At 58.1% G+C, this 325556-nt stretch carries 319 protein-coding genes, 17 pseudogenes and 2 other annotated features (1 of these 338 only partly in view); of the genes and pseudogenes, 186 read left to right on the forward strand and 150 right to left on the reverse strand.

The genetic code is table 11. The features are described from left to right. Positions 1-256 carry the end of an alpha/beta fold hydrolase gene (locus EYD00_RS24145; protein WP_034499436.1) on the forward strand. 518 nt of this gene lie to the left of the window's left edge, so 256 of the gene's 774 nt are visible here — the last part of the coding sequence; its start codon lies off the left edge, out of view; its stop codon occupies positions 254-256. 64 nt (positions 257-320) lie between these two features. Here EYD00_RS24145 and EYD00_RS24150 read toward each other — a convergent pair whose 3' ends face one another. The 4 genes from EYD00_RS24150 to EYD00_RS24165 all read right to left on the reverse strand — a co-directional run bounded on the left by EYD00_RS24150 (position 321) and on the right by EYD00_RS24165 (position 4116). Continuing rightward, positions 321-1217, reverse strand: a complete 897-nt coding sequence (locus EYD00_RS24150; RefSeq protein ID WP_034499869.1) for a LysR family transcriptional regulator — start codon at positions 1215-1217, stop codon at positions 321-323. Positions 1218-1324: 107 nt separating this feature from the next. Next, a complete protein-coding gene (locus EYD00_RS24155) occupies positions 1325-1630 on the reverse strand; it encodes a hypothetical protein (RefSeq protein WP_076845957.1) in 306 nt (101 codons plus the stop codon). A 680-nt stretch (positions 1631-2310) separates the two neighbouring features. Next, the gene (locus EYD00_RS24160) at positions 2311-3333 is read right to left on the reverse strand and encodes a CE1758 family FMN-dependent luciferase-like monooxygenase (RefSeq protein WP_051674302.1); all 1023 of its coding nucleotides are present in this window, start codon (positions 3331-3333) and stop codon (positions 2311-2313) included. A gap of 162 nt (positions 3334-3495) precedes the next feature. Beyond that, on the reverse strand, positions 3496-4116 hold the full coding sequence (locus tag EYD00_RS24165) for an isochorismatase family protein (protein ID WP_081859589.1): 621 nt from the start codon (positions 4114-4116) through the stop codon (positions 3496-3498). 287 nt (positions 4117-4403) lie between these two features. On the opposite strand from EYD00_RS24165, the pseudogene EYD00_RS24170 reads away from it, so the two are divergent. Then, positions 4404-6702, forward strand: a pseudogene (locus EYD00_RS24170) (FdhF/YdeP family oxidoreductase). 19 nt (positions 6703-6721) lie between these two features. On the opposite strand, the pseudogene EYD00_RS24175 reads toward EYD00_RS24170, so the two are convergent. The 10 genes and pseudogenes from EYD00_RS24175 to EYD00_RS24220 all read right to left on the reverse strand — a co-directional run. Next, positions 6722-6898 (reverse strand): annotated as a pseudogene (locus tag EYD00_RS24175) (transposase); the annotation flags it as partial. Between the two features lie 839 nt (positions 6899-7737). Then, a complete protein-coding gene (locus EYD00_RS24180; RefSeq protein ID WP_034499440.1) occupies positions 7738-8193 on the reverse strand; it encodes an SRPBCC family protein in 456 nt (151 codons plus the stop codon). A 51-nt stretch (positions 8194-8244) separates the two neighbouring features. Continuing rightward, on the reverse strand, positions 8245-8439 hold the full coding sequence (locus EYD00_RS24185; RefSeq protein ID WP_034499442.1) for a hypothetical protein: 195 nt from the start codon (positions 8437-8439) through the stop codon (positions 8245-8247). Between the two features lie 324 nt (positions 8440-8763). Next, positions 8764-9147: a DUF983 domain-containing protein gene (locus EYD00_RS24190; protein ID WP_034499444.1), complete on the reverse strand. Its 384-nt coding sequence runs from the start codon at positions 9145-9147 to the stop codon at positions 8764-8766. Positions 9148-9282: 135 nt separating this feature from the next. Beyond that, positions 9283-9846 carry an NADPH-dependent FMN reductase gene (locus tag EYD00_RS24195; protein WP_034499446.1) on the reverse strand — a complete coding sequence of 188 codons (564 nt, stop codon included), beginning with the start codon at positions 9844-9846 and terminating at the stop codon, positions 9283-9285. Between the two features lie 254 nt (positions 9847-10100). After that, a complete protein-coding gene (locus EYD00_RS24200; protein WP_034499448.1) occupies positions 10101-10733 on the reverse strand; it encodes a pyridoxamine 5'-phosphate oxidase family protein in 633 nt (210 codons plus the stop codon). Between the two features lie 342 nt (positions 10734-11075). Beyond that, positions 11076-12062, reverse strand: a complete 987-nt coding sequence (locus EYD00_RS24205) for an alpha/beta fold hydrolase (RefSeq protein ID WP_081859590.1) — start codon at positions 12060-12062, stop codon at positions 11076-11078. 665 nt (positions 12063-12727) lie between these two features. After that, entirely contained in the window at positions 12728-13792 is a 1065-nt protein-coding gene (locus EYD00_RS24210; RefSeq protein ID WP_034499450.1) for an ABC transporter ATP-binding protein, read from the reverse strand. A 10-nt stretch (positions 13793-13802) separates the two neighbouring features. Then, positions 13803-15839: an ADP-ribosylglycohydrolase family protein gene (locus tag EYD00_RS24215; protein WP_051674304.1), complete on the reverse strand. Its 2037-nt coding sequence runs from the start codon at positions 15837-15839 to the stop codon at positions 13803-13805. A 98-nt stretch (positions 15840-15937) separates the two neighbouring features. Further along, positions 15938-16651, reverse strand: a complete 714-nt coding sequence (locus tag EYD00_RS24220) for an IS6 family transposase (RefSeq protein WP_022557673.1) — start codon at positions 16649-16651, stop codon at positions 15938-15940. An 84-nt stretch (positions 16652-16735) separates the two neighbouring features. On the opposite strand from EYD00_RS24220, the gene EYD00_RS24225 reads away from it, so the two are divergent. Next, positions 16736-17767 carry a polyamine ABC transporter substrate-binding protein gene (locus EYD00_RS24225; protein WP_081859572.1) on the forward strand — a complete coding sequence of 344 codons (1032 nt, stop codon included), beginning with the start codon at positions 16736-16738 and terminating at the stop codon, positions 17765-17767. 372 nt (positions 17768-18139) lie between these two features. Here the strand turns inward: EYD00_RS24225 and EYD00_RS24230 are convergent. After that, a pseudogene (locus tag EYD00_RS24230) lies at positions 18140-18526 on the reverse strand (IS6 family transposase); the annotation flags it as partial. 234 nt (positions 18527-18760) lie between these two features. On the opposite strand from EYD00_RS24230, the gene EYD00_RS24235 reads away from it, so the two are divergent. From EYD00_RS24235 to EYD00_RS24255, 5 genes are all read left to right on the forward strand, one after another. Then, on the forward strand, positions 18761-19351 hold the full coding sequence (locus tag EYD00_RS24235) for a helix-turn-helix domain-containing protein (RefSeq protein ID WP_022557670.1): 591 nt from the start codon (positions 18761-18763) through the stop codon (positions 19349-19351). After that, positions 19344-20573 (forward strand): type II toxin-antitoxin system HipA family toxin, encoded by a 1230-nt coding sequence (locus tag EYD00_RS24240; protein WP_034499453.1) that lies wholly within the window; start codon positions 19344-19346, stop codon positions 20571-20573. Before EYD00_RS24235 ends, EYD00_RS24240 begins: the two co-directional genes overlap by 8 nt. Positions 20574-20768: 195 nt before the next feature. Further along, positions 20769-21077, forward strand: coding sequence for a type II toxin-antitoxin system RelB/DinJ family antitoxin (locus EYD00_RS24245; protein WP_022557668.1), 309 nt, complete (start codon positions 20769-20771; stop codon positions 21075-21077). Continuing rightward, on the forward strand, positions 21074-21367 hold the full coding sequence (locus tag EYD00_RS24250; protein WP_022557667.1) for a type II toxin-antitoxin system RelE/ParE family toxin: 294 nt from the start codon (positions 21074-21076) through the stop codon (positions 21365-21367). Before EYD00_RS24245 ends, EYD00_RS24250 begins: the two co-directional genes overlap by 4 nt. Positions 21368-21886: 519 nt before the next feature. Beyond that, on the forward strand, positions 21887-23821 hold the full coding sequence (locus EYD00_RS24255; protein WP_034499455.1) for a methyl-accepting chemotaxis protein: 1935 nt from the start codon (positions 21887-21889) through the stop codon (positions 23819-23821). A gap of 253 nt (positions 23822-24074) precedes the next feature. Here the strand turns inward: EYD00_RS24255 and EYD00_RS24260 are convergent, their stop codons facing one another. Next, positions 24075-24374, reverse strand: a complete 300-nt coding sequence (locus tag EYD00_RS24260) for a hypothetical protein (RefSeq protein ID WP_034499457.1) — start codon at positions 24372-24374, stop codon at positions 24075-24077. A 448-nt stretch (positions 24375-24822) separates the two neighbouring features. Between EYD00_RS24260 and EYD00_RS24265 the strand changes: the two genes are divergently transcribed. Both EYD00_RS24265 and EYD00_RS24270 read left to right on the forward strand, forming a co-directional pair. Next, positions 24823-25074 (forward strand): type II TA system antitoxin, ParD family, encoded by a 252-nt coding sequence (locus EYD00_RS24265; RefSeq protein ID WP_034499459.1) that lies wholly within the window; start codon positions 24823-24825, stop codon positions 25072-25074. Beyond that, positions 25071-25382: a type II toxin-antitoxin system RelE/ParE family toxin gene (locus tag EYD00_RS24270; protein ID WP_022557664.1), complete on the forward strand. Its 312-nt coding sequence runs from the start codon at positions 25071-25073 to the stop codon at positions 25380-25382. Before EYD00_RS24265 ends, EYD00_RS24270 begins: the two co-directional genes overlap by 4 nt. 129 nt (positions 25383-25511) lie before the next feature. Here EYD00_RS24270 and EYD00_RS26265 read toward each other — a convergent pair whose 3' ends face one another. The 5 genes and pseudogenes from EYD00_RS26265 to EYD00_RS24295 all read right to left on the reverse strand — a co-directional run bounded on the left by EYD00_RS26265 (position 25512) and on the right by EYD00_RS24295 (position 28111). Next, positions 25512-25895 carry a type II toxin-antitoxin system VapC family toxin gene (locus tag EYD00_RS26265; RefSeq protein WP_034499461.1) on the reverse strand — a complete coding sequence of 128 codons (384 nt, stop codon included), beginning with the start codon at positions 25893-25895 and terminating at the stop codon, positions 25512-25514. Next, a complete protein-coding gene (locus tag EYD00_RS24280; protein ID WP_006699143.1) occupies positions 25892-26092 on the reverse strand; it encodes a type II toxin-antitoxin system VapB family antitoxin in 201 nt (66 codons plus the stop codon). The genes EYD00_RS26265 and EYD00_RS24280 overlap by 4 nt, the downstream gene beginning before the upstream one ends. A 131-nt stretch (positions 26093-26223) precedes the next feature. Beyond that, a pseudogene (locus EYD00_RS26270) lies at positions 26224-26654 on the reverse strand (type II toxin-antitoxin system VapC family toxin). Continuing rightward, a complete protein-coding gene (locus EYD00_RS26275; protein WP_022557659.1) occupies positions 26654-26953 on the reverse strand; it encodes a hypothetical protein in 300 nt (99 codons plus the stop codon). The pseudogene EYD00_RS26270 and the gene EYD00_RS26275 overlap by 1 nt, the downstream one beginning before the upstream one ends. A 144-nt stretch (positions 26954-27097) precedes the next feature. Continuing rightward, positions 27098-28111 (reverse strand): LacI family DNA-binding transcriptional regulator, encoded by a 1014-nt coding sequence (locus tag EYD00_RS24295; protein WP_034499463.1) that lies wholly within the window; start codon positions 28109-28111, stop codon positions 27098-27100. A 195-nt stretch (positions 28112-28306) separates the two neighbouring features. Between EYD00_RS24295 and EYD00_RS24300 the strand changes: the two genes are divergently transcribed. The 10 genes from EYD00_RS24300 (at position 28307) to EYD00_RS24345 (ending at position 39610) form a co-directional block, all read left to right on the forward strand. Continuing rightward, positions 28307-30235 (forward strand): ABC transporter substrate-binding protein, encoded by a 1929-nt coding sequence (locus EYD00_RS24300; RefSeq protein ID WP_034499465.1) that lies wholly within the window; start codon positions 28307-28309, stop codon positions 30233-30235. Positions 30236-30338: 103 nt separating this feature from the next. Continuing rightward, complete coding sequence (locus EYD00_RS24305) at positions 30339-32453, forward strand: family 10 glycosylhydrolase (protein ID WP_051674306.1); 2115 nt, start codon at positions 30339-30341, stop codon at positions 32451-32453. A gap of 28 nt (positions 32454-32481) precedes the next feature. Further along, the gene (locus tag EYD00_RS24310; RefSeq protein WP_034499467.1) at positions 32482-33468 is read left to right on the forward strand and encodes an ABC transporter permease; all 987 of its coding nucleotides are present in this window, start codon (positions 32482-32484) and stop codon (positions 33466-33468) included. An 11-nt stretch (positions 33469-33479) separates the two neighbouring features. After that, positions 33480-34655 carry an ABC transporter permease gene (locus EYD00_RS24315; RefSeq protein ID WP_034499469.1) on the forward strand — a complete coding sequence of 392 codons (1176 nt, stop codon included), beginning with the start codon at positions 33480-33482 and terminating at the stop codon, positions 34653-34655. An 11-nt stretch (positions 34656-34666) separates the two neighbouring features. Beyond that, positions 34667-36379: an ABC transporter ATP-binding protein gene (locus EYD00_RS24320; protein WP_034499471.1), complete on the forward strand. Its 1713-nt coding sequence runs from the start codon at positions 34667-34669 to the stop codon at positions 36377-36379. Between the two features lie 11 nt (positions 36380-36390). Next, the gene (otnI, locus tag EYD00_RS24325) at positions 36391-37176 is read left to right on the forward strand and encodes a 2-oxo-tetronate isomerase (RefSeq protein WP_034499473.1); all 786 of its coding nucleotides are present in this window, start codon (positions 36391-36393) and stop codon (positions 37174-37176) included. 3 nt (positions 37177-37179) lie between these two features. Next, positions 37180-38031, forward strand: coding sequence for a 2-hydroxy-3-oxopropionate reductase (locus tag EYD00_RS24330; protein WP_022557652.1), 852 nt, complete (start codon positions 37180-37182; stop codon positions 38029-38031). A gap of 138 nt (positions 38032-38169) precedes the next feature. Then, on the forward strand, positions 38170-38436 hold the full coding sequence (locus EYD00_RS24335) for a type II toxin-antitoxin system prevent-host-death family antitoxin (RefSeq protein WP_022557651.1): 267 nt from the start codon (positions 38170-38172) through the stop codon (positions 38434-38436). A 494-nt stretch (positions 38437-38930) separates the two neighbouring features. Further along, complete coding sequence (locus EYD00_RS24340; RefSeq protein WP_022557648.1) at positions 38931-39182, forward strand: type II toxin-antitoxin system VapB family antitoxin; 252 nt, start codon at positions 38931-38933, stop codon at positions 39180-39182. Further along, on the forward strand, positions 39179-39610 hold the full coding sequence (locus EYD00_RS24345) for a type II toxin-antitoxin system VapC family toxin (protein ID WP_034499475.1): 432 nt from the start codon (positions 39179-39181) through the stop codon (positions 39608-39610). The genes EYD00_RS24340 and EYD00_RS24345 overlap by 4 nt, the downstream gene beginning before the upstream one ends. Positions 39611-39911: 301 nt before the next feature. Here the strand turns inward: EYD00_RS24345 and EYD00_RS24350 are convergent, their stop codons facing one another. Continuing rightward, entirely contained in the window at positions 39912-40403 is a 492-nt protein-coding gene (locus EYD00_RS24350) for a DUF4142 domain-containing protein (protein WP_077986077.1), read from the reverse strand. Between the two features lie 766 nt (positions 40404-41169). Here EYD00_RS24350 and EYD00_RS24355 point away from each other — a divergent pair. Beyond that, a complete protein-coding gene (locus EYD00_RS24355) occupies positions 41170-41523 on the forward strand; it encodes a DUF982 domain-containing protein (protein ID WP_077986075.1) in 354 nt (117 codons plus the stop codon). Positions 41524-42071: 548 nt separating this feature from the next. Here EYD00_RS24355 and treY read toward each other — a convergent pair. The 3 genes from treY to EYD00_RS24370 all read right to left on the reverse strand — a co-directional run bounded on the left by treY (position 42072) and on the right by EYD00_RS24370 (position 47588). Continuing rightward, on the reverse strand, positions 42072-44594 hold the full coding sequence (gene treY, locus EYD00_RS24360) for a malto-oligosyltrehalose synthase (RefSeq protein WP_034499477.1): 2523 nt from the start codon (positions 44592-44594) through the stop codon (positions 42072-42074). Then, positions 44594-46399, reverse strand: coding sequence for a malto-oligosyltrehalose trehalohydrolase (gene treZ, locus EYD00_RS24365; protein WP_051674307.1), 1806 nt, complete (start codon positions 46397-46399; stop codon positions 44594-44596). The genes treY and treZ overlap by 1 nt, the downstream gene beginning before the upstream one ends. Before the next feature lie 583 nt (positions 46400-46982). Further along, positions 46983-47588 (reverse strand): TetR/AcrR family transcriptional regulator, encoded by a 606-nt coding sequence (locus EYD00_RS24370; protein ID WP_034499482.1) that lies wholly within the window; start codon positions 47586-47588, stop codon positions 46983-46985. A gap of 98 nt (positions 47589-47686) precedes the next feature. On the opposite strand from EYD00_RS24370, the gene EYD00_RS24375 reads away from it, so the two are divergent. The 4 genes from EYD00_RS24375 to EYD00_RS24385 all read left to right on the forward strand — a co-directional run bounded on the left by EYD00_RS24375 (position 47687) and on the right by EYD00_RS24385 (position 50595). Beyond that, on the forward strand, positions 47687-48595 hold the full coding sequence (locus tag EYD00_RS24375) for an alpha/beta fold hydrolase (RefSeq protein WP_051674310.1): 909 nt from the start codon (positions 47687-47689) through the stop codon (positions 48593-48595). Positions 48596-48857: 262 nt separating this feature from the next. Beyond that, a complete protein-coding gene (locus EYD00_RS24380) occupies positions 48858-49706 on the forward strand; it encodes an alpha/beta fold hydrolase (RefSeq protein ID WP_034499484.1) in 849 nt (282 codons plus the stop codon). 40 nt (positions 49707-49746) lie between these two features. Then, complete coding sequence (locus EYD00_RS26030; protein ID WP_193604441.1) at positions 49747-49884, forward strand: hypothetical protein; 138 nt, start codon at positions 49747-49749, stop codon at positions 49882-49884. Positions 49885-50001: 117 nt separating this feature from the next. Continuing rightward, positions 50002-50595 carry a CGNR zinc finger domain-containing protein gene (locus tag EYD00_RS24385; protein WP_034499486.1) on the forward strand — a complete coding sequence of 198 codons (594 nt, stop codon included), beginning with the start codon at positions 50002-50004 and terminating at the stop codon, positions 50593-50595. Between the two features lie 752 nt (positions 50596-51347). Here EYD00_RS24385 and EYD00_RS24390 read toward each other — a convergent pair. Together EYD00_RS24390 and EYD00_RS24395 are read right to left on the reverse strand one after the other, a co-directional pair. Then, the gene (locus tag EYD00_RS24390; protein ID WP_034499488.1) at positions 51348-51761 is read right to left on the reverse strand and encodes a DUF1810 domain-containing protein; all 414 of its coding nucleotides are present in this window, start codon (positions 51759-51761) and stop codon (positions 51348-51350) included. Between the two features lie 366 nt (positions 51762-52127). After that, positions 52128-52535, reverse strand: coding sequence for a hypothetical protein (locus EYD00_RS24395; protein WP_034499490.1), 408 nt, complete (start codon positions 52533-52535; stop codon positions 52128-52130). 73 nt (positions 52536-52608) lie between these two features. Here EYD00_RS24395 and EYD00_RS24400 point away from each other — a divergent pair, with 73 nt between their 5' ends. Then, entirely contained in the window at positions 52609-53181 is a 573-nt protein-coding gene (locus tag EYD00_RS24400) for a TetR/AcrR family transcriptional regulator (RefSeq protein ID WP_034499492.1), read from the forward strand. 155 nt (positions 53182-53336) lie between these two features. On the opposite strand, the gene EYD00_RS26035 is transcribed toward EYD00_RS24400, so the two are convergent. Beyond that, positions 53337-53498 carry a hypothetical protein gene (locus EYD00_RS26035; protein WP_193604437.1) on the reverse strand — a complete coding sequence of 54 codons (162 nt, stop codon included), beginning with the start codon at positions 53496-53498 and terminating at the stop codon, positions 53337-53339. Positions 53499-53600: 102 nt separating this feature from the next. Here EYD00_RS26035 and EYD00_RS24405 point away from each other — a divergent pair, with 102 nt between their 5' ends. Continuing rightward, positions 53601-53795, forward strand: coding sequence for a hypothetical protein (locus EYD00_RS24405; protein ID WP_081859574.1), 195 nt, complete (start codon positions 53601-53603; stop codon positions 53793-53795). A gap of 268 nt (positions 53796-54063) precedes the next feature. On the opposite strand, the gene EYD00_RS24410 is transcribed toward EYD00_RS24405, so the two are convergent. Then, a complete protein-coding gene (locus EYD00_RS24410; protein WP_051674312.1) occupies positions 54064-55998 on the reverse strand; it encodes a mechanosensitive ion channel family protein in 1935 nt (644 codons plus the stop codon). Between the two features lie 340 nt (positions 55999-56338). On the opposite strand from EYD00_RS24410, the gene EYD00_RS24415 reads away from it, so the two are divergent. From EYD00_RS24415 to EYD00_RS24470, 12 genes are all read left to right on the forward strand, one after another. After that, on the forward strand, positions 56339-57082 hold the full coding sequence (locus EYD00_RS24415) for a sensor histidine kinase (RefSeq protein ID WP_034499496.1): 744 nt from the start codon (positions 56339-56341) through the stop codon (positions 57080-57082). Between the two features lie 65 nt (positions 57083-57147). After that, positions 57148-57675 (forward strand): RrF2 family transcriptional regulator, encoded by a 528-nt coding sequence (locus EYD00_RS24420; protein ID WP_034499499.1) that lies wholly within the window; start codon positions 57148-57150, stop codon positions 57673-57675. A gap of 153 nt (positions 57676-57828) precedes the next feature. Then, positions 57829-58491 (forward strand): response regulator transcription factor, encoded by a 663-nt coding sequence (locus tag EYD00_RS24425; protein ID WP_034499501.1) that lies wholly within the window; start codon positions 57829-57831, stop codon positions 58489-58491. A gap of 371 nt (positions 58492-58862) precedes the next feature. Beyond that, positions 58863-59606 (forward strand): alpha/beta fold hydrolase, encoded by a 744-nt coding sequence (locus EYD00_RS24430; protein WP_051674340.1) that lies wholly within the window; start codon positions 58863-58865, stop codon positions 59604-59606. A 36-nt stretch (positions 59607-59642) separates the two neighbouring features. Then, entirely contained in the window at positions 59643-60401 is a 759-nt protein-coding gene (locus tag EYD00_RS24435; protein ID WP_034499503.1) for an SDR family oxidoreductase, read from the forward strand. A 73-nt stretch (positions 60402-60474) separates the two neighbouring features. Next, the gene (locus tag EYD00_RS24440; RefSeq protein WP_034499505.1) at positions 60475-60885 is read left to right on the forward strand and encodes a cupin domain-containing protein; all 411 of its coding nucleotides are present in this window, start codon (positions 60475-60477) and stop codon (positions 60883-60885) included. A gap of 188 nt (positions 60886-61073) precedes the next feature. Further along, complete coding sequence (locus tag EYD00_RS24445) at positions 61074-61505, forward strand: CBS domain-containing protein (RefSeq protein WP_034499506.1); 432 nt, start codon at positions 61074-61076, stop codon at positions 61503-61505. Positions 61506-61568: 63 nt separating this feature from the next. Beyond that, positions 61569-63059, forward strand: a complete 1491-nt coding sequence (locus EYD00_RS24450) for a mechanosensitive ion channel family protein (RefSeq protein ID WP_034499508.1) — start codon at positions 61569-61571, stop codon at positions 63057-63059. Positions 63060-63184: 125 nt separating this feature from the next. After that, on the forward strand, positions 63185-66064 hold the full coding sequence (locus EYD00_RS24455) for a sensor histidine kinase (RefSeq protein ID WP_502685804.1): 2880 nt from the start codon (positions 63185-63187) through the stop codon (positions 66062-66064). Positions 66065-66168: 104 nt separating this feature from the next. Next, a complete protein-coding gene (locus EYD00_RS24460; protein WP_034499510.1) occupies positions 66169-66555 on the forward strand; it encodes a response regulator in 387 nt (128 codons plus the stop codon). Between the two features lie 226 nt (positions 66556-66781). Then, positions 66782-67696, forward strand: a complete 915-nt coding sequence (locus tag EYD00_RS24465; protein WP_034499512.1) for an MBL fold metallo-hydrolase — start codon at positions 66782-66784, stop codon at positions 67694-67696. A gap of 210 nt (positions 67697-67906) precedes the next feature. Beyond that, the gene (locus tag EYD00_RS24470; RefSeq protein WP_034499514.1) at positions 67907-68656 is read left to right on the forward strand and encodes an SDR family NAD(P)-dependent oxidoreductase; all 750 of its coding nucleotides are present in this window, start codon (positions 67907-67909) and stop codon (positions 68654-68656) included. 11 nt (positions 68657-68667) lie between these two features. Here EYD00_RS24470 and EYD00_RS24475 read toward each other — a convergent pair whose 3' ends face one another. The 5 genes from EYD00_RS24475 to EYD00_RS24495 form a co-directional block, all read right to left on the reverse strand. Then, the gene (locus tag EYD00_RS24475; RefSeq protein WP_051674315.1) at positions 68668-69516 is read right to left on the reverse strand and encodes a helix-turn-helix transcriptional regulator; all 849 of its coding nucleotides are present in this window, start codon (positions 69514-69516) and stop codon (positions 68668-68670) included. Between the two features lie 368 nt (positions 69517-69884). Continuing rightward, positions 69885-70721, reverse strand: coding sequence for an alpha/beta fold hydrolase (locus EYD00_RS24480; protein WP_034499912.1), 837 nt, complete (start codon positions 70719-70721; stop codon positions 69885-69887). Positions 70722-71479: 758 nt separating this feature from the next. Continuing rightward, complete coding sequence (locus EYD00_RS24485) at positions 71480-72391, reverse strand: MBL fold metallo-hydrolase (RefSeq protein WP_034499518.1); 912 nt, start codon at positions 72389-72391, stop codon at positions 71480-71482. 645 nt (positions 72392-73036) lie between these two features. Further along, positions 73037-73621: a glutathione S-transferase C-terminal domain-containing protein gene (locus EYD00_RS24490; RefSeq protein ID WP_034499519.1), complete on the reverse strand. Its 585-nt coding sequence runs from the start codon at positions 73619-73621 to the stop codon at positions 73037-73039. Between the two features lie 522 nt (positions 73622-74143). Beyond that, entirely contained in the window at positions 74144-75220 is a 1077-nt protein-coding gene (locus EYD00_RS24495) for a nucleotidyltransferase family protein (RefSeq protein ID WP_034499521.1), read from the reverse strand. Positions 75221-75778: 558 nt separating this feature from the next. Between EYD00_RS24495 and EYD00_RS24500 the strand changes: the two genes are divergently transcribed. The 5 genes from EYD00_RS24500 to EYD00_RS24520 all read left to right on the forward strand — a co-directional run bounded on the left by EYD00_RS24500 (position 75779) and on the right by EYD00_RS24520 (position 80659). Beyond that, positions 75779-76081, forward strand: a complete 303-nt coding sequence (locus EYD00_RS24500) for a UBP-type zinc finger domain-containing protein (protein WP_006699077.1) — start codon at positions 75779-75781, stop codon at positions 76079-76081. Positions 76082-76093: 12 nt separating this feature from the next. Then, positions 76094-77761, forward strand: a complete 1668-nt coding sequence (locus EYD00_RS24505) for an FAD-dependent oxidoreductase (RefSeq protein ID WP_034499523.1) — start codon at positions 76094-76096, stop codon at positions 77759-77761. Between the two features lie 704 nt (positions 77762-78465). After that, positions 78466-79302 carry an alpha/beta fold hydrolase gene (locus EYD00_RS24510; RefSeq protein WP_081859592.1) on the forward strand — a complete coding sequence of 279 codons (837 nt, stop codon included), beginning with the start codon at positions 78466-78468 and terminating at the stop codon, positions 79300-79302. A 98-nt stretch (positions 79303-79400) separates the two neighbouring features. Further along, a complete protein-coding gene (locus EYD00_RS24515; protein ID WP_034499527.1) occupies positions 79401-79862 on the forward strand; it encodes a RidA family protein in 462 nt (153 codons plus the stop codon). Positions 79863-79927: 65 nt separating this feature from the next. Continuing rightward, positions 79928-80659: a gamma-glutamylcyclotransferase gene (locus tag EYD00_RS24520; RefSeq protein ID WP_022557529.1), complete on the forward strand. Its 732-nt coding sequence runs from the start codon at positions 79928-79930 to the stop codon at positions 80657-80659. 533 nt (positions 80660-81192) lie between these two features. On the opposite strand, the gene EYD00_RS24525 is transcribed toward EYD00_RS24520, so the two are convergent. From EYD00_RS24525 to EYD00_RS26460, 5 genes and pseudogenes are all read right to left on the reverse strand, one after another. Then, the gene (locus EYD00_RS24525; protein ID WP_034499530.1) at positions 81193-81702 is read right to left on the reverse strand and encodes a PAS domain-containing protein; all 510 of its coding nucleotides are present in this window, start codon (positions 81700-81702) and stop codon (positions 81193-81195) included. A gap of 350 nt (positions 81703-82052) precedes the next feature. Then, a complete protein-coding gene (locus tag EYD00_RS24530; RefSeq protein WP_022557531.1) occupies positions 82053-82568 on the reverse strand; it encodes a YidB family protein in 516 nt (171 codons plus the stop codon). A 1113-nt stretch (positions 82569-83681) separates the two neighbouring features. Next, positions 83682-84281: a general stress protein gene (locus EYD00_RS24535; protein ID WP_034499533.1), complete on the reverse strand. Its 600-nt coding sequence runs from the start codon at positions 84279-84281 to the stop codon at positions 83682-83684. A gap of 16 nt (positions 84282-84297) precedes the next feature. After that, positions 84298-84615 carry a hypothetical protein gene (locus EYD00_RS24540; protein WP_034499535.1) on the reverse strand — a complete coding sequence of 106 codons (318 nt, stop codon included), beginning with the start codon at positions 84613-84615 and terminating at the stop codon, positions 84298-84300. 211 nt (positions 84616-84826) lie between these two features. Beyond that, a pseudogene (locus EYD00_RS26460) lies at positions 84827-85038 on the reverse strand (SOS response-associated peptidase); the annotation flags it as partial. 5 nt (positions 85039-85043) lie between these two features. On the opposite strand from EYD00_RS26460, the gene EYD00_RS24550 reads away from it, so the two are divergent. Continuing rightward, positions 85044-85418, forward strand: a complete 375-nt coding sequence (locus tag EYD00_RS24550; protein ID WP_051674317.1) for a DUF1236 domain-containing protein — start codon at positions 85044-85046, stop codon at positions 85416-85418. A gap of 318 nt (positions 85419-85736) precedes the next feature. On the opposite strand, the gene EYD00_RS24555 is transcribed toward EYD00_RS24550, so the two are convergent. The 7 genes from EYD00_RS24555 to nirK form a co-directional block, all read right to left on the reverse strand. Next, positions 85737-86378 (reverse strand): helix-turn-helix domain-containing protein, encoded by a 642-nt coding sequence (locus EYD00_RS24555; protein WP_034499537.1) that lies wholly within the window; start codon positions 86376-86378, stop codon positions 85737-85739. A gap of 494 nt (positions 86379-86872) precedes the next feature. Further along, on the reverse strand, positions 86873-87511 hold the full coding sequence (fixJ, locus tag EYD00_RS24560; protein ID WP_077986064.1) for a response regulator FixJ: 639 nt from the start codon (positions 87509-87511) through the stop codon (positions 86873-86875). Continuing rightward, entirely contained in the window at positions 87498-88877 is a 1380-nt protein-coding gene (locus EYD00_RS24565; RefSeq protein ID WP_081859577.1) for a PAS domain-containing sensor histidine kinase, read from the reverse strand. The genes fixJ and EYD00_RS24565 overlap by 14 nt, the downstream gene beginning before the upstream one ends. A gap of 672 nt (positions 88878-89549) precedes the next feature. After that, positions 89550-89810, reverse strand: coding sequence for an antitoxin (locus EYD00_RS24570; protein WP_034499543.1), 261 nt, complete (start codon positions 89808-89810; stop codon positions 89550-89552). A 139-nt stretch (positions 89811-89949) separates the two neighbouring features. Further along, a complete protein-coding gene (locus tag EYD00_RS24575; RefSeq protein ID WP_034499545.1) occupies positions 89950-90651 on the reverse strand; it encodes a Crp/Fnr family transcriptional regulator in 702 nt (233 codons plus the stop codon). A 146-nt stretch (positions 90652-90797) separates the two neighbouring features. Next, positions 90798-91715 carry an SUMF1/EgtB/PvdO family nonheme iron enzyme gene (locus tag EYD00_RS24580; protein WP_034499547.1) on the reverse strand — a complete coding sequence of 306 codons (918 nt, stop codon included), beginning with the start codon at positions 91713-91715 and terminating at the stop codon, positions 90798-90800. Positions 91716-91823: 108 nt separating this feature from the next. Then, positions 91824-92966: a copper-containing nitrite reductase gene (nirK, locus tag EYD00_RS24585; protein WP_034499549.1), complete on the reverse strand. Its 1143-nt coding sequence runs from the start codon at positions 92964-92966 to the stop codon at positions 91824-91826. Positions 92967-93202: 236 nt separating this feature from the next. Here nirK and EYD00_RS24590 point away from each other — a divergent pair, with 236 nt between their 5' ends. After that, positions 93203-94435, forward strand: a complete 1233-nt coding sequence (locus EYD00_RS24590; protein WP_034499551.1) for an NnrS family protein — start codon at positions 93203-93205, stop codon at positions 94433-94435. 85 nt (positions 94436-94520) lie between these two features. Here EYD00_RS24590 and EYD00_RS24595 read toward each other — a convergent pair whose 3' ends face one another. The 8 genes from EYD00_RS24595 to EYD00_RS24630 all read right to left on the reverse strand — a co-directional run bounded on the left by EYD00_RS24595 (position 94521) and on the right by EYD00_RS24630 (position 101247). Continuing rightward, positions 94521-95054 carry a DUF2249 domain-containing protein gene (locus EYD00_RS24595; protein ID WP_034499553.1) on the reverse strand — a complete coding sequence of 178 codons (534 nt, stop codon included), beginning with the start codon at positions 95052-95054 and terminating at the stop codon, positions 94521-94523. Between the two features lie 78 nt (positions 95055-95132). Continuing rightward, on the reverse strand, positions 95133-95438 hold the full coding sequence (locus EYD00_RS24600) for a DUF2249 domain-containing protein (protein WP_034499555.1): 306 nt from the start codon (positions 95436-95438) through the stop codon (positions 95133-95135). 143 nt (positions 95439-95581) lie between these two features. Then, positions 95582-97480, reverse strand: a complete 1899-nt coding sequence (locus EYD00_RS24605; RefSeq protein ID WP_034499557.1) for a nitric oxide reductase activation protein NorD — start codon at positions 97478-97480, stop codon at positions 95582-95584. A gap of 72 nt (positions 97481-97552) precedes the next feature. After that, entirely contained in the window at positions 97553-98365 is an 813-nt protein-coding gene (locus tag EYD00_RS24610; RefSeq protein ID WP_022557546.1) for a CbbQ/NirQ/NorQ/GpvN family protein, read from the reverse strand. Between the two features lie 64 nt (positions 98366-98429). Then, the gene (locus EYD00_RS24615) at positions 98430-99776 is read right to left on the reverse strand and encodes a nitric-oxide reductase large subunit (RefSeq protein ID WP_003585385.1); all 1347 of its coding nucleotides are present in this window, start codon (positions 99774-99776) and stop codon (positions 98430-98432) included. A 24-nt stretch (positions 99777-99800) separates the two neighbouring features. Continuing rightward, positions 99801-100253, reverse strand: a complete 453-nt coding sequence (locus tag EYD00_RS24620) for a c-type cytochrome (protein WP_022557547.1) — start codon at positions 100251-100253, stop codon at positions 99801-99803. 165 nt (positions 100254-100418) lie between these two features. Continuing rightward, entirely contained in the window at positions 100419-100709 is a 291-nt protein-coding gene (locus EYD00_RS24625) for a hypothetical protein (protein ID WP_034499560.1), read from the reverse strand. A 4-nt stretch (positions 100710-100713) separates the two neighbouring features. Continuing rightward, a complete protein-coding gene (locus EYD00_RS24630) occupies positions 100714-101247 on the reverse strand; it encodes a cytochrome c oxidase subunit 3 (RefSeq protein WP_034499562.1) in 534 nt (177 codons plus the stop codon). A 137-nt stretch (positions 101248-101384) separates the two neighbouring features. Here EYD00_RS24630 and EYD00_RS24635 point away from each other — a divergent pair, with 137 nt between their 5' ends. Both EYD00_RS24635 and EYD00_RS24640 read left to right on the forward strand, forming a co-directional pair. Continuing rightward, complete coding sequence (locus tag EYD00_RS24635; RefSeq protein WP_022557550.1) at positions 101385-101540, forward strand: hypothetical protein; 156 nt, start codon at positions 101385-101387, stop codon at positions 101538-101540. A gap of 12 nt (positions 101541-101552) precedes the next feature. After that, a complete protein-coding gene (locus EYD00_RS24640) occupies positions 101553-102230 on the forward strand; it encodes an NnrU family protein (protein ID WP_022557551.1) in 678 nt (225 codons plus the stop codon). Between the two features lie 4 nt (positions 102231-102234). On the opposite strand, the gene EYD00_RS24645 is transcribed toward EYD00_RS24640, so the two are convergent. The 3 genes from EYD00_RS24645 to EYD00_RS24655 are packed head-to-tail and all read right to left on the reverse strand — an operon-like array spanning position 102235 to position 104743. Continuing rightward, positions 102235-102825 carry a UbiX family flavin prenyltransferase gene (locus tag EYD00_RS24645; RefSeq protein WP_034499564.1) on the reverse strand — a complete coding sequence of 197 codons (591 nt, stop codon included), beginning with the start codon at positions 102823-102825 and terminating at the stop codon, positions 102235-102237. Next, positions 102822-104336 carry a UbiD family decarboxylase gene (locus EYD00_RS24650; RefSeq protein ID WP_034499565.1) on the reverse strand — a complete coding sequence of 505 codons (1515 nt, stop codon included), beginning with the start codon at positions 104334-104336 and terminating at the stop codon, positions 102822-102824. Before EYD00_RS24650 ends, EYD00_RS24645 begins: the two co-directional genes overlap by 4 nt. Positions 104337-104392: 56 nt before the next feature. Beyond that, entirely contained in the window at positions 104393-104743 is a 351-nt protein-coding gene (locus EYD00_RS24655; RefSeq protein WP_022557554.1) for a DUF488 domain-containing protein, read from the reverse strand. Positions 104744-104893: 150 nt separating this feature from the next. Here EYD00_RS24655 and ubiT point away from each other — a divergent pair, with 150 nt between their 5' ends. The 15 genes from ubiT to EYD00_RS24730 all read left to right on the forward strand — a co-directional run bounded on the left by ubiT (position 104894) and on the right by EYD00_RS24730 (position 117268). Further along, the gene (gene ubiT / locus EYD00_RS24660; protein WP_034499567.1) at positions 104894-105409 is read left to right on the forward strand and encodes a ubiquinone anaerobic biosynthesis accessory factor UbiT; all 516 of its coding nucleotides are present in this window, start codon (positions 104894-104896) and stop codon (positions 105407-105409) included. Further along, entirely contained in the window at positions 105400-106377 is a 978-nt protein-coding gene (gene ubiU / locus EYD00_RS24665) for a ubiquinone anaerobic biosynthesis protein UbiU (protein ID WP_022557556.1), read from the forward strand. The genes ubiT and ubiU overlap by 10 nt, the downstream gene beginning before the upstream one ends. 5 nt (positions 106378-106382) lie before the next feature. After that, a complete protein-coding gene (gene ubiV, locus EYD00_RS24670) occupies positions 106383-107321 on the forward strand; it encodes a ubiquinone anaerobic biosynthesis protein UbiV (RefSeq protein ID WP_034499926.1) in 939 nt (312 codons plus the stop codon). Next, entirely contained in the window at positions 107318-107701 is a 384-nt protein-coding gene (locus tag EYD00_RS24675; RefSeq protein ID WP_034499569.1) for a hypothetical protein, read from the forward strand. The genes ubiV and EYD00_RS24675 overlap by 4 nt, the downstream gene beginning before the upstream one ends. Positions 107702-107848: 147 nt before the next feature. After that, a complete protein-coding gene (locus EYD00_RS24680) occupies positions 107849-108835 on the forward strand; it encodes an ABC transporter substrate-binding protein (protein ID WP_034499571.1) in 987 nt (328 codons plus the stop codon). A gap of 5 nt (positions 108836-108840) precedes the next feature. After that, positions 108841-109650, forward strand: a complete 810-nt coding sequence (locus EYD00_RS24685) for an ABC transporter permease (RefSeq protein ID WP_034499573.1) — start codon at positions 108841-108843, stop codon at positions 109648-109650. After that, the gene (locus EYD00_RS24690; protein WP_034499575.1) at positions 109647-110399 is read left to right on the forward strand and encodes an ATP-binding cassette domain-containing protein; all 753 of its coding nucleotides are present in this window, start codon (positions 109647-109649) and stop codon (positions 110397-110399) included. The genes EYD00_RS24685 and EYD00_RS24690 overlap by 4 nt, the downstream gene beginning before the upstream one ends. Further along, a complete protein-coding gene (locus tag EYD00_RS24695) occupies positions 110396-111583 on the forward strand; it encodes an NnrS family protein (RefSeq protein WP_034499577.1) in 1188 nt (395 codons plus the stop codon). The genes EYD00_RS24690 and EYD00_RS24695 overlap by 4 nt, the downstream gene beginning before the upstream one ends. Positions 111584-111764: 181 nt before the next feature. Next, positions 111765-111950, forward strand: coding sequence for a periplasmic nitrate reductase, NapE protein (gene napE / locus EYD00_RS24700; protein WP_022557563.1), 186 nt, complete (start codon positions 111765-111767; stop codon positions 111948-111950). Positions 111951-111957: 7 nt separating this feature from the next. Continuing rightward, positions 111958-112458, forward strand: a complete 501-nt coding sequence (locus tag EYD00_RS24705) for a ferredoxin-type protein NapF (RefSeq protein ID WP_034499579.1) — start codon at positions 111958-111960, stop codon at positions 112456-112458. Then, a complete protein-coding gene (locus EYD00_RS24710; RefSeq protein WP_003520944.1) occupies positions 112451-112738 on the forward strand; it encodes a chaperone NapD in 288 nt (95 codons plus the stop codon). The genes EYD00_RS24705 and EYD00_RS24710 overlap by 8 nt, the downstream gene beginning before the upstream one ends. Then, a complete protein-coding gene (gene napA / locus EYD00_RS24715; protein WP_034499581.1) occupies positions 112713-115217 on the forward strand; it encodes a periplasmic nitrate reductase subunit alpha in 2505 nt (834 codons plus the stop codon). The genes EYD00_RS24710 and napA overlap by 26 nt, the downstream gene beginning before the upstream one ends. Beyond that, positions 115187-115678: a nitrate reductase cytochrome c-type subunit gene (locus EYD00_RS24720; protein ID WP_034499927.1), complete on the forward strand. Its 492-nt coding sequence runs from the start codon at positions 115187-115189 to the stop codon at positions 115676-115678. The genes napA and EYD00_RS24720 overlap by 31 nt, the downstream gene beginning before the upstream one ends. Next, positions 115675-116376: a cytochrome c3 family protein gene (locus tag EYD00_RS24725; protein WP_081859578.1), complete on the forward strand. Its 702-nt coding sequence runs from the start codon at positions 115675-115677 to the stop codon at positions 116374-116376. The genes EYD00_RS24720 and EYD00_RS24725 overlap by 4 nt, the downstream gene beginning before the upstream one ends. 649 nt (positions 116377-117025) lie before the next feature. Next, positions 117026-117268, forward strand: a complete 243-nt coding sequence (locus EYD00_RS24730) for a hypothetical protein (RefSeq protein ID WP_034499583.1) — start codon at positions 117026-117028, stop codon at positions 117266-117268. 665 nt (positions 117269-117933) lie between these two features. Here EYD00_RS24730 and EYD00_RS24735 read toward each other — a convergent pair. The 5 genes from EYD00_RS24735 to EYD00_RS24755 form a co-directional block, all read right to left on the reverse strand. Further along, on the reverse strand, positions 117934-118212 hold the full coding sequence (locus EYD00_RS24735; protein ID WP_034499585.1) for a hypothetical protein: 279 nt from the start codon (positions 118210-118212) through the stop codon (positions 117934-117936). A 432-nt stretch (positions 118213-118644) separates the two neighbouring features. Beyond that, the gene (locus EYD00_RS24740) at positions 118645-119058 is read right to left on the reverse strand and encodes a hypothetical protein (RefSeq protein WP_034499587.1); all 414 of its coding nucleotides are present in this window, start codon (positions 119056-119058) and stop codon (positions 118645-118647) included. 91 nt (positions 119059-119149) lie between these two features. Then, positions 119150-119926 (reverse strand): SOS response-associated peptidase family protein, encoded by a 777-nt coding sequence (locus tag EYD00_RS24745; protein WP_034499589.1) that lies wholly within the window; start codon positions 119924-119926, stop codon positions 119150-119152. 289 nt (positions 119927-120215) lie between these two features. Next, entirely contained in the window at positions 120216-121172 is a 957-nt protein-coding gene (locus EYD00_RS24750) for a DUF808 domain-containing protein (RefSeq protein ID WP_022557578.1), read from the reverse strand. A 74-nt stretch (positions 121173-121246) separates the two neighbouring features. After that, positions 121247-122212: a magnesium and cobalt transport protein CorA gene (locus EYD00_RS24755; RefSeq protein ID WP_006699058.1), complete on the reverse strand. Its 966-nt coding sequence runs from the start codon at positions 122210-122212 to the stop codon at positions 121247-121249. A gap of 674 nt (positions 122213-122886) precedes the next feature. Between EYD00_RS24755 and EYD00_RS24760 the strand changes: the two genes are divergently transcribed. From EYD00_RS24760 to EYD00_RS24770, 3 genes are read left to right on the forward strand one after another with little or no spacing between them, the layout of a single operon-like run. Next, complete coding sequence (locus EYD00_RS24760; protein ID WP_006699057.1) at positions 122887-123651, forward strand: ImuA family protein; 765 nt, start codon at positions 122887-122889, stop codon at positions 123649-123651. Continuing rightward, complete coding sequence (locus EYD00_RS24765; RefSeq protein ID WP_022557579.1) at positions 123572-125083, forward strand: Y-family DNA polymerase; 1512 nt, start codon at positions 123572-123574, stop codon at positions 125081-125083. Before EYD00_RS24760 ends, EYD00_RS24765 begins: the two co-directional genes overlap by 80 nt. Next, on the forward strand, positions 125080-128337 hold the full coding sequence (locus EYD00_RS24770; protein WP_034499591.1) for an error-prone DNA polymerase: 3258 nt from the start codon (positions 125080-125082) through the stop codon (positions 128335-128337). Before EYD00_RS24765 ends, EYD00_RS24770 begins: the two co-directional genes overlap by 4 nt. 368 nt (positions 128338-128705) lie before the next feature. Here EYD00_RS24770 and EYD00_RS24775 read toward each other — a convergent pair whose 3' ends face one another. Together EYD00_RS24775 and EYD00_RS24780 are read right to left on the reverse strand one after the other, a co-directional pair. Then, positions 128706-129116, reverse strand: a complete 411-nt coding sequence (locus tag EYD00_RS24775; protein ID WP_051674319.1) for a hypothetical protein — start codon at positions 129114-129116, stop codon at positions 128706-128708. A 488-nt stretch (positions 129117-129604) separates the two neighbouring features. Further along, positions 129605-130489 (reverse strand): DMT family transporter, encoded by an 885-nt coding sequence (locus tag EYD00_RS24780; RefSeq protein ID WP_022557108.1) that lies wholly within the window; start codon positions 130487-130489, stop codon positions 129605-129607. 157 nt (positions 130490-130646) lie between these two features. Here EYD00_RS24780 and EYD00_RS24785 point away from each other — a divergent pair, with 157 nt between their 5' ends. Continuing rightward, positions 130647-131534, forward strand: coding sequence for a LysR family transcriptional regulator (locus EYD00_RS24785; RefSeq protein WP_034499594.1), 888 nt, complete (start codon positions 130647-130649; stop codon positions 131532-131534). Between the two features lie 181 nt (positions 131535-131715). Here the strand turns inward: EYD00_RS24785 and EYD00_RS26280 are convergent, their stop codons facing one another. From EYD00_RS26280 to EYD00_RS24800, 4 genes are all read right to left on the reverse strand, one after another. Next, on the reverse strand, positions 131716-132204 hold the full coding sequence (locus EYD00_RS26280) for an MBL fold metallo-hydrolase (RefSeq protein WP_353505119.1): 489 nt from the start codon (positions 132202-132204) through the stop codon (positions 131716-131718). After that, positions 132180-132692, reverse strand: a complete 513-nt coding sequence (locus tag EYD00_RS26285; protein ID WP_353505120.1) for an MBL fold metallo-hydrolase — start codon at positions 132690-132692, stop codon at positions 132180-132182. The genes EYD00_RS26280 and EYD00_RS26285 overlap by 25 nt, the downstream gene beginning before the upstream one ends. A gap of 225 nt (positions 132693-132917) precedes the next feature. Beyond that, complete coding sequence (locus tag EYD00_RS24795; protein WP_022557111.1) at positions 132918-133835, reverse strand: LysR family transcriptional regulator; 918 nt, start codon at positions 133833-133835, stop codon at positions 132918-132920. Positions 133836-133913: 78 nt separating this feature from the next. Next, positions 133914-134570 carry a TetR/AcrR family transcriptional regulator gene (locus tag EYD00_RS24800; RefSeq protein WP_022557112.1) on the reverse strand — a complete coding sequence of 219 codons (657 nt, stop codon included), beginning with the start codon at positions 134568-134570 and terminating at the stop codon, positions 133914-133916. A gap of 74 nt (positions 134571-134644) precedes the next feature. On the opposite strand from EYD00_RS24800, the gene EYD00_RS24805 reads away from it, so the two are divergent. Next, a complete protein-coding gene (locus tag EYD00_RS24805) occupies positions 134645-135373 on the forward strand; it encodes an SDR family oxidoreductase (RefSeq protein ID WP_081859595.1) in 729 nt (242 codons plus the stop codon). A 140-nt stretch (positions 135374-135513) separates the two neighbouring features. Further along, on the forward strand, positions 135514-136494 hold the full coding sequence (locus tag EYD00_RS24810) for a helix-turn-helix domain-containing protein (protein ID WP_081859579.1): 981 nt from the start codon (positions 135514-135516) through the stop codon (positions 136492-136494). Positions 136495-136513: 19 nt separating this feature from the next. Here EYD00_RS24810 and EYD00_RS24815 read toward each other — a convergent pair whose 3' ends face one another. Beyond that, a complete protein-coding gene (locus tag EYD00_RS24815; RefSeq protein WP_034499599.1) occupies positions 136514-137449 on the reverse strand; it encodes a hypothetical protein in 936 nt (311 codons plus the stop codon). A 236-nt stretch (positions 137450-137685) separates the two neighbouring features. On the opposite strand from EYD00_RS24815, the gene EYD00_RS24820 reads away from it, so the two are divergent. The 3 genes from EYD00_RS24820 (at position 137686) to EYD00_RS24830 (ending at position 139842) form a co-directional block, all read left to right on the forward strand. After that, the gene (locus EYD00_RS24820) at positions 137686-138435 is read left to right on the forward strand and encodes an SDR family oxidoreductase (RefSeq protein WP_022557116.1); all 750 of its coding nucleotides are present in this window, start codon (positions 137686-137688) and stop codon (positions 138433-138435) included. A gap of 72 nt (positions 138436-138507) precedes the next feature. Continuing rightward, a complete protein-coding gene (locus tag EYD00_RS24825) occupies positions 138508-139056 on the forward strand; it encodes a flavin reductase family protein (RefSeq protein ID WP_022557117.1) in 549 nt (182 codons plus the stop codon). A 54-nt stretch (positions 139057-139110) separates the two neighbouring features. Further along, positions 139111-139842, forward strand: a complete 732-nt coding sequence (locus EYD00_RS24830) for an SDR family oxidoreductase (protein ID WP_034499601.1) — start codon at positions 139111-139113, stop codon at positions 139840-139842. A 72-nt stretch (positions 139843-139914) separates the two neighbouring features. Here EYD00_RS24830 and EYD00_RS24835 read toward each other — a convergent pair whose 3' ends face one another. Further along, on the reverse strand, positions 139915-140382 hold the full coding sequence (locus EYD00_RS24835; RefSeq protein WP_034499934.1) for an Rrf2 family transcriptional regulator: 468 nt from the start codon (positions 140380-140382) through the stop codon (positions 139915-139917). A gap of 110 nt (positions 140383-140492) precedes the next feature. Between EYD00_RS24835 and EYD00_RS24840 the strand changes: the two genes are divergently transcribed. Next, positions 140493-141170, forward strand: a complete 678-nt coding sequence (locus tag EYD00_RS24840) for a class I SAM-dependent methyltransferase (protein WP_034499602.1) — start codon at positions 140493-140495, stop codon at positions 141168-141170. A gap of 38 nt (positions 141171-141208) precedes the next feature. Further along, positions 141209-141895: a glutathione S-transferase family protein gene (locus EYD00_RS24845; protein ID WP_034499604.1), complete on the forward strand. Its 687-nt coding sequence runs from the start codon at positions 141209-141211 to the stop codon at positions 141893-141895. 326 nt (positions 141896-142221) lie between these two features. On the opposite strand, the gene EYD00_RS24850 is transcribed toward EYD00_RS24845, so the two are convergent. Then, positions 142222-143007, reverse strand: coding sequence for an alpha/beta fold hydrolase (locus EYD00_RS24850; protein WP_034499606.1), 786 nt, complete (start codon positions 143005-143007; stop codon positions 142222-142224). Between the two features lie 192 nt (positions 143008-143199). On the opposite strand from EYD00_RS24850, the gene EYD00_RS24855 reads away from it, so the two are divergent. The 3 genes from EYD00_RS24855 to EYD00_RS24865 all read left to right on the forward strand — a co-directional run bounded on the left by EYD00_RS24855 (position 143200) and on the right by EYD00_RS24865 (position 145561). Further along, a complete protein-coding gene (locus EYD00_RS24855) occupies positions 143200-143742 on the forward strand; it encodes a sigma-70 family RNA polymerase sigma factor (protein WP_048903003.1) in 543 nt (180 codons plus the stop codon). After that, positions 143735-144382, forward strand: a complete 648-nt coding sequence (locus tag EYD00_RS24860; RefSeq protein WP_022557124.1) for an NrsF family protein — start codon at positions 143735-143737, stop codon at positions 144380-144382. Before EYD00_RS24855 ends, EYD00_RS24860 begins: the two co-directional genes overlap by 8 nt. Before the next feature lie 192 nt (positions 144383-144574). Then, positions 144575-145561, forward strand: coding sequence for an alpha/beta hydrolase (locus tag EYD00_RS24865; protein WP_034499610.1), 987 nt, complete (start codon positions 144575-144577; stop codon positions 145559-145561). A 45-nt stretch (positions 145562-145606) separates the two neighbouring features. Here the strand turns inward: EYD00_RS24865 and EYD00_RS24870 are convergent, their stop codons facing one another. Then, a complete protein-coding gene (locus EYD00_RS24870; RefSeq protein ID WP_020808317.1) occupies positions 145607-146416 on the reverse strand; it encodes an SDR family NAD(P)-dependent oxidoreductase in 810 nt (269 codons plus the stop codon). A 46-nt stretch (positions 146417-146462) separates the two neighbouring features. Here EYD00_RS24870 and EYD00_RS24875 point away from each other — a divergent pair, with 46 nt between their 5' ends. The 5 genes from EYD00_RS24875 (at position 146463) to EYD00_RS24895 (ending at position 150832) form a co-directional block, all read left to right on the forward strand. Further along, a complete protein-coding gene (locus EYD00_RS24875) occupies positions 146463-146843 on the forward strand; it encodes a winged helix-turn-helix transcriptional regulator (protein ID WP_034499614.1) in 381 nt (126 codons plus the stop codon). A gap of 78 nt (positions 146844-146921) precedes the next feature. Beyond that, complete coding sequence (locus EYD00_RS24880; protein WP_031233272.1) at positions 146922-147533, forward strand: TetR/AcrR family transcriptional regulator; 612 nt, start codon at positions 146922-146924, stop codon at positions 147531-147533. Between the two features lie 80 nt (positions 147534-147613). After that, positions 147614-149032: an MFS transporter gene (locus EYD00_RS24885; RefSeq protein WP_034499619.1), complete on the forward strand. Its 1419-nt coding sequence runs from the start codon at positions 147614-147616 to the stop codon at positions 149030-149032. A gap of 88 nt (positions 149033-149120) precedes the next feature. Further along, positions 149121-149876, forward strand: a complete 756-nt coding sequence (locus EYD00_RS24890) for an SDR family oxidoreductase (protein WP_034499621.1) — start codon at positions 149121-149123, stop codon at positions 149874-149876. A 266-nt stretch (positions 149877-150142) separates the two neighbouring features. Next, positions 150143-150832: an aspartate/glutamate racemase family protein gene (locus tag EYD00_RS24895; RefSeq protein ID WP_022557128.1), complete on the forward strand. Its 690-nt coding sequence runs from the start codon at positions 150143-150145 to the stop codon at positions 150830-150832. A 51-nt stretch (positions 150833-150883) separates the two neighbouring features. Here the strand turns inward: EYD00_RS24895 and EYD00_RS24900 are convergent, their stop codons facing one another. Continuing rightward, on the reverse strand, positions 150884-151795 hold the full coding sequence (locus EYD00_RS24900; protein WP_051674321.1) for an AraC family transcriptional regulator: 912 nt from the start codon (positions 151793-151795) through the stop codon (positions 150884-150886). Positions 151796-151888: 93 nt separating this feature from the next. On the opposite strand from EYD00_RS24900, the gene EYD00_RS24905 reads away from it, so the two are divergent. The 7 genes from EYD00_RS24905 (at position 151889) to EYD00_RS24935 (ending at position 156991) form a co-directional block, all read left to right on the forward strand. Then, complete coding sequence (locus tag EYD00_RS24905) at positions 151889-152716, forward strand: oxidoreductase (protein ID WP_034499623.1); 828 nt, start codon at positions 151889-151891, stop codon at positions 152714-152716. 55 nt (positions 152717-152771) lie between these two features. Further along, positions 152772-153362 (forward strand): TetR/AcrR family transcriptional regulator, encoded by a 591-nt coding sequence (locus EYD00_RS24910; protein ID WP_020808320.1) that lies wholly within the window; start codon positions 152772-152774, stop codon positions 153360-153362. A 66-nt stretch (positions 153363-153428) separates the two neighbouring features. Beyond that, positions 153429-154055, forward strand: coding sequence for a hypothetical protein (locus tag EYD00_RS24915; RefSeq protein WP_034499625.1), 627 nt, complete (start codon positions 153429-153431; stop codon positions 154053-154055). Positions 154056-154165: 110 nt separating this feature from the next. Then, positions 154166-155020: a cytochrome b/b6 domain-containing protein gene (locus tag EYD00_RS24920; protein WP_031233276.1), complete on the forward strand. Its 855-nt coding sequence runs from the start codon at positions 154166-154168 to the stop codon at positions 155018-155020. Continuing rightward, positions 155017-155793: a molybdopterin-binding protein gene (locus tag EYD00_RS24925; protein ID WP_020808323.1), complete on the forward strand. Its 777-nt coding sequence runs from the start codon at positions 155017-155019 to the stop codon at positions 155791-155793. Before EYD00_RS24920 ends, EYD00_RS24925 begins: the two co-directional genes overlap by 4 nt. 275 nt (positions 155794-156068) lie before the next feature. Continuing rightward, positions 156069-156653 carry a DUF308 domain-containing protein gene (locus EYD00_RS24930; protein ID WP_020808324.1) on the forward strand — a complete coding sequence of 195 codons (585 nt, stop codon included), beginning with the start codon at positions 156069-156071 and terminating at the stop codon, positions 156651-156653. 41 nt (positions 156654-156694) lie between these two features. Next, a complete protein-coding gene (locus tag EYD00_RS24935) occupies positions 156695-156991 on the forward strand; it encodes a chorismate mutase (protein WP_022557133.1) in 297 nt (98 codons plus the stop codon). Positions 156992-157058: 67 nt separating this feature from the next. Here the strand turns inward: EYD00_RS24935 and EYD00_RS24940 are convergent, their stop codons facing one another. Beyond that, positions 157059-157922 (reverse strand): LysR family transcriptional regulator, encoded by an 864-nt coding sequence (locus tag EYD00_RS24940; protein ID WP_020808326.1) that lies wholly within the window; start codon positions 157920-157922, stop codon positions 157059-157061. Positions 157923-158030: 108 nt separating this feature from the next. Between EYD00_RS24940 and EYD00_RS24945 the strand changes: the two genes are divergently transcribed. From EYD00_RS24945 to EYD00_RS24975, 7 genes are all read left to right on the forward strand, one after another. After that, positions 158031-158855: an oxidoreductase gene (locus EYD00_RS24945; RefSeq protein ID WP_020808327.1), complete on the forward strand. Its 825-nt coding sequence runs from the start codon at positions 158031-158033 to the stop codon at positions 158853-158855. A 47-nt stretch (positions 158856-158902) separates the two neighbouring features. Further along, positions 158903-159751: an alpha/beta fold hydrolase gene (locus EYD00_RS24950; protein ID WP_034499635.1), complete on the forward strand. Its 849-nt coding sequence runs from the start codon at positions 158903-158905 to the stop codon at positions 159749-159751. A 65-nt stretch (positions 159752-159816) separates the two neighbouring features. Continuing rightward, the gene (locus EYD00_RS24955; RefSeq protein ID WP_020808329.1) at positions 159817-160347 is read left to right on the forward strand and encodes a VOC family protein; all 531 of its coding nucleotides are present in this window, start codon (positions 159817-159819) and stop codon (positions 160345-160347) included. Continuing rightward, complete coding sequence (locus EYD00_RS24960) at positions 160344-161078, forward strand: L,D-transpeptidase (protein WP_022557137.1); 735 nt, start codon at positions 160344-160346, stop codon at positions 161076-161078. Before EYD00_RS24955 ends, EYD00_RS24960 begins: the two co-directional genes overlap by 4 nt. A 109-nt stretch (positions 161079-161187) precedes the next feature. Then, positions 161188-161946 (forward strand): alpha/beta fold hydrolase, encoded by a 759-nt coding sequence (locus EYD00_RS24965; protein WP_034499636.1) that lies wholly within the window; start codon positions 161188-161190, stop codon positions 161944-161946. Positions 161947-162330: 384 nt separating this feature from the next. Beyond that, on the forward strand, positions 162331-162978 hold the full coding sequence (locus EYD00_RS24970; protein ID WP_034499637.1) for a LysE family translocator: 648 nt from the start codon (positions 162331-162333) through the stop codon (positions 162976-162978). Positions 162979-163067: 89 nt separating this feature from the next. After that, entirely contained in the window at positions 163068-163496 is a 429-nt protein-coding gene (locus tag EYD00_RS24975) for a RidA family protein (RefSeq protein ID WP_034499639.1), read from the forward strand. Between the two features lie 637 nt (positions 163497-164133). On the opposite strand, the gene EYD00_RS26040 is transcribed toward EYD00_RS24975, so the two are convergent. Then, the gene (locus tag EYD00_RS26040) at positions 164134-164391 is read right to left on the reverse strand and encodes a hypothetical protein (RefSeq protein WP_034499641.1); all 258 of its coding nucleotides are present in this window, start codon (positions 164389-164391) and stop codon (positions 164134-164136) included. A 478-nt stretch (positions 164392-164869) separates the two neighbouring features. Here EYD00_RS26040 and EYD00_RS24985 point away from each other — a divergent pair, with 478 nt between their 5' ends. The 9 genes and pseudogenes from EYD00_RS24985 to EYD00_RS26295 form a co-directional block, all read left to right on the forward strand. Then, positions 164870-165079: a cold-shock protein gene (locus tag EYD00_RS24985; RefSeq protein ID WP_003519970.1), complete on the forward strand. Its 210-nt coding sequence runs from the start codon at positions 164870-164872 to the stop codon at positions 165077-165079. Between the two features lie 127 nt (positions 165080-165206). Further along, positions 165207-165434 carry a hypothetical protein gene (locus EYD00_RS24990; RefSeq protein ID WP_034499643.1) on the forward strand — a complete coding sequence of 76 codons (228 nt, stop codon included), beginning with the start codon at positions 165207-165209 and terminating at the stop codon, positions 165432-165434. Positions 165435-165626: 192 nt separating this feature from the next. Next, complete coding sequence (locus EYD00_RS24995) at positions 165627-165902, forward strand: hypothetical protein (protein ID WP_022557147.1); 276 nt, start codon at positions 165627-165629, stop codon at positions 165900-165902. 128 nt (positions 165903-166030) lie between these two features. Continuing rightward, positions 166031-166622, forward strand: a pseudogene (locus tag EYD00_RS25000) (oxidoreductase); the annotation flags it as partial. A 1070-nt stretch (positions 166623-167692) separates the two neighbouring features. Continuing rightward, positions 167693-168034, forward strand: a complete 342-nt coding sequence (locus EYD00_RS25015; RefSeq protein WP_034499651.1) for a hypothetical protein — start codon at positions 167693-167695, stop codon at positions 168032-168034. A 147-nt stretch (positions 168035-168181) separates the two neighbouring features. Then, the gene (locus EYD00_RS25020) at positions 168182-168463 is read left to right on the forward strand and encodes a hypothetical protein (protein ID WP_022557154.1); all 282 of its coding nucleotides are present in this window, start codon (positions 168182-168184) and stop codon (positions 168461-168463) included. Positions 168464-168609: 146 nt separating this feature from the next. Beyond that, positions 168610-168975: a response regulator gene (locus EYD00_RS25025; RefSeq protein ID WP_034499653.1), complete on the forward strand. Its 366-nt coding sequence runs from the start codon at positions 168610-168612 to the stop codon at positions 168973-168975. A gap of 102 nt (positions 168976-169077) precedes the next feature. Further along, a pseudogene (locus EYD00_RS26465) lies at positions 169078-169355 on the forward strand (IS110 family RNA-guided transposase); the annotation flags it as partial. Beyond that, positions 169355-169438 (forward strand): annotated as a pseudogene (locus tag EYD00_RS26295) (hypothetical protein); the annotation flags it as partial. The pseudogenes EYD00_RS26465 and EYD00_RS26295, both read left to right, overlap by 1 nt. A 303-nt stretch (positions 169439-169741) precedes the next feature. Here the strand turns inward: EYD00_RS26295 and EYD00_RS25035 are convergent. Continuing rightward, a pseudogene (locus tag EYD00_RS25035) lies at positions 169742-170631 on the reverse strand (LysR family transcriptional regulator). Positions 170632-170909: 278 nt separating this feature from the next. On the opposite strand from EYD00_RS25035, the gene EYD00_RS25040 reads away from it, so the two are divergent. The 10 genes from EYD00_RS25040 (at position 170910) to EYD00_RS25085 (ending at position 181630) form a co-directional block, all read left to right on the forward strand. Further along, positions 170910-171992 (forward strand): alpha/beta hydrolase, encoded by a 1083-nt coding sequence (locus tag EYD00_RS25040; protein ID WP_034499656.1) that lies wholly within the window; start codon positions 170910-170912, stop codon positions 171990-171992. Positions 171993-172113: 121 nt separating this feature from the next. Next, on the forward strand, positions 172114-173187 hold the full coding sequence (locus tag EYD00_RS25045) for a PQQ-dependent sugar dehydrogenase (protein ID WP_034499948.1): 1074 nt from the start codon (positions 172114-172116) through the stop codon (positions 173185-173187). A 40-nt stretch (positions 173188-173227) separates the two neighbouring features. Next, positions 173228-173989: a glucose 1-dehydrogenase gene (locus EYD00_RS25050; protein ID WP_034499657.1), complete on the forward strand. Its 762-nt coding sequence runs from the start codon at positions 173228-173230 to the stop codon at positions 173987-173989. A 526-nt stretch (positions 173990-174515) separates the two neighbouring features. After that, positions 174516-175766, forward strand: a complete 1251-nt coding sequence (locus EYD00_RS25055; protein ID WP_034499662.1) for an ATP-binding protein — start codon at positions 174516-174518, stop codon at positions 175764-175766. Between the two features lie 174 nt (positions 175767-175940). Then, positions 175941-177200 carry an ABC transporter substrate-binding protein gene (locus tag EYD00_RS25060; RefSeq protein ID WP_022557163.1) on the forward strand — a complete coding sequence of 420 codons (1260 nt, stop codon included), beginning with the start codon at positions 175941-175943 and terminating at the stop codon, positions 177198-177200. Positions 177201-177259: 59 nt separating this feature from the next. Next, positions 177260-178129: a carbohydrate ABC transporter permease gene (locus tag EYD00_RS25065; protein WP_034499665.1), complete on the forward strand. Its 870-nt coding sequence runs from the start codon at positions 177260-177262 to the stop codon at positions 178127-178129. Beyond that, positions 178119-178928, forward strand: coding sequence for a carbohydrate ABC transporter permease (locus EYD00_RS25070; protein ID WP_034499667.1), 810 nt, complete (start codon positions 178119-178121; stop codon positions 178926-178928). The genes EYD00_RS25065 and EYD00_RS25070 overlap by 11 nt, the downstream gene beginning before the upstream one ends. A 13-nt stretch (positions 178929-178941) precedes the next feature. Further along, positions 178942-179691, forward strand: coding sequence for a glycerophosphodiester phosphodiesterase family protein (locus EYD00_RS25075; protein ID WP_034499670.1), 750 nt, complete (start codon positions 178942-178944; stop codon positions 179689-179691). Continuing rightward, positions 179688-180752 carry an ABC transporter ATP-binding protein gene (locus EYD00_RS25080; RefSeq protein WP_034499672.1) on the forward strand — a complete coding sequence of 355 codons (1065 nt, stop codon included), beginning with the start codon at positions 179688-179690 and terminating at the stop codon, positions 180750-180752. The genes EYD00_RS25075 and EYD00_RS25080 overlap by 4 nt, the downstream gene beginning before the upstream one ends. Next, the gene (locus tag EYD00_RS25085; protein ID WP_034499674.1) at positions 180752-181630 is read left to right on the forward strand and encodes a MurR/RpiR family transcriptional regulator; all 879 of its coding nucleotides are present in this window, start codon (positions 180752-180754) and stop codon (positions 181628-181630) included. The genes EYD00_RS25080 and EYD00_RS25085 overlap by 1 nt, the downstream gene beginning before the upstream one ends. Positions 181631-181670: 40 nt before the next feature. On the opposite strand, the gene EYD00_RS25090 is transcribed toward EYD00_RS25085, so the two are convergent. Together EYD00_RS25090 and EYD00_RS25095 are read right to left on the reverse strand one after the other, a co-directional pair. Then, positions 181671-183914, reverse strand: coding sequence for a methyl-accepting chemotaxis protein (locus tag EYD00_RS25090; protein WP_034499677.1), 2244 nt, complete (start codon positions 183912-183914; stop codon positions 181671-181673). 286 nt (positions 183915-184200) lie between these two features. After that, a complete protein-coding gene (locus EYD00_RS25095; RefSeq protein WP_034499950.1) occupies positions 184201-184596 on the reverse strand; it encodes a DUF1236 domain-containing protein in 396 nt (131 codons plus the stop codon). Positions 184597-184830: 234 nt separating this feature from the next. Here EYD00_RS25095 and EYD00_RS25100 point away from each other — a divergent pair, with 234 nt between their 5' ends. Together EYD00_RS25100 and EYD00_RS25105 are read left to right on the forward strand one after the other, a co-directional pair. Continuing rightward, positions 184831-185136, forward strand: a complete 306-nt coding sequence (locus EYD00_RS25100) for a DUF1236 domain-containing protein (RefSeq protein ID WP_034499680.1) — start codon at positions 184831-184833, stop codon at positions 185134-185136. 32 nt (positions 185137-185168) lie between these two features. After that, entirely contained in the window at positions 185169-186014 is an 846-nt protein-coding gene (locus tag EYD00_RS25105; protein ID WP_051674324.1) for a DUF1236 domain-containing protein, read from the forward strand. A 483-nt stretch (positions 186015-186497) separates the two neighbouring features. Here the strand turns inward: EYD00_RS25105 and EYD00_RS25110 are convergent, their stop codons facing one another. The 3 genes from EYD00_RS25110 to EYD00_RS25120 form a co-directional block, all read right to left on the reverse strand. After that, positions 186498-187727: an MFS transporter gene (locus tag EYD00_RS25110; RefSeq protein WP_034499684.1), complete on the reverse strand. Its 1230-nt coding sequence runs from the start codon at positions 187725-187727 to the stop codon at positions 186498-186500. Next, positions 187724-188410, reverse strand: coding sequence for a YbhB/YbcL family Raf kinase inhibitor-like protein (locus tag EYD00_RS25115; RefSeq protein ID WP_034499689.1), 687 nt, complete (start codon positions 188408-188410; stop codon positions 187724-187726). The genes EYD00_RS25110 and EYD00_RS25115 overlap by 4 nt, the downstream gene beginning before the upstream one ends. 106 nt (positions 188411-188516) lie before the next feature. Continuing rightward, positions 188517-189332, reverse strand: coding sequence for a helix-turn-helix domain-containing protein (locus EYD00_RS25120; RefSeq protein ID WP_034499691.1), 816 nt, complete (start codon positions 189330-189332; stop codon positions 188517-188519). A gap of 314 nt (positions 189333-189646) precedes the next feature. Between EYD00_RS25120 and EYD00_RS25125 the strand changes: the two genes are divergently transcribed. The 7 genes from EYD00_RS25125 (at position 189647) to EYD00_RS25155 (ending at position 197054) form a co-directional block, all read left to right on the forward strand. Next, the gene (locus EYD00_RS25125; protein ID WP_034499694.1) at positions 189647-191767 is read left to right on the forward strand and encodes a ParB/RepB/Spo0J family partition protein; all 2121 of its coding nucleotides are present in this window, start codon (positions 189647-189649) and stop codon (positions 191765-191767) included. Positions 191768-191870: 103 nt separating this feature from the next. Then, complete coding sequence (locus EYD00_RS25130) at positions 191871-192527, forward strand: hypothetical protein (RefSeq protein WP_034499696.1); 657 nt, start codon at positions 191871-191873, stop codon at positions 192525-192527. Between the two features lie 74 nt (positions 192528-192601). Further along, positions 192602-193792: a hypothetical protein gene (locus EYD00_RS25135; protein ID WP_034499698.1), complete on the forward strand. Its 1191-nt coding sequence runs from the start codon at positions 192602-192604 to the stop codon at positions 193790-193792. Positions 193793-193898: 106 nt separating this feature from the next. Beyond that, the gene (locus tag EYD00_RS25140; RefSeq protein ID WP_034499700.1) at positions 193899-194153 is read left to right on the forward strand and encodes a DUF6117 family protein; all 255 of its coding nucleotides are present in this window, start codon (positions 193899-193901) and stop codon (positions 194151-194153) included. Between the two features lie 127 nt (positions 194154-194280). Beyond that, positions 194281-194733 (forward strand): hypothetical protein, encoded by a 453-nt coding sequence (locus EYD00_RS25145; protein ID WP_131258966.1) that lies wholly within the window; start codon positions 194281-194283, stop codon positions 194731-194733. Positions 194734-194745: 12 nt separating this feature from the next. Then, complete coding sequence (locus EYD00_RS25150; RefSeq protein ID WP_034499702.1) at positions 194746-195783, forward strand: DUF7146 domain-containing protein; 1038 nt, start codon at positions 194746-194748, stop codon at positions 195781-195783. A gap of 329 nt (positions 195784-196112) precedes the next feature. Next, positions 196113-197054: a DUF2493 domain-containing protein gene (locus tag EYD00_RS25155; protein WP_034499705.1), complete on the forward strand. Its 942-nt coding sequence runs from the start codon at positions 196113-196115 to the stop codon at positions 197052-197054. A 439-nt stretch (positions 197055-197493) separates the two neighbouring features. On the opposite strand, the gene EYD00_RS25160 is transcribed toward EYD00_RS25155, so the two are convergent. Together EYD00_RS25160 and EYD00_RS25165 are read right to left on the reverse strand one after the other, a co-directional pair. Beyond that, positions 197494-197913, reverse strand: coding sequence for a type II toxin-antitoxin system VapC family toxin (locus tag EYD00_RS25160; protein ID WP_006699040.1), 420 nt, complete (start codon positions 197911-197913; stop codon positions 197494-197496). Beyond that, positions 197910-198164 carry a FitA-like ribbon-helix-helix domain-containing protein gene (locus tag EYD00_RS25165; protein WP_006699039.1) on the reverse strand — a complete coding sequence of 85 codons (255 nt, stop codon included), beginning with the start codon at positions 198162-198164 and terminating at the stop codon, positions 197910-197912. The genes EYD00_RS25160 and EYD00_RS25165 overlap by 4 nt, the downstream gene beginning before the upstream one ends. Positions 198165-198332: 168 nt before the next feature. On the opposite strand from EYD00_RS25165, the gene EYD00_RS25170 reads away from it, so the two are divergent. Next, positions 198333-198563, forward strand: a complete 231-nt coding sequence (locus EYD00_RS25170) for a hypothetical protein (protein ID WP_128636328.1) — start codon at positions 198333-198335, stop codon at positions 198561-198563. Positions 198564-198614: 51 nt separating this feature from the next. Here EYD00_RS25170 and EYD00_RS25175 read toward each other — a convergent pair whose 3' ends face one another. Together EYD00_RS25175 and parS are read right to left on the reverse strand one after the other, a co-directional pair. After that, a complete protein-coding gene (locus tag EYD00_RS25175) occupies positions 198615-199121 on the reverse strand; it encodes an RES family NAD+ phosphorylase (RefSeq protein WP_034499708.1) in 507 nt (168 codons plus the stop codon). Next, a complete protein-coding gene (gene parS, locus EYD00_RS25180) occupies positions 199118-199603 on the reverse strand; it encodes an Xre family toxin-antitoxin system antitoxin (protein ID WP_034499710.1) in 486 nt (161 codons plus the stop codon). The genes EYD00_RS25175 and parS overlap by 4 nt, the downstream gene beginning before the upstream one ends. A 405-nt stretch (positions 199604-200008) precedes the next feature. Here parS and EYD00_RS25185 point away from each other — a divergent pair, with 405 nt between their 5' ends. Next, positions 200009-200332, forward strand: coding sequence for a DUF736 domain-containing protein (locus tag EYD00_RS25185; protein WP_034499714.1), 324 nt, complete (start codon positions 200009-200011; stop codon positions 200330-200332). Positions 200333-200388: 56 nt separating this feature from the next. Next, positions 200389-200721: a hypothetical protein gene (locus tag EYD00_RS25190; RefSeq protein ID WP_034499718.1), complete on the forward strand. Its 333-nt coding sequence runs from the start codon at positions 200389-200391 to the stop codon at positions 200719-200721. Between the two features lie 65 nt (positions 200722-200786). On the opposite strand, the gene EYD00_RS25195 is transcribed toward EYD00_RS25190, so the two are convergent. Continuing rightward, on the reverse strand, positions 200787-201065 hold the full coding sequence (locus tag EYD00_RS25195; protein WP_006699033.1) for an HU family DNA-binding protein: 279 nt from the start codon (positions 201063-201065) through the stop codon (positions 200787-200789). Between the two features lie 398 nt (positions 201066-201463). On the opposite strand from EYD00_RS25195, the gene EYD00_RS26045 reads away from it, so the two are divergent. Beyond that, complete coding sequence (locus EYD00_RS26045; RefSeq protein ID WP_022557193.1) at positions 201464-201628, forward strand: hypothetical protein; 165 nt, start codon at positions 201464-201466, stop codon at positions 201626-201628. Between the two features lie 138 nt (positions 201629-201766). Here EYD00_RS26045 and EYD00_RS25200 read toward each other — a convergent pair whose 3' ends face one another. From EYD00_RS25200 to EYD00_RS25210, 3 genes and pseudogenes are all read right to left on the reverse strand, one after another. After that, a complete protein-coding gene (locus EYD00_RS25200; RefSeq protein WP_051674328.1) occupies positions 201767-202093 on the reverse strand; it encodes a WGR domain-containing protein in 327 nt (108 codons plus the stop codon). Between the two features lie 104 nt (positions 202094-202197). Further along, a pseudogene (locus EYD00_RS25205) lies at positions 202198-202794 on the reverse strand (extracellular solute-binding protein); the annotation flags it as partial. Positions 202795-202913: 119 nt separating this feature from the next. Continuing rightward, positions 202914-203303, reverse strand: coding sequence for a Y4oE-related protein (locus tag EYD00_RS25210; RefSeq protein WP_034499720.1), 390 nt, complete (start codon positions 203301-203303; stop codon positions 202914-202916). A 755-nt stretch (positions 203304-204058) separates the two neighbouring features. Between EYD00_RS25210 and EYD00_RS26050 the strand changes: the two genes are divergently transcribed. Beyond that, entirely contained in the window at positions 204059-204559 is a 501-nt protein-coding gene (locus EYD00_RS26050; RefSeq protein WP_034499723.1) for a hypothetical protein, read from the forward strand. Here the strand turns inward: EYD00_RS26050 and EYD00_RS25220 are convergent. Further along, a complete protein-coding gene (locus tag EYD00_RS25220; RefSeq protein ID WP_034499726.1) occupies positions 204556-205200 on the reverse strand; it encodes a response regulator in 645 nt (214 codons plus the stop codon). The genes EYD00_RS26050 and EYD00_RS25220 overlap by 4 nt on opposite strands. Then, the gene (locus EYD00_RS25225; RefSeq protein ID WP_051674330.1) at positions 205197-206630 is read right to left on the reverse strand and encodes a sensor histidine kinase; all 1434 of its coding nucleotides are present in this window, start codon (positions 206628-206630) and stop codon (positions 205197-205199) included. Before EYD00_RS25225 ends, EYD00_RS25220 begins: the two co-directional genes overlap by 4 nt. A gap of 275 nt (positions 206631-206905) precedes the next feature. Here EYD00_RS25225 and EYD00_RS26055 point away from each other — a divergent pair, with 275 nt between their 5' ends. The 3 genes from EYD00_RS26055 to EYD00_RS25245 all read left to right on the forward strand — a co-directional run bounded on the left by EYD00_RS26055 (position 206906) and on the right by EYD00_RS25245 (position 210883). Beyond that, the gene (locus EYD00_RS26055; RefSeq protein ID WP_034499729.1) at positions 206906-207547 is read left to right on the forward strand and encodes a hypothetical protein; all 642 of its coding nucleotides are present in this window, start codon (positions 206906-206908) and stop codon (positions 207545-207547) included. Positions 207548-208432: 885 nt separating this feature from the next. Further along, positions 208433-208488, forward strand: a sequence feature (sul1 is cis-regulatory element that is thought to sense ions involved in sulfur or methionine metabolism; They are found in Alphaproteobacteria). Between the two features lie 74 nt (positions 208489-208562). Beyond that, positions 208563-210050 (forward strand): SulP family inorganic anion transporter, encoded by a 1488-nt coding sequence (locus tag EYD00_RS25240; protein ID WP_034499732.1) that lies wholly within the window; start codon positions 208563-208565, stop codon positions 210048-210050. Positions 210051-210493: 443 nt separating this feature from the next. Then, positions 210494-210883: a GFA family protein gene (locus EYD00_RS25245; protein WP_081859582.1), complete on the forward strand. Its 390-nt coding sequence runs from the start codon at positions 210494-210496 to the stop codon at positions 210881-210883. An 88-nt stretch (positions 210884-210971) separates the two neighbouring features. Here the strand turns inward: EYD00_RS25245 and EYD00_RS25250 are convergent, their stop codons facing one another. Both EYD00_RS25250 and EYD00_RS25255 read right to left on the reverse strand, forming a co-directional pair. Then, entirely contained in the window at positions 210972-211622 is a 651-nt protein-coding gene (locus EYD00_RS25250) for a LysE family translocator (protein ID WP_034499734.1), read from the reverse strand. Positions 211623-212112: 490 nt separating this feature from the next. Then, positions 212113-212907 (reverse strand): DUF2243 domain-containing protein, encoded by a 795-nt coding sequence (locus tag EYD00_RS25255; RefSeq protein WP_034499736.1) that lies wholly within the window; start codon positions 212905-212907, stop codon positions 212113-212115. A gap of 429 nt (positions 212908-213336) precedes the next feature. Between EYD00_RS25255 and EYD00_RS25260 the strand changes: the two genes are divergently transcribed. Beyond that, positions 213337-213768 (forward strand): hypothetical protein, encoded by a 432-nt coding sequence (locus tag EYD00_RS25260; RefSeq protein WP_034499739.1) that lies wholly within the window; start codon positions 213337-213339, stop codon positions 213766-213768. Between the two features lie 143 nt (positions 213769-213911). Here the strand turns inward: EYD00_RS25260 and EYD00_RS25265 are convergent, their stop codons facing one another. Beyond that, complete coding sequence (locus EYD00_RS25265) at positions 213912-214184, reverse strand: usg protein (RefSeq protein WP_006699025.1); 273 nt, start codon at positions 214182-214184, stop codon at positions 213912-213914. A 275-nt stretch (positions 214185-214459) separates the two neighbouring features. Between EYD00_RS25265 and groES the strand changes: the two genes are divergently transcribed. After that, positions 214460-214774, forward strand: coding sequence for a co-chaperone GroES (groES, locus tag EYD00_RS25270; RefSeq protein WP_006699024.1), 315 nt, complete (start codon positions 214460-214462; stop codon positions 214772-214774). Positions 214775-214828: 54 nt separating this feature from the next. Further along, positions 214829-216454, forward strand: a complete 1626-nt coding sequence (gene groL, locus EYD00_RS25275) for a chaperonin GroEL (protein WP_034499741.1) — start codon at positions 214829-214831, stop codon at positions 216452-216454. Positions 216455-216944: 490 nt separating this feature from the next. Here the strand turns inward: groL and EYD00_RS25285 are convergent, their stop codons facing one another. Genes EYD00_RS25285 through EYD00_RS25295 form a run of 3 tightly spaced genes read right to left on the reverse strand, consistent with a single transcriptional unit; the run spans position 216945 to position 220648 of the window. Next, complete coding sequence (locus EYD00_RS25285; RefSeq protein ID WP_193604427.1) at positions 216945-218555, reverse strand: ABC transporter ATP-binding protein; 1611 nt, start codon at positions 218553-218555, stop codon at positions 216945-216947. Between the two features lies 1 nt (position 218556). Then, positions 218557-219687 (reverse strand): ABC transporter permease, encoded by a 1131-nt coding sequence (locus EYD00_RS25290; protein ID WP_131258970.1) that lies wholly within the window; start codon positions 219685-219687, stop codon positions 218557-218559. Further along, positions 219680-220648: an ABC transporter permease subunit gene (locus EYD00_RS25295; protein ID WP_131258972.1), complete on the reverse strand. Its 969-nt coding sequence runs from the start codon at positions 220646-220648 to the stop codon at positions 219680-219682. The genes EYD00_RS25290 and EYD00_RS25295 overlap by 8 nt, the downstream gene beginning before the upstream one ends. Here EYD00_RS25295 and EYD00_RS25300 point away from each other — a divergent pair. After that, positions 220591-220809: pseudogene (locus tag EYD00_RS25300) on the forward strand (TrbI/VirB10 family protein); the annotation flags it as partial. The gene EYD00_RS25295 and the pseudogene EYD00_RS25300 sit on opposite strands and share 58 nt — an antisense overlap. Positions 220810-220917: 108 nt before the next feature. Here the strand turns inward: EYD00_RS25300 and EYD00_RS25305 are convergent. From EYD00_RS25305 to EYD00_RS25315, 4 genes are all read right to left on the reverse strand, one after another. Continuing rightward, positions 220918-222152, reverse strand: a protein-coding gene (locus EYD00_RS25305; RefSeq protein WP_131258974.1) for an IS3 family transposase whose coding sequence is annotated in 2 segments (ribosomal slippage) — positions 220918-221858 and positions 221858-222152 — 1236 coding nt in all. Because the reading frame shifts where the segments join, the coding sequence is not laid out codon by codon here. Next, positions 221755-221871, reverse strand: a sequence feature (AL1L pseudoknot). Its footprint overlaps the gene before it by 117 nt. 101 nt (positions 222153-222253) lie before the next feature. Next, entirely contained in the window at positions 222254-222475 is a 222-nt protein-coding gene (locus EYD00_RS25310; protein WP_034495387.1) for a hypothetical protein, read from the reverse strand. A gap of 51 nt (positions 222476-222526) precedes the next feature. Further along, entirely contained in the window at positions 222527-222661 is a 135-nt protein-coding gene (locus tag EYD00_RS26305) for a hypothetical protein (protein WP_256366760.1), read from the reverse strand. Between the two features lie 222 nt (positions 222662-222883). Continuing rightward, complete coding sequence (locus EYD00_RS25315) at positions 222884-224458, reverse strand: Na+/H+ antiporter (protein ID WP_034495390.1); 1575 nt, start codon at positions 224456-224458, stop codon at positions 222884-222886. Positions 224459-224710: 252 nt separating this feature from the next. Between EYD00_RS25315 and EYD00_RS25320 the strand changes: the two are divergent. Next, positions 224711-225142, forward strand: a pseudogene (locus tag EYD00_RS25320) (DUF983 domain-containing protein). 45 nt (positions 225143-225187) lie between these two features. On the opposite strand, the gene EYD00_RS25325 reads toward EYD00_RS25320, so the two are convergent. Then, the gene (locus EYD00_RS25325; RefSeq protein ID WP_034495491.1) at positions 225188-227488 is read right to left on the reverse strand and encodes an FdhF/YdeP family oxidoreductase; all 2301 of its coding nucleotides are present in this window, start codon (positions 227486-227488) and stop codon (positions 225188-225190) included. Between the two features lie 132 nt (positions 227489-227620). Continuing rightward, positions 227621-228372 (reverse strand): IS5 family transposase gene (locus EYD00_RS25330; protein WP_131258976.1). Its coding sequence is split into 2 segments (ribosomal slippage): positions 227621-228042 and positions 228042-228372, totalling 753 coding nucleotides; the frame shifts between segments, so codons are not numbered across the junction. A gap of 96 nt (positions 228373-228468) precedes the next feature. Between EYD00_RS25330 and EYD00_RS25335 the strand changes: the two genes are divergently transcribed. Beyond that, positions 228469-229308, forward strand: coding sequence for a formate/nitrite transporter family protein (locus EYD00_RS25335; protein WP_051674083.1), 840 nt, complete (start codon positions 228469-228471; stop codon positions 229306-229308). Between the two features lie 109 nt (positions 229309-229417). Continuing rightward, positions 229418-229822, forward strand: a complete 405-nt coding sequence (locus tag EYD00_RS26310) for an EF-hand domain-containing protein (protein WP_034495397.1) — start codon at positions 229418-229420, stop codon at positions 229820-229822. 305 nt (positions 229823-230127) lie between these two features. Here the strand turns inward: EYD00_RS26310 and EYD00_RS26390 are convergent. The 3 genes and pseudogenes from EYD00_RS26390 to EYD00_RS25350 form a co-directional block, all read right to left on the reverse strand. Continuing rightward, positions 230128-230193: pseudogene (locus tag EYD00_RS26390) on the reverse strand (hypothetical protein); the annotation flags it as partial. 10 nt (positions 230194-230203) lie between these two features. After that, a complete protein-coding gene (locus EYD00_RS25345; RefSeq protein WP_034495399.1) occupies positions 230204-233128 on the reverse strand; it encodes an ATP-binding protein in 2925 nt (974 codons plus the stop codon). 171 nt (positions 233129-233299) lie between these two features. Further along, on the reverse strand, positions 233300-233983 hold the full coding sequence (locus EYD00_RS25350) for a response regulator transcription factor (protein WP_051674086.1): 684 nt from the start codon (positions 233981-233983) through the stop codon (positions 233300-233302). A gap of 271 nt (positions 233984-234254) precedes the next feature. Here EYD00_RS25350 and EYD00_RS25355 point away from each other — a divergent pair, with 271 nt between their 5' ends. Together EYD00_RS25355 and EYD00_RS25360 are read left to right on the forward strand one after the other, a co-directional pair. After that, positions 234255-234644, forward strand: a complete 390-nt coding sequence (locus EYD00_RS25355) for a Cif family virulence factor (protein WP_034495401.1) — start codon at positions 234255-234257, stop codon at positions 234642-234644. A 69-nt stretch (positions 234645-234713) separates the two neighbouring features. Beyond that, positions 234714-235541: an SDR family oxidoreductase gene (locus EYD00_RS25360; protein ID WP_081859317.1), complete on the forward strand. Its 828-nt coding sequence runs from the start codon at positions 234714-234716 to the stop codon at positions 235539-235541. 29 nt (positions 235542-235570) lie between these two features. Here the strand turns inward: EYD00_RS25360 and EYD00_RS25365 are convergent, their stop codons facing one another. Next, positions 235571-236539, reverse strand: a complete 969-nt coding sequence (locus EYD00_RS25365) for an AraC family transcriptional regulator (RefSeq protein ID WP_081859318.1) — start codon at positions 236537-236539, stop codon at positions 235571-235573. A gap of 92 nt (positions 236540-236631) precedes the next feature. Here EYD00_RS25365 and EYD00_RS25370 point away from each other — a divergent pair, with 92 nt between their 5' ends. Continuing rightward, a complete protein-coding gene (locus EYD00_RS25370; RefSeq protein ID WP_034495403.1) occupies positions 236632-237597 on the forward strand; it encodes an oxidoreductase in 966 nt (321 codons plus the stop codon). Here the strand turns inward: EYD00_RS25370 and EYD00_RS25375 are convergent. From EYD00_RS25375 to EYD00_RS25390, 4 genes are all read right to left on the reverse strand, one after another. Next, on the reverse strand, positions 237574-237906 hold the full coding sequence (locus tag EYD00_RS25375) for a hypothetical protein (RefSeq protein WP_034495405.1): 333 nt from the start codon (positions 237904-237906) through the stop codon (positions 237574-237576). The two genes, EYD00_RS25370 and EYD00_RS25375, sit on opposite strands and share 24 nt — an antisense overlap. A gap of 99 nt (positions 237907-238005) precedes the next feature. Next, positions 238006-238476 (reverse strand): carboxymuconolactone decarboxylase family protein, encoded by a 471-nt coding sequence (locus tag EYD00_RS26060; protein WP_034495407.1) that lies wholly within the window; start codon positions 238474-238476, stop codon positions 238006-238008. 466 nt (positions 238477-238942) lie between these two features. Next, positions 238943-239764: a hypothetical protein gene (locus EYD00_RS25385; protein ID WP_034495409.1), complete on the reverse strand. Its 822-nt coding sequence runs from the start codon at positions 239762-239764 to the stop codon at positions 238943-238945. 121 nt (positions 239765-239885) lie between these two features. Continuing rightward, entirely contained in the window at positions 239886-240830 is a 945-nt protein-coding gene (locus EYD00_RS25390; protein WP_081859326.1) for a sigma-70 family RNA polymerase sigma factor, read from the reverse strand. Positions 240831-240988: 158 nt separating this feature from the next. Between EYD00_RS25390 and EYD00_RS25395 the strand changes: the two genes are divergently transcribed. After that, positions 240989-241444 carry a carboxymuconolactone decarboxylase family protein gene (locus EYD00_RS25395; RefSeq protein ID WP_034495411.1) on the forward strand — a complete coding sequence of 152 codons (456 nt, stop codon included), beginning with the start codon at positions 240989-240991 and terminating at the stop codon, positions 241442-241444. Positions 241445-241463: 19 nt separating this feature from the next. Here the strand turns inward: EYD00_RS25395 and EYD00_RS25400 are convergent, their stop codons facing one another. After that, positions 241464-242381: a LysR family transcriptional regulator gene (locus EYD00_RS25400; protein WP_051674090.1), complete on the reverse strand. Its 918-nt coding sequence runs from the start codon at positions 242379-242381 to the stop codon at positions 241464-241466. 95 nt (positions 242382-242476) lie between these two features. Here EYD00_RS25400 and EYD00_RS25405 point away from each other — a divergent pair, with 95 nt between their 5' ends. From EYD00_RS25405 to EYD00_RS25425, 5 genes are all read left to right on the forward strand, one after another. Further along, complete coding sequence (locus tag EYD00_RS25405; protein ID WP_034495413.1) at positions 242477-243226, forward strand: SDR family NAD(P)-dependent oxidoreductase; 750 nt, start codon at positions 242477-242479, stop codon at positions 243224-243226. A gap of 151 nt (positions 243227-243377) precedes the next feature. Next, positions 243378-244082 carry a hypothetical protein gene (locus tag EYD00_RS25410; RefSeq protein WP_034495415.1) on the forward strand — a complete coding sequence of 235 codons (705 nt, stop codon included), beginning with the start codon at positions 243378-243380 and terminating at the stop codon, positions 244080-244082. A gap of 587 nt (positions 244083-244669) precedes the next feature. Further along, positions 244670-245737 (forward strand): efflux RND transporter periplasmic adaptor subunit, encoded by a 1068-nt coding sequence (locus tag EYD00_RS25415; protein ID WP_034495417.1) that lies wholly within the window; start codon positions 244670-244672, stop codon positions 245735-245737. Between the two features lie 5 nt (positions 245738-245742). Then, positions 245743-246819 (forward strand): efflux RND transporter periplasmic adaptor subunit, encoded by a 1077-nt coding sequence (locus EYD00_RS25420; protein WP_034495419.1) that lies wholly within the window; start codon positions 245743-245745, stop codon positions 246817-246819. Beyond that, entirely contained in the window at positions 246816-249917 is a 3102-nt protein-coding gene (locus EYD00_RS25425) for an efflux RND transporter permease subunit (RefSeq protein ID WP_034495421.1), read from the forward strand. Before EYD00_RS25420 ends, EYD00_RS25425 begins: the two co-directional genes overlap by 4 nt. 103 nt (positions 249918-250020) lie before the next feature. Here EYD00_RS25425 and EYD00_RS25430 read toward each other — a convergent pair whose 3' ends face one another. Both EYD00_RS25430 and EYD00_RS25435 read right to left on the reverse strand, forming a co-directional pair. Then, positions 250021-250857, reverse strand: coding sequence for an NAD(P)-dependent oxidoreductase (locus EYD00_RS25430; protein WP_051674092.1), 837 nt, complete (start codon positions 250855-250857; stop codon positions 250021-250023). Continuing rightward, on the reverse strand, positions 250854-251777 hold the full coding sequence (locus EYD00_RS25435) for an SDR family NAD(P)-dependent oxidoreductase (RefSeq protein ID WP_081859320.1): 924 nt from the start codon (positions 251775-251777) through the stop codon (positions 250854-250856). Before EYD00_RS25435 ends, EYD00_RS25430 begins: the two co-directional genes overlap by 4 nt. A 62-nt stretch (positions 251778-251839) precedes the next feature. Here EYD00_RS25435 and EYD00_RS25440 point away from each other — a divergent pair, with 62 nt between their 5' ends. The 4 genes from EYD00_RS25440 (at position 251840) to EYD00_RS25455 (ending at position 256607) form a co-directional block, all read left to right on the forward strand. Then, positions 251840-252769, forward strand: a complete 930-nt coding sequence (locus tag EYD00_RS25440) for a LysR family transcriptional regulator (RefSeq protein ID WP_051674093.1) — start codon at positions 251840-251842, stop codon at positions 252767-252769. A 315-nt stretch (positions 252770-253084) separates the two neighbouring features. After that, entirely contained in the window at positions 253085-253501 is a 417-nt protein-coding gene (locus EYD00_RS25445) for a cupin domain-containing protein (protein ID WP_034495423.1), read from the forward strand. 132 nt (positions 253502-253633) lie between these two features. Continuing rightward, complete coding sequence (locus EYD00_RS25450) at positions 253634-254380, forward strand: SDR family oxidoreductase (RefSeq protein ID WP_034495426.1); 747 nt, start codon at positions 253634-253636, stop codon at positions 254378-254380. A 319-nt stretch (positions 254381-254699) separates the two neighbouring features. Next, positions 254700-256607 (forward strand): PAS domain-containing sensor histidine kinase, encoded by a 1908-nt coding sequence (locus EYD00_RS25455; protein WP_131258978.1) that lies wholly within the window; start codon positions 254700-254702, stop codon positions 256605-256607. Here the strand turns inward: EYD00_RS25455 and EYD00_RS25460 are convergent. Beyond that, complete coding sequence (locus EYD00_RS25460) at positions 256564-256983, reverse strand: RrF2 family transcriptional regulator (protein ID WP_034495520.1); 420 nt, start codon at positions 256981-256983, stop codon at positions 256564-256566. The genes EYD00_RS25455 and EYD00_RS25460 overlap by 44 nt on opposite strands. A gap of 102 nt (positions 256984-257085) precedes the next feature. Between EYD00_RS25460 and EYD00_RS25465 the strand changes: the two genes are divergently transcribed. The 5 genes and pseudogenes from EYD00_RS25465 to EYD00_RS25485 all read left to right on the forward strand — a co-directional run bounded on the left by EYD00_RS25465 (position 257086) and on the right by EYD00_RS25485 (position 262675). Beyond that, entirely contained in the window at positions 257086-257763 is a 678-nt protein-coding gene (locus EYD00_RS25465; RefSeq protein ID WP_034495429.1) for a TehB-like domain-containing protein, read from the forward strand. A gap of 20 nt (positions 257764-257783) precedes the next feature. Next, positions 257784-258998, forward strand: coding sequence for an NO-inducible flavohemoprotein (gene hmpA, locus EYD00_RS25470; protein WP_034495431.1), 1215 nt, complete (start codon positions 257784-257786; stop codon positions 258996-258998). A gap of 38 nt (positions 258999-259036) precedes the next feature. Further along, entirely contained in the window at positions 259037-260188 is a 1152-nt protein-coding gene (locus EYD00_RS25475) for a hypothetical protein (protein ID WP_286084901.1), read from the forward strand. Between the two features lie 158 nt (positions 260189-260346). Next, positions 260347-261099, forward strand: a pseudogene (locus EYD00_RS25480) (SDR family oxidoreductase). Between the two features lie 112 nt (positions 261100-261211). Continuing rightward, positions 261212-262675: a mechanosensitive ion channel family protein gene (locus EYD00_RS25485; protein ID WP_034495434.1), complete on the forward strand. Its 1464-nt coding sequence runs from the start codon at positions 261212-261214 to the stop codon at positions 262673-262675. Positions 262676-262751: 76 nt separating this feature from the next. Here EYD00_RS25485 and EYD00_RS25490 read toward each other — a convergent pair whose 3' ends face one another. Beyond that, positions 262752-263219 carry a carboxymuconolactone decarboxylase family protein gene (locus EYD00_RS25490; RefSeq protein WP_034495437.1) on the reverse strand — a complete coding sequence of 156 codons (468 nt, stop codon included), beginning with the start codon at positions 263217-263219 and terminating at the stop codon, positions 262752-262754. Positions 263220-263691: 472 nt separating this feature from the next. Between EYD00_RS25490 and EYD00_RS25495 the strand changes: the two genes are divergently transcribed. Next, the gene (locus EYD00_RS25495; protein ID WP_081859327.1) at positions 263692-264522 is read left to right on the forward strand and encodes an alpha/beta fold hydrolase; all 831 of its coding nucleotides are present in this window, start codon (positions 263692-263694) and stop codon (positions 264520-264522) included. A gap of 169 nt (positions 264523-264691) precedes the next feature. Beyond that, a protein-coding gene (locus tag EYD00_RS25500) for an IS5 family transposase (RefSeq protein ID WP_131258980.1) occupies positions 264692-265452 on the forward strand; the annotation gives its coding sequence in 2 pieces (ribosomal slippage) (positions 264692-265016 and positions 265016-265452; 762 coding nt in all). A 98-nt stretch (positions 265453-265550) separates the two neighbouring features. On the opposite strand, the gene EYD00_RS25505 is transcribed toward EYD00_RS25500, so the two are convergent. From EYD00_RS25505 to EYD00_RS26065, 4 genes are all read right to left on the reverse strand, one after another. Beyond that, a complete protein-coding gene (locus EYD00_RS25505) occupies positions 265551-265970 on the reverse strand; it encodes a methylated-DNA--[protein]-cysteine S-methyltransferase (protein WP_131258982.1) in 420 nt (139 codons plus the stop codon). 187 nt (positions 265971-266157) lie between these two features. Next, positions 266158-266589, reverse strand: a complete 432-nt coding sequence (locus EYD00_RS26395; RefSeq protein ID WP_131258984.1) for an Ada metal-binding domain-containing protein — start codon at positions 266587-266589, stop codon at positions 266158-266160. After that, positions 266589-266792, reverse strand: coding sequence for a Cif family virulence factor (locus EYD00_RS25515; protein WP_051674099.1), 204 nt, complete (start codon positions 266790-266792; stop codon positions 266589-266591). The genes EYD00_RS26395 and EYD00_RS25515 overlap by 1 nt, the downstream gene beginning before the upstream one ends. Before the next feature lie 54 nt (positions 266793-266846). Continuing rightward, positions 266847-266993 (reverse strand): hypothetical protein, encoded by a 147-nt coding sequence (locus EYD00_RS26065; RefSeq protein WP_193604430.1) that lies wholly within the window; start codon positions 266991-266993, stop codon positions 266847-266849. Between the two features lie 305 nt (positions 266994-267298). On the opposite strand from EYD00_RS26065, the gene EYD00_RS25520 reads away from it, so the two are divergent. Next, complete coding sequence (locus EYD00_RS25520) at positions 267299-268105, forward strand: sensor histidine kinase (RefSeq protein WP_034495445.1); 807 nt, start codon at positions 267299-267301, stop codon at positions 268103-268105. Positions 268106-268155: 50 nt separating this feature from the next. Further along, positions 268156-268815: a response regulator transcription factor gene (locus EYD00_RS25525; RefSeq protein WP_051674101.1), complete on the forward strand. Its 660-nt coding sequence runs from the start codon at positions 268156-268158 to the stop codon at positions 268813-268815. On the opposite strand, the gene EYD00_RS26400 is transcribed toward EYD00_RS25525, so the two are convergent. The 5 genes from EYD00_RS26400 to EYD00_RS25550 all read right to left on the reverse strand — a co-directional run bounded on the left by EYD00_RS26400 (position 268812) and on the right by EYD00_RS25550 (position 274403). After that, positions 268812-269129, reverse strand: coding sequence for a helix-turn-helix transcriptional regulator (locus EYD00_RS26400; protein WP_353505112.1), 318 nt, complete (start codon positions 269127-269129; stop codon positions 268812-268814). The genes EYD00_RS25525 and EYD00_RS26400 overlap by 4 nt on opposite strands. A gap of 266 nt (positions 269130-269395) precedes the next feature. Continuing rightward, positions 269396-270385 carry an ABC transporter permease gene (locus EYD00_RS25535; protein ID WP_034495451.1) on the reverse strand — a complete coding sequence of 330 codons (990 nt, stop codon included), beginning with the start codon at positions 270383-270385 and terminating at the stop codon, positions 269396-269398. Positions 270386-270388: 3 nt separating this feature from the next. Next, on the reverse strand, positions 270389-271165 hold the full coding sequence (locus EYD00_RS25540) for an ABC transporter permease (RefSeq protein WP_051674105.1): 777 nt from the start codon (positions 271163-271165) through the stop codon (positions 270389-270391). An 80-nt stretch (positions 271166-271245) separates the two neighbouring features. Then, the gene (locus tag EYD00_RS25545; protein WP_051674106.1) at positions 271246-272877 is read right to left on the reverse strand and encodes an ABC transporter ATP-binding protein; all 1632 of its coding nucleotides are present in this window, start codon (positions 272875-272877) and stop codon (positions 271246-271248) included. Further along, complete coding sequence (locus EYD00_RS25550) at positions 272874-274403, reverse strand: ABC transporter substrate-binding protein (protein ID WP_034495453.1); 1530 nt, start codon at positions 274401-274403, stop codon at positions 272874-272876. The genes EYD00_RS25545 and EYD00_RS25550 overlap by 4 nt, the downstream gene beginning before the upstream one ends. 306 nt (positions 274404-274709) lie before the next feature. Between EYD00_RS25550 and EYD00_RS25555 the strand changes: the two genes are divergently transcribed. From EYD00_RS25555 to EYD00_RS25575, 4 genes are all read left to right on the forward strand, one after another. Beyond that, a complete protein-coding gene (locus EYD00_RS25555; RefSeq protein ID WP_051674120.1) occupies positions 274710-275363 on the forward strand; it encodes a response regulator transcription factor in 654 nt (217 codons plus the stop codon). Between the two features lie 134 nt (positions 275364-275497). Next, on the forward strand, positions 275498-278164 hold the full coding sequence (locus tag EYD00_RS25560; RefSeq protein ID WP_051674107.1) for a PAS domain-containing sensor histidine kinase: 2667 nt from the start codon (positions 275498-275500) through the stop codon (positions 278162-278164). A gap of 927 nt (positions 278165-279091) precedes the next feature. After that, complete coding sequence (locus EYD00_RS25570; RefSeq protein WP_034495459.1) at positions 279092-279481, forward strand: response regulator transcription factor; 390 nt, start codon at positions 279092-279094, stop codon at positions 279479-279481. 114 nt (positions 279482-279595) lie between these two features. Beyond that, a complete protein-coding gene (locus EYD00_RS25575) occupies positions 279596-280762 on the forward strand; it encodes an HlyD family secretion protein (RefSeq protein WP_286084902.1) in 1167 nt (388 codons plus the stop codon). 321 nt (positions 280763-281083) lie between these two features. Here EYD00_RS25575 and EYD00_RS26405 read toward each other — a convergent pair. Both EYD00_RS26405 and EYD00_RS25585 read right to left on the reverse strand, forming a co-directional pair. Beyond that, positions 281084-281728 (reverse strand): annotated as a pseudogene (locus tag EYD00_RS26405) (protein kinase domain-containing protein); the annotation flags it as partial. Positions 281729-281865: 137 nt separating this feature from the next. After that, positions 281866-282156 (reverse strand): hypothetical protein, encoded by a 291-nt coding sequence (locus tag EYD00_RS25585; protein ID WP_034495464.1) that lies wholly within the window; start codon positions 282154-282156, stop codon positions 281866-281868. A gap of 281 nt (positions 282157-282437) precedes the next feature. On the opposite strand from EYD00_RS25585, the gene EYD00_RS25590 reads away from it, so the two are divergent. Continuing rightward, complete coding sequence (locus EYD00_RS25590; protein ID WP_131258986.1) at positions 282438-283244, forward strand: hypothetical protein; 807 nt, start codon at positions 282438-282440, stop codon at positions 283242-283244. 2 nt (positions 283245-283246) lie between these two features. Here EYD00_RS25590 and EYD00_RS25595 read toward each other — a convergent pair whose 3' ends face one another. After that, on the reverse strand, positions 283247-286048 hold the full coding sequence (locus EYD00_RS25595) for an ATP-binding protein (protein ID WP_034495469.1): 2802 nt from the start codon (positions 286046-286048) through the stop codon (positions 283247-283249). A gap of 346 nt (positions 286049-286394) precedes the next feature. On the opposite strand from EYD00_RS25595, the gene EYD00_RS25600 reads away from it, so the two are divergent. From EYD00_RS25600 to EYD00_RS25610, 3 genes are all read left to right on the forward strand, one after another. After that, a complete protein-coding gene (locus EYD00_RS25600; RefSeq protein WP_131258988.1) occupies positions 286395-286763 on the forward strand; it encodes a nuclear transport factor 2 family protein in 369 nt (122 codons plus the stop codon). Positions 286764-287018: 255 nt separating this feature from the next. After that, a complete protein-coding gene (locus tag EYD00_RS25605; RefSeq protein WP_131258990.1) occupies positions 287019-288341 on the forward strand; it encodes a sensor histidine kinase in 1323 nt (440 codons plus the stop codon). A gap of 24 nt (positions 288342-288365) precedes the next feature. Beyond that, the gene (locus EYD00_RS25610) at positions 288366-289025 is read left to right on the forward strand and encodes a response regulator transcription factor (protein ID WP_034495475.1); all 660 of its coding nucleotides are present in this window, start codon (positions 288366-288368) and stop codon (positions 289023-289025) included. A 21-nt stretch (positions 289026-289046) separates the two neighbouring features. Here the strand turns inward: EYD00_RS25610 and EYD00_RS25615 are convergent, their stop codons facing one another. Together EYD00_RS25615 and EYD00_RS25620 are read right to left on the reverse strand one after the other, a co-directional pair. Further along, complete coding sequence (locus EYD00_RS25615) at positions 289047-289490, reverse strand: CBS domain-containing protein (protein WP_034495477.1); 444 nt, start codon at positions 289488-289490, stop codon at positions 289047-289049. A 353-nt stretch (positions 289491-289843) separates the two neighbouring features. Further along, positions 289844-291046, reverse strand: coding sequence for an HlyD family secretion protein (locus EYD00_RS25620; RefSeq protein ID WP_051674114.1), 1203 nt, complete (start codon positions 291044-291046; stop codon positions 289844-289846). Positions 291047-291181: 135 nt separating this feature from the next. Between EYD00_RS25620 and EYD00_RS25625 the strand changes: the two genes are divergently transcribed. Both EYD00_RS25625 and EYD00_RS26320 read left to right on the forward strand, forming a co-directional pair. After that, a complete protein-coding gene (locus tag EYD00_RS25625) occupies positions 291182-292081 on the forward strand; it encodes a LysR family transcriptional regulator (protein ID WP_034495556.1) in 900 nt (299 codons plus the stop codon). A gap of 286 nt (positions 292082-292367) precedes the next feature. Beyond that, positions 292368-292514, forward strand: a complete 147-nt coding sequence (locus EYD00_RS26320; RefSeq protein ID WP_286084903.1) for a hypothetical protein — start codon at positions 292368-292370, stop codon at positions 292512-292514. 551 nt (positions 292515-293065) lie between these two features. Here EYD00_RS26320 and EYD00_RS25635 read toward each other — a convergent pair. Then, a complete protein-coding gene (locus EYD00_RS25635) occupies positions 293066-293965 on the reverse strand; it encodes a LysR family transcriptional regulator (RefSeq protein ID WP_034495480.1) in 900 nt (299 codons plus the stop codon). Between EYD00_RS25635 and EYD00_RS25640 the strand changes: the two genes are divergently transcribed. After that, a complete protein-coding gene (locus tag EYD00_RS25640; protein WP_246665921.1) occupies positions 293955-294893 on the forward strand; it encodes an SDR family oxidoreductase in 939 nt (312 codons plus the stop codon). The two genes, EYD00_RS25635 and EYD00_RS25640, sit on opposite strands and share 11 nt — an antisense overlap. 117 nt (positions 294894-295010) lie before the next feature. Further along, positions 295011-295805: a hypothetical protein gene (locus tag EYD00_RS25645; RefSeq protein ID WP_131258992.1), complete on the forward strand. Its 795-nt coding sequence runs from the start codon at positions 295011-295013 to the stop codon at positions 295803-295805. Positions 295806-296054: 249 nt separating this feature from the next. Here EYD00_RS25645 and EYD00_RS25650 read toward each other — a convergent pair whose 3' ends face one another. Next, on the reverse strand, positions 296055-296618 hold the full coding sequence (locus tag EYD00_RS25650; RefSeq protein WP_034495485.1) for a response regulator transcription factor: 564 nt from the start codon (positions 296616-296618) through the stop codon (positions 296055-296057). 94 nt (positions 296619-296712) lie between these two features. Next, positions 296713-298230, reverse strand: coding sequence for an MFS transporter (locus EYD00_RS25655; protein ID WP_286084904.1), 1518 nt, complete (start codon positions 298228-298230; stop codon positions 296713-296715). A 719-nt stretch (positions 298231-298949) separates the two neighbouring features. On the opposite strand from EYD00_RS25655, the gene EYD00_RS25660 reads away from it, so the two are divergent. Then, on the forward strand, positions 298950-300323 hold the full coding sequence (locus EYD00_RS25660) for an ISNCY family transposase (RefSeq protein WP_131259006.1): 1374 nt from the start codon (positions 298950-298952) through the stop codon (positions 300321-300323). 26 nt (positions 300324-300349) lie between these two features. Here EYD00_RS25660 and EYD00_RS25665 read toward each other — a convergent pair whose 3' ends face one another. Further along, positions 300350-300742 carry a hypothetical protein gene (locus EYD00_RS25665; RefSeq protein WP_034499187.1) on the reverse strand — a complete coding sequence of 131 codons (393 nt, stop codon included), beginning with the start codon at positions 300740-300742 and terminating at the stop codon, positions 300350-300352. 244 nt (positions 300743-300986) lie between these two features. Here EYD00_RS25665 and EYD00_RS25670 point away from each other — a divergent pair. After that, a pseudogene (locus EYD00_RS25670) lies at positions 300987-301998 on the forward strand (IS30 family transposase). A 388-nt stretch (positions 301999-302386) separates the two neighbouring features. Here the strand turns inward: EYD00_RS25670 and EYD00_RS26470 are convergent. The 3 genes and pseudogenes from EYD00_RS26470 to EYD00_RS26325 form a co-directional block, all read right to left on the reverse strand. Beyond that, positions 302387-302464, reverse strand: a pseudogene (locus EYD00_RS26470) (4Fe-4S dicluster domain-containing protein); the annotation flags it as partial. A 637-nt stretch (positions 302465-303101) separates the two neighbouring features. Then, on the reverse strand, positions 303102-304646 hold the full coding sequence (locus EYD00_RS25685; RefSeq protein WP_034499193.1) for a Fic family protein: 1545 nt from the start codon (positions 304644-304646) through the stop codon (positions 303102-303104). A gap of 134 nt (positions 304647-304780) precedes the next feature. Next, positions 304781-304903: a hypothetical protein gene (locus EYD00_RS26325; RefSeq protein WP_267889675.1), complete on the reverse strand. Its 123-nt coding sequence runs from the start codon at positions 304901-304903 to the stop codon at positions 304781-304783. On the opposite strand from EYD00_RS26325, the gene EYD00_RS26475 reads away from it, so the two are divergent. Together EYD00_RS26475 and EYD00_RS26480 are read left to right on the forward strand one after the other, a co-directional pair. After that, positions 304902-305141, forward strand: a complete 240-nt coding sequence (locus EYD00_RS26475; protein WP_376779261.1) for a recombinase zinc beta ribbon domain-containing protein — start codon at positions 304902-304904, stop codon at positions 305139-305141. The genes EYD00_RS26325 and EYD00_RS26475 overlap by 2 nt on opposite strands. Positions 305142-305222: 81 nt before the next feature. Next, positions 305223-305375: a hypothetical protein gene (locus tag EYD00_RS26480; protein ID WP_193604431.1), complete on the forward strand. Its 153-nt coding sequence runs from the start codon at positions 305223-305225 to the stop codon at positions 305373-305375. Positions 305376-305599: 224 nt separating this feature from the next. On the opposite strand, the gene EYD00_RS25695 is transcribed toward EYD00_RS26480, so the two are convergent. Next, positions 305600-305809 carry a hypothetical protein gene (locus EYD00_RS25695; RefSeq protein WP_131258994.1) on the reverse strand — a complete coding sequence of 70 codons (210 nt, stop codon included), beginning with the start codon at positions 305807-305809 and terminating at the stop codon, positions 305600-305602. A gap of 59 nt (positions 305810-305868) precedes the next feature. Between EYD00_RS25695 and EYD00_RS25700 the strand changes: the two genes are divergently transcribed. Further along, positions 305869-306111 (forward strand): hypothetical protein, encoded by a 243-nt coding sequence (locus EYD00_RS25700; protein ID WP_034499197.1) that lies wholly within the window; start codon positions 305869-305871, stop codon positions 306109-306111. Positions 306112-306537: 426 nt separating this feature from the next. Here the strand turns inward: EYD00_RS25700 and EYD00_RS25705 are convergent, their stop codons facing one another. Further along, positions 306538-307440: a DMT family transporter gene (locus tag EYD00_RS25705; RefSeq protein ID WP_081859549.1), complete on the reverse strand. Its 903-nt coding sequence runs from the start codon at positions 307438-307440 to the stop codon at positions 306538-306540. A gap of 1079 nt (positions 307441-308519) precedes the next feature. Here EYD00_RS25705 and rnk point away from each other — a divergent pair. Next, positions 308520-308933: a nucleoside diphosphate kinase regulator gene (gene rnk / locus EYD00_RS25710; protein WP_006699356.1), complete on the forward strand. Its 414-nt coding sequence runs from the start codon at positions 308520-308522 to the stop codon at positions 308931-308933. Between the two features lie 247 nt (positions 308934-309180). On the opposite strand, the gene EYD00_RS25715 is transcribed toward rnk, so the two are convergent. Then, positions 309181-309417: a DUF6894 family protein gene (locus EYD00_RS25715; RefSeq protein WP_034499203.1), complete on the reverse strand. Its 237-nt coding sequence runs from the start codon at positions 309415-309417 to the stop codon at positions 309181-309183. A 344-nt stretch (positions 309418-309761) separates the two neighbouring features. Here EYD00_RS25715 and ligD (EYD00_RS25720) point away from each other — a divergent pair, with 344 nt between their 5' ends. Beyond that, positions 309762-312413 carry a DNA ligase D gene (gene ligD / locus EYD00_RS25720; RefSeq protein WP_034499753.1) on the forward strand — a complete coding sequence of 884 codons (2652 nt, stop codon included), beginning with the start codon at positions 309762-309764 and terminating at the stop codon, positions 312411-312413. Positions 312414-312425: 12 nt separating this feature from the next. Here the strand turns inward: ligD (EYD00_RS25720) and EYD00_RS25725 are convergent, their stop codons facing one another. The 6 genes from EYD00_RS25725 to ku (EYD00_RS25750) form a co-directional block, all read right to left on the reverse strand. Next, a complete protein-coding gene (locus tag EYD00_RS25725) occupies positions 312426-312701 on the reverse strand; it encodes a hypothetical protein (RefSeq protein WP_034499207.1) in 276 nt (91 codons plus the stop codon). 10 nt (positions 312702-312711) lie between these two features. Further along, positions 312712-313011 carry a DUF982 domain-containing protein gene (locus tag EYD00_RS25730; protein WP_034499212.1) on the reverse strand — a complete coding sequence of 100 codons (300 nt, stop codon included), beginning with the start codon at positions 313009-313011 and terminating at the stop codon, positions 312712-312714. Positions 313012-313078: 67 nt separating this feature from the next. Then, on the reverse strand, positions 313079-313555 hold the full coding sequence (locus tag EYD00_RS25735; protein WP_034499216.1) for an Hsp20 family protein: 477 nt from the start codon (positions 313553-313555) through the stop codon (positions 313079-313081). A gap of 130 nt (positions 313556-313685) precedes the next feature. Next, complete coding sequence (gene ligD, locus EYD00_RS25740) at positions 313686-314756, reverse strand: non-homologous end-joining DNA ligase (RefSeq protein ID WP_051674225.1); 1071 nt, start codon at positions 314754-314756, stop codon at positions 313686-313688. Continuing rightward, a complete protein-coding gene (ku, locus tag EYD00_RS25745) occupies positions 314753-315565 on the reverse strand; it encodes a non-homologous end joining protein Ku (protein ID WP_034499219.1) in 813 nt (270 codons plus the stop codon). Before ku (EYD00_RS25745) ends, ligD (EYD00_RS25740) begins: the two co-directional genes overlap by 4 nt. Before the next feature lie 11 nt (positions 315566-315576). Beyond that, positions 315577-316476: a non-homologous end joining protein Ku gene (ku, locus tag EYD00_RS25750; RefSeq protein ID WP_034499758.1), complete on the reverse strand. Its 900-nt coding sequence runs from the start codon at positions 316474-316476 to the stop codon at positions 315577-315579. Between the two features lie 200 nt (positions 316477-316676). Between ku (EYD00_RS25750) and EYD00_RS25755 the strand changes: the two genes are divergently transcribed. From EYD00_RS25755 to EYD00_RS25780, 6 genes are all read left to right on the forward strand, one after another. Beyond that, positions 316677-316865, forward strand: a complete 189-nt coding sequence (locus EYD00_RS25755; protein WP_193604440.1) for a hypothetical protein — start codon at positions 316677-316679, stop codon at positions 316863-316865. Continuing rightward, positions 316862-317638, forward strand: coding sequence for an exodeoxyribonuclease III (gene xth, locus EYD00_RS25760; protein ID WP_034499222.1), 777 nt, complete (start codon positions 316862-316864; stop codon positions 317636-317638). Before EYD00_RS25755 ends, xth begins: the two co-directional genes overlap by 4 nt. 6 nt (positions 317639-317644) lie before the next feature. Beyond that, positions 317645-317935, forward strand: a complete 291-nt coding sequence (locus EYD00_RS25765; RefSeq protein ID WP_131258996.1) for a hypothetical protein — start codon at positions 317645-317647, stop codon at positions 317933-317935. Positions 317936-318044: 109 nt separating this feature from the next. Next, on the forward strand, positions 318045-318593 hold the full coding sequence (locus tag EYD00_RS25770) for a TRAP transporter small permease subunit (RefSeq protein ID WP_034499225.1): 549 nt from the start codon (positions 318045-318047) through the stop codon (positions 318591-318593). A gap of 14 nt (positions 318594-318607) precedes the next feature. Further along, a complete protein-coding gene (locus EYD00_RS25775) occupies positions 318608-320116 on the forward strand; it encodes a TRAP transporter large permease (RefSeq protein WP_051674226.1) in 1509 nt (502 codons plus the stop codon). A gap of 82 nt (positions 320117-320198) precedes the next feature. Further along, positions 320199-321311 carry a TRAP transporter substrate-binding protein gene (locus tag EYD00_RS25780; RefSeq protein WP_034499231.1) on the forward strand — a complete coding sequence of 371 codons (1113 nt, stop codon included), beginning with the start codon at positions 320199-320201 and terminating at the stop codon, positions 321309-321311. 65 nt (positions 321312-321376) lie between these two features. On the opposite strand, the gene mctR is transcribed toward EYD00_RS25780, so the two are convergent. From mctR to EYD00_RS25800, 4 genes are all read right to left on the reverse strand, one after another. Next, positions 321377-322009 carry a two-component system response regulator MctR gene (gene mctR / locus EYD00_RS25785; protein ID WP_006699344.1) on the reverse strand — a complete coding sequence of 211 codons (633 nt, stop codon included), beginning with the start codon at positions 322007-322009 and terminating at the stop codon, positions 321377-321379. Continuing rightward, the gene (mctS, locus tag EYD00_RS25790) at positions 322006-323403 is read right to left on the reverse strand and encodes a two-component system sensor histidine kinase MctS (RefSeq protein WP_006699343.1); all 1398 of its coding nucleotides are present in this window, start codon (positions 323401-323403) and stop codon (positions 322006-322008) included. Before mctS ends, mctR begins: the two co-directional genes overlap by 4 nt. Positions 323404-323520: 117 nt before the next feature. Continuing rightward, positions 323521-323925 (reverse strand): GFA family protein, encoded by a 405-nt coding sequence (locus tag EYD00_RS25795; protein ID WP_006699342.1) that lies wholly within the window; start codon positions 323923-323925, stop codon positions 323521-323523. Between the two features lie 54 nt (positions 323926-323979). After that, the gene (locus tag EYD00_RS25800) at positions 323980-324879 is read right to left on the reverse strand and encodes a hypothetical protein (protein ID WP_034499235.1); all 900 of its coding nucleotides are present in this window, start codon (positions 324877-324879) and stop codon (positions 323980-323982) included. Positions 324880-325556: the final 677 nt, after the last annotated feature.

Consider the following 325556-nt stretch of genomic DNA (forward strand, 5'->3'; position numbering starts at 1 on the left):
CGCTCTCATGGCTGATACACAGCGCCCTGTAACGCTGTCGGCCCTTACTGAGGCGGCGCCAGGTGCGGCATGGAAGGAAATTCCCTCCTACTTTATTTATGGTGAGAAGGATAAGAACATCCCAGCGAAAGCATTGGGATGGATGGCCGAGCGGGCATCCTCTAAAGAAACGGTTGCTGTAAGCGGCGCATCCCATGTCGTGATGGTTTCCCACCCGGCCGAAGTCGTGAAGATCATCGAAAAAGCGGCCAAGTAGATCTGGGCGATACCCAGACTGTTTGGGAACGGCGACCGCGCGGCAACGCGCGGTCGAAAAGAAATCAGCTGAAATGCCGGTTCGCCCTAAGCTTTGCCACGGCGAAATCTACAAAACTTCGCACCTTTGCCGAGGCGTGACGGCCGTCAGGGTGAACGACGTGAATAGGCAGCGGCTCTTCCTCATAATCAGCCAGAACTGTCTGAAGTTGGCCGCGTTCGAGTTCCGGGGCAATCTGGTATGAAAGCACGCGGGTGAGGCCCCATCCCTTGACCGCTGTGGCGATCGCTGCCTCGTTCGAGCTTGTAAAAAGACGCGGGCTCACATGCACGACCGTCTTTTGCTCCGAACCGAAACGCCACTCCAATGATGACCATGCACTCGTTGAAGCGACAATCCGGTGACGAGATAGATCCGAGGGCGTGAGAGGAACGCCATTCTGATCGAAATAGTCAGGGGATCCGCAGATCACCCTCTTCACGGAGCCAACTCGAATGGCGGAAAAGCCCGAGTCCGGCAGGTGGCCGATACGTATCGAAACATCGATACCCTCATCGACGATGTTTACCACGCGATCCAAGAACAAGCACCGTCCAATCACATCCGGATACTCATCCAGGTATTCGGTGACCACAGGTAGGACGAACATCGTGCCGAACATGGAAGAGGCAGTAATAGAGAGTGTCCCGGTGGGTTTTGCAAATGCGCCCGCTGCTGCCGCCTCGGCGTCTGCAAGATCCGCTAACAGCCTCTGGCAGTCGGTGAAATACCTGTTACCCGACTCGGTCAACTTCACGGATCGGGTGGTGCGCGTCAGAAGACGCGTTCCGATGATATCCTCTAGCGAGGAAACAACGCGCGTCACGGCAGGAGGGCTCATGTGGAGTTGACGTCCAGCGTCCGCGAAGCTCTCCGCTTCTGCGACCTTTACGAATACTTTCATGGCTTGCCAGCGATCCATACGTTCCCCTCCTTGAATAATTTCGCCACTTCGCTGCATCCTCGGTTTGCAAATAGCATCACGGGATCGGAACGACCAATGGTGTTACATAGCCGTCATTTCGGCTGTTAAATCGGTGCTGACAGCATTTCCTTGATCTGCCGGCTGAAATCCGTTGTGGTAAAAGCAATCAGCTTCTTCTTTGCAGCGTCGGCTGCGACGTCATTCCCCTCGCGGACAGCAAGGGCATATTTGACGGCGACATCAGTCACAGCATTGAAACTTGCCCCACGCATCGCCGCGTCAATCTCGGCGCCAGTTAGCCCGAGCTCGCGCGCCTCCGCGATCAGGCTCTCGTCGATTGATGCTTCCCTGGCTTCTGTCGCCAGTCGGATGTGTATACGCATGATCGGTGTCAATGGGTTCTTCGTCACGGGAGGTCTCCGAGTTTAATTCTTCATGGCTATGTTCTCCGCTCGTCGTTAAGACCCAGTGTCAAAGGTGACTTCTTACGGGTGACAGCGAGTTCTTCGCCGAGCGTCATCCATAAGAATAGTGTATCTGGAGTGTTAATTAAGCTCCCAAATCACAAATGCTTTCTTCCGCCCGCTGCAACAGTTCAACAGGTGCGCTTTGGCACTAAGATGTGTACTTGCAGGATCCGGCGACACGAAGGCTTCAGCCATCGAATGAGCGTTCTTGGCGACCTCATGCCAAGAACCGCCTGTTCTTGCAGTTCTAGATGTTTCCCACGACGCTTGCGGCGCCGCAGTTTTTATCGTTTGAGGGCTGTGTGACAACAACACATGCCGAAAGAAAGCCGCGAGTGCTTCCGCTCTCTGGTGCTGCAAAGCCACGGCCTGCCGAGACCTACAAGCGCCGTGCCCTCGCCAGCAAATGATTAAACGTGGAAATGTTTAGGGTATTGTAAGCTACCACCGCATTTTGGACGCCAGCTTGAAGCACCGCAGGGGATGGTCTCGTAAAGCCGAAACGGCGCAATAGCGTCTAGCCCGGCGGTGCAGGAACCAGCGCGTCCTCAGGGTCTGTATGAAGAGGCGTTAAAGCCTGCAATGTCGAGAACTTATCTATTTCCACTGAGCGAGATGCAGCCTCAAACGGGCTGGGTCGCGGACATCTCTCTGCGAAGGACTGGCGCAACTCGCTCGGCCAGCAAATCAATTTGTTCAAAAACGGTTTTGAGCGGAACGCCTCCCATTTCGAGCGTGAAGAGCTGGCGGCGGTAACGACCGAAATGTTCTCTGAACGTCAGGACCTTGTCGATCACCTGCTGGGGACTTCCGACGGCAAGTGAGGTGTTGTTCATGACCTGCTCGAGCCCGGCACCCCGATAAATCCTGGAGTTGGCAAAGAAAGGCCGGTATTGCGCCACAGCCTCCTGAGAGTTGGGGTGCATAAAGATCTGCCCTCCAGCGCCGACGATTGCTTCTTCGGCCTTCCCGTGCCCGTAGTGGGCGAAGCGCTCGCGATACAGTTTCACAAGTCGACCGAAATGTTCGACCGGGCCGAAGAGATTGTTGGTAAAAAATCCATCGCCGTAATACGCCGCGATTTCGACGACATCGGGGTTCGATACGGAACCATGCCACACAAGCGGCGGCTTCGCTTCAAACGGCCGAGGCGTGGACATGAACCCGCGCAAAGGGGTGCGGAACTTACCCTCCCAATCCACACGATCCTCACGCCAGAGCCTGTGCAGGAGCCCGTAATTTTCAACGGTCAGGGCTACACCGTCCTCAACGTTTTTCCCAAACCAGGAATATACGGCGGGCGTGTTGCCGCGTCCCAGCATCAAGTCGACACGGCCCGCCGAAAGCTGCTGCAGCGTTGAAAAATCCTCGGCGATTTTTACAGGGTCGTTGGTCGTAATTAGCGTTGTCGACGTTGACAGTGTGATCTGCTTTGTCTGACCCGCAATGTAGCCCAGGATGGTGGTAGGGGAACTGGGTACAAAGGGTGGGTTGTGATGTTCGCCGATCGCGAATACGTCTAGTCCAGCCTCGTCGGCATGGACGGCGATCTTCACCATAGCCTGGAGTTTTTCGTGCTCTGTCTGCGCGTTGCCCGTCGAGGGATCGGCTGTAACTTCGCCAACGCTGAAAATTCCGACTTCCATTTTGAATACCTTCGTAATCCCCGAATATGGCTCTAAAGCTACCGGCTGAGCTGGTGAGCTAAAAATCCTGTTCTCATATCCGGATGTGTATATGTTGATGTGGCAGAGGGCGCAGCTGCGGGCAATTAAACAACCTCCAGACAGCGCCCCCGGCCGTCGCCCTCACTGTCCCTTGGCCGCTAGGTAGCCAGAGATGTTGTTGGCAGAGAAGGGGAGGTGATCGCCCATCAGTTGCGCATGCTCCTGACCATGCTCCGAACGCCAGTCGCCGAGAAGTTCAGCGCCTACTGCTACCCAAGTGATGGGCTTGATGCCGACTTGCACCATACGAGCAATGGCGGCGTCCTCAACGATCTTGTTCCACGTTCCAGAAGCATCGATAACCGCATAGACGTCATAGCCATCTTCCTTGGCTGATAGCGCTGCAAAAGCGAGGCAAACCTCGGTCGAGATGCCAGCGATCAGCAGCTTCTTTCTCCCGGTGTTCTTAACCGCAGCAACGAAGTCCTTGTTATCCCAAGCATTGATCTCGCCAGGGCGGTGGACGATGGTTGCGTCTGGAACAAGGTTTGTCACGATTGGCATGATAGGGCCGTTTGGACCATCGGAAGCACTGGTCGTAATGATCGCGGGCAGTTTGTAAACCTTAGCAAGGGTCGCGAAGGCCTTGACGTTATTATTGAACTCCGGCGGGCTTTGGGTCTGCACGCCGTTGGCCAGGCCTGTCTGGTGATCGACGAAAAGAACTGCGGAGTTCTGGGCTGTAATCCGGTCGTATGACATTGTCATATCCTTTTGATTGTTGGTGTCGGTGGTTGATCACTCGACTGCTCTAAAGGTGTCATTCGAACGGCATATCCACTAGCGGCAATGGCCGGAACTCATAGTTGCTGAAATCGGAACAGCGTTTGGATGAGACTGGTATCGTTGGTGTTCAAAGCAGCTAGTTGTTTGAGAGCCTCGTCCTAGCCAAGCTACTTTTGCTCCCGTACAAATCGCGACCGTGACGATCAAGACATCGAAGGAAAATGCGGCTCCCATTTCCGTCGTGTAACCGATCGGAGGCTAGCATGACGGAAGACAAGTTGGAGGGTATTGCTGACTACCGTGCGCCAGCGGGAGGATGGGGTGCCCTAAAAGCAGTTGCCAGGGCCCTTAAGGAACAACAACTCTCTTTAACGGGCGTTAACGCGTTACTCAAAGCAAACCAGCCGGAAGGCTTCGATTGTCCGGGCTGCGCGTGGCCGGATCCCGACCATACCTCTGCATTTGAGTTTTGCGAAAACGGCGCGAAGGCGATTACATGGGAGGCCACCCGGAAACGGGCGGATCCTGAGTTCTTCTCGCTTCACACCGTATCCGAAATGTGGGCTTGGGACGACCACCGCATAGAAGATTCCGGTCGCCTGACCTCACCGATGATATATGATGTAGCAAGCGATCGCTTCAAGGCGATCTCTTGGCAACAGGCATTTGATATGATCGGGCAGCGTTTGCGCGAGTTATCAAATCCGAATCAGGCCGAGTTTTACACGTCGGGCCGCGCCTCAAACGAAGCTGCATTCCTCTACCAGTTGTTCGTTCGCGCCTTTGGCACGAACAATTTTCCCGACTGCTCGAACATGTGCCACGAGGCGACGTCGGTCGGGCTTCCTTACTCGATCGGAGTTGGCAAGGGTACTGTGGAGTTGGTTGATTTCGAGAAATGTGACCTGATCATCAGCATCGGTCACAACCCCGGAACCAATCACCCGAGAATGATGACCACGTTGCACGACGCCTCTAAAAGAGGTGTCCCGATCATGGTATTCAATCCGCTGCGCGAACGCGCACTGGAACGATTTGCGGCTCCGCAAAATCCTATCGAGATGATTACTCTATCCTCGACGCCTATTGCATCCTCCTACTACCAAATCAAAACGGGAGGGGACATGGCTCTATTGAAAGGACTGATGAAACTGCTTTTTGAACGAGATCGTCTGGATATTGAAAATGGCGGCGCCGGCCTTCTCGACCGGGATTTTATCGAAGATCATACTTCCGGACTTGGAGGTTAAAGCTGACGTAGAGAGAACAACCTGGGACCAAATCTACAGGAGGTCTGGCTTAGGACCTAGCGACTTCGAGAACGCATTGAATACCTATGTAAGCGCCGACCGGGTCATCATCTGTTATGGGATGGGTGTGACGCAGCACTTCGCCGGAACCGAGATTGTTCAGCAATTGGCGAACCTTCTCATGCTACGGGGTAACATTGGAAAGCCGGGGGCCGGACTGTGCCCGTTGCGCGGACACTCAAACGTACAGGGCGATCGAACCGTCGGCATCACTGAAATGCCGAGCGCTGCACTTCTGGACGGTATCGAGAGAGCTTTTGGTTTTCGACCACCTGCGGAGAAAGGTCATAACGCAGTCGAAAGTTTGGAAGCGATTATATCAGGCGAATCCAAAGCACTCATTTGCCTCGGAGGAAATCTTGCTGTCGCTATGCCAGACCCCGATGTTGTGTTCGAAGGCATGCGGCAACTAGAACTGGCCGTGCACATCGCTACAAAACCCAATCGATCCCATTTGCTCACTGCGAAAACATCGATCTTGCTGCCTGTCCTAGGCAGAACCGACCAAGACCTGCAAGGTACCGGGCCCCAATCCGTCACAGTCGAGGACTCGATGTCGATGGTTCACGCCTCAAAGGGCTTTCTTAAACCGCCAAGCGATCAACTTATGTCAGAGCCAGCGATCATTGCCGGGCTAGCAAAGGCCACAATCGGTTCCCGTTACGAGATACCATGGGATGAACTGGTGGAAGACTATGACCGTATCCGTGACAAAATCGAGATCGTCTTTCCTGAATTCTTCGACTTCAATGTCAGAGTACGAAAGCCAGGCGGTTTCCGTCTGGATATCCCTGTATCGAGGCGTGAGTGGCATACAACAAATCGGAAAGCCAATTTTCTCGTTGCTGCAGGGCTTGAAGACGATGCGCGATTGATCGACGGCGAGTGCCTTGTTCTCACGACCATTCGTGCCCATGGTCAGTACAACACGACTATTTATAACATGGATGACCGTTATCGGGGCATTTTTGGCAGACGGGACGTGATCCTTATGAACAAAGCCGATATGGACGTACGCGGTATCGCCGAAGGGGAGCAAGTTCAGGTCGCTGGAATGGCCATCGGCAAACCTTTAAAAACACATGTCCTGACTGGTTTCATAGCGGTTGAATTCAACATTCCACAAGGCTCGGTCGCAGGCTACTATCCAGAACTTAATAAGGTGATGGCGCTCTCCGATTTCGACCCCAAATCAGGCACTCCGGCTTATAAAGGAGCGCCCGTGACGATCTCCAAGTGGCGCCCGCCATGACGATGGCGGGCCGCTCCGCAACCCGGCGCCACCGATAAAGCAAATTGGGCGCGACGCCATGACGGCGAGCGGTCGAAGATACCGTCTCGCCGGGTTCGAAACTCTGCTCAATGATTGTCAGCTTTTGCTCGGTTGTCCACCGCCTGCGGCGAACATCACCCGTCAGCAATTCAACGTGTCGATAGTCGTTAGACATAAGCCTATACCCAAGCCTGTGCTTGAGCCTTTCTGCTTATTCCGACTGTCCGGTCGAAATGGGGGCAGTTCACACGTCCTGCGATCACGTGAAGAGCCTATTTCTGGCCCGCTCCTTCTTTCGCGGCCATCTACCATTGGCTCATGCGATTTTAAGTGCCAGACCACTCCGTTGCGGCTCACGCGGCGCGGGCGAAGGCTTGGTCCTTTGTAGAGGGCCGAAGAAAATTTTATATCGTTTTCAGCGCCATCCGTGACTGACGGCTCGCTCGCACACATAAGGCGGGCATACTGTTGCCATCAAAGTCCTTCGGTCGCACTCTCCGGCCGTTCTCACGAGACGACGAAGCGGACCCGTCGTGCCGAATTCCGAATTGAACGTCATTCCGAATGGTCCCGCGGCTGCAGGCAGCTTTCGTGAAATGTGTTGACTTCAAACGCCGTCCAGGACCTTATCTGCAGGGTCTTTCGGCCCTGTCGGCTGAGCAATGCAGAGCTTGTGTCGCCTGAGATAGGCCGATGACGGCGTCGCGCAATTCAGAGCTTCCCTGAGAACCGCCGCCGCGAATATCAAAGCTCCTTTGATATTCGCGAAAAAAGCTGCCTTCGGTGGCGGTACCGAAGGCAGCAAAGCCTGCGACGGGGGCAGGCGACTGCGGCGAGGACCGCAGTGGAGCGGCGGGGAAGGAGCCGTTCACGGATCTATAAAACATGTTCAAGTAACAGCAGTCTTGAACAAGGCATGTGGGAATGGGATGGCACGTTGATCTCCATCCTTCTGTCGTGTTCATTGTGCTGCCTAAAGCATAAAGAACAACGACTTTAGGTTGGGCATGGAATCTAAAGCTTGCCGGCACTCACAAGCTCACGGACTTTCTTCAACGTTGATACCACTGCGGTAATGTAGCTGCGACGCATCTCCTTGATCAGAGCGAGCTCTTCGTCAGAACCTTCCGATGCTCCCTCGAAAGGGACGCTGAAGGTGAAGGTGAGCCACAACCCCTTTTCGCTTTCGCTGATCGTGTTTTGAATGAAGCCATCGCTACCGACCCTTTCGAATTGAACTTGGACGGGTGGAAAAAAGGTTATTCTCTCTTCATAATCACCAGTGGGCAGAGTGATCTGACGCAACAGGCCATTATCGGATCGACTGATGACGTCACAACGAGACATCCCAGGCACAAATGGAAGTGCGTTGTTCGCCTTCATCTCGAGACCCTTCCAAACCTGGTCGGCCGTCAGCACCGGCTCTACGCCTTCAGGATTTATTTCAAGTGTATAAGAAACTGTTTTCATCTGAGACTTCCTTTCAAATCAAGTTTTCATGACTGATCGCGCGAGCATTCGTCAAAATGAGCGTGCTATCATTTGCTCGTAATAATCGCGCAAGTAACCATATCGCTCGGCTCCAAGCTGGGAGATAGCAGGCGCTTCATGCTGCTCCAGCTCATAAGGTATCGCTCCGCCGAAGCCGCTCGGCGAGCGCCTGTTGGATGTCATGGCTTCTTCAAGCCAACGCGCAATAGTGATGTCTTCGAACATTTTTGCAGCCTCTCGCTTTGGTCGCCAACATAATGCGGCTCGCGAACAAGGCTTTGAAGCCTCGAGCTGGCGAAGACATTGTTTCGCTTGATGAATGTAATGAGCGCGAGTGTCAGGCTGCGTAAGCCGAGGGAGCCTGATCGTCTCGCACGTCTAGCCCGACCTTCTCCACTGTGTGGCGGTCAGGAACGGAGCGCGACGATCTGAGTTATGTATCATCGGATCCAACGATCTCACATGCTCGGCGGTCTGTCCCCTCAAGCCGCGCTGCATCTAGATAAATAACTATTAGCGGTCGACCGTCGCCTCGTCTTTCGAGTCGGATTATCCTTGAGTGCCTCGGTCAATTTTTCCTTCCTCAGCTTTGAAGAAATATTGGCTATTCACCAGCCAACCTTTCAAGGGCCTGAGTGGCAAGATTGACGCCAGGACAACAAGTGGAAGAGACGTAAAGAGATGGACCCATAAAGGCGGCTGGTAGGCGACTTCTAACCAACATGCGATGCCGACAGCTGGCACGCTTGTAAAGCAGATCACAAAAAATGCCGGGCCATCCGCCGGATCGGCAAACGCGTAGTCCAGCCCGCAGACCTCACAGTTGGATTTCAAGGTGAGAAACCCCTTAAACAAGTGACCCCGGCCACAACGGGGGCATAGCCCCTTTATCCCAGTTCGATAAGGCGATAGTGGCGGCAAATCAGCGGTCATTACGGTTTCCTCCAAATTTCCATCATAGTGAGATGCGGCTAGACGCTGGAAGCGCAGCGCTTCGCTCCCAGCCCTGATTAAGCAAGTCGAGACTTGCTTTTTTGACGCCTAGGTCTGAATCTAGGCGGGGTGCGTCTACACAGACAACCTTGCAGCCTTAAGGGCGCGTCCCCACCAGGTAAGCTGATCGAGGAGGTTTTTCGCCGCCTCGTCCAAATGAGGATAATCGCCTAGAGTTTTGCCGTCTTTGACCACCGATAGGTATTCGGGGAAGGAGATGTGAACACCTGTTTTGACGGAGACCGCACTCATCTCAACGAAGATCAACCGGAGTTGCTCGACGGCGCGAGCTCCGCCGACACCGCCATAACCGACGAAAGCAACCGGCTTGTGAATGAACTCGCCAAGGTCAATAGCATTCTTAAGCACAGCCGTTGGCGCATGGTTATATTCTGCTACGGTGAAAATAAAGCCGTCAAACTCGCGCAAAGCCTTCTTCCACCGCTCCGCAGTGTCGCTTTCCGCGGTGGTCGCGCGCTCTTCACCGAAAAAGTGCATGGGAAAGTCCAACAGATCGAGAATCTCGACGTTCAGATCGGCGCGTTGATCCGCAATTTGTTGAATCCATTTCGCGGGGTGGTCCGCAAACCGACCCATCCGGGTACTTCCAACAATGACGGCGATTTTCAACTCACTCATGGCTCGTTCCTTATATTGTTGAGGGTCAGGCGCCCTACGCGGAGCAAATCAAGTCGATATGTTTACGCTGGTACTTCTTAGTGGCGCATGAGGCCCGGATCACCTGGTTCTGTATAGGACGCGCGGTGGCAACCTAGAACGAGAGCCGTTTTCAACTCTCGACAAGCAAACTTCACCGTCAGACCCTTTGATGCCAACCTAATTGATAACGCGTCGATGCATCAGGCCAGCAGCCGTCGGCAGACCTTCCATAGTTACTGTGATGGACCAGTATGTGCCTCGAGCAGCGCGATTTTCTCCTCGAGTTCTGATATCTTTTGTTCCTTTTCCGCTAACAGCTGTTTGACGACGCTCTCATCTACCATTCGGGGGATATGTTGTGGGCAATTCGCATCCCATGCCGTCACTGTGAAAACTATCGCCTGCTCTACGCGGGCATTGTAATCCGCAGGCTTGAGACGAGCCTCGAGATCCGCGTCGTTTTCAATTACTTTCGCTTCACCCCAAATTTTGACACGTTGACGGTAGGTGTAGTCCATCAAAAAAAGAAAAGCCTTCGGATTATCGACAAGATTTCCTTGGGTGATGTACTGACGATTACCTGAGAAGTCGCCGAAACCAATCGTGGTATTGTTCAAAACCTTGAGAAAGCCAGGCGGGCCACCCCGATGCTGCACGTACGGCTGACCGTCTTGATTAACGGTCGCTAGATAGACGGTCGTTCTGCTTTCTATGAAAGCTGCAAGATCGTGCGTTATTTCGGTCTGCCAAGAGCCGCCGGTTTCCATTCGCTCGTAACCGCGTCGTGACCCTTTCCTGACTTGAATGTCTTTAACGGAGGGCGTAAAGGCGACATCGCTTGCGTATTGAACATCTTTTTTCGTCATAACCTGCGCCTTTGTTCGCGCGAAAAGCGCGTAATCGGGATCGAGCTTAAAACCAAGCAGCCGCGCCGACCACTGCTGTTTTGTGCAATACTCTGTTCCGGCAATTCGAGGTCATGTGAGAAGCAGTGGTCCGGAGACGCGCCAGCTTTTGTTGTAGTTGCAGCAATTATCCAGATCAGAGTAGCCGCGAGACCTCAGAGATAGCGGTTTTCCAGGAGCAAAGGACGCGGCCGACGTATCATCGCTGGAAGTTAGCGATCTCATCAAGCGTTGTTTCACTACAGATCCTTGGGGGCCGAAATCTCAAATGCGCGCCGCTTTTTGATCCGATCTCGGCTAGCGTCATCGCGGAAGTCTAGCCATATATGCTCGCGTGAAACTCGCCACTTCATCCAACTTCGTATCCATCGCAAAATGACCCGCATCCAAAATATGAATGTCTGCCTCCGGTAAATCCTTTTTGAAGGCATCGGCGCCAGCGACCGTAAATGCTGGATCATACTTTCCCCACATGACAAGAGTTAATGGTTTGTGCTCGCGCAACCAGCTTTGCCAAATCGGGTAAGCCGCGATGTTGTTCTGGTAGTCGAAAATCAGGTCCGACTGGATCTGGTCCTGCCCGGGTCGGTTGAGATACGCGTACTCGTCCATCCACAGATCCGGATTATAGGCCTCGATATCAGGATCTGTTCCAAGGTGACGGGCTCGGGTCACAGCGAGAGACTGGTGCTGTTTAACGACTTCAGCCTGGAGTTCGCCGCGGTTGTTCCAAAATGCCTTTCTCTCTTCCCACATGGGGCCGAGCCCCTCTTCGTAGACGTTGCCATTCTGAAAAATTGTACCGATCACAGATTGGGGTCTCGTCGTAGCGACGCGCATCCCGACCGGAGCACCATAATCCTGCATGAAGAGCACATATCGATCGAGCTTGAGCGCATCAGTCAGCTTGATGATGGTCTCAGCCAAGTGATCGAACGTATACGTATAATCCTGCGGGGAAGGCGCCTCGCTGTTGCCAAACCCTGGATAGTCAGGGGCCACGAGATGATACTCGTTTCCGAGCCTTCTCATCAGATCGTCGTACATCCGCGATGAGCTTGGAACGCCGTGTAGCAGAAGGATTGCTGGTTTATCGTGCGCGCCGATTTCCCGATAGGCGATCTTCGACCCGTCAATCTCGATTGTACGATAGGTCATTTGGGGCGTGGGGGCGCTGACATCGGCAGCGTTAGCGACCGGGGCCGTGAGAATTACTGCCAACGCAATTGCGCTCGTCAATGATGCGAGTTTTTGCGGCGTTTCAGTTACATTAATTGGCTTGTTGTTCATGGTTCGAATCCTCACCGGGTTTGTTGTCGCGGTGATAATCATCCATCTTCCTGGGAGCGAGAACCGCCTCATTTCACAAGGGATTGTTTCTTCCAATGAAATAGTGGCTTCGCGCGAAAGGCCTTCTTGCCTCGGGCGAAAAGCATTCTGAGACATTTTACTCGCGGTAACGAGCAATTTCTAAAAATGAATATTCGGCCCGTGGATCGTTCGCTGCATCCTGTAGGCCCCGATCGGGAATGGAATGGTCGTTATGACGAAGCAGACTCTCATTGTCTCCCGCACCGAGGAGTGCGAGAGCATTTGGCAAAGCGGTGCCAGCGCCGCGCATCGTGGAGACCCCCGTTCGAGGCCTGCCTGAACCGAAGGAAGCTGCTCTAGTACATTTACTTGAAGCAGACGTTATAAATGTGGGCGACGTGGTTCCGCGCACGATGCTCTTTGCCGTGAAAGAAAGGCAAGGTTCCAAAAGAGCTTGCACCGTAGAGAGGCCGACCCCGGTCGAACGACTCATGACCGCTCCTTAGCCGAGGAGCACTCATCTCTTTTCGCTGCAGATGACTAACCGCGTTTGTCTGAGCACACAGTCTTGTTTGTTGTCGACTCGACAGTTGGCCACTCCAGAAACCCGAACGATGCGTTTGACTTACGTTCAATTGCAAAGCTTAGGGAAAAAGACGTTGCCGCCGGTCTCGCGCATCGAATAAATGTACCGCGCCCTGACCAAGAGAAATCCTTTGGACAGAGCCGACCTCGAACCATGGCCGCTCGCGCAGAACCGCCGAGACCAGTTGGCTGCCGAGCTTCAGTTCGAGAAAGGTTTCCGAACCGGTCGGCTCGATATTCTCGACGATAGCTTCGAGTGACCCTTCCGGGCCGAGGGCGATTTCTTCAGGGCGCTTGCCGATTAGCAGCTTCTGGCCTTCTCTCGCCCCTCCCGGTGCGGTGAGACCGGAGGCCTGTCCGTCCTCCAGCACCAGCTGTCCGGCGGATACGGTTGCCGGGAACAGGTTCATCGCAGGCGAGCCGATGAACTGGGCGACGAAGGCATTGGCCGGCCGGTCGTAAAGCTCGAGCGGCGTGCCGATCTGCTCGATGCGGCCGGCCTGCATGACGACGATACGGTCGGCCATGGTCATCGCCTCGACCTGGTCATGCGTCAAATAGACCATCGTCGTTCCCAAACGCCGGTACAGGCTCTTGATCTCGCCGCGCATCTGGACGCGCAGCTTGGCATCGAGATTGGAGAGCGGTTCGTCGAAGAGGAAGACCTGCGGATTGCGGACGATCGAGCGGCCCATGGCGACACGCTGGCGCTGGCCGCCGGAAAGCGCCTTCGGCTTGCGTTGCAGCAGGCTTTCTAGGCCGAGGATCTCGGCGGCCTCGCGGACCTTCTTCTGCTTCTCGGCCTTGCTGGCGCCGGCGAGCGTCAGCGAGAAGGCCATGTTTTCCTCGACGGTCATATGCGGGTAGAGCGCATAGTTCTGGAAGACCATCGAGATGTCGCGGCTCTTTGGCGGCAGGGTGTTGACCACCTTTCCGCCGATCGAGATCGTGCCACCGGAAATGTCCTCCAGCCCTGCGATCATCCGCAGCAGGGTGGACTTGCCGCAGCCCGACGGCCCGACGAGGACGACGAATTCGCCGTCGCCGATCGCCGCGTCGATGCCGTGGATGACCTCGGCGCTGCCGAAACGCTTGGCGACCTTGTCGATCGTGACGCTTGCCATGAAGTCCTCCTTATGCCGCGCCGATATGGATGCGCGTGGCCGACAGGGCGCCCTCGTGGATGATCAGGCCGGCGGAACCGCCGGCAAAGGTCTGGTCATTGGCCTCGACCACGGTATCGCCGACCTTCACCGAAAGCTTGCCGCCCTTGGCGGAGAACTTCATCGTGAAGCGTGTCTCGAACTCGACGCGAAGCGGCGCGGAGGCGAGCACGGTCTGCTTTTCGTCCTTGCGGCAGACGATCTGCAACTGCCCCTGACGCGTCACCTGGGCCGCATAATAGCGGCGCTGCCCTCCGGCGCGGATCACCAGGCCACCGTGATCGCCGAGATGCAGCATCATGTCGGCTTCGATCGCGTAATCCGTCCAGTCGCGCGTGCCCTGCAGGATCATGCCTTCGCCGCGGTTCTGGCTGATGCGGAAATCCTGCGGGAAGTTCTTCGAGAAGAAGTGGACGTTGCTGACCCAGGCGCGGCGCCAGAAATCTCCGCCGTCTTCGGGACGGCGGAAGGTGGCATCGGGGCAACCGTCCCAGGTGACGGTATCGACGAGCACGCGGCCGTTGGCACGGCCCTGCGGGGCACTCAGCACGACGCCGATTTCGGCGATCGGCTGGTGGCCGGTCGAGGGAATCGTCCATTCGAGCGCTGCGGAACCGCCGGGGCCGAGAAGCTTGCCGGAGGGCATATCGATATCGACGAGATTGTCGCTGCCGTCATAGTGGCGGATGCGGAGCTTGGCTTCGACCGTGCCGCTGTTTCCGGCTTCTGCCGAAAGCGTGGCGCGCAGCGTCTGACCGGCGTGGATGCGCGGGCTGGCGACCAGATCGTAGGTACGCATCTTGGTGACTTCGTGCGGCGTGAAGACCGGCGTGGTTGCCGCAGCCTCGCGGCCTGGCGCCAGCGCCAGATAGTCGATCGCCAGAGCCGAACCAGTGCCGGTGACCTTGAGGCCGTCGACCGCCGTCTGGCCGGCCTGCGGGCGGAAGCCCTGGACGGAGCCCGGCAGCGCGAAATGGAATTTCGCACCGTTCTTCGGCGCCGGCTTTGCCGGCTCGCCCGCAAGCTTACGGCCGAGATTGGCAAGCCACAGAGAGATATCGGCGGCATCGGAGATCGAGCGGCCGCCGTCGGCGGTCGACATGTAGAGACGGTCGGCAACGGGGCCGCGCCAGTCCGGCCCGGCATCAAGGCCGTCGAGACCGAGCATGATCCCGTGCAGGCAGCCGAGGTTGCCGGCGTTGCAATCGGTATCCCAGCCGGAGGTGTTGACGATCATCTGGCCGCGCTGGAAATCGTGCGGGGCATGCAGCAGCGCCATGATCATCAGTGCGTGGTTCGGTACGACATGGCAGTTGCCCGGATATTTGTCGTAGCCGTAATTGTCCTCGATCTTTTGACGCGTCGCTTCCCAGTCCTCGTTGCCGGAGGTCCAGTTGCGGATATCGCCGACCAGCTTGGCGATCAGGCTGTCCTTCGGGATATGGGCAAGGCCGGTGTCGAGCAGGTGGTTCACATCCTTGCTGACAAAGGCTTCCGCCTCCATCGCCGCCCAGAGCACGGCGGCGTTGACAGCTTCGCCGTCATGGCTGACGGAACCGGCAGCGCGCGCCAGCTTGGTGGCCTGTGCCGGGTTGCCGGGCGAAACGAGAGCCCAGCCGTCGATGAAGATCTGCGCGCCGATCTGCTCGGCGACGGTCGCGCCATTGACCTCGATCGACCCGGATGCCGGAGCCGGGATGCCGCGTTGCAGGTTGAGCCAGGCGGTGTGTTCGGTCGAATTGCCGGCGCCACTCCACCAGAGGATCGAGCGCTCTTCGATGATGTAGTTCAGCCAGGCCTTGCCGATGTCTTCGGCCGAGAGATCGGGCGAAATGCCGTAATCGTCGAGGGCACGCGGGAAGGTGAAGGTGCCGGCAACGTCGTCGTCGGTGACGACGAGCGGATCGCCCAGGCGGTCGTGGACGTAATAGGTGATCGGGCCGAGCTTCTCCAGGATATCCTTGTAGCGCCAGTTCTCGAACGGGCGGCCGAGATAGACGCCGATCAGCTTGCCGAGAACGCCGGCATAGACGCGGTTGGTATAATCTGCGGGAGTGGCGTCGCCTTAACCTGACGTAGGACGCAATCATTTCTTCGTCTTGAATTTCAGGCTTGGATCGGCAACGCGATCTCGCGCCAGATGGCTCTGGCGAGGGCGCGGAGTTGGCGATGATCAGCGGCGTTCAGGTGTTTTCGATGAAGTTGGAAAAGATTGGCAATTTGACCGTGGGTTGAGACGAAACGTTGGCATTGTCGTGCCGACTTGAACCGCATCATGCGTCGCTCTCGTCGTCGAACGGGAAGGTGAGAATTCTCTGCGCGGTTGTTGAGCCCTTTGTGCGAACGGTGCTTGATCCCCGGCATGATCTCTCGCTTTGCGGCGGCATAAGAACGCAGCTTGTCTGTCACCATCACGCGTGGCGCAACACCTTGGCTCTTCAACAACTTGCGCATCAGCCGAAGAGCAGCTCCCTTGTTTCTGCAGCTTTGCAGCAGAGCATCGAGAACGTAGCCGTTGCCATCGACGGCGCGCCACAGCCAGTATTTCTTGCCCTTGATCGATACGACCATCTCATCGAGATGCCATTTGTCTGCGAAGTTGCCGATCGACCGCCGCTTGAGTTGATGGGCGAATTTCAGGCCAAACTTGGTCGCCCATTCTGCGACGGTCTGAAACGAGACGCCAATGCCGCGCTCGGCAAGCAGGTCTTCGACATCGCGCAGGCTCAGCGGGAACCGATAATAGAGCCATACCGCATGCGCGATGATCTCGGCTGGAAAGCGGTGGCGTTTGTATTGGGCGGACGCATCTTCAGTCATGGCGATAGACTATTGCCTCGATCCGCACCAGTCGGTTAAGGCGACGCCTCCGTGGCTGCTGTTCTTCTGAGTTCAACGTCCGCCATGGCGGCTGATCGCGTCGTTCATGTCTACAACTGGTCGGATTATATCGATCAGTCTATCCTTGAGGACTTCACGAAAGAGACCGGCATCAAGGTCGTCTATGATGTCTTTGATAACAACGAACTATTGGAAACAAAACTCCTCGCGGGCGCTTCCGGCTATGATGTCGTCGTGCCAACAGGCCCTTTTCTTGCCCGGCAAATCAAGGCGGGTGTGTTCCAGAAGCTCGATAAGACAAAGCTGCCGAATATCGGAAATCTCTGGCCTGATATCATGGACAGGCTGGCCGTCTATGATCCAAACAATCAGTATGCAATAAACTATATGTGGGGTACGACGAGCATCGGTTACAATGTCGATAAGGTAAAAGCCGCTCTTGGCAATGTCCCGATCGACAGCTGGAACATCATCTTTGATCCCGCAAATGCAAAAAAGTTGAGCTCATGCGGCATTAATATTCTCGATGCGCCTGACGAAACCATGGCCATCGCTCTGAACTATCTCGGGAAAAACCCCAACAGCAAAGAAACGTCTGACCTCAAAGCTGGCGCTGAAGTCTTCAAGAAGATCCGGGCCTCGGTGCGATCGTTTAATTCGTCTGCTTATATCAACGAACTTGCGACGGGCGATATCTGCGTGACCATTGGCTTTTCCGGCGACGTGCTGCAGGCCAAGGCTCGCGCACAAGAGGCCAAGAACGGCGTCAACGTGGAGTACGCGATTCCGAAAGAGGGAGCTTACATGTGGTTCGACAACCTCGCGATCCCCGCGGATGCGAAGAATGTAGAGGAAGCTCACGCATTCATAAATTATCTCATGAAACCGGAAGTCATTGCCAAAGCCTCCAACTACGTCAGATACGCCAATGGAAATCTTGCATCGCAAACGCTTGTGGACAAGGATGTTCGTGAGAACGCATCTGTTTACCCGCCGGATGCCGTGCTCGGTAAGCTCTTCACGATCTCACCTTATGGTCAGAAGCAACAGCGCATTCTAAACAGGCTTTGGACGGGAATTAAGGCGAAAAACTAGCGCGCACGGCGCCAGAAGAATAGCTGCGCATCTTTCAACGGTACAAGATGCGCCGCTATCAACAGTTGGGGCGTTCACCATTGCGTGAACCCTTGCCAGCGCTAGGAACTCCTTCACGCCCGCTTACAGGTTGCCGCGTCCGGGATAGTAAAGACAAAGTCTTGGAAAAGGTCGCGTCCAGTCGTTTAGGACCAGTGTGAGCCGACCTTCTTCAATATCGGCCAGAACGCTTTGCTCGACGAAGAGGCCGATGTCGGTGTCTGCAGGACTACTACTCTGGCGAGGGTGGCTTCGTTCAGAATAGTCTGACCACGAACATCGATTTGTGCCGTCTCTCCATCCTTCTCAGAACGCCATCTGAAGATTGTTCCATCCCTGCTTCTTCAGAAGACGGGTCAACAATCGTCTGACAGCCTTGGTGTTGCGGCGGTTCTGAACGATTTCGTCGAGCACATACCCGTCCTGATCGACGGTCCGCCATACCCAGTGTTTCCTGCCGGAAATGATGATGACGACCTCGTCCAAGTGCCACACATCGTTGCCGCTGGGCTTCTTGCGGCGAAGGCGGCGCGCATAATCCGGGCCGAACTTTTTTCCCCAGAGGCGGATCGTTTCATGGGAGACGGCAATGCCGCGCTCGAGCAGCAATTCTTCGACAAGGCGCAGGCTCAGCGGAAACCGAAAGTAGAGCCAGACCGCGTGGGCGATGATTTGGGCTGGGAAATGATGGCGCTTGTAGCTGACTGGCGAAGTACTCATGAACGTGCGTCTATCGCGGTCGCTCCTCATAAGACGTTACCGTGACATCGCTGCGCGCACTGATGGGTTGCCAATAGGAGCCATGGGTAACTGTAAGCGCTAAGACTGCAAGACGATACATTATGCTATATAAGTCAGCAATTTGATACAGTTTTGTATATCGACGTTGCATCGCTCTTGAATCCTCTATATATTATCCTGTATGTTTCGCATCGAGCGATACAGGATAATGATATGGCATATAAAACGGAGCATATAACGCAGCAGCTGCGCGCTGCGCGCGAAGCGCAGAAAATGAGCCAGCGCGAGCTGAGCGCACGATCGGGCCTGACGCAAAGCCATATTTCTCAGATAGAACGGGGCACCATGGAGCCCGGACTTGGCAGCTTGGTGGATGTGGCACGCGCGCTCGACCTCGAGATCGTCCTTGCCCCGAAAAAACTGATGCCGGCAATCCGCAATATCCTCGATAGCGCATCGGCATCGAGTGATGTCCTGACATCCGACCAGCGCAAGCTGGTGGGGCGCCTTGAGCGGTGGTTTGCCCAGCACAGGGACGGGTTCGGTAGTGCTTCCGAGGCAGATACATTCAAAGATAGCCTCGCGCTCTTACGGCATCTTCCTCTGTCGGCCGAGGAGATGGACACATTCAATGAGGCGACTGCACGCCTCGACCGGTGGCAGGCTGATCCGCCGTCCCGTCAGGAACTGAGCAGGATCGCACATGCCGTAAGACACCTACGCAATGCCGCGGTGCACCGCGACCGTGACGACGCGGTCCCACGCTCGGCCTATGCGCTGGATGAGGAAGATGATAATGCCTAAGGTCACGGTACTCGATGTCAGGCTGTATGGGGAACCGGTTGCGACCCTGACGAATCTGCAGGACGGGCGCACCATCTTCGCGTTCAACGATGCATATATCGAAGACGAAAAGCGGCCGACGCTTAGCCTGTCCCTGAAAGACCCGTTCGGGGCGCTCATCACGAAGTTCAGGCCGTACAACACGGTGGTCCCGCCCTTCTTCTCGAACCTACTGCCGGAAGGACCGCTGCGCAAATACCTCGCTGATCGTGCGGGTGTGAAGCCGTCGCGGGAATTCTTCCTGCTCTGGATGCTCGGCCGCGACCTGCCTGGGGCTGTGACGGTGCATCCCTCCAAAGGGGATGACGCGCCTCCGGATGACGAGCAGGCTATCGTCGAAGCGCGGCCGAACGCGCTGCGCTTTTCGCTGGCGGGTGTGCAGCTGAAGTTCTCGGCCTTTAAAAACGACAAAAAGGGCGGCGGCTTGACCATTCCGGCCGAGGGCACGGGCGGCTCGTGGATCGTGAAGCTGCCGTCTCAACAATATAGTGGCGTGCCCGAGAATGAGTTCGCGATGATGACCATCGCCCGCATGATGGGTATGGACGTGCCTGAGCTCCAGCTGGTTGATCTCGACGCCGTGAGCGGCCTGCCTCAGGGGGTGGGTGAACTGCATGGGCAGGCGCTGGCGATCAAGCGTTTTGACCGCACGCCGGAGGGAGCGGTGCATATCGAGGACTTTGCGCAAGTCTTCGGCGTCTTTCCCGACCACAAATACGATAGGGGCAATTACCGGATGATCGGCCGCGTGCTGGGGATCGAAACCAGCACGGCCGACGTGGCGGAATTCATCCGGCGTCTAGTCTTCAGCACGCTAATCGGCAATGGCGACTTGCACCTGAAGAACTGCTCGCTCATCTATCCTGATCGCCGCACCCCTGCGCTCTCGCCAGCGTATGACTTGTTGTCGACTATCCCTTACATCGAGGGGGAAGATACGGCGGCGCTCAATTTCTCCCGCACAAAAAAGATGGCGGCGCTGTCGAAGGATGAGCTGACGCATCTGGCTGCGAAAGCGGAGCTTTCCGAGAAGCTGGTGATCGACACCGCGCGCGAGACGGTTGAACGCTTTAGGACGGTATGGGAGGCGGAAAAGAAAAACCTGCCGATGGCCGCCAAGGTCACCGACACGATCGATACGCACGCACCGAAGGTCGAGCTGTATCGTGAGTTCGCGAAGTAGTGTCTTGCGGCTCGGCATTCAATTTATCAAGCCTTGCTGCATATTCAAGGCGTTAGCCCATCCAAAACAGGATGGCCGTTGGTTCGAATCCCATCAAGAGCAAACGAGAATCGTGAACGGGGAATGACAGCGTGAAATTCTAGCTGGAAAGCGTCATTCATTTGCATTACATTCTCCTTGAATATGGAGACAGCCATGGCCGCAAACGCTCTCGTACAAACACGTATTGATTCCGAAGTCAGGGATCGTGCTTCTGCCGTCCTTGAAAGCATGGGCCTCACGGTATCTGATGCGGTTCGTATCATGCTCACCCGGACCGCTAACGAGGGCGCTCTGCCTCTTGAACTTTTATCCGGCAGTGAGGCGCATGACGCTTGGTTTCGGACCAAGGTGCATGAAGCGTTAAACGATACTCGACCGGATTTATCGGACGACGAGGCCGAGGCGCACTTTGTCAAACGTCGAGCGGCAGCCCGCCTTAAAGCGGGTGTGCCAGAATCGTGAAGCTTACTTGGTCTGCTTTTGCGTTGTCGGATCGTGACGCCATCTTCACATACGTCGAGGCAGATAATCCCGCCGCTGCCGTGTTGATCGATGAACGGATAGCCGCTGCCGCCCGTCGCTTGCTCGATTTTCCTGCCAGTGGGCGCGTGGGTCGAATTGCCGGGACACGCGAACTCGTCATCAATGGCACGCCTTATATCGCCGCCTACGCCGTTGCCGAGACGGCAGTTCGAATTCTTCGCGTACTCCATGGCGCGCAAGAATGGCCAGAAAATCTGCCCCTAAGCTGATCGACCACGTTTGTGTAGGGGGTTGACGGTTCGATCCCCATCAAGAGCAAGACCCCGACAGGTTGTCCCGTTCGGGCGGTCGCCAGCCCCGTCGGGAGACACCTCAAGTGCGAATATTTCGTTCGAGCATTGTATGTTCCATCTGCAGAACAGACCAACGGTGACAATCAGATTGTGGCGACGTGAGCAACGTTATCGAATGAGATCCGCAGCTCAACTCGACCGCAAAAATCACGATCGCAGATTGAGCGAGAAGCCGAGCAGCTTTCCTGCCGACCGCTTCAGAAGCGCGCGACATAGCAACCGTCGCCGCGGTGAAGGCGTCACTGGGCCTAGAGAGCAACCGGTGGTGGTAGGTAGATGTGATTCTTAACGAATATAAAACATTATTATCGTATATTTCGTGTCGCTGAGAATGAAGCGGTAATCTTGATCATGCGTCTGCCATCATAGGTACACCCGGCGAATGAATTGCTCGTGGTTCCTCCTGATAAACGTTAATTATTGCGAGAGCGGCACATGAAACACATTTCTATCGTCGGAAAATTTCTTATTATTATGGCATGCTTCGGCTTGTTCTCGCTTGGGGTCGCCCTTTACTCCGGGATCCAGATTGCCAGAGTTGACGAAGACTATGCTGGCCTGATGGACGGCGAATCAACCGCCGCCTTGTATTTGGCTCGCTCCAATCGCAACCTCCAGGCAGCACGAGCGTCCATCGGGGAACTGTTGATGTCGCGCTCGGCAGACCTGAACGAGCGGGCGGAAAAGGGTATCAAGGATGCTGAAGCCGGTTTTGTGAAATACATGGACACCGTTGCTGGCGCTGTCCCGCAGCACGCCGAGATTGCTCTTCTCAAGGCCGAAGGCCTCAAGGTCATGAAAGAGGTGTGTGGCCCGACCATTGTGGCGGCGCGAAACGCGACGACGGAGCAAGACATTGCGGCGTCACAACAATTGTTTCTGAGCCAGTGTCAGCCGGCTTTCAGCGCGCTCACTCCGAAGTTTACAGGTGCGACGAATGAAATCGTTGATAGTGCTGCGAAGACGGGTGAGGAGCTGTCCGCGCACGCCAGCAGCACCGCTACCAAGACCCTCGCCGCTGTCATCGTCGGCTTGATCATCGTTCTCGCGGTCGGCTTCCTCGCTATCCGTTCCTGGTTGGTACGTCCGATCCAGCGGATGTCGGTCACCATGAACGTGCTCGCCAATGGGGATTTGAACGCCGGCGTCGATGGAACGGATCGCCGCGATGAAGTTGGCGGCATGGCGAGAGCCGTCCAGGTATTCAAGGAAAACGGCCTGCGGGCAAGGGAGCTTGAACAGGAAGCGGCCGCGACGCGCTCCGCTAGCGAGGCGGAGCAATTGCGGGTCGCGGAACTTGAGCGTGAGCGCGCCCAGCAGATGGCACAGGCGACGTCAGGCCTTGCGGAGGGTCTGAAGCACCTGTCGAGCGGGAACCTGACTTTCCGACTGAACGAACCCTTTGCCACAGATTTCGAGGCATTGAGGTCTGACTTCAACGCAGCTGTTAGTCAACTGGCAGAGAGCTTGCGATCTGTCGCGAACGCCACAGGATCAATCGATAGTGGAGCACGTGAAATCAGCCAGAGTGCCGAAGACCTCTCAAAACGGACCGAGCAGCAGGCCGCGTCGCTTGAGGAAACGGCAGCCGCTCTCGACCAGATTACCACCAACGTTGCAAACTCCTCCAAACGCACCGAAGAAGCACGTCATGTGGCAATCGAGGCCAACAAGTCAGCGCGCCGCTCGGGCGAAGTAGTTTCGAATGCTGTAATCGCCATGCAGCGCATCGAACAGTCGTCGAACCAGATCTCCAGCATTATCGGTGTCATCGATGAGATTGCCTTCCAGACCAACCTGTTGGCGCTGAATGCCGGTGTCGAGGCTGCGCGGGCCGGGGAAGCGGGCAAGGGCTTTGCGGTGGTCGCTCAGGAGGTGCGCGAGCTTGCTCAGCGGTCGGCTCAAGCAGCGAAGGAGATCAAGTATCTCATCCGAAACTCCGTGGATGAAGTCAGCACGGGTGTAAAGCTGGTTCAGGAAACGGGCCAAGCGCTCAAGGTGATCGAGGAGCAGGTTGTTTCGATCAACACGCAGCTCGACGCCATATCAACGTCGGCCAAGGAGCAGTCGATTGGTCTTGCCGAGGTCAACACGGCCGTGAACCAGATGGATCAGGTGACGCAGCAAAACGCGGCCATGGTGGAAGAATCGACGGCTGCCAGCGCGTCTCTTGCCAGCGAGGTGCAGCGCCTGCGTGAGATCATATCTGAATTTCGCGTCGGCGCGGAAGGAAGAGCTGAAACCGGCAAGCCGACGGCGGTGAGAGTCGAACACAAACCTGTCATTTCTCCTGCCCGCCGCATGCTTGCGAAAGTAGCAGGAGCTATCGGAGGCCGCGCAGCCGCGGCTGAAAGCTGGGAGGAATTCTGAGGCCCGGGGACTCGACTGTTATGTCATGTGATCGTGACCGGGCGACTACTAACCCGGTCACGAGCAGCATGGGAGCCACAACTTCCGCCAGATCGATGCGTGTTAGCCTCGACAAAAATCATTGACAGCCGACGCCTCATGTCGAGCTGATGCATGCTATCCCGCAGCTCGGCCTCGACCTAGGTTGCTGTGACCGCGAGGCCACTCCCGGATCCCGACAACACAAGGCATGAAGAGGGGCGTCCAGCACTTGTCAGATGGCTATTGAAAAACGCTTTGGTCTCGTCAACATCCTTCCAAAGCCTCCTGGGTCTTCACCCCTTTCACCACGAAAAACATCGTCCAGCGCGCGGCACGCTTTGCTGGCACTGGCCTGACCAATCTGAAGGCCGGCGCCTTCGATTCGCGAACAGAAAAGTCCGCCGGAAAAATTTCGCAACAGCTCAAAAAAAATCGTTGAAACCCAAAATCGCCGCAGGGTCGCTGGTTCATATCCGCTCAAGGCATTGGGTTCTTCCATTGTAAAGCTCAGCATCGTGTTCAGCGTAAACACAAATTGTCCTCCTCATCATTCTCGACCATCCTCTCGGCGCGTTTCAGCTAAATCAGTTCGGATAATTGATTAGCGACAGGCGGTGCCTGCGTACCTCTCGCCTACCTCGTGCCACCGAGTTCGGACCTCAATTTTCAATCAGCCGCCAAATGAATTTCAAATGGTCAAACTTTGACTTTCAATTAGTCAACAATGTATTTTCAAACGGTCATTGAGAGGAATAAGGCCGTGATGCTCATCCAAGACTCGTCGAGCAACGTGTTGCCGATGCCATGTTAGACACAAGGGTGATTATGATCGTCGGTCCCCGACACTCGAGCAGAGCATGTAGGGGATTCGAGTCTTCGGAATAGCAAAGCGCTCAAAGCGACGTCGGTTAAGCATCGGCGGTGGCCACAAAGCTACATATGTGTGAATGTGGGCTTTTCTGAGTTCAGGAGTGCGTCAGATGAGCCGATTGACGATCGACATAACGGACCAACAACATCAAAGCCTCAAGGCGGTGGCAGCATTGCAGGACAAGCCAATAAAGCAGTATGTGCTTGAGCGCCTCTTCCCCGGTGACACAGACGCAGAGCGAGCCTGGGAGGAACTGAAGGCGTTGATGAACACCCGCGTCAATGAGGGGCTTGCCGGAAGACTGTCGACTAAAACCGTGAGTGAGATCCTTGACGAGGAGATTTCCGAGGGTCGTGCTTGACTGCCTATATTCTTACCGCGGAAGCGGAATCAGATCTACGTTCGGTAATCCGTTACACGCGTACGCAATGGGGTGGTGCGCAGGTACGTCGCTACGTCTCAGGTTTGGAGCGAGGTATCGCAAACCTTGCCGAGGACAGAGGTTTGTTCAAGGATATGAGTGCGCTTTATCCGGCGCTAAGGATGACGCGATGTCAGGACCATTACGTCTTTTGTCTGCCTCAACAGGATGCGCCCGCCCGCATCGTAGCGATTTTTCGCGAGCGAATGGATCTGATGAAGCGTTTGGTCGATCGTCTGAAGGAATAACGTTTGGACGGAGGCGAGATGTGAGCGCGAGACAGACGAAATCGTCGTTATTGAGCGGGTGAAAGAAGGGGCCGTCAGTTCAGATCCTATCAAGAGCGAAATTGCACTCAAGGGTTTGTAACTTCGTTTCTAATGAGGAGTATGCGCAGAGGGATAAAGCGCCGCCCCAACCTTCCGCGCGGCGGCCGCTAGGCGCTTATCCCTCGTCCACAAGCTGGATCGACGGTCCAGGAGAGTTGAAGTCAACAAATGTGCATCAGTATAGCCGATCCCCATGCTGAATATCGAATGGCGATCAATGACTGTCATCACCTCTGCATGGGTTGCAACTACTGCTTCACGCTGAGCTGTGAGAAACGCTAATACCGCATCCCGTTCTCGCAGACTACCCAAGGCCAGTTCACCTACAACGAAAGGGTGGCAAAGCAGCTGATCATCTCCGATGATTTTGACGAGCTCCGGGTCCCCGTGTCGGAAATGATCAATCCAGATTGAACTGTCGACAAGGATCACTTCCCCACTTCGCTCCGGCGGCGAGGCGCTGCCTCAGCCTCAGGCATAGTGCCTCCAAGAGCGATTAGCCGCTTGCCAGACTCGACTCGCACCAAAGTCTCTAGTGCTTGACGCACAAGAGCCGCCGTTTCCTTCGTGCCCGTTAGGGACTTTGCTCTTTCCATAAGGCTGTCGTCGAGATTGATGGTTGATCGCATAACTAGCTCCGAAACGTTGATATGCAAATAGCACCAATTGGTGCAGAAATCTACGCCCATCAAGCCCGCATTTTTTTGCCTATTGCAGTCGCCGGTTCGATCTCTTCAAGAGCTTAACCCTAGCAATCGTTTCAGATAGCGCTTGTACGGAGGGGGTTGATGATCTCAATCCCCTGGAAATCTCGCTCATTGTCGGTGACAACAACACAGTTGTTCGATTGAGCGATTGCAGCCACGGTCGTGTCCAACGCACTACGCGGGCGGCCGGTTGCCCTTCCTTGTGCCATCATCTCTCCCCACACGAGAGCTGCCTTCTGGTCAAATGAAAGAATTCGACCAGCGAAGAGTGACTGCGGGCCCTCTTTGCTTCCAAACCAGGTTTCGAGCGCACTCGCTTCTTCCCCGCCGGCTTCTCAAGTATCCCACGGTGTATCTCGGCGATAGTGAGTGATGCGATGAACAAATCATCGTCAACCTGTTCAGCCATCCACGTCAACAAAGACGCTGAAGGCTCTGGTTTCGTAATATTGCTTAGAATGTTGGTGTCGAGCAAATCCCGCATTAAAAATCTATCTCGCGACCTTCTTCGCGGGATCGGGCTGTGTCTAGCTCTGCGCCAACCAGTGGCGATCGACGGAGTGCCGCGAGAATCCCACCCTTTTTCGGCGGCTCTCCGGCGACAGTTTCGCTTAGGAAGGCGCGCAGATTGGCCGCCTCCGGGCCATCTTCGGCCAGTCGGCGGGCAAGCGATCTAATTAAGCTGCGATCACTCTCACGCCCGAGAACCTCAAAACGAGCGAGACCACGGTCGCCCAGGCGGCTTCGATAACTCTGAATTGCGCGTGTCTGCGAGCTAGCCATGGTACCCTCCGGATATTTCCAGTAATATCGCCAGATGCTGAGGTGTCTGCAAGCCGCCCAAGGAATGGTCGTGGGGTAATTGACGATCTTATTTGGTCAGAATAGCTGTGTCTTCGGTCCGTAACCCTTCAAGAGCGGGTTGTTTCATCGCTCGAAGGGAGTCAACCATTTCGAATGTCTAGGGGCAGGCCCCGATGAGCGTCGCTCGATAAAGGTCGAGGCGATAAGAATGCGTTTTGCGACGACCGGCTGCCCTCTTGTTTCAATGCGTTCCAACAATAGCCGCATCGCTGTAGCGCCCATCTCCCCCCCTTGTACTCTGATGGTCGTCAGTGGCGGAGATATTTGGGTCGCGGCGGAAAAATCACCGAAGCCGATAACGGACATATCGTCTGGTATGCGGTAGCCGCGTGCTAGAAGTTCGGAAACAGCGGTGAGCGCTAGCCCATCGTGAGCGCAGAACAGGGCTGTTGGTGCGATTCCGGCAGTTTGAAGAGTTTGCAGCGCAGGGATAAAGCCTCCATCTTCGTCAAAGCGCAGGACATGCAGGCGCGCATCGGCATGTTGCTCTAAACTTTCGCGCAGACCGTGATATCGTTCCATACGACCGCGATAGCCTTCCTTTCCTTGCACAAAGGCGATGTCGCGATGGCCGAGCCCAAACAAATAATCGCCGACCGCTATCCCTGCTTCGTGGTCCGTGCCGCCGACATGATCGGCCTGTTCAAGTGGAAGCACCCACCCCAGTCGAACCGAAGGCAAGCCCGACGCTTTGACAATGTCCAGCGTCTTTTTTTCGTGCGGCCCAACAAGAATGATACCTGCGCTATCTTTCACCATCGCCTCGACCCTGTCGGCGTCATGCGTCCACTGCAACCGTACAGCTTGACCTAGTCGATGCGCCTCCTTCTGCATGCCGTCCTGCAGCATCGTCCGCAACTCGTAGCTCACGCTATCGACCTGATCGTGAAAAATCAGAGTGATTTCGCGTTGCTCGTCGGCGGGCTTCGGGCGCTGGTAGCCTAGCATCATGGCAGCGTCCTCGACGCGTTTGCGCGTCGCCTCACTGACTCCTGCTTTTCCTGAAAGTGAACATGAGACCGCAAATTTTGACAGGCCGGTGTGATTGGCGATGTCCTGCAATGTCACTTTGCGCATAACGCATCCTCCCGCCGTGGAGTTCGTGCCGAAATAAATTAAACATAACGCTTTACCTAACAAATTCCATAATACAAGCTAAACAAATTCGGGGATGCAAGCTATTTTTTTGCACCGCAGCCGTCCGAAAAATCGCGGGATCTATCCTGAGGAGGAGAGATAATTCCGCGATGCGTGACTGGAGGAGGAAAACAAATGCAAGGATTAAATCGCCGCGCGTTTCTCGCTGCGAGCACCGCTGCCGTTATACTACCCGCTTTGCCAGCGTTCGCGCAGACCACGACCGTTAAAGACCCCGCCATGCTGGACGCCTTGGTCGGGGAGGGTAAGCTGCCCGCCGTTGTGGACCGCCTGCCGCTCAATCCGCTTGTCATCACGCCGCTTGACCGCGTCGGAACACATGGTGGTGACTGGAACAGCGCGATCGTCGGTGGTGGGTCCCTGTCGATGTTGTTTCGATATCAGGCTTACGAGCCGCTGTTGCGATATAAGCCCGACTGGTCGGGTGTGGTGCCGAATGTCGCAGAGCACTACGAAAGCAATGCCGATGCCACGGAGTTCACCTTCAGATTGCGCAAGGGCATGAAGTGGTCTGACGGTCAGCCGTTCACTACCGAGGACATCATGTTCTGGTACGAGGACATCTTCAATTACGAGGGCCTTAACGACATCGGCCAGAACCATCTGCGTGCGGGCGGAAAAAAGGCCCGCTTCGAGGCGTTGGACGATGTAACGTTCAAGGTGATTTTCGCCGCGCCCAACGGTCTTTTCCCTCTGCGGCTGGCATGGGCTAACGACGATCAGACCACCCGTGTGCCGAAGCACTACCTCAAGCAATTCCACATCAAGTACAACCCAAATGCTGAACAGGAAGCCAAGGCCAAGGGCGCGTCTGGCTGGATTCAATTGTTTCAGCGCGAAGCGGGCCTCGTCGTGGACAACGAGTTCTTTCAGAACTCCCAGCGTCCCGTAATCCACGCCTGGAAGATGGCGGTTGCGCCAGGACAGAGCACCGACCGTGCGATCGCCGAGCGCAACCCGTTTTACTGGAAGGTCGATACCGAGGGAAATCAACTGCCCTACATTGATCGCATCGTCTACCAGATGGTCGCAGACGCACAGGTGTTGTTATTGAAGGCGATGCAGGGCGAAATCGATCTGATGGACCAGTATATCGCCACGCCGGCAAACCGGGCAGTGCTTTACGACTCCCAGGACCAGGGCCAGTTTGGCTTATATACGCTGACCTCGACCGAAACCAATGAGATGGTTTTCCAGCTTAATCTCAATCATCCTGACGAAGCCAAACGCAAGCTTTACGGCAACAGGGATTTCAGGGCTGCGCTGTCAATGGCGCTGGACCGGCAGGCGATTATCGATACAGTTTTCATCGGACAGGGAACGATCTCCCAACCGGCCGTGCGGGCGGAGGATCCTCTTTATAACGAACGTCTGGCTACGCAATTCACCCAATACGACCCCGACGCCGCCAACGCCCTGCTCGACAAGATCCTTCCCACCAAGGATGGTGAGGGTTTCCGGCAGGATGAAAACGGCAAGCGTGTGACGGTCATATTCGAGATCGACCAGGCTCGAACCACATTCCTTGACATTTTCCAGCTGGCGCTGCCGATGTTTCACGCGGTGGGTGTGGACGTGCAGATGCGAAGCATGGACCGTTCGCTTTGGGAGGTGCGCGTGCGTCAGGGCATCGACTATGACGCCACTGCACACCGCTTCGGCGGCAATGCCGGCATCGCTGCTATTCTCGATCCGCGCTATTTTATTCCCAACACGACCGAGGCGCTCTACGCCAAGGGCTGGCAATTGTGGTACCGCGATCCTGCTTCCAAGGGTGCGGTCGAGCCGCCTCAGCCGGTCAAGGACGCATTGTCACGCTATGACCGCGTGCTGGGCTCGCCGGACCCGGATGTGCAGCGCAAGCTGATGGCCGAAATACTGGAGATCGCGGCCGACCAGTTTTACGTCTTCGGCGTTTGCCTGCCCAGCGACAGTTACGGCGTGGTGAAGAACAACATGCAGAACGTTCCCAAATCCATGCCGAATTCGTGGGGATATCCCACACCCGGGCCCGCCAACCCCGAAACCTTTTTCAAGGCCTGATCCCACCGTTCCATTCCGGCATCAACTGAACCCGGATGGAAACATCAAACCTTTTAGCCGCCCCCAAAGGGCGTGACGGCATAATATTGTCATTGGAGAACACATGTTGCATCGACCAAACGCCATTTCCGGAGCTGCCGTTCGTTCTCCGGACTGGTTTAAATCCGCCACTCGCTGGACGCAATTGACCTTTGCGGAGGACGACCCGGCGAAATATGACCCCGAGTTCTGGATCGACGTCTTCAAGCGCACCAAGTCGAATGCAGTCTGCCTTTCCGCTGGCGGCTATATCGCCTATTACCCAAGCGAAATCCCCCTGCATTACGTGTCCAGCTTCATTGGCGATACCGATCCGTTTGGCACGATCGTGGAAGGCGCGCGCAAATTGGGAATGCACGTCATGGCGCGCGTCGACCCACATGCGATCCACGAGGATGCAGCACTGGCCCATCCCGAATGGGTGGCCATCAATCAGGACGGAAGTCCGCGTGAGCACTGGGCATTTCCCGGTATCTACGTCACCGATGCGCTGGGAAGTTATAACCGCGACTTCACAACCGACGTCATTCGCGAAGTCGTAACCAAATATGACGTCGACGCCGTGTTCGCCAACCGCTGGCAGGGCCATGGCGTGTCCTACAGCGACGACAATCGCATACTATTCAGGCAGGAAACTGGTTTTGATTTGCCGATGAGACCGGATGCGACGGATCCGGCATGGCAGGCGTGGGCGGCGTGGCGCAGACGCATACTTACCGAGCTCGTGGTCTATTGGGACGAGACGGTCAAATCCATCCGTCCCCATGCCAGCTTCATTCCAAATATGAGCGGTTCGTCACTGATGGAATTCGACCTTTCGCTCATACAGAAACATTGCCCAATCCTGTTCGTGGACCACCAGGCGCGACAAGGTGTGGAGGTTGGCTGGTCTGCTGGACGGAACGGCAAACGCATTCGTGGAACGTTCCGTGACAGACCCGTTGGCCTCATCACCTCCATCGGACCAGAGGAAGAGTACCGATGGAAGGATTCCGTCCAGAGTGGTGAGGAAATCAAGCTCTGGATTCACGACGGCATTGCGCAGGGCCTTTTCCCATGGTTCACCAAATTCAATGCCTGCGTTCCTGACAATCGCTGGGTGCAGCCCGTTGCAGAAGCCTTTAATCTTCATGCGGACATTGAGCCGTATCTGGAAGGCATGCAGCCAACTGCCGAAATCGCGATCATTGATCCATCCACGACGTTGCGGCACTGGGCACCGGAGCAACGTCATATCGCCGAACATAATGATCTCGGCTTTTATCATGCGCTGGTGGAAGCGCGCATTCCGTTTGAATTTCTATCCGATCAGGTCATGACCCCGGATGCGCTTGATCGCTTCAAGCTCATTATTCTGGCCAATGCCACCTATCTGTCGGACGGACAATGCGCGGCCATCGAACAGTATGTACGGCGCGGCGGGTCGATCGTTGCCGCGCATGAAACCTCGCTCTGCAATGAAGTCGGCGAGCGGCGCGGTAATTTCGGACTATCAAATGTCTTCGGTGCCTCGCTGGCGTCGACGCCACGTGGCCCGGTCAAGAACACCTATGTTGCACTGTCCGATCCGCACCCTGTGAACGAGGGCTACGAGGGCGCCGCTCGCATTATCGGCGGCACACACCTGATTGCCGTCGATGCCAATCCGGACGTTGAAACGCCTTTCCTCTACGTCCCTGATTTTCCGGATCTGCCCATGGAGGAAGTCTACCCACGCGAAGCCCCGAACGGCGCTGCGGTGATTGCGCGTGAGACCGGCCATGGAGGTCGTGTGGTCTACATCCCATGGAACATTGGCGAGGTCTTCTGGAAAGTACTTGCACCCGATCATGGCAAGCTGATCGCCAACGCCGTGAACTGGGCTCTTGGCCAAGACCATCGTGTGACGGTCGAAGGGAAGGGTATCATAGACATCGCCGTTTATGAAAACGAGGACTCGATGGCAATCTTCCTCGTCAACCTTACCAACCCGATGATGATGAAAGGTCCTTTGCGGGAGGTCTACCCTATCGGTGAGCAGACACTATCGATCGAGCTGCCAAAAGGTCGCTCGTCTGCCACGGTGAAACTGCTTGTGAAAAGCGAGGAAGCGTCCTGCAAGATCGTTGGCAACCGTGCAGAAATCACCGTGCCCTCCATCCGGGACCTCGAGACGGTTCATCTGACCTGGCATTCATAAGCCGGATAGCGTGTAGCGGGAGGAACCCATGCTGACATATGTGGCAAAGCGCGTTCTTTACATGATACCGACCCTGTTCGGCATGTCCTTGATCGCATTCATGATCATTCAATTGCCACCAGGCGATTATCTGACCTCGCTTCTCTCCACCATGGCTGATGGCGGGCAAAATCTGGACGAGGCGACGATTGCGCGCCTGCGCGCGCAATACGGTCTCGATCAACCTGTCTATGTCCAGTATTTCGTGTGGATCAGCGGAATATTGACCCGGGGCGATTTCGGATACTCCTTCGAGTGGAACCAGCCGGTCTCGACCCTGATCTGGGACCGGATGGGATCGACGCTGTTGATCTCGCTGGCGAGTCTTTTACTGGTTTGGGCGATATCCCTCCCGATAGGGATCTATTCCGCGGTCAGACGTCATTCCTTCGGCGACCACGCCTTTACGCTTCTCGGCTTTATCGGGCTGGCCGTTCCGAATTTCATCATGGCGCTGACCTTGATGTATGCGAGCTACCGGTTTCTGGGACAAAGCGTTGGCGGCATATTTTCTCCCGCTTTCGTCGATGCGCCGTGGAGCATCGCAAAATTCAACGACATGCTCAGCCATATGTGGATACCTGTGATCGTCATCGCCATGTCAGGCACTGCCGCCATGATCAGAATTCTGCGGGCAAATCTGTCGGATGAATTGAGCAAGCCTTATGTCATCACGGCGCGTGCCAAGGGTTTGCCGGAGCGCAAGGTCATTGTTAAGTATCCCGTCCGCATTGCGCTCAACCCGTTCGTCAGCTCGATCGGCTGGGTGCTGCCGGATCTTGTTTCTGGCGTCACCATCACCGCCATCGTGCTGAACCTTCCAACGGCGGGACCGCTTCTGCTGCGAGCGCTGGTCGGTCAGGACATGTATCTGGCCGGAAGTTTCATTCTCTTAATGGGCGTGCTGACACTGGTGGGCATGCTGATTTCAGACATATTGCTGGCGGTGCTCGACCCCCGCATCCGGTTCAATTGAGAGGGGTGGCCATGTCGATCAACCAGAACCCCACCATCGCGCTGGAAACCGGCCCCGCCATCAGCCCTCTGAAGTCCGGGCGCAAGGCAGTTAGCCTCGAGGCGGCAGGGCAATGGACGCTCATTCGCCAGCGCTTCTTCCGCCACAAGGTCGCAGCATTTGCTGCGAGCATCATTCTTTTGCTCTATTTCATCGGTGCCTTTGCCGAGTTCCTGGCACCGGGCCTGCCGAACACGTCGCGCCCGCAATACACCTTTGCGCCGCCGCAAAGCATCGCTTTAGTTGCGCCGGCTGCCGATGGCGGTTCCCGCTTTCTGCCACACGTGAAGGGCTACAAGATCGAGATCGAGCCGAAAGCTCTCCGCCGCAGCTTCGTAGTTGACGACACGAAAATCATTCCTATCGGATTCTTCGTCAAAGGGGCGCCTTACAAGCTGTGGGGCATCATCCCGATGGAAACACATCTGGTTGGGCCGCTTGACGCCCGCGATCCGATGTATCTGTTGGGTTCGGACCGGCTCGGACGAGACCTCATGAGCCGCCTCATCTATGGAACCCGCGTCTCCATGTCCATCGGCCTTGTCGGCGTTGCCATTTCGCTGACGCTCGGCGTCGTGATGGGTGCGGTCTCAGGTTATTACGGCGGCTGGGTCGATACCCTCATCCAGCGTATCATCGAGATTGTGAGCGCCATGCCGACCATTCCGCTCTGGTTGGGGCTGGCCGCTGCCATTCCCCTAAGCTGGTCACCGCTTTCGGTTTATTTTGTCGTAACCCTGATTGTTTCCCTTCTGAGCTGGACGGGTTTGGCACGCGAGGTGCGGGGACGATTCTTCGCGCTGCGCGGCGATGACTTCGTGACGGCTGCCCGGCTGGACGGTGCAGGGGAAAGGCGGATCATATTCCGCCACATCCTTCCATCACTTACCAGCCACATTCTGGCGGTGGTGACACTTGCCATTCCGACCATGATCGTCGCTGAAACCTCGCTGTCGTTTCTCGGGGTCGGTCTGAAACCACCGGTCGTCAGCTGGGGCGTGCTGTTGCAGGATGCCCAGAACGTGCGGACAGTTGCCACGGCGCCATGGTTGCTGATCTGGCCGAGCCTTGCGGTGATCCTGGCGGTTCTGTCTTTCAATTTCTTCGGCGACGGCCTGCGCGATGCAGCCGACCCTTACGACAGCTGAAAGGAAGTGAGATGACGAAGCACGAAACCTTGCTGGCGGTCAAAGACCTGTCAATCGATTTCCATCTCAGAACCCATGTGCTCCATGCCGTTCGCAATGTCAGTTTTGACCTTGAACGCGGAAAGACGCTTGCGCTGGTGGGAGAAAGCGGTTCAGGCAAATCAGTGACCGCCCGTGCCCTGATGCGGATCATCGACAAGCCCGGACAGATGACAGGCGGCCAGATCGTTCTTGATGGGCCCAACGGACCAGTCGATATCGCGAAATTTGCCGCGAGCAGTCGCGAGGTCCTGGCCATTCGCGGTGGACGGATCGGCCTGATTTTTCAGGAACCGATGAGTTCGCTGTCGCCGGTCCATACCATCGGCTCACAGATCATCGAAGCCGTGCGTCTACATCGCCGCGTGTCGAAGAGACAGGCTCGGGAGCGATGTATCGAACTGCTGCGCCAGGTGGAGATACCGCAGCCGGAAGTGATGGCCGACAGATACACCTTCGAGTTTTCCGGCGGAATGCGCCAGCGAGCGATGATTGCCATGGCACTGGCCTGCGACCCGGAAGTTCTGATCGCCGATGAGCCGACGACGGCGCTGGATGTGACGACGCAGGCCGAAATCCTCGATCTCATCAAGCGGCTGCAGGTGGAGCGCGGCATGGCGATGCTGCTCATCACCCACGACATGGGCATCGTTGCCGAAGTAGCGGACGAGGTCGCCGTCATGCGTTTTGGCAAGATCGTCGAAAAAGGGCCGGTGGACGAGATTTTCCACGCCAGTCAGCATCCCTACACACGGCAACTTCTGGAAGCGACGGTCAAGCTCGAGAGCGGCGCAGCCACGCGCACGCTGCCGGCGTCGCTGACGGCCAACGTGGCTCCGATCCTGTCAGTGCGCAATCTTTCCAAAGTCTACGGCGCGCCGTCCGGACTGTTTTCGTATGGCGGTGGGCGCGGGCTGGTGGCGGTGGACGATGCTAGTCTTGACCTATTTGCCGGAGAAAATCTCGGCATTGTCGGCGAAAGCGGATCAGGCAAAACCACACTAGGACGAATGATACTGCGGATCGTTGAGCCGAGTTCCGGCAGAATTGCGTATCGCGGATGCCCGGATACGGCTCCGATGGACGTCACCACGCTAAACAAAGTGAATTTGCGCCGCTATCACCAGGATGTGCGTCTTATCTTTCAGGACCCATTTGCGTCGCTCAACCCCCGTATGACGGTGAAGCAGATCATCGGAGATCCTCTGGTCATCGCCGGTGGCATGTCCGGCAAAGCGGTGGAGACCCGCGTTGGCGAACTTTTGCAGAAGGTCGGGCTCGATCCCTTGGCGATGGAAAGATACCCACATGCCTTTTCCGGTGGCCAACGCCAGCGGATCGGGATTGCAAGGGCGCTCGCCGTCAACCCGAAGGTCATCGTCGCCGACGAGGCGACCTCGGCGCTCGACGTGTCGATCCGAAGCCAGATCCTCGACCTGTTGCTCGATATTCAAAAGCAGCTCAATCTCAGCTTCATCTTCATTTCGCACGATATCTCGGTCGTGCGCTATTTCTGCGATCGCGTTGCAGTCATGCACAAAGGCAAGATTGTCGAGATCGGAGATGCGGAAACAATCTGCACAACGCCCTCGCACCCCTATACCAAGCGACTGATCTCTTCTGTTCCCAACCCCGACCCCCGCAACAAGCGCATGCTGCACCGCCTGCGCGCAGACCAAGTTTGAGGTCATTGCCGATGCCGAAATTCGCTGCCAATCTGTCCATGCTTTATACCGAACATCCGTTCATGGAACGGTTCGCCGCTGCCGCTGCCGATGGTTTTGCGGCAGTCGAATATGTCAGCCCCTACGAGGAGGCGGCAAAGACGATTGCAGCGGAGCTCAGGAGGTGCAATCTCACACAGGCTCTGTTCAACCTGCCGCCCGGCAACTGGGCCGCAGGCGAGCGCGGCATCGCCAGCCTGCCGGACAGGGTCTCCGAATTTGAGACGTCCGTTGAAACGGCGATCCGTTATGCAAAAATTCTGGGATGCCGAAAGATCAATTGTCTGGCCGGTATTCAACCGCCCGGTGTCGATCCGCAAGTTCTGGAAGACACGCTTGTCGGCAATCTCGGTCACGCTGCGCAACGTCTGGCGGATTCCGGAATTGCCCTTGTCTTCGAGCCCATCAACACTCGCGACATACCCGGATATTTCCTCACCAACACCGATCAGGCCGAGCGGATCATGGACCGGGTCGGGCATTCCAACCTGCTGATCCAATATGATTTCTACCACATGCAAATCATGCAGGGCGATCTCGTCGCGACCTTCGAGCGCCTGCAGGACAAAATCGGCCACGTTCAGATCGCTGATAATCCCGGACGTCATGAGCCGGGGACGGGCGAGATCAACCACGATTTCATCTTCAGGCGTCTGGATGAACTTGGTTACGACGGATGGGTCGGCTGCGAATATCGACCGGCGTCGACCACCAGCGCAGGTCTTGACTGGTTGAAAGCATATCAACGGGAGGATTGAGCCATGAAAATAGGATTTATCGGACTGGGGGTCATGGGCCGCCCGATGGCGCAGCATCTGATCGATGCCGGACATGAGCTTTATCTTCACAGGGTCAAACCCGTGTCGAACTCCCTCCTGAAAAGTGGTGCGAGGGCATGCGGTTCAGGTGCAGAAGTGGCGCGCAGCGCCGAGATCGTGATTTTGATGCTGCCGGACACGCCCGATGTAGAAGCGGTTTTGTTCGGTGACGATGGCGTCGCGCACGGCCTCGATGCGGGAAAGCTCGTCATCGACATGAGTTCGATTTCACCGATTGCGACGAAGGATTTTGCCGCCCGTATCGAGGCGCTGGGATGCGATTATCTCGACGCGCCGGTGTCGGGCGGTGAAGTTGGCGCCAAAGCGGCGTTGCTGACCATCATGGTCGGCGGAAAACCGGATATTTTCGAGCGCGCAAGACCCCTGTTTGAAAAGATGGGCAAGAACATCACCCTGATCGGTGACGTTGGAAACGGTCAGGTTGCAAAGGTCGCCAATCAGATTGTTGTCGCCCTGAATATTCAGGCCGTTTCGGAAGCCCTTCGCTTTTCGAAGAAAGCCGGAGCGGACCCCTCGATCGTGCGCAGGGCCTTGATGGGTGGCTTTGCCGCGTCCCGCGTGCTGGAGGTTCACGGCGAAAGGATGATCAACGAAACATTCGAGCCCGGCTTTCGTATACGTTTGCATCACAAGGACATATCGCTCGCGCTTGAGTCGGCGCGTCTTCTCGAGCTTATGCTGCCCAACACAGCGATGGTTCATCAGTTGATGAATGGCGCGCTGGAAAAAGGCCTGGGCGACAAAGACCACTCGGCCTTGATCAAAGCCTTGTAGTTCGGATGTGCCGGGCGGTCACGCTCCCAAGCAGGATCTTCTGGTCAGTCCCGAACTCGGCAAGCTGCTGGCCTCCTTCGGCGCCAGAAAGGGATTGCGCGATTAAAATGAAAGCGCAATATGTAGATACGTTCCTAGATGGAGGCGACTACGGCTACGACCAGCTTGACCAGCCGCGAACTTAATCACGATGTTGGCAGAGCGAAAAAAGCTGCTGAGGCAGGGCCTGTCGTCATCACCGATCGAGGCAGACCTTCGCATGTGTTGATGACATACCGTGAGTTTGAGCGTCTGACAGGCGAAAGTCACAATCTTGTCGATGCGCTCTCAATGCCAGGATTGTCGGATATCGATTTCGATCCACCTCGGTCGGTCATTGCAACTCGCGAAGCTGATCTCTCTTGAAATACTTGCCCGTCGATCCCGACAGCCATCATGACCCAGATATTGGCAAATCGTCTGAACGTCCGCGCAGCCAGCCTGCCGCAAACGGCATGATGCTTGCGATGATGTGACCGCCTCCCTGAACGAAAGCCATAAGGTGGCCGGCACTCTTCGGATCATCGGCGTGGGGGAAACAGTGCGCCGATCCCCAGTCCAAGTAGGATTATTGCGGGAAGAGCCAGTGGCCTGGTGATCAGGCAGGTCAGACCCCCGCGGATGACGAAAAGAGCGGCGGCCAGCGGTCCCCGCCGATCCGGAAAGCGGCTGATTAACGCCGATACAGCGAGTCCGGCTATGACCACCATCAGCGTAAGGCCCGCGAGCAAATAGCCTGCGATATCTTCGCTGCGCCCCGTTTGAGCGTAGAAGGGTGGCAGCCATCGACCCTTGACAAATTAGGATATTCAACCAAGATATCTGAGAAATCTATTTAAGATATCTGAGAGGAACGCGTCATGGCATTGTTTGTCCGTGATGAGGCCGTTGATGGTCTCGCCACCGAACTTCACCGAGCCCTCAAAACAAAAACCAAGGCAGATGCAGTGAAGATTGCTCTAGCTAACGAATTAGAACGAGTAAGGAGTGCAGTCCCCCTCAGAATCCGCCTTTCTACATTACAGGCAAAGGCCAGAACGGAGTTTCCCACGCCCATCGCCGGTGTCGATATGAAGAACGTTATGGATGCTCTTTGGGAGGATGGTGAATGACGTTTGTCGATGCTTCTGTGATAGTGGCCATATTGAAAGAGCACCCCGGCTACGAGGAGCTGGTTAAGCGCCTCGATCGATCCGGGGGAAAATACTACGTTTCGCCAATGGTCCGGTTTGAAGCCGTCGCAGCGATGGTAAAAACAGAGATTGATGGAAAAAAGGGCAAAACCGTCAATCGTCGAGAACTGTTTGCAACTGCCCGCTCACTGGTTGCCGAATTCATTGATCTGATCGGAGCCCGCGACGTGATGATCGATGCGAGGATAGGGGAAGGAGCGCTGGAAGCGATGGCAACGTTCGGGAAGCTAGCTGGCCATAAGGCACAGTTAAACCTCGGGGACTGCTTCTCGTATGCCGCTGCCAAGTCAATGCGCCTTGAGCTCTTGTACAAAGGCAATGACTTCGTTGAAACGGACATCGGGTAAGCCACCGGCCAACGAACGGCGGAAACGTAGGAGGCGCCTTGTGCTGGTAGAGGTCCCAGCGGCACACAGGTTTCTCGCCCCTAATTTAGCAACCAAAAACCGTCCCAGTTCTCACAGTCCGGGTGCTTGCACCAACGGTTTTCATGAGCGCCTTTGCGGCTGGTTTGGCCGCGCATTTATAATCATCTCCGATTATATCGACTGGTCCCCGCGATGTTCCATCAGCTGCCAGCGGACATTCTTCTTCCATTTTAAGTGCTTCTCATTTCATAGTATGCTCAACTGGGCCCTCCTGGGCGACTCACGGGTTTGTCAGGCCCTGAACACGGACACTATAGGTCCGCAGGGTGCCACGCTGATTTTCAGCGTATGCACGTAGCGAGCCTGCAATTCCGGTTTTGATGAAGGCTTCGAATATCGTCTTCGCATCTTCAAGGACCGAAACCTGCGTCGAGAGGTAAGCCTGGTCAAACTCACTTTGTGAAGCGGTTTCTAAAGCTCTCATCTTCTCGGCATATTCGGCGCTCAGGTCAGCCGGGACCGAGGTACCATCCTTTTTAGCAGCATCGGCGAGATCGACGAGCGCTTTTTCATGGTCGCGCATGATGTCATTAGCGAACATTTTCGTCGCGTCATCCTGCGCGCTTTTAAGCGCCAGCCTGCTCGCCTCCACCTCAAACTGATTGAAGGAAGCCGCCTCGGCAGTGAAGTCCGCGGGTGATTGCGCGTTCGAGAAAGCGGGCATTAACATCGAAAGACATAGAGCGGCGCAGCAGGCATGGAATGGCTTCATGTTAAACTCTCCCTCAATGACTATTGTGGTCAGGGCGTCGTTTTCTGGCTGCCCGGCAGCGCATTCCTGTCAGCAGGCCCCGCAGGTGCTTGGTCTTCCGTCTGCCCCCTGTCTGGTGAATTTGACGGTGCTGTATCCGGAGTTGTCCTGACGAAGTAGACGACCACGATCATCGGCAGAGCCACAGCCGCGGCCCCTACCAAGGGCCATATGGTTCTATAGTTCATATCAGTCTCCGCTTCCGGTTACTTTCCGTCGTAAAGCTTATGAACCTTGCGAGCTTGTTCTTGTTGCTCCTTGGCGGATAACCTGCGCTGACGCATCAGGACATAAACGACCACGGCACCCAGCAGCATGGGCCTCCACCGACAGCAACCAGCCAAAATACATCCGCCATAATGCGTCCTGTCAGTTCATGAGGTTGGTGCCACCACGAACCACTGACCAGAGCCAATGTTCCTGGAAATTTGGAAAGCAAGCAGATGGGACAAAAATCGCCTGTCGGATGAGGCGCTGAAACAACCCTCAGACGGTGAGGTCGCTGCGGCCGAGCAACGCCTACCGGTCCTCGTCGAGATCAAGAATGTCGTCAGGAGCTTTCGCCATCTGCTGCACCGCAAGTCTAAGGATGATCTGGATCGACCGGCAGCAAGACCTTTGGTTCCGTTATCCTCGAAAGGGCATCGGGTCAGAGTGCAATAATTCAGTCTCACTGAGGAACAGGGAGTGCAGCCGACAGTTAGACGTGAATTGGAGGAACACGTTGATGAATAATTCCCGATGGGTTAGCCCCGTAACGATTTTAAGCACAGAAGGTGGGCGACAAACCGTCTACGGCCCATTTGATGCTCTCATTTTCCTATTGGATGAATGGCCGGACAAAAGAGGCCCCGCTTACGTCCGTGCAAGGAGCGCTTGCCGTGCCGCACTCGCTGGACGTCAAGGCGCAGACTGGGCTCGCGACATGTTCTTGCAGGCGGCTCAGGAAGCGCAGATTGTGCAGCGTCAAAAGGACGAAACATTATCTTTCGGGCCGTCTTCAAGGGGAGGTAGAGCAAATTTCTCCCCGAAAGAAGGCTCGAGGATAACCGATAGAGCTAATTATAATCACCCAGGCTAGTCGCTTGCGCTTGACCGTGGGCGAGCTGTAGGGGCGATCGCGGTCTGCGACGCGTGGGGCCAACGGCGCCCCGGGGGGTGGTCGACCGAAACGCGTGTTGTGGTTCACGCTGGCTAGTGGCAAGGGCACATTCCGGCGTGGCCGTGATCGAGCAAGTGGCCATTCCTCTCGTGCGGGACTTTCATTTTAACAATAGCCCGGCGGTCATGCTTCGCTGACAGAGAGCCTCGTCCTCGGGTGCGAAATTCTTGATTCTGAGGCTCCATCTGCGCATGCGCCCGGATTATGCGATGTGCGGGCATCCGATCATCATCACGACAATGTTGAGAAGCGCGCAAGCCTGTCGCGGTGGTTAGCTGCCGGAATGATTGCCGCTTTGCCCCAGACCAATCGCAGGTGTGGGCGCGCTCCATGCCCGGAACATGCGGCAGTAGGCGTCAGACGTTAGGCTCATTCAACTGGACAAGCGCTTTATCGCCGACCCCGGCGCGTATTCTCACAACGGGTCGCGGTAGCCGAACAGGTTGGATTGAGCGAGGCCCTCGGCGCTACGCTGTGTTTTGTCGGTAAAACACAAAGAACGGATGTTCAACAAGGCGCAAGCCTTCAATCTCACCGGCGCGGTATGTGCTTCCGGACAAGACATCGGTGAAAACGCCACGCGAGCTGGCCAGCGAGCTATCGCGCATTGCTAGATCATTTGCCTTGATTTGCTCGTTTCCGAGGAGTTGTTGCAGACCGAGGCGTGGGATCATGACGATAACGGTCTGGTTTCTGTGGGTCCTCGCATACGACACTATTGATGGAGATCCTTCAAAAAGGGGCTCATAGCTACCCGTGCGGAACAGGTCAGGGTGACGGCGCCGCAACTCCAATATGCGACAAATGACGCGTTGTTTGGTCACCCCGTTGCGCATCTCATCTTCAAAGCTAAAATCGATAGCCGCGCTGTCCTCAAGACGTGAGTGAAATTGCTCGAAGGGCGGCGTTCGACGGTTATCTGGATCAACGAGGCTGAGATCGAGGCTCTCGCTGCCCTGATATATATCCGGGACGCCAGGCGCCGTCAGCTTGATGATCGTCTGGCTGAGGGAATTGCGCAGGCCCGCCAGAACGAATGGCTGGATGGAATGGACAAAGTCTTTCAGAAAGACGCTGTTCTCCGGCGCAAATAGATGTGACGCATAGGCGAGTACGGCTCTTTCATAGGCGTCGTTATTGTCGCCCCAGTTGGTTCGCAACTTGGCTTCACGCAGAGATTTTTCGACGTAAACAAGAAACCTCGCCTCTAGTGCGTCCAACTCCGGTCCTGTCGGTACCCCGGGCTCGGCAGGCCACACGCCGGCAAGAGCCTGGTAAAGCATCCACTGCACCGAGGGTTCCGGCGCAGGACCATCATCCAGTTCCGCGATCACAGTTCGGTTGGTGTCGCACCATCGCGCAACGTTGGCCGCCCAGATTTCAGGTGCTTCACTGAGCGTCGACAGCCGCGCGCGCGCGTCTTCTCCGCGTTTGGTGTCGTGGGTCGAAGTGCTCGACAATCCATCCGGTTGGCGCTTAAGGCGATCCGCCATCGCCTCGTGAAATCGCCAAAGAGCAAACGGGCGTGGCAGCGGATCCGCCCCCACCTCATTGAGCGCGAGTGCCATGTGCTGGCGGAAAAAAAGTGTGTCTTCGATCGACTTTGCCATCAACGGCCCGGTCAGTTGCTGGAAACGGACGCGGAATTCACCCGCGAGGAAAGCCGCCGCATCACAAACGGATCGTTTAAGAATGCTGATTATGAAAGCGAGCGCTGTCTCGCCAGGTGCAGTTAGATGAACACGGCCACTATCGGCAATCGCGCCGAGCAGCGCCTCGTCCTCGCCACAAAGTCGCTCGCGTGTTCCATAGGTTCGGTAGACCGGAAAGGCGACGAGAAGCTCTCGCAATGCTGTTTCGAGGTTGGAAAGGCTGAGATCCTTACCTTCCTTCTGCGCCACTGTCATCGCCAGCTGTAATAAGGTCGAAAATTCGCCCTCGAAATTGTGATTTATCATCAGGAGCTTTGCAGCACGAACCTCGCCGTCCAGGTCGGTTTTTTGACCGCAGAAAGCATCATAGGCTCCACGCAGCACCTCTAGTTTACCGCTGTCGACAAGGACGTTCGAAAGTGCGGCAATGAATTCATATCCGGTTGTGCCGGAGACAGGCCAATCGGCTGGCACATGCTCGCCATCCGCCAGGATTTTTTCTACGAGAAGGTAGCAGTCCTGCCCGACCTTCAGCCGAAGCCGGTCGAGATAGGCTTTCGGATCGGCCAACCCATCCACGTGGTCAATTCGCAAGCCGTCGACAGCGCCACTACGCACGAGTTCAAGTATAAGTTGATGCGTGGCGTCGAAGACGGCATCATCTTCTACGCGAACTCCTACCAGGCCGGTGATTTCAAAAAACCGGCGATAGGAGAGGTTGTGGCGCGCCGTGCGCCAAGACGTCAGCTTATAGGGCTGACGGTCATGAAGTGTTGCAATCTCGGTTTTGTTGAGAGAGTGGCTGGTGGCAGGCAGCCGATCTTCACGCGTCTCCGGCGCGATAGGGTAGCAGCTGTCATGATAGGCGAAAGCCGGCTTTCCGGTTATTGGATCGGCGGTAATCGAAATGTTGCCGGCCTGTAACTCGTGTTCAAAGGATTCTCCCAGGAATGGCAATGTCAGGCGACGTGACCAGTCGATGTCGAAAATGCGAGCGTAGGGACTATGAATCCCATTCTTGATGACATCATACCACCACGGATTATCGAGCGATGCGGCCATGTGGTTCGGCACGATGTCCAGAATGAGCCCAAGACCTTCATTTCTGAGTGCGGCGACCATCCGGTCAAAGCCATCACGGCCGCCGATCGCTGGATCGATTTCGTTCGGATTGGTCACGTCATAGCCATGGGTCGAGCCCGGTGCTGCGGTGAAAATCGGCGATGCATAAAGATGGCTGATGCCGAGCCGCCTCCAATAGGGTGCAAGCGCAGCTGCGCGATCAAAGGTCATACCGTTGCGGAATTGTAGCCGATAGGTTGCTGTGGGAATTGTCATTACACTGCTTCCGTGGCGAGGCGAACCAAGATTGAGTTTTTTGGCAGGGCGGCTTGCTCTTCTGGCCATGCGAAAATCGCGTCTCCGGGCTGATCCGGCAGCGGTCTTGTTTCATCGCCAAGATTGACGGCGATCGAAAGCGCGCCGGCAGAAAACGTCCAGGTGACCGCAATACATCCGTCGCCTGCCTCCACAACTCTGCCAGCGCGGCCATTATCTCCTCGAAGAAGAGGCACGATCTTTGTCCGTCTCAGTAAAAGCAGCTTGCCCGTGAGCGTTAACCAATCTTCCCCCGCCTCGGTTTGGGCCTTGCTCCAATCCAGTTTTGACGTCTCGACCGTGGTGCGATCATTGGGGTCGGGAACAGTCTCGCTTTTGTAACCGGAATGGCCGTCAAACTCGCTTCTTCGACCCTCGCGGACTGTGTTTGCGAGATCATCACGGAAGTCGGTAAAGAACAGGAACGGGTTGGACTCGCCGAATTCTTCTCCCATGAACAGAAGAGGAATGTGTGGCGAAAGTACAAGTAGAGCCATCAGAACCTTGGCGCGATCGCTGCCTACAAGTGTAATCAGCCGTTCCCCGTGGGCCCGGTTGCCCACCTGGTCGTGGTTCTGGATGAAATCCACAAATGCGGAGCTCGGTTGGCCGTCGCTTCTGACGCCACGTGGTCTTCCGGTTTGGGGTGAAGTTTCGCCTTGGTAGGCGAAGCCTTCTGCGAGCGCCCTGGCCACGAGCTTTTCAGGTGCCGCCGCGAAATCCTGATAGTAAGCGTCGCTTTCCCCTGTCACAAACGCATGAACCGCATTGTGGAAGTCATCATTCCATTCTGCGGTGAACAGAGGAATACTTCCGTCTGTGGCTCTCTCATGCAGGGAGATGATGTTGCGACTGTCCTCGGTCGTAAGGTGAATAGGACGATCGGTGATCTCGCGCCGAATGCGTTCAGCTATCTCCACCAAAATGTGTTTTGCGGAATTGTCCTCAATCTGGTCAATCGCGTCAAATCGAAGGCCATCAAGCTTGAATTCGTGCAGCCAATAAAGAGGGGCATCGGCAATGTATCGCCTCAAGGCGTCGACGTCATAGGCTATCCCATCGCCCCAAGGGGTTTTTCGATCCTTGTCGAAGAAACCCGGAGCCAGCAGGGGGAGGTAGTTCCCCTGCGGTCCGAAATGATTAAGAACGATGTCGAGCACGACGGATATGCCAAAACCATGCGCTTCATCGATAAAGGCTTTGAAATCATCCGGCCTGCCATATGCGGCGTGGGGAGCATAAAGCAGAGTGCCATCGTAGCCCCAGCCGTGGTTGCCGCCGAAGTGGGAAACCGGCATAACCTCAATCATGGTAATTCCGAGCTGCGCAAGATGAGGGAGTTTCCCAACCGCGGCCTCGAACGTCCCCTCCGGCGTGAAGGTTCCGACGTGCATCTCGTAAATTACTGTCTCCTCCCACGGACGTCCCTTCCAGCTGATATTTCGCCAAATGTAGCGATCCGGATCGGTGACGAGCGATGGTCCATCGACATCGTCCTTCTGCGCCCGCGAAGCGGGGTCGGGCACCCGTTGTCCGTCAGTCAGGACAAAGCAATATTCGGTTCCTGCCACAGCGTCTGGACATGTGATCTCGAACCACCCGTGCTCGTCGCGTGCCATGCATCGTAAAGCCGTGCCGTCGTCGAGGTATAATTCATTTTGCCCAGGCGCCCAGGTTCGAAAAGTGACACCCCCCGATGGAGAGCGTCGTACGCCCCAAGCCGGTGATTTTGTGACATTGGAGCGATTGTGTTGCTTTGACCGCATGGTTCCCCCGTCATGATTGAGCGGGGCAAAACCGGCGGCGTCGATAACGGTTCCCGTCCGGCAAATATTAAAGTGCAAGCCGTGACAGCGTGCATTGCGCGGGCTTGAAAAAATCGCCGAGCTCAGAGGATCGAAGAGATTTCATCTTCCGGATGTCCAGTTAAAAATCCAGTTGCCGCCCACCAAGCCTCCTGGAAAATGATCAGCGCTTCTTCGACATTGTTCGTTTGTCGCGTGATGGACCCAAGGGGGAGGCCGGCGGACTGAGCCCCGGTTTTGTACGAGAGCCACCTCTTGCTATGCGATCAACCTCGTGACGCACCGCTAACTGTCGCGGAGTTACAGATATGGCGCTGAGCGATAGACGGGCATGCAATAGCTCATTTTTCGCGAAATTATGAGTTATAGAAAGCGGTGACTCTCTGTCCACTCGAGCGTTGGTTTTGTTGTTAAAATGACTTGCGTGGTTAGGAGAGTGCTCCGGCAACGCACTTGTTCACAGGCTCATCATCGTCGGGTGCAATTGTCTTGACGCAGGGCCTGCTATTCTTGAAACAGGGTCGAACAATCAGAAATTTTATTGTTATTTGGTACCAGCCTTGCGCGCCCTGAGAGGCACGAGCAGTGCGTCCTGCACGACGTCTTCCAGTTCCTCGCGCGTCGCGCCGTCCCGGGCCTGGACGGACATGCCCTGAAGCACGACGACCAAAAAGCGGGCGAGGGAGCGCGCGCGATCTGAGTTGAGCCAACGACCAAGCGCCTGGGCAATTGTTTCTCTCATCATATCTCGGCCCTCGGACAACACTCGCGCAAGCGCGGCATGTTCTTCGGCGCATTGCAGCATGCCGCTGGACACCATGCATCCTCGTTCACCGGCAGGGTCCGTCACGGCGTCGGCCCCTTGGCGCAGGATCGCCGACACGGTGTCCTCCAATGTTGATGCGCCTTCAAGGTTGAACAAAGCTCCGGGAATTCCCGAGTAGTGATCAAGGGCCTCCCGATAAAGCCCTGCCTTGCTCCCAAACGCGGCATAGAGGCTCGGGGGTGCGATTCCAATCGCGGTCGTAAGATCGTTGAGCGACACACCTTCGTAGCCATGCCGCCAAAACAGATGCATGGCGATGTCGATCGCCTCGTCACGATTGAAGGTCCTCGGTCCGCCGCGCCGGCGTTTGATCTGCTTATTCATAGTGATCACTAAAGACCGCTTGACAGAGAATATCAAGTGGTTAGTTTGTATCGATCACTAAAAATAGCCAATTCCCGCCCAACACCACTGGAGATTTTATGTCAGGACGTTTCATCCGAGCCGCAACGGGAATATTTGCTGCGGTGATCTTGTTTACGGGGGCATCGGCCGCTGGGGCTGCCGAAAAGCAATATACCGTCACATCCTCCGATGGCGTTATAATCGCCGTCGAAGAAACGGGAAATCCCCAAGGTCAGCCAATTGTATTCGTTCACGGTCTGCTTGGCAGCCGCATCAATTGGGACAGCCAGACGGCCGATCCAGACCTGCAGAAGTTTAGGCTGATCACCTTTGATCTGAGAGGACATGGACTGTCGGCAAAACCGGATGACGCTGACGCCTACAAGGATGGCGACCGATGGGCAGACGATCTCGATGCAGTCCTTCGGGGAAGCGGAGCGACGAACCCGGTGCTCGTGGGCTGGTCTCTTGGGGGTGTGGTGCTGTCGAACTATCTTGCCAGCCATGGCGACGCCGGGATTGGTGGCCTCCTTTACGTCGACGGTGTCATCGAACTGAAACCCGATCTCATCACGCCGCATCCGGAGGTCTATGCAGGACTGGCCTCAGAGGACCTGCGGACGCATCTCGACACGGTGCGGACCTTCCTGGCCCTCTGCTTTGCAACGCCGCCAGAAAGCGCAACGTTTGAACGGCTGCTGTCCAATGCTGCGATGGCATCATGGCTGATGACGCGAACCGTCCCCTCGATGACAGTCCAGGCAAAAGAAGGACTGGAGAAGGCAAAAAAGCCGGTTCTGTTGATCTATGGGGGTAGGGATAATCTGGTCCGGCCGCAGCCGAGTATAGAACGCGCGAAGTCGTTCAACGGCGCGATCAAGTCGGAGATTTACGACAACTCGGGTCATGCGCCATTTCTTGAAGAAGCGTCGCGGTTCAATAAGGATTTGGCCAAGTTTGCGGCTTCTGTGGCGGATGGCAAGTAAGTCGGAAACTGGCTCCGCCGGCTCCCATTCTGCTGCGTCTTTCATGCTTCCATTCTAAAATCGAGACTGAATGGTCGTCTGATCTGGAGAAGCGTGCGTGTGGCGCCGTGGTCTTGATAGGTCCGCCCCGTCGCGTTGGGCCGAACACTGGTGCATCACGACGACGGAACTGGAACCGGCTAAACGAGTTATGATGGTTCAGGGAGATGGGGAAGCTGTCAGGAGCGAACGCGTGAACAGATGCAATATAACCCACCGGCGGATGACCATTGGAACGCACTCCCTGTTCCTCCGGGAAGCGGGGCCGATGGACGCGCCCGTTCTGCTCCTGCCCCACGGATACCCGTGTTCGTCCTATCAGTACCGCAGGCTGATGCCGGCGCTCGCCGATCAGTGGCGCACGGTAGCTGTCGATTGGCCGGGTTTTGGCTACAGCGACACGCCTGATCCCGCCGAGTTCGGATATGACTTCGACGCTTACGCCGAGGTGCTCAACAACGTCGCTGAGGCGCTCCGACTGGAGCGCTACGCGCTCTGGCTCCATGACTATGGATCGCAGATTGGTCTGCGGCATGCCATAGCCCACCCGGAGCGGATCGCCGCGCTGATCATCCAGAACGGTGACATCTACGAAGACGTGCTCGGCCCTAAATACGGGACGATCAAAGCGTGGTGGGCCGACAAGTCGCCCGAGAAGCACCGCCCTCTTGAGGAGGCCGTAAGTGAAGACGGATTTCGCGAGGAGTTCGTCGGTGAAGTCTCTGAGGAAGTGGCAAGCCTCGTCCCTCCCGACCTTTGGAAGCTGCATTGGCCGCTTATGGATACGCCGACACGCAAAATGGTGGCAGTCCGCCTGATGGAAAAGCTGGAGGAAAACCTCGACTGGTTCCCTCGCTATCAAGGCTATCTGCGTGAGCACCGCCCTCCGACCCTGGTGGTGTGGGGCCCGCAGGACGGCTATATGCCTGAGGCGTCGGCGCAAGCTTACCGGTGCGATCTCCCGGACGCGGAGTTGCACATTCTCAGCGAGGCCGGGCATTGGCTGCTGGAAACCCATCTCGAACAGGCGTTGCCGCTCGTCCGCGATTTCCTGGCCCGGACGTTCCGATGATCGCACCTTTGAACGTAGCCCGCAACGAGAGGAGACATGCATGGTTACGAAGCCCACAATTGCACGCATCTGGCGCGGCCGTACGCGCCGAGAGGTCGCGGACAGCTACGAGCCCTATTTGCGGGCCGAGCGCATCGAGCTGCATCGCATTCTGGTGAATGATCCGAGCCTTCGTTGAGCCGCGAGCAAGCCCTGCCTAGGGTGATGGAGCTCCGCAAGACAATCGGGATCTCCCGGCCGCAGCAAGGCCGGTCAGTCTCCAGATGGTCCCACCTCTTTGCATCGGGAACGGCGCGTGTTCCGGCGCAATCGCGCTGACCAGGAAAAGAAAGCGATGATGTCACTGCCCCACCGCGTCTCCGGCAATCTCGCTCTTGATCTCGCCAACACCATCAGTTGGCGCAACACGAGCCGGGAAGTCGACCATTTGGCAAGCTTCGATGACGTTGTGGCATGGTCGAAGCAAGTCGGCCTGGTCGGCGGCGACTTCGTCGTATCGCCGCAGGAGCAAGAGATACTGCTCCAGCAGGTGCTCGCGCTTCGCAAGGCAATCGGTGCCGCGGGATCGGCGATAGCTAACGATCTCGATCCGTCTCGGCTGGATCTGGACGTCATACGCGACATTGCTGCGCTGTCTCTGCGCCAGGCTTCGCTTTCCGGAACGCCGTGCACATGGCATTTTGAGGGCATCTATCGCGTGACCGGCACCATCGCGTGGTCCGCGCTCGACCTGCTTCGAGGCGACGAACTCTCCCGGCTGAAGCAATGCCCACCCGACGATTGTCAGTGGCTGTTTATCGACCGGACAAAGAACGCTTCAAGGCGCTGGTGCGACATGTCCACCTGCGGCAATCGCGCCAAAAAAATGGCTCACAGAGCCCGGCGTTGAATCAAATGGCGGCAACGAGCAGACAGCGGGATTCTGGACCCGTGATCAAAGCAGGATGAAATCCAATGATCACTTAGGTGTCGGGATACCGCATTGATTGCGCGCCCCAGGCGGACGTCGACGTGGATGGAGCATGTGGCTGAACTCATTCCTGAGGTCTGAGAAAACCATCAAGGCCACATCCCCTGCCGAGCGAGGAACAAGTGGCCCTCCATCTCTTCTGCGGCGTCCTACGCTCGGGAACTGACAGCGAAACCAGACGGAGCTTCAAATCGGAACGACTGCAAACTTTCATTTACCACAAGGCGTATTGTCGAATTCCACGCCGCGCATATGTCGTCTTTGTCGTAATGTATCCGGCCTTAACAACAACCGATGAGGTGACATGATGTCAATCAACTCGGGTCATGCTCGATATTTCCCGCGACCCATACGAACTACAGCTAACCCGTTGGAACGGGCTATCCTGCAGCTAGAGAAGATGATCGATGCGCAAAGAACCAGTGCGCTACCGGCACCGTTTGCTCTTTATAAAGCCAAACGCATTCTCGAACGATGCCACCAGGGGAGCCCGCTGCCGAAATTTGCGCGTGACTGCATGCCCAACGTGGAATAAGCGATCGGACATCGGTAGCACGGGCCCGAAACAATGAACCTTATCGGTGGTCAAAGTCTGCCCAACTGGTCATGACGACCTTCGCCGGCTCGTGCTACATCCAATATGCCGGCAGCGTCGGCGAGCGTTCCTTCTGCTACAGCAGCCGAAGCGTGCTCTGATCACAAGCTCCTGCGTAAAACATGTCCAGTGCGGCTTGGAAGGGTGAATCCCGTCCAGCAACAGCTCCAAACAACGTCATGCTGGATCGAAATTTGAGATCATCCGGGGATCCGAGAATGTCATGCGCGCTCAAATCGGTGTGCTGCAGCATGGCGGTCGTACACTCGACGAGGCGTGGTCCAAGCATAGGATGCGTCAAATACGCCTCCGCTTCCGCACGACCCGAGATCGCGTAAAAGCGCGCAGTTTCCGAACGGCCAAGGCCACGCAGTTGCGGAAAGATAAACCACATCCAGTGTGAGCGCTTCAGTCCCGCCTGCAATTCGCTGAGGGCCACCTCGTAAATGTTTTGCTGCGCCGTCACAAAGCGCTCGAGATTGAATTTCATCGTCAGCTTTCTCCGATGCCGGGTCCAGCAAAACCCGTCTTAAGCGCTCCACAGCGCGATCTCGCGGGTTAATCCTGACAACGTCGGCGCCGGCCTGCTGTTCCCGAAATCCCTTTAGACATGTCGCAGCTTGCGTCGCGTCCACGTCGAACCCGGCATGCGAACGAAGTAGTCCGTGCGCTGTCGTTTGCTGCATATACCTTGATCCAGGACATCATTCGAACGACGATGCGCTCGACGGGCGCCCGCCTGAGCGACCATCGCGGTGCACTACAATAATCAGGGCTGGGCGCTTTGACTGGCCGATCATGGCAAATTGGCTATGGGAACGTCGGCAGAATGCTCGCGGCCACCGAGTTGCGGTGTTCATTGGCTTGCAATGAACCGCCAGTTCGCGACTGCGGCCTGGCGGTGGGGCTCGGCACGCAAAAGGTAGTCCGGATGCCTGATGATTGAAAGCAGGTCCGAAAAGCTGTCGTAGCGTATCATCACGATGTCGTCCCACTGTTCGTCCTCGGTCGAGACTAACGTCATGGCTCTGGATCCGACGTAAAGTCGTTCGGAAATAATCCCAAGTTTTGATGCGATCTGCTGGAACACGCCAGCATAGCCTTGGTAATATGCTGCCCGTGACGTCTCTTTCATATCCACGAACCCGCCCTGATAGTGAGGACTTTCGCGGAAACGGAGAAGATTTATCATCACGACGGGGTTGCCGCCGAGCCGTCCAGCCGCGTCTGACAGGATTTGGGGCGAGAGGGTATAAAGATCCATGATTTGACTTTCTGACAAAATTCGTTCATATGTCAGAGATTGACAGTTTTTGTTATTATGTCAAGAATCGGGAATGGAAAGATTTTCAGACCGGGAAGAGAAGGTTGCTGTCGCGGCCGAGGACGTTTTTGTGCGCTACGGCTTCGCGCGCACAACGATGGGCGACATAGCAAGAGCTGCAGGTATCTCCCGCCCCGCCCTTTATCTCCTGTTCCCGGACAAAGAGGCGATTTTTAGCCGCGTCATTGAGATGATGGACGCGAGATCCCTCGCAAAGATCCAGCAGGCGGTCGACCGGATTGAGTCTGTTGATGGGAAATTGTTGCATGCCTGTACCGTTTGGGGCCTCCACGGCGTGGAGCTGGCTTCAGCCCATCCTGACGCCGCAGACCTTTTTGATTTCCGGTTTCCGGCGGTTCGGGAGGTCTACGAGCGGTTTCAACAGTTTCTGGTTCGGATTTTGGAAGAGTACGTCCCGAACTGGCAGCTCCCTGTTTCACGGGCTGACTTTGCGGCGGCGCTCACCTATGGCCTTCGCGGCCTTCGCTATGCGGCGACGGACATCGATCACATGAAACGTCTCGTTGACGTTCATGTCACCATCTACGGAATGTCACTTAGACGGAACGACAGCGCCAGCGGATGACGGACGCTTCGCAATCCCTATCTTGCAGAAGCCTGGTATTGATTGAGAGATGCCAGCCGTGCAACGGGCGCTTTCGGATGACCGCACTAGCAAGAGACTACGGGGCGTGTGCCGCGCAGGAGCAACGCTTCCTTGGGAAGATCCTTTTCATATTCCTAGTGCTCATCACCGCGAACGGGACACCGTTTCATAAGCTTTTTGATCGTCCGCCGGTCTCCGCCGAAACGATCCAGCACCTCCACCGCCTGAGGCAGGCTGACCGAGTATTCCTGTTGAAGTTCCTCGACGGTGTACGGCTTTACTTCATAGTCTGGCATAGCGCCCTCCTTCTGATGCCCAAATGCAACCGCCTCGATTCGAGTTCCGAGCAGCGGAACATCCGCGCGCCTCGAGGGTTCGCCTTGGGAAAGGAGACCATCATGAGAGATTTGAACCCGAACACCGTAGGCCGGCCCCACGACCCGAAAGCCACACGCGGCTCAACATGGCGGCCGAGAGCCAAGGACGAGGATATCATCACCAACAATGACGAAGGTGCGCCCCCCGTGCCGATCGGCCAGCCTGGCGACCGTGAGCAAGGCAGCGACAGCGACGGCCCGATGGATGGACAGTAGGTTGCGCCAGGCCGGCTGAAGCGAGCGCTCATTTCCGATCCATTGATATGGAATGGCGTCTCCAAATACTCTTTGCCGCCGAGAGCGACGGAACCCGGCAACAGGGACGGGCTGTCGAATATCTCAAGGGCGACTGTTTCTCTCCGCCGGAAATGCCGTTTGAACGGTGAGTGATCGGTAGAAGCAAGTTGAAAGGCTTCAGAGCTCTGTTGACGGGAACCGGCGCCGAAAGATCAAATCCCTTCGGTGGCAACCGCTTGAGATGCCGTCACTTGTTGACCCGGTTTGGGGCTGATCGCTGACGCTGCAAGTTTGCGGCGGCCAGATCAGCTGGGTCTTTACCGGCAATGTTGACGGTAGGCTGAGCGAAGGTGACGCCGTTCTCCTGAAATGATTTTCGAAGAGATGCATATGCGGTACGTCGAATAAAGCTCTGCTGGCTGGTGGGCACGGTGATCATCGCGAAACTGACCACAATTCCGTACTCTGCAAAATCTTCGACACCCTTCAGCTTTAGCGGCTCAATGAAGAAGCGACCCAGTTCAGGGTCCGTAAGCAAAGTCTGGCCTATCGCCTTGCCAATCTTGCGAACTTTCTCGAGATCCGTGTCATACGGGACAGTCACGAGTATCTTTGTTTTGGACCAGTCACGGCTCATGTTTTCCACTGCACCCAGTTCGCCGAAAGGGACAGTGAAAATTGGACCCCTGTGATGTCTTAACTTTACCGAGCGAAGGCTGAAACCTTCGACGGTTCCGCGGTAGTCCTTTGCCTGAATATACTCTCCGACCCGGAAAGCATCGTCAAACAGATAGAAAAAGCCGCCTATGATATCCCGCACCAACGCTTGTGAGCCAAAGCCGATTGCCACTCCAACGATGCCCGCTCCTGTTATCAGCGGACCTATGTCGACCCCGATCTGACCAAGGATTGTCAGGCTTGCAACGACAAGAATGGTGACCGCAAGCACATTACGTAGGATGGGAAGCAACGTCTGCAGCCGCGTGAAATGCTCTCCTTCCCAATCAGTCTCGAGCGCAGCCGAAGAAGGGTTTTGGCGGGTAAGCAGTCGCTCTATGGCGGCTTTCGACAGATGCCAGATGATGTCCGCGACCAGAAGTACAAGTGCGCTCCGTAAGACGCCAGCGAGAGCGTCATGGACCAACGGGATCCCGTGACCGGGGAAGGTGACGTCAGTTTCCCAGACAAATGCTGTCCAGGCGAGAGCCAATAAAAATACCGACGCCCTCGCACCGCGCACCAAAAGGATGGTTCGATTACTAGTTTGAGGTATTTGAAGCGTTTTGGAAGCAAGCTCCCGGACGATTTGAGAAACTGCGCGAAGAACCGGCGGCAGGATGGCAGGATAGATGCCCAACCAGAACAGCGCCCGGGCATTCAGGCACCAGAGAATCCAGACGAAGGCAGCATAGAGCGATATCGCCGTCTTCATCCTGGCATCTCGACCGACCGAAACCCATGTCGTACCGATGATGACCGTCAATATCATGCAGGACGCCAGGACCTCGATTGCCAGAGCGGTGTCGGGATCGAAATCGAGAACATCGCCCAACATCGTCACGCTGGCGGTAAACAGCGACAGACCCATCACCAACCTTAAATTTCGGCGAAAAGATAAAGGTGCGATCTTCTTCGCCAAAGCCGAGACAAATCGCCAGGCCACAAACAAGAGCAAGTAACAGCCTGCAACAAGGCGTACCGACAGTGGCAAATCGACGAGGAAATAAAGTGGTGCGACGACCGCCGCAAAGACCAGCGATGGAAGATATTGTTCCGGGCCGTCCCAATGATGCAGGCGATTTCGCCGGATAAATCGCTCCGCGGTGGTGCCAGCGACAACCATAAGGACGAAAGCGGAAGAAACCGGCAGAAAACCATTGTCGTTCAGGTCATCCAAAAGGTCCTGCATTGCCCGTTGTGTCTCATTCGGAATTCGCGCAGCGGCGGATAGAACTTCATGAATTCTGGCGCGCGTATGTTGTTCCCAATCCAGGATCCCGGCGGCTGTCGCCCCTTCAGTTGCCGGATCGGACCCGCGCCCAACAGTTGCCGGCAATTTCTCCAATGTCGGCAGTCGCTGCTGCGAATTTCGCCACTCGTCGCCGCTGTTGCTGGCCCCCAAAACGGGCAACACCGCGAAGATCGAGGCAAGCACACAGAGGAATAATGACAGCCATCTCATAACAAACCCATGCGCCTGCAAAGGTTACAGGCGCCAATTGTTCGGTTGGGAAATGATGCATGGCTTCACGTCAGCGCACATCTGGACGAGCGTTGATATCTGTTACCGAAAAATTGAGGCGACCTCACCAACGCGCTAGCCTTTGCAGCCTGTAGGGCTAGTTTCATACCCCGGGGCGAGCGCCAGTTTTTGGCGCCCCACAGCCACCAAAGCGATAGCAAGTCTCAACTTCCGGATAGGTTATTTGGGTCCAGTGTGAGGTCGATCTTAAGCGTGCACTTCTCTAGGTTCGCAATCGCTTCCTATGAACTGCGCCATATCAGCTGATCTGGAGGATAATATGCTACATGCTGAACACAGTCTGTCTGGAAAGTCGCATGCACCGTTTTGCGTCAGTTTAAAGCCCGACATGCCCCCTATTCAAGAACCCTTGGCAACAGTCGTTCACGACCTCGGTAATCTTATCCAGGTTGCGACGTCTGCCATAAATGTCCTGTCACGCAATCCCTTGGTCTCTGCCGACGTCCGGGCTTTAGATGTCATTCGCAGCGCCCGAATGTCGCTGGACTGTGCTGGCGGACTCGTTCGCCAATCCCTCCGGGCCAAGAGTAATGGCTATACGCCCGTTGAAACCGTCAATGTTGAATCTTGTCTCCTCGATGTGAAAGACTCTCTGGCCATCTGGGAGCCGGAAACACACGTCGAAGTTCAGGCAGAGCCGAACTTGCCTCGCCTGGTTTGTAACGCCATCGGATTCAAAGCAGTCCTTCTGAATCTGATGGTCAACGCCCGCGAAGCGATGCCGGACGGTGGCACGATTTTGCTGGCTGCGCGGGTACTGGTACCTGACGGCGCACCGGCTGTTGAAATCGTGGTCGCCGATGACGGTCACGGCATGACGCGCGAAACTCTCGAAAACGCGTTCATACCCTTGTTCACGACAAGATCGTCAGGCGTTGGTGGTTACGGACTTTCCGCCGCAAAAAACTTCGTTCAGGCGGCCGGCGGCCACATAAAGGTGGAAAGTGAGCCCACCGTCGGCACGCGGGTGATCATTGTCCTCCCGGCCTACGGCATCTCCTGAACCGAGACCATTCCATCCATAACTGGCACTTGCCAAAGATAACGCGGACTATTATAGTCCGCGTTATGGCACATATAACGGTCGGCGTGGAATACGGATTGCATTGTCTGTTGTGGTTGATGGGGTCTCCGGACAAGCCTCTCAGCAGCCGGGATCTTGCCGATCTGCAGGGCATTTCTCCAAGTTTTCTGGCGAAGATATTTCCGAAACTTGAGCGAGCTGGCCTGGTCGTCGCATGGGAAGGAGCGAAAGGCGGATATCGCCTGGCCAAGCAGCCGGAAAATATCAGCGTACTCGAAGTGGTGGACGCCATCGAGGGCAGGAAACCTCTCTTCGACTGCCAGGAAATTCGTGGTCGCTGCGCAGCTTTTGGCGGAAAGCCCCCGCGTTGGGCAACAAAAGGCGTCTGTGCGGTCCACGCGGTGATGTTGCATGCCGAGAAGGCAATGCGGGAATCTCTGGCGAGCCAGTCACTGGCTGATATAGCCGGGGAATTTGGCCGCAAGGCCCCTGCGGAATTCTACGGAGATGTCGAAAAATGGATCGAAACCAGAACCATCTCCAAATCTCGTGGACGTTCAGCGGATGAATAGCCTGGCACCTGATCGAAGCAGGGCGCCATTGCATATGGCGCACTACATCTACGACAGGGGTTTCGGATTAAGTTTGTGGAGAAGGGTCATGAGCACTTTTTCAGTTCCTGATAAAAATAACACAGCCCTGGTCGCTTGCAGGAGGGCAAGGCGATGAAGGCGGCTGCTCTCATTGCCGACAGTCCGCTCGTGATTGTTGTTGACGACGATGCCGATGTTCGGCACTCGCTGCAGGAGCTTATCGAATCTGTCGGCCTCGACGTGGTATGCTTCGCATCGCCGCGCGATCTCCTGGAGGCAAGGCTTCCCGACAGGCCGGGCTGCCTTGTCCTGGATGTACGCATGCCGGGATCCAGCGGTCTTGATCTCCAGCACCAGCTTTGCGAGCAACGACGAACCAAACCGATTGTCTTTCTCACCGGATACGGTGACATTCCGATGTCAGTGCAGGCGATGAAAGCGGGGGCAGTCGACTTCCTCACTAAACCTGTGCGGGATCAGACCCTCCTTGACGCCGTCATTGAAGGAATAAAGCGGGACGTCGAGCAGCGGAAGCGTGCCGAGTACACCCATGAACATGCGTCCCGTTTCGCAACGCTCACGCCACGCGAGAGGCAGATTCTCCACGAAGTCGCACTTGGTCGCCTCAACAAGCAAATTGCCTTCGACCTTGGTATCAGCGAGGCGACGGTCAAGCTGCACCGCAGCAACGTCATGCGGAAGATGCAGACGATCTCCGTCGGGGAACTGATCCGCGTCTGGGATGCGTTACCAGCGTCGCTGCGAGATGCCACACCGATGTCGCTATCGTCCTGATTGGGGTTTGCAGGCCGTGTCCGATTGAAGAGCGCGGCAGACGACAGATTCTCCAATCATGCGGTTCGCTCCTCCTGCTTCGAGGTCGGGGATCGACACAGCCAATACCCGTGAACATTCTGCCATGCGGACACGCCTGCATGATAGGCGGTGGTTGCCTTGTTTGGTTGTTGCACCTCCAGTCTTTCGGCGGACCGAACCTCGCCTTTGGTCTATGTGACCTCGTCCTAGGCTCGATATTCCCGAGGGCGGCAATCGCGCAATCTCATGTCAACGGAAACGCCTGACGGAGAACACTTGTGCGAGGCGCACTCAAAATTCTGGTTATTGCGGCCGCGGTCGGCGTCTTACCTGACGCTGCCGTCTTCGCTATGTCACCTTCCCCCAAGCCGACGATCGTCCTCGTTCACGGCGCCTTTGCAGAATCGGCGAGCTGGAACCGGGTAATCGACAAGCTGAGAAGAGACGGATACAAGGCTGTCGCCGTTGCCAATCCCCTGCGAGGCGTGGCCAATGACGGTGCGGCAGTCGCCAGTTATCTCCACTCGGTGCCGGGACCCGTAGTGCTTGTCGGCCACTCCTATGGAGGTCCGGTTATCACCGAGGCTGCAAATGATAGTCCCAACGTCAAGGCTCTCGTTTATGTTGCGGCTTTCGCACCAGATACTGGCGAGTCGAGCACCAGCCTGTCTTCGAAATTCCCTGGCAGTACGCTATCGAAAACGCTGAACGCGGTAGAACTGCAGGACGGAGGCCAGGACCTCTATATTCGGCCAGATATGTTCCGCGAGCAATTCGCGGCGGACGTTCCGGAAAAAACCGCCATCCAGATGGCGTTCACGCAGCGGCCCATTTCGAAAGCCGCCTTTGCAGAACTGACGAAAAGACCATCCTGGAAGGTGTTGCCTTCCTACTCAATTTTCGGTTCGCACGATCTCTGCATTCCACCGGCCGTCATGAGTTTCATGGCGAAACGCGCTCAGGCGCGCAAAACGGTCATCCTCAAAGGAGCATCTCACGCCCTGATCGTCTCTAGGCCGAAAGAGGTCGCCACCATCATCGAGGAAGCTGCGCGTGAGAGCGCAGCTGACCTGGCCGCCCGTGCCGCCGAATGAACACCGTATCAATCAACTGAAACAAGGAGAACTGACATGAAAATCGTCGTCATCGGGGGTACCGGGTTGATCGGCTCAAAAACGGTCGCAAGGCTGAAAATGCAGGGGCACGACGTTCTTGCTGCCTCGCCAAATTCCGGTGTGAACACCGTTACAGGCGAGGGGCTGGATGATGCTCTCGCGGGGGCAGAGGTTGTCATCGATCTGGCGAACTCTCCTTCATTCGAGGAAAAGGCGGCCATGGACTTTTTCGAAGCGGCAGGGCGCAATCTCTTCGCGGCCGAAAAGAACGCCGGAGTGCGCCATCATGTTGCGCTGTCGGTCGTTGGCACGGACAGGATGCAGGCCATGGGCTACTTTCGCGCAAAGTTGACCCAGGAAGAACACATCCGCAAGTCCGGCATCCCTTACACGATTGTCCATGCCACCCAGTTCTTCGAGTTTGTCGGTGCGATCGCGCAATCGGCAACTGAAGGCTCGATCGTCCGCTCACCGACGGGAGCATTCCAGCCCATCGCGGCCGATAATGTTGCCGACGCCGTGGCGAAAGTTGCGGTCGGCAAACCTTTGAATGGAACGATCGAAATCGCCGGTCCGGACCGAGCTCCCATGAACGAGTTCATCAGTCGGTTCCTGAAGGCAACCAACGATCCGCGCACCGTCATGCCCGATCCGAAAGCACGCTACTTCGAAGTCAGCATTGATGACCGGACGCTGGTTCCCGACGCAGGCGCACATCTGGGCGCTATCGGCTTTGACGAATGGCTGAAGGCCTATTCGGCGCAGCAGAAATAAGCGGCTCTCACTCAACCCGGTGCTGTCTGGCGTGGAATTGGCCAGGCAGCCCTCTTCGACAAGGAGAATTATGATGATGAAATTACTCTTCTGCGGCGCTGCCTGCGCCATGTCGCTCGTCACATCCGTCGCGGCACATGAGGCCGAAGGCGAGAACGTGAAGATCGTGTACGATCAACCACTTCCGAACGTTCCCGGAAAAAGCCTGCGGGGCGTGCTCGTCGAATATGCACCGGGCGGCCACTCTCCTGCGCACACGCATCCGGCCTCGGCATTCATTTACGCGACCGTCCTGGAAGGCGCCATCACCAGCCAGGTCAACGGCGGTCCGGTCACTGTCTACCGTGCTGGCGAAAACTTTTCCGAATACCCCGGAGATCATCACGCGGTGAGCGAAAACGCAAGTAAAACCGAGCGCGCGCGTCTGCTTGCCGTGTTCGTGGTCGACACGTCAGAAACCAATCTTACAAATTACGAGAAGTAAGGCCGCTGGCATTTCGTCAACGGCTGTTCGGCGGGGCCTGCCTGAACAGCTGTAGAGGCTCACCATTGGCCATGATCCATCAGGTCACGGCCAGTACACCGGAGTGGCGCCGCCGCAGCGCCACTCCGGTTCGTATGCCGCAATAAAGGGCAGGTCCGACAATTGACCCTTGATGGCAGGAGAACGCGATGCGCATCGAAAAGCTTTACCCCATGGTCTCCGCTCGTTTGATGATTGTCAATCTGACGGATACGGTGGCGCGCGCGGCGGCGACACTCTCAAAACCTGGCGTTGGGCTCGCGGTCGTCTGCTCTGATGACGGCGTGGCAAGAGGCGTCCTCAGCAAGTCCGATCTTATTCGACATATCGCCCATCGCTCCGGACCGGGTTCGATTGAGGGGTTGATGAGCCCGAAGATCGTTGGTTGTCGCCCGACGGATGATTTGCAAACAGCGTGGCAGGTGATGGTCGATAATCGCCTCCAGAACATGCCCGTTCTTGGAGATCAGGCAAAACCACTGGGCGTTCTCGACATACGGGATGCCCTGAAGGTGCTCTACGAACAGGAGCAACTGCAGGAACACATGATGGAGAACTACATCGCCGGGTTTGGCTACTGACAGCCTCTCAATGGGCATACAAGCAGTCAAAGCACCAGTCAGTTCCTGTCTGAGGACATCTACATGATGCAAGATTTCTCTGCCGATCTGGCGACCGATCCAATTGCCTGGCTGGTCTTTCTCGGAATAACGGGAATGATCGTTTGGAAGCTCATCGGTCCGGTAAGATCCAATCTCCGGCTTGTCGTCCAGATTGCTTTCTTCCTCGCCATGACGGCCGTCATCGTCTTTGGACAAGTGCCGCTTGGCCAGTCGAGCGGCGCGCCTACAGATGACGACCGAACGCTCGTCGTGATCCTTGGGCAGATGTTATGGTGGTTGCACCTCGCCTGGGCTGTGATCGGCTTTGTACGTATTTATCTTGTCCTCGAAGGCAGACCGCGCGAAGCGCGCCTCCTTCAAGACATTGTGGTCGGTGGCGTGTACTTGTGCGTCGCGCTCTCGGCTCTTGCATTCGTTTTCCGGCTGCCGGTCGGGACTTTGATTGCGACCTCGGGCGTGATCGCAATAGCGCTGGGCCTGGCCCTCCAAAACACGCTGGGTGATGTCTTCTCCGGTATCGCCCTGACGCTTGGCCGGACCTTCACGCTTGGAGACTGGATACGCCTCAATGATGGCGTGGAGGGGCGTGTGGTCGCCAGCACGTGGCGCTCGACGCAGATACTGACGATAGCCAACAACGTCGTGGTCCTACCCAATAGCGCATTGGCCAAGCTGGGGCTCACCAATGTCAGCCGACCGGAAGAAACGCACTTGCTGCAGCTGACCATCAGATTGAAGCCAACGACGACACCGTCGGCAATTGAAGAGGTTATCACCACCGCCCTTGAAGGCTGCAACCTGATCATCAGGAATCCCGGCCCTGTGGTTGCTCTCAAAGGGATCGACGCCAATGCGATCGATGCCGATCTTTATGCACGGGTGAAGGACCCCATACATATGATAGGAGCGAGAAATGAGATTATTGACTTGCTTCACCGCCACTGCAAAGCCGCCAACCTGCAATTCGCTCCGTCGGCATCGTCACTTCTTCTTGCGGAGCAGTCCACGACGCCTGATTCCTCGCATTCTCGCGAAAGAAGGCTGGTCGAAATCCTGCGCCAGAACAGCATTTTTGGAAACCTGGATGAGGCTTCGAAGGAGCAATTTGCCGATGCAGCCACATTGCGGGCCTACCCGGAGGGCGCCACAATAGCACCAGACGACTCTCAAGTCTCGTCTGTCATCGTCATCGACTCCGGCGTTGTCACAGTGATGCAGGATGGATTGGAGCAAAGGCGCCTCTCACCCGGCGATCTCTATGGCGGGGCGGATTTTTCGTCTCAATTTTGGAAGAACAGCTCCCTGAAGGCGGTGTCCGCCGTGAAAATCTGGGAGATCGGCCACGAACCTCTCTCAAACCTGCTCAGAAACCAGCCCGAACTTGCCAGGGAGCTTTCGATAAAGCTGTCGCTGCATGAAGAGAACGCCCGTCATGCTATTAATCCCAGTGTTAGAAACGACCATACCTCGCACGCACTTTTAAGGTCGATCCGGACAATCTTCACTAACTAATAAAACCTAGCCTTCAGACGAGGTTCGCCGCCTGATTTTTCCAGTTATTATCGGGCGTCAGGTGTTGAACGCACGTCCGGTCCTGGGTTCGGACGGAGATGTTCGGGCGAAACGGAGCGTTGGTCTTGAATATCGGTAGGCACTTATTTGATGCAGCGGGCCTTCGCGGGCTGAGCGACCGGTTGCAGTCTGTTCCGGTTCGACCGCCCGACGCGCGTTATCTTGGATTTTTCTTTCTTTCCTATCTTGCTGGTTGTGGCTTAGCCCACCTGCTTGCAACCGTACAGGGCACGGGAATTTCAGTCTGGCCGCCGGGAGGCCTTTTTATTGTAACCCTTCTCTTCACGCGCAAGTTCACCTGGTTATGGTGGATCGCAACCGGATTGGGCGCTGAAATGACAGCGAACATTCTTTGGTTTCGCAGCCCGTCCTCCGCAGCCCTGTTGATATATTTCGGCAATGCGCTGACGGCGGTGGCCGGAGCACTGGTTGTCAAGCGCGTTCTCGGACCTGCCCCCCGGTTTGATACGTTGAAAGGCGTCCTGGCCCTGCTCTTCCTCGGCGGGGGATTGGCGCCGGTTATCAGTGCAACGGTCGGGAGTTTCGCCCTTGCCCGGCTTGGCATCCCGCCGCAATCCTTCGCTACCGCGTGGGCGTTCCGGTGGCTCGGCAATGCGACAGGCGTGCTTACGGCCGCGCCGCTCGTGATAGCGGTATTCCAGAGCTGGCAGGGGGACGGCGTCATCTCGACCCGACGTTTTTGTGAGGCGGGCGCGCTTGGACTGGTCCTGTTCGGCCTGACAGCATTTCTCGTGAAGGGTTATCTGCCATTCGCCTTCGTCATTGCGCCGTTGTTACTGTGGGCAGCGCTGCGATTTGCGTTGCAGGGTGCGGCGATGGCCGTTGCTGCACTTGTTGCGCTCGCTGCCCTGTCTGCGGCGCCGGCAGCCGATCCGGCCTCTGCCAGTGGTTTTGCAGAAGAGCATCGACAGTTCGTCTTGCAGCTGTTTCTGGCAGTTTCTTCTTTTTCGACTGTCGTGGTTGCAGTCGTTTCAATGCAGCAAAAACGCGCTTCGCGTACACTCGAGGAAAGTCTTAATGCACTAAGGAGCAGGGAGCGGGATTTTTCACAGCTGGTTGATCTGGTGCCGAGTTACCTGTGGCGGCTCAGTGCGCGAGGTGACCCCGTATTCTTCAGCAAAAGAGTTGTCGATTTCCTTGGCGTGCAGGTTGGTGATTACGACACCGCAGATAAAAAGGGTCTGGCGGCCTTTATCGACGCTCTGGTTCATCAAGACGACAAGGACTCGTTTGCAGGTGCGTTGCAACACTCGATTGAAACGGGCGAGCCGTTCTCACTGAAGTACCGTCTGCGCGGGGCCGACGGCAATTACCGTTGGGTCCTGGGGCGAGCCGAACCCCTACGCGACGACGACGGCGAGATTATCCAGTGGTATGGGCTTTCGCAGGATATCGAAGATCAGGTCCGGTCGGAGGCGGCTCTCCATCAAAGCAAACAGCAGCTGGAGCAAATGCTCGAAGCGGTGCCATTCAACGTATTGAGCTTCTCCCCGACCGGACAAATGACCTATGCCAGTCAGAGATACCTGAACCAGGCGGGGACGCCATCTTCTCACGTTAAGGACTTTGACGCCCTTGCTCTGGAGGTCGTCCATCCCGAGGACTTCCTCGTGATGTTTGACAGGGCCAAGCATGGGTTTGCAACGGGCGAGCCCTTCACAAATCGATTTCGCCGGATTCTCAGGGATGGATCCTACCGCTGGATCGAAGCTCGCGCACAGCCGTTGAAGGACAAAGAGGGGACTGTCCTTCAATGGTATATCGCGTCGATCGACATTGAAGAGGAGATGAAGGCCCAGGAGGCGCTGCGCGAGCGTGAACGCTTCTTGTGGCAATTGGTGGAAACATTACCGGCGATGATTGACTGCGCGGCGCCGGACGGAGAGCCGCTCTACCGCAGCCAGCAACTCAGGGAGTTCCTTGGATATAATCTGGATGCGCTGGATGGCAGCGGAAAATCCCGTCTGGACGGTACGCTTGACGCAGGTGTCCATCCCGACGATGTGGCAGGGGTTAAAGAGCAATACCACCATTGCCTGTTGACAGGCGAGCCCTATGCCCGTCGGCATCGATTGCGCCGCCACGATGGTGAGTATCGCTGGGTAGAAACCCGCGCCGCTCCGATGCGGACCGAAACGGGAGAAATCGTTCAGTGGAATGTCATCTGTCTCGATATCGACGGAGAGGTTCGCGCCCAGGAAAACCTTCGCATGGCGCAGGACAGTCTGGCACGCGCCAGCCAGGCGGCCAGTCTCGCTGAACTCTCTGCATCCATAGCACATGAGGTTAACCAGCCACTTGCGGCCGTAATGAATTACTCAAATGCGTGCCAGCGCTGGATGACGATGAACCCTCCGAACATCGACCGCGCAAAAAAAGCGGTTGATCGCATTATTCACAGCGCTAACGCGGCCGCCGACGTCGTCAGCCGTATTCGTGCCCTGTTTAAGCAGGACAGAAACACGCGCGACTGCACTTCTCTCGACGAAATTGTGTTCGAGATGCGCGATCTTGTTTCGTTCGAAGCCGCACGACGGGGTATTCGCATCGAGCTTGATATCGAGATCGGTTTGATGCTCAAGCCCTTCGACCGCGTCCAGATACAGCAGGTCGTCATGAACCTCGTCCGCAACGCGATGGACGCAATGGCGCCCGTCTCGACGAGGAAAACTGTGACGGTCAAGGTCTACGGAACGGGTGACGAGGTGCGGGTTTCCGTCATCGATCGGGGCCGGGGCGTTCAGTTTCCGGCCAAAATCTTCGAACCCTTTTTCACAACAAAAGATCAGGGAATGGGTATGGGCCTTTCAATCTCCCGCTCGATTGTGGAAGCGCATGGCGGCCAGCTATGGGCTGAAAGAAATGAACCGCACGGCGCGAACTTCATTTTCAGCTTGCCTGCTGCACAGATCGACCTCGGTTAGTCGTGGCGGTAAGGCGTGCAAGCGAACGTTACCCGGGCAAGGGACGTTGGCTAAAAGATCGAAAGATAGCGAATACGGGAGTGCCGCGGTCTATGGAGGAGAGAATGAACCCAGGCGCGGCAGTGATTGCAGTCGTCGACGATGATCCCCAGGTCCTGGAATCCCTTCAGGAACTGCTCGAATCCGCTGAGTTCATCCCAAGAACCTTTTCGTCGGGCGCAGCGCTTTTGGCCGAAGGAATGGCAGACATAGACGTCCTGATAACCGACATCGGGCTGCAAGATATGGACGGTTTTGAGTTGCAGGCCTGTGTGGAGGGCAACCACCCTCATATTCCGGTATTCCTGATCAGCGGGCGACACGAGAAACTCTATCGGAAATCATTCGGGCCCGAGAGGCCTGTTCTGCGAAAGCCGTTCGACGGAAATGCGTTGCTGGAGGCAATCCGGCAAGCTCTTGCGAAACGGGACCGCAGTTCGATCCGTTCATAGATGGCATGGCCTGCAATTAAGTGCGGTGTCCTACGCGGATCGCGCGGTGCAATACGCAAAAGGCTAGGCTGACCTCATAGACCGTCCAGTCGACCGCCCCCTGACAGCCTCATAAACTGGGCGCGCAGTCTCGTGTCCATACGTTTCCTGTTCCGAAACAGGGGTTCCGGCCACAACAGCTGACTGCCGCAAAATTCCGCTTATTCCAACCAAACAGGAGACAAGCATGAACGCAAGTACCGCTTTACGCGCGAAAGTTGGGACAGAAGAACTGGTTCCGTCGCGCTATGCCGTTCAAATCGGTGAAATTGAAGTCCTGGTCATCAGCGATGGCGTTCTTCCGCTTCCGACGAAGATGCTCGGTCACAATGCCGACGCTTCCGAGCGCGCCGCCTGGCTGGACGAGATGTTTCTGCCACCAGACGCTTTCGACTGGTCGCTGAACGTCGTCCTTGTTCGTCACGGTGAGCAAACAATACTGATCGATGCAGGTCTTGGGCTCGACCCCGATCTTAACCTGCCAAGAGCAGGACAGGTGATCAGACGGCTCGAAGCGGCGGGAGTGGACCTTCGATCCGTCACCGACGTCGTTATCACGCATATGCATATGGATCATGTCGGCGGCCTTCTCGTCGAAGGTGTTAAAGAACGGCTCCGGCCGGACCTGCGCATCCATCTCGCTGCTGCTGAACTCAGCTTCTGGGAAAATCCCGATTTCACGCACGTGAACATGCCCCAGGGTTTCCCTGACGCGCTCCGTGCGACAGCGAAGAAGTTCGCCTCGGAGTATCGGGGTTTCATCCAGACTTTCGTCGACGAATATGAGGTCGCGCCAGGCGTCGTAATTCACCGCACAGGCGGACACACGCCGGGACACAGTGTGGTGCGTGTTTCGTCGGGAGGTGACCGGTTGACCTTTGCGGGTGACGCGATTTTCGCCGTCGGCTTTGATCATCCCGACTGGTACAACGGTTTCGAGCACGATCCGGAGGAGGCTGCGCGCGTTCGGCTCAAACTCCTGAGGGAGTTAGCCGACAGTGGCGAGCAGCTGGTCGCCACGCATCTTCCTTTTCCTTCGGTCGGACGAGTGGCGACAGACGGCGACGCGTTCCGCTGGGTCCCGGTTTTCTGGGATTACTGACCAAATAAACCGGAACGAGAGGGCCGCATGCGATCGACCTGGGCGCCGTCGCGTGCGGCCTTTTGCTGTTCAGTCAGTCGCTCAGCCACCGAGCGGTGTCACTGACCGACCGACGGGCCGCGGGAGCGGGAAGTTGCTTCCGCTGCCGCCATCCGGCGCGCGCCTTTCGCCGCCGGTGAACTCACTTCTATTTTAATGGGAAACAGAGACATGCAGCATCTGAGTGGCAAAGTCGTTGTAATAACCGGCGGTAATAGCGGGATCGGCAGGGCGACCGCTCAACTCTTCGCGGAGGAAGGCGCCGAGGTGATTATCACGGGACGGCGAGCGGACGTGGTAGAACAGGCAGTTGATGAAATCGGCCACGGTGCGGTGGGCTTCGTCGCTGACAGCGCTGATCTCGACCATCACAGGAGACTTGCCGACTTCGTCGCCGGAAAATTTGGCCGGTTGGATGTCTACATGGCCAACGCCGGTATCATCAATCTGACGACGTCAGCTGACGTGACGCCGGAGGACTATGACCGGCATTTTGCCATCAACACGCGAGGGGTGTTTTTCGGAGTACAGGCTATGTCGCCATTGATACGGGATGGTGGAAGCATCATCGTGACCAGCTCCCTTGCCGCGACCAAGGTGCTGCCCGATCACACGGTCTATGCCGGCTCCAAGGCGGCTGTCGCAGCATTTGCCAGGAACTGGGCAATCGAGCTGAAACCGAGGAGGATCCGGGTCAATATCCTGAGCCCTGGGCCCGTGGAGACAGCAATCCTGGAAAAGTTGGGCGTTCCCGAGACCCTGCTCCCAGCGTTCGAGGAGCAGATGGCGTCTCTTATTCCTGCCGGTCGCATGGGGCGACCGGAAGAACTTGCGCGTGCGGCCCTTTTTCTTGCCTCGGACGCGGGGAGCTTTGTCAACGGCATCGAACTTCACGTTGACGGAGGCATGACGCTCGTATGAGCCAGACTGGCTCAAAGAACTGCATTTCGCCATTCGCTCGGCGTTAGTCCGGTGTGACGTTTAAATGCAACGCTGAATGCGGTCAGCGTCGCATAGCCCAGTTGTCCCGCAACGTCTGTTATCAGCACGCGCGGGTCTCGAAGCATTCCCATCGCTTGCTCCAGCCGCCTCTCCCGCAGCCACTCATGCGGGCTCACCCCCGTACTTTTCTTGAATGCCCGGCAAAAATGGAACCGCGACAGGTTCGCTTCGGCGGCGAGCGCCCCAAGTGAGAAGTCGAGTTCGTCGTCCGATGACAGCCGTTCCAGGACTGTTCGCAACACGTGCGGAGCAAGACCCCCCGAGGCTCTCCCCGGATAGTCGGCTGCATGATCGGGACCCTTTAGAAGATGAACCGCGATCAGTGACGTGATCTGCTGGCGATAAAGCGCCTCCAGGAAGGAGGGATTGTCCGGCGATCCAAGCGATCTTTCCAGGAGCGCCGCCAGGAACGCGTCGGGTCCGGCCGTGATCTCGATCAGCTGGCGAGTAGATCCCGGACATTCCTGCGCGATGTGATCGAGCAGTTGGGGTGCCATATAGAGCTGGACGATATCCATCGGACCATGGATGTCCCAACGGGAACTGGAGCCAGCGGGTATGACGGTGATGGTGCCTCTACGCCCCATGGCGGAGCGGTGGTCTCTCCCGGAGACGCGTTCGAGGCGTTGCATCGCGCCGAGATAGGTCATTACGACATGGTCGGACATCGGCTTTACGACATCGTGAAACGGTTGATGTTTCCAGCGGGCTAAACGGGTCTCGAAAGGGTCATGAATATTAAGGGATTCAATCGGCGGGGTTCGCAGCACTCGCTCCATTTCCTTGTCCGCTGGAACTCCCGACACAGATTGGCCGGCGAAACTGCTCGCCGCCTCACCAGTCTCTGATTGACGGAAATTTGTCCTTAGGCGAACCACGTGCGCGTCCTTCTATCGGCTCCATGTCGAGAACGAGAAAGAACGATACGGGACAGCGCGCCGATGAGGTATCATCCAACAGCCTAGGTTCATCTCGGCGATCGTGGAGCGAGGCTATCCGGATACGAAGAGAGCTTCCCCCATTGCACGAGGTGTCCCATGTCCAATGGTGTCAGAATTGGCGTTTGCTATATGAACAGCGATATCCCTGTGAGATGACTGTCTGGCGCGGGGAGGCGGTGTCAGATCGCGCACCGCCTCCCGACAGTTCAGCTTTTGACAAAAGCGAGGAGGTCCGTGTTAATCAGTTGCGAGTGCGTTGTGCACATGCCGTGGGGGAGACCTTCGTAAACCCTCAGGGTAGAGCGCTTCAGCAATTTCGCGGACAGCGGAGCGGAGTTGGCAAGAGGAACGATCTGGTCGTCGCCTCCATGCATAACAATTGTCGGGACAGTGATTGTTTTCAGATCCTGCGTGAAGTCGGTTTCCGAAAATGCCTTGATGCCGAGGTAGTGCGCATTCGCGGCGCCCATCATCCCCTGCCGCCACCAGTTTTGGATGATAGCATCAACGGGTTTAACGCCGTCTCTGTTGAATCCATAAAACGGGCCACTCGACAGATCAAAGTAGAACTGGGACCGATTGGCGGCAAGCTGGACACGAAGGTCGTCAAAAGCCTCTATCGGAAGGCCTCCGGGGTTATTGTTCGTCTTGACCATTATCGGCGGTACAGCACCGATGAGAGCCAACTTCGCCACCCGACCCTGAGGCTGCCCATGTCTGGCGACGTAATGGGCGGCTTCGCCGCCGCCAGTGGAGTGACCGATGTGGATCGCGTTGCGAAGATCGAGATGCATTGCGAGCGCGGCGACGTCCGCAGCGTAATGGTCCATGTCGTGGCCGGCGCCGGTTTGGCTCGATCGTCCGTGGCCACGCCGGTCATGTGCAATCACACGATATCCCTTGCCGAGGAAGAACAGCATCTGCGCATCCCAATCGTCAGAGGAAAGCGGCCACCCGTGGTGGAAGACCAGCGGCTGACCGTCCCTGGGACCCCAGTCCTTATAAAAAATCTCGACGCCATCGGCTGTGGTCACATAATTCATTTGACGATTTCTGCCTTCGATTGCGGCGGCTGCAACGTCAACTGTCTTTGCAATTGCCCGGGCCGGCGCGGTTGCAACCAGCGGCGCGGACAGGCCCAGCAGCAGCAAGTTACGACGAAAAGGTACCGGAGGCGCAACAAGAGCGTCGTGGCAGGGTGTTCGAGTGGTGCGAAGGGTGTCATGCATGGCCATCTCCATTTTGTGAGGCTGTTTACGGAGACGTTTTTAGGCGAAATAAGAAGGACGCGACCTTGCCGGATTGCTGTGTGTGTTGCTTGATTGCGGAATTTGCAGCGAAAACACTCCAGCATCCGATCGCCTACGGCCCTCGCTGCCCAGGTTTCGTTCCACGGCTGTAAGGGAACTTGGCAAAATTGCCCAAGATTCGGGTAGGGACCGGTTGACGACTCGGCTTTTGACGAATTGGTGGACCTTCATCATCAGTCAAGGCGGGATGCCGCGTGGCGCGGTATGAATGACAATCTTTAGGCAAAGGAACAGGGCAGGTTTCCTGCCTGACGTTCGGCTAAAACGCGTATAGGCATTCATACGGGTCGCTCGCATGTGCACTACAGCAAGAGCTGGAACCAGAACTCACCGGCGACGCCTTAGCGGGCCGATGGCTCTTAACTTGCTTCTTGTAGATATCCCGCGGCGTGTGAAAGCAGGCGCGCGCTCACAAGCGGTCGGCCGTGCATTCAAAAAAAACGCCGCCCCGCGATGCGGCAGGACGGCAGGATCGTTATGACAGCTGTTGATCAGTAGTCCCAGGGTGCCGGCACCCAACGATACAGCTTTTCAGAAGGTGCGACCCGTCCCAGGGATGGAAATGGCAAGTGTGTCGACACAAGCCAGGAACCCGTTCCGGCCAGTTCCGCCATAAGCCGAAGGCGGACATTTGTAGCCTCCTCGGGGTCATGCTCAAATCCATTATGCCATTCAGGATGGTCAAAGGAGACAGGGAACAATGCGTCTCCTCCAAACATTAGTTTCTCGCCATTCGAGGAGATACGCACCACGCTGTGGCCCGGAGTGTGGCCGCCGGTTTTCGTGGCCACGACACCAGGCGCGATCATTGTCTCGTGTTCGAAGGTCATCAGGTTATCTGCGTAGACCGAAAGAAATTCTCTTGAGGCACTGCGCGCAAGCTCCGCAAGATCCGGCGGCATCGCAGTGCGCGAAAAGTCAGGGTTCGTCCAAAACGCGGCTTCCGCCGCGGACAGATGAACGCGAACGTCTCGTGCAAGGCGATCCCTCACACCTTGTACGAGAAGGCCGCCAACGTGATCGAAGTGCATGTGCGTCAGCACCACATCGGTCACCGATGCCAGATCGACGCCCGCCGCTTCAAGTCGCGCAACAAACTGGCCTGCCCGAGGAAAGCTGGGGTACTCTTCGCCTAAACCGCTATCGATGAGTATTGTCTGATCGCCGCTGCGGACGACAACGGCGTTCAAGGCCCAGTCGAAAGCGTCGTGATCGAGAAACCGCTCATCAAGCCAGGCATTACGGGTTTTTGGGTCCGCGTTCGTGGCCATGGACTCTGCAGGCGGCGTCAGAATGCCGTCGCTTATGATGATCACCTCGATGTCGCCAACGTTAACAACATACCGGGACGGGACTATCTCGTCTCGCGCGGTCCTAAGGTTCTTGTTGAGTTTGGAATTCATTCTTTGCTCCGGTAACGGGAAGATAAATGGAAGGCTTGCGTCGCGTTCTGGACTCTGCAAGCCGCCGTCATTTTAGTCTTCCCCAAAGGAGCGTGTGAGCTCGACATGGGTATCGTTGCCTACCACCAAAGCGCTACTCGGTTTCAAGCTTGGTGATGCTGTCCGGCATTTTTCAAGGAGAAAAACCGTGGTTACTGTGCTTCTGACGTCCCCTGTTTACAGCCAGCGGGAGGGGATCGGCCTTTGGTGCCCACGCAAATTGCAGTTCAGTAGAATGCGATGCCCGGCCCGTCGGCCTGCGTTGGAAGTTATCGCGTCCGCGCACTTAGGGCATTCGTCCGCCAACCCGCCGTATCACAACCTCTCGCGGCGGATGGTCTGGTTTGTCACGGGCCTCCCCGCCAGAGACATGTCGGGCCGCCGCCGACAGCTATTGAGGACATTGAAAACCGCATACATCGCGGCACTCTGTGCGCGACTGCCCGTTCCTGCTGCTGAACCACAGGTCGACATCAGACGGCTACCACGGGTCTGAAGGCGGAAGAACGCCGGTTGCGGGTCCGGCAGAAACGTCGCTGGTGCGCTGGCACTGCGGATTGTCCTTGGCACTAACTGGCGCTGATGGTTTTCGCGCCAGCAGTTTTGTCAGATGAGGCCCTCTGCAGCCATAGCTGCACCAACGTTGGGACGCCTCTTTAGCATGTCCCGATACTCGACGAGATGCGTCTCCACATCGAGCGAATAACGTTCTGCCCACAACAGCATCACAAACAGATAGAAGTCCGCGACAGTGGGATTGTCTCCAAAAAGAAACTCGCCTTTGAAGTTCCGCGACAGGAAACCGAACTTCGGTCGCAACGATGCCTCGGCACGCTCAACCTCCTCGGCACCTCGATGAGACCAGAGGGATTCGAAGCCCTGATGCAACTCCGATGAGATGAATGCGAGGGCCTCGAGCAGCCGTGTTCTTCCAAGCGGTCCGCCAACGCCCAGGCTTGGATACATTGCGGCGACCCAGTCGAGAATTGCGACATTCTCGCTGATAACGTCTCCGCTGTCCAAGACCAGCGCTGGTACGTACCCTTTCGCGTTGATCTGCCTGAAGTTTTCACCAGACGACGTCATTTTGGTTTGAAGATCAACGCGCTCGATCTGGAAATCGGCACCCGCTTCTCGGAGAGCTATATGGTCTGAAAGGCTGCATGCCCCGGGATAGTAGTATAGTTTCAAGCGAACACTCCTCTTCGATATTGAAAGGAGCGACTCTCAAACTGGTTTGGCCGCTCCTGCACCTCGGAGACTATTGTGCCCGCCACGGTCTGGTAATTAGCCCGAAGGTTAGAGTGATGTAGTCCTGGTGTATGGACGACAGGGCAGGGAGATGGTTACGCTGCGCAGTGCGTGCTTCCCGCGATCGTCTACGGCAAACCAAGCGGGCTAGATCCCGGTGGGGCAAGACGCTTAAAGGGACTCGCTTCATCCCGCCGATCGCGCCGGCATTCTGACGTGAACCTTTTCCTCGGACGATAAGGAAGGCTTGTTGTTTCGCGATGAATGATGCCGCTGACACGCGCACAGGGAAGATCAGAACGGCACTGCAGGGAATATTGCTGCGGCGACGACGAGAACCAATGGCTCCCGAAGCGATCATGCGGTGCTTCAGTCACGACACCCCGAAAGTCAACACCAACCGGGCGGTTCGGCCCGTCATAGAAAAATATCGACACGACCATCTCCCGGTTTGTCGATACACTACCTTTGCAGCGCAATTTTTAACGTCTCGGGTCCGAGGGCATTATCGAGGGCTTTCACCCCGTTCTTGGGTAACCTCAGAAGTCCGTTGACCATGCCCTCTTTCCAGGCATCTCCCCAATCCCACGCTTCCTCCCATGCATCGGCCAGTTCGTCATTATGGCGCGTCTCAACCAAGGCTTGGAAGAGCAAAGCGGCCTGTGAGAGGTCTTTGTCTGCCTTCAGGCGTCCAAGAGCGTCCGATCGCCTTCGAGACGATATGATCAGCTTGTGGACAGCGTACCTCTCCGGGGCTGGGACAAGTACGTTCACGCCTTCGCGGAAGAGAAGCACCGTGCGGACGGGCTCGTAGATCAGGTAATCAAGGAATCGCAGGTTTTCCGCCGAAGCGCCACCGAGTGCAGGCATAGGCGACGGCTTACCTGTGTATTCCTCCGATCCCCGATTTCCAGTCAGGAACTCAACGCGGTAGCCCCTGGCATTCTGGAAGCCTACGATTTTGGCCCGGTCCGCCTGGTGCGGCACTGCTCGAAAATCCGGATCGACTGACTGAAGAACCTCCAGGATTGGCGGCAGGCTGTCTTTTACTTCGGCCGAAATGGCGAAGTCCTGCGCGAAATCAGCGTCGCCTGTCTGCATAACCGCCGATGGCAGGCGAACGCCGAGCATCCCGGCATAGGTGCTGAATGCCACCGACCCGATAAGAACAGCGCGCAACCGGAACAATCCAGCATCGGCCAAGGCCCGCGTGACAGCGCCCGCAAACGGGTCTGGTCCGGGCAGGCCGGAACGACGCAGAGTGCTGACCATGCGTCTGCGCTCCCGAATGTTGTCCTTGATCTCCTTGTGGGCCTTCACCCGTGCTGTAATCGCCTCGTCGGAGTGCGGGCCGACATATCTTCGTTTGTCCTTGCCTTCAGGAGTCGGGAGATCGAAATACCAGTAGTCGCGATCTTTGACGGTTACAGTCACGAACCATCCCTCTAAGGGAAAGTCCGCCACAAATTGGGCGTCGAGCGTTCGTTGCGTCAACTCCGCAAACATTGTGCGGTAGCTGATATCAATCTCTCTCAGCATTATTTCCTCTCGTGCCCGGAAATGCAGTTATAAGGATTTGCCAAAAACTTATAACGACATGGACGCGTGTCAAGGTTATAAGTGTTTGCCAGAAACTTATAACGCCGGCGCTACCCTCAAGGCGAACAGTCGTACACTTCTCCAGCAACATTGCGCGGTTTGATCAGAGAGGAGACAATGCCAGTCCGGCTTAGAAGCGCGAACTCCTTGCCGCCGGGGTGCGGCTTTGGCGCGGTCGTATTCGCAAAGTCGCGAACATCGGCTGTCGATGAGGAAAGATGGCGACAACGGGAGTGGCCCCGTGGACGCCGATGGAGCCAGCCTTTCGCTCGGGTACGCTGATCAGACCATCAGCCACCTACACCATAGTCTGGTATCGCACTCCCGCTCAGCGGGGCATAACCTCTTCATCGATGAGCAACGGCTGGCCCAATGAGCGATCGATTGCATCGCGCAGCTTTGCATTGAACCCGGATCCCCGTCGCAGCGCGTTGAAGGACGAGAAAAGCGTTCTCAACAACTGGGATACTCTCATTGGTATGATGATGGAGAGCGAGCATGAGCGGATGCAACCACAATGTCACAGTCCGGTCCGTCACTCCGAGGACGCTCGGTTGCGAGGAGTGCCTCAAGGAGAACATGGAGTGGTTCCACTTGCGGATCTGCCGACAATGCGGCCACGTCGGCTGCTGTGATCAATCGGTCGGCAAGCACGCGACGTTGCACTTTCACGAGACCGGCCATCCCATCATAGAAGGTTACGATCCTCCTGAAGGTTGGGGCTGGTGCTATATCGATGAGGTATTCGTGGACCTGCCCGACCAGACGCCCCAACGCGGCCCGATTCCCCGCTACTACTGAGATTGAAAAGGTATGACCGCCGCAGGCTCACGTGAACACCAGATGTTTCCTGCACTCGATCCGCAACAGATTGCGACGGCAAGACGTTTCGCTGATGACGAACCGCGGTACTTTCTGCCCGGCGAGATGATTTTCAATGTCGGCGAGAGGCACGCACCCGCCTGGCTGGTGCTCGAAGGATCGATTGAGGTTTTGCGCCAGGACGGCCTGTCATCCAGCGTTCCCGTGACCCGACATACGACGGGTCAATTTTCCGCAGAGGTCAGCCAGCTGTCGGGCAGGCCATCCCTGGCGAGTGGGCGTGCCGGTGCGGAGGGATGCATGGCCGTTTCATTCGACGCCCCGCATCTTAGAGCTCTGATCATCGGCACCGCCGACATCGGAGAGATCGTGATGCGCGCGTTTATACTTCGGCGCGTCGCCCTGGTAGATCAGGGCGGTGCCGGTTCTGTACTGGTAGGTCAACCGGGCAGTGCTGACCTTATCCGCCTTCAAGGCTTTCTGGCGCGAAGCGGATATCCGTATGTCGCGCTTGACGCTGACGCCGACGGACAAGGCCGCGATCTTGTCCATCGACTGGGTATCTTGAGAGAAGAACTGCCACTGATGGTGTGCCCCGGCGGAGCCATTCTGAAGAATCCGACAGACGGCGAGGCCGCAGTTTGTCTGGGCGTCGCACAGGAGATCGTGTCCGGTGCCGTCTATGACGTTGCGATCATCGGCGCCGGCCCGGCCGGCCTGGCGGCCGCCGTCTACGCGGCCTCCGAAGGTTTGAGTGTCCTGGCGATTGACGAACGATCCGCAGGCGGCCAGGCGGGAGCGTCCGCACGGATCGAAAACTACCTTGGCTTCCCTGCGGGGATTTCCGGGCAAGATCTTGCGGCGCGTGCCTTCAACCAGGCGATAAAATTCGGGGTCGAGGTTGCTTTGCCCATCCCCGTTATTGACCTGCGGGTTGTTCAATCATCATGGGGAACCGGTTCGATATTGCGGCTGGGTCTCGATGGCGAACGGAGCGTCGATGCGCGAACCGTGGTGATCGCGTGCGGGGCGCGTTATCGCCGCCCGCAGTTGGCAAATCTCGCCGAATTCGAAGGGTCCGGTGTCTCCTATTGGGCGTCTCCTATCGAGGCAAAACTATGCGAAGGTGAAGAGGTCGTACTCGTCGGAGGGGGGAACTCGGCGGGGCAGGCGATTGTCTTCCTTGCTCCCAAGGTCCGGCAGCTCCATGTTGTTGTCCGAAGACCCCTCAAAGATACGATGTCCAGCTATCTTATTGACCGTATCGGGGCGCTGTCCAATGTCGAAATCCATGTCGACAGCGAGATTGTTGGCCTTGAGGGAGACCGCTCGACTGGTCTGAGCGGGGCCGTGATGCGTCACCGTCAATCCAGTGGTGAGCGAACCTTCAGGGTACGGCATCTTTTCCTGTTCATTGGCGCTGATCCGAATACGGCATGGTTACGCTCCGATGTGGACGTCGACGACAAAGGATTCATCCTGACGGGGAGGGCTTCTTCTGGACGCACATCCGTTCTTCCGCTCGAGACGAGTCTTCAAAACGTGTTTGCGATTGGTGACGTCAGGGCAGGGTCCACCAAGCGTGTCGCCGCCGCCGTGGGCGAAGGTGCCGCTGTAGTCTCTCAGATTCATGAGTGCCTTGGGCGGCAGCCCGGTTGAATTAACCCGGATCAATCCGTCCGGCACACTGAAGACTGATGACGGCAGACGGTTGCTTCGTTTCCTCCCTTGTCGTTGATCCGTCGGCCGCCGTGACAACACGCTGCATCGTGCGGTGTCCTCTCCGGTCATATTCAAGAGGTTCTCAATTCTGCGCGCGGACAAAACCTTCCTTTCGCTTCGCCCGATATGTCCGTGGACCAAGGCAAACTCCAGTCATTTCCGGTCGTGGTGGTGCAATCGGCCACTTTCTATGGAGTCTCCAAGCTTGATAAGGATATATCGTGCTCCCGTAAAACGGCGACGAAGAGACTTCGCATCTGCCTGTTCCCGGGGCCATCGGCAGAGGTAAGCGCATTACCCAAATTCCGCAGCCCCGATATCATATTCCTCAATGCGAATGAGACTGCGCATTCAGGTTTGCGAGCATTGTTGCAAATTGTGAAATAAACTCGACACTATTCAATCAATTGTAGATGTGCGGCTCTCACGGCAATATCGCTGCTGTCAGACGAACACAGCGTCGCCTGAAGTTTCAAAACGAAATCGCAGGACGCGAGATGACCACGAATATCACATCTATCACACGCCGGAACGTGTTGCTGACCGCAGGTACGGCCGTTGCCGTTACAGCGATGTCTCCCGTTTTCAGCTTCGCGGCCAATAGTGATTTCGCCACTACCGCCACCGAAGGAACCAAGAGCATGAGCACTGTAACAACCAGGGACGGCACTGAGATTTTCTACAAGGACTGGGGCCCGAAGGATGCCCAGCCGATCGTTTTCCACCATGGCTGGCCGCTCTCGTCCGATGACTGGGATGCGCAGATGCTGTTCTTCGTCTCCAAGGGGTTTCGTGTTGTCGCCCATGACCGCCGTGGTCACGGCCGTTCCGCCCAGGTTGCGGATGGTCACGACATGGACCACTACGCCGCCGACGCCTTTGCCGTCGTTGAAGCGCTCGATCTGAAGAATGCCGTCCATATCGGCCATTCCACCGGCGGCGGCGAAGTTGCCCGTTATGTCGCCAAGCATGGCGAACCCGCCGGCCGTGTCGCCAAGGCGGTTCTCGTTTCCGCCGTGCCGCCGCTGATGCTGAAGACCGAAGCCAATCCGGAAGGTCTCCCGATGGAGGTTTTTGACGGCTTCCGCTCCGCGCTTGCCGCAAACCGTGCGCAGTTCTTCCGTGATGTCCCGGCCGGCCCGTTCTACGGTTTCAACCGCGACGGTGCGACCGTGCATGAAGGCGTGATCCAGAACTGGTGGCGTCAGGGCATGATGGGTGATGCAAAGGCCCATTACGACGGCATCAAGGCCTTCTCGGAAACCGACCAGACCGAGGACCTGAAGAATATCAGCGTTCCGACGCTTGTTCTGCACGGTGAAGACGACCAGATCGTTCCGATCGCCGACTCCGCCCTGAAATCGGTGAAGCTGCTGAAAAACGGCACACTGAAGACCTATCCCGGCTTCTCGCATGGCATGCTCACCGTCAATGCCGATGTGCTGAACGCCGATCTCCTGGCCTTCATCCGGTCCTAAACGACATCGCGGGAACTTGCCGTTCCCCCATACCCGCGGTCTCCCAAATTCAGATATCCATACGCGCGGAAAGCGCCACTTCACGATTGGAACTAATCATGTCGACCACCAAATCTCTCAGGAAAATCGTAAACCACGGCGTGGCCTGGGAGCAGGCTTTCGGATACGCGCAGGCTGTCCAGATCAAGGACACGATCTATATCTCGGGACAGCTCAGCCACGACGGCGATGGAAAGCTCGTGGCGCCCGCCACCCTTGACGCCGGAGGCCGGCCAGCCGACTTCACGCAGATGGAAGACCAGATCCGTCAGACTTACGTCAATGCCAGGAAGCTGCTCGCCGAATTCGGCGCCTCTCTCAATGACGTTGTGGAAGAGACACTTTTTGTTCTCGACATCCCGAGCGCGTTCGCAGCCGGAGCCAAGGTCCGCAAGGAGATGTACGGTACAGATACGCCGCCGGTAGCAAGCAACCTGATCGGAGTGGGCGCGCTGGCATTCCCTGAACAGATCGTGGAGATCACGTTCCGCGCGGTGGTCGACGTGCCGCCCGCCTCATAAGGCAGCAGCCGCTCCAAACGCCACCGGTGAACTCGGCCGCGAACATCTTAGGACAGGTTTTCCGAATGCCTAGACCATCATCCGTCAAAACACGATCGCCAGCGACCTTGCATCTGACCTCGGAACTCGTTGCCAGGTCGTTCAGAGTCGTCGAAGAGGAAGGCCCGGAGCCAGACTGGACGCCAATCTCGCCCGAGCAACTCGACGAGCTTGTCCAACGGGTAGAGAAGCAAGCTGGCGAAGAGGAAATCTGGATATTCGCCTATGGCTCATTGATGTGGAACCCCGGATTTGAAGTGGCGGGCATGGAAAACGCCGTCGTTCACGGTTGGCATCGTGCGTTCTCGCTAAGGATCGAACGGCTTCGTGCCACCTCGGACGCGCCGGGTCTGATGCTCGCCCTTCAGCCAGGGGGAAGCTGTTCCGGCGTGGTTCTCAAGCTTCCATGTGCTACAAAGAAACGAGATCTCCGGAACCTTCTGGCGCGCGAAATCCGGTATGCTGAGGTGTCTGACATGGTACGTTGGGTCACGGTCAAGACGCCGGCGGGCGCCCGTCGGGTACTAACGTTCTGGGCAAGCCCGAAGCAGTCGCCGTTGACATACAAGGTGCCTCTCAATGAGGCCGCCGCGCTGATCGCCCAGGCGTGCGGGCCGGCCGGTTCCTGCGCGGAATATCTGCATCGCACGGTTCTTGATCTCTCGGAGCGCAACATTTTCGATCGAAATCTCTGGCAGTTGCAAAAACTTGTCGCGGAAAGGCTTCAAGCTCTTCCGCGACATGCTCATCCCGCATGACCATATATGCCGCCCGTTTCTTGAAGCGTTTTGAGCAGGCGATACTGTGGAGCTGGATAGTAGATAGTAGAAGGTCAAAAATAAAACCAACGGCCAGTCCGTGAAAGGCATCAACACGGGACCGCCCGCCTATGTCACCTTGATCACGTCAGCAATTAATGCCGGCGGATAAATTAAGCGCGCGTTTTTACGCCTGTTGCTTGATTAAATGAAATACGCCCTGATTAAATAAAGACTGTCGGCCGCAAGCCGTGTCAGCATGTTCTGCTGTCGACGACGTCTTTCGTTGCAGGCCAGAGTTCGGTTTTCGTCAAGGCGCCTACACGCGCCAATGGTTTCAAACGGCGTCGTTACAGTGAAGCCGAGAAAAGAAAGAAATCTGTGTTTCTGCCGCGAAAGCACCGCCACTCGCGCACTACCTACGAACGCGGTGGGCGAGTGCCAGAAGCGCATGAAAAGGTGAGAAGGCCGGTTGCCGTACGGCTCACGTTCTCCTCGCTGGTGTCAGAAGCTGCTCATTACGCGCCCTCCGTTCACGTTTGAAGCTCCGAAGACGACATCGATCTCAGCGCCGAAAAAAGATATCGTTCGGTGAGCTCAAGCCCCGCATTCCTGGCGATTTTTATAGCGGATGTTATTTGCGATTCCAGATGACCCGTCTCGAGTTTCGTCTCAGCGGTCTGCTCAATGAGTACGACCCCGGAATAGATTGAAGGAAGATTGTCCAGGTCTCGAGAGCAGGAGCCCATACTCAGAAGAGATTTTCGACGTCCGCTGGGACACTCGATTGAATACGGCGAGACGAGTGGTTCACCCCCCAGAATGACTTCATGAATTCTAGCGGCCAGCCGTGGCCGATCTTCCTCCACGATACGTTCAAGAATAAACTCAACTGGAACACCGCGCGCGAGTTCTCCTTCGTCGATTTCATATATCTGTGCAAAAGCCTTGTCAGCAGTCAGGCTGTTTTCTCGGAGACACCATGAATAAAAGCCCGCGCCCTTCATCAGAACCTGGGCAACTTGCATATGCGGTTGCTTCATGGATTTGTACCCCCATCCATCGGTGGCACCTTGCTACACATTTATTTGCCGGGCAATGGTGCCGGGCACCAATCTCCAAACCCGTCCATCGCCTTTGGGCTCCATGTCGCCCGCCCAGCCACCTGGTTGCAGGCAAGTACCGCGAAGGGTTTACGGTGGCGGTGAGAACCGCGGCGTTTTGACCGATGTTTCCTGATCAGCGGAAATCGGGCCTGCCGCCTCCATTTTCCTGTTGCTCCAGAGAATGAAAAGCGTCCGCAATATCTTGTATGCCGACCTCACGCGGCCAGCATTTACTCAACAGATCAAGCAGGCCACAGCGTGTCAGTGCTGTCCAGCAACGATTTGTATCAGGGCTTCGGAACCTGCTGGTCGGATGGAATGGTCCCATCTGGCGTCAGTTCATCGACAGCTTGCGGTAGATCCTTGCTTAGACGCGCCAATATCTCTTCACGCGACAGACGTGTCTTCGCGGCCAATTCATCGAGAACCTCCGGCCCGATCGCCTCGGAGAGTTCGTCGGCGTTGATGTCGTCGTTTGCCCCTGGCTTGATCCAGGATTCCGCCTTCTGCCCGAAGCCGTTTTGTTGGAACGTCTTGAGAAGGTCGCTCAGACCACCGCTTAAAATTCCTCCTGAGGTGAGCCCGTCGAAAATGGATCCGATGCCGCCGGAGTCCCTGCCGCCACCGAGCTTGCCGAGTAGGTCGCCGCCGCCCGACCGCGGTGAGGCCGATCCTTCATCCCGGTTGGCTTCGGCGGACTGCTGCGCGTTCAACCCCCTCAGAAATTCCGCGATTTTCTCCCTATTCTGATAGCCTGCTACCGCAAGTACACCCAGCAATGCTTTCAGTTGGCCGCTCACCATGATTTTTCTCCTTGTTTTCCTGGGCCCCGAGAAAACATGGCGACGTGGCCCTCTCGCAAAAACAAAACGACTCGTCGGCAATGAGGTTCCATGAGGTCAATGGATGGAGACTGGCAGCCGCTTCTTCTGATAAACGCGCTAATGAACGGGCTGGGAGGGAGAGAAACGGATGTCCGATAGCGGCGCCATGCGGGTGGCGCCCCTAAGAGCAAGCTACCTTCCGCTCATGTCGTTCACTTCGTTCGGCGAGGTCGAGACGCCATAAGATTTTCGCCCAACTTGGATCGTCCGGCAATGACGGCAGTCCTGCACCATGCCCGGGTCGAGCGGAGGCTTTCGGGATCTTAAATGCAGGTGCGGGGAAATTTTTCATCATCGACAGGAGAGCGGCCGCGCGAAATTAGTGTCGTTCCAGGCCGCGGCTGGCCTGGTGCGATTTTGAGGATGTGCCCGCATTTTGCGCGTCATGATGAACCCATTTGAAGAACGGGTAGATGGGCATGAAAATGACAAGCAGGGTGAGGATTGAAACGAGCATCTGAATTGGACGTTAGTGACGAAAAATCCGACCTGAATCTGTGTATACCTGCGCGACGCAATGTCACGATCGCAGTTAGAGTTTATTAATTGTCCCAGGGGCGAGCGTTACTTCGCTGTCCCAACTTGCGAACCAATTTGTCTGCGCTGCAATCACTGTGATCAGCATGGCCGCAAATATTGTAGACAAGGTGACGATCATGCAAAGTTTCGGAAAATGTCAGTGTCTACGACGCGGGCGGGCGGACGCTGTACAAGCCGCGCCAAATTATAATTGACGGTAATTATTAAAACTTGGTTTGCAATATTCCTTGCGTGAACGGACGGTACCGAAAGGGGATCCGGGCGAAATTGCAAGGTTTGCATGCCGAGAGACATCACGAAGGGGCAAGTGGCACTTACGGCCGACTGCTGTTCCGCTTACGAATTCTGCATACTAATTAGAACGGGTGGAATGAAATCTCTGCCGCAGACCGTTGAATTAATCGCGGCAATTTTCTGGTGTACGAGATCTTTATCAAAGGTGGTATCGGGCGTCACTAGAGGGGCGCCACCGTGGCGCCCCTCCTGAAACTCTCACATACCATTGCCGCGATAGCGAAGCCGTTCCTGTTCGATCTGTTCGGCCTCGTAGGGCGACAGCGTTTCGTCGAAACGCGTCCATCCTTGCTTCTCGTACGCGGCGCGACGTTCTGTCGGATCGACCCAATTCGAGCGTTTGAGAATGGCTTCAGCCTCCGGCGCCAAGGCGTCATCTACCTTTGCGGTGACGAGGGTGCCACCCCGGCGGACGCCTTCCGCGTAGAAGTGGGCATCTCGTTCCGGGACGCCGGAGCTCGTCAGTGCGCCAATAATCCCGCCAGCGGCCCCACCTGCAACCGCACCGGCTGCCGCGCCCGCTGCAGTCGCTGCAAGCCAGCCAGCTGCAACGACCGGACCGACGCCCGGAATGGCCATCAAGCCAAGGCCGGTGAGCAGGCCGCCCGCGCCGCCGACGACCGCACCGATCCCCGCGCCAGTTCCGGCCCCTTCTGCGGCATTCGACTCTTCGTGCCGCCGATCGCCGTTATTGGAAACGATACTGATATCGCTGGATGGTACGCCCTGAGCTTCGAGTTCACTGACGGCGGAACTTGCGTCTGCGTAATCGTCAAAAAGTCCGGTAACAGTTCTCATAACATCCTCCTAGAGGTTACTTGGCAACAACATTGCCCTGATAATCGAGAGCGATCGAAACAGTTTTGCCGTCCTTCATGCCGGTGGCATTCCAAACGCCCCTGTGGTCTTTCTTAAGATCCTTCAACCCCGTATAACCCGCTTTTTCGATCCGATCCTTTGCCTGGTCCTCAGTAAAACTGTTGGCGCCCTCCACCGGGGCCGTCGGGTTTTTCGTGTCGGGGGTCGCAATTGCCGGCGTGTTTCCGTCGCTGTTGGCCGCGGGCGCACCTTGAGCATGTGCTGTAAGGGCCGAGACACAAATGAAGGCGGCGGTGAGAACAGTGTTTTTCATGGTTTTCTCCCTAGCTCGGATCTGCGTAGATTGATCCACCTGATTAACCCTTTGATGTTGTGTTGGTTCCAGCATCGGAGGCCTAGTGCTCAACAAGCATGGCGGCGCGTCAGGCATACGAGCGACGATGCAAGGGTCTGGACAGTGGCGCAGGCGAACGGCCGAATAAGGGGGAGATAGCAACTGAAGCGGTAGAGCGGCCGGAAAGCTACACGAGGCGATTGGCATCGGTAGTCAGGAGACCATAGAGATCGTCGATCGTGATCCCGTTCCGAACCTTCCGGACCTTTTTCATTTTGGCACGTGGATAGCGCAGAATATCGGCGATTTCGTCTCATCGCGGGCAAACCAGGCGTTAGGCACAGAGCCGCGTTCCTGTTTGCTCGTCGGATCCCGTTCGGCAGAGCTGGTAACCGGACCAAGCCCGGATGCCTGGTTCTTCCAAAACCAAGACTGAAACGACAGGCACTGCTGGTGCGACGAACGGCGATGTCTCGGGGTCGCCATCTGCGGCGACAAAAGAGCAGAAGTCCGGTTCGCAAGTGAACGTCAATGTCACGACCGAGCAGCGCACCGAAATCCGAAATGTAATCATCGAAAACAAGGTCGAACCCGTCCGCCCGACATTCAGCATTTCCGTTGGAACCGCGGTTCCAAGAACCGTTAGGCTTCACAAGCTCCCAGCGCGCGTGATCCAGATCGTTCCGCAGTACCGTGATTACGAATATATCGTTCTTGCTGACGAACGGATCATCATCATCGATCCTGCGACCTACGAGATCGTCTACGTTCTCACGATCTGACCACCGTCGTTGCCATTCATCCTGTTGGTCGCCACCTTGCGACCAACAGTTTGACCGGTTGTTTGCGTGCTGAGCCGCGCAAATTTCCCCCGGCAAGCGGGACATGCAGTGCCGTTTCGCGCGCCGATGACAGCGACCTGCCTTACAGGGTTCAATGACCCCCGCCACGAATAACCGCGTCCGCGGTGTGCGGCCAGGGCTCCATACAGCTCCTGCACCACCTGACAAAACCAAGGAGAAGAATGCGGAGGGTGCCAGACCGAGGTCGAGTGGTGGCAGGTTCTGCACGCACTCCCCCTCACTCGGGCCGGGGTCGGGTTACTCGCTGATCGCCTGGAGTTTGTCGCGTCTGAGTATTTCGATACAGCGGGCGTTCTTCAGGCGAACAATACCCTTCTCGCGAAGCCTGGACATGCTCCGCGATACCGTTTCAACCGTCATCCCGAGATAATCGCCGATATCCGTTCGCGTCATCGGCAGATCGATAATTCCCACATCGCCTTGTCGACGATCAAGGTCAACAAGGAATACCGCAAGTTTCTCGAGGGCGCTTTGGCGGCCAACCACGAGCAGATGCTCCTGGGCCCGAATCATGCTTCGCAAGGCGAGCGCCATCAGGTCGCCGCGGTGAATTTCGCTTCCTTCTGCCTCGATCGACGTCAATCCAGTTGGCACGATCGCCTCGGCGTAGAAGCTCCGACACCCCCACGCCTCAAAACCGAACGTTTCCCCTTGCACATGAAACGCAACAACCTGCCTACGGCCGTCCGTAAGCAGACGGTAGATGCGCACAGCCCCGGACTCTATCCTGTACAGAGATCCAGACTTTTCGCCCTGCGCATAAATCTCACTACCGGAGGCATGAAAAGTGATAGCGCGCGGGCGGACTACCCCCATTGGCAGACCGGGTGACGGAGACGAGCCACGGGAGGAATAACTGGCGGAAGCCATAGCGAGCATGTGAGCTGACCCTCAATTTTGATTGTCCCGACTATGCCGCAGAGCGACGCCTGCCAAAATTCGTTTGTTCCACTAAGGGTTTTTACCTAGCCGCATCAGCGCACTCACGATATCCGTGCCCGTTAGCGGCTTGTGAAGGATTTCTATGCTTGGCCTCTCGTTGCTGAACGTCTCGTCTTCTGCAAGAAAAAGGACAGGCGTCTTTACGGGGAGGGTTGCGAGACATGCTTCCCGCTCGCATTCTGGAAGGGAGCCGTCGAGAATAACACAAATCGCTCCACCGACCGATTCTCCGGCATGCTTCCAGGACCGGAATGACGCGACGTCATATCCGTACGCGCGCAGGGCGAACGCCAAGCCGCGCGACAGTGCGGGGTCCTTCACAATCGAAGTTATATGTCGTGTAGTCGGCAAATTGACACCGGGAACATTGCAATAACGCGACAAGCAGGGCCAGTTGAACAGCCTCTTGACCTTGCGCGCCTTGTTCTGGATCAATTTCCGTCGGAGTTTCCAAAGTCCGCGATTTCAATCGAAAGTGACATGCGGACCAGCTCGGGAAGGCTTCGAGCTTTCATTTTTCCCATGACGTTAGCTCTGTGGACCTCCACGGTTCGCGGGCTTATGTCCAGATTGAAGGCTATGGACTTATTCGGGTGCCCCGCCACCACCGCCGCGAGAACCTGCCGCTCGCGTTCGCTCAGCGTCTCCAGTCTTTTGCGTACTTCTTCTGCCGATTCCGTTTCGGGAGCACGGGGATCCAGACGGGTAGCCGCACGGTGGATCGCGTCGATGATGACCGTATCTGCAAATGGCTTTTCAATGAAGTCAACGGCGCCGGCCTTCATTGCCTCCACCGCCATAGGCACGTCGCCATGGCCGGTGATTACTATCGACGGTATACGCACCCCCTCTGAGCGGATCCGTCGGATCAGCTCAACACCACTTATGTCCGGCATGCGCAAATCAGTCACCAGCACAGCGCGGTGAAGTCTGGGCGCAAGCGATGCAAAGGCGGTAGCCGTTTCATGCACTCTCACGCCAAGACCGCTCATGCTGAGCATAAAGGCGAGCGATTTCCTGACAGCTTCCTCGTCATCAACGACGTGCACAGTGAAATCATCGTTCGCCATTTTCTTCCCCATCATAGGCTGGCAGTGTGAATGTAAATCTTGCTCCTCCGAGCTCGCTACGTGACACGGTTATCTCTCCGCCGTGAGCCTCGATGATACGCTTCGATATGGACAGCCCGATTCCCATTCCGCCAGCCTTAGTCGTGACAAAAGGCCTGAACAACTGGTCGGAAATCTCATTGGGAATGCCGGCGCCGGAATCTTCGACTGTTACTGCGGCTTTGCCGCTTTCAGCAGCCTTGATGCTCACCCGAAGGTTTTTCTTTGGGGACTCGCCCATCGCCTCGACTGCATTTCGCATCAGGTTCGTGAGTACCTGCTGTATCTGAATTCGGTCGACCATGACCATATCGTCGCTAGCAGCAAAGTCAAAGACGGATCGCACACCTTTTTCTCTTGAACCCATCAGCGCCAGTGCGCCCGCCTCCTCAACCAGATGGCGGAGTTTGTGAGGCAGCTTCTCAGTCTCACCCTTAGTTACGAATTCTCGGAGATGGCGAATGATTTGACCTGCCCTGACACTTTGTTCACCTGCTTCCCTCAGGGCTTCGTGCAATTGCCTGTCCCTTTCACTTTCGGAGCCCTGTAGCAAGCGTGCGCAACCATGAACATAGTTGGCAATCGCCGAAAGCGGCTGGTTCAGCTCGTGGGCCAAGGTAGATGCCATCTCTCCCATTTCGTTCAGCCGTGCCAATCTTGCCAGTTCAGTCTGAATCTCCTGTAGGCGGGCTGCTGATTCCTCTCTTTCGGTAAGATCTCTCACGAAACCGGTGAAAAACCGTTTGCCCCCCCGATGCGTTTCTCCAACCGCGAGCTTCATGGGAAATGTCGACCCGTCCTTGCGCTGGCCGACCACGACCCTATCGGTTCCGATAATGCGTTTTTCGCCGGTCGCGAGATAGCGCTGGAGGTAGCCGTCGTGCTCGTGCCGATAAGGTTGTGGCATCAGCATTCGAAGATTTTGCCCAATTGCTTCGTCCTCGGAGTACCCGAACTGCCTGACGGCAGCTGCATTGAAAGAGACAATCGTGCCATCCTGCTGGCTGACGATCGTGGCATCGAGCACAGTATCGAGTATAGACCTTAGGTGTGCCTCGCGCGTGTTCAGCGCTTCTTCTGCCGCCTTATATTGATGCCTCAGGCGTTTGAGCGACCCCCCGAGGTACGCAATTGCAATGCCGACCGCTCCGAAAACCATCAACTCGGGGACCTGGGCGCCGCCGGGGGTAAGCGACCTCAGATAGCTTGCGGAGCAAAACGCCAGGAAAAATGCCAGCAGTCCAAGCCGCAAACCTCCGGTTATTGCGGCCAGGAGAATTGGAGGAACAAACAGTATGTAGATAGCAGGGGCGTCGAGTAGATCCATGAGAAACACTCAAAATAAACAGAACGAAAACGGATGAAGCTGCGATGGAATTCCCATGCGTTTGTCGCAAAGCGAGCGCAACCCGCCATTGGATCTTTTCCGGTCCCTGATCGGCATCATACTTTTCGCGTCCGCCATCGAGGTGCCCATCCTATCGCTAACCATATGTCACATTGGCATAGCGCGCTGGCTGGCGACCGGCAATTGATTCATGTGTCGGCGGGAGATCATGCCAAACTTGCGGACCACAGACGGTCGTAGAAAGTGATATACAATTCAGCGGCGACGGGACGAACTACCAGAGCTGGCCACGCCCGGAAAAGTCTACGCTGGCTTTGCGCACGAGGTTGCGATGAGGATCACGCATTCACGCGTGACGGACCGCCCGATCAACATGCCGGCGGCGCGAATCTTGAACATGCAGACTGACGTCTCGACTTCGACTGGGATGTTATTGCCACCCAGCCCAAGGCCTTCGATCAGACCAGGCCGGTCCACATGATTGCGCACATCAGGGTGACAAGGGTGTCGGCGAGCCACGCGCTGCTCAAGTCCCGGAAAGCTGAAGATTCAAAATGGTTTCAAGATTCTTCGGTCGACGTGAAGAGCCGGAATATGTCCGATCGGCGGCCAACAATGTTACAACCGCAGTCGTGTCGAGAAGATGCGCGATTACGGAAACATCGTATAGATCTCCAGCCGGTCCTGTCGATCTGACTGGTCGCGCACGTCTTTCATAAAATCGTCGCTCTCGCCGCGTGCCATCGCTGCTATCAGGGAGTTCCAGGCCTCGGCACGCTCAACATGGGGACACAAGATCAGTGCATCGCCCTCTTGCGTTATGTCCACACGATCAACGCCGAAACGCCATTCTTTCGGCAGGCGAATCCACTGGGAGTTACCGGACTGAAATACGCGGGCGACATGGGGCATGGTTCGCTCCCCTCAGTGTTTACCGCATTTATAAACATTATATGTCCCGCCACTTCAACTAGCAGCCTGCTTATAACCGACAGAGAGTAAGAAATGCGCAAGAGCAGGCTGTCGCAATGAGCGAGGCAAAGGCTCCGCCCTAGACTTGACTGATATCGCCGTCCGCCAGTTGAGCAAGGCCCGGTAGATCGCATACGAGAAGCTTCTGCCGGCCGCCCTGTACCAGGCCCTTGCTCTCCCAGCTGGACAGGATGCGAGAAACGGTGTGGAGCGTGGTGCCGGTCATTTCCGCTATGTCCTGCCGCGAGATCGGGAAGTCGATTCGAATACCGTCCACCTCCTTGCGCCCTGCCTGTTGCGAAAGGCGCAGTACGGCGTGCGCCACCCGACGCTCTACCTCCTGCGTCGACATTTCGCGTATGCGCGTATGGGCTTCCTCAAGACGTTGGCCAATGGTCTGCATGGCGGAGACGGCAAGGTGCGGGTTCTGCTCGACGAAGTGCGGCCAGAGGTCCGTCTGCCAGGAAAGGATCACGCTTTCGGCGGCCGTGGTCGCGGTACCGGGATAATCGGACCGCTGCAGCGCCCGGGCGAAACCGAAGAGATCACCGGGATGCACCACACGCACGATGATTTGCTGGCCATCGTGCGTGACCTGCGTCACCTTCAGGCGGCCGTGGATCAGCAGGAAGAAATGCTTGGCTGGCTGGCCCTGCTCAAAGATGGCTTCGCCCGGCGGCACCAGCCGAGATGTGGCGTGCGTCAGCAGTCCGTCCAGCTCATCGTCGGCCATCCTGGCAAACAAGGCCAGCGACCGGATGACGCTTCGGTCAATCTTCACTTGCACCCTCTCCGGTTAACTGGCACCGCGCGCTCCCTGCCAGGAGAAACATGATGCGAGCGTTCTGTATTCTCAACGACACAGCTCTACCCATCGGGCGAAGAAGAACAAATGATATAAATCAACTGGATGTTAAGTGACGACTATCACGTAGCCCGACCGGCTGCCCGGAGCTTTTCGACAAGCGGAGCATACCAGCGCGTATCCTTCACCAGCCGGAAGCCGAGATTGTCAGGCGGTACTCCGACAGCGCAGCCTCCGCTCTTCGGGTTTTTGACGAAGGCACTCATGGCCGCCCGGTGTTTTCCCGACGCGACCGGGATACCGCAGGAGGCAACGCTATCGATCGCCTCACCATCCTTGCCGAGCGTCACGCGGTGGCTGCAGCTCGATGTCCATTCCCAGACGTTGCCCCCGAAATCGGCAAGGCCATATTCGTTTTCGCCAAAGCTGCCATAGGATTGCGGAACCGGGTTGTCCGAGGCTTTACGGCTGGTCTGCCGCTCGTAATCGGCCAGCCAACGCAAGGCCGGGTTTTCGCTGTCCGCGCCGACACCCAGCGTCTCATCCGGAAAATGCGACCCGGCGGCAAAAGCCAGTTCAGCGTCGCTCGGCAGGCGCCAGACCTCGCCTGTCCGCTCACTCAGCCACGTCGCATAAGCGCGGGCGTCATCCTGGCTGATTCCGGTTGCCGGTATCTCGCCGCCGACGGGAGCGGCAAAGCCGGGTTCCGGCTGCTGACAGCCGCCTTCCGCTACGCAGCGCGCATAATCGCCGCTCGATACCTGATATTTCATGATCGTCAGATTTTGCCGCATCACTACGTCGACCACCGGGCCATCGACGGCATAGCCATTGCGGAAATATTCGCCCTCCGCCCGGTATGTGAAAAGCCCTGCAGGCACTGTAACGACCTGTGGAGCCATCACGGCGGCGCGGTCATCAATGCCGCTGCGGATGATCCCGGATTGGAAACCGATGGCGGTTGCCAGCAGCGTTGCAATCGAGAGCGGGAGAAGAAGCGGGACGGCTTTTGGGAAGTGGCTGTTGCCGGAAATGCCCATGGGAACCTGCCTGCGTCGAGAAGACGCCAAAGTCGGGCCTGCGTTCAGGCGCGGAGAGCAGAACCTTGAGCGCGCCCGCGGCTGTCGACGGGCGCGCTTCCGCTTGTGTCAGATGCTCGACGGGGCGAGCACCGCCTGCATCAAGCTGTTATTCCACTCGCCCGTCACCTTGAAATGGGCGGCCGCGCCCAGTTCGAAGGCTTCGATAAGGTTGTGATTGACATAGGCGTAGATGCCGGGCTGCTCGAAGGTATAGAAGGCCGCGCCTGCCGTGCCGCCGGGGATGAACCATGTTTCCTGGTCGATATCCGGCGGATTGCGGAATTTACCCGTTGCCCAGACATAATCGCCATGGCCGCCGATAAGGTGCGGGCGGGTATCACGGTTCGCCTGCGAATGCACGATCAGCACTTTTTCACCCACGGCGGCCTGAAGGGCGTGTTCTCCCGTTAGCGCGCCAACCGCACCGTTGAAGACGATGTGACTCGGTGTCAGCTTGCGCATCACCTCCAGCGTGTCGGCCATGGCGTCGCCGGCGCTTTCATATTTTTTGAAATTGCCGTTCTCGTCGCGCGGGATGTAGAAGTCCTGCTCGCCGACATAATAGATCTTGTCATAAACGAGCTCCTTGCCGTGGCCGTCCGTCAGGCCCTCACGCGGCAGTACCATGATCGCGCCATTCATGCCCGAGGTGACGTGCCACGGCACCATGCCGGGAGGTGCGCAGTGATAGACGAAGACGCCGGCCTTGGTGGCCTTGAAGCGCAGGATCGCCTTTTCACCGGGGTTGACGATGGTGAGCCCGCCGCCGCCGAGCGCGCCGGTGGCCGAGTGGAAATCGATATTGTGCTGTAGCTCATTGGTATCGGGGTTGATGAGGGTCAGTTCGACATAGTCGTCCTGGTGCACCACCATCAGAGGCCCGGGAACCGAACCGTTGAAGGTCATGGCGTGGACCTCGGTGCCCTTGTCGTCGAGGATCATCTTCTGCTCTTTGATCGTGAGCGTGAACTCGACGATCTTCGGTCCGCCTTCGGCTTTCTGCGTGTGAGCATGCACGAAGGGCGGCTTGACGAGATCAACTTTTACGCGAGGCAGTACTCCAATCTCCGCGTTCGTCAATGGCTTGGCCGCAGCCTTTTTTTCCTCTGCCGCGCTCGCTGTCGATGGCATGATGACCGGAGCTATAGCCCCTGCAAATGCCGCGCCTGCGAGAATATTACGCCGTGTGATGTGGAAGGTTTCCGTCATCATATTTCTCCTGTCCCTCTTGGGGCAGAGCATGCTTCGCTCTGTCCCAGCATTTGTAGTGGAGGTACGAAAATACAATTTGAGATGGAGCAAACTGCGCGTCGGGCCACCTGCGACATTTTGGCAGGCGGTTACGGCTTCATGCGGACGGGTAGCACCGCCTCTTTGCCCGTTCGCAAAGAAGCCTGACGGGCTTGGGTCTAGACATATGTCAAGACCAAGCAAGGAGCATTATAATGAGTGGCAGCCAACCCGTTCCCACCAAAGGACGTAGCCGGCCAAAGGGCGGCATTCCAAGGGGGCTGGCACGCAGCGGCCCGGTTATCTTCTCCTACGGCTTCCGGCCGTTTTTTCTCGGTGGCGCCCTCTGGGCCATCGTGGCGATGGTGTTGTGGATAGCAGCACTTTCCGGCTTCATCGACCTTGGCGGAGATTATGGCGCGCCGAACTGGCATGCCCATGAGATGCTGTTCGGTTTCGCTTCAGCGGTGCTGGCCGGCTTTCTCTTGACGGCTGTGCCCAACTGGACGGGGCGGCTGCCCGTATCGGGCAAACCGCTGGTCTGGCTGTTTGCGCTGTGGTGCGCGGGCCGGATCTTGCTGCTGGTGCCAGGCAAGGTAGGTGTGGTCACCGCCGCAACCGTTGACGGACTTTTCCTGCCGGCACTTCTCACGATCTGCGCGCGCGAGGTCATTGCAGGGCGCAAGTGGAAGGACCTCAAAGTGCTGGGTGGGCTATTGGCGCTTTCCATTGCCAATATCGTTTTCCATTTGGCGGCGATTGAAGGCGACCTGAGCCAGACGGCGACCCGTCTTGCCGTCTCAGCCTACACCGTGCTCGTCATTATCGTCGGCGGCCGGATCGTGCCGAGTTTCACTCGCAACTGGCTGAACCGTTTCGGCCGCACGGATTTTCCTGTGCCCTATAACGGCTTCGACACCGCCGCCATCCTCACCGGCATTGCGGCGCTGGCCACCTGGACAATGGAACCCGAGAGCATGCTGGCCGTGATAACGGCGCTTCTGGCGGCTTTCATGCATGCGATGCGGCTCATCCGCTGGCGCGGCTGGACGACATGGCCGGACCAGGTGCTGGTGGTGCTGCATGCGGCCTATGCCTTCATCCCCGCCGGTTTCATCGCCATCGCGCTGGCGGCTCTCGATGTCATGGATACACGCTCGGTCCTGCATGTCTTCACCGTCGGCGTCATCGGCTGCATGATGCTTGCGGTGATGACCAGAGCGAGTCTCGGCCATACCGGACGAAAGCTCGCGGCTAGCAAAGTTACTATTGCCGCTTATGTGGCGCTGATCGCCTGCGCACTGCTGAGGCCGGCAGCCGAGTTCTTCCCCGGCGCGATGATGCGTCTCTACGCCTGCTCGGCGCTTCTCTGGATCGTGGGTTTCGGTCTGTTCTGCTTCGAGTACGGGCCGATCCTGATGCGCGAGCGCAAACCGCTCAAAGCCTAGAAGGCCTGCTTGCCATACCGCCAAAACAAAACGCCCCGGAAGCAATTTCAGGGGCGTTTCGTTTTCCGGGAGTTTGACTTCTGGTTTAATGCGCGCCGGCACCGGCGCGGATGAAGATGCGAAACGCCGTGCGCGCCTCGTCGAAATTTCCGGCCCATTGATGACCCCGGGCCAGTAGCTCCGGGTAGAGGAAGGTCGGTTCCTGCGGCATCAGCAAGAAGATCACGGAACCTAGGGGAAGACTGTCAAGTGTGGCAAGCGTACGGGTCGTTTGACCCTCGGTCGCCTCATCGCTCAGATCGAGATAGACGACCGGGTCGGGCCATATCTGCGGCTCCTCCGCGTTGCCCGCAAGCGCGGGCGACACGGAAATCTGCTCGGCTTCACTGGATCGCGGCGTGAACAGCACCTCCCAGTCGCCGCCGCCGATTTCCCGAACCTGATGGTTGAAACCGCGTTCGGCCATCACCTTGAACAGTGGACTGGGCCGGAAGGTGGCGTATAATCGCAGCGCCTCACCGGGCGCAAGCCCTGCCACGGCTTCCATGATGGCCGGAAAAGGCTCGCCGCCGCTCAGCAAAAGCGGCCGGACATCGAGTTCCCTGATCATTTCCGTCATTGCATCACCTCATCTGTCGGCTGGCGGCGGCAGGGGCCGTCCGCCAGAGGAATTTTCACCATGCCGCAGGCGCTGGGCTCAATGTTCGGATCCGCAGCAGCATTCGCAGCCGGAGATATCGTCTTCCGAACCTTCGGCCTGTTCTTCCAGGCGGCCGATATCGAGGCGCCAGACGTCCGGACCCTGTTCGAGATATTCCCAGCCGAACTGGCCAGGGAAATTGGTGGCCAGCTGGTAAAGCAGCGGACGGGGATCGTGATCGCTGGTGATCTGTAGCGATTGCCCCTCGGTCAACGCGCCGAGCGCACCGAAAATGCGCGGATGACGTTCGCGATGCGGAATGATGCGCACATCGATATTGGTTGCGGTATGAGCTTCGGACATAGGCTGGCTCCACGGCCGCGGATGGAATGATGCCCGGCGGTGCGGCCGGCCGGCGGACTGGAAAAACCTATCCGCCGTGCGGTTGGGAGACATTGTCGCCGCGCAAACAAACCTGAGATTCGTCAGGTCCGTCTGCGCGACAATCAGCCGGCAAGGCTGCGATAGATTGCCGGCAGCGCCGATGGAAGCTTGGCGATCCTGTTGACGATGGCATAACCGTTCTGGCCGAACATGGCCGGAATATAGGATTGCGCCTTGCTGTCGACGGTCACGCCGAAGACACTGACGCCCGAGCGCCGCGCCTCGGAAACCGCACGACGGCTGTCCTCGATGGCGAAGCGGCCTTCATAGTGGTCGACATCGTTCGGTTTCCCGTCTGTCAGCAGCAGAAGCAGCTTGCGGCGCTCCGGCCTCTCATGCAGCTTGGCGCTGGCGTGGCGGATGGCGGGGCCGATGCGGGTATAGAAGCCGGGCTTCAGCGCCGCAATGCGCCGCTCGACAGCGTGGCCCATTGGCTCCTCGAAATCCTTCACCGTTTCCACCCGCACCCAGGAACGGCGGCGGGAGGTGAAGGTCAGGATGGAGTGACTGTCACCACAGGCGGAAAGCCCGTGCGCCAGCACCAGCAGGGCTTCCTTTTCCACATCGAGAACCCGGCGATTGTCGAACCAGGCATCGGTGGACAAGGACACATCGACGAGGATCGTTACGGCGAGATCATGCGCCTGCGGGCGACTGGCAATATGAATGCGGTCGCTGCCCTGTCCGCCGGCGGTGATATCGCTTCTGGCGCGCACCACCGCGTCAAGATCGAGATCATTTCCGTCAAGCTGGGCGCGCAGCATCTCGTGGCGTGGCCGCAGCACCTCGAATTGCCGCCTGACCCGGCGGATGAGGCTTTTGGTGTCCGGGTCGGGTTCCGGTGCCGTCTTGGCGTCCTTCGCCGGACCGGCGATCACCCGGCAATGATCGGAGAGATAGGTACCGCTGCGATAATCCCATTCGGGATAGGTGAGCTCTGCCGTCAGCGCGGTGTGGTTCAGCGCTTCGGGCGGCAGGTCCAGATCGAAGCGGAAGCGGGCGGAAGGCCGTCCCTTTCTCTCGCCCAGCGTCATATCATCCAGCTCGTCGGCTGCGCTGCCGTCGGCATCGTCGCTGTCGTCAACGGGGCGGTCGACATTGACCATCTCCGCCATGGCGAGGATTTTTTCGAAACGATTGAGGATGAAGGGGCTGCGTTCGGTCTGGCGGTTCTCAGTTTTTTCGCGCACGGCGATATGGCGGGCGGTCTCCGCCCCCTGCGGCGCGGCGCTCGTTGCCGGCTGGTCCTTGCCCTGCCGGGCTTCGGATGTCTCGCGCAGCAGCGTATCCGGCCACAGCGGCACCGGCAGCATCGGCAGGTAGCGTGGCGGCGCTTTGGCCAGAAAGCCGGCGGGTGGCTCATGTCCCTCGATCCCTGCCGCATCGGCCAGCATGGAAAGCACCCGTTGTTCCACCTGCTGTTCGGCCTGCGGCAGTGGCCGCTTTTGCCGCACCGCGAGCATGGCGGCGCATAGCCGGCGATAGCGGGTCTTCATGCCGGGAAAAGTACGGGTTACGGTCTTGGCCAGCTCCGCGGCGCGGTCGAGCCGGGCAAGATCGTTGCGCAGCGGATCGGCAGCCACGACCGGTTTAAGCGGCATCATCGCCATGGCGGCGGCGAGCCAGAGATAAAGATCGCGGTTGAGGCACCGGTCGGGAAACAGATCGAGCATCGGCGGCAGCATCAGCGTGGCATGATCGCGTCCGGGTTGGGCGAGCTTCTCTTCGCCAAGGCCCATGCGCTGGCGCAGCCTCAACCGGTGGCTGGAAGTGCGCGCGCGGGCGGGAGCGATCTGCACCGCGTGTTCACCGCCAAAACCGCGGAAACAAATGGCCAGCACGGCCTGCATATCTTCCAGCTTCACGGCGTGATCCGGAAAGCGCAACCATGTACCGGTATCGCCGATCAGCCTGTGCCAGGCGCGGCCGACGGTTTCTTCCAGTTCCAGAAAGTCCAGCATGGTTTATCCTCATGGCATCAGGCCGGAATGCGAGGGCCTCGCCGCGCATTCCGATACGGATAAAAATGCGCCCTATCGAATGATCGCATCCGCGACTTCATGCAGCGCGGCCTTCACGTCAGGCTCGTCGGTCAGCGGCTCGATCATCGCCGCGCGCACGGCCTGACGGGCGGGAAGGCCGGTATCGATGAGGCTGGCGCAATAAACGAGCAGGCGGGTGGAGACGCCTTCTTCCAGATCGTGACCTTTCAGGCCGCGCAACCGGTGGGCGAGATCGACGAGCGGCTCGACGTCGCGCGCATCGAGCCCGCTTTCATGCGAAACGACGGCAATCTCCTGCTCCTTCGGCAAAAAATCGAATTCAATGGCGACGAAGCGCTGGCGGGTGCTGGGTTTCAGGCTTTTCAGCAGGTTCTGGTAGCCGGGATTGTAGGATACGACGAGCATGAAACCCGAGGGCGCTTCCAGCACCTCGCCGGTGCGCTCCAGCGGCAGGATACGACGGTCGTCGGTGAGCGGATGCAGCACAACGGCCACATCCTTGCGCGCTTCCACAATCTCGTCGAGGTAACATATGCCGCCCTGACGCACGGATCGTGTCAGCGGGCCGTCCATCCACACGGTTTCACCGCCTTTCAGCAGGTAACGACCGGTCAGATCGGCGGCGGCAAGATCGTCGTGACATGAAACGGTCGAAAGCGGCAGGCCGAGTTTCGCCGCCATATGGCTGACGAAACGGGTCTTGCCGCAACCTGTCGGGCCTTTCAGCAGCAGCGGCAATTGCCGCACCCAGGCGCTTTCGAACAGCGTGCATTCATTGCCAAGCGGTGTATAGAACGGCGTGTCCGGCAAAGGCTGCGGCGGGGGGCGGAAAATCGTATTCATGGTCATCTCCATGGTTGGTGGTAAGGACCGGCTCTCCGGGGGAAAAGGAGAGCCGGTCCGTTTCTCATTCGGCGGGCTGCACGAGGCGGGCGACGTCGCCCTGTTTCTGCTTGCCCGGCACCAGGACTGCCCAGATGAACATGACCGCCGAAATGAGAACCGCGAAACCGGAGCCGAGACGGATCCAGTAGAAGATCGCCAGCTGGTCCTGCACATCCATGAAGCTTTCGCCCATGACGCGCTGAAGCTGGATCTGCACCACGCCGGCAAAGGTCAGCGCGAAGGTCATGACCGACATGGCCGTGCACATCACCCAGAAGCTCGTCATCGAAAGCCACTGGTTGTAGGGCGCGCGTTTCTTCATTTCGGGGATGGCGTAGGCCATCATCGCAAGGTTCAGCATCACATAGGCGCCGAAGAAGGCGAGGTGGCCATGCGCGGCGGTAAGCTGCGTGCCGTGGCTGTAATAGTTCACTGAAGACAACGTGTGCAGGAAACCCCAGACGCCGGCGCCGAAGAAGGCCATGACCGAGCAGCCGATCGACCACAGAAGCGCTGCGCGGTTCTCATGCTTGCGGCCGGCCTTCCAGGTCATAACGAAGGTGAAGATGACCATGGTGAAGAAGGGGGCCACTTCCAGCGTCGAGAACAGCGAACCGATCCACTGCCAGTAACCTGGCGCGCCGATCCAGTAATAATGGTGGCCGGTGCCGAGAATGCCCGAAAAGAGGGCAAGGCCGACGATGACATAGAGCCATTTTTCCACCACTTCGCGGTCGATGCCGTTGAGCTTGATCATCAGGAAGGCGAGGATTGACGCCATGATCAGTTCCCACACGCCTTCCACCCACAGATGGATGACGTACCACCAGTACATCTTGTCGAGCGCCAGGTTCATGGGGTTGTAGAAGGCGAAGAGGAAGAAGATCGCCAGACCCCAGAGTCCGAAGAGCAGGATGTTGATGACGGTGGTTTTGCGGCCCTTCAGCGCTGTCATGGTGATGTTGAACAGGAACATCAGGACGACAAGCACGATGCCGACCTTGATCGCAAAGGGCTGTTCGAGGAACTCGCGGCCTTCGTGGATACGGAACATATATCCGACCACGGCAACGGCTGCGGCCACCAGAAAGATCCAGAACTGCGCGATGGCGAGCTTGGGGCTGTAAAGCTCCGTTTCCGTCTCTTCCGGCAGCAGGTAGAAGGTCGAGCCCATGAAGCCCATCAACAGCCACACGACCAGCGCATTGGTGTGGATCATGCGCACGATGTTGAAGGGCAGAAGCTCTGAAAGCGTATTGGGAAGCACGTAGATCGTCGCGGCGACGACGCCGAACAGGATCTGCGCCACGAACAACCCGATTGCGCCGTAAAAATACAGCATGGCGACTTTTTGCGTCTGGTATTTCATCTCGTCATCTCCTTGCCGTCAGCCTCAGCCCGCATCGTTCGGCGGCCAGTTCTGCGTCTTGATCCGGCTCGTCCATTCGAGGAAGTCGACGAGATCATCCAGTTCCTGTTCGGTGAGATTGAATTGCGGCATCTGGCGCCGGCCCTCGATGCCGGTGGGCTGGGCTGCCATCCAGGCCTTGATGGAATCGCGCGCCGCATCCTTGTCGTCCACGCCGCCATAGCGCTTCCAGACATTGCCGAGTTCGGGCGCGAAATAGGCGCCTTCGCCGAGCAGCGTGTGACAGTTGATGCAGGAATTTTTCTCCCACACATGTTTGCCGCGTGCGACGCTTTCGGTCAGCGTGCTTTCATCCGTCGAGGTGGTGCGCATGTAATAATGGCTATGGGCGGTCAGCCCGACGAATATGGCGAAGAAGAAGATGGAGCCGCCGTAAAAGACGTTTCGCGCTCCTGTTTTGGTCAGGCGTTCTGCCATGCCAATGGTCCTTTCCATCCGGAAGACCGCTTATGCGGACTGGCTTGATCGAACCCTCTTGCCGGAATTTGCCGGCAGCTTCGGGTCTCGCCCCTTTCTAGCCGCTGGCCGCCGGCGTTCTTTGCCATTTGGCAAACAAGTGCAGAGGTGATGTGGTCCGCCTTTTCAGAGCGACAAAATGCCCTGCAGGAGCGCCCGCAGCAGGGCTGCGGCGGCAAAGATGGCCGGCCATGCCAGAAGTGCTGTGCGCAGCAGGCCACGCTCTTCGCGAAAGCCGAGAAAGTCGTCGATGACGCGTCTGGATTTTAGGAGCGCGAAAAGCAGCATCAGGCAAGCGGCGGCGACCGGTGGCAGAAGCGCCGCTTTCCACGATGTCACGACGGCCGTACCGGCGAGAACGAGAATGGCGAGTGCTGCAAAACTTCTTGCAAGCTGGTGGGAGGTGCGGTGGATCATGATGTCAAACCAGATAAATAACGGGAAAAATGACGATCCAGACGAGATCGATGACATGCCACAGCGTCGTCACCAGCGTGACGTTCTCGTTTTTCGGGAAGACTGCGACGAGAAACAGCAGCACGGCCACGAAGACGACATGCAGCAGATGGAAGCCGGTGAGCAGAAAATAGAGCTCGAAGAAAGCGCCATAGGCGGGATCGGAGGCGAATGCGATTTCGGTGGAGTATTCATAGAGTTTTACGCCGACGAAAACGAAGCCCAGCAGGCCGGCAAGCGCGAGCGCCCGCCTTCTGCCCGCCAGCGCGGTGGGGCGACTGGCCGCAACGGCCGCCTGCCAGCCGCTCGCCGCCAAAATCAGCGTATTGAGGCCGGCAAGTTGTGGCTGCAGATGCTGGCGCGCGGCGGCAAATGCATCGGGATTGAGGGTGAAGGCAATGATGAAGGCGCCGGTCAGCGCGCCGAAAGCGGCAAGTTCGCTCCAGACCAGAATCCACAAAAGCAGGTTTCCGCTTTCCTCTTCCGTATTGATCGCCATGGTCTTGTCCGTAATGGTAAAACAGCAAGCCACGCTTAGGCGTCCTCAAACCCCGCTTCTTTGCGGTCGGTCAAAGAAGGGAGCGTGCAAAGTCCTATTGTCATGACAAAGCGCAACTCTGGAAAATGGAGCTTCCCATGAACGACGCGCAGGTCGGGCTGATTGTCGCAACCCCTATTATCGTTGGCTTTGCGGTGCTGTTGTACCGTATGGGTGTGTTGCAGCGCATGGGTGCGGTTTCCGCCGTGCTTGCCTCCGTGGCCATTGCTTCGGTGCTGTTCCTGAACCAGTAAGAAAGCAGTCACATGCTTGAACTTGTCGCCGCTCTTTCGCTTTTCGTGGCGCTGCATTCCATTCCCGCCGTACCTGCCGTGCGCGGCCGGCTGATTGCGGCTATCGGCAGGCCCGCCTATTTCGGGAGTTATTCCGTCGTCTCGCTTCTGACGCTGGGCTGGGTATTTTATGCCGCGCTGTCGGTCGATTATATTCCGCTTTGGGATGTCGCGCCTTGGCAGGCGCATGTCACGTTTCTCGCTGCTCCAATTGGCCTGTTTTTCGTGCTGGCCGGCCTCCTCAGCGTCAATCCGCTTTCCATTTCCGTGCGGCAGGGAGATATACCTGGGGCAATCGTGCGCATCACGCGGCACCCGGTACTCGTCGGCTTTCTGTTCTGGTCGTTGGGGCATGTCGTTCCGAATGGCGATCTGCGCTCCGTCATCCTGTTCGGCGGCTTTGCACTGTTTTCGCTTGGCGGGATGGCCATGACGGAAAAACGCGCGCGGAAAAGACTGGGTAATGCATGGAGCGCGGCGGCTGCTAAAAATGCAACGATCCCTTTCGCAGCAATGCTTTCCGGCAAAACGCGCCTTGCCGTGGACGGGCCGATGCTGCTCGCCGCGGCGCTGACAGGATTGACGGTGTGGTGGCTGCTGGCCGGCGGCCATGTCATGCTTTTCGGCGCGGACCCCATGGCCTATCTCTGATCGTTCAGCGCGCCTTCACCTTATGCGGCCGCCATATCGGCGCCTGCGGCGCGGGCGCGATACCGAGCTGATCGATGGCGCGGGCGGCGAGCTGATCGACAATATCGAAGACGCGTTGCGGCCGGTTGTAAAAGGCCGGCACCGGCGGCATGACGATCGCACCTGCCTCCGTCACCGTACACATGTTGCGCAGATGGATGAGATGCAGCGGCGTCTCGCGCGTCATCAGCACAAGTTTCCGGCGTTCCTTCAGATGCACATCGGCGGCGCGGGTGAGAAGATTGTCCGAAAACCCGGTTGCAATGGCCGTAAGTGTGCGCATGGAGCAGGGCGCAACGATCATGCCTTTGGTCGGAAAGGAGCCGCTGGCAATTGCCGCGCCGATATCATCGACGGCGTGGTTGACGCTGGCGAGCGACAACATGCGCCCCATGGCTTGCGCACCTTCCTCATGCAGCACGGTACGCTTGGCGGATTGCGACAGGACGAGATGGATTTCGACGCTTTCCATCGCGGCGAGGCGCTCGACGATCCGCAACGAAATGCCGGCACCCGAGGCGCCGGTGACGCCAACCACGACGCGGCACGGGGTCATGGCCGTTCTCCTAGGCCAAGATCACGCCACATCAGATCCACTTTCGCGATCACGTCAGGCGTCATCGACAGCACACGGCCCCATTCGCGCTCCGTTTCCGGCGGCAGCTTGCGGGTGGCGTCCAGGCCCATCTTGCCGCCGAGCCCGGGTTTCGGCGAGGCGAAGTCGAGATAATCGATAGGCGTATCGTTTATGATCATCGTATCGCGCGAGGCGTCGAAACGGGTTGAGAGCGCCCAGACGACATCTGCCCAGTTGCGCACATCAATGTCGGGATCGACCAGAATGATGAGCTTCACATAGCTGAACTGCGGCAGCATCGACCAGAGGCCCATCATCACCCGCTTTGCCTGACCGGGATAACGCTTGTCGATGGAAGCGACCATGACGCGGTAGGAACAGGCGTCCGGCGGCATCCACAGATCGACAATTTCCGCAAACTGCTTTTTCACGAGCGGCAGGAAAATGTCGAGCATGGCTTCGCCGAGAACCGAAGGCTCATCCGGCGGCCGGCCGGTATAGGTGGAAAGATAGATCGGATCGCGGCGCATGGTGATTGCCGAGAGCGTCATGACCGGGAAGGATTCGACCGAATTATAATAGCCGGTATGGTCGCCATAGGGACCTTCGAGTGCCTTTTCCGTTACTGAGACGGTCCCTTCCAGTACGATTTCGGCATTGGCGGGCACCGGCATCGGCACGGTCAAGGCTCTGGCAATGCGGCTTTTCGAGCCGCGCAGCAGGCCGGAGAAGCCAAGCTCGCTGATATGGTCGGGAAGCGGCATGACGGCGGCGAGAATGGTGGCGGGATCGGCACCGATGGCGACGGTAACGGGCATATCCAGCCCGCGCGCTCGCCACAGCCGGTGGTGATGCGCGCCGCCGCGATGCGCCAGCCAGCGTATAATCACCCTGTCCGGGCCCAGCACCTGCATGCGATAGATGCCGACATTGATATCATCGGGATCGTCAGGCGAACGGGTGATGACCAGCGGCCAGGTGACGAGCGGGGCCGGTTCGCCCGGCCAGCACCATTGCACCGGCAGGCGGGCGAGGTCGACAGCATCGCCCGTCAGCACCCTTTCCTGCACCGGCGCGCGTGAGACGTTGCGTGTCCGCATCGAAAGTGCGGCTTTCAGCAAATGCAGCTTACCCCATGCCTCGGCCATGGATTTCGGTGGTCGCGGCTCGCGTAATTCGGCGAGCTTTTGTCCAAGTGCGGGCAGGCCGCCGGTCTCAAGCCCCAGCCCCCACTCGATACGTTGCCGCGTGCCGAAAAGATTGGCAAGCAGCGGCATGTCCCGCACCTTTGCCTCATGGTCGACGGGTTGCTCGAAAAGCAGCGCCGGCCCGCCATCGGCGAGCACGCGGCGGTGGATTTCGGTGATTTCGTGCAACAGCGAGACCGGCTGGCGAATTCGCCGCAGCTGCCCGCGTTCTTCCAGCAACCGGGCGAAACTGCGCAGATCGGCTGCGTGGGCGGGTTTAGTTTCTGTTTTCTCGTCTCTCATGCCGCCTGTTTGCCGATGGCAGTGCGGCATGTCCTTGCGCTGCCGCAAATGCGGCTTCAATGCGAACGAAGATAGTCGGCGAGAACCAGGGCGTGGTTATGTTCGATATCATGGGCGGCATAAAGCAGCGTGACCCGGCCTTTCGCCATCAGCTCCTTCATGTGCGCCACGGCATCGGGATTGGCCGAGAGTTCCTTATGATAATGCCGGGTAAATTCCTCAAAGCGAGACGGTATATGGGAGAAGTTTTTGCGCAATTCGTTGCTGGGAGCGATGTCCTTCATCCACAGGGAGAGCTTTGCGTTGTCCTTGCTCATGCCGCGCGGCCAGAGCCGGTCCACCAGAATGCGCGCGCCGTCATCGTCGCTGGCGGGTTCGTAAATCCGTTTGACCCTTAAATCGGACACGGGCGGCCTCCGTCGCTTGGCAAGTGAATGAATTATAGCGGCTTTTGTGAAGGCGCACCCGAAAATTTCCCTGTCTTTGCGTTCGCTCAAACCGCCACCCCGCGCGCTGCGGTTAGGTTGCCGCCCGCAACTGAGCCGACAGGACCTTTCATGAGATCTTTTCCCGCCGCCATCGCCCGCCCCCTGAATTTCCTACCCCTTGCCGTGTTGCAGCGAGCGACGGCGGCGATGCTGGCACAGATCATGAAGCGGCATCCGTATATGTTCGTCCGGCTCGGTGAACATCGTGGCAAGCGCTACGCCTTTCTGCCCGTCGATCTCCCCTTCGCCTTCATGGTCGAGCCGGCAGGTCCCGCCATCACCGTCAGCCGCAAGGCTCGCTTGGCCAAGGCGGATGCGGCGGTCGAGGGACCGCTTTTCATGCTGCTTGCGCTGATGGAGGGGCGGCAGGATGCCGATGCGCTGTTCTTTTCGCGTGATCTCAGCGTCACCGGCGACATGGAGGCGATGCTGGCGCTGCGCAATGCGCTCGATGACAGCGGCATCGATCTGCCGCGCGATCTCGGTGCATTTGCTGGACCTTTCGCGCCAATGGTAACGGGCCTTGCGAACCGCCTGCGCGGCCATGTTCTATCCGAAACGCGGGGAGGCGAGGCATGGAACTGATCTGTCCTGCAGGAACGCCTGCCGCCTTCCGCGAGGCCGTGGATGCCGGGGCGGATGCGGTCTATTGCGGTTTTAGCGATGAAACCAATGCCCGCAATTTCCCCGGCCTTAATTTTTCCCGCGAGGAACTTGCCGAGGCCATCGTTTACGCAAAAAAGCGCGGTGTACAGACCTTCGTGGCGCTCAACACCTTCATGCGTGCTGGCAATGAGGATATCTGGTATCGCGGCGCGGCCGATGCCGTGAAGGCGGGGGCGGACGCACTTATCCTTGCCGATTTCGGCCTGATGGCGCATGTGGCGGAACATCATCCGCAGCAGCGTATCCACGTCTCCGTGCAGGCCTCCGCCTCCAATGCGGATGCGGTGAATTTCCTCGTCGATGCCTTCGGCGCGAAACGCGTGGTGCTACCGCGCACCCTGACTATCCCCGACATCGCCCGGTTGGCGCGGCAAATCCGCTGCGAGATCGAAATTTTCGTGTTCGGCGGTCTCTGCGTCATGGCGGAGGGGCGCTGCTCGCTGTCGTCTTACGCCACAGGCAAGTCACCCAACATGAACGGCGTCTGTTCGCCGGCAAGCCACGTCCGCTACCGGCAGGACGGGCAGGCGCTGGTGTCGGAACTTGGCGATTACACCATCAACCGTTTTCCGGCCGGCGAGGCGGCGGGTTACCCCACGCTGTGCAAGGGCCGTTTCGAGATCGCCGATGACAGGTCCTATGCCTTTGAGGATCCGGTGTCGCTTGATGTGATGGACCAGATCGATGCCTTGCGCGAGGCGGGCGTCAGCGCACTGAAGATCGAGGGCCGCCAGCGCGGCAAGGCCTATGTGGCGGAAGTGGTTTCCACCCTGCACCGGGCGCTGGCCGCTAGCGCCGAAGAACGGGGACGGCTGCTCTCGCGCCTGCGGCTCCTAAGCGAAGGCCAGCGCACCACCGTCGGCGCTTATGAGAAACGCTGGAGATGACGGCGATGGCAAAACCCGCAAAAACCACATTGGCGCTCGGCCCGGTCCTCTATCTCTGGCAGGGGGAGAAATGGCGCGATTTCTATTTCCGCATCGCCGATGAAGCGCCCGTCAGCCATGTTTATCTCGGTGAAACCGTCTGCTCCAAACGGTTTCATTTCACCGAGCCGCATCTGGCAGAGGTGATCGAGCGGCTGGAGAGTGCCGGAAAACAGGTGATCCTCTCGACGCTTTCGCTGGTGACGCTGGAGCGGGAAAGCCGCCACCTGCGCAGTCTGATCGCCGACAGTCCCTATCCGGTCGAGGCGAACGATCTTTCCGCGCTCGGCATGCTGCACGGCACCCCGCATGTCGTCGGGCCGATGGTGAATGTCTATAATGCCGCGACCGCGCGGTTGCTGTCGTCTCGCGGCGCGAGCGCCATCTGCCTGCCGCCGGAACTGCCGATGACCTCGGTGGAGCGCATCGTGGCGCAGACGCCTGATGTGGACTTTGAGATCTTCGCCTTCGGCCGCCTGCCGCTCGCCATTTCGGCGCGCTGCGCCCATGCCCGCGCCAAGGGCAATATCAAGGATAATTGCCAGTTCGTCTGCGGCGACGATCCGGATGGATTGCCAGTACGCACGCTTGACCGGCAGTCGTTTCTGGCGCTGAACGGCGTACAGACGGTGTCGCATACCTGCCAGTCGCTGCTTGGCGAATTGCAGGACCTAGCCGCCGCCGGCATTTCCCGCTTCCGGCTGTCGCCGCAGGACTGCGACATGGTTGCGGTGGCGCAAATCCATCACGACGTTCTGGCCGGCAGGCGGGAGGCGGAAGACGGTCTTGCACGTCTCGGGCAAATCTACCCGGACGTGCCCTTTTCCAATGGTTTCCACCACGGGCAGGAAGGGGCGGCCTGGATCGCCCGTGCCCGCAATACGGCGCATGGGGTGAATGCATGACGACGAACGGGCAAAGCGAGCAAAAGCTGCCCGCAGCGGCACCGGGCGGAGCGGATATCGCGGCGGCAATCCATCTGGTGCGCGATATTGTCTTGCAGAGCGCGCTTGATTGCAGCTGCCGCGACAGGGTGCACGAGGCGCTGCGCGAACTCGAGGATTTCGAGCGCCAGCGCAATATCGTCAAGCTTCTTGCCGCCGCCCGTGAGGAGCGTCGCAAGATCGCGCTCCTTACCGAGATGCTCTGCGATTTCGCCGAAGACGACACGGTGGATGAAGGCGTGGTTGAAACCGCAAGCCTGATGTTTCTCGATATCGCCGCCGCCGCTCAGGAGGGCTCGCGGCTCCTGCGGGACGCGCTCTCACTCGAGAAGGGTGAATAATCCCTGTTTTCGGCTCTGTTTGATCCTGCGCAAAGAGCGGGCGCTTGCAAAATGTCATTTCCGGGGTGGCGACGCGCCGGGACCGGAAAACGGTCTGAGCGGGCGTCACGCGCATCAGGGCGCTTCCGGCGCGAAAGGATCAGGACCATGGCCCATCATTTCACCCGTCGTCAGGCTCTTTCGGCCTTTTCCGCGCTCGCGGTGGCGACACTAGCCGCACCGCATGTCGCGAAGGCGGAAGCGCCGCTCACCTTTTATGGCCCTCCGGCCGCGCCCTCCGCCGTGCTGGCCCATGCGGTAAAGGGCGGGTTCCTGAAGGATGTCGCACCCGGAGCATTCTTCAAAGCCTGGAAAACACCGGATGAAATGCGCGCCGCCGTTGCCTCCGGCTCCATGGGGGCGGTGGTGATGCCGAGCTACGGCGCCGCCAATCTCCATAATCGCGGTCTCGGCCTCGGGCTGTTGAACGTGCTGACCACGGGCCTGCTCTATATCGTTTCGAAAGACGAGACGCTGAACTCCCTTAAAAGCCTTTCCGGCAAGACGCTCGCTTTGCCGTTCAAGAATGATATGCCCGATTTCGTGCTGCATCGCCTCGTTGCCGAAAACGGCTTGAAGTCCGGCGACATCAAGCTGGAATATGCCGCCTCGCCGCCGGAAGCTGTGCAATTGCTGCTGACGGGCAGGGTGGATGCGGCGCTGCTCAGCGAACCGGCCGCAACCGCTGTGCTGATCAAGGCGAAGTCGTTTTTCATGACCGTCCATCGCACCATTGATATTCAGCGGGAATGGGCGAAGGTGGCCGGCAAGGCTGAAATTCCGCAGGCTGGCCTCGCCTTGACATCGCTGGTCCAGCAAAAGCTTGGCAAGTCCGGCATAGAGGCTCTACAGGCCGCCATGGAGACGGCGCTTGCCAGCGCTATGGCCGATCCGAAGGCGGCGGCCGCTGCGGCCGCTGATGCCTTGGGTTTCCCGCCTGACATCATCGCGGCCTCCTTCCCGACAAGTCATCTATGCGCCCTTAAGGCGAGCGCTGCGCGCGCCGATCTCGAGGCGTTTTACGATGAACTTGCCAAGGCAGACCCGGCAATCATCGGCGGCCGGCGGCCGGATGAAGGGTTTTATCTGGTGTAGCAGGCATGAACCGCGTTCTCGAAAGTCTTGGTTGGATGGGCCGCTATCTCTGGGCGGGCTGGGCCGGGCTCTCAGGCATTTTCTGTTTTCTCGCCGCCTGGCAGGCCGGGCACGAGATTTATGGCTCCTTCATCCTGCCTTCGCCGGGGGAGACCTTCGCGGCAATGGGGCTTTTGGCGGCGCGGCCCGATTTCCTCGCTATCCTGGCGCAGAGCGCCGTCAGGGCCCTGACCGGCTTCGGTATCGCCGCCGGCATCGGCACGGTAGCGGGCGTGCTGGCGGGTTATTCCTTCGCGGCCATGCGGTTGATGAAGCCTGTCGTCACCGTTCTACTCGGCGTGCCGCCCATCGGCTGGATCGTGCTGGCGCTCATTTGGTTCGGCTCGTCCGGCGGCACGGCTGTCATGACCGTCATTATCGCCTCGGCTCCCGTGTCCTTTGCCGGCGCGCTGGAAGGTGTCGCCAAGCGGGACCGTCAGCTGGAGGTGATGGCGCAGGCCTTCGGCGGTCCGTGGTTTTACCGGCTGCGCACCGTCACCATGCCGCATGTTCTCTCCTACCTCTTCCCGGCCTGGACGACGACGGCGGGAAGCGCGTGGAAAGTAACCGTCATGGCCGAGCTCCTTTCGAATTCCGGCGGCATTGGCGGCGAACTGGCCACCGCACGCGCGCTGTTCGACATTGCGCAGGTCAGCGCCTGGCTCACCATCACGGTCGGCCTTGCACTGTTGACCGATTACGGCCTGCTGCATCTGTTGCGCGAGGCGCTGGAACGCTGGCGCGCCGCCGGACTGCCATGGGGTGTCAAACGATGAGCGACCGTTCCATCCTGCGTTTCGAACATGTCGGCCACGCCTTTCTCGGCCGCAGCCTGTTCGAGAATTTCGATCTCGGCATAGCGCCGGGGGAAACCGTGGCGCTGCTCGGCCCCTCCGGCAGCGGCAAGACGACGATTTTACAGATCGCGGCTGGTATCATCGATCCTGTTCGCGGCCGCGTGCACCGCCATTATCGCCGGCAGGGTCTGGTGTTTCAGGAGCCGAGGCTGCTGCCGTGGATGACGCTTATCGACAATATTGCCTACGGCCTTGCGGCGGCCGGCTTGCCGAGACGGGAGCGGCGCGAAAGGGCGGGCCTTTTTGCGCTGGAGGTCGGTCTGGAGGTGGCTGATTTCGGCAAATATCCGGTGGAACTCTCCGGCGGCATGCGCCAGCGCGCCGGCGTGGCGCGGGCGCTCGCCGTGGAGCCGGACATGCTGTTTCTGGATGAGCCCTTCAGCGCCGTCGATGTCGGCCTGCGCCGTCATTTGCAGGAGCTTCTGGTGGGCGCCGCCCGTCGGCGCGGTTTTTCCACCCTTCTCGTCACCCATGATCTTCATGAGGCGTTGCTGGTTGCCGACAGGCTGATCGTGCTCTCCGGCGTCGATGGCCGAGTCATTGCCGCGCATAAGCCCGCGGGTTCGCCGGGCCGGCGCATGGCGCGTACGGTTTTCGACGAAGCGGAACGCCTGTCCGAGAGCCCGGCCTTCGCCGAATTGTTTTCAGCAAGGGAGCGGGTGCGATGAGGCAGCCCCCCATCCTTTCCGAAGCCCTGCGGCTGTTTTTCCCTCTGGCCGCACTGCATGGTGCGGGCTGGCCCCTCCTGTGGATCGTCATCGGTGGTTATGCCCTGCCTTTCGCCGATGCGGTGCCTGCATCGCAATGGCACGCCCATGAAATGATCTACGGCACCTATGGCATGGCGCTTGCCGGTTTCCTTGGCTCGGCGGTGCCGGAATGGACGGATACGAAGCCGGCGCAGGGACGAACGCTGCTTCATCTCGCCGGTCTCTGGTTGCCGGGCCGCCTTATCGGCTTTCTCGGGATGGAGGCAGGGAGCCTGTTTGCAGGTTTTTTCGATCTCGCCTTTCTGCTCGCGCTCTCTGTTCTCATCGCCAGGGCGATGCTGGCGCGGCGCACGATGAAACACCTGGCGTTCCTTATCTGGCTTCTTCTGTTTACGGCGGCTGAAGCCGGTGTGCGTTATGCCTGGTGGAGCGGCGATCTCGAACTTGCATCCCGCATGCTGGAGGCGGCGCTGTGCATTTTCACCGTGCTGTTTTCGCTTTCCGCCGCACGTATCAATGTGGTCGTCATCAATCTGGCGCTCGATCCCGGCGGCGAGACCACGCCTTACCGGCCGCATCCCGGCCGCCAGCATATGGCAGGCGCCATGGTGACGCTTTACATGGCGGCGAAACTTTTCTTTCCGCAGAGCGATGTCTGCGCCTGGCTTTCGCTTGCGGCCGGCGCCGCCTTTTTCGACCGGCTGGCCGAATGGTTCATCGGGCGTGCCGTCTTTAAGACCGAGGTGCTGTTGCTCGGCCTCGGCAACGCCTTTGCGGGCGTGGGTTTTCTGGCGCTCGGCGCGACACGGCTCGGTTTTTCCGTTACGCCCGCCGCAGGGCTGCATCTGCTCTCGGTCGGGGCGCTTGGATGCGCCATCATGGCCGTCTTCATCATTGCCGGGCTGCGGCATACGGGCCGCAATCTGACGCATCTTCCATGGCAGGCGCATGTGGCCGCCCTTTTGATGGCGATGGCCGGGCTGGTCCGCATCCTCCCGGAATTCGACTTTGCCGCAACATTGTCTCCCTATCACCATGGCCTCAGCGCCGTTTTGTGGGCGGTGAGCTTCGGGGTCTGGTTGCAGAGTTTCCTGCCCTTCATGCGCGCGCCTGGCATGGACGATGCAGGAGCCTGCGGATGAGAGCGAGACACTGTTTGCCCGTCTAATGTTTATTTTTTGAGCAGAAGCACAATGCGAAATCAGTGATTTAGGCGAGCCGTCTTGATGAATGTTAATTTTGATAAATAATCAATAAAATCAAGTGGTTGAATATTTCTGTCTTTTGGGGGATGATGACTCGAAACGAATAGGAAACGCGAATATGCCTAAAATAGTCGCGCCTCAACACGCAGATGAAAAGCCAGGTCGGACGAGGGAACTTGTGACCTTCGCCGTTCTGGCCTTCGGAATCTGGCCCATTCTGGCGGTCGGATTTGTTGGAGCCTATGGCTTTATCGTCTGGATGTTCCAGATCATTTACGGCCCGCCGGGGCCGCCCGGACATTGAGGGCGAGATGATGATGGAAGTCTCTCTCAGCCGGCGCGATTTCCTGCGCGGCGGGCAAAAAAATAGACCACGCATCTGCCCCCCCGGGGTCGCGTTGAGCGACCTCGCCGCGTGCAGCGGTTGCGCAAAATGCGTCGAGGCCTGTCCTACCGGCATCATCGCCATGGCGGACGGTTTGCCTTGCGTGGATTTCTCCGCCGGGGAATGCACCTTTTGCGGCAAATGTGCTGAGGCCTGTCCCGAGCCGGTCTTTGCTGCCCCCACGGCACAGCGCTTCGGTCACGTCACGGCGATCGGTGAGGGGTGTCTCGCCTTCGGCAATATCGATTGTCAGGCCTGCCGCGATGCCTGTCCGACCGAGGCCATCCGGTTTCGGCCCCGGCGCGGCGGCCCCTTCGTTCCGGAACTGCTGGAAGATGCCTGCACCGGCTGCGGGGCCTGCGTGTCCGTCTGCCCGGCTGGCGTGATCGAGATCAAAGATAGAGCCACGGAGATGCAATATGCCTGAAAATACAGGCCGGTATCATGTTTCAAGCGCCGTGGTGGCGGTGATGCCGCAGATGCGGGACGCCGTGCTGGCAACGCTTTCGACGCTCGACAATGTCGAGGTTCATGGCGAGGGCAACGGCAAGATCGTCATCGTCATAGACGGCACGAGCACCGGCATGCTGGGCGATACGCTCACTTATATTTCGACGCTCGACGGTGTGATTGCCGCCAACATGGTTTTCGAACACGTCGACACAGAGGAGACAAGCGGCGATGAGCAGCGAACTGACGCGGCGTGATCTATTGAAGGCCCATGCCGCCGGCATTGCGGCGGCAACGGCGGGCATTGCGCTGCCGGCCGCCGCCCAGCCGGTGCCAGGCGGGGTTTCCGCATTGCAGATCAAGTGGTCCAAGGCGCCCTGTCGTTTCTGCGGCACGGGCTGCGGCGTCATGGTCGGCGTCAAGGAAGGCAAGGTCGTCGCCACCCATGGCGACATGCAGGCGGAGGTCAATCGCGGCCTCAACTGCATCAAGGGCTATTTCCTGTCCAAGATCATGTATGGCAAGGACCGGCTGCAAACTCCGCTTCTGCGCAAGAGAAACGGCGTCTACGCCAAGGATGGCGAGTTCGAGCCTGTGAGCTGGGACGAGGCCTTCGACGTCATGGCCACGCAGTGCAAGCGGGTGTTGAAGGAGAAGGGACCGACGGCCGTCGGCATGTTCGGCTCCGGCCAATGGACGATCTTCGAAGGTTACGCCGCAACCAAGCTGATGCGTGCCGGCTTCCGCTCCAACAATCTCGATCCTAATGCCCGTCACTGCATGGCGTCTGCTGCCTATGCCTTCATGCGCACCTTCGGCATGGACGAGCCGATGGGCTGTTACGATGATTTCGAACATGCCGATGCCTTCGTGCTCTGGGGTTCGAACATGGCGGAGATGCATCCCATCCTGTGGACGCGCATTGCCGACCGGCGTCTGGGCTTCGACCATGTGAAGGTGGCAGTGCTTTCGACCTTCACTCATCGCAGCATGGACCTTGCCGATATTCCGATGGTCTTCAAGCCGGGCACGGATCTCGTCATCCTCAATTACATCGCCAACCACATCATCAAGACCGGACGCGTCAACGAAGACTTCGTGAGGAACCACACGAAATTCGTGCGCGGTGTCACCGATATCGGTTATGGCCTGCGGCCCGACAATCCGGTTGAGGTGAATGCCGCCAATTCCGCCGATCCAACCAAGACCGAAGCGATCGATTTCGAGACCTTCAAGGAATTCGTCTCCGAATACACGCTGGAAAAGACCGCAGCCATGACCGGCGTTGAAGCCGGTTTTCTGGAGGAGCTGGCCGAGCTTTATGCCGACCCGAAACGCAAGGTCATGTCGCTGTGGACCATGGGTTTCAACCAGCATGTTCGCGGCGTCTGGGCCAACCAGATGGTCTATAACATCCATCTTTTGACGGGTAAGATTTCCGAGCCGGGTAATAGCCCGTTCTCGCTCACCGGCCAGCCCTCGGCCTGCGGCACGGCGCGTGAGGTGGGAACCTTCGCCCACCGCCTGCCTGCCGACATGACGGTGACCAACCCCGAGCACCGCAAACATGCCGAAGAAATCTGGCGCATTCCCCACGGCATCATCCCGGAAAAGCCGGGTTATCACGCCGTCCAGCAGGACCGCATGCTGCATGACGGCAAGCTGAATTTCTACTGGGTGCAGGTCAATAACAACGTACAGGCAGGTCCCAACACCAAGAACGAGACCTATCAGGGATATCGCAACCCGGAAAACTTCATCGTTGTTTCCGATGCCTATCCGACCATCACGGCTATGAGCGCCGACCTCATCCTGCCCGCCGCCATGTGGGTGGAAAAGGAGGGGGCCTATGGCAATGCCGAGCGGCGCACCCATGTCTGGCACCAGCTTGTCGAGGCCTCGGGTGAGGCGCGTTCCGATCTCTGGCAGCTGGTGGAATTCTCCAAGCGCTTCACCACGGATGAGGTGTGGCCGGCGGAGATACTGGACGCCAATCCCGCCTATCGCGGAAAGACGCTGTACGAGGTGCTCTTCAAGGACAGCGATGTCGGCAAGTTCCCGCTGAGCGAGATCAATGCTGAATACGAAAACCAGGAAGCAAAACACTTCGGATTCTATCTCCAGAAGGGTCTTTTTGAGGAATATGCCGCCTTCGGGCGGGGCCACGGCCATGATCTGGCGCCCTATGATGCCTATCACGAGGTGCGCGGCATGCGCTGGCCGGTGGTGGAGGGCAAGGAAACGCTGTGGCGTTACCGGGAGGGTTACGACCCTTATGTAAAGCCGGGCGAGGGCGTGAAATTCTACGGCAACAAGGACGGCAAGGCGGTCATCATTGCCGTGCCTTACGAACCGCCGGCGGAATCCCCGGATGCGGAATTCGATACCTGGCTGGTGACGGGCCGCGTGCTGGAGCACTGGCATTCCGGTTCCATGACCATGCGTGTGCCGGAACTCTACAAGGCGTTCCCGGGCGCCCGCTGTTTCATGAATGCCGACGATGCGCGAAAGCGCGGCCTCAATCAGGGCGCGGAAATCCGCATCGTGTCGCGCCGCGGCGAAATACGTTCCCGGGTGGAGACGCGCGGCCGCAACCGCATGCCGCCAGGCGTCATCTTCGTTCCCTGGTTCGATGCCAGCCAGCTCATCAACAAGGTCACGCTCGACGCAACCGATCCCATCTCCAAGCAGACGGATTTCAAGAAATGCGCAGTCAAGATAGAGCCAGTCGCATGATCAGGAAACACGGATGGATCGCCGCCACGCTTCTGGTCGTGGCGTTGGCGACGGGGGCCGTTGCGCAGATGGTGCCGGAATTGTCCGGCCCGCGCGGTGATGCCATGCAGACCGAACCCGCCAAACCCCTGCCGAAATGGGTGGTCGACGATTTTAGACGCATGCGCGCTTACCCGGAGCAGCCGCCAGTCATCCCGCATTCGATCGACGGTTACCAGCTTTCGGTCAATGCCAACCGCTGTCTTTCCTGTCACAAACGCGAGTTCACGCAGGATTCCGGCGCGCCGATGATCAGCGTCACCCACTATATGACGCGCGAAGGCCAGATGCTGGCGGACGTTTCGCCGCGCCGTTATTTCTGCACCGCCTGCCATGTCCCGCAGGCTGATACCCGACCGCTTGTGCCCAGCACGTTTGAGGACATGAGCACGATGGGCGTCAAACCGGCGGGTAGCGAATGATGATTACCCGTGTGAAGAAACTTCTCGCCTGGCTATGGGCGGTTCTGACGACGCCGGCTGGCACGCTCAGCCTCGCCTTCCTGACGCTAGGCGGCTTCGTCGGTGGCGTGATGTTCTGGGGCGCCTTTAACACCGCGCTCGAGATGACCAACAAGGAAGCCTTCTGCATTTCCTGCCACGAGATGCGTGCCAATGTTTATGAGGAACTGACTCGAACGGTGCATTTCTCCAACCGTTCCGGCGTGCGCGCCTCCTGTCCCGATTGCCACGTGCCGCATGAATGGACCGACAAGATCGCCCGCAAAATGCAGGCCTCCAAGGAAGTCTGGGGCAAGATTTTTGGTACAATCGACACCCGCAAGAAGTTTCTAGACAAGCGGCTGGAACTTGCCCAGCACGAATGGTCGCGCCTCAAGGCCAATGACAGTCTGGAATGCCGCAACTGCCACTCCTCCGTCGCCATGGACTTTACCAAACAGACACAGCGCGCCGCCGATATCCATTCCAAATATCTGCTGACGGGCAAGGCCACCTGCATCGACTGCCACAAGGGCATCGCCCATGAACTGCCGAACATGGAAGGCATCGACCCGGGTTGGAAAATGCCGCCGGCCCTCAACGATGAACCAGGACAGACGGCATCTGCGATCGATGATCTGCGGCGGGCGATGAGCGATGTGCACCGCAACGTATTCTAGGACCCCCCTGGTTCCAAAGAGAGCCTTCGATCGCCGCGCCGTCTGTGCGGGCGTCGAAGCCTATGAGGCAGCCGGGCCGTGCGGTCATGCGCGATCCGTTCGAACAGGACACCGGCGACGATCGTTAAACCGGAAATCCTCCGCAGGAGGGAAGCTGCGCGAACTATGGCCCATGCTGATCTGCTCGAGGTCGGATGCAATCGTCTTGAAAAAATAATCGTCTTTCAGGAGGACGGTAGCGGCATTCGGCTCACCATCGAGGCGATTTATCCATAAAAGTGATATCCAGCTCATGCGCAGGCGAGACCAGTTCGTTTTATCGGATTTCTCACAAGCAAAATCGAGGACAGTAACAACCGTTTATCAGGATATCGCTGATGAACATGGTTCTTCGTATGAAATCCTGGTAACGCCGCTTTGCGTAGGTCGGCGTATTTGCTGGACAAGCACATGCGGTTCGCGAATTTTCGAGAGAGACGGCAATCCATGAATTTCCAACGGGTCTCCGCCAAGACTTGTCTGACGGAGCCCGGGTTAGCCGCACTTCGGAATTTTGCCGTGGTGTTAACCATACATAAAATCGCCGCTCCAAGGTCTCTTCGGTTATGTTAACAGTTGGTGAAAATCGCGATCGGGTTGGACCAACGACGTGAGCTTTGTGCTGGAGAAACACTGGGATCGGCTCCTTAAGGAGATTGCAGCGTGTGAAGTGGCGGTTAGAGAAATCGAAACCGACCTTCGACTTCGTGCTATGTCGAACGACGCCAGCGACAGGGAGTTGGCTCTCCTGCGGCGGCTGAAACATGAAAAGGCCGATTTGCTTTATCGTTGCCAAAACCTCCGAGAAGCCTTCATCGCGTTGCTGGATAAAAGCAGTATCGCGGCTGAATAGGTTCCAAGGTCGGAGTTGCGGGCTGACTTTGGACTTACTTTTATCGATTTTGTCAGGCGTTCGTGGTCCCGGCTTTGGAGACGTGGCCCGAAGCTCGCACTGGGTCATCCCTGCCAAGTTCTCCGGCTGGCCCTGGGTGACTTGCAGTTTCCGGCAGCCATGCCGGCGTGATGCGGCGATGGGCCGAGGCTGGCAGCATCTGCCCTGGAGGCTCGGCAGAACGCGCGCATAATTAATACTGCCTAATGCAAACAGTCGCGAGACGTTCCCCATACCCGAGCCACGCTCCGCCTCGAGCCACCTGAGGATATGCCCGTGTTGCAAGGGTTTCGTGGGAAGCTGTTCATCGTAGAGCAGCGCCTTATACACACATTTGCGTGCCGTCGGCGGTTGCAGGCAGCAGCAGCCATCGTCCTGAGCTCGGTTCGATCAATACGTGCTCAGTCCGTTACTGGAGTGGGACGTTGACACCGCAATCGTTGACGTGGATATCCACGATCAGACACTGCTGAATGTGTCGATTGTACTGGAGAACGTCAAAATGCCGTCCGTTTTCGCGAACCGGGCCAAATCGAACGACTGCGGTAAACTCTATGACCGGCGATAGCGCGGAACTTCGCAAATAGCCGACGCGCTTTTCGGTCCACCCGGAACGCCGTCCGCTATCACTGATAGTCGCTCGACAATCGATCGTTGTCGGAAAGACGCTCGATGCCTGGGCGAGGACGAGCAGTGAATTCCCGCAAAGCGACGCCTCGCAATGTCGCGAGTAACTCTACATCGATCCTGGAGTCGTGATCGGCGCCCGGAAAATCCCGGATGATCTCGCCTATCGTTTTTTCAACAAGCCGGCTCTGCATCCGCTCGTCAGCGGTAAACCGCGCGGCCCAGCGAGAAAGGAGGCGTCGAAGTGGACATTCCTGGAAATCGGATGGTTTGAGCACGCAGCCGTCCTCCACACGATATAGGCGGGAGCACGTAGTAACCCTCAGGTGCCACCGCCTATGTATTCGGTTGGTGACACTGCAAAAAAGTGTAACACGTCTCGTGGAGGAGTCGAGCGATTAGATTTCAAGGGTACGGAGTTGCAGCCCGGTAGCAGGCCGTCGCTGGCGGTCTGATGGCTTTTGAAGGCATAACTTGCTTGCGATGCGAGCAAAAAGAAACCCTCCAGAGCGGAGGGTTCGAAGGTGTGCAACCATGACAGGCTGCAAGCGCATGGACGGGGGAAAGACCATCCGCCTACCCAACCGTCGCTGTGATGATTTGTTCCGAAAAATTCGATCCTCAATTGAGGTTACTGGGGCGCTTGCAGCCGGCATGCTTGCACCACTGGTTCTCATGAATGCCCTTGCCGGCCTTACGGCTCTCAACGTTCATTGATGGGCATCTCCGATTATATCGACTGGCCCTCTCGATGTTTCCATCAGCGGCCAGCGGACCTTCCTCTTCCATTCAGTCAAGGCATCGACGGGTGAGGTGCAGAATACCCACTCAATGAAAGCATCGGATATTTTGGGATGATCATAGAGGAGGGCGGCGATGCCTTTCCGGTCGCTGAACAATATCTCTATCCTCGCTCCCGTCGGAATGTCGTCATCATCTGCCCAGAGTTCCATGGCGGCATATCCGGAATAGGCAGTCAGGTCGGATTCCCGGTCGACTTCGGCGACCAGCCGTTGGTCGAGATTATCGTGAGTGGTTTTCCGCACGCCGAAGAATTGACCGTCCTCCAGAAATCTCTTGGGATAGACACCATGATTTTCGAGAATGTAAGGGCGGATATGCATCTTCCTTCTCCTCTCTCCGAACAGTTCGGCGGGTTTAGTCTCCTCATCGACAGGGCTGTAGCCCAGACAGTGGTGAGGTAATGGCCGCCGATTATAAAAGGCGTCCTTGCTCCTCCACCGGTTCTCCACTTTGCGAAACGATCGTTGATCCGTATGGTTCGCGTGACGAAATGATCAGCGCGCCGTTCGGGAGCGGGCGGGCGAGCTCCTTTGCCTCATTCCACGGAGCCCGCATCCAGACTTCGGTTTCTTCCTTCGTCAGCAGCAGGACCGGCATGGCCTTTTCATGGATCGGCTTCACGAGGTCATTCGGATCGGTCGTCAGGAAACCGTATAGGTCGTCGGTTGTGAGCCCATCCCTGACCTTGCGGACGCTCTTCCATTGCGGCACGTGGACGCCGGCAAAAAACATCAGCGATTTCGCATCATCACGGGCAAACCAGGCATTAGGCACATTGCCACCCTCCTGTTTGCTCATCGGATCCGGTTCGGCAAAGCTTGTGACCGGGACAAGGCACCTGTGCTCGACGCCGAACCATCGCGTCCAGTGAGGGAGATTGAGTTTGCGCACATTCGTCACGCCGCGGTCCGGTTCTATGCGGATAAGTTCATCCATATCGACGGCCTGACCTTTGGCCTTCAGTTTTCCCGCTCTCGCTTCCGCAGCTTTCTTCTGCACGAAAATCGGCGAGGGCAGGCCCCATCGTGCATGAACCAGCTGCTTCTTGCCGTCCGCCGTGTTTCGGACGATCGGCCCCATCTGGTCGGGGTTCATCTGATAGGCCGGCATCAGGTTGATCAGGCTTTCGGCGTCCTGGGCCCACTTCGAGACCCAGTCCTTGTCCTCCATCCGATAAAGGTTGCACATGCTGGCAGTTCCCCTTGGTCCGGATGCAATGTGTTCACCGCATCAAGTGCGCTTCACTAGTGGAGCATATAAACGCGGGTATTGTCCTGCCGTTCCCCCATACCTGGTAGGAGCCAGTCGCACTTTGTCGTAAGCCGTCCACAAGCGCGGCCACTGTGGCGCCGGACATAACCCAATGCGGAAGGCCCTTGCGCCTCCGTCAAGTCTGGCAAGGTCCATCCAGAACGACCATAGCAGCTACACGTGCGTAATCCACCGCACCTGGTTCTATGAAACCAGCGACGGAACGCTAGCTGGTCCTAGTGTCGCCAGGAATGAGTTGCTTCCAGATGGACAGGAGCAGGATTGCAATTGCGCCTGTCGCAATGCCGATGATTGCCTGGGCCAAAGAGGTGGCCAGCCACTTGGTGATTTGCGGAAGAACCGCCACTGTGTGTTCGATATTAGATGCAAACGTTTCAATCAGATGCTCTGGTTGATGCAATCCAAGCCCTGCCAGACTGTGCACGATGATGCTTCCACCTACCCACAGCATTGCCGCCGTCCCGACGATAGCCAATGTCTTCAAAAGCACGGGCACGCCCTTCACGAGGCCCGCTCCGACTTTGCTTGCTAAAGGGCTTCCTGCCTTTGCCAGGTGCAGTCCCACATCGTCTGCTTTGACGATGATGGCCACGACACCATATACTGCAGCGGTGATCAGGATGCCGACGGTTGCCAGCACCGCAGCTTGCGAATAGATGCTCAATGTCGAAACCCCGGCAAGCGTAAGCGCCATAATCTCGGCTGAGAGGATAAAGTCGGTCCGGACCGCGCCGGAAACTTTGCGGTTTTCGAGATCCGTCGCGTCGAGCGCCGCGTTCTGAGCCTGATCGTGCTTGGTGACGTGAGGAAAGAAGGCCTCGTGAAGCTTCTCCGCGCCTTCAAAGGACAGATAAATTCCGCCGATCATGAGCAGGGGGGTAATGAGCCATGGAGCAAAATATCCAAGCACAAGACAGATCGGCAGGAGAAAGATCAGCTTGTTTTTCAGCGATCCGAGCGCAATCTTTCCGATGATCGGAAGCTCACGTGCAGGAGCCAGGCCAATAACATAGGTCGGAGTAACGGCAGTATCGTCGATCACGACGCCCGCCGCCTTCACGCTGGCTTTCGCTGTCTGCGTTGCGATGTCGTCCAACGAGGCAGCTGCGGCCTTCGCGATGGCTGCAACGTCGTCAAGCAATGCGATCAGTCCAGTGGCCAAATCCAACTCCTTTACGGCTTCAGTGCGATGCGATTTAGGCTGTGCGCTAGATAGTCTTGAGAGACGGGATTACACTACAGCCACCCTGTTTTTTTGAAACTGGAATACAGGATAGCGCAAAGTGTAAGAATGACACCGATTACGACATAATAGCCATATTCCGATTTCAGCTCCGGCATATGCTCAAAATTCATTCCATAAATGCCAGCTATCGCCGTAGGCACGGCGAGAATCGCGGCCCAGGCAGCAAGCTGCCGGGTGATTGTTCCCTGACGCTGCTGTTCCAGAAGGTTTGAGGCTTCGAACACGGAGGTGATGATTTCTCGCAGACCTGACATCATGAACTCGACGCGCCGAACGTGGTCGAGCACATCCCGGAAATAGGCCTTGGCATTGTCGTCGATACAGGGCAGTTCGAGGTTTGTCAGCTTGCCCACGACCTCGGCCATCGGGCCGAGGATGCGCTGAAACCGGATGACCTGTCGGCGCATGCGAAAAAGCCGTCTGATCTGCTCGCGTTCGAGAAAAGAGATCAGCATATGCTTTTCCATCTCGAGCACCTTGTCCTCCAGAGCCTCGACCATCGGAAGATAGCCGTCTACCACGAAGTCGATGATACCGTGCAGGACATAGTCGGGCCCGTGATCCAGGAGTTGTGGAGACTGTTCGAGCTGTTCCCGTAACTCCCTGTGTGAGCGTGCCGAACCATGCCGAACGGAGATCACATGGTGCCGGCCGACAAAAATACAGGTCTCGCCATAGGCAATCTTGTCTCCTTCGAGATGGGCGGTCTTGATGATGACGAACAGCTGGTCGCCATAGACTTCGACTTTGGGCACCTGTTTGCCATTGAGGGCATCTTCTACCGCCAATGGATGGAGATCGAACATCGACTTGAGGCATGCCATTTCATCGGGTGTCGGGTCGGCAATGCCGATCCAGGCAAATTCGCCGTCGGTCTCTTGGAACGGGTCGCCCGTCAAGGGGAGTTTTTCGGTGCGCTCGCCGAGCCGATAGATGTAAGAGGCTATAACTGTCATGAAGGTCGCTCTCTAATGGCAATGGCTTGCGATGTGGCACCCAGCTACAGCCGTGGCAAGAGGGCGACGCAAAGTCTAAATGCCAGGACTGTGTCGATAGGGCGTCATCAGCCACTTTGCTACTGCATCGAAGCAGGGAAACACTGCTGCAAATCTGAAGTTCGTTAAAGGGAAACGGGCTTCAAACTGATCTCGATGCGGAACAGGCACTTTAACGAGACGTTTCGACAGCGATGGAGTACGGCCAATGTCAGCTTCGTTCAGTCCCCTAACCGACGTGAGACGGGTCGCGCCCCGCAAGGTCTTCCGGTTCGAGATCCGCAGGATCGCGTTTCGTTGCCCGCAGAACCCGTTGAAAAAGAGAAATCCGGGGACATCGCGCTGTACCCAACGCCAATGCAATCGCCGCAACGTGCACTTTTCGCACTGGCGATACCCATGTCCGTCGCCGCCACAATACCGCATGGGGTCGACAATAGGCACATGCCAAAAAAATTCTTTGCTTCCTACGTGCTTGAATCTTTTTCGAATCTTCGACCTTGCTAATATTGGGATAATATTCCTCAACTTTGTAGTGCTTGACTCTTTTGCACTATAGGAACAAACAATGAACAGATAGCCCGTACGACATGACGTCGATCCTATGAACACGACCTTGAAGGGAGCCGTGAACGATGACTGCTGCCCGCCCCAAGGGGGTAACAGATCTGATCTGTGACTTGCGTGACCGCATCGCCTCGATGGAGGGCGCAGCCGCGAAGCGGCCCGGAACGCTCGCCTTCGGTGTCCCCAAGATCGATGCGGCCTTGCCTGGCGGCGGGCTTGCCTATGGAGCCCTGCATGAGTTTGCGGGCGGAGGATCCGGTACGGTCGATGGCGCAGCAGCAGCGCTTTTTGTGGCGGGCATTGCCGCGCGAACCAGAGGCCCGGTCATCTGGTGTCTGACGCGACCGGATCTGTTTTTTCCGGCGCTTGCTCAGGTAGGCCTCCATCCTGACCGCGTTATTTTTGTCGAGTCCGACAGGGAAGAGGATGTTCTGGCCAATATGGAGGAGGGACTGTCGTTCGGCGGTCTCGGGGCGGTCGTCGGCGAACTTGTCCGCCTGCCGATGGTCAGTTCCCGCCGATTGCAGCTAGCCGCCGAACGAACCGGGACGATGGCTCTTGCCGTCCGGCGATGGCGACGGCAGACCGAGGCGAATGATTTTGGCCAGCCGACGGCGTCAACAACCAGATGGCGGGTCAGTGTGATGCCATCGGAAGAGCTGCCGGTACCGGGGGTGGGCAGGCCTCAATGGTTTCTTGAATTGATGCGCGTGAAAGCGGGTGAGTGTGCTGAGTTTCTCGTGAGGGCGTGTGATGACAAGGGTCGTCTCGATCTATCTTCCGGATCTGCCGACGGATCGTATTCGGCGGGCGGATCCCTCCATTTCGCCTGAACAGCCAATTGCCGTGATCGCAAGAAGCGGGTCGAAGCGATGGGTTTCGGCTGCCGACCTGGCTGCCAGGGCGGCAGGCGTGCATGTCGGCATGCCGGCGGCAAAGGCGCAGTCGCTGTTTCATGGCCTGATGATGGTCGACGCCGATATCGAAGCCGATCGGGTAGCTCTCGAACGCATCACACTGTGGGCACTAACCATCTATTCGCCGATCGTCGCGATTGACGGGATCGACGGCATCGTGATGGACACCGAAGGCGCCGACCACCTGCAGGGCGGTGAGCTGCCAATGGTGACAAAGATCGCCAACCGGTTTCTTGGCAGGAAGCTGACTGCCCGCGTGGCGGTCGCCGACAGCTGGGGTGCAGCCCATGCCTGCGCCCGCGCCATCAACCGCGAGACGATCGTCATTCCGCCGGGTGAGACAGTGCGGGCCGTTGAAAAGCTGCCGATATCGCTCCTGCGTCTGCCGGCAAAGATTGTCAGCGATCTCCGCATTCTCGGATTTCAGACGATCGGGGAGCTTGCCAATACCCCGCGCGCGCCGCTGACGTTGCGCTTTGGACCGGAGGTTGGGCGCCGTCTCGATCAGATGCTCTGTCGCATCGCCGAGCCTATCGAGCCGATCCGCACGCCTGAGCTGGTCGAGGTTTCGAAAGCCTTCGCTGAACCGATTGGCGCAGCGGAGACCATCAACAAATATGTCGGCCGCCTTGTCGTGCAATTGGTCGATGAACTCCAAAAGCGGGGGCTCGGCGTGCGTCGGGCTGACCTGATTGTCGAGAAGGTCGATGGCACCAGACAGGCAATCCGCGCCGGAACAGCCAAGCCCGCCCGCGACGTAGCCTGGCTGACGAAACTGTTTCGGGACCGGACGGAAAAGATCGAGCCGGGTTTCGGGATCGAGAGGCTCACCCTTGTTGCGGTTCTGGCCGAGCCATTGGAAGAGGCGCAGAAAGTCTCTGCTCTGGTCGAGGATGACGTCACCGATGTGACGCCACTGATCGACATCTATGGAAACCGCGGCCAGCGGGTCTATCGCGTCGCACCGGTTGCATCCGATGTGCCGGAACGTTCCGTCCGGCGGATCAGTCCCGTTGCTGAACCGATCCCTGTTGCCTGGGTGAGCCATTGGCGCCGTCCAGTCCGGCTTTTGCCACGGCCCGAACTGATCGAGGCGATTGCGCTGATGCCGGACCGCCCGCCGGTCTCGATCGTCTGGCGCGGCAAGCGCCGTAAGGTCAAACGCGCCGACGGCCCGGAACGCATCTTCGGGGAGTGGTGGCAGCGCGACGCCGAAATGGACGCGGTGCGGGACTACTTTGTCATCGAGGACGAGGCAGGCGAGCGCCTGTGGGTGTTCCGCTCCGGCGACGGAGTGGATCCCGAGACCGGGTCCCATCGCTGGTTCTGCCACGGGATCTTCGCATGAGCTACGCCGAGCTCCAGGTCACGACCCACTTTTCCTTTCTGCGCGGCGCCTCCTCTGCACAGGAGTTGTTTGAGACCGCGAAACAGCTCGGTATCGACGCAATCGGCGTCGTCGATCGCAATTCGCTTGCCGGAATTGTTCGGGCGCTTGAGGCGTCGCGCGCCACCGGGTTGCGCCTGGTCGTTGGCTGTCGTCTCGATCTGGCGGATGGCATGTCTGTGCTGGTCTATCCGATGGATCGCGCTGCCTATTCGCGCCTGACGCGCCTCATCACGCTGGGAAAATCGCGTGGCGGCAAGAACAACTGTATCCTGCATTGGGACGATATCGTCGCTTACGCCGAGGGCATGATCGGCATTCTGGTACCTGATCTGCCGGATGCCACCTGCGCCTCGCAGCTTCGCAAGATGGCTGAGCTGTTTGGTGATCGCGCTTACGTCTCTCTCTGTTTGCGTCGGCGACCGAACGACCAGTTGCGGCTGCATGAGATTTCCAACATGGCGACGCGGTTCAAGGTCAGAACCGTCGTCACCAATGATGTGCTGTTTCATGAGCCGGGCCGGCGGCAATTGCAGGACATCGTCACCTGTATCAGGCACAACACCACGATCGACGATGTCGGCTTTGAGCGCGAACGCCACGCCGACCGCTACCTCAAGCCACCGGAGGAAATGGCACGCCTGTTTCCGCGCTACGCGCAAGCACTCGCGCGAACCCTGGAAATCGTGCGTCGCTGCAAATTCTCGCTCGAGGAACTGACCTACCAGTACCCGGAGGAAGCCATCGTGCCGGGCAAGGATGCTCAAGGATCGCTCGAGCATTATGTCTGGGAATGTGCGCCCGATCGTTATCCGGAAGGCCTGCCACCGGATGTTTTAAAGACCGTTCGGCACGAGCTCGATCTCATCCGCACCATGAAATACGCGCCTTACTTCCTGACGGTGTTTTCGATCGTCCGTTTTGCCCGAAGTCAGGGCATTCTCTGCCAGGGCAGGGGATCTGCGGCCAACAGCGCTGTCTGCTATATCCTTGGCATCACCTCGATCGATCCCTCGACCAATGATCTCCTCTTCGAGCGCTTCGTCAGTCAGGAACGCGACGAGCCGCCGGATATCGATGTCGACTTCGAGCATGAACGGCGCGAGGAGGTCATCCAGTGGATCTACAAGACCTATACCAAGGATAAGGCGGCACTCTGCGCAACCGTCACCCGCTACCGGGCCAAGGGCGCAATCCGCGATGTCGGTAAGGCGCTTGGCCTGCCTGAAGATGTCATCAAGGCGCTGTCATCGGGCATGTGGTCCTGGTCGGAAGAAGTTCCCGACCGAAACATCAGGGAACTCAATCTCAACCCCAATGACCGGCGTCTGGCGCTCACCCTGAAACTCGCGCAGCAGTTGATGGGCGCGCCTCGGCATCTGGGTCAGCACCCCGGCGGCTTTGTCCTCACCCATGACCGGCTAGACGATCTCGTGCCGATCGAACCGGCGACGATGAAAGACCGGCAGATCATCGAATGGGACAAGGACGACGTTGAGGCACTGAAGTTCATGAAGGTGGATGTCTTGGCGCTCGGGATGCTCACCTGCATGGCCAAGGCTTTTGATCTCATCCGCGAGCACAAAGGGCAGGATCTTGATCTCTCGAAAATCAGCCAAGAGGATGCGGCGACCTATGCAATGATCCGCAAGGCTGACACGCTCGGCACCTTCCAGATCGAAAGCCGTGCGCAGATGGCGATGCTGCCGCGGTTAAAACCGCGCACGTTCTACGATCTCGTCGTGCAGGTGGCCATCGTGCGGCCGGGCCCAATCCAGGGTGACATGGTGCATCCCTATCTCCGTCGTCGCGAAGGCAAGGAGCCCGTCGAGTATCCGACACCCGAGTTGGAGGCGGTGCTCGGCAAGACGCTGGGCGTGCCGCTGTTTCAAGAGTCAGCGATGCGCGTCGCCATGGTCTGTGCCGGCTTTACCGGTGGTGAGGCCGACCAGCTGCGCAAATCCATGGCGACCTTCAAGTTCACCGGCGGCGTCTCGCGCTTCAAGGACAAGCTGGTGTCAGGCATGGTCAAGAACGGATATTCGTCCGAGTTCGCCGAAAAGACCTTTTCGCAGTTGGAAGGCTTTGGCTCATACGGCTTTCCGGAAAGTCACGCGGCCTCCTTTGCGTTGATTGCCTACGCTTCGAACTACATCAAGTGCCATTACCCCGACGTCTTTTGTGCAGCCCTTCTCAACAGCCAGCCCATGGGATTTTATGCTCCGGCCCAGATCGTCGGAGACGCGATCAAGCATGGCGTCGAGGTGCGGCCGGTCTGCGTCAACCGCTCGCGATGGGACTGCACGCTGGAAAGGATTGGAGGCGGCGATCGTCATGCTGTGCGCCTCGGGTTTCGGCAGGTGAAAGGGCTGGCTGTCGCGGACGCCGCACGGATCGTTGCAGCGCGCATGAACAACCCGTTCGCCTCAGTCGATGACATGTGGCGCCGGTCCAGCGTGCCGACCGAAGCGCTTGTTCAACTGGCAGAGGCCGACGCCTTTCTGCCATCGCTGAAACTCGAACGACGCGATGCGCTCTGGGCGATCAAGGCGCTGCGCGACGAGCCCTTGCCGTTGTTTGCAGCCGCAGCCGAACGCGAGGCGACGGCGATTGCCGAGCAGCAGGAGCCAGAGGTGGCGCTTCGGCAAATGACGGACGGCCATAACGTCATCGAGGACTACAGCCACATCGGGCTCACTTTGCGCCAGCATCCTGTCGCCTTTCTGCGCAAGGACCTGTCGGCACGCAATATCATTTCCTGTGCCGAGGCGATGAATGCCCGTGATGGGCGGTGGGTTTATACCGCTGGACTCGTGCTGGTGCGGCAGAAGCCGGGATCGGCCAAGGGTGTGATGTTCATCACCATCGAGGACGAGACCGGACCGGCCAACGTCGTTGTCTGGCCCACCCTGTTCGAGAAACGCAGGCGCATCGTGCTGGGATCTTCGATGATGGCGATCAACGGACGGATTCAGCGGGAAGGGGAGGTCGTCCATCTCGTCGCCCAGCAACTCTTCGATCTCTCAGGCGATCTGGTTGGCCTTGCCGATCGAGATACGGAGTTCAGGCTGCCGGCTGGTCGCGGCGATGAGTTTGCCCACGGAGGCAGCGGGCCGGATTCACGCGATCGGCCGAAGCCGGTCGTCCCAAGGGATATGTTCGTGCCTGATCTCCATATCGAAACGCTCAAGGTGAAGAGCCGGAATTTTCAATGAATTATTGCCGCGCGAAAATTTCCTGCGAACAAACCCGGCTATCGGCTGCGGCGTTTGTGCCTGAAAACCTGCTTGTAAGCTCGACGCCTGCGATGCCAACGCCGCCCATGGACACCTGTAAACGATCCTGGCGCAAAGCGATGGCGGCCTCCGTACGGGCTCCAAGACTCTGCGGACGGAGCCTGTTGATCCTTGTCTTTCGTCTGTTATCGAAGGCGCAGCAACTCTCCTGTTGCGATGAAAGCACTTAAATTGCTACTGCGGCCAGCTGCGTGGCGATGAAAGGCGTCCTTCATCCACCTACGCCAGCCGTTAAACTTCAGGCCAAGGCCTAAAGACAATTCCGGTCGCTGCCTTCCTGGGAATCTCTAAGCCGCAGCGACATTGACCCGGACATATCCCCGATCCTTGGCACTCAGCCAAGAAAGGTCGGATTTACCGGCCTGACGGAGATGCTCGGCGGCCCTCAAGACAAGTGGGTGATCCAAATCACTTTTCTTCAGCCGGCAGCTACGCTCACCCCTTGCCCAACCGATCAACTCTGCCTTGGTCGGCTCATCGATGTAGGCACGCGCTGTCAACATCATCACCCCATCTGAAAATAGATATACGTCGTACTCGTAATGGTAGGCATAGAACCCACCTTCGTCCGGCTCAGAAGCGTCAATGTGACGGGAGACCTCCACCTTGAATGGCCATGGGGACGCATTGCGCCGGAAGAAAGACACCCGCCACAAGGCGACCCTGACCCGATAGAAGAGTTTTTCGAATATGAACAAATCAGCACACCAGCAAGCCTGCCCTCCAGACGGAGTTAATGGAAATGGTCCGGCCGGAAGGTGTGTCAATGATAAGTCAAAACGAAGCCAGAAAGTCCAGACCAATCTATTCCGCAGCGCGCCAGGTCGTCCCGCTTCGTTCAGGATCCTGTGTGCAATGATTTGCTATGACATGACGTGCCGGTCATCTACCGGGAAGAGCCCTTTGTCGATGACCTCAATAACGTCCAGACCTTCGTGTTCGAGTGTATACACGTCGTCGCGGCCGGCGTCCCTTTGCGGCTTGCGTGGATTGCACGACGCCCGGATCGATACGCGCCGCCCAGTTTCGCGGGACGCCGGTTCGCATCCGCTCAAGGCGTAACTTCCCCTTCTTGACTCAAAATTGTCATTCTACATGGACAACCTGTTGAGCCTCCCCGGGCTACCCTTCGAAGAGGTGGCATTGGTTGCTCCCTCAACCCCTTTTGTTCGAATTGGGCTGATACCTACGATCGCGATGTCATCCAAACGCCGACCAGCGTCACCGCAAGTCCCATGAACATCGCGATCGTTAGAGGTTCTGAAAATAGTGCCCAGGCCCATAGCATCGTCACCGGTGGGCTGAGATAGATAGCAGCGCTGACCTTGGCCACCGGGAACAGCCGCAGGCTGGTGTAATAGACGGCGTAAGCAAGGAAGGTCGCGATCAACACGAGCCAGATTATCCCGAGCGCAAACTCGACGGTCATCGGCGGCGTAAGGCCCCCCTGCGTCGCCGCACATGCCCCGAACAGGACCGATCCGGTCAAGGTTTGAATGCAAAGGATCTGATGGATAGCAATTGTCTGATGTCGACGTCTCCTATGCAGCACCGAGGCGACCGCAAAGATGAGCATCGACCCCACAGTCACGCCGTATGCCCAAAGCGGAGCCGAACCGATACTGAGGCTGTCGATGGACACGATGAGAACGCCGACGACGGCGATGGCTGTGCCTATCCACTGCCTTGGTGACAGACGCTCCCCGAGAACGGGTTGGGATAGGGCGGCGATCGCGAGCGGCAGGAGGTCGGAGATCAATGCAACGAGACCCGTGGGAACCCTCTGCTCGATCGCGAGCGCAAAGCCACCGAGGTAAAGGAAAACAGACATGATGCCGAAGAGGGCCTGATCCCGGATCACCCTCAAAGACAGACTTGGTCCGATCGAAAGTGCAAAGGGAAGCAGGATCAGACCCGACAGGAGCGTCCGCCAAAACAGGAGAAGCATGACGCTGGCTTGCTCATTCGCGTAACGGATGCCGACGAAACCCGAACTCCAGCCGAGGATCAGCAGTGTCGCCAAAAAGGGCCAGAGCAGAGGGTGCCGTTTCGGCGCTGCGGAAGTGGCCATGGCGCCCTCTGGGTATCTTTACGCGGGAATCGTAGGGCCATCTCTCGCAAAGCGCACATGACAAATATCGATGACGCGATGACATGTCTGAAATTTGTGTCATCTCAAAAGCCAATTGTGGTAGGGTAGTTTGCGAACAAATCGAGCCGAGAGGGCGTTGAAGGAAGTCAACGGACGCAGACTGGAGATCGACTCATTGCGGGCGCTTTCGGCGATCCGAAAACATGGCGGCATCACCAAGGCGGCTGTCGTGTTGGGGCTTTCACAGTCTGCGGTGAGCCACAAGATCAAGCGGCTGGAGATCAGCCTCGATTGCGAACTGCTCGGCCGCAAGCCCGGGGGGCCAATATTCACCGCCGCCGGAGAAGACCTTCTCGATTACGCCCGCCGTATTCTGGAGTTGCATGACGAAGCCTTGCTCAGCCTCTCGAAGACGCCACTGGCTGGACGGTTGGCGCTTGGCCTGACCGAGGATACGGCCTGCACCGATCTCGCCCGCATCCTGTGCCGGTTTCGGCGGCTACACCCCAACGTCACCGTTCGCACGAAAGTCCGCATGAGCTTGATCCTGCGCGCCATGCTCGAACGGGGTGAGCTCGACGCCGCGATCATCCAGGTCTTCAGCCATGAGGTCCGCCCAACGGACATCGTGCTGTTTAGGGAGCAACTGCACTGGGTCAAGCATCCAGAGCTGGTGCTGGCGGTCCACCGCCCGATCCCATTCTTGTCGTTCGATGACGAATGCTTTTACCGACAGTGGGCGCTCGACATCGGCCAGGACGACGCGGTGCTTGAGACAGTCTTCGAATGTTCGAGTGCCGCGGGGATCGTCTCCGGCGTCAACGCGGCCATGGGCGTCGCCCTGTTGAGCGATCGGCATATCCGCGGCGAGATGAAAATCATGACAGAACGGCTTCCGCAGCCGCCCGCATTAGCCTACATAGTGCGTCGATCGCGTAAATTGAGGAATGCCGCCTTGGACAGCCTCGTGGCCGAGATCAAGAGGGATACAACTCGACAGGGCGGATTGGCGCTTGCGAGTTGATCTCCGCGAGATGTTTTCATGGTTCGCAATTCCTATCTCAGGCGCGGCCCTCGGCGGGGTTAATTGGAGGATCGTTTCACATATGGCAAGGTGAACTTTCCCACTCTAGCGAAACGTAGCTAAGAGGGCCGGTAAGAACAGACCGGCACCCTCGTTACTACTTATTCATCAGAACCGCTTTTTAGTTGCCGGCGCGGTTTCGGTATTCGAGGGGATGCCAGGAGAACGTATCCGGCCCTTCTGAACGAATATAGCCAACGCCGGGGAAGGGGATATGCGGGGCCGCCACAAGTTTGCGATGTTGAGCGAAATCTTCGAAAGCTTCCTTTCGAGCTAAAGCGGCCTCTTGAGGTTTGACATCATAAAGAATTGTTACGTTCGGGTCTGGAAACTGCACGGCCGCAACATGGATCACGTCGCCAATGAAAGTGATGGATTTTTCTCTGCTTGAGACGATAAAAAAGGCGCTGCCCGGTGTATGCCCGGGGTGAAGAGACGCCCGCACGCCCGGCAGGATCGTTTCGCCGTCTCCAAAGGTTTTCACCTTGCCGAGCCGCTCATAGGCACCGATCGTTTTTGCTGCTTCGTCAAAATAACTCTCAGGATATACTGCCTTCTTTGCGTTCGACGAGTCGAGGAAGAAGCTCAGATCCGGCGCGCCGACGTGCACGGTGGCATTGCGAAACGCGGTTGACCATTTCGCACCAGACCGCCGGTGTGATCGGTGTGGATGTGTGTAATGAGTATGTCAGAGATGTCATCAGCTTTGACGCCTACACTTGCAAGGCTGTCCAGTAGTTTTCCGCCATTCCCCGGACCAAACAAATCACCGGAGCCGGTATCCACAAGAATGTTTTTGCCTGGGCTCTGGATCAGAAATGCGTTGATGGATGCTTCAACAGGGTTCGCCAGGAATGCCTTATCAAGCAGCTCCGTGGTATGGGACTGCGACGTGCCGGTCAGCAGCTTGTACAGGTCCTGGGGCACAGTTCCATCTGAAAGAGCAGTGATACGGATATCTCCCAGGGGAAAACTATAACTGTCTGTAACCTGCTGATAGTTTACAATAGCAGTTACGTTCTCTCCGGCAAACACAGGAGCAGATAATGCTGCGGCGAATGCTGCAGCGGCGAAAATCACGGGCATTTTTATGCGCATCGGTTTATTTCTCTCAACGTGGCTGTCGAATTGATGACGTCGAATTGGACGACCGACACCATGTGCATGTGTTGACTTATTGCGCCGAGACCGGGAGTCGTCCGCGGCGTCAACACCGGGTCATTTGGTGGGGCCGTTCGGAATATTTGACAGATCCGGGCAGGACGCCAATCAGAACCGGCGATGCGACCTATCGCTGTAAATGATCATAGAGGATCACCGGACTCAGGATGTACCTGCAGATGAGTCAGCCACGATGGTTCGCAGCCATTGGTGCGCCGGATCCGACGTCATGCGAGGATGCCAGAAATACTTAAGAGCAAACTCGCCGAGTTCGATTGGCGGCTTGAACAGATCAAGGCTATGCGAAAAGCGCTCCAGCAGGCGCTTTGGCAGCGTGCAAAGGCAGTCCGTTCCGGCGACAATCAGGGGCGCGAGCGCGTAGCTTTGCACCGAAACAGAAACTCTTCGACTTTTACCGTGCTCAGCCAGAACCTCATCGATCACGCCTGAAAACATTCCCCCGTTGGACGAGATTAATAGATGCTCATGGGCGCAAAACTCGTCGAGAGACAATGGTCCTCGGCCACGCGGATGACCTATTCGCTGGGCGGTCACGAGCTCGTCGGTGAATAGCCTACGGCCGATCAGGTCCAGAGGTGCATCGTTTGCAGCGCCGATATAAAGGTCAACATCGCCGCTCTCTAACTGCCGTCCTATGTGGCCCCGATCCGGAAAAACAAATCTGATGTTGATACCGGGAGCCTGCTTGTGAACGAGCGAAAGAAGCTCGGGAGCGACGATGGCCGCGGGATTGTCGGATGCCGCGATCGTGAACATCCGATCGCTTGAGGCTGGATCGAAAATATATGCCTTTCGCCCGAACTGCTTGAGACGTTCAATGAGTTGATCAAGCTCGGGTTTGAGCGCCAGCGCATGGGGCGTTGCGACAATGCCCCTCCCGGTCGAAGCTGGAGTAAACAGCGGGTCGTTCAATAGATGCCGGAGCTTGTTGAGACGACCCGACAGTGCAGACTGCGTGATGTTCAATTTTGCTGCAGCGCGTGTCACATTCTCTTCTTGCAACAACGCATCCAGTGCAAGGAGGAGGGCGATCTCCAATTGTCCGACGCGGTGTACCAAGAGCAGGCTCCTAAACTTCTATGTGATCACGTCCAAAAATAGCCAGGGTGTGAAGACGGTGGTAGCCAACCGCGGTCATCAAACCACTTGGATCGGCGCCTGCATCTCACCGCCTGCCACAGCGAGGTAAGCGAGACACATGCGTTTCATCTCATCACGAATGGCGTCCTGGTCCGAAGGTGGCAGGTTGCGTTCGAAGACATTCCTGACCGTTCCGAAGATGACGGATAGAAGTGTCAAGTTGACGAGACTGATATCGCTGTAGCGAGCATTTGGGGCGCTTAACAGCATCGCCTTGGTCGCGGCATCCATGCGTCTTGCGAACGCATCAATCAACGCCTCATTGTCCAACTCGACCGCAGAGCTGTAGAGCGCGCGCGTAACATCACTGCGCTCCATTTTTGCTTCCCAGTACGCGGTAATGAGCGCCTCGACCATTTCAGCGGTCAACCGGCCATGAAGCTTGCGGCAGGTCATTTCCACTCGCTCTGCCAAACTGTCCAGGTAGCGTTCGTTGAGCGCGTAGAGCAAGGACTGCTTGTGCGGGAAGTATTGGTACATGGTGCCGACCGAGACCCCGGCGCGCTCGGCGACCCGCGTGGTCGTCAGACGATGTGTTCCCTCCTTGATCAAAACCTGAATGGTGGCTTCGAAAATCGCATCGATTGTCGAGCTGGAACGGGCTTGACGCGGCGTTTTGCGGGCTTTGAGATGACGTGGTGGGGAGACGTCCATATGCGAATCCAAAAGGCGAATGATTCTTCATATATTTAGCCGTGCATGCTCCCAATATGCAAAGGTGATTTATGATGGATAGAACGAAAATCGCGCTCGTGACGGGCGCCAATAAAGGCATCGGCTTTGAGATCGCACGGCAACTTGCGCAAGCCGGTGTCATAGTGTTGATGAGCGCCCGCGACAGGGCGCGGGGATGGGCCGCGGCGGATGAACTGGAGCGAGGCGGCCTCGCGGTGGAGCCGATTGTCATTAATGTGAATGACGAAAAGACCATCTCCGCCGCTTCCGAGGAGATCGCAGCGCGGCATGGCCGGCTCGACATTCTCGTGAACAATGCCGGCATCGTCGACGGCGCGGACGGTCCGCCGACGCTTGGAACTGTCGCTGCGGCCCGAAGGTTGATGGAGACGAATTTCCTCGGCAGCCTAGCCGTCACGCAGGGCATGCTGCCGCTGCTGCGCAAATCCGCGGCCGGTCGCATCGTCAATGTGTCCACGACGCTCGGCTCACTTCAGGTCAACGGCGATCCGACATCGCCCTATTACGAGGCGCGGCTGATCGGCTATAATGCCTCCAAGGCGGCGCTGAACATGCTGACAGTGCAGCTTGCAGCGGAACTCAAGGGCACGTCTATTGCCGTGAATTCAATTGCGCCGGGCTATGTCCAGACCGATCTCACCGGCGGCAATGGCTACCTGACTCCGGAAGAAGGTGCGCGGCTGCCGGTGCAATATGCGCTGTTGGGCGATGGCGCCGTCTCCGGCCAGTTCGTCGCACCGGAGGGCCCCGTCGCCTGGTAATTGTGCCACGCCAGGGCCGGCTCTTGCCGACCCTACCAATCTCGGACGTCCGCCGACCTGGCCGCAACAAGTCTCGGACTTGCGCATTAACCGGCAGCACGCTGGTGGAAAACAGACCGATCGCACCAAGAGAAGAGGCCATGACCGAAATATCAGCTCCTGCCCTTTCGGAGGCGTTTGGCGCCGTCAGACCCGTCTGCGAACGTGCGCCTTTGCCGGAAAAGACTGTGCCGGAGCGGACGTCGCCACGCGGTCTGGAGCAGTTCATCACCGGCCGAACGCTCCTCACCGGAGACAGTCTGGCGTGGAACGATCTCTTCGTCCAGATCTACACGCGGCAGCAAAATCAGGACGCTTTTCTGGTGCCGGCAGTTGCCGAGCCGCTGATCGTCTGGATCATGTCGGGCGAGGCGGTGGTCGAGGAACGCGATCTGGATGGAGACTGGTCGAGCGCTCATGTGAAGGTTGGCGATTTCTTCCTGACCCGCACGGACCGGCCCTACGAGATGCGATGGCGCGCCATGGGATCTGATCCGTTTAAGGTCATGCATCTCTATATGTCAGTCCCCCTGTTCGAGCGCGTAGCCTGCGATGTTCTCGGCTGCGTAGCAGCGCCAGCCCTGCGCGATATCTCCGGTGGGCGAGACCAGCAGCTGACCCACTTTCTGCAGCTCATCCATCATGAGCTTGTGTCGGAAGGCAAGGGTAGCCAACTCTATGTCGAGGGGATGGCGCAAAGCCTTGCCGTGCATCTGATCCGCAACTACGCCGCCGGCGCGAGTGAGGAGGGGCGGCAGGCCGCGCTGCCCGGCTACAAGCTGCGGCGTGCCATGGCGCATCTCGAGGAACATCTGGCCGAACCGTTTAACCTGGCGCAACTTGCGGCCACGACCGGAATGAGCGAGTTCCATTTCAGCCGCCTGTTCAAGAACGCAACCGGCGTCTCACCCTCGCGCCATCTCATTCGCCAGCGGATCGCCAGGGCACAGCAGCTCCTGCAGGAAACGGATCTCAGCATTATCAGGGTCGGTATCGCGGTCGGTTATTCGAGCCCGAGCCATTTCGCCCAGGTATTCAAGCGCGAGACCGGCTTGCTTCCGAGCCAGTATCGCAAGCGCTGACCGCGTCGCTGCCCCGGTATCACATCTCGGGCCGGGCCGGTGGAATGAGCATGCGCGACCTGTTATCCCATCGCCAGCAGGTGTGACCCTTCAGTTGTGTTCCGCCCCACCATCGATTGATGCCGCGGACCTTCACGATATCCGTTTCGCCGGCGAGTACGCTGCGGCCCAGAGCCGTCAATGCCAGCTGGCTGTCGCGAAAGGCGTCCAAGGCATCGACATCATCGGCGAAGTCGTCTTCGCCAAGTCGCCCGTTGAGGCCCTCGATGAGCGGAGCCGCGCCGGAGGCCAGGGAACTGAGCAGCGCAACGGTCTGCGGGAGCGCGATCAGCGGTGACGGAGATTGGGCGAAGACGCCCGCGATATCACCGACTCGGCGTGGCCTGGCGACGATAGTCTCCAGAACCAGGTGCTCGCACGCGCCGAGGCCGGTATCGGCGCGCGGAAGATCGTCCAGCAGCGCGTCCCACGCCTGATGCATGGCGGGAAAATGGGCCAGATCCTCAGGCGAAAGACTCAACCACGCCTCGGGCGACGGAGCGGCATAGGCGGACCAGATTGCCCTTGCGGCGGTCATATGCGCGTCATCCACTTCGACCGGTAGTGCCACGGTATCGGGCGGCGTACCGCTATCCACATGGGCCCATCGCAACGGTCCATGCCGGAGATGGATCTTGCCGCCATCCAGCCCGGCGGCACAGGCCCTGGTCAGTAGTAGGGCCATGAGAAGCTGACTGTTAGGATCGGGGTCGACGTAGATCTCTACGCGATCGGCGGCATCCAGGCGGGACAGGACGCAGGTCTCATCCAGCTTCGCGCCCTCGGATGCCAGGGGCGTACGGATCAGCCGGAGCGGCAAAGAGACGATCTGCGGCTGGGATGTAGAGCGTGAATGATGTGCCTTGAGATATCCGGCAGCGCTGTCATCGGAGGTCAGGCAAAGTAGATTTTGCATGCCTTCAGTTCCTTATCCTCGCAGTTCATTCCGCCCGCTTGCAGGTGCAGAGCGGCCCGCCTCTTTGCCTCCCGGAGCTACGCATAACACCATCTCCTGGCGATCGCGAACTTTCGCGCAAGATCGCAATAGGCGGAGCAAGAGCACGAGAGAAGGGGCCTGCCGTCCGCCCCATCTTCTTCCTTGTCAACACGCAACCGCCGCCTGATCGGTGGCCAAGACAAGGAGTGAAGACGATGACTAACCTCAATGGAAAGATTGCACTCGTAACTGGCGCCTCGAGCGGCATCGGCGCTGCCACCGCCATCAAGCTCGCGAAGGCCGGAGTCAAGGTCGGCATTGCCGCCCGCCGCACCGAAAAGCTCGAGGATATCAAGCAGCAGATCGGAGCCAACGGTGGTCAAGCTCTGGTTCTGCAGATGGACGTGGTCGATCCGGCCTCGGTCGAAGCAGGCGTCAAGACGCTGATCGATACCCACGGTGCAATCGACATCCTCGTCAACAATGCAGGCCTGATGCCGCTCTCCGATATCGATCAGTTCAAGGTCAATGAGTGGCACCGGATGGTGGATGTGAATGTGAAGGGCCTGTTCAACACGACGGCCGCCGTCCTGCCTCAGATGATCAAGCAGCGGTCCGGGCACGTCTTCAACATGTCCTCGATTGCGGGTCGCAAGGTGTTCAAGGGATTGTCTGTCTACTGCGCCACCAAGCATGCAGTAGCCGCCTTTTCGGATGGTCTGCGCATGGAGGTGGGGCCGAAGCACAATATCCGGGTTACCTGCATTCAGCCGGGTGCTGTCGCAACCGAGCTCTACGATCACATCACCGATCCCGGCTACCGCCAGCAGATGGATGACCTCGCCGGCCAGATGACCTTCCTCAATGGTGAGGACATCGGCGACACCATCGTCTTTGCTGCGCAGGCCCCGGCGCATGTCGATGTTGCCGAGCTATTCGTCCTGCCCGTGGAACAGGGTTGGTGATGCACCGCCCTTTTGGCCCCTGCCATTGCGCAGGGGTCCCGAAGGAAATCCAGATGTCCGAAGGAGATCGAGATGAAGGAACTACCCGCATCGCAGGTTTATCGCCTGCTTGAACCTGGCCCGATCGTGATGGTATCGACGCTCGACAACGGCAGGCCCAATGTCATGACCATGGGTTTCCACATGATGATTCAGCACGATCCGCCGCTCATCGGATGTGTGATCGGCCCGTGGGATCACAGCTATCAGGCGCTTCGTAACACCGGTGAATGCGTGATCGCCGTGCCCGGACTGGATCTGGCCGAAACCGTCGTCGATATCGGAAACTGTTCCGGCGCGGATGTCGAGAAGTTCGAGAGATTTGGCCTCGAGACCAAGCCCGCGGAGCAGGTCTCAGCTCCGCTTCTCGAAGATTGCCTGGCCAACATCGAATGCGTGGTAATCGATGACAGGCTGCTCGATCCCTACAACCTCTTCATCCTTGAGGCGAAGAGAATCTGGCTCAACGAAAGCCGGACGGAACGGCGAACCCTGCACCATCGCGGGGATGGGACCTTCGCCGTCGATAACGGCACGCTCGACCTGAACCACCGTATGGTCAAGTGGCGTCACCTGCCGTGAGCACCGTGCGCCAGGCCGTTGCCTCATTTGAAACCACCATGGAAGGAATATCCGATGACGAACATCGCCAACAAGATCGTCCTTATCACCGGAGCGAGCAGCGGGATAGGCGAAGCGACCGCGCGCACTCTCGCCACTTCAGGCGCTGCCGTTGTGCTGGGGGCAAGACGAACGGATCGTCTCGAAAAGCTTGCCGAGGACATTACCGCTGCCGGGGGTAGGGCAATCTACAGAAGCCTTGATGTGACTTCTCGTGAGAGCGTCCGGTCGTTCGCGGATGCGGCAGTGCAGGAGTTCGGCCGGATCGACGTGATCATTAATAATGCCGGCATCATGCCGCTGTCACCCATGGCATCTCTGAAGGTGGACGAGTGGGACCGGATGATCGACGTCAACATTAAGGGCGTCCTGCATGGCATTGCAGCGGTTCTGCCATTGATGAACAGGCAGGGATCCGGTCAGATCATCAATATCTCGTCGATCGGCGGCTTTGCCGTCTCGCCGACGGCCGCCGTTTACTGCGCCACCAAATATGCAGTTCGCGCGATCTCGGACGGGCTGCGCCAGGAGAACGACAAGCTCCGCGTCACCTGCATCTATCCAGGTGTGGTGGAATCTGAACTGGCCAACACGATCACCGATCCGGTGGCGGCGCAGGCCATGGAGAGTTATCGCCAGATCGCTTTGAAGCCCGAGGCGATAGCAGCGGCCATCATGCATGTCATAGACCAGCCTGACGAGGTGGACACGAGCGACATCGTCGTTCGACCGACGGCCAGTGCCTGAAACCCGGCACCTCATCCGGCTCTGCTGTGGTCCTGCAGCATCGCTCGCGTTGTGACGCACGCCGATGCGGGTCTACTCAGTCCCCGTGCGGCCGGCGGACACGGTACTGCCGCAAGGTGAGGATATAGCCTTTGCCTGAGACGGCATCAGTTGATCGAGCGTCACCTGGCCAAATCGCTCCAGCAGCAGGCTTTCCGCCCGCCGCATCGTCTCCGCCAGCGCCGAATTGACGGCCTCTTCGATCTTGCATTCCGGATGCCTGCCACGCGAGCCGATGGCAAAGAGCGTTGGCCGCTCCAGGGCTTCATAGACGGCTAAGAGCGTGATCTCCTTAAGGGGCCGCGCAAGTTGCCAGCCGCCGCCGTGCCCCTTGCCCGACATGACGTGACCGGCGCGACGCAAACCCGCCATCGTCCTGCGGAATACCGCAGGGTTGGTACCCATACTTCGGGCCAGAACCTCCGATGTCAGCGGTTCCTTCACCTGCGCCATGTGCAATAGCACATGCAGCACGTCAGAAAGTCTCGTATCCCTGTTCATTGCCCGGCCTCGGTCCATGCGATCATCATCCTGCACATCATGTAGCACCACTTGATACAAGAAGCGAAAGCATGTTACGTATCCTCAACTGATACAGAAACCGGTTTGTCATGCGCAGCAATCCCAATCCATTCCCCAATCCGGCGGCCGTGAGCGACTACGTTCTTGAGACGCCGCGCAAGGTGCCAGGGCTTGCAGACCTTCACAAAATGGCAGCGCTGCTTCTTGCCGAACAGGCGCGGGGTCCTGCCGATATTCTCGTCGTGGGTGCCGGCGGCGGCCTGGAGATCCGGGCAATGGCGGAGATGCGACCGGACTGGCGATTTACCGGCGTCGATCCCTCGCCTGCCATGCTCGACATCGCTCGACAAACGACATCGATTTGCGCCGAGCGAACGCATCTTATTCACGGAACGGCGGTTGATGCACCCGCCGGTCCCTTCGATGGGGCAGTGTGTCTCCTGACACTCCATTTCCTCGATAGGCGTGAGCGGCTGGAGACTCTCCGGGAGATCCGCGGGCGTCTGAAGCCGGGCGGCGTTTTGGTTGCTGCCCATCACACTGAGATCGATGGACAAGCGTACCTCTGGCTGGAGAGATCTGCGGAATTTGCCGTGGGCCCGACTTCGGCGCCCGGACAGGCAGCAGCCTCGGCCAAGGCGATGGCCGAGCGGCTGCCGCTGCTTTCGCAGGACCGGGAAGAAGCGTGCTTTCGCGAAGCGGGCTTCAAGCATCCAAGCCTGTTCTACGCCGCTCTTTCGTTCCGCGGCTGGGTCATGATCGCCTGATGCTGCGAACAACGCCCTGTCGATAAGGAGGGATCAGCTTGATCGAAATCTTCAATTTCGCCTTTGGGCCTTATCCGCAAAGGTTGAATATCTACCTGGCAGAAAAGCAGCCTGGGGGCGTCGCCATGACAGTGTATGCGCAGCCGGATACGCTTGCAAACATGCCTCCGCCCGAGATCGGGGCTCTTACTCCCATGGGATCTCTTCCCATCCTGAGGCATGCCGATGGCACCGTCATCGGCCAATCGCTGGCGATCCTCGACTATATCGAGGACACAATTCCGGATCCCGATATGCGGGGGAAAACGCCGGCTGTGCGGGCGAAGGTGCGCCAATGCGTTTACATGTTCGATGAGGCCCTGACATTCTTCGGTCTTTGGGCGCGCCACGGCAGTGTGCTTGGGCAAGGCGCGGTGCGATCGAGTCGGGAGGTCGCCGAAATCGGCGCCGACCGGTATATCGGGCAGTTGCGGCTTGTCGAAAGCTTGATGCCCGAAGAGCGGTTCATTGCCGGTCAATACGTCACGCTGGCTGACTGCGTGGCCATGGCGACGCTGCAATACGCGAGCGATTTTTACGCCGTACCGATCCCGCCCGAGTGCGTTAAGCTCCAAACTTGGTTCGATCGTTTCAGTCAGCGCCCCAGCGCCAAGCGGCCATCCTATCCCGAGGAGCAGCGGGGGAAGGCATTCGGCTTGATGGACCAGACCGGTGTCCGGTTTTAACGTGCGTCCCGTCCTTAGGATATGCTTTAGGCGGCTGAAAACACAATGCAAGCAGTCGTTTATGGTGACCGGACATCGGTTCGATTCCCATCAAGAGCTAGATTGCTTGAGAGATAAATCTGAACAACCTGGCACACATATATTCATTGCCTAACAGCTCGGAGAAAGAACGACACCCCCAGTCTTGGCTGTCGTCCTCTCTCGACTGCGCTGCTTGCCTCGTTGCCTAGAAACCGTCCGCTTTGCAAAGAGGTCACTGGACGACTAGCGCAGGTTTAGGGGAGGTCGCGCAGCGGTGTCTGACTGTCTGAATTTCGCGGATCGGGTTAGGCTTTCTGGCCTGCAGCTTCCAGGATAAGCTCCGCGACCTCGTCCGGGTGCGAGATCAGCGAGAGATGGCTGGCTTTCAATTCGATTGCCTTTGCGTCCATGCGTTTGGCGAGAAAGCGCTGCAGGTCCGGGTTGATCGTGCGGTCCTCGCTCGACACCGCGTAATAGCTGAGCTTGTGGCGCCAAGCGGCTTCGGTAACTTTGCCTGAGAGTAGCGTCTTCTGGAAAGGATACTGCGTTGCATACAGCACCTTCGCGCGGGCCGTGGGAATGTCACCGGCGAAGTCCTCGAGGAACGCCTTCTCGCTAAGTCTTCCTTCCTCACCGTCGAAAACAATTCTGGCAGAAGCGGGGGGAGTAGGGAAGGTTTTCGCTAAAGCGCCGAAATCCTCGTTTGCGTCGGGTGCACGGGCGGCGACGTACACGAGAGCCGACACATTAGGATGCATGCCGGCCTGAGTTACAATCATTCCCCCAAATGAGTGCCCTACCAATACTGTTGGCCCATCCTGCCGCGCCAGTACTCGCTCCGCAGCAGCAACCGATTCCGAGAGAGTAGTCAGAGGGTTCTGCACGGATGTGATGTTCAAGCCCTCGGGCTGCAGCCTCGATATCACTTCGCTCCAGCAGGAACCATCTGCGAATAGCCCATGGACGAAGACAACGTTACGGGCCTTTTCTGGGTGGCCGGCCGCCGATGCGGCCATGCCTTTGGTTGAAAGCATTGATGCTGCCGCGCCGGCAAGCATAGCAGTGGAAAATGTGCGCCTGTTCATGATCATTCCGGACTTCCTTTCATCGTAAAGCACATGCTTCGGAGGAGTCTTTCGTTGGGAATTCCCCAATCTTACATCGTCACGACTATGTGATCGGCGCGTAAATTCGAATAAATTCGCGATACGACGTAACAACGGGTCTCGTCCAACCGAAAGCATGGGTGCATGGACACACGGGAAGACAGATGGGCGAAAGCGATGCGCGCAGAACGCACTGGAGATAGCGCTGCCTACGAGGCGTTTCTCAGGGCTTTCGCCGCTTCGGTGCGGCGGATCGCCGAGGCGCATTTGCGATATATGGGCTTCAGTCTCTACGAGGCAGAGGATGTCGTACAGGAAGTGCTCATAGCAGTACATACCCGTCGCCACCAATGGGATACGAAGCGGTCTCTGCTTCCCTGGTTGAACGCAATCACGCGCTACAAGATCATTGACGCCAGCCGGCGCTTGGGCCGAGACGCACGCATGCGCGTCGATTTGACCGAAGAGCAGTGGGCCGGATTGTTCTCATCTGAGGGGGTCGTCGATCCTGAACGCAATCCGGCAGATGTCGAAAAACTAATCTCCGCCTTGCCCCCTGGCGAACAGGCTGCTGTCCGAGCCATCGGGCTTGAGGGTGCCTCTACCAAAGAGGCCGCGGCGCGCATCGGTTCCACCGAGGGAGCGGTGCGCGTCGCCTTCCATCGCTCGTTGAAGAAACTAATGGCGGCAACACAGAGAAGGGGCCCCGGGCATGAATGACAATCGACAGCCAACGGACGATCTTATTCGAGGGCTTGCAGCGCAAGCTGGTAAAGGTTCGTCACTTTTGCTCCGTCTCTCGATCGTCCTTCCTGTCGCGCTGGTCTTTTCGATCCTGGCAGCGACTGGCGTCGTGGTGATGATCGCCGGACCTCGCTCCGACCTCATGCAGATACTCCCGACATGGACGTTCCTGTTCAAAGTCATCGGCATGGTTCTTGTAGCTGCCGGCGGGTTTCAGCTTGTTTTGACAGTGGTCCAGCCGGGCCAGGCGCCTCGCACGGTTCTTTTTCTTGCTCCAGCATTGATGTTCCTGCTTACCGGAGCTCTGTTTGATCGGAGCGGCTTTCCCCTGCTTGGGGTTCACACCTACTCCGTGCCAAAATGTGCGGGTACTATCATCATGGCTTCCACCCCGGCGCTCGCCGCTATTTTTTCTGCGATGCGAGCCGGAACGCCCACGCGCCTCAGCCAGGCTGGCGCTTTTGCCGGTTTCCTTGCAGGTTCCGTGGGTGGTCTCGCCTATACCATCGCCTGCCTCAACGATGGCGCTGCCTTTGTGGCGGTATGGTATTCGATCGCCATTGCATGTGTAACGGCACTGGGAGCGTTAATCGGGCCCAAACTGTTGAGGTGGTAGCAAGGTCAGTTTGGTAATAGATGCTATTCTCCCTTCAACGCAATGGGATACAGTCAGTCATCTGGCTGCGGACCCAAGCGCCAATCTGAAGCGATCTCATGTCTCGGGCCGATCATCTAAAGTCGACAGGCCAGACCGGCGCCCGGATTCGAGAAAAAATCGTCATCGCTTCGTTTCATTACAGAGCAAGAAATGAGCAATTCCTTACGCAGTGCAGCCGTCCCTTCACGGATAATTCAGGTCCCACAGTCCATCAGCGTCGAAGCACAAGCGGCACTGTCGCGCCTGGTCGACAAGGACGGCAGCCCTATCAATGCGCGGTTCGAAATGCCGTCCCCAGAGGATTTTTCAGGCTGGATGATGATGAAAGCCGCAGTAGATGCGCATTACGCCGCCGCGGCCAAAGATCTTGCCGGGAGTCTGCAGTCTACCGTCACCACAATCGTAGTCGAGCAAGCAACGATCCATGTCGCGACGCCGTACGGAGCATTTCATGAGCGTGGCGCACTCATCGACCTGCATGGCGGCGCATTGGTGTTCGGAGGCGGTGAGGCCTGTCTTGTCAGTGCGCGACGTCAAGCTCACCAGCATGCCGTGCGATGCTACGGCGTCGATTACCGGATGCCGCCTGAGCATCCCTATCCGGCCGCTCTTGATGACTGCTTAGCCACGTACCGTCATGTCTTGGCAGGTCACTCCCCCGACAAGATAATCATCCTGGGGAGATCGGCGGGCGGCAATCTCGCGACCGCCATGCTGCTGCGGGCGAGAGATGAAGGTATGCCAATGCCTGGCAGATTAGTCTTGCTCTCGCCACAGGTTGACCTCACCGAATCCGGTGACAGCTTCCAGACCAACCAGATGATCGATCTCGTTCTGCCCCGCCCGCTAAGACCAAACAACCTGCTCTACGCCGGTGGTGCCGATCTTTCCAATCCCTATCTATCGCCGCTCTTCGGCGATTTGGCGGGCTTTCCGCCGACATTCCTGCAGACCGGCACGCGTGACCTGTTCCTATCGAACACGGTGAGGATGCATCGAGCCTTGCGAAAAGCTGGCGTGGAAACCGAATTGCACGTCTTTGAAGCCATGCCCCATGGTGGCTTCATGGGTGGGACACCGGAAGAGCAGGAACTCGAAGCGGAGATCCACCGGTTCGTCATGGCAAACTGGAACTGAGGCCGGAAACCCACAAAGTTTTGGCGCTGCCCCTCTGTTGTCCTGCTACATCCCTGGCCACATTCCGCCATCAAGTCGGAGGTTTGCTCCTGTGATATAGCCAGCACGGGGGCTCGAGAGAAATGTAATCGCATCCGCAATCTCCTCGAGGGTTCCTACCCGTCCAAGGGGCACCTGAGCAAACAACGGCAGGATTTCTCTCTCTACGTCATTCCAAGGGGCGTCGATGGCCATGCCCCTCTCAATGGCTTTCTTACGGAACGCGGTATCCAAACTGATGCTATGCACTGTTCCAGGCGAAACGGTGTTTGCGGTAATGCCTTGTGCAGCAACGTCTTTTGCGAGCGACGCCGTCATCGCGATCATGGCTGCTTTGGCGGCAGAGTAGTCCGGTCGACTTGCAGGCGGCATCAGGGCCGCCAGGCTTGAGATGTTTATGATCCGACCCCACCGCGACGCTTTCATTGCGGGCAGAACGAGCGAGACGATCCTCACAGATGCGAGCACGTTTCTGTCATAGACAGCGGCCCACGTTTCAGAGTTTGTCGAGGTCCAATCCTCCGCCGGGGCAGATCCGCCAGCATTGTTGACCAGGATGTCGATCGACCCTGCTGCGGCCTTGGAATCCCTAACAAGACGATCGACCTGATCCGACACTGTCAGGTCACCGACTACCGCGAATGCCCGACCTCCAGAGGATATGATGTCATGCGCGACTTCCTCCGTTTTCATTCTGTCGCGACCGTGGACAAGAACGGTTGCCCCTTCCTTTGCGAGGCCTCTGGCCACACCCTCGCCAATTCCCTTGCTGCTTCCCGTGACCAGCGCAACCTTGTTCTGGAGTTGTAAGTCCATGATATTTGGTCCGTGTTATCGTCTCCGGCAGATATGAGGTTCGTCGATGAAACAGGCAATTACGCACTTTAAAGTGCCTGTCGAGGACAGGGCGACATGCCTCGGAGCCGACGGTTCTGTCTCTCATGTCAGCAGGGTGCTTCGGATGATCACAGGACGTTGGAAACTGCCGATCCTTTTCCGATTGTTCGCCGAACCATCATTGCGGGCATCGCAGTTCATGAGAGACATACCTGGCATATCCCAGAAGATGCTAACGCAACATCTCAGGGAACTGGAAAATGACGGCCTCATAAGCCGACACGACTTTCAAGAGCAGCCTCCTCGAGTCGAATACTCGCTGAGTTCAGCAGGCCACGGGCTTATGCCGATTTTGATGGCGGTCAGGGAATTCTCTCGGGATTATCCTGTTGATCGGCGTCGATAACTAACTTGGGTGCCGACGCTTGGCGCGATCCCGAAAATATCGCTTGCATTATGGACCAAATGGTTCCATATAGAACTTATGGTCAAGCGCACTCAAATATCCGCGTCCGTTGGTCGCCCTAGAGAATTTGAACTCGATGAAGCAGTTCGAAAAGCAATGCACGTATTTTGGGATCGTGGATATCACGAAGCATCCCTTCCCGACTTGCTTGAGGGTATGAAACTTTCCAGAGGCAGCTTTTATAAGGCTTTCGTCGATAAGAGAGGCGTCTATCTGCGCGCCCTCGACGCTTACATTGAGGACGCGGTTCGCTCGGTCGGTGAAGCGCTTCATTCCAATCCGTCGCCCAAAGCCGCGATTTTAGAAGCTTTTTCTCAACAGGTGGATCAAGCATCGGGACAGGACGGTTTGCGTGGATGCTTTGTCGTCTTTGCAGCTGTCGAGATGCTCCCAAAGGATAAAGAGGTCGCACCACGTATTTCCCGGCTGTTCAGGCGGCTGCAAGATCTTTATGCGGCGGCGATAATAAGAGCGCAGGCCTTGGGCGAAATCGATCCCGAGCTGGATGAACGAACGCTTGCGAGGTTCCTCGTGTGTCAGATTCAGGGCATGCGGGTCCTTGCCAAAGCAGGAGCGGATCGCGCTGAGACGAGGGCCATGGTCGAACTGGCGCTGAAGGCGCTTGGCTAACTTCAATTTGGAACCAATAGGTTCCCAATTTTTATCATTTCAAACCGTCGATCGATTTTTTGGTCGATGTGGAGACACTTATGAGAGACACGAGCAATCCCGATGACAAACTCGATCCACGTCGTTGGATTGCACTGATCATCCTTTTGACCGGCGCCTTTTTGCCACCGCTTGACTTCTTCATCGTCAATGTGGCGCTGCCCTCGATCCGGGCAGATCTCAGGGCTTCTGCGTCAACGATGCAGCTGATTATCTCCGGTTACGCCACCACCTATGCTGTGATGCTTATCACTGGCGGCAGGCTTGGAGATCTCTATGGTCGACGAAATGTCTTTCTGGCTGGAATGGTCGGGTTTGCAGCCGCATCTGCCTTATGCGGGTTTGCCTGGTCTCCAGCCGCGTTGGTCGCCGGCCGTATCCTTCAGGGGTTTGCAGCGGCAATTATGGCACCGCAGGCCTTGGCTTCGATCAATGCCATTTTCCCAGACCAAGAAAAATCAAGAGCCCTCAGCTTTTATGCCCTGACATTCGGGATGGCATCGATGGTTGGTCTGTTTCTTGGTGGTGCGTTGATTGCGCTTGATGTTCTTGGTCTTGGATGGAGAGCCATCTTCCTCATCAACCTGCCGGTTATTGCAGTCGCTGCGCCGTCGGCCTTCATCATGTTGCGAGAAACCCGATCTGCGCACCCAAGCAAACTGGATCTTGGCGGAGCACTGTTGATCGCGATTGCGCTATTTGCACTGATTGCGCCGCTGATCGAGGGCCGGGAGCACGGGTGGCCGATCTGGCTTATCGTGATGCTTGCCACGTGTCTTCCGTTTTTCGTCTTGTTTTGGCGGCATGAGAAACATCTGGAATCGACGGGGAAAGATCCGATTCTTGCACCGAGCCTGCTGCAAAACCGTGGGCTACTGCGCGGGCTCCTGGCTGCCTTGTTCTTCTACGCCCTTGCGGCCTTCTGGCTGATATTCTCGGTCTATGAGCAGGGTGGCCTTGGTCGGACGCCTTTCGAGGCCGGGCTGGCGATCCTTCCTGCGGCTGTCGGCTTCGTCCTTGGTCCTTTTGCAAGCGAGCGCATCCTCAGCGTCTTCGGGAGATTTTCCGCTGGCGCCGGCATGGTGCTGCAGGCTGCAGGATTGTTTGGAACGGCGGCCTTGATTTCTACTGGCCTTCCGCAATTCCTTTTTGCTGCGCTCTTTCTTATCGGTGCGGGGCAGGGGATCGCCCTTCCAAACCTGGTGAAGAGCATCGTGCAAAGGGTAGACCGGACGCAGTCAGGATTGGCTTCTGGTCTGGTCAATTCGATGTTTCAGATTGGCGGTGCGTTGGCAGCCGCAATCGTTGGCGGCTTGTTCTTCTCGATCTTGGGGCCGGCCACAGACGTTCAATCCATTGGCCAAGCATACAGCGTTGCAGCGGTTGCAATTGCCATTTGTCTTCTCATCGCGGGATGGCTTTCCGTCAGCCTGACATCGACCCAACCGTTGCGTCGATAAGCGGCGCCATCGCAGCGCATCATCAGCCGATCGCGCGGAAACGGGGTAAAACTCCCCAGCAAAACAGAAACATTCAGAGGTAATCTCCATGAACAACATCTCCACACTACCTCTTGCCGGCAAGTGCGCGCTGGTCACCGGTGCGGCACGCGGTATCGGTGCGGCAATTGCGCTGAAACTGGCCGAGGACGGTGCCGACGTTGCGATCACCTATGAGAAGTCGGTCGAGAAAGCGGAAGCCCTCGTTGCTGAGATCCGCGCCATGGGTCGCAAAGCGATCGCCATCCATGCCGATGCCGCGCGTACAGAAGCGGCAAGGTCCACTGTCGAGCAGACCGTCGCCCGCCTCGGCAGCCTTGATATTCTGGTCAATAATGCCGGCGTCCTTTTCGCAAGTGATTTTTCCACGCAGCCACTTGAGGAGATTGATCTGCAGCTGAACGTCAATGTTCGCGGTGTCTTTCTGATCACCCAGGCAGCGCTGAAATATATTCCCAACGGAGGTCGCATCATCAGTACCGGCAGCAACGCGGGTCTGGCTGTGCCGTTCGCGGGGATCGCGGTCTATGCCGCGACCAAGTCTGCGCTGGAAAGCTTCACGCGCGGTCTCGCACGTGAGCTGGGCTCTCGGGAAATTACTGTCAATCTGGTTCGACCAGGTCCGATTGATACTGACATGAACCCTGCCGATGGCGCGCTCGCAGCCGCTATCCTGCCAAACCTCTCGATTGCTCGATACGGTAAAGCCATTGAAGTCGCAGAGGCCGTCGCCTTTCTCGCAGGTCCCGGTGCAGCCTACATCACCGGCTCAGGCATTCTCGTCGATGGCGGCATCAGTGCCTGAGCATTGATACGAGGCGGTGCCTCGCCGCTCTGTCCTGTAGGTGATAATGCGGAATTTAAGCGCGAATGGGCTGCGGAGTTCCCTCCGCTGCACTGTGCGCGTAAATTTGGCGAAGCGGGCGGTGGCCATCATCCAGGAATTTCTCCACTCCGTTGGTGGTTTTCCTGCGTTGCGATCGTAGCAAAATAGCAAATATGGGTAGCCTGGTTTCTGCTCAAGCGCCCGTTGAGCGGTAACAGACCTAACGTATGAACATGGAGAAGAATTTGAAGACCATCGGCATACTTGGCGGAATGTCCGCGACGTCAACCCAGATTTATTACCGAGAACTCTGCAGGCTTACCCGCGAGAGCCTGGGAGGACTCCATTCTCCCGAGCTTCTCATACGGTCTGTCGACTTCGACGAAATCGAAAAGTTGCAGGCATCCTCCGATTGGGACGCGGCGGGCCGAATCCTCAATGAACATGCTATCGCGCTGCAGCGCGGAGGTGCCGACCTCCTCATTCTGGCGACGAATACCATGCACAAGGTGGCGGACAAGATCGTGGGCAGGGTGTCGATCCCGTTCGTGCACATCGCGGACGCGACTGCAACCGCTATCCTCGACCGCGGTTTCCGGAGACCGGGTTTGATGGCAACGGCCTTCACCATGGAGCAGACCTTCTACACCGACCGCCTCATCGCTCAGGGGCTGTCGCCAACGATCCCTGAAGCTGATGATCGAACAGAAACCCATCGTATTATCTATGAGGAGCTGTGCCGCGACATCGTTCGCGAGGAGAGCCGCTTGACCTATGAACGGATTGCGCAGCGTCTGGTCGACAAAGGCTGCGACTGTCTTATCCTCGGCTGTACCGAGGTGGGTATGCTGTTAAACCAGGATAACGTAGGCGTTCCCGTCTTCGACACGACCCTCATTCATTGCAAAGCCGCCCTTCAAACCGCTTTACAATGACATGTTGTGTTCTGACGGTCGATCGATCGTCATAACGGTGAGGGGCAATGGTCAAACCTGTTCGCCCAGGTGATGCCTGACCCACTTCGCTTCTTCCGATGCGGTACGCCCGAAATGCCGTCTGAAGTCGCGGCTGAATTGCGCCGGGCTGACATAGCCCACTGACGCCGCCACCTCTGCAATTGTCGCCGTCTGGCGGGCGATCATCAGTCTCGCTTCATGGAGCCGCATCGCCTTCACGTATTGCATCGGACTTGAGCCTGTCAGCTCCTTGAAATGGACATGGTATGAAGGAATGCTCATGCCCACCGCTCTGGCAAGGTCCGCGACGGTGATTTCAGAGCCGTAGTTTTTGCGCAGCCATGCCAGGCTCTCGATCAGTTTTCCCGACGTCCCTTTCCGCTGCAGGGCGGCGATCACTGCGCCGCCTTGCGGCCCTGACATGACCCGGTAATGCAACTCACGCAGGATGGAGCCGCCGAGGACGGCGACCTCAACCGGACTGCCGAGCACCGTCAGCAAGCGCAGCAGGACGTCTTCGATAGTGCTGTCCATCCTACTCGAGAAGAGCCCTTTTGGCTTGACGCTTGCAGGACCCGCGAGCTTTTCAAGCTGCGTGGCGATCTCGGCCGCCATCTGCATGTCGAACTCTAAATAGACCGCGAGCAGTGGCCGCCGTGGACTGGCTGTAGATGTCATCCTAAAGGGAACGGGCACCGAAACGGCAAGATAGTGGTGCTCGTCATAGAGGTAGATTTCCCCGTCCAGAATTCCGTGTTTGCTCCCCTGCAATACGAACACGGCGCCCGGCTTATAAAGAACCGGAATGTCGTACAGCACTGCTTCCGTGCGTAGGATATGGACACAACTGAGCCCGGTCTGGTTGTAGCCAAGACGAGGAGCGAGTTGTCCGGCCAAGGCGGCAGACTGGTCATGTGTAGAGGGCGGCATTTTATAGTTCATAGGAATTGGCAAAAATTTAAGAGGATTCGCAATCGAACCCGCGTTGTCTCCAGATTATCTGTCACATCAACGGGTAATCAAGGAGTTTCAGAAATGTCGAGCAAAACGTTTTTCATAACAGGGGCGAAATCGGGTTTTGGGCTGGCGATCGCCACTGCTGCAATCGAAGCCGGTCATACCGTCATCGGGACCATCCGCTCCGAAGCCTCGCGCGAAGCGCTGGCAAAGACCCTCCCGGAACTGCGCCCGGTCCTCTGCGACGTCACCGATTTTGATCGTATTCCGGTCGCGGTGCAGCGAGCGGAGGAAGAGCACGGCCCAGTCGATGTGCTGATCAACAATGCCGGATATGGGCACGAGGGTGTGCTTGAGGAATCGCCGATCGAGGAGATGCGCCGCCAGTTCGACGTGAATGTGTTTGGCGCCGTTGCAGTCGCCAAGGCGTTCCTCCCGAGGTTCCGTGAGCGCCGAAGCGGCTTTATCGTCAACGTCACGTCGATGGGAGGCATGATCACCATGCCCGGCATCGCCTATTACTGCGGCAGCAAGTTCGCGTTGCAGGGTATTTCAGAGGTCATGCGGTCGGAAATGGCGCCGTTTGGTGTGCACGTAACAACCCTTTGCCCCGGCTCGTTCCGGACGGACTGGGCAGGCCGTTCTATGGTCCGCACAGAGCGTTCCATTGCTGACTATGATACCCTGTTCGATCCGATCCGCGAGGCGCGTCAGGCAGTGAGCGGCAAGCAGCTCGGAAATCCGAAAAAGCTCGCCGACGCGGTGCTGACCCTCATCGAATCTGAAAATCCCCCGCCGCAACTTCTCCTTGGCAGCGATGCGCTTAGACATGTAACGGCGCGGATCGAACGCCTGACCCAGGAAATCGAAGCTTGGGAGAGCGTGACTGTTTCCACAGACGGCTAGCGCAAACCCAAAATTTGCTATTGACGATCTGCCTACTAGAAGGTAGACAAGCTGCATGAGCAATCTTTCGACCACCTCGGACGACATTCTGGCGTCCACCCGACACCTTCTGATAAGCGGCGGCTACAATGGCTTCAGCTACGCCGATATCTCGGAGATTGTCGGTATCCGCAAGGCCAGCATCCATCATCATTTTCCCAGCAAGGTCGATCTGGTGCGTGAGCTGGTCAAGCGTTATCGAGAGGATGGCCAGGCAAGCGTGGCAATCCTTGAGCAGAAGGTTCCGAATGCTCTGGACATCCTCAAGGCTTATGCTAACCACTGGGCTGCGTGCATTGAGGATGCCAGCAGACCCTACTGTGTCTGTGCTATGCTTGCGAGTGAACTGCCATCCCTCCCCACGGAGGTCGCAACCGAGGTAACGAACTTTTTTCGCTTCATCTCCTCGTGGCTGGCTTCGGTCATGGAGCGAGGTTCCAAGCAGGGCGAGCTGAGTCTTACCAGTGCGCCGCATGTCGAAGCCGAAACATTTCTGGCAACCGTCTACGGGGCAATGCTTTCGGCGAGAGCCAATGGGAAGCCGGAAGTGTTCTCAATGATACTCGAACCTGCCCTCAATCGTCTTACGCCGACGGTTTCTCACTAATCCTGCGTGGCAAGGCTACTCGGGTGAATCGCGTCCATCGAAACTACCAACTAGTAGGAAGATAAAATGAGAAATACTTCCCCAGCCTTAGCCCTCGGGCTGACAAGCATCCTTTCTGCGACTGTCCTTTCGGCACCCGCATCTGCCGAGGATAAGAAAGCCGCGCCGATCCATGTCCGCGGGAGCATCGTCGACTACCAGGGGTCAACGCTCAAAGTGAAGACCCGCGAAGGGGAGACAATGGACGTCGCGCTTGCAGACGACTGGAAGCTGGCAGGCGTCGCGAATGCCAAGGTCACCGACATCAGGCCGGGCGATTTTGTCGGCATTGCATCCCTACCAAAGGCCGATGGTGGCGATGGCGCACTTGAGGTCCTGATTTTCCCTCCGGCAATGAAAGGCACAGGCGAGGGGAGCTACGGTTGGGATCTGAAGCCGGACAGCAGCATGACCAATGCGACGGTCGCGGATGCCGTTAAAGGCGTCGATGGCCGGACTGTCACCGTGACCTATCATGGCAAGGAAAAGAAGATCGCTATTCCGGATGGGACACCGGTCGTGACCATCGCCGCGGCCACCAAGGATGATCTCGTTCCTGGTGCCGTGGTCTTCATCACAGCTGAAAAAGCTGCAACAGGCCCGATCGCCCACCAGGTGGTCGTCGGCAGGAATGGCGTGGTTCCCCCTATGTGAAGAGCACGCCGCCACTGGCCGGAGCAGCCGCCTTACTGCTTCGGCCAGTGACTAGAAATCGGCGACGCCTGATCTGCAGCCGTAAAATGTCAACGATGAAAGACGCTGAGATGAGCGCAAACGCTTCCAACGACAATGTTGAATATCCACGGACGATCTTTATCCGCCGGCACTCGGTTGTGACCCGTGTCACGCACTGGCTGAACGTGCTTTGCCTGAGTTTCCTTCTTTTGAGCGGGCTGCAGATCTTCAATGCCCACCCAGAGCTTTATTGGGGTCATTATGGCGCGAACGGCGATCCCGCCGTTCTGACAATAGGCTCCGATGACGGCGGCCGTCAGCCGCGCGGTTTCGTACGTGTTGCCGGGTTGAAGATCCCCACGACGGGCGTGCTTGGCGTTTCTCAGGCTGATGGCGAACAGGTCTCACGCGCTTTTCCCTCCTGGGCAACCATCCCTTCATTCCAGGATCTTGCCGCCGGACGTCGCTGGCATTTCTTCTTCGCCTGGCTGCTTGTGATCAACGGCATTGTCTATCTCGGCTTCAGCGTGCTCAGCGGACATTTCCGCAAAGACCTGGCGCCAAAGCCCCATGAGATCTCGCCGCGCCACCTCGGCCGCGAAATCCTCGACCACGCTCGGCTCCGCTTTCCAGAAGGGGAGGAGGCCAGGCACTACAACGCGCTTCAAAAGCTCACCTATCTCACCGTTATTGTCGTCCTCCTGCCTCTGATGGTTTTGACAGGCCTGACCATGTCACCGGGCGTCGATGCCGCTCTGCCCGCCTTGATCGAGATTTTTGGCGGACGTCAGTCCGCGCGCACCATCCACTTCATCACAGCGTCGGCGCTTGTCATCTTCGTTGTCGTGCATGTGGCAATGGTGGTCCTGTCCGGGACCTGGAACAACATCCGCTCGATGATCACCGGACGCTATGCGATCCAGGAGAAAGGCCCGAAATCATGAGCAAGCTTTTCACCCGACGCCGCTTTCTCATCGGCGGCACGCTCGGGGCCAGCGCCCTTACTCTCTCGGGTTGCGACCTCTTGGACCAGAACGCAGACGTCGCAAAAGTCCTTCGCTCAGCTGAGCATCTGACCATAAAAGCCCAAAGACTGCTTCAGGGGCGCGATTCACTGGCGCGCGAGTTTGACGAAAAGGACATTTCCCCCTCCTTCCGTGTCAATGGAACGAGTGCTCCCGACAGCGATGAATATGCGGAGCTGCTGGAAGGCAAGTTCGCAAACTGGCGACTGAAGATCGACGGTCTTGTTGATCGACCTCAGACGTTTTCACTCGCTGATCTGAAGGCGCTTCCTTCCCGCACCCAGATTACCCGCCATGACTGCGTCGAAGGCTGGAGTGCGATCGGTAAATGGAAAGGCGTCCCGCTCTCCCACTTGTTGCGCCTCACCGGGGTCAAGCCAACGGCGCGCTACGTCGTATTGCATTGTGCCGACGAACTCGAAAAGACGCTCGACGGAAGCGGTCGTTACTATGAGAGCATTGATCTCATCGATGCGGCCCATCCTCAAACCATCCTCGCCTACCAGATGAACGGCCAGGATCTCAGCGTCGGCCACGGCGCGCCCTTGCGCCTCAGGGTCGAGCGACAGCTTGGCTACAAACAGGCAAAATACATCATGCGTATCGAACTGGTCGACAGCTTCGCCGGGCTGTGGGGTGGGAACGGCGGCTATTGGGAAGACCGTGGCTACGAGTGGTACGCCGGCATCTGAGGTAATCGAAATGGTGAACCACAGGAAAACAATCCATGAGCCTTCGGAAAGGCATGGGCATCAAGGGTTGCCCACGGCGGCGGGACGACGGTTTCTTCTCGCGACGGCCAGGACCTCGATAGTCCCGAAATGTCAGCCGGGAAACTCTCCGGCAAAGCGATCGGATCCGCCGTACTGAATGGGAGGAGAACACCCTCTTGGGCAAGCGTTTCGCCTTCATCTGACGACGCTTGCGCGAACCATTAAACAACTAGTTCAGAAAGTGAAAGAAAACGATGTCGAACAACCAGACCTCCCGTGCCGCGCGCGGCAACGACCAGTGGCTCAAGCAGTATTACTTTACCAGAGCGGCCTTCTCATCGCTGTGGGTCGCGACTGCGTTGACGGCCGGACAACATTCCTTTGCGGTGGCTGCCGCTCTGCTGATCATTTACCCCGCTTGGGATGCAGTCGCCAACGTTATCGATGCCGCGAGGAGCGGCGGTCTTGCCGCCAACCGGAGCCAAGCGATCAACGTCGCCGCGAGCTCGGTTATGACGATAGCCGTGATCCTGGCGCTGACAATGAACATGAACTGGGTTCTCGGCGCTTTCGGTCTATGGGCGATCTTTTCAGGCCTGTTGCAGCTTGGAACTGCCGTGCGGCGCTGGAGAACGAGTGGAGGTCAGTGGGTGATGATTTTGAGCGGAGCCCAATCCTCTGTGGCCGGTGCTCTCTTCATCTTTCAGGCGCAAAGGCCTCAGGAGCCTTCTATCGCCACGGTTGCGGGCTACGCTGGCGTCGGCGCATTCTACTTCCTGGTTTCGGCAATTTGGCTGACGATCGCCCTGTCGCGTCGCAGTATGCATCCCATCTCATAAGCTCTACCTCGCGCCTACGAAACGACTTGGAAGATATTCAAATGATGACAGATGATGTGGCACAGCAACTCGCTTCCTACCGGAGGACCATCGACAATTTGGATTCCGCTCTCCTCTATATTCTGGCCGAACGCTTTCGCTGTACCGAGCATGTCGGCCACTTGAAAGCCGAACAGGCGTTGCCGGCGGTCGATAATGAGCGAGAGCGACGCCAATTGGATCGAGTGATGAGTATCGCCAATGACGTTGGCCTCAGTCGGCACTTCGTCGAAGGGCTGATGACAATGATCGTGGGCGCTGTGGTGGAGCGGCACAGGGAGATTGCGGCCAGCAAGTAAGTTGTCTGTGGCGGCTGTCCTACCGCAGCCGGGGATCGGCGGGGAGAATCGATCTTCTTCGCGCGGCTTACCATGCAGGGGCATTTGTGATGTGGTCCGAGACGGCCGAGATAAACGCCCGAAGACGCTGAAGACGTCGCAGGTCGCGGTGATATCCCATCCAGATGTCTCGCGCCGGCGGGTGCTTGGGTAGTTCTAGTCTGCGGATACCCGGGATTTGATTGCCTACTGCGCGGGGCAGGACGGCGATCCCAACGCCTTGCCTGCACATTCGCCCCTGGACGTTTCGGTTGTTTGATCGCAGCACAGGTCTCGCGTTCGGAAAACTCTCGGCGAGCCAGGCTATGTCGGGAAATTGCCCTGTCGAAGTGTCGTGGGTGATCAGACGGAAACCAGTCCCGTCGCCATATTTAGGGTCAGGCGACTCCTCGGCGATGTAGACGCCGTATTCGAGCCTGAAGAGCCGCCGCTGAATGACATCGGCAGTGTCGAACGGAACGATGCGAAAGGCAACGTCGGCCTCTCTTTGGGCGAGGTTGAACAGGCGAGTGCCCGTCAGGATCTCGACGTCTACATTGGGGTAGGCTTTCGAGAAATCCGCCACGATGGGAGGCAGGACATAGGCCCCGAACCAGTCTGCCGATGAGATGCGCAGATTGCCTTTGAGGTTTTGCTCCTGCCCGGCGAGCCGGCGCTCCATGGCCAGCGCGCCTTCTTCCATCTGCTCTGCCAGGGCGATGATCCCATGGCCCTCCTCGGTCAACACGAGACCGTCCGCGGTCCGCTGGAAGAGTGTGTGGCCGATGGCATCCTCAAGGGCACGCAGCCGTCTGCCGACGGTCGGATGGCTTGTATGAAGAGCACGCGCAGCACCGCCGAGCGTGCCGGATCGCGCAATCGCAAGGAAGATTTTTACGTCGCTCCATTCCACGGCCCAAGCCCTTACAAAAGTGAACGGTGAAAATACAAAACTGTCACTTCAAGTACAGATCTAAAAATCTAGATTCAAGTCATGTTCGAAACCAAGCGGAGAAACGTTATGAAAACATGGTTCATCACAGGCTGCTCAAGCGGCTTCGGCCAGCGGCTTGCGCTCGCCGCGGCACAGCGAGGCGATCAGGTTGTCGCAACTGCCCGCAACGTCAACTCGATCGAAGAAATGGCTGAGCCTTTCGGTGGCCGCATGATCACCTTGCCGCTCGACGTGACGGATGTGGCGGCAGTCAAAGCCGCAGTCGCTAAGGCGGTCGAGACATTCGGCGGCTTTGACGTCCTCGTCAACAATGCCGGCTACGGATTGTTTGGCGCGCTCGAGGAAGGCACGCCGGAAGAATATCGACCGATGTTCGAGGTGAACGTTTTCGGTCTTATCGAAACCACCAGAGCAGCGCTGCCGAGCTTGCGACGTTCGGGCGGAATGATCGTCAATATGTCGTCCGGCGCAGGGATCGCGGGCAGCGGCGGCGCAGCATACTACAATGCCGCCAAGTTTGCGGTTGAAGGGGTTTCCGAGGCGCTCGCCGGTGAGCTGAAGCCGTTCGGCGTCCGTGTGCTGATCGTCGAGCCTGGCCCGTTTCGCACCGATTTCCTCGGCCGTTCGATCACGATGGCGGCCAACGAGATGCCGGAATACGCCGCGAGTTCGCGCAGGCACTATCGGGAAACCAACAACGGCAATCAAGCAGGGGATCCCGACAAGGCGGTTGCAGTGATCCTGCAGGCGGTCGACGCCGATAATACCCCGCTTCATCTGCCGCTTGGGCCCGTCGCGCATTCAATCGCTGAGCGAAAGCTGGCTTCGTTTCGCCGCGATATCGACACCTGGCGCGACATCTCGATTGCCACCGATTTCGATCAGCCCTGATCTGGCAGCTAGCACTGCTTGAACGTCACATCGATTGGAAAGTCATCATGATCCCAACATTGAAAGGGTTTACCCAGCAATTGGTGCCGGTGAACGGCATCAAGATCAATGCCGTCACGGGCGGCTCCGGCCCCCCGATCCTTCTGCTTCACGGTTGGCCGGAAACATGGTGGGAATGGCACCATGTGATGCCGCTGCTGGCGGAGCAGTTCAGCGTGGCGGCGATTGATCTACGCGGCGCAGGCTTTTCCGAATGCCCGCTTGACGGCTACGATAAGGCGACGATGGCGCGCGACGCGCACGAGGTCATGATTACCCTTGGGCATCAACGCTATGCCGTATGCGGCCATGACATCGGCGGAATGGTAGCGCTTCCGCAGGCCGCTATCTATCGAGATGCGGTTACTCACCTTGCCGTCCTCGATGTTCCGCTTCCTGGCTGGAGCCAGTGGGAGGCGACGACGGCGAAGATCTGGCACTTCGCGTTCCATGCTAATCGGGATCTGCCGGAACGCCTGATTTATGGCCGCGAACATGACTATGTTTCGACCTTCATGGCGGAGCGGTTTTACGATCACAGCATCTTTAATCCTGAAGATATCGACATTTATGCGAAAGCAATGGCACTTCCTGGTCGCACGCGCGGTGGCATGGAATGGTACCGCACACTGACCGCCGACCATGCGGCCGCGCTTGAATACAAAAAACAACCGCTCCGGATTCCGGTTTTAGGTCTCGGCGGCGAGCAGCGTTTCGGTGCTCATATGGTCGCGATGCTCAGGGAGTTCGCCACAGATGTAACTGGCGGCTCGATTGCCCGCTGCAGTCACTATGTGGCGGACGAGCGCCCGGATGAAGTGGCCGCTGCTCTCATCGATTTCCTCAAGGCCAAGTGAACTCTGCGATGCGGGCAAATTGAGCTCGATCGCGTTCATTGATTTAACAAGAAAGGAAAATTGTCATGACCGCACCTGTCATTCGCGGCGTCAATCACATCGGCATCACGGTGCCTGACATCGAAGCGGCAAAATCGTTCCTGGTGGAAGCCTTTGGCGGCCAGGTGATCTACCAATCGTTCGGGCCGCAGGATCCGGCCAGGCAGGGACCCGAGTTCGAGCGGGCCACTGGTGCTTACCCGGGAACGGTTGTGCGTGCGCAGGCGATGGTCAAGATCGGAACCGGGCCTGACATCGAGCTCTTTGAAATGCACGGCCCCAAACAAGCGCAACCGGTTACACCGAGCGACTTCGGCATCACGCATTTTGGTGTCTATACCGACGACATCGACGCATCGGTACAGCGCTTTGAGAAGGCTGGCGGAACAGCCCTTACGGCACCACGAGCTATTCCCTACGCAACCGAAAAAGGTCCTGGAAACAGGGTCTGCTATTGCCGAGCGCCGTGGGGCACGATGATCGAGTTTATCACCACGCCTGATCGCATGGCCTATCACGACCAGACGGAGCTGCGCAGATGGCAGGATGAGGAATGAGCGTGAGCTTTGATACCTCGTCATCCCGCCGCAGCCTCCTGTCGCTTTCGGCGATGGCTGCGGTCTCGGCCCTGGCAGGGTGCGTCTCCACCCCCGGCACGGGCCGGATGGTGGGGCGACAGTCGACGCCTCTCCAGGAACCGATCGGCTCTGTCCACATCGCTCGTGCGCCGACAGATGCCGAACTGGCTGTCATGTACGGTCCTACCGAGGATGGCGGCTTTCTAATCCCGGCGGTCCCCTACAAGCAGATCGATCCGCGCTACTATCGCCAGCAGGTCCTCGACCCGACTGGCGAGGCGCCCGGCACGATCGTCGTCGACACCCCCTCCCGCTTCCTCTATCTCGTCCAGCCGGGCGGGACCGCGATGCGCTATGGTGTCGGGATCGGGCGCGATGGCTTTGCCTGGCAGGGCAACGGCATCATTCAGTGGCGTCAGAAATGGCCGCGTTGGAAGCCGCCGAACGAGATGGTCGCCCGCCAGCCGGAATTGGCCAAATATTCGATCGAAAATGGCGGCATGGAGCCGGGCCTGAAAAATCCGCTGGGTGCTCGAGCGCTGTACATCTTCTCCGGTGGCCACGACACACTCTATCGTCTGCACGGCAATCCGCAATGGCGCTCGATTGGCAAGGCAGTTTCTTCCGGATGTGTGCGCCTGCTCAACCAGGACATTATCGACCTCTATGAACGCGTGCCGATTAAGGCTCCAATTGTCGTCAAGCAGTAAGCGCAAGCGATCACGTTCGTCTCTCCTTCGGATAGGGGGAGAGACATGTCCTTCAGGCGATTTCAAAGCCTCAGTTATTTCACGCACAAAGCTCAAGGAACAACCGACCATGTCGAACTTCAGTAAAGCGGCCGCTGGCCTCATTGCCGCGCTTTTGTCTTCCGCTGCCCTAACAGCCCCAGCCTTAGCGGACGCGCGCAACATCGTGCTTGTGCATGGCGCGCTCGTGGATGGTTCGGGCTGGCGCGGCGTTTATGACATCCTGACCCGCGACGGCTATCATGTCAGCATCGTCCAGCAGCCACTGACAAGCCTGGATCAGGACGTTGCAGCCACGAAGAGCGTGCTTGATCAGCAGGACGGGGACGTCGTTCTCGTCGGCCACAGCTATGGGGGCACGATCATCACGGCAGCAGGTGATGATCCCAAGGTCAAGGCACTAGTCTATGTTGCGGCACTGCAGCCAGAAAAGGGCGAGAGCACCGCACAACTGCTCCAATCGATGCCGTCACCCACCAACGATATCAAGCCGACAAAGGATGGCTTCCTGCTTATCGACCCGGCAAAGTTCGCAGCTGATTTCGGGGCGGATCTGCCCAAGGAAAAGGGCGAGTTTATGGCCCGGTCTCAGATGCCTGTCGCCATCGCGGCCACCAGTGCACCCGTGTCTATTGCCGCTTGGCACGATAAGCCCAGCTATGGGATTGTCGGCAAGAACGATAAGACCATCAACCCCGAACTGGAGCGCCGGATGTACAAGCGCGCCGGATCAAGGGTGACAGAGGTAGAGGGCAGCCACGCCATTTATATAACGCAGGCAGCTGCAGTTGCAAAGGTGATCGAGGAGGCCGCGGAAGCTGTCGACTGACAGAAAAGGACCGCGGTAACTCTGCAAATTCACAAGCTGCGGCGTTTTGCGAGTTTGGACTCGTGCCTTGCTAGTGATGTGATCGCTGCATCGGATAAACGTTGTCATCAGAGGGTCCCGCGATCCAACATCGAGCTTCGAAGCCTGGTGTCGTCGCGGGCCTTCAATGCAGATCGCCATGGAAGGTACAGCAGGAGCGCACTCCTTACGAATGTAGGATGGCTCAACTTCTCAACCTCGTTGAAACGGTGCTCTGCATATCTGTTGCCCGGGAGCACTGTACCCGATAACTCCGTCTCGACTCGAACTCCTTCGTATGATTCAGGCCGGAAAACGGTCGGATGCAGTACGCTCTAATTGTGCCCAAACCGCAAGGTCGTTGCCATGTCCATCCCTCTGCATCAATACCTCATATTTATCTCTATCGTTACCATGATCGTGGTGACACCGGGACCCAACCTGGCTTTGCTCCTAGCCAATTCGCCGAGCAACACGAAGCTGACCGGCTTCGGGATGGTATTCGGGTTCGCCGCAGCCATCGTTTCTCATGCCACGTTGGCACTTGTTGGAGTGGGGGCAGTGATCGCAGCGTCGGCAATCTTGTTCACAGTCATGAAACTGTTGGGTGCAGCCTATCTCATCTGGCTGGGGATCAAATCTCTCTTGTCGCTGCGCGGTCTGGATGCATCTGTCATAAATCCAAGCCGGGTTCCAATGAGCCTGACAGCTCCGAAAGCCTTCGTTCGCGGATATCTCAGCAATTTCCTTAATCCCAAACCGGCGATCTTTTACGTTGCGGTCTTCCCCCAATTCTTGGAGGGCCACCAACAGGAGGTGCTTGCAAATGGCGCCGCGCTTGCACTCACACATGCTCTGATCGCTGTAGGTTTTTACGGCGTAGTTGTCCTCCTTATCGGCAGCGTCACCGGTTTCCTCAATCGCCCGCACATCGCCAGAAGGATCAAAACAGTTTCCGGGGCGGCTTTGATTTTGCTAGGCGGTCGCTTGTTATTGGCAAAGAGCCCTGCCTGATCGTCTCAACCTAATCCGGGGCTAACGCGCTTTCAATACAACGACCCCATCGCATCAGTGCATTCACTTAGCTAATTTTGGCTCGGCCTATGCGGACGAAGAAAGGATCATTTGTGAATCGCAAAATTATCGTGCCGCTGGCAATGAAGCCCATTGTGGAGCGGGCAGGCTATGCCCCTGCAGTACGCTTCGAAAACCTGGTTTTCTGCGCGGGGCAGGTTGGACGTGATACCAACATGAATGTTATCAACGACCCAGAGAAGCAATTCGAGGCGTGTTGGGACAACTTAGCTACCGTTTTGTCAGCGGCAGGTTGCAGCTTCGAAGATGTTGTCGAAATGACTACGTATCATGTCGGATTGCAGCAGCACATACATACCTTTCGCAAGGTAAAGGACCGTATTTTCCCCCGCGGAACATGCGCGTGGACTTGCATTGGCGTCTCTGAACTTGCCCATCCCGGTCTTCTTGTGGAAATCAAAGTTGTGGCAGCTATACCTTCGCACCCGTTGGAATAGAGCGGCAGTTGATCCCCGCCGAAGTCGAAAAGTGCTCAAATTCGACCGGACAGCTGGTGTAGAAGACATAACAAAACGACGCAGCTGGTGGACGACCAGCCGCGGTTTGTATCGCGAATGCCGCGGCTGCGACAGGTTTGTATTCTCTCCATAATATTCCTTGGTCGGCTGGAATTAGCGGTTCCATAAGCTCCGGTACGCCGCACCACCGATCCGCATACGCTTAGTAGTCGAAGTCTCAGTCACTTAGAGGTCTGATGAGCAGATCGCGAGTTGGTATCCGTTCAAGAGCGAAGACGCTCGCAAGGCATCTTGCTCGAGCTAACTGTGGTTCATTCGCAACGACGGCTTTGCGCCTTCGAAGCAGTCGTTGTTCGTTATCCACGGATAAAGCTGCTTTGCCCCTTCATTCCGGACGTAAGCATAGCAATTACACGGTCCCTAAAGCAGTCTTTTCGCTTATCAGGCCTTCAACGATGTTAAGGGATGGGAAATTGACGGGCAGGTTTCGGACGACGGCGGCGGGAAAGCTGCATCCCACCGAGCCAGCGAGCTTTGGGCGGCAGTGCACTTTACATCGCCACTCCTTCATTCCTGCCGCTCCTCAGGAGTGAGCATCGCGTGTATCGATGGAGGGTCAAATTAGCCCTCGTTCTTTGATATTAACGGTTTTACAGAACGGCAAATATCTGTGCGGGTTGGCTTCAAAGCTATCCCGCCCCCAAATGACCTTAATTGAAGGATTGCTAAACAGACGAGCGGGCCTCATCATCATGACCTCGGCAGCAATTACACCGGGCGCTGCCGCCGGGGGCTTTAATGCCGCGCCCGCAATCTGAAAGGAGGACACCATGTCTTCCAGCGTCCACGCCGTCGATTTCGATCCCGGCAGCAATCGAATTCTCAACCAGATGCTTCATAAGGCCGGATATGTAACGGCGAGGATGAAACCGCTGTCAGGAGCGCTTTCAAGTCAATCGCGCACTGTGTTGCTCCGGTTCATGTCCGGAGTTATACGCCAGCGAGACGGTGGTTTTCCGTCGGGACCGGAGTCCATTTCTGCTTTCGGACGACCGTGATTCCATAGGTGAACCTAGTGTCGGGTTACGCTCCCAGCTCCGTTTCCGCAGTCTAGGCTGTGAAACGGCCTCGGAAATTACAACTAAATGCTGAGAATATTGGCGAGAAAAAAACTAAAAGTTGACAATCGCATATGAGCGACCTATATGTTGATTGTCGATATTTGCTTGCTTAGCTTTGGTTATCGCGCGTCTGGCACCGTGCCCTGAACGAGCCTTTTCTCTCAAAAATCGCTATCGCATCTGCAGCGCCGCAGGCGTTGTGGTCCTCTTATTGCTATGAAAGGGTTCATCATGACCACTGGCACAGTTAAATGGTTCAATTCCACGAAGGGCTTTGGCTTCATCCAGCCTGACAATGGCGGCACCGACGCGTTCGTGCATATCTCGGCCGTCGAGCGCGCCGGAATGCGCGAACTCATTGAAGGTCAGAAGATCGGCTACGACCTTGAGCGCGATAACAAGTCGGGCAAGATGTCGGCTTGCAACCTCCAGGCCGCTTAATCATCCCGGTATTCGCTCTCCGTTGACCACGGATGTACTGGCACTGGCGAGAGCATGATACCAGCAAGGTCAGGCAGATTGCCTGACCTTTTTTTGTTGCCACGGCGGCGTTAAATCTGGAAAAGCCATGTCACAGACGCACAGCAAATCCCGGCAGAAGGCGGAGATTGCCTTCGCCAATACTCAATCGCAATTCTTCGCGCGTAACAGCGCCGTCGAGGAACTCGATTCCCTCGTTCTGGCCCGCGAGGAAAAGACGAGGCGGCTTCGTGAAGCGCGACTTGCGAAAGAATTGAAGGACCGTGAGGCGACGACCGCCTCTCTTCTCACGAAACGACGGGCCAAGACGGTCTGATCTGCCCAGGAAGAGTGGGGCGCGGACGGATAAAACACGACGAGGCCGCCCGCAAGGCCGAGCACGATCGGCGGTACGCCAATCGCAAGGCAAGGCGGTTATAGCAAATGGCTTGGTCGCGTGAGATCATCAATCAAACTCTGTCCGCAGTTTCTTTCAAACCGTTGCACTCCGCAACCGAAGGGGATACCTATGGCAGACAGTATCGGCGAACTTCAGGCACTCAACACGGCATGGCAGATCGCAATCCAGGAAATCCTGCGGATGGTGATCCGAGACATGTATCATGCGGCCGGAGAGGAAGTCTTTCTGGCGAACATCAAGCGGATCGAAGAGGCCGCCGTCGACAGCATTTATGCAGACCTGCGGCTACGCGGGACGAATGAATGGACGGAAGCGCTTGTCAAGGATAATGCGAGTAACTTTGTAACCACGCTGCTGACATCGTTCACATATGATCGAATCTAGTGGAAGATCGGGCCGTGAGCCGCATCGCTGCTGTTTCGTATGAGCATTTTGGATAAGTTCGGCTTTGCGCGCGGCAAGTCGCTGGCGAGCGTCTGCTTTCAGGAACTATATGGGAGGCTCACAGCCCTAATGTCCGAACGGACGCCTATGGCGGCAAGATGGAAAACCGCGCGCGTCTGATACTCGAGGTCACGGCCACGGTGGCGCAGGAAATCGGCGGCGAGCGCACGGGTGTGCCGGATTTCGCCAGTTTCGCCTACAAATAGCATTTCCTGTAGCGGTCCCCAGACGCAATACAAGTATATCATCGATCGACTTGATGTTCTCGGCATCACCTGCATTCACGTCGTTGAAGGCGAGACGGGTCGCCCGCGCGAGGTCGCACCCTTCGAATACGGATCGCTCCGCCGCCGCTTCAGCAGGACATATATCGCCAATAATGGCTGTGACCTCGACCTTGCAACGCCGCATCTGGTCGATGGCAAGGCAGATCTGATCGCCTTCGGACGCCCGTTCGTCGCCAATCCGAATCTCGTCGAACGACTGCAAAGCGACCCCGGCTGAGATCGGGTCACGCTGTATGGCGGCGGCGCTGCGGGTTATATCGATTATCCCGCTTCATCGGGACTTCCGGCCGTGAGTCATCAGGGGGCGTACTTCGGGGGGGGCTCCTGCGATATCGATCATCATCAATCTCCGATAATTCCCAAGGCTGCGTAGCCGGATGCCGCGCCATATCAAAAAGTCTCTGGCCACCGTCGCCTCAAAGGACACCTGTCCGCACCCAAGATCCGTAGCACAGAGTGAAAACAGAGAGCATTAAGTTTTATGATGGGGTTGATGAAATCAAGGGCGGAGTCCGCAGGCTATCTTTCGTCGGGGAAAAATCTTATGAGCTGTGTCTTCCTAAGCCTATCTCGACTCGCTGTATCAGAGGAGATGCAATATTCAATATGTGCGCGTAAATCCGCCGGCACTTCTGGTCCGCCGGCTTTCAAGAGCTTGTCGCCCATCGCGAGAAGAGTCGCCAGTTCTACACCGCATCGGGACGCAGACATAACTACTCCTCCGGCCGGACCGGATCGTATTTCTTCAAGGTCTTTGCTGGCGGTATAAAGCGTCAACACATACCAGATCAGAAAGAAAGCGGACCAAAGCATCATGCTTCCAAGAACATATGCGCGCACAGGTGTTTCCCCGCTATCTGCCGAACCCCGGAAGACCTTGGATTGCATACCTCGGGAGTGGTCTGCGGGAGGGCACACGTTCCCGTTTCTGTACCCCGAACAGGAACAGCATTTCTCCTTTGAGTTTGGAAGGGTCGGTCATTCCACCCTGAAAAAGATCGATTATCTTGCGGGTGGCCTTGTTGAATGACCGGTCGTCATCCGAGCGCGTGTCGATTTCAAAGCCGGCATCTGACAACAGGGACCGCAACATATTCAGATCGTGAGACGAAATCGGGCCGTATTCTTGTGTGGAAGACACCGTGTCCTCCTTTCGTTGGGGCCAAGGGATTTCACCTTGAAGCGGTAACGCCCTTTAAAAAGCTACCGAAGGAACGAGCTTGCGCGTTTTGAGGTTCATTAGCAAGGGAATTCCAATGTGCTAGAACGCAGCCGCCGCTCAATAATGACCAGCGAATGGCTGGTAAACTTCTCTGGAGCTTTCCAAAACCGTATTCGCTTGCGTCTTAAGCTATTCAGGCGCACTGTAAGGCGTCGGTAGCGATGTCACGGGCACTACTGGTTGAGGGTCGGTTACCCTAGCCCCAACGAGAGGAGGACATTATGTCTTCCCACCCCAGTTTTGCAGCCATCTCCCCCAAAGAGATGGAGATGATCCAGTCAGTTTTGAAGAGTGCGGGCTATAACGCCACATTGCTGGGCAATGACCAGCGACAATTCAACACGGCCGCGTTTCTTGTAATGAGACTGTTTCTTGCGGGAGAAACATCTGCCGATGTTCTCGCAGCACAATTGAAACGCCGTCTTGGGAATGCGGACTCACTCATTCAATCCTACCAATCACGGCCTGTCCTTGAGACCATCAGAAGTGTCCCGCGCAACACGATATACGTCCTCAGCTTTTTCAGGAAGGCAAGTGGTCGATCAATTGGGGCTAATGAATAGCCCTGGAAGAACGAAGCCGGCGCGCTATAGGCAATCTCTTTGTTAATCCTTCTCAGGGGTCGAAATCCACTTAGTGGAGAGCGATGACGGTCAAGGATAAACGTTGCGGCGCGGTGTGAATGACGTGTCAGGAAAGAGTGTAAGGGTATGAAAGAAAGAACGACATACAAAGAAATCACCTTCGCGAATCCGTTCGTATTGGATGGATTAGTAGCACCTTTGGAAGCTGGAACATATCGTCTGGTCGTTGATGAACAACTTATTGAAGGTCTCAGTTTTCCTTCGTATCAACCCGTCGCAACACACCTTGAGATACCCGCTATCTCCTCCCAATTAGTGAAGCGCCAGTTTTTGCAGGTGTCCGCGGAGGAAATAGAAGTGGCGCTGCAAAAAGATACCGAATCGCAATGCGGCGACTCCGACCAGTGATCAACGTTTCACAAGTTGGCCGGCGATTGCGCTGGTCAGTTATGGGCAAGCGGTAATACAACGCCACTTGCGCTGCTTAGTTTTCTCTAGCAGAAATCTATCTCTGGCGTAGCACGGGCGAGCGCAGAACGAGTAAGGATATTCCTGTGTTACGCGCCTTCAGAGGCAAGAAGCTGATAGTGGTAGAGCGGCGTCCGTCCTTGACGGCGGCGTGCCATGCGCAACTTACTGCCGCCGGAGCCACCGTTGCAGGCCCTGTTTCTTCTGTCGAGCAAGTCTTGAACCTGTTGGAAGCCGGCGATGTCGACGGGGCAATTATTGACGTCAAAGTTGACGTAGAAATGATGTTACGCTTAGCCATGCTACTGGAATCAATGGCGACGCCGTTCGTTTTCGCATCTTTCATCGATGTGAACTCGGAAGGCTACGCTTTTAGCGGTGATAGGAAGCATCTCCGCAAGATAGCTGACGTTCTTTTTGGCTCGCCTGGACCGGCGTCAACCCTCCATTAACGTGGTCCCGTTGAATAGATGGTGTGATTGATGGTACACGCACCCCGCACGTTCTTGTCAGAGGATGGCCGGATTAAACCCAACGGGTGAAAGGACGGCGGCATGACATCCAACACTATGAGTGGGAGCGATTTCGCGAAGAACGTTTTCCAAGATTCATGGAGCTTCGCTTTCCGGAGAGGTCAGGTTTCGGCGGAAGCTATCCCGGCAGCATTTCCTAGTTTGTATCCGGGCAGGGCGTTTCGATAGTCGTAATGGAGGCTTGCGGGATGGCTCATTACTGGTCACGCGAACTGACGAAACTCGGCCATGAAGTACGGCTGATAACACCACAGTATGTCTGTCCATTCGTAAAGCGCGAGAAGAACGATGCTGTGGATCGCACTATGACCTCTATGACAAACCGGAGCCGGTCGAAAAAGCGTTGGCGAAACTGATCCCTTTCTACACGGAAAACCTCTGAGCATGGCTAAATTGCCGCCATGTTACAATGGCGGCCCCCCCGCATGCGTAAACGAGCGGCATCAGACGTCTGTTTGGAGGTCTGGTAACTGAACGACAACTATCCGATAAATGCGTCCACCACCGGACAGTCCGCTCCCGGCCTCAAACCGGCCACTCCGGCAAGCAAACTGTTGCCCGGATCGGCAAGATGCTGCCAATAAAACCCACTAAACTGCGGGTCGGCGGTTCGACCCCTTCAAGAGTAAATTAGTGCCGGCGCCAAGTTTTGTTCGGTCCGCATGCTCGAGTAGATAATTATCCGTCATCTCTGCCTGAGCGCCTCAAGGACAACCCTGAATGCCGCGGACGACTGTCGGCGGCTCGGGTAGTATAGGTGGTAGCCAGGGTACGACGGGCACCAGTCGGAAAGAACTTGCACTAACCGACCAGATTCTATGTCTGGCATCGCCAGGCCGTCCGGGACGAACCCGAAACCATATCCGCTGACGGCTGCATTCATAATCTGCCTGATGCCGTTGCAGATCACTTGTCCATCCACCCGGACCCTCAGTTCCTCACCGTCCTTTTCAAACTCCCATGCATAAGTCCCGCCGTGCGTCGGGAGCCTCAGGTTTATGCATTGATGCGAAGTAAGCTCCTGGGGCGTCGCAGGGATGCCGTGCCTCCCTATGTACGATGGGCTGCCAATGACAATCATCCGTTGGTCTGGGCTTATGGAAACTGAGATCATGCCTTGGGATACAATCTCCCCCAGCCGGACACCGGCGTCGAAGCGTTCCGCAACAATGTCAGTTAGACCGTAGTCGACGATGAACTCGACCTTGATGTCTGGATATTGGTGAAGAACCCTCTCAAGTTTCGGCCAAAGGACTGTATCGATTGCATAGTCCTCGGCGGTGATGCGGATGGTGCCGGCGGGCTTGTCCCCAAGTTCCGTGATCGAAAACAGTTCGCCCTCAATTTCCTCGAACCGGGGAGCGATTGAGTTCAGCAATCGCTCGCCCTCAGCTGTTGGCGAAACGCTGCGGGTTGTCCGGGTTAGCAGGCGAACCCAAGCCGGGTCTCTAGGGCCCGGATTGAATGGCTGAGGCCTGACTGGGACATACCTAACTGAGCGGCAGCCTTGGTGAAACTTCGTTCACGCGCCACGACGATAAAGGCGAGCAGGTCGTTTACGTTCGTCCGCAACATTTCAGTCGTCCTCCCTGCTATTGTCACCTTGGATTATAGCTCCTGAAGAATAAGTTGTCGTCCCGAATGCGCTCCTTGCCTCGTTAGTGCCAGGCAAATAACGACGTCATGGATCATCGAAGCTCGATACAAGGCGTTCTGAGATAAGCGGTAACTGATTTGGCGGATGCGGATTGATGTGCGGCATGCATAAGCGCTTGCAGTTTGCAGCGGATAATCAATTGGGGTCATTCAATTTACATTCGTCCTGCAACCACAAACGGTACGGGAGAATGGCGATGGACACGAAACACGAACAAACCGATGAGCAGCAGGCAAGGGGTGGCTTCGGCCGGCGCGACATCCTCAAGCTAACAGGAGCGGGAGCTGCCGCGGTTATGTCGCTCGCTGCAAATCCTGCACTGGCTCAGTACTCCGGAAGTTGGGACAAGACATTCAAGCAAAGCAACCGCGTGGAGCATCGCAAAGTATCGTATGTCAACCGACTGGGTATCAATCTTGTTGCCGACATGTACGTTCCGAAGGACCTCGATGCTTCGGTCCGGCATCCCGCGTTGATCGTCGGTCATCCCTACGGTGGCGTCAAGGAGCAGACGTCCGGCCTCTATGCCCAGACCATGGCTGAACGTGGCTTTATCACGATCGCACACGACGCCTCTTACAATGGCGAAAGCGGCGGCCAGCCGCACTTCATCTCGTCCCCGGAAGCCACCATCGAAGATTTCAGTGCTGGTGTTGATTTCTTAGGGCTCGACCCGCGCGTCGACCGCAACCGGATCGGTGTCATCGGTGTTTGCGCCAGCGGCGGTTTTGCCCTTGCCGCAGCGCAGATCGACCCGCGCCTGAGGGCCGTGGCGACCGTCAGCATGTACGACATGGGCGGCGCCAAGTGGGCCTGGGGCGGCGAGGAGATGAAGGACGATGTTCGGATCGACATGCTCACCAAAATCGGCGAGCAACGTTGGGCAGAAGCCTCCGGTGGAAAGAAGCAGTATGGCGAGCTCCCGCATGCTCTGACATCAGAGACGGACGCGATCACGCGCGAGTTCTTCGACTACTATCGCACGCCACGTGGTGCTCATCCCCGCGCGACGACCGCCATGAATGTGTCCGGTGACCCGTCTTACCTGCATTTCCGTCCGTTCGACCACGTCGATATGATCTCGCCACGGCCCGTCCTGCTGATCGCTGGCGAGAATGCCCATTCGCGGTTCTTTAGCGAACAGGCAATTGCGAAGGCTGCCGATCCCAAGGAATTGTTCATCGTTCCCGGCGCTGGCCACGTGGATCTTTATGACAAGGTCGATCTGATCCCATGGGATAAGCTCGAGGCATTCTTCGACCACCATCTGTCGGCCTGACCAGGGGCCCGTGGGGCTGCTCGGATCTCCGGCGGAGGGCATGATCTGTAACGATCAGGCCTTCCGCTGACTGCCCTAACAGTTGGCTAAGCTCGTAATTAATCTCACAACGGTGATCATCATGAGGAAGCTCCGGATATCGGCGATCGCGCTAACGTGCATGTTCGACGCAGCGGCAATCTCTGCCGTTCGAGCAGAGAGCCTTGCGCACAGCTCCGTCGTCGGCATGTCGACCGGCGACTGGAACGTCGAGACCGTCGTCGAGAATCTAGACTATCCTTGGGACATCGAGGTCAGAGGCGACAGGGTCTTCGTAACGGAGGCCGCTGGAAATATTGTCTTCGTCCAGAATGGCCAAATGCGCAGATATGTCTTGCACACCACGGCCGATATCGCCCGCGAAGGCGGCGGCGGTCTGTTGGGAATGGCGCTTGCCAAGGATTTCGAAAACTCGGGGCGAGCCTATTTCTATCATACCTACCGCTTCGACGGCTCCCTACGAAACAAGGTCATTGAAGCTGTCTTCGACGGCACCTCATGGCGGGAGACCCGCACCCTGCTCGCAGATATCCCGGGACACAGGCTCTATAATGGCGGTCGCCTCGCAATCGGCCCCGACGGCAATCTCTACGTCACGACGGGTTGGACGGAGAACCGCGATGCTCCGCAAGACATCACCAACCTAGCCGGAAAAGTGTTGCGAATGACGCTGGATGGCAAGATGCCCTCCGACAATCCGATCGCCGGGTCGTACGTCTATTCGCTCGGCCATCGCAATCCACAAGGCTTGGCATGGGATCCAGCCGGGGAACTGTTCGTCGCCGAGTACGGCCAATCTGCCCACGACGAGATCAACCACATCAAGCCAGGTCTGAACTTTGGGTGGCCGCTCACAGACGGCGACAGGAAACGCCAGGGAATGCAGGCCGCCTACCTTCACTCCGGCAACGAAACCTGGGCACCTTCGGGGATCTCCTTCCGAGGAACGGAGCTTCTGGTAGCAACACTCGTCGGACGTGGAATTTACGTTCTCGGCCCGCAGGCGAACGAACTGGAGCCAATTTACAAGTCGGAAGATCGATACAGGGATGTGCTTTCCACCGGCAATGACATCTACGCCATCACGACAAACCGATCACCAAGAGGCGAGGGGCCGTCAGACGATCGCCTCATCAAGCTGTCGCCCAAACACTGACGGACGACGCATCACCCCTTCAGAACAACAGGTAAATGCTATGAATATCTCTTTCGAAAACAAGGTAGCCCTGGTCACTGGTGCAGCCTCCGGCATGGGCCTTGCCGCAGCAAAAGCCTTCGCCGAGGCCGGAGCGGCGGTTGCTCTCGCCGACGTCAATGAAGAGGCAGTGCGTGCTGCGGCTGAAGCTCTGACCTCTTACGGTTACCGGGCGATCGCCATCCAGTGCGACGTCGCCGTCATGGAGCAGGTCGCGGCCATGGTGGATCAGACGGTCGCAGAGTTCGGGCGTCTAGACGCGGCTTTCAACAATGCCGGTGTACAGAGTCCCGTCGCCGAGACTGCTGACGCGGACCCCAAGGACTACGATTTCGTCATGGGGGTCAACCTGAGGGGTGTCTGGAATTGCATGAAGTATGAACTTCTGCAGATGCGCAAGCAGGGTTCCGGCGCGATCGTCAATAACTCCTCCCTCGGTGGTTTGGTCGGGATCGCTGAACGCGGCATCTACCATGCCTCGAAGCACGGCGTTGTCGGACTGACCAAGAGTGCCGGCCTCGAATACGCGCCTAAGGGAATCCGGATCAATGCGATCTGCCCAGGCATTATCGAAACCCCGATGGTGACCGGAATGCTGGAGACACAACCGGACGCTATGTATGCTCTGATGCAGGTTGTCCCCATGAGCAGGCTCGGCAAAGCTGAAGAAATCGCCGACGCGGTCCTGTGGCTGTGCAGCGACGCGTCCAGCTATGTCGTCGGACACGCTCTTCCCGTCGATGGCGGTTATACCGTCCAGTAGCCACGAGCGGGTTGTGGACGAGCCATTCCCTGTCCAAGCGCGGAGGGAGCTTCAGGCTCTTTTTCGCTTTATACAAAAGGTGGAACTGATGAGTTTCTTCTCCAGCTTTCGAGTATGTGTGGGGTTGGCACTGGCAGGCGTCCTAGCGTTGGGCTCGATATTTTGCAATGAGGCGAGCGCTGCTCCTAGCGCCGCCATTGACGCCAACAGCCATAGGGTCGTCGATTAGTGAGACGGGTTGATCGAGACATGCGCTTAAACAATTACCTTGTTACGCTAAATCAGTGAGTTACCTCGGATTGAACGAGGGTTCGATTGCGATCAAGAGCAATACGATTTGAATCCTCACTCCAACACGCCTCCGCTCACTCTTCTCGATAGCTGGCTCGTCCCCATCAAGTTTCCGAAACGGACGGCAGTAAGTTCCGGATTGGACGAAGTTGCAATCCGAATTGGACGCATGTAAACTCCGACCTGAACGCATCGGCAATCCTAGAATTTGGTAGCGATCAGGAGGAAAAATAGATTGAAAGGGGAAAATCCTTCTGACCTCCTTTATCCGAGAGGCGCAGCCGAGCGAATTAGGGTCGCGCTCAAAGATACGCCAGTCGTACTTGTGAACGGACCGCGGCAGTGTGGCAAGACGACGTTGGCTCGAACCCTGCTCCAGACAGATCGTCCGTATTTCACGTTAGATGACGAAACGACCTTACTATCAGCAAAGACCGATCCAGTCGGCTTCGTTCGTCAGATTGATACCGCCATTATAGACGAGGTGCAGCGTGCACCGGAGTTGCTGCGTGCCATAAAACAGGCTGTAGACAACGATCGGCGGCCTGGGCGATTTTTGTTAACCGGCTCAGCAAACATTCTCGCACTTCCGACGATTTCCGATAGTTTGGCCGGGCGGATGGAAGTCGTTACCTTGTTGCCCCTAGCTCAGTCCGAAATTCGACGCAACCAGTCGAACTTCCTCGATTCCGCTTTTGCCGGAACGGTCATAGCGCCTCGCAATCCAACGGTCGGAAACGACCTGATGGAGCGAGTGCTCATCGGCGGATATCCTGAGATGGTCGGTCGTGGCGATCCCCGCCGTCGATCCGCATGGGCTAGAGAATACATACGAGCCATCGTTGAACGAGATGTGCGCGAAATTGCCGACGTCGAACGCCTGGACCAAATGCCGCAGCTTCTGCGGGCGCTCGCGCATCATTCGGGACAGTTGCTCAATTTCACCCAATTGGCCGGCCAGGTCGGCATCGATGACAAGACCGCCCGGCGATATATCGGACTCTTCGAACAGCTGTTCCTAGTTCGTCGCATCGAGCCCTGGTTTCGAAACCCTTTGAAGCGTCTTGTTAAGACACCAAAGCTCCTGTTTCTCGATAGCGGGCTCTTAGCTTCGTTTGTCGGAATGACGATCGATCGAATTTCAAGTGACCGAGGACTATTTGGTTCATTGCTGGAAACGTTTGTCGCTGGCGAAATCCTCCGGCTTTCGACCTGGAGCGAAGTCCAATCAACCTGTCATCACTATCGGGATAAGGATCAGGACGAAGTAGATATCCTTCTCGAAGACGAAGCTGGCAATATGGTTGGACTTGAAGTCAAGGCCGCGGCAACGGTGACCGCAGCAGATTTCAAAGGCTTACGCAAAGTAGCCGTGGCCACCGGACGCACCTTTAAGGCAGGCTGGGTGCTGTACGACGGCGACAAGATCCTGCCATTTGGTGATAATCTTGCGGCGATACCGCTATCTTGTCTCTGGGGCGATTAAGTAAGGGCAGGATTTAAGTTCGATTCCCTTCAAGGCGAACACACCGGGCATCGCAGTTGCAAGGCCACGAGCCTTTCCAACCCAGTCATCAAAACGTCGCAAGACCTTCAAGAAAGTGTCTTCTGCAATTGCTAGACAGCCGCCATTGCAATTGTTTTTGCACAGGAGATACGGATGTTACAGAAATTGCAGACCGCCCTTGCGGCTAGCATCGTTTCACTCGCCGCTGGCGTTTCGTCGGCTGATGCCGCCACAACCGTGAAGTTCTGGCACAGCTTCAACAAATCCAACGGCGAAACGCTCGACAAGATCATCGCAGGTTTTGAAGCCGCCAACCCCGGGATCGATATCGAGGCCGAGTATGTCGGCAGCTACAACGACATCATCGCCAAGCTGCAGGCAGCCATTCCCGCACGCCGCGCACCGGATGCAGTTATCCTTGAAGTCACACGCTATGGTCTGTTCGCAAACAACAACCTGCTGACTGATCTTACGTCATATTTCGATGCCGACCCGTTAAAGGAATACCTCTACGACTATGCCCGCGAAGTCGGCGTGATCAACGGTAGGAATTTCGTTGTGCCGTTCAACTCGTCTACTCCGGTTCTGTATTTCAACAAGGACATATTCGCCCGGGCGGGTCTTCCGGCTGATACGCCTCTCAAAACATTCGAAGATATCTCCACTGCAGCCAGAACCATCACCGAGAAGCTTGGCGCCCAGGGCATCTCCGGTATCGCAGCGCCGGGCCAGTTCGCGCGGTGGGGTCTGGTCATGGCCAATGATAGCGAGCTGGTCGATCCAGCGACCGGTGAAATCCTTCTGGACAAGCCAAACACGATTGAAGCCTATCAGTGGATGGCATCGCTTGTGAAGGACAGCAAGGTCGCATCACCGGACGGTGTGACCGAGGAAGACAACGGCCGAGACGCCTTTCTCGCCGGGAAGGTCGGGATCATGATGAACTCGACTGGCAATTACGTCGGATCAAAAAGGGCACTGGGAGACGATCTGGTTGTGCGGCCGATGCCATGCAACAAGACGTGTTCCGTTCCGATCGGCGGTGCTGGAATCGGCATCATGTCGACGTCGCAGAAGGATGTGCAGGACGCTGCTTACAAATTTATAAGCTATGCTGCGTCGCCCGAAGCAAACGCAACCTGGTTTGCCGGAACAGGCTATTTGCCGATCAACAAGAAGAGCGCGGATCTTCCGGTCGCCAGGGAAGCTCTCGCAACGCAGCCTGGCATCGATGTTGCAATCGAATCTCTGCCTGTCGCCCACGGCCGTGCCCGCACGACGGTCGTCACCTGGATGCGCACCACCGAATACAAGATGTGGGAGGCGATGGCGCTCGGTCAGCGCGATGTGGACGCGACCATGAAGGACTTTGCTGCGCAGGCGCGCGCCGAAGAAAAGCGCCTCAGCAACTGATCTTCTCGTAAAAAAGGGCACCGACGGACGTCCCGAGCGTCTGTCGGTGCGGTCATGACATGCTTCGCAAGCTCACACCTTATCTCTTCGTCGCGCCGCTGATGATCTTCATCGCGCTGTTCACCTATATTCCCATCCTGGCAAGCCTCAATCTGAGTTTCCGCGAATGGAATTTCCTGTCTCCGAGCATGCCCTTTGTCGGGTTTCGCAACTACGAGCAGTTGCTGGCCTCGCGCGAACTCTGGAATTCCCTCTGGGTGACGGCGCTGTTTGCAGTACTATCCGTGCCGCTGAGGCTCGGGCTGGCACTGATTGTCGCTACCCATCTCGTTCGAGAGTCCATGCACGTGCGTCTGCTGCGGGGAGCTCTGTTTCTGCCCTCGGTGACGTCCACTGTCTCTATCGCTGTCGTATTCTCCTGGGTCTTCTCGACCGACTACGGCATGGTCAACGCATTGCTCGGCGTCTTTGGTCTGGGCAAGGTTCAGTGGCTGCAGAACCCTCATCTGGCGCTCTGGGTACTGATCTTTGTCAATACATGGAAGCAGATTGGCTATGACATCGTCATTTACATCGCCGGCCTGCAGGCGATTCCGCACGAACTGTATGACGCAGCCGCCGTCGACGGCGGCAAGCGTCTGCATGTGTTCCGCCGTATCACCATGCCCCTGGTCATGCCGACCACCTATTTCCTTTTGGTGATTTCAATCATCGAGGCCTTCCAGGTCTTCACGATCGTCAACGTGATGACGAAGGGCGGTCCCGCTGGCGCAACCGACATGCTCGTCAACCTCCTCTATGAGATCGGGTTCGTGCTTTTTGATATCGGGCGTGGGTCGGCGCTCGCGGTGTTGCTGTTCATTCTGCTGGTTGGGCTCGCGATTTTGAAGTCGCGCATCATTGGTCGGAAGGTGCATTATGAAGCCTGAGAACCCACTTGTCGCCGGACTGGCTCTGGTCGCTGGCCTGCTGTTCCTCTCACCGGTGCTCTATTCCATCTGGATGTCTTTCCAGACGGCAGATGCCGGCTATGCGGGTGATGTCGCGTTCACCCTCGACAACTATGCGCGCGCGGTCGGGCAATACAACTTCGCGCGTTATCTGCTGAACAGTCTCATCGTTGCGGGGCTGGTGACGTTGCTCGGCATCACCTTTGCTACCATGGCGGCCTACGCTTTCGCGCGATATTCTTTCAGGGGCGGTGACTTTCTGTTCGCAGCAACTGTCGCAACGCTCATGATCCCGAGCCACATCAGCCTTATTCCGAATTACCTGACATTGGCCAAGGCTGGTCTGCTGGACAGTTATGCCGGCCTGATCCTTCCTGCCATATCGAATGGCTTCGCGGCCTTCTTCTTGCGGCAATACATTCGGGGCATCCCGAAAGCGCTTGATGAAGCTGCGTACATGGATGGAGCAACGTCGCTCCAGGTGCTATGGCGCATCATCGTGCCGTTGTCGCGCCCCGCGATTGCGTCCATGTCGCTCTATATCTTCATGACGGAATGGAACAATTATATCTGGCCGCTGGTCGCCGTCGGCAAGCAGGACCTGTATACGCTCCAAATAGGGCTTGCGCGCCTCTATCGTATCAACCCCGGGGAGGGTCTGATCGACTGGCCACTCGTCATGGCTGCTTCCACGATAACCATTCTTCCCGTTCTCCTAGGCTTCCTTCTGGTGGAGCGCCATCTCGTGCGCGGCATCACCATGGGCGCCGTCAAGTAATCCAGGATAGACCATGACACGTATTGCATCCCACCGCGGCGGCACGCTTGAGTTCGGTGACAGCACGCCGGCAGGCTTTACCGCGACCGCCACAATGGCGCTCGAAGAAGTCGAGTTCGACGTCCATCCGACTGCGGACGGCGCTATTGTCGTTCATCACGACGCCACGCTCGATGCCACAACTGACACCACGGGTGCGCTGGTCGACATGGCACTCAAGGAGGTGAAGGCCGCAACGATCCGTTACAGCGCTGGTGGCCACCCGTTGACGCTGGAGGAACTGTGCGCGGTATATGCGAAGAGCGCTGTGGACTTCCGCTGCGAAATCAAGCCTGACGCCCAGGGCATTGCCTATGATGGTTTCGTTGAACAGGTCGTCGCAACACTTGATCGCCGCTCGATGCTTCAGCGCACGACCTTTTCTTCCTTTCTCATACCCTGCCTTGACGAACTCGAGAATGTCAGTACCAGACCTCGGCTATGGCTCGTCAGTCCACCTGTCTTGAGACAGTTAGGTCCAGCCATCGTGATAAAGACAGCCATCGATCACGGGATCCCCGAGATTGGTGTTCACATCGACACCGCCGATCAGGAGCTGATGACCAATGTGCAGAGCGCCGGGCTTCAGTTCGGGTGCTGGGCGGCTCATACGCGCGCGCAGATAAGCAAAGCCCTCGAACTCGGAGTGAAGGTCTTTACGACAGACCGGCCCACGCTTGCAATTGCACTGCGCGCAGAACGTCGTGGAGACCTGGCGTCATGAGCAGCATCTCCTTGCGCGACATCCGAAAAGCCTACGTCAACGGACCTCAAGTTCTTCACGGGGTGTCGCTCGACATCGAGCCGGGAGAGTTCGTGGTCATTGTCGGTCCGTCCGGTTGCGGAAAGTCCACACTGCTGCGCCTGATCGCAGGTCTGGATAAATGTGAGGAAGGTACGATCGAGATTGGCGGAAAGCGCGCCAACGATCTTCCCCCACAAGATCGCGACATCGCGATGATTTTCCAGAACTATGCGCTCTATCCGCACATGACGGTCCGCGACAACATCGCGTTCGGCCTGGAGCTGCGCGGGATGAGCAAAACAGAGCGTAATGAGAGAGCAGAAAGGGTCGCCAGAACCCTTCAGCTGCATGCTTATCTGGATCGTAAGCCCGCCGCGTTGTCGGGAGGTCAACGCCAGCGTGTCGCCATGGGCCGAGCGATGGCGCGTAATGCCGCAATCTTCCTGATGGATGAGCCGCTTTCCAATCTCGACAATTCCCTTCGTATCTCAATGCGCACGGAGATCAAGGAGCTTCATCGGCAATTGGGCGCAACGATCATTTACGTCACCCATGATCAGACCGAGGCGCTCTCGCTTGCCGATCGTATCGCCGTCATGAGGGACGGGCATCTATTGCAATTCGATCGCCCCGAGGTGATCTACGACCGTCCCTCGAACCGTTTCGTAGCCAGTTTTCTCGGAAGTCCCCCGATGAACTTCCTCGCATCCAACAGCCTTCCAGGCTGGACGGGAGCAGGGAAAGTGACTGTGGGACTGCGGCCTGACTTGCTCACCGTCCACCATGAAAAGCCCAACCAACCAGCTCTTCCTGGACGCCTCCTGCTCTCCGAAATGACAGGATCAGACATGCTCCTCCATTGTGAGACTCCAGCGGGCCGCCTGACCGTTTCCGCCCCCCGCAAGACGGTGACAAGGGAGACTGAGCAGCTTTGGATCGGCTTCGATCTTGACCGTGCTCTGTTCTTTGATCCTCAAAACGGCGACCGCATCGATTTGCCTGCCAGTGGCCACACGGAAGGACGAGGGGCGGCGAGTTGATGAACAAACAAGATGCGCCATTGGCACTCAGCGATCTTATCAATCGCTATTCGACGAAGCTGACAGAGGCCGACACGCGCCTTCTTGACGTTCTGTTACAAGATCCGATCCGTGCGGCCATGGAAAACGGAAAGGATGTTTCTTCTCGCGCGGGCGTTCATCCAGCATCGGCCGTGAGGCTGGCCCGTCGCCTGGGGTTCAAAGGCTATCCCGAGTTCAGGAGTTTCCTGCAGTCCAGTTTAACGGAGGGGGAGGGAGACTTCGAAAGCCCTGCAGCGCGCATGGCTGCGCGGCTGGTGCGGGCCGAAGACAACGGTCTGCTCGCGTCGGTCCTGGACAGCGAGATAACGGCTCTTCAACAGGTCCGCCACGCCGTATCCGACGCAGATATTCGCGCGTTTTCCGCAATCGTGCGCGACAGTCGCCGGATTTTTGTCTTCGGATGCGGACATTTTTCGGCGCTCGCATCGCTTGTTGCGCTTCGCCTCAATCGCTCCGGCTACGAAGCGATCGATCTGGCGAGCCGGATGCACCAGCTTGCGGAAGTGCTGGCAGCACTGACCGCGGAAGATGTCGTTTGGTTTCTCGCCTTCCGTCGGACACCTCCGCTTATCCAGGAAGTACGCGAGATTGCAAAGCGGCGAGGGGCAAAAACGCTGGCTGTGACGGACGTCGGGGGCACGAGGATCGATCCTGCTCCCTGTCATCAAATACTGGTGTCACGAGGTAACCCAGGTGAATCGCAGTCGCTTGTTGTGCCTATGACGATTGCCAATGCGATTATCCTCGATCTGGCGTCCATCGACAACGGGCGGTCGTTGCAGTCGCTGAGCGAGTTCAGATCGTTCCGCGCATCGTCACGTCTGACTGCCGGGTGAGAGTGCACCACGGCAGAGGAGATCATGCGATGGGGGTTCCCTAGAATTCGTCCCAGGTGTTATTCGCAAGTGCAGCACTGCCGTAACCAGCAGAGACCACTGCGGCGTTCCGCGACCGCCTTGTCAGCGATCCGGAGCCAGATGCTGCTGCCATGGCAGAGGCCATGTGATGAAGTCCCGCCGTCTCATGCGACGCAGCCAAGCCACCTCGCCCCAACTGGAACTGACTGATCAACTCGCGCAACCGGACAGCTTCTGCGGCAAGAGTTGCGCCAGCAGCGTTGGCCTCCTCCACCATGGCTGCGTTTTGCTGGGTGACCTGGTCCATCTGATTGACAGCGGTATTGACTTCGGACAGGCCGACCGATTGTTCGCGGGAGGACGTGGCAATGGAGTCCATGTGCTGGTTGATCGTGACAATGTAAGCCTCGATCGTTTTGAGAACCTCGCCGGTTTCGCTGACCAGCCTGACGCCGTTGTCGACCTCATGCGTGGACTTGCTGATCAGGCTTTTGATTTCTTTCGCTGCATTGGCAGAACGCTGGGCAAGTTCCCGAACTTCCTGGGCGACCACTGCAAAGCCTTTTCCCGCTTCGCCCGCGCGCGCGGCTTCAACGCCTGCGTTGAGCGCGAGCAGATTGGTCTGAAAGGCGATATCATCAATCACGCCAATGATGTTGGAAATCTGGCCTGAAGATTGTTCTATCCGCTCCATTGCTTCAACAGCCTTGGCCACCACGGTCCCCGACTGGCGGGCACTGTCGTTTGCCTGAACTGCGGTATTTCGTGCTTCTTCTGCGCGCTTATAGGAATTGGTGACATTCACCGTAATCTGGTCAAGGGCGGCCGCAGTCTCTTCGAGAGAAGCCGCTTGTTGTTCGGTCCGCCTCGACAAGTCGTCGGCACTCTGGCTGATCTCACGCGAGCCGCTGTCAATAGACGCTGCGGCTCGCGAAACCGATCCGAGTGTCCCTTGCAACTGTTCGACAGCTGCATTGAAGTCTGTTCGCAAGCTTTCGAAATCCGGTGCGAAGCTGTGCTCAAGAGTGACCGTCAAATCGCCTGAGGCGAGACGCTTAAGCCCTGCAGCAAGCCCATTTGTGGCCTCTGCCATCGCCTCTGCACGGACACGTTCCTGCTCGGCAATTTGGCGCCGTTGCTCCTCGGTCATTTGCCGCTGTTCATCCGCCTGATTTTCGAGTTCCCTTGTCTTCAAGGCGTTGTCCTTGAAGACCCGCACGGCGCGTGCCATCGCACCGGTCTCGTCAGAGCGATCCTCACCGTCTATATCAGTTGAAAGATCACCGGATGCGAGCCTGGTCATCGTGCCCGTCAGGCGGCCGATTGCATTGCCAAGAGATTTAGCGAACAGAAAAAAGGCAGTAAGAGCTAATAGTGAGGTCAGGAGAGTGACAGCGATCATGGTCCAAAGCGATGAACGGGCCTCCGCCAAAAGCGTAGTCGCATCAGTACCGATCTCGAAGACGCCTATTTTATCGCCAGCGAAGGACGTGAACGGAACCGCTTTGATCAGCATATCGCGGTTATCAAGCACAGTTTGTTCAAACACCGACGCGCCATCGAATGCTGACCGAAGTATATCGTCCGACAGGAAGGGCTTGCCTCCATCTGTCGAGGACTGATTAACAAGTTTTCCGTCCTGGACGACATTCACGGAGATCTCAGCGCCAATGCGCTCTGCGATAGGTGTAAAATAGGCGTTGGATAGTTCCGTGCCGATGTCTACCACCCCAACGACCTTTCCGTCGGCCAAGACAGGCGCGACGGCATAAACGCCAATTCCGGTTCGGCCCGGTTCTATTCCTGCCGCCACTTTTCCCGTTGTGACCGCCGCGCCGACTGTCTTGCGGCGAGCCAGATAGTTGTCGCCGAATTTCTCAGGCGCGTGCACGCGGGCGATTACATTTCCGTTTGCATCCGCTACGGTAAAATTCTGCAACCCGCCCTGTTGTGCCACGGCCTTGATGTTAGACGAGAATTTATCGAGAAGTTTCTGGCGATCATTATTCTGGATGTAGCCGGCAATATCCGGTTCTCCGGCGAGCGTCAGCGCTAGAGCCGATGCGGAGCGCTGTATGGCTGCCATATCTGTCTGAATAACATGGAGGTCGCTTTCTGCCTTACTGTGAAGAGCTTGCGAATTCATCTCGTTTTGACGATACCATGCCAATCCGCCGATTGCCGCGCTCGCAAAAAGCACGGACGCAAAGCCGTAAGCTGTTATTCTGATCCAGATCGGTTTTTTAACGGTAATGACGGACACTTAGATTTCCCCTGGCGTGATTGCTTCCCCGCGGCGATCGTTATTTAGTAAAACCTAAAATTTGATGAAAATTATTTGTGAATACATCAGTATTTACAGTTCGTTAAACTGCGCACTCAAGGTCGGTTTCGATAAAACTTGACGAATGTGGATATGTCGATGACAGAGCGCTTTCGCGGAGATTCAGCCTTGATGATAAGACGAAAAACGAAGAGATGCCGCAGCTTAAGAGGACTTAAATACCTATAAAAGGCCTGCCGGGAAGAAAACCCGGCAGGCAATGCCATCAGTTGATAACCTGCACGACTTTGCGCGTGGTCGGTTCAACGATTACTCGCTGCTTGTTGACGATGGCATAAGAATATTTCGGTTCGTCCGGAACCTGATGAATGACCACAGTCGAAGGAAGCGGCTCGCCGACAACGACCTTTTCCTTCACGACAACTGTCTCGGCCGGCATCGGAGCCTCCCGAACATAAGTAACGACGCGCGGTGGCGGCGGATCGATAGCTGTGCCTGCGACGGCGCCCGCGACGCCACCAACGGCTGCGCCGACCGGGCCGCCTACGATTGCCCCGGTAATCGCGCCGCCGGCTGCGCCGGTCACAGTCGATTCCTGAGCCTGAGCTCCGCCGGCGACCAGTATTGCGAACGTCAGGAAAGAAAGCTGTTTCATCTGCATGAGTGTTCCTCCTTCGGGCAGAATTTCCACAGCCAAACAATATTTTTCGATCTGCATCCGTTCCGGACATAGGACTTTGTGCCCTACACGGCGCCGCGCTAGCGACGGGCGTTGCGGCCAAAGTCCGATGACGATGGGACTTAGTACCCGGACGGGGAACGCTTTCCACCCAATTTGCTTGAGGCTCCACCTGCGACCGCAGGTAAAGAGCAACACTTGCCAAGGTGAAGAGATATGAAAACCCGAGTCCTCGCAATGACGGCTGCAATGATCGTTATGGGCACGTCGAGCGTTCTGCACGCGCAGACTGTCGTGATCAACCCGGAACAGGAAGTTGTGATCCAGAAATACGTGACTGCGCACACGGTCACCTCAGTGGATGTGCCAAATGTCGATGTCGTGGTTGGCACTGCCCTTCCGGAAACGGTGGAGCTTCACAGGATTGATGCACCGGATGTCACCTACAGCTACGTCGTCGTTAACGGAAAGACAGGGATCGTCGATCCCGGCACCCGCAAGGTCATCAGGATCATGAACTAAGCGAAAGCACGAACGATTGATGGGAGGAAAAGATGTCACGTACATCAAAAATAACTCTTCTGGCCGCACTTATCGCGAGCTCCACTCTGACGCCATATATTGTTGTCGCACAGGACGCTTCTTCACAGACGAAAAGCGAAACAAACCCCGCACTGCTGCCGAAAAAGCAAAACACGCCCGGCACCGCTACCGAAACCAAGGGCAATTCCGAGGCCGGAAACGCCAGCGGTCGTGTGGACGCAGCCGGACAGACGCAGACAAAGACGCCGGCGGCGGATACAAAATCTGCGGTTGGTAGTGAAAGCCAGGCTAAACCGCCCGTGAACGCCGAAGCGCCGTTACAGAAAAAAGGCGCCGGGCATCAAAATGCAGGTGGAACGGATGCCGGCGAGCCTGCCGGGAAAACAAAAGCGGGAGCCGATTCCGGCGAAACAAACAGGAAGTCCGGATCTGTGACGACTCCCAAGACCCCGGATGCGGCCGAGACCACGAAAAGCACGGATACCACCGGTTCGTCCAAAACCAAGACTGAAACGACAGGCACTGCTGGTGCGACCAACGGCGATGTCTCAGGGTCACCATCTGCGGCGACAAAAGAGCAGAAGGCCGGTTCGCAAGTGAACGTCAATGTCACGACCGAGCAGCGCACCGAAATCCGAAATGTCATTATCGAAAACAAGGTCGAACCCGTCCGCCCGACATTCAGCATTTCTGTTGGAACCGCGGTTCCAAGAACCGTTAGGCTTCACAAGCTCCCAGCGCGCGTGATCCAGATCGTTCCGCAGTACCGTGATTACGAATATATCGTTCTTGCTGACGAACGGATCATCATCATCGATCCTGCGACCTACGAGATTGTCTACGTTCTCACGATCTGACCACCGTCGTTGCCATTCATCCTGTTGGTCGCCACCTTGCGACCAACAGTTTGACCGGTTGTTTGCGTGCTCAGCCGCAAAATTTCCCCCGCTGCTCTGCGAGTTTCTCGATGTTTTCCGTGAAGCGACGCATGCGAAACGTTATCGTCGGCTCCTTCCTCCTGCTTTGCTCACTACCCATTGTCGGTGGCGGAATGAGGATTGCCTCCGATTTCAGGCTGAATTCCAGGCCTCCTGTCTTTCTCGATGTAAGTCAGGAGCCATTGTGGACAACGCAGGTGAAGCGTATTGATCTAAACAAGCAAAGCTACGAGCGACTGCCCTCGGACGTTCTTGATGCGCCGAACCTCCTCGCCTCCAACGGCGTCTCGCTAGGCGCATTGCTGCCAACTGAGCAAAGTCATGACGTTATGTCCCTTGAACGTGTCGGCATTAAAAAAACCGGAGGGTTCCCTGAGGCTTCCAAAGCCGAACACAGGGGCGTCACGCGGCGTCCTCCTTCGCGCCGATCCACCAGCAAAAGATCGCGCCGGTGGCTAACAGGATACAGGTTCCGAGAAACACGGCGCGCATGCCGATATGGCCCCCGATAAACCCGCCAAGGACCGGGCCAGCCACCTGGCCGACATATTGCGAAGAGATCGAGAGTCCGAGAATCCTGCCCGTCGCTGCGTCTGGAACGTTGTGCCTGATCACCGCGGTGATGCAGGGCAGAAGGCCGCCGAGCGCTACACCCATCAGGAAGCGCAAGCCGATCAATTGCCAGGCCGAGTTCACGAAAGCCTGCGGTACCAACAAGAGCGCCGCGACGGCAAGCGCCACCATGATGACCCTCCAGTAGCCGATGCGGTCGGCAAGCTTGCCGAGCCATGAGGACGACAGGATGCTGCCAAGTGCCGCAGCCGCCATCACGACGCCCGAAACCATCGTCACATCGGCGTCGGCTACAAACTGCGCGACATAGACGGTGATGATCGGCTCGATCGACATATTGGCCAGCATCAGCAAGAGGCCGAGCGACAGCATGGCGATGACCGGACGCTTGTCAGGAATGGAGGCCCAGCTGCCGCTAGCCTTCTCGGATTTCTTCCGAGCCGTGGACTTCTCCTCCTTGATCAGGAAAGCCGTCCCAAGGAAGGTCAGGAAGATCACGCCGCCGGCCAGGAGGAAAGTGCCGCGAATGCCGATTACAGGTGGCAGCGCGCCGCCGATCAGCGGTCCGACGAGATTGCCGGCCATGATGCCGGCGGATAGCGTGCCCAGCGCCCAGGCGGAGCGATGCTTCGGCGTTTGCGCCGCCACCAGCACCATCGATCCCGACGCATAGCCGCCGGCAAGGCCTGTGAAAAGGCGTAGCGCCACCAGCTGCCAGACATTGCCCGCCATGCCCATTAGCGAGATGGCAACTGTCATGCCGAGGCTGGCGCGGATCAGCATCAGCTTTCGGCCATAAATATCGCCAAGCCGTCCCCAGAGCGGCGCTACGAACGCGGCGGCAAAGAAGGTGGCGCCATAGGCGATGCCCGACCACTGCACGTTCGCGGCCTTGTCGCTGACGCCGAGCTCCTCGACATAGAGCGGCAGGAAGGGGAGGAGGAGCGTCATCGCCACGATCGTCGTGAACGAGCCAACAAGGCAAACAATCAGGTTTCGCATCCAATGCGCGGTTTCCGGCTCGGCCCGCGCTTCGGCATCCCATCTCGTCCCGGTCATTTCCCAGCCTTTGCATTCAATGTGTAAAACAGGTCCCTGCTGCCTGATGCCAAGATATGCTCCTTCGCGGCAGCGATGAGATCGGCGCGGGTGAAGAGATCGGGAAGGTTCAGCCGGTCGACATCGAGCGCATAGACCGTAACGTGGTAGCTGTGGACACGCTCGTCGTTCCACGGCGGGCACGGGCCCACATAACCACCATGTGGTCCATCCTCCAGGTTGCCGCCGCCGGTGCCGTTCTGCCCGCGCCGCCCATGGGCCGCGCGCTCCAGCGGCAGGCCATTGGCGGACGGACCGTTTCCGTCCGTGCCTTCACCAAGGCTCGTGCGCGATGGAGGAATATCGGCCAGCACCCAGTGAACGAATTCCATCCTCCTGAAATCCTCCGGGATGATTTTATCCGCCCTGTTGAACAGCGAGAAATCAGCGGGTGCGTCCGGGTCGACCATCGTCAGCGCATAGGATCGCGTGCCCCTGGGGCCCTTCGACCAGGAGACGGCAAGGCTCTTGTTGGGGCCGGGTACTGACTTGCTGGATGATGTCGAAATGCAGGAGGCATTTTCCGGCGACAGCGTCGGGCCATTGCTCTTTGAAAACGTCACCTTGAGATCGGCCGAAAGGGCCGGTGTGGCGATGATTGCTGCGACGACGGTGACGTTCACAAGTATAAGCATGGGTTTCATAATGTTGCCCTTTCGCGGTTCGCTCCGGTGAGCTGCGAGGGCATGGTCTAACAAAGTCGTACCGGCTGGCGGTGCACGAAAACGCTCAATATGGAGCGGCAAACGCTCACGCGCTGCGAAGCCGGTCCGTGAAGCGGCGCGGCGAGCGATAGCCTGTGGCGAGCGCGGCTTCCCGCAGCGACAGCCCGTCTTCTGCAAGGAGGGTCTTTGCGAGGCCCACCCGTTCGCTCGCCACAACATCTCGCAGGGAAGCACCCTCGCGTGACAGGCGACGACGCAGCGTGGCGTTGCTCGTGCCGAGCTCCCCGGCGATCAGATCGGCGGTCCAGGCGCGATCCGGCTGCCAGCGCACCAGCGCTCGCACCGCCTCGGCGGTCGTTTCCGGCAAACCGGGCAGGGCGCCGCGTACCGCGAGCACCATCAAGATTTCGAGAAGGCGGTGCTCGAGCAGAGGGACCGGCACATTGCCGTTGGCGATGCCCTGGCCGGCGTGGTTGATGGCTGCGGCCAGTAACGGGTCGAGCGTCAACTCTGTCTGGCAAGCGATCCGGCAAGGTGGAAAAGCCTTCGCTGCCCGCCGTGTCAACTCGTTTGGGAAGGCGATGAAGATCGCCCGATAGACACCAGTCTGCGGATCGGGATCATTGACGACATCGCCGCACCAACCGGCTGGCAGCACGAGGGCCGTGCCGGCCGAAAAGCGTCGCTGCCGTCCCATGCTCACGACTTCCTTTGACCCTTCCAGGATGGCGACGATCGAAACCTGTGAAAAGGCCGAGCCGGCGATGCGTTCGCGTTCGCGCGTGACAAAGGTAAAAAGCGTGGAATAGCTGCCGATCCCGTCGGACGCGACGGTCGGACGGCGATCCTTCGCCGCCAGGCGGCGCAGCTTTTCCAACATGTCGTGATGAGCCTCGGGCACTGCAACGGCTTCCTGCTATTTGTTTGCCGGAACAGTCTGGACCACCCGGGCGGCGGTGCCAAGTCCGCAAGGCGTCCTGTCGGTTCGGCCCGCTGATATTATCGACGGACTGAATGAGCTCATCGACCATGAATTCTCGCCGGCGCCCAGACAGTTCCGGGAAGTCGGGGTAAAACGGCCTTATCAGTCAGGTGATGAGCGTGAGGTACGGCGAGCTCCAGGCGGGCGGCATAGAGGGAGAGGAGGGAAGCGGGATTTGTGGCGGGTTAGGAGGCTGGAGATGGTTCCGGCCGGTCCGCCATGGAGAAACTGATATGGCACAAGCCACCCAGAAAATCACCCTCAGCGCAGCCCGGGATATTCCCTTCAACAAGCTGGTGCTCAGTCAGCAAAATGTCCGCAAGATCAAGGCGGGCATCTCGATCGAGGACCTTGCCGAAGACATCGCCCATCGCGGGCTGCTCACCAGCCTCAACGTCCGCCCCGAACTCGACGGCGATGGCAACGAAACCGGCATCTACCGGATCCCGGCTGGCGGGCGCCGGTACCGCGCCCTCGAGCGTCTTGTGGCGCAGAAGCGTCTGGCCAAAACTGCCGGTGTCCCTTGCATCGTCAGCAAAGGCGAGACCCTTGAAGTCGAGGACTCCCTCGCCGAAAACGTCCAGCGCGTCAGCCTTCATCCGCTCGATCAATTCCGCGCCTTCCAGACCTTGCGTGAGCAGGGGCTCGGTGAGGAAGAAATCGCGGCGCGCTTCTTCGTTTCGGTTGCCACCGTCAAGCAGCGCCTGCGGCTGGCCTCCGTCTCGTCGCGGCTTCTCGATCTTTATGCCGAGGACGAGATGACTCTCGAACAGATCATGGCCTTCTCGATCACCAACGACCATGTTCGCCAGGAGCAGGTCTGGGATACGGTCTCCCGCTCCCATAGCCGTGAACCTTATTATATCCGCCGACTACTGACGGAGACCGCGATCCGCGCCAGCGACCGCCGCGCAGTTTATGTCGGCATCGAAGCTTACGAGGCCGCGGGCGGTGTGACCATGCGTGATCTGTTCGACCAGGATCAGGGCGGCTGGCTGCAGGATCCGGCGCTGCTCGAGCAGCTCGTGATGGAAAAGCTGAAGGCCGACGCCGAGGCGATCCGCGTGAGCGAAGGCTGGAAATGGGTTGAAGCCGCCTTCGACTTTCCCTACGGCCACACGTCCGGCCTTCGCCGCTTCTACGGAGAGCAGGCCGAGATGACCGAGGCGGACTTGGCCCACTATGACGCCACCCGTGCCGAATACGATAAGCTCGACGCAGAATATTCGGAAGCAGATGAGTACTCGGAAGCGACCGAACAGAAGCTGGAGGAGCTCGGCGCGGAGCTCGACCGGCTCAACGACCGCCCATATGTGTTCGATCCGGAGGAGGTCGCCCGCGGCGGTCTCTTCGTCTCGCTCGGCGTCGGTGGCGAGCTCAACATCGAGCGAGGCTTCGTGCGGCCCGAGGACGAACCGAAGGATGCAGCCGATCCCTCGGCTGATGTCGGCGATAGTGGCGATTATGCCAGCAGTGTTCCGGCAACCGGGGCCGCCGGTGGGGAGGAGACGCAACCGGACGACGAAGACCAAACGGTTAAACCGCTTCCTGATCGCCTGGTTCTCGATCTGACAGCGGCGCGCACGGTGGCCTTGCGCAATGCGCTGGCGAACGATCCTGTCATCGCCTTCATTGCGGTCCTGCATGCCTTCGTCCTGAAGACCTTCTATGTCTACGGCTCGGATTCATGCCTGGAGGTGACGCTGCAGAGCGCTCGCTTCTCCCAGACGCCCGGCCTCGGCGATACGGTCTGGGCGAAAGAGATCGAGCAGCGGCACGAAGGCTGGGGCCAGGATCTTCCCAAGGATCCGAATGATCTCTGGAATTTTCTGATCAGGCTCGACGAGGTCAGCCGGCAGGCATTGTTTGCCCATTGCGCTTCATTGTCGGTCAATGCGGTCATCGAACCCTGGAACAAGCGGACCCGGGCGATCGCCCATGCCGAGCAGCTGGCCAACTCGATCGGCTTCGATTTGGTGGAAGCCGGCTGGACACCGACCGTCGACAACTATCTCGGCCGCGTCACGAAGGCGCGGATCCTCCAGGCGGTCCGAGAAGCCAAAGGTGACCAGGCGGCGGAGTTGATCGGCCATCTCAAGAAGACCGACATGGCCCGCGAGGCCGAACGACTGATGACAGGTTGCGGCTGGTTACCGGAACCGCTTCGCATGACGAGTGATGACGGCATCAGCGAAAGCGATGCCCTCAGAGAGACCGTCGGTTCCGATCATGCTGAGACTGGGGAAGCTCAGGACCTGCCGGCTTTCCTGCTCGACCAGCCGGAAACATCGGGCGATGACACCGGCGATACCGAGATTGGGATCGACGGCGAGCATTTCGCGGCGGCCGAATAGCGTCACAAGCGTCCCATCAACCTGACCCGATCGCTTTTGCGGTCGGGTCTTCTTTCAAACAGCCCGGCCACCGCGCCGGGGTTTCCTGTTTCAGGAGGCACCTATGCCTGACTTCACAATCGAAACCACCTATCACCTGTCGGTCTTCCGGCATCGCACCTACGCGGCTGACACGCCGGAGGCCGCCTGCCGCGCCGCCATCGACGACGACAGCTGGGACATCGCCGCGATGGACTTCGACTCCTCCGGTCCAGTTCATATCACCGGCATCTGGGACAGCAAACTTGCTGCCTATGGGGGTCCTCCGCTCCAGATCCCGCAGCAATTCGACGAACCTGTCCAGCGCCGGGCCCGTCATTTCGAGATCCTGCTCGGACTGTTGAAGATGTTGTTGGATGACATCAGTTCGGCCCGGCCGCCATTGCCCGATTGGCTCGCCCGATCGGCCTGGGCGATTGCCCGAGGAGAAGCCATTCTCGCCGGAGAACCCGATCCCGAAGAGCCGGTCGACCTACCAAAGCCTTCCCACGTCCTGGTCAGGCTGCAAGAGGCTGGTGTACGCGACGCAATCGCCGCCGTGCTCGAAATAGATCCGAGTTTCAAAGCACTATCGCCCGAGGCGGTGACCGACGACGAGGTCCACGCCGCATGCCGTTCCATCGCCGCCACGATGGATTTTTCCGACGCGGTCGGAAGCGCCGAATTTCAGGCAGCGCTCTCGGCGATCCGTTCGGCGCATCGCCGGCTTACGTCCGATTAATTCATCTTCTTCCCCAGAATCCCTCAACCTCGCCCGGCCACCGCGCCGGGTTTCATCTTATGGAGACAACCCAAATGAATTCCCTCGCATCCACTAACCAGCCAGCTTCCTCCGGTTTCAAAGTCGATATCTCCCGCGGCGAACGGATTGGCCGCGTTTCGTCCGAATGGTTTTCGCGCCCTGATGACGAACGCTTCCTGTCGCTGAACGATCTCTACGACACGGTCCGGTCCCGCGCTGACCGCGCCCATGCCCGAACGATCGAAAGCGCCGCGATCCGCGTCGAGGCTACGCGCGACAATGCGGAGCGGCTTGAACTTCTCGTTCCAGGTCAGCGCCAGCCGATCGCACCGACCCACTGGAGCTACGGTCAGCTCTGCAGCCTGGTCGGTGCACCGTCGAGCTACATGCGGCAACTCCCCGCGCCTCTTGCCGCGATCAACCTGCAGCACGGCCTGCTCAATCACCGTGCCGAGCTGGTAAAAACGCTCGAGATGGACGATGGCCGGCTCGAACTGCGCGCGGTGACGGGACCCGAATACGGCCGCATCTGGGATCACGAACTGGTCTCGGCGGTGATGAAGATCGCCGGCAATGGGACCGGCGACACGATGTGGAAAGTGCCGGGCGTCCTGGACTGGGCGACGATGAGCCACAATCCCTTCGTCGACATCACCAAAGATACGACGACGCTTTATGCCAGCGACCGCGATGTCTTCCTGTTCCTCGTCGACGACACCCATCCGATCGAAGCCGGGCGATTGCCCAACGGTGAGCCCGACCTCTATTTTCGCGGCTTCTATGCCTGGAACTCGGAGGTAGGCTCGAAGACACTCGGCATCGCCTCCTTTTATCTGCGGGCGGTCTGCGCCAACAGGAACCTCTGGGGCACTGAGAATTTTGAGGAGATCACTATCCGCCATTCGAAGTTCGCCGCCCAGCGTTTTGCGCATGAAGCAGCACCCGCGCTGACCCGCTTTGCCAATTCGTCGCCCGCTCCGTTCATCGCCGGCATCAAGGCGGCACGCGAAAGGATCGTCGCGCGCAAGGATGACGACCGTGAGAGCATCCTGCGTCGGCGCGGCTTCTCGAAAGGCGAGACCGGCAAGGTGATTGAGATGGTCTTGTCGGAAGAGGGGAGGCCGCCGGAATCGATCTTCGATTTCGTACAGGGGATCACCGCACTGGCGCGCACCAAGACCAATCAGGACACGCGTCTCGAGCTCGAAGGAAAGGCCAAGAAGCTGCTGGAGAGCGCCTCCTGACACGTTCAAACGTACCGGGCTCAGAACCCGGCCGCGTCGGCAAATCCCGTCATCGTCATCACAGAGCCCGGTCAAGCGCCGGGCCTCATTTTGTCTGGTGCACCCAATGGCTATCCCCGATCATGCCCGCACAAACTTCGACACGCTGCTGCGCGCCGCGTCCGATGGTAATCTTGCTCTCATGGAATGCCTCGATGCCACTACACGCGAGCCGCGTTACGTGCTCTGCGGCGTCGGCCGCAGTAACGGCGAATTTTTCTTCACGCCGTTTGGTCATCTGGCCGACGGCAATCCTTACGACGCCTACCTGCCGCCGGATCGAGAGAATCCCGCTGGCTTCATCGTAAACCCGCCGTGCTAGGCGCGATCGCCGGCGGTTCAACCTGCCGATCCCCGACCCTTCCACGGCCGCCCAGATGTGGCCTCCGACCTAGTCGGCAGGACACCGGACCTTGCAGTTCTTTCCTCACTCCTGGAGCGTCCCCCTTATGAATATCATTTCGCATCCTCAAAACGTTTCCACCTCTCCGCGTCCTATGGCCAGAACCAGCGCCGGGGCACTTATTCATGGTGCCGAACAGATCAGGTCGCTGGAGCAAGGTAAAGGCATCGCCACCGCCGACCTGAGACAGGTCATGACGGAGGTTTTCGGCGGCAGCGACGCCGAAGGCCGCTGGCTCCGGAAGGATGCCTATAAACCAACAGAGGTCGCCCAGGTCTTGTTTCTATCCCGCTCAATCACCTCCCGGGTCCAGTCGCCTCAATCGGCGCGTGCGATGCTGATGAAGGCGGCCCGGCTCTCGCCGACCCACACGCGCCGATCCGAGGAGATGATCAGTTGGAAGCTCCGTTCCTTTGTGCCTGTCGCAGGTGAGGGCACGGCGATCCTGTCGAAGCTGAATGATCGTCATTACCTTGTCGATGTCGCACACCGGTCATGATGGAGGTCTGCCATGCACTCCGCGTCGGATCTGGCGGGCCGTCTCGCGCGGGACGCGGAGGCGGTCTGCCGGCACTATCTCTCCGCTGGCCGTCGTGCCGGCAACTACTGGCTCGTTGGCGATGTTAGCAACAGAAAGGGCCGGTCGCTCTATGTGCACCTCGTCGGCCCGCGCGCCGGCCGCTGGACCGACGCGGCGACAGGCCAGTTCGGTGATCTGCTCGATCTGATCCGGGAGACTTGCGGTCTCGTCGACTTCCGGGACGTTGCAGACGAGGCGCGTCATTTCCTCAGCCTGCCTCGACCAGAGCCGGTGTCCTCTCGCGGGACCGATGCTTATGATTTCGCCCCGGTGGAACGGCGCACGGGCGTGCAGGCACAGCGGCTGTTCCGGATGACGCAGCCCCTGGCGGGCACGCTTGCCGACACCTATCTGCGCGGGCGCGGCATCTTACGGGCATCGACGCATGCGGCGCTGCGCTTCCATCCGTCCTGCTACTATCGTGATCTCGTGAGTGGTCGCACGACCAGCTATCCGGCCCTGATTGCCGCCGTGACCGACTCTGCCGGCGCGATCACCGGTGTGCATCGCAGCTGGCTCGATCCTGACGGCGCCGGCAAGGCGAAGGTCGACGATCCGCGGCGCGCACTTGGCGGGCTCCTCGGGAATGGCGTCCGTTTCTGCTTTCCGGTCAATGCACCTGTCCCGGTCATGGCTGCAGGCGAGGGCATCGAAACAATGCTGTCGCTCGCACACGTGATGCCCGGCATGCCGATAGTGGCGGCGCTCACGGCCAACCACCTTGCCGCCTTCCGTTTCCCGCCCGGATGCCGGCGCATCTATATCGCCGCAGACGCGGATGCCGCCGGCCGGCATGGGATCGAGGGCATGAGCCGCCGGGCGCAGGAGTGCGGGATCCTGCCACTGGTGCTGTCGCCGGAGCTCGGCGACTTCAATGAAGATCTTCGCTGGCTGGGCCCGGACCGGTTGACGGCAAACCTCAGGGCACAACTCGTCCCGGAAGACGCGATGGCTTTTCTTCCAGCCTGACGTCGGGGACGAGGTTGGGGGAGGGCCCGGCCGCGGCACTGGCGAGGCGCAATCCATTGGCCTTATTCGGGATGGGCGCGCGCCCGCGGGCCTGCCGAGAGGCGACCCTTACCACGCGGGCCTCCGGGCCTTCAGCGGGTCGGTCGGGTTTCTTCCCCTGCCAGACCGCAGGCGCGGTCCGTCATTCCTCGCGGATCAAGAAACCCTCCCTCCGCCGCCCGGCGCTTCGCTGGGCCGCGGCACTTCGCTTGCGGTTCCGGCCTCGGCCCGCGTGATCGGGTTCGCCGTCAGGCCGCGAGAGGCGCGGCCCCAAACCGATGGAGACCACCATGGACCTGATCCTTCACCCCGAAGACACCTTCGAGCCCCACCATACATCCTCCCCGACCGACCGCTTCATCTACGAGATGCAGGTCTTCGGCTATCGCCCCTTCCAGGACGAACCCGATCCGCGGCCATTGCCGGAGGAGCCCCAAGTCCGCTCATCGATCACCACGCTCTTCGACGCCCTCGCAGAAATGCTCGGCGACACCCGCCTGGAGCCCGATCTCGAAGACCTTTTCTGGTCGATCCCCAATCTCTTCCATCGCGCCGGCGAACGGATCCAGCGCGAACTCGATCGTAACGAAGAGGCGCAACGCACCGGCCAGCGCGAGCAGGACGGCTCGGAGGTGAAGAGCGTCGAACTCGAACGCCTCATCGCCGAAGGCATCACGCTCCTGGAACGCCGCAACAGCTTCGAGTTCATGCGCGACTTCAGTGCCGACCTGTACGAGGCGCAGACCGGATCGTCCTGGCGGCCGCGCAGCGGCTCCAAGGTCAACCACGCCAACATGACGGCGGCGATGATCGACAGCCGGGACTTCCTCTCCGCCCGACGCCGCGCCGAAACCGAGGTGCTGATCCCTGCCGGAACCAAGATCGCATTCGCCGGCGGTATGGACTACAACGATCATGAGCGCATCTGGGCCAAGCTCGATCAGGCGCATGCTAAGCATCCCGACATGGTGCTCTTGCACGGCGGCTCGCCGAAAGGCGCTGAACGCATCGCCGCCTGCTGGGCGGAGGCGCGCCAAGTGACGCAGATTACCTTCAAGCCCAACTGGACCAAACATGCCAAGGCTGCGCCCTTCCGGCGCAATGACGAGATGCTTTCAGTCATGCCCGCCGGATTGATCGTCTTTCCCGGAAACGGCATCACCGGCAATCTCGCCGACAAGGCACGCCAGCTCGGCATCCCGGTCTGGCAGGCTTCAGGAGACGGCGCCTGATAGCCTGTGTCAAAACGCAAGCATCTCCAAGGTGGGTCGCAGGCGTGCAGGCGCGCCCGACCCACGCCTCCGTCCGGGGTCTCGCTTCGCCAGCCATCATCCTCAGCGGGACCAAAGTCGGGGCGATCCGCCTCCTATCGGAAGGAACTGCGGGGCGCTTGTCGTGATTGTTACCGCGCCTTGGTTGGCTCGGCCCCCCGCAGGGCGATTGCGATGATGTTGATCGGCTCGCTTTGAGGACGGGCGGAGGCAGGATCGCGGCACGTCGATCGGTTGTCGCCACCATTAGCGGTTGAAGCCGAAAGCGCGGCCCACACGGCAACGCCGAAACCTCTTTTCAATCGAACGCACAAAGTAAGACGAGGCGACGCTTCAGACGTATACCGCCGGCAACATCGACTATGCTCGGATCATCGCACTTGCCGGTGAGGGGTCGCCCTCACTCGGCCGTCCAGGGATCGATGACTTCAAGACCGGCGGCATGAAACGCGCTGGCGTCACGGGTCGCGACTGCGAAGCCCTTAGATGCAGCGATGGCCGCAATGTAGCCGTCGGGTGTCGGGAATCCCTTCCCCGATGCACGGGCCGAAGATCCGAGATTGGCATAGTGTTTGGCGGCATCGAGATCGAAGGGCAAAATTCGTCCCTCGAACAGGCCGATCCAGACATCGAGAGCCTCCGCGAGCCTCTGCTTGCGCTGACCATCGGGCATGGTGCGGATGCCGAACATGGCCTCCGCGATCGTGATACTCGAAAGATGGAGGGTCTCGGCAGCTTGCTCGTCGAGCCAGCGCTGTACCATTTGGCTCGGAAAAGGCTTCATCGTCTCCGAGACGACATTGGTGTCTAGCAGAATCATTCGAAGCTCATGGGATGGGCTGGCGTGCGATCAAAGGTCTGCTCAAGGGCATCGACGTCCTCGTTGGTGAGGCCGATGCGACGACTGGCCTCGGCGAGTGCCGTGCCGAGACGGAGACGGGTTGCAGGCCGAACGGCCATTTCCAGAATGTCGCGCATTTCGGCCTCGGCGCTGCGGCCATGCTGTGCCGCACGGATCTTGATGGCGCGATGCGTTTCCTCGGGTATGTTTCGGATTGTTACGGCGGGCATGATAGCACCTCCTGCATAACTGATAGGAATGATGGCAGTATGGAGATTTTGCCATCATATTTCAAGATCAACGTTGAAGAGGGCCTCTGAATCGTAGCCGCCATCATTATGTCTCTCAGGATCGCCCTGTGTGACCTGAAGCCGGGATCACGCATTCAGGACGCCGACGTGTTAGCTGGCATCGGCATGAAGATGCGCTCGATCGGCTGGCGCGCGGCGAAGGCTACGACGATGAGCCATGAACTTCGCCTCAGCCAGGTAACCGGTTATCCCTGTCTTCGGGAATGGCAGGATGTGCGCGGTGAAAAAGCAAGGCAGTCCGATCCTCGGCCGCTTCAGCAAGGCCTTCATGATGTGGCTGCCTTACTTCAGGGGTGGCACTTCTGCCGCCTGGACTGATGTCCGTCGCGGCGCTGCCTTCAGAGCAGGCTTCATCCACGTCCCGACGGTCTAGGATCCGGGTGGGTGCAGCCGCGTGTCGAGCGCGAACGCCTCCTGGAATTCGAGCGCATAGGCACCTGCCCCGCCACCCGCTAGAAAGATCAGGTTCCAGCTGTGCGTCGAGACCGCACTGGGGACCGCGACGAACGGGTGTCGGCGCAGCAGCGCGTCTCCGAAGGCCTGTTGTCCCGCGCCGGGAATGCCCGGCCGCAGCCAGTTGGGATTGGGTACGGTCGCCGGATCAACGACGTGGACATCGGTGGGGTCGGCAACGACGGCCGCCGTTATCATGTGGGCGACCGTATCGAGTGCCCGGAATCCCTTGTGCACCGCCACCTCAAGGATCGCCGTCGCTGGATCGAGCGAGCAGTAGACCGCCCGCACGCCCTTGCTGTTCCAGCGTCCGCCAACCCGATAGGCGCCTTCGCCACTATCCCATGTCGCCGCATGGATGGCTTGATCGAGCCGCCATGCCACAAGCCTGGTTCCGCCGAGCGCAATCGGTAGAAGGGTCATGCATAGACGCCGTATTCAAGGCGGTCGAGATGATCCTCGACCAATTCGACGCCGGCGGGCGTGCCGAGAAGATCGATCGGCCGGCGCTGATCAAGCCCGATCGCTGGGCGTTCCAGCCATTGCTCGGCCTCCGCCTGCGAGCCGAAGACATCCGTCGCCTTGGCAAGGATCTCGGCGAACTTCCAGGCCCGGCCGCTCTGTTCCTGGCTGAGCGGCTTGGACAGCGCGTCCTTCCGGCGCTGCCAGGTGCGCAGGCTCATGCCGACCGCTTTTTCCAGCGATTCGTTCTTGCCTATGACGACAAGATTGCCGACAAGGTGATCGAGCGCTGAGGCCGGCAAGCCGTGCAACAGCAGTTCATGCGCATCAAGCACACTGGTCAACCGGCGCGCAAGCACCCGCGAACCGCCTAGCAGGGCTTCGATCTTCTGCAATTTTCCACCAGCGACTGTTGTGGAACGGGCTTTAGCTGCGAGGGCCATTATCGTTCTCCACGTCAAGTGTCGCGTACAATATGTCATCTGTCGTGGTGTATTTCAAGGCGGGGCGCATCCGGCCCGGTCACACTGGGATCATGACGTTCCCGATCACTCGCGTCCCCTCGGCTTGGCCGGTGGCGGGGGTCCGTTGATCCGAATGCCACTCACGCATGCCACGAGCGCGGTACTTGGCGGGGTCCGCAAGGGCAGCCAGGGCGAGGTCTCCGGCCGACGTCGCAATCAAGGACCATTCCCGTTCTTTATGTCGCCTTTCTAAGGGACCGGCCGCGATCAGCGTCAACCCCGCAAGGGGGTTCCCCTCCGCTAAAGCTTCGGTGACGCCCGCGGCGCAGCCCCTTCTTCGGGCGCCATCGGGAATGGTCCCGATGCAACGAAGGAGACAATCCCATGGCTACTACGATCGCAACCCTAACCGAAAAGACCGACGGCACTCTCGAAGGCGTCTTCGCCACCATCCGGGTCAACGCCCCGATCGCCCTCGTCCCGAATGCCAGCAAGGCGAGCGAAGAGGCCCCTGATTACCGCATCATCCATCGCAAGACCGGCTTTGAGATCGGCGCAGGCTGGAACCGCATCTCCCGCCAGACCGGCGAGGAATACATCTCCACCAAGCTCGAAGCGCCTGAGATCGGCGTGATCTTCGGCAACGTCGCCCCGGCGCCCGGCGGCGAGCCGGGCAAGAAGGTCATCCTCTGGAACAGCCCGGCCTGATCCAGATCGCCGGCCCCGACATCGGGGTCGGCCTCCCCATTCCAAAGGAGACCGCCATGAGCCGCTACACAATCACTGTCACCCGGACCGCATCCCGCCACTCAGACCCGGATGCCATCATCGGCTACGACCGTCCGCTTCAGACGTTCTTCCTCCAGGCATTTCCGGATGCCGATGGCGAGGATCTGGAGCTCTGGCTGGGTACGGAGTTTCGGGAGTTCGAAACACTGTCGCAACTGCGCACCGCGGCAATCGCGCGCGGTTTCGACTTCATACCTCTGGCATCCGGCATTCTTCACAGGCTGCTGGACGATCACGCCCGTGAAGCGCATCACGTTGTCAGCGATACGATTATTCAGGATCTTATAAACGTGACATCTGCCTGCTGATGCAAGCCTAGAACGAAACAGCCCGGCACGCTTGCCGGGCTGTTTTTTTTGCTTGCCTGGTAAGATTACTTGTTCAGCGCATCCTTGAGAGCCTTGGCAGGCGTAAAAGCCAGCTTTTTCGCGGCGGCAACCTTGATCGTCGCGCCAGTCGCCGGGTTACGCGCCTCGCGCTCCGGAGTGTCCTTCACCTTGAATTTGCCGAAGCCGGGCAGCGATGTCTCGTTGCCGGCCACGGCCGCCTCGGTGATCGAAGCGATCACCGCCTCTACGATAGCTTTTCCCTGAACCTTGGTGAGGCCATGCTCGCTGGCAATCTTGTCGGCAATTTCATTGGTCGTGGTCATTTTCTTCTCCGCATCGTGTCAGATGCAGAATCCCTGCCATTGTCGACCGGGTCTGTCATCGACACGCCGCGGCAAATCGTTCGCAAAGCCCGGGATCTCCACAGTTATTCACTTAATCACACGTCAGTTACCCGAAGACGGGTATCGAGCCCGTCCTCGGGTCAGGGTGCGATACGGAGAGGAAATGTCTGCTCAGTCCGTCTGAGGATGCCATGGCGGCATGCCGGCCTCAAGGACGAGCGGTGCCCCCAATTTTGCCTCCGCTCCGGTACCCTGCGCTCCAACAAAATCGGCTCCCCCACTCGCCGGCTCCGCCGGTCGCTGGCGCGATCCTTGACCCGGCCACGCCCCCATGACCGCGCGCGTCGTCTTTCACAAACGTCAAGGAGACGACGACGATGCTTCTGGAACAACACATTGAAGAACTGCGAGCCGAATTGCGAAACGCCGTGTACCGCGACGAACGCCGCGAAATCGAGGTCGAGCTGGAACTAGCATGCGCCGAGTTGGCGGTGATCATGGCCGAGCAGGAGGGTGTCATCGACATCGAGCCGCCCTTCTGAGGCGGCTTTTGCCCTGTCGTCTGGTCTGACGCGCCGGATCCACCGGCGGTTCAAACCCGAAGCTTCGCTTTGCATCCGCGGTCACCGGAACGGGCCCCGTTTCCTGATTGAGGGAAGCGGTGGGATCCGCATTCGTCTTTAACGCCGGGCCATCCCGTGGGAACAGCGTCGCCCCTTGGCGCACCCTTCGCTATCTGTCAGCATTTCAGCTTGCCGGACAGGCGGTTTCGGCCTGTATCCGCGCGACCGTCTCTTTCGCAGAAGCTGAAGAAAGAGCCTGACCGCTTCTTCCTCCCGCGCGAAATGATGCTCCCGCCTTTGACCCTTCGCGCCGATACGACCCCATCGACGGATGAGACATGTCTCGCCGAACAGGTTGGGCTCGATCGACATGGCATAATAGCGGGCCATGTTTTTCCTGTCGTCGATGCGTTCGACATAGATCTGGTAGGATTGTGCAATCATGAAACGGAGAATCGGACAAGGCGGACTCCGCGTCCAACGACATATTTGAATCGGTCTGCCTTGATTGATTCATGCTGATGATGGGTTTCCGAGGGATGATCTGAGTTCTCCATAATCGACGAGGACTGTTCGAAGCCCATTGATTGACTGGCGAGCCTGCCCATGGCCTCGAAACCTGGGTCAACGTTGTCCATGAGATCGCCCCCATTCGTGACAGACATGATCTGCATGAGATATGCCGCCATGATGTTCTGGAAAGTCGGAAGGATCACCTTTCCCTTTAGCTCTTCATCAAAGAACGCCGACCAGGATACGGGCGCTTTCGCGAGTTTGTCCTTGCGCCACAGAAGAGAAAGATACTGGACCTCGTGGACGGCTCCGCAGGCTCCGGCGATGCCGCTGATCTTCGGATTCAGTTTCGCGATGTTCGGTACGGTTTCGGTTGAGAACTTTTCGAGAAGGTTATCGCGACACCCGTCGAGCGACTGAGAGGCAGTCATGACGACGACGTCAAAGCCTGGCCGGCCGCGTGTCGCCTTGATTTTCGCGTAATCTTGCGACGCGGACCCCACGGCGTCATAAATAACCTTCACATTGAACTCTTTTTCAAAGGGTTCAATGATCCGGCTGCGGATAATCTCTTCGTAGGGTCCGCCGTAGCTGTTGACGATCAACTGCTCGGAACTCGCCTTGTCGGCCATCGTCACTGTTACACTTAATGTAACAAACAGAATTTTCCATTTCATAGTTCACCCTCACGTTTGTCTGGTTGACTGGCGTTTCGGAGACTTTGCGAAAGAATTGCGTCCCAGTTCCAATATTAGTTTTCGATGATTGATCGAATTTGACGAATAATAGCGCTCCCGATATCCTTGGAGTGAAGCAGGCGATCGACATCGCCGCCTCTGCCGCGTGCAGACAGGAGATCGGTTCCTTCAGGGGACAACGGCCGCAGTTTGGAGGCTGTGGGTGGCAGGAGAGAAAAGACAGGCGAGGCCTTGCGAAGGTCGCAAAACACGCCGAACCAGAAACGGTACCGGACCTCATCACCGTGGCTGCGCGCGTCGATGGCGCACCACGCCGCAATCGTCGCGGCCTGCAGGCTATATTGATCGCGCAGCACCTCGAAGGCGACAGCAGCATGTATTCCGTCGCAAACGTCGACGGGTGCGAAGGGTAGGGACGGCAATGCAGCAGATTGTTCCGACATGACGACTCTCCATTGAGAGTCCGGCCGAGTTTCGAAGTCGCTTGTGGCCGGACATTGCCTTGGCGACCCTCGCCGTCCGGATGCACATCGACTGTCATGTCGGCTAACAGGATAGATCAGGCTGGCGCCAGGGGGAAGCCTTATAGTTCAATTCACATACCTGTGGTCGCTTACGTCCGACGGGACGATCCATTCTGCTCTCGGCGTCGCGTCCTTTGGCTGATATGAGCAGTGTGCAGTGGTCATGCCGTCGCATAATCGAACGGGTCACGGGTGCCGTCTAGATTTAAGACCGAACCTTCCAGAGATGCTGGCGGTAAGGCTCGCCTCACTTTTGTCGGGTCGAGTGGTTCGCGCGTTGCCGCGGCGCCGGTTATGGATCGAATGTCGAACTGACATTCTTGGACTTCCTGCCAGCGCTGCCTCCCGGTTGGACGATAGTCATCGCACGGCCAAGAAACAGGCCCCGTCTCGGCGTGCGGCCTGGTGAAATGTCTTTCACATTTCTCAAAGGATACTGCGTGCCAAGCATGCTGCCCGACCTTGGTCCACTTTATTCCCGACCTTGGTCTGATCGAAGGGAGACGAAAGTTATTTCGCGTGTCTGCTGAAGTCCCGTCAAACCTTTTTGTCAAAAATTTGGGCTTGACCGTCCAAGGTGTAGTGACGACTTGTAAGGGCTCAAAGTTTTGCCCATCGGTGCGGTCAGATTTCCGCAGCCTTAGCATACAGATCGAACCCGAAGGAGCCTGGAGGTGTTACCACGCCGCAAACTGATCGCCGTTTTCCCGTGTCTGCTGTTGACCCTCTTTAACACGGCTCTTCCCTATACGATCAAAATTCACGGATTATCCGCTGCATTTCACGAGCAGTTGGCTGAGGCCGGAAACGGTAATGGTGGTGGCAATGGCAATGGCGGCGGTGGCGGCAGCGGAGGAGGTGGCGGCGGCAATGGAGGGGGCAGCGGAAACGGAGGCAGCAACGGTAACAGTGGCGGCAATGGCAACGGTAATTCGGGCGACAAGGGAAACAATAACAGCCAGTCGTCAGGCACCGGAAAGGCTGCGAAAACCGAGGCCGATGTCGACGACGCGGCGAATGCAGGTCGCGGTACTTTGACTGTCCGCCACAAGGATGGCATCAGCGAAAGCGTTCAGCGCGGCCGATACGTGATGAAGGATGCAAAGGGCAGAACAATCGTCAATCGCGATGCAACATTCTCTGACGAGCAGCGGCTCAGGGCCTTCCTCCGCTAACGGCGCCGGTCAATCTCGTCACGAAATGCCATCGCGGCTTCCGTCCGGTTGCTCACGCCGAGCTTGGTAAAGATCTGTGTCATGTGATGTTTTATCGTCTTTTCGTGCAAATCCAGTTTCAGCCCAATATGCTTGTTGCTTAACCCTGCAGATGCCAGCTCGAGCACTTCCCGTTCGCGCTCCGTGAGCGCGACAAAGGGATTGGCTCGGGCGCCTGACCCGGTTTGGGAAATCAGACGTGCCGACAGTGTCGGAGCGACGTAACTTTCACCTGCCGCGACGGTTCGAATGATATCAGCCAGTGCACGGGACCCGACTCCTTTCAGGACGTAACCATTGGCCCCGGCCCTTAGAGCTGTCATGACGTCATCGCCTGCCTCGGAAACCGTCAGCATCACGATCTTTTGGGCCGGGACCTGTTCAAGTATGAGCGGGACAGCTTCCAGCCCGCCTCCAGGCATGGAGATATCGAGCAGCAGGATGTCCGGTCGGTGCTCCGCGGCTATGCGCAGCGCATCGTCCCGGTTGCTACCCTCGCCAACGATCTTGAATTCGTCCATTTCGGTCAGGCTTCGGATAACACCTTCCCTGAAGAGAGGGTGATCGTCCACAACTGCCAGACTGATCTGCTCCTCGGTCATGCCTGTTCCATTTCCTCGATGTTAAGCGACATCCGCACGATGGTCCCACGATCGGATGAAAAGAGATGGAAGACTCCGCCCAGGCTTTCAACGCGGTCCCTAAGACCGGCGAGGCCGAGTTTCTCGGGTGAAACGTCGCTCATTCTGAAACCGTGCCCTTCGTCCGCTACTTCGACGGTAACTTGGCTGCCTTCGGATGATTGTGTAACCTTTTGTCCAATGCCGCCCGCATGGCGATAGCCATTGTTCAGGGCCTCCTGAACAAAACGATAGATACAAATCTTTGCAGCCCTGGAAAGATACGCAGGTGTTTCGTTGAGTAAGAGGTCGACAGTGACGCCCGTGCGCTGCTCGTGGGCAACAATCGCGCGCTTCAGCAGCGCGGCGAGGCTGTCCGTTTCTATGTGCGGTAACATCAGCCCGCTGCAAATGCCCCTGATTTCTGCCATGGCGTCATCGAGGCTTGTCTTGATGTTCGTCAAGGACGTTTCCCGCTCCTCGGCAGGTGTACGAGGATCGGCGAGCTTCGGACTGTCGAGGCGCAAGGATGCATAGGCGACCAATTGTGCGGGACCGTCGTGCAGGTCGGCACCGATGCGGCGCAAGTAACTCTCGTTAAGGGACGTGGCCCTTTGTGTCGCACGCTGAACACGCGCGCGTAAGGCCTCGTTCTGCCGCAGCAGGGCGGAGAGTTCATCGATGCGGTCATTGAGGGCCCTGCGCTGGCTGTCGATGGTTCGGCTTCCACGAAGGACTATAATCGACAAGAGGCCAAAAAATATGGTCGTGAACGCCGCGACCGCGAGCCAGCTCAGGAGGCGGGCCTGTTTAAGACTCCATTCGAATTCGTCGGCGACCTCAAAAAATTCAGAGACGGCGACGACGTTGCCCGACCACGGCTGCAAGACCGGATTGTAGATTTGCAGAAGTGGCTTTTCGCTATCGCGTTCGGCATCGCTCTCGACGCCGTCGATCCGATTGAACCTCGCTGTCATCCGGCCGGTAAAGGCCGTTTTAAGGTCGCCGGACAGTGGGAGCTGCTTGCCGGAAAGGCTTTTTTCGCTGGAATAGAGAATAGTACCGTCGCTGCGCCAGAGCCGAAACGAAAACAGTCGTTTCCCAAGTGCGCCCTGCCCAAGGGTCTCATCCAGGGCCCGTGTTATCGAATCGTCCAGGCTCTGGGTGGTTTGCATGTCAGGCAACAGAGGAGCAATCACGCTGTCGACGTAAAGCGCGGTCGTTGCCGCGGAGTTCCGCGTCACGGCGTTTTCGATCAGACTGGCAACGAAATAGCCCACGACCACCATTGCGCAGATCGCGACAAAACCACCCGCAAGCAGGAACTGCCGTGCGAGTGACTGGGAATTCCAGCGTGCCACCGGGCTCGTTATCGGCGCCTCCTGGTTAGGGCCTGTCCGCAGAATGCGCATTATCAGCACTCATCTCCCAATCCTTCATAGCTACCCGTCAACGCAGGGTGTCCACCATGCCCGCGGGAGGCACCGGTTTCCCCGATGTGAGCTCGTCGTCCGGTCCATACAATCAGCGACCATCGGTCGTGATCAATCGGACTATGGTCCGAATGCCCAGGGCATAGGTCGGAGTGGAGTAGAAACCCGAGATTTCGGCAATATTGTAGTGCGTAACGATTTGCTGGCACCGCGGCTCTGCGCAAGCGGTGACCGACCATGAAAAGGACCTGCACATGAAAATCTCCTCGCTGATCGGTACCGCAAGCCTTGGGCTCGTCCTCGCCCTTGCCCCCATGGCGGGAGATACTCCCGGCTTCACGCACGCAGCATTTGCGAAGGACGGGAGCGGCGGCGGTAATGGCGGCGGCAATGGCGGTGGTAATGGAGGAGGAAACGGCGGTGGCAACGGGGGAGGCCATGGCGGAGGGAAATCCGGCGCCGGCGAAAGCCGGGCGTCCTCGAATTCATCCGCGCACAAGGGCTCTTCGGCACCATCGAAATCGCATCATCCCGACAAAACTTCAAAATCTCATGCCGAGAAATCCAAAACGCACAGCGCAAAGCCCGGCACCGGTAGCCTCAACTCGATGAAGAGAAACTACCATGCCTATCTGAATTCCCAGGACCCCAAGATGGCGGCGCTTGCAGCCTACGTGAAGGCATATGCGGAATTCGAAATTCAGTACGGGGTGGGGGCCGTGCCCACAGACCCCGCGCTTAGCGAAGCTGCCCTTGTCTCGGCGCTGGAACAGTTGGCAAACAGGCCGGTCACCGACGGGGAGCTTGCCGAAGCGAAGAGCATTTTAGGCGCTGGAACAGAAACAGGGAAAATCGCGGAGGTTCGCGACGCTCTCGAACAAGAAGACGGAAACTGAGAGACACCCGTAAAGGGGTGGCACGCCTGGACCTGCCTTCGTGTGCGATCAGGAACTCACCTACGTGGCTGCAAGTTTTCTGTCCTGCGCCTTGAGAGTTTGGTGTCGGTCGACCGCATTTAATTGCCGGAGTAATGACCGGCACTATCGCCGGATCAAGTTGCCCGCCGCGAGCTTGATCCGGCGATGTCATATAGGCGACCCGTTTGCCGTGAAGTTGGCTGCCGCTAACATGCGCAAGCCAACGATAATGATCGGCGACAATGGAGATCTCGTGCGTGGTTACGGCCCACTTAAGGCCGATAGCCGGAGATCAGCCCCTGGCCGAAGCGGTCAAATGTGACTGGGCTGGTCTTTTCAGAAGCGTTACGCTCTCTGACACTCGCAAGTCGTCGCATCGCATATCCCATTTTCTCGGCTATCCGAAACGATGACGCGTTATCTTCATCGATTCCGTCGGTTCGCTAGAGCAACTGCTCCAGGCGGTGCGCGCGAACGGCAGGAACGTTCCCTCAGTCAACCGCGCCCGGCGAGCGTCACGCGTGTTTCGAATATCACTTTCCAGTCCCTGTCAGTCCTGCGTTGAGAACACCTTTTGAAGCCGACCCACGTCCGAGAAAAGATGTCGGTTCATGGCCCCTCTTTAGGTTCACAAGAGGGGCGCGTCAGCGGACAGATTATCTTCTTCAAGGTGCGGCGTCCCAACCGGCCGCTTCTATGATCGATCAACTGTAGGCAGCCTGACTGCGTTAGCCCTTTATAAGGATCATTCCAGGTAAACGGCCTCGCATCCGCAATCTTGACCACCAAATCGGACTTTCTGGCAGGCTTGGACCGGGTCGATCATTGCAAACCGATCCTGCGTGAGCTAGTTAACGTCATCCACAAGGACCCGGTGAAACTCCGGGTGGCTCTTCTGGCCGCCGATCCGCCAGACAACACAGCAACGCAACCTATGCCATTTCGAGGACCGAGTTTCGCTCGGCCCGTTGCCTCAACTGTGAAAAATATTCCTATGCAAACTCTTTCAAACTACCGTCAGGAGTGGTTCTCCAACATCCGTGGCGACGTACTTTCGGGTATTGTCGTCGCTCTCGCGCTTATCCCGGAAGCGATAGGCTTCTCGGTGATTGCGGGTGTCGATCCCAAGGTCGGCCTCTACGCTTCCTTCGCAATCGCCTGCGTGACGGCCTTTGTGGGCGGCCGGCCGGGCATGATCTCTGCCGCCACGGCGGCGACCGCTGTCGTCATGATCTCGCTGGTCAAGGACCACGGTCTTCAGTATCTCTTCGCCGCCACCATCCTGATGGGCATCATCCAGATCGCTGCGGGATGGCTGAGGCTGGGCCGCGTGATGCGCTTCGTTTCACGTTCCGTCATCACAGGCTTCGTCAATGCGCTTGCGATCCTGATCTTCATGGCCCAGTTACCCGAACTCGTGGGGGTTCCGACGCTCACCTACATGATGATTGCAGGCGGTCTTGCCATCATCTACCTCTTTCCATACGTGACCAAGGCGATCCCATCGCCGCTTGTGGCCATCGTGGTTCTCACGGCCATGGCCTGGTGGTTCGGCATGGACCTGCGCACGGTCGGCGACCTTGGCGAACTTCCCTCTTCGATCCCATTCCTGATGCTTCCTCAGGTTCCGTTGACCTGGGAGACGCTGCAGATCATCTTCTCATACTCGGTGACACTTGCTGCTGTCGGCCTGCTGGAATCGCTGCTTACCGCGCAGATAGTCGATGATATGACGGACACGCCCAGCAACAAGAGCCAAGAATGCGTTGGACAGGGCGCGGGGAATATCGCCTCGGCACTGATCGGCGGCATGGGCGGATGCGCCATGATCGGACAATCGGTCATCAACGTAACATCTGGTGGTCGAGGACGTCTTTCAACCTTCGTGGCTGGTTCTTTCCTGCTGTTTCTGATCGTCGTCCTCAACGATCTCGTCCGGATCATCCCCATGGCCGCGCTTGTTGCGGTTATGATTATGGTTTCAATCGGCACTTTCTCCTGGAGGTCGATCGTCGATCTGAGACGTCACCCGCTTCCGTCGTCCTTCGTCATGCTGGCGACCGTCGTCACCGTCGTTGCAACACATGATCTGGCGAAAGGCGTGATCGTTGGCGTCCTGCTGTCCGGCATCTTTTTCGCTGGCAAGGTAGCCCGTCTGTTCAAGGTCACGCGGCTGGAGAATCCCGAACAGAACAGTGTCACCTATGCAGTAGTTGGACAGGTCTTCTTTGCGTCGGCAGAAGCCTTTATCCAAGCTTTCGACTTCACCGATAAGGGCAAACGGATCATCATCGATCTCACAAGGGCCCATCTCTGGGACATCACCGCAATTGGCGCGTTGGACAAGGTCGTATTGAAGCTCCGTCAGGCGGGCAACGAGGTCGAGGTTCTCGGATTCAACGAAGCGAGTGCTGATATGGTTGATCGCTTCGCGCTGCACGACAAGGATGAGCGGCGCGCGGCAAGCGCCGCACTACACTGACCGCCTGCATCCGTGCGCCTTGATGTTGTGGGCGAGCGTCATGGATCGAACCGAATTACGGCGGACCTGAAGGTGTCGATGGGCGCCGTTGCGGCGCGCTTCGCTTTTACAGTTGCACCCGGGCCTGATGGCTGGCGCAACGACCTGCACCGATCATACCGCCCTGACGGCCCGAGATTGAAGGAAGGGAGACTGGTCTTGTTGCCGCTCGAGGAATGCCGGTAGCACGGTCAGGCAAGAAGGTTTAAAGGTGACATTGCGGCAAGATGATCGAGATGAAAACTGACTCTAGCGAGGCCGCAACAGATCACGCGTACACCTCGCAGCGGTCAACGATTGCAGCGCTGTTCAGAGAATAAATAGCTGGTCGCTTTTACGCGCGCTGCTTACTCTTTGGAACGTGATTCAGGGTGGAAAGAAGCGCAACCCGGGACAACCACATAATGCGTCTGGCTTATTGCTCATGTCGACAACTGACACTAACGGCGAAAGGCGAACCGGTGAAGGTATCAATCTGCCACTGCCAGGCATGCCAGCGCCGTACCGGCTCCGCGTTCGGCGTTGCCGTGTTTTACGGGGCGGGCCAGGTGACCGCAGCCGGCAACCATAAGGCATTTCTACGCCGGGGCGAAAGCGGAAAGGAGTTGGAGTTCCGCTTTTGTCCTTGCTGCGGATCTACGGTATATTGGCTCCCGGAATTCCGGCCAAACCTCGTCGCGATTGCCCTTGGCTGTTTTGAGGATCCATCAGGCATCGAACCGACACAGAGCGAATATGAAGCAATGCAATTCCCTTGGGTCTCTTTGTGTTTGCGAAGTGAGGGATCCCATTGACCCGCCGCGTTTGCGACCGCAAGCCTCTACCATGACTCCGGCGCGACGTTAGCTTCCGGCCCTCGTCGCCTGCATGTATTATCATAACCTACTTTTTGTGGTTTCCCGAAAATGCGGCCGTCAATCCGAGGCCGATGTAAATGGACCCGCTGACCCAGCGTTCAGCTTTAAGGTAGACCGGGCTGCGCTTCAGCCAGTTACCCGCCGTCCCGGCAGCGAGTGCATAGGCGCCGTCCGTGAGCACTCCGATCACTGTGTAAAGAACCCCGAGGAACGCAACCTGCATTGCCACATGGCCACGCTGGGGCTCAACAAACTGCGGCAGAAAGGCGAGGAAGAACAACGCGGTTTTCGGATTGAGGAGGTTGACCAGGAAACCCTCGCGGAAAATGCGTCCGCGACTGCGCGGCTGGTCTGCGCCGTTAAAATCGGGAATGCTCGCGGGACCGAAAAGCTTCTTGAAGCCCAACCAAATCAGGTAGGCCGCGCCGGCATACTTCACCACGCTGAAGGCGATCGCGGAAGACGCCAGGAGCGCCGACAGCCCTGCAGCAGCCGCGGCGACATGCACGAGTGTGGCCGCGTGAATGCCCAGAATCGAGACGAGGCCAGCAGAACGGCCCTGCTCGACCGAGCGGGCGAAGATGTAAAGAACCGCCGGCCCAGGCACGAGAAGCAGAACAAGCGTGGCGCTGACGAACAGGCTGAGATTGGCCGCGCCGGGAATTATCGAATCCATGATTGTGTCACTCCCCTCTGTGGCGATAGCAATAGCATTGAAAACCGTTCGATGCGAGACCGGCTTGTTGTGCCGCCATCCAATGGTTCAGTGAGTATGGAGTTCGCACGTCACGTTGATGTCTTCGAACGAACCAGCTTCAGTGGCGGCTTGAACTACTATGGCAACCTCGATGTGAACCGGTACCTGTGACGCTCGCTCCACGGTTTAAACGCGGGCCTTCCGGCTGTTTATATCGTGGGAGAGCGGTACCTCGCTTGAATATGCCAGGCCCGCGGGAAATCATCGACAAAATGCCGAAACTTGTTCCCGACCTGACACGGAGCTACGCAATACCGGATTGTGGTCGTTAGGCGCCGCGGGAAAAATCCCGCGACGTTAGACGCAATGATTGCCTTTGCGAGGTCTATATGGGCTTGCGAATTAGACTGTCGCACAGCAAAATCGGGCGAACGTCGTTAGTTTTGTTCCGGCCGGATCACCCTCTTTGCTAGGCTCTGGTCCAGTTGAAGCAGCCGAGGGGCAGAGCGGCGTTGCTTACCAACAGTGCACCGTGGCGATAGAGTTCCAAGGGATTTCCATCCGCCGGCATATCCACTGCCCACAATTGGCCCGACGGGTCAGAGGCAATTATCCTGCCGTTTACCGCGGCAATGGCAGCAAAGGCATCCAGCTCGCTTGTGCCGGGTGAGAAAAGTACCGTCACCTGTGATTGACCGGACGGCGGCAGCAAAGCAAGCGGGCCCGCAGTCAGTGCCGCCACGACGAGCAAAACCGGCGATCTGGGTACACCACCTCCCCTTCTTGACCCGCTCCGGCGCAGTATCCAGCCAATGGTCAAAGGGATAAGTCCAAACATGGCAAACCAGAGCAAATCCCAAAAAAGCGGGTTATCCACGTCCATACGGACCCGGTGAATTCCCAGCAGCCAGTGTGACACAATACTGTCAAGGACATGCCATCCACCGAAGCCGACGACGGCATTGGCAAACAGAAACCGATCCGCTCCTGGAGCAGGGAATTCATTACGGGCTCGCCAGAGCAAGCAAAGGCCAACGATAGCAACGAGGTACATCAGCGCATGAAAAATACCATCCCAGAGAATGAGAAGGCGAATATCGAGGCGTGCCTGCTCAAGACCACTTAAAAGATGATGCCATTGCAACAACTGGTGCAACACAATGCCATCGAAGAACCCGCCGAGACCAAAGCCCAGCATATAACCGGCCCATCGAAACTCTCCGGAAAAGGGCCGGAGGCTTGCTTCAGCTCCTGCGTCTGTCATTGATTTCCCTCCACTCCATTGCCATTCCAACCTCAGGAACGGCCCAATGTTCCGCAGTGTCCGTAGTTGCATGAGCCGGTCGCACGGGGCTTTGGAGCTGCGGCTGCTTATGTATCAAGAGGCAATCGCGAGGATCAAAACGGGGAGCGGCTAGCGGCTGACTTGGGTCGCGGAAGTGCTTGCACAACACGTATTCGTAACGGCGCGAATGAGCGGGGGCTCCACAACAAAAGGTCAAGCCGTTCCAGGAACCACGCGCAGCAAGCGACAGATCGGGCGAGGGTGCTCTGCGACGTTCGCTTTTCCGTGAAGCCGCTTCAGGTGACTGGCGGCCGGGGGCGGGCCTACCCGGACCAATGACTTCGGCCGCGTCTAATGACAAGCCAGACGCAAGCGAGTTGCTCCAGGTTGTGAGTAAAGGAGAATCGAATGTCTGCAATCGACCGGATTGGCGGAACCGCCGCGATTTACACACGTTTACGGCCGCAGGAGGTCACTCACACAGGCCTCGACCGGGCTGCTGAGCGGCCCGTTGCAACTTCTTTCGGGGGCGCCCCCGCGCCCCTCTCCTCCAATCTTGCAAATGTACTCTGGTCGCTTCAGGGAGAACCGGCCGGACACATTGATGAGGCGCCTCTGCAGAACGGCGGGCCAAGCCCGGAGGAAGAACTGAGCAAATGGGCGCATATGAGCCTCGGCGAAAAAATCAGGGCGCAGTATCTGGAGGCGCGCGGATTAACGGAAAGCGATCTTGCCGCAATGTCGCCCGACGAGCGGAAGGCGATGGAGGACGAGATCAAGAACGCGATCATGGCTGCGCTGGAGAATACTGGCGAGGACCACACACGCCGGAGGCCGTGATCCAGCCCCAAAACGGAAGAGGTTTAGCCCCGCCGGTGCGACCGGATGAAAAGCAGTCCCTCGACGGGTGGATGCTCCCCGGCGCATGCCCGTTGCTTTTGCGCCTATATCCCCCTCCGCCCGAGTGTTGTGTCGGTTACCTGTCACTGCAGACGGAACTCGCCGTCAATGCGACGCCATTCATTCGGCCCAATCAAACGCTGGTGGGTAAAGCGGACGGAGTGAAGGGGGCCGTCGAGCCTCGTTTGCCAAAAGTCAAGGAACTTGTGCATTTCGGGGAAGTCCGGGGCCAGGTCATAATCCTGCCAGACAAAGGTCTGGAGCACGGCCTCGAAATCCGGGATCCGATAAAGGATGTGGGCAGTGGTGAGGCCATAGCCATTGAGCTGGCGTTCGAGATCGGATGAAAACTGCATGCTTCATCTCCTTTCGTGACACGACAAAGTGTGGCGCAAAATTTTCCAGGTATCAACGGTCTTCTCAACGCGAACCGTCAGAATTTCGTTCCTTTTCAGCGCATTAGCAGCAGGCGATCATGAGTGCTGATTTTTTTGCGTCGACCTCTTGAAATTCAAAAATCGCCAAACCAGATTTTTGCGCGCGAACGCTCGGACGAGGTTCGCACTTCCGGGTCGGCCACCCCCGGCCCGGTAAGAACAGACGTCATCTTTTTTGTCTCACGGAGGAAAATATGTCGTTCCGACCGCTTCATGACCGCATTCTCGTCCGCCGGGTCGAATCCGAAGAAAAGACCAAAGGCGGTATTATCATCCCCGACACTGCCAAGGAAAAACCGCAGGAGGGCGAGGTCATCGCCGTTGGGCCCGGTGCGCGCAACGATGCCGGACAGATCCAGGTGCTCGACGTCAAGGTGGGCGACCGCATCCTGTTCGGCAAATGGTCAGGCACCGAGATCAAGATCAATGGCGAAGACCTGCTGATCATGAAGGAAAGCGATGTCATGGGCATCATCGGCGCCCAGGCTGAGCAGAAGAAAGCCGCCTGAGCGTCTTACCCTACACCCATCAGTCAGATAGCTGCCTATTGAGGAGTTAAAAAAATGGCTGCCAAAGAAGTCAAGTTCCACACCGATGCCCGTGAACGCATGCTGCGAGGGGTCGATGTGCTCGCTAATGCCGTGAAAGTCACCCTTGGCCCCAAGGGTCGTAACGTTGTTATCGACAAGTCTTTCGGCGCACCGCGCATCACCAAGGACGGCGTGTCGGTCGCGAAGGAAGTCGAGCTTGAAGACAAGTTCGAGAATATGGGCGCGCAGATGCTGCGCGAAGTCGCTTCGAAGACAAACGATCTGGCCGGCGACGGCACCACGACCGCAACTGTCCTCGCCCAGGCGATCGTCAAGGAAGGTGCCAAGGCGGTTGCCTCCGGTATGAACCCGATGGACCTGAAGCGCGGCATCGATCTTGCGGTCGATGCTGTCGTCAAGGAGCTGAAGACCAACGCTCGTAAGATAACCAGCAATTCCGAAATCGCCCAGGTTGGAACAATCTCTGCGAACGGGGATACGGAGATCGGCCGTTATCTTGCCGAGGCAATGGAGAAGGTCGGCAACGAAGGCGTCATCACCGTGGAGGAAGCAAAGACCGCAGAAACCGAACTTGAAGTCGTCGAAGGCATGCAGTTCGACCGCGGCTATCTGTCGCCCTACTTTGTCACCAATCAGGACAAGATGAGGGTCGAACTTGAGGATCCCTATATCCTTATCCACGAAAAGAAGCTCTCGAACCTGCAGGCCATGCTGCCGGTCCTCGAAGCCGTGGTCCAGTCGGGCAAGCCTCTCCTCATCATCGCTGAAGACGTCGAAGGCGAAGCCCTTGCAACGCTCGTCGTCAACAAGCTGCGTGGCGGCCTCAAGATCGCTGCCGTCAAGGCGCCTGGCTTCGGCGACCGCCGCAAGGCCATGCTGGAAGACATCGCCATCCTGACCGGTGGTACCGTCATCTCCGAAGACCTTGGCATCAAGCTTGAAAACGTCACGCTCAACATGCTCGGACGCGCCAAAAAGGTGGCTATCGAGAAGGAGAACACCACCATCATCGACGGCGTAGGTTCCAAGTCCGAGATCGACGGGCGTGTTGCGCAGATCCGCGCTCAAATCGAGGATACCACTTCCGACTATGACCGCGAAAAGCTGCAGGAGCGTCTCGCCAAGCTCGCCGGCGGCGTTGCCGTCATCCGGGTTGGCGGCTCGACGGAAGTCGAAGTAAAGGAAAAGAAGGACCGCGTCGACGATGCGCTGCACGCCACTCGTGCGGCGGTAGAGGAAGGCATCCTGCCTGGCGGTGGCGTCGCGCTGCTGCGCGCTGTCAAGGCGCTCGACAATCTCGGTACGGCCAACCAGGATCAGAGGGTCGGCGTTGATATCGTCCGCCGTGCAATCGAGGCACCCGTCCGTCAGATCGCCGAAAACGCCGGCGCGGAAGGCTCCGTTATCGTCGGCAAGCTGCGCGAGAAGACGGACTTCTCCTTTGGCTGGAACGCACAGACAGGCGAATACGGTGATCTCTACGCGCAGGGCGTTATTGACCCGGCCAAGGTCGTTCGTACTGCGCTTCAGGATGCCGCCTCTGTAGCAGGCCTTCTGGTGACGACCGAAGCGATGATAGCCGAAAAGCCGAAGAAGGATGCCGCGCCTGCACCCGCCGGAGCGGGAATGGACTTTTGATGGAAGGGGGCGCCCAGAGGGCGCCCCCTGTTTGGTGCTCCGTGAGTAACGATGCGGAGCCTGACCAGCCAAATACCAGCGCGAGTCCTCTTCTGCAAATTCGCGGGCGTCTGGATGAACGCAGTGAAGGCGGCCGGTGGGCTGTTCCTCCCGGAATAATAAAGGGCCACGGGCGTCAGGAGCGGCGTCCACTCCTCCAATATGTGCGTCAGTCGTCCAGCCCCAACCCTTCGCGGCAAAGGTTTCTGCGAAAGCGAAATCGACCACACGAAACTTTCACCAGGAAATAAATCGGTTCCGCCGAGGTTTTTCCATTCTGCTGTCAGTCAGGGTGGAATGCTGCGCGGTTGACATGGCGACCTCGTCGCAGTTCGACTGCCCGAATTTCGGAACGGATGCGACATCGACTGAGGAGGGGCCTGTTTAATGTCTCCTGGCTTTGCATAGTCGAGTTAACCGCACTGCGAGTTACTAGTGGCCGAATTTTTAGTCATCCCACCACCGCCGCCGAAAACGCGGATTTGATCAGTGTTTTCGTATATTCAGCCGACGGCCGGTTGAAGATGGCGTTTGTCTCTCCCTCCTCGACGATCTTTCCGTTTCTCATGACGATGACGTAATCTGAAATGGCCTTGATGACGGACAGGTCGTGGCTGATGAAGATGTAGGAAAGGCCATGGGCCTTCTGTAGATCACGCAGGAGGTCGATAACCTGGCCCTGAACGGACCGGTCCAGCGCCGACGTGGGTTCGTCAAGAATGATGACCTCTGGTTTGAGAATAATGGCGCGGGCAATGGCGATACGTTGGCGTTGCCCCCCGGAAAATTCGTGGGGGTAGCGGTTGCGGGCGGCGGGATCGAGGCCCACTTCCTTCAGCGCCTCGATTGCGCGCCTGTCCCGTTCCGCACGGTTGAGGTTCTGGTCGTGAACGAAGAGCCCCTCGGTGATGATCTCGCCTACCGTCTGTCGCGGCGAAAGCGAACCATAGGGGTCCTGGAACACCAGTTGGAGATGCCGCCGTAGCGGCCGCATGGCCTTTCGATCAAGCCCGGTGATTTCCTGTTTTCCGAAGAAAATCCGGCCATCGGCCTGGATCAGGCGCAGCAGAGCGCGACCGAGCGTGGATTTGCCTGACCCGGATTCGCCAACAATGCCGATCGTCTGTCCCTGATGAAGATTGACGTTCACGCCATCAACGGCCCGGAACTTGCTCGATTTCGACAGGAAGCCGCCCGGAATTGTGTAATCGATCGTTACGTTCTGGCCGGAAAGCACGATCGGAGCCTCTCGGCTGACTGCAGGCTTGTTCCCTCGGGGCTCGGCATCGAGAAGCATCCGGGTATAATCCGCCTTCGGGCGCTCGAAGATATCCTCCGTTGTCCCAGCCTCCACGATTTCCCCCCGGCGCATGACCGCGACGCGATCGGCAAAGTGGCGGACGACGCCGAGATCATGCGTGATCAGCACGATGGCCATCCCGAAGCGTTGCTGCAGCGACTTCAAAAGATCAAGGATCTGGGCCTGGATCGTAACGTCGAGGGCGGTGGTCGGCTCATCCGCAATCAGGATGTCCGGCTCGTTCGCGAGCGCCATGGCGATCATGACGCGCTGGCGCTGACCACCGGAAAGCTCGTGAGGATAGCTGTCTATACGCCGCTCGGGCTCCGGAATTCCGACGAGCCTCAGCAGTTCGAGAACGCGTGCGCGCGCCTCCTTTTTACTGCCACCGCGGTGGTGAATGATCGGCTCAGCAATCTGCGCACCGATCCGGTAGAGAGGATCGAGCGAGGTCATCGGCTCCTGGAAGATCATGGTGACTTTCGCGCCACGGATTTTGTTCAGCTCGCCGACAGGCAGTCCAAGAAGTTCCCTTCCGCGATATTTCGCCGAGCCGCTGATGGCGCCATTGGATGCAAGCAATCCCATGATGCCCATCATCGTCTGGCTTTTGCCCGAGCCGGACTCCCCGACGACTGCGAGCGTTTCACCCTGTTTAACGTCAAGGTCGATGCCCTTGACGGCATGGACAGTGCCATCCGGCGTGGTGAAATCGACCTTGAGGTCGCGAACGGAAAGAATGGTGTCAGTTGTCGTCTTCATGTCAACGATCCTTGGGATCGAGTGCATCACGCAACCCATCGCCGACGAAATTCAGCGAAAACAGGGTCAGCACGAAAAAGATCGCCGGGAATATCAGAAGCCAGGGGGCGGACTGGATATTGTTGGCACCTTCGGAAATCAGCGCGCCCCAGCTTGTCAGGGGCGCCTGAACGCCGAGACCGAGGAAGGACAGGAAGCTTTCCAGAAGAATGACTTTGGGCACGACGACCGTCACGAACACGACAACGGGTCCGATCGTATTGGGGATGATATGACGGCGGATAATCTGCCAGTCGCTTAGTCCCAGAGCCTGCGCCGCACTGACAAACTCCCGTCGTTTCAAGGCGAGTGTCTGGCCACGCACGATGCGCGCCATGTCCAGCCATTCCACTGCGCCGATGACGAGGAAGATCAGGATGAAGCTGCGGCCAAAAAAGACGACCAGAACCACAACCAGAAAGACGAAGGGCAGTGAATAGAGGATTTCGACGAAGCGCATCATCACATTGTCCACGCGCCCGCCAATATAGCCCGCTGTTGCACCGTAGACCACGCCGATTCCCAGGGAAACGAGGCTCGCCAGGACACCGACCGCAATCGAAATCTGACCGCCAAGCATGACGCGCGCAAGCATGTCGCGGCCGTTGGAATCTGTACCGAAGAAAAAGTATTCGCGGTTGACGTCGCCTTCCAGCTTCAGCGTGCGTCCGTCGTCTTCGGTCGCAATCACCCTGGTATTTCTGAATTCATTGGCACGGTCGAAGTAGCGTGTTGCGCGCGGATCGATTGCGCTGCTGGAGGCGATGGTCGCCGTGAAAGTCTGGCCTTCAACGGCAAATTCCTTCAGCTCGACGCGGGCCCGGCTCGCAACACCCTCCATCACGTCCTGAAGGTTATTCACATCCGGGCGTGGCTCGAGACTGGGTGCCACCGAGACATAGGAGGAAAACACCTGATCATAGGTATGTGCCAGGAAATGAGGCCCGACAAACGAGAACAGAGTAATAAGGAGCAACATGACGGAACCCGCCATGGCTGCCTTGTTGCGTCTGAAACGCAGGACTGCCAGCTGGAACAGGCTGCGGCTTTTGATTTGTTGCGAATGAGAGTTAGTGCCGGGGCTATCAGTCATGTCTGACCCTCGGATCAAGAAGGCCGTAGAGAATATCGACGACTAGATTGAACAGGATGACGAAAATGGCGACGAGAACAACGGTGCCCATTACCAGCGTATAGTCACGATTGATGGCGCCGAGAACGAAGTAGCGGCCGACACCGGGAATGGTGAAGATCGTTTCGATGACTGCCGAGCCAGTCAAAAGCGCGGCGGCGCAGGGAGCGAGATAGGAAACGACCGGCAGCATTGCCGCGCGCATGGCGTGGAAAACGACGACGCTGCGTGCGGGAAGGCCATAGGCCTTGGCCGTGCGGATGTGGTCCATTCGCAGTGCCTCGATCATGGCACCGCGCGTCAGCCGGGCAATGACCGCAAGCTGCGGCAGCGCAAGTGCGATCATCGGAAGAATGAGGTAGCGTAGCGACCCGTCACCCCAGCTGCCTGCCGGAAGAAGCCCGAGCAGCACGGCAAATACAAGCGTGAGAACAGGGGCCACGACGAAGTTCGGGACGGTGACGCCCACTGTCGAGATTGACATGATCGAGAAATCGAAAGCGCTGTTTTGCCTGAGTGCTGCGAGCGTGCCGGCGAGCACGCCGCCCACCAGAGCCAGCAACAGGGCATAACAACCCAGTTCGAGCGAATAGGGCAGGCCCTTGCCGATCAGCTGCGCGACGGTGTTGTCCTTATAGATGTAGCTTGGGCCAAAATCGCCGGTGACGGCATTGCCGAGATAGATGAGATACTGGCGCCATAGTGGCTCATCCAGATGATAGGTTCTCATCAGATTTTCCATGGTCTGCGGGGGGAGGGGACGTTCGAGATTGAACGGACCACCGGGCGCAAAACGCATCAGGAAAAACGAGATCGTGACGACGATAAACAACGTCGGCACGGCGCTCGCCAAACGGCGCAGAAACCGGCATCGACATGGCTGTTCCGCAGAGCTCAACCCTTGCGACCCAGGATACGGCATCCGATGCGGCAAGGCGCAATTTTGCCGAAACCTTCGGACGAGTGGCCGACCGCACGATCCAGCGCAATATGGATGTACAGCCGACGCTGCAAATCCGGCCCGGCTATAAATTCAATGTGCTAGTAGATCAGGACATTGTCTTTTCAGGGAAATATCGTTGAGAAAGCAGCCTAGCCCTAGTCGCCGTTTCCTTCCGTGGCCAGCGCGGCATAGCTAAATCACGAAGCATGCCAACTGAACCGCACCGGGTTTGCCGGAGGCCATTTCGTTTAAGTTATGCTTGCCACGGCCGGTGCGTCCAGCATGGCGTAATATCGTTCTTCGGCTTCGGCTGGCGGTATGTTGCCGATGGGCTCCAGAAGGCGACGGTTGTTGAACCAATCTACCCATTCCAGCGTGGCGAACTCCACGGCTTCGAAGTTTCGCCACGGTCCTCGCCGATGGATGACCTCGGCCTTGTAAAGACCATTGACCGTTTCAGCGAGAGCGTTGTCATAGGAACCTCCAACACTCCCGACCGACGGCTCGATGCCCGCTTCCGCCAGCCGTTCGGAATAGCGAATGGACACATATTGCGATCCGCGGTCGGAATGGTGAACCAGTCCTCCACGGTGGACGGGCCGCCGATCATGAAGCGCCTGGTCGAGGGCATCGAGAACGAAACCCGCATGGGCAGTCCGGCTTGCTCGCCAACCGACGATGCGGCGAGCGAAGGCATCGATCACGAACGCGACGTAAACAAAGCCCTGCCAAGTGGCCACATACGTGAAATCAGAAAGCCAGAGCATGTTGGGCGAAGGCGCGAAAAAGTGCCGGTTCACCCGGTCGAGCGGACAAGGCGCGGCCTTGTCCGACACGGTGGTTTTGACGGGTTTGCCACGGATGATGCCCTGTAGTCCCATTGCCCTCATGAGCAGAGCAACAGTGGAGCGGGCGATGTCGTAGCCTTCTCGCTGCAACTGCCGCCAGACTTTACGCACGCCATAGACCTGGAAGTTCTCGTTGAACACCCGGCGTATTTCGATCTTCAAACCGATATCGCTGCGGGCCCGGACCGACAGGCGATCCACATCCAGGCGCTTGGCAACGTTCTCGTAGTAGGTTGATGGGGCAATCGGCAAAAGCCTGCAGATCGGCTCGACCCCGAACACGCCACGGTGTTCGTCAATGAACGAGATCATCGTTTGAAGGGGCGGTCGAGCTCCGCCATCGCGAAATGAGCAGACGCCTTGCGCGAAATCTCGTTGGCCTGACGAAGCTCGCGGTTCTCGCGCTCAAGAGCCTTCATCTTCTCGGCCGCGTCGCTCGGCAAGCCTGCTCGTTTGCCGCTGTCGACCTCGGTCTTCTTCACCCATTCATGCAGCGCGGCTGGCGAGCAACCGATCTTGCCCGCAATAGATGAAACGGCAGCCCACCGCGATGGGTGCTCAGCCTCGTGATCCAGCACCATACGGATGGCGCGTTGGCGGACTTCGGGTGAAAACTTGTTCGTTGTCTTGCTCATATCGGCTCCACTCTCTCAGAAGTTGGAGCCTCCGGCAAACCCGGTGCGGTTCAAGGTGTTGGCTTGATTTCACTGACGGTTCCCGACATGGCCATCCAAGCCTACAAGCGATCGCGCGGCTTCTTGTATCTACGAAGAACGGAGAAGAAGAAGCCCGAATCGTCTTCAATCACAAGCATGCCGCTGCCAGCGTCTGGGACGATGACGAGCTGAAGGAGGAATTCAACTATTCCACCGAATATCCGGACGGCGTGCTTCCTTGGAAGACGGTTTCTTTTAGCAATCCGGCGAGCGACCATCGTCGATGCTTGGGCGTTCTCCATGCCAGATTCCTGCTGCGGTCACCTGAACGTCGCCACCACGCATGTCACCTTTCACGAGAGTGGCGTCGCACCCTCGGTTTTACCGGCCTCTTGCAGGAACAGGCTGTAGCCGATCGAGTGATCCGCGTACTTGAAGGCGAGAATACTTAGTACGGAGGCGATCATGGCCGCCAGAATCAACCGCATGTGTTAGACCTCAAGATGTTATCGCAGAGAGTTATCGTCGTTTGGCGTGTATCTCTGGCCCGGAAACCCTATCGAATCGGCGCGTCCGCCGTAAGCCCCGCGGGTCTCTCCAGAAGGACTTTGACGACGACACATCGAACGTAGTTTGGACCAATCGAGCATGACAGCTATACCAATGGTTGGCGTGCCACCTTTCGGCGAACAAGGTGTGAGGTCCCCGCCTCAACGCGGTTCTATGCCGAATTCCTGCGCATCCAGATCCTGTTCGAGTTTGACGAGCGCGCGATCGCTGATTTCGCCAGTCCGATACATCTTGAGTAGCTCGGCGCGGCCGGCTTTGATCGCTGCCAACATCGCTGCGGACGGTGGCATGGCGGCGCGTGCTCCCGCAGCCCCGGCGAGCGACGAGGCTTCGCGGTCGGCACGGTTCCGGTAGTGCTCAAGCAAGCAGCGCTCCTCGTTGGAAGTTTGCGAGCTGACGGCCGCCGAGAACGCCTTGAATTGAGCCTGGGACAGCCTCATTCTCGCCGTCGCCTCGTCTCGGGCAAGCCGCTCCGCGCTTTGCGATCCGGTCGAGGGCAAGAACTTCACCAAGAGCGGCAATGTCGGCCCCTGGATCAAAACGGTCACGAATATCACGCCAAACGCCGATACCAGAATGAAATCCCTGCCGGGGAAATCCTCGGGGAGAGCCAGCGCGGCCGCGAGGGTGACCGGCCCCCGAATACCCGCCCAGCCGAGGATCATCGTGATCGAAAAGTCGGGCTGCATTCCAGCGCGTAGGCCAAGGCGGCGCGCTAGCCTCCATAAGGCGTCCGAGCCGAACAGCCAGATAAACCTCGAGATCAATACGACCCCGACGATCACCCCGGCGGGAAATGTGAGTTCGGTCATCGCCTGATCGCTGGTGGCGATCCTATCCAAGGTCTCCCTCAGGGACAGTCCGACAAGAATAAACAGGATCGACTGGAGGACGAAGACGAGAATTTTCCAATAACTACGGGCGGCAATTCGAGTCGCTGCGGAGAAAATCTCGTGTTGCCGCCATCCGAGTATCAGGCCTGTCGTCACTGTCGATAGCACACCGGAAACGCCGATCCGCTCGGCGGCTATGTAGGAGGACGCTGCAAGCAGCATGGTTCCGGTGATGACGATCTCGCTGCGTGCCAGTCGCTGTAGCACCAGCATACCCGCATGGCCGAGGCAGTAGCCGACGGCGATGCCGCCGCAGGCGACCAACGCGAACATGCCGAGTGCCTCTGGAACACTGAAAGAGCCCGCTGCAGTCCAGGCGACCGCAAAATGGAAGAGCACCAACCCGCTCGCGTCATTCACCAAGCTTTCGCCGCCGAGCACCGTGGTGACCCGCGTGGGAAGGCGAAGCTTCTCTAAAACGGCTTTCACTGCAACCGCGTCGGGAGGCGAGACGGCCGCACCCAACGCAAATCCGACGGCCCAGGGAAGTTCGGGAAACATCACATGGAACGCCACACCCACACACGCCGACGTAAAGAACACCGCGCCGACGGCCAAGGAGACGATGGTGGCCGAGTGGCGCTTGAAGTCACGCCACACCGTGGCGTAGGCGCTGCTGAGCAGCAGCGGCGGCAGGAACAATACGAGGATCAAGTGCGGATCGAAGGTCACACTCGGGATGCCGGGGACAAAGGCGAGTGCCGCGCCGCCGCCGATCATCGCCGCAGCCGGAGGAAGCCGCAGATATCGAGCCATCAGCTCCAGGATCACGACCACCAATAGCAAGAGCACCAAGAACTCGTACTGAGACTGCAGCGACATCGATTCCCTTCCGCCCTTATTTACCTCGGATCGGAGAAAGCCTTAGAGATTTGCGGTAAGGGAGGAAGATACACGTCGGTGTACCTGTCACGGTACGCCGAAAGGCGTCCGGGAATGCCTGACCTAAAAACTGCTGTGCGGGGAACTATAGCCGACGCCAATTTCTTTCGAGTGCAGCGACAAAAAGCCGGATCGCAAGTTGAACGCGCGCACATACATGATCGAATGCCTTCAATTTTCTATGGTGCTGACATGGCCGGGAATGACTGGCCTCCTCTTCCTCCTGTCCTGACGGGTATGCGGGCGAGGTGCCCCCGGCGCGGTCAGGGAAAGCTTTTCGACGATTTCCTGGCGCTCAAACCGAAGTGCTCAGCGTGCGGGTAGGACTACTCCTTCGCCGACCCGGCGGACGGCCCCGCGCTCTTCGTCATCTGCTTCACTTGTGTCCCGGCGGTTGCGGCGGCCTCTTGGATCGAGATTGCATTCAACCCTCCATTTTGGGTCCATCTCGTGACCTCGTTGCCGCTTGTCCTGCTGGCTTGTATCCTTCCGCGTCGCTCCCTCAAAGGATGGTTGATCAACAGCCAATATTTCTACAAAGCCGAAGAGGGAAAGATCGGCTGGGAGTTCCGGCGGAACACGCAGGCAGCAGCGAAGAACGAGACGCCCATAAACAAGGTATGACGCCGCAGGCGTGCCGTACAAATCGGCGCGCGTGTCACCATGGCGTCAAGAGGCCGCCCTGATATGCACCGGGGTCGCCTTATAGGAGGGCGTCCCGGATTTCTTGTCGAAATGGCTTAGCGCCACCAGCACGTTCAACTCCGGGAAATAGCCTGCCGCCGAGCCGCGCGCGATGTCGTATTTTACTGCCGTGAAGCCAGCGACGACCCGCTTCACGCTCTCGTCCTCACCGTCGTCCGGAGCGGCGACGATGTCGACCTTCGAGCCGTCTTCCAGCCCACGCTCCTCGAGGTCGATGGCATTCATGAAGACGACGTCCCGGCGGCCGAACACCCCGCGGTAGCGGTCGTTCAAACCGTAGACAGTCGTGTTGTACTGGTCGTGGCTCCGAACGGTCGTTAACGTAATGATGTCCGGGTAGGAGAGGCGAGGGTCTTCCTCGATCTCCAGCGCGACTATGAAGTTCGCCTTGCCGTTGCTCGTCCGCCATTCCCGCCGTGAGGCGGGTATGTCGAGGTGGAAGCCACCCGGCTCGCGTATACGCTTGTTGAAATCGTAAAAGTCGGGAAACACGGTCTCGATCTTGTCGCGAATGCGGTCATAGTCCGCGACCATGCCATCCCAGTCGATGCCGTGTCTTTCGCCGAGGGTAGCTTTTGCCATTCCGGCGATGATGGACGGTTCGGAGCGGAGATGTTCGCTTGGCGGATTCAAGAAGCCCCGAGACGCATGAACCATGCATGTCGAGTCCTCGACGGTAACCGACTGAAGTCCGCCCTCCTGAAAATCGACGTCGGTTCGCCCGAGTACGGGTAGAATCAAAGAGTTCTCGGCGATCAGGAGATGGGACCGATTGAGCTTCGTGCATAGATGGACCGCGAGTTCGAGCTTCCTCATTCCGGCGAATACCCGGTCGGGATCGGACATGGCGACCGCGAGGTTTCCTCCAAGACAGATCAGGGCTTTCGATCGTCCGGCGATGATCGCGTCGATGGCCTCGACGGCGTTGTGTCCCTTCTCGGCGGGCGGGCGGAAGCCAAAGGCCCTTTCCATGCCGTCGAGCAGCAACTTGTTCGGGATTTCGGTGATGCCGACCGTACGATCGCCCTGCACGTTCGAGTGACCCCGGAGCGGGCAGATGCCAGCACCGGGCTTCCCCATGTTGCCGCGCATCATGAGGAGGTTGGCAAGCTGCTGTACATTGGAGGTGCCGTTGCGATGCTGCGTGATGCCCATGCCGTAGCAGACGATGACACGCTCCGAACGCACGTAGACGAGGGCCGCGCTGTCGATCGCGGCCCTCGTCAGACCGGACTTCTTTACGATGAGGTCCCAGGTGGTGTTCGCGAGGTCGGCCAGTAGCGCGTCGAAGCCAGCCGTATGGGTCTCGATGAATTCGCGGTCGAGCAGGCCGCTGCCTCCGTTGGCCAGGTCTTCCTGATCAAGTTCCACCACCCGCTTCATGATGCCCTTGAGCGCGGCAACGTCGCCACCGCTCCTTACCTGATGATAGGCCGAGGCGATGGGTGTGGAAGTCAGCGTGACCATCTCCACCGGGTTCTGGGGAGCGGCAAACTTCTCCAGGGAGCGTTCCTTGAGGGGATTGAAGACGATGATCGGGACGCCGCGCCGTGATGCGTCGTGCAGCGTCGTCATCATGCGCGGATGGTTCGTTCCCGGATTGTGGCCAAAGCTGAAAATGGCGTCGCACTGGTCGAAGTCTTCCAGAACGACTGTGGCCTTTCCGATCCCTATAGAAGCGGGCAGGCCGACGCTCGTCGCTTCGTGGCAGAGATTGGAACAATCGGGGAAATTGTTCGTACCGTATGCGCGGACAAAAAGCTGATACAGGAAGGCCGCCTCGTTCGAAGCGCGCCCCGACGTGTAGAACTCGGCCATCCGGGGATCGGGAAGTGCGTTGAGTTTGGTGCCGATAACGTCGAACGCCTCGTCCCAGGTGATCGGTCGGTATCTGTCCGTGGCCTTGTCGTAGACCATCGGGTGTGTCAGCCGACCCTTGCCCTCAAGCTCGTAGTCGTTCCAACCCCACAGCTCGCTGACGGGATGCTGCTCGAAGAAGTCCGGTCCGACGCGCTTGGCGGTGGATTCCCATGTGACGGCCTTCGCGCCGTTCTCGCAAAACTCGAAGGACGACGTGTGTTTCGGGTCGGGCCAGGCGCACCCGGGGCAATCGAAGCCGTCAGGCTGGTTCGATTTAAGCAGGGTCATCGAGCCCTGTACGACGATCTTTTCATGGATAAGAGCTTCCGCGGTAGCCCTCAAGGCATCCCATCCGCCAGCCGGGCCGCTGTAGTCCTCGATACCGTCGGGGCGCTTGTCGGTCATCACCATCTCCATTCGTCTTTGCAGAGAGAAGACCACACGTAGCGGCGTTCGCGTGAGACATACTCAAGTATGCGTAGATGTGCCGAAAGCCGATCCCGTAGTTTCGAACGATGGGCTAAGGCCTGTTGAGATTCATCTGGAGTTTATGACGGCTGCTGCGAGATGGATGATGGCGTTGAAGCTCTGGTCTGTTTTGTCGGCGCGCATGGCGATGCGCTTGAATTCCTTGAGCTTGCAGAAGAAGTTCTCGATGAGATGACGCCATTTGTACATCTCGGCGTCGAACGGCAGTGGCTTGGCGCGGCGCGGATGCTGGGAGATGACAACCTTGGCGCCGCGTTCGTCGAGGTCGGCGATGATGGCGTTGCTGTCGAAGGCCTTGTCGGCGATCAGCGCGCCGAAAGCGACGCCGTCAATGAGCGGCGGCACGCCGACGGTATCGAAGCGATGGCCGGGCAGCAGGACGAAGCGGGCAAGGTTGCCGAGTGCGTCGATCAGCGCGAGGATTTTGGTGGTCATGCCGCCCTTGGAACGGCCTATGGCCTGGCTCTGAGTCCCCCTTTTGCGCCCTGGCCGTGGCGGTGGACCTTGACGATGGTGGCATCGACCATGGCGTATTCCATGTCGGGCTCGTCCGAGCAGGCCTCAAAAAGCCGCACGAAAACATCGGCTTTGACCCAATCACGGTATCGCTTGAAGACGGTGTTCCAGTTGCCGAAGAAGGCGGGAAGGTCACGCCACGGACTGCCGGTACGCACCACCCACAGCACCGCTTCGATGAACCGTCGGTTATCGCTGCCGCTTCGCCCGGGGTCCGTCGGCTTGCGCAGGCAGTGCGGCTCCATCTTCGCCCATTGGGCGTCAGTCAATACGAATCGTTCCATCCGAAGCTTGAATCACAAACAAGCCACGGCGGGAATCCTGAATCTCAACAGGCCTTAGGCCGCATCATGCAGCGGGCAAAATCGGAGACAAGCGCCATGTACATCGAAACGATGACGAAATTCGCTGAGGCGGGGTCTCACAAAGCCGAGATGGTGAACAACCAGCTTTCCGGATTTTTCATCGGCGCAATTCTGGCAGGAGCTTACATCGGCTTCGGCGACATCGTTATGTTCACGGTCGGCGCTCACCTCGACCAGGCGTGGTCGCATCTGGTCATGGGGGCTGTGTTCGCCTCTGCCCTGACGATCGTCGTGTTCGCGGGCTCCGAGCTTTTCACGGGTACGGCGATGTACATGTCCTTCGCGCTGTTCCAGCGTCGGGTTTCGACTGCCGACGTGTTGAAAGTCTGGACGGCTTGTTGGATCGGCAACCTGGCCGGAGCGATACTTCTGGCGGCGGTCTTCCGCGCGGCGGGCGGCGGCGTCCTTCTGGGGGACGGAAGCGCGCCTTTCTATGCGGCGGTTGTCACGAAAATGTCGGCGTCGCCGCTGGTGCTGCTCGCAAAAGGATTTCTGGCGAACTGGCTGGTGTGTCTCGCCATCTGGATGTGTGGCAGAACGGAGAACGATGCCGCCAAGATCGCCCTCATCTTCTGGCCCATCATGATATTCGTGGCCGCAGGCTTCGAGCACTCCGTGGCGAACCAGTTCACGTTCGCGCTGGCGCTGATGGGCAACGCGCCGGACGGCGTGAGCGTGTCTGGCGCTCTCTATAACCTCTCGATGGTAACCATCGGGAACCTGCTGGGAGGCGTCGTCATGCTGGGGTTTGCCTACAAGGCACAGGAATTCGGCGTTGGCCACGAGGGCCATTACAAGCCCCTGCCGATTTCGGACAGGAAGGGTACCCGTCACAGTACCTCGGAGCGGGCCTGAATTTCGCGGTGTTCGGATATGAGCGGAAGCATGCTTTCAGCACGGATCGCCCCAGCTTCGCGCAAGCCCGGGAGGCGATAGATGTCCCGCAACCGGAGATGGAGATTCCATGCGAGTAGGATCAGCTTCAGACATCTACCAACTTTTCGTACCCAAAGCGAAAATCAAGGACAACGGCGAAGCACCCGAAGAGCGACCAGCGCCGACAATCAGCAGCTCTGGCGGCAGCTTCGGAAACGACGGGATCGCGGCCGCGTTCCTCGCCCGGCTCGCCAAAAGCAACTTCGAGCGTGACGATACGAATGGCGACGGTTTCGTCGACCAGAAAGAGTACATCGACGCCAAGACACAGGTCAGATCCGACGGCTATCAGGCAAGCGCGTCCGACGTCCAGAAGACGTGGGGCGAACTGGACAAGGACGGAAAGGGCCGTCTCAACGAGCAGGAGTACGCCGAGGGATTTTCCTCGATGTTCAAGGTCAAAGTCGGGACCTTCGATAAACCGCTTAGATAGGCGCTTGTCACGCTGCACAGATATCGGGACCCCGATTGTCCCGATATGATGCGTCGAAACCCGCCGCTGCGATATCGACGAACCTGCCGTCGGCAACGATGTCGAGGGACATTTCGGGTCGGCGGCGTAAACTGAAGAGCCATCCCTTCACTCGTACTGATGCGGAGCGTTCCCCTCGGCGTCGAGCGGAAGCGGTTCAATCGGTCGATCGTGCCAACGGCACCATGTATCTCCGACAGAAAGGCCTCGCCCTCATCCGTGAGGAACACGCTTCGCGTAGTCCGCCGGAACAGACGCACCCCGAGATCAGCCTCGAGTCTGGCCAAAGCGCGACTGAGCGCCGATCGGGAGATGTCGAGCTGGGCAGCCACGACGCGAAAATTACGGCTCGCACTCAGCGCAATAACTCACCGGAGCGACTGGAGGTCGACGTCCTAATGCACTTTCAGACAGCTCTGTCGAAACGGCGCTGATATCGCTCATGCGCGGCACTTGGCCGTCGGCGCTCTGACCGCTGCCATAAGGTGGGGATTGGACGAGGTCCATGTAGAAAAGCCGTTCCTCATGAGGAAGCTTTGCCAGCGTCGATTCGAACATCTCTTCGGCTTCCGATGAGTTCAGCATTCGTCTGAGCGTTGTGGCAGCTCGCAACTCGTGAAGCGAATTTCCGCTGTCGCAGGCCGTCACGTAAGCTTTTCTGAGGTCCGCATTGCCCTCGTCCATGTGCCCGTCGAGGGGGCCTGAAATCAGTAACGTGCCCCTTATTCGCAGGAGATCGGACATCTGGAATATCTCTCCGCCAGTCCGCGCGGTGCTGATCGCGGTCTCGATGTGCCGAATTGCGTGCGATACTTCCCCGAGGGCGGCATATGCTTCTGCCAAGGCAGCATGAAAGCTCACCAGCATATGTTCGTGATTTCGGGATGTCATGACTTCGATCGCGCTTACCAGCATCGTCACGCCTTCCGCCGCAGAGCCCTGGCGCACGCGGACTTCCCCGCTAAGCCCTTTGCTAACCGCATGAAACGCGGCAAGGGAATGTCGTTGCGAAACTTCGGCCAACCTTTCGATCATGCCGTTGGCGACCGCCAGATCGCCTTTCCAGATGGCATTTGAAGCGGCGTACGCGAGGGCGATGCAAAGCGGAATGGGATGGCTGTAGGCGGCGGCGCTGTCGATCGCGTCGCGAGCGGTGATTTCCGACCGCCTACCGTCGCCTTGGAGAAGCTGTACGCGCGCGAGCTGGACCTTTGCCCGAATGAATTGGGTGAACACCACGAGTGTCAGATCGAGATCGACGGAGCCGCCGACCGGACATGATTCTTCGAGGACCCGGCGGGCACCGATGAAGTCACCGTTGTAGGCATGGCAGATACCCTTCATCCAGAGTACGAGCCGCCTGGCGACGACGTCGGACGATCCCATGCATGCTGTCTCGGCGGCATCGGCTATTCGCGCGCCGGCGTAGCAGTTCCCCGCCCGCATGAGGAAAATGTTGAAGCCTGCGATGATTTCGAGCCTGAGCCTGAGATTACCGAGGCTATCGGCGATTTCCAGGGCGCGTTCGAACGAAGCGGTGACGATATCCCGCGCCTCTCTGACGATGATCCCCGAAACCGCACGGGCTTGATGCAGCAAAGCCTCCGCGACCTCGTCCATCATAACCGAAGGGAGCGACGAGAGCGCCCGATCGCTCCACCTGAAACATTCCTCAAGAAGGGATAGCTCCAGGAACAGCGGGGACGAATAGGCGACGAGTTGGGCTCCGAGCTCCGGGTCACCAGCCTCGCTGTAACACCAATCGATCGCGCTTCTGACATTCGCCAACGCCTCGGGAAGGATTTTCGATACACCGCTCAGATGAAACGGGTCCGCCTTTTGGGCATGGACCCTGAGTAGGTCGAGGAAATACTCCGCATGGGCGCGTGCCACGCGCTCCACCTCCGGCGGGTCGCAATGTAGCTTGTCGAGCGCGTATGCTTTCGTCGTTTCCGCCAGCCTGTATCTCAGCGCGCCGTTTGCGCTCAGGACACGGGAGATCAGCGATTTGTCCGCCAGCGAGTCGAGCACGTCGTCGGTCTCGATTCGAGATATTTTCGACGCCGCCTCGGCGGTGAACGGCCCGCTCAACCATCCGGCTCTCCGCAGGACTAGCTTTTCGTCCGGTGACAGGAGGTTATAGCTCCAATCATGCAGGGCCAGCACGGTCTGGTGACGTGGAAGCGCGGTCCGACGGCCGCCCCAATGGATTCCAAACCTCTGCTGGAGCAACTCGAGTGTCCGGGAAAGGCCGTGAGACGCGGCGCGCGCCGCCGTCAGCTCTAGGGCGAGAGCCATCCCGTCTAGCCTGCGGCATATCTCCGCTGCAAGATCGATTTCACCTTGCCCGAGCTCGGTCGCGCCACCTGCCGCGGCCATCCGGTCGAGAAACAACTGTACCGCCGGAAAACGGCGGGTGTCATCGCCGACCACGTCAGCGGCTGGCGTCGTCAAAGGAGTGATCTTGTAGACTTGCTCGCCTTCGACCCGGAGCGCTTCGCGACTGGTCGCGAGAATGCAAAGCTCCGGGCAGTAACGGTGCGCCCGTTCCGCCAACTCTGCCGCGGCTTCGATGACATGCTCGCAGTTGTCGAGCAGCAGGAGGATTCTCTTCTCCTTGAGGAAATTGCAGACCACGGCAACGGCCGCCTGCGCGGGAGCTGCGACTCCGAAATGGGAGGCGACGGTTGTCGCGACCAAGGCTCCATCCGTCACCGGAGCGAGATCGACAAAAAGAACACCATCCCGGAAACCATCCGACATCTTGTGGGCCACGGCGATCGCGAGCGTGGTCTTGCCCATTCCACCCGCGCCGAGAACGGTGACGAACCGATGGGATACAAGACGCTCGCAAGTCTCTTCCAATGCCGCCTCCCGCCCAACCATTCGGAGGAGCGGCGGGGGGAGGTGATTTTCGGTTTTCGCTATCGGTGCAGTAACCGTGTCACCTCGTGCGACGTCGGTCTCGACTTCCGCCGAAAGCATGTAGCCGCGACCGGACACGTTGCTGATGAACGCCGCGCCGCTATCGTTCGTCCCGAGCGATTTCCGCAGTGCCGAGATATGCACCCGCAGGCTCACCTCGTCGACGACGGTATCCGGCCAGGCTCTGGCGGTCAGATCGCGCTTGGAGACAACAGTACCGCCGTTTTCCACGAGAACCGACAGAAGGTCGAACGCACGGCTTCCGATCGACACTGGAACGCCGTCGCGTTCCAGTCGTCGTTCTATCGGCAGAAGCCTGAACGACCCGAACCTGTAGGACATTCGCGATCTCCTGCAGCAGCCGGGTTTCCCGGCGGAGGCGACCGGTTCTTACAGGTTGGAAGCGGCCGCTGTTGAACACTGCGGCCTCTGGATTCCCGAGGGCGCTTTGCCACGATACGCCCCCGCGCAACGTTGCGCGATGCAAACCAAAGTATGCATCGCAATACGCATCTAGTTGAGGGCCGTAATCTTTCGCAGCTCTGTCGATTCGGCGAGTGTCTGCTGAAGGACGTCGTACTTCCTGACAAGGTCCGGCAATGTGCGCGAATTCATTTTCCGCATCACTCTCCCGCGATGAACCTTGACCATGATCTCGCTGATACCGAGGTCATAGGCGATGACCTTGTTCATCAGTCCGCTCGTGACGGCTTCGAAAACCTGGCGTTCCCGGGGGGTGAGGCTGACTGCGCAGGACCTGATCGACTGGCGGGCAATGAAGGCGCTCCGTTCCCGATGGTCCAGCTCGAACGCCGCTGCGACAGCCCGAAGCAAGGCGTGCTTGTCGATCGGCTTGAGCAGGAAGTCCACCGCACCGGATTTCATCGCCTCGACGCTGGCGCGAACATCGTCCACCTGACTGACATAGATGACGGGGAGGGTAGCGCCGGGCTGGTCCCGGATCATCCCGCGATCCATGCTGCCCTGATCCGCGCTGATCACGACGCACCCGGCGCGGGGCCCATCTGAAGCGGAAGCGAATTCTTCGCTATCGTCATATTCGGCCACGTCGTAGCCGTTGTCACGAAGCAAGCGGGCCACTGCGGCGCGGCTTGCGAGGTCGCTTTCGACCAGATGGACGGTCTGCTGCGGTGCGGGCGACTGGCTGGCCATATGGATGTCGGTGCTGAGTTGCATGTCTGAATCTCCTCGCTGTTGACCACATCACTTTCGGCGAGAAAGTTCGTGTCGGCGAGTTAAGAGACGTTGGAATGCGAAAAGGTATGTTGTGCGTCTGAAGTTTTGTTGGGGTGAAGAAACAAAAGATAACGCTCAGGCGCGTCGCACGCCGAATTCTTGAAAATATTATGCTTTATTAGACGCATAACGAAATTTAACGACCATTAACTGCGTACAGTCCGTGATGATGGCGTATTCCTCCGGGCATAGACGCCCCGGAGATAGATCAATGGCATACCGACAATCGCAAAACTTACAGGTCATCCTCCCCGTTCAGGTACTGCCGGAGACGATCGACAATTTCTTTACCGCTCTGAACGAAGAAGATCTCGGCGGAGTTGTCAGAGGCTTCGCCAGTGATGCCGTCATCAATGACCAGATGCAGGAGTTGTCCGGCATTGACGAGATCATCGGCTGGGCCGAACAGGACATCATCGGCTTCCATGTTCGTGCGATCATCCTTGATATACGACTCCGGTCCTCTGGTGCGATCGTTTCAGCGAAAATAACAGGCGATTTCGACGCCCCCGGTCTGCCCGAACCGCTGATCCTGCTCTTTTACTTCGTGCTCAGCGACAACCTCATCGATCAACTCATCGTCCTGAGGAGCGGCGTATGATCCGCCGGACCTACGGCATTTTGCAAGATGCCCACCAAGACGCAATCATCAGTCACAGGAGTATTTAAAATGTCCGAATTTTCGAAAGTAGTCGTGCTCGGCGGAAGCGGCATGATCGGAGCAAGGGTCGTCGAAAGGCTGAAGGGTCTCGACGTCGAGGTCGTCGCGGCTTCCCGCCGAACCGGAGTGAACACGATCACTGGGGAGGGACTTCTGCAGGCCCTCTCCGGGGCGAACGTTGTCGTCGACGCGTCGGATGTCCACTCGTTCGACGAGGAGACGCTTCGGGACTTTTTCGTCGTTTCGGGAAGGAACGTCGCGAAGGCGGAGATAGAGGCGGGCGTTAAGCACCATGTGACGTTGTCGATCGTGGGAGTAGATCATCTGCCCGGCAACCCATACTACGCCGCCAAGGCGCGACAGGAGCAAGTGGCCCGATCTTCCGGGACCCCTTTCACGATCGTCAGATCCACCCAGTTTTTCGAGTTCCTGCCAACCATTTCCGGGGGGTTCGCAAAGCAGAACTCGGTAAATCCCCCCGACGCGCTTCTGCAGCCTATCGCCGCCGACGATGTGGGTGGTATTCTGGCCGAGATCGCACTGGAAAAGCCGAGAAATGCGGTGGTTCAGATCGCGGGGCCCGAGCGCGACGCCATCGCGCACTGGCTGCGCAGGGCGTTTTCCGTAACGAACGACACAAGGGTGGTCACCGCCGACAGGATGGCGACCTGGTTCGGGGCACGTTTGGAACAGGAATCCCTGGTTCCGACCCATCCAGATCGCATGGGTACCATGTTTTTCGACCGGTGGTTCACGACTCCGTCGGCTCGCTTGGCACTTGGTGGCAATCGCTATGCCACCGCCTCGGCGGAGCTGGAGCGGCAGATCAAAGTCTGACGCCACCGCGCATCACACGCGGGTCTAAATCAACTTTGCCTAGCAGTCCGGCCGCTTTCGAGCCGAGCGGCATCGTGTTGCCGCTTAACTACACGATCTCCTTCGACAGATCGTCTCGGCGAAGTTCCGTAAACCCGTTTGAAGGCGGCTCCAAAAGCCGCCTCCGAGCCGTAGCCCACGTCGTTGGCGACCTTCGCGATCGTCGCGGTCCTATCTCTAAGCGCTTCACGGGCAAGCGTCATGCGCCACCGCGTTAGGTACTCCAGCGGAGGTTCTCCGACGATCCGTGCGAAGCGTTCGGCGAACTGCGATCTTGAGAGACCGCTTGCCGAGGCCAGGTCAGCGACCCGCCAGTTTCTACCGGGTTCAGCATGCATCGCTGAGAGCGCTTTGACGATCTGAGGATCGGAAAGGGCGGCAATCCAACCGACAGCCTCGCCGTCACTGGCGTGGCTCCGGATCATCTCAACGAAGATCATATGCATGATCTCTTCACATATGATCTCGGCCCCGGGGCGTGCCTCGGCCATTTCGGCTTCCAACCGTAGAAGCAGCCCCCTTATCCATTCCGCGGTCGCAGTTCCGGCTCTCAATAGAATGACTGCTGGAAGGGAGGAGGTCAGAAACTCCATGTTCCTGTCCGATGTCATCCTGCCGCCGACGAATGTCGCCGACGGCCCGTCTCCATTGTCGAGTTGCGCGAAGCCGGCGGTCGCATGGGCAAATACCTGGGCGGCGGATAGCACCTTGCTTGAACGGTCGTTGCCGACGGTGAAGGGCGTGGCCCTTGTCAGCAGGAAGCAGTCGCCCTTTTCAAGTTTGTAACTTGCGTGCCCATCCACGTCAAGGAAGCATGCGCCCTCCGTGATCGCGTTAAATTTCATGCCGTCGTGCATTTCGACGCGGACAGTAAAGCGTCCTTTCGCGCGGAGACCTGCCGACAAAACTCCACGCGCGCGGGTCAGCCGCAAGATGTCTGAAAAGGGATCGGACGACATTCCGGACGTTCGCTACAAATTATAGGAGCATTGAACATAGTTTGTCTTGTCTCGATTTGCCATATCTCGTTACAGACGAAAGCGAGGTAATCATGAAAAACAACGCTCAAACACCACTCGGGACCGAATGGGGTCCGGCTGCCACTGCTCAATTGGTGGCTGACGGCATCGACTTGCAAGGCAAGGTCGTCCTTGTCACGGGCGGCGCGTCAGGGCTCGGTCTCGAAACGACGCGTGTCCTCGTGTCCAAGGGGGCCGAAGTGGTTGTCCCCGCGAGGCGCGTGGCAGATGCCGAAAGCGCGCTCAAGGGCATCCCCAGGACAGAAGTCCATGAGATGGAACTCACGGACAGCATGTCCGTGGAACGCTTCGCGACGCGATTTCTGGAAACGGGCCGCCCCATCCATCGCCTGATACTGAACGCGGGCGTGATGGCGACGCCGCTCTTTCGCGACGAGGACGGCAACGAAGGCCAGTTCGCCACCAACCATCTCGGCCATTTCAGGCTCGCGACGCTCTTATGGCCAGCGATGAAGGCCGCGCGGGGTGCGCGGATAGTTGTTCTGTCGTCGCGTGGACACCAGATCGACGGTGTCCATTTCGATGACTTGCGGTTCGAAATGCGGCCATACGACAAGTGGCAAGCCTACGGACAGTCAAAAACTGCAAACGCCCTCTTCGCCGTCGCTGCCGACGCTCGAGGAAAAACTCACGGCATCAGGGCGTTTTCGGTCCATCCCGGCTCGATCGTCGGGCCGCTGGCCCGCCATCTGTCGCCTCAAGAGGTGGACGCTTTCGGCGCAATTGACCAGAATGGGCAGCCCATCATCGACCCCGAGGTGGATATGAAGAATTTCGCCCAAGGTGCTGCGACGACCGTCTGGTGTGCGACGTCGCCGCTTCTCGATGGCTTGGGAGGCCTCTACTGTGAGAACAGCGACATCGCCGCAATCGAAGAAACCGAGCGCAAAGGCGTGCGTCCCTATGCCATCGACCCCGAAGATGCCGAGCGGCTGTGGCGGGTGAGTGTGGAACTAACGGGAGGCGACGTCGGATAGAGTCACGGCGGACGAACGATCCACCACGATGACGCCTTGGGCCCCACCGCCCGAGACGGCTTTTTCAATTTTTAGGGTCGCTGCTGGTGACACCGACAGCGAGCCGGATGCAACCTTGCGACCGGAAATCTTTGGCTGGAGGTTTGCGAAGTCCTGCGCCAGATATACCCGCGTCTGTCGCGGCTTATCCCTAGCGCCGATGTAAACCGTCGCCGAAGCGAGCCCCACCATCGTCAAGATAATGGTGAAGTAGACGGAAGCCGGAATGAGTGGGGCAGAAGGTCTCTGCTCCGGATAGTTCGAGCGCATGTCTTTACACTCCCGAAAACGTGGGTGTTGATAACGGAGAACAGATTTCGAGTGGGGTGCGCGGGCCCGGAGGCAAGTCGCCCCGGAGCCGTTCGCGGCTCAGGATTGAGGCCGCGCCGCTGCCATGCCAGTATTGCGGGATCGAGGATCGCTTCGCGCAAGCAGTGCCAGTTGATCCCACATTCTTGCTGCACTCACCGCGATCATCAGACGTGCGATATCCTTGGGAATTAAGAAATCCCGGATAGCGTCATAAGCCTGACCCCAAATGCCGTTTGCGGTCTGCATCAGAAGCTCCGTGAAGTTCAATACGGCCCGCTCTACAGGATTGTAGATCGACGCCCTTCGCCACTGCGAAGTCATTGAAAGCCAAGCTTCGGCTTCGCCGAGCATTCGGGCCTTCTGGACGTGGAAATCGATGGAGCTTTCGCAGCCGTCAATGTGCGCAGCTCGAATGCCGATCGGCGCGATGAGTCGTTCATCCACGCCGGATTCGATCACGAATCCGTCCACCAGGCGCAAATTGAAAAGGCTATCTCGGCAGTCACCGATGTCAAAGCGTGGCCGCATCCTGCAATCTCCGGTCAAGGCCCGATCAGCGGCTTGGCGTCGTGATCGTTGGTCAATGCTCCAGATATGAAAGAAACGCATTTCGCGCGCAATTATACGCTCGTATGCGATACGCGGCCCTGTGCTGGTTGATTGAGGTACGTGCAGATGGCCCGAACCCGGCCTCGAGCGCACTTTGCGTATCGGCCGATGCTGGGTTCTCGTAGGCCGTGGCTTCGCGGAAAGCCGCTGTATGCTTTTATGGCGCTTTACAGATCGAACTCGCTCATAGAAGGGCAGCCGCTTACGGTCGATATTCTCACGAGTCGGCATACCGACCGCGTGCCGGACCCACCGATCCAAGTCGGGCAGCGAGTGGCCAACGCAGTTCGACAGATTAAATTCTGCGTAAATCTCGCTGCATCGCATCAGTCGTCGCCGACACCGTAATGCATAATGATCTGTTTTTCGTCGTAGAGATTATTCTTCACCATTGCCACAACGATGGCGAATACGGCAAAGCACAGATCCACGTCGGTCTGCGTAATCGGGTGCGTTTCGTGTTGTGTGCGATAGCATTCCGGAGCTTCTCGCATTTGTCGAAGCCGTTTTTAACGTCTCCCCACACCTTCACTTTGTCGAGGCCGCCAATAGGCGGTGGCATGTTACCTTTAACTACCGCCTGCAGTTTTTCTATCAGTCGTATACCAGGCTTAGTGCGCTTGTCCTCGGGCAGCCCCCGGTTGAGTTTTTCCCGCTCCGCCTCAATAAAGCTGTCGATTGCCGAAAAGTATGAGAAAAACGCTTGCTTGAGTTTTCCCTCCTCCTCGAACGCAAAACCTTCGGCGATCGCTTCGGCCGCATATCCGATAAGCCGGCTGTCTCCCGAGTAGGAGCACATGGTGAAATCGAACCGCACGTCCATGTTCATCTCCATGGAAGTTCCGGACAGGCTTCCTCTCACCAGTGCTCGGCACCCAAAACGGTCTGCTATTTGAAGTTCCAAGGCAAGCCTCCCTGTGCTTTCAGACGTTGCCTTGGGCAGCTCATATTCTGGATCATCATGTGGGTCATCTTCGACAAAGTATCCGTAGTCGTCTAGGATCAGCTTGTGGATGAAAATCGCTTCGTTCGAGAGATCAAACTCGTGCCAGACTGGGTAGTCCTTAACGCTTCCACCGTCGTACGGAATGAAATCGAAGTCGGGAAGAAGTTCAGTGGTCCTATAGACGGGCTTGAACTCGGTGGCTTCTAATTTGAGGCAGACATAGAGCTTTCCCTCGCTCAACGCCTTCGTGAGTTTACTCATGAGGTCGACCTCGAATATTGTAGATTACTCATCGCGATTTGCTAGGAGGAGACCGGTCACGCCCAGCTGCTCCCAACGAAAACAGGAAAAGCGAAGCCAAGGGGGGAAGCCTGCGCGGACCCTACACGTTAACACGCGTCAGTTTGTCGGGATTTTTGACGATATAGATCGCGAAGATCCTGCCATCGCGAATGTCCAAAGCCGTCGTTTGCAATACGTCATTCGTGTCTAGGCTCACATATCCCGTCAGGCCGTCGATGGTGACGGTTCGAAGGAAAGTCGGTGAAAGCACGGCCTTTTTCCGAGCGGAAACGAAGAGGCGCAGTGCGCGCTCCAAGCCGTAAATAACATCCCGGAACGCGCGAACCTTCCCGCCGCCGTCGGTGTGTATCTGGACGTCGCGTGCCAGCAATTCCGAAAGCGCCGCGACGTCACCGTCGCGCGACGCAGCAAAGAAAGCGCGCGCAATCTCATCTGCCTCCGCTGCCCCGATATTGTATCGTGGACGTGCGTTTTGAACATTCTTACGCGCCCGGGAAGCAAGTTGTCGAACAGCGGTCGGATCACGCTCAAGCACAACCGCCACCTCGGTCAGCGCCACGTCGAATACGTCATGAAGCAGGAAAGCCGCCCTTTCGAGCGGTGATAGTCGTTCCAACGCCAACATCAGCGTAACAGTGACATCGTCGGGAACGACCTCGTACGTGTCGGCGGTTTCAATCAGCGGCTCTGGCAACCATGGACCGACATAGACCTCGCGACGCGCTCGCGCCGACGCCATTCGATCGAGGCATAACCGCGTGACAATACGGGTGAGATAGGCAGCCGGGGTGCGAATGTCGTCGTCAGCGCGTGCCCAACGCAGCCATGCGTCCTGCAGGACATCTTCCGCCTCGGTGACCGACCCCAGCATACGGTAACCTAGGTGCAGCAAGCGTTTTCGCTGCAGCGTAAATTCATTCAGTTTCCGGTCCTCAAGCGACACCGAGGAGCGCTCTTCAAACGCTGTCGTCCGCGTACGACTGTTTTGAACCTGGTCCGTCTCGCTATCGCCGTAGTGCCACATATCGCTTTCCTTGGACTCGACTTCCCTGATGATAAACCCGCCATTCTGCGCGAGCGACATCGAAATCGGAAAATAAATAACGTCGACATGTCACGCCTTCAATCGTCGTCTCGTCATTGGATCAGTGCCGACCATCGGCGCAGTCCAAGGAGATCATCATGAACCAGACCACACGCCTCAACTGGCACGAAATAGCTCCCGCCGGAGCCAAAGCGCTTTTCGGGGTCCATCATTACGTTTCACACAACACGAATCTTCCCGAGGAACTTATCCACCTGGTGTTCCTGCGCGTCTCCCAGATAAACGGCTGCGCGCATTGCATCGACCTCCACACCCGCGACCTTCTCAAGACTATGGCCGCTGACAAGGTCGCTCTGGTCCCGGTATGGGAGGAGGTGCCGCACCTTTTTCCCGAGAACTACCGCGCGGCGCTGGCATGGGCCGAAGAGGTCACACTTGTCAGCGAAACGCATGCTTCCGATGAAGCCTACGCCGCCGTCTCAGCGGTCTTCGAGCCCAAAGATCTGGTCGATCTCACGATCGCGATCGCAGCTATGAACGCCTTCAACCGGCTCGGCGCTCCATTCCGGCTGCCGGTAAAGGCGCAGCCCTGAGGCACACGCGCGCCGTCGCCTAACCGCGGCGGCGCTTATCAGGGTTACCCTCCAGCACTGCACCGCGAAGTACACCCTCGACCAGATCGCACAATGCCACCACTTTGTGAGGCGGGTGGAGCCCGAAGGCGTGGACCGCGCTCAGTGGAAGTACCGGGAGATCGACTCCGGGGTATATGGCCACCAATCTACCCCACTCTATGTCGTCCGAAACGATATACCGCATAAGATACGCCGCTCCGATCCCATGTAGGGCCGCGCGATGAAGGCCAAAGCCCGAATCGCAGTCGATCACACCGGGCGGCGCGGCTATCGAGCCGTCCTCGAACGCTATCTGGAATCCGTTCGCTCCCGACACGTACCGCGCGAACGGGAAGGAGGACAGGTCGGCCACGGTTCGCGGATGGCCGCGTGACGCGAGAAGTTCGGGAGACGCGACGATCACCATCTCCATGTCGGCAATTTTCCTGGCGGACAGTTCACTCGACGGCAGACGTCCGACACGGAACACGACGTCGTAGTCCTCGCGGATGACATCAACGAACCGATCGGAAATTCCGATCTCCAAACGGAGTTCGGGGTTGGGCTTCGCGACCTTCTCTATCACCGCGTCAATTAGAACTGCGGCGAGCTCATTCGGGAAACTGATTTTGAGCCGCCCAGAAATGCCTCTGGAAAGGACGTCCCCCGCGTGCGCCAGCTCTTTCAGCAGAGGGGCGACGCGTTCCAGGAACAAATGGCCATCGGGTGTGAGGGTAAGGGCCCGTGTGGATCGCAGAAAGAGCCTGGCCCCGATCTGCTTCTCGAGTCTGGAAATGCTTCGCGATGCCGCCGAAGGCGTCGTACCAAGCAATTTGGCAGCTGAGGTAAAGGAGCCGCTCTCTGCGGCCTTCACGAACGCAAGTAGCCCAGGTGTCTCTTCGAGTAGATCGCGCATTGCAAACTCCTACGCAAAAATGATGTGCCTGACGTATACCTACTGGACGTCCTGCCGAGTTGCTATTTCGAGCTCCGACAAAGGAGCAATAGACAATGAAAAAGCTTGAAGGAAAAGTCGCCATCGTCACTGGCGGTAACAGCGGCATCGGCAAGGAATCGGCAAAACTCTTTGCCGCAAACGGAGCGCAGGTCATCGTAACGGCGCGTCGTCAAGACGCTCTCGACGCCGCAGTACTTGATATCGGCCATGGGGCGATAGGTATACGAGGGGATGTCGCCGATCTTGAACATCACAAGTCTGTAGCCTCCGAAGCCAAGCGTCTCTTTGGCGGAGTGGATATTTACGTGGCGAATGCCGCGGTGATCGATCTCAAGCCGTCCAACGAGGTCACTCCCGCGGAGTTCGACCACCATTTCGCGATTAACACACGTGGTGTCTTTTTCGGCGTCCAGACGATCGTTCCGTCGATGCATGACGGTGGCAGCATCCTTCTGACGAGCTCGCTGGCCGCCACCAAGGTGCTGGACAACCATGCAGTCTATGCCGGCACGAAAGCCGCTATGAGCGCCTTCGCGAGAAACTGGGTGAAGGAGTTCAAATCGAGAAAAATCCGGGTGAACGTTATCAGCCCGGGACCGGTCGACACCGAAATTCTGGCAAAGCTGGGGGTAAGCGAACGGGAACGGCCCGCTTTCCTGGAAGCAATGGCCAACATGATCCCTGTCGGACGGCTCGGCCAGCCGATGGAAATCGCCAATGCGGCGCTCTTTCTGGTCTCCCCGGAAGCGAGTTTCGTGAACGGCGTCGAACTACATGTCGACGGCGGAATGAGCATCGCCTGATGGCCTATCGCCAGGGGCGGTCCTAAACGCTCGTATATATCGACTCGCTGCCAAGTAGCCTTATCATTTGGACATCACATAACGGCGGACCCGGGACGATGGCGTCGCGACCGCCGTTCCGCCCTCCAATGAAAAGCGAAGAGGCAGCTCTATGACGGCAATATCCTATCGGGACTACGCGTTCGACCTTTACGGCAGAATCCAGAAGCTGCGTCGCTCGACAGATACGTTGGCCTCGATTGAGATTGCGGTCTGTCGTAATTCGTTCTGTTACAAGAGCTCCGAAACTATCGGGGCTTCATGTAGCCGCCAGTCCTCGTACGGTCCGCTCAGCTCGAAGACCGAACTCGAGCCGGATCTCGGGGGTGAGACTACCCGTGAGATCGAAGCTTTTTTCGCGTTACCGGAAATTTACGCCTATACGGACGCGGCGCTGAGTACCGAGCGGTCGCCTCTGGCAAGAGCGCATTGGGATGGCACCGTGGCTCTTGTCGAAGTCCAATACCAAACATCGCTGACAACCTGGCACCAGAGAATGCTTTTCATCGGCTTTTCCGATCCGATCCACGCGGATTTTACGGTCGGGATCGACGACGACTTGTTCGTAAACGGCCAGAACAAGGGCACGCAGCTCTTCGAGTGGAGAGCAAAGAATCCTACGTGCGAAAAGGTCCCGGATGTAGGCGCAGCGCTTTCCTCCGTGTCGCAGGTCGAGGCATCTCCATCGTTCCGTCAACGCCTTTCCGGCCTGGCTCAAGGGAGATGGCTGGCCCATCCGCGCCAGCCACGGGGCGTTGCAGCGTCGATCGCCCTGCCCAAGTCCACGGCAATAGCAACCACTGGTCCAGCTCGCTGAGCTAACCGTCCAGTCGCCAGATCAGGCGTTCAAACCGCACCGCCATAGCGTTTCTATATAGGCGGCTGATCTTTGCCCGTTTTTACCTTGATGCGCTTCCCAACGGGCGTCCAGCCGACTTCATCGAGCGCGGAGCCCAGGGATTTTTCCTCGGTCGCAGCCTCTCCATCGACACTTCCCCCGGGTGTTTCTCTCGTCATGCCTTGCTGGCCTCGCTAGACGTTTCAGAAAGAAGACGCGATTTTTGAAGCGATCGCAAGGGATATCGTCACACGACTGCGCCTTACCCAAGCCTTTCGCGGATATCCCTGCCACGCTCCGGCATGATCGAAACAACCCCAACCGATGTATATCTTCATGTCGGGGCAGGGGACGCTAAAATCCATTCACAGTAGAGACAGCAGCGAGCCTCGACCTCCATCCGACGACGGGTGACGCCGAAATCAGCTACGTTGCGAACTCAGCCTCTATCGGGCGAACAGTGGGGTACACGCCGCGCAGCGGCCGACCCAGAACGCCCCAAATCACCACCGCGATACAGCGGCCACTCAAACGACGTTCGAAGTCACTTCGCGCGAGGCTCGACTATGTCCAAAAATATCGGGTTCATCCTGATCGCAGCCAGCTTCACGGCGCTCTCTGTGGTCGGAGGCAAAGCGGAGCCCGAGCCGCCTCCGATCGTGGTGCGAGCGGTTACGGTCCGCCCGGCTTCGACGGTCGAGGCCACCTACCTGACAGGGGAGGTTCGTGCCCGCGTGGAGAGCGAACTTTCATTTCGCGTGAACGGGAGGATTGTCGAACGACACGTTGACGTCGGAGACCGGGTGAGGGCGGGCGACCTCCTCGCTCGGTTGGATGCCGAAGAGCAGAAAGCGGACATCAACGTCGCCCGTGCCAATCTCGAGTCGGCAGAGGCGCAACTGAAATTGGCCAACCTCGCTTTCGAAAGGCAGCGTAACCTCAGCAAGACGAGCGTGACGACCCAGGCGGCGATCGATCAGGCGCAAGAGGACCTCGCGACATCCAGGGAGAATGTCGCCGCCGCCACGGCGCAGCTGGATAACGCCCGTCAGCTATTCGGGTACACTGAGCTGAAAGCCGATGCCGATGGCGTCATCACGGCCAGGAACGCCGAGGTCGGACAAATCGCGAAAGCGGCCCAACCCATTTTCACGCTGGCGCGGAACGGTCAGCGTGACGGCGTCTTCGATGTCCAGGAGGCTTTGTACCTCCGCTATCCCCCGGCAGATAGGCTCGCCCTCAGTCTGATATCCGAACCGACACGCGAGATCACAGGGGCCGTCCGCGAGATATCGCCGACCATCGACGGCTTGACCGGAACGATCAAGGTCAAGGTCAACATGGGCGAGGAGCAGAACTGGCCGCTCGGCGCGCCGATCGTCGGTGCGTTCGAATCTCCACAACGGTCGACGATCGAGGTCCCGTGGTCGGCCCTCACGGTCGTCGGCGACGCTCCGGCGGTCTGGACCGTGGACCCGGGCACGCAAACCGTTTCACTCCGGAAGATCACGATCGGCAAACACAGGACGTCCTCTGTCGAAGTCGCCGACGGCATATCCGTCGGCGATACTGTGATCGTCGAAGGCGGGAAGTTTCTTTCACCTGGCCGGGCGGTCCTGGTCAAACCCGAGTAAGAGAGATGACAATCAAGAAAACCGTCATCCTGCTGGCGGTCCTCACCCTTGCCGGGTGTTCGGACCAAGGCCAGGAGAAAAAGACAAGCGGTCCCAGACCCATCATTTCGGCAGTCGTCGGTATCGGCCGAAGCGCCGGGGGATATCCGGGAGTGGTAGAGGCCCATGTCTCCTCCGATCTAGGGTTCAGGATACTCGGCAACGTCAATTCCCGGCCGGTCGAAGTCGGCGATTTCGTGACCCGCGGTCAGGTCCTGGCCACCCTTGAATCGTCCTCGCAATCGCTCGAGGTGAGCGCCGCAGAGGCCGACCTTCGAAACGCGGAGGCCAGAAGGGCCAACGCTCAGGTTACGAGGGACAGGCAGCGGACACTTGCGGACGCCGGGCTCGGCATCACCGCCATATTCGAACAGGCCGAGCAGGCATTGAAGTCTGCACAAGCCAATGTCGGCAAAGCGGAAGCCATCCTGGCAAAAGCGCGGGAACAACTCGACTACACGACGTTGAGGGCGCAATTCGACGGTATCGTCACGAGGACGTCCGCTGAGGTAGGGCAGACTGCCGACGCCGGAGCGCCCGTTGTCACGATAGCCCAACCGGACGAGCGCGAGGTCGTGATCGACGTTCCCGACGAGGTGTACGGTGGTCTGAGGATCGGGACCCCTTTTGTCCTGAGGCTGCAGCTTGACGATCAGATGGCTGTGCGCGGTTTAGTCCGGGAACTCGCGCCGTCGGCCGATCCGCTCACCAGAACCCGCCGCGTGCGCATCACCCTTTTGTCGCCGGGCAACGGTTTCCGCATCGGCGCGGTCGCGACGGCCTATCTGGCACCATCAGACAGTACCCGGGTCACGGTGCCTCGACGGGCCGTCGGAACCGGGGACGGCGCTTTCGTTTGGATCGTAGACGAGGACAGGAGAACCGTCACGAAACGGGTGATCGAGGTAGAGGAGGCCAGTCTCTCCACAGACGAGGTGACGGTGCTGCAGGGTCTCGACGACGGAGAGCGTGTCGTCCTGGCTGGCGTGAACAGTCTGGTAGAAGGTCAGGCCATCCGACTTTCCGAGAGGAGCGAGCCATGAAATCGTTCAACCTATCCGACTGGGCGTTAGAGCACAGATCGCTTGTCTGGTATTTCATAATCGTCTTCGTGATCGCGGGCGCGTTCTCCTACATCAAACTCGGGAGAGAGGAGGATCCCTCGTTCACGATCAAGACTATGATCATACAAGCGGAATGGCCGGGTGCGTCTGCTGACGAAATGGCCAGGCAAGTCACCGACAGAATCGAGAAGAAGCTCGAGGAACTCCCCGCACTCGACTTCACTCGCAGCATGACGGTATCCGGCAGGACGACCATTTTCCTGGATATTCTCCCGTCGACAAAAGCGAGCGAGGTCGAGAAGAACTGGCTCCTCGTCAGGAACATGATCAACGACATTCAGGCGACCCTTCCAGCCGGAGTGCGGGGTCCGTTCTTCAACGACAGGTTCGGTGATGTTTTCGGCAACATATACGCTTTCACGTCAGATGGCGTGACTCAGCGCGAGATGCGTGATCTCGTCGAGAACGCTCGCGCCGAGGTTCTCACGGTGCCGAACGTTGGCAAGGTGGAAATCCTCGGAGCTCAGGACGAAGTGGTGTACCTCGAGTTCTCCACCCGTAAGCTGTCGGCGCTAGGCGTAGATCGTCAGACCGTGATCGAGACGCTTCAGGCGCAGAACGCGCTGACGCACTCGGGCGTCGTCGAGTCCGGGGCCGAAAGGATCGCCCTCAGGGTCAGCGGATCGTTCGAATCCGAAAAGAGCCTCGGTGCGATCAATTTACGGATCGGAGACCGCTTTTTTCCGTTGAGCGAGATCGCCACGATCCGACGAGCCTATGCCGACCCTCCTGCCACACTGTTCCGTTACAACGGCGAGCCCGCGCTCGGATTGGCAATCGGCATGCGTACGGGAGCCAACCTGCTGGAGTTTGGCGAGGCGCTCAAGCGAAAGGTTTCGGAGATAGAGGCGAACATGCCCGTGGGCGCTGACGTCCATCTGGTTTCCGACCAGCCCGCCGTCGTCGAAGAAGCCGTATCCGGTTTCACCAGGGCCCTGTTCGAGGCGGTGGTGATCGTTCTTTTTATCAGCTTCATAAGCCTCGGCGTGCGCGCGGGTCTCGTGGTGGCCGTGTCTATCCCGCTCGTATTGGCGATAACGTTCGTTTTCATGGAGTACACGGGCATCTCGATGCAGCGTATTTCACTCGGCGCGCTGATCATCGCCCTCGGACTTCTTGTTGACGACGCCATGATCGCCGTCGAAATGATGGTCGCCAGGCTTGAGGCGGGCGACAATATCAGGAAGGCGGCGACCCACGTCTACACGACAACGGCGTTCCCCATGCTGACCGGGACGCTGGTGACGGTTGCGGGCTTCATCCCCATCGGCCTCAACAGCAGCGCCGCCGGGGAGTTCACGTTTACGCTGTTCGTCGTGATCGCGGTATCGCTCGTCGTGTCGTGGATCGTCGCTGTCCTTTTTACTCCACTTCTCGGGATGACCCTGCTTCCCAAGACGATGGCAAGCCACAAGGCGCGAAAGGGAATAGCCGCACGAGTTTTCTCGCGGGTACTTTCCGCAGCCGTTCGGTGGAGATGGGTGACGATCGCCCTTACCGTCGGTGCTTTTGGGCTGTCCATCGCCGGGATGAGCCTCGTCCAGCAGCAGTTCTTTCCAAACTCCGATCGCCATGAACTGATCGTGGACTGGAATCTGCCGCACAACACCTCGTTCGCGGAGATCAACCGGCAGATGCAGACGTTCGAGAAGGACACCCTATCGGGCAACGAAGACGTCGCTCACTGGTCGACCTACGTCGGCACGGGAGCTCCCCGCTTCATCCTGGCGTTCGACGTCCAGACGCCGGACACCTCGTTCGGGCAGACGGTCATCGTCTCCAAGTCCCTCGAGGCGCGCGACAGGTTGCGCCCCAAGTTGCAGCAGTATCTCAAGGACATGTTTCCCGGCACCGATGCCTACGTGAAACTCCTCGATATCGGGCCGCCGATCGGGAAACCGATCCACTACCGGGTCAGCGGGCCCGATATCGACGAGTTGAGATCACTTGGTCAGGAGTTGCTCGGCCTGGTCAGCAGGCATCCGCTGCTCCACAACACGATCCTCGACTGGAACGAGCCCGAGCGCGTCGTCAAGATCGACGTTCTCCAGGACAAGGCCCGCCAGCTCGGCGTCACGTCCCAGGAAATCGCGACTACCCTCGATACGGTTGTCGAAGGCGCGCCTGTCACGCAGATCAGGGACGACATCTACCTGATCAATGTTGTCGGCCGGGCAAACGCCACGGAACGAGGTTCACTTGAGACGCTAAGCAACGTGCTCGTCCCTGCGTCCAACGGCAAAGCGGTTCCCCTTTCGGCAGTTGCCACGCTGCGGTATGAACTCGAACCTCCGAAAATATGGCGGCGGGACCGTACTCCGACCATCACGGTCAAGGCTGCGGTTTCCGGTCCGACCCAGCCGGACACCATCGTCAAACAGCTTGGCCCCGAGATCCAGAAGTTTTCGGAGACCCTGCCATCCGGGTATTCCCTCGCGGTCGGCGGGACGGTCGAAGAAAGCGCGAAGTCGCAGGGTCCGATCGCTGCGGTCGTCCCGCTGATGCTCTTCATCATGGCGACGGTTCTTATGATCCAGCTTCAAAGCTTCAATCGGCTCTTTCTGGTTTTTGCCGTCGCGCCGCTCGCCCTCATTGGCGTTGTGGCCGCGCTGGTCCTCAGCCATGCCCCGTTGGGGTTCGTGGCCATCCTCGGAATCCTCGCCCTGGCGGGTATCCTGATCCGAAATTCGGTGATCCTGGTCGTTCAGATCGAAGAGCTGAAAGCCGAAGGCACGCCAGCCTGGCAAGCAGTGATTGAGGCGACCGAACATCGCATGCGGCCGATCATGTTGACGGCCGCGGCGGCGACACTGGCGCTCATACCGATCTCGCGTGAAGTCTTCTGGGGACCCATGGCCTACGCGATGATGGGCGGCATTGTCGTCGGTACGGTCCTGACGCTGATTTTCCTGCCGGCGCTGTATGTCACCTGGTTCCGGATCAAGCCGGAAGCGGTCGAGACAGGCGGACCCGAGCAGATCATCGACCAGGGAAACCCGGTGGACGAGGCGGCGTGACCGCGCCGGCGCGTCGGCGGAAGTACGCCTCCGAATAGAAAAGACACCCCGCTAGCAGCGTTCGCCGTCGGGGTGTTTTGCTTTAGATCGGTGTAATCGGTCTTCAGCTTCGTTCGGACAGTCTAGCGATTACACGTTCCAGGCCAGCAGCACCTCCGAGAGCCCAAGCCTCGATAGCGGAGACATCCAGACCTAGCTTTTTCGCCGCCGCTGCAAACTCTTCGACGTCGGTGCGGTTGAGCTTCGCGATATGGGCCGCGATCTGCGGCGTCACCTTAGTGCCGAGAGCGTCAAGGATGAAGCTTCCGCCGCTGCTGTGGGAAAAAGCCTTCTGCAGGCTTGCCGGGGACACGCCGAACGTGTCGGCGATCGAAAAAACCTCGACGACGTTCCGCAGGTTCGAGACGGTGAGAGCGTTGTTGCAGAGCTTGCTGGCTTGCCCGGTTCCCGCTCCACCCATGTGAACGACGTGCGTGCTATGGGTGGAAAGGATTTCGCCGCACTTTTCCAGAGTGGCGGCATCCGTCCCCACGAAGCAAGTGAGCGTCCTTGCGACCGCTCCGGGCCGTCCTCCGCTGACCGGGGCATCAACGAAGCGGATTTCCTTTGCTTTGCAGGTTTCCTCGAAGGCCCTCGCTTCACCTGGGTCCCCGGTGGCATGGTTCATAAGGATCGCGCCGGAGGGCAGGGCGTCAAGCACTCCCCCTTGCAGCAATTCAAGCAGGTCGTGGTCGGACCGTAGGCAGACGCAGAGCACGTCCACCGCCGTCGCCAGTTCGACCGCCGATTCATGCCGCGTGAATAAAGTGCCCTCAAGGCTCTCGTAGGAGAAATCTCGTCTGGCCCAGACGTGAAGGTTGAATTTTTCAGCGATCGCGACCGCCATCGGCGCGCCCTGGTCGCCGATGCCGATGAAGCCGACGTTCAGCGGGCCGCTCATTCCTTCACGCCCAGCATGGTTTCTGCCATGCCCCACAGACGTTCGGCGTTGTCTTCGTCGATCGCGTAGTGCGCGACCCCCTTGAACGGACCGTTGCCGCGCTCTTCGACGACCGAAGCTTTCTGGCAGTCGTCATAGTATTCGCCGGATCGGCCTTCGACGAGAGGCGAGGCGGCGAGAAGCACCGTGGTGGACGCACCCTGTTCGGTAGTTTTGCGGAGATGTTCCGGAGTACGGAGACCGCCCGTGTGCTTTTGCAGATTGGTCGCGATCGCTCCCGGGTTAAGGGCGTTCGACGTAATGCCTTCGTTTGCCCATTTCCGTGTGATCCCCACGGACATCAGGATGCAGGCTGTCTTCGACTGGCCATAGCCGAGCAGGGGATCGTACGGGATAAAGCGGAAGTCCGGATCGTCCCAGAAAACGGGCGCGTACAGGCTGCCAACCGATGCGACCGAGATCACGCGCGCTCCGTTCGCCTTCGCCAGATGAGTGCGCAGGCCGAGGGCGAGGGCAAAATGCCCCAAGTAGTTGGTCGCAAACTGCATCTCGCGGCCTTCGGGCGTGCGCTGCAGATCGGGGATTGCCATGACGCCAGCGTTGTTGACCAGAACGTCGAGCTTTTGGTCCCAGCCCTCAATGAAAGCACGCACCGACGACAGATCTGCGACATCGAGCTGACGAACGCTCACGCTCCCCTTTGTGATTTCCGACGCGATCCTCTCGGCAACGGCGCGGGCATCGTCGGGACGACGGGCGGCGATCGTCACGGAAGCGCCGGCGGCCGCAAGGGCCCTGGTGGTCTCGAGACCGATCCCGCCCGAACCTCCGGTGACGATGATGTTCTTTCCGGAGAGGTCTATACCCTCCAGCACTTCGTTTGCGGTCGAAGCGAACCCGAACGGGATGTCTGCGCTCATAGTCATTCTCCTTTGAATTGATCGCTTGTAACAGAGATACACCTGTGGCAGTCGTGAACTAGATGGCTAGAGATGTACGTATTGATGAGGTATTCCGTACAGTCAGTTCGCTTCCGCCGGGCGAACTGGCGGCTTTTCTGGCTGTCGCCGAGCATGGTGGCTTCAGGGCCGCCGCCCGTACGCTTGATCAGAGCGCTTCCGCACTGAGCCAAGCAGTGGCAGGCCTCGAGAAGCGTCTCAAGGTGAAGCTTTTCCACCGATCCACCCGAAATGTGTCTTTGACTGAGTCCGGGAGCAGGTTCGCCTCGAGACTCGTGCCTGCGATCAGCGAGATCGGGCTGGCGGTCGAAGAAATCGAAGACATGAATGCCGCGCCCGCCGGGCTTCTGCGGATCAATACCGATGCAAACGCGGCCGAGCAGGTGCTCATGCCGCTCCTGACGAAGTTCATGGCTATCCAGCCAGCCATGCGGTTCGAGATCGTGTCCGATAAAAGATTGGTCGACATCGCCGAAGGCGGATTCGACTGCGGTATCAGGCTCGCCGAGCTTGTGCCCGAGGAGATGGTCGCGATCCCGATCGGCCCCGATCAGCAACACATCGTGGTTGCGTCTCCCGGCTATCTCGACAATGCACCCGAGTTAGCGCAGCCGTCCGATATCGCGCTTCACAAGTGTGTCCAACTGCTTATGTCGGGCGGTTCTATCTATCGATGGGAATTCCAGAGACGGGGCGAGACACTCGCCGTCGAGACATCCGGCAATCTGGTCGTCGATCATTCGCGGCTTCTCCTTGCGGCGGCGCGTGAAGGATATGGCTTGGCCTACGTCACGCGGTGGATGGCCAACGAAAGCCTGCGGGACGGATCGCTTCGCCAGGTGCTCGCTGACTGGACCCCGCCCTATCCGGGGCTTTGTCTCTACTATCCGCGCCACCGCCACATCGGGGCAGGGATGCGTGCCTTCCTCGCATACCTTCGGGCGACCCGCTGAACTCTCCGGACGTTGGCTCCGCGGCGCTCTCTCAATAAAGATCCGCCAGGCGTTTGCGTCACCGTTAAATTAGCCTGCGTTGGTTCGCAGCACCCAACAGGTAATATCGATCTCTAAGAGCTCCTGCTCACCCATGTTCCTTCCCAAAGGCAGGCACCCGGAACAGTATACCTGTATCGTTGCATTGTATTAAGCTCTCTACGAAGGTTACCGCGACCTTCACACAAACGTTTGTATATCTCCAATGTGCACGGATGGTCCTCTATTCTCACTGAGGTGCCGCGGCATGCGGTTCAAAGTCCCGAGGAGATATCCATGTTTAAAAAGACAGCCTTCACAGCACTTTTCGCATTGGCGACCATCTATCCCGTAAGTGCGGCGGACGGGTCGAAGAATGCGAAGGTTACGCTGGTCTTCAACCACGAACTGCCAAATGTGCCAGGCAAGAGCATGCGCGGAGTATTGGTCGAGTACGGCCCCGGCGGATACTCGCCCGCCCACACACATGCCAAGAGCGCCTTCATCTACGCGACTGTTCTAGAAGGCGAAATTAGGAGCAAGGTAGGCGGTGGCCCAGAAAAGACCTACAAAGCTGGAGAGAATTTCATCGAAAATCCCGGCGACCATCACGGCGTCAGCGCTAATGGAAGCGAAACAAAACCAGCCAAGCTTTTGGCCGTCTTCGTCGTCGATACGAAAGAGATTGAATTGACCACTCCAGACAAAAAATAGTCGACCGAATGAACGCAAGCCGGCGACTGACGTATGGGGCAATCGCAGCGCAATCCTCCGAGAAACTCAAAATCGGTCTATCAGTGCTGTCTAAGTATGCTGTTGGGATGGACCAGGTTAGGGAGCTAGTTAATGAAATTCGTTATAATGGGCGGAACCGGGTTCATCGGTTCAAAAGTCGTCTCGAAACTAACAGCGGCCGGGCATGAGGCGATTGCGGCCTCACCGAGTAACGGCATTGATAGCGTTACCGGGGAGGGCCTTGATGAGGCGATGGCGGGGGCGCATGCCGTGCTCGACGTAACCAACTCACCGACCTTCGACCCACAGGGCATCCTGGACTTTTTCAACAAATCCACCTCGAACCAGATTGTCGCGGAGAAAGAAGCCCATGTGCGCCATCACGTTTTGCTGTCAATCGTCGGGATACACAAACTTCCAGACAATGCCTACACGAAAGGAAAGATAGCGCAGGAGAACATGGTCGAGGGATCAGGAGTGCCATTCACCATCGTCAGGGCCACCCAGTTTATGGAATATCTTGGTACCATTGCCGATCATGGTGGCAGCCACGGCGAAACCTATATTCCCACTGCGAATGTTCAGGTGGTTGCCGCGTCCGATCTGGTAGATGCGCTATGCGAAATCCTTACGGAAGGACCAACCAACAGCACCGTTCAAATCGCCGGTCCGGACCGCGCCCCGATGAATGAAGTTGTATCTCGCTATCTCAAGGCAAAGGGCGACGACAGGGTCGTCAGAGCAGACCCGGACGCGCTTTATTTTGGATCTCGTCTGGAGGCTGATACTCTTGTCCCGGACGGCAGTGTGCGGATTTGCCAGACAACTTTAAATGAATTCATTGCTAGGGGTGTCTGACAACGCGCATCTACATGAATTCATTGTGCTGTCGTCCCAAGTGACGGCGTGGGCATCTATTTTATCGACTTGAAAATCGTCTGAGCGGCGTTCGCGTTGATAAACATAATGATTAAAGGCCGCGAGAGCAACTACCTAGTCTTGCGGCCTTACCCTGTTTAAGGCATACCGGATATAAGTTCGCTCCAGATACGACACGCACTTTGCTGCTTGTCGACTCGACACGGAAGGTGTCGTTGAACTGTCTAATTCGCGTCTGTGGGAAGCTCGGGTGATCTCAGGTAGGATCTCGGTTGAAGCGATAAAAGAGCTCGTGGACATGATCCCCGGACTTGGCTGGGCGGCGTGGCCGAACGGAAATCTAATTTGCCAGAGTCTGTCCTTGGAGGCGTACACCGGATTTCCAAATTCGAAGGTCGGAGCACGAGATGTTGAAGGCAAGTTTTCTTGGAGCGAATTGGTTCATGGAGACGACTATCGTGACCTCGAAGTGGCGTGGTTGGTAGCCGTTGGTAATGGTGACGTCTATAACGTTGCACATAGAGTTCGGACCAGTAGCGGAAAGTTCAGGTGGATTCGGACTACTGCAAGACCGCAGATCAATGCAGAAGGTGAGATCGTCTTCTGGCTCGGTACCTGTGTAGATATCCACGAAGCCATACTGGAGGCTGAAGCGTCTAAAGCGCGGGAGCGCGCCCTGCAAAAGTTTATCGACGCGGTTCCGGTTCCAATCTGGGCTGCCGATACGCTCGGAAATCCTACCTACTTTAATGAGGCGCTAAAAGCTCAGGTCGGATTTTCCATTTCACATACTATAGAGCAGTCCTCGCTCGAGCGCGCGTTAGCGCGAGTTATTCATCCTGATGACCTCGAGCAGGTTACATCGGGCCTAAAAGCTGCTTTATCTGGCGGACCTCGCTTCAAACAGAGGTATAGACAAGTACGTGCCGACGGTGGATACCGTTGGACGAAAGGCGAAGCGAACGCGTTAACTGGCGATGATGGCACCGTTGAACGATGGCTTGGCGTCGCGCAGGACATCGATGATGAAGTATCTGCCCAGATTACGATAGCTGAGCGTGAAGCACGGCTCGCGCTCATTGTCGAAACGATGCCTGGATTATTGTGGGTGTCATCGCCTGATGGACAACCCACCTATTTCAGTCGGCAGCTTGAGGAGTGGTCCGGTTTAACCGTCGATCAGATCGCCGAGCGCGACGGTGATGCTCTGAAGTGGATCATCCACGCGACTATTCACCCAGATGATAGGGAGGACGTGGAGACGACGATCCGGGAAAGCTTCCGCTCCGGCAAGCCCTGGTTCAGGCGGTTCCGTCAACGGCGCTCTGACGGCAGCTGGCGCTGGCTTGAGGCGCGAATGGAACCGCTGAGAGACAGTAATGGCAAAATCATCCAATGGTATGGCTTGCAGGTTGATATCGAAAACGAGTTCGTCGCTCAAGAATCACTAAGGGTCTCTCAGGAAAAACTTGCCAAGGCGTCCCGTTATGCGGGAATGGCAGAACTTTCCGCCTCGATCGCACATGAACTCAGCCAACCTCTGGCGGCAGTGATCATGAGCGCCGACGCGTGCAGGCGTTGGCTCGAGATGGCGTCGCCGAATATCGAGCGGGCGAAGCAGAGCGCCGACTGTGTCGTCAGGGACGCCAACATCGCCACCGAAGTCGTCAAGCGCATCCGGGCACTGTTCCAGCACAAGTCGGAAGGGCGGGAGAGAGTCGATATCAACCTGCTCATTCAAGGCGTGAAGGATATGATGTCGGAGGAATTGGCATCGAAAGGCGTTCGCCTGGAATTAAAGCTCGAAAGATCACTGGATCCGATTTCCATCGATGTCATTCAAATACAGCAGGTACTCGTGAACCTCCTGCATAACGCCAGCGAGGCGATGGCGGTGGCGACGGGCCGCGAGCGCATGATAACGGTAGAGACGCTGGCGTCCGACCTCGGCGCAGTCGTCGAGATCTCGGACACCGGAAGCGGAATCGAGGATATCGACCGAATTTTCATGCCGTTCTTCACTACCAAAGAAAGCGGTATGGGAATGGGGCTTTCGATCTGCGAGTCGATTGTGACTTCCCACGGAGGACGGATCTGGGCTGAAAACACGGACGTAGGCGCTCGTGTGAGCTTTTCGATCCGGTCCACCTCCGAAGTGTTTTCTACGCTGACCGGAGAAGAAGCCGGATTTCAGGTCTCCGCCTGACAAGGTCGCCAACCGTGTACTTGTCGAACACGGCGGCGAATGCTGCCGACGCCTCCGCAAGGATGGGGGGCAGGCCGCAGGCGGGAGCGATGGGGCATCCACCGCATTCCACGAGTTCATCCAGTCTCTCGGTGTGGCGGAGTACAGACCCGAGATTGATTTCGTCCGGTTGACGGGCCAACCTGATTCCCCCGTTCCGACCCCTCACGGATTCAATGAAACCTGCGGCCGACAAATCTTGGACGACCTTCTTGAGGTGGTCCTGGGAGATGTCGAACGTGCGGGCGATCTCGCGGATCGAGCCGAGCTCTCCGCCTGATGTACCAAGGTGTATCAAGACCCGGATACCGTAGTCCGTGTATTTGGTCAGTCTCATAGAAACCTGCGTCAAAACGCCCATGTTTAAAAGGTGTATTTCAATAGCACCTTTTTGTAGAACGTAATAGGAGTATCTCAGATACCCCTTTAGGAGTCGGCAATGTCGGTAGAGCTAACTGAGACGGACATTTCGCGGATACTGGCGAAATTTTACGACCGGGTGAAAGCAGACGAGGACCTCGGTGCGGTTTTCGCGGTGGTCGAGGACTGGGACGAACATCTGACGCGGCTCTCGGAATTCTGGTCGTCGCTGATGCTCACCACCGGGCGCTACAAGGGCAATCCGTTATCGATGCATCTTGCCCATGCCGAAAAGTTCCGGCCGTTGATGTTCATTAAGTGGCTGGAGATCTGGCGTGAGACGACCGACGAGCTCGTTGCGCCGGAGATAGCGTTCGAGATGCAGGCGAGAGCGAAGAGGATCGCTTCCCGTTTTTCGATCATGATATGCGGCGAGGAGCTTCCCGCATCGGTGACAAGCGAGCCGATACCGCTCGCGCCCACGCCCTACAAAATCTCGGCTCTCTTCGACGAGCAGAGCTTGCCGCGCGCGCTTCTCACCGACCACGCTCTCAAATCCGGGACATGGGGTGTGGTCCGCGTCGAAGAGGGCGCGGTCCACTACCTCGAGCCCGGTGTTTCCGAGCCCCGGATCCTTGAACCCGGCATACCGGGTGTCATCCCTCCCAATACAAGCCACAGCCTGGAGCTCGTGGGAGCGGTGAAGCTGCGCGTCGAGTTTTACGACCGCTACCCGCTCGGCACCTATCACAACTGACCCAAGAAGGAATTGAGATCATGCCACGCCAGCTGTCCGCAGAAACCATAGAACTCGTAAAGGCGAGTGTTCCGGCCCTCGAGGCCCATGGTAGCGACATCACCAAGGCCATGTACGCGCGGCTCTTCAAGGACGAGCATATCCGGAACCTGTTCAACCACTCCAACCAGGGCGAGGGTGGTTCACAGGTTCACGCGCTAGCCGCAGCGATCCTCGGTTACGCCCGGAACATCGAGAACCTCAGCGTGCTGGGTCCGGTCGTCGAGCGTATCGCACACAAGCATATCGGCTACCACATCCTGCCGGAGCACTATCCCTACGTCGCCGAAGCCCTGATGGCGGCGATCAAGGACATTCTGGGAGATGCGGCGACGCCTGCCATTCTGTCTGCCTGGGGAGAGGCGTATTGGTTTCTTGCCGACATCCTCAAGGGCCGCGAGAGCGATCTGCGGTCCGATATCGAGAACCGGAACGGCGGCTGGAACGGGTGGCGGAACTTCACGATCGTCTCGAAGACCAAGGAAAGCGACGTCGTCACGTCCTTCGTGCTGAAGCCGTCCGACGGCGGTCGGGTCATCCGGCACCGGCCCGGCCAATACCTGACTTTCCGGCTGCCTCTGGAGAACGGAACGGTCGCCAAGCGGAACTACTCCATTTCATGCGGTCCGAACGACGAATTCTATCGCATCTCTGTGAAGCGCGAGACCTCCGGACAGGGCGGCTCAATCTACCTGCACGACCACACGGATATCGGTTCGGTTGTCGACGCCACACCTCCGGCAGGGGACTTCTATCTCCCGGAAGAACCAAAGGCTCCGGTCGTATTGTTGTCCGGCGGGGTAGGGCTGACTCCAATGGTCAGCATGCTCGAGGCGATCGCTCGCGACTATCCGGACCTGGAAACACACTTCATCCATGGCGCGTTGAACAGCGCCACCCACGCGATGGACAAACATGTCAGGAGCCTCGCCGCTGCCCGTTCCCGGGTGAACGTGAAAACCTTCTACAGCGAGCCGTCCACCCAAGACGCAGTCGGGCTCTCCCATGACTATGACGGGTTCATCACCGTCGACTGGCTGCGCTCCGCGACACCCTTCGAAACCTCCGAGTTCTACCTCTGCGGACCCAAGCCGTTCCTCCGCGCGCTGGTTCCCGCTCTGGCGAGAGCAGGTGTTCCGGGAGAGCGTGTTCACTACGAATTCTTCGGCCCGGCGGACGAGCTCCTCGCTGCCTGATCGATCCATCAAACCGCCATTCCGAGAAGGCGACTTCCATGCAAAGCCGTAATCACCCGATGCTGTGGGCGTGGCCCGCAGCGGCCGCCATCGTGTTACAACCCATGTCGGCCCAAGCCCACGTCAAATGGTTCGCCCCGTATATCGTGGGCGCGCCTCCAGCGCCGATCGAGAACACTCTACACGACACCTGGTTCTGGGTCGGCATATGTCTTGTCCTTGTGTTTTTCGTCCTGACGCGTCTGGTGGAGGTTAGCCCCTTCGGCGCGAAAGCCATCGGAGCGCTCAATTGGGCGACAGACCCGCTCTGGGCACGGCAGGACGACTACATTCGTTCGATCATCGCCGCGTTTTTCGTCGCGATCTTTGCCGTCGGTGGTGTGTATCTGACGCCCGACCTCAAGACACCCGCCGAATGGGTTTCCTGGCTTCAGCTCGTTATTGCCTGCTGCATATTTTCGCGGCGGACGATGCCGCTCGCCGGGCTTGGAATCATAGCGCTTTGGATATTCGCACTAAGAGACTACGAGCTGTTCCATCTTTTCGACTATCTCGCGCTCGGCCTCGGCGTGGCGGGATACCTGCTCCTCGAGCCGCTCAAAAACGAGGAACTGAGGGGACGCCGCTTCGAGGCGCTCCGGTGGGGACTGGCGATCGCCCTCATGTGGTCGAGCCTCGAGAAGTTCGCGTTCCCGAGCTGGTTCTACCCCCTCGTCGTCGAGAAGCCGTTTCTCACTTTCGGAATGCCGAGGGACGTGTTCATACCGATGGCAGGCGTCACGGAGTTCACTCTCGGATTCGGCCTTCTGTGGACGCCCCTGATACGCAGGCTGTCGGCTATCGCCCTCCTCGTGATCTTCACGGCCGCCGTATGGCCTTTCGGCCGGGTCGACCTCATCGGGCACGGCCTGATCATGGCGATCCTCATCGCGGTTGCGGCCGATCACCGTACGGGCGTCGATCTCATGACGGCGCTCAAGCGGCGTCTCGTGAATATCCCCATCGGCCTCTCGACCGCTCTCGTCGTTTTCTGCACTGCCTACTGGGGATTACACGTCGCTTTCTACGGGATGGATGGCCGGCTGCCCGCCGCAGATATCCCAAGGACGACACATAGCTACAGCGTGGAACATCCGCACGGCCCCGGCGGGCCCGACGACGTTCCGGCCAACCAGCACTCCCATCCGTAACGGCTCAGGCAGGGCGCGGAACCACGAAGCGGCTGTGCGGCATCCCGATGTATATCTTGCTAGGGTCAGCGTGCGGCGCGATTGTCTGGAGGCAGACCGCGGGCAGTCCGCAGCTGGAGCCGCGCCTCGACTGACCAACAAATTCAAGGAGAATGAAAATGAAAATCGTAGTTGTAGGCGGCACAGGCCTTATCGGCAGCAAGCTCGCTAGCATATTGTCGGCGCGGTTTCTGGAAGTCGTGGTCGCATCGCCAAGCACGGGTGTGAACAGCCGTACAGGCGAGGGGCTGGACGCCGCGCTATAGGGGGCCAACGTCGTCGTGGACGTCACGAACCCGCCTTCTTTCGATCCCGGTGAAGTCCTGGATTTCTTCAAGACCTCGACCAGAAACCTGCTCGCCGCCGAGAAGAAGGCCGGAGTGCAGCACCACGTGCTACTCTCGATCGTCGGCACCGATGGTCTTCCGGGTAACGGTCACTTCCTCGCCAAGGCAGCCCAGGAGGCTTTGATCGAAGGGTCCGGCGTCCCCTATACCATCGTCCGCGCGACTCAGTTCATGGAATTCATGGCAATGATCGCGGATGCCGGAACGACAGACAGCGAGGCGCGCCTTTCGACGGCAAACTTCCAGCCGATCGCAGCGGATGATCTGGCAGGCTTCCTCGCCGATACGGTCGGCAAAGCACCCGCCAACGGAATCGTTGATGTCGCCGGACCGGAAAAAGGCCGGATGTGCGACATCATCGGTCGATACCTCCGGTCCGTCGGCGATTCCCGCAAGGTCACTCCGGATTCCAGCGCAGGCTATTTCGGCTGCGCGTTGGAGGAAAACTCGCTGGTCCCCGTTGGCCAGGCCAGCCTTGGCCCCACTGGTATCGAGCAATGGGCGAATTCAGCCAAGGCCGCCTAGATCTCGTTGCCTGACCCGACCGTGACACCCATGCCGGGTGACGCGGTCGGACTGCGTTAATCCACCATGGGTCGCGGCTCCATGCCCGACGACATCTGCGGGAACAACCATCATGCCGATGTTGTCGGAGTTCGTGATCCAGGTCGGTCTGCTTCTGGCGGTCTCGGTCCCGCTTAGAGTTCTGCTGCGCCACCAGACCAAGGCCAAGCTCATCCTCGATGCCGTCGTCTTCGTCGCCCTATCAGGCCTGTTCTTTTCGAGAGGTATCGAGCCCTATAGGCCCGGAGCCGTCGGAGGCATAGACGCGGTCAGTGTGGCGATCGCCAAAGCGGCATGGTGGATAAGCATCTCGCTTCTCCTGGTGACGGTAGTCCGGAAATTCCTCGTCTTCAATCGACGGCCTCGCGAAGGCAGACTGGTCAGGGACCTACTCTCTGGCGTCATCTACATCGGCACCGCCTTATCCATAGTCGCGTATGTCTTCAATGTTCCGGTGGGAACGTTGATCGCCACGTCCGGCGTCTTCGCGATCGTACTCGGTCTCGCGCTGCAGAGTACCCTCAACGACGTGTTCAGCGGCATCGCCCTGAACCTCAACCGCCCCTACGTGGTCGGTGATTGGATCGTTCTGGACGACAATCTCCAAGGAAGGGTGATCGAAACCAACTGGCGTTCGACACATCTGCTCAACGGCACGAACGACATCGTGATCCTGCCGAACAGCATTCTGGCGAAAGCGAGACTCACGAACTACAGCAGCCCGGACGAGAGCCACGGCATTGTGGTGACCGTGCGCTTTCATCCGACGGAAAGACCCGAGGTGATCGGTGAAACCATGAAAACGGCGCTACTCGGGTGCACGAATATTGTCGACTCGCCGCCTCCGAGCGTGGCGATCACCGCCCTGGAAGGCGACGGCGTCACGATAGATCTTGTCAGTCGGGTGAGGGACGTCGGCAAGGTCTCCGACGCTCGCAACGAGATATACGATCTGGTCTATCGTCACGCGCGCTCCGCGAACCTGGTGTTGAGCTCGTCAACACAATGGACGGGGCCGCTCCCATACTGGGAACAGGCTTCGCGTGGGCAAAGCGCGGTCGACTGTCTTTCATCCATTCCACTGTTTCATTCGCTCAGGGAAGACGAGCGAGCGTCATTGGGCGCTGCGATGAAGCAGGTTGTCTTTCCGAAGGGGGCCGTGATCGCCCGTCAGGGAACCTCCTTGACCTCGCTCCTGCTCATCCAGAAGGGCGTCGTTATCGTCGAGATAGAGGAAAGCGGCCGCCACACAGAACTCACGAGACTTTCCCCCGGAGATTTTTTCGGAGAACGGGGCGTTTTGATGGGGGCAATCGAGGCTGCTGAAATCCGTTCGTTGACCCCGGTCACCGCATACGAAATCAAGAAGGATACCCTCGCTCCGTTTCTCGGCCAACGCCCGGAAATCGCCGAGGAGCTCGGGTTCGTTCTCGCGCATCGGCTCGAGAAGGAAAAGCATCTCCTCGACCAGCCGGGAATGGAAAACAGCACCTCGATCACCCTGTCGGGGAAGATACGCAGTCTGTTCGGTCTGTAGTGCACTCCGGCATGGTGGCTGCTCGCTCCGAAATCGGCTTCGCCACGCCACCATGCCCTTGAATAGTGGATCGACGTCAAGCCGCTGCCGGGACGGTCCGATGGTCGATCGGGTGCTGCAGACGCAAGGCGAGCGCCATGCGGTTCCAGACGTTGATCGTGCTGATGGCGGTCGTCAGCTTGGCAATCTCGGCTTCGCCGAAATGCTTCCTCAACTGCTCGTAGTCAGGGTCGGGGACACCCGTAATCGAGACGTTCGTCAAGCTTTCCGCCCAGTTCAGCACCGCGCGTTCCTTCTCGTCATAGAGAGCGGATTCCTTCCAGACCGCGATCAGGGCGATCCATTGGTCCGAGAACCCGGCTTTCCTCGCTTCCTTGGTATGCATGTCCACGCAGTAGGCGCAGCCGTTGATCTGCGACGTACGGATCTTCACGAGATCAATGTAGCGTTTGTTGATGCCGGACTTCTGGACGTACATCTCCAGTCCCATGATCGCCTTGAAGCTGTCGGGCTCGACAGCATTGATATCGAAACGGGGTTGCATCTTATCACTCCCAGCTTTGGGTTTTTGTCGAGCGGGAATTCGCCGACGAACGGACGCTAAGGCGGGAGCGGGCAGCGAGGAAGATATACGGGAGTATCCGTTCTGAACGGACGAAGCCTATAAAGGGGGCGACTTTCAAAGGGGAATGCGACGCATCGCTTTTCACCTGACGCGGAATCGCTTCCGTTTCCTGCCACGGGCCACACGGCATACAGATGTATAACTCGCGTAGCTCCCGATCCTGCGTCACCTTCGACGCGCTGAGTTTGGCTCTGCCCATCGAGGCGAGCGGGCCAAGGCTCGTCAATACCGGATCATGGAGAGACAAATGACGGAAAAAGAGACCTCACGGGGCACGGGCCCCTTGAGACGCGAGGTGTTGGCGCTTGGCCTCGGAGCGAGCGTCGCAACCGTAATCCCCAATATCGCGATGGCGGCCGCCACGCAGAAAACCACTGAAAGGAAACAAGACATGGGCTTTGTGAAAACGAAAGACGGCGCGGAAATCTTCTACAAGGACTGGGGCCACGGTCAGCCGATCGTGTTCCATCACGGATGGCCGTTGAGCGGCGACGACTGGGATGCCCAGATGTTGTTTTTCCTGGAAAAGGGCTTCCGCGTCGTGGCCCATGACAGGCGTGGCCACGGCCGCTCGAGCCAGGTCGCCGAGGGTCACGACATGGACCACTACGCGTCGGACGCCGCAGCCGTTGCCGAACATCTCGATCTCCGCAACGCGGTTCACATCGGCCACTCGACGGGCGGTGGTGAAGCCGCGAGGTACGTCGCCAGGCACGGCAAGGGCCGTGTCGCCAAGCTCGTTCTCGTCGGCGCGGTTCCGCCGATCATGGTCAAGACCGCTGCGAACCCCGGAGGTCTGCCAATCGAGGTGTTCGACGATTTCCGCAAGAACCTGGTCGCCAACCGCGCCCAGTTCTTCCTCGATATTCCTTCCGGCCCTTTCTATGGCTTCAATCGGCCGGACGCCAAGGTTTCCCAGGGCGTCATCCAGAATTGGTGGCGACAGGCCATGGTTGGCGGCGCGAAGGCGCACTACGACAGCATCAAGGCGTTCTCCGAGACGGATTTCACGGAAGACCTCAAGTCGATCACGGTTCCCACGCTCATCCTGCACGGCTCGGACGACCAGATCGTGCCGATCGATGACTCCGCCAAGCTCGCCATCAAGCTGCTGAAAAACGGGACTCTGAAAATCTACGACGGCTACCCGCATGGCATGTGCACGACCCACGCCGACGTCATCAACCCGGACCTTCTGGCGTTCGTCCAGGCCGCCGGCTGATCCAAGAGGGGCAGGCTGCAAAGCCTGCCCCGCAAATCATGCGCCGCTGCGCGATCCGCAGGCACAATCAAATACAGAGTTTATCCGTTCGGCACTTTGAAGATTAGGGTCAGGACCCATTGATTTGAATTGACGGCCATAATTCAGACGGGCGTATAGGAGCCTGCTGGTGAGTCATCTGTTTTGGCTGACGGACGAGCAAATGGCTCGTCTTCAGCCGTACTTCCTCAAGAGCCATGGTCGCCAGCGCGTTGATGATCGACGCGTTCTGAGCGGCATCATTTTCGTCAACCGCAACGGCCTCAGGTGGTGCGATGCGCCAAAGGAATATGGCCCCTCCAAGACGCTTTATAACCGTTGGAAACGTTGGGGAGACAAGGGCATCTTTCTCCAGATGATGGAAGGCTTGGCTGTGCCTGAGGCTGCAGAGCGCACGGCCATCATGATCGACGCGACCTATCTCAAGGCCCACCGCACGGCTTCCAGCCTGCGGGTAAAAAGGGGGGCTCGGGCCGCCTGATTGGACGCACGATAGGCGGCATGAACACCAAGCTTCATGCCGTAACGGATGCGAATGGTCGCCCGATCACTTTCTTCATAACGGCCGGTCAGGTCAGCGATTACACCGGTGCTGCCGCTTTGCTTGATGAACTTCCCAAGGCCAGATGGCTACTGGCCGACCGTGGCTATGATGCCGACTGGTATCGTGAAGCTTTACAAGCGATGGGGATCACTCCCTGCATTCCGGGTCGGAAATCCCGCAATAAAACCATCAAATACGATAAACGCCGCTACAAACGGCGCAACCGGATCGAGATAATGTTCGGGCGTCTCAAAGACTGGCGGCGTGTCGCTACGCGCTACGACAGATGCCCAATGGCCTTCCTCTCCGCCATCGCTCGCGCGGCAACCGTTATCTTCTGGCTCTGATCAACGAGTTCTGAGCGTAACTATGTCCGCGTTAAACAGTCGCGAAATGTCAAATGGTCTCAAAGAGAATGCGGCCGTTAGAACGTTGGAAAACTTGTTCAATCAGCAATTTTACCCTCGCGACCCAGCAGTGCGCTCTTTCGCTCCAGGCCCCAGGTATAGCCAAAGAACGTTCCGTCGTGCCTAACAACCCGATGACAGGGAATGGCAACCGCCAGAGGATTGCTGGCGCAGGCACTGGCGACCGCACCGATGGCACGAGGGTGGCCCACGCGCCGCGCTATCTCGTCATAGGAGATCGTCTCGCCGGCTAGCACCGATTGCAGAGCATGCCAAACCCGTCGTTGAAAGACTGTCCCTCTGATATCCAGGGGCAGATTCGTCGTCAGATTCGGCGCCTCGATCAAACCGACGACCTGGGCGATGGTACGCTCGTAGTCTGCATTGCCGCCGACTAGAATCGCCTTCGGGAAGCGGTCCTGGAGGTCGCGAAGCAGTGCCTCGGCATCGTCGCCCATCAGAATGGCGGCGATGCCTTTTGCGCTGGAGGCAACGACGATCGCTCCGAGCGAGGTATCTCCGACAGCGAAATGCTAGGTCTCCTTGGAGCCCCCATCCTTAAAGTGACTTGGTGTCATGCCGAGGGATTTGTTGGTGATGGCGTAGAAGCGGCCGCTGGAACCGTAGCCGGATTCGTAGAGGGTCTCAGTGATGGGCCGACCGCGCGAGCTGGCTGCGGGCCAGCGCCATCCGCTTCTGTTCGGCATAGGCTCGTGGGGTCATTCCTGTATGACTGCGAAACAGGCGGTGGAAATGACCCTCGCTCATGCCGACAGCATGGGCCAGCGCCGATACTGAGACAGGGCTGTCGGCTAGATCGATCAGCCTGCACGCTTCGGCGATGGTTTCGATATGCCGCTGCTCGAAGCTACCTTCATTCGGTCGGCACCGTCGACAGGGTCGAAATCCTGCGGACAAAGCCTCGGCCGACGAATGGAAGTAACGGAGGTTTTCCGCGCGTGGCACCCGAGAACCACAGGAAATCCGGCAATAGATGCCCGTGGTGATAACGCCGCGCCAAGTGCCTGCACCGCGCTCGTCCGAGCCACGTGGATTCCTGGTAGCGGCGCTATCCATCAGGCCCGGACCCGCTTCTGGGAGCCGAAGGGATTGTCGATCAGATACCGCCAGCAACCATCGTCGCCCCGGCGCGCGATGTCGGTCGCGGTCGCCACCATGTTGATCTCCGTGCCATCGCGGGCGGTGCCGATATAGGACCAGTCGAGGATCAGAAGTGCCGTATCCGCCGCGACGAACATATGCCGTTGCGTGATCGACATTTGAAGACCCAGAGAGAAATACTTTTCGAGTTCCGCGCCGATCGCGTTCCGCCTTTAGTGGGCGTTGCCCGCCGCGTCGATGATAATGCCTTCTGGATGATAGAAGCTGAGCATCGTGTCGACATCGAGAGAATTGAGATGGGCAAGCAACGCGGGGACGATGCCTTCCACGGTGGTTGCCAGGGCGAATTTCTCGATCATGCTTTGAGCTCCTGTCTGCATGTCGCCCGCCATTCGCGAGCGAGACACCGATGACAGGAATTCAGAACTAGGAAACTCCGATTTCTGATCTCAGATTCGCGTTCGTCGAAGCCTGCAAATGACGCGAAGCGGAAAAAGCTACCCGACCTATCCCGCCGTATAGGTCGACCACGGCTACTGGCGCGGTAGCGACGCGGGAACATTTTACGTAGGCTATCACCCACATAGCCAGCCAGTGTATCGATGAAAGGACCGCGGCGCGCGAGCGCGGTTTTCACCAACCGACGTGGGAACAGGTAGCGACCGTGGACTTTGCCCCGCATACCGAACGGATGTTTGAAAAGGGTTCTCAAGAGCAGAGGCTACAGAACCTCGAGGAGAGCGGTGGGCACGCCGCGCGTCTTAGGCTTCTTGGGCGTATGACAAGCTCCTTTGTTCTCGACACCCGTCAACCTCTGGCGGTAATCGTTACGGATTGCGGTACCGCCCAGAGGCTCCTGGCTTCGGGGCGTGATACGACCAAGCAAATGGAAGTACTGCTTTCGCGCATTGTCGAATGTGCCCGTTGGGCGGATGAAGTAATCGGCTTCGCGGATCGCATGATCGCCAGGCGAGTTTCGACTCTGGCGCTGGTGGATATCAACTCCCTGGCAAAAAGCGCCGTCCAGTTCAGCCAGTGCGAAAGTTTCTCCAGGGCGGTGACCCTGCACCTTGCCCACTCGCCCAGTCGCGCGTTGGCACTTGGCGACGAGCTCCAGCTTCTCCAGGTGGTGGTCACCCTTCTAGTGAGCACCCTACAGCAACAACCCGCACGGAAAGCGGAAAGGCATGCGGTTCATTTGTGCATCGCCGACATCGGAGACGAGATCGTCCTCGACATAGGAACACCCCTGACATCGGGGAACGGAGAGCTCGAAGACCAAAGGAAGCGGACCACTAAAGCCGATTCCGAAGTCGTTATGTGCCGATCCATCGTCGAAGCCCATCAGGGTGCGCTCGAATATGGTCGCGGTCGGTCGGGCGTCATGTTTCGCATGAGGTTGCCGCACGTTTCCGATCGGCTGGAGCGAAGCCACAGCCAATCTGAACCGCCATCACTTGAAGACAATTAGGCAAAAGTCGCGGACGGACCTCGCCGTCATCATTGAAAAGGAGTTTCGCTGTGCCATCTCAACCGGAGAAAGACGTGAGTCGACAGAGGGTTTACGTCATCGATGACGAGCCAAACCTTCGCGCCTCGCTGCTCAACTTTTTCGAGTCGGTGCAGATCGAGGCAGTCGGTTTCGGTAGTGCCGAAGAGTTTTTGTCCGAGGCTGACGGGGAGAGCGCCGGGTGTATCCTTCTCGACATCCAAATGCCCGGCATGACTGGGCTCGAACTTCAGGCTGAGCTCTCGCATCGCGGCAATCCGATGCCGATCATTTTCATCACCGGAAACGGCAGCGTGTCCGTGAGTGTTTCAGCGATGAAGGCTGGCGCTTTCGACTTCCTGCTGAAGCCGTTCAACTCTCAGGCCGTCGTCGATGCGATAACAAGAGCGATGGAGGCCGACAGGCAAGCAAGAGCCAAGAGAGCGGAGGCGGATAAATTAATGCAGCGATTTTGCAGACTGACCCCGCGTGAAACGGAAGTCTGGGAATACGTTTCCCAAGGTCTCATGAACAAGCAGATCGCGTTCGAAATGAGCATCAGCGAAATCATGGTGAAGCTGCATCGTGGACGCATGATGAAAAAGATGCATGCGAAGTCTGTCGTAGACGTCGTGCGGATGTTCGACAGGCTCTCGGTGCATGGCGGTGAATCGACCTCTTTGCACACTTAGAGAATCGATTGGGATCCTGCGCGCAATTCCACTGCCTGCCGTCTCCATTCACTTGGCGGCAGGCCTTCCAAGCGGCGAAACAGGCGACAGAAGTGCGCATGGTCCGATAGTCCACATTGTTCGGCGACGGACGATAGCGGGCAGTTCGAGTTCGCCATAAGGGCCTTTGCCTTTGCCATGCGCTCCCCCATCACGAAGCTGGACGGCGAAACCCCGAACGCGATCGTGAAGCACCTCCCGAAATGCCCGACACTGATTTTGGCTTGAGACGCAAGGTCGCGGACCTTTATGGAGCCAGCGATATTTTCAGACACAAACGTGCGGACGCGGCGACACTGCCAATCGGTCAGCCCACTCCTTCCGCGAGCGGAGTTCCTGATTGGCAACAGGCGATCGGATGTCGAAACGCTTACCGCGCCGAGACGCGCAACGTGCTCCAAGGTCAACGCCCGCCTCCAATTCCGCTTCGCGTCCAGAGTCTGATCGATACGACCTTGAAAATGCCGCTTCGGGACTGAACTTGATACCTATCTAAACGTCGCGCCTTCCTATCCCGGCGTATAGGTTTGGCCGCCGCACCTCACTCGATCGATATCCGTGGATCGGCGATCCTCTGCGTGCTCTCGACGATCATCCCGACGAGGACGTAGAGCCCTCCGAGAACCAGAGCAACGCCGAGGATGGCCGGGAGATCCAAGTAGGCCAGCGCTTGGACCATGTACATGCCGAGTCCGGGCCAGCCGAAGATGCGTTCGACGACCAGCATGTTGCCGAACAACAGTCGAGCCTGGAGGCCGCTCATCGTAAGCGCCGCATTCGCTGCATTACGGAGACCGTGGTGTACGGCGACCCATACGAACCGTAGGCCCTTGGCACGCGCGGTGCGGATGTATCCGTGCTTCATGACGTCATGCAACGAGCTTGACAGGACCTGCCCGACCGCGACCGCGACGGGTAGCGCGAGAACCGAAGCGGGCAGGACAAGATGAGCGGCCGCGTCCACGAAAAGGCGCAGGTTGCCGGAAATCAACGTGTCCACAAGAAGGAGTCCTGTCGGACCGGAGAACCCTCTGACACCGAGGCGGCCGGAACCCGGCAGCCATCCAAGCTTATACCAGACGACCAGGACCAGCATCAGGCCAGTCAGGAACACTGGCAAGGACCCGAGCCCGACGAGTGCGAGACGCAGCATGCGCAACGATGGATAGGTGGCCTGGACGACCGCCACCGTGACGGCCACCGAAATGCCGAGCAGCAGAGCGACAACCGCAAGTTCTATCGACGCGGGCAGGTGCTTCCGAATATCGTTGACCACTGGCTGCCTTGTGCGGACCGAGATGCCGAGGTCACCATGTGCGACCCGGGTAAGAAAGTGTCGGTACCGCGTGATGACGTTTTCATCCAGGCCCATCTGCGCGCGCAAGGCCTTGATCGTGGCGGGTGGTGCCGCCGGCCCCGCGATGAGGCGGGCCGGATCGGCTGGAACGACGCTCTGAAGGCAGAAGACAAGGAACGTCATCGCCATCAGCGTCAGAATGCCACCCGCGATTTTGCGCCCGAGATACCGCATGCGTTACCGCCCCTTGAGTGCATGGCGGACCCCGTCGGCAAAAAGGTTCGCCAAGAAACATATTAGGAATATCGCCAACGACGGGAGTATGGGGAGCCACCAGAACATCGTCAGGCTGTCGAGAGAGCGCGACACCAAGGCTCCGAGCTCCGGAGCGGGGTCAGGCTGTCCCAGGCCGAGGAACGACATCAACGACAAGGTCATGACGACGTTGGAGACATCCACGCCGGCTGCCACGATCAGTGCCGGGACGACGCCTGGTAGGGCGTACCTGAAAACCAACCTCGATCGCGAAGCGCCCGATACCTTTGCCCCAAGGTAATGAGGGGAGGCCAAGATACGTCGGACTTCATCGCGTGCGATCCAGGCGTACCAAGGCCACCAGCAGACTGCGATCGCGACCACTGAATTCTCGACACCGGGGCCGAGCAACGCCGCGAACGCGATGGCGAAAAGCATCGACGGCACCGTCAGGAAGACGTCGTTTACCCTCCGGAAGACCGCGTCGAGCCATCCTCCGACAAAGCCGGATACCAACCCGATCGCCGTTCCGACGACGAAGCTTGCCCCGATGATCGCCATCCCGGGCAGCCAGGTGAACCTTATGCCGAGTATGACCCGCGAAAAAAGGTCCCGTCCGATTTCGTCCGTACCGAAGGGGTGCGTCATCGACGGAGGGAGCAAGGCCGGACCCACCCGCAGTTGCGGGTCGTATGGCATGAAGAGCTGCGGGAACGCTGCGGTGGCCGTGATCAGCAGTAAGCCGAAAAGGCCGATCATGCCGGGAATGTCAATCCTGCGGAAAGACCAGCCGTTGCTAGACGCTTCCGAGTGTCCGGTCGGTCTTCGTGCGAACGGCCTCAGCATAGTCCGGCGTCCCTGCCGGATGGATCACAACGGTCGTCCCGCGAGGAGGTCGACATGTCTGCGAGTTCGAGCAGCTTTCCATCATGAATGCGATAGACCCTGTCCGCGGCGATCCTGGCAGCGGCGAGGTCGTGCGTCGCGATAACTATCGCGGTGCCATAGATGCGGCGGATGCGGCCGAGCAGGTTCAGCATCGATGCCGCGAGCGACGTGTCCAGCGCGCTGATGGGTTCGTCACACAGGAGGAGCCGCGGGGAAACCGCAAGCGCTCTGGCGATCGCGGCACGCTGGCATTGACCGACAGAAAGCTCTGAAGGCAAGGCATCGGCAAGCGAGCGCTCGAGATCGACGAAATCCATCAATTCCGCCAGGCGCTTGTCGCGAGGCACCTTTGCCACCTTCGCGGAACGCAACCCTTCGACGATCTGTTCACCGATAGGGACCCAAGGCGTCAGGAAAGATTTAGGGTCCTGGAAGACCAGTTGAGGGCGGCGGCCGTCCAACCGAACCGTTCCGCGGTCCTGTTCAAGGAGCCCAGCAGCGATCTTGAGGAGGGTGGATTTACCGATGCCGCTCTCGCCTAGAAGCGCCACACACTCTCCGGCCTTCACGGTGAGGTCGATCTCGGCCAGGACATCGTAAGAGCTAACCCGAAAGAGGCTTCTCGTACGAAAGGCCTTCGAGACCCGGCGCATGTCCAACACGACTTCCTCTCGATTCGAGGAGAACGGGGCCCAAGGAACGCTTTGCTGCACGATGTTTTCGAAATGCGAATTGTCGATAGCTCGATCGCCTTGGGCGAGGGTTGGCAATTGCGCGGATTTGTCGACGGCTCCATCATACCGGATCGCGAGGAGCCCGACGCTGTAGGGGTGGCGGGGGCGGGCGAAGATCGTCGAAGTCGGCCCGACCTCGACGATCCGCCCATCTTCGAGGATTGCCGTTTGATCCGCTATCTCCGCTACTGCGAGATCGTGCGTACTGAGCAATACGGCCGCTCCGTGTGCTGCCAGATTCCGCAGAAGCGCGGTGACCCTTCGTTTGTTATCAAGGTCGAGACCTGTCGTGGGTTCGTCAGCCACGATCAGCGGCACGGGTACGGCCGTCGTCATAGCGATCAGAACACGCTGTCTCTCTCCCCCGGAAAGCTGATGCGGAAGGCTGCCCATGACGCGTTCGGTGTCAGCGATCCCCGCCAACCGCAGCCGTTCGACCGCTGTGAGTTCCCCGCACACTTCCGCCATCTGCGCTCGAACGCTCATTGTCGGGTTCAGCGCGTCGAAGGGGTCCTGGGGGATGATCCGCACCAGGCTCTTCCGGGCAGCTCTAAGGTTGGGCTCGCTCGTACCGACCAATTCCTCACCGACGACACGGATAGAGCCACTAATCCGAGGCTGGCTGTCGCGCGGCAAAAGACCATGGATGACGTGAGCAAGGGTCGACTTTCCAGAACCGCTTCGACCCACAAGCGCGGTTATCTGCCCGGAATGAACCTCTAGCTCCAGCCCTTTGAGAACGTCGTTCCTCTGTGCTCCACGCAACATCGAAACGTGCAAGCCACGGATTTCGAGCGTGGCAAACGGCGGAGTACGGCTTCCGACCAGCTCTCCTACCCCGACGCTCATCGGCGGACGCTCTCGTAATCTATGTTTCCCGGGGGATAGACGGGTCTCAAGCCGAAATCGCGGATGTCGTTGGTATGGACCACGACATCCTGCATTTCGACAAGCGGTATGGCGATTCCGGCGTCGAAGATCATCTGTCCGGCTTGTTCGTAGAGTGCGTTCCGTCGAGCGTCGTTCCCCAGACTGCCCGCCTCCTCGATGAGGCGGTCGGCTTGGCCGATCGAACGTCCGAAGAAGTTGACCGGAGCGTCCTTCGTGAAAAACGCTTTTGCCTGGTTCACCGGGTGAGCCGCATCCGGACCTGCGATCGTAAGGAGTAAGTCCGGGGGCGACGTCGCTTGCTTCAAGTTGAACGCGGCTCCCGGCGGCAACGCGTAGGACGTCGCCTTGACGCCGATGGATGCCAGCTGCGCGATCAGGAGGCCCGAGATTTTCTGATAGCCAGGTGTGGCGCTGTGCTGGCCGATGACGAGACTGACAGGACCGCGGCGTGCGACTATCGCCTTGGCGCGCTCCATGTCGACAGGGAAGACGAGCGGTCTGCCGGGATCCAGCACCACGCGGGGATAGACCGACCTGGCCACGGTCGCATACTGGCCGAACGCTTCATCCGCCCAGAGAGCCGGATTGATGGCAGTCAACACCGCCTGCCTGATTTCCGGATCATCGAGGGGCGAGCCGGATTTCGCGAACAGGGTGTAGAGGCTTACGCTCGGGGCCGCCGAGACCGCGAGATCGGATGGAATGCCGCCGAGTTGCGCGATAGGATACCCCGTCGGCACGGCGTCGATGTCTCCAGCTCTCAACTGCAGTATCTGCTGGCCAATGTCCGGGACGACCGGAATCTGCACTTCCGGGAAAAACGCTTTCTGTCCCCAGTACTCGTCATTCCTCTTGAGAACATAGCGGTCACCGCGACTGAATTCCGCCAATGCATAGGGACCTGTTCCATCGGCGTGTTCACCGAGCCATCCGGTGGCTTTGTCGCCTTTATCGTGTTCGGCTAGCGCTCGCGGGCTGATCACCTTTGGACCCCAAGGACTCGCGAGGCTGTCGATGAAAGAGGGTTGCGCGCGCCTGAGGACGATCTTGAGGGTCAATCTGTCCACTGGTTCGAGTCTTTCGACGTTGGACAGGAAGTACGACAGAGCCAGCTTGCCGTCCTTCCTTCGGTCGAAGGAAGCAACGACGTCGGACGCACTCATCTCGGTGCCGTCGTGAAACTTTACGCCGTCAACCAACCTGAAGACATATTCGCGACCATCGTCGGAGACTTCCCAGGAATGTGCCAGTCGGCCGACGACCTTTACGGTGCCCGGCTCGTATTGAACCAGACCCTCGTAGACGTTGTTGATCGCGCTCATGGCACCGATTTCAAATCCGTTGTCCGGATCGAACGTGGCGATGTCCGTTAGAAGCGGAACCCGGAGAACCTCCTGCGCGACCACGGGTTGCGCAATGAGGGCCGCCGCGAAAACACACGCGATCGCACGACTGACAGCAAAGGCAAAACCGCCCGGCAACATGTTGGCATCCTGTTATGAACTCAACCCGACTCCGGCGGACTTTCCGCACAGCGAAATCCTAACATCCGGAATTGCGCCGTAACCAGTTCCGACAACCAAGGGAGCTTGTACAAATCGCGCCAAAAATCACGTCGCCAGTTGCCGGTGTCATTGCCCGATACCGCGGGGAGCCGAGTGTTGAGCTCGTCGGTCCGTCCAGATCTCGGATCCGGGCGGATGGGGCAGGGTTCCAAAACGATGCTTCTCTTGTTAACATTGCTGTATGATAGGATCGCGTGGGCGCGCGCCGCTTTTGAGGGGATGACCATGGAGGGGGCTGCAACGCGGCCGTTGGAGCTGCTGCCGATCGTGACGCTGGTTGACGACGATGCCCGCGTGCTGGAGGCGATGGAAAATCTCCTCTGCTCAGTCGGTATCGACACCGTATCCTTTGCGTCCGCACGCGAGGTGATCGAGGCCACCTTGCCGGATCGGCCGGGATGCTTCGTGCTGGACGTCCGTATGCCGGGATTGAGCGGGCTAGACCTACAGGATCATCTCCTGAAACAAGGCAATCACACCCCGGTCATATTTCTCACGGCCCACGGCGACATCGCCATGAGCGTCGAGGCCATGAAGGCCGGAGCCAAGGACTTTCTTACGAAGCCCGTGCGCGATCAAACGTTTCTTGATGCCGTCTCTAGGGCGATCAGCGCCGACCTCGAACGGCGCGAGGCTCAAACGAACTCGCAAAAGCATATCGCGCTCTACCAAGGTCTCACCGCCCGGGAACGTCAGGTGCTACGCTTCGTGGTCGAGGGCAGCCTGAACAAGCAGATCGGTTTCGAGCTGGGCATTTCGGAGGTCACGGTAAAGCTGCACCGCAGCAACATGATGAAGAAGATGCAGGTGACGACATTCAACCAGCTCTTCACCGCCTGGCAGGCGCTGCCCTCCCATATACGAGAGAACGTCGAATAGCGGGGCCGATCATGCCTCTTACCTGTCCTACGAGATAGGTTTCGACCACCGAACCATCGGTATAGGTTGAACTCGGTCATGAACGACCCGCTACCGTAGCCCGGCGCGTCCTGTCATCATCCTTGGAAGGCGTGATGGATTTCCAGACATCACAGCAGCGCCGTTGGTTTGCTTTTGCGGCGAGTGCGGTCGGCGCTGGATTTGCCGTCCTTTTGAGCGAGCCTGTCGGCCTCCTGATTACCGTCGCTTTCGCAACTATTTGCTTTGGTTGGAGGTGGGGTATCGCTACGGCCATCGTCATAAGCGCAGCAGCTGCCGCGCTTATTTGGGTAGAAGGCGATCTTGCAAACTTGAGCATCAGGGGCTGGACTGCCTACGCGATAAGCGCATTCGGGATCTGGGCAGTTATCACCTCCTATCGGACGATATCCTTCTACGATCAGGTCTATAAGACTGTCCGCCCGACTCTGGAAGATATACCCGGACTTGGATGGTCGGCCTATCCCGATGGCCGCATGAGGTTCGTGAACCCCGCCGCCACGGAGTTCGTCGGGATCACTCCGGAGGAAATGAAGGAGAGGATGGAAGGAACCGACACCGCGTGGTGGACACCCTTCGTTCATCCCGATGACCGGGAAAGAAGCTTGGCGCTCTGGCGCAACAGTCTCAAGACGGGTGAACCCATTGTCGACGAGCAACGCGTACGCCGCTTCGATGGGACCTACAGATGGTTCCGGGATTCCGCGATCGCCTCTCGCGACGAAAACGGAAAGATCACCGCGTGGTACGGTTCGACGGTCGACATTACCGATCAGAAAAACGCCGAGGCGGCGTTGAAGGCCAGCGAGCAGCAGCTCCGCGAGCTCATCAACACTGTGCCCGCACTCATCTGGCGCGCGGGTCCTGACGGAAAGACGAACTATGTCAATGACCAATTGATCCGATGGTTTGGACTATCGGCTGGAGAAAGAGATGTCGGCGGACTAGAGAGCCTGCTCATGGATGCGGTTCACCCCGAAGAACGTCAGGAGATAAGGGCGACTGTCAGTCGGCTCTTTGCCACACGAAAGTCATTCTGCCTCAAGTACCGTCACAGGCGTTCGGACGGTTCCTATAGATGGACGAATGCTACCGTTCAGCCGCTTCTCGATATCGAGGGGGCGATCGTCCAGTGGTACGGCGTTTTTCTCGACATCAACGACGAGATCGAAGCGCTGAACGCGCTGCGCAGAAGCGAGACGGAGACGCGCCTCATAGTGGATACGGTGCCATCGTTGATATGGCTGATGTCGACCGAAGGTTTCGTCTTCCATTTCAATGACCGAATGGTCGAATGGACCGGGATCGAACCGGGGCCGAGCCCCAGCAATCCGTCTGCACCTCGGCCAACGTATTCGGAGCTGATACACCCGGATGACAGCAGGCGCATTGCCGAAGAATTCAAGAATGCCTTAGAAACTGGCACAGCATTGCATACCAAGGGAAGGTTGCTCAGGAAAGACGGGCAGTTCCGATGGCTTGACTCGCGCGTCGAACCGCTCAGGGACGACACTGGCAACATCATCCGGTGGTATGGTGTTTCCATCGATATCGAGGAGGAGGTTAGAGCACAGGCCGCTTTGCGCGAAAGCGAACGTTACCTTCAGCATATGATAGATACCGTGCCCGTGGGGATTGTCCTTTCCGACAACAGCGGAACGCCTGTCTATGTCAACAAAAGGTTGGTCGACAACAACGGCTTGTACGTCTCTCGCAAAAGCGAAGGCTCTCGGCTCGACATCAGTCCGGCGGTGGAAGACCTCGTCCATCCCGACGACAGGGAAACAGTCGAGAACCGCTGGGCGCTTGCGCGCCGTAAGGGAAAGCCCTACGCGATGCGTTACAGACAACGCAGAGCGGACGGCGTCTATCGCTGGATAGAGGACAGGAGCGAGCCTTTCCGGGATGACGGTGGCAAAATCCTGCAATGGTACGGCGTCAACTTGGACATCGACGACGAGGTGAAAGCGCAGGAAGCCCTCCGGATCGCCGACGAGCGTTTGGCCAAAGCCGCGAGAACCGTGAGCCTATCGGAGCTTTCGATTTCGATCGCACATGATCTGAACCAGCCACTGCAGGGGGTTGTCTCGAATGTAACCGCCTTCAAGAACTGGCTGAGGGCCACGCCGCCAAACCTCGAGCGGGCGACACGTACCGCTGAGTGGATCGTGCGGGACGTGGAGGCGGCGGCAGAAGTAGTCAGCCGTATCCGAACCATTTTCTCGCAGACAGAGCATAAGCGCGAGGCGGTTTCGCTGAAAGCAGTGATCGAGGACGTGAAGAGTTCGCTGGCCGACAAGTTGATCGCGGGGAAAATCAAGGTCCACGTCGATCTTGACGGTGACCTACCCGACACTCTGGCAGACCGCGTTCAAATCGAGCAGGTGGTTCTGAATCTACTCAAGAACAGTGTCGAGGCCTTTGATGAAACCCGGTCACGCAGTCGGTCAATCGAGGTACGTGCGAGAAAGGTGAACAGTGAGGTTGTGGAGGTCTCCGTCGGTGACAACGGTCCCGGTCTGACCGACCCGGAAAAGGTGTTCGAAGCTTTCTACACGACCAAAAGCGATGCTCTCGGGATCGGTCTTGCCATCTGCCGATCTATCGTTGAAGCCCATGGCGGTCAGCTCAGTGCAGGCAACCGTGGAAGGGGTGGGGCCTTGGTGGCTTTCACGCTTCCGACCAATGGAAGGGCGGGCATCGGCGCGGCAGGCAGTGACGTCGTCGATATCGCGACTTTGGAAAGGGGCGAATTGCAATAGCAGTTAGGTGGGATTCGGCTGGACTGCCGGGTCCTACAACCTAGTTCAGTGACTTGACTGCCGGACACGGTCCACCAGCTTGAGCGAACGGTCAGACTGCACGACGTATGTTTCGGAATAGCGAGTGCCATCAGAATAAAAGTCATGATTGAACTGGCTACCGACGGGGGCCTTTTTGAGGCGTGTGGCATGCTGCCTCTCGTACGTTATGCTACCCGGAATGGGATCGATGGCCATAGCGGGAACTGCGAGGAGTGCCGAGAGCGCGAGTACAGCCGAATACGATAGCTTTTTTATGTTATTCGCCGTGAGGGGGGTCGTTTCCCTTGTTGCGGGACGAAAGTGAAGGTGATCGCTGGCGTTTTGCAGTTGTACGAAAGGGTACCCTTGCTCGCAGGCGGTTTTACGTGTGCTTCCCTTCTTAGTGGAGTGCTCCAAGACCTCCGGGAGCGGGTGTTCTAATCGCTGCAACAAAAAGCACGTCTCTTGCAAGCCGAAAATGTTGTATGTGCCCTGCGTCCATACAACCGTAAAGAATTGGTCAATGACAGACGATTGGGTAGATTGGTTTCCAACCGTCTTCTTCCCGCTGAAGGTTCTCGTGCTGGGCGTTGGCATGTTTTTCGCGCAGGTGGACGAGCAGCCAATTCCCCCAGGGCGCGAAAGTGGAGGAAATAGGATGTGTGCTGCGGCCTGAGCGAAAAGCGGTATCTGAAAGTTGCGGCTATTCCTACCAAAAACCAAACGGAGGTATATATAACGGCGCTCCTGCAATGCGTGGTATTGCGACAACCGGAGAAGTTTGAATCTCAACCGTCTCGTTTTCATGCTGATCAAAAAGTCCCGATTTGCCGTCCCGTGTTGCAAGAACCGATTATTTGACGCGTTTTTCTGAAATCCCGCTGCGGAAAGTGACAAGTTTCAAAAATGGCTGGCTCGCAAACCGCACACATCGCAATCATCGAAGACGACGTTCACCTACGGAATTCGATCAAGGACTTTCTCGATACCGCCGGATACACGAGCGAACTTTTCGGCTCGGCGGACTTTTTCCTGGACAGTGACCGCTACCGATCGTTCCGCTGCGTTCTCGCCGACGTAAGGATGCCGGGGATTTCGGGCATCGAGATGCTCAGATTGCTGAAGTCTCGGGAAGATTGCCCTCCGATCCTGATCATGACTTCCTACTCGGACAATCAAATGCAGGCGACGGCCCTGAAATACGGCGCGTCAGGCTTCCTAGCCAAGCCGATCGATACTTCATTGCTTCTCCAATTGATCCATGACGCCATCGGTAGCGACGCTTCGCGGGGCTGATAATCCACAGTGCTCCCGGTCAGTGCCGCGACCCCGGTACCCGAACGTATAGCTGTCGATCCACGCCGACTTCTCCAGAATGCGATCAACGTCATTTCGATGAGGAGAATTTTGATGGCAGAGTCTTCAGTCATAGCTTCGCCCGAAGTCCTAAGGCTGCCACAGCCCGATCGGGAAGCGAAGCCCTCTCCGGCATCGGAGACGGTCAACCTTCCTGTAGAGCCCAGTTCAGGTACTCGTGGATTGATGCGACGCCTCATGCTCGGCGGGTCGATCCTCCTTGCCGCAGCCTATGGCGCATACGAGGGGTTCCAGTACTACACCCTTGGCCGTTTCATTATCACGACCGACGACGCTTATCTCAAGGCAGACTTCACGGCGGTCGCGCCGAAGGTCTCCGGATATATCAGCGAGGTCCTCGTGACCGACAACGAGCACGTCAAGGCCGGGCAGGTCGTCGCGCGGATCGACGATCGCGACTTCCAGTCCGCGGTGTCGCAGGCTCGCGGTGATCTCGCAGCCGCCGAGGCGGCCATCGCAAACGTCGATGCGCAGATCGTGCTCCAGAATGCGCTGATCGATCAGGCGAAAGCGGCGCTTGCCTCTTCGGAAGCCAATCTCGCCTTTGCGTCATCCGATGCCAAAAGGTCCGAGTATCTCTATACAAACGGGTCCGGGACGCTCTCGCGAGCCGAGCAAACACAATCGGTGAGCGAACAGGCCAAAGCGGCGGTGGACAATAGCAAGGCGGCCGTCGTGGCAGCGGAAAACAAGGTTCCAGTGCTTGAGACCCAACGCAGCCAAGCCATCGCCCAGAGGGACCGCGCAAAGGCCGGAGTAAACCAAGCCGAGCTCAACCTGTCCTACACCAACATCGTATCGGCGATTGACGGAACGGTCGGCGCGCGTACCATACGTCTTGGGCAGCTGGTAAGCGCCGGCACACAGCTCATGGCGGTCGTGCCTCTCAACGCCGTCTACGTCGTGGGCAATTTCAAGGAGACACAGCTGACCGACGTCGTGCCGGGGCAGCGGGTGGCGGTCAAGGTGGACAGTTTTCCGGATGCGGCCATTGACGGGCACGTCGACAGCGTTTCACCGGGAAGCGGACTCGAGTTTTCGCTGTTGCCCGCCGACAACGCCACGGGCAACTTCACGAAAATCGTCCAGCGAATCCCCGTGAAAATCGTCATCGATAGCAAGGAGTATATCGGCCGTCTGCGATCGGGTATGTCGGTGGTTCCGAGTATCGACACGAGAGGTGGTCCTTCGACGCCATGAGGAGGGGTCGACAATCCTCAGTCTTGCCATCGTCGTTGAACATAGTGGCGACGCGAGGTATTTTTCCCGAAAACCGGGACGACCACACCCACCGCTAATTTCGGCGACGAAAAGCATAGCCGGGGTGATTTGCTTGCCGCCACCAATTCCGCCAAATCGTGATGGGGAGCGATCGCGCGAGTGGGCAGCCGTCTCCCACTCATCTTCGCCAACGGTCGTTCTTCTGCCAGCGATTAAAACCGAGTTGATCTGCCGATGCCAGTCGCGACTGCGCTCGCCCGTCGGGTGGACTTCGCGCCACATGATCTCGTGAAGCATGATTCCAAACGCGAACACGCTGGTCCATTCACCAAGCTCGGTCTTGTGCCATTGTTCGGGTGCCATGTACGGGCGCGAACCAGTGAACACGCCGATGTCTGCGGCAAGATTGACGCTACCAAAGTCCGCGACCAAAGGGCGAAACCACAAATCGGTCGGTGGCAGCGAAAAGTTCGTCCTCAGGTCTCGAACGAAGATGTTTTGCGGCTTGAGGTCTTGGTGAACCAAGCCGCGACGGTGACCGTGCGCGAGACTCGCCGAAAGCTGGATCAACAACGACAATCGCCCGAGATCACCCCAACGAGGATCCTCGATGAAATCGGACAGATCGCCCTCCCACCGCCGGAAAAAGGCGATGGGCGTGCCAAGGATAAAGATAACGTCAAAGGGCCAATGTACGTTAGGGTGATAATGCGCCGCCGTCTGCAGCTTGATCTCACGCAGGAAGCGCTCCGCACGTTCAGCTGGTGAGAAGACTTCGCGCCGTCGCGGGAATTTAGCGCAGGTCAGTCGTGGAAAGACGCTATCGCCGTTATCGAGAAAGACGATTTCACCCGAGAAGCCCGCGCTACTGTCTAACGCCTTTTGCGCTGCCCCAAAAGGCAAGAAGCTGATCGCGGAGTGGGATCGGAAGCTCGTAGAACGCATCGGACGGTATTTCGGTCAACTGTTTCTCCCGACCTGGACGGAAGCCTTATAGTGATCCGACTGGGCCGCATCTAGCAGTTTGGACGTCGATCGGGCTTTCAACTTCGCCGATCCTTGCGGGAGCGTGGAGGATTTCGTTAAGACAGGCTCTCCGCCTTGACGCGTGCCGCGCTCAGAAGCAGTTGCATGTAAGTCTCGAAGCTGACGCCGTCCGCCCGGTTGAGGCTGGCGACCAAAGGGTCGTGGATGAGGTCCAACAGGGTCAGCTCCACGATCTGCGAATTGAATCGTACCGAATAATGAGGCAGCGAATGCGAAGGTAGCTCCCGATCGCCACTGGCGCAGCTCTCGGCCATCCGGAGCGCGTCAACAACCGACAAGTCGAGGGTTGATGATCGCGGATGCATTGTGAGCGTTGCCGTCACCATCTTCTCCCTCGTAAACAGGCTGCAGTCCGATGAGCCACGGATGTCGCCGAACGGGGTCAGACTAATTTCCTGAGAACCGCCCGGGTAGCATACTTTGGTGTACTCAGCGCCCGCACATGGTAAATCACCATGGAACGAGCATGAGATGCACCCGTGACCCCGATGGCATACCTAAGTTCAGTTACGTAACCCGTGGTTCGACGTCAGTGTGGTTCCGCTGGATTGCAAAGCGTTGCAGCCGAGCAATTTCAGCGAACCATACCGCAGCGAGGGCGACGAACATGACGACTGCATCAGGAATACAGATTGGTAGGGTATATCAATCTCAAAACCGTGTTCGTGACCAACGCCTCTTCGAGCTTCCCGCTCATACGTTGCGGTCTCGTCGCAAGTCGAACGGCGCTTCCCTCAATATCGAGAGGCCGGAGAAACCCAACTCAATCGGTGGAGATCACCGCGGTAGCGGACATGACGGCGCGAGCTGGGCGGGCTATGCCGTGCTCGGTTTCTCCGAACCCGTCCAGCGTCATTTCGGCGCTTCATGCCCCCAGCTTATGCAGGCCGACGGCGGTAGACGGTTTACGGACGATGGTATCCCGGTTCACGAGAACATCGTGGGTTACCAGATCGACATCGCTTTCGAAATCGCGCGTGAATATCCGTTTGTAGGCGAGGATATCGCCACCGAGTCCGTTTCGAAGGCCATCGCTGGCGTGTATCCGGTTCTTGTTGCCTTCAACGGCTGCCGACACCACTCAGGCCGTTTGGCGCGGATTGATCACGCGGAAATCATCATGGAGCCCACGCCAATCCCGTGCGTAGACCTTTCAGGAAATGTGGACGTACGTGCTGTCGTGCAAAGGGAAGGCCGCACTGCATGGGATGTGACGTCCATGCTCGTTCGCCCCCTTAGGGCATTGCTGTGGACCGCCGAACGACTGCGGGAAGAGGGTTCCTGGCTGAAAAAAGGAGATATAGTGACATCCGGCACCTATCCCTTCCTTCTTGACATCCGTCCGGGCGACCGTCTGATCGCGGACGTGGTCGGCAAGGCCGAGATCAGCCACAGGTTCGAGAACGGTCTATGATGTCAGGCGGCCGGAACGCTAGGCCGATCTACGGCTTCTGAAGTATCATCCGGCCGCGTGGAGCGGCATGCTTCGGCCACCGCGGCATGTGCTTCGTCCTTCGTCCCCGGTAGAAGCGCGTCGCGGAAGCCGACCGCGGCCTTGAGCTGGAAGGCACGCGCACCCTGCTGGCGCGCGGTCGAGATCGCAATGCGAAAGGTTTCGGCCGCCAATTCCGCATTCGATGGAACGATGAACGTCGCCTTGAGCCGCAGGAGCTCGGCAAGCTGGAACCGCTCGCCCGTTTCAGTCGCCCGGCCGATCGCGCGGTCGATCAGATCGAGGGATTCCCTCGGTCGTCCCGCACGGAATGCGCACTCCGACTGGGCGGCGGCGATGGTAGTCGCGGTGTTCGCATGCATTTGGGCGTCGGCGCGGACGAGAGCCTCGTTAAGCAACGCCTCGGCTTCTTCCAGCCGACCATCCGACAAAGCCAGTTCCCCCTTTATGCCGATTGCCAAGGCCTCGAAGGCAGGAAGTCCGTTGCTGGTAGTGATTCTGTGAAGGTCCGCTGCGAGTTCCTGCGCTCTGTCGAGATTTCCCGACCAAAGGAAAACGCCCGCTCCGTGCGTGAGCGCGATCGCCAGGCAGACGGGGTTGCCGTATGTGCGAGATTCCTCCAGCGCCAGCTCGACTTCCTGAAGGGCCCTGTCCGTCTCTCCCTCTATCCAAAGCGTCCGGGCGTAGAGCGAGCGCGCTCTTACGAGCTGTAGCATCGCTGTGAACGAAAGGTCGAGAAGGGGATATCTGGGGACGGCGGCCTCCAGGTAATGGCGCGCCTGCGCGAATGAACCGAGATAGGCAAGCGTCGTCCCGTTCATCCAGCCGCACAGGAGCCTGGCCTTGGGAATGTTCGCCTCGGCCGAAAGAGCCTCGAAATCCCTGGCTGCCTCAAGACCCTCCTGATACTTTCCTATCCTGGTGATGAAGACGTTATAGGCCGCTAACGTGCGCATCTCGCGCCCGACATCTCCAAGCTCCCGGCATAACTCCAGGCATCGACTGTAGGCCGTCTTGACCTGAAGCATTGAATGTACCGCCATCGTCCCCGTCAAGGCCACGGCTTCGCAAAGAGACGCTTCAGTCGCGAGGTCGAGCTCGGTCGCCGCCGCGAGCGCTCTCGCCGCCCACGACCCGCATTCCGTCAGGAGGCCCATTTCGTAGAAAAGCGGCCAGGACGACGCGATGAGCGCGACGCCGACGTCGTCATTTCCATCCTCGGAAAAACACCATCTCAACGCAGACCGGACATTGGCAAGGAGGTCGCTGGTTCTGTGCTGCTCGCCCCATCTCTCGAAAGGCGGGGTCAACTCGGTCAGCTTCCGCGTGAAGGCAAGAAAATAGCTTGCATGTTCTTGGCTGGCGCGGGCGAGTTCTCCCTCGTGCTGCTGAAGGGCTTCCCCTGCATAGGCGCGGGCGGTCTCGGTGAGCCGATAAAGCTGTTGTCCGGTCTGAAGCGAGATGAGGGACTTTTCCGCTAGGCTCTCGCAGAGATCGAAGACTTCTTCTTCGGTAGTTTCCATAAAGGCAGCCACCGCTATCGCCATCTCCGGCGTGAATCCCCCGTTGAACACGGACAGGGCCCGGAAAAGCGCCTGCTCCTCGCGGGTAAGCAGGTTGTAGCTCCAGTCGAACATCGATCTCAGCGTCTGATGACGCGGAAGCGCTGCTCGTCGGCCTCGCCAGTGAAGTCGAAAGCGGTTCTCGAGCAGTTGAACCACACCCGAAATCCCATGTGCGCCGGCGCGACCAGCCGCCAGTTCCAATGCCAATGGGATGCCGTCGAGCCGATGGCATATCTGCGCGGCCTTGCTCGCGTCTTGGTCGCCGGGTTCACCTCTCAGTCCCGCAGCGGCAGCCCTGTCGAAGAAAAGCTGGACGGCGGGAAAGTTCTCGATATCCGCAGCTGAAATGGCCGCGCCCGGAGGTGGTGCTTCGAGTGGCTGGAGGTGGAGAAGTATCTCGCCTTCCACCCGCAGTGCTTCGCGGCTGGTGGCGAGTATGTGAAGACCCGGCAGGGCATCGTACAGTGATTCTGCCAGTATCGAGACGTCTTCGACGATATGCTCGCAGTTGTCTAAAACCAGCAGGAGGCGGCGGCCGTCCAGGTTCGCGACGATGGATGTCAGGAGATTCGGGGCGGAGGTGTTCACACCTAGAACGTTCGCCAGACCCGTCAGAAGTTCCGCGGCGTCCTTGAGAGCGACCAAGTCGTAGAAGTAGACGTCGCCCTCGAATTCGTCGAGCATCTGGTGTGCCGCCGCGACGGCAACGGTCGTCTTTCCGATGCCGCCGGATGCGACAACGGTGACAAAGCGACGATCGAGGATATCGGCGACCAGCTCCGCGACAACACCGTCACGCCCAATAATACGTTTTAGCGGAGGAGGGACATCAATGGTCGGGCGTGTTGCGGACGTCGCGGGAAGGGAGGTACGCGAGACCGCTTCTAGCGGCGCTTCCCTTTCGACCGGAGCGATAAAACAATAGCCTCGCCCCGGTATGTTGCGAACGTACTTCTCCCGGTCGCCGTCGTCCAGGGCCTTTCGGAGCGATGCAATCTGCACCCTGATCGAGCTTTCTTCAACGAAACTTGAAGGCCAGGCGTGACTGACGATGGTGTCCTTCGAAACCACTTCCCCGGCGTGCTCCAGCAACAGGGTCAGGATGTCCGTAGCGCGGCTGCCGATTTCGCACGGTTCCCCGTCGCGCTGTAGCGAGCGCTGGGACGCCAAGAAGCGATATGGTCCGAACGAGTAGATCATGGTGCCGTCACACTGAGTCAATCTCAGTATAAAAGGCCCGATACCCTCCGCCAACCTAGCTGGTGGGTTAGGTTTGTATCCCGGAGACGCTTCGCCCCGGTACACGTTTTCACGCCCGATCCCGAGTTTATGTCTCGCCGTGAAATAGGCGGGAAATAACCGCTGTCCTCACGAGCGCCTTTTCACATCGTTTCACATGCCATTCCGATGCGTCCATGAGACAGTGACAGTGTGGAAAGCAGTCGAGCAAAGCTACCTAACGCGGCAGACGAGGCGATAGCATGCCTCAAATGCCAATAGATACAGCCACGTAATGATACACCGCTCTTGGAAGGTCGGCGAACCGATGAACGCACACTCAACCCCTGAACTCATGAATCGCAAGGTCATTACGGACTTTGTCGAAGCGATCAACTCGCGCGACATCGAGCGCCTTTTGGGACTCTTCGCCGCCGACGCGATAGTGAACGACCAGTTGAATGAAGTTCAGGGTCTCGCCGAAATCGGAGAGTGGGCGAAGACTGATGTCGCGGGCGTCTCCCTGTCGATCGAGGCGATTTCCATCCATCGGCATTATGGCAGCACCATCATGAAGGGCAGCGTGGACGGCGAGTTCGACAAGCGCGGGCTACCAGAACCGCTGCTCTACAAATTCTATTTCGTGCTTTCTTTCGAGAAGATCGTCCTGTTGGTGGTTCTCCGAGACGAGGCCTGACGACGGTTGATCCCCCGATCCATGGGGGAGGCCGAGCGCGACGCTCATTATCTGGATCGTTTGAGACCGAATAGTACTTGCTAAAAGAATCGACCTGTAGGGTCGTGAGCAAAGCATTCATTATTCGAATTTCACCAGCGTAACCGTAATCGCATTTAGTCGCATTTGGTGTCTTCTTACTTAAATTCTTGCAGCATCGCTGTGTTCGGTCCTCGGGTACCGATTCGACCGACGGTGAAGGGCGGAGTGAACGATATGAATATGACGACGTTCCCTAATGACAACCTCGACCCAACATGTTTGAGGGAAATGAGCCGTCGGCTCAAAGAGCTTGAGGTCAGCGAAGCCCGCTACCGGACGCTGTTCAACAACGTCCCAGCCGCAGTGTTGCAGGTGGACGCAAGCGACGTGGAAGAGGCTTTCACCAACCTAAAGCATAGCGGTGTCGAGGATATCGACGCGTTTCTGGTCGAGAATCCGCAACTAGTCGATCAGGCCAACAATTCTGTGATCGTGAGGGGGGTAAATGACGTCGCGCTGACACTTTTCGGAGCCACGGATATTTCTCAATTGTTGGCTCCCGTCGCCTATGTCTTCGCTGGAACGCCAGAGGCTTCTTCGAACGTGATGTCCGCCCACTTTCGAGGACGGCCAAACCATTATCAAAGGCTTAAAATCAAGACCTTCGACGGCAGGACCATCGACGCCGCTCTCATGGTCTCCTTTCCGCAGTCGGCTGCCAATTTCGATACATCGGTGCTGATGATCATCGATATGACCGAGCAGGTGCGTATCGAAAGGGAGCTCAAGAAGATGGAATCCGAGTTCGCCCACTTTTCCAAGCTGTCCATTCTCGGCGAGTTTTCCGGTGCGATCGTACATGAGGTCAGACAGCCATTGTCGGTGGTCGCGAATGACGCCGCTACCGCGGCGCGCTGGCTTCAGCGAAGCGATCCGAACCTGCCCAAGGTGCGGGAACTCGTCGGAAGGATCGAGGAGAGCGTCCGGCGCGCGAATGAGGTGATCAAGCGTGTCCAGGATATGGCGAGCAAGGCGGTGCCCGAGAGGCAAACATGCGACCTCAACCGACTGATCGCCGGAGCGCTTACGTTCGTCAAGAAGGAAGCGACCCGCAGATCCGTGACGATCAGCAGCAATCTGTCTGCCGAAATCGCGACGGTCGAGGTCGATCCGGTTCAAATCCAACAGCTTATCGTCAATCTCGTCGTCAACGCGATGCAGGCCATCGAGAGGACGCAAGCGCAGTTCGGGCGGGTGGAAGTCACCACCCGAAGCGACGGTGAGCGGGCCTTCATCGAAGTTCACGATACGGGACCGGGCATCCCGGAAGGGATTGCGACGGAAATCTTCGAGAGCTTCTTCACGACCCGGAAGGAGGGGATGGGTATGGGGTTGTCGATCTGCCGTTCCATCGTCCACAGCCACGGAGGCGTGATTTCGGCGCGAAACACCTTTGAGGGTGGCGCGTCATTCGAAGCTTGGCTGCCTCTCGTTTTTGTCGAGACGGGCTATGATGATGCACCGGAGACCGTGGCGGGCCGACAACTCGCAGAATAGACGGAAAGTATGGGAGGACCTGAAATGATACACCCGATGGAACTGCCGAATGCCTCACCGTTAATCACAATCGTCGATGACGAAGACATCGTCCGCAAATCGTTGATCGATCTTTTCGGCTCTTTCGATATGCCCGCAGTAGCTTTCGACGGTCCTGCCGATTTTCTTGCGGGCTTCGATCCGGGGCGTCCGGGTTGCATACTTCTCGATATCAACATGCCTGATTTCAACGGGCTTGAACTACAGAAAAGGCTGTCTGCAATGGGCTGCAGCCATCCAGTCGTCTTCATAACTGGCTTCGAAGACGTCAGGATTTCGGTTGACGCGATGAAGGCCGGGGCGACCGACTTCTTTCTCAAGCCCTTCGATAGTAAGAAAGTCGTCGCCGCAGCCGTCAAGGCCATCAATCTCGATAGCGAACGTCGGACTGAGCGTATCAACCTCGACAACGCTCTCAACTGCTATGGAAAGCTGACGCCCCGCGAACGGGAGGTCCTCAAGTTCGTCACTGACGGCCTGCTGAACAAGCAGATCGCCTGGGAGCTGGGGATCAGCGAGATCATGGTGAAGCTGCATCGCGGCCGGATGATGAAGAAGATGGAGTGCCGGACATTAAGCGAACTGGTGCGCCGTTACGATCTGCTGGCCATGGCGGACGCGATGAAGGAAAGCGCGAGGACCTAAGCTGGCGGACTATGCGCTCGTTCAGCGATATCCGACACCCATAACGTACTCCTTCAGCAATTCCTCCTCGCTTTCGGCCTCCCGCAACAGGCCACCTAGAATGTCCCGGGCGTTTACAACGCCGATCGCGCATCCGTTTTGATCTTCGACCGGAAGGTGTCTGAAGCTGTTTTGGCTAAGCACTTGCCAGACCTGCTCAAGTTTATCGGCAGGCTCGCAGCTAACAATTTCCTTCTGCATCACGGACGCGACCGGAACCGCCAGATCCAGCCTGCCGCTTTGTACGAAGCTGCGCATGAGATCGCTCTTTGTGATTATTCCGGCAAGTCGCCCGCTCTCGCGGCACGCCAGTACCATTTCAGCTCCGTCCCTGAATAACGTCGCGGCGTCGAGCACCGGAGCGTCAGGGGAGATTTTAACAAGGCGGGCTTTCGCCCTGTCGAGAATCTGCTCTACCAAAACCATTGACTTCGTCTCCAAGGTGGCCGGATGGCCACGCGATCGGCCTTGAACGCCTACATGCCTTCGAAGCGAAAAAGCGCAATTGCATGCAAGGCGGCGCGTTCAAGCTAGCGGCCGCCAATTCCAAGGGAAGCTATACGTCGGTTTGCCTTTTGAATGGTGAGGGCAAATATCTTCGAAACGGATAGAGCAGAGCCGTCCCGGCGGATGGACGACCCTGCTATCGCGTGCAGTTCGCTGGTCCCTGCCGACGAGGATTGCGGGGACCTCTTCTGTAGAGGCGGTCTACGAGGACGCGATCTGCGACAGCGAGAATACACGCCCGGATGCGCTGATCTATGTAAACCGCGGTATACTCATTCGTCCTGGATCGGCCAGAGTCCGTCGAACGTGGAACGCCCGTCTGCTGTGTCGATCCGCGGGACCACGGACATGCCGGACCTCAGGCTGCCTGAGAGATCGCCAGCGTCCACTGTGATCTTGACGGGAACCCTCTGGACGATCTTCGTGAAGTTTCCGGTGGCGTTATCGGTAGGGAGCAGCGAAAACTCCGAACCGCTGCCTGGAGATAGGCTCTCCACACGGCCGCCGATCTGAATGCCGGGGAAACTGTCGACGCTGATCACGACGGGCTGGCCGACCTTGATATCCGTGAGCTGTGTTTCCTTGAAGTTGGCGACGACGTAGATCGAATGAAGAGGAACTACGGACATTAGTTGTGTTCCAGCGTTCACGAGTTGTCCGATCCTGAGAGTTCGCGCGCCAACCGTACCGTCGACAGGTGAGACGATCCGCGTGTAGGCCAGGTTCAGTTCCGCTTGGGCAACCTGAGCCTCGGCCTTGTGGCGTTGAGCGGCAGCCTGGCTTTTCTGCGTCTCAAGCACCGGAATTCGGTCTCTGGTCGCAACCACGTTCGCCTCGTCGCGCTTCACAGCCGCTTTTGCCTGGTCCCGGAGGGAGACGGTCTGCTCCGCACGTGATTGAGAACCCGCACCGTTCGTGATAAGCTTGCTCCATCGTTCCGCGTCTGCCTCGGCGAAAACCAAAGCGGCTTTGGATGCGTTCAATTGAGCCTCTGCCTGCCGGACCAGAGAGCGTTGCAGGTTGACCTGTGTATCGATGTTCCTTATTGCGGCGTCTGCCGCTTCTAGGTCGGCACGCGCCTGGGATAGCGTAATCTGGAAGTCCCTGTCGTCGATGCGCGCCAGCAGTTGTCCTGCTTTGACGGGGTCGTTGTCGTTGACCAGAATTTCTCGAATGTATCCCGAAACCTTGGGAGCCACGGCGGTGGAGTCCGCCTTGAGATAGGCGTTGTCAGTTGTTTCGACGTATCGATCGACGACGAAATATCGATACCCCGTCTGCCCGCCTATGACAAACGCTGCAATAACGGCTGACGCCAGCATGAGCGAGCGGAATCTTTTGCGCTTCGCACGTTGAAGCGGATGCTTACCGGAAATCGATGAAACCGGAGCGGCCAATTCGGGTGGCCCGCCAATTCGAAGTCCCTTCTCAGTTTCAGCGACTGTGAATGCTTCCGGTCGAGGCACTTCAACCATTTTGATTCTCCCGATCTAAAGGCATACGATCCGACGCTCGGCTTTTGGCCCGTAAAATGCCCTCGAATTGAAGCTGTGATAATCGGCGAAGATATGAAAGGATTATCAAGTGTCGGTTTAAGGTGGGCGGAGATCATGGACAGGTTGACCAGTTTGGAAGTATTCGGCCGGGTCGTTGAGACCGGCGGTTTTTCAGCTGCCGCACGTAAGTTGAACATGTCCACAACGATGGTCGCTAACCACATCAAAGCCCTTGAGGAGAGGCTCGGCGTCCTGCTCCTCCACCGTACGACGCGAAAGCTAAGCCTGACCGAAGCCGGAAAATTCTATTACGACCGTTCTTCGGCCATATTGATGGATCTCGATGAGGCAAACGAGGCCGTCGTAGCGTTGTCATCGACCCCTCGGGGGCAACTCCGCATCTACACCAATTCATCGATGGTCCAGAGCTTGGCAGCGATAACGAACGAATTCGTCGAACGCTATCCTCAAGTAACCATTAGCCTGGATATCGGGGAACGCATGGTGGACATGATCGATGACGGCTACGATCTGGCTATACGGATGACGACGCCGGACTCGAATCTGATCGCAAGAAAGCTGGCGACCTGGAGGCATCTGCTCGTGTGTTCGCCGGAATATGTCTTACGGCACGGAGCGCCAGAAAAACCCAGTGACCTTGTTGATCACAACTGCCTTAGTTATGCCCTATACGCCTTCGGCGACATGTGGCGCTTCGTCGACATGGACGGTTCAATCGTGGAAGCCCGGGCGAAAGGAAATGTCGTCTCGAGCAGTGCCGATCTCTTGCGTGATCTTGCGGTGAGGGGACGCGGCATTTTTCTCGCTCCGAGCCCGGTTGTTGTCGAGGAGATCGCGGCCGGCCGACTCCTATCCGTCATGACAGGATACAAGGGCGTGGAGTTCACGATCAGCGCCATTTTTCCGAACCGCAATCACTTGCCGAGGAAGGTCCGGCTTTTTATCGATCTTCTGGTCGAGCGCTTTGCGCGATTGCAGCAGTTCGAGGCGTGAAGCTTCGCCCCTCGCAGGGGTTGCTAGCTTCGTATCGAGCTATCCCGAAACCACAGCATAAGCGTGCCCGAGGCGATCTTTCGCCATAAGCATGGTTCCCCGCACGGCGAACCTGACAAACCTCCGTATAGCTTACCCGTTTCTTCGGAAAAGCTAGATTCAGTTTCGGCTTGATCCTCGTCCGACTGCGTAGGCGCAGTCTCTACCAGTGGTGTCCGTACCCACACGGTCATTCGATTCAAACCGCGTTGACGGTCGCGTATCAATCAAAAAAAAGGAGTTGGAAATGTTGAAAGCAACCAAAACCCTGCTCGTGACAGCGCTTCTTTACGCTGCAGCCTTGCCCGTATTCGCAAGCGGCTCAAAGCCAACGGTGGTTCTCGTCCACGGCGCTTTCGCCGACGCGTCGAGCTGGAGCGGCGTGATCTCCTAGTTTCGGCCAGCGGATATCTGATTCAGGACATCGCCAGTCAAATCTGCCCGCTCCGGCGATAGTGGAGCGTGGCTTTTGGTTTCAGTTCTATTTCCAAATCGAGCGGGGAAGGGCAGGGCTGGACGCCCACCGGAGGGATATCGCCCAAATCATGTGGCACGACAACTCTCCGACGTGGACGTTCGGCAAAGCGCTGTTCGAAGGATCCGCACCGTCCTTCGATAACCCGGACTATAGCGACGTTGTGGTTCATTTTTATCGGCACCGCCGACGGGGTATCCCGGCTACGCCGAACTCGAGGCGCGCCTCGCGGCCCAGGCAGTGATCACCGTTTCCACCGTGACCCTTGACGGCGATTTCGAAGGCGTTATCCCGGTCACGGAAAGCAAGGCGAGGGCGGACAAGTTTTCTGCCAATAGGGTGCATCACGTGGTCGAAGGGGTCGGCCTTAACCTTCCCTAAGAGGCTCCCCAAGCATTTGCGACGCCATCATGGATGGTCGCCGCACTCCGACCCGTCCAGGGTCGGTCCCCTTTATCCGCTTGGTTTAATTACCTATGCGCCTTCCGCCAAGCGTGAACGTGGTCGATGAACGCGCGAAGCCCGGCGGAAGGCAGTCTGCGGTTCGGATAGAACAGGGCTATGCCGGGATAGGGCGGCGTCCAATCTGGAAGCAGCTGTATCAGACGCCCGCTATCGATGTCCTCCTGCACCGAACGGAGGGAGACGAACGCGATGCCGGCATCCTGTCGGGCGGCAAGAATACTCAGATCGGTGCTTCCCGCGATGAGGCGACCCTTAACGTCAACGGTCAGCGCCTCACCGTTTCGCTCCAGCTCCCATGCAATAAGGGAGCCGCTCGGAAGTCGGGCACGAATGCATTCGTGAACCAGGAGGTCACCAGGCGATACGGGGAGTTGCTTGTCCGCGAGGTAAGTGGGAGACGCGACCAGAACAAATGATTCCGGTTGACCGAGGGAAACGGAAATCATGTCTTTGGGAATGACGTCCTCAAGACGAAGTCCGGCATCGAATCCCTCCGCGACAATGTCTACAAGCCGCCCTTCGGTTACCAAATCAACTTTCATGTCAGGGTAGCTGGCAAGGAAATCTAGCACCAGAGGCAAAACGCGTTCCGCGCCACCCTCAGACGTGTTCAACCGTAGAACCCCCATCGGGGTTGCTCGCAGATGGTCTACCGCCTCCAGCGCGGCGTCGATCTGGTCGAGAGCCGGGCGAATGTGTCGCACGAGGGCTTCGCCCGCTTCGCTGAGCGAGACGCTGCGCGTGGTGCGATTAAACAGCCGAACGCCGACGCGCTTTTCGACATTCGCGACCTGATGGCTAAGCGACGAAACGGCAATCTCAAGTGCCTTTGCCGCACCGCGAAAACTCCCTTTGTCAGCGATGGCCAAAATGGCCCGTAGGTCCGAAAGGGTCATGCCAGACATGATTGTCCAGTTTCCTTCAATGTCTCGTACGGATCTGTACCGTTTATACCATCAAAACAAGCGTCTAAATATAGGATCAACGCTCGACAAGGAGAAAAATGTGACAAACACCGTTCTCATCACCGGCTGCTCATCCGGCTTCGGCGAGGCTGCTGCGTGCCTCTTCGCGGATAAGGGTTGGAACGTGATTGCGACAATGCGCAATCCTAAGCAAGCCTGCGACGAATACCCGAACGTTCTGGTTACAAGGGTCGACGTCCAGGATCGCGAAAGCATCAAGTCGGCCGTTTCTCAGGGCATCGGGAGGTTTGGCCGGATAGATGTTGTCGTAAACAACGCCGGATATGGCCTGTTTGGCGTCTTCGAGGGAACGCCGCGCGAAAAGATCCAGGACCAGTTCGAAGTGAATGTCTTCGGTGTTATGGATGTCGTCCGAGAGACACTCCCGCACTTCCGTGCGAACCGCAACGGCCTCTACATCAATGTCAGCTCGGGCGCGGGTATCTTCGGCCTCCCGATGATCTCGCTCTACAACGCCTCGAAGTTCGCCTTGGAGGGGTTCTCGGAGTCGCTGTCCTACGAACTGGCTGCTCTGGGGATCGGGGTGAAACTGGTCGAGCCCGGCGGCGTGCTAGAAACGAAATTCGGGGCACGAACCGGGTCCGAGTTTTCATCCACATCGACGCCTTCCGATTACGACGCGTTCATTGCCGGCGCTGGCGCGATTTTCGACGGCCTGCGTCAGTCCAGCGGGCGTGGAACAAGCCGACAGGTAGCGCAGGTCATCTACAACGCTGCCACTGACGGTACCGATCAACTCCGGTATGTCGCCACGCAGGACATCCAGCCCCTGATCGATAAGCGTCGTGGAACCTCCGAGGTGGAGTACATGGGCTTCATGCGGGAGCATATGATGCCGAAGCTCTGACCGCTTCCGACGGGAGCCGCGTTGCATTCGGCTCCCGTCACACACACTACAGTATACTGCACTTTTGTTGAAGCGGAGGGTAACTTGGGCGATCTATCCACCCCGGGGTAACTCAACATGTCATCCGTGCTCGCCGACCGAACACCCAACCTAAGAACCTTCGATCTTCCTTTCGACCTGGAACGCCCCCCCGAGGAAGCCGGGCCTATGTTTTTCGCAAAGCATAGAGTGTCGGAGTTGCGGCGTTGGCCCGCCGAGCGATTGGAATCGATGGGTGCGATACCTTTCCCTGTCGGATACTGTGGCCAGAGTGACCGATACGAAACAAAGGTCTGGGGCGATGTCTTCTTACAAGTCGCGTACGCCATCGCGTCATGCGATGTGATCTCGGTGATCGGCAGCAGCTCCTCTTCCTCGGAACTCGAAGGCGTGCAGACGCTGCTTCATCATCACACGCGAAGGCCCGTGGAAGTGATAGAGTGCTTCGGTGACACCAAACCCGGCTGCATCTGGTCCAGCACGGACGAAAACCAGACCGAACCGGACTTCGATGCCAGAAGGGTGGCCATCGCTCTCGGGACGGTGCCTCCGCTCCATGAGCTCGGGGTGTTCTCGAACTGCACGGCTCTGTTTATCCACGAGCATCTCGCCCCCGCGATGTTCGCCCTGTCAGGCAAGGCGTTCGCGGTACCGATGTCTCGCGGCGGATGGAAGCTCTCGCACATCGCGTTCCACCGACTGCTCGAAATCGGGACCGAATTATCCTGCGGGGATGACTACCGTCGGATGTTCGACGAAACGGACAGTTTTTCGCGTCCGCTCTGCTTTATAGTAGCTGAATTGCTCAACGCGGTTCATCGGCATCGGAGCATGGCGGATTTTGCGGACGCCACGGCTTACGTCGTGGACTGATAGTCCGCCCCGGCGGTGCCTCGCGGTGAATGACATTGGCGGACCGGGTCGGGAAAGGACCGTTCCGCGCGCCGATTGGCCAGAAGTATAGAAGACGGGCGGGTGCATGGTCCCCTTTCACGCACGGGTAGAGCCCGAATTTTTGTCAGTTTTGTTGGATGTCGGGGCCGTCCACAGAAGCCCCCCGGAACCGCCCCTGCGCCCGTCGTGCGACCACCCGTCCAGCTCGGACCTTCAGCCAGATTGCGCTCAGGCGCTGGGTTGATAACGCTTGAGCATTCTTTGAAGCGAACGCCTATGCAGGTTTAGGTGTCGGGCGGCGAGTGACACGTTCGAGCTGGTCCATCTTAAGACCTCCTCGATGTGCTCATGCCTCACGCGATCCGGCTCCTCGATCCTGCAATCGGACGGTACGTTTGCCGATCCGTATAAAAGAATGCTCGTCAAGAACTCGTCGTCAGTAGGTTTGGGCACGAAATCGTCAGCGCCGGCCTTTACCGCGACAACGGCTATCGGAATATCGGCAAACCAGCTATGAATGACTATCCTCGTAGAAGGCAGCCATTGCGAAATCCATTTCACGAGCTCAAGTCCGGTACCATCGGGGAACCGCAGTTCCGTCAATACGATGGTAGGCTGTACCGCTAGGCATGCTGCCCTGGCCTCGGAGAGCGTCGAACTCCTCACCACAAGAAAGCCTCTTTCTATCAGGCTCGAAACGAGCGATTCCGTCTTCTCGACAAATGGATCGGCTATCACCATCGTCACGCGTGACATCGCCGGGGCTTTCTCGAATTCCTCGTTATCTTCCATTTGGCTTGCCTCATCCTCGGTTGCTGACACCAATCTACCGAGGCCCTTGAGGTACAACTACTATACGAGTGGATACCACGATAACACGCCGGGCTTACTTCGCTGACTTCGGTGCGAGAACACGACCGAGCACGATTTTCCAGATGATCAGAGTCGGGGCCGCCCCGAAAAAAAACAGCGTGATCGCAAAGAAGGCGGTATCGAACGCTATTGTCGTGGATTGAAGGGCGACAGCCTTGCCGATCAAAGCCACCGCTTCCTTGCTAGCCAATCCCGCCTCCGTCCCGTGGCTAGCGAGAAGACGACCAAGGTTTCCGATGCGCGCGATCACTTCCTCGCGTCCGGGGAGGATATGGGCCGCCAACACCACTCTGTTTTGTGCCGTCTGGTCTTCGATGAAGGTCTGAAGGAACGAGATGCCCGCGAGCCCGCCCATCTGACGGCCTATGCTGAACAAGGCAACCCCATAGATGAGTAGTGTCTTGTCGAGGCTTGAAAGCGTGACCAGCGTGATCGAAAGGAACAGGAATCCGAGTGCAAGGCCTCGTATCAGGATTGCTGGAGTCATGTCAGGCATCCCGCTGCCGCTACTGGAGCCCGACAGCAACCACATCGCCAGCATCAAGCCGAGGATTCCAAGCGGTATGGTGATGACACCCGGCAGCTTGAGTTTCTGGATCATGAAGGCCGTCAGGAATAGCGAGCCGACGAACATCAGCGTGCTTGGCAGAAGCAAGCTCCCGGCTGCGGTGGGCGTCATCCTGAGGACGGAAACGGCAAAGGAAGGGATAACGAAACTGCTACCGAGAAGTGCAAATCCGGCAGCGAGGCTCGCTGCGATCCCGAACGCAAAATTGGGGTTGCGGAAGAGCGCAAAATTGAACATGGTCGCCATGTCCGGCTCGAGGAACTGACGGACGATTTGCACGCCAAGTACAGTCAAGCCGATAATGGTGGCCCACACCACCGTCCTGTCGCCGAACCAATCCCAGCGATTTCCCTGGTTTAGAACGAATGTCAGCGTGAAGGCGGCGACGGCAAAGAGGATCAAGCCTACTGCGTCGAACGTGATCCTCGGGCTTTCCACTTCTTCCACCTGTGGCGCGAGAGCGAGCAGCACGATGCCAGCGACACCGAAGGGCACAGAGCATAGAAAGATGACCGACCAATCGATCTGGTCGAGGAGCCATCCCTGCATGTAGGGGGCAAGTGTCGCCGGAGCGACGACCGATCCGATCGCGTACACGCTTTGAACGAACGGCTGCTGCCGCATCGGGAACACGCGGAAGAGCAGCGACTGCGCGCCGACCAGAAGCACGCCACCGCTGGCGCCTTGTAGAAGCCTAAAGCCGAACATGAGGTTGAGGTCGCTCGTGAAGGCCGCACCGTAGCAGGCCGCGGTCATCAACGCTCCGGCGATCATCACGGAGCGATAGAGACCGAACGCGCCAGCAAACCAGGGAGTAAGGACGAATGCGCAGAGCTTTGCGGCGGTATATCCGTAGTCGAGCTTGGCGAACTCGTCGGCCGACGCATGGGTTCCGCCCATGATGTCGAGCCGTGCCATCGACAAGACCGTGCCTGCGACGGCGTCGGTCAGCACGATCGTCATCGCTCCGACAAGCAGGAAACCGGCGCCAGCAGTCGAAGCCTTCCCGGGTAATCCCGTTTGAGTATAACATAGGTCTGCCATTGCGGTCGCTCCGTGGTCGGCACCAGTTTGGATCGAGAATTCAGTGCACATCAGGGAGCCGACAATGCCCTGCCGTTGCGCGCGCGATAATCACCTCTTTGCTGAATGGACCCTCAAGCGTGGGTGTAAACTGATCGCGCGTTTGCCGATGTGATCCCGTTGCGATGCCAGGAGATAGATGGGCTTTGGTATACTCGGCGGGATATCGGGCTTGCTGTCTCGGTAATGGCCGGCCGGAGAATTTCAAGAGCATCCGATGACCTCACGAAAAAAGCCGCCCCGGTTAAGGGGCGGCAAGGCGGACCCATGTCCGCGCTTCGGGCTTGGAGGGGAACAACCCGAGCAAGTCGCCGCGGTCAAGGGCGGGAAGGATCTCGGCGACGAGTAAAAGTTAGTCGATTACAGCGGGGCGATGCAGATATACCTTGGTTTGTAAGCGGCGCGGCCAGTTCTTTTCGAGACGAGCGGGCAAGCGAGTGACTGGTTCGTTCCTATCTGCAAGCGACCCAGGCTGGTGGAGGTGTTCCATAATATTGATTATGCGATTACTGTATGTAGCCGCAAAGTTAAAGTGTCCTGATCCTGCAAAGTTGGAATGTCACACTCCCCGGGTCTGATTAGCATCTGGGAGATTGCGGATGGGATTGATTACGATGAGCGAGCGCGACCTGCAAAGAATCGAGGTGCTGTCCAAAGTCGTGGATGGCCGCATGAGCATTGTTGCAGCAGCCCATGTACTGGCGATCAGCACGCGCCACGTCCAAAGGTTGGTCGATCGAATTGAGCATACCGGCGCTGGCTCGATCAGACATAAAGCGATCGGTCGACCGTCCAACAATAAAATAGCCAGCGGCGTCCGTGATTACGTTTTGATGCTGGTGCGTGAACGCTACCTTGATTTCGGACCTACGTTCGCGGCCGAGAAGCTTCAGGAAGAGCATGGTGTCACAGTCTCGCGTGAGACGCTGCGTAAATGGATGCAGGATGCCGGCATATGGCTTTCGAGAAAGCAGCGGCGAACGTTTCATCAGCCGCGGTTGCGGCGTGAGGCCTATGGCGAGTTGGTGCAGATCGACGGGTCGGAGCATCGCTGGTTCGAGGATCGTGGTCCGGCATGCTCTCTATTGGTATTCGTTGACGACGCTACCGGTAAGCTGATGCAGCTCCGGTTTGTTCGATCTGAGAGCGCCTTTACCTATTTCGAGGCATTGGCGCTTTACCTCAAAGAGCATGGCGCACCGATTGCCTTCTATTCCGACAAGCATTCGGTCTTTCGGGTGGCAAAGAAAGACCCCAAGGGCGGCCAAGGCATGACGCAGTTCGGCCGCGCTCTATCAGAGCTGCACATCGAGATCCTCTGCGCCAATTCCAGCCAGGCCAAGGGCCGTGTCGAGCGCATGAACCGAACGCTTCAAGATCGACTCGTCAAAGAATTACGGCTGGCCAAGATCAGCGGCATGGAAGCTGGGAATGCCTTCCTGCCGACATTCATCTCCCAATATAATGATCGTTTTGCGGTGGCCCCTGCCCGTTCCAACAACCTTCATCGACCTGTCGACATGACAGCAAGCAGGTTGAAGGATGTTCTCTGCAAGCGTGAGGAGAGATATGTCGGCGCGCAGCTGACATTCTCTTACGAACGTAAACGCATCATACTCGAAGATAACGACGTCACGCGCGGCTTAGTCGGAAAGTATGTCGAGACATACGCTTACGCTGATGGTCGACTGGATATTCGATGGAAAGGTCACTCGTTGCCTTACAAGATCTTCGACAAGGACCAGCGCGTGAGCCATGCGGCTGTGGTCGAGAACAAGCGTCTCGGCGAGGTACTGGCCTACATCAAAGAGCAGCAAGATCAATGCCACGCAGCTGCGCCAAAGACCAACAGCGAGAAGATCGGCTACAAGCCGAGAGGTCGCAAGCCAGGTCCACGGACGGATTTCATGAACGATCCCGAAGTCATAGCGAGACGGCAAAACGCTCTCGCCAGAATGGACGCGGCTGAATAAGGGCCGCTATTGGCCCCAAGCGGACTTTAGACCTCAAATGGCATCGGCTGCCATGATCCTCGAAACGGAAAATCGGGTGGGTCAAGTCGCCAAGTTTCGCCGTTCTGAAACTGAATTTCGCGGCAACCGTATTTCAACTGATCGACAGTCAGGCTCTGCCGCTTCTCAATACAGCCGCCGCTGGCGATGACGGCATCCAGCCAGCTACTGAAACGTTCATACTCACTTGGACTTCCGAAACCGTGAATCTCGAACAGTTCGACGCTCAGGACCGATTGTGTCATGCCCAACATCCTTCTTCCTGTTCTGGACGTCACGGCGTCTGGAAAATAAAGAAATTTCCGCGAATTGGTCAATGTCTCCTGTTGGCGCGAAGCAGCCGTGATGCTGAGAAAGCTAAAGCCGAAGGGGAGTATCATCACCCGCCCCCTCCCTGACCTTGCAACCCGGCCCAGCCGGTCCGGTCGGGGGCTGACCGTCAGAGCAAGGAGGCGGTCAGTGTCGCATTTCTAACGGGCTGCGAGAGCAGCAGACGACATTTTAACTTTGCGCAATGCGCGACATTCCAACCTTGCCGCCACAAAATTTGTAGCGCGGTGGGTTCAAGGATGAAGTGCGACTTGCGAATGATAGCACTGGGTTGTCACTCGCAAGGAAGCTGCAATGAAACGCACCTACTCCCATATCGACATGGATGAACGACGCAAGATCGCACGCTGGCGTATAGCTGGCCTGACTGTTGGCATCATCGCCGAGGAGCTTGGACGCCATCGCTCGACAATTATCCGCGAGATCCAGCGCAATATGTTCATCGACGAAGTCGTCCCGGATCTGAACGGCTATTACTGTGTCACGGCACATGACATGGCGTGCGAACGACGCGCCAAGCTGAGGAAGCTGGTGCGCTTCTCGCGTGTCCGCCAATCCGTCATCGATCGGATCAAGCACGGATGGTCGCCGCAGCAGATCGCAGGAAGGATGCGCTTGGAGCGGCATCCGATATCGGTCAGTCACGAAACGATCTACAAGTTCGGGTATTCTCCCGACGGCCAAGCGATCAAACTGTGGCGGCACCTGCCGGAGCATCGCGCTCGGCGGCGACCGCGACATGCCAGACGCAAGCATGGCCAAAGGTTTAGCCCGGAACTCAACATCTTGCGCCGCCCGGATGTGGTCGCTGATCGCAAGCAGTTCGGGCATTGGGAATGCGACCTAATCCAGTTCCGGAAGAAGTTTGGAAAGGCCAACGTGACATCACTCGTTGAAACGGGTTAGCCGCTTTGCGATCTTTCTACGCAACAACGATCGGCAGTCTCGACCGGTCATGAACGGCCCTGTGCAAGCACTCCAGGCCCTGCCCCACCTCGCCCGTCGTTCCATTACGTTCGACCGTGGCACGGCGTTCACCGACTGGCCTTACCTACAGGCGAGCATTGGCACCCAGACCTAATTCTGCGACCCGCAATCGCCGTGGCAAAAAGAAACCGTCGAAAATATCAACAGGCGGGTGCGGAAATGGCTTTCGAGAGAGGTCGATCCCTTAGCGGTTACCGACGCCGACCTCATGGAAATCTGTAACCAGCTCAATGCCACGCCGCGCAAATGCCTCGGCTATCGAACGCCGGCGGAAGTCTTCCGAAAGAAACTGCTCGCGCAGATGCGGCATGCCGGTTAGCTTGAAACACCCTGCAATTCGCGCTTCGGCATGAACTCACACGCCATTTAGTAATGCGACATTTGGGCCGGATAGAAATGCGACACTCTCCTCGCACAACGCTGGTCAATGTCAACGTTGGGAGCAAGGATGCGACGATGCTCAGTCTGACTTCAGTCAGGAACGATCGGAGTTGCCATGTCCTTTTTGATCACCATGTCGCAGAAAGAATTGCATCGCCTCGAAGTCATTCAGAAGATTCATGGTCGGCGCCTGAATGTCGTCCGCGCACCATCGAGCCCATGGGCGACGATCTCATCCATGGCCGCGCGCAAAATCATTTCCCTCGTTCGTTCCGGGTATCTCCGCACGCTGATGGTTTGGTCATTCATGACACAGCCTCACCGCATCACATATTGGCGTAAGCCGGCCCCTCGCCGCCCTGCGGCGGCACCCAGTTGATGTTCTGGTTTGGGTCCTTGATGTCGCTCTTGGAAGGTCGCCGCACCGGAGCGAAATGAGAGGATAACCAGAGTGAAAGGGTTGGAGCAGGCACGCACGCCACGCGCCCACACGGCCCGGATCAGCGGGATGCTGCCGAAAAACAGACGGGCTTAGGAGCTCTTTTTGTTGATAGGGATATATCCACTGGTGGGTGCGATTAAGGTCGTGAACCCGCGCGGAACATTGACAGTGGCCGGGTGCTTTGGAACTTGCCCCAAGTCCATGTCAGAGCGACACAGGTCAACTGGCTCTACACGCGCCACCCGCGCGTCCATCGGATGGCTTGATGCTCCAGGATGCGGAGAACGGAAGGTAAAGACCAGAGCGGCGAATGGCACCGCCCCTCTGCCACATTGAAGGTCACTGTGCTGATCCTTTCATGACGAAGGCATGATGGTGCTGGATACCGCCGCCCTGACCCGCGCAACCAAATCGTTCGGACCTTTGACGCCAACGACCGTTACGGCTGCGAGAGTATCGCCAGGACACTGGGTCGGTTTGGCAGTTGTCGGGTTGCCAGGCCTCGCAGCGGAGCAACCACGGACAATGCTATCCCTTTCCGACGCAGGGCCAAGACCCCGGCGGCTTTGGTCGCCGGGGATTTCTGAGATTGCAAGTGCTCAGCCCCGCAATTGAAGATCGGCATAAACCTCTTCGATCCTCGCGGCCTCCTCATCGGTGAGCGCAGCGAACTCCCTGTCTCTCGCACGCTTTGACAGCCTTCCATCGTTCTGGCGCAGGAACCGAAACAGAAGGTCGAGCAACCGATCCGGCATGTCGATCAAGCTCTGGACCTCTGTCTTGAACGCATCATAGATTCGCAGGAACGAGGTCTCGGCCGGCAAATCGACGTCGATGGTGCGGGCGACGCATTCAAACAGGAACTCCGCCTGCGGCGTCAGGTCGAGATAGCGGTAGAAATCGGCGGTGTCGTTCAAGACCTCGACATTGCCACGATCAGTCGCCTGCCAGCGGATATGCGGCAGAAGACGGCGCGAATAGCTTTCGAGTACGGTCCGATAGGCGTCGATGCGAGCAAGGATGACGGCCGACACCGGAAAGACCAGGCCCGGCGGATTGAAGCCACGCTCGGCAAGGACATGATGGATCAGATAACGATGCAGTCGCCCGTTGCCGTCCTCGAACGGATGGATGTAGACGAAGCCGAAGGCGAGGATGGCGGCGGCGAGGACCGGATCGAGCCGGTGCGCGGGGCCGCGATCGAAGGCGATCAGCCCATCGACCAGTGACGGAAGATCGTCGTGGCGGGCGTCGACATGATCGGGGATCGGCGCGCCGGTCAGGCGGTCGTGTTCACCGATGAAGCCGCCCTCCTCCCGCAGTCCGAGATGGACGAAACGCGCGTCGCCGATGACGATGCGTTGCAACCGTTCGAGCTCGGCGCGGTCGATCGGCCGGCGGCCGGCTTCGCCGATCACCTGTCCCCAACGCTGGATGCGATCCTGTGGTGGATCTTCTCCCTCTATCTGGAAGCTCGAACGCGAATCCTTGAGCAGCAGGAAGGCGGCAGTGCGCGCCAGAAGATCGACCGGCACTTCGGCGACGAGCCGTCGTGCCTTGTCGCCGAGGCCGCGCGCGACGAAGGCCTCGAGTGCGGGCGTGCGAAAGATCAGCGGGCAGAAGGCGGGCGTGCCGGGGAGGTTGTTCTTCACGCGGTGGCGCGTCGAAGTCGTCCCCTCAACCGCCCATTGTTGCTCAGGATCGACGGTCAGGGCGTAGCTGCCCTGGGTCGCATCGGGCAGATCGAGCCGCGTATCGAGCAGCCATTCGTAGAGGAACCAGAGCCTGCGCGCATAGGCGCCGGTCGGCGCTGCGCGGACGATGGCCGCGATCGGCTCCGGGCCGGTTTCGCGGAACAACGCCTTCAGGACTGCAAGATCCAACCCCTCGTAGCGGAGTGCAAATGTAAGGTGGCCGGCGAGATTGTCATCCGGCCGGTGGCGCGGGGTGTAGAGGCTCCAGCCCTCGGTCTGGTAGACCTTGTGACGTGGTCCGATGGCCGACAGGTTGATCGGCACGGGCACGGACAAGCTCCAGGCATCGATCAGGGCGGCATAGCCGACCGGAACGGCGGCTTCCGGCAGCCAGCGCCCGTGAAAAACGCTTGCCTCTCCTGAAAATGACTTCTTCTGCCCCGGCTCCATGAATTTTGATACCTTGCCCTGAAATCGACCTCAGGACAGACATTCTCATGAAATCCGATAACTCACAATGAATTTCGATTCATAATCTTAGATTGGGGTGAAAATCGATTCCAGGCCAAGAATACGGATGGCGCTTACGCGCCACCCATCTCGAAGCGATTGACCGGGATGCCGAGCTTCTTGGCTTTGTCGGCGAGGTTGTCCTGGATACCGGTGCCCGGCCAGACGATGACGCCGATCGGCAGAATGTCGAGCATGGCGTCACTGCGCTTGAAGGGAGCTGCCTTGGCATGCTGCGCCTGCTGCGGCGGTGGCTATTCGGCGATCTGGGCTACCTTGATAGGCTGCTCGACGGCACGCAACAAGGGCACCTGCGACAACCGCGTCAACATCCGGCGCGACCAACTGGAGACCCCCGCGCTTACGCGCTGCGCACCCGGATGCTCGATCCCAACATCTTCGCCGAGTTCTGCGATGCGTATACGCAGGAAATGAATCGCCTGCGTATGGACGCGCGCCAACATCAATGCTGCCGAGGCCGAGGTCGAGCGGATCGATCGCGAGGAGCAGCGCCTGATGAATCTCTATCTGGAGGAGGCGATCACGCTCGATGCCGTGACGGAACGCGGCAGCCAGTTGAAGACACGTAAGGCTGAACTCAAGGATTTCCTGGCGCCACTCCCGCTTCCCACAGAACATTCCGTGAAAGATGTCGAAAATCTAATCTAACTAGTTGGTTACTTCATGTCAATTTTGTCCCGGAAGTTGACTTGTGATGCCAGATCGCGTCGCCGACGATAGTAGCGACTCCGGCGTGGCCGGAGGCCGGATCGCCCCATCAGCGAGTGGCAATGGCGCGGGCACCGGTCGGTCAGTACAGCCTTGCCGGCGCATCGCCGGAACCGACGCGCTGAAAGCGAGTTTGACCGGGAGTATAATCAGCAAGCCTAATGTTAGATCTCATCGCAATACTCATCCCGCGAACCACTAGAGACAGCCGCATCGCTCCAACGAAAAGGTTCGGTGACATAGCCGTTCATGGCCTGGGCTAAAAGCCGAGGAAGAACGGCATGAAGCTGAACCAGACTGAGGTCATGGTTGACGAACTCGATCGCGGCGGATGGGCGCAGCATCGCGAAAGTCGTGCCACGCTGCTCTACCATGAGGAAATCGTCATGCGCACAATATCCTTCGAAAGACCGTACCACCAGCGGAGGCAAATATGATCATCGGATATCACGCGTCTCACGAGCAATTCGCACCCCATGAGTTGCTGTCCTTCATCAAGCTGGCCGAGCAAGCTGGCTTCAATGCCGTAAAACTCGGTCTCGATCTTGCTCAGAAGCAGGAAATTGCAGAACTGCAAGAGGATGTTACGCCGGAGGGTGTTCTGGACACCATTGACAAGATCTCGGGTGGAGCGAACGGCCGGTCTGAGGGAAGAGGACCGGAAGGGAATGTCTAGGCACCATCCAAAGCAGATAGCATGCTGATGGTTCGTCCACATGTTGACACGCATTGATCGTTGCGGACTCGGGTCTCCGGCCAATAATCATTACCCGTCGATATGACGAAACGCCGGACCGCGCGCCTAAATGAGCCGCTCCGTGGCGCATATTGCAATAGCCCTGGCGGAACTCCATCTGACCTAAGCGCGGCAGACTCGTGCATTCCGTTCATCCAAGCGCAACGGGATGTCGCGCCCGGATTTCGAGTGACTGTTTGACCGGCTGTGCCACATGAATTTCCCTCTAGGATTAGGCGCAGCCGGTCTTTGATAACCACATCCGCCAGAAACTCCCCCTCCTCCAACGCCACCGATTCACATTGCATCCCTCTCACCACCAGTTGCAGCCTGTTCGCTACAGGCAAGGTCGCGTGTCGTGGCTCGTCATGCACCTGGTGTCTGTGACCTCTTGCGTTCGGACATCATCGCCTGGAAATTCGACATCAGAATAATGCATCCGCCGATAACGACCCACACGTCTATACCTTCTCCGTAGGCGTAGAACCCGACGAGCGCAGCCATGGGCACCCGCAGAAAGTCGACTGGCATGATGACAGAGGCATCGAGGCGCTTCAACGCCTGTGCCTGGCAGTAGTGTGCACTCAAGGCACCAACGCCGGCAACCATCATCCACGGAACATCAGATAGGCCGACGTCCCTCCAGTCCGTCAAAGCGGCGAGCAGTCCCAGAGGCAACTGAATGAGGATCATCCAAACCACGATGACCGCAGGTGAGCATTCCCTGGTAAGCTGCTTGACGAGGATCAAGGAAAGGCCGTACCCTGCGGCGGCAAGGAGTACCAATCCGGCGGCGGGATCAATGACGCCGTGCCCTGGGCGCACGACAACCAGAACACCAATGAATCCGCCAAGGGTCGCGAGAAGCCGCGGCCCAGTCAGCTTCTCCTTGAGCAATAACCAGGCGAACAGCGCGACCCAGATCGGCATGGTAAACTCGAGGGCAAAGACGGACGCCAGCGGGAGAGAGACCACGCCTATTGTCCAGAAATACTGGGCGGTGAAGTGAACGGCGTTTCGGGCCAGATGTCGGGGAAACAGTTTCATCTGGCGGATCTGCGGCAGGAGTGATTTTCCCACCAGCAAGATTACGCCGAGACCGACCAGGGCGCGGAAAAACAGCACCTGCCTGATCGACAAGGTCGACGCCAGCTCGCGAGATCCTACCGCCATACTGATGAAGGACACCATGCTCAGGGCCATCCAGCCCAGTCCCTGCACAAAGTCTGCCCGCCCTCGCGTTCTACTGAAACATTTATCTTTTTCCATCATTGCTCCGGACGAATAAGTTGTGCTGCTACTATAGAGGACGCTTCGGTCTGCTTTTGTCGGCCAGATATCGCATCATGCGAAGCAGATTTCAGTGGCTTAAAGGGCCGCGAAATCTGCGTATGTAAACGCGGACATTGGTCCTGCAGCCCTTCCCCCGTCGTGTCATCCTGGTCTGGGGCCGCTGAAGCTTTCGTAGGCTCGTGTCTTTTACCGTGAGGGCGGTCAGCCGGCGCCCCCTTCCATCGTGAGATTCCTCGCCTCGCTGCCGGATTTGAGGCCAGGACCGCCACGACAGACGTCAACGAAGGGCGGCAGGCGCCCGTACGCCTCCAATTCATGCGGAAGAACAATCGTAAGCCGGCGTGTCTGCCCAGCAACCTCCTCCGGGAGGGTGAATCCGCCGTAGAGTGGTCGACCGCAACCTGCTCGTCCGCCAAAACCCACGAATTTTCCAGTTTCCGGCTCGGTTCGGACTCAACATCGAAATCGCTGTTCAAGGCCATGAGCGTAAACCGGCTAAGTGAAAGTCGGTTTGCCTCAGGCAAGGCTTGGCTGTTGAAGACATATTGATTTGGACTTGCGCGACAGCGCGATCGCGAATCGGAGGAGCGTTGCGTGTTTGAAGTTGTCGCAGATGGTTGGGCGGAGACGTATTGAGGTCGCAGCTCAGGATCCGGAAGCGACAATGGCCGGACCTGGTCAGGATCCTGCGATAGTGCACATCCTGACTGTGCTCACGGCGCGTCTTTTGCTCTCACTCAACATGGACCCAGCATTTATGGTACGCGGCAGGAAGTCAAGGCCTAAGCCGCGACCATAAGCGCCGCGCGGTGCTTTACGGAGCGCTTCTTGACTTCCTCCTCAAGCATGCCATGATTGAGGCACCATGTTGAAGATCAGCAATTTCAGTGCATTTTGCCTCAGCCGAGAGTATTCCGTCGAAGGGTACTCGCCCGGGACGTAGACTGCCGTCGCGCGTCTGTGCCCGGGCTTTGATCCTCCGGGATTGCGCGACCCAATGCTCCACAAGCAGTCTTTTATAGCGCGGCCTTCGGGCTGAAACAGAGGCATATGACATGAACACCACCAATTGCGGAAAGCCGTCGATCGTCGTCAGGCAGACTGACCACGCTCGTCTTACCTCTCTTGCACTGGCAGCACCGGGACGCGACCTTGATGTTGCCGAAGAATTGCTTATCGAACTTGAACGAGCTGACGTCGTAGAGGACGACCAATTCCCGCCGGATGCCGTAGCGGTCGGATCGACAGTGTCCTACAGGACGGAAGGCGGCGCCAGAAGATCGGTCACTCTTTGTTATCCCGGTCTCGCCGACATCGAACGCTCAATGGTCAGCGTGCTGACGCCGATTGGCGCTGCGCTTCTGGGTCTTTCTCCGGGGCAGCAGATCGAGTGGAGCGGCCGCGACGGGCAGTCACACATGTTGACGGTCCTTGATGTGACGGCCGGCGTCCCTTCCACACCCGCCTGAAGGGCTCAATTTCAGAGGATACGAGAACCTCGCCATAAATCGGCGAGGATTCCTGGCGTGCCGTGTGAAAGCAAACAGAGAAAAAGTAACGACATCAAGATGCCACGTGCGCGGGCTGGCCCGATTGCTTGCCCATCCTGGTGTCAGGCGAAATGTTGACGGTCCAGGTTGTTCGCCATCGATTGGACTTTCTTTCGGGACCACCGCGGATCGTGTAGACGACGACCGCATGCTCAGGCACCTGGAGTCATTCAAATCGTACAACGGATTTCAGCGGAATTTTAGCCACCAGGACGCCGTCGCTCCTTACGACTTCGAACTCTGCGCCGTCCACAACCTCATTCTTCAGGATTTTCTCTGCCAGCATTTCCCTCGCGGCTTGTACGGCCTCAATAAAAGCACCCTCGTCGCTAGACAGTACCGCACCCTCCGTATCCAAAGAGAGACCGTCAGCGTCCCGGACGTGGAAAAAATACCGTGGCATTGTATAATCCTGATTTCCTCCAATAACCAACTGCCTCTCATCGTATTGGTTCCGTTGGCCGAATCCGCGATGGGAGTATTGCGCAGAACTGACGGCCCCCGAGAACGAAACATCGGCGGCTCTCTGGATTGGCCCGAGCAGACTGGTTACCCTACTCCGATCAGCTTCCGGCTGGCCGCCCCCCCCCTCCGCCCCTTCGGAACAAAACCTGGAATAATTGATTTTGCTTGTTGAGATAGTGGGCGGGTGCTCCTGTTCTCGGTGGGGCAGTGGAGCACCTCTCTCTGTCCTGCCCGCGCCTCATTCCATCAAGGATGGCAGGCTGATTGTTTACGGGGATGCTCATGGCCAACGACAAGCTCTCGACCTACAGGCAGAAACGCGATTTTCAGAAGACGCAGGAGCCAAGCGGAAAAACGAAGCTGAAAGCTTCAAACCGCAGGCGCTTTGTCATCCAGAAACACGACGCCACGCGGCTCCATTATGACCTGCGCCTCGAACTCGATGGCGTCTTCAAGTCTTGGGCTGTGACCAAGGGACCGTCTCTCGATCCCCAGGACAAGCGCCTGGCCGTGGAGGTGGAAGACCACCCGCTGGACTATGGTGACTTCGAAGGCACGATCCCCAAAGGCCAATATGGCGGCGGCACCGTCATGCTCTGGGATCGCGGCTACTGGGAGCCGGAAGGCAACCGGACACCCGAGCAGGCGCTCGCCAAGGGCGACTTCAAATTTACACTGGAGGGAGAGCGGCTGCATGGCAGCTTCGTGCTGGTGCGGATGCGCAATGACCGTGACGGTGGCAAACGGACGAACTGGCTGCTGATCAAGCATCGCGACGACTTCTCGGTTGAAGAAAACGGCGCCGCCATCCTTGACGAAAACGACACGTCGGTTGCCTCGGGCAGAACCATGGACGCCATCGCCGCCGGTAAAGGAAAGAAACCAAAACCGTTTATGGTGCAGAGCGGCGATGTGCAGGCCGACGCCGTCTGGGACAGCAATCACGGACTGGCGGCAGATAAACGTGCGGCGGATACGAAGAAAAGGCGCCCTGCATCGCCGAAAGCGGCGAAGTCCGCGATGCCCGACTTCATACCTCCGCAGCTTTGCGAAACGCTAGAACGTCCACCCTCGGCCGATGGCTGGATCCACGAGATTAAATTCGACGGATACCGTATTCAGGCGCGCATTGAAAACGGCGAAGTCACGCTGAAGACGCGCAAGGGGCTGGACTGGACCGCCAAGTATCCGGCGATTGCGACATCGGCCGCAAGCTTGCCTGATGCCATCATCGACGGTGAGATCTGTGCGCTCGATGAAAACGGTGCCCCGGACTTCGCCGCACTTCAGGCGGCGCTGTCAGAAGGTAAAACGGATGCGCTCGTCTATTTTGCTTTCGACCTGCTGTTCGAGGGAAGTGAGGATCTAAGGCAACTACCGCTTACGGAACGCAAGAAAAGGCTCGAAGCGCTTCTGAGCGAGGCGGGGGAAGATCCGCGCCTGCGGTTCGTCGAACATTTCGAGACCGGTGGCGATGCAGTATTGAAATCGGCGTGCAAGCTCTCGCTGGAGGGCATTGTCTCGAAGCAGGCGGATGCCCCCTATCAGTCGGGGCGTACCGATACCTGGGCGAAATCCAAATGCCGCGCCGGACATGAGGTTGTCATTGGCGCTTACGCCAAAACCAACGGCAAGTTTCGTTCACTTCTTGTCGGCGTCTTCAGGGACAATCACTTCGTCTATGTCGGGCGGGTCGGGACCGGCTATGGTGCCAAAACGGTGGATACAATCCTGCCGAAGCTCCGGGAACTGGAAACCTCAAAATCGCCCTTTACCGGAATAGGCGCTCCGAAAAAGGAACCCAACATCGTCTGGGTCAAGCCCGAACTGGTGGCCGAGATCCAGTTCGCTGGCTGGACCGCGGACGGACTGGTCCGTCAGGCAGCCTTCAAGGGTTTGCGCGAAGACAAGCCGGCGAAGGAGGTCGAGGCCGAAACGCCGGCATCGCCCGGGAAAACTGAAACGCCAACGCCGGCCCGGCCAAAGCCGTCGCGACCGGCACGCGGCAAGAACACCAAGGCAGAAGTGATGGGAGTGATGATCTCCAGCCCTGACAAGCCGCTCTGGCCCGATGCAAATGACGGTGAGCCGGTCACCAAGGAGGATCTCGCGCACTATCATCAGGCCGTTGGTCCATGGCTGATCGACCATATCAAGGGACGGCCATGCTCTATCATCCGGACGCCTGACGGCATCGGTGGTGAGCAGTTCTTCCAGAGACACGCGATGCCGGGAACGTCGAACCTGGTCGAACTGGTCAAGGTGTTCGGCGACAAGAAACCCTATCTGCAGATTGATCGCGTTGAGGGCCTTGCCGCCATCGCCCAGATCGGCGGCGTCGAACTGCATCCCTGGAATTGCGAGCCCAACGAACCGGAGGTGCCCGGTCGTCTTGTCTTCGACCTTGATCCGGGTCCGGACGTACCCTTCTCCACCGTAGTCGAAGCCGCGCGGGAAATGCGCGACCGGCTGGAGGAGCTTGGCCTCGTCAGCTTCTGCAAGACCACCGGCGGCAAGGGCCTTCACGTCGTCACCCCGCTTGCGGTACCGAAGGGAAACAAGCTGAGCTGGCCGGAGGCGAAAGGCTTCGCACACGATGTGTGCCTGCAGATGGCACGTGACAACCCTGACCTTTACCTGATCAAGATGGCGAAGAACCAGCGCAACGGCCGGATCTTCCTCGACTACCTGCGCAATGACCGAATGGCGACTGCTGTTGCGCCGCTGTCACCGCGCGCCCGGCCAGGCGCACCAGTATCGATGCCGCTGACCTGGAAGCAGGTAAAAACGGATCTCGATCCGAAACGCTTCACCATTCGCACCGTACCGGCGCTTTTGTCGAAGACAACCGCCTGGCAGGATTACTGCGACGGGCAGCGTTCGCTGGAGCAGGCCATCAAGCGGCTGACGAAGGCGATGAAACAGGCCGCCTGAGAGCGGCCTGGATCAAGACCCGTAGCGCCGGTCAAGGTCGCTCAGCGCAGCCTGAACCTCATCGATTGAGACAGGCTCCGGCGTTCCAGGCATATGGCGGTATGCCGGCCTTGAGTCGATCGTGTAGAGGTCCGAAGCCCAGGCGGCCAATATGGTCCGTTTTTCGTCGACCTTGAGCGTGGTTGCGTCCACCACATCGATCGGCCGCGCAATTTCCATCCCCTTGAGCAGGATTGTCGTGCCCATCAGGGCGATATCGCTCGCGGCAAGCTGCGGATTCTCAAGCATGTCGGCTTCCTCAGCGAACGTGCGGATCCTTGTCGTGCGAGTGACAGGACGCGGAGATGACATCAATGTCCGGGGCCAGCAGATCGTGTTTGGCGGCAAAGGCTGCAAACAAACCCCGGGCGGTGTCCGCTTCGATCTCACCGCGCAATGCCGCGCTGCAGGCCTTCAGCGCCATTGAATGCGCCGTATCGCGCATCGATGCCGGCCATTCGGCGAGATGCCGGTAAGCGTCGATGACGCTGCGAACCTCGGTCGGAAATCCAAGGCCGATAAGGATGGTTACGGGCTCTTTGAACATATCGGGTTTCATCGCGATCTCCTTCCTACCCCCGATGTTGACGGGCGCCGCTGTAACGGCGCCCGTTTTCAAAAATTGATCAGGCCACCTTTTGCGCTTCGATCTGCGCAGGGGCAACCTTATGCTGAAGGGCCGGGCTGGTCTGGATATCGATCTTGCGCGGTTTCAAGGCCTCAGGAATCTCACGAACGAGATCGATCGACAGAAGACCGTTGCGGAGATCGGCGCCATTCACCCTGACATGGTCGGCAAGTTCGAAACGGTGTTCGAAGGGCCGGCCGGCTATACCGCGATGAAGGTATTCATCGGCGGAAGCGTCCTGCTTCTTGCCGGTAACGGTGAGAAGGTTGGATTGAAAGGTGATGTCTAGCTCGTCCTCGGCAAACCCTGCGACCGCGACCGAAATCCGGTAGCTGTCATCGCCGGTCTTGACGATGTCATAGGGCGGCCAGTCGCTCATCGAGCGGGCGCGCTGGGCATTTTCAAGAAGATTGAAGATCCGGTCGAAGCCGACGGTCGAGCGGAACAGGGGTGCGTAGTCATAAGATGTTGCCATAGCCATATCCTCCTTGAAGCAACATGGGTACAGAAGCGCCGAAACGCGGTGCTTCCAGCAAGTCCAGCCCTGTCTCAGCAACTGGCGACAATCGATTTGGTTTTCTGGAATTTGCGATTCAAGGGCGCCGTCAGAAAAAAATGACATCCAGGCGCCGGCCAGGACCAACCCATTTGAGTTCATGGACCGCGGCATTGTCCTGCACCTCGCGCAGGCCTTTATAGGACGCATGACGCAGGTTGCCATCGTCGGTCCAGCCACGGAACTCTATTTCGGCGATGAGCGTCGGCTGCGCGAAGACGTAATTCCTGCCCTTGAGCGGAACGACCGGTGTCTTCGTCTTCAGCCTATCCAGTGTCTTCTTCAGATACGCCGCATCTTTCTCCTTGAACCCGGTTCCAACGGCGCCAACATAGACCCAGTCATGTCCATGTCTCGCCGCCAGCAGCAAACTGCCAATCCCGCCGCGCGCCGCCGCCGACTGCTCGTAGCCGACAATCATGAAGCTCTCGCTTTGAACACACTTGATCTTCAGCCAGTCTCCGGTCCGGCCCGAGCGATAAGGGCTGTCACGATGTTTTGCGATGATGCCTTCCATGCCGAGAGAGCACGCGCTCGCCAATAATTCAGCGCCGTCCGCTTCTATTTCTTCGGACAGCTGGATTGCGCCGGTCGCGTCTTCAAGCAGGTCCCCCAGCAAGTGCCGTCGGACCGACAGCTCGGTACGAGTGAGATCGTGGCCATCGAAATACAAAAGGTCGAAGGCGAAGAGTACGGCTTCTGTCGACGCCCGTTTGCCGCCTCGCCCTCCGAGCGAGCGTTGCAGCGCGCCGAAATCGGAGCGACCCTCGCCGTTCAGCACCACCGCTTCGCCGTCAAGGATGGCTGTTGCAACTCCAAGGTCCCTGGCCGCTGCGGCGATAGCGGGAAACCGGTGCGTCCAGTCGTGGCCGCCCCGGGTAATGATCCGCACACCCTTCGGCTCGATATGGACCGCGAGCCGATAGCCGTCCCACTTCATTTCATAGACCCACTCGGGGCCGGACGGCGGGGCCGTCTTCAGGAGCGCCAGACATGGCTCGACGCGATCTGGCATCGGGTCGAACGGCAGATTGGGCTGAGCCGGATCGCGCCTGCGGCGCGGCTGCGATTTTGCCGTCAGGCTGTCATTCTGCAGGAGCGGCTTGGCGGGACGTTTCATTTGCCCGCCCGGTTCTCGGCCGCAACCGACTTCTTCAGCGCGTCCATGATATTGACGACATTGCTGGCTGCCGACTTTGCCGGTGTGGATGTCCTGGGTTTTGCAGACTTCTTGAGCGCTTTCTTCTTGGCGGCAATGATGTCAAGCAACCGATCCTGAACCGGATCGATGACCATCTTGGGATCCCAGTGCTGCGTTTGCTTTTTGATCAGTTGCTGCACGAGACGCATCATCTCGCTATCGGCCGTTTCATCTTCTTCGATCCCGCCAAAGTAAGTATTCTCGTCACGGACTTCATCCCCATACCGCAGCGTCCAGAGAACGATACCCTTGCCGCGTGGCTCAAGCATGACGGCGCGCTCGCGGCGGGTAATCACTAGACGTGAAATCCCCACCATGTTCTGCGCTTCCATCGCATCCCTGATGACCGAGAATGCTTCCTGGCCGACGGCATCGTTGGGTGAAAGATAATAGGGCGTGTCGAGCCATATCCACTCGATGCCGTCACGGGGCGTAAACGTCGAGATGTCGATGGTCTTCGTGCTGTCGAGCGCAACGTTTTCCAGTTCTTCGTCTTCGAGGATGATGTATTCGTTCTCGCCACGCTCATAGCCCTTGACCTCATCCTCCTCCCTCACCTCTTTTCCGGTAACGCTATCGACGTAGTGGCTGACGACCCGGTTTTCGGTATCGCGGTTGAGGGTGTGGAAGCGGACCTTCTCACTTTCGGACGTTGCCGGCATCATCTGCACGGGACAGGTGACAAGCGAGAGTTTCAGATAACCTTTCCAATAGGGACGGACAGCCATGATTTCCTCCGTCAGCCGGCGCGGCGCGTCTGTGACGAGACCGCATTTGATTTGGCAGCAGCACCCGATTTTGAAGCCTTTTGACGGCCAGCACTCTTGTTGGCGTTAGAAGCGGCACGTTTCTGGCTGGATTTGGTGCCCATGCCAGCACTCTCACGCAGCGCCTGCAAAAGGTCGTTTTGCCGGGGGACGGCTGCGGCCTTCTTCTTCGGCAGTGCCCTGCCCTCGATCTTGGCCTTCACCAGCTCGGCAACGGCGGCCTCATAACGGTCGTTGAACGTGCTGGCGTCGAAGGTCCCCTTCTTTGTGCCGATAATGTGCTCGGCAAGCTCAAGCATCTCGCCTTCAATCTTCAGGTCCGGCAACTCCTCGAAGGCCTCTGCCGACGAGCGGACTTCATAGTCAAAGTTGAGCGTCGTGGCGATCAGGCCCTTCCCGTGTGGCCTGATCAGCACCGTACGCAGGCGCCGGAAGAGCACGGTGCGGGCGATCGCAGCAACTTTGGCTCTTTTCATGCCATCGCGCAAAAGAACGAAAGCTTCCGTCCCCATCCTGTCGGGCGCCAGATAATACGGCTTGTCGAAATAGACGCTGTCGATTTCACTGCAGGGGATGAAGGCGTCGATCTTCAGCGTCTTGTCGCTGTGGGGGACGGCGGCAGCCACCTCGTCCGGCTCAAGAACGATGTACTGGCCGTTCTCGATCTCATAGCCCTTGACTTGGGCGTCCCGCTCCACCGGATCGCCGGTCTCGGTGTCGATGAATTCCCTTTTCACCCGGTTGCCGGTTCGGCGATTGAGGGTGTTGAACGCGATCCGTTCCGATGATGATGCCGCAGTGTAGAGAGCCACGGGACACGCGACCTCTCCGAATTTGATAAAGCCCTTCCAGTTCGCTCGCGGGGCAACCATGACGCAAAACTCCTGCCACAACCAATGCGATTCAAGCGAATCAGCATGCATTTGTTCCGAGTCAAAACGAATCATTTTTCAAGGATTTAGGACCATGATCACAACTGGCGTTGCGATTCTGCGCTAGACGCTTGATTCCGGTGCATCTTTTTGCGGCGACGAACGTTTCCTCTTCACGAAACGCAAAGAGGAGGCCTGTCATGAGCAAGCGTGAACTGATCGATACCGGAACCGACAAGCGTTATGTGCGCCGCGATAAGGACGGCAAGTTCAAGGAAAGCGTCGACGTCTCGCGATCCTCTCTGCCGACGCGCGCCACGATGCGAAGCATGATGCGAAACCGGGCCAGGGTGACCGGGGTGATCGCAAACACTGACGAACCCCGGTGAAGCTCGCCACGTATAACGTCAACGGTATCAACGGCCGGCTCGAAGTCCTGCTTCGTTGGCTCGATCAGGCAAAACCCGATGTCGTCTGCCTGCAGGAGTTGAAGGCACCGGACGAGAAGTTTCCGCGCCGCCAAATCGAGTGCGCAGGCTACGGCGCCATCTGGCATGGTCAGAAATCATGGAATGGTGTCGCAATTCTCGCCCGGGGTCAGGAACCTCTTGAGACGCGCCGGGGGCTTCCCGGAGACCCTGACGACAGCCACAGCCGGTATATCGAGGCAGCCATCGACGGCATGATAATCGGCTGCCTTTACCTGCCGAACGGTAACCCGGCCCCCGGCCCGAAATTCGACTACAAGCTGCGCTGGTTTGAGCGGCTGGTTTCATATGCAGGTCAACTGCTTGAGCTGGACGTGCCATGCGCCCTTGTCGGAGACTTCAACGTTATGCCGACCGATCTCGATGTCTATAAGCCTGAGCGCTGGCGAGACGATGCCCTGTTTCGCCCCGAGGTCCGCGCGGCCTATGCCTACCTTATCGCCATGGGCTGGACGGACGCCATCAGACGGCTGCATCCGAATGAGAGAATATATACCTTCTGGAAGTATTTCCGGAACGCGTTTGCACGCGATGCCGGTCTGCGCATTGATCACTTCCTGCTGACCCCGACCGTTCAGAAGCGATTGCAGGCGTGTGGGGTCGACAGGTTTGCGCGTGAATGGGAGCGCACCAGTGATCACGCCCCCGCCTGGATTGAGCTGGACGACCGGTAGAACCTCATGGAGCAGATAGCAGTAAGAACACAAAGACCAGCGACCAAGCCAGCGATTAAAGCGTCGCAACCAAAATTCTCGATCCTAGAGGAGATCAAGGTTGCAAAAGGATATACGACGGTATCCCTGGCGGGACTGGCCGATCACGGCTGTGGAGCATTGGCAGCCATCAGGCCAACCTTGATCTTGGCGGCAGTTGACGTTGAAACGCCGCGACCGGCATCAATGCGCTTTTGTCTCACGGCACGTTTTTGCCTCGACACGCTCTTATACCCAGTTCTCGGTATGCATGAATAAGTTCGGCCGCGGCAGCTCTTGAGCGAAAAGCCGCGATTGATATCTTGCCCGCATTATAGCGGCAGCACGTGTATTGAGGAGTACGCGGCCGCTTCCTGGGGAGGATATCATGAGATTTTTGCTGGCCGTTTCGCGCGCCATTGATGCAGTCAATTCCGCGATCGGCAAGGGCGTTTCGTGGCTGCTGTTGGTGGCTATTTTCATCAGCGCCATCAACGCGGTCATGCGCAAGGCGTTCTCCATGAGCTCAAACGCATGGCTTGAATCACAGTGGTACCTTTTTTCTGCCGTATTCCTGATCGCCGCCGCCTACACGCTCCTCAACAATGAGCATGTGAAGGTCGACCTTGTTTACGGGAATCTTCCGCGCAAGGGGCAGTTATGGGTCGATATGCTCGGCACCATCTTCTTTCTCATGCCTTTCTGCATCATCACGGTCTATCTCTCCTGGCCCGTGTTCCTGCAGAAATTCGCCTCCGGCGAAGTTTCGAACAACACGGGCGGCCTTATCCAGTGGCCGGTCTGGGCGCTAATCCCGATCGGTTTCAGCCTCCTTGCCCTGCAGGGTGTTTCGGAGCTCATCAAGCGCGTCGCCATCCTGCGCGGCGTTATTCCTGATCCGGTTGCAGAGGCAGACGCCGAAGCGGCGATGCTCTGATCGAAGGGAAAACAATAATGGCATTCATTGCGGAAAATCTCGCGCCGATCATGTTCGCCGCGCTCATCATCGTCCTGCTGTTCGGCTACCCGGTAGCCTTCGCCCTGGCCTTCGTCGGCTTCTTTTTTGGTTTCATCGGGATCGAACTCGGGCTGCTCCCGGCAACCCTGTTTCAGGCCATTCCCGATCGCATCTTCGGCCAGATGTCAAACGAAACATTGCTGGCCATACCTTTCTTCACCTTCATGGGGCTGATCCTCGAAAAGAGCGGTATGGCGGAAGATCTGCTGGACACAATCGGCCAGCTGTTCGGACCCGTCCGCGGTGGCATTGCCTTTGCGGTGATTTTCGTAGGAGCGATTTTGGCCGCTACCACAGGCGTTGTTGCAGCCTCGGTCATCTCGATGGGCCTTATCTCGCTGCCGATCATGCTGCGTTATGGTTATGACCGCAAAATCGCCGCCGGCACGATCGCAGCGTCGGGCACGCTGGCGCAGATCATACCGCCGAGCCTCGTCCTGATCGTACTCGCCGACCAGCTCGGACGCTCGGTTGGTGACATGTACAAGGGCGCTCTTGTTCCCGGCCTGATGCTCGTAGGGGCTTATACGCTCTACATCATCATCACCTCGATCATCAGCCCGGCAAAGGTCCCGGCCTTGCCATTGGAAGCGCGGACCCTGCGTGGCGGCAAGCTGCTGCTGAAGGTCATCACCTCTCTGGTGCCACCTCTCGTGCTGATATTCCTTGTGCTGGGCACGATCTTCCTCGGCATCGCAACGCCGACGGAAGGCGGCGCGATGGGAGCGGTGGGCGCGCTTGCGCTTGCGCTCGCCAACCGCAAACTCAATTTCGGTCTCATACAGCAGTCGCTTTACGCCACCGCGAAGCTGTCGTCCTTCGTGCTGCTTATCCTGCTCGGCGCGCGGGTCTTTTCGCTGACGTTTTACGGCGTGAACGGGCATGTCTGGGTCGAGCATCTCATGACGTCGGTCCCGGGCGGAGAAATCGGCTTCCTGATTGTCGCGAACCTGCTGGTCTTTTTCCTAGCCTTCTTCCTCGACTATTTCGAGTTGGCCTTCATTATCATCCCGCTCCTGGCACCTGTCGCAGATGCTCTCGGCATCGACCTGATCTGGTTCGGCGTCATGCTGGCGGTCAATATGCAGACATCGTTCATGCATCCGCCCTTCGGTTTCTCGCTGTTCTTCCTGCGATCCGTGGCGCCGACACGCGCTTACAGGGATCGCATTACCGGGCAGACGATCCAGCCGGTGACGTCAACCCAGATTTATCTGGGAGCAATCCCCTATCTCTTTATTCAACTTGCCATGGTCGTCATCATCATCGCCTTCCCTGGCATCGTGATGCACTACAAATCGGGCGCCAAGCAGGTCGATCCGTCTGCCGTCCATATCAACGTTCCCATGCCGAGCGCAGGGACGGACGCCGATCCTTTCGCAAATCCCTTCCTGGCACCCGGCAACAGCGCGCCGAGCTTTGGAAAGCCCTCGACACCTTGAAATCAGTCGGGCGCGGAGGCGCCCGTCACAGCCTGCCGGCGGGCCAAACGCCGGAGACGTCTAAAGAAGGAGGAGGTAATTCATGAAGGTCAATCCAGGTCGCCGGCAACTATTGTCGGGCGGCGTGCTGGCGGGGGCGGCTGCGGCCGTTTCCACACTGGCAACGCCGGCCATAGCCCAATCTTTGCCCAACATTCGTTGGCGTCTCACGTCAGGCTTCCCGAATAATCTGGATACGATCTACGGCGGTGCCGTAGTCATGTCCAACGCCCTGAAGGCGATAACGGGAGGCAAGTTCGAAATCCAGGTTTTCCAGGCAGGCGAGATCGTCCCCGGCGCTCAGGCGATCGACGCCGTAAAAGCCAATACCGTCGAAATCTCCCATACCTGCGGATATTATTTCACCGGCAAGGATCCGACGTTCGCCATCGGCTCGACCATTCCGTTCGGCCTGAACGCCCGCCAGCAAAATGCCTGGCTTTATCACGGCGGCGGTAACGAAGCTTACAACGAGTTCCTGTCCGACTATGGCGTCATCGGCATTCCCGGTGGTGCGACGGGTGCCCAGATGGGCGGCTGGTACCGCAAGGAAATCAAGAGTCTGGAGGACATCAAGGGCCTCAAGATGCGCATTGCCGGCGTTGCTGGACAGGTGCTGGCCAAGCTCGGCGCCGTGCCGCAGCAGCTTCCGGGTGGCGACATTTATCCCGCGCTGGAGCGGGGAACCATTGACGCTGCTGAATGGGTAGGTCCCTACGACGACGAAAAGCTCGGCTTCTACCAGATCGCGCCCTATTATTATTACCCCGCGTTCTGGGAGGGTGGACTGACGATCCACTTCTTCGTCAACAAGGATCAATATGCGGCCCTGCCCGAAGAATACAAGGCAGCGCTGGACACCGCTTGCAAGGCCGCCAATATCAACATGCAGGCGCTCTACGATGTCAAGAACAAGGACGCGATCCGCTCGCTGGTGTCCAAGGGCACGCAGCTTCGACCGCTGCCTCGGGATGTACTCGACGCCGCCTACAGGGCGACCTTCGAACTCTACGACGAATACACCCAGAAGCACCCGGCATGGGCCAAGATCTATCCTGGCTGGAAGAAGTTTCGAGATGAGAGCTTTGAGTGGTTCCGCGTGGCCGAATATACCTATGACAGCTACGGCTATGCGATGCAGACGGCAGGCAAATAAGCCTGCATAAACGTCTTTCGGGCCCCGGGATGGCGACATTTCGGGACCCGATTTTCAGCCTCGTCTTATTCTTTGATGAGGCCGTTATCTACCGCATATCGGATAAGGCCGGCGGTCGTCGCGATATCAAGTTTCCGCTTGATGTTCTTGCGATGGGTTTCCATCGTGCGCTCCGAGATATCGAGCGCCAGAGCAGCATCGCGGTTACTTTTGCCGCGTGCGATCAGAAGCAGAACGTCCTGCTCACGTGTCGTCAGCTCCTTCAGCCTCCCGGATGATCCCTCCATAAGGACATCGCGGACACCTGAGGAAAAATAAGTTCCACCGGCGGCCACGGTCTCGAGTGCTGCCACAATTTCTTCGGTCGCCACGTCTTTGAGGATGTAACCGGCAGCACCATACATGACCGACGTCGATATATATTCCCGGCTGTCATGCATGGACAACATCAGCACCCGAGAGGAAAGGTGCTTCTCCCTGAAGAGCTCAAGAGCATCGATGCCATTGATCTGTGGCATGTTTATATCCATCAGTACGACATGGGGTTGCGTGGCGACAGCCGTATCAATACCCGCCGTGGCAGAGGCCGCGGTCCCAACGACCTCGATATGCTCATAAGTCTCAAGCACAGCCTTCAACCCGTCCAGAACCAGAGGGTGGTTATCGACAAGAAGGACACGGATCGAATGACGGTTCACTCCGCAGCCTCCTGTAGACGTTGGCCTCGATCCTTCATGGCGGTAATCGGCAGGACCGCGCGCAGAACAGTGCCTTTTGCGGAGCTTTCGACTTCAAGCCTGCCGCCGAAATGGGTCATGCGTTCCTGCATGTTTCTCAAGCCAAGGCCCTTGCTGGCCGGCATCTCCTTCTCTGTCCGGGCGGCCGGAAATCCGCGTCCATTATCGCTGACGACCATCTGCACCCTTTCATCCCGACTGGAGAACCTGATGGTCACCTGCGTTGCATCGGAATGGCGCTCGATATTGGTGAGCGCTTCCTGGGCAACACGATAAAGGGCGACGCGTGCTTCAGGAAGCAGCATGTGCTTGAAAGCCACGGACTCGAGCGTGGCCGCGATGCCGGTTCGTTCTGAAAAGCTTGAAATCAGTGCTTCCAGCGCCGCAGATAACCCCAGATCGTCGAGAACGCGGGGTCGCAAATCATGAGAGATACGGCGGACCTCCTTGATCGCCTCGGTCAATGCCGACGCACCCTTGCCAATCGCTTCGACAGCGCCCGTGTTCTCCGGCGTCACTTTGCGCCGCGCAAGATCGATTGCGAACCGGACACCGACCAGATTTTGAGAGATGCCGTCGTGCAACTCGCGAGCGATGCGCAGGCGCTCCTCTTCCTGAGTATCGATCACCCTCTGCATCAATGCTTTGAGACGGCCGTCTGCCAGCCTTTGCTGGCGCAGATTGAGCACCATACATGTGGCAAACACCAGCAGCACCGCAGGGACCGAAAACAAGGCAACAATCAGGAAATTCCATGTGATGGAGTGACGTAGTTCTTCCTTGGCCGCCGCCGTCGCGGCGAAAACATCATCCAGATAGACCCCTGTGCCGATCATCCAGCGCCATTTGTCGAGGCCGGCGGCGAAAGAAAGCTTGTCAGCCATCTTGCGTGTGGAGGGTTTCTCCCATTTGTACTGGACGAGGCCACCCCCCTCCTTGGCTTTCTGAATCAGGTCGTAGATAACCCTGTTGCCGTCAGGATCATAGAGATCAAGCCAGTTATTGCCGGGGCGGAAATTCTGCCGCGGATGAACGACATTTATCCCATCATAGTCATAAACGAAGAAATAACCGTCCCTGCCATAATCGAGGTCTGTCAGAATACGCTTGACCTCTTCCTTGGCGGTTTCGTCATCCGGTCCCGCTTTATCGTAGACCGAACGGATCGCGGAAAGGGCGAGATTGGTGAGGTTGAGAAGTTCAGCCTCTTTTGCCGCAAGCATGTTTCGCTCGAAGGCATCGATACTGGTGCGTGCCAGCGTCATGGACTGCCAGGTGATGAGCGCCGTAATAACGATAATGGCAAGAACAAGGGGCCCTATTGCCAGTGCAAGGATCTGGTTCCTGAGTCTCATGCGGCCCCTCCGACACATTCGCTCCGACGCATCTTCACCTAACAACAGTTCGCGCTGCAAGTCGAGCATCCCCGGGCCCGTGACCAGGATGCCGCAACAAGCCTTTTTGACCGACGCTTAGTCTTTGGCTCGACCCGGAAGATCGGTTAGGCTCTGCGCCCATGGCAAAGCCGAAGAGCACCAGATCTGCGAACGGGGCCTCAGTTCCTGACGCTGGTTCACCGTTCCCAGTCTGATCCCAATCTGCTCTGCATCCTCGTGCTCTCCGGTCGTGTAGACGGGCGATCCGCAGTCGGCACAGAAGAACTGGAGGCGCCGGCGGCCATTGTCGGCGGTTTTTACGTAAAGTCTGGGCGTACCGGACGTGATCTCGAAGCGGTTGCGGTGTGTGCTGACGGTCACTCTATACGCGGAGCCGGTCAACCTCTGGCAGTCGGTACAGTGGCAGATTGCGACGTCCTGCGGGTCAATCTCGGCTTCATACGTGATCTTTCGGCATTGGCATGCGCCATCGATGTGCATGTGAGGCTCCTTTCATTGTTGCTATTGAAACGTCGAGGATGCCTCCCCCAGACATTAAATCTGCCCCGCCCGCGCCCCGTCGTGGGCGTGGCCGTCCTTGCGCCTGCGTCGTTCGCGCATTTTCGCCTGCCGTCTCGCAGCCCGCAATTCGTCCAGTGTCGGCTGCCACCAACCGCGGTTCCTATCAAACTGGATCGGCTCGTGTTGTGCCGGCCAGGTGTGAATCAGCTCTTCCAGTGTGGGCAATCGCCACAGTACCCACACATGTTCATCGCTGACGCCAGGATGGTGCTCTGCGACCTCTGCCGGATCGACAAGTTCTCCGGTCACTTCGGTGGCGACAACTACGCAATAGGCAGGGGTAGCCACCGGTCGTCCTAGGGGCGGCATTTCGTCACTTGCAACGGGAAGCCTTTTCTTCCTGCGTTCCGCCGCGCGCCGCTTTGTCCTGGCTTCTTCCTCCGTGCCTCTTCTGGCTTGGGCTCTCTTGCGTCTTTCCTCTGGTTCTGCCCGTTTTGCAGCATCTTCAATAGCATCCCATCGCTGCTGTAGTTCCTCATAGAATGCAAAGGGCACTTCCCAAGCTTTGGCTTCACTGTTCCAGCGGGCGAAGGGAATCTGTCGTAGTTCGTCAACGACCTCACGGGAATAGGGCGTTCGGACGCGCAAACCGCCGTTGTGGACCTCCAGGTATGGGCTCAGTATAGGCTCAAACTCGAAGAGGTCGCGTCCCCTCTCCTCTTCGAAGGGAGCCTTGCGGTCGGCTTCCGACGCCAGCCACCGGTCAATTCGGCGCCGCGCGGTGCTGCCGGGAACCGTCCACGCCTGTAGGCGGTCACTCCATCGCGCCTTGGGAAAAGTCTCTCGGAACCGTGCGACGGTCATGCGGTCGAACGGAAACGACACCGTTTCCAAAACCGGGTTGTTGGGCTGATGCTCTTGTTCGTCGTCCATTTCAGAAAACGATCCGCCTCGGGCCCGGTTGCGTCCAGTGTGCGAATTTTAAAAAACTAAACGCGCCGCGAACCCCGTCCGCGAGACAATCCCCGACAGGAGCTGACCGACGAGTGCCAGGGAGCTCATGATGATGGTGATCGGTCTTGCGACGGCGGATTTCGAGAGCCGACATGCCGTCAACAACACAGACGGTGGCGGCACGAAGAAATCGGAGAGCATTCGTCCCTGGCATCCCGGCATCAGGGGCCGAGACCCGTGCGAGAGCTGCCGTTTTTGATAAAGTGCTAGCGTCGCCGACGGCGTTCGCGGACCGGACTTATCTTGGGCGGTCGCTCCGCCGGTTTCGCGGGCTCTCGTCAGGAAGCGCCATCTCGGCCAGATTGTGCATTAGCCGGCCACGCCCTGGAATATTGATCTCATGTATTGGGCGGCCGAGGCGATGCACGCAATAGTGAAATCATAAGTTTGGACAGATGACCGCAACACGTTTTTAGACACGCCGCGGCGAACAGCGATTATACGCAACGGACTGTAACCGTTTCAGCGCAACCTCAACGGCAGATGATCCCCTTTAGGGTCGATCAACCCTTATCTCTGGACGTAACGCGAGAATCGTGTTGTATCTTTGGCGGGCTTTAGACGGCAAACCGAACTTTGCCCGCCAAGGGGACGAA

It is taken from the genome of Agrobacterium sp. 33MFTa1.1 (assembly GCF_004328495.1).
Taxonomy (GTDB): Bacteria; Pseudomonadota; Alphaproteobacteria; order Rhizobiales; family Rhizobiaceae; genus Agrobacterium; species Agrobacterium pusense.

Bases quoted from the DNA above. Each gene is read 5' to 3' on its own strand.
- EYD00_RS24860 (WP_022557124.1), top strand. From the start codon at position 143,735: ATGAATGACAATCGACAGCCAACGGACGATCTTATTCGAGGGCTTGCA.
- EYD00_RS24675 (WP_034499569.1), top strand. From the start codon at position 107,318: ATGACGACGAACGGGCAAAGCGAGCAAAAGCTGCCCGCAGCGGCACCG.
- EYD00_RS25255 (WP_034499736.1), bottom strand. From the start codon at position 212,907: ATGACAGACGCAGGAGCTGAAGCAAGCCTCCGGCCCTTTTCCGGAGAG.
- EYD00_RS24305 (WP_051674306.1), top strand. From the start codon at position 30,339: ATGTTGCATCGACCAAACGCCATTTCCGGAGCTGCCGTTCGTTCTCCG.
- EYD00_RS24460 (WP_034499510.1), top strand. From the start codon at position 66,169: ATGAACCCAGGCGCGGCAGTGATTGCAGTCGTCGACGATGATCCCCAG.
- EYD00_RS26030 (WP_193604441.1), top strand. From the start codon at position 49,747: ATGGTTACGAAGCCCACAATTGCACGCATCTGGCGCGGCCGTACGCGC.
- EYD00_RS25115 (WP_034499689.1), bottom strand. From the start codon at position 188,410: ATGAAACCCATGCTTATACTTGTGAACGTCACCGTCGTCGCAGCAATC.
- EYD00_RS24520 (WP_022557529.1), top strand. From the start codon at position 79,928: ATGCCTAGACCATCATCCGTCAAAACACGATCGCCAGCGACCTTGCAT.
- EYD00_RS24990 (WP_034499643.1), top strand. From the start codon at position 165,207: ATGTCACAGACGCACAGCAAATCCCGGCAGAAGGCGGAGATTGCCTTC.
- EYD00_RS24965 (WP_034499636.1), top strand. From the start codon at position 161,188: ATGTCGAACTTCAGTAAAGCGGCCGCTGGCCTCATTGCCGCGCTTTTG.
- EYD00_RS24595 (WP_034499553.1), bottom strand. From the start codon at position 95,054: ATGACGGAAATGATCAGGGAACTCGATGTCCGGCCGCTTTTGCTGAGC.
- EYD00_RS25100 (WP_034499680.1), top strand. From the start codon at position 184,831: ATGAAAACCCGAGTCCTCGCAATGACGGCTGCAATGATCGTTATGGGC.
- EYD00_RS24780 (WP_022557108.1), bottom strand. From the start codon at position 130,489: ATGGCCACTTCCGCAGCGCCGAAACGGCACCCTCTGCTCTGGCCCTTT.
- EYD00_RS25390 (WP_081859326.1), bottom strand. From the start codon at position 240,830: ATGTGGCACTACGGCGATAGCGAGACGGACCAGGTTCAAAACAGTCGT.
- EYD00_RS24825 (WP_022557117.1), top strand. From the start codon at position 138,508: ATGAAGGAACTACCCGCATCGCAGGTTTATCGCCTGCTTGAACCTGGC.
- EYD00_RS24945 (WP_020808327.1), top strand. From the start codon at position 158,031: ATGAAAACATGGTTCATCACAGGCTGCTCAAGCGGCTTCGGCCAGCGG.
- EYD00_RS24705 (WP_034499579.1), top strand. From the start codon at position 111,958: ATGATGATGGAAGTCTCTCTCAGCCGGCGCGATTTCCTGCGCGGCGGG.
- ubiV (WP_034499926.1), top strand. From the start codon at position 106,383: ATGGCAAAACCCGCAAAAACCACATTGGCGCTCGGCCCGGTCCTCTAT.
- EYD00_RS26320 (WP_286084903.1), top strand. From the start codon at position 292,368: ATGTTGAAAGCAACCAAAACCCTGCTCGTGACAGCGCTTCTTTACGCT.
- EYD00_RS25515 (WP_051674099.1), bottom strand. From the start codon at position 266,792: ATGTCGATCACGCAACGGCATATGTTCGTCGCGGCGGATACGGCACTT.
- EYD00_RS24900 (WP_051674321.1), bottom strand. From the start codon at position 151,795: ATGAACTATAAAATGCCGCCCTCTACACATGACCAGTCTGCCGCCTTG.
- ubiU (WP_022557556.1), top strand. From the start codon at position 105,400: ATGGAACTGATCTGTCCTGCAGGAACGCCTGCCGCCTTCCGCGAGGCC.
- EYD00_RS24910 (WP_020808320.1), top strand. From the start codon at position 152,772: ATGAGCAATCTTTCGACCACCTCGGACGACATTCTGGCGTCCACCCGA.
- EYD00_RS25410 (WP_034495415.1), top strand. From the start codon at position 243,378: ATGACGGCAATATCCTATCGGGACTACGCGTTCGACCTTTACGGCAGA.
- EYD00_RS25395 (WP_034495411.1), top strand. From the start codon at position 240,989: ATGAACCAGACCACACGCCTCAACTGGCACGAAATAGCTCCCGCCGGA.
- EYD00_RS25020 (WP_022557154.1), top strand. From the start codon at position 168,182: ATGAAAGAAAGAACGACATACAAAGAAATCACCTTCGCGAATCCGTTC.
- EYD00_RS25040 (WP_034499656.1), top strand. From the start codon at position 170,910: ATGGACACGAAACACGAACAAACCGATGAGCAGCAGGCAAGGGGTGGC.
- EYD00_RS24505 (WP_034499523.1), top strand. From the start codon at position 76,094: ATGACCGCCGCAGGCTCACGTGAACACCAGATGTTTCCTGCACTCGAT.
- EYD00_RS26285 (WP_353505120.1), bottom strand. From the start codon at position 132,692: ATGCGCATAAAAATGCCCGTGATTTTCGCCGCTGCAGCATTCGCCGCA.
- EYD00_RS24205 (WP_081859590.1), bottom strand. From the start codon at position 12,062: ATGAACAACAAGCCAATTAATGTAACTGAAACGCCGCAAAAACTCGCA.
- EYD00_RS25290 (WP_131258970.1), bottom strand. From the start codon at position 219,687: ATGACTGATAGCCCCGGCACTAACTCTCATTCGCAACAAATCAAAAGC.
- EYD00_RS25615 (WP_034495477.1), bottom strand. From the start codon at position 289,490: ATGGTTTTGGTAGAGCAGATTCTCGACAGGGCGAAAGCCCGCCTTGTT.
- EYD00_RS24615 (WP_003585385.1), bottom strand. From the start codon at position 99,776: ATGAAATACCAGACGCAAAAAGTCGCCATGCTGTATTTTTACGGCGCA.
- EYD00_RS24255 (WP_034499455.1), top strand. From the start codon at position 21,887: ATGAAACACATTTCTATCGTCGGAAAATTTCTTATTATTATGGCATGC.
- EYD00_RS25570 (WP_034495459.1), top strand. From the start codon at position 279,092: ATGGCTGGCTCGCAAACCGCACACATCGCAATCATCGAAGACGACGTT.
- EYD00_RS25575 (WP_286084902.1), top strand. From the start codon at position 279,596: ATGGCAGAGTCTTCAGTCATAGCTTCGCCCGAAGTCCTAAGGCTGCCA.
- mctS (WP_006699343.1), bottom strand. From the start codon at position 323,403: ATGAGACTCAGGAACCAGATCCTTGCACTGGCAATAGGGCCCCTTGTT.
- EYD00_RS25435 (WP_081859320.1), bottom strand. From the start codon at position 251,777: ATGAGCGCAGACATCCCGTTCGGGTTCGCTTCGACCGCAAACGAAGTG.
- EYD00_RS24450 (WP_034499508.1), top strand. From the start codon at position 61,569: ATGATGCAAGATTTCTCTGCCGATCTGGCGACCGATCCAATTGCCTGG.
- EYD00_RS25650 (WP_034495485.1), bottom strand. From the start codon at position 296,618: ATGGAAGATAACGAGGAATTCGAGAAAGCCCCGGCGATGTCACGCGTG.
- EYD00_RS25715 (WP_034499203.1), bottom strand. From the start codon at position 309,417: ATGCCACGGTATTTTTTCCACGTCCGGGACGCTGACGGTCTCTCTTTG.
- EYD00_RS25195 (WP_006699033.1), bottom strand. From the start codon at position 201,065: ATGACCACGACCAATGAAATTGCCGACAAGATTGCCAGCGAGCATGGC.
- EYD00_RS25015 (WP_034499651.1), top strand. From the start codon at position 167,693: ATGTCTTCCCACCCCAGTTTTGCAGCCATCTCCCCCAAAGAGATGGAG.
- EYD00_RS25160 (WP_006699040.1), bottom strand. From the start codon at position 197,913: ATGATTCTGCTAGACACCAATGTCGTCTCGGAGACGATGAAGCCTTTT.
- EYD00_RS24840 (WP_034499602.1), top strand. From the start codon at position 140,493: ATGCGCAGCAATCCCAATCCATTCCCCAATCCGGCGGCCGTGAGCGAC.
- EYD00_RS26060 (WP_034495407.1), bottom strand. From the start codon at position 238,476: ATGCGGCCACGCTTTGACATCGGTGACTGCCGAGATAGCCTTTTCAAT.
- EYD00_RS25450 (WP_034495426.1), top strand. From the start codon at position 253,634: ATGAAATTCGTTATAATGGGCGGAACCGGGTTCATCGGTTCAAAAGTC.
- EYD00_RS25590 (WP_131258986.1), top strand. From the start codon at position 282,438: ATGACGACTGCATCAGGAATACAGATTGGTAGGGTATATCAATCTCAA.
- EYD00_RS24405 (WP_081859574.1), top strand. From the start codon at position 53,601: ATGAGAGATTTGAACCCGAACACCGTAGGCCGGCCCCACGACCCGAAA.
- EYD00_RS24300 (WP_034499465.1), top strand. From the start codon at position 28,307: ATGCAAGGATTAAATCGCCGCGCGTTTCTCGCTGCGAGCACCGCTGCC.
- EYD00_RS25365 (WP_081859318.1), bottom strand. From the start codon at position 236,539: ATGTCGTCCGATCCCTTTTCAGACATCTTGCGGCTGACCCGCGCGCGT.
- EYD00_RS25285 (WP_193604427.1), bottom strand. From the start codon at position 218,555: ATGAAGACGACAACTGACACCATTCTTTCCGTTCGCGACCTCAAGGTC.
- EYD00_RS25600 (WP_131258988.1), top strand. From the start codon at position 286,395: ATGAACGCACACTCAACCCCTGAACTCATGAATCGCAAGGTCATTACG.
- EYD00_RS24865 (WP_034499610.1), top strand. From the start codon at position 144,575: ATGAGCAATTCCTTACGCAGTGCAGCCGTCCCTTCACGGATAATTCAG.
- EYD00_RS24890 (WP_034499621.1), top strand. From the start codon at position 149,121: ATGAACAACATCTCCACACTACCTCTTGCCGGCAAGTGCGCGCTGGTC.
- EYD00_RS25665 (WP_034499187.1), bottom strand. From the start codon at position 300,742: ATGATACTCCCCTTCGGCTTTAGCTTTCTCAGCATCACGGCTGCTTCG.
- EYD00_RS24765 (WP_022557579.1), top strand. From the start codon at position 123,572: ATGACAAGGGTCGTCTCGATCTATCTTCCGGATCTGCCGACGGATCGT.
- EYD00_RS24395 (WP_034499490.1), bottom strand. From the start codon at position 52,535: ATGGATCTTTATACCCTCTCGCCCCAAATCCTGTCAGACGCGGCTGGA.
- EYD00_RS25610 (WP_034495475.1), top strand. From the start codon at position 288,366: ATGATACACCCGATGGAACTGCCGAATGCCTCACCGTTAATCACAATC.
- EYD00_RS24885 (WP_034499619.1), top strand. From the start codon at position 147,614: ATGAGAGACACGAGCAATCCCGATGACAAACTCGATCCACGTCGTTGG.
- EYD00_RS24515 (WP_034499527.1), top strand. From the start codon at position 79,401: ATGTCGACCACCAAATCTCTCAGGAAAATCGTAAACCACGGCGTGGCC.
- EYD00_RS25460 (WP_034495520.1), bottom strand. From the start codon at position 256,983: ATGAGACTGACCAAATACACGGACTACGGTATCCGGGTCTTGATACAC.
- EYD00_RS24970 (WP_034499637.1), top strand. From the start codon at position 162,331: ATGTCCATCCCTCTGCATCAATACCTCATATTTATCTCTATCGTTACC.
- EYD00_RS25505 (WP_131258982.1), bottom strand. From the start codon at position 265,970: ATGGGCGACGATGCCGAGGCACTGCTTCGCGACCTCCAGGACCGCTTC.
- EYD00_RS25495 (WP_081859327.1), top strand. From the start codon at position 263,692: ATGGGCTTTGTGAAAACGAAAGACGGCGCGGAAATCTTCTACAAGGAC.
- EYD00_RS25430 (WP_051674092.1), bottom strand. From the start codon at position 250,857: ATGAGCGGCCCGCTGAACGTCGGCTTCATCGGCATCGGCGACCAGGGC.
- EYD00_RS24590 (WP_034499551.1), top strand. From the start codon at position 93,203: ATGAGTGGCAGCCAACCCGTTCCCACCAAAGGACGTAGCCGGCCAAAG.
- EYD00_RS25315 (WP_034495390.1), bottom strand. From the start codon at position 224,458: ATGTCGCTGCAGTCTCAGTACGAGTTCTTGGTGCTCTTGCTATTGGTG.
- EYD00_RS24265 (WP_034499459.1), top strand. From the start codon at position 24,823: ATGAGCCGATTGACGATCGACATAACGGACCAACAACATCAAAGCCTC.
- EYD00_RS25555 (WP_051674120.1), top strand. From the start codon at position 274,710: ATGGAGGGGGCTGCAACGCGGCCGTTGGAGCTGCTGCCGATCGTGACG.
- EYD00_RS25335 (WP_051674083.1), top strand. From the start codon at position 228,469: ATGTACATCGAAACGATGACGAAATTCGCTGAGGCGGGGTCTCACAAA.
- EYD00_RS25765 (WP_131258996.1), top strand. From the start codon at position 317,645: ATGGAGCAGATAGCAGTAAGAACACAAAGACCAGCGACCAAGCCAGCG.
- rnk (WP_006699356.1), top strand. From the start codon at position 308,520: ATGAACACCACCAATTGCGGAAAGCCGTCGATCGTCGTCAGGCAGACT.
- EYD00_RS26475 (WP_376779261.1), top strand. From the start codon at position 304,902: ATGGCGTCACTGCGCTTGAAGGGAGCTGCCTTGGCATGCTGCGCCTGC.
- EYD00_RS24565 (WP_081859577.1), bottom strand. From the start codon at position 88,877: ATGGATCTACTCGACGCCCCTGCTATCTACATACTGTTTGTTCCTCCA.
- EYD00_RS24570 (WP_034499543.1), bottom strand. From the start codon at position 89,810: ATGCCCCATGTCGCCCGCGTATTTCAGTCCGGTAACTCCCAGTGGATT.
- EYD00_RS24935 (WP_022557133.1), top strand. From the start codon at position 156,695: ATGATGACAGATGATGTGGCACAGCAACTCGCTTCCTACCGGAGGACC.
- EYD00_RS24815 (WP_034499599.1), bottom strand. From the start codon at position 137,449: ATGCAAAATCTACTTTGCCTGACCTCCGATGACAGCGCTGCCGGATAT.
- EYD00_RS24880 (WP_031233272.1), top strand. From the start codon at position 146,922: ATGGTCAAGCGCACTCAAATATCCGCGTCCGTTGGTCGCCCTAGAGAA.
- EYD00_RS25150 (WP_034499702.1), top strand. From the start codon at position 194,746: ATGCACTCCGCGTCGGATCTGGCGGGCCGTCTCGCGCGGGACGCGGAG.
- EYD00_RS24295 (WP_034499463.1), bottom strand. From the start codon at position 28,111: ATGCGCAAAGTGACATTGCAGGACATCGCCAATCACACCGGCCTGTCA.
- EYD00_RS24805 (WP_081859595.1), top strand. From the start codon at position 134,645: ATGGATAGAACGAAAATCGCGCTCGTGACGGGCGCCAATAAAGGCATC.
- groL (WP_034499741.1), top strand. From the start codon at position 214,829: ATGGCTGCCAAAGAAGTCAAGTTCCACACCGATGCCCGTGAACGCATG.
- EYD00_RS25240 (WP_034499732.1), top strand. From the start codon at position 208,563: ATGCAAACTCTTTCAAACTACCGTCAGGAGTGGTTCTCCAACATCCGT.
- EYD00_RS24495 (WP_034499521.1), bottom strand. From the start codon at position 75,220: ATGCTGAGAGAGATTGATATCAGCTACCGCACAATGTTTGCGGAGTTG.
- EYD00_RS24335 (WP_022557651.1), top strand. From the start codon at position 38,170: ATGGAGGCGACTACGGCTACGACCAGCTTGACCAGCCGCGAACTTAAT.
- EYD00_RS25595 (WP_034495469.1), bottom strand. From the start codon at position 286,048: ATGATCTACTCGTTCGGACCATATCGCTTCTTGGCGTCCCAGCGCTCG.
- EYD00_RS25225 (WP_051674330.1), bottom strand. From the start codon at position 206,630: ATGCGCATTCTGCGGACAGGCCCTAACCAGGAGGCGCCGATAACGAGC.
- EYD00_RS24905 (WP_034499623.1), top strand. From the start codon at position 151,889: ATGTCGAGCAAAACGTTTTTCATAACAGGGGCGAAATCGGGTTTTGGG.
- EYD00_RS24530 (WP_022557531.1), bottom strand. From the start codon at position 82,568: ATGGTGAGCGGCCAACTGAAAGCATTGCTGGGTGTACTTGCGGTAGCA.
- EYD00_RS25360 (WP_081859317.1), top strand. From the start codon at position 234,714: ATGTCCGAATTTTCGAAAGTAGTCGTGCTCGGCGGAAGCGGCATGATC.
- EYD00_RS25540 (WP_051674105.1), bottom strand. From the start codon at position 271,165: ATGATCGGCCTTTTCGGCTTACTGCTGATCACGGCCACCGCAGCGTTC.
- EYD00_RS24620 (WP_022557547.1), bottom strand. From the start codon at position 100,253: ATGGCAGAACGCCTGACCAAAACAGGAGCGCGAAACGTCTTTTACGGC.
- EYD00_RS24960 (WP_022557137.1), top strand. From the start codon at position 160,344: ATGAGCGTGAGCTTTGATACCTCGTCATCCCGCCGCAGCCTCCTGTCG.
- EYD00_RS24480 (WP_034499912.1), bottom strand. From the start codon at position 70,721: ATGAATTATGTGACCACAGCCGATGGCGTCGAGATTTTTTATAAGGAC.
- treY (WP_034499477.1), bottom strand. From the start codon at position 44,594: ATGACAATTCCCACAGCAACCTATCGGCTACAATTCCGCAACGGTATG.
- EYD00_RS24645 (WP_034499564.1), bottom strand. From the start codon at position 102,825: ATGACCCCGTGCCGCGTCGTGGTTGGCGTCACCGGCGCCTCGGGTGCC.
- EYD00_RS25265 (WP_006699025.1), bottom strand. From the start codon at position 214,184: ATGCAGTTTTCATCCGATCTCGAACGCCAGCTCAATGGCTATGGCCTC.
- EYD00_RS25535 (WP_034495451.1), bottom strand. From the start codon at position 270,385: ATGCGGTATCTCGGGCGCAAAATCGCGGGTGGCATTCTGACGCTGATG.
- EYD00_RS25605 (WP_131258990.1), top strand. From the start codon at position 287,019: ATGAATATGACGACGTTCCCTAATGACAACCTCGACCCAACATGTTTG.
- EYD00_RS25190 (WP_034499718.1), top strand. From the start codon at position 200,389: ATGAGCCGCTACACAATCACTGTCACCCGGACCGCATCCCGCCACTCA.
- EYD00_RS24310 (WP_034499467.1), top strand. From the start codon at position 32,482: ATGCTGACATATGTGGCAAAGCGCGTTCTTTACATGATACCGACCCTG.
- napA (WP_034499581.1), top strand. From the start codon at position 112,713: ATGAGCAGCGAACTGACGCGGCGTGATCTATTGAAGGCCCATGCCGCC.
- EYD00_RS25490 (WP_034495437.1), bottom strand. From the start codon at position 263,219: ATGCAACCCCGTTTCGATATCAATGCTGTCGAGCCCGACAGCTTCAAG.
- EYD00_RS25425 (WP_034495421.1), top strand. From the start codon at position 246,816: ATGAAATCGTTCAACCTATCCGACTGGGCGTTAGAGCACAGATCGCTT.
- EYD00_RS25105 (WP_051674324.1), top strand. From the start codon at position 185,169: ATGTCACGTACATCAAAAATAACTCTTCTGGCCGCACTTATCGCGAGC.
- EYD00_RS25725 (WP_034499207.1), bottom strand. From the start codon at position 312,701: ATGCTTGAGAATCCGCAGCTTGCCGCGAGCGATATCGCCCTGATGGGC.
- EYD00_RS24390 (WP_034499488.1), bottom strand. From the start codon at position 51,761: ATGAAATTCAATCTCGAGCGCTTTGTGACGGCGCAGCAAAACATTTAC.
- EYD00_RS24770 (WP_034499591.1), top strand. From the start codon at position 125,080: ATGAGCTACGCCGAGCTCCAGGTCACGACCCACTTTTCCTTTCTGCGC.
- EYD00_RS25445 (WP_034495423.1), top strand. From the start codon at position 253,085: ATGTTTAAAAAGACAGCCTTCACAGCACTTTTCGCATTGGCGACCATC.
- EYD00_RS24485 (WP_034499518.1), bottom strand. From the start codon at position 72,391: ATGAATTCCAAACTCAACAAGAACCTTAGGACCGCGCGAGACGAGATA.
- EYD00_RS25420 (WP_034495419.1), top strand. From the start codon at position 245,743: ATGACAATCAAGAAAACCGTCATCCTGCTGGCGGTCCTCACCCTTGCC.
- EYD00_RS24740 (WP_034499587.1), bottom strand. From the start codon at position 119,058: ATGCATATCCGCCCTTACATTCTCGAAAATCATGGTGTCTATCCCAAG.
- EYD00_RS25130 (WP_034499696.1), top strand. From the start codon at position 191,871: ATGCCTGACTTCACAATCGAAACCACCTATCACCTGTCGGTCTTCCGG.
- EYD00_RS24680 (WP_034499571.1), top strand. From the start codon at position 107,849: ATGGCCCATCATTTCACCCGTCGTCAGGCTCTTTCGGCCTTTTCCGCG.
- EYD00_RS25415 (WP_034495417.1), top strand. From the start codon at position 244,670: ATGTCCAAAAATATCGGGTTCATCCTGATCGCAGCCAGCTTCACGGCG.
- EYD00_RS25550 (WP_034495453.1), bottom strand. From the start codon at position 274,403: ATGTTGCCGGGCGGTTTTGCCTTTGCTGTCAGTCGTGCGATCGCGTGT.
- EYD00_RS24415 (WP_034499496.1), top strand. From the start codon at position 56,339: ATGCTACATGCTGAACACAGTCTGTCTGGAAAGTCGCATGCACCGTTT.
- EYD00_RS25485 (WP_034495434.1), top strand. From the start codon at position 261,212: ATGCCGATGTTGTCGGAGTTCGTGATCCAGGTCGGTCTGCTTCTGGCG.
- EYD00_RS25800 (WP_034499235.1), bottom strand. From the start codon at position 324,879: ATGGACGACGAACAAGAGCATCAGCCCAACAACCCGGTTTTGGAAACG.
- EYD00_RS25325 (WP_034495491.1), bottom strand. From the start codon at position 227,488: ATGACCGACAAGCGCCCCGACGGTATCGAGGACTACAGCGGCCCGGCT.
- EYD00_RS26065 (WP_193604430.1), bottom strand. From the start codon at position 266,993: ATGATCGAGAAATTCGCCCTGGCAACCACCGTGGAAGGCATCGTCCCC.
- EYD00_RS25110 (WP_034499684.1), bottom strand. From the start codon at position 187,727: ATGACCGGGACGAGATGGGATGCCGAAGCGCGGGCCGAGCCGGAAACC.
- EYD00_RS25755 (WP_193604440.1), top strand. From the start codon at position 316,677: ATGAGCAAGCGTGAACTGATCGATACCGGAACCGACAAGCGTTATGTG.
- EYD00_RS24225 (WP_081859572.1), top strand. From the start codon at position 16,736: ATGGCGGCTGATCGCGTCGTTCATGTCTACAACTGGTCGGATTATATC.
- EYD00_RS25060 (WP_022557163.1), top strand. From the start codon at position 175,941: ATGTTACAGAAATTGCAGACCGCCCTTGCGGCTAGCATCGTTTCACTC.
- EYD00_RS24400 (WP_034499492.1), top strand. From the start codon at position 52,609: ATGGAAAGATTTTCAGACCGGGAAGAGAAGGTTGCTGTCGCGGCCGAG.
- EYD00_RS25795 (WP_006699342.1), bottom strand. From the start codon at position 323,925: ATGCACATCGATGGCGCATGCCAATGCCGAAAGATCACGTATGAAGCC.
- EYD00_RS25140 (WP_034499700.1), top strand. From the start codon at position 193,899: ATGGCTATCCCCGATCATGCCCGCACAAACTTCGACACGCTGCTGCGC.
- EYD00_RS24610 (WP_022557546.1), bottom strand. From the start codon at position 98,365: ATGAATACGATTTTCCGCCCCCCGCCGCAGCCTTTGCCGGACACGCCG.
- EYD00_RS24685 (WP_034499573.1), top strand. From the start codon at position 108,841: ATGAACCGCGTTCTCGAAAGTCTTGGTTGGATGGGCCGCTATCTCTGG.
- EYD00_RS24930 (WP_020808324.1), top strand. From the start codon at position 156,069: ATGTCGAACAACCAGACCTCCCGTGCCGCGCGCGGCAACGACCAGTGG.
- EYD00_RS24435 (WP_034499503.1), top strand. From the start codon at position 59,643: ATGAAAATCGTCGTCATCGGGGGTACCGGGTTGATCGGCTCAAAAACG.
- EYD00_RS24925 (WP_020808323.1), top strand. From the start codon at position 155,017: ATGAGCAAGCTTTTCACCCGACGCCGCTTTCTCATCGGCGGCACGCTC.
- EYD00_RS24985 (WP_003519970.1), top strand. From the start codon at position 164,870: ATGACCACTGGCACAGTTAAATGGTTCAATTCCACGAAGGGCTTTGGC.
- EYD00_RS24920 (WP_031233276.1), top strand. From the start codon at position 154,166: ATGAGCGCAAACGCTTCCAACGACAATGTTGAATATCCACGGACGATC.
- EYD00_RS24800 (WP_022557112.1), bottom strand. From the start codon at position 134,570: ATGGACGTCTCCCCACCACGTCATCTCAAAGCCCGCAAAACGCCGCGT.
- EYD00_RS24320 (WP_034499471.1), top strand. From the start codon at position 34,667: ATGACGAAGCACGAAACCTTGCTGGCGGTCAAAGACCTGTCAATCGAT.
- EYD00_RS24470 (WP_034499514.1), top strand. From the start codon at position 67,907: ATGCAGCATCTGAGTGGCAAAGTCGTTGTAATAACCGGCGGTAATAGC.
- EYD00_RS24835 (WP_034499934.1), bottom strand. From the start codon at position 140,382: ATGAACAGGGATACGAGACTTTCTGACGTGCTGCATGTGCTATTGCAC.
- EYD00_RS24240 (WP_034499453.1), top strand. From the start codon at position 19,344: ATGCCTAAGGTCACGGTACTCGATGTCAGGCTGTATGGGGAACCGGTT.
- EYD00_RS25645 (WP_131258992.1), top strand. From the start codon at position 295,011: ATGTCATCCGTGCTCGCCGACCGAACACCCAACCTAAGAACCTTCGAT.
- EYD00_RS24445 (WP_034499506.1), top strand. From the start codon at position 61,074: ATGCGCATCGAAAAGCTTTACCCCATGGTCTCCGCTCGTTTGATGATT.
- fixJ (WP_077986064.1), bottom strand. From the start codon at position 87,511: ATGGCGAACGATGATTTCACTGTGCACGTCGTTGATGACGAGGAAGCT.
- EYD00_RS24210 (WP_034499450.1), bottom strand. From the start codon at position 13,792: ATGGCAAGCGTCACGATCGACAAGGTCGCCAAGCGTTTCGGCAGCGCC.
- EYD00_RS24690 (WP_034499575.1), top strand. From the start codon at position 109,647: ATGAGCGACCGTTCCATCCTGCGTTTCGAACATGTCGGCCACGCCTTT.
- EYD00_RS25375 (WP_034495405.1), bottom strand. From the start codon at position 237,906: ATGCGCTCGAACTATCCGGAGCAGAGACCTTCTGCCCCACTCATTCCG.
- EYD00_RS24695 (WP_034499577.1), top strand. From the start codon at position 110,396: ATGAGGCAGCCCCCCATCCTTTCCGAAGCCCTGCGGCTGTTTTTCCCT.
- EYD00_RS25200 (WP_051674328.1), bottom strand. From the start codon at position 202,093: ATGATTGCACAATCCTACCAGATCTATGTCGAACGCATCGACGACAGG.
- EYD00_RS24535 (WP_034499533.1), bottom strand. From the start codon at position 84,281: ATGAGAACTGTTACCGGACTTTTTGACGATTACGCAGACGCAAGTTCC.
- EYD00_RS24420 (WP_034499499.1), top strand. From the start codon at position 57,148: ATGGCACATATAACGGTCGGCGTGGAATACGGATTGCATTGTCTGTTG.
- EYD00_RS24625 (WP_034499560.1), bottom strand. From the start codon at position 100,709: ATGATCCACCGCACCTCCCACCAGCTTGCAAGAAGTTTTGCAGCACTC.
- EYD00_RS26480 (WP_193604431.1), top strand. From the start codon at position 305,223: ATGAATCTCTATCTGGAGGAGGCGATCACGCTCGATGCCGTGACGGAA.
- EYD00_RS24600 (WP_034499555.1), bottom strand. From the start codon at position 95,438: ATGTCCGAAGCTCATACCGCAACCAATATCGATGTGCGCATCATTCCG.
- EYD00_RS25770 (WP_034499225.1), top strand. From the start codon at position 318,045: ATGAGATTTTTGCTGGCCGTTTCGCGCGCCATTGATGCAGTCAATTCC.
- EYD00_RS24555 (WP_034499537.1), bottom strand. From the start codon at position 86,378: ATGCTCGCTATGGCTTCCGCCAGTTATTCCTCCCGTGGCTCGTCTCCG.
- EYD00_RS24870 (WP_020808317.1), bottom strand. From the start codon at position 146,416: ATGGACTTACAACTCCAGAACAAGGTTGCGCTGGTCACGGGAAGCAGC.
- EYD00_RS25355 (WP_034495401.1), top strand. From the start codon at position 234,255: ATGGCATACCGACAATCGCAAAACTTACAGGTCATCCTCCCCGTTCAG.
- EYD00_RS24850 (WP_034499606.1), bottom strand. From the start codon at position 143,007: ATGATCATGAACAGGCGCACATTTTCCACTGCTATGCTTGCCGGCGCG.
- EYD00_RS25625 (WP_034495556.1), top strand. From the start codon at position 291,182: ATGGACAGGTTGACCAGTTTGGAAGTATTCGGCCGGGTCGTTGAGACC.
- EYD00_RS24340 (WP_022557648.1), top strand. From the start codon at position 38,931: ATGGCATTGTTTGTCCGTGATGAGGCCGTTGATGGTCTCGCCACCGAA.
- EYD00_RS24190 (WP_034499444.1), bottom strand. From the start codon at position 9,147: ATGACCGCTGATTTGCCGCCACTATCGCCTTATCGAACTGGGATAAAG.
- EYD00_RS24720 (WP_034499927.1), top strand. From the start codon at position 115,187: ATGCGCAGTCAAGATAGAGCCAGTCGCATGATCAGGAAACACGGATGG.
- EYD00_RS26395 (WP_131258984.1), bottom strand. From the start codon at position 266,589: ATGGATAGCGCCGCTACCAGGAATCCACGTGGCTCGGACGAGCGCGGT.
- EYD00_RS24475 (WP_051674315.1), bottom strand. From the start codon at position 69,516: ATGGAGCGAGTGCTGCGAACCCCGCCGATTGAATCCCTTAATATTCAT.
- EYD00_RS25685 (WP_034499193.1), bottom strand. From the start codon at position 304,646: ATGGAGCCGGGGCAGAAGAAGTCATTTTCAGGAGAGGCAAGCGTTTTT.
- EYD00_RS24330 (WP_022557652.1), top strand. From the start codon at position 37,180: ATGAAAATAGGATTTATCGGACTGGGGGTCATGGGCCGCCCGATGGCG.
- EYD00_RS24975 (WP_034499639.1), top strand. From the start codon at position 163,068: ATGCGGACGAAGAAAGGATCATTTGTGAATCGCAAAATTATCGTGCCG.
- EYD00_RS24950 (WP_034499635.1), top strand. From the start codon at position 158,903: ATGATCCCAACATTGAAAGGGTTTACCCAGCAATTGGTGCCGGTGAAC.
- otnI (WP_034499473.1), top strand. From the start codon at position 36,391: ATGCCGAAATTCGCTGCCAATCTGTCCATGCTTTATACCGAACATCCG.
- EYD00_RS25545 (WP_051674106.1), bottom strand. From the start codon at position 272,877: ATGAGCGTCGGGGTAGGAGAGCTGGTCGGAAGCCGTACTCCGCCGTTT.
- EYD00_RS24540 (WP_034499535.1), bottom strand. From the start codon at position 84,615: ATGAAAAACACTGTTCTCACCGCCGCCTTCATTTGTGTCTCGGCCCTT.
- EYD00_RS26325 (WP_267889675.1), bottom strand. From the start codon at position 304,903: ATGCTCGACATTCTGCCGATCGGCGTCATCGTCTGGCCGGGCACCGGT.
- EYD00_RS24410 (WP_051674312.1), bottom strand. From the start codon at position 55,998: ATGAGATGGCTGTCATTATTCCTCTGTGTGCTTGCCTCGATCTTCGCG.
- EYD00_RS25700 (WP_034499197.1), top strand. From the start codon at position 305,869: ATGATCATCGGATATCACGCGTCTCACGAGCAATTCGCACCCCATGAG.
- EYD00_RS25370 (WP_034495403.1), top strand. From the start codon at position 236,632: ATGAAAAACAACGCTCAAACACCACTCGGGACCGAATGGGGTCCGGCT.
- EYD00_RS24710 (WP_003520944.1), top strand. From the start codon at position 112,451: ATGCCTGAAAATACAGGCCGGTATCATGTTTCAAGCGCCGTGGTGGCG.
- EYD00_RS25245 (WP_081859582.1), top strand. From the start codon at position 210,494: ATGCGTCTGGCTTATTGCTCATGTCGACAACTGACACTAACGGCGAAA.
- EYD00_RS24650 (WP_034499565.1), bottom strand. From the start codon at position 104,336: ATGAGAGACGAGAAAACAGAAACTAAACCCGCCCACGCAGCCGATCTG.
- EYD00_RS24580 (WP_034499547.1), bottom strand. From the start codon at position 91,715: ATGGGCATTTCCGGCAACAGCCACTTCCCAAAAGCCGTCCCGCTTCTT.
- EYD00_RS25050 (WP_034499657.1), top strand. From the start codon at position 173,228: ATGAATATCTCTTTCGAAAACAAGGTAGCCCTGGTCACTGGTGCAGCC.
- EYD00_RS24605 (WP_034499557.1), bottom strand. From the start codon at position 97,480: ATGCTGGACTTTCTGGAACTGGAAGAAACCGTCGGCCGCGCCTGGCAC.
- EYD00_RS24355 (WP_077986075.1), top strand. From the start codon at position 41,170: ATGAATAATTCCCGATGGGTTAGCCCCGTAACGATTTTAAGCACAGAA.
- ku (WP_034499219.1), bottom strand. From the start codon at position 315,565: ATGGCTGTCCGTCCCTATTGGAAAGGTTATCTGAAACTCTCGCTTGTC.
- EYD00_RS25400 (WP_051674090.1), bottom strand. From the start codon at position 242,381: ATGCGCGATCTACTCGAAGAGACACCTGGGCTACTTGCGTTCGTGAAG.
- EYD00_RS24220 (WP_022557673.1), bottom strand. From the start codon at position 16,651: ATGACTGAAGATGCGTCCGCCCAATACAAACGCCACCGCTTTCCAGCC.
- EYD00_RS25070 (WP_034499667.1), top strand. From the start codon at position 178,119: ATGAAGCCTGAGAACCCACTTGTCGCCGGACTGGCTCTGGTCGCTGGC.
- EYD00_RS24640 (WP_022557551.1), top strand. From the start codon at position 101,553: ATGCTTGAACTTGTCGCCGCTCTTTCGCTTTTCGTGGCGCTGCATTCC.
- EYD00_RS25730 (WP_034499212.1), bottom strand. From the start codon at position 313,011: ATGAAACCCGATATGTTCAAAGAGCCCGTAACCATCCTTATCGGCCTT.
- ubiT (WP_034499567.1), top strand. From the start codon at position 104,894: ATGAGATCTTTTCCCGCCGCCATCGCCCGCCCCCTGAATTTCCTACCC.
- EYD00_RS25250 (WP_034499734.1), bottom strand. From the start codon at position 211,622: ATGGATTCGATAATTCCCGGCGCGGCCAATCTCAGCCTGTTCGTCAGC.
- EYD00_RS25080 (WP_034499672.1), top strand. From the start codon at position 179,688: ATGAGCAGCATCTCCTTGCGCGACATCCGAAAAGCCTACGTCAACGGA.
- EYD00_RS25095 (WP_034499950.1), bottom strand. From the start codon at position 184,596: ATGCAGATGAAACAGCTTTCTTTCCTGACGTTCGCAATACTGGTCGCC.
- EYD00_RS24195 (WP_034499446.1), bottom strand. From the start codon at position 9,846: ATGAGTGAGTTGAAAATCGCCGTCATTGTTGGAAGTACCCGGATGGGT.
- EYD00_RS25135 (WP_034499698.1), top strand. From the start codon at position 192,602: ATGAATTCCCTCGCATCCACTAACCAGCCAGCTTCCTCCGGTTTCAAA.
- EYD00_RS24810 (WP_081859579.1), top strand. From the start codon at position 135,514: ATGACCGAAATATCAGCTCCTGCCCTTTCGGAGGCGTTTGGCGCCGTC.
- EYD00_RS24160 (WP_051674302.1), bottom strand. From the start codon at position 3,333: ATGGAAGTCGGAATTTTCAGCGTTGGCGAAGTTACAGCCGATCCCTCG.
- EYD00_RS24465 (WP_034499512.1), top strand. From the start codon at position 66,782: ATGAACGCAAGTACCGCTTTACGCGCGAAAGTTGGGACAGAAGAACTG.
- EYD00_RS25385 (WP_034495409.1), bottom strand. From the start codon at position 239,764: ATGAGTAAACTCACGAAGGCGTTGAGCGAGGGAAAGCTCTATGTCTGC.
- napE (WP_022557563.1), top strand. From the start codon at position 111,765: ATGCCTAAAATAGTCGCGCCTCAACACGCAGATGAAAAGCCAGGTCGG.
- EYD00_RS26045 (WP_022557193.1), top strand. From the start codon at position 201,464: ATGCTTCTGGAACAACACATTGAAGAACTGCGAGCCGAATTGCGAAAC.
- EYD00_RS25175 (WP_034499708.1), bottom strand. From the start codon at position 199,121: ATGACCCTTCTACCGATTGCGCTCGGCGGAACCAGGCTTGTGGCATGG.
- EYD00_RS25345 (WP_034495399.1), bottom strand. From the start codon at position 233,128: ATGTCCTACAGGTTCGGGTCGTTCAGGCTTCTGCCGATAGAACGACGA.
- EYD00_RS25295 (WP_131258972.1), bottom strand. From the start codon at position 220,648: ATGCCGTATCCTGGGTCGCAAGGGTTGAGCTCTGCGGAACAGCCATGT.
- EYD00_RS24315 (WP_034499469.1), top strand. From the start codon at position 33,480: ATGTCGATCAACCAGAACCCCACCATCGCGCTGGAAACCGGCCCCGCC.
- EYD00_RS25695 (WP_131258994.1), bottom strand. From the start codon at position 305,809: ATGGTAGAGCAGCGTGGCACGACTTTCGCGATGCTGCGCCCATCCGCC.
- EYD00_RS24425 (WP_034499501.1), top strand. From the start codon at position 57,829: ATGAAGGCGGCTGCTCTCATTGCCGACAGTCCGCTCGTGATTGTTGTT.
- EYD00_RS25185 (WP_034499714.1), top strand. From the start codon at position 200,009: ATGGCTACTACGATCGCAACCCTAACCGAAAAGACCGACGGCACTCTC.
- EYD00_RS26035 (WP_193604437.1), bottom strand. From the start codon at position 53,498: ATGCCAGACTATGAAGTAAAGCCGTACACCGTCGAGGAACTTCAACAG.
- EYD00_RS25220 (WP_034499726.1), bottom strand. From the start codon at position 205,200: ATGACCGAGGAGCAGATCAGTCTGGCAGTTGTGGACGATCACCCTCTC.
- EYD00_RS25075 (WP_034499670.1), top strand. From the start codon at position 178,942: ATGACACGTATTGCATCCCACCGCGGCGGCACGCTTGAGTTCGGTGAC.
- EYD00_RS24755 (WP_006699058.1), bottom strand. From the start codon at position 122,212: ATGACAGTTATAGCCTCTTACATCTATCGGCTCGGCGAGCGCACCGAA.
- groES (WP_006699024.1), top strand. From the start codon at position 214,460: ATGTCGTTCCGACCGCTTCATGACCGCATTCTCGTCCGCCGGGTCGAA.
- EYD00_RS25640 (WP_246665921.1), top strand. From the start codon at position 293,955: ATGCCAGACATGATTGTCCAGTTTCCTTCAATGTCTCGTACGGATCTG.
- EYD00_RS25310 (WP_034495387.1), bottom strand. From the start codon at position 222,475: ATGGAGAACGCCCAAGCATCGACGATGGTCGCTCGCCGGATTGCTAAA.
- EYD00_RS25455 (WP_131258978.1), top strand. From the start codon at position 254,700: ATGATCCCCGGACTTGGCTGGGCGGCGTGGCCGAACGGAAATCTAATT.
- EYD00_RS25705 (WP_081859549.1), bottom strand. From the start codon at position 307,440: ATGGAAAAAGATAAATGTTTCAGTAGAACGCGAGGGCGGGCAGACTTT.
- treZ (WP_051674307.1), bottom strand. From the start codon at position 46,399: ATGCGGTCAAAGCAACACAATCGCTCCAATGTCACAAAATCACCGGCT.
- EYD00_RS24510 (WP_081859592.1), top strand. From the start codon at position 78,466: ATGAGCACTGTAACAACCAGGGACGGCACTGAGATTTTCTACAAGGAC.
- EYD00_RS25405 (WP_034495413.1), top strand. From the start codon at position 242,477: ATGAAAAAGCTTGAAGGAAAAGTCGCCATCGTCACTGGCGGTAACAGC.
- EYD00_RS25260 (WP_034499739.1), top strand. From the start codon at position 213,337: ATGTCTGCAATCGACCGGATTGGCGGAACCGCCGCGATTTACACACGT.
- EYD00_RS25780 (WP_034499231.1), top strand. From the start codon at position 320,199: ATGAAGGTCAATCCAGGTCGCCGGCAACTATTGTCGGGCGGCGTGCTG.
- EYD00_RS25165 (WP_006699039.1), bottom strand. From the start codon at position 198,164: ATGCCCGCCGTAACAATCCGAAACATACCCGAGGAAACGCATCGCGCC.
- EYD00_RS24630 (WP_034499562.1), bottom strand. From the start codon at position 101,247: ATGGCGATCAATACGGAAGAGGAAAGCGGAAACCTGCTTTTGTGGATT.
- hmpA (WP_034495431.1), top strand. From the start codon at position 257,784: ATGCCACGCCAGCTGTCCGCAGAAACCATAGAACTCGTAAAGGCGAGT.
- EYD00_RS24375 (WP_051674310.1), top strand. From the start codon at position 47,687: ATGTCAGGACGTTTCATCCGAGCCGCAACGGGAATATTTGCTGCGGTG.
- EYD00_RS25475 (WP_286084901.1), top strand. From the start codon at position 259,037: ATGCAAAGCCGTAATCACCCGATGCTGTGGGCGTGGCCCGCAGCGGCC.
- EYD00_RS24165 (WP_081859589.1), bottom strand. From the start codon at position 4,116: ATGTCATACGACCGGATTACAGCCCAGAACTCCGCAGTTCTTTTCGTC.
- EYD00_RS24345 (WP_034499475.1), top strand. From the start codon at position 39,179: ATGACGTTTGTCGATGCTTCTGTGATAGTGGCCATATTGAAAGAGCAC.
- EYD00_RS26310 (WP_034495397.1), top strand. From the start codon at position 229,418: ATGCGAGTAGGATCAGCTTCAGACATCTACCAACTTTTCGTACCCAAA.
- EYD00_RS24525 (WP_034499530.1), bottom strand. From the start codon at position 81,702: ATGAAGCAACCGCATATGCAAGTTGCCCAGGTTCTGATGAAGGGCGCG.
- EYD00_RS25585 (WP_034495464.1), bottom strand. From the start codon at position 282,156: ATGGTGACGGCAACGCTCACAATGCATCCGCGATCATCAACCCTCGAC.
- EYD00_RS25065 (WP_034499665.1), top strand. From the start codon at position 177,260: ATGCTTCGCAAGCTCACACCTTATCTCTTCGTCGCGCCGCTGATGATC.
- EYD00_RS25210 (WP_034499720.1), bottom strand. From the start codon at position 203,303: ATGTCGGAACAATCTGCTGCATTGCCGTCCCTACCCTTCGCACCCGTC.
- EYD00_RS24500 (WP_006699077.1), top strand. From the start codon at position 75,779: ATGAGCGGATGCAACCACAATGTCACAGTCCGGTCCGTCACTCCGAGG.
- EYD00_RS24955 (WP_020808329.1), top strand. From the start codon at position 159,817: ATGACCGCACCTGTCATTCGCGGCGTCAATCACATCGGCATCACGGTG.
- ligD (WP_034499753.1), top strand. From the start codon at position 309,762: ATGGCCAACGACAAGCTCTCGACCTACAGGCAGAAACGCGATTTTCAG.
- EYD00_RS25655 (WP_286084904.1), bottom strand. From the start codon at position 298,230: ATGACGATCGTGCTGACCGACGCCGTCGCAGGCACGGTCTTGTCGATG.
- EYD00_RS24995 (WP_022557147.1), top strand. From the start codon at position 165,627: ATGGCAGACAGTATCGGCGAACTTCAGGCACTCAACACGGCATGGCAG.
- EYD00_RS24380 (WP_034499484.1), top strand. From the start codon at position 48,858: ATGACCATTGGAACGCACTCCCTGTTCCTCCGGGAAGCGGGGCCGATG.
- ligD (WP_051674225.1), bottom strand. From the start codon at position 314,756: ATGAAACGTCCCGCCAAGCCGCTCCTGCAGAATGACAGCCTGACGGCA.
- EYD00_RS25735 (WP_034499216.1), bottom strand. From the start codon at position 313,555: ATGGCAACATCTTATGACTACGCACCCCTGTTCCGCTCGACCGTCGGC.
- EYD00_RS25350 (WP_051674086.1), bottom strand. From the start codon at position 233,983: ATGCAACTCAGCACCGACATCCATATGGCCAGCCAGTCGCCCGCACCG.
- EYD00_RS24280 (WP_006699143.1), bottom strand. From the start codon at position 26,092: ATGCGATCAACCATCAATCTCGACGACAGCCTTATGGAAAGAGCAAAG.
- EYD00_RS25660 (WP_131259006.1), top strand. From the start codon at position 298,950: ATGGGATTGATTACGATGAGCGAGCGCGACCTGCAAAGAATCGAGGTG.
- nirK (WP_034499549.1), bottom strand. From the start codon at position 92,966: ATGACGGAAACCTTCCACATCACACGGCGTAATATTCTCGCAGGCGCG.
- EYD00_RS25045 (WP_034499948.1), top strand. From the start codon at position 172,114: ATGAGGAAGCTCCGGATATCGGCGATCGCGCTAACGTGCATGTTCGAC.
- EYD00_RS24350 (WP_077986077.1), bottom strand. From the start codon at position 40,403: ATGAAGCCATTCCATGCCTGCTGCGCCGCTCTATGTCTTTCGATGTTA.
- EYD00_RS25465 (WP_034495429.1), top strand. From the start codon at position 257,086: ATGTCGGTAGAGCTAACTGAGACGGACATTTCGCGGATACTGGCGAAA.
- parS (WP_034499710.1), bottom strand. From the start codon at position 199,603: ATGGCCCTCGCAGCTAAAGCCCGTTCCACAACAGTCGCTGGTGGAAAA.
- EYD00_RS24150 (WP_034499869.1), bottom strand. From the start codon at position 1,217: ATGGATCGCTGGCAAGCCATGAAAGTATTCGTAAAGGTCGCAGAAGCG.
- EYD00_RS25145 (WP_131258966.1), top strand. From the start codon at position 194,281: ATGAATATCATTTCGCATCCTCAAAACGTTTCCACCTCTCCGCGTCCT.
- EYD00_RS24725 (WP_081859578.1), top strand. From the start codon at position 115,675: ATGATGATTACCCGTGTGAAGAAACTTCTCGCCTGGCTATGGGCGGTT.
- EYD00_RS26055 (WP_034499729.1), top strand. From the start codon at position 206,906: ATGAAAATCTCCTCGCTGATCGGTACCGCAAGCCTTGGGCTCGTCCTC.
- EYD00_RS24635 (WP_022557550.1), top strand. From the start codon at position 101,385: ATGAACGACGCGCAGGTCGGGCTGATTGTCGCAACCCCTATTATCGTT.
- EYD00_RS26275 (WP_022557659.1), bottom strand. From the start codon at position 26,953: ATGGCTAGCTCGCAGACACGCGCAATTCAGAGTTATCGAAGCCGCCTG.
- EYD00_RS24820 (WP_022557116.1), top strand. From the start codon at position 137,686: ATGACTAACCTCAATGGAAAGATTGCACTCGTAACTGGCGCCTCGAGC.
- EYD00_RS24745 (WP_034499589.1), bottom strand. From the start codon at position 119,926: ATGTGCAACCTTTATCGGATGGAGGACAAGGACTGGGTCTCGAAGTGG.
- ku (WP_034499758.1), bottom strand. From the start codon at position 316,476: ATGGTTGCCCCGCGAGCGAACTGGAAGGGCTTTATCAAATTCGGAGAG.
- EYD00_RS24235 (WP_022557670.1), top strand. From the start codon at position 18,761: ATGGCATATAAAACGGAGCATATAACGCAGCAGCTGCGCGCTGCGCGC.
- EYD00_RS25560 (WP_051674107.1), top strand. From the start codon at position 275,498: ATGGATTTCCAGACATCACAGCAGCGCCGTTGGTTTGCTTTTGCGGCG.
- EYD00_RS24430 (WP_051674340.1), top strand. From the start codon at position 58,863: ATGTCACCTTCCCCCAAGCCGACGATCGTCCTCGTTCACGGCGCCTTT.
- EYD00_RS24830 (WP_034499601.1), top strand. From the start codon at position 139,111: ATGACGAACATCGCCAACAAGATCGTCCTTATCACCGGAGCGAGCAGC.
- EYD00_RS24440 (WP_034499505.1), top strand. From the start codon at position 60,475: ATGATGAAATTACTCTTCTGCGGCGCTGCCTGCGCCATGTCGCTCGTC.
- EYD00_RS24760 (WP_006699057.1), top strand. From the start codon at position 122,887: ATGACTGCTGCCCGCCCCAAGGGGGTAACAGATCTGATCTGTGACTTG.
- EYD00_RS25440 (WP_051674093.1), top strand. From the start codon at position 251,840: ATGGCTAGAGATGTACGTATTGATGAGGTATTCCGTACAGTCAGTTCG.
- EYD00_RS25635 (WP_034495480.1), bottom strand. From the start codon at position 293,965: ATGTCTGGCATGACCCTTTCGGACCTACGGGCCATTTTGGCCATCGCT.
- EYD00_RS25085 (WP_034499674.1), top strand. From the start codon at position 180,752: ATGAACAAACAAGATGCGCCATTGGCACTCAGCGATCTTATCAATCGC.
- EYD00_RS24855 (WP_048903003.1), top strand. From the start codon at position 143,200: ATGCGCGCAGAACGCACTGGAGATAGCGCTGCCTACGAGGCGTTTCTC.
- EYD00_RS25620 (WP_051674114.1), bottom strand. From the start codon at position 291,046: ATGGTTGAAGTGCCTCGACCGGAAGCATTCACAGTCGCTGAAACTGAG.
- EYD00_RS24180 (WP_034499440.1), bottom strand. From the start codon at position 8,193: ATGAAAACAGTTTCTTATACACTTGAAATAAATCCTGAAGGCGTAGAG.
- EYD00_RS24370 (WP_034499482.1), bottom strand. From the start codon at position 47,588: ATGAATAAGCAGATCAAACGCCGGCGCGGCGGACCGAGGACCTTCAAT.
- EYD00_RS24915 (WP_034499625.1), top strand. From the start codon at position 153,429: ATGAGAAATACTTCCCCAGCCTTAGCCCTCGGGCTGACAAGCATCCTT.
- EYD00_RS24550 (WP_051674317.1), top strand. From the start codon at position 85,044: ATGCCTGGTTCTTCCAAAACCAAGACTGAAACGACAGGCACTGCTGGT.
- EYD00_RS25125 (WP_034499694.1), top strand. From the start codon at position 189,647: ATGGCACAAGCCACCCAGAAAATCACCCTCAGCGCAGCCCGGGATATT.
- EYD00_RS26305 (WP_256366760.1), bottom strand. From the start codon at position 222,661: ATGCGGTTGATTCTGGCGGCCATGATCGCCTCCGTACTAAGTATTCTC.
- EYD00_RS25155 (WP_034499705.1), top strand. From the start codon at position 196,113: ATGGACCTGATCCTTCACCCCGAAGACACCTTCGAGCCCCACCATACA.
- EYD00_RS24200 (WP_034499448.1), bottom strand. From the start codon at position 10,733: ATGACGAAAAAAGATGTTCAATACGCAAGCGATGTCGCCTTTACGCCC.
- EYD00_RS24185 (WP_034499442.1), bottom strand. From the start codon at position 8,439: ATGTTCGAAGACATCACTATTGCGCGTTGGCTTGAAGAAGCCATGACA.
- EYD00_RS24245 (WP_022557668.1), top strand. From the start codon at position 20,769: ATGGCCGCAAACGCTCTCGTACAAACACGTATTGATTCCGAAGTCAGG.
- EYD00_RS24875 (WP_034499614.1), top strand. From the start codon at position 146,463: ATGAAACAGGCAATTACGCACTTTAAAGTGCCTGTCGAGGACAGGGCG.